Source organism: Streptomyces sp. NPDC051064, assembly GCF_044455985.1.
GTDB lineage: Bacteria > Actinomycetota > Actinomycetes > Streptomycetales > Streptomycetaceae > Streptomyces.
In genome coordinates this window covers 590,715-1,040,616 of record NZ_JBITFK010000002.1, presented here as the reverse complement: position 1 = coordinate 1,040,616, position 449,902 = coordinate 590,715, and the positions used below count along the sequence as shown (strand labels likewise).

General features: G+C 71.0%; 405 protein-coding genes, 4 tRNA genes, 11 pseudogenes and 3 riboswitches (1 of these 423 running past the window's edge). Of the genes and pseudogenes, 171 read left to right on the top strand and 249 right to left on the bottom strand.

What is annotated here, in order from left to right; genetic code table 11:
- Nucleotides 1-40 precede the first annotated feature (40 nt).
- From ACIBCU_RS11650 to ACIBCU_RS11640, 3 genes are all read right to left on the bottom strand, one after another.
- Nucleotides 41-595, bottom strand: coding sequence for a GNAT family protein (locus tag ACIBCU_RS11650; RefSeq protein WP_362939441.1), 555 nt, complete (start codon nucleotides 593-595; stop codon nucleotides 41-43).
- Between the two features lie 335 nt (nucleotides 596-930).
- Nucleotides 931-3,042: a phosphocholine-specific phospholipase C gene (locus tag ACIBCU_RS11645; RefSeq protein ID WP_399230810.1), complete on the bottom strand. Its 2,112-nt coding sequence runs from the start codon at nucleotides 3,040-3,042 to the stop codon at nucleotides 931-933.
- Between the two features lie 138 nt (nucleotides 3,043-3,180).
- Entirely contained in the window at nucleotides 3,181-3,747 is a 567-nt protein-coding gene (locus ACIBCU_RS11640; RefSeq protein ID WP_362931761.1) for a response regulator transcription factor, read from the bottom strand.
- 26 nt (nucleotides 3,748-3,773) lie between these two features.
- Between ACIBCU_RS11640 and ACIBCU_RS11635 the strand changes: the two genes are divergently transcribed.
- Nucleotides 3,774-3,926 carry a hypothetical protein gene (locus tag ACIBCU_RS11635; RefSeq protein WP_362931759.1) on the top strand — a complete coding sequence of 51 codons (153 nt, stop codon included), beginning with the start codon at nucleotides 3,774-3,776 and terminating at the stop codon, nucleotides 3,924-3,926.
- 102 nt (nucleotides 3,927-4,028) lie between these two features.
- Here the strand turns inward: ACIBCU_RS11635 and gatB are convergent, their stop codons facing one another.
- The 9 genes from gatB to ACIBCU_RS11590 all read right to left on the bottom strand — a co-directional run bounded on the left by gatB (nucleotide 4,029) and on the right by ACIBCU_RS11590 (nucleotide 14,759).
- Complete coding sequence (gene gatB, locus ACIBCU_RS11630) at nucleotides 4,029-5,537, bottom strand: Asp-tRNA(Asn)/Glu-tRNA(Gln) amidotransferase subunit GatB (protein WP_362931757.1); 1,509 nt, start codon at nucleotides 5,535-5,537, stop codon at nucleotides 4,029-4,031.
- A gap of 16 nt (nucleotides 5,538-5,553) precedes the next feature.
- A complete protein-coding gene (locus ACIBCU_RS11625; RefSeq protein ID WP_104789325.1) occupies nucleotides 5,554-5,796 on the bottom strand; it encodes a hypothetical protein in 243 nt (80 codons plus the stop codon).
- Nucleotides 5,793-7,295 (bottom strand): Asp-tRNA(Asn)/Glu-tRNA(Gln) amidotransferase subunit GatA, encoded by a 1,503-nt coding sequence (gene gatA, locus ACIBCU_RS11620; protein ID WP_362931755.1) that lies wholly within the window; start codon nucleotides 7,293-7,295, stop codon nucleotides 5,793-5,795. The genes ACIBCU_RS11625 and gatA overlap by 4 nt, the downstream gene beginning before the upstream one ends.
- A gap of 5 nt (nucleotides 7,296-7,300) precedes the next feature.
- Nucleotides 7,301-7,597, bottom strand: coding sequence for an Asp-tRNA(Asn)/Glu-tRNA(Gln) amidotransferase subunit GatC (gene gatC / locus ACIBCU_RS11615; protein ID WP_014153935.1), 297 nt, complete (start codon nucleotides 7,595-7,597; stop codon nucleotides 7,301-7,303).
- A 166-nt stretch (nucleotides 7,598-7,763) separates the two neighbouring features.
- Nucleotides 7,764-9,911 (bottom strand): putative bifunctional diguanylate cyclase/phosphodiesterase, encoded by a 2,148-nt coding sequence (locus ACIBCU_RS11610; protein ID WP_399230806.1) that lies wholly within the window; start codon nucleotides 9,909-9,911, stop codon nucleotides 7,764-7,766.
- A 301-nt stretch (nucleotides 9,912-10,212) separates the two neighbouring features.
- Nucleotides 10,213-12,411, bottom strand: a complete 2,199-nt coding sequence (gene ligA, locus ACIBCU_RS11605) for an NAD-dependent DNA ligase LigA (protein ID WP_399230804.1) — start codon at nucleotides 12,409-12,411, stop codon at nucleotides 10,213-10,215.
- A gap of 44 nt (nucleotides 12,412-12,455) precedes the next feature.
- Complete coding sequence (locus ACIBCU_RS11600) at nucleotides 12,456-13,481, bottom strand: methionine synthase (RefSeq protein WP_362931749.1); 1,026 nt, start codon at nucleotides 13,479-13,481, stop codon at nucleotides 12,456-12,458.
- A gap of 33 nt (nucleotides 13,482-13,514) precedes the next feature.
- Nucleotides 13,515-14,204 carry an SDR family oxidoreductase gene (locus ACIBCU_RS11595; protein ID WP_362931747.1) on the bottom strand — a complete coding sequence of 230 codons (690 nt, stop codon included), beginning with the start codon at nucleotides 14,202-14,204 and terminating at the stop codon, nucleotides 13,515-13,517.
- A 15-nt stretch (nucleotides 14,205-14,219) separates the two neighbouring features.
- On the bottom strand, nucleotides 14,220-14,759 hold the full coding sequence (locus tag ACIBCU_RS11590) for a TIGR00730 family Rossman fold protein (RefSeq protein ID WP_362931745.1): 540 nt from the start codon (nucleotides 14,757-14,759) through the stop codon (nucleotides 14,220-14,222).
- Between the two features lie 65 nt (nucleotides 14,760-14,824).
- On the opposite strand from ACIBCU_RS11590, the gene ACIBCU_RS11585 reads away from it, so the two are divergent.
- Both ACIBCU_RS11585 and ACIBCU_RS11580 read left to right on the top strand, forming a co-directional pair.
- Entirely contained in the window at nucleotides 14,825-15,160 is a 336-nt protein-coding gene (locus ACIBCU_RS11585; RefSeq protein ID WP_362931743.1) for a DUF427 domain-containing protein, read from the top strand.
- 62 nt (nucleotides 15,161-15,222) lie between these two features.
- A complete protein-coding gene (locus tag ACIBCU_RS11580) occupies nucleotides 15,223-16,026 on the top strand; it encodes an alpha/beta fold hydrolase (protein WP_399230800.1) in 804 nt (267 codons plus the stop codon).
- A 72-nt stretch (nucleotides 16,027-16,098) separates the two neighbouring features.
- On the opposite strand, the gene mnmA is transcribed toward ACIBCU_RS11580, so the two are convergent.
- Nucleotides 16,099-17,232 (bottom strand): tRNA 2-thiouridine(34) synthase MnmA, encoded by a 1,134-nt coding sequence (gene mnmA / locus ACIBCU_RS11575; RefSeq protein ID WP_362931739.1) that lies wholly within the window; start codon nucleotides 17,230-17,232, stop codon nucleotides 16,099-16,101.
- Between the two features lie 61 nt (nucleotides 17,233-17,293).
- Between mnmA and ACIBCU_RS11570 the strand changes: the two genes are divergently transcribed.
- The gene (locus ACIBCU_RS11570) at nucleotides 17,294-17,989 is read left to right on the top strand and encodes an N-acetylmuramoyl-L-alanine amidase (protein ID WP_399230797.1); all 696 of its coding nucleotides are present in this window, start codon (nucleotides 17,294-17,296) and stop codon (nucleotides 17,987-17,989) included.
- Here ACIBCU_RS11570 and ACIBCU_RS11565 read toward each other — a convergent pair.
- A complete protein-coding gene (locus tag ACIBCU_RS11565) occupies nucleotides 17,982-19,151 on the bottom strand; it encodes a cysteine desulfurase family protein (protein ID WP_362931735.1) in 1,170 nt (389 codons plus the stop codon). The genes ACIBCU_RS11570 and ACIBCU_RS11565 overlap by 8 nt on opposite strands.
- 149 nt (nucleotides 19,152-19,300) lie before the next feature.
- Entirely contained in the window at nucleotides 19,301-21,076 is a 1,776-nt protein-coding gene (locus ACIBCU_RS11560; RefSeq protein WP_399230794.1) for a protein kinase, read from the bottom strand.
- A 147-nt stretch (nucleotides 21,077-21,223) separates the two neighbouring features.
- On the opposite strand from ACIBCU_RS11560, the gene ACIBCU_RS11555 reads away from it, so the two are divergent.
- Nucleotides 21,224-21,817 carry a TetR/AcrR family transcriptional regulator gene (locus ACIBCU_RS11555; RefSeq protein ID WP_399230792.1) on the top strand — a complete coding sequence of 198 codons (594 nt, stop codon included), beginning with the start codon at nucleotides 21,224-21,226 and terminating at the stop codon, nucleotides 21,815-21,817.
- Nucleotides 21,818-21,842: 25 nt separating this feature from the next.
- Here ACIBCU_RS11555 and ACIBCU_RS11550 read toward each other — a convergent pair whose 3' ends face one another.
- Both ACIBCU_RS11550 and ACIBCU_RS11545 read right to left on the bottom strand, forming a co-directional pair.
- The gene (locus ACIBCU_RS11550; RefSeq protein WP_399230790.1) at nucleotides 21,843-22,157 is read right to left on the bottom strand and encodes a DUF4190 domain-containing protein; all 315 of its coding nucleotides are present in this window, start codon (nucleotides 22,155-22,157) and stop codon (nucleotides 21,843-21,845) included.
- 15 nt (nucleotides 22,158-22,172) lie between these two features.
- A complete protein-coding gene (locus ACIBCU_RS11545) occupies nucleotides 22,173-22,328 on the bottom strand; it encodes a hypothetical protein (RefSeq protein ID WP_187355833.1) in 156 nt (51 codons plus the stop codon).
- A gap of 105 nt (nucleotides 22,329-22,433) precedes the next feature.
- Between ACIBCU_RS11545 and ACIBCU_RS11540 the strand changes: the two genes are divergently transcribed.
- Nucleotides 22,434-23,057 carry a TetR family transcriptional regulator gene (locus tag ACIBCU_RS11540; RefSeq protein ID WP_399230788.1) on the top strand — a complete coding sequence of 208 codons (624 nt, stop codon included), beginning with the start codon at nucleotides 22,434-22,436 and terminating at the stop codon, nucleotides 23,055-23,057.
- 10 nt (nucleotides 23,058-23,067) lie between these two features.
- On the top strand, nucleotides 23,068-23,901 hold the full coding sequence (locus ACIBCU_RS11535; RefSeq protein WP_399230786.1) for an alpha/beta fold hydrolase: 834 nt from the start codon (nucleotides 23,068-23,070) through the stop codon (nucleotides 23,899-23,901).
- Here the strand turns inward: ACIBCU_RS11535 and ACIBCU_RS11530 are convergent.
- From ACIBCU_RS11530 to ACIBCU_RS11480, 11 genes are all read right to left on the bottom strand, one after another.
- Nucleotides 23,873-24,844, bottom strand: a complete 972-nt coding sequence (locus ACIBCU_RS11530; RefSeq protein ID WP_362931725.1) for a YafY family protein — start codon at nucleotides 24,842-24,844, stop codon at nucleotides 23,873-23,875. The genes ACIBCU_RS11535 and ACIBCU_RS11530 overlap by 29 nt on opposite strands.
- 19 nt (nucleotides 24,845-24,863) lie before the next feature.
- The gene (locus ACIBCU_RS11525; protein WP_362931723.1) at nucleotides 24,864-25,730 is read right to left on the bottom strand and encodes a thioesterase family protein; all 867 of its coding nucleotides are present in this window, start codon (nucleotides 25,728-25,730) and stop codon (nucleotides 24,864-24,866) included.
- Between the two features lie 52 nt (nucleotides 25,731-25,782).
- The gene (locus ACIBCU_RS11520) at nucleotides 25,783-26,454 is read right to left on the bottom strand and encodes a trimeric intracellular cation channel family protein (protein WP_362931721.1); all 672 of its coding nucleotides are present in this window, start codon (nucleotides 26,452-26,454) and stop codon (nucleotides 25,783-25,785) included.
- An 18-nt stretch (nucleotides 26,455-26,472) separates the two neighbouring features.
- On the bottom strand, nucleotides 26,473-27,810 hold the full coding sequence (locus tag ACIBCU_RS11515; protein WP_399230782.1) for a dipeptide ABC transporter ATP-binding protein: 1,338 nt from the start codon (nucleotides 27,808-27,810) through the stop codon (nucleotides 26,473-26,475).
- The gene (locus ACIBCU_RS11510) at nucleotides 27,807-28,895 is read right to left on the bottom strand and encodes an ABC transporter ATP-binding protein (RefSeq protein ID WP_362931717.1); all 1,089 of its coding nucleotides are present in this window, start codon (nucleotides 28,893-28,895) and stop codon (nucleotides 27,807-27,809) included. The genes ACIBCU_RS11515 and ACIBCU_RS11510 overlap by 4 nt, the downstream gene beginning before the upstream one ends.
- Complete coding sequence (locus tag ACIBCU_RS11505; RefSeq protein ID WP_362931715.1) at nucleotides 28,892-29,881, bottom strand: ABC transporter permease; 990 nt, start codon at nucleotides 29,879-29,881, stop codon at nucleotides 28,892-28,894. Before ACIBCU_RS11505 ends, ACIBCU_RS11510 begins: the two co-directional genes overlap by 4 nt.
- Before the next feature lie 90 nt (nucleotides 29,882-29,971).
- Nucleotides 29,972-31,732: an ABC transporter substrate-binding protein gene (locus ACIBCU_RS11500; RefSeq protein WP_399230778.1), complete on the bottom strand. Its 1,761-nt coding sequence runs from the start codon at nucleotides 31,730-31,732 to the stop codon at nucleotides 29,972-29,974.
- Nucleotides 31,733-31,776: 44 nt separating this feature from the next.
- Nucleotides 31,777-32,769 (bottom strand): ABC transporter permease, encoded by a 993-nt coding sequence (locus ACIBCU_RS11495; protein WP_362931711.1) that lies wholly within the window; start codon nucleotides 32,767-32,769, stop codon nucleotides 31,777-31,779.
- 357 nt (nucleotides 32,770-33,126) lie between these two features.
- Complete coding sequence (locus ACIBCU_RS11490; protein WP_362931709.1) at nucleotides 33,127-33,921, bottom strand: enhanced serine sensitivity protein SseB C-terminal domain-containing protein; 795 nt, start codon at nucleotides 33,919-33,921, stop codon at nucleotides 33,127-33,129.
- Nucleotides 33,922-34,075: 154 nt separating this feature from the next.
- Nucleotides 34,076-34,852, bottom strand: a complete 777-nt coding sequence (locus tag ACIBCU_RS11485; protein ID WP_362931707.1) for an enhanced serine sensitivity protein SseB — start codon at nucleotides 34,850-34,852, stop codon at nucleotides 34,076-34,078.
- A gap of 176 nt (nucleotides 34,853-35,028) precedes the next feature.
- Entirely contained in the window at nucleotides 35,029-35,718 is a 690-nt protein-coding gene (locus ACIBCU_RS11480) for an AAA family ATPase (RefSeq protein ID WP_399230775.1), read from the bottom strand.
- Between the two features lie 173 nt (nucleotides 35,719-35,891).
- A riboswitch (glycine riboswitch) is annotated at nucleotides 35,892-35,989 on the top strand.
- Between the two features lie 167 nt (nucleotides 35,990-36,156).
- Between ACIBCU_RS11480 and gcvT the strand changes: the two genes are divergently transcribed.
- The 5 genes from gcvT to ACIBCU_RS11455 all read left to right on the top strand — a co-directional run bounded on the left by gcvT (nucleotide 36,157) and on the right by ACIBCU_RS11455 (nucleotide 42,394).
- Nucleotides 36,157-37,293 carry a glycine cleavage system aminomethyltransferase GcvT gene (gene gcvT / locus ACIBCU_RS11475; RefSeq protein WP_362931703.1) on the top strand — a complete coding sequence of 379 codons (1,137 nt, stop codon included), beginning with the start codon at nucleotides 36,157-36,159 and terminating at the stop codon, nucleotides 37,291-37,293.
- 89 nt (nucleotides 37,294-37,382) lie between these two features.
- Nucleotides 37,383-37,760, top strand: a complete 378-nt coding sequence (gene gcvH, locus ACIBCU_RS11470; protein WP_362931701.1) for a glycine cleavage system protein GcvH — start codon at nucleotides 37,383-37,385, stop codon at nucleotides 37,758-37,760.
- An 18-nt stretch (nucleotides 37,761-37,778) separates the two neighbouring features.
- Nucleotides 37,779-39,038 carry a serine hydroxymethyltransferase gene (gene glyA / locus ACIBCU_RS11465; protein WP_399230772.1) on the top strand — a complete coding sequence of 420 codons (1,260 nt, stop codon included), beginning with the start codon at nucleotides 37,779-37,781 and terminating at the stop codon, nucleotides 39,036-39,038.
- A 156-nt stretch (nucleotides 39,039-39,194) separates the two neighbouring features.
- Nucleotides 39,195-40,580 (top strand): L-serine ammonia-lyase, encoded by a 1,386-nt coding sequence (locus ACIBCU_RS11460; protein ID WP_362931699.1) that lies wholly within the window; start codon nucleotides 39,195-39,197, stop codon nucleotides 40,578-40,580.
- A 290-nt stretch (nucleotides 40,581-40,870) separates the two neighbouring features.
- Entirely contained in the window at nucleotides 40,871-42,394 is a 1,524-nt protein-coding gene (locus tag ACIBCU_RS11455; protein ID WP_399230770.1) for a catalase, read from the top strand.
- A gap of 232 nt (nucleotides 42,395-42,626) precedes the next feature.
- Here ACIBCU_RS11455 and ACIBCU_RS11450 read toward each other — a convergent pair whose 3' ends face one another.
- From ACIBCU_RS11450 to ACIBCU_RS11425, 6 genes are all read right to left on the bottom strand, one after another.
- Entirely contained in the window at nucleotides 42,627-42,842 is a 216-nt protein-coding gene (locus ACIBCU_RS11450; protein WP_362931697.1) for an EF-hand domain-containing protein, read from the bottom strand.
- A 120-nt stretch (nucleotides 42,843-42,962) separates the two neighbouring features.
- A complete protein-coding gene (locus ACIBCU_RS11445; protein WP_399230767.1) occupies nucleotides 42,963-43,757 on the bottom strand; it encodes a polysaccharide deacetylase family protein in 795 nt (264 codons plus the stop codon).
- Between the two features lie 389 nt (nucleotides 43,758-44,146).
- On the bottom strand, nucleotides 44,147-44,662 hold the full coding sequence (locus ACIBCU_RS11440) for an ATP-binding protein (RefSeq protein ID WP_362931694.1): 516 nt from the start codon (nucleotides 44,660-44,662) through the stop codon (nucleotides 44,147-44,149).
- Nucleotides 44,663-44,913: 251 nt separating this feature from the next.
- The gene (locus ACIBCU_RS11435; protein ID WP_104789264.1) at nucleotides 44,914-45,681 is read right to left on the bottom strand and encodes an enoyl-CoA hydratase/isomerase family protein; all 768 of its coding nucleotides are present in this window, start codon (nucleotides 45,679-45,681) and stop codon (nucleotides 44,914-44,916) included.
- Nucleotides 45,682-45,761: 80 nt separating this feature from the next.
- Entirely contained in the window at nucleotides 45,762-47,012 is a 1,251-nt protein-coding gene (locus ACIBCU_RS11430; protein WP_399230764.1) for an Ig-like domain-containing protein, read from the bottom strand.
- A gap of 203 nt (nucleotides 47,013-47,215) precedes the next feature.
- Nucleotides 47,216-48,436 (bottom strand): Ig-like domain-containing protein, encoded by a 1,221-nt coding sequence (locus tag ACIBCU_RS11425; RefSeq protein ID WP_399230762.1) that lies wholly within the window; start codon nucleotides 48,434-48,436, stop codon nucleotides 47,216-47,218.
- A gap of 154 nt (nucleotides 48,437-48,590) precedes the next feature.
- Here ACIBCU_RS11425 and glgX point away from each other — a divergent pair, with 154 nt between their 5' ends.
- Nucleotides 48,591-50,825 (top strand): glycogen debranching protein GlgX, encoded by a 2,235-nt coding sequence (gene glgX, locus ACIBCU_RS11420; RefSeq protein ID WP_399230760.1) that lies wholly within the window; start codon nucleotides 48,591-48,593, stop codon nucleotides 50,823-50,825.
- A gap of 24 nt (nucleotides 50,826-50,849) precedes the next feature.
- Here the strand turns inward: glgX and ACIBCU_RS11415 are convergent, their stop codons facing one another.
- Genes ACIBCU_RS11415 through ACIBCU_RS11400 form a run of 4 tightly spaced genes read right to left on the bottom strand, consistent with a single transcriptional unit; the run spans nucleotide 50,850 to nucleotide 54,525 of the window.
- Entirely contained in the window at nucleotides 50,850-51,506 is a 657-nt protein-coding gene (locus ACIBCU_RS11415) for a response regulator (RefSeq protein ID WP_399230758.1), read from the bottom strand.
- Nucleotides 51,507-51,528: 22 nt separating this feature from the next.
- Nucleotides 51,529-52,782: a sensor histidine kinase gene (locus tag ACIBCU_RS11410; protein ID WP_399230756.1), complete on the bottom strand. Its 1,254-nt coding sequence runs from the start codon at nucleotides 52,780-52,782 to the stop codon at nucleotides 51,529-51,531.
- Nucleotides 52,783-52,840: 58 nt separating this feature from the next.
- Complete coding sequence (locus ACIBCU_RS11405) at nucleotides 52,841-53,614, bottom strand: ABC transporter permease (RefSeq protein WP_362931684.1); 774 nt, start codon at nucleotides 53,612-53,614, stop codon at nucleotides 52,841-52,843.
- A gap of 2 nt (nucleotides 53,615-53,616) precedes the next feature.
- Nucleotides 53,617-54,525 (bottom strand): ABC transporter ATP-binding protein, encoded by a 909-nt coding sequence (locus tag ACIBCU_RS11400; protein WP_362931682.1) that lies wholly within the window; start codon nucleotides 54,523-54,525, stop codon nucleotides 53,617-53,619.
- 153 nt (nucleotides 54,526-54,678) lie between these two features.
- On the opposite strand from ACIBCU_RS11400, the gene ACIBCU_RS11395 reads away from it, so the two are divergent.
- From ACIBCU_RS11395 to ACIBCU_RS11385, 3 genes are all read left to right on the top strand, one after another.
- On the top strand, nucleotides 54,679-56,481 hold the full coding sequence (locus tag ACIBCU_RS11395) for an ABC transporter ATP-binding protein (protein ID WP_362931680.1): 1,803 nt from the start codon (nucleotides 54,679-54,681) through the stop codon (nucleotides 56,479-56,481).
- Nucleotides 56,478-58,349: an ABC transporter ATP-binding protein gene (locus ACIBCU_RS11390; RefSeq protein WP_399230753.1), complete on the top strand. Its 1,872-nt coding sequence runs from the start codon at nucleotides 56,478-56,480 to the stop codon at nucleotides 58,347-58,349. Before ACIBCU_RS11395 ends, ACIBCU_RS11390 begins: the two co-directional genes overlap by 4 nt.
- A gap of 678 nt (nucleotides 58,350-59,027) precedes the next feature.
- Nucleotides 59,028-61,073, top strand: a complete 2,046-nt coding sequence (locus ACIBCU_RS11385; RefSeq protein ID WP_399230751.1) for a M4 family metallopeptidase — start codon at nucleotides 59,028-59,030, stop codon at nucleotides 61,071-61,073.
- Between the two features lie 93 nt (nucleotides 61,074-61,166).
- Here ACIBCU_RS11385 and ACIBCU_RS11380 read toward each other — a convergent pair whose 3' ends face one another.
- Together ACIBCU_RS11380 and glgP are read right to left on the bottom strand one after the other, a co-directional pair.
- Nucleotides 61,167-62,978, bottom strand: a complete 1,812-nt coding sequence (locus ACIBCU_RS11380) for a SpoIIE family protein phosphatase (RefSeq protein ID WP_399230908.1) — start codon at nucleotides 62,976-62,978, stop codon at nucleotides 61,167-61,169.
- Between the two features lie 187 nt (nucleotides 62,979-63,165).
- Entirely contained in the window at nucleotides 63,166-65,853 is a 2,688-nt protein-coding gene (gene glgP / locus ACIBCU_RS11375; RefSeq protein WP_362931672.1) for an alpha-glucan family phosphorylase, read from the bottom strand.
- A 710-nt stretch (nucleotides 65,854-66,563) separates the two neighbouring features.
- On the opposite strand from glgP, the gene ACIBCU_RS11370 reads away from it, so the two are divergent.
- From ACIBCU_RS11370 to ACIBCU_RS11350, 5 genes are all read left to right on the top strand, one after another.
- Complete coding sequence (locus ACIBCU_RS11370) at nucleotides 66,564-68,660, top strand: alpha-1,4-glucan--maltose-1-phosphate maltosyltransferase (protein ID WP_362931670.1); 2,097 nt, start codon at nucleotides 66,564-66,566, stop codon at nucleotides 68,658-68,660.
- The gene (treS, locus tag ACIBCU_RS11365) at nucleotides 68,657-70,363 is read left to right on the top strand and encodes a maltose alpha-D-glucosyltransferase (RefSeq protein ID WP_362931668.1); all 1,707 of its coding nucleotides are present in this window, start codon (nucleotides 68,657-68,659) and stop codon (nucleotides 70,361-70,363) included. The genes ACIBCU_RS11370 and treS overlap by 4 nt, the downstream gene beginning before the upstream one ends.
- A gap of 262 nt (nucleotides 70,364-70,625) precedes the next feature.
- Nucleotides 70,626-72,068 (top strand): maltokinase, encoded by a 1,443-nt coding sequence (locus ACIBCU_RS11360; RefSeq protein ID WP_399230747.1) that lies wholly within the window; start codon nucleotides 70,626-70,628, stop codon nucleotides 72,066-72,068.
- 48 nt (nucleotides 72,069-72,116) lie between these two features.
- Nucleotides 72,117-74,534 (top strand): 1,4-alpha-glucan branching enzyme, encoded by a 2,418-nt coding sequence (gene glgB, locus ACIBCU_RS11355; RefSeq protein WP_399230745.1) that lies wholly within the window; start codon nucleotides 72,117-72,119, stop codon nucleotides 74,532-74,534.
- 272 nt (nucleotides 74,535-74,806) lie between these two features.
- Complete coding sequence (locus ACIBCU_RS11350; RefSeq protein ID WP_399230743.1) at nucleotides 74,807-75,964, top strand: MFS transporter; 1,158 nt, start codon at nucleotides 74,807-74,809, stop codon at nucleotides 75,962-75,964.
- 74 nt (nucleotides 75,965-76,038) lie between these two features.
- Here the strand turns inward: ACIBCU_RS11350 and trxA are convergent, their stop codons facing one another.
- Together trxA and ACIBCU_RS11340 are read right to left on the bottom strand one after the other, a co-directional pair.
- A complete protein-coding gene (gene trxA / locus ACIBCU_RS11345; protein ID WP_362931652.1) occupies nucleotides 76,039-76,383 on the bottom strand; it encodes a thioredoxin in 345 nt (114 codons plus the stop codon).
- Nucleotides 76,380-76,796, bottom strand: coding sequence for a MerR family transcriptional regulator (locus ACIBCU_RS11340; RefSeq protein WP_362931650.1), 417 nt, complete (start codon nucleotides 76,794-76,796; stop codon nucleotides 76,380-76,382). Before ACIBCU_RS11340 ends, trxA begins: the two co-directional genes overlap by 4 nt.
- A gap of 180 nt (nucleotides 76,797-76,976) precedes the next feature.
- On the opposite strand from ACIBCU_RS11340, the gene ACIBCU_RS11335 reads away from it, so the two are divergent.
- Entirely contained in the window at nucleotides 76,977-78,446 is a 1,470-nt protein-coding gene (locus ACIBCU_RS11335) for a glycoside hydrolase family 16 protein (protein WP_399230741.1), read from the top strand.
- A gap of 3 nt (nucleotides 78,447-78,449) precedes the next feature.
- Here the strand turns inward: ACIBCU_RS11335 and ACIBCU_RS11330 are convergent, their stop codons facing one another.
- Together ACIBCU_RS11330 and ACIBCU_RS11325 are read right to left on the bottom strand one after the other, a co-directional pair.
- Nucleotides 78,450-79,703, bottom strand: a complete 1,254-nt coding sequence (locus tag ACIBCU_RS11330) for a hypothetical protein (RefSeq protein ID WP_399230739.1) — start codon at nucleotides 79,701-79,703, stop codon at nucleotides 78,450-78,452.
- 181 nt (nucleotides 79,704-79,884) lie between these two features.
- Entirely contained in the window at nucleotides 79,885-81,249 is a 1,365-nt protein-coding gene (locus tag ACIBCU_RS11325; RefSeq protein WP_362931644.1) for a cation:dicarboxylate symporter family transporter, read from the bottom strand.
- Between the two features lie 154 nt (nucleotides 81,250-81,403).
- On the opposite strand from ACIBCU_RS11325, the gene ACIBCU_RS11320 reads away from it, so the two are divergent.
- The 3 genes from ACIBCU_RS11320 to ACIBCU_RS11310 all read left to right on the top strand — a co-directional run bounded on the left by ACIBCU_RS11320 (nucleotide 81,404) and on the right by ACIBCU_RS11310 (nucleotide 84,515).
- A complete protein-coding gene (locus ACIBCU_RS11320; protein ID WP_399230736.1) occupies nucleotides 81,404-83,056 on the top strand; it encodes an ATP-binding protein in 1,653 nt (550 codons plus the stop codon).
- Entirely contained in the window at nucleotides 83,053-83,727 is a 675-nt protein-coding gene (locus ACIBCU_RS11315; RefSeq protein ID WP_362931640.1) for a response regulator, read from the top strand. The genes ACIBCU_RS11320 and ACIBCU_RS11315 overlap by 4 nt, the downstream gene beginning before the upstream one ends.
- A 164-nt stretch (nucleotides 83,728-83,891) precedes the next feature.
- The gene (locus ACIBCU_RS11310; protein ID WP_399230906.1) at nucleotides 83,892-84,515 is read left to right on the top strand and encodes a helix-turn-helix domain-containing protein; all 624 of its coding nucleotides are present in this window, start codon (nucleotides 83,892-83,894) and stop codon (nucleotides 84,513-84,515) included.
- A gap of 60 nt (nucleotides 84,516-84,575) precedes the next feature.
- On the opposite strand, the gene ACIBCU_RS11305 is transcribed toward ACIBCU_RS11310, so the two are convergent.
- Nucleotides 84,576-85,601 carry an ATP-dependent 6-phosphofructokinase gene (locus ACIBCU_RS11305; RefSeq protein WP_104789209.1) on the bottom strand — a complete coding sequence of 342 codons (1,026 nt, stop codon included), beginning with the start codon at nucleotides 85,599-85,601 and terminating at the stop codon, nucleotides 84,576-84,578.
- Between the two features lie 240 nt (nucleotides 85,602-85,841).
- On the opposite strand from ACIBCU_RS11305, the gene pta reads away from it, so the two are divergent.
- The 3 genes from pta to pyk all read left to right on the top strand — a co-directional run bounded on the left by pta (nucleotide 85,842) and on the right by pyk (nucleotide 90,662).
- Nucleotides 85,842-87,914: a phosphate acetyltransferase gene (gene pta / locus ACIBCU_RS11300; RefSeq protein ID WP_362931638.1), complete on the top strand. Its 2,073-nt coding sequence runs from the start codon at nucleotides 85,842-85,844 to the stop codon at nucleotides 87,912-87,914.
- 4 nt (nucleotides 87,915-87,918) lie between these two features.
- Nucleotides 87,919-89,160, top strand: a complete 1,242-nt coding sequence (locus ACIBCU_RS11295) for an acetate kinase (RefSeq protein ID WP_399230733.1) — start codon at nucleotides 87,919-87,921, stop codon at nucleotides 89,158-89,160.
- 74 nt (nucleotides 89,161-89,234) lie between these two features.
- Entirely contained in the window at nucleotides 89,235-90,662 is a 1,428-nt protein-coding gene (gene pyk / locus ACIBCU_RS11290) for a pyruvate kinase (protein WP_399230731.1), read from the top strand.
- A 93-nt stretch (nucleotides 90,663-90,755) separates the two neighbouring features.
- Here pyk and ACIBCU_RS11285 read toward each other — a convergent pair whose 3' ends face one another.
- From ACIBCU_RS11285 to ACIBCU_RS11270, 4 genes are all read right to left on the bottom strand, one after another.
- On the bottom strand, nucleotides 90,756-92,039 hold the full coding sequence (locus ACIBCU_RS11285) for a hypothetical protein (protein ID WP_362931767.1): 1,284 nt from the start codon (nucleotides 92,037-92,039) through the stop codon (nucleotides 90,756-90,758).
- Nucleotides 92,029-92,595 (bottom strand): DUF6114 domain-containing protein, encoded by a 567-nt coding sequence (locus ACIBCU_RS11280; RefSeq protein ID WP_399230729.1) that lies wholly within the window; start codon nucleotides 92,593-92,595, stop codon nucleotides 92,029-92,031. The genes ACIBCU_RS11285 and ACIBCU_RS11280 overlap by 11 nt, the downstream gene beginning before the upstream one ends.
- Before the next feature lie 95 nt (nucleotides 92,596-92,690).
- Complete coding sequence (locus tag ACIBCU_RS11275) at nucleotides 92,691-93,332, bottom strand: DUF6230 family protein (RefSeq protein WP_362931630.1); 642 nt, start codon at nucleotides 93,330-93,332, stop codon at nucleotides 92,691-92,693.
- Between the two features lie 600 nt (nucleotides 93,333-93,932).
- On the bottom strand, nucleotides 93,933-94,910 hold the full coding sequence (locus ACIBCU_RS11270; RefSeq protein ID WP_399230726.1) for a tetratricopeptide repeat protein: 978 nt from the start codon (nucleotides 94,908-94,910) through the stop codon (nucleotides 93,933-93,935).
- 318 nt (nucleotides 94,911-95,228) lie between these two features.
- Here ACIBCU_RS11270 and ACIBCU_RS11265 point away from each other — a divergent pair, with 318 nt between their 5' ends.
- The gene (locus ACIBCU_RS11265) at nucleotides 95,229-95,864 is read left to right on the top strand and encodes a TetR/AcrR family transcriptional regulator (RefSeq protein ID WP_362931626.1); all 636 of its coding nucleotides are present in this window, start codon (nucleotides 95,229-95,231) and stop codon (nucleotides 95,862-95,864) included.
- Between the two features lie 7 nt (nucleotides 95,865-95,871).
- Here the strand turns inward: ACIBCU_RS11265 and ACIBCU_RS11260 are convergent, their stop codons facing one another.
- The 4 genes from ACIBCU_RS11260 to ACIBCU_RS11245 all read right to left on the bottom strand — a co-directional run bounded on the left by ACIBCU_RS11260 (nucleotide 95,872) and on the right by ACIBCU_RS11245 (nucleotide 99,957).
- Nucleotides 95,872-97,572 (bottom strand): methylmalonyl-CoA mutase family protein, encoded by a 1,701-nt coding sequence (locus ACIBCU_RS11260; protein ID WP_362931624.1) that lies wholly within the window; start codon nucleotides 97,570-97,572, stop codon nucleotides 95,872-95,874.
- Between the two features lie 84 nt (nucleotides 97,573-97,656).
- Nucleotides 97,657-97,989, bottom strand: a complete 333-nt coding sequence (locus tag ACIBCU_RS11255) for a DUF3817 domain-containing protein (protein WP_362931622.1) — start codon at nucleotides 97,987-97,989, stop codon at nucleotides 97,657-97,659.
- Nucleotides 97,990-98,065: 76 nt separating this feature from the next.
- Nucleotides 98,066-98,575, bottom strand: coding sequence for a MarR family transcriptional regulator (locus ACIBCU_RS11250; RefSeq protein WP_362931620.1), 510 nt, complete (start codon nucleotides 98,573-98,575; stop codon nucleotides 98,066-98,068).
- A gap of 32 nt (nucleotides 98,576-98,607) precedes the next feature.
- Nucleotides 98,608-99,957 (bottom strand): MFS transporter, encoded by a 1,350-nt coding sequence (locus tag ACIBCU_RS11245; RefSeq protein ID WP_362931618.1) that lies wholly within the window; start codon nucleotides 99,955-99,957, stop codon nucleotides 98,608-98,610.
- Nucleotides 99,958-100,029: 72 nt separating this feature from the next.
- Between ACIBCU_RS11245 and ACIBCU_RS11240 the strand changes: the two genes are divergently transcribed.
- Nucleotides 100,030-101,016 carry a DUF5937 family protein gene (locus ACIBCU_RS11240; RefSeq protein ID WP_362931616.1) on the top strand — a complete coding sequence of 329 codons (987 nt, stop codon included), beginning with the start codon at nucleotides 100,030-100,032 and terminating at the stop codon, nucleotides 101,014-101,016.
- A gap of 39 nt (nucleotides 101,017-101,055) precedes the next feature.
- Here ACIBCU_RS11240 and ACIBCU_RS11235 read toward each other — a convergent pair whose 3' ends face one another.
- The 3 genes from ACIBCU_RS11235 to ACIBCU_RS11225 form a co-directional block, all read right to left on the bottom strand.
- On the bottom strand, nucleotides 101,056-102,444 hold the full coding sequence (locus tag ACIBCU_RS11235) for a glycosyl transferase (protein ID WP_362931614.1): 1,389 nt from the start codon (nucleotides 102,442-102,444) through the stop codon (nucleotides 101,056-101,058).
- Between the two features lie 172 nt (nucleotides 102,445-102,616).
- Complete coding sequence (locus ACIBCU_RS11230) at nucleotides 102,617-102,910, bottom strand: MTH1187 family thiamine-binding protein (RefSeq protein ID WP_362931612.1); 294 nt, start codon at nucleotides 102,908-102,910, stop codon at nucleotides 102,617-102,619.
- Nucleotides 102,907-103,257, bottom strand: coding sequence for a DUF3817 domain-containing protein (locus tag ACIBCU_RS11225; protein WP_362931610.1), 351 nt, complete (start codon nucleotides 103,255-103,257; stop codon nucleotides 102,907-102,909). Before ACIBCU_RS11225 ends, ACIBCU_RS11230 begins: the two co-directional genes overlap by 4 nt.
- A 214-nt stretch (nucleotides 103,258-103,471) precedes the next feature.
- Here ACIBCU_RS11225 and ACIBCU_RS11220 point away from each other — a divergent pair, with 214 nt between their 5' ends.
- The 4 genes from ACIBCU_RS11220 (at nucleotide 103,472) to ACIBCU_RS11205 (ending at nucleotide 106,087) form a co-directional block, all read left to right on the top strand.
- Nucleotides 103,472-104,104 carry an AIM24 family protein gene (locus ACIBCU_RS11220; RefSeq protein WP_362931765.1) on the top strand — a complete coding sequence of 211 codons (633 nt, stop codon included), beginning with the start codon at nucleotides 103,472-103,474 and terminating at the stop codon, nucleotides 104,102-104,104.
- Nucleotides 104,104-104,754, top strand: coding sequence for an AIM24 family protein (locus ACIBCU_RS11215; RefSeq protein ID WP_399230720.1), 651 nt, complete (start codon nucleotides 104,104-104,106; stop codon nucleotides 104,752-104,754). The genes ACIBCU_RS11220 and ACIBCU_RS11215 overlap by 1 nt, the downstream gene beginning before the upstream one ends.
- Nucleotides 104,751-105,515, top strand: a complete 765-nt coding sequence (locus ACIBCU_RS11210; RefSeq protein WP_362931606.1) for an AIM24 family protein — start codon at nucleotides 104,751-104,753, stop codon at nucleotides 105,513-105,515. Before ACIBCU_RS11215 ends, ACIBCU_RS11210 begins: the two co-directional genes overlap by 4 nt.
- A gap of 95 nt (nucleotides 105,516-105,610) precedes the next feature.
- A complete protein-coding gene (locus ACIBCU_RS11205; protein ID WP_362931604.1) occupies nucleotides 105,611-106,087 on the top strand; it encodes a MarR family transcriptional regulator in 477 nt (158 codons plus the stop codon).
- A 12-nt stretch (nucleotides 106,088-106,099) separates the two neighbouring features.
- On the opposite strand, the gene ACIBCU_RS11200 is transcribed toward ACIBCU_RS11205, so the two are convergent.
- Nucleotides 106,100-107,554, bottom strand: coding sequence for a HAMP domain-containing sensor histidine kinase (locus ACIBCU_RS11200; protein WP_362931602.1), 1,455 nt, complete (start codon nucleotides 107,552-107,554; stop codon nucleotides 106,100-106,102).
- Nucleotides 107,551-108,210, bottom strand: a complete 660-nt coding sequence (locus ACIBCU_RS11195; RefSeq protein WP_399230718.1) for a response regulator transcription factor — start codon at nucleotides 108,208-108,210, stop codon at nucleotides 107,551-107,553. The genes ACIBCU_RS11200 and ACIBCU_RS11195 overlap by 4 nt, the downstream gene beginning before the upstream one ends.
- 124 nt (nucleotides 108,211-108,334) lie before the next feature.
- Here ACIBCU_RS11195 and ACIBCU_RS11190 point away from each other — a divergent pair, with 124 nt between their 5' ends.
- A complete protein-coding gene (locus tag ACIBCU_RS11190) occupies nucleotides 108,335-108,967 on the top strand; it encodes a PepSY domain-containing protein (protein WP_399230716.1) in 633 nt (210 codons plus the stop codon).
- Between the two features lie 36 nt (nucleotides 108,968-109,003).
- Here the strand turns inward: ACIBCU_RS11190 and ACIBCU_RS11185 are convergent, their stop codons facing one another.
- From ACIBCU_RS11185 to ACIBCU_RS11170, 4 genes are all read right to left on the bottom strand, one after another.
- Entirely contained in the window at nucleotides 109,004-111,232 is a 2,229-nt protein-coding gene (locus tag ACIBCU_RS11185; RefSeq protein ID WP_399230714.1) for a PQQ-binding-like beta-propeller repeat protein, read from the bottom strand.
- Nucleotides 111,229-113,544, bottom strand: a complete 2,316-nt coding sequence (locus ACIBCU_RS11180) for a protein kinase (protein WP_399230712.1) — start codon at nucleotides 113,542-113,544, stop codon at nucleotides 111,229-111,231. The genes ACIBCU_RS11185 and ACIBCU_RS11180 overlap by 4 nt, the downstream gene beginning before the upstream one ends.
- Before the next feature lie 139 nt (nucleotides 113,545-113,683).
- Nucleotides 113,684-114,646: a methylmalonyl Co-A mutase-associated GTPase MeaB gene (meaB, locus tag ACIBCU_RS11175; RefSeq protein WP_362936533.1), complete on the bottom strand. Its 963-nt coding sequence runs from the start codon at nucleotides 114,644-114,646 to the stop codon at nucleotides 113,684-113,686.
- Nucleotides 114,647-114,674: 28 nt separating this feature from the next.
- Complete coding sequence (locus ACIBCU_RS11170; protein WP_362936530.1) at nucleotides 114,675-115,877, bottom strand: acetyl-CoA C-acetyltransferase; 1,203 nt, start codon at nucleotides 115,875-115,877, stop codon at nucleotides 114,675-114,677.
- Between the two features lie 135 nt (nucleotides 115,878-116,012).
- Here ACIBCU_RS11170 and mce point away from each other — a divergent pair, with 135 nt between their 5' ends.
- The 7 genes from mce (at nucleotide 116,013) to ACIBCU_RS11135 (ending at nucleotide 125,604) form a co-directional block, all read left to right on the top strand.
- Nucleotides 116,013-116,441: a methylmalonyl-CoA epimerase gene (mce, locus tag ACIBCU_RS11165; RefSeq protein WP_362936527.1), complete on the top strand. Its 429-nt coding sequence runs from the start codon at nucleotides 116,013-116,015 to the stop codon at nucleotides 116,439-116,441.
- Nucleotides 116,442-116,684: 243 nt separating this feature from the next.
- Nucleotides 116,685-120,479, top strand: coding sequence for a polarized growth protein Scy (gene scy, locus ACIBCU_RS11160; RefSeq protein WP_362936524.1), 3,795 nt, complete (start codon nucleotides 116,685-116,687; stop codon nucleotides 120,477-120,479).
- A 175-nt stretch (nucleotides 120,480-120,654) separates the two neighbouring features.
- On the top strand, nucleotides 120,655-121,593 hold the full coding sequence (locus ACIBCU_RS11155; protein WP_362936521.1) for a cellulose-binding protein: 939 nt from the start codon (nucleotides 120,655-120,657) through the stop codon (nucleotides 121,591-121,593).
- An 89-nt stretch (nucleotides 121,594-121,682) separates the two neighbouring features.
- Complete coding sequence (locus tag ACIBCU_RS11150) at nucleotides 121,683-122,690, top strand: ATP-binding cassette domain-containing protein (protein WP_399230708.1); 1,008 nt, start codon at nucleotides 121,683-121,685, stop codon at nucleotides 122,688-122,690.
- Nucleotides 122,691-122,695: 5 nt separating this feature from the next.
- Nucleotides 122,696-123,475 (top strand): ABC transporter permease subunit, encoded by a 780-nt coding sequence (locus tag ACIBCU_RS11145; RefSeq protein WP_362936515.1) that lies wholly within the window; start codon nucleotides 122,696-122,698, stop codon nucleotides 123,473-123,475.
- Between the two features lie 123 nt (nucleotides 123,476-123,598).
- A complete protein-coding gene (locus tag ACIBCU_RS11140; RefSeq protein ID WP_399230706.1) occupies nucleotides 123,599-124,747 on the top strand; it encodes an ABC transporter ATP-binding protein in 1,149 nt (382 codons plus the stop codon).
- Nucleotides 124,744-125,604, top strand: coding sequence for an ABC transporter permease (locus tag ACIBCU_RS11135; RefSeq protein WP_399230704.1), 861 nt, complete (start codon nucleotides 124,744-124,746; stop codon nucleotides 125,602-125,604). The genes ACIBCU_RS11140 and ACIBCU_RS11135 overlap by 4 nt, the downstream gene beginning before the upstream one ends.
- Before the next feature lie 9 nt (nucleotides 125,605-125,613).
- Here ACIBCU_RS11135 and ACIBCU_RS11130 read toward each other — a convergent pair whose 3' ends face one another.
- Entirely contained in the window at nucleotides 125,614-125,943 is a 330-nt protein-coding gene (locus ACIBCU_RS11130) for an ATP/GTP-binding protein (protein WP_362936506.1), read from the bottom strand.
- Between the two features lie 214 nt (nucleotides 125,944-126,157).
- Between ACIBCU_RS11130 and ACIBCU_RS11125 the strand changes: the two genes are divergently transcribed.
- Entirely contained in the window at nucleotides 126,158-127,189 is a 1,032-nt protein-coding gene (locus tag ACIBCU_RS11125) for an LLM class flavin-dependent oxidoreductase (RefSeq protein ID WP_362936504.1), read from the top strand.
- 113 nt (nucleotides 127,190-127,302) lie between these two features.
- On the opposite strand, the gene ACIBCU_RS11120 is transcribed toward ACIBCU_RS11125, so the two are convergent.
- Entirely contained in the window at nucleotides 127,303-127,695 is a 393-nt protein-coding gene (locus tag ACIBCU_RS11120; RefSeq protein WP_104789158.1) for an SCO5389 family protein, read from the bottom strand.
- Nucleotides 127,696-127,952: 257 nt separating this feature from the next.
- Here ACIBCU_RS11120 and nucS point away from each other — a divergent pair, with 257 nt between their 5' ends.
- Nucleotides 127,953-128,624: an endonuclease NucS gene (gene nucS, locus ACIBCU_RS11115; RefSeq protein WP_362936502.1), complete on the top strand. Its 672-nt coding sequence runs from the start codon at nucleotides 127,953-127,955 to the stop codon at nucleotides 128,622-128,624.
- Between the two features lie 70 nt (nucleotides 128,625-128,694).
- On the opposite strand, the gene ACIBCU_RS11110 is transcribed toward nucS, so the two are convergent.
- From ACIBCU_RS11110 to ACIBCU_RS11095, 4 genes and pseudogenes are all read right to left on the bottom strand, one after another.
- Nucleotides 128,695-131,160 (bottom strand): ATP-binding protein, encoded by a 2,466-nt coding sequence (locus ACIBCU_RS11110; RefSeq protein ID WP_362936499.1) that lies wholly within the window; start codon nucleotides 131,158-131,160, stop codon nucleotides 128,695-128,697.
- Nucleotides 131,161-131,405: 245 nt separating this feature from the next.
- Nucleotides 131,406-131,729, bottom strand: a complete 324-nt coding sequence (locus tag ACIBCU_RS11105) for an STAS domain-containing protein (RefSeq protein ID WP_014154038.1) — start codon at nucleotides 131,727-131,729, stop codon at nucleotides 131,406-131,408.
- A 243-nt stretch (nucleotides 131,730-131,972) separates the two neighbouring features.
- A complete protein-coding gene (locus tag ACIBCU_RS11100; protein ID WP_362936496.1) occupies nucleotides 131,973-132,821 on the bottom strand; it encodes a 3-hydroxyacyl-CoA dehydrogenase family protein in 849 nt (282 codons plus the stop codon).
- A 127-nt stretch (nucleotides 132,822-132,948) separates the two neighbouring features.
- A pseudogene (locus tag ACIBCU_RS11095) lies at nucleotides 132,949-133,143 on the bottom strand (TetR/AcrR family transcriptional regulator); the annotation flags it as partial.
- 74 nt (nucleotides 133,144-133,217) lie between these two features.
- Between ACIBCU_RS11095 and ACIBCU_RS11090 the strand changes: the two are divergent.
- Together ACIBCU_RS11090 and ACIBCU_RS11085 are read left to right on the top strand one after the other, a co-directional pair.
- Nucleotides 133,218-133,355: pseudogene (locus tag ACIBCU_RS11090) on the top strand (ABC transporter permease); the annotation flags it as partial.
- Between the two features lie 13 nt (nucleotides 133,356-133,368).
- The gene (locus tag ACIBCU_RS11085) at nucleotides 133,369-133,941 is read left to right on the top strand and encodes a cob(I)yrinic acid a,c-diamide adenosyltransferase (protein WP_362936493.1); all 573 of its coding nucleotides are present in this window, start codon (nucleotides 133,369-133,371) and stop codon (nucleotides 133,939-133,941) included.
- On the opposite strand, the gene ACIBCU_RS11080 is transcribed toward ACIBCU_RS11085, so the two are convergent.
- The gene (locus tag ACIBCU_RS11080) at nucleotides 133,942-134,499 is read right to left on the bottom strand and encodes a hypothetical protein (RefSeq protein ID WP_362936490.1); all 558 of its coding nucleotides are present in this window, start codon (nucleotides 134,497-134,499) and stop codon (nucleotides 133,942-133,944) included. It lies immediately after the preceding gene.
- 150 nt (nucleotides 134,500-134,649) lie between these two features.
- Here ACIBCU_RS11080 and ACIBCU_RS11075 point away from each other — a divergent pair, with 150 nt between their 5' ends.
- The 3 genes from ACIBCU_RS11075 to ACIBCU_RS11065 all read left to right on the top strand — a co-directional run bounded on the left by ACIBCU_RS11075 (nucleotide 134,650) and on the right by ACIBCU_RS11065 (nucleotide 138,534).
- A complete protein-coding gene (locus ACIBCU_RS11075; RefSeq protein ID WP_399230903.1) occupies nucleotides 134,650-135,846 on the top strand; it encodes a sensor histidine kinase in 1,197 nt (398 codons plus the stop codon).
- Nucleotides 135,843-136,493 carry a response regulator gene (locus ACIBCU_RS11070; RefSeq protein ID WP_399230700.1) on the top strand — a complete coding sequence of 217 codons (651 nt, stop codon included), beginning with the start codon at nucleotides 135,843-135,845 and terminating at the stop codon, nucleotides 136,491-136,493. The genes ACIBCU_RS11075 and ACIBCU_RS11070 overlap by 4 nt, the downstream gene beginning before the upstream one ends.
- Nucleotides 136,494-136,656: 163 nt before the next feature.
- A complete protein-coding gene (locus ACIBCU_RS11065) occupies nucleotides 136,657-138,534 on the top strand; it encodes a glycoside hydrolase family 18 chitinase (RefSeq protein WP_362936481.1) in 1,878 nt (625 codons plus the stop codon).
- Nucleotides 138,535-138,814: 280 nt separating this feature from the next.
- Here ACIBCU_RS11065 and ACIBCU_RS11060 read toward each other — a convergent pair whose 3' ends face one another.
- From ACIBCU_RS11060 to ACIBCU_RS10940, 25 genes are all read right to left on the bottom strand, one after another.
- Nucleotides 138,815-139,261, bottom strand: coding sequence for a DUF2550 domain-containing protein (locus ACIBCU_RS11060; protein ID WP_014154045.1), 447 nt, complete (start codon nucleotides 139,259-139,261; stop codon nucleotides 138,815-138,817).
- A 142-nt stretch (nucleotides 139,262-139,403) separates the two neighbouring features.
- On the bottom strand, nucleotides 139,404-139,778 hold the full coding sequence (locus tag ACIBCU_RS11055) for a F0F1 ATP synthase subunit epsilon (protein WP_359472776.1): 375 nt from the start codon (nucleotides 139,776-139,778) through the stop codon (nucleotides 139,404-139,406).
- Between the two features lie 109 nt (nucleotides 139,779-139,887).
- A complete protein-coding gene (atpD, locus tag ACIBCU_RS11050; protein ID WP_362936478.1) occupies nucleotides 139,888-141,330 on the bottom strand; it encodes a F0F1 ATP synthase subunit beta in 1,443 nt (480 codons plus the stop codon).
- Nucleotides 141,330-142,247, bottom strand: coding sequence for a F0F1 ATP synthase subunit gamma (locus ACIBCU_RS11045; protein WP_362936475.1), 918 nt, complete (start codon nucleotides 142,245-142,247; stop codon nucleotides 141,330-141,332). The genes atpD and ACIBCU_RS11045 overlap by 1 nt, the downstream gene beginning before the upstream one ends.
- A gap of 3 nt (nucleotides 142,248-142,250) precedes the next feature.
- Nucleotides 142,251-143,822, bottom strand: a complete 1,572-nt coding sequence (atpA, locus tag ACIBCU_RS11040; protein WP_356318865.1) for a F0F1 ATP synthase subunit alpha — start codon at nucleotides 143,820-143,822, stop codon at nucleotides 142,251-142,253.
- 147 nt (nucleotides 143,823-143,969) lie between these two features.
- A complete protein-coding gene (locus tag ACIBCU_RS11035) occupies nucleotides 143,970-144,785 on the bottom strand; it encodes a F0F1 ATP synthase subunit delta (protein ID WP_362936471.1) in 816 nt (271 codons plus the stop codon).
- Nucleotides 144,782-145,327, bottom strand: a complete 546-nt coding sequence (locus ACIBCU_RS11030; protein WP_356738314.1) for a F0F1 ATP synthase subunit B — start codon at nucleotides 145,325-145,327, stop codon at nucleotides 144,782-144,784. Before ACIBCU_RS11030 ends, ACIBCU_RS11035 begins: the two co-directional genes overlap by 4 nt.
- A gap of 42 nt (nucleotides 145,328-145,369) precedes the next feature.
- Nucleotides 145,370-145,615 carry an ATP synthase F0 subunit C gene (atpE, locus tag ACIBCU_RS11025; protein ID WP_014048348.1) on the bottom strand — a complete coding sequence of 82 codons (246 nt, stop codon included), beginning with the start codon at nucleotides 145,613-145,615 and terminating at the stop codon, nucleotides 145,370-145,372.
- Nucleotides 145,616-145,688: 73 nt separating this feature from the next.
- Nucleotides 145,689-146,504, bottom strand: coding sequence for a F0F1 ATP synthase subunit A (atpB, locus tag ACIBCU_RS11020; RefSeq protein ID WP_104789126.1), 816 nt, complete (start codon nucleotides 146,502-146,504; stop codon nucleotides 145,689-145,691).
- A 222-nt stretch (nucleotides 146,505-146,726) separates the two neighbouring features.
- On the bottom strand, nucleotides 146,727-147,164 hold the full coding sequence (locus tag ACIBCU_RS11015) for a hypothetical protein (RefSeq protein WP_362936467.1): 438 nt from the start codon (nucleotides 147,162-147,164) through the stop codon (nucleotides 146,727-146,729).
- 262 nt (nucleotides 147,165-147,426) lie between these two features.
- Entirely contained in the window at nucleotides 147,427-148,794 is a 1,368-nt protein-coding gene (locus ACIBCU_RS11010; protein ID WP_362936542.1) for an MraY family glycosyltransferase, read from the bottom strand.
- A gap of 94 nt (nucleotides 148,795-148,888) precedes the next feature.
- Complete coding sequence (gene glyA / locus ACIBCU_RS11005; RefSeq protein WP_399230695.1) at nucleotides 148,889-150,169, bottom strand: serine hydroxymethyltransferase; 1,281 nt, start codon at nucleotides 150,167-150,169, stop codon at nucleotides 148,889-148,891.
- 138 nt (nucleotides 150,170-150,307) lie between these two features.
- A complete protein-coding gene (locus tag ACIBCU_RS11000) occupies nucleotides 150,308-150,949 on the bottom strand; it encodes a protein-tyrosine-phosphatase (RefSeq protein ID WP_104789118.1) in 642 nt (213 codons plus the stop codon).
- On the bottom strand, nucleotides 150,946-151,593 hold the full coding sequence (locus ACIBCU_RS10995; RefSeq protein ID WP_362936461.1) for an L-threonylcarbamoyladenylate synthase: 648 nt from the start codon (nucleotides 151,591-151,593) through the stop codon (nucleotides 150,946-150,948). Before ACIBCU_RS10995 ends, ACIBCU_RS11000 begins: the two co-directional genes overlap by 4 nt.
- Before the next feature lie 67 nt (nucleotides 151,594-151,660).
- A complete protein-coding gene (gene prmC, locus ACIBCU_RS10990) occupies nucleotides 151,661-152,506 on the bottom strand; it encodes a peptide chain release factor N(5)-glutamine methyltransferase (RefSeq protein ID WP_399230693.1) in 846 nt (281 codons plus the stop codon).
- A 52-nt stretch (nucleotides 152,507-152,558) separates the two neighbouring features.
- Entirely contained in the window at nucleotides 152,559-153,635 is a 1,077-nt protein-coding gene (gene prfA, locus ACIBCU_RS10985; protein WP_104789115.1) for a peptide chain release factor 1, read from the bottom strand.
- A gap of 156 nt (nucleotides 153,636-153,791) precedes the next feature.
- Nucleotides 153,792-154,016 (bottom strand): 50S ribosomal protein L31, encoded by a 225-nt coding sequence (gene rpmE / locus ACIBCU_RS10980; RefSeq protein ID WP_099174467.1) that lies wholly within the window; start codon nucleotides 154,014-154,016, stop codon nucleotides 153,792-153,794.
- A gap of 177 nt (nucleotides 154,017-154,193) precedes the next feature.
- Nucleotides 154,194-155,297 (bottom strand): LCP family protein, encoded by a 1,104-nt coding sequence (locus tag ACIBCU_RS10975; protein WP_399230691.1) that lies wholly within the window; start codon nucleotides 155,295-155,297, stop codon nucleotides 154,194-154,196.
- A gap of 476 nt (nucleotides 155,298-155,773) precedes the next feature.
- Complete coding sequence (rho, locus tag ACIBCU_RS10970; protein WP_399230689.1) at nucleotides 155,774-157,846, bottom strand: transcription termination factor Rho; 2,073 nt, start codon at nucleotides 157,844-157,846, stop codon at nucleotides 155,774-155,776.
- Between the two features lie 387 nt (nucleotides 157,847-158,233).
- Complete coding sequence (thrB, locus tag ACIBCU_RS10965; protein WP_399230687.1) at nucleotides 158,234-159,151, bottom strand: homoserine kinase; 918 nt, start codon at nucleotides 159,149-159,151, stop codon at nucleotides 158,234-158,236.
- A gap of 266 nt (nucleotides 159,152-159,417) precedes the next feature.
- Entirely contained in the window at nucleotides 159,418-160,488 is a 1,071-nt protein-coding gene (gene thrC, locus ACIBCU_RS10960; protein WP_104789110.1) for a threonine synthase, read from the bottom strand.
- Nucleotides 160,489-160,494: 6 nt separating this feature from the next.
- On the bottom strand, nucleotides 160,495-161,850 hold the full coding sequence (locus ACIBCU_RS10955; protein WP_362936444.1) for a homoserine dehydrogenase: 1,356 nt from the start codon (nucleotides 161,848-161,850) through the stop codon (nucleotides 160,495-160,497).
- A 95-nt stretch (nucleotides 161,851-161,945) separates the two neighbouring features.
- Complete coding sequence (lysA, locus tag ACIBCU_RS10950; protein ID WP_362936441.1) at nucleotides 161,946-163,337, bottom strand: diaminopimelate decarboxylase; 1,392 nt, start codon at nucleotides 163,335-163,337, stop codon at nucleotides 161,946-161,948.
- 24 nt (nucleotides 163,338-163,361) lie between these two features.
- Entirely contained in the window at nucleotides 163,362-164,426 is a 1,065-nt protein-coding gene (gene nrtL, locus ACIBCU_RS10945; RefSeq protein ID WP_399230685.1) for an ArgS-related anticodon-binding protein NrtL, read from the bottom strand.
- A gap of 79 nt (nucleotides 164,427-164,505) precedes the next feature.
- Nucleotides 164,506-164,940, bottom strand: coding sequence for a response regulator (locus tag ACIBCU_RS10940; protein WP_399230683.1), 435 nt, complete (start codon nucleotides 164,938-164,940; stop codon nucleotides 164,506-164,508).
- Between the two features lie 173 nt (nucleotides 164,941-165,113).
- Here ACIBCU_RS10940 and ACIBCU_RS10935 point away from each other — a divergent pair.
- The 3 genes from ACIBCU_RS10935 to ACIBCU_RS10925 all read left to right on the top strand — a co-directional run bounded on the left by ACIBCU_RS10935 (nucleotide 165,114) and on the right by ACIBCU_RS10925 (nucleotide 166,483).
- Nucleotides 165,114-165,185 (top strand) — tRNA-Arg (locus tag ACIBCU_RS10935).
- Between the two features lie 624 nt (nucleotides 165,186-165,809).
- Nucleotides 165,810-166,073, top strand: a complete 264-nt coding sequence (locus tag ACIBCU_RS10930) for a CopG family transcriptional regulator (protein WP_362936432.1) — start codon at nucleotides 165,810-165,812, stop codon at nucleotides 166,071-166,073.
- Nucleotides 166,070-166,483 (top strand): PIN domain-containing protein, encoded by a 414-nt coding sequence (locus ACIBCU_RS10925; RefSeq protein ID WP_362936429.1) that lies wholly within the window; start codon nucleotides 166,070-166,072, stop codon nucleotides 166,481-166,483. Before ACIBCU_RS10930 ends, ACIBCU_RS10925 begins: the two co-directional genes overlap by 4 nt.
- Before the next feature lie 651 nt (nucleotides 166,484-167,134).
- Here ACIBCU_RS10925 and ACIBCU_RS10920 read toward each other — a convergent pair.
- The 7 genes from ACIBCU_RS10920 to ACIBCU_RS10890 all read right to left on the bottom strand — a co-directional run bounded on the left by ACIBCU_RS10920 (nucleotide 167,135) and on the right by ACIBCU_RS10890 (nucleotide 174,098).
- Nucleotides 167,135-167,866: a hypothetical protein gene (locus ACIBCU_RS10920; protein WP_399230680.1), complete on the bottom strand. Its 732-nt coding sequence runs from the start codon at nucleotides 167,864-167,866 to the stop codon at nucleotides 167,135-167,137.
- A gap of 74 nt (nucleotides 167,867-167,940) precedes the next feature.
- Nucleotides 167,941-168,483 (bottom strand): DUF488 family protein, encoded by a 543-nt coding sequence (locus ACIBCU_RS10915; RefSeq protein WP_399230678.1) that lies wholly within the window; start codon nucleotides 168,481-168,483, stop codon nucleotides 167,941-167,943.
- A gap of 16 nt (nucleotides 168,484-168,499) precedes the next feature.
- Nucleotides 168,500-169,150, bottom strand: coding sequence for an SUMF1/EgtB/PvdO family nonheme iron enzyme (locus ACIBCU_RS10910; RefSeq protein ID WP_362936539.1), 651 nt, complete (start codon nucleotides 169,148-169,150; stop codon nucleotides 168,500-168,502).
- A 93-nt stretch (nucleotides 169,151-169,243) separates the two neighbouring features.
- A complete protein-coding gene (locus tag ACIBCU_RS10905) occupies nucleotides 169,244-170,206 on the bottom strand; it encodes a D-2-hydroxyacid dehydrogenase family protein (RefSeq protein ID WP_362936420.1) in 963 nt (320 codons plus the stop codon).
- Between the two features lie 74 nt (nucleotides 170,207-170,280).
- The gene (locus ACIBCU_RS10900) at nucleotides 170,281-171,381 is read right to left on the bottom strand and encodes a nuclease-related domain-containing protein (protein ID WP_399230676.1); all 1,101 of its coding nucleotides are present in this window, start codon (nucleotides 171,379-171,381) and stop codon (nucleotides 170,281-170,283) included.
- Between the two features lie 158 nt (nucleotides 171,382-171,539).
- Nucleotides 171,540-172,835, bottom strand: coding sequence for a serine hydroxymethyltransferase (glyA, locus tag ACIBCU_RS10895; RefSeq protein ID WP_399230674.1), 1,296 nt, complete (start codon nucleotides 172,833-172,835; stop codon nucleotides 171,540-171,542).
- A 39-nt stretch (nucleotides 172,836-172,874) separates the two neighbouring features.
- Nucleotides 172,875-172,997, bottom strand: a riboswitch (ZMP/ZTP riboswitch).
- A gap of 45 nt (nucleotides 172,998-173,042) precedes the next feature.
- Nucleotides 173,043-174,098 carry a Ku protein gene (locus ACIBCU_RS10890; protein WP_399230672.1) on the bottom strand — a complete coding sequence of 352 codons (1,056 nt, stop codon included), beginning with the start codon at nucleotides 174,096-174,098 and terminating at the stop codon, nucleotides 173,043-173,045.
- A 59-nt stretch (nucleotides 174,099-174,157) separates the two neighbouring features.
- Between ACIBCU_RS10890 and ligD the strand changes: the two genes are divergently transcribed.
- The 6 genes from ligD (at nucleotide 174,158) to ACIBCU_RS10860 (ending at nucleotide 181,665) form a co-directional block, all read left to right on the top strand.
- Complete coding sequence (gene ligD, locus ACIBCU_RS10885) at nucleotides 174,158-175,051, top strand: non-homologous end-joining DNA ligase (RefSeq protein WP_362936408.1); 894 nt, start codon at nucleotides 174,158-174,160, stop codon at nucleotides 175,049-175,051.
- A gap of 190 nt (nucleotides 175,052-175,241) precedes the next feature.
- On the top strand, nucleotides 175,242-177,362 hold the full coding sequence (locus tag ACIBCU_RS10880; RefSeq protein ID WP_399230670.1) for a PBS lyase: 2,121 nt from the start codon (nucleotides 175,242-175,244) through the stop codon (nucleotides 177,360-177,362).
- Nucleotides 177,359-177,679 (top strand): zinc-ribbon domain-containing protein, encoded by a 321-nt coding sequence (locus tag ACIBCU_RS10875; RefSeq protein WP_356711659.1) that lies wholly within the window; start codon nucleotides 177,359-177,361, stop codon nucleotides 177,677-177,679. The genes ACIBCU_RS10880 and ACIBCU_RS10875 overlap by 4 nt, the downstream gene beginning before the upstream one ends.
- Before the next feature lie 79 nt (nucleotides 177,680-177,758).
- A complete protein-coding gene (locus tag ACIBCU_RS10870) occupies nucleotides 177,759-179,123 on the top strand; it encodes an FtsW/RodA/SpoVE family cell cycle protein (protein ID WP_362942973.1) in 1,365 nt (454 codons plus the stop codon).
- Nucleotides 179,120-180,583, top strand: coding sequence for a peptidoglycan D,D-transpeptidase FtsI family protein (locus ACIBCU_RS10865; RefSeq protein ID WP_399230667.1), 1,464 nt, complete (start codon nucleotides 179,120-179,122; stop codon nucleotides 180,581-180,583). The genes ACIBCU_RS10870 and ACIBCU_RS10865 overlap by 4 nt, the downstream gene beginning before the upstream one ends.
- A 5-nt stretch (nucleotides 180,584-180,588) precedes the next feature.
- Nucleotides 180,589-181,665 carry an amidase family protein gene (locus tag ACIBCU_RS10860; RefSeq protein WP_362942979.1) on the top strand — a complete coding sequence of 359 codons (1,077 nt, stop codon included), beginning with the start codon at nucleotides 180,589-180,591 and terminating at the stop codon, nucleotides 181,663-181,665.
- Between the two features lie 3 nt (nucleotides 181,666-181,668).
- On the opposite strand, the gene ACIBCU_RS10855 is transcribed toward ACIBCU_RS10860, so the two are convergent.
- Nucleotides 181,669-182,559, bottom strand: a complete 891-nt coding sequence (locus ACIBCU_RS10855; RefSeq protein WP_399230665.1) for an ADP-ribosylglycohydrolase family protein — start codon at nucleotides 182,557-182,559, stop codon at nucleotides 181,669-181,671.
- Between the two features lie 122 nt (nucleotides 182,560-182,681).
- Here ACIBCU_RS10855 and ACIBCU_RS10850 point away from each other — a divergent pair, with 122 nt between their 5' ends.
- Nucleotides 182,682-182,996 carry an SCO0607 family lipoprotein gene (locus ACIBCU_RS10850; RefSeq protein WP_362942985.1) on the top strand — a complete coding sequence of 105 codons (315 nt, stop codon included), beginning with the start codon at nucleotides 182,682-182,684 and terminating at the stop codon, nucleotides 182,994-182,996.
- Nucleotides 182,997-183,039: 43 nt separating this feature from the next.
- Here the strand turns inward: ACIBCU_RS10850 and ACIBCU_RS10845 are convergent, their stop codons facing one another.
- Nucleotides 183,040-184,149 carry a ferritin-like domain-containing protein gene (locus ACIBCU_RS10845; RefSeq protein ID WP_362942988.1) on the bottom strand — a complete coding sequence of 370 codons (1,110 nt, stop codon included), beginning with the start codon at nucleotides 184,147-184,149 and terminating at the stop codon, nucleotides 183,040-183,042.
- Between the two features lie 189 nt (nucleotides 184,150-184,338).
- Between ACIBCU_RS10845 and ACIBCU_RS10840 the strand changes: the two genes are divergently transcribed.
- The 5 genes from ACIBCU_RS10840 (at nucleotide 184,339) to ACIBCU_RS10820 (ending at nucleotide 190,365) form a co-directional block, all read left to right on the top strand.
- Complete coding sequence (locus tag ACIBCU_RS10840; RefSeq protein WP_399230662.1) at nucleotides 184,339-185,274, top strand: diiron oxygenase; 936 nt, start codon at nucleotides 184,339-184,341, stop codon at nucleotides 185,272-185,274.
- Nucleotides 185,275-185,315: 41 nt separating this feature from the next.
- Nucleotides 185,316-186,077, top strand: coding sequence for a TetR/AcrR family transcriptional regulator (locus ACIBCU_RS10835; RefSeq protein ID WP_362942998.1), 762 nt, complete (start codon nucleotides 185,316-185,318; stop codon nucleotides 186,075-186,077).
- Nucleotides 186,078-186,129: 52 nt separating this feature from the next.
- On the top strand, nucleotides 186,130-186,405 hold the full coding sequence (locus tag ACIBCU_RS10830) for a hypothetical protein (protein WP_362943001.1): 276 nt from the start codon (nucleotides 186,130-186,132) through the stop codon (nucleotides 186,403-186,405).
- A 71-nt stretch (nucleotides 186,406-186,476) separates the two neighbouring features.
- A complete protein-coding gene (locus ACIBCU_RS10825; protein WP_399230660.1) occupies nucleotides 186,477-189,044 on the top strand; it encodes a PQQ-binding-like beta-propeller repeat protein in 2,568 nt (855 codons plus the stop codon).
- Between the two features lie 151 nt (nucleotides 189,045-189,195).
- Nucleotides 189,196-190,365, top strand: coding sequence for an NlpC/P60 family protein (locus ACIBCU_RS10820; RefSeq protein ID WP_362935080.1), 1,170 nt, complete (start codon nucleotides 189,196-189,198; stop codon nucleotides 190,363-190,365).
- A 60-nt stretch (nucleotides 190,366-190,425) separates the two neighbouring features.
- Here the strand turns inward: ACIBCU_RS10820 and ACIBCU_RS10815 are convergent, their stop codons facing one another.
- From ACIBCU_RS10815 to ACIBCU_RS10795, 5 genes are read right to left on the bottom strand one after another with little or no spacing between them, the layout of a single operon-like run.
- Nucleotides 190,426-191,667: a styrene monooxygenase/indole monooxygenase family protein gene (locus ACIBCU_RS10815; RefSeq protein ID WP_399230656.1), complete on the bottom strand. Its 1,242-nt coding sequence runs from the start codon at nucleotides 191,665-191,667 to the stop codon at nucleotides 190,426-190,428.
- Between the two features lie 37 nt (nucleotides 191,668-191,704).
- Complete coding sequence (locus ACIBCU_RS10810) at nucleotides 191,705-192,355, bottom strand: ATP/GTP-binding protein (RefSeq protein WP_356711684.1); 651 nt, start codon at nucleotides 192,353-192,355, stop codon at nucleotides 191,705-191,707.
- On the bottom strand, nucleotides 192,336-192,749 hold the full coding sequence (locus ACIBCU_RS10805; RefSeq protein WP_103513691.1) for a DUF742 domain-containing protein: 414 nt from the start codon (nucleotides 192,747-192,749) through the stop codon (nucleotides 192,336-192,338). The genes ACIBCU_RS10810 and ACIBCU_RS10805 overlap by 20 nt, the downstream gene beginning before the upstream one ends.
- On the bottom strand, nucleotides 192,746-193,225 hold the full coding sequence (locus tag ACIBCU_RS10800) for a roadblock/LC7 domain-containing protein (RefSeq protein ID WP_362935087.1): 480 nt from the start codon (nucleotides 193,223-193,225) through the stop codon (nucleotides 192,746-192,748). The genes ACIBCU_RS10805 and ACIBCU_RS10800 overlap by 4 nt, the downstream gene beginning before the upstream one ends.
- Complete coding sequence (locus ACIBCU_RS10795) at nucleotides 193,222-196,119, bottom strand: nitrate- and nitrite sensing domain-containing protein (RefSeq protein ID WP_399230653.1); 2,898 nt, start codon at nucleotides 196,117-196,119, stop codon at nucleotides 193,222-193,224. The genes ACIBCU_RS10800 and ACIBCU_RS10795 overlap by 4 nt, the downstream gene beginning before the upstream one ends.
- 371 nt (nucleotides 196,120-196,490) lie before the next feature.
- On the opposite strand from ACIBCU_RS10795, the gene ACIBCU_RS10790 reads away from it, so the two are divergent.
- Nucleotides 196,491-197,276, top strand: coding sequence for a protein phosphatase 2C domain-containing protein (locus ACIBCU_RS10790; RefSeq protein ID WP_362935093.1), 786 nt, complete (start codon nucleotides 196,491-196,493; stop codon nucleotides 197,274-197,276).
- 33 nt (nucleotides 197,277-197,309) lie between these two features.
- On the opposite strand, the gene ACIBCU_RS10785 is transcribed toward ACIBCU_RS10790, so the two are convergent.
- Entirely contained in the window at nucleotides 197,310-197,756 is a 447-nt protein-coding gene (locus ACIBCU_RS10785; RefSeq protein WP_399230899.1) for a MarR family winged helix-turn-helix transcriptional regulator, read from the bottom strand.
- A gap of 287 nt (nucleotides 197,757-198,043) precedes the next feature.
- Here ACIBCU_RS10785 and ACIBCU_RS10780 point away from each other — a divergent pair, with 287 nt between their 5' ends.
- Complete coding sequence (locus tag ACIBCU_RS10780) at nucleotides 198,044-198,889, top strand: lysozyme (RefSeq protein WP_399230649.1); 846 nt, start codon at nucleotides 198,044-198,046, stop codon at nucleotides 198,887-198,889.
- A 182-nt stretch (nucleotides 198,890-199,071) separates the two neighbouring features.
- Nucleotides 199,072-199,824 carry a polysaccharide deacetylase family protein gene (locus ACIBCU_RS10775; RefSeq protein ID WP_362935255.1) on the top strand — a complete coding sequence of 251 codons (753 nt, stop codon included), beginning with the start codon at nucleotides 199,072-199,074 and terminating at the stop codon, nucleotides 199,822-199,824.
- Between the two features lie 95 nt (nucleotides 199,825-199,919).
- Here ACIBCU_RS10775 and lon read toward each other — a convergent pair whose 3' ends face one another.
- Nucleotides 199,920-202,349: an endopeptidase La gene (gene lon / locus ACIBCU_RS10770; protein ID WP_399230647.1), complete on the bottom strand. Its 2,430-nt coding sequence runs from the start codon at nucleotides 202,347-202,349 to the stop codon at nucleotides 199,920-199,922.
- A 129-nt stretch (nucleotides 202,350-202,478) separates the two neighbouring features.
- Between lon and ACIBCU_RS10765 the strand changes: the two genes are divergently transcribed.
- The 6 genes from ACIBCU_RS10765 to ACIBCU_RS10740 all read left to right on the top strand — a co-directional run bounded on the left by ACIBCU_RS10765 (nucleotide 202,479) and on the right by ACIBCU_RS10740 (nucleotide 210,479).
- Nucleotides 202,479-203,306 carry a nucleotidyltransferase domain-containing protein gene (locus ACIBCU_RS10765; protein ID WP_399230646.1) on the top strand — a complete coding sequence of 276 codons (828 nt, stop codon included), beginning with the start codon at nucleotides 202,479-202,481 and terminating at the stop codon, nucleotides 203,304-203,306.
- Between the two features lie 95 nt (nucleotides 203,307-203,401).
- The gene (locus ACIBCU_RS10760; RefSeq protein ID WP_399230644.1) at nucleotides 203,402-204,085 is read left to right on the top strand and encodes a spermidine synthase; all 684 of its coding nucleotides are present in this window, start codon (nucleotides 203,402-203,404) and stop codon (nucleotides 204,083-204,085) included.
- Nucleotides 204,086-204,317: 232 nt separating this feature from the next.
- Nucleotides 204,318-205,055 (top strand): response regulator transcription factor, encoded by a 738-nt coding sequence (locus ACIBCU_RS10755; RefSeq protein WP_014154105.1) that lies wholly within the window; start codon nucleotides 204,318-204,320, stop codon nucleotides 205,053-205,055.
- The gene (locus ACIBCU_RS10750) at nucleotides 205,052-206,128 is read left to right on the top strand and encodes an ATP-binding protein (RefSeq protein ID WP_399230641.1); all 1,077 of its coding nucleotides are present in this window, start codon (nucleotides 205,052-205,054) and stop codon (nucleotides 206,126-206,128) included. Before ACIBCU_RS10755 ends, ACIBCU_RS10750 begins: the two co-directional genes overlap by 4 nt.
- A 259-nt stretch (nucleotides 206,129-206,387) precedes the next feature.
- Nucleotides 206,388-210,206 carry a multifunctional oxoglutarate decarboxylase/oxoglutarate dehydrogenase thiamine pyrophosphate-binding subunit/dihydrolipoyllysine-residue succinyltransferase subunit gene (locus tag ACIBCU_RS10745; protein WP_362935114.1) on the top strand — a complete coding sequence of 1,273 codons (3,819 nt, stop codon included), beginning with the start codon at nucleotides 206,388-206,390 and terminating at the stop codon, nucleotides 210,204-210,206.
- Nucleotides 210,207-210,296: 90 nt separating this feature from the next.
- Complete coding sequence (locus ACIBCU_RS10740) at nucleotides 210,297-210,479, top strand: DUF6104 family protein (RefSeq protein ID WP_003961784.1); 183 nt, start codon at nucleotides 210,297-210,299, stop codon at nucleotides 210,477-210,479.
- An 8-nt stretch (nucleotides 210,480-210,487) separates the two neighbouring features.
- On the opposite strand, the gene ACIBCU_RS10735 is transcribed toward ACIBCU_RS10740, so the two are convergent.
- Nucleotides 210,488-211,369, bottom strand: coding sequence for a hypothetical protein (locus ACIBCU_RS10735; RefSeq protein WP_399230639.1), 882 nt, complete (start codon nucleotides 211,367-211,369; stop codon nucleotides 210,488-210,490).
- A gap of 169 nt (nucleotides 211,370-211,538) precedes the next feature.
- On the opposite strand from ACIBCU_RS10735, the gene ACIBCU_RS10730 reads away from it, so the two are divergent.
- Both ACIBCU_RS10730 and ACIBCU_RS10725 read left to right on the top strand, forming a co-directional pair.
- Complete coding sequence (locus ACIBCU_RS10730; RefSeq protein ID WP_399230637.1) at nucleotides 211,539-212,396, top strand: DUF4097 family beta strand repeat-containing protein; 858 nt, start codon at nucleotides 211,539-211,541, stop codon at nucleotides 212,394-212,396.
- A gap of 1 nt (nucleotide 212,397) precedes the next feature.
- Complete coding sequence (locus ACIBCU_RS10725) at nucleotides 212,398-213,375, top strand: helix-turn-helix transcriptional regulator (protein ID WP_399230635.1); 978 nt, start codon at nucleotides 212,398-212,400, stop codon at nucleotides 213,373-213,375.
- A gap of 50 nt (nucleotides 213,376-213,425) precedes the next feature.
- Here ACIBCU_RS10725 and ACIBCU_RS10720 read toward each other — a convergent pair whose 3' ends face one another.
- The 5 genes and pseudogenes from ACIBCU_RS10720 to ACIBCU_RS10700 form a co-directional block, all read right to left on the bottom strand.
- Nucleotides 213,426-213,998, bottom strand: a complete 573-nt coding sequence (locus ACIBCU_RS10720; RefSeq protein WP_399230633.1) for a Clp protease N-terminal domain-containing protein — start codon at nucleotides 213,996-213,998, stop codon at nucleotides 213,426-213,428.
- Nucleotides 213,998-214,207, bottom strand: coding sequence for a sigma factor-like helix-turn-helix DNA-binding protein (locus ACIBCU_RS10715; protein ID WP_033298277.1), 210 nt, complete (start codon nucleotides 214,205-214,207; stop codon nucleotides 213,998-214,000). The genes ACIBCU_RS10720 and ACIBCU_RS10715 overlap by 1 nt, the downstream gene beginning before the upstream one ends.
- 31 nt (nucleotides 214,208-214,238) lie before the next feature.
- Nucleotides 214,239-214,346 (bottom strand): annotated as a pseudogene (locus ACIBCU_RS10710) (GNAT family N-acetyltransferase); the annotation flags it as partial.
- Nucleotides 214,347-214,446: 100 nt separating this feature from the next.
- Complete coding sequence (locus ACIBCU_RS10705; protein WP_399230896.1) at nucleotides 214,447-215,412, bottom strand: zinc-binding dehydrogenase; 966 nt, start codon at nucleotides 215,410-215,412, stop codon at nucleotides 214,447-214,449.
- A 143-nt stretch (nucleotides 215,413-215,555) separates the two neighbouring features.
- On the bottom strand, nucleotides 215,556-216,791 hold the full coding sequence (locus ACIBCU_RS10700; RefSeq protein WP_362935133.1) for an NADP-dependent malic enzyme: 1,236 nt from the start codon (nucleotides 216,789-216,791) through the stop codon (nucleotides 215,556-215,558).
- Between the two features lie 522 nt (nucleotides 216,792-217,313).
- On the opposite strand from ACIBCU_RS10700, the gene ACIBCU_RS10695 reads away from it, so the two are divergent.
- The 3 genes from ACIBCU_RS10695 to ACIBCU_RS10685 are packed head-to-tail and all read left to right on the top strand — an operon-like array spanning nucleotide 217,314 to nucleotide 220,011.
- Entirely contained in the window at nucleotides 217,314-218,273 is a 960-nt protein-coding gene (locus tag ACIBCU_RS10695) for an ABC transporter substrate-binding protein (RefSeq protein WP_362935136.1), read from the top strand.
- A 29-nt stretch (nucleotides 218,274-218,302) separates the two neighbouring features.
- Nucleotides 218,303-219,253 carry an amino acid ABC transporter permease gene (locus ACIBCU_RS10690; protein WP_362935139.1) on the top strand — a complete coding sequence of 317 codons (951 nt, stop codon included), beginning with the start codon at nucleotides 218,303-218,305 and terminating at the stop codon, nucleotides 219,251-219,253.
- Nucleotides 219,250-220,011, top strand: a complete 762-nt coding sequence (locus tag ACIBCU_RS10685) for an amino acid ABC transporter ATP-binding protein (RefSeq protein ID WP_362935142.1) — start codon at nucleotides 219,250-219,252, stop codon at nucleotides 220,009-220,011. The genes ACIBCU_RS10690 and ACIBCU_RS10685 overlap by 4 nt, the downstream gene beginning before the upstream one ends.
- Nucleotides 220,012-220,095: 84 nt before the next feature.
- On the opposite strand, the gene ACIBCU_RS10680 is transcribed toward ACIBCU_RS10685, so the two are convergent.
- On the bottom strand, nucleotides 220,096-220,857 hold the full coding sequence (locus ACIBCU_RS10680; protein ID WP_362935145.1) for a class I SAM-dependent methyltransferase: 762 nt from the start codon (nucleotides 220,855-220,857) through the stop codon (nucleotides 220,096-220,098).
- 88 nt (nucleotides 220,858-220,945) lie between these two features.
- Here ACIBCU_RS10680 and ACIBCU_RS10675 point away from each other — a divergent pair, with 88 nt between their 5' ends.
- Complete coding sequence (locus tag ACIBCU_RS10675) at nucleotides 220,946-221,575, top strand: CGNR zinc finger domain-containing protein (protein ID WP_362935148.1); 630 nt, start codon at nucleotides 220,946-220,948, stop codon at nucleotides 221,573-221,575.
- Here ACIBCU_RS10675 and sodX read toward each other — a convergent pair.
- Nucleotides 221,479-221,916, bottom strand: coding sequence for a nickel-type superoxide dismutase maturation protease (sodX, locus tag ACIBCU_RS10670; RefSeq protein WP_362935151.1), 438 nt, complete (start codon nucleotides 221,914-221,916; stop codon nucleotides 221,479-221,481). The two genes, ACIBCU_RS10675 and sodX, sit on opposite strands and share 97 nt — an antisense overlap.
- Nucleotides 221,917-222,095: 179 nt before the next feature.
- Here sodX and sodN point away from each other — a divergent pair, with 179 nt between their 5' ends.
- The gene (gene sodN, locus ACIBCU_RS10665; RefSeq protein ID WP_033298259.1) at nucleotides 222,096-222,491 is read left to right on the top strand and encodes a superoxide dismutase, Ni; all 396 of its coding nucleotides are present in this window, start codon (nucleotides 222,096-222,098) and stop codon (nucleotides 222,489-222,491) included.
- Nucleotides 222,492-222,600: 109 nt separating this feature from the next.
- Here the strand turns inward: sodN and ACIBCU_RS10660 are convergent, their stop codons facing one another.
- The 4 genes from ACIBCU_RS10660 to ACIBCU_RS10645 form a co-directional block, all read right to left on the bottom strand.
- A complete protein-coding gene (locus ACIBCU_RS10660) occupies nucleotides 222,601-223,482 on the bottom strand; it encodes an SDR family oxidoreductase (protein WP_399230628.1) in 882 nt (293 codons plus the stop codon).
- A complete protein-coding gene (locus tag ACIBCU_RS10655) occupies nucleotides 223,479-223,832 on the bottom strand; it encodes a DUF952 domain-containing protein (RefSeq protein ID WP_399230626.1) in 354 nt (117 codons plus the stop codon). Before ACIBCU_RS10655 ends, ACIBCU_RS10660 begins: the two co-directional genes overlap by 4 nt.
- A gap of 9 nt (nucleotides 223,833-223,841) precedes the next feature.
- Nucleotides 223,842-224,834, bottom strand: coding sequence for an NAD-dependent epimerase/dehydratase family protein (locus tag ACIBCU_RS10650; RefSeq protein WP_362935257.1), 993 nt, complete (start codon nucleotides 224,832-224,834; stop codon nucleotides 223,842-223,844).
- An 84-nt stretch (nucleotides 224,835-224,918) separates the two neighbouring features.
- A complete protein-coding gene (locus tag ACIBCU_RS10645; RefSeq protein WP_362935160.1) occupies nucleotides 224,919-225,872 on the bottom strand; it encodes a LysR family transcriptional regulator in 954 nt (317 codons plus the stop codon).
- Between the two features lie 256 nt (nucleotides 225,873-226,128).
- Here ACIBCU_RS10645 and snpA point away from each other — a divergent pair, with 256 nt between their 5' ends.
- A complete protein-coding gene (gene snpA, locus ACIBCU_RS10640) occupies nucleotides 226,129-226,803 on the top strand; it encodes a snapalysin (protein WP_399230624.1) in 675 nt (224 codons plus the stop codon).
- 68 nt (nucleotides 226,804-226,871) lie between these two features.
- On the opposite strand, the gene ACIBCU_RS10635 is transcribed toward snpA, so the two are convergent.
- The 4 genes from ACIBCU_RS10635 to ACIBCU_RS10620 form a co-directional block, all read right to left on the bottom strand.
- Nucleotides 226,872-227,540, bottom strand: coding sequence for a DUF6304 family protein (locus ACIBCU_RS10635; protein ID WP_362935166.1), 669 nt, complete (start codon nucleotides 227,538-227,540; stop codon nucleotides 226,872-226,874).
- Between the two features lie 79 nt (nucleotides 227,541-227,619).
- Complete coding sequence (locus ACIBCU_RS10630; protein WP_362935169.1) at nucleotides 227,620-228,216, bottom strand: GNAT family N-acetyltransferase; 597 nt, start codon at nucleotides 228,214-228,216, stop codon at nucleotides 227,620-227,622.
- Between the two features lie 92 nt (nucleotides 228,217-228,308).
- Nucleotides 228,309-229,352, bottom strand: a complete 1,044-nt coding sequence (locus tag ACIBCU_RS10625) for a family 2 encapsulin nanocompartment cargo protein polyprenyl transferase (RefSeq protein ID WP_399230621.1) — start codon at nucleotides 229,350-229,352, stop codon at nucleotides 228,309-228,311.
- 98 nt (nucleotides 229,353-229,450) lie between these two features.
- On the bottom strand, nucleotides 229,451-230,854 hold the full coding sequence (locus tag ACIBCU_RS10620; protein ID WP_362935175.1) for a family 2B encapsulin nanocompartment shell protein: 1,404 nt from the start codon (nucleotides 230,852-230,854) through the stop codon (nucleotides 229,451-229,453).
- Between the two features lie 277 nt (nucleotides 230,855-231,131).
- On the opposite strand from ACIBCU_RS10620, the gene ACIBCU_RS10615 reads away from it, so the two are divergent.
- Nucleotides 231,132-232,142: a questin oxidase family protein gene (locus tag ACIBCU_RS10615; RefSeq protein ID WP_399230618.1), complete on the top strand. Its 1,011-nt coding sequence runs from the start codon at nucleotides 231,132-231,134 to the stop codon at nucleotides 232,140-232,142.
- Here the strand turns inward: ACIBCU_RS10615 and ACIBCU_RS10610 are convergent.
- Complete coding sequence (locus ACIBCU_RS10610; protein ID WP_399230616.1) at nucleotides 232,123-233,580, bottom strand: FAD-binding oxidoreductase; 1,458 nt, start codon at nucleotides 233,578-233,580, stop codon at nucleotides 232,123-232,125. The genes ACIBCU_RS10615 and ACIBCU_RS10610 overlap by 20 nt on opposite strands.
- Before the next feature lie 98 nt (nucleotides 233,581-233,678).
- Here ACIBCU_RS10610 and ACIBCU_RS10605 point away from each other — a divergent pair, with 98 nt between their 5' ends.
- From ACIBCU_RS10605 to ACIBCU_RS10590, 4 genes are all read left to right on the top strand, one after another.
- Nucleotides 233,679-234,131: an RrF2 family transcriptional regulator gene (locus ACIBCU_RS10605; RefSeq protein WP_399230614.1), complete on the top strand. Its 453-nt coding sequence runs from the start codon at nucleotides 233,679-233,681 to the stop codon at nucleotides 234,129-234,131.
- Nucleotides 234,132-234,261: 130 nt separating this feature from the next.
- Entirely contained in the window at nucleotides 234,262-235,458 is a 1,197-nt protein-coding gene (locus ACIBCU_RS10600; RefSeq protein ID WP_399230612.1) for a globin domain-containing protein, read from the top strand.
- 142 nt (nucleotides 235,459-235,600) lie between these two features.
- Entirely contained in the window at nucleotides 235,601-236,191 is a 591-nt protein-coding gene (locus tag ACIBCU_RS10595; protein ID WP_399230610.1) for an N-acetylmuramoyl-L-alanine amidase, read from the top strand.
- A gap of 29 nt (nucleotides 236,192-236,220) precedes the next feature.
- Complete coding sequence (locus tag ACIBCU_RS10590; RefSeq protein WP_362935193.1) at nucleotides 236,221-237,114, top strand: pyridoxal-phosphate dependent enzyme; 894 nt, start codon at nucleotides 236,221-236,223, stop codon at nucleotides 237,112-237,114.
- Between the two features lie 16 nt (nucleotides 237,115-237,130).
- On the opposite strand, the gene ACIBCU_RS10585 is transcribed toward ACIBCU_RS10590, so the two are convergent.
- A complete protein-coding gene (locus ACIBCU_RS10585; protein ID WP_399230607.1) occupies nucleotides 237,131-238,732 on the bottom strand; it encodes a Na+/H+ antiporter in 1,602 nt (533 codons plus the stop codon).
- Between the two features lie 53 nt (nucleotides 238,733-238,785).
- Here ACIBCU_RS10585 and ACIBCU_RS10580 point away from each other — a divergent pair, with 53 nt between their 5' ends.
- From ACIBCU_RS10580 to ACIBCU_RS10570, 3 genes are all read left to right on the top strand, one after another.
- Nucleotides 238,786-239,046, top strand: coding sequence for a UBP-type zinc finger domain-containing protein (locus ACIBCU_RS10580; RefSeq protein WP_399230605.1), 261 nt, complete (start codon nucleotides 238,786-238,788; stop codon nucleotides 239,044-239,046).
- Nucleotides 239,047-239,276: 230 nt separating this feature from the next.
- Nucleotides 239,277-239,690 carry an anti-sigma regulatory factor gene (locus tag ACIBCU_RS10575; RefSeq protein WP_014154139.1) on the top strand — a complete coding sequence of 138 codons (414 nt, stop codon included), beginning with the start codon at nucleotides 239,277-239,279 and terminating at the stop codon, nucleotides 239,688-239,690.
- Complete coding sequence (locus ACIBCU_RS10570; RefSeq protein ID WP_399230603.1) at nucleotides 239,687-240,640, top strand: RNA polymerase sigma factor SigF; 954 nt, start codon at nucleotides 239,687-239,689, stop codon at nucleotides 240,638-240,640. The genes ACIBCU_RS10575 and ACIBCU_RS10570 overlap by 4 nt, the downstream gene beginning before the upstream one ends.
- A gap of 61 nt (nucleotides 240,641-240,701) precedes the next feature.
- Here the strand turns inward: ACIBCU_RS10570 and ACIBCU_RS10565 are convergent, their stop codons facing one another.
- On the bottom strand, nucleotides 240,702-241,154 hold the full coding sequence (locus ACIBCU_RS10565; protein ID WP_362935205.1) for a hypothetical protein: 453 nt from the start codon (nucleotides 241,152-241,154) through the stop codon (nucleotides 240,702-240,704).
- A 148-nt stretch (nucleotides 241,155-241,302) separates the two neighbouring features.
- Between ACIBCU_RS10565 and ACIBCU_RS10560 the strand changes: the two genes are divergently transcribed.
- Both ACIBCU_RS10560 and ACIBCU_RS10555 read left to right on the top strand, forming a co-directional pair.
- The gene (locus ACIBCU_RS10560; RefSeq protein ID WP_362935208.1) at nucleotides 241,303-242,271 is read left to right on the top strand and encodes a diacylglycerol kinase family protein; all 969 of its coding nucleotides are present in this window, start codon (nucleotides 241,303-241,305) and stop codon (nucleotides 242,269-242,271) included.
- Nucleotides 242,272-242,591: 320 nt separating this feature from the next.
- Nucleotides 242,592-242,849 (top strand): WhiB family transcriptional regulator, encoded by a 258-nt coding sequence (locus tag ACIBCU_RS10555; RefSeq protein ID WP_003953983.1) that lies wholly within the window; start codon nucleotides 242,592-242,594, stop codon nucleotides 242,847-242,849.
- A 182-nt stretch (nucleotides 242,850-243,031) separates the two neighbouring features.
- Here ACIBCU_RS10555 and ACIBCU_RS10550 read toward each other — a convergent pair whose 3' ends face one another.
- Nucleotides 243,032-244,498 carry a PAS domain-containing sensor histidine kinase gene (locus tag ACIBCU_RS10550; RefSeq protein WP_358966096.1) on the bottom strand — a complete coding sequence of 489 codons (1,467 nt, stop codon included), beginning with the start codon at nucleotides 244,496-244,498 and terminating at the stop codon, nucleotides 243,032-243,034.
- A gap of 525 nt (nucleotides 244,499-245,023) precedes the next feature.
- Here ACIBCU_RS10550 and nagB point away from each other — a divergent pair.
- A complete protein-coding gene (gene nagB, locus ACIBCU_RS10545) occupies nucleotides 245,024-245,809 on the top strand; it encodes a glucosamine-6-phosphate deaminase (RefSeq protein WP_362935211.1) in 786 nt (261 codons plus the stop codon).
- Nucleotides 245,810-245,878: 69 nt separating this feature from the next.
- On the opposite strand, the gene ACIBCU_RS10540 is transcribed toward nagB, so the two are convergent.
- From ACIBCU_RS10540 to ACIBCU_RS10525, 4 genes are all read right to left on the bottom strand, one after another.
- Nucleotides 245,879-247,396: a glycoside hydrolase family 3 protein gene (locus ACIBCU_RS10540; protein WP_399230600.1), complete on the bottom strand. Its 1,518-nt coding sequence runs from the start codon at nucleotides 247,394-247,396 to the stop codon at nucleotides 245,879-245,881.
- A gap of 8 nt (nucleotides 247,397-247,404) precedes the next feature.
- Entirely contained in the window at nucleotides 247,405-248,277 is an 873-nt protein-coding gene (locus tag ACIBCU_RS10535; protein WP_362935217.1) for a carbohydrate ABC transporter permease, read from the bottom strand.
- A complete protein-coding gene (locus tag ACIBCU_RS10530; protein WP_362935220.1) occupies nucleotides 248,274-249,290 on the bottom strand; it encodes a sugar ABC transporter permease in 1,017 nt (338 codons plus the stop codon). Before ACIBCU_RS10530 ends, ACIBCU_RS10535 begins: the two co-directional genes overlap by 4 nt.
- Before the next feature lie 124 nt (nucleotides 249,291-249,414).
- The gene (locus ACIBCU_RS10525; RefSeq protein WP_399230597.1) at nucleotides 249,415-250,713 is read right to left on the bottom strand and encodes a sugar ABC transporter substrate-binding protein; all 1,299 of its coding nucleotides are present in this window, start codon (nucleotides 250,711-250,713) and stop codon (nucleotides 249,415-249,417) included.
- Between the two features lie 286 nt (nucleotides 250,714-250,999).
- On the opposite strand from ACIBCU_RS10525, the gene ACIBCU_RS10520 reads away from it, so the two are divergent.
- From ACIBCU_RS10520 to ACIBCU_RS10495, 6 genes are all read left to right on the top strand, one after another.
- Nucleotides 251,000-251,764, top strand: a complete 765-nt coding sequence (locus tag ACIBCU_RS10520; RefSeq protein ID WP_104788968.1) for a GntR family transcriptional regulator — start codon at nucleotides 251,000-251,002, stop codon at nucleotides 251,762-251,764.
- Between the two features lie 177 nt (nucleotides 251,765-251,941).
- A complete protein-coding gene (locus tag ACIBCU_RS10515) occupies nucleotides 251,942-252,196 on the top strand; it encodes a DUF3311 domain-containing protein (protein WP_362935226.1) in 255 nt (84 codons plus the stop codon).
- The gene (mctP, locus tag ACIBCU_RS10510) at nucleotides 252,193-253,857 is read left to right on the top strand and encodes a monocarboxylate uptake permease MctP (RefSeq protein ID WP_399230595.1); all 1,665 of its coding nucleotides are present in this window, start codon (nucleotides 252,193-252,195) and stop codon (nucleotides 253,855-253,857) included. Before ACIBCU_RS10515 ends, mctP begins: the two co-directional genes overlap by 4 nt.
- Nucleotides 253,858-254,001: 144 nt before the next feature.
- Nucleotides 254,002-254,502 (top strand): GNAT family N-acetyltransferase, encoded by a 501-nt coding sequence (locus ACIBCU_RS10505; RefSeq protein ID WP_362935232.1) that lies wholly within the window; start codon nucleotides 254,002-254,004, stop codon nucleotides 254,500-254,502.
- 40 nt (nucleotides 254,503-254,542) lie between these two features.
- Nucleotides 254,543-254,679, top strand: a riboswitch (cobalamin riboswitch).
- Nucleotides 254,680-254,815: 136 nt separating this feature from the next.
- Complete coding sequence (locus ACIBCU_RS10500; RefSeq protein ID WP_399230593.1) at nucleotides 254,816-257,212, top strand: ribonucleoside-diphosphate reductase subunit alpha; 2,397 nt, start codon at nucleotides 254,816-254,818, stop codon at nucleotides 257,210-257,212.
- Nucleotides 257,212-258,228, top strand: a complete 1,017-nt coding sequence (locus tag ACIBCU_RS10495; protein WP_362935238.1) for a ribonucleotide-diphosphate reductase subunit beta — start codon at nucleotides 257,212-257,214, stop codon at nucleotides 258,226-258,228. Before ACIBCU_RS10500 ends, ACIBCU_RS10495 begins: the two co-directional genes overlap by 1 nt.
- Here the strand turns inward: ACIBCU_RS10495 and ACIBCU_RS10490 are convergent.
- Nucleotides 258,225-258,437, bottom strand: a complete 213-nt coding sequence (locus ACIBCU_RS10490) for a hypothetical protein (protein WP_362935241.1) — start codon at nucleotides 258,435-258,437, stop codon at nucleotides 258,225-258,227. The two genes, ACIBCU_RS10495 and ACIBCU_RS10490, sit on opposite strands and share 4 nt — an antisense overlap.
- An 81-nt stretch (nucleotides 258,438-258,518) precedes the next feature.
- On the opposite strand from ACIBCU_RS10490, the gene ACIBCU_RS10485 reads away from it, so the two are divergent.
- The gene (locus ACIBCU_RS10485) at nucleotides 258,519-259,493 is read left to right on the top strand and encodes a GlxA family transcriptional regulator (protein WP_399230590.1); all 975 of its coding nucleotides are present in this window, start codon (nucleotides 258,519-258,521) and stop codon (nucleotides 259,491-259,493) included.
- Nucleotides 259,494-259,688: 195 nt separating this feature from the next.
- On the opposite strand, the gene ACIBCU_RS10480 is transcribed toward ACIBCU_RS10485, so the two are convergent.
- From ACIBCU_RS10480 to ACIBCU_RS10440, 9 genes are all read right to left on the bottom strand, one after another.
- Nucleotides 259,689-260,426 (bottom strand): D-Ala-D-Ala carboxypeptidase family metallohydrolase, encoded by a 738-nt coding sequence (locus ACIBCU_RS10480; protein ID WP_399230587.1) that lies wholly within the window; start codon nucleotides 260,424-260,426, stop codon nucleotides 259,689-259,691.
- Nucleotides 260,427-260,609: 183 nt separating this feature from the next.
- Nucleotides 260,610-261,248: a peptide deformylase gene (gene def / locus ACIBCU_RS10475; protein WP_356716796.1), complete on the bottom strand. Its 639-nt coding sequence runs from the start codon at nucleotides 261,246-261,248 to the stop codon at nucleotides 260,610-260,612.
- Nucleotides 261,249-261,329: 81 nt separating this feature from the next.
- Nucleotides 261,330-262,322 carry a hypothetical protein gene (locus ACIBCU_RS10470; RefSeq protein ID WP_362935253.1) on the bottom strand — a complete coding sequence of 331 codons (993 nt, stop codon included), beginning with the start codon at nucleotides 262,320-262,322 and terminating at the stop codon, nucleotides 261,330-261,332.
- A 90-nt stretch (nucleotides 262,323-262,412) separates the two neighbouring features.
- Nucleotides 262,413-263,660 carry an HD-GYP domain-containing protein gene (locus tag ACIBCU_RS10465; protein ID WP_399230585.1) on the bottom strand — a complete coding sequence of 416 codons (1,248 nt, stop codon included), beginning with the start codon at nucleotides 263,658-263,660 and terminating at the stop codon, nucleotides 262,413-262,415.
- Nucleotides 263,657-265,045, bottom strand: a complete 1,389-nt coding sequence (locus ACIBCU_RS10460) for an HD-GYP domain-containing protein (RefSeq protein WP_362933578.1) — start codon at nucleotides 265,043-265,045, stop codon at nucleotides 263,657-263,659. The genes ACIBCU_RS10465 and ACIBCU_RS10460 overlap by 4 nt, the downstream gene beginning before the upstream one ends.
- 139 nt (nucleotides 265,046-265,184) lie before the next feature.
- Entirely contained in the window at nucleotides 265,185-265,499 is a 315-nt protein-coding gene (gene rsrA / locus ACIBCU_RS10455) for a mycothiol system anti-sigma-R factor (protein ID WP_362933575.1), read from the bottom strand.
- The gene (locus ACIBCU_RS10450; protein ID WP_033298180.1) at nucleotides 265,496-266,152 is read right to left on the bottom strand and encodes a sigma-70 family RNA polymerase sigma factor; all 657 of its coding nucleotides are present in this window, start codon (nucleotides 266,150-266,152) and stop codon (nucleotides 265,496-265,498) included. The genes rsrA and ACIBCU_RS10450 overlap by 4 nt, the downstream gene beginning before the upstream one ends.
- A 305-nt stretch (nucleotides 266,153-266,457) precedes the next feature.
- Entirely contained in the window at nucleotides 266,458-267,120 is a 663-nt protein-coding gene (locus ACIBCU_RS10445) for an alpha/beta family hydrolase (RefSeq protein ID WP_399230582.1), read from the bottom strand.
- A 9-nt stretch (nucleotides 267,121-267,129) separates the two neighbouring features.
- Complete coding sequence (locus tag ACIBCU_RS10440; RefSeq protein ID WP_362933569.1) at nucleotides 267,130-267,945, bottom strand: SOS response-associated peptidase; 816 nt, start codon at nucleotides 267,943-267,945, stop codon at nucleotides 267,130-267,132.
- Between the two features lie 75 nt (nucleotides 267,946-268,020).
- Between ACIBCU_RS10440 and ACIBCU_RS10435 the strand changes: the two genes are divergently transcribed.
- The 4 genes from ACIBCU_RS10435 (at nucleotide 268,021) to ACIBCU_RS10420 (ending at nucleotide 271,678) form a co-directional block, all read left to right on the top strand.
- Entirely contained in the window at nucleotides 268,021-268,734 is a 714-nt protein-coding gene (locus tag ACIBCU_RS10435; RefSeq protein WP_362933566.1) for a M50 family metallopeptidase, read from the top strand.
- Between the two features lie 114 nt (nucleotides 268,735-268,848).
- Nucleotides 268,849-270,228, top strand: a complete 1,380-nt coding sequence (aroA, locus tag ACIBCU_RS10430; RefSeq protein ID WP_399230579.1) for a 3-phosphoshikimate 1-carboxyvinyltransferase — start codon at nucleotides 268,849-268,851, stop codon at nucleotides 270,226-270,228.
- A 4-nt stretch (nucleotides 270,229-270,232) separates the two neighbouring features.
- Nucleotides 270,233-271,249, top strand: coding sequence for a ribosome small subunit-dependent GTPase A (gene rsgA / locus ACIBCU_RS10425; protein ID WP_399230577.1), 1,017 nt, complete (start codon nucleotides 270,233-270,235; stop codon nucleotides 271,247-271,249).
- 105 nt (nucleotides 271,250-271,354) lie between these two features.
- Nucleotides 271,355-271,678: a multidrug efflux SMR transporter gene (locus ACIBCU_RS10420; RefSeq protein ID WP_329232667.1), complete on the top strand. Its 324-nt coding sequence runs from the start codon at nucleotides 271,355-271,357 to the stop codon at nucleotides 271,676-271,678.
- Here the strand turns inward: ACIBCU_RS10420 and ACIBCU_RS10415 are convergent.
- Complete coding sequence (locus ACIBCU_RS10415) at nucleotides 271,635-272,207, bottom strand: TetR/AcrR family transcriptional regulator (RefSeq protein ID WP_362933557.1); 573 nt, start codon at nucleotides 272,205-272,207, stop codon at nucleotides 271,635-271,637. The two genes, ACIBCU_RS10420 and ACIBCU_RS10415, sit on opposite strands and share 44 nt — an antisense overlap.
- 151 nt (nucleotides 272,208-272,358) lie before the next feature.
- Here ACIBCU_RS10415 and hisN point away from each other — a divergent pair, with 151 nt between their 5' ends.
- A complete protein-coding gene (hisN, locus tag ACIBCU_RS10410) occupies nucleotides 272,359-273,159 on the top strand; it encodes a histidinol-phosphatase (RefSeq protein WP_362933554.1) in 801 nt (266 codons plus the stop codon).
- Nucleotides 273,160-273,325: 166 nt separating this feature from the next.
- Nucleotides 273,326-273,727, top strand: coding sequence for a CBS domain-containing protein (locus tag ACIBCU_RS10405; protein ID WP_362933551.1), 402 nt, complete (start codon nucleotides 273,326-273,328; stop codon nucleotides 273,725-273,727).
- Between the two features lie 92 nt (nucleotides 273,728-273,819).
- Here the strand turns inward: ACIBCU_RS10405 and ACIBCU_RS10400 are convergent, their stop codons facing one another.
- Entirely contained in the window at nucleotides 273,820-275,289 is a 1,470-nt protein-coding gene (locus tag ACIBCU_RS10400) for a catalase (RefSeq protein WP_399230893.1), read from the bottom strand.
- Between the two features lie 160 nt (nucleotides 275,290-275,449).
- Between ACIBCU_RS10400 and ACIBCU_RS10395 the strand changes: the two genes are divergently transcribed.
- A complete protein-coding gene (locus ACIBCU_RS10395; protein WP_362933548.1) occupies nucleotides 275,450-275,869 on the top strand; it encodes a Fur family transcriptional regulator in 420 nt (139 codons plus the stop codon).
- Between the two features lie 96 nt (nucleotides 275,870-275,965).
- Here the strand turns inward: ACIBCU_RS10395 and ACIBCU_RS10390 are convergent.
- The 4 genes from ACIBCU_RS10390 to ACIBCU_RS10375 all read right to left on the bottom strand — a co-directional run bounded on the left by ACIBCU_RS10390 (nucleotide 275,966) and on the right by ACIBCU_RS10375 (nucleotide 281,445).
- Nucleotides 275,966-276,039 (bottom strand) — tRNA-Met (locus ACIBCU_RS10390).
- A 93-nt stretch (nucleotides 276,040-276,132) separates the two neighbouring features.
- Nucleotides 276,133-278,190 carry a sel1 repeat family protein gene (locus ACIBCU_RS10385; protein ID WP_399230573.1) on the bottom strand — a complete coding sequence of 686 codons (2,058 nt, stop codon included), beginning with the start codon at nucleotides 278,188-278,190 and terminating at the stop codon, nucleotides 276,133-276,135.
- 211 nt (nucleotides 278,191-278,401) lie between these two features.
- Nucleotides 278,402-278,475: transfer RNA gene (locus tag ACIBCU_RS10380), tRNA-Met, on the bottom strand.
- 42 nt (nucleotides 278,476-278,517) lie between these two features.
- Nucleotides 278,518-281,445 carry a UPF0182 family protein gene (locus ACIBCU_RS10375; RefSeq protein WP_399230891.1) on the bottom strand — a complete coding sequence of 976 codons (2,928 nt, stop codon included), beginning with the start codon at nucleotides 281,443-281,445 and terminating at the stop codon, nucleotides 278,518-278,520.
- 127 nt (nucleotides 281,446-281,572) lie between these two features.
- Between ACIBCU_RS10375 and ACIBCU_RS10370 the strand changes: the two genes are divergently transcribed.
- Nucleotides 281,573-282,142 (top strand): PPA1309 family protein, encoded by a 570-nt coding sequence (locus ACIBCU_RS10370; protein ID WP_362933542.1) that lies wholly within the window; start codon nucleotides 281,573-281,575, stop codon nucleotides 282,140-282,142.
- A 67-nt stretch (nucleotides 282,143-282,209) separates the two neighbouring features.
- Here the strand turns inward: ACIBCU_RS10370 and ACIBCU_RS10365 are convergent, their stop codons facing one another.
- The 4 genes from ACIBCU_RS10365 to ACIBCU_RS10350 form a co-directional block, all read right to left on the bottom strand.
- The gene (locus ACIBCU_RS10365) at nucleotides 282,210-283,316 is read right to left on the bottom strand and encodes a PDZ domain-containing protein (protein ID WP_362933539.1); all 1,107 of its coding nucleotides are present in this window, start codon (nucleotides 283,314-283,316) and stop codon (nucleotides 282,210-282,212) included.
- A gap of 176 nt (nucleotides 283,317-283,492) precedes the next feature.
- Entirely contained in the window at nucleotides 283,493-283,663 is a 171-nt protein-coding gene (locus ACIBCU_RS10360; protein WP_181011218.1) for a hypothetical protein, read from the bottom strand.
- Between the two features lie 127 nt (nucleotides 283,664-283,790).
- The gene (locus tag ACIBCU_RS10355) at nucleotides 283,791-284,252 is read right to left on the bottom strand and encodes a molybdenum cofactor biosynthesis protein MoaE (protein WP_104788926.1); all 462 of its coding nucleotides are present in this window, start codon (nucleotides 284,250-284,252) and stop codon (nucleotides 283,791-283,793) included.
- 136 nt (nucleotides 284,253-284,388) lie between these two features.
- Nucleotides 284,389-285,531: an SDR family oxidoreductase gene (locus ACIBCU_RS10350; RefSeq protein ID WP_362933535.1), complete on the bottom strand. Its 1,143-nt coding sequence runs from the start codon at nucleotides 285,529-285,531 to the stop codon at nucleotides 284,389-284,391.
- Nucleotides 285,532-285,722: 191 nt separating this feature from the next.
- Here ACIBCU_RS10350 and ACIBCU_RS10345 point away from each other — a divergent pair, with 191 nt between their 5' ends.
- Entirely contained in the window at nucleotides 285,723-287,174 is a 1,452-nt protein-coding gene (locus ACIBCU_RS10345; RefSeq protein ID WP_362933532.1) for a zinc-dependent metalloprotease, read from the top strand.
- A complete protein-coding gene (locus tag ACIBCU_RS10340) occupies nucleotides 287,171-287,716 on the top strand; it encodes an NUDIX hydrolase (protein WP_362933529.1) in 546 nt (181 codons plus the stop codon). The genes ACIBCU_RS10345 and ACIBCU_RS10340 overlap by 4 nt, the downstream gene beginning before the upstream one ends.
- Before the next feature lie 71 nt (nucleotides 287,717-287,787).
- Here ACIBCU_RS10340 and ACIBCU_RS10335 read toward each other — a convergent pair whose 3' ends face one another.
- From ACIBCU_RS10335 to ACIBCU_RS10320, 4 genes are all read right to left on the bottom strand, one after another.
- Nucleotides 287,788-288,543: an AIM24 family protein gene (locus ACIBCU_RS10335; protein ID WP_362933526.1), complete on the bottom strand. Its 756-nt coding sequence runs from the start codon at nucleotides 288,541-288,543 to the stop codon at nucleotides 287,788-287,790.
- 18 nt (nucleotides 288,544-288,561) lie between these two features.
- Complete coding sequence (locus ACIBCU_RS10330; protein ID WP_362933523.1) at nucleotides 288,562-289,242, bottom strand: AIM24 family protein; 681 nt, start codon at nucleotides 289,240-289,242, stop codon at nucleotides 288,562-288,564.
- An 11-nt stretch (nucleotides 289,243-289,253) separates the two neighbouring features.
- Nucleotides 289,254-290,879 (bottom strand): TerD family protein, encoded by a 1,626-nt coding sequence (locus ACIBCU_RS10325; protein WP_399230568.1) that lies wholly within the window; start codon nucleotides 290,877-290,879, stop codon nucleotides 289,254-289,256.
- A gap of 106 nt (nucleotides 290,880-290,985) precedes the next feature.
- Nucleotides 290,986-291,609, bottom strand: coding sequence for a M48 family metallopeptidase (locus tag ACIBCU_RS10320; protein ID WP_362933517.1), 624 nt, complete (start codon nucleotides 291,607-291,609; stop codon nucleotides 290,986-290,988).
- 180 nt (nucleotides 291,610-291,789) lie between these two features.
- On the opposite strand from ACIBCU_RS10320, the gene ACIBCU_RS10315 reads away from it, so the two are divergent.
- Both ACIBCU_RS10315 and ACIBCU_RS10310 read left to right on the top strand, forming a co-directional pair.
- Nucleotides 291,790-292,935 carry a TOMM precursor leader peptide-binding protein gene (locus ACIBCU_RS10315; RefSeq protein ID WP_399230565.1) on the top strand — a complete coding sequence of 382 codons (1,146 nt, stop codon included), beginning with the start codon at nucleotides 291,790-291,792 and terminating at the stop codon, nucleotides 292,933-292,935.
- 64 nt (nucleotides 292,936-292,999) lie between these two features.
- Nucleotides 293,000-294,409: an ABC1 kinase family protein gene (locus ACIBCU_RS10310; RefSeq protein WP_399230563.1), complete on the top strand. Its 1,410-nt coding sequence runs from the start codon at nucleotides 293,000-293,002 to the stop codon at nucleotides 294,407-294,409.
- Nucleotides 294,410-294,414: 5 nt separating this feature from the next.
- Here ACIBCU_RS10310 and ACIBCU_RS10305 read toward each other — a convergent pair whose 3' ends face one another.
- The 5 genes from ACIBCU_RS10305 to ACIBCU_RS10285 form a co-directional block, all read right to left on the bottom strand.
- Nucleotides 294,415-294,618 carry a hypothetical protein gene (locus tag ACIBCU_RS10305; protein WP_362933508.1) on the bottom strand — a complete coding sequence of 68 codons (204 nt, stop codon included), beginning with the start codon at nucleotides 294,616-294,618 and terminating at the stop codon, nucleotides 294,415-294,417.
- A gap of 152 nt (nucleotides 294,619-294,770) precedes the next feature.
- Nucleotides 294,771-295,109, bottom strand: a complete 339-nt coding sequence (locus tag ACIBCU_RS10300) for a hypothetical protein (protein ID WP_399230561.1) — start codon at nucleotides 295,107-295,109, stop codon at nucleotides 294,771-294,773.
- Nucleotides 295,110-295,126: 17 nt separating this feature from the next.
- Nucleotides 295,127-295,495 (bottom strand): WhiB family transcriptional regulator, encoded by a 369-nt coding sequence (locus ACIBCU_RS10295; RefSeq protein WP_033298139.1) that lies wholly within the window; start codon nucleotides 295,493-295,495, stop codon nucleotides 295,127-295,129.
- Nucleotides 295,496-295,665: 170 nt separating this feature from the next.
- The gene (locus ACIBCU_RS10290; RefSeq protein ID WP_362933502.1) at nucleotides 295,666-295,995 is read right to left on the bottom strand and encodes a hypothetical protein; all 330 of its coding nucleotides are present in this window, start codon (nucleotides 295,993-295,995) and stop codon (nucleotides 295,666-295,668) included.
- Nucleotides 295,996-296,162: 167 nt separating this feature from the next.
- Entirely contained in the window at nucleotides 296,163-298,385 is a 2,223-nt protein-coding gene (locus ACIBCU_RS10285) for an ATP-dependent DNA helicase UvrD2 (RefSeq protein WP_399230559.1), read from the bottom strand.
- Between the two features lie 182 nt (nucleotides 298,386-298,567).
- Here ACIBCU_RS10285 and ACIBCU_RS10280 point away from each other — a divergent pair, with 182 nt between their 5' ends.
- On the top strand, nucleotides 298,568-298,825 hold the full coding sequence (locus ACIBCU_RS10280) for a mycoredoxin (RefSeq protein ID WP_362933496.1): 258 nt from the start codon (nucleotides 298,568-298,570) through the stop codon (nucleotides 298,823-298,825).
- Nucleotides 298,826-299,121: 296 nt separating this feature from the next.
- Here ACIBCU_RS10280 and nudC read toward each other — a convergent pair whose 3' ends face one another.
- From nudC to ACIBCU_RS10255, 5 genes are all read right to left on the bottom strand, one after another.
- The gene (gene nudC / locus ACIBCU_RS10275; protein ID WP_362933493.1) at nucleotides 299,122-300,069 is read right to left on the bottom strand and encodes an NAD(+) diphosphatase; all 948 of its coding nucleotides are present in this window, start codon (nucleotides 300,067-300,069) and stop codon (nucleotides 299,122-299,124) included.
- Between the two features lie 44 nt (nucleotides 300,070-300,113).
- A complete protein-coding gene (locus ACIBCU_RS10270) occupies nucleotides 300,114-301,508 on the bottom strand; it encodes a dipeptidase (protein WP_399230556.1) in 1,395 nt (464 codons plus the stop codon).
- Nucleotides 301,509-301,518: 10 nt separating this feature from the next.
- Nucleotides 301,519-305,052 (bottom strand): UvrD-helicase domain-containing protein, encoded by a 3,534-nt coding sequence (locus tag ACIBCU_RS10265; protein ID WP_399230554.1) that lies wholly within the window; start codon nucleotides 305,050-305,052, stop codon nucleotides 301,519-301,521.
- A 60-nt stretch (nucleotides 305,053-305,112) separates the two neighbouring features.
- On the bottom strand, nucleotides 305,113-308,469 hold the full coding sequence (locus ACIBCU_RS10260) for an ATP-dependent helicase (protein WP_399230552.1): 3,357 nt from the start codon (nucleotides 308,467-308,469) through the stop codon (nucleotides 305,113-305,115).
- Between the two features lie 294 nt (nucleotides 308,470-308,763).
- Nucleotides 308,764-309,177 carry an MGMT family protein gene (locus ACIBCU_RS10255; RefSeq protein ID WP_362933481.1) on the bottom strand — a complete coding sequence of 138 codons (414 nt, stop codon included), beginning with the start codon at nucleotides 309,175-309,177 and terminating at the stop codon, nucleotides 308,764-308,766.
- 216 nt (nucleotides 309,178-309,393) lie between these two features.
- Between ACIBCU_RS10255 and ACIBCU_RS10250 the strand changes: the two genes are divergently transcribed.
- The 3 genes from ACIBCU_RS10250 (at nucleotide 309,394) to ACIBCU_RS10240 (ending at nucleotide 315,499) form a co-directional block, all read left to right on the top strand.
- Nucleotides 309,394-312,180, top strand: coding sequence for a lysylphosphatidylglycerol synthase domain-containing protein (locus ACIBCU_RS10250; RefSeq protein WP_399230550.1), 2,787 nt, complete (start codon nucleotides 309,394-309,396; stop codon nucleotides 312,178-312,180).
- A 77-nt stretch (nucleotides 312,181-312,257) separates the two neighbouring features.
- On the top strand, nucleotides 312,258-313,856 hold the full coding sequence (locus ACIBCU_RS10245) for an alpha/beta hydrolase (protein WP_399230548.1): 1,599 nt from the start codon (nucleotides 312,258-312,260) through the stop codon (nucleotides 313,854-313,856).
- Between the two features lie 92 nt (nucleotides 313,857-313,948).
- A complete protein-coding gene (locus ACIBCU_RS10240) occupies nucleotides 313,949-315,499 on the top strand; it encodes an alpha/beta hydrolase (protein WP_399230546.1) in 1,551 nt (516 codons plus the stop codon).
- A gap of 65 nt (nucleotides 315,500-315,564) precedes the next feature.
- Here the strand turns inward: ACIBCU_RS10240 and moeZ are convergent, their stop codons facing one another.
- The 12 genes from moeZ to ACIBCU_RS10180 form a co-directional block, all read right to left on the bottom strand.
- Nucleotides 315,565-316,743 carry an adenylyltransferase/sulfurtransferase MoeZ gene (moeZ, locus tag ACIBCU_RS10235; protein WP_362933472.1) on the bottom strand — a complete coding sequence of 393 codons (1,179 nt, stop codon included), beginning with the start codon at nucleotides 316,741-316,743 and terminating at the stop codon, nucleotides 315,565-315,567.
- Nucleotides 316,744-316,827: 84 nt separating this feature from the next.
- Nucleotides 316,828-317,655, bottom strand: a complete 828-nt coding sequence (locus tag ACIBCU_RS10230) for a spherulation-specific family 4 protein (protein ID WP_362933469.1) — start codon at nucleotides 317,653-317,655, stop codon at nucleotides 316,828-316,830.
- Nucleotides 317,643-318,608: an NAD(P)-dependent oxidoreductase gene (locus tag ACIBCU_RS10225; RefSeq protein ID WP_099174603.1), complete on the bottom strand. Its 966-nt coding sequence runs from the start codon at nucleotides 318,606-318,608 to the stop codon at nucleotides 317,643-317,645. Before ACIBCU_RS10225 ends, ACIBCU_RS10230 begins: the two co-directional genes overlap by 13 nt.
- 137 nt (nucleotides 318,609-318,745) lie before the next feature.
- On the bottom strand, nucleotides 318,746-319,945 hold the full coding sequence (locus ACIBCU_RS10220; RefSeq protein WP_399230543.1) for a hypothetical protein: 1,200 nt from the start codon (nucleotides 319,943-319,945) through the stop codon (nucleotides 318,746-318,748).
- A 34-nt stretch (nucleotides 319,946-319,979) separates the two neighbouring features.
- Entirely contained in the window at nucleotides 319,980-321,788 is a 1,809-nt protein-coding gene (locus tag ACIBCU_RS10215) for a DUF3492 domain-containing protein (RefSeq protein ID WP_399230541.1), read from the bottom strand.
- 189 nt (nucleotides 321,789-321,977) lie between these two features.
- The gene (locus tag ACIBCU_RS10210; protein WP_362933463.1) at nucleotides 321,978-323,618 is read right to left on the bottom strand and encodes an ABC transporter ATP-binding protein; all 1,641 of its coding nucleotides are present in this window, start codon (nucleotides 323,616-323,618) and stop codon (nucleotides 321,978-321,980) included.
- The gene (locus ACIBCU_RS10205) at nucleotides 323,615-324,604 is read right to left on the bottom strand and encodes an ABC transporter permease (RefSeq protein WP_362933461.1); all 990 of its coding nucleotides are present in this window, start codon (nucleotides 324,602-324,604) and stop codon (nucleotides 323,615-323,617) included. Before ACIBCU_RS10205 ends, ACIBCU_RS10210 begins: the two co-directional genes overlap by 4 nt.
- A complete protein-coding gene (locus ACIBCU_RS10200; protein ID WP_362933458.1) occupies nucleotides 324,601-325,608 on the bottom strand; it encodes an ABC transporter permease in 1,008 nt (335 codons plus the stop codon). The genes ACIBCU_RS10205 and ACIBCU_RS10200 overlap by 4 nt, the downstream gene beginning before the upstream one ends.
- A gap of 2 nt (nucleotides 325,609-325,610) precedes the next feature.
- Nucleotides 325,611-327,341, bottom strand: coding sequence for an ABC transporter substrate-binding protein (locus tag ACIBCU_RS10195; protein ID WP_399230537.1), 1,731 nt, complete (start codon nucleotides 327,339-327,341; stop codon nucleotides 325,611-325,613).
- Between the two features lie 201 nt (nucleotides 327,342-327,542).
- Nucleotides 327,543-327,638 (bottom strand): Ms4533A family Cys-rich leader peptide, encoded by a 96-nt coding sequence (locus tag ACIBCU_RS10190; protein ID WP_315985674.1) that lies wholly within the window; start codon nucleotides 327,636-327,638, stop codon nucleotides 327,543-327,545.
- 89 nt (nucleotides 327,639-327,727) lie between these two features.
- Nucleotides 327,728-329,053 (bottom strand): DUF3152 domain-containing protein, encoded by a 1,326-nt coding sequence (locus tag ACIBCU_RS10185; RefSeq protein ID WP_399230535.1) that lies wholly within the window; start codon nucleotides 329,051-329,053, stop codon nucleotides 327,728-327,730.
- Between the two features lie 8 nt (nucleotides 329,054-329,061).
- Nucleotides 329,062-330,027, bottom strand: coding sequence for an alpha/beta fold hydrolase (locus tag ACIBCU_RS10180; protein WP_399230533.1), 966 nt, complete (start codon nucleotides 330,025-330,027; stop codon nucleotides 329,062-329,064).
- Between the two features lie 111 nt (nucleotides 330,028-330,138).
- Between ACIBCU_RS10180 and ACIBCU_RS10175 the strand changes: the two genes are divergently transcribed.
- From ACIBCU_RS10175 to ACIBCU_RS10160, 4 genes are all read left to right on the top strand, one after another.
- Nucleotides 330,139-330,354 (top strand): hypothetical protein, encoded by a 216-nt coding sequence (locus tag ACIBCU_RS10175; RefSeq protein ID WP_399230531.1) that lies wholly within the window; start codon nucleotides 330,139-330,141, stop codon nucleotides 330,352-330,354.
- Between the two features lie 168 nt (nucleotides 330,355-330,522).
- Nucleotides 330,523-331,164 carry a TetR/AcrR family transcriptional regulator gene (locus ACIBCU_RS10170; RefSeq protein ID WP_099174612.1) on the top strand — a complete coding sequence of 214 codons (642 nt, stop codon included), beginning with the start codon at nucleotides 330,523-330,525 and terminating at the stop codon, nucleotides 331,162-331,164.
- 135 nt (nucleotides 331,165-331,299) lie between these two features.
- Entirely contained in the window at nucleotides 331,300-331,527 is a 228-nt protein-coding gene (locus tag ACIBCU_RS10165; protein WP_167526138.1) for a DUF3107 domain-containing protein, read from the top strand.
- A 195-nt stretch (nucleotides 331,528-331,722) separates the two neighbouring features.
- Nucleotides 331,723-331,995: a hypothetical protein gene (locus tag ACIBCU_RS10160; protein ID WP_362933443.1), complete on the top strand. Its 273-nt coding sequence runs from the start codon at nucleotides 331,723-331,725 to the stop codon at nucleotides 331,993-331,995.
- A gap of 15 nt (nucleotides 331,996-332,010) precedes the next feature.
- On the opposite strand, the gene ACIBCU_RS10155 is transcribed toward ACIBCU_RS10160, so the two are convergent.
- Complete coding sequence (locus ACIBCU_RS10155) at nucleotides 332,011-332,766, bottom strand: ferritin-like fold-containing protein (RefSeq protein ID WP_399230889.1); 756 nt, start codon at nucleotides 332,764-332,766, stop codon at nucleotides 332,011-332,013.
- A gap of 440 nt (nucleotides 332,767-333,206) precedes the next feature.
- On the opposite strand from ACIBCU_RS10155, the gene ACIBCU_RS10150 reads away from it, so the two are divergent.
- Nucleotides 333,207-335,189, top strand: coding sequence for a DEAD/DEAH box helicase (locus ACIBCU_RS10150; RefSeq protein WP_362933437.1), 1,983 nt, complete (start codon nucleotides 333,207-333,209; stop codon nucleotides 335,187-335,189).
- Between the two features lie 107 nt (nucleotides 335,190-335,296).
- On the top strand, nucleotides 335,297-336,151 hold the full coding sequence (locus tag ACIBCU_RS10145) for an alpha/beta fold hydrolase (RefSeq protein ID WP_399230528.1): 855 nt from the start codon (nucleotides 335,297-335,299) through the stop codon (nucleotides 336,149-336,151).
- Between the two features lie 38 nt (nucleotides 336,152-336,189).
- Here the strand turns inward: ACIBCU_RS10145 and ACIBCU_RS10140 are convergent, their stop codons facing one another.
- Nucleotides 336,190-337,101, bottom strand: a complete 912-nt coding sequence (locus tag ACIBCU_RS10140) for an NYN domain-containing protein (RefSeq protein WP_362933431.1) — start codon at nucleotides 337,099-337,101, stop codon at nucleotides 336,190-336,192.
- A 214-nt stretch (nucleotides 337,102-337,315) separates the two neighbouring features.
- On the opposite strand from ACIBCU_RS10140, the gene ACIBCU_RS10135 reads away from it, so the two are divergent.
- Complete coding sequence (locus tag ACIBCU_RS10135; protein WP_014154223.1) at nucleotides 337,316-337,468, top strand: hypothetical protein; 153 nt, start codon at nucleotides 337,316-337,318, stop codon at nucleotides 337,466-337,468.
- Nucleotides 337,469-337,582: 114 nt separating this feature from the next.
- Here ACIBCU_RS10135 and ACIBCU_RS10130 read toward each other — a convergent pair whose 3' ends face one another.
- The 3 genes from ACIBCU_RS10130 to ACIBCU_RS10120 form a co-directional block, all read right to left on the bottom strand.
- Nucleotides 337,583-338,188 carry a MarC family protein gene (locus ACIBCU_RS10130; protein ID WP_362933428.1) on the bottom strand — a complete coding sequence of 202 codons (606 nt, stop codon included), beginning with the start codon at nucleotides 338,186-338,188 and terminating at the stop codon, nucleotides 337,583-337,585.
- 116 nt (nucleotides 338,189-338,304) lie between these two features.
- Nucleotides 338,305-339,171, bottom strand: coding sequence for a PHP domain-containing protein (locus ACIBCU_RS10125; protein WP_362933425.1), 867 nt, complete (start codon nucleotides 339,169-339,171; stop codon nucleotides 338,305-338,307).
- Nucleotides 339,172-339,259: 88 nt separating this feature from the next.
- Entirely contained in the window at nucleotides 339,260-339,904 is a 645-nt protein-coding gene (locus tag ACIBCU_RS10120) for a DUF6758 family protein (RefSeq protein WP_362933422.1), read from the bottom strand.
- Between the two features lie 158 nt (nucleotides 339,905-340,062).
- On the opposite strand from ACIBCU_RS10120, the gene ACIBCU_RS10115 reads away from it, so the two are divergent.
- Complete coding sequence (locus tag ACIBCU_RS10115) at nucleotides 340,063-341,295, top strand: MFS transporter (RefSeq protein ID WP_362933419.1); 1,233 nt, start codon at nucleotides 340,063-340,065, stop codon at nucleotides 341,293-341,295.
- Nucleotides 341,296-341,371: 76 nt separating this feature from the next.
- Here the strand turns inward: ACIBCU_RS10115 and ACIBCU_RS10110 are convergent, their stop codons facing one another.
- Nucleotides 341,372-341,956, bottom strand: a complete 585-nt coding sequence (locus tag ACIBCU_RS10110; protein ID WP_362933417.1) for a suppressor of fused domain protein — start codon at nucleotides 341,954-341,956, stop codon at nucleotides 341,372-341,374.
- Between the two features lie 410 nt (nucleotides 341,957-342,366).
- Here ACIBCU_RS10110 and ACIBCU_RS10105 point away from each other — a divergent pair, with 410 nt between their 5' ends.
- Both ACIBCU_RS10105 and ACIBCU_RS10100 read left to right on the top strand, forming a co-directional pair.
- Nucleotides 342,367-343,482 (top strand): magnesium and cobalt transport protein CorA, encoded by a 1,116-nt coding sequence (locus tag ACIBCU_RS10105; RefSeq protein WP_362933414.1) that lies wholly within the window; start codon nucleotides 342,367-342,369, stop codon nucleotides 343,480-343,482.
- Between the two features lie 12 nt (nucleotides 343,483-343,494).
- Entirely contained in the window at nucleotides 343,495-344,013 is a 519-nt protein-coding gene (locus ACIBCU_RS10100; RefSeq protein ID WP_399230523.1) for a hypothetical protein, read from the top strand.
- A gap of 9 nt (nucleotides 344,014-344,022) precedes the next feature.
- Here the strand turns inward: ACIBCU_RS10100 and ACIBCU_RS10095 are convergent, their stop codons facing one another.
- Nucleotides 344,023-344,775 carry a hypothetical protein gene (locus tag ACIBCU_RS10095; RefSeq protein ID WP_399230521.1) on the bottom strand — a complete coding sequence of 251 codons (753 nt, stop codon included), beginning with the start codon at nucleotides 344,773-344,775 and terminating at the stop codon, nucleotides 344,023-344,025.
- A 173-nt stretch (nucleotides 344,776-344,948) separates the two neighbouring features.
- Between ACIBCU_RS10095 and ACIBCU_RS10090 the strand changes: the two genes are divergently transcribed.
- The 3 genes from ACIBCU_RS10090 to ACIBCU_RS10080 all read left to right on the top strand — a co-directional run bounded on the left by ACIBCU_RS10090 (nucleotide 344,949) and on the right by ACIBCU_RS10080 (nucleotide 348,001).
- The gene (locus ACIBCU_RS10090; RefSeq protein ID WP_362933405.1) at nucleotides 344,949-346,223 is read left to right on the top strand and encodes a magnesium transporter MgtE N-terminal domain-containing protein; all 1,275 of its coding nucleotides are present in this window, start codon (nucleotides 344,949-344,951) and stop codon (nucleotides 346,221-346,223) included.
- On the top strand, nucleotides 346,213-346,773 hold the full coding sequence (locus ACIBCU_RS10085; RefSeq protein WP_399230518.1) for a DUF1003 domain-containing protein: 561 nt from the start codon (nucleotides 346,213-346,215) through the stop codon (nucleotides 346,771-346,773). Before ACIBCU_RS10090 ends, ACIBCU_RS10085 begins: the two co-directional genes overlap by 11 nt.
- Before the next feature lie 94 nt (nucleotides 346,774-346,867).
- Nucleotides 346,868-348,001, top strand: coding sequence for an Mrp/NBP35 family ATP-binding protein (locus ACIBCU_RS10080; protein WP_104788851.1), 1,134 nt, complete (start codon nucleotides 346,868-346,870; stop codon nucleotides 347,999-348,001).
- A gap of 52 nt (nucleotides 348,002-348,053) precedes the next feature.
- Here the strand turns inward: ACIBCU_RS10080 and ACIBCU_RS10075 are convergent, their stop codons facing one another.
- The 5 genes from ACIBCU_RS10075 to sigE all read right to left on the bottom strand — a co-directional run bounded on the left by ACIBCU_RS10075 (nucleotide 348,054) and on the right by sigE (nucleotide 353,031).
- Nucleotides 348,054-348,716 carry a hypothetical protein gene (locus tag ACIBCU_RS10075; RefSeq protein WP_362933399.1) on the bottom strand — a complete coding sequence of 221 codons (663 nt, stop codon included), beginning with the start codon at nucleotides 348,714-348,716 and terminating at the stop codon, nucleotides 348,054-348,056.
- Between the two features lie 125 nt (nucleotides 348,717-348,841).
- Nucleotides 348,842-349,297: a sec-independent translocase gene (locus ACIBCU_RS10070; protein WP_362933396.1), complete on the bottom strand. Its 456-nt coding sequence runs from the start codon at nucleotides 349,295-349,297 to the stop codon at nucleotides 348,842-348,844.
- 118 nt (nucleotides 349,298-349,415) lie between these two features.
- Nucleotides 349,416-351,239, bottom strand: coding sequence for a trypsin-like peptidase domain-containing protein (locus ACIBCU_RS10065; protein ID WP_399230515.1), 1,824 nt, complete (start codon nucleotides 351,237-351,239; stop codon nucleotides 349,416-349,418).
- Nucleotides 351,240-351,328: 89 nt separating this feature from the next.
- Entirely contained in the window at nucleotides 351,329-352,273 is a 945-nt protein-coding gene (locus ACIBCU_RS10060) for a zf-HC2 domain-containing protein (RefSeq protein ID WP_362933390.1), read from the bottom strand.
- Nucleotides 352,270-353,031, bottom strand: a complete 762-nt coding sequence (gene sigE / locus ACIBCU_RS10055; protein WP_362933387.1) for an RNA polymerase sigma factor SigE — start codon at nucleotides 353,029-353,031, stop codon at nucleotides 352,270-352,272. Before sigE ends, ACIBCU_RS10060 begins: the two co-directional genes overlap by 4 nt.
- Before the next feature lie 178 nt (nucleotides 353,032-353,209).
- Between sigE and ACIBCU_RS10050 the strand changes: the two genes are divergently transcribed.
- On the top strand, nucleotides 353,210-353,875 hold the full coding sequence (locus tag ACIBCU_RS10050) for an O-methyltransferase (protein ID WP_356716108.1): 666 nt from the start codon (nucleotides 353,210-353,212) through the stop codon (nucleotides 353,873-353,875).
- 101 nt (nucleotides 353,876-353,976) lie between these two features.
- Here ACIBCU_RS10050 and ACIBCU_RS10045 read toward each other — a convergent pair whose 3' ends face one another.
- Nucleotides 353,977-354,144: a DUF3117 domain-containing protein gene (locus tag ACIBCU_RS10045; protein WP_003966491.1), complete on the bottom strand. Its 168-nt coding sequence runs from the start codon at nucleotides 354,142-354,144 to the stop codon at nucleotides 353,977-353,979.
- A 314-nt stretch (nucleotides 354,145-354,458) separates the two neighbouring features.
- Here ACIBCU_RS10045 and ACIBCU_RS10040 point away from each other — a divergent pair, with 314 nt between their 5' ends.
- Complete coding sequence (locus ACIBCU_RS10040; RefSeq protein ID WP_399230511.1) at nucleotides 354,459-355,259, top strand: enoyl-CoA hydratase/isomerase family protein; 801 nt, start codon at nucleotides 354,459-354,461, stop codon at nucleotides 355,257-355,259.
- 46 nt (nucleotides 355,260-355,305) lie between these two features.
- Here the strand turns inward: ACIBCU_RS10040 and ACIBCU_RS10035 are convergent, their stop codons facing one another.
- The 3 genes from ACIBCU_RS10035 to ACIBCU_RS10025 form a co-directional block, all read right to left on the bottom strand.
- Nucleotides 355,306-355,890 carry a DNA-3-methyladenine glycosylase I gene (locus tag ACIBCU_RS10035; protein WP_399230509.1) on the bottom strand — a complete coding sequence of 195 codons (585 nt, stop codon included), beginning with the start codon at nucleotides 355,888-355,890 and terminating at the stop codon, nucleotides 355,306-355,308.
- Nucleotides 355,887-356,279 carry a DivIVA domain-containing protein gene (locus tag ACIBCU_RS10030; RefSeq protein WP_362936886.1) on the bottom strand — a complete coding sequence of 131 codons (393 nt, stop codon included), beginning with the start codon at nucleotides 356,277-356,279 and terminating at the stop codon, nucleotides 355,887-355,889. Before ACIBCU_RS10030 ends, ACIBCU_RS10035 begins: the two co-directional genes overlap by 4 nt.
- A gap of 63 nt (nucleotides 356,280-356,342) precedes the next feature.
- Complete coding sequence (locus ACIBCU_RS10025; protein ID WP_399230507.1) at nucleotides 356,343-357,761, bottom strand: PLP-dependent aminotransferase family protein; 1,419 nt, start codon at nucleotides 357,759-357,761, stop codon at nucleotides 356,343-356,345.
- A 46-nt stretch (nucleotides 357,762-357,807) separates the two neighbouring features.
- Between ACIBCU_RS10025 and ACIBCU_RS10020 the strand changes: the two genes are divergently transcribed.
- Nucleotides 357,808-358,749, top strand: coding sequence for an aldo/keto reductase (locus ACIBCU_RS10020; protein WP_362936865.1), 942 nt, complete (start codon nucleotides 357,808-357,810; stop codon nucleotides 358,747-358,749).
- Nucleotides 358,750-358,815: 66 nt separating this feature from the next.
- Nucleotides 358,816-359,688, top strand: coding sequence for a dihydropteroate synthase (folP, locus tag ACIBCU_RS10015; RefSeq protein WP_399230505.1), 873 nt, complete (start codon nucleotides 358,816-358,818; stop codon nucleotides 359,686-359,688).
- A 56-nt stretch (nucleotides 359,689-359,744) separates the two neighbouring features.
- On the opposite strand, the gene ACIBCU_RS10010 is transcribed toward folP, so the two are convergent.
- Together ACIBCU_RS10010 and dapE are read right to left on the bottom strand one after the other, a co-directional pair.
- Entirely contained in the window at nucleotides 359,745-360,530 is a 786-nt protein-coding gene (locus tag ACIBCU_RS10010; RefSeq protein ID WP_362936859.1) for a TIGR00730 family Rossman fold protein, read from the bottom strand.
- A gap of 85 nt (nucleotides 360,531-360,615) precedes the next feature.
- Nucleotides 360,616-361,695 carry a succinyl-diaminopimelate desuccinylase gene (gene dapE, locus ACIBCU_RS10005; protein WP_362936856.1) on the bottom strand — a complete coding sequence of 360 codons (1,080 nt, stop codon included), beginning with the start codon at nucleotides 361,693-361,695 and terminating at the stop codon, nucleotides 360,616-360,618.
- A 61-nt stretch (nucleotides 361,696-361,756) separates the two neighbouring features.
- On the opposite strand from dapE, the gene ACIBCU_RS10000 reads away from it, so the two are divergent.
- Both ACIBCU_RS10000 and ACIBCU_RS09995 read left to right on the top strand, forming a co-directional pair.
- Complete coding sequence (locus tag ACIBCU_RS10000) at nucleotides 361,757-362,653, top strand: hypothetical protein (RefSeq protein WP_362936853.1); 897 nt, start codon at nucleotides 361,757-361,759, stop codon at nucleotides 362,651-362,653.
- A 308-nt stretch (nucleotides 362,654-362,961) separates the two neighbouring features.
- Nucleotides 362,962-363,324: an ATP-binding protein gene (locus tag ACIBCU_RS09995; protein WP_399230501.1), complete on the top strand. Its 363-nt coding sequence runs from the start codon at nucleotides 362,962-362,964 to the stop codon at nucleotides 363,322-363,324.
- Nucleotides 363,325-363,412: 88 nt separating this feature from the next.
- Here the strand turns inward: ACIBCU_RS09995 and dapC are convergent, their stop codons facing one another.
- Nucleotides 363,413-364,516, bottom strand: coding sequence for a succinyldiaminopimelate transaminase (dapC, locus tag ACIBCU_RS09990; RefSeq protein ID WP_362936847.1), 1,104 nt, complete (start codon nucleotides 364,514-364,516; stop codon nucleotides 363,413-363,415).
- A gap of 153 nt (nucleotides 364,517-364,669) precedes the next feature.
- Nucleotides 364,670-364,990 carry a ferredoxin gene (gene fdxA, locus ACIBCU_RS09985; RefSeq protein WP_014154250.1) on the bottom strand — a complete coding sequence of 107 codons (321 nt, stop codon included), beginning with the start codon at nucleotides 364,988-364,990 and terminating at the stop codon, nucleotides 364,670-364,672.
- Nucleotides 364,991-365,107: 117 nt separating this feature from the next.
- Here fdxA and ACIBCU_RS09980 point away from each other — a divergent pair, with 117 nt between their 5' ends.
- Nucleotides 365,108-366,109, top strand: a complete 1,002-nt coding sequence (locus ACIBCU_RS09980; RefSeq protein ID WP_399230498.1) for a GNAT family N-acetyltransferase — start codon at nucleotides 365,108-365,110, stop codon at nucleotides 366,107-366,109.
- Nucleotides 366,110-366,139: 30 nt separating this feature from the next.
- Nucleotides 366,140-366,991: a transglutaminase-like domain-containing protein gene (locus ACIBCU_RS09975; RefSeq protein ID WP_362936841.1), complete on the top strand. Its 852-nt coding sequence runs from the start codon at nucleotides 366,140-366,142 to the stop codon at nucleotides 366,989-366,991.
- A gap of 40 nt (nucleotides 366,992-367,031) precedes the next feature.
- Here ACIBCU_RS09975 and ACIBCU_RS09970 read toward each other — a convergent pair whose 3' ends face one another.
- From ACIBCU_RS09970 to ACIBCU_RS09950, 5 genes are all read right to left on the bottom strand, one after another.
- Nucleotides 367,032-367,469 (bottom strand): VOC family protein, encoded by a 438-nt coding sequence (locus tag ACIBCU_RS09970; protein ID WP_362936838.1) that lies wholly within the window; start codon nucleotides 367,467-367,469, stop codon nucleotides 367,032-367,034.
- A gap of 93 nt (nucleotides 367,470-367,562) precedes the next feature.
- Nucleotides 367,563-369,680, bottom strand: a complete 2,118-nt coding sequence (locus ACIBCU_RS09965; protein WP_399230495.1) for a hypothetical protein — start codon at nucleotides 369,678-369,680, stop codon at nucleotides 367,563-367,565.
- A gap of 175 nt (nucleotides 369,681-369,855) precedes the next feature.
- Nucleotides 369,856-370,317, bottom strand: a complete 462-nt coding sequence (locus ACIBCU_RS09960; RefSeq protein ID WP_362936832.1) for a DUF6113 family protein — start codon at nucleotides 370,315-370,317, stop codon at nucleotides 369,856-369,858.
- Entirely contained in the window at nucleotides 370,314-371,231 is a 918-nt protein-coding gene (gene mshB, locus ACIBCU_RS09955; protein WP_399230491.1) for an N-acetyl-1-D-myo-inositol-2-amino-2-deoxy-alpha-D-glucopyranoside deacetylase, read from the bottom strand. The genes ACIBCU_RS09960 and mshB overlap by 4 nt, the downstream gene beginning before the upstream one ends.
- A 74-nt stretch (nucleotides 371,232-371,305) precedes the next feature.
- The gene (locus ACIBCU_RS09950) at nucleotides 371,306-371,500 is read right to left on the bottom strand and encodes a hypothetical protein (protein WP_014154257.1); all 195 of its coding nucleotides are present in this window, start codon (nucleotides 371,498-371,500) and stop codon (nucleotides 371,306-371,308) included.
- Between the two features lie 166 nt (nucleotides 371,501-371,666).
- On the opposite strand from ACIBCU_RS09950, the gene ACIBCU_RS09945 reads away from it, so the two are divergent.
- Nucleotides 371,667-373,793: an alpha/beta fold hydrolase gene (locus ACIBCU_RS09945; protein ID WP_399230489.1), complete on the top strand. Its 2,127-nt coding sequence runs from the start codon at nucleotides 371,667-371,669 to the stop codon at nucleotides 373,791-373,793.
- A 30-nt stretch (nucleotides 373,794-373,823) separates the two neighbouring features.
- On the opposite strand, the gene ACIBCU_RS09940 is transcribed toward ACIBCU_RS09945, so the two are convergent.
- The 16 genes from ACIBCU_RS09940 to ACIBCU_RS09865 all read right to left on the bottom strand — a co-directional run bounded on the left by ACIBCU_RS09940 (nucleotide 373,824) and on the right by ACIBCU_RS09865 (nucleotide 394,471).
- On the bottom strand, nucleotides 373,824-374,918 hold the full coding sequence (locus ACIBCU_RS09940; protein ID WP_399230487.1) for a hypothetical protein: 1,095 nt from the start codon (nucleotides 374,916-374,918) through the stop codon (nucleotides 373,824-373,826).
- Between the two features lie 206 nt (nucleotides 374,919-375,124).
- Nucleotides 375,125-376,261, bottom strand: a complete 1,137-nt coding sequence (locus ACIBCU_RS09935) for a dipeptide ABC transporter ATP-binding protein (RefSeq protein ID WP_362936820.1) — start codon at nucleotides 376,259-376,261, stop codon at nucleotides 375,125-375,127.
- A complete protein-coding gene (locus ACIBCU_RS09930; RefSeq protein ID WP_362936817.1) occupies nucleotides 376,251-377,228 on the bottom strand; it encodes an ABC transporter ATP-binding protein in 978 nt (325 codons plus the stop codon). Before ACIBCU_RS09930 ends, ACIBCU_RS09935 begins: the two co-directional genes overlap by 11 nt.
- Before the next feature lie 13 nt (nucleotides 377,229-377,241).
- Entirely contained in the window at nucleotides 377,242-378,234 is a 993-nt protein-coding gene (locus ACIBCU_RS09925) for an ABC transporter permease (protein ID WP_362936814.1), read from the bottom strand.
- Nucleotides 378,227-379,150 carry an ABC transporter permease gene (locus ACIBCU_RS09920; protein ID WP_393764360.1) on the bottom strand — a complete coding sequence of 308 codons (924 nt, stop codon included), beginning with the start codon at nucleotides 379,148-379,150 and terminating at the stop codon, nucleotides 378,227-378,229. Before ACIBCU_RS09920 ends, ACIBCU_RS09925 begins: the two co-directional genes overlap by 8 nt.
- A gap of 96 nt (nucleotides 379,151-379,246) precedes the next feature.
- Nucleotides 379,247-380,875, bottom strand: a complete 1,629-nt coding sequence (locus ACIBCU_RS09915) for an ABC transporter substrate-binding protein (RefSeq protein ID WP_362936808.1) — start codon at nucleotides 380,873-380,875, stop codon at nucleotides 379,247-379,249.
- A 172-nt stretch (nucleotides 380,876-381,047) separates the two neighbouring features.
- The gene (locus ACIBCU_RS09910; protein ID WP_362936805.1) at nucleotides 381,048-382,190 is read right to left on the bottom strand and encodes a dipeptide ABC transporter ATP-binding protein; all 1,143 of its coding nucleotides are present in this window, start codon (nucleotides 382,188-382,190) and stop codon (nucleotides 381,048-381,050) included.
- Entirely contained in the window at nucleotides 382,183-383,241 is a 1,059-nt protein-coding gene (locus ACIBCU_RS09905; RefSeq protein ID WP_362936802.1) for an ABC transporter ATP-binding protein, read from the bottom strand. Before ACIBCU_RS09905 ends, ACIBCU_RS09910 begins: the two co-directional genes overlap by 8 nt.
- An 11-nt stretch (nucleotides 383,242-383,252) precedes the next feature.
- A complete protein-coding gene (locus tag ACIBCU_RS09900; protein ID WP_362936799.1) occupies nucleotides 383,253-384,194 on the bottom strand; it encodes an ABC transporter permease in 942 nt (313 codons plus the stop codon).
- Complete coding sequence (locus tag ACIBCU_RS09895) at nucleotides 384,187-385,116, bottom strand: ABC transporter permease (protein WP_362936796.1); 930 nt, start codon at nucleotides 385,114-385,116, stop codon at nucleotides 384,187-384,189. Before ACIBCU_RS09895 ends, ACIBCU_RS09900 begins: the two co-directional genes overlap by 8 nt.
- 122 nt (nucleotides 385,117-385,238) lie before the next feature.
- Complete coding sequence (locus ACIBCU_RS09890) at nucleotides 385,239-386,861, bottom strand: ABC transporter substrate-binding protein (RefSeq protein ID WP_362936793.1); 1,623 nt, start codon at nucleotides 386,859-386,861, stop codon at nucleotides 385,239-385,241.
- A gap of 444 nt (nucleotides 386,862-387,305) precedes the next feature.
- The gene (typA, locus tag ACIBCU_RS09885; RefSeq protein ID WP_362936790.1) at nucleotides 387,306-389,180 is read right to left on the bottom strand and encodes a translational GTPase TypA; all 1,875 of its coding nucleotides are present in this window, start codon (nucleotides 389,178-389,180) and stop codon (nucleotides 387,306-387,308) included.
- Nucleotides 389,181-389,514: 334 nt separating this feature from the next.
- A complete protein-coding gene (locus tag ACIBCU_RS09880) occupies nucleotides 389,515-391,776 on the bottom strand; it encodes an ABC transporter family substrate-binding protein (protein WP_399230480.1) in 2,262 nt (753 codons plus the stop codon).
- A 193-nt stretch (nucleotides 391,777-391,969) separates the two neighbouring features.
- Nucleotides 391,970-392,521, bottom strand: a complete 552-nt coding sequence (locus ACIBCU_RS09875) for an isochorismatase family protein (RefSeq protein WP_362936784.1) — start codon at nucleotides 392,519-392,521, stop codon at nucleotides 391,970-391,972.
- A 46-nt stretch (nucleotides 392,522-392,567) separates the two neighbouring features.
- A complete protein-coding gene (locus ACIBCU_RS09870; RefSeq protein WP_399230886.1) occupies nucleotides 392,568-393,977 on the bottom strand; it encodes an MFS transporter in 1,410 nt (469 codons plus the stop codon).
- Nucleotides 393,978-393,994: 17 nt separating this feature from the next.
- Nucleotides 393,995-394,471, bottom strand: a complete 477-nt coding sequence (locus ACIBCU_RS09865) for a MarR family winged helix-turn-helix transcriptional regulator (RefSeq protein WP_399230478.1) — start codon at nucleotides 394,469-394,471, stop codon at nucleotides 393,995-393,997.
- A gap of 272 nt (nucleotides 394,472-394,743) precedes the next feature.
- Between ACIBCU_RS09865 and ACIBCU_RS09860 the strand changes: the two are divergent.
- The 3 genes and pseudogenes from ACIBCU_RS09860 to ACIBCU_RS09850 all read left to right on the top strand — a co-directional run.
- Nucleotides 394,744-394,932, top strand: a pseudogene (locus tag ACIBCU_RS09860) (hypothetical protein); the annotation flags it as partial.
- An 81-nt stretch (nucleotides 394,933-395,013) separates the two neighbouring features.
- A complete protein-coding gene (locus ACIBCU_RS09855) occupies nucleotides 395,014-397,110 on the top strand; it encodes a TPM domain-containing protein (protein WP_399230884.1) in 2,097 nt (698 codons plus the stop codon).
- Nucleotides 397,111-397,185: 75 nt separating this feature from the next.
- Nucleotides 397,186-397,899: a PspA/IM30 family protein gene (locus ACIBCU_RS09850; RefSeq protein ID WP_362936778.1), complete on the top strand. Its 714-nt coding sequence runs from the start codon at nucleotides 397,186-397,188 to the stop codon at nucleotides 397,897-397,899.
- A gap of 25 nt (nucleotides 397,900-397,924) precedes the next feature.
- Here ACIBCU_RS09850 and ACIBCU_RS09845 read toward each other — a convergent pair whose 3' ends face one another.
- The 7 genes from ACIBCU_RS09845 to ACIBCU_RS09815 form a co-directional block, all read right to left on the bottom strand.
- Nucleotides 397,925-400,498 (bottom strand): SpoIIE family protein phosphatase, encoded by a 2,574-nt coding sequence (locus tag ACIBCU_RS09845; RefSeq protein ID WP_362936877.1) that lies wholly within the window; start codon nucleotides 400,496-400,498, stop codon nucleotides 397,925-397,927.
- A 193-nt stretch (nucleotides 400,499-400,691) separates the two neighbouring features.
- Nucleotides 400,692-401,129, bottom strand: coding sequence for an ATP-binding protein (locus ACIBCU_RS09840; RefSeq protein WP_362936775.1), 438 nt, complete (start codon nucleotides 401,127-401,129; stop codon nucleotides 400,692-400,694).
- 182 nt (nucleotides 401,130-401,311) lie between these two features.
- A complete protein-coding gene (locus ACIBCU_RS09835; RefSeq protein ID WP_362936772.1) occupies nucleotides 401,312-401,716 on the bottom strand; it encodes a (deoxy)nucleoside triphosphate pyrophosphohydrolase in 405 nt (134 codons plus the stop codon).
- A gap of 52 nt (nucleotides 401,717-401,768) precedes the next feature.
- Nucleotides 401,769-401,969, bottom strand: coding sequence for an SPOR domain-containing protein (locus tag ACIBCU_RS09830; protein ID WP_399230475.1), 201 nt, complete (start codon nucleotides 401,967-401,969; stop codon nucleotides 401,769-401,771).
- Between the two features lie 196 nt (nucleotides 401,970-402,165).
- Nucleotides 402,166-403,878, bottom strand: coding sequence for a purine-cytosine permease family protein (locus ACIBCU_RS09825; protein WP_399230472.1), 1,713 nt, complete (start codon nucleotides 403,876-403,878; stop codon nucleotides 402,166-402,168).
- Nucleotides 403,879-404,081: 203 nt separating this feature from the next.
- Complete coding sequence (locus ACIBCU_RS09820; protein WP_399230470.1) at nucleotides 404,082-404,834, bottom strand: GntR family transcriptional regulator; 753 nt, start codon at nucleotides 404,832-404,834, stop codon at nucleotides 404,082-404,084.
- Between the two features lie 307 nt (nucleotides 404,835-405,141).
- The gene (locus ACIBCU_RS09815; RefSeq protein WP_362936763.1) at nucleotides 405,142-405,624 is read right to left on the bottom strand and encodes a cupin domain-containing protein; all 483 of its coding nucleotides are present in this window, start codon (nucleotides 405,622-405,624) and stop codon (nucleotides 405,142-405,144) included.
- A gap of 90 nt (nucleotides 405,625-405,714) precedes the next feature.
- Between ACIBCU_RS09815 and ACIBCU_RS09810 the strand changes: the two genes are divergently transcribed.
- Complete coding sequence (locus tag ACIBCU_RS09810; RefSeq protein ID WP_399230467.1) at nucleotides 405,715-408,300, top strand: glycosyl hydrolase family 65 protein; 2,586 nt, start codon at nucleotides 405,715-405,717, stop codon at nucleotides 408,298-408,300.
- 47 nt (nucleotides 408,301-408,347) lie between these two features.
- Nucleotides 408,348-408,421 (top strand) — tRNA-Trp (locus ACIBCU_RS09805).
- A 62-nt stretch (nucleotides 408,422-408,483) separates the two neighbouring features.
- Here the strand turns inward: ACIBCU_RS09805 and ACIBCU_RS09800 are convergent.
- A complete protein-coding gene (locus tag ACIBCU_RS09800; protein WP_362936758.1) occupies nucleotides 408,484-408,684 on the bottom strand; it encodes a DUF397 domain-containing protein in 201 nt (66 codons plus the stop codon).
- Complete coding sequence (locus ACIBCU_RS09795; RefSeq protein WP_399230464.1) at nucleotides 408,681-409,520, bottom strand: Scr1 family TA system antitoxin-like transcriptional regulator; 840 nt, start codon at nucleotides 409,518-409,520, stop codon at nucleotides 408,681-408,683. Before ACIBCU_RS09795 ends, ACIBCU_RS09800 begins: the two co-directional genes overlap by 4 nt.
- 202 nt (nucleotides 409,521-409,722) lie before the next feature.
- Between ACIBCU_RS09795 and ACIBCU_RS09790 the strand changes: the two genes are divergently transcribed.
- The 6 genes from ACIBCU_RS09790 (at nucleotide 409,723) to ACIBCU_RS09765 (ending at nucleotide 414,791) form a co-directional block, all read left to right on the top strand.
- Complete coding sequence (locus ACIBCU_RS09790) at nucleotides 409,723-410,166, top strand: ATP-binding protein (RefSeq protein WP_399230462.1); 444 nt, start codon at nucleotides 409,723-409,725, stop codon at nucleotides 410,164-410,166.
- A 677-nt stretch (nucleotides 410,167-410,843) separates the two neighbouring features.
- A complete protein-coding gene (locus tag ACIBCU_RS09785; protein WP_362936750.1) occupies nucleotides 410,844-411,047 on the top strand; it encodes a hypothetical protein in 204 nt (67 codons plus the stop codon).
- Nucleotides 411,048-411,161: 114 nt separating this feature from the next.
- Complete coding sequence (locus tag ACIBCU_RS09780) at nucleotides 411,162-412,223, top strand: RNA polymerase sigma factor (protein ID WP_399230460.1); 1,062 nt, start codon at nucleotides 411,162-411,164, stop codon at nucleotides 412,221-412,223.
- A 68-nt stretch (nucleotides 412,224-412,291) separates the two neighbouring features.
- Nucleotides 412,292-413,275 (top strand): BtrH N-terminal domain-containing protein, encoded by a 984-nt coding sequence (locus tag ACIBCU_RS09775; protein WP_399230457.1) that lies wholly within the window; start codon nucleotides 412,292-412,294, stop codon nucleotides 413,273-413,275.
- Nucleotides 413,276-413,347: 72 nt separating this feature from the next.
- Nucleotides 413,348-414,169 (top strand): alpha/beta fold hydrolase, encoded by an 822-nt coding sequence (locus tag ACIBCU_RS09770; RefSeq protein WP_399230455.1) that lies wholly within the window; start codon nucleotides 413,348-413,350, stop codon nucleotides 414,167-414,169.
- Between the two features lie 31 nt (nucleotides 414,170-414,200).
- Entirely contained in the window at nucleotides 414,201-414,791 is a 591-nt protein-coding gene (locus ACIBCU_RS09765; RefSeq protein WP_399230453.1) for a TetR/AcrR family transcriptional regulator, read from the top strand.
- A gap of 9 nt (nucleotides 414,792-414,800) precedes the next feature.
- Here the strand turns inward: ACIBCU_RS09765 and ACIBCU_RS09760 are convergent, their stop codons facing one another.
- Nucleotides 414,801-415,808 (bottom strand): SMP-30/gluconolactonase/LRE family protein, encoded by a 1,008-nt coding sequence (locus ACIBCU_RS09760; protein ID WP_399230451.1) that lies wholly within the window; start codon nucleotides 415,806-415,808, stop codon nucleotides 414,801-414,803.
- 203 nt (nucleotides 415,809-416,011) lie between these two features.
- Between ACIBCU_RS09760 and ACIBCU_RS09755 the strand changes: the two genes are divergently transcribed.
- Nucleotides 416,012-417,862, top strand: coding sequence for a flavin-containing monooxygenase (locus ACIBCU_RS09755; protein WP_399230449.1), 1,851 nt, complete (start codon nucleotides 416,012-416,014; stop codon nucleotides 417,860-417,862).
- 55 nt (nucleotides 417,863-417,917) lie between these two features.
- Here the strand turns inward: ACIBCU_RS09755 and ACIBCU_RS09750 are convergent, their stop codons facing one another.
- The gene (locus tag ACIBCU_RS09750; RefSeq protein ID WP_399230447.1) at nucleotides 417,918-418,748 is read right to left on the bottom strand and encodes an SDR family oxidoreductase; all 831 of its coding nucleotides are present in this window, start codon (nucleotides 418,746-418,748) and stop codon (nucleotides 417,918-417,920) included.
- A 64-nt stretch (nucleotides 418,749-418,812) separates the two neighbouring features.
- Between ACIBCU_RS09750 and ACIBCU_RS09745 the strand changes: the two genes are divergently transcribed.
- From ACIBCU_RS09745 to ACIBCU_RS09700, 10 genes and pseudogenes are all read left to right on the top strand, one after another.
- On the top strand, nucleotides 418,813-419,430 hold the full coding sequence (locus ACIBCU_RS09745; RefSeq protein WP_362941547.1) for a TetR/AcrR family transcriptional regulator: 618 nt from the start codon (nucleotides 418,813-418,815) through the stop codon (nucleotides 419,428-419,430).
- 127 nt (nucleotides 419,431-419,557) lie between these two features.
- Nucleotides 419,558-419,794: pseudogene (locus ACIBCU_RS09740) on the top strand (IS1380 family transposase); the annotation flags it as partial.
- A gap of 123 nt (nucleotides 419,795-419,917) precedes the next feature.
- Nucleotides 419,918-420,481: a TetR/AcrR family transcriptional regulator gene (locus ACIBCU_RS09735; RefSeq protein WP_362941550.1), complete on the top strand. Its 564-nt coding sequence runs from the start codon at nucleotides 419,918-419,920 to the stop codon at nucleotides 420,479-420,481.
- Nucleotides 420,482-420,557: 76 nt separating this feature from the next.
- Nucleotides 420,558-421,460: an SDR family NAD(P)-dependent oxidoreductase gene (locus tag ACIBCU_RS09730; protein ID WP_399230444.1), complete on the top strand. Its 903-nt coding sequence runs from the start codon at nucleotides 420,558-420,560 to the stop codon at nucleotides 421,458-421,460.
- 275 nt (nucleotides 421,461-421,735) lie between these two features.
- A pseudogene (locus tag ACIBCU_RS09725) lies at nucleotides 421,736-422,422 on the top strand (transposase); the annotation flags it as partial.
- Nucleotides 422,423-422,646: 224 nt separating this feature from the next.
- Nucleotides 422,647-423,033 (top strand): CPCC family cysteine-rich protein, encoded by a 387-nt coding sequence (locus ACIBCU_RS09720; RefSeq protein ID WP_399230442.1) that lies wholly within the window; start codon nucleotides 422,647-422,649, stop codon nucleotides 423,031-423,033.
- Entirely contained in the window at nucleotides 423,030-423,764 is a 735-nt protein-coding gene (locus ACIBCU_RS09715; protein WP_399230440.1) for a HEAT repeat domain-containing protein, read from the top strand. The genes ACIBCU_RS09720 and ACIBCU_RS09715 overlap by 4 nt, the downstream gene beginning before the upstream one ends.
- Before the next feature lie 3 nt (nucleotides 423,765-423,767).
- Entirely contained in the window at nucleotides 423,768-424,406 is a 639-nt protein-coding gene (locus ACIBCU_RS09710; RefSeq protein ID WP_399230438.1) for a DUF6000 family protein, read from the top strand.
- Nucleotides 424,407-424,541: 135 nt separating this feature from the next.
- Entirely contained in the window at nucleotides 424,542-425,081 is a 540-nt protein-coding gene (locus ACIBCU_RS09705; RefSeq protein WP_399230436.1) for an ArsR/SmtB family transcription factor, read from the top strand.
- On the top strand, nucleotides 425,078-426,373 hold the full coding sequence (locus tag ACIBCU_RS09700) for an MFS transporter (protein WP_399230434.1): 1,296 nt from the start codon (nucleotides 425,078-425,080) through the stop codon (nucleotides 426,371-426,373). The genes ACIBCU_RS09705 and ACIBCU_RS09700 overlap by 4 nt, the downstream gene beginning before the upstream one ends.
- Nucleotides 426,374-426,534: 161 nt before the next feature.
- On the opposite strand, the pseudogene ACIBCU_RS09695 reads toward ACIBCU_RS09700, so the two are convergent.
- Nucleotides 426,535-427,475: pseudogene (locus tag ACIBCU_RS09695) on the bottom strand (ATP-binding protein); the annotation flags it as partial.
- Nucleotides 427,476-427,534: 59 nt separating this feature from the next.
- On the opposite strand from ACIBCU_RS09695, the gene ACIBCU_RS09690 reads away from it, so the two are divergent.
- Both ACIBCU_RS09690 and ACIBCU_RS09685 read left to right on the top strand, forming a co-directional pair.
- Nucleotides 427,535-427,723, top strand: a complete 189-nt coding sequence (locus tag ACIBCU_RS09690) for a CPCC family cysteine-rich protein (protein WP_362941571.1) — start codon at nucleotides 427,535-427,537, stop codon at nucleotides 427,721-427,723.
- 71 nt (nucleotides 427,724-427,794) lie between these two features.
- Nucleotides 427,795-428,376, top strand: a complete 582-nt coding sequence (locus tag ACIBCU_RS09685) for a Uma2 family endonuclease (protein ID WP_362941574.1) — start codon at nucleotides 427,795-427,797, stop codon at nucleotides 428,374-428,376.
- 359 nt (nucleotides 428,377-428,735) lie between these two features.
- Here the strand turns inward: ACIBCU_RS09685 and ACIBCU_RS09680 are convergent, their stop codons facing one another.
- A complete protein-coding gene (locus ACIBCU_RS09680) occupies nucleotides 428,736-429,347 on the bottom strand; it encodes a TetR/AcrR family transcriptional regulator (RefSeq protein ID WP_399230431.1) in 612 nt (203 codons plus the stop codon).
- A 144-nt stretch (nucleotides 429,348-429,491) separates the two neighbouring features.
- Between ACIBCU_RS09680 and ACIBCU_RS09675 the strand changes: the two genes are divergently transcribed.
- From ACIBCU_RS09675 to ACIBCU_RS09660, 4 genes are read left to right on the top strand one after another with little or no spacing between them, the layout of a single operon-like run.
- Nucleotides 429,492-430,226: an SDR family NAD(P)-dependent oxidoreductase gene (locus ACIBCU_RS09675; RefSeq protein ID WP_399230429.1), complete on the top strand. Its 735-nt coding sequence runs from the start codon at nucleotides 429,492-429,494 to the stop codon at nucleotides 430,224-430,226.
- Between the two features lie 32 nt (nucleotides 430,227-430,258).
- On the top strand, nucleotides 430,259-430,882 hold the full coding sequence (locus tag ACIBCU_RS09670; protein ID WP_399230427.1) for an NADPH-dependent F420 reductase: 624 nt from the start codon (nucleotides 430,259-430,261) through the stop codon (nucleotides 430,880-430,882).
- Between the two features lie 34 nt (nucleotides 430,883-430,916).
- Nucleotides 430,917-431,285: an LLM class flavin-dependent oxidoreductase gene (locus tag ACIBCU_RS09665; protein ID WP_399230425.1), complete on the top strand. Its 369-nt coding sequence runs from the start codon at nucleotides 430,917-430,919 to the stop codon at nucleotides 431,283-431,285.
- A complete protein-coding gene (locus ACIBCU_RS09660) occupies nucleotides 431,282-431,587 on the top strand; it encodes a hypothetical protein (protein ID WP_399230423.1) in 306 nt (101 codons plus the stop codon). The genes ACIBCU_RS09665 and ACIBCU_RS09660 overlap by 4 nt, the downstream gene beginning before the upstream one ends.
- A 332-nt stretch (nucleotides 431,588-431,919) precedes the next feature.
- On the opposite strand, the gene ACIBCU_RS09655 is transcribed toward ACIBCU_RS09660, so the two are convergent.
- Nucleotides 431,920-432,615 (bottom strand): alpha/beta hydrolase, encoded by a 696-nt coding sequence (locus ACIBCU_RS09655; RefSeq protein ID WP_362941592.1) that lies wholly within the window; start codon nucleotides 432,613-432,615, stop codon nucleotides 431,920-431,922.
- Between the two features lie 77 nt (nucleotides 432,616-432,692).
- Between ACIBCU_RS09655 and ACIBCU_RS09650 the strand changes: the two genes are divergently transcribed.
- Nucleotides 432,693-433,232 (top strand): TetR/AcrR family transcriptional regulator, encoded by a 540-nt coding sequence (locus ACIBCU_RS09650; protein WP_362941595.1) that lies wholly within the window; start codon nucleotides 432,693-432,695, stop codon nucleotides 433,230-433,232.
- 226 nt (nucleotides 433,233-433,458) lie between these two features.
- Here the strand turns inward: ACIBCU_RS09650 and ACIBCU_RS09645 are convergent.
- From ACIBCU_RS09645 to ACIBCU_RS09625, 5 genes and pseudogenes are all read right to left on the bottom strand, one after another.
- Nucleotides 433,459-433,722 (bottom strand): annotated as a pseudogene (locus ACIBCU_RS09645) (IS1380 family transposase); the annotation flags it as partial.
- A gap of 63 nt (nucleotides 433,723-433,785) precedes the next feature.
- Nucleotides 433,786-434,103: pseudogene (locus ACIBCU_RS09640) on the bottom strand (NUDIX domain-containing protein); the annotation flags it as partial.
- Between the two features lie 30 nt (nucleotides 434,104-434,133).
- Nucleotides 434,134-435,482: pseudogene (locus tag ACIBCU_RS09635) on the bottom strand (tetratricopeptide repeat protein).
- Nucleotides 435,483-435,589: 107 nt separating this feature from the next.
- Complete coding sequence (locus ACIBCU_RS09630) at nucleotides 435,590-437,152, bottom strand: amidohydrolase (RefSeq protein ID WP_399230420.1); 1,563 nt, start codon at nucleotides 437,150-437,152, stop codon at nucleotides 435,590-435,592.
- A complete protein-coding gene (locus ACIBCU_RS09625) occupies nucleotides 437,128-438,603 on the bottom strand; it encodes an APC family permease (RefSeq protein WP_399230417.1) in 1,476 nt (491 codons plus the stop codon). Before ACIBCU_RS09625 ends, ACIBCU_RS09630 begins: the two co-directional genes overlap by 25 nt.
- 146 nt (nucleotides 438,604-438,749) lie before the next feature.
- Between ACIBCU_RS09625 and ACIBCU_RS09620 the strand changes: the two genes are divergently transcribed.
- A complete protein-coding gene (locus tag ACIBCU_RS09620) occupies nucleotides 438,750-439,361 on the top strand; it encodes a TetR/AcrR family transcriptional regulator (protein ID WP_362941604.1) in 612 nt (203 codons plus the stop codon).
- A gap of 69 nt (nucleotides 439,362-439,430) precedes the next feature.
- Here the strand turns inward: ACIBCU_RS09620 and ACIBCU_RS09615 are convergent, their stop codons facing one another.
- The 4 genes and pseudogenes from ACIBCU_RS09615 to ACIBCU_RS09600 form a co-directional block, all read right to left on the bottom strand.
- Nucleotides 439,431-439,601: a hypothetical protein gene (locus ACIBCU_RS09615; RefSeq protein WP_399230415.1), complete on the bottom strand. Its 171-nt coding sequence runs from the start codon at nucleotides 439,599-439,601 to the stop codon at nucleotides 439,431-439,433.
- Nucleotides 439,602-439,691: 90 nt separating this feature from the next.
- Nucleotides 439,692-439,868: pseudogene (locus tag ACIBCU_RS09610) on the bottom strand (FAD-dependent oxidoreductase); the annotation flags it as partial.
- Between the two features lie 40 nt (nucleotides 439,869-439,908).
- Nucleotides 439,909-442,863 carry an aminotransferase gene (locus ACIBCU_RS09605; RefSeq protein ID WP_399230412.1) on the bottom strand — a complete coding sequence of 985 codons (2,955 nt, stop codon included), beginning with the start codon at nucleotides 442,861-442,863 and terminating at the stop codon, nucleotides 439,909-439,911.
- 58 nt (nucleotides 442,864-442,921) lie between these two features.
- Nucleotides 442,922-443,362, bottom strand: coding sequence for an Lrp/AsnC family transcriptional regulator (locus ACIBCU_RS09600; RefSeq protein WP_362941610.1), 441 nt, complete (start codon nucleotides 443,360-443,362; stop codon nucleotides 442,922-442,924).
- Between the two features lie 115 nt (nucleotides 443,363-443,477).
- On the opposite strand from ACIBCU_RS09600, the gene ACIBCU_RS09595 reads away from it, so the two are divergent.
- Both ACIBCU_RS09595 and ACIBCU_RS09590 read left to right on the top strand, forming a co-directional pair.
- Nucleotides 443,478-443,702 (top strand): hypothetical protein, encoded by a 225-nt coding sequence (locus ACIBCU_RS09595; protein WP_399230410.1) that lies wholly within the window; start codon nucleotides 443,478-443,480, stop codon nucleotides 443,700-443,702.
- Nucleotides 443,699-444,106, top strand: a complete 408-nt coding sequence (locus ACIBCU_RS09590; RefSeq protein WP_362941616.1) for a PIN domain-containing protein — start codon at nucleotides 443,699-443,701, stop codon at nucleotides 444,104-444,106. Before ACIBCU_RS09595 ends, ACIBCU_RS09590 begins: the two co-directional genes overlap by 4 nt.
- Before the next feature lie 238 nt (nucleotides 444,107-444,344).
- On the opposite strand, the gene ACIBCU_RS09585 is transcribed toward ACIBCU_RS09590, so the two are convergent.
- The 3 genes from ACIBCU_RS09585 to ACIBCU_RS09575 form a co-directional block, all read right to left on the bottom strand.
- Complete coding sequence (locus tag ACIBCU_RS09585) at nucleotides 444,345-445,658, bottom strand: replication-associated recombination protein A (RefSeq protein WP_399230407.1); 1,314 nt, start codon at nucleotides 445,656-445,658, stop codon at nucleotides 444,345-444,347.
- A gap of 104 nt (nucleotides 445,659-445,762) precedes the next feature.
- A complete protein-coding gene (locus ACIBCU_RS09580; protein ID WP_399230404.1) occupies nucleotides 445,763-446,134 on the bottom strand; it encodes an MmcQ/YjbR family DNA-binding protein in 372 nt (123 codons plus the stop codon).
- Complete coding sequence (locus ACIBCU_RS09575; RefSeq protein ID WP_399230402.1) at nucleotides 446,131-446,526, bottom strand: MmcQ/YjbR family DNA-binding protein; 396 nt, start codon at nucleotides 446,524-446,526, stop codon at nucleotides 446,131-446,133. Before ACIBCU_RS09575 ends, ACIBCU_RS09580 begins: the two co-directional genes overlap by 4 nt.
- A gap of 130 nt (nucleotides 446,527-446,656) precedes the next feature.
- Between ACIBCU_RS09575 and ACIBCU_RS09570 the strand changes: the two genes are divergently transcribed.
- Nucleotides 446,657-447,604, top strand: coding sequence for a helix-turn-helix domain-containing protein (locus tag ACIBCU_RS09570; RefSeq protein WP_399230399.1), 948 nt, complete (start codon nucleotides 446,657-446,659; stop codon nucleotides 447,602-447,604).
- Nucleotides 447,605-447,673: 69 nt separating this feature from the next.
- Here the strand turns inward: ACIBCU_RS09570 and ACIBCU_RS09565 are convergent, their stop codons facing one another.
- Nucleotides 447,674-448,666 carry an aldo/keto reductase gene (locus ACIBCU_RS09565; protein WP_399230397.1) on the bottom strand — a complete coding sequence of 331 codons (993 nt, stop codon included), beginning with the start codon at nucleotides 448,664-448,666 and terminating at the stop codon, nucleotides 447,674-447,676.
- A gap of 124 nt (nucleotides 448,667-448,790) precedes the next feature.
- Here ACIBCU_RS09565 and ACIBCU_RS09560 point away from each other — a divergent pair, with 124 nt between their 5' ends.
- Nucleotides 448,791-449,414, top strand: a complete 624-nt coding sequence (locus tag ACIBCU_RS09560; protein WP_399230395.1) for a TetR family transcriptional regulator — start codon at nucleotides 448,791-448,793, stop codon at nucleotides 449,412-449,414.
- Between the two features lie 411 nt (nucleotides 449,415-449,825).
- On the opposite strand, the gene ychF is transcribed toward ACIBCU_RS09560, so the two are convergent.
- Nucleotides 449,826-449,902 carry the 3' end of a redox-regulated ATPase YchF gene (gene ychF / locus ACIBCU_RS09555; protein WP_362943301.1) on the bottom strand. Its footprint extends 1,012 nt past the window's final position, so 77 of the gene's 1,089 nt are visible here — the last part of the coding sequence; the start codon falls outside the window, past its right edge; it ends in the stop codon at nucleotides 449,826-449,828.

The window sequence follows — 449,902 nt, the reverse complement described above, 5'->3', positions numbered from 1 at the left end:
CTAGGGGTCCCGTATGAGAACCTCCTTAAGACCGACCGCCTCAGCCCTTCCTCTGCCGCCATTCGGACGCCAGAAGGGCCCAGATCTCCTCGTCGTGACGCTTGCCGCGGTACGGATAGGCCTCGCGGAGTACACCCTCGCGGGTCATGCCGAGCCGTTCGGCGACGGCGACACTGCGCCTGTTGGCCGAGGACGCGACCCACTCCACGCGGTGCATGCCCCGTACGCCGAAGGCCCAGTCGATCAGCTTCCGCGACGCCCGGGTGACCAGGCCGCGGCCCTCGGCGGCCGCCTCCAGCCAGCAGCCGATCTCGCAGTTGCCGGTCTCCGCCTCGAATGTCCGGAACAGGACGCCGCCGACCAGCGTGCCGTCCAGCCAGATGCCGTAGAGCCGGCCGGTGTCGGCCGCCTGCTTGTCCGCGTACCGCTGGAGCAGGGCGCGTGCGGACGTGAGGTCCTTGGCGGCCGCGGCGAACGGGATCCAGGGGTCGACCAGGGCGCGCGCCCGGTCCATGTGGGCCAGGAACTCCTCGGCCTGCCAGGGCTCGATCGGCCGGAGCTCCGCTCCGTCGTCCCCCAGTGACACCGTGAACACAGTGAATCTCCTCGGTCCTCGTGCTGTCTCGGTGAACGCGCTGGGGGGCCGCCGGGGCCTTCTCTCCCGCGCGCTCCCCCGGGATCCTCGCACGTGGTGCCCTGCGGTCCGGCGGCTCGATGCTGACATGCGGGAGCAGCCGGTCCAGCCGGGCGGGGAGCCACCTGACCGCCGGTCGTCACCGATCCGTTTTCCAGCCGGCTCGCTCCCCCATCCCACCGGAAGACCGCGACGACGACGCCGAAGGAGGCGGCCACGGTCAGCACCGCGGTGAGGGGTGGCTTGACTTCGCCCCCCTCGTCGTACAGCCGCCCCCACCGCCCGCCCCCTGCCCGTCAGCCGGTGACGCTCGCCCGGCCGTTCTCGATGTGGCCCATCAGCCGGCGCCGGAAGGAGCCCGCCTCGTCGGCCGTCACCTCGATGTCGTACCAGCCGTGGGCGTCGGCCGCCGAATGCACGACCGTACGGCTGCGCCCGGGCTTGACCTCGACCGTCCGGGTCCAGTTCCGCAGGTCGTCCTCGTCGACGTATCCGAGGGGCCGCACGGTGTAGGTCAGCGTCCGCCTGCCGTTGTTGCGCAGCGTGAGGTGCAGGTCCCGCTCGTGGGCATCGATGCGGGAGGCGAGTTCCGCGCCACCGCCGGACGCGCCCTCGAACTCCCGCCGGAAGCCGTTCGGACCGGTGACCGTGAAGCGGTACGCCTCACCGGTCAGCGGCACCGCCCACCGTGCCGTGCCCCTGACGTCCCGGTGCTGCGGGGCGGGGAACTCCCCCGCGTACGGATAGAGCGTGAAGTGCGCGGAGGACCTGCCGGTGTTACCGAGGTCCAGCCGCAGCCCGCCGGCCACGCGCCTGGCCTGCGCGTCGGGCTGGTAGGGCAGGGGCCGGGCCGGACGGGCGCCGGCCTCCTGGACGGGCATGTGCTGGACGGCGGGCGGCTTCGGCTGCCAGCGTCCGCCGAACGGCGGGATCGCGGCAGGGGGCTCCGTCTCGGGCTGCCGCCGCGCACGGGTGAAGTCGAAGGCCGAGGTGAGGTCTCCGGTGACCCTGCGCCGCCAGTCGCCGATGTTGGGTTCCTCGACCCCCGTCCAGCGCTCCAGGAGGCGGATCACGGAGGTGTGGTCGAAGACCTCGGAGCAGACGTACCCGCCGACGGACCACGGGGAGACGACCAGCAGCGGCACCCGCACGCCGAGCCCGGTGGGCTTGCCCTCCCAGTGCTCCTCCGTCACCTCCGCGGGGGCGACCGGCGGGGGCACGTGGTCGAAGAATCCGTCGTTCTCGTCGTAGTTGATGAGGACGACGGTGCGCCGCCACACATCGGGGTGCTTGCCGAGTGCGTCCAGGATCTTGTAGACGACGGTCGCGCTGTGCACCGGCGAGGAGACGCTCGGATGCTCGGAATCGACCGCCGACGGGACCAGGTAGGAGACCTCGGGCAGAGTCCCCGCCGCCACGTCGTCGGCGAACTCCTGGGCGAGCGTGCCCGTCTCGACCCGGCGCAGCCCCCGCTCGAACAGACTGCGCTCGGCCGCCGTCAGGGCGGCGACACCTTCGTCGAGCAGGCCCAGCAGCCGCTCCCGCTCGGCGGCCCCGTCCGCGTCGCGCACGGTGGCGTAGAAGGACTCCATGTAGGTGTGGCCGTCGGTCTTCGCCAGGGCCTTGCGGGCGATGGCCTTGAAGGTGGCGAAGAACTCGATCTGGTTGTCGGTGAAGTTCTCCCACTCGGTGTACGTCTTCCAGCTCCGCCCGGCCTTCTCCAGCCGCTCGGCGTAGGTGCCCCAGTCGTATCCGGGGTGGGTGCCCTCGTCGTACGCGTCGTTGCCCACCGCGCGCCTGCCGTCCGGCTCGTCGCCCGTGCGGCCGCTCCACAGGTGGTTGCGGTTGGGGCTGGTGGAGGTGTGTATCGAGGAGTGGTAGGCGTCGCAGACCGTGAACGTGTCGGCGAGTTCGTAGTGCAGCGGTATGTCGCCGCGGTCGTAGTACGCCATGGTCGCGGCGGTCTTCGCGGTGACCCAGCCGTTCATCCAGCCGTCGGCCCACGCCTTGGAGCCACCGCTCCACGAGTGGTCGAGGGCGCCGATGTACTGCAGGTCCTTCTTCTGTGCTTCAGCGGCCTCCCGCACGGGGAACGGCAGCACGGTCGTGCCCGCCGGCCCCGGCTGTTCGAAGACGGGCCGACCGGAGGGGAGTTCGATCGCGTTACGGTCGCCGAAGCCGCGTACTCCGCGCAGCGTCCCGAAGTAGTGATCGAAGGAACGGTTCTCCTGCATCAGGATCACCACGTGCTCGATGGCGTCCAGCCCCGCACCACCGGACCGTTTGGCCGCGGGCTGCGCGGCGATCGCCGCCTGGAGCGACGGGGGCAGGAACGATCCCGCCGCGGCGGCGCCGAGCGCACCGCCCCCGAGCGCGAAGAGCCGCCGCCGTGACATGTCCGTGGTCAAGTGAGCCTCCCGATTCCGAATCTACGGCTGGAAGCTAGTCACGCCGGGTGGCTACGGGAAGACCGGCGCACGGACTGGCGGTGAACGGCCCCCGCAGAGGGACCATCACGCGTCGCCGGCGCGGCGGCACGGGGCGTGTCAGGAGTTGTTCAGGTAGGTGAGGACCGCGAGGACGCGGCGGTTGTTGCTGTCGTCGTCGGTGATCCCGAGCTTGCCGAACAGCGAGGTCGTGTACTTGCTTATGGCACTGTCGCTGAGGAAGAGCCGTCGGCCGATGGCCTGATTGGACAGTCCTTCGGCCATGAGACCGATCACGGAGTGTTCACGTTCGGTGAGCCGTTCGAGTCGCCGGTTCGAGGACCCGCTGGACAGCAATTTGGCGATGACGGCCGGGTCCATGGCTGTCCCGCCACCGGCGACGCGTTGCAGGGCGTCGATGAACTGCTCGGCGTCGAAGACGCTCTCCTTGAGGAAGTAGCCGATGCCACCGGCGCCGTCGGCCAGGAGTTCGCGGGCGTACAGCTGCTCGACGTACTGGGAAAGGATCAGCACGGGCAGTCCCGGCAGTTCGCTGCGGGCGGCAAGTGCGGCGCGCAGGCCCTCGTCCGACTGGGTCGGCGGCATGCGGACGTCGATGACGGCGACATCCGGACGATGCGTCAGCAGCGCATCGATCGTCTCGGGCCCAGTGGTCGCCGTCGCCACCACCTGGTGCCCGCACGCCTGTCATCATGCCCGTCGCGATCATCGGCGTCGACCTGATCCCCGGTGTCTGCCCGCCCTGGTACGCCGTGACGCACGTCGTCTGCATGCTGCCCGTCATCCGGGTCGCGCTCCTCACCCGGGGCTCCGCGCTCCGCGCCGCCTTCCCCAGGTCACGCTGAGGCCCACGGTCCGTCCGTCCGTCCCGCCCCGGAGTGCCCGGGCAGAGCGAAGGGGCGGTGCACCCGGTCAACGGGTGCACCGCCCCTCAGGCGCATCAGGGGTCAGCCCTCGACGCCGAGCTTCTGCAGGATCAGCTCGCGCACGCGTGCCGCGTCCGCCTGACCGCGAGTGGCCTTCATGACCGCGCCCACCAGAGCGCCGGCCGCGGCCACCTTGCCGCCGCGGATCTTGTCCGCGATGGCGGCGTTGCCCGCGATGGCCTCGTCGACGGCGGTGGACAGCGCACCCTCGTCGGAGACGACCTTCAGGCCGCGCTTCTCGACGACCGTGTCGGGGTCGCCCTCGCCCGCGAGGACACCCTCGAGGACCTGGCGCGCCAGCTTGTCGTTGAGGTCGCCGGAGGCGACGAGCTCCGCCACCCGGGCGACCTGCGCCGGGGTGACCGGCAGCTCGTCCAGGCTGCGGCCGGTCTCGTTGGCGTTACGGGCGAGCTCGCCCATCCACCACTTGCGTGCCTGGTCGGACGGGGCGCCCGCCTCCGTCGTGGCGACGATCAGGTCGACCGCGCCGGCGTTGAGGATGGACTGCATGTCGTGCTCGTTGACACCCCACTCCTCCTTCAGCCGCTTGCGGCGCAGCCGGGGCAGCTCGGGGAGTCCCTTGCGGAGCTCCTCGACCCAGTCGCGGGAAGGGGCGACCGGCACCAGGTCCGGCTCGGGGAAGTAGCGGTAGTCCTCGGCGTTGTCCTTGATGCGGCCGGCCGTGGTGGAGCCGTCCTCCTCGTGGAAGTGCCGGGTCTCCTGCACGATCGTCCCGCCGGAGTTCAGCACCGCGGCGTGACGCTGGATCTCGAAGCGGGCGGCACGCTCGACGGAGCGCAGCGAGTTGACGTTCTTCGTCTCGGAGCGCGTGCCGAACTTCTCGGTGCCGTTGGGGCGCAGCGACAGGTTGACGTCGCAGCGCATCTGGCCCATCTCCATCCGGGCCTCCGAGACGCCGAGCGCCTTGATGAGCTCGCGGAGCTCGGCGACGTACGCCTTGGCGACCTCGGGTGCGCGTGCGCCCGCTCCCTCGATCGGCTTGGTGACGATCTCGATGAGGGGGATGCCCGCACGGTTGTAGTCGAGCAGCGAGTGGGAGGCGCCGTGGATACGGCCGGTGGCACCGCCGACGTGCGTCGACTTGCCGGTGTCCTCCTCCATGTGTGCGCGCTCGATCTGCACGCGGAAGATCTCGCCGTCCTCCAGCTGGACGTCCAGATAGCCGTTGAAGGCGATCGGCTCGTCGTACTGGGAGGTCTGGAAGTTCTTCGGCATGTCCGGATAGAAGTAGTTCTTCCGGGCGAAGCGGCACCACTCGGCGATCTCGCAGTTCAGCGCGAGACCGATCTTGACGGCGGACTCGACGCCGATCTCGTTGACGACCGGCAGCGCGCCCGGCAGTCCGAGGCAGACCGGGCAGGTCTGCGAGTTCGCGTCCTGCTTGAGCTCGGTGGAGCACCCGCAGAACATCTTGGTCTTGGTGCCGAGCTCCACATGGACCTCGAGGCCCATGACGGGGTCGTACGTCGCGAGGGCATCCTCGTACGACTCCAGGTCGATGACAGTCACGATGAAACTTTCCCTCTCAGCCCAGCAGGACGTCGTCGTCACCGAGACGCTTGAGCTCGCGGTAGAGGATCGCGAGTCCGGTCACGATCGCGGCGGCGGATACGGCGGCGTCGACCAGCCGCAGCGTGTCGTTGTCCTGGCGGGCCATCCTCGCCTGCTTGACGACGCTCAGGGCGCCGAAGGCGGTGGTGCCCAGGGACACGTACACACCGGACTTGGACTTCTTGAAGTTCTTGGCCTTCTTAGCCATTGCGCTCATAGTGACGGAGCCTCCTCAAGCAGCGGGTGCCCCCACCTTTCCACGAAAGCGGCCTCGACGGCTGCTCCGACCTTGTACAGCCGGTCGTCCTTCATGGCGGGGGCGATGATCTGCAGTCCGACCGGCAGGCCGTCCTCCGGGGCCAGGCCGCAGGGCAGCGACATGGCGGAGTTGCCGGCGAGGTTGGTCGGAATGGTGCACAGGTCCGCGAGGTACATCGCCATCGGGTCGTCGGCGCGCTCGCCGATGGGGAAGGCGGTGGTGGGCGTCGTCGGCGAGACGACGACGTCCACCTGCTCGAACGCCTTCTCGAAGTCCTGGGTGATGAGGGTGCGGACCTTCTGGGCCGAGCCGTAGTACGCGTCGTAGTAGCCGGAGCTGAGTGCGTACGTGCCCAGGATGATGCGGCGCTTGACCTCGTCGCCGAAGCCGGCCTCACGGGTGAGGGCGGTGACGTCCTCGGCCGACCGCGTGCCGTCGTCACCGACCCGCAGGCCGTAGCGCATGGCGTCGAAGCGGGCCAGGTTCGAGGAGGCTTCGGACGGCGCGATCAGGTAGTACGCCGACAGGGCGAGGTCGAAGGACGGGCAGTCCAGCTCGACGATCGTGGCGCCGAGCGACTTCAGCAGCTCGACGGACTCGTTGAACCGCTGGACGACGCCGGCCTGGTAGCCCTCGCCCGCGAACTGCTTGACCACGCCGACGCGCATGCCCTGTACGGAGCCGTTGCGCGCGGCCTCGACGACCGGCGGGACCGGCGCGTCGATGGACGTCGAGTCGAGCGGGTCGTGTCCGCCGATGACCTCGTGGAGCAGCGCCGCGTCCAGGACCGTACGGGCGCAGGGGCCGCCCTGGTCGAGGGAGGACGAGAAGGCGACCATGCCGTAGCGGGAGACGCCGCCGTAGGTGGGCTTGACGCCGACGGTGCCGGTGACGGCCGCGGGCTGGCGGATGGAGCCGCCGGTGTCCGTGCCGATGGCGAGCGGCGCCTCGAAGGAGGCCAGCGCGGCGGACGAGCCACCGCCGGAACCGCCCGGGATACGAGTGAGGTCCCAGGGGTTGCCGGTCGGGCCGTAGGCGCTGTTCTCGGTGGAGGACCCCATGGCGAACTCGTCCATGTTGGTCTTGCCGAGGATGACGACGTCGGCGGCCTTCAGCTTCTTCGTGAGGGTCGCGTCGTACGGCGGGACCCAGCCCTCGAGGATCTTCGAGCCGACGGTGGTCGGCATGTCCTGGGTGGTGAAGATGTCCTTGAGCGCGAGCGGGACGCCTGCCAGCGGGCCGAGCTTCTCGCCCGCCTCACGCTTGGCGTCGACGGCGCGGGCCTGCGCGAGCGCGCCCTCGCGGTCGATGTGCAGGAAGGCGTGGACCTTCTCGTCGATGGCGTCGATCCGGGCCAGGTGGGCCTCGGTGACCTCGACGGCCGTCAGCTCGCCGGAGGCGATCTTCGCGGCGATCTGGGCCGCGGTGAGCTTGATGATGGTGCTGATGTCCGTCATGGCTGTTAGTCCTCCCCCAGGATCTGCGGCACCTTGAAACGCTGCTGCTCCTGGGCCGGGGCGCCGGAGAGCGCCTGCTCGGGGGTGAGCGACGGACGGACCTCGTCCGCCCGCATGACATTGGTCAGCGGCAGCGGGTGGGAGGTCGGCGGTACGTCTTGGTCGGCGACCTCGGAGACGCGGGCGACCGCGCCGATGATGTCGTCGAGCTGACCGGCGAAGTGTTCGAGCTCTTCGCCCTTCAGCTCCAGACGCGCCAGCCGGGCGAGGTGGGCGACCTCCTCGCGCGTGATGCCAGGCATGCAGCGATCCTCAGGGTTTGGTGTGTGGTTTTGGCCCAATCCTATGGGGTCGCCGGACACTGCCCCGACTGCATTACCGCCCGCCGCCTCACAATCCCGGTCCGGCCACATCGGGCCCGTCCGGCGATTGAGGACAAAACGCCCACCGGGTGGGGCCGTACGGTCCTCAGGCCGTCGCCGGGCCGGAGACCGCCCGCCCGGCCGGGCGCTGCTGCTCCACCTCGGGCTGCAGCGCCGCCGCCGCGGCCGCGGCTTTCTGGTCGGCGGGCCGCCGCCACCCGTGCTCGCCGCGGGCCCGCAGCCAGGCCGTCGTCTCCTGCGGCGGCATCGCGGCGGCGACGAGCCACCCCTGCACCGCGTCGCAGCGCAGGTCCCGCAGCCGCTCCCAGGTCTCGTCGTCCTCGACGCCCTCGGCGACGACGATCAGGCCGAGCGAATGGGCCAGGTCGATGGTGCAGCGGACGATCTCGGCGTCCTCGTGGTCCACGGCCAGCCGTGCGACGAACGACCGGTCGATCTTGAGTTCGCTGACCGGCAGCTTCCGCAGATGGACGAGGGAGGAGTAGCCGGTGCCGAAGTCGTCGAGGGACATCTTCACGCCGTGCCCGGTCAGCGCGGCGAGGGTGTCCGCGGCCCGCTGAGGGTCCTCCAGCAGGACGTGCTCGGTTATCTCCAACTGCAGCGCACCGGCCGGGACCCCGTGCCGGGCGAGCCGTGCGGCGACGCTTCCCGCGAAGCCGGGGGTGTGGACGTCGCGCGGCGAGACGTTGACCGCGACGGGGACGAACAGTCCCTGGGCCCGCCACCGGGCCACCTGGGCCAGCGCGGTCTCCAGGACGTACTCGGTGAGGTGGGGCATCAGCCCGGAGGATTCCGCGATCGCGATGAACTCGTCCGGGGGGACCCGCCCCCGCTCCGGATGCACCCAGCGCACGAGCGCTTCGAGGCCCGCCACCTGGCCGTCGAAGCGAACCTTGGGCTGGTAGTGGAGCTCCACCTCGCGGGCGTCCAGGGCCCGGCGCAGATCGCCCAGCAGGCCGAGCCGGTCCGGGGTGTTGCTGTCGCGCTTGGACTCGTAGACCTCCACGCCCGTGCGGTCCCGCTTGGCCTGGTACATGGCCACGTCCGCCCGCCTGAGGAGCCCTTCGGCGTCCAGCGCGTGGTCGGGGTGGACGGCGACCCCCGCGCTCGCCTCCAGCACGAGCGTGAGCCCGTCGAGGTCGAGGGGCGAGGAGAGCTCGGCGACCAGATGGCGGGCGATGCGCTGGGCACTGGTGGCCGAGTTCGCGGTCGGCAGCAGCACGGCGAACTCGTCGCCGCCGAGCCGTGCGGCCTCCGCGCCGCGCGGCAGGGCGAGCCGCAGCCGCTCCGCTATCTGGAGCAGCAGCCGGTCGCCGGCGAGATGTCCGAGGGTGTCGTTGACGGCCCGGAAGCGGTCGAGGTCGATGAGGACCAGGGCGGTTCTGGTGCCGGTGCCGCCGGCCTCCTCCAGCGCCGTCCACGTTCTCTCCAGGAGCCACTGACGGTTGGGCAGGCCGGTGAGCGGATCCCTCAGCTGCTCCTCGGCCCGTGCGCGGGCGATCCACAGCGTGGAGTCCAGGGCGATCAGCGGGACGGCGAAGAGCGGCAGCAGCACGGGCTTGGCCGAGGCCACCACGCAGATCAGCGGGGCGATGCCCAGCAGGGCGACCGCGACGAGCCCCTGGCGCAGCAGGGCGGTGCGGGCGATCGTCGGCAGCCCGCCGCCGTGGGACGCCCTGGCGTACCAGAGCAGGAAGCGGGTGACGAGGAGATACGTGCCGGCGGCGAGCAGCACTTCCGGTACGGCGTCGATACCCCAGTGGAGTGGCCGCCAGGGCGTTTCGACGCTCGGGACCTCACCGAAGGCGGACAGGACCAGCGCGGCCGCCCCTATGCCGAGTATGTCCACCGCCCCGTGCAGCAGCCCCTGCCACCACCGGTGCCGCCTGGCCGTACCGACGAGCACCACGACGACGAGGCTGACCAGGCCCGCGGCCACCCAGCCGTAGAGCAGCAGGACGGCGAGGGCGAGGGCGGCGCCGGAACCGGTGCCGCCCCACCAGCGGTCGCGCCCGAGGGCGACCAGATGGCCCACGATGATTCCGGTGAGCAGAGCGAGCGACCAGCCGGCGGTGCCGGCGGGAAAGAGCGCGTGTCCGTCGTGGACCGTGCGGTAGAACCCGGTCGCCAGCTGCACGGCGGCGACCGCCACGACGACGGCGCCCACCTTGGACGTGAGGCCCACGAAACCTTGCAGACGCGACACCGGTGCGGCGCTCTCGGTCGGTTTCATTCCGTCCCTCTCACAGCCGGCGGTGCCGATGTCCCATGGTGGCCCCCGCTCCCATGCCACCACGACCCAGATCCCACCACGCGGCCGGGCACGGCAGGTGCTCGTTCAACAGTAGGCCGACGAGGGCCCCCACGGGCAGCGCTCTGCAGCTCTTGCCCGAATGCGGTCCTCCACCGCTCACCTTCTGATAAGCGCCGAACGGGTGATGCGGGCGGGCCGACCGGCCGCCCGCGTCGCCTCGTTGCCTTACTTCCCCCGTCGCTCACGACCACGCGTCGCCGGCATCTCGATCGTGCCTCGATCAGGTCTCCTCGGCGGGAACAGCGGCCTCACGGGCGGCATCCGGCCCTTGCTCCAGGAGCACGGCGAAGCCGTCCTCGTCGAGTACGGGCACCTTCAGCTGCATCGCCTTGTCGTACTTGGACCCCGGGTTGTCGCCCACCACCACGAAGGAGGTCTTCTTCGAGACGGAGCCGGTGACCTTCGCCCCGAGGCTCTGGAGCGCCTCCTTGGCTCCGTCCCTGGTGTGCGCGGTCAGGGTGCCGGTGACCACGACGGTGAGCCCTTCCAGCGGTCGCGGCCCCTCGTCCTCGCCCGCGCCCTCGTCCTCCATCCGGACCCCGGCCTCCCGCCATTTGCGCAGGATCTCGCGGTGCCAGTCCTCGGCGAACCACTGCTTGACCGAGGCGGCGATGATCGGGCCCACCCCGTCCGCCGCGGCCAGCTCCTCCTCGGACGCCGCGTCGATCCGGTCGACGGACCGGAACTGCCGGGCCAGCTCGACGGCGGCCACCGGGCCCACATGCCGGATCGAGAGGCCGGTGAGGATCCGGGCGAGCGGGGCCTGTCTGGCCGCCGCGATGCCTTCCAGCATGCCGAGGGCGTTCTTCTTCGGCTCACCCTGCTGGTTGGCGAAGACCGTGGCGATCTTCTCCTCGCCCGTCTTCGGGTCACGCTTGGGCAGTCCGCTGTCGGCGTCCAGGACGTACGCCCGGATCGGCAGCAGCTGCTCCACCGTCAGGCCGAAGAGATCCCCCTCGTCCAGCAGGGGCGGTTCGGCGGGTTCCAGGGGCTTGGTCAGGGCCGCGGCAGCGACATAGCCGAAGTGGTCGATGTCCAGGCACTTGCGGCCTGCGAGATAGGCCAGGCGCTCCCTCAACTGAGCAGGGCAGGAGCGGGCGTTGGGACAGCGGAGGTCGATGTCGGCCTCCTTCATGGGCCGCAGCGCCGTCCCGCACTCGGGGCACTCGGACGGCATGACGAACTCCCGCTCGCCGCCGTGCCGCAGATCGACGACCGGGCCGAGGATCTCCGGGATGACGTCGCCCGCCTTGCGGAGTACCACCGTGTCGCCGATGAGGACGCCCTTGGCCTTCACCACGTTCTGGTTGTGCAGGGTGGCGAACTCGACCTCCGAACCGGCCACCTCGACCGGCTCGACCTGGGCGTACGGCGTGACGCGTCCGGTGCGTCCGACGCCGACCCGGATGTTGACCAGCTTGGTGTTGACCTCCTGGGGGGCGTACTTCCAGGCGATCGCCCAGCGGGGCGCGCGCGAGGTGGAGCCCAGCCTGCCCTGGAGCGGGATCTCGTCCAGCTTGACGACGACGCCGTCGATCTCGTGCTCGACGGACTGCCGGTTCTCGCCGAACCAGGCGATGAACTCCCGGACCTCGTCGAGGGATTCGACCACCTTGTTGTGCTTGGCGGTGGGCAGGCCCCATTCCCTCAGCAGGTCGTAGGCCTGGGAGAGCCGGTCGATGTCGAAGCCCTCACGGGCTCCGATGCCGTGCACCACCATGTGGAGCGGGCGGGTGGCGGTGACCTTCGGGTCCTTCTGCCGCAGCGAACCGGCCGCCGCGTTGCGCGGGTTGGCGAAGGGCTTGTCGCCGGCCTCGACCAGCCGGGCGTTGAGCCCCTCGAACGCCTCCATGGGGAAGAAGACCTCGCCCCGGATCTCGACGAGCTCGGGGACGCGGTCGCCCTTGAGGCGGAGCGGGATCTCGGCGATCGTACGGACGTTGGGGGTGATGTCCTCTCCCGTGCGCCCGTCGCCCCGGGTCGCCGCGCGGGTCAGCCTGCCGTGCTCGTACGTGAGGTTGACGGCGAGGCCGTCCACCTTGAGCTCGCACAGGAAGTGGTACCCGCCCCTGCCCACGTCCTTGGCCACGCGATCGGCCCAGGCCGCGAGCTCCGCGTCGTCGAACGCGTTGTCGAGGGAGAGCAGGCGCTCACGGTGCTCGACGGAGGTGAATTCCGTGGTGTAGGGGCCGGCGACCTTCTGGGTCGGCGAGTCCGGTGTGCGCAGCTCGGGGTGCTCGTCCTCGATGGCCTCCAGCGCGCGCATCTGCCGGTCGAACTCGGCGTCGTCGATGACGGGCTGGTCCTTCACGTAATACCGGAAGCGGTGCTCCTCGATCTGCTCGGCGAGGAGTGCGTGCTGTTCCTGCACCTCCGCCGGCACACCGGTCAGCTGCTGCGCCTGCTCTTCGCCGGCCATCGACTGTTCCTCCGTTGCCCCATTAAGACCTCTACGACGACCCGTTACTCAGGGTTGTCCGCGAGCGACCTCGCGGCCCGGGCGCAGTGGGCGAGCGCGGCGCGCGCGTACGCGGGCGACGCTCCCGCCAGCCCGCAGGACGGGGTGACCACGACGGACTCGCTGAGAGTCCCCGGATTCAGCCCCAGCCTGCTCCACAACGTCCTGACCTCCATGACGCTACCGCCCGGGTCCGACAATGCGGTCGAGGCGGCGTCGATACCGGGAACCACGCCGAGGAAGAGCTGGGTACCGCCTTCGACGGCTTCCCCGATCGCCTCCTCCTCACGCTCGGTGAGCAGGGAGAAGTCGAAGGAGACCCCGCCGGCGCCGGCGCGGCGCAGCAGCGCGAACGGCACCTCCGGGGCACACGAGTGGACGACCGTGGGGCCCTCGCCGTTCACCGCGAGCAGCTCGCGCAGCGTTCCCTCCACGACCTGGCGGTCCACGGCTCGGTAGGTGCGGTAGCCGCTCGCCGACCTGACCCGTCCCTGCAGTACGGCGGTCAGGGAGGGTTCGTCGAGCTGGAGCACGACCTCGGCGCGGGGGATCCTGCGCCGCACCTCCGCGAGGTGGGAGCGCAGCCCCTCGGCCAGCGAGCCCGCCAGGTCACGGCAGGCGCCCGGGTCGCCCAGCATGGCCTCGCCGCCCCGCAGTTCCAGCGACGCGGCCAGGGTCCAGGGTCCGACGGCCTGGACCTTGAGCAGCCCCTCGTAGCCCTGGGTGAACTCCTCCAGCGCGTCGAGGTCCTCGCCGAGCCAGGAGCGGGCGCGGCGGGTGTCGCGGCCTGGACGGTCGCTGATCCGCCAGCCGCTGGGCTCGACATGGCCGTACATCTCGACGAGCAGGCCGATGGTGCGCCCGGTCATGTCCGCGCCGGGGCCCCGCGCGGGCAGCTCCGCCAGATACGGCATGCCCTGGCCGTCGGCGAAGGACCCGGTGACGGTTCTGGCCGCCTCCCGGGCGTCTCCCCCCGGCATGGAACCGATCCCGGTGGCTGCACTCGCGCTGAACCCGCTCTTCTCGCTCACGCGGAAAGCCTACGGGCCCCGGGGCGCGGGTCCTCAGCGGCCGGGGCGGACCGTCAGGTCGTTGATCTCGGCGTCCCTCGGCAGATCGAGCGCGAGCAGGATCGTGGTGGCCACCGATTCAGGGTCGATCCAGCGTGAGGCGTCGTACTCCTTGCCCTCCTGCTGGTGGACCTTGGCCTGCATGGGGCTGGCGGTGCGGCCGGGGTAGACGGAGGTGACCCTGACCCCGTTGCCGTGCTCCTCGTGGCGCAGCGAGTCGGCGAGGGCCTTGAGCCCGTGCTTGCTCGCGGCGTACGCACCCCATTCGGCGTGTGCCGCGAGCCCGGCGCCGGAGTTCACGAAGACGACGTGTCCCTTGGTGACGCGCAGCTGCGGCAGCAGCAGCCGTGTCAGCTCGGCCGGGGAGACCAGGTTGGCGTTGAGCTGGAAGTGCCAGGCCTTGGGGGTGAGGTCGCCGATCGTGCCGAGCTCGACGACGCCCGCGATGTGCAGCAGCGAGTCGAGGCGTTCGGGCATCGGCTGCTGCCCGAACGCCCAGGAGAGCCGGTCGGGGTTGCCGAGGTCGCCGACGAGCGTGCGGGCCCCGGGGTGGAGCGCGACCAGTTCCCTGGCGCGTCCCGCGTCGCGGGCCAGCAGCACGAGTTCGTCGCCGCGCTCCAGGAGACGGCGGGCGACGGCCGCTCCGATGCCGGAGCCGGCGCCGGTGATGAGATGAGTAGGCATGGACTCATGCTCGCATCACTGCAGGCCGGCCGACTCCTCCAGGTGGGCCAGCGCCCCGACGCCGTCCTCGGCGAAGAAGACCAGCTCGGTCAGCGGGACCGGCAGGAAGCCCTCGTCCTCCATGCGCCGGAACTGCTGGTGCAGGCCGTCGTAGAACCCGGCGGTGTTCAGCAGGACGACGGGCTTGGTGTGCTTGCCGTGCTTCTTCAGCTCCAGGATCTCCGTCGCCTCGTCGAGCGTTCCCGTCCCGCCGACCATGATCACGATCGCGTCGGACTTCTCCAGGAGCAGCGCCTTGCGCTCGGCCAGGTCGTTGGCTATCACCATCTCGTCGGCGTTCGTCCGCGCCTTGGCCGCCAGGAAGTCCACGGACACCCCGACGAGCCGTCCGCCGGCCTCCTGGACGCCGTCGGCGACGACCTTCATCAGCCCGCTCTCCGAGCCGCCCCAGACCAGGGTGTGTCCGCCCCGGCCCAGCAGTTCGGCGAATTCACGGGCGGGGCCGGTGTAGCGGTCGTCGAGGTCGGCGGCGGAGAGGAAGACGCAGATGTTCATGCGGATACCGTACGACCGGCCCCGGGCGCGGGAAGAAACCGGGCTCCCCCTCGGCTGAACCAGGTATGACCTCCACCACAGGACACACCATCACCGTCGGACCCGAAGCCGTGCACGTGCGTGCGGTGCACGACGGGCAGGTGCTCGCCGAGAGCCGCCGTCCCCTGGTGCTGCGCGAGACGGGCTGTCCCGACCGCTACTACCTGCCGTCCGAGGATGTGCGGACCGACCTGCTGACGCCCTCGGACACCCGTACGCACTGCCCGTTCAAGGGTGACGCGTCGTACTGGTCGCTGCCGGACGCGGCGGACCTCGTCTGGGCCTACCCGGAGCCCAAGGAACAAGTCGCGGCGATCAAGGACCACTTCTGCTTCTACTCCACGGATGTGGTCACCGACTGACCGTCAGAAATATTGCTCCGCCGCACCGATGAGTTCCGCGGGGCACGGCAGTCCACCCTCGTATGGACAAGACTCTCTCCCGTGACGGGACGCCGATCGCGTATCGCCGCCACGGTGACGGGCCGCCGGTGATCCTGGTGGGCGGTGCCCTGAGCACCGCGGCCGACGAGGCACCACTGGCCGCTCTGCTGGCCCCGCGCTTCACGGTCGTCACGTACGACCGCCGGGGCCGCGGGGCGAGCGGCGACGGCGGGCCGTACGCGCTGCGCCGCGAGATCGAGGACCTGGCCGCGGTCGCGGCGACGGCGGGCGGGCGCGTCTCGGTGTTCGGCATGCTGTCGGGCGGGGCGCTGGCCCTGGAGGCGCAGGCCGCGGGGCTGCCCGTGGACCTCCTGGCGGTCTACGAGCCGCCGTACACCCCGGGCCCCGCCGGCCTCCTGTACAAGTCCCGCTGCACGGCGCTGCTGCACCGGCTGCTGGCGGCGGGTGACCGGGGCGGCGCCGTCGAGCTGTATCTGTCGCGGACGGGGGTCCCGGAGGACATGATCGCCCGCATGCGCCGGGCCCCGGTCTGGTCCGGCCTCGAAGCGGTGGCCCACACCCTCGCGTACGACGACGCCCTGCTGGGCGACGGCTCGGTCCCGGCCGGGCGGCTCTCCTCCGTCACGGCGCGCACCCTGGTGGTGACCGGCGGTTTGAGCACGGAACAGGCGCACCGGACGACGCTGGCCCTCGCGGCCGCGGTCCCCCGGGCCAGGCACCGCACCCTGACCGGCCAGACCCGCGAGCTGGCCCCGCACGCGATCGCGCCGGTGCTTGCGGACTTCTTCGCCCGGGACCCGTTCCTGCGTACGGCCGTCTCCTAGGCGGCATCCGGCGGGACGCGCCGGGCCGGCCGGGCCGTCGCAGGGGAGCGACCCGGCCGGCCCGGCCGTACGTCAGCCGGTGGCCGAGGCCTTCTCCCTGCGCACCGTCGTCGCGATCGTGGCCGAGCCGACGACCCGGGTGCCGTCGTAGAGCACCACTGCCTGCCCCGGCGCCACGCCGCGGACCGGCTCGGTGAAGGTGACGGTCAGGGTGCCGTCGGTCAGCTCCGCGGTCACCTCGGTCTCGCCGCCGTGGGCGCGGAGCTGAGCGGTGTACGTGCCGGGGCCCGTGGGAGGCGCGCCACACCAGCGAGGCTTGATGGCGGTCAGCGCGGTGACGTCGAGGGCCTCCACCGGGCCGACCGTCACCGTGTTGTTCACCGGGGAGATGTCCAGGACGTAGCGCGGCTTGCCGTCGGGGGCGGGGTGGCCGATGCGCAGCCCCTTGCGCTGGCCGATGGTGAAGCCGAAGGCACCCTCGTGGGTGCCGACCTTCGCGCCGGACTCGTCGAGGATGTCGCCCTCCGCGGGGCCGCCGAGGCGGCCTGCCAGGAAGCCCTGGGTGTCGCCGTCGGCGATGAAGCAGATGTCGTGGCTGTCGGGCTTCTTGGCGACCGCCAGGCCCCGGCGCTCGGCCTCGGCGCGGATCTCGTCCTTCGTGGTCAGGGTGTCACCCAGCGGGAACATCGCGTGGGCGAGCTGCTTCTCGTCCAGGACACCGAGGACGTAGCTCTGGTCCTTCGCCATGTCCGAGGCGCGGTGCATCTCCCGGGTGCCGTCGTCCTTCAGCACGACCGTGGCGTAGTGGCCGGTGCACACGGCGTCGAAGCCGAGGGCCAGCGCCTTGTCGAGGAGCGCGGCGAACTTGATCTTCTCGTTGCAGCGCAGGCAGGGGTTGGGCGTGCGCCCGGCCTCGTACTCCGCGACGAAGTCGTCCACGACGTCCTCACGGAAGCGTTCCGCCAGGTCCCAGACGTAGAACGGGATGCCGATGACGTCCGCCGCGCGGCGGGCGTCCCGGGAGTCCTCGATGGTGCAACAGCCGCGCGCGCCCGTACGGAAGGACTGCGGGTTCGCGGAGAGGGCGAGGTGCACACCGGTCACGTCGTGCCCGGCCTCGGCGGCTCGGGCCGCCGCCACGGCGGAGTCGACTCCGCCTGACATGGCGGCGAGCACACGGAGGGGGCGCTGGGAGGTCTGAGTCATAGCTTCTCCAGAGTACGGGGCTCCGGGAACCGAATGCTCGCGGATATGCGTTGAGGAGCACATGGGGAACAACGGGAGTGCCGGGTCGCCGGGAAAGGGTCCTGGTCACGGCATCAGCAGACGCTCGCTGCTGATCGGTGGCGGTGCCGCGGCGGCGGCCACGGCCGCCGTGGCCGTGGACGAGGTCCGGCGCGTCTGGTGGCGGGTGCCCGGCGTGGAGAAGCCCCGCGAGGCCGGCGAGCTGGACTACGCACCGGCGACCTGGGTCGCGGCCTCCCAGGGGAACTGGCGGCGGGCCGACCGCCCCGACGACTACGGCGTGGACCGGGTGATCATCCATGTCACCCAGGGCAGCTACGAGAGCGCGGTCAAGGTCTTCCAGGACCCGGCACACCAGGCGGCCACGCATTACATCGTCGGGCAGAACGGCCGCGTGACCCAGATGATCCGGGAGCTCGACGTGGCGTACCACGCGGGCAACCGCTCGTTCAACGAACGCAGTATCGGTATCGAGCACGAGGGCTTCGTCGACCGCCCCCAGGACTTCACGAAGAAGATGTACGAGTCCTCCGCGCGGCTGACGGCCGCGATATGCAAGCGGTACGCGATCCCGGTGGACCGGGAGCACATCATCGGGCACGTCGAGGTGCCGGGCGCGGACCACACCGACCCCGGACCGCACTGGGACTGGACCCGCTACATGAAGCTGGTGCGCGCGGCGTCCACGGCGGGAGACAAGGGGTCTCGCGCTAGCTGAGTCCTGCCGTCCTGGCCCGCTCGACCGCGGGACCGATCGCCCGTGCGAGTTCCTCCACGTCCTGTCCGGTCGTGGTGTGGCCGAGCGAGAAGCGCAGCGTGCCACGTGCCAGCGCGGGGTCGGTGCCGGTGGCCAGCAGCACATGGCTCGGCTGGGCGACGCCGGCGGTGCACGCCGAGCCCGTGGAGCATTCGATGCCCTGGGCGTCGAGCAGCAGCAGCAGGGAGTCGCCCTCGCAGCCGGGGAAGGTGAAGTGGGCGTTGGCGGGCAGCCGCCCGCCGGGGGCCGGGTCGCCGCCGAGGAGTGCGTCGGGGACCGCCTCCAGCACGGCGGCGGCCAGCTCGTCGCGGAGTGCGCCGACCTCACGGGCGAAGCCCTCGCGTCCGTCGGCGGCGTGCCGCCCGGCCACGGCGAACGCCGCCACGGCGGGTACGTCGAGGGTGCCGGAGCGTACATGCCGCTCCTGGCCGCCGCCGTGCAGGACGGGCACGGGGGCCTGGTCGCGGCCGAGCAGCAGCGCCCCGATGCCGAAGGGGCCGCCGATCTTGTGCGCGCTGACCGTCATGGCGGCCAGCCCGGAGGCGGCGAAGTCGACCTCCAGCTGCCCGAACGCCTGCACCGCGTCGGAGTGCATGGGGACGCCGAACTCGCGGGCCACCTCGGCGAGTTCACGTATCGGCATGATCGTGCCGATCTCGTTGTTGGCCCACATCACGGTGACCAGGGCGACGTCGTCGGGGTCGCGTACGAGCGCCTCGCGCAGCGCGTCCGGGTGCACACGTCCGTACGCGTCGACCGGGAGGTATTCGACGGTGGCGCCCTCGTGCTCGGCGAGCCAGTCCACGGCGTCGAGGACGGCGTGGTGCTCCACGGGGCTGGCGAGGACCCGGGTGCGCCGGGGGTCGGCGTCGCGGCGGGCCCAGTAGAGGCCCTTCACCGCGAGGTTGTCCGCCTCGGTGCCGCCGGAGGTCAGGACGACCTCGCTGGGGCGTGCTCCGAGGGCGTCGGCGAGGGTTTCTCTGGACTCCTCGACGGTACGGCGGGCGCGGCGCCCGGCAGCGTGCAAGGAGGACGCGTTGCCGGTGACGGCGAGCTGCGCGGACATCGCCGCGATCGCCTCCGGAAGCATCGGCGTGGTCGCGGCGTGGTCGAGGTAAGCCATGGTGCTGACGATTCTACGAGCCCGGGGCGCGGCGCGTGCCGGGCGCATCGCGCCGTGGGCCGCGCGCGCCCGGCAGGAGGCCGGTGCGGGCCCCTCGGACCGGGCCCGGCCGGGCCCGGTCCGAGGGGCCCGCCCGCGTCCGAGCCCGCTCAGAAAGCCGTCCAGCGCTGGGACGCCTTTCCCGAGCACCCGCTCGCCACGACTCCCCCGTTCCCGAGACCGAGACAGCCCCCGGTGGAGACGCTTACGAGGGTGCTTCCCGCCCCCACGCGCCAGCGACGCGTCTCGTCCTCGTTGCACGAGAGCAGCAGGACCCCTCCGGCCCCCGCGCTCAGGCAGCTTCTGCCCGACTCGTGGACCATCTCGAAGGAACCGCCGGACATGGGCCTGAGGGTCCAGGAGGAACCCGACCCGTCGCAGTTGCCTACGGTCGGGTAGCTGTTGAACGGAGCGACGAGGCACTTGCTGTTCTCGCCGTTGCGATAACGGTTGGTCCCGGACGGTGCGGTGCCCCCGGAGCCGGATCCACCGGAGGCACTGGACCCGCCGGAAGCGCTGGAGCCGCCCGATGCGCCGGACCCGCCGGAGCCGCCGGACGTATCCGACCCGCCGGAGCCGTCCTGGGAACCGCCGCCCGCGCCTCCGGCTCCCGGGGCAGGGGAGGAACCCCCGTCCGCAGTCTTGTTTCCTCCCTCGCCCTTCTCCTTCTCCTTGCCCTTCGGTGACTTTCCCGGTGACGCCGAGCCCGACGGGCTCGCACCCGAGGCCGAGGCGGCGGGCACCGCCGGGGCCGTGGCGGGCACGGACGGCCCGGCGGCCTTGCGGTCGTCCGGCCCAGAGATGAAGGGGAGGAGCTGGACCGCGAGTGTCGCCCCGCCCACCGTCAGGACGACGGGGAGGACGGCGAAGACGACACGGGTCCGACGCGGACGGTCACGGAACTTCGTACGCGGCTTCCGCCCGAGGTTCCGCGTCTCCATGGACACGGGCGGCGGCAGTTCGACCTCCTGGACGTCCGCCGCGAAGGCGGCCTTCTCGTCGAGGTTCCCGCTGATCGACTCCGGCCACAGCGGAGCCGTGAACGGCCCGCGCTCCGTGGCACGCCGCACCAGCTCGGATGCGGTGGGCCGGGCCTCGGGATCCTTGGCGAGGCAGGCCGCGACGACGTCGGCGAGCCCGGGGTCCAGCTCCCGCACCGCCTCCAGGTCGGGCTCCTCGTGCACGATGCGGTACAGCACGGCGGGGCCGGACTCCTCGCCGAAGGGCGGGCTGCCACTGGCCGCGTACGCGATGACCGAGCCCAGAGCGAACACATCGGCGGCGCCGGTCAGGTCCCGCTTCGTCGTGGCCTGTTCGGGAGCCATGTACGCCGGGGTGCCGACGACCATGCCGCTTCTGGTGAGCTGGCTCTGCTCGGTGGCGCGGGCCACGCCGAAGTCGATGACCGTGGCGCCCTCGACCGTCAGCATGACGTTGGACGGCTTGAGGTCGCGGTGCACCATGCCCAACTCGTGCACGGGGACCAGCCCGGCGGCCGCCTCGCGCAGCAGGAGCCACAGGGTTCCGGCGGGCAGCGGCCCCTTGTGCAGCCTGATGGCGTCGCTCAGGGTGAGGCCGGGGACGTACGCGGTCGCCAGCCACGGGGGCCGGGCGTCGCGGTCGCTGGCGATCAGGGGCGCGGTGGCCTCCGCGGGAAGCTCGGCGAGGTTGTCCAGCTCGTGGCCGAAGCGGCGGACGAAGTCCTGGTCCTCACCGGCGATCGAGGGCAGCACCTGCTTGACGGCGACGTACCGTCCCTCGTGGACACCGAGGTAGACGCGCCCCATTCCGCCGGAGCCGAGCCGGCCCGCGAGCGGAATCCCACCGATCTGCACCGGATCGTCCGCTTCCAGCGGCTTGGCCCCGCTGCCTGTCAGGTCTAACACGCCCACACCGTCTCCCCGTGACACACCCTTTTCGGTTCCAGGGAAGTCTGACCAGTGGATACTGGAAGAGGAAGCATCTTCTAGAAAATTGCTCTAGAAATTCACCGCGGAAGAGCCCGCCTCGAGCACCACAGGGGACGACACTCCATGAGCGCCAAACAGCAGCGCGGCGAAGTCACTTCCGATCTGCTCCTGGACGCCGCCCTGCGCGTGTTCGTCGCGTCGGGCGAGAAGGGGCTCACGGTCAACGCCGTCGTCCAGGACAGCGGCGTCAGCCTGGGCAGCCTATACCACCACTTCGGCAGCTTCGACGGCCTCATAGCCACTCTCGGGCACCGCTGGCTGGACCGGCTGCTGGGCGAACTGGCCGAGGGCTTGCGGGACTCGGAGAACGCGCGCGAGGGCATCGCAGCCGCCGTGCGGGCCTACCTGACCTTCGTCCAGGAGCACCGAGGCCCCGCACTTCTCCTGCACTCCCCTCTCGCGGACCGCAAGAGCATGACGCGGGGCACGGAATTCTGCGACGCCCAGGAGGCCAGGGTCTCGGAGGTGAGCCTCTGGATACGGCTCCGCACCGATTCGGGGGAGCTCGCCCCGCTGCCTCCGCCGCTGATCGAGTCCCTCGTCATGGGCCCCGTCGTCGCCGTCGCCCGCCGGTGGCTGTCGGGCATCGGCGATGTCGACCTCGACGAGGCGGCACGTCTCCTGCCGGAGCGGATCTGGCGGTCGGTTCGCGCGTAGCCCTTCGGAGCGGCGGCGCGGAGGGTCAGCCTGCGAGACTCCAGGAGACGGTGCCGTTGGCCGTGAGCAGGACGGCCAGGACGACCAGGTCGGCGATGCCGAGGGCCAGCCCGAGCAGCGCGCGGCCCCGGCGGGCGGTGGAGCGGGCGAGAGCGACGATCGCCATGACGATGGCGACGGGCCCGAGCAGGATGTTCATCACGAGGAGGCCGAGCAGCCCGAGCACGAACGAGGCGACGGCGAGCCCGTCCCCCTCCCGGGTGCCGGAACGCGCCTCGCCGGAACGGGCCCCGTCGGAGCGGGAGTCGCGCGGAGCGGTGCGTGCGGTGATGAGTGTCATGGTGCGGCTCCTTCGTCAGCGGGTGCGGCGGGCGAGGCGTTCGCGGACACCGAAGACCGCCAGCCAGAGACCGATCACGGCGGCGGCGGCCAGGGCCGCGGGGAGCGGGAGGTGTGCGACCGCTCCGAGGACAACCCCCAGCAGGAGCAGGGCGGCGACGAGCACGAACATGTCCGGGCCTTTCCGCGAGCTTTGAGAGTACGACTGTGCACTGACTTATGAGTCTAGACCCTGCATCACTTCCGAAACTCGGAGAACGGTTGTTTACTGAATGGCATGAGTCACACCGTCGGCATCCGCCAGGCCCAGAAGCTGAAGACCCGCCAGGCGCTGCTCGACGCGGCACTCGAACTGCTGGAGCACCAGAGCCTGAGCAGCCTGGGCCTGCGTGAGGTGACGAGGGCCGTGGGCGTGACCCCGACCGCCTTCTACCGCCACTTCGACGGCACGGCGGCGCTCGGCGTCGCCCTCGTCGAGGAGACCCTGGGCAGCCTGCACGGCATGATCGGCGCGATCCTGGCCGACACGGGGGACAGCGAGGAGCGGCTCGACCGAAGTGTCGGGCTGATAGCGCGTCATGTCGCGGCGCAGCCCGCCCACTTCCGCTTCATCGCCCGCGAGCAGCACGGCGGTGTCGGGGAGGTCCGCGGGGCCATCGCCGCCCAGCTGCGCGGCTTCGCCGAGGAGGTCGCCCAAGTCCTCGGCGAGGAGCCGGAGTCGGCGGGCTGGGACCGGGAGGACCTCCTGATGCTGGGCGGGCTGTACGTCGACCACATGGTGCTGACCGCGTCGGCGCTGCTGGACGCCGGTCCGAAGGGCGAGGAGGAGGTCGTCCGGGTGGCCCGGCGCCGGCTGCGCCTGGTCACGCTGGGCCGGGCCCACTGGCTGGACAGGCCGTAGGGTCGGTTTCATGAACGACTGGACGCTGGACCGGACCTTCATCAGTTCCGCGGGCGAGGTGCGCTGGGCCGCGCTGGGGCCCGAGCAGGCTCCGCCCGTGGTCCTGGTGCACGGCACGCCCTTCTCCTCGTACGTCTGGCGGGGCGTCGCCCGGGGGCTGGCGCAGGACCACCGTGTGTACGTGTGGGACCTGCCGGGCTACGGCGCCTCCGCGCAGTACGACGGCCAGGACGTGTCGCTCCGCTCCCAGGCCTGGGTGCTCGCCGAGCTCATCGAGCACTGGGGGCTCGACGAACCGGCCGTGGCCGCCCATGACTTCGGGGGCTGCGTCGCCCTGCGGGCCCATCTCCTGCACGGCGCCCGCTACCGGCGTCTGGCCCTCGTCGACCCGGTGGCGCTGGCCCCGTGGGGCTCGCCCGCCTACCGGCTGCTCGGAGGACGGCCCGAGGTCTTCGGCGAGCTGCCGCCCGGCCTGCACCGGGCCCTGGTGACGGAGTACGTCGGATCGGCCAGCCACCGGGGACTGCATCCGGCGGTGCGGGACAGCCTCGTCGCCCCCTGGTGCACGGAGGCCGGGCAGCCCGCGTTCTACCGGCAGATCGCCCAGAACGACCAGCGGTTCACCGACGAGATCCAGCACCGTTACGGCGAGCTGGAGCTGCCGGTGCTGGTGTGCTGGGGCACGGAGGACACCTGGATCCCGGCCGCCCGCGGCCATGAGCTGGCCGGGATGATCCCGGGTGCCGAGCTGCGGCTGATCGAGGGGGCCGGACATCTGGTCCAGGAGGACGCGCCCGCCGAGCTCACCGCGGCCCTCACCCGTTTTCTGCGTACAGCTCCGTGACCGCGGCAGCGGCCTCGGCGAGCAGGCGGCGCACCTGAGGAGGCGACAGCACCTCCAGGTTCGGGCCGAAGGAGAGCAGGGAGCGCGCCCACCCGAGTTCGGGCACCGCGAGCTCGGCCAGCAGCCACTCCCCCGCCGTCGCCTGCTCCGGCTCCGGCCGGCCGGTCAGCACCCCCGCGCACAGGCGTACGAAGAGATCCAGCCGGGAGCGGTGCACGCGCACCCGGAGCCGTACGTCCCCAGGCCGCTCCTCGACCTGCCGGCGCAGCTCCTCCCAGACGTCGGCGGGCTCGACGCCTTTCCTGCGCACCACGGGTTCCTCGGTGAGCACCGCCCGCTTCACCCGGTCCGCGCGGAAGAGCCGGGGTGCGCCGTCCAGGTCGGCGGTCAGATACCAGACGCCCGCCTTCACCACGAGGCCGTACGGGTCGACGGTGTAGACGCGGGGGGTGTCCGTGCCGCTGTGCCGATAATGGAGCAGCAGCCTCCGGTCGGCGAAGACCGCGTCGTGCAGCTCACCCACGTCGACGGCGGCCTGCGGACCGCTCATCCAGCGGACCGGGTCCACCAGGATGCGGCGGCTGGTCTGTTCGGCGGCGGGCCGGTGCGGGGCCGGGAGCGCGGCCATCACCTTGCGCAGCGCGGAGCCGAGCGCGGCGTCGAGCCCGAGCGCGGTGTGGGCGCCTTGCGCGGCGAGGACGAACAGGGCGCGCGCCTCGTCGGCGGTGAGCCCGGTGACATCGGTCCGGAAGCCGCGCAGCAGCGCGATCCCCCCATTGCGCCCCCGCTCCGCGTACACGGGCACGCCGGAGGCCGAGAGCGCCTCCACGTCCCGGTAGATGGTGCGTACGGAGACTTCGAGGCGCTCGGCCAGCTCACCGGCGGGGACCGGACCGCGGGTCTGGAGGAGCAGCAGGATGGAGAGGAGCCGGTCGGACTTCACCGCACCATTCTTGCGGGCCTCAGCCGCGGGGCGCGCGAGCGAGCTGGCGGGACTGGGCGACGAGACGGCCGGCGCTGTCCCAGACGTCCGCGTCCTCCTCCAGGAAACCGCCCGCGAGGTTGCGGGTGGTGATGGAGACGCGCAGCGGCCCGGGGGCCGGGCGGCAGCGGATGTGGGTGGTGAGCTCGATGGTGGGCGTCCAGCCCTTGAGCCCCAGCTCGAACGAGGTCGGCGGCAGCGCGTCCACGGTGAGCAGCAGCGAGAGCGGGTCCGCGTCGCGGCCGTCGGCGAGCGCGAACCAGCCCCGCATCTCGCCCTTGCCCGACGGCGCGCCGACGGCCCAGCCGACCGTCGCCGGGTCGAGCTTGATGTCCAGCCGTTCGGTGATGGCGGAGCTGCCGGGGATCGGCGCCGTCCCGTCGCTCGTGCCGAAGCACTGGTCGAGGGGCGCGATGGCCGGCGGCTCGGCCGACGTCCGGACCTCGTCGGTCAGGCCGTCCAGGTCGCCGTAGGTGGCCAGCACCCGGATGCGTTCGACCTCCGTGCCGTCCTCCGCGAACTGGAAGAGCGAGGCCTCGCCGGTGGAGAGCGTGCGGCCGGTGCGGACGACCTGGGTGCGGATCACGGCCGGTCCGGGGACGGAGGCCGTGAGGTAGTGCGCGGAGACCGAGAAGGGGTCGGAGTGCGGGAGCGCCTCGCCGAGCGCGCGGCCGAGCATGGCGAGCAGGTAGCCGCCGTTGACCGCGTGGATGATCGTCCACCCCGCGGAGAGCTCCGCGTCGTAGACGCCTTCCTCCCGGAGCGTGACGGTGGTGTCGCGGTCGAACTCGCTGTCACCGATGGTCGCCTGTACCGCGCGCGACTCCTGCGCTGCTGCCTGTGCCATGGCATGCACCGTACACCGATCACATTACTGAGCGGTAGCTTTTTGTTTACCGTCACATGACGGCCGGCTTCTCCTCCGCCATGGCCGACCGCCGGTTGTAGGCGCGCGGGGCCCGCCAGTGGAAGCGCATGGCCAGGAGCCGCAGGAGGAACGCGGTGATCGCGGCGGCGCCACTGGTGTAGTCGTTGAGGGCGTCGAAACGGATACAGAGGACCACCATGACGGCGCCCACGATCGCGGGCACGGCGTACAGGTCCCGGTCCCAGCGCAGCAGCGACGGCACCTCGTTGGCCAGGACGTCGCGCAGCACACCGCCGCCGACCGCAGTGGCCAGCCCGAGGGCGGCGGACGAGGTGAGGCCGAGACCGTACTCGTACGCCTTGACCGTGCCGGCCACGCAGAAGAGCCCCAGCCCGGCGGCGTCGAAGACGTTGACGCCGACCTGGATGCGCTCCACGTGCGGGTGCAGGAAGAAGACCAGGGCGGCCGCGAGCAGCGGGGTCACGAAGTAGCCGAGATCCGTGAAGGCCGCCGGAGGAATCGCTCCGATCATCACATCACGGAAGATCCCTCCGCCCAGCGCTGTCACCTCGGCGAGGACCGCGATGCCGAAGACGTCGAAGTTCTTGCGTACGGCGAGCAGGGCGCCCGAGATCGCGAAGACGAAGATTCCGACGATGTCGAGCGAATGCTGGACGGAGGGGGTGAAGAGTTCGTTGAGCACCGGGCAATTGTGCCGGTCCTACTCCTTCGTCTTGTCCTCCGCACCCGCGGACGGCGCGGAGGAGTCCTTGCCGTCACCGTCGGGGGCGGGCTCGGCGGACTCCTCCGGCCCTTCCGGGGCTGCGGACCCGGGAGCTTCCTCCGGCTCGTCCGACGCCTCCGGCTCGTCCGTCACCTCCGGCTCGTCCGCCACCTCGGGGACGGTCGCCGCCTCGGGGGCGGTCGCCTCTTCCGTCACGGCGGCCGGCTCCGCGGCGCCCGCCGACTTCACCGTGATGACGTCAGCGACGAGCGGCGCGTCACCCGGGACCTGGTCCTCGCCGTTCTCCGGGTGGTGGCACGCCACCTGGTGCCCGGTCTTCAGCTGGAGCAGCGGCGGCTCCGTGGTCTTGCAGACCTGCGTCGCCTTCCAGCACCGGGTGTGGAAGCGGCAGCCGGTCGGCGGCGAGATCGGCGACGGCACGTCGCCCTTGAGCAGGATGCGGTCGCTCTTGGCGCCGCGCCTGCGCGGGTCCGGCACCGGCACCGCGGACATCAGCGCCTTGGTGTAGGGGTGCATCGGCGCCTCGTACAGCGAGGTGCGGTCCGCGAGCTCGACGATCTTGCCGAGGTACATGACCGCGATCCGGTCCGAGACATGGCGGATGACCGACAGGTCGTGCGCGATGATCATGTACGTGAGCCCGAGCTCCTCCTGGAGGTCGTCCAGCAGGTTCACCACCTGCGCCTGGATCGACACGTCCAGCGCCGAGACCGGCTCGTCGGCGACGACCAGCTTCGGCTTCAGTGCGAGCGCCCGCGCGATGCCGATGCGCTGGCGCTGACCGCCGGAGAACTCGTGCGGGTAGCGGTTGTAGTGCTCGGGGTTGAGCCCCACCAGCTCCAGCAGCCGCTGGACCTCCGCCTTCACGCCGCCCTCGGGGTTGACGCCCTGCAGCCGGAAGGGGGTGCCGACGATCCCGCCGACCGTGTGGCGCGGGTTCAGCGAGCCGTACGGGTCCTGGAAGATCATCTGGATGTCGCGGCGCATCGGACGGAGCCGCCCCGCGGACATGTGGGTGATGTCGCGGCCCTGGAACTCGACCTTGCCGCCGGTCGGTTCCAGCAGCCGGGTCACCAGCCGGCCCATGGTCGACTTTCCGCAGCCCGACTCACCGACCACGCCCAGGGTCTCCCCCGGACGCACGTCGAAGGAGAGCCCGTCCACGGCCTGCACCGCGCCGACCTTGCGCTTCAGCACGCCCTTCGTGATCGGGAAGTGCTTGACCAGGCCTTCGACCTTGAGGAGCGGCTCGGACCCGGACCCGTCCGACCCGGCCGCGGGAGACGCGGGAGTCTTCTTGTTCAGATCAGTCACAGCTTCGGCGCAATCTCTTCGGTCCAGATCCGGTCGCGCTGCTCACGCGACATGTGGCACGCGGAGTAGTGCCCGTCGCTGACCAGCTGCAGCTCCGGACGCTCGGTGCGGGTGATGTTGTCCGGCGGGACGTCGGCGTACGGGCAGCGCGGGTGGAAGGCACAGCCGGACGGGACGTTGATGAGGCTGGGCGGCGAGCCCTTGACCGGGATGAGCCGCTCGGTCTGCTCCCGGTCGATACGCGGCATCGAGCCGAGCAGTCCCCAGGTGTAGGGGTGCTGGGGCTCGTAGAACACCTTCTCGGCCGTGCCGCGCTCGATGCACCGTCCCGCGTACATCACGAGCAGGTGGTCCGCGATCTCGGCGACGACACCGAGGTCGTGCGTGATCATGACGACCGCGGAGCCGAACTCCTTCTGCAGATCGCGGATGAGGTCGAGGATCTGCGCCTGGACGGTGACGTCGAGGGCGGTCGTCGGCTCGTCGGCGATGAGCAGCTGCGGGTTGTTGACCAGGGCCATCGCGATCATGGCGCGCTGGCGCATGCCGCCGGAGAACTGGTGCGGGTAGTCCTCGTACCGGCGGTGAGGCTCGGGGATCCCTACGCGGTCGAGCATCTCGATCGCGCGCTTCTTCGCGGTCTTCTTGTCGACCTTGTTGTGGACCCGGTGGGCCTCCACGATCTGCGCGCCGATGCTGTAGTACGGGTGCAGGGCGGACAGCGGGTCCTGGAAGATCATGGCCATCTTCTGGCCGCGCAGCTTCCGTACGCGCTCGGGGCCGGCGCCGATGAGCTCCTCGCCGTCGAGCCAGATCTCCCCGCCGATCCGGGCGCGCTCCGAGGTGTGCAGGCCCATGATCCCCAGCGAGGTCACGGACTTGCCCGAACCGGACTCGCCGACGATGCCGAGGGTCTGGCCGGCCTTCAGGTCGAAGCTGACGCCGTCGACGGACTTGACCAGGCCGTCGTCGGTGTCGAAGTGGACGCTGAGGTTGCGTACGGACAGGAATTCCTTGTCGTCGCCGGACCGCTGAGCCGGAACGGTGTCCGCCGCCGGGGAGTCCTTCTTGATTGCGTCGCTCATGAGAGCCTCACCCGGGGGTCGATCGCGGCGTACACGAGGTCCACCAGCAGGTTGCAGATGACGATGAAGAAGGCGGCGACCAGGGTCACGCCCATCACCTTGGGCAGGTCGGCGGTGGTCACGCCCTGGATGGCGAAGGCACCCAGCCCCTGGAAGGAGAAGACCCGTTCGGTGATGACGGCGCCGCCGAGCAGCAGCGCGAAGTCCATGCCGAAGATCGTGACGAGCGGGGTCAGCGCGGAGCGCAGCCCGTGCTTGACGACCACCTTGCGTTCCTTGAGGCCCTTGGCGCGCGCGGTTCTGATGTAGTCCTCGCCCATCGTCTCCAGCATCCCGGCCCGGGTGAGCCGGGCGTAGAGCGCGGAGTACAGGAGAGCGAGTGTGCACCAGGGCAGGACCAGACTGCCCGCCCACTCGACCGGATTCTCCGCGAACGGGACGTACTCCCCGTTGCCGAAGAGCGCCAGCACGACGAGGCCGGTGAAGAACATCGGCAGCGAGACGCCCGCGAGCGCGACGCCCATGGAGAGGCGGTCGAAGACCGAGCCCCGCTTCAGCGCGGAGAGGACACCGATCGCGACACCGGAGACGACCCAGATGACCGCGGCACCGACGGCCAGCGACAGGGTGACCGGGATGCGGTCGACGAGCTGCGGCCAGATCTCGGTGTGGGTCTTGAAGGAGTACCCGAAGCACGGGGCGTTGCAGGTGACCGGGTCGGGGCCGAACTGGTAGTCGGCACCGACGACGATGCCCTTGATGAAGTCCCAGTACTGGATGTAGAGGGGCTGGTCGAGCCCCAGGTTCTTCTTGACCGCGGCGATGACGTCCGGGTCAGGGCTCTTCCCGACGTACTGGGCGGCCATCGAGTCGAGGGTCTGCCCACCGAGGCGGGGCACCAGGAAGAAGATCGCGAACGTGACTGCGCTGACCACCAGCAGCAGCAACACCGCGGCGAATACGCGTCGGATGATGTACGCAGCCACAGCCGTGCGGCGCCGGGCGGGCGGACGGGTGACGCCCGCCGGCCCGGCGCCTTCACCTGCCTTTCAAGGGATGCTGTTGATGAACAGGTGTTACTTGGTCGAGGTCATCAGCACGTAGTCGTACATGCCGAGGTACGCGTCGGTGACCGTGACGTTCGCCGCGGAGTCCGGACGGTAGAGCAGGTTCTTGCGGTAGATGAGGGGAACGACCGAGGCGTTCTCCATGACCTTCTGGTCGACCTCGCCCCAGGCGGCGTTGCGCGCCGTGGTGTCGACGGTGCCGATGCCCTTGACGAGGGCCTCGTTGACACCCTTGTCGTCGAGCTCCATCAGGTTCGTGCCACCGGACGGCTTGATGGCCGATCCGTTCACGATCTGGTCCAGGAAACCGAAGCCGGTCGGCCAGTCGGCGCCCCACTGCATCATCATCATGCCCGCGTTGTTCTTGTGGACCCACTCGGGGACACCCGCGAAGTCGGTGAAGTACTTGTCCGACGGGAACTGCTTGATCTCGGCGGTGATGCCGATCGCCTTCAGGCTGCCCTGGAGCTGCGTGGCGGCGGTGATCTCGTCAGGACGGTCCGAACGCGCCGTCAGCGTGGTCTTGAAGCCCTTGGCCTGACCGCACTTGGCCAGGTGCTCCTTCGCCTTTGCGATGTCGCCCTTGTTGCCCTCGGTCGGGTACAGGTCGAACTTCTTGTAGCCCGCGACGGTCGGCGGAATGACCGTGGTGGCCGGGTCGCCCTTGACCGAGCCACCGATCGAGTCGATCAGGCTCTGCTTGTCGACGGCGTACTGCACGGCCTTGCGGCACTCGACGTTGTCGAACGGCTTCACGTTGACGTTCAGCGCCATGTACTGGAGCACGCCGGCGTACGGGTTGTCCGTCTTCGCCTTCTCGGCGGCCTTGACCAGGACCTTGGGCTGGGTCTTGGACTGCAGACCCGTGCCCGCGACGTCAGCCGTGGTGACGTCGTTGAGCAGGTGGTCGTCGACCGTGGTGGGGTTGACGTTGAGCTTCAGCTCGATCTTGTCCGGCAGAGCCTTGCGGATCGGGTCCGTCTTCGGGTCCCACTCCGGGTTGCGGACCAGCGTCGCGCCCTTGCTCTCGTCGTACGCCGAGAACTTGTACGGACCCGAGGAGACCATCTTCTGGACGTAGCTGGCACCCGTGTCGGACTTCTGCGGGACCGGAGCGGTCTGCGAGAAGGCGGCGAGGTAGTCCATGTCCGCGAAGGGCTTGCTCAGCTTGAAGACGATCGTGTAGTCGTCCGGGGTCTCGATGGACTTGAGGCCCTCGGCCGACTTGTCCTTGTACGGACCCTTGTACTTGTCGCCGCCCTCGAGGTACGCCTTGAAGTACGTCGGGCCGTTGGACAGGGCCTCCGGCGCGAAGTTGGAGCGCTCGACGGCGTACTTGACGTCCTTCGAGGTGATCTCGGTGCCGTCCTCGAACTTCACGCCCTTGCGGATCGTGTACGTCCAGGTCTTGGCGTCCGCGCTGGCCTTGCCGAGGCCGGTGGCCAGGTCGGGAACGACCTTCAGGCCCTCCTTGCCGGCGGCGGGCTTGAAGGTCACCAGGGAACGGGCGTACAGGCGGGAGAAGTTCTGCACCCAGCCGTAGTACGTGTTGCCCGGGTCCAGGGAGTCCGGGCCACTGGAGTGCTCGTACGTGACCGTCCCCCCCTTCTTGTCCGTCTGGTTGACGATGCTCGTCAGACCGGCGTCGGCCTTGGCGTTGCCCCCAGCGCCGTTGCTGTCACCGCCCGAATCGCTGCCACTGCAGGCCGATGCGCCGAGCGACACCGCTACGGCCATGGCTATGGCCGCTGCTGTCTTTCTGTTCTGCATGCTGAGGAAAGCCCCCTCGCTAGTCCGGTGCGGCACTGCCGCGATTACTTGCCACGAGGGTCGAGTGCGTCACGCAGCCCGTCCCCCAGCAGATTGAAGGCCAGCACGGTGATGAAGATCGCCATACCGGGGATGACCATGAACATCGGGTCCACCTCGTAGAGGTCGACCGCCTGCGTGAGCATGCCGCCCCAGGACGCCTGCGGCGGCGCGATACCCACGCCGAGGAAGGACAGGGAGGCCTCGAAGAGGATGTTCGTGGGGATCAGCAGCGTCGCGTACACGAGGATCGGCGCGATGAGGTTCGGCAGCAGCTCGCGGAAGAGGATGAACGGGCCGCGGGCGCCCAGCGACCTGGCGGCCTCGACGAACTCCCGCTCGCGTAGCGAGAGCGTCTGCGCACGGACGATGCGGCCGATGTAGGGCCAGCTGAAGAACCCGATCACGAAGATCAGGACCGCGATCCGCAGCGTGAGCCCTTCCATCCCGAAGGCGTTGCCCTGCAGGGAGGCGGAGATGGAGATCGCGAAGAGGAGCAGCGGGAAGGCGAGGAAGGTGTCCATCAGCCGGCTGATGAAGCTGTCCACCCAGCCACCGTAGAACCCGGCCACGACGCCCATGACGACGCCGATGACGACCGAGAGCAGCGTGGAGCCGACGGCGACCACGAGGGAGACCCAGGAGCCTTCGAGGATGCGCGCCAGGATGTCGCGTCCGGTCTGCGGTTCGACTCCGAGGGGGTGGTCCCAGCTGATTCCGCCCAGGGAGCCCTTGGGCGCCAGCAGGACGGGGTCGACCAGGCTCTGGTTGAAGGCGTTGGGGTCGAGACCGAGGAGCGACTGGAGCGGCTTGGACAGGACCGCGGTGAGGATCAGCAGCACGACAACGATGCCACCGGCCATGGCGCCCTTGTCCCGCTTGAAGCGCGTCCAGGCGATGCGGCCGAGCGAGCGGCCCTCGATCTCCTTGCGCCCGGCGCCTTCCAGCACCGTTTCGGGCCGCGCATCCGCCCCGGTGGTCTCGATCGGTGCCGTCATTGCGCTGGAGACCCCTCTCGGCCGACGGTGGCCGGCCTGTGACCGCCGCTGTAGCGGCTCTAACAAAACATGACAGATGCGATCACACATGCCGAACTGACCCTGTTTGAAGGAGGGGTTCGTCGGGCATGGAGCACCTGCTGTGTGGAGTCTTCAACCACTTTGCGATCACCCGCCAGACCTGACGGGGAATGTTTGCTCAAACGTGATGCTGCCAAGAGGCTTCCGTTATGCGGACAGCTGTGCTTGTTGAGCGGGCCCCCGGGGAACCAATCCACTGCTAACGGACATGTCACCCAACCGCGTTGTTCAGGTGACTATTTGACCGTGCGTCGAGGCGACGGGCCCGACGCCCTCTCAGTACGCGTGCGGTGCCGGGCCGGTGGCGGGCGGGTAGCCGTAACCCGGGACCGCGGTTGCCGGGGCGTGTGCCTCGCGGTCGTAGAACGGGCGAGAGTTGGCGTTCAGCCACATCGCGACGGGGTCGTACTCGTCGGACAGCGAGACCGTGGAGACGGGCAGCCCGTCGGGGACCACTCCGATCGACTGCTGCATCATCGCGCGGACCGCGTCGACGGACGGCCGGCCGGTGTCGTAGAGGTCGAGCCCGATCGCGAGGTACGGGGCGCCGAGCGCGGGCTGCACCCAGGCGCGGCGCAGCGCACGGACGGCGGAGGTGCGATGGGCGTTCTGCGACAGCAGGGCGTAGAACTGCGGGAGCTCGATGGTGGGTTCGGAGAGCCGCAGCGGCCCCGCGGGCATCCTGTCGAGGCCGGTGGCGATGCGGCGCAGGTCCAGCCAGGGGATGCCGACGCCGCCGCCGGGGGCGTGCGGGTTGAGCCAGATGCCCCAGCGGTCGGGGAAGAGGGAGCGGGCGATGTCGCGGCCCGTGATCACCTCGTGGGCCCGGTTCCAGCCGCTGGCCGAGAGCTCCTGGGCGGAGGTCACGCAGGGGGCGTAACCCTGCCCTTCGACCTCCATGTTGCCGTACTGGGCGTCGGGGGAGCCCGCCGTGCCGTGCCAGAGGAGCATCCAGACCTGGCCGTCCGCCAGGGACCTCAGCAGCGACTCGTACGCGTCGAGGCGCCCCGGGGTCACTTGGCGGAGCATGTGCTCCACTTGCCCGGCCGCCGCGGTGCCTGACGCACTCACCCTGGGTCCCGCCCCTCTTCGTTCCGCTGTTCCCGCGTGCCGCACGGTGCTGTGGTGCCACTCCCGGGCACACGGGGCGGCCTCGTCATCCAACCAGCTTATGCGCCGCCCCTGACACCGGCTTGACGCCACGTGGCAACGGGGGCTCCGTCTCTCAGTACGCGTCGCGCCGGTAGAACGGACGTACCTTCTCCAGCATCCAGTCGCCGACCGGGTCCTGCGCCACGTCGAGCAGCAGGAGATTGACCGGCCAGGGCACCTGGACCCGGCCGAGCGCGCGGCCCAGGGCGTCCAGCGGGGCGCTCTGACCGGCGGCGTCCCACACGGCGGACTCGACGCCGACGAAGAGGACGGGGCTGTCGCCCTCGATGCTGGCCAGCGCCCGGCGCGCGGTGTTCACCACGGCGGTCTCCTGGAATTCGGCGGACACCGCGGCGAGGAAGTCGACGGGGTCCTCCTTCCAGTCCGGCTCGTACAGCCGCACCCGGCCGCCGCTCGCGGGGCCGTCCAGCGGGGTGCGCCCGGCCCGGCAGAGCTCGGCGACGGCGGCGGGCGGCAGGGGCACCCCGACGGCGCCGCCGGGGTTGACCGCTATACCGAGCTGCGGGGGCAGTCCACGGGCGAACTCGCGTGCGGGCGCCACGGTGAAGGAGAGATGGGTGCCGACGCACTGGAGGAACTGCGCCTCGGAGCTGAACACGGGGACGTAGGCGCCGCCGTCGATGTCGACCGTCGGCAGATCGAGGCCGATGCTGTCGGGCCCCCCGCCGTTCGGCAGGGGGACCCAGACCTGGCTGCGCCCGAGCACCTCGACCAGCCGTCCGCCCGCGCCGGGCACGCCGAGGGAGGCGCTGAGCACTTCTTCTAGCTCGTTGGCCGGCCATCCCTGCGACGGATGCGACGGGGCCTGGGCCTGAGCCGGAATGTCCACGGTGTCTGTGTCCCTTTCTCGCCGTGCGGTGCGGCTGAAACTCTAGACCGGGTCGCGGCAGGAGGGCAGAGGCGCAGGCAGAGGCGGCGCCCCCGTCCACCGCGCCGTCCAGATTCCGGACAGCGTGCCGGGGGTCCGCGAACTGTGCGTATGCGAACAGTGACGCCCTGGGCGGTCTACTCCTGCGCGAGCGGTGTCTCCGGGAACGAGATCCGGTCGATGCCCGCCGCGGTCTCACGGTCGAGCAGCACCGCCGAGGCGCATCCCGGAGGCAGCACTCCGGTCTCCGTGTCCCGCAGCAGCCGGCCCACCGCGCGCCGGTGCCGGGCGAACGCGTATCCGGAGACCCCGCGCCCGCGCTCCCGCTGCCCCTGCCTGGCCACCCGGGGGGTGACGTCGAGCAGGACGAGATGGAGGCCGCTGCCGCGGCGCCGGGCCTCGCGCGCCAGCCAGCGCCGCACCCACGCCTGCGTACCGCAGTCGTGCACGACGACGGGTCCGCCCGACCGCAGGCGCCGCCACAGCCCGGCGTAGTGCGCGGCACGCACCAGGGGACGGTAGAGGGCGTACGGGAGCAATCGGGGCAGAGCCGCCGCCCAGCGGTCCCTGGTGTCCTGGGAGTCGACCGCGTGCTCCTTCGCCGCCCGCCGGATCAGCGTCGACTTCCCGCTGCCGGGCAGCCCCGAGACCACGACCACGTCACCCGCCGCGAAGTCCAGGCCGCTCGGTCCTCGGCCGCCCCCGCCCCGCAGATCACGCACCACCGGAGCGTGCCCGCCCGTCCGCTCCCGGCCGGGCGCGCCCGGCTGCTGGGGCATCGCACCGCGTGCCGCCCCCGCGGTTGTCGCGTAGCGCTGCAACGTCATCGCCTTCCCCCTGCCGAGTCACCCACTGACCTGCCCAAGAAGTGTAAAGAAAAGGTAATGCGACACAACCGCTTCCGCCCGTACGTGTCGGTGCCGGCACCCGTCCGGGCCTGGACGCCCCACTCTCCCGCAATGCGTGCGATGATGACCCCGCCAACTGCATACAGGCCGTTTGAATCCGCGCGGGAGAGTCCCGGTCACCGTGTGCGCCGGGCGCCGAAGGAGCAAGTTCCTCCCTTGAATCTCTCAGGCCCCGTACCGCGTGGATGAGGCAGATCTGAAAAGCGGGCCGCTCTGCGGCTCCACCCAAGGTGCAAGCCGACGCTGACGGGGCCGACCCCGTCGGGACCCTTTCAGGGGCTTTCGGCGAACCTCTCAGGTTCCGATGACAGATGGGGAGGGAACCACCCCCTGTCGTCATGCCCTGGAGCCATGTCCATGAGCACTGCCCCGAGCGCCGCCCCCCGTCTCACCGCCCTCGATGCCCTGCATCGGTCCCTGGGCGCGACCATGACCGACTTCGCCGGCTGGGACATGCCGCTGCGGTACGCCAGCGAGCGCGACGAGCACAACGCCGTACGCGAGCGGGCCGGCCTGTTCGATCTGTCGCACATGGGCGAGATCACCGTCACCGGTCCGCAGGCGGCGGCCTTCCTGAGCTACGCGCTGGTCGGCAACATCGCCACCGTGGGCGTGGGCCGGGCCCGCTACACGATGATCGTCGCGGAGGACGGCGGGATCCTGGACGACCTGATCGTCTACCGCCTTGGCGAGACGGAGGCCCCCGAGTACATGGTCGTCGCCAACGCGGGCAACGCCCAGCTCGTCCTGGACACCCTCACCGGGCGCGCCGGGGACTTCGACACCGAGGTGCGGGACGACCGCGACGCGTACGCGCTGATCGCCGTCCAGGGACCCGACTCCCCCGCCGTACTGAAGTCGGTCACGGACGCCGACCTGGACGGACTGAAGTACTACGCCGGACTCCCCGGAACGGTCGCCGGCGTCCCCGCGCTCATCGCCCGTACCGGCTACACCGGCGAGGACGGCTTCGAGCTCTTCGTGGCACCCGCCCACGCCGAGCAGCTCTGGAAGGCCCTGACCGAGGCCGGTGCGCCGTACGGTCTGATCCCCTGCGGGCTCTCCTGCCGCGACACGCTCCGCCTGGAGGCGGGCATGCCGCTGTACGGCCATGAGCTGACCACCGCGCTGACGCCCTTCGACGCGGGGCTGGGCAGGGTCGTGAAGTTCGAGAAGGAGGGCGACTTCGTCGGCCGCGAGGCGCTGACCGCCGCGGCGGCCCGTGCGGAGACCGCCCCGCCCCGCAGGCTCGTCGGCCTGGTCGCCGAGGGCCGCCGGGTGCCGCGCGCCGGTTACCCCGTCGTCGCCGGCGGGCAGGTCGTGGGCGAGGTCACCTCCGGTGCGCCGTCGCCCACCCTGGGCAAGCCGATCGCCATGGCCTACGTGGACGCGGCGCACGCCGCGCCCGGCACCGAGGGTGTCGGGGTCGACATCCGGGGCAAGCACGAGCCGTACGAGGTCGTGGCGCTGCCGTTCTACAAGCGCCGTAAGTGACACCGCGCCCGCGCACGTGACGCAGTCGTGTCTCACACCGTAAGACCACCGTTCATCAGCACTCCCCCGCGTACAGGAGAATTCAGGTCATGAGCAACCCCCAGCAGCTGCGGTACAGCCAGGAGCACGAGTGGCTGTCGGCCCTCGAGGACGGCGTGGCCACGGTCGGTATCACCGAGTTCGCGGCCAACGCGCTCGGTGACGTCGTCTACGCCCAGCTCCCGGAGGTCGGTGACACGGTGACCGCGGGCGAGACCTGCGGTGAGCTGGAGTCGACCAAGTCGGTCAGCGACCTGTACTCGCCGGTGACCGGCGAGGTGACCGCGGCCAACCAGGACGTCGTGGACGACCCGTCGCTGGTGAACTCCGCCCCCTTCGAGGGCGGCTGGCTGTTCAAGGTGCGCGTCGCGGAGGAGCCGAAGGACCTTCTCTCCGCCGACGAGTACACCGCGTTCTCCGGCAACTGAGACCTTAGGGACCCACTGATGTCGCTTCTCAACTCCTCCCTCCACGAGCTGGACCCGGACGTCGCCGCCGCCGTCGACGCCGAGCTCCACCGCCAGCAGTCCACCCTCGAGATGATCGCCTCGGAGAACTTCGCTCCGGTCGCGGTCATGGAGGCGCAGGGCTCCGTCCTCACCAACAAGTACGCCGAGGGCTACCCCGGCCGCCGCTACTACGGTGGCTGCGAGCACGTCGACGTGGTCGAGCAGATCGCGATCGACCGCATCAAGGCGCTGTTCGGCGCCGAGGCCGCGAACGTCCAGCCGCACTCCGGTGCGCAGGCCAACGCCGCCGCGATGTTCGCGCTGCTGAAGCCGGGCGACACGATCATGGGTCTGAACCTGGCCCACGGCGGTCACCTGACCCACGGCATGAAGATCAACTTCTCCGGCAAGCTCTACAACGTGGTCCCGTACCACGTCGACGACACCGGTGTCGTGGACATGGCCGAGGTCGAGCGCCTCGCCAAGGAGTCGAAGCCGAAGCTCATCGTGGCCGGCTGGTCCGCCTACCCGCGCCAGCTGGACTTCGCCGCCTTCCGCCGCATCGCGGACGAGGTCGGCGCGTACCTGATGGTCGACATGGCGCATTTCGCGGGCCTGGTCGCCGCGGGTCTGCACCCCAACCCGGTGCCGCACGCCCACGTCGTCACGACCACCACGCACAAGACCCTCGGCGGTCCGCGCGGTGGCGTCATCCTGTCGACGCAGGAGCTCGCCAAGAAGATCAACTCGGCGGTCTTCCCCGGTCAGCAGGGTGGCCCGCTGGAGCACGTGATCGCGGCCAAGGCGGTCTCCTTCAAGGTCGCGGCGACCGACGAGTTCAGGGAGCGCCAGCAGCGCACCCTGGACGGCGCCCGCATCCTCGCCGAGCGCCTGGTGCAGCCGGACGTCACCGAGGTCGGCGTCTCCGTCCTCTCCGGCGGTACGGACGTCCACCTGGTCCTGGTCGACCTGCGCAACTCCGAGCTGGACGGCCGGCAGGCCGAGGACCGGCTCCACGAGCTGGGCATCACGGTCAACCGGAACGCCATCCCGAACGACCCGCGGCCCCCGATGGTCACCTCGGGTCTGCGGATCGGCACGCCCGCCCTGGCCACCCGTGGCTTCCAGGCGGAGGACTTCACCGAGGTCGCCGAGATCATCGCGGCCGCGCTGAAGCCCACGTACGACGCCGACGACCTCAAGGCCCGTGTGATCGCGCTGGCCGAGAAGTTCCCGCTGTACCCCGGCATCAAGTAGTCACCCGCAATTTGCACGAAGGGTGGGGGCACCGCGCACACTGAACACAGTGAGCCCGGTGCCCCCACCCCTTTGCCCCGCGCTCCCGGGCCCACCGGCCCGTCCCCGCACCACCCGGCGGACAACGACGTCCACCAACGCCTTAGGAGTACTCCCGTGGCCCTCTCGGTCTTCGACCTCTTCTCGGTCGGCATCGGCCCGTCCAGCTCCCACACGGTCGGTCCGATGCGCGCGGCCCGCATGTTCGCCCGCCGCCTCAAGAACGAGGGCCTCCTGGCCCACACCGCCTCGATACGGGCCGAGCTGTACGGCTCGCTCGGCGCGACCGGTCACGGGCACGGCACCCCGAAGGCCGTCCTGCTGGGTCTGGAGGGCGAGTCGCCCCGCACGGTCGACGTCGAGGGCGCCGACGCCCGCGTCGAGGAGATCCGCGCCTCGGGGCGCATCAACCTGCTCGGCATGCACGACATCCCCTTCGACGCCGACGAGCAGCTGGTCCTGCACCGGCGGAAGGCCCTGCCGTACCACGCCAACGGGATGACGGTCCTCGCGTACGACCGTGACGGCGCCCCGCTCCTGGAGAAGACGTACTACTCGGTGGGCGGCGGCTTCGTCGTCGACGAGGACGCGGTAGCCGGCGAGAACCCGATCGTCCCGGACGACACCGTCCTGAAGCACCCCTTCCGCACCGGCGACGAGCTGCTGAGGCTCGCCCGGGAGACCGGCCTGTCCATCTCCTCCCTGATGCTGGAGAACGAGAAGGCCTGGCGGACCGAGGACGAGATCCGGGCCGGGCTGCTGGAGATCTGGCGCGTCATGCAGGCCTGCATCGCCCGCGGCATGTCCCGGGAGGGCATCCTGCCCGGCGGCCTGAAGGTCCGCCGCCGCGCCGCGAACTCGGCCAGGCAGCTCCGGGCCGAGGGCGACCCCCAGACGCACGCGATGGAGTGGATCACCCTCTACGCGATGGCCGTCAACGAGGAGAACGCCGCGGGGGGCCGCGTGGTGACCGCCCCGACCAACGGCGCGGCGGGCATCATCCCCGCCGTCCTGCACTACTGGATGAACTTCGCGGCGGGCGGCTGCACCGAGGCCGAGAAGGACGACAGCGTCGTCCGCTTCCTGCTGGCCGCAGGAGCGATCGGCATGCTCTTCAAGGAGAATGCCTCCATCTCCGGCGCCGAGGTCGGCTGCCAGGGCGAGGTCGGCTCCGCCTGCTCCATGGCCGCCGGAGCCCTCGCCGAGGTCCTGGGCGGCTCCCCCGAGCAGGTGGAGAACGCCGCCGAGATCGGCATGGAGCACAACCTGGGCCTGACCTGTGACCCGGTCGGCGGTCTCGTCCAGATCCCCTGCATCGAGCGCAACGGCATGGCGGCGGTCAAGGCGGTCACGGCGGCCAAGATGGCGCTGCGCGGCGACGGCAGCCACAAGGTCTCCCTGGACAAGGTCATCAAGACCATGAAGGAGACGGGCGCGGACATGAGCGTGAAGTACAAGGAGACGGCCCGGGGCGGGCTCGCGGTGAACATCATCGAGTGCTAGACCGCGTCCACGTGTGAATCCCCTCTGCGCGGACAGGCGGACGGTGCCGGGCTCCACACGGGCGCCGACTCATCCTTGACTGGCCGGTTGTCCATGTTTGCCTACATTGGTAGACGGTTACCAGTGCATGCGCAGGGGACGAGCACGCCCCCGCCCGGGCGGCACGGAGCGCTCTTCCTCACCGGCTCCGCCCACGCCTCGACGCTCCTCACCGGAGCGCTCGGTTCGGAGGCGCCCGGTGCGGAGCCGCCACCGGCATCTCCGCGGCAAAGACGAAGGGGAACGACGCAATGACCGACACCTCGCACAAGGCGACCACCTCCGACTCGGGCGCCCCGGTGGAGAGCGATGAGCATTCGCTCACCGTCGGCCCGGGTGGGCCGATCCTGCTCCAGGACTCCTACCTGATCGAGCAGATGGCTCAGTTCAACCGTGAACGAATCCCCGAACGCCAGCCGCACGCCAAGGGCAGCGGCGCCTTCGGGCGGTTCGAGGTGACCGCGGACGTCTCCGCGTACACGAAGGCCGCGCTCTTCCAGCCCGGCACCACGACCGACCTGGTCATCAGGTTCTCCACCGTCGCCGGGGAGCGGGGCAGCCCGGACACCTGGCGGGACCCCCGCGGATTCGCGGTGAAGTTCTACACCAGCGAAGGCAACTACGACATGGTGGGCAACAACACCCCCGTGTTCTTCGTGAAGGACCCGATGAAGTTCCAGCACTTCATCCGGTCCCAGAAACGCCGGGCGGACAACAACCTCCGCGACCACGACATGCAGTGGGACTTCTGGACCCTCTCGCCCGAGTCGGCGCACCAGGTCACCTGGCTGATGGGCGACCGCGGCATCCCGCGCACCTGGCGCCACATGAACGGCTACACCTCGCACACGTACATGTGGATCAACGCGCAGGGCCAGCGGTTCTGGGTGAAGTACCACTTCAAGACGGACCAGGGCATCGAGACGTTCACCCAGCACGAGGCCGACCAGATGGCCGCCGCGGACACGGACTATCACACGCGTGATCTCTTCGAGCACATCCGCGACGGGGAGTACCCGAGCTGGACGCTGAAGGTCCAGATCATGCCGTACGAGGACGCCAAGGACTACCGGTTCAACCCCTTCGACCTGACCAAGGTGTGGCCGCACGGCGACTACCCGCTGATCGAGGTGGGGCGGATGACGCTCGATCGCAATCCCACCGACAACCACGCCGAGATCGAGCAGGCGGCCTTCCAGCCGAACAACTTCGTACCGGGCATCGGCCCGAGCCCGGACCGCATGCTGCTGGCGCGGCTGTTCTCCTACGCGGACGCGCACCGCCACCGCATCGGGGGCAACTACCAGCAGTTGCCCGTCAACGCCCCCGTCGTCCCGGTGCGCACGTACTCCAAGGACGGAGCGATGGCGTACCGGAAGACCACCGACCCGGTCTACGCGCCGAACTCCAAGGGCGGCCCGGCGGCCGACGCCGAGCGTTACGGAACCCCGCCGAGCTGGTACGCCGACGGCGAGATCACCCGGTCGGCCTATGTCGACCACGCCGAAGACGACGACTGGGGGCAACCCGGCACCATGGTGCGGGAGGTCCTCGACGACGCGGCGCGGGACCGGCTGGTGGACAACGTCGTCGGCCACCTGCTCAACGGCGTGACCGAGCCCGTGCTGCAACGGGCCTTCACCTACTGGTCGAACATCGACGGCACCATCGGCAAGCGCATCGAGCAGGGTGTGCGCGCGAAGGCCGGCGAGAAGGACCCCAAGGCCAAGGAGCAGGGCAACCCCGCGCGCCGGGACATGCAGCGCAAGGCCTGAGAGCCGTACGCCCCTCGGGCGTCGGCGCCCCGGCTTCCGCGCACACGCGTGGCACAGGCCTCCACCCCCGGTTCCACGGGGGTGGAGGCCTGTCGCGTGGATGGTGCGGGTCAGAAGCCCGAGGTGAACAGGCCGTCCGGCCCGGCGCGCTGAGCGCCCAGGGGCACGGGCGCCGGCCGATCCGAGGCCCTTCGCCGACGCGAAGGGCCGGACCGCCACCTGCCGGACCGGGTCAGGCCTTGTTCTGCGAGGCCCAGAACTCGTCGAACGTGAGCTCGCCGTCGCCGTTGCCGTCGTGGGCGTTGATGACGGCCTGGGCGACCGTCTCGGTGACATAGGGGTCACCGAGCTGCGCCATGGCGCTCTTGTACTCGGCGGCCGTTATGCGGCCGTCGCTGTTCTGGTCGAAGCGCTCGAATGCCACGCGTGCCGACTCGATGTCCGCCACTGTTCCGCCCCTTCGTTGAGCATCGTTGACGGAGGTCAGATTATCCGGCGGCCCGGACGGCCGATCCGGCGGGCGACCGCGTCCGGCCCCGGCCCGGGACCCGCCGGCGGACGGGAGGACTCAGGTCAGCAGCTCCGTGGCGGTCACCGCGCGCAGCCGGCGACGGTCGATCTCGGTGAGGAGGAGGGGAAGTGCGGCGATGGTGTCCCGGCAGCCGAAGTGCAGACTCACCACGGAGCCGTTACGGAGCTCACCGGCGACCTTGCGTGTGACGGCCGCGACCCCTGGCGAGGTGAAGTCGAGGGACTCCACGTCGTAGGAGAGGACGTGCGGGTAGCCGGCCCGGCGCGCGAGGTCCTGGACGAGCGGGGTGGCGTACCGGGCGCGCGAGGGCCTGAACCAGGTGCCGATCGAACCGGTGAGCCGGCGCAGGCGCTGGGCGCAGCCGGTGATCTCCTCGTACGCCCGCGTCCCGTCCATCGCGTTGATGTCGAGGTGGCTCTGGGTGTGGTTGCCGAGGTCATGGCCCCCGTCGAGGATCCGGCGCGCCATACCGGGGTTCCGGTCGAGCCAGCTGCCGACGGCCAGGACGGTGAGCCGGGCGCCGGCCCGCTCGGCCTCGGCGAGGACGGTGCGGGCCAGGGCGGGGTCACCCTGGCCGTGGAAGGTGAGGGCGACCCGGGGGCGGCCGCGGGAGCCGTGCTCGATCTGCACCGGCTGCCCGGGGAAGCGCCGCGGGGTGGCGGCCGGACGCGGCGCGCTCCGGCCGCTCTCGCCGTTCCGTGCGGCCGCAGGGGCCGGAGACCGCGCCGCCCCGTCCTGCGCGCAGCCGGCCGCCGAGGTGCCTGCCAGGAGCGCTCCGGCCGCCGTGCGCAGGGCGCTGCGTCGGGGCACCGGTGTCCTGCGGCCGCTCATGGACGTCCACCTCGCGGGTCGGTTCGGGTGCTGTTTCCCCGAGACCCGAGACACAGTAAGGCGGAACACGTGGAGATTCCGGGGTGGCCGCGTGTGGCCGCCTCCATGAGGTGATCGATGAATCACCGAGAGAAACCGATCGATACGGAGAGAATGCCAGGCGAGTGACCCATCACACCTGCGATTCATAAACTAAATGGGCAGTTATGTTGCAACTTGTCCATTTTGACGCTTTGGCTCCGAGGTCGCCCGTCTGCCATAGTCGGGGACGCGACCTCCTCCGACCCGAGCCAGGTCCCCTGTGCGGCCGTGGACACACCCCCCATTCCACGGCCCCCTCAGAAGCCCCCGACACGCCAGCACCCAGGCGGACCGGGGGCTTCTGCGTGTCAGTGGTCGGCGGTGCGCATCTCGAACCAGGTGGTCTTCCCGCGCGGTAAGAGATCCACGCCCCACCGGTCGGAGAGCTTGTCCACCAGGAAGAGACCCCGCCCGCTGACGTCCATCTCACGAACGGGCATCAGGCACGGCAGCCCACGCGAGGGGTCGCGCACCTCGATCCGCACCCAGCCGCGGCGGCGCAGCATCCGCAGCCCGAAAACCCGCGCCCCGGTATGCCGCACCGCGTTGCCCACGAGCTCGGAGACCAGTAGCACACCGTATTCGGCGGCCTGTGGAGAAAGCTGCCACTGACGCAGCATCACACAGGAAGTGATGCGCCGGGCAGTGGCGGCGGACTCCGGACGGGAGGGCAGACGGACTTCGCCCTCCGTCGGATTTCCGAACAACTCCAGCGCCTTGAACGCCTGTTCGTCTTCGACGGCAGTCGTCCATCGCGCCGCTGTCGCGCCGCTGCGCTGTCGCGGCTGCTCCACACCCTCCAGGCCCGCCATGCCACCCATCATGGACGCACAGAACGCTCTCTGTGACCGTTCCGGCAGAATCCCTCTGCCGGAACCAGTCATTCCGCGCCGGTTCCCCGGCATATGCCAGGGGCAGAACGGAGCCCTGTTCAGCCATGCCCACCTGCGGCGGAGGCGGGAGGCCGAGTAATTGCACCAGCGGAGCGGGCGCCACGCCTTAAGGTTCTCTTAAGGTCCAGCTAATCCGCCCGCACGGATGAACGTACGCGCCCTTGTACGCAACTCACGCTGGGTCAGAGGAATTCGGCCTTGCCCGGACCCTCCTCCACGAAGCTGCGCATGCCGCGCTCGCGGTCCTCGGTGGCGAACAGCCCCGCGAACCAGGTCCGCTCGATCGTGAGCCCGGTGTCGATGTCCGTCTCCAGCCCCGCGTCCACGGACTCCTTGGCCGCCCGCAGCGCCAGCGCGGGCCCCTTGGCCAGCCGCGCCGCCCAGGCGCGCGCCTGCTCGTACACCTCGGCGGCGGGAACGACGCGGTCCACGAGACCGATGGCCAGGGCCTCCTCGGCCTTCACCTGACGGCCCGTGAAGATCAGGTCCTTGGCCTTGGACGGCCCCACCAGCCGGGCCAGGCGCTGGGTGCCCCCGGCGCCCGGGATCAGCCCCAGCAGGATCTCCGGCTGGCCGAGCTTCGCGTTCTCCGCGGCGATCCTGAAGTCGGCGCAGAGCGCGAGCTCGCAGCCCCCGCCCAGGGCGTAGCCGGTGACGGCCGCGACCACGGGCTTGGGGATGCGCGCCACGGCGGTGAAGGACTCCTGCAGGGCCCTGGAGCGTACGACCATCGCCGTATGGTCCATCGCCTGCATCTCCTTGATGTCCGCGCCCGCCGCGAACACCTTCTCGCCGCCGTAGAGGATCACCGCCCGCACGTCGTCACGCCGGCCCGCCTCCTCGGCGAGCTCGCGCAGCCGGTCCTGGACGGCGACGTCCAGGGCGTTCATCGGCGGCCGGTCCAGCCGGATCGTGCCGACGTCGTCTTGTACTTCGAGGGTTACGGTCATGGGAGGCAGGTTAACCACGACTAACGGCGACGGGCCCGGTGCCGTTGGTCACAGCACCGGGCCCGCCCCCTGGAACGGATCTACTTGATCCACTCCGACCAGTCCATGTTCCAGCCGTTGAGGCCGTTGTCCGGCTGGATCACCTTGTCGTGGGAGTTCTTCACGACGATGACGTCCCCGATCAGGGAGTTGTCGAAGAGCCACGCGGCGGGCGTCTTGCTGTCCCAGGCGCCGCGCACGTCCCGCAGACCGACACAGCCGTGGCTGGTGTTGGTCGAGCCGAAGATGCTGGACGCACCCCAGTAGTTGCCGTGGATGAAGGTGCCCGAGGTCGACAGCCGCATCGCGTGCGGCACGTCCTTGATGTCGTACTCGCCGCCGAATCCGACGGTGTCGCCGTTCATCCGGGTCACCTTGAGCTTCTCGCTGATGACCATCTGACCGTTGTACGTGGTCGTGGCAGGGGCACCCGCGGAGATCGGGATGTCCTTGATCTGCTTGCCGTCACGGACCACCTTCATCCGGTGGGAGCTCGCGTCGACCGTGGAGACCTGGCTGCGGCCGATGGTGAACTTCACGGTCTTGGCCTGCTTGCCGTAGACCCCCGGCCGCCCCTCGACGCCGTCGAGGTCGAGCCGCACGGTCACCTTCGTGCCCGCCGCCCAGTACTTCTCGGGGCGGAAGTCGAGGCGGTCGTTGCCGAACCAGTGGGGCTCGACCTGCACGGCGGGCTCCGCCGTCACGCTGATCGCCTTCTCCACGGCCTCCGGTTCGGTGATCCCCCGGGTGAAGTGGATCGACACCGGCATGCCCACGCCGACGGTCGAGCCGTCCTCGGGGGTGTACTGACCGATGAAGGTGTTCTGCGGGACCAACGTCGTGAAGCTGGTGTCCTTCGCCGACTGGCGGCCCTTGTCGTCCTTGGCGACCGCGTGCACGGTGTACTTGGTGGCGGCGGCCAGGTGGCGGTCCGGCACCCAGCTGAGGCCGTCCGCGGCGATCTTGCCCTCGACCACCTTGCCCTTGGGGTCCGCGACCTTCACCGTGCTCAGCTTGCCGTTGGCCGCCGAGACCTTCAGCGCCCCGCTGGTCGCCACGTCGTCGGCGCCGTCCTTGGGCGCGATCGTCACCACCGCCTGCGAGGCACTGGTGTCGTCGACCTTCCCGCCCGGCCCCTTGCTGTCCTTGTCGGCGGCGTTACCGCTGCCCCCGCACGCGGTCACCAGCAACAGCAGCGCGCCCAGTACCAGCGCGAGGATGCCCCGGGTTCCGCGCCCGCGCCGTTCCCCGCCCGCGTCGGCCCATGCCCCCGATATCGGCTGCCCGTTCAATGTGGTCGTCTCCCCTCGCATGGCCTGGCCCCGCCATGGCCCGCACCCCCGCGCGCTGTATGTGCACGCTCGGCGCAAGATAATCACACCGCACGTAAGGAGGAGTTCCCCGGAATGTCACTGTTCGGTCCCAAGTCGCGCCGCACTGCCGGAGGGTGGTCCCGGAGGGCTCGCCTCCGGGACCTTCCCTGGTCGGGCGGGGGTCAGCGCAGGGCGGAGCCCGCCTTCCACCGCGGCCAGTCGATGTTCCAGCCGCCGAGGCCGTTGTCCGGGGCGACGATCTTGTCGGTGGAGTTGACCACCTCGACCACATCGCCCACGAGGGTGCGCTCGAAGAACCAGCCGGCCGGGGTGTCCGAGCTGCCGCCCTTCACGTCGCGGAGCCCGATGCAGCCGTGGCTGGTGTTCTCGGAGCCGAAGATGTCCGGGGACTCCCAGTAGTTGCCGTGCAGGAAGGTCCCCGACTTCGTCAGCCGGATGGCGTGGGGCACGTCCTTGATGTCGTACTCACCGCCGAAGCCGACGGTGCTGCCGTCCATGCGGGTCACGTCGTGCAGCTCGGAGACCACCATCTTCCCGTTGTACGTGGTCGTCTTCGCGGCGCCCGCGGTGATCGGCACCGTGCTGACGACCTCACCGTCGCGGCGTACCTCCATGGTGTGCGCCCGGGCGTCCACCACGGACGTCTGGGAGCGACCCACCTGGAAGGCCACCTTCTTCTGCTGGCTGCCGTACACCCCCGGCGCGCCCTCCACATCGCGCAGGCCGACGTCCACGGTCACCTCGGTGCCCGGCTCCCAGTAGCGGGCCGGGCGGAAGTCGAGCCGGTCCTTGCCGAACCAGTGGCCGACCACCTCGACCCGGGGTTCCGTGGTGATCCTGATGGCCTTCTCCACCGCGGCCCGGTTCTTGACGGGCCGGTTGAAGTCGAAGGAGACGATCATTCCGGTGCCCACGGTGGCCCGGTTCTCCGGCTTGAAGTAGCCGATGAACCGGTCCTTGGGGACCAGCGTGGTGAACGTGGTGCTGCGGGCCGAGCGATGGCCGTCCTCGTCGACGGCGACCGCCTCCACGCTGTACTTCCCGGCCAGCCCGAGCCGGTACTCGTCGTCCCGGGGGGCCCACGAACGGCCGTCCTCCGCGATCCGGCCCGGCACCTCCTGGTGTTCCGCGTCCTCCATCCGGGTCACCTTCACCCGCTCGAGCCGTCCGTCGGGGACGGTCACTCCGAGCCGGCCGTCGGCGCCGACGTTCTCGGCGCCGTCCTCGGGGACGATCCGGATGGCGTCGCCGGGTGACCGGTTGTCCCCGAAGAGCGACGTCGTCTCGGTGCAGCCCGTCAGTACGGCCGTCACGGTGAACAGTCCTGCCCATGTCAGCAGGGCGGCCGAACCCGCCCGTGCTCTCTTCGCTACGTGGTTCACGCTCCCCCCAACGACGTGGCCGCCCCGGGGAAACGTGAGTGCGGGCCCGCCGATGGGCAGAACAGAGGGGAGGACACCGCTCGGAAGGCCGCGGCCGGGACGCCGCGCACTCCTACGGCGGGTGGCCGCTCCTACGAGCCGCAGGAGGCTAGAGGTGTCGAGCACAGCCGAGCAGGAGGAAACGCCGCGTACGACGGGGAGAGTGGTGGCGGCCCGGCCGACCGTGAAGGGCGAAGGAGACGAACCACCCGTATGGCCGGGTGCCCCGATGCCGTTGGGAGCACGCTTCCGGGTGGGGCCGGACGGTGTGGCGGGCACCAACTTCGCCCTCTGGGCGGGTGGGGCCGAAGCCGTGGAGCTCTGCCTCTTCGACGAGCGGGGCACCGAGACCCGTCTCCCGCTGACCGAGCTGACCCATGAGATCTGGCACGGCTTCGTTCCCGGCATCGGCGCGGGACAGCGCTACGGCTACCGGGTGCACGGCCGCTGGGACCCCTGGACCGGCGCCCGTTGGAACGCGGCCAAGCTGCTCCTCGACCCGTACGCCCGTGCGGTGGACGGCTCGTTCACCCTGCCGCCCGAGGTGTACGGCCATGTGAGGGACTGGCCCGAGCAGCACGTCGCCGACACCGTGCGCGACGACCGGGACTCCGCGCCGTACGTCCCCAAGGCCGTCGTCGTGCATGACGACGACGACTGGGCGGAGGACCGCAGGCCCAAGACCCCGTGGGCGGACACGGTCATCTACGAACTGCACGTACGCGGCTTCACCAAGCTCCACCCGGACATCCCGCCCGAGCTGCGCGGCACCTACGCCGGACTCGCCCACCCCGCCGCGATCGGCCATCTCCGCCGCCTCGGTGTGACCGCCGTCGAACTGCTCCCGGTCCACCAGTTCGCCCACGAGGACCATCTGCTGCGGCGCGGACTGCACAACTACTGGGGCTACAACTCGATCGGCTACTTCGCCCCGCACGCGGGCTACGCGGCGAGCGGCACGGCGGGACAGCAGGTCGGCGAGTTCAAGCAGATGGTGCGCGCCCTGCACGACGCCGGGATCGAGGTGATCCTCGACGTGGTCTACAACCACACGGCGGAGGCCGGCGAGCTCGGCCCGATGCTGTCCCTGCGCGGCATCGACAACCGCGGCTACTACCGCCTCCAGCAGGACGCCCGCCGCTACGCGGACTACACCGGCTGCGGGAACACCCTGCACGTGGTGCAGCCGCAGGTCCTCCGGCTGATCACGGACTCGCTCCGCTACTGGGTGACGGAGATGGGCGTCGACGGCTTCCGCTTCGACCTGGCGGCGGCGCTCGCCCGCTCGATGCACGACGTGGACATGCTCTCCCCGTTCCTGGCGGTGATCGCGCAGGACCCGGTGCTGCGCCGGGTCAAGCTGATCGCCGAACCGTGGGACGTCGGCAACGGCGGCTACCAGGTGGGCGCGTTCCCGCCGCTGTGGACGGAGTGGAACGACCGCTACCGCGACGCCGTACGCGACTTCTGGCGCGGCGCCCTGCCCGACGTACGCGACATCGGCTACCGGCTCACCGGGTCGAGCGACCTGTACGCCTGGGGCGGCAGGCGGCCGTACGCCTCGGTCAACTTCGTCACCGCGCACGACGGTTTCACCCTGCGCGACCTGGTCAGCTACCAGAACAAGCACAACGAGGCCAACGGCGAGGGCAACCGGGACGGCACGAACGACAACCGCGCCTGGAACGGCGGCGCCGAGGGCGAGACCGACGATCCGGACGTCAACGCCCTGCGCCTGAGGCAGCTGCGCAACCTCCTGACCACGCTCCTCCTGTCGACCGGGGTGCCGATGCTGGTGGCGGGCGACGAGATGGGACGTACGCAGGGCGGGAACAACAACGCCTACTGCCAGGACAACGAGGTCAGCTGGCTGGACTGGTCGCTCCTGGAGGAGCCCCGCTGGCGGGGGCTGACCGAGCTGACCGCCCGGGTCCTGGCCCTGCGCCACCGCCATCCGGTGCTGCGCCGCCGCGCCTTCTTCGCCGGTACGCCGCAGGCCCCGGACGGCCTGCGGGACCTGGCCTGGTTCACCGCGCAGGGCGCGGAGATGACGGAGGGCGACTGGTACGCACCGGCCGCGACGCTCGGGCTCTACCTCTCCGGGCGTGACATCCCGGGCCGGGACGCCCGGGGCGAACAGATCACCGACGACAGCTTCCTGGCGGTCCTGCACGCGGACCACCGGCCCTGCGCGTTCCGGCTTCCCGGCCCGCCCTGGGCCCAGGCCTACGAACTGGTGCTGGACACCTCGCGCGAGGAGCAGGCCACGGCCCCCGGCACGCTTCACCGGGGCGGCACGGAGCTCACGGTGGAGGGCAGGTCGGTGCTGCTGCTGCGGGTGGCGGAGTGAGGGGCGGGGCCGGGCCGGCCGGCCTCAGCCGAGGATGCCTCGCTCGTAGGCCACGGCGACGGCCGCCGCGCGGTCCCTCGCCCCCAGCTTGGCGAAGACATGGGTGAGGTGGGTCTTCACGGTCGCCTCGCTGATGAACAGCTCGGCGGCGATCTCCCGGTTCGAGGTGCCCTTGGCGACGAGCCGGAGCACCTCGCGCTCACGCGTGGACAGCGACTCCTGGCCGGGTCCGGCCGGGGTGCGCACCCGTGAGACGAGCCGGGAGGCGACGGCCGGCGAGAGCACGGTGCGGCCGTCGGCGGCGGCGCGTACGGCGGTGAACAGCTCGTCGCGGGGCGCGTCCTTGAGCAGATAGCCGGTCGCGCCCGCCTCGATGGCGGGCAGGGTGTCGGAGTCGGTGTCGTAGGTGGTGAGGACGAGCACCTTGGAGCGGGCACCGAGCCGGGCGAGCTCGGCGATGGCGGCCACACCCCCGCCGCCCGGCATCCGCAGGTCCATCAGCACGACGTCGGGGTCGAGGCGGGTGGTGAGCTCGACGGCGGCCACTCCGTCGGCGGCCTCGCCGAGCACCTCGAAGCCGGGGGCCGAGGCGAACATGCCGCGCAGGCCGTCCCGTACGACCGGGTGGTCGTCGACGACGAGGAGGGTGATGACGCGCGCGTTTCCAGGGGCATCGGTCATATCGGCTCCAGGCTACGTCCGTTCAGATGCGCCGGACCAGCGGTACCCGGGCGGACACGGCGGTGCCCATGCCGGGCTCGGACTCCACCTCGACGGTACCCGCGATCCGCCCGGCACGGGCCCGCATCCCGCCGAGGCCGAAGCCGCCCGTGCCGCTGTGCGGGTGCGGGGCGGCCGGGTCGAAGCCGCAGCCGTCGTCGCGTACGTCCAGGGTGATCTCGTCGCCCATGTAGGAGAGGGTGACGCCGGTCCGTGCCGCCCCGGCGTGCCGGGCGGCGTTGGCGAGGGCTTCCTCCGCGATACGGAGCAGGGTGGCCCCGACCTCGTCGTGGAGCGGCTCGACGGTGCCCGTGACGGTGAAGTCCGCGCGCACACCGGTCCGTTCCGCCCACGCGCCGACCGTCTTCTTCAGCGCTCCGGGCAGGGTGTCGTGCTCCAGGGCGACGGGCACGAGGTTGTGCACGGAGCGGCGGGCCTCGCCGAGGCTGTGACGGGCGAGCCCTGCCGCGCGGTCGAGGTGCTCACGGGCCACTGCGGGGTCCGCGGTCGAGGTGACGGCCTGGAGCTGGGCGATGATCCCCGTCAGGCCCTGCGCGAGGGTGTCGTGGATCTCGGCGGCGAGCCGCCTGCGCTCGTCGGCCACGCCGGCCTCCCGCGCCTGGATCAGCAGCTGGGCGTGCAGGATGGCGTTCTCGGCGAGGGCCTGTTCCAGACGGGTGTTGGCGAGTTCCAGCTCGGTGATGGTTTCGGTCTGCCGCTCGGTCCGCTCCGTCTCCCGGGCGCTGATGTTGCCGAAGAGCAGGGCGAGGGAGAAGTGCAGGACGAACAGTGCCCCGAAGGCCACCCAATGGGTAGGTGAGGCCGGGGGCATGCCGCTGCCGGACTGGGAGCCCGCCATGGTGACGGCGGTGCACAGCAGGCCGGCGCGCACGAAGCGTTTCGGCAGTAGGTCACCGACATCGAAGTAGCCGGAAATGGCGTAGATGGAGAAGAACGGGTTGTTCCAGCAGAGGGCGAAGGCGATCAGCGTCCGCAGCGCGTAGTAGCTCCGGGCGGCGGCCCCGCGCGCGGGGGCCCCGGACCTGGACCGGCCCCACCACAGCTGGAGCGCGCAGGCCGCCGCGACGAGGGCGGCCGTGGCGTACCGGTCGGCTTCGGACATTCCGACGAGGTCGGCGGAGAGCACGGCCATCAGGAGGCCGATGCCGAGCAGCGTGTTCGGGCCGTGTCGGTAGAACTGCTCCCAGCGCTGCTCGACCGTCATACCGCTGCCCATGACGCCCCCTCCCCCGGCCCCGCCCGTGCTCCAGTCTCCCTCGCGCGCGGTGCCCGGGTCACTCCCAGCGGAAGAGCCGGGTCGAGGCCGTGCCCAGCACCGCGGTCCACACCACCATGACGCCGAGGTGCGCGACGCCCGGCCAACTCCCGGAGGCCGCCTGGTCCAGGGCCTGGGACGCGGCGCCGAACGGGGTGAGCTCGACGATCCGGCGGAGCAGGTCCGGCATGGTCTGGACGGGCACCCAGACCCCGGCGGTGAACATCATCAGGAGGTAGGCCACCGAACCGACGGCGGTCGCGACCTTGGACGTCCGGGACAGTGCGCAGATGGTCGCGCCGAGGGCGAGGACGCAGGCGACGGCGAGGAGAAGGGCCAGCAGATAGCCGAACGCCTGCCCCGGCAGCCGTACGCCGAAAGCGATCCGTCCGACGGCCATGACCAGCACCGCCGAGCCGAGCGAGGCCGCGCCGTGCAGCACGATCTGTGCCGCGAGCAGGGCCGAGGGGCGCACCGGTGTGGCCGACATCCGGCGCAGGATGCCTCGTTCGCGGTAACCGGTGAGGACCGGCGGCATGGCCTGCAGACCGGCCATGATCATCGCCAGCAGGACGGCCACCGGTACGTACAGGTCGATGACGCTGCGGCCGCCGAGGGCGTCGTCGGCCTCCCGGAACGACGGGATCAGACCGAGGATCGTCATCAGGGCCGTCGGGAAGACGAGGATCCAGAACAGGCTGCCGGGTTCGCGCAGGAAGAGCCGGGTCTCCGTCCTGAGGACGGCGGCGAGCGGGGCCGGACGGGACGCGGTCGTGGCTACGGTCGTGGTCATGGTCATGATGCCTGTTCCGTGAGGTCGAGGAATACGTCGTCCAGGCCCGCCTCGGCGACGCGCAGCTGACGGGCGGTGATGCGGTGGCGGGCCAGCAGCGTGATCACGGCGTTGGCGGTGTCGTCCGTGCCGTGGATGACCACCCGCCCGCCGGGATCGGTCACGTCGACGGAGACGGCGCCCGGCAGCGCCTTGAGTTCGGGGTACGCGATCGGCTCCGAAGGGGTGAAGGAGATGGCGGTGGATCCCGCCGCTCCGCCGATCAGTCCGCCGGGGGTGTCGAGCGCCACGACGCGGCCCCTGTCGATCACCGCGACCCTGTCGCAGAGCCGCTGGGCCTCCTCCATGAAGTGGGTGACCAGGAGAACCGTCACCCCGCTGTCCCGGATCTCCTCGATGAGCCTCCAGGTGTCCCGGCGGGCCCGGGGGTCGAGGCCGGTGGTCAGTTCGTCCAGCACGACCACGCGCGGGTTCCCGATGAGGGCGAGAGCGATGAACAGGCGCTGCTTCTGGCCGCCGGACAGCTTGGCGAACCGGCGGTCGAGGTGGCTGTCGAGACCGAGCCGTTCGGCGAGCGCCTGCCGGTCGGCGGGGCGCGGGTAGAAGGCGCTGTAGAGCTCCAGCGCCTCACCCACCGTCAGCTTGGGCTGGAGCTCGCTCTCCTGGAGCTGGGCGCCCAGCATCCGGGTGACCTCGTCGCGGTCGACGGCGGGGTCGAGTCCTGCGACCCGGACCGTGCCCGAGTCGGGGACCCGCAGCCCCTCGACGCATTCGACGGTGGTGGTCTTGCCGGCTCCGTTGGGGCCGAGGATCCCGAAGATCTCCCCCTCGTCGACGGCGAAGCTCACCCCGTCGACCGCGGGGCGGCCGCCGTAGGCCTTGTGCACCCCGTGTACTTCGATGATTGCCATGCCCGTAAGGATTCCGGCGGGCGGCCGACGCCGGTATCCGCCGTCACGCCCGTACCGGCATCAGCCGATCGGTTGACCGGTCCCTCCGACCAGCGGCGTGTGACCGGAAAACCACGTGAGCGATGTCAGTGGTGAACCATAGGCTCGCTCCTGATGCCCGAGAAACCTGCAGAGCCCGCGGACCGGTCCGCCGTGCGCTCCCTCCTGCGACTGTGGCCCTATGTCAGACCGGTGCGTGTGCGCTGGATCAGCGCGGCGCTCGTGGCGGTTCTCGCGTCCTGTCTCGCGCTGGTGATCCCCCTGGTCCTGAAGTGGATGGTGGACGGTCCCGTCGCGGACCGCGATCCGGGCGGGGTATGGCTGGGGGCGCTCTGGCTGCTGCTGCTGGGGATCGTCGAGGCCGGGCTGTTCGGGCTCCGCCGGTGGCTGGTGGCCCGGCCGCTGGCCGGTGTCGAGGCGTCGATGCGCGCCGATCTCTACCGTCATCTCCAGCGGCTCCCGGTGGCGTTCCACGACCGCTGGCCCTCGGGGCAGTTGCTCTCACGCGGGACGACGGACCTGATGCTGCTGCGGATGTTCCTGGCCTTCCCGCTGACGTTCCTGCTGGTCAACGCCACGACGATTCTGGTCGGTTTCGTCATCCTGTTCGCCCAGGAGTGGTCGCTGGGGCTGGTGCTGCTCGCGCCCGCCGTCCCCCTGATGGTCCTGTGCTCGGTCTTCGAGACGAAGTACGCCCTGGTGGCGCGGAAGGCCCAGGACCAGGTCGGCGATCTGACGACGGTCGTGGAGGAGAGCGTGCTGGGCATCCGTATCGTCAAGGGCTTCGGCCGCAACCGCAGCCAGGCTCTGGCCTTCCGCGCGCTCGCGCAGCGGCTGCGCACCACGGAGCTGGGCAAGGCCCGGCTGCTCGCGGGGATCTGGGCGCTCATCACTGCCATCCCGGAGCTGGCGATCGGTGCGGCGCTGGTGCTCGGCACGATCGAGGTCGCGGACGGCGATCTGTCCGCGGGCACACTCGTCGCGTTCCTCTCGACGGCCCTGGCGCTGCGCTGGCCGGTCGAGTCGATCGGCTTCCTGCTGGCGATGAGCCAGGAGTCGGCGACGGCCGCCGACCGCTACTTCGAGGTCATGGACGTCGCGGAGGAGCCGGGGTCCGGGGCCCCGGGAGAGGCGGCCGGGACCGCCGGGCAGGGCATGGTCTTCGAGGGGGTGGAGTTCCGCTACCCCGACGCCGAGCCGGGTTCACCGCCGGTCCTGGCCCGCATCGACCTCCGGATCCGGCCCGGCGAGACCATGGCGCTGGTGGGTGCCACGGGTTCCGGGAAGACGACGCTGACGGCGCTCGTCCCCCGGCTGCACGAGGTCACCGGCGGCCGGATCCTGCTGGACGGCGAGGACATCGCCACCATGGAGCGGCCCCGGCTGCGCGAGCTGGTCTCGGTGGCCTTCGAGGAACCCACCCTCTTCTCGGCGACCGTCGGGGAGAACGTGCTGATGGGCGCGGAGGGCGCGGGCGAACAGGAGCTGCGCCGGGCCCTGTCGGTCGCGCAGGCCGACTTCGTGCGCGAGCTGCCGCAGGGCGTCGACACCCAGGTCGGCGAGCAGGGGCTGAGCCTCTCCGGGGGCCAGCGGCAGCGTCTCGCGCTGGCCCGCGCCGTGGTCGGCCGGCCGCGCTTCCTGGTGCTCGACGACCCGCTCTCCGCCCTGGACGTGCATACGGAGACGCTGGTGGAAGCGGCGCTGCGGCGGGTCCTGGAGGAGACGACGGCCGTGGTCGTCGCCCACCGGCCGTCGACGGTGATGCTCGCGGACCGGGTGGCCCTGCTGTCCGAGGGCCGGATCAGCGCCGTGGGCACCCATCAGGAACTCCTGCGCACCAACGCCGAGTACGCCTGGCTGATGTCCGGCGACCGGAGCACCGGCGTTCTCGCCCCCGAGGAGGGCAGCACCCGATGACCAGTACGACTGCCGCCGGACCCGCCCTCGACGACGAGGATCTCCCCGGGAGCGAGCCCGGTCCGGCCGGGGGTGACGGGGACGCGTTCGACGCCGACGCCCTGCCCGCTCCCCGGGGTGCCACCCGGGCGCTGCTGACGTCCCTGCTCGCACCGCTGCGGGCCAGGGTGCTCGTGGCCTCCCTCCTGCTGCTCGTCCAGCAGGCCGCCGTGCAGGCGGGGCCGCTGTTGGTCGCCTACGCCATCGACAGCGGGGTGCCCGCGTTCCGGGACCACGACTACGGCCCGCTGGCCGCCGTGGGCATCGGGTACGCGGTGTGCTCGGTCGGTGCGGGCCTGCTCCAGTACGCCTTCATCCGGGCGGCCGCCCGGATCAACCAGGACGTGCTGCTCGATCTGCGCGGGCGGATCTTCCGGCACGCGCAGGCGCTGAGTGTGGACTTCCACGAGCGCTACACCTCGGGCCGGCTGATCTCCCGCTCGACCACCGACGTGGAATCCCTGCGGGAGCTGCTGAGCGAGGGCCTGCAGGAACTCATCGGCGTGGTCCTGTCGTTCGTCTCGATCTCCCTGATGCTGCTCTGGCTCGACGTCGGCATCGGCGCCATCGCCGTGGCGTCCTTCGCCCCGCTGTATCTGCTGGTGCGGGCTTATCGGCGCCGGGCGGCCAAGGCGTACTCGGCGCGTTCGTCGGCGATCGCCGCGGTCATCGTGAAGTTCGCCGAGACGATGAACGGGATCCGCCCGGTGCAGGCGTTCCGCAGGGAGCGCGCCAACGACAAGGACTTCGCGGTGTTCAACCGCCGTCACGAGCGGAGGAACGGCGACGCGCTGCTGGAGATGGCCCGCTATGTCGTGGGCTCCCGGCTCGTCGCCAACACGGCGGTGGCGGCGATGGTGCTCTGGGGCGCCTACCGGGTGGCGTCGGACACGCTGGCGCTCGGCGTGCTGGCCGCGGCGGTGCTCTATCTGCGGCGGCTGTACGACCCGATCGACCGGCTCGCGATGTTCCTCAACTCCTACCAGTCGGCTGCCGCTTCACTGGAGAAGATCGCCGGTCTGCTGGCGCAGACCCCCTCGGTGCCCGAGCCCGTGGCCCCGAAGGTGCTGCCGGCCCTCACCGGTGAGCACCCGGGCCGGGAGGTCGTGTTCGACGGGGTGCGGTTCGCCTACCGCACGGGTGGCGAGGTCCTGCCGCGCTTCGATCTGACCCTGCCCGCGGGCCAGACCGTGGCCGTGGTCGGTTCGACGGGCGCGGGCAAGTCGACGCTGGCCAAGCTGCTGGCGCGCTTCTACGACCCGACGGAGGGCCGGGTCCTCCTGGACGGCGCCGATCTGCGCGACCTGGCGACGGCCGAACTCCGGCGGGGCGTGGTGATGGTGACCCAGGAGGCGTTCCTGTTCTCCGGGACGATCGCGGAGAACATCGCGATCGGCCGTCCGGAGGCGACGCCGGAGGAGATCGAGCACGCGGCCAAGGCCATCGGGGCGCACGACTTCATCAGCTCCCTGCCCGACGGGTACGACACGGACGTCCGCAAGCGGGGTGGCCGGATCTCCGCAGGCCAGCGCCAGCTGGTGGCCTTCGCGCGGGCGCTGCTCGCGGACCCGGCGGTGCTGATCCTCGACGAGGCCACGAGTTCGCTGGACATCCCCGGCGAGCGGGCGGTGCAGCGGGCGATGGACACGGTGCTGCACGGCCGCACGGCGGTGGTGATCGCGCACCGCCTGTCGACCGTGGAGATCGCGGACAGGGTCCTGGTGATGGAGCACGGGCGGATCGTGGAGGACGGCTCACCGGCCGAACTCATCGGCGGTACGGGTCGGTTCGCCGGCCTGCACCGCGCGTGGCGGGAGAGCCTGGCCTGAGGTCGCGTCCGCTCCCCCCGGTCCGGCTGCACCTCGCCGTTCCGGGGGCCCGAGTCCCGCACAGAGTGGTGGGCTTCGCCCCGGTGCCCGCCGGCGATCCGACCGTACCGAGTCCGGCCCGGACGGCGACCGTATGGACCGACCCGTGGCGGACGCTGGAGCTGAATCCGGACGGAACGATTGCCGCCGACGGCGTCTGCCACAGCCCCGACACGACCAGCCGTGAGAGCCTGACCGTGCCTCCTGACCGCGCCTCCGGGGTGAGACGACCGGGCGCGCCTGGCCCGTTGCGGCACATCGAGGGCTGACACCGTACGACGGGACCTCCCGCCCCCGGCCCGGAACCGGCCATACCCGCGGGCCGTCTCAGCCCGTGGTCCCGTCCGCTTCCCCGAGCGCACCCCGGCCACGGCGGGTACCGACGGAAACCCCTCTCTGCCCTGCGGTGTACGGCGGATGTCAATCTCAGCAACCTCCTGCGCCACACCGACGACACACGGCGAAACGTCCGCTTAACGAACATGACCATTCCGGCAACGGACGACTTCCGGCCAATGTGTTGACGCGGTCCTGACACACCCCTGTTCCGGCTGACACTCTTCCCCCGTTCTAGGCACCGCCTGCTCTGCCGGCCGGCTCACCCAGTCGGCCGTCGCCCCCCTCGCAGAAGGAGTCCGCGTGAGACCCACGCCCAGCCGTCGTGCCACCGCGACCGGCGCTCTGATTGCCGCAGCAGCCCTCCTCGCCGTCGGAATGCAGGGCGGTGCCGCAACGGCCGCCCCCGAAGCCGCGAGCGCCGCTCCCGTAGCCGCGGTGAAGGGCGCCGACCCCGGCGCGCTCCCCGCCAAGCTCTCCCCCGCCCAGCGCGCCGAACTGCTCCGCGAGGCCAACGCCACCAAGGCGGCCACCGCCGACGAACTCGGTCTCGGCGCCACGGAGAAGCTCGTCGTCCGCGATGTCGTCAAGGACGTCGACGGCACCACGCACACCCGCTACGAGCGCACGCTCGACGGTCTCCCCGTCCTCGGCGGCGACCTGGTCGTGGCCGAGTCGAAGTCCGGCACGACCGAGGGCGTCACCAAGGCGTCCAGGGCCACCGGCGCGCAGCTGAAGGCGGTCGGCACCACCGCGGACGTCGCACCGGCCACCGCCGAGAAGCAGGCGCTCACCGCGGCGCGGGCCGACGGCTCGAAGAGCACCGAGGCGAGCAAGGCCCCGCGCAAGGTCGTCTGGGCGGCGAGCGGGACCCCGCAGCTCGCGTACGAGACCGTGGTCGGCGGCCTCCAGCACGACGGCACCCCGAACGAGCTGCACGTCATCACGGACGCCACGTCGGGCGCCAAGCTCTTCGAGTGGCAGGCCATCGAGACCGGCACGGGCAACACGCAGTACAGCGGCCAGGTGACGCTGGGCACCTCGGGCTCCGGAAGCTCGTACAACCTGACCGACTCCGCGCGCGGCAACCACAAGACGTACAACCTGAACCGCGGGACGTCCGGCACCGGGACCCTGTTCTCCGGCCCCGACGACATCTGGGGCAACGGCAGCGCGTCGAACACGGAGACGGCCGCCGCCGACGCGCACTACGGCGCCGCGGAGACCTGGGACTTCTACAAGAACGTCATGGGCCGCACCGGCATCAAGGGCGACGGCGTCGGGGCGTACTCCCGTGTCCACTACGGCAACAGCTACGTCAACGCCTTCTGGTCCGACAGCTGCTTCTGCATGACGTACGGCGACGGCAGCGGCAACGCCGCGCCGCTGACCTCGCTCGACGTGGCGGCGCACGAGATGACGCACGGCGTCACCTCCAACACCGCCGGTCTCAACTACAGCGGTGAGTCGGGCGGTCTCAACGAGGCCACCTCGGACATCTTCGCGGCCGGCGTGGAGTTCTACTCCAACACCGCCACGGACCCGGGCGACTACCTCGTCGGCGAGAAGATCGACATCAACGGCGACGGCACACCGCTGCGTTACATGGACAAGCCCAGCAAGGACGGCGCGTCCAAGGACTCCTGGTACTCGGGCCTCGGCTCGGTCGACGTCCACTACTCCTCGGGGCCGGCGAACCACTTCTTCTACCTGCTCTCCGAGGGCAGCGGCGCCAAGACCGTCAACGGGGTCTCCTACGACTCCCCGACGTCCGACGGGCTCCCGGTGACCGGCATCGGCCGGGACAAGGCGCTGCAGATCTGGTTCAAGGCGCTCACCACGAAGTTCACCTCCACCACGAACTACGCCGCGGCCCGCACCGGCACCCTCGCCGTGGCCGGTGAGCTGTACGGCACCACGAGCGCCGAGTACACCGCGGTCGCCAACGCCTGGGCCGGCATAGCCGTCGGCTCCCGTCCCGGCGGCGGCGACCCCGACCCGGGCGGCACGGTCTTCCAGAACACGACCGTCAAGGCCATCGCCGACCGGAGCACCACCAGCTTCCCGGTCATCGTCAGCGGCATCACCGGCAATGCGCCCAGCGACCTGTCGGTGGCGGTGAACATCAGCCACACCTACCGCGGTGACCTCGTCCTCGACCTGGTCGCCCCGGACGGCACGGCGTACCGCCTGAAGAACTCCTCGTCGAGCGACTCCGCGGACAACGTGGTGGCGACCTACACGGTCAACGCCTCGTCCGAGACGGCCAACGGCACGTGGAACCTCAAGGTCCAGGACGTCTACTCGGGCGACACCGGCACCTTCAACAGCGTCAAGCTCACCTTCTGAGCACCGTACGACGCTGATCAGGGCGTCGCCACGGAACGCGCGGCAGCAGTGGAACAGCCCCGGGGAGCACCCTCCCCGGGGCTGTTCCGCGTGTCAGTGCGGGGAGTTCGCGTCCCGGCCGGGGATGTTCTGCTCGGCCCAGACGATCTTGCCGGACGCCGTCCGGCACGAACCCCAGCTGCGGCACAGCAGGTTGATGAGCTGGAGCCCCCTGCCGCCCTCGTCGCTCAGGTCGGCGTGCTGGATCTGCGGCAGGTCGGGCCCGGTGTCGGCCAGCTCCACCTGGAGCCGCTCGTCGCAGAGCAGCCTGAGCCGGCCGGGCCCGCCGCCGTAGCGCAGGGCGTTGCCGACCAGTTCGCTGACCACCAGCTCCGTCACATCGGCGAGTTCGTCCAGGCCCCACCGGGCGAGCTGCTCGGTGACCAGCTTGCGGGCGGTGGAGGCGGGGTTGCCCTCCGTGGGCAGGTCCCACTCCCGCAACCGGACGTCAGGAGTGAGCTCGTGGCCCCCCGCGACCAGCAGCACCGCCTCGTCGAACCGGCCGTCGTCCCGCCGCGGCGAGGTGAGCGGGCCACCGGCGTCGAGCTTCTCGGGCGCCATGGCCGACACGGAGGCGCGCAGCCCCTCCAGTTGTACGTCCACGTCGTCGGTGCGCGTCTTGATCAGCCCGTCCGTGTAGAACACGAGCCGGCCGCCGGCCGGTCCGCGCAGTCTCAGCGGGTCGTAAGGGATGACCCCGGCACCCAGCGGCGCTCCGACCGGCACGTCGGGATAGCGGGCGGTCCCGTCCGCTTCGACGAGCAGCGGCGGCGGATGGCCGGCGCTCGCGATCGTGTAGCTGGAGTCCGCCGGGTCGTAGACCGCGCACAGACACGTGGCGACCTGGTCGTCCTCCAGATCGCGGGTGGCCAGGTCCAGCCGGGCGAGGAGCCGGTCGGGGGCGATGTCCAGCATCATGAGCGTACGGGCGACGGTCCGCAGCCTGCCCATCGTGGCCGCGGCGGGCAGGCCGTGCCCGGTGACGTCGCCGACGACCAGCGCCGTACGCCCGCTGGGGAGCGCGACCACGTCGTACCAGTCACCGCCCACCCCGTGCGCGTCGACGGCCGGCGCGTAGTGGGCGTGCACCCGCAGTCCGGGGGTGTGCGGTGTGGCGCGCGGGAGCAGGGAGCGCTGGAGCGAGACGACATGCTCGCGCTCGCGTCCGTAGAGCCGCGCGTTGTCCATGAACACGGCCGCCATGGAGGCCAGCTGACCCGCCAGGTCCAGATCCACGCGGCTGAAGGGCGGGCTGTCACCGGCGCGTACGAAGTCGGCGGAGCCCAGCAGGACGCCACGGGCGGTCAGCGGCACGGCCATGTAGCTGTGGACACGCTGACGGCGCATCGCCTCCGCCGCGCTCGGCGTCGGCGCGACGCGCTCGTAGTCCTCCGGGGTCATCCGGCTGACCAGCACGGGCCGGCCGTTGCGCAGGCACTCGGTGGTCAGCAGTGTCTCGCGGCGTTCCCGGCGGTCGACCACCTCGCCCACCGGGGCCGGTTCGAGTCCGGCCAGCGCGTCGATGGCCCGCACCGCCATGGCACGGGTGACGGGCACCGCGGCGCCGGTGACGCGCTCGCCCTCCTCGCCGCGCAGCACGGACTCCAGCAGATCGACGGCGGCGGCGTCGGCCAGTCGCGGGACGCTGAATCCGGCCAGCTCCTGGGCCGTTCGCTCCAGGTCGAGCGTCGTGCCGATCCGGGTGCTCGCCTCGTTGAGCCAGCGCATCCGGGCCGCGTTGGTGAAGCGGTCCCCCCGAGGCGGTCCCGCGGGTTCCGGCCGGCGGATGTGCAACTGCCGTGATGAGCCGTTCTGCGCGGCCAGCCGACGGGTCAGGCGTCTCGCTCGGCCTCCGCCGCCGTTCACCGTGCTGACCTCCACTCGCGCCCGGTGGGACGCCTCGCTGTCGTGTCGGTGGCCTCAGGGCCACACCGGCAGGGCTGTCATGTTAGCGAGATCACGCCGAATGCACCCCTGCCGGTACCAGGTGGACCGCAGGACACACGGGTGGGCCCGGCGTGCTTGCGCGCCGGGCCCACCGTGAGCGGGGGAGTCAGCGCAGGAGCACCCCGCCGCCGTCGCCCGTGGACGCGTTCGGCACCGCGACCAGGCCCAGCTCCGCACCCGAGGCGAGCAGCCGGTGCGAGGGCAGGACACGCACGGTGTAGCCGTAGGGGCCCGTACGGTCGAGGGCGAGCGGACCCTCGTACAGCCAGCGTTCCTCCAGGTCGTGACCGCCCGCCGGCTTCAGCGGGTACGTCTGGGCCTCCGCGATCGCGTCCCCGGAGTCGACCCGGCCCGCGACCACCTGCACCTCCACGTCCTCCGGGTCGAGGCCGCCCAGAGCGATCCGGACCCGGAGCGCCAGGGTGGACCCCAGCTCGGCGGATCCGCCGACGACCGTGTCGGCGGCGGCCTCCACGTGGTCGACCGCCACCTGCGGCCAGGCCGCGCGGACCTTGGCCTTCCAGGCGGCGAGCTCGCGGGCGGCCGCCGGCTCCAGCGCCCGGCGCGACTGCGCCGCGGGGGCGTAGAGCCTTTCGACGTACTCACGCACCATGCGGCCCGCGAGGACCTTGGGGCCCAGGGTGACCAGGGTGCGGCGGACCATCTCGATCCACCGCTGGGGCAGGTCGTCGGCGTCGCGGTCGTAGAAGCGGGGGGCGACCCGGTCCTCGAGCAGCGCGTAGAGGGCGTTGGCCTCCAGCTCGTCGCGCCGCTCCTCGTCGGTGGCGGAGCCGTCGGCGGTGGGGATGGCCCAGCCGAAGTCGGGCTCGAACCACTCGTCCCACCAGCCGTCGCGCACGGAGAGGTTGAGGCAGCCGTTGAGCGCCGCCTTCATGCCGCTGGTGCCGCACGCCTCCAGGGGGCGCAGCGGGTTGTTGAGCCAGACGTCGCAGCCCGGGTAGAGCTTCTGGGCCATCCCCATGCCGTAGTCCGGCAGGAAGACGATGCGGTGGCGCACCCTCGGGTCGTCCGAGAACCGCACCAGCTCCTGGACGAGCCGCTTGCCACCGTCGTCGGCCGGGTGGGCCTTGCCGGCGACGACGATCTGGATCGGGTGTGTCGGGTGGAGCAGCAGCTCACGGAGGCGGTCGCGGTCGTGCAGCATCAGCGTCAGCCGCTTGTACGAGGGCACCCGGCGGGCGAAGCCGATGGTCAGCACGTCCGGGTCGAGCACTCCGTCGATCCAGCCCAGTTCGGCGGTGCCGGCGCCGCGACGGCGCCAGGAGGCGTAGAGACGCTTGCGCACCTCGGTGACGAGCTGCTCGCGCAGCCCTCTGCGGAGGTCCCAGATCTCGCGGTCGGGGACCGCGGTCACGGCGTCCCAGCGTCTGGGGGTACCCCCCGCGCCCGCCGTCCCGCCGTCGGCGCCGGCCTCGATGCCGACCTCGGCGCCGGCGAGGGCGTTCTCCGCGCGCTCGGAGCCGAACGCGCCCGCGCCGAGCCGGAGGACCTCGGGCGCGACCCAGGTCGGGGCGTGCACCCCGTTGGTCACCGAGGTGATCGGCACCTCGGAAGGGTCGAATCCCGGCCACAGCCCGGAGAACATCTCCCGGCTGACGGCTCCGTGCAGGGTGGAGACCCCGTTGGCGCGCTGGGCGAGCCGCAGCCCCATCACCGCCATGTTGAAGAGGTCGGGCTCACCTCCGGGGTAGGTCTCCATCCCGAGGCGCAGGATCCGCTCCACGCCGACCCCGGGCAGCTCCCCGTCGTCACCGAAGTGACGGGCCACGAGCTGCCGTTCGAAGCGGTCTATCCCGGCGGGTACCGGGGTGTGCGTGGTGAAGACGGTGCCGGCCCGTACGACCTCCAGGGCGGCGTCGAAGTCCAGCCCGGTCTCGGAGAGTTCCCGGATCCGCTCCAGGCCGAGGAATCCGGCGTGCCCCTCGTTGGTGTGGAACACCTCGGGGGCCGCGTGCCCGGTCAGCCGGCAGTAGGTGCGCACGGCGCGCACCCCGCCGATGCCGAGCAGCATTTCTTGCAGCAGCCGGTGGTCGCTGCCGCCGCCGTAGAGCCGGTCGGTGACGTCACGCTCGCCCGGTGCGTTCTCCTCGACGTCGGAGTCGAGGAGCAGCAGGGGGACGCGCCCGACCTGGGCCTGCCAGACCGAGGCGTACAGGGACCGGCCGCCGGGCAGGGCGAGCACCACCCTGCTGGGGGTGCCGTCGGCCTCCCGCAGGAGGGTGAGCGGCAGTTCGTTGGGGTCCAGGACGGGGTAGTGCTCCTGCTGCCAGCCGTCCCGGGACAGGCTCTGGCGGAAGTAGCCGTGCCGGTAGAGCAGGCCCACCCCGATGAGCGGTACGCCGAGGTCGCTGGCGGCCTTGAGATGGTCGCCGGCCAGGATGCCGAGCCCGCCCGAGTACTGGGGCAGCGCGGCGGTGACGCCGAATTCGGGTGAGAAGTAGGCGATGGCCGCGGGGAGCTCCGCGCCCCGGGAGAGCTGGTCCTGATACCACCTCGGGCCGCCGAGGTAGTCCCGGAGGCCCTCGGACACCTCGGTGAGCCGGCGCATGAAGTGCTGGTCCCCGGCCAGCTCGGCGAGGCGTGCGGCGGAGACGGCGCCGAGCAGACGCACGGGGTCGGCGTCCGCGGGCCGCCAGCCCTCCGGGTCGGCCGCCTTGAAGAGCTGTTGGGTCTCGGTGTGCCAGGACCAGCGCAAATTACGGGCGAGGTCGCTGAGCGGTCGCAGGGGTTCGGGGAGGACGGGACGCACGGTGAATCGACGAATGGCCTTCACGTATCCCACCTTTACAGGGGACGTACGGATCCGAGGGGACGCACGACGGTGGGCGCCCTCTCCGTCACCCTCGACGGTAGCGGTGTGCCGCCGTACGCGACCACGGCGCGCGACCGGCTCAGTGGGTACGGCGCGGGGCGGCCCACCCGCTCCCGTCCCCCGCGCTGCACCGCGCGCGCCCTCCCTCAGCCGGCTCCTGGATGCCCCCTGTCACCGGGGTCCCGCCGGCATCTCGGGCCCCTCTCGCCCCATGGGCCAGATGCGCCAGTTACGCACCCTTCTGTCACGGGCGATATGGCTGATTTCCTCACCTCACGCGGACTTGTGACACCCCGCACCTCAGGGAAGGCTGCGGGGGTGCCCGCTCGTCGGCCGGGGGACCGGCGCGCGGCCCACAGCGCGTGCTCCGGTTGCACCCAGGAGTTAACACACCGCCGGGTTGGCCACTCGAAAACGGTGGGAAGGCTCCCTCGGTAAGACCCCCGCGCTGCACATCCTCAGGTGCCCCGGTCGGAGCACGAATCCCCCGCGCGCCTGCCATTCGAGTGCCATTCGAGTGAACGCGGACAGGAGCGGCCATGCCCACAGCCCGCCAGCCCACAACCGAGCAGCTACAAAGGACGCAACCCCACCATCGCGGCGCGCGCGGTCAACCCTTCACGCCCACGTCGCGCGCCGTGCATGCCGAGCTCCGACCCCCAGGTGATTCCATGATCGGTCGCATTCCCGTCCTGGACGTCCGTCCGCTCGTCGACTGCGGCAGACGGCCCGCCAAAGCCGTCGCGGGTGAGACCTTCGAGGTCAGCGCCACCGTGTTCCGCGAGGGCCACGACGCCGTGGCCGCCAATGTCGTCCTGTGCGACCCGAGCGGACGGCCCGGCCCCTGGACGCCGATGCGCGAGCTGGCCCCGGGCACGGACCGGTGGGGCGCCGACGTCACCCCGGGGTCGGAGGGGCACTGGACGTACACCGTCGAGGCGTGGAGCGACCCGGTCACCACCTGGCGCTCGCACGCGCGGATCAAGATCCCGGCGGGCATCGACACCGCGCTGGTCCTGGAGGAGGGGGCCGAGCTGTACGCCCGCGCCGCCGAGGGCGTGCCCAAGAAGGACGGCCGCGAGGCGGTGCTGGCCGCCGTCGACGCGCTGCGCGACACGAAGCGCCCGGCGGCCTCCCGGCTCGCCGCAGCGCTGACCGCCGAGGTGGACGAGGCGCTCGGCCGGCATCCCCTGCGCGAACTGGTCACCACGTCCCGGCCACTGCCGCTGACCGTCGAGCGCCGGCGCGCCCTGTACGGCTCCTGGTACGAGATGTTCCCGCGCTCCGAGGGCGCCCGGCCGGAGCCGGCGGAGCCCCCGAAGCCCGCCCGGAAGCCACGGGCCACGAAGACCGCGAAGACGGCCGCCACCCGCAAGAAGGCCCCGGCGGCTGTCACCGAGCAGCTCCCGCCGCCGGCTCCCCGGATGCTCAGCGGCACGTTCCGGACCGCCGCCGAGCGACTTCCGGCCGTCGCCGCGATGGGGTTCGACGTCGTCTATCTCCCGCCGATCCACCCCATCGGCACCACCCACCGCAAGGGCCCCAACAACAGCCTCTCCCCCGGAGCGGACGATCCGGGAGTGCCCTGGGCGATCGGTTCGGCCGAAGGCGGGCACGACGCCGTCCATCCGGATCTCGGCACGATCGAGGACTTCGACCACTTCGTCGCGACGGCCCGCACGCTGCGGATGGAGATCGCGCTGGACTTCGCCCTCCAGTGCTCCCCGGACCACCCCTGGGTGACGGAGCATCCGGAGTGGTTCCACCACCGCGCCGACGGGACCATCGCCTACGCCGAGAACCCGCCCAAGAAGTACCAGGACATCTATCCGATCGCGTTCGACAAGGACCTGCCCGGGATCGTCGCGGAGACCGTGCGCATCCTGCGGTACTGGATGGAGCACGGCGTACGGATCTTCCGCGTCGACAATCCGCACACCAAGCCGGTGGTCTTCTGGGAGAAGGTGATCGCCGACATCAACCGCACCGACCCGGACGTGATCTTCCTGGCCGAGGCCTTCACCCGCCCCGCGATGATGCGCACGCTGGCCTCGGTCGGCTTCCAGCAGTCCTACACGTACTTCACCTGGCGTAACACGAAGCAGGAACTCACCGAGTACGTCATGGAGCTCTCGGGCGAGAGTTCCTCGTACATGCGGCCCAACTTCTTCGTGAACACGCCCGACATTCTTCCCGGTTACCTGCAGGACGGCGGCCGTCCCGCCTTCGGTGCCCGGGCCGTGCTGGCTGCGACGCTGTCCCCCTCCTGGGGCGTGTACGCGGGCTTCGAGCTGTACGAGAACACCCCGGTGCGTCCCGGGAGCGAGGAGTACCAGGACTCCGAGAAGTACCAACTCAGGCCCAGGGACTGGGAGTCGGCGGAACGTGAGGGCCGCTCGCTCGCTCCCCTGATCACCTCCCTCAACAGGATCCGGCGTCGCCATCCGGCGCTCCAGCAACTGCGCGACGTCCACTTCCACTCGGTCGACAACGAGGCGCTGATCGCGTACAGCAAGCGCTCGGGTTCGGACATCGTTCTGGTGGTCGTCAACCTCGACCCTCACCACACCCAGGAGGCCACGGTCTCGTTGGACATGCCGCGTCTCGGCCTCGACTGGCACGAGAGCGTGCCGGTGCGCGACGAGCTCACCGGCGACACCTATCACTGGGGCAGGGCCTTCTATGTGCGTCTGGAGCCGGGTGTCACACCCGCGCACATCGCGGTCCTGCGACCGTCCCCGCCGACCGGAGGGTCACCCACACCATGATCGTCAATGAGCCTGTCCACGACCTGTTCGAGGACACTCCCGCCAAGGACCGCGATCCCGACTGGTTCAAGCGCGCCGTCTTCTACGAGGTACTCGTGCGGTCCTTCCAGGACTCGAACGGGGACGGCGTCGGTGACCTCAAAGGCCTCACCGCCAAGCTGGACTATCTGCAGTGGCTGGGCGTCGACTGCCTGTGGCTGCCACCGTTCTTCAAGTCACCTCTGCGCGACGGTGGTTACGACGTATCCGACTACACGGCCGTGCTGCCCGAATTCGGCGACCTCGCCGACTTCGTGGAGTTCGTCGACGCCGCGCACCAGCGCGGCATGCGCGTGATCATCGACTTCGTCATGAACCACACGAGCGACCAGCACGACTGGTTCCAGCAGTCCCGCACCGACCCGGACGGGCCGTACGGCGACTACTACGTCTGGGCCGACGACGACAAGCAGTTCCCGGACGCGCGGATCATCTTCGTCGACACGGAGACGTCCAACTGGACCTTCGACCCGGTCCGCAAGCAGTACTACTGGCACCGGTTCTTCTCGCACCAGCCCGATCTCAACTACGAGAACCCGGCGGTGCAGGAGGAGATCATCTCGGCCCTGCGCTTCTGGCTGGACCTCGGCATCGACGGCTTCCGCGTCGACGCCGTGCCCTACCTCTACCAGCGCGAAGGGACGAACTGCGAGAACCTCCCGGAGACCCACGGCTTCCTCAAGCGGGTCCGCAAGGAGATCGACGCCAACTACCCGGACACCGTGCTGCTGGCCGAGGCCAACCAGTGGCCGGAGGACGTCGTCGACTACTTCGGCGACTACACGGCCGGCGGCGACGAGTGCCACATGGCTTTCCACTTCCCGGTGATGCCCCGCATCTTCATGGCCGTACGGCGTGAGAGCCGCTACCCGGTCTCGGAAATCCTGGCGAAGACCCCGGCGATCCCGTCGGGCTGCCAGTGGGGCATCTTCCTGCGCAACCACGACGAGCTCACGCTCGAGATGGTCACGGACGAAGAGCGCGACTACATGTACGCGGAGTACGCCAAGGATCCGCGGATGCGGGCCAACATCGGCATCCGCCGGCGTCTCGCGCCGCTCCTGGACAACGACCGCAACCAGATCGAGCTGTTCACGGCGCTGTTGCTGTCCCTGCCCGGCTCCCCGATCCTCTACTACGGGGACGAGATCGGGATGGGCGACAACATCTGGCTGGGCGACCGTGACGCCGTGCGCACCCCGATGCAGTGGACGCCCGACCGCAACGCCGGTTTCTCCTCCAGCGACCCGGGGCGGCTCTACCTCCCCACGATCATGGATCCGGTCTACGGCTACCAGGTCACCAACGTCGAGGCGTCGATGGCCTCGCCGTCGTCGCTGCTGCACTGGACGCGGCGGATGATCGAGATCCGCAAGCAGAATCCCGCCTTCGGTCTCGGTTCGTACAGCGAACTGCCGTCGTCGAACCCCGCGGTGATCGCGTTCACCCGCGAGTACAAGGACGATCTCGTGATGTGCGTCCACAACTTCTCGCGGTTCGCGCAGCCGACCGAGCTCGATCTGCGGGCCTTCGACGGGCGTCATCCGGTGGAGCTGATCGGCGGGGTGAGTTTCCCCGCTGTAGGTCAGTGGCCCTACCTGCTGACTCTCGCGGGGCACGGCTTCTACTGGTTCCGGCTGCGGAAGGACGCTCCGGTCGGCTGACCAGAGACGGCGGACGGCTGACGGCGCCTCACCTCCGGGGCGCCACCCGCGGGGCGGTTTCCGCCGCCCCGCACGGGGCACCCTCCCCCATATCGAGCACTTCCCGGCTCCTCCGGGCACTTGTGGCCCATTGATCGAGCATTTGATCGAGTCCCTACGGACTTTTCCTCACCCGACACGTCCCGCACAGCCGGACAGCCATTGCCGCAATCCGGGACACTCTTCGCATCCTGTGGTGTGCCCGGGGAAAGGACGCGATGCCATGTCGGAGGCTGCATCCACTCGAGTCGCCCTGGCGAAGAGCACGACATCAAGAAAGACGGCAAGAAGACATTCGACGAGCACCACGGGCACGACCGCCCTGCTGCCGTCGCTCGCCCCGCTGCTCCACGAGTGGGTGCCCCGGCAGCGGTGGTTCGCGGGCAAGGGGCAGGCCGTCACCGGCTTCTCCCTCGTCGCGGCCACCGAGATACTGCCTCTGGACGCCGCGGGCGCGGGCCCCGGACTGCTGCACCTGCTCGTCCGGGTGCACCAGCCGGGCGGCCGCCCCGCGCCTGCCCAGGGGGACTGCTACCAGCTGCTGCTCGGCGTGCGCACCACGCTGCCCCCGCGCCTGGCCGGAGCCCGCATCGGGCAGGTCACGGCCGGGCCGCTGGCCGGCCGCACCCTGTACGAGGGGCTGCACGACCCGCGCGTCGCCGACCTTCTGCTGGAACGATTCCGTAACCCCGGTTCCCTCGGCCCTCTCCGCTTCGACCGGGCGGAACCGATCCCGCCGGGCCTCACCCCCCGCGTCCTGGACGCCGAGCAGTCCAACTCCTCGCTCGTCTTCGGGGACGCCTTCATCCTGAAGATCTTCCGCAGGGTCTTCCCCGGCACCAACCCCGATCTCGAACTTCCGCTCGCGCTCAGCCGCGAGGGCTGCGGCCGGGTACCCGCCCCGGTGGCCTGGTTCGAGGCGACGACGAGCCCGGAGCCGCTCACGCTCGGGGTGCTGCAGCCGTTCCTGCGCGGCGCTCAGGACGGCTGGCAGCTGGCGCTCGCCGCGCTGGCCGCCGGGCGGGACTTCGTACCGGAGGCGCACGCGCTCGGCCGGGCCACCGCCGAGGTGCACATCGCCCTGGCCGCCGCGCTGCCTACGCCGCCCCTGGCCCACGACCGGACCAGGGACCTGGTGGCCGGGATGGTGGAGCGGCTGGAGGCCGCCGCCCAGGCGGTCCCGGCCCTCGTCCCGTACGTACCGGGGCTGCGCACCGCGTTCGACGCGGTCGCGGCGCTCGGGGACACGGGGTGCGGCTGGGCGGCGCAGCGGGTCCACGGGGACCTGCACCTCGGGCAGACCCTGCGGGGGGACGACGGCTTCTGGTCGCTGATCGACTTCGAGGGCGAGCCGAACAGGCCGCTGCCCGAACGGCGCGCCCCGCAGCCGACGGTGCGTGACGTCGCGGGGATGCTCAGGTCCTTCGACTACGCGGCCCGCTCGCACCACCCGTGGAACCCCGAATGGGCGGCCCGCTGCCGTGCCGCGTACTGCGAGGGCTACGCCCGCGCGGCGGGTTCCGATCCACGCGCCGAGCCGGAGCTGCTGCGCGCCCACGAGACCGACAAGGCGGTGTACGAGGTGCTGTACGAGGCCCGCCACCGTCCCGACTGGCTGCCCGTACCGATGGCCGCCATCCAGCGCCTGGCCGGCACGACCGCGTGACCTCCGCTCCCACCACTCACCCCCGAGCCTTCCGAGGAGGCAGTCTCTGTGACCGCCCGCAAGCCGTCCCGCAAGTCGTCCGATCCCATCGAGGTCCCTCCCACGGCCGAGCCGGTGACCAACGAGGTCACCGCCCCCGCGGCTCCACCCGCCGCGGCTCCCGTCCCCGCCGAAGCACCCGCGGACGCACTCCCGCCGCCCCCGGTGAAGCGCGCCGGGGCCAGGAAGACGACGGGCGCGGCCACCGGCGCCCCGCCCCGTCCCCGGCGCGGCGGGGGCAGCAAGAACGTGCTGCCCGCCACCACCCTGGACGACGCGGACCGGGGCCGGCTGCTCGCCGGTGAGCACCACGATCCGCACGGGCTCCTGGGCGCGCACCCGACCTCGGGCGGAGTGCTCTTCCGGGCGCTGCGCCCCTTCGCCCGCTCGGTGACGGTCCTGGCCGGGGACAAGCGGGCCGAGTTGCAGAGCGACGGCGACGGTTTCTTCTCGGGCGTCCTGCCGCTGTCCACCGTGCCGGACGGGTACCGCCTTCAGGTCGCGTACGACGACAACACGATCGAGGTGGACGACCCGTACCGCTTCCTGCCCGCCATCGGCGAACTCGATCTGCACCTCATCGGCGAGGGCCGGCACGAGGAGCTCTGGAAGGCGCTCGGCTCACAGCCGATGGAGCACCAGGGGGTGTCCGGCACCCGGTTCACCGTCTGGGCGCCGAACGCGCGGGGGGTCCGCGTCACGGGCGACTTCAACTACTGGGACGGCACGGCCTTCCCCATGCGCTCGCTCGGCTCCACCGGCGTCTGGGAGATCTTCCTCCCGGGTGTCGGCGAGGGTGCCGTATACAAGTACGACATCTGCCGGCCCGACGGCTCGCACACCCAGCGGGCCGACCCGATGGCCCGGCACACGGAGGTCCCGCCCGCCACCGCCTCGGTGGTCACGGCCTCGCGCCATGAGTGGCAGGACGCGGACTGGATGGCCCACCGGGGCGACCGGCCGGTCCACGAGTCCCCGTTCTCCGTCTACGAGATCCACCTCCCCTCCTGGCGGCCGGGCCTCAGCTACCGACAGCTGGCCGCCCAGCTCCCCGCCTACGTACGGGAACTCGGCTTCACGCACGTGGAGTTGATGCCGGTCTCGGAGCACCCCTTCGGCGGTTCCTGGGGCTACCAGGTCACCGGCTTCTACGCGCCGACGTCCCGCATGGGCACCCCGGACGACTTCCGCTTCCTGGTCGACGCGCTGCACGCGGCGGGCATCGGCGTCCTCATGGACTGGGTGCCGGCGCACTTCCCGCGCGACGACTGGGCGCTCGCCGAATTCGACGGCCGCCCGCTGTACGAGCACTCCGACCCGAACCGGGCCGCGCACCCGGACTGGGGGACCCTGGAGTTCGACTACGGCCGCAAGGAGGTCCGCAACTTCCTGGTATCCAACGCCACTTACTGGTGCGAGGAGTTTCACATCGACGGGCTGCGGGTGGACGCGGTCGCCTCCATGCTCTACCTGGACTACTCCCGCGAGGACGGCCAGTGGTCGCCGAACGAGTTCGGGGGCCGGGAGAACCTGGACGCGGTCGCCTTCCTCCAGGAGATGAACGCGACGGTCTACCGGCGCAACCCGGGCGTCGTCACGATGGCGGAGGAGTCCACCGCCTGGGACGGGGTCACCCGCGCCACGGACCACGGCGGCCTCGGCTTCGGCCTGAAGTGGAACATGGGCTGGATGCACGACTCCCTCGTGTACATGTCCAAGGAGCCCGTCCACCGCAAGTACCACCACAACGAGATGACCTTCTCGATGGTGTACGCGTACAGCGAGAACTACGTGCTGCCGATCTCGCACGACGAGGTGGTGCACGGCAAGCAGGCCCTGGTCACCAAGATGCCCGGCGACTGGTGGCAGCGGCGGGCCAACCACCGCGCCTATCTGGGCTTCATGTGGGCCCACCCCGGTAAGCAACTCCTCTTCATGGGGCAGGAGTTCGCGCAGGGCGCCGAATGGTCCGAGGGCCACGGCCCGGACTGGTGGCTGCTCGACGAGACGTACGAGGCCTCCGGCGACCACCGGGGCGTCCGCTCCCTGGTCACGGACCTCAACGCGGTCTACAACGCCCTGCCCGCGCTCTGGCAGCGGGACACCTCGCCGGAGGGCTTCAGCTGGATCGACGGCGGCGCCGCGGAGGACAACGCGTTCTCGTTCGTCCGCTACGACGCGGACGGATCACCGCTGATCGCCGTCTCCCACTTCTCCCCGGTGGTGCGGCAGGACTACCGGATCGGCCTGCCGGACGGCCCGGAGGCCTGGGTCGAGGTCCTGAACACGGACGCGGCCCGCTACGGCGGCAGCGACGTACGCAACGGGGAGCCGCTGAAGCCGGAGGCGGTGGCGGCGCACGGCAGGGACACCAGCATCACGCTGACGCTCCCGCCACTGGCGACGGTCTGGCTGCGGCCGGCCTGACGGGCGGAGGGCACGGGACGGGCCGGGCGTGGGCTTCTTTCCATGCGCCGGCCCTCCCGCGCTGCCCGAGGTGGACCGGAGTGCGGGGCCTGGGCGCCTACGGTTCGGCCCTTCCACGCAGCGACGAAACTGTGTACGGCGCAGGATCTCCAAGGAGGGTAAATTGCGTGTCCCATCCAGAAGAGACACATCCTTCGACCCGCAAGAGCGGTAAGTTACTCAGCCCCGTCGGAGACATAAGTCCGCGGACCGCCGCCGGAATTGTCGCCTCCATGGCGGTGGCAGCGTTCTCCTTCGTCACCACGGAGAACCTCCCCATCGGTCTTCTCTCGCTGATCGCCGACGACCTGAATGCATCCGTGTCGTCGGTCGGCCTGCTGGTCACCTTTTACGGCCTCACGGTCGCTGTGGTCTCGGTACCGGTGGCCAAGCTCACGCTCGGCATCCCCCGCCGGATCCTCCTCATTCGAATCCTCGGGCTCTTCCTGGTGGCGACGTGGATTTCCGCGGCCGCCCCGACCTACTGGGTGCTGCTCCTCGCCCGCCTGCTCACCTCTCTGAGCCAGGCGGTCTTCTGGGCCGTAGTCGCGCCCACCGTCGCCGGCCTCTTCCAGCCCGCCGTGCGCGGGCGGATCATCGCGCTGACCTTCTCAGGTGCTTCACTGGGCGGTGTCCTGGGCGTCCCGGCAGCCACCTGGATCGGACAAGGTGCCGGCTGGCGGATCGCGTTCGTGGCGCTGAGCGTGCTCACCGCCATCGTCCTCGTCGTTGTCGTCCTTCGGTTGCCGGACACCGATCCCGAGCACAATCACGCGTCCAGGGGCGCCGATCCCGACCGCCGGGTGTACGCCCTCGTGGTGTCCGCGAACGCCCTGATGGTGGCCGGCGTGTTCACCACGTACACCTATCTCGTCGCCTTCCTGGACGAGGTGAGCGGCTTCGCCGAGCAGGCGATCACGCCGATGCTGCTGCTCTACGGAGCCGCGGGGGTGGTGGGCGGCCTCGCAGCAGGCGCGACCTCGGACCGGCATCCGAGACTGGCCTTCACCGCGCCGAGTGCCGTCCTGGTGGTGGCACTGCTCGGGCTCTATGCGCTCGGCGAGGAGAGGAGCGTGGTCATCGCGTGCGTCAGCCTCGCGGGCTTCGCCTGCGCGTGCGTCCCCATCGCCACCCAGAACCGAATCATGCAAGTGGCCCCCGGCAGCACCGATGTGGCCTCGGCAGGCAACTCGGCCGCTTTCAACCTGGGCATCGCCTCCGGGGCGCTGACCGGCGGCGTACTCGTCGAGACCGTCAGTGTGCGCAGCGTCGCCCTGGGGGGCGCGGTGCTGTCGGCGATGGCGCTCGCACTGGCCCTGATCGAACCCGCGCTGCTGAGGAGCATTCCCAGGGGCGTCCCTCCGACCCGCGAGAGCCGGCCGGCGGACTGAACCCGGGGAGGACGGGCAGCCAGCCCATGGGGCGGACTCGACGGCCCCGGACGATCTGTGAGCGCGCCCGGCGGTCAGACCGCCGCCGGGAGCACGTCCTCCAGCTCCTGGAGCAGGCGGCGCTTCGGGCGGGCGCCCACCATCGACTTCACCGGTTCGCCGTCCTGGAAGACCATCAGCGTCGGCATCGACAGCACCGCGTAGCGGCTGGTGATGCCCGGGTTGTGGTCCACGTCGAGCTGGACGACCTTGACCCGGCCGGCCTCCTCCCGGGCGATCGCGCTGAGCACCGGGGCGAGCTGGCGGCAGGGCCCGCACCAGTCGGCGGTGAATTCGACCAGGACCGGCAGGCCGGCTCCCAGGACCTCCGTGTCGAACGTCGTGTCGGTCACCTCGGCGACACCTTCCGCGTGGATCATCTCTCGTCCTCCCAGTTCAGTTCACACCGTGGTTCGGGGCCGCCCGGCACCATCGCCGACGCCTCCGTCTCGGCGCGGGCCAGCTGTGCGCCCACCTCCGTACGGACCGACTGGAGCTGGCCGATGAGCGCGTCCAGCTCGCCGAGCTTGCGCCGGTAGACGGCCAGCGAGGCCGGGCAGGCGTCGCCCGCCGGGTGGCCCGCGCGCAGGCAGTCGACGAAGGGACGGGTCTCCTCCAGGTCGAACCCGAAGTCCTGAAGGGTCCGGATCTGCTGGATCAGCCGCAGGTCACTCTCGTCGTACGTGCGGTAGCCGTTCTCCGCGCGGCGTGCGTGCAGCAGGCCCCGTGACTCGTAGTACCGCAGCGTCCGTGTCGTCGTTCCGGCGCGTTCGGCCAGCTCCCCGATTCGCATACCGCGACGGTAGTCCTTGACGTGGGCGTCAAGGCAAGCGCCGAGGTGAGCACAGGGCAGGGCGCCGCCTTCAGGAAATGGAGCGGCCGGGGCCATTGACGGGCGCCCCCGGTGCGTCTAAATAACTCTGAGAGCGCTCTCATATACAACCTTCCCGGCACGTCCCCACCGGAGGTTCCCTTGCGTACGAGCCGCACCACCCCCCACAGACCCCACGGTCGAACGACCGTCCTCGCCGCCCTCACCGCTCTGGCCCTCACCCTCGCCGCAGTGATCACCGTCGCCGGCTCCGGGCCCGCCCGTGGTGACGTCCCGACGACGCCCGGCTGGGACCTGCAGTGGAGTGACGACTTCAACGGCGCGAACCGCAGCCTGCCGTCCTCCGCGAACTGGCAGATCGACACGGGTCACGGCTATCCCGGCGGTCCCGGCAACTGGGGCACCGGGGAGGTCCAGAACTACACCGCCAGCCCCGACAACGTCAGCCTCGACGGCAGCGGCAACCTCCGCATCACCCCGCTCCGCGACGGCGCGGGCAACTGGACCTCGGGCCGCATCGAGACCAAGCGGGCCGACTTCAAGGCACCGGCCGGCGGCACCCTGCGTATCGAGGGCCGCGTCCAGATGCCGAACGTCACCGGCAACGCGGCCCTGGGCTACTGGCCCGCCTTCTGGGCACTGGGCTCGCCCTACCGGGGCAACTACTGGAACTGGCCGGGCATCGGTGAGTTCGACATCATGGAGAACGTCAACGGGATCAACTCCGTCTGGGGCGTGCTGCACTGCGGGGTCAACCCGGGCGGCCCCTGCAACGAGACCACCGGCCTCGGCAACAGCCGCGTCTGCCCGGGCGCGAGCTGCCAGTCCGCCTTCCACACCTACCGCTTCGAGTGGGACCGCGCCGTCACGCCCAACGCCCTGCGCTGGTACGTCGACGACCAGCTCTTCCACAGCGTCACCCAGAGCCAGCTGGACGCCACGACGTGGGCGAACATGACCGACCACGCCGGGTACTTCCTCCTGCTGAACCTCGCGATCGGCGGCGCCTTCCCGGACGCGCTCGGCGGCTCCACCCCGACCGCCGGGACGGTCCCCGGCCGGCCCATGCTGGTCGACTACGTCGGCGTCTGGACCCGGGGAGGCGGTGGCACCACCGACCCGCCCACGGATCCGCCGACCGGCTCCTCCACCCTCGTCCTGCGCAGCGCCGGTGGCCTCGGCGCCGCCCAGTCCGCCGCCTCGTCGGTGACGGTCGCATCGGCGGGCGGCGGCAACTACGACGGCACCCCGCACAGCCCGCAGACGTTCACCGCGACCGGCATCACCCGGACGTACGACGGCGGCTCCACCCAGTTCGACGTGTTCGCCGACTCGGGCACCGCGATCGCCAACGGGCAGCAGGTGCGGGTGAGTTACGACCGTACGGGCGACGGGACCTGGGACCGCACGGAGACGTACAACTACTTCGCCACCGATCCCGTCAACGGGTACGAGCACTACACGCAGGCCAAGGGGCTCAAGGCGTCCACCGGGAGCCACGGCAACCTGGTCAACGGCAAGGTGAGAGTGGAGGTCTGGAACGCCATCGGCAACGGCACGAGCACCGTGGGCACCGGAAACCAGTCGGTCATCCGCATCCCGTTCGGCTGACGCTCATCGGGCGACGGTGAGGAAACAGGTGTAGGAGCCCGTCACCGTCGTTTCCGTCCCGCTGCCGGGTTCCCCGTCCATGGTGACCGATACGCTCACCTCGGACTTCCCCCGCATGCCGAACCCGTCCGCGTAACGGCCGCCGCGCCGCCAGTCCTTCGGCGCGGCGGCATCGGCGCGCCCGCACTCCACTCTCCCGTAGCGGTCGCCGCTCCCGACATCCCGCTTGCCGGAGAACGCCCGGTCCACCTCCACCTGGCCCAGCACCCGGATGTCGTGCCGGTCCGCGCAGTCCACGGGCCGGACGATCTCCTCGGTGGCCAGCCCCGTGCCGCCGGTGGCCGCGCACCGGCCGGCCTCCAGCGTGGCGACGGGTGCCAGCACCTCTCCGGCGTCCTCGACCGCCTCGCCGCCGCCGGAGGGACCCTCGGCCTTCCCCGGCTCGCCGAAGGCGGTGAGTTCGTACGCCGCCCGCAGCCGCTTCACCTCGACGAGCATCCCCTGGTCGTGCAGCGCGGCCAGCACGGGCGCGAGGTCGGCAGCGGCCGAGACCAGTCTGCCGTCGGCGTCCAGCTTCACCGTCAGCCCGACGGACTCCGTCCCCCAGGCGTCACCGGCGCCCCGCAGGTGACGCGGCAGGAGCTCCGCCGCGACCTCGGGCAGCAGGACCACCCGGTAGACCCGGCTGCCGTCCGCGCGGCGCTCCGGGGCCTCTCGGGGGATCGCGCGCGGAACGAGGTCCGCGAGGGTCCCGCTGTACGGCGCCGCGTCCCCGGCCGCGTGCCCGGCGACGTCGCCCGTGGCCTCGCCGAACTTGCTGACGGCCTCGGGGGTGTACTTCAGCCAGGCGGAGCCGCCGTTGCGGACGTAGACGTCGTCGTCCGCGGTGGCCAGCACCTGCTTGCCCTCCGGAGCCGCTCCCCTCAGGAGCTCCAGCGTGCCCTTCGGAAACGTGCGAGGTGCGTCGAGGCCGGTGTCCGCGCGTGACGTCCCCCGCTCGTAGTCCTGGTTCCCCCGCGCGCGCTGCACGGCATCGCCGCCCGCCGCGCCGTACGTCAGCGTCGAGACGAAAGCGGCGGTGCCCGCCCCACGGGTGGCGTCCGTCGCCGCCTGGAACTGCTCGGCGAGCGGCTGCCCGTAGACCGCCTCCCCTGCCGGGGCCTTCTCGCCCGCGCCGCATCCGGCCGTGCCGATGAGAACCGGCAGCAGCAGCGCGACCGCGGCCCTCCGGTGTCGTGCGGTCTTCAGCGTCCCCACCCCTTGCGCCTGGTCAGGACACCTTCTGCGCCTGTCCGGGAGAGTGATACTGCTCGGACCCGCCCCACGGCACCAGCACGGAATGATCACACTGTCCGCACATCACCGGCCGGGCATACGGAAGCGGCCGGTACGGAAGACCCCGTACCGGCCGCTTCAGTCGTGCGTCACGACCCGCTCGTCACACCTTCGCGAGCGAGGGCTGCTCCTCGCCGCCGTCCCGGGCGTCCGGGACGTGCGGCTCGCCGCCGTGGGCGTCGTCCGTCATCGTCTGCTCGTCGAACGGGAGGGCGCCGGAGAGGACCTCGTCCACCCGGGCCCGGTCGATCTCCTTGGTCCAGGTGCCGACCAGCACCGTGGCCACCGCGTTGCCCGCGAAGTTGGTCAGAGCGCGGGCCTCGCTCATGAAGCGGTCGATGCCGACGATCAGTCCGACACCGTCGACCAGTTCGGGGCGGTGCGACTGGAGGCCGCCCGCGAGGGTGGCCAGGCCGGCGCCGGTGACGCCCGCCGCGCCCTTCGAGGCGATCACCATGAAGACCAGCAGCGAGATCTGCTCGCCGATGGTCAGCGGGTCGCCCGTCGCGTTGGCGATGAAGAGCGAGGCCATCGTGAGGTAGATCGCGGTGCCGTCGAGGTTGAAGGAGTAGCCGGTCGGCACGGTGATGCCGACGACGGGCTTGCTGACTCCCATGTGCTCCATCTTCGCGATCAGCCGCGGCAGGGCCGACTCGGACGAGGAGGTGGAGAGGATCAGCAGGAACTCACGGCCCAGGTACTTCAGCAGGGAGAAGATGTTGACCCCGGCGACCAGGCGCAGGATCGCTCCCAGGATCACGAACACGAAGAGCGCGCAGGTGACGTAGAAGCCGACCATGATGATCGCGAGGGACTTCAGCGCGTCCACGCCGGTCTCCCCGACCACCGCCGCCATCGCACCGAACGCGCCGACCGGCGCCGCCCACATGATCATGGCGAGGATGCGGAAGACGAGACGCTGGATGTGGCCGATGCCCCGCAGGACGGGTTCGCCGGCCGAGCCCATGGCCTGCAGCGCGAAGCCCGCGAGCAGGGCGATGAGCAGGGTCTGCAGGACCTCGCCCTCGGTGAAGGCCGACACCATGGTCGTGGGGATGATGCCGAGCAGGAAGTCCACGGTGGACTCGCTCTCACCCGCCTGCGCCTCACCCGCGGCGCGGGCCGCCTCGGTGAGGTGGAGGCTGGAGCCGGGCTCCAGGAGGTTGCCGACGACCAGGCCGATGGCCAGGGCGACGGTCGACATCACCAGGAAGTAGCCGAGGGCCAGACCGCCGACGGCGCCGACCTTGGCGGCCTTCCGTACGGAGCCGACCCCCAGCACGATCGTGCAGAAGATGATCGGCGAGATCATCATCTTGATGAGGTTGACGAAGCCTGTGCCGATCGGCTTGAGCTCCACGGCGAAGTCCGGAGCCACGAGGCCCACCGTGATGCCCAGCAGCACGGCGGCGATCACGGCGATGTAGAGATAGTGGGTGCGGTCCCGTCGTGCGGCTTTCTCTGCCACGGGGGTCTCCTCGGGTATGCGTCGGCTCCCCGTCCCTGGGGGCCCCGGTGACTATTCACTTCCCTGTGACGGCCGTCACCCTTGCGTTCATATCGTTCACAGACGCTTATCAGCCACCTTGGGCCGGTGGGCCCCGCCAGGCACACTGTGAGGCATGCGCCTGCCCCGTACCCTCCCCCGCAGCCTGGCCGGCCAGCTGTTCGCGATGCAGGCCCTGCTCGTGGCCGCGGTCGTGGCCGGGTGCGCGTTCTTCGCATACGCCTCGGGCCGTTCCCAGGCGGAGGAGACCGCAGTCCGCCAGGTCCGGGCGGCCGCCCTCGCCATGGCCGAATCGCCGTCGGTGCGGGAGGCGATCCGTACCCCCGACCCGTCCGCCGTACTCCAGCCCTACGCGGAGCGGGTCCGCGAGGACACCGGGATCGCGTTCGTCACGATCATGAATCCGGAGGGGGTCCGCTGGACCCACCCCGACCCCACCCAGATCGGCAGAAGCTTCATCGGGCACACCGAGCGCGCCCTGCTCGGCGAGACGTTCGAGGAGACGTACACCGGCACGCTGGGGCCCTCGATACGGGTCGTCACGCCTGTCCGGGACGGCGACAGGATCGTCGGCCTGGTCAGCGCGGGCATCACCGTCGAGCGGGTCTCCACACAGGTGCGCGAGCAGCTCGGGGCCCTGGGGACGGCTGCGGGCGCCGCCCTGGCGCTGGGCGCGCTCGGGACGTACGTGATCAACGCCAGGCTGCGGCGGCACACGCACGGGATGAACGCCCGGGAGCTGAGCCGGATGCACACGTACCACGAGGCCACGCTGCACGCGGTGCGCGAGGGGCTGCTCATGCTGGACGGGCAGCGCCGGGTCGCCCTGATCAACGACGCGGGCCGCGAGCTGCTGGGGCTGCCGCCGGGGTCGGTCGGACGCAGGGTCGACGAGCTGGCGCTGCCGACGCCGCTGACCGGGGCGCTCCTGGCGTCCGAGCCACGGGTGGACGAGGTCCACCTGACGGCGGAGCGGGTGATCGTCGTCAACACCAGCCCGGTGGTCGGCGGCGAGCGGCGCGGGACGGTCGTGACGCTGCGGGACCACACGGAGCTGCAGGCGCTGTCGGGCGAGCTCGACTCGGAGCGCGGCTTCACCCAGGCACTGCGCTCGCAGGCGCACGAGGCGGCGAACCGGCTGCACACCGTGGTGTCGCTGATCGAGCTGGGCCGGGTCGAGGAGGCGGTGGACTTCGCGACGGCGGAGCTGGAGCTGGCGCAGGTCCTCACCGATCGGGTCGTGGGCGCGGTCGCCGAGCCCGTGCTCGCCGCCCTGCTGCTCGGCAAGGCGGCGCAGGCCAACGAGCGCGGTGTGGAGCTGGTGCTCGCCGAGGACAGCCTGATCGACGACGGGGCCCTGCCGCGCTCGCTGGCGCCGCGGGATCTGGTGACGATCCTCGGCAATCTGATCGACAACGCGGTGGACGCCGCGTCGGAGGCGGCGACGGGCGTCGGCGCCCCCGTGCCCGCGCAGCGCACCGCGACACGGGCCCTGGTCACCGTGACCGCGCGGACGGACTCCGGCGAGCTGCTGCTGCGGGTGGCGGACACCGGCGCCGGGATCGGCCCGGACGACGCGGACGAGGTGTTCCGGCGCGGCTGGACGACCCACGGCACGGGCCGGGGCCTGGGCCTGGCGCTCGTCCGGCAGGCGGTCCACCGCAACGGCGGGACGGTGGCGCTGGGCCGGGCGGAGGACGGCGGCGCGGAGTTCACGGTGCGGCTGCCGCTCGCCGGCCGTACGGCGACGACGGAGGTGGCCCCGTGATCCGGGTGCTGGTCGTGGAGGACGATCCGGTGGCCGCGGACGCCCATCAGCTGTACGTGGGCCGGGTGCCGGGTTTCGAGGTCGCCGCCGTCGCCCACACCCGGGCGGAGGCCGTACGGGCGCTGGACCGGACGGAGGTGGACCTGCTGCTGCTCGATCTCTATCTGCCCGACGGGCACGGTCTGCAGCTGCTGCGCTCACTGCGGGCGGCGGGACACGGCGCGGACGTCATCGCGGTGACGTCGGCGCGCGATCTGGCGGTCGTGCGGGAGGGCGTGTCGCTCGGTGTCGTGCAGTACGTGCTGAAGCCGTTCACGTATCCGACGCTCCGGGACCGGCTCGTCCGGTACGCCGAGTTCCGTGCGGCGGCCGGCGAGGCGAGCGGCCAGGAGGAGGTGGACCGGGCGCTGGGCGCGCTGCGGGTCTCGGACCCGGCCACGCTGCCCAAGGGGCTGAGCGGTCCGACGCTGGAGGCGGTGACCCGGGCCCTGCGGGAGGCGCCGGAGGGGGTGACCGCGGCGGCCGCCGGGGAGGATCTGGGAATCTCCCGGATCACCGCCCGCCGCTATCTGGAGCATCTGGTGACGGTGGGCCGCGCCGTGCGACGGCCCAGCTACGGTCAGGTCGGCCGGCCCGAGCTGCACTACCACTGGGTGGCTGAAAGCCGCTGATGGTCCGGCCCGCCCCCGAAGGGCGCCCTAGGAGGATCATACGAAGGGTGAACTGATAGGAACAGCCTGTAGCCAGGCTGTTCCCGGCCTTCTACGGTGGGGCGGTGCACCCCACCCCGCCCTTCAACGCCCCCGCCGCGCGCCGCCTGCGCGAGGCGCTGGGAATGGCTCCCGGACATGTTGCGTACGGGCTCGGCGCCCAGTACGGACTTCGGATCACCGCCGAGACCGTGATGGCCTGGGAACGCGGCACGGCGCTGCCGGGCGAACGCGAACTGATGGCGCTGGCCGGTGTGCTGTGGTGCGCGCCGGGCGAACTGCTGGCCGCCGCGAGCACCTTGCGCGAGCACCGGCTGGCCCGGGACGTGGCGGTGGACGACCTGGCGCGGACGCTCGGGATGACGGCCGCCGCCTATCAGCGGATCGAGGAGTCGGGCCGCTGGCGCGGCAACGAGCGTCAGGCCCTGGCGCTCTGCGACGCGCTGGATATGTCGGCGGCGCAGTTCCTGACGGCGACCGGCCGGAACGAGGAGCTGGCGGACCTGCTGACCAGGGCGGTCACGACGCGCTGGCAGGCGTACGTACGCCCGGTGGACAAGCTCGTACCGCTGGACCGGATCCTGGTCCAGGACGTACTGGAGCAGCTGCACGCCGACTACCAGTCGCTGATGGTGTCGACGCTGAGCTGGAACACCACGGGCCGGGACCGGGCCGGGACGGCGGGCGAGGAGGGACGGGAGTTCCTGGACCGGGTGGTCGAGGAGTTCTGGCGGACGGCCGGCATCTGAGCCGGCGTACGCGGGAGAGCCCCGGCCGCCCGAAGAGGTCCGGCCGGGGCGGGCGGAGGGTCAGAAGACCGACTCGGCCTCGTACATCCGGTCGCTGGGGACGGTCTTCAGCCGGGTCACGGCGTCCGCCAGCGGGGCCATCACGATCTCGGTCCCGCGCAGCGCCGTCATCCGGCCGAAGTCGCCGCGGTGCACGGCCTCCACGGCGTTCCACCCGAAGCGGGTCGCGAGCACCCGGTCGTACGCGGTCGGCGTGCCACCGCGCTGCACGTGGCCGAGAATGACCGGCCGGGCCTCCTTGCCGAGCCGCCGTTCGAGCTCGGCGGCGAGGCGGTTGCCGATGCCCTGGAAGCGCTCGTGGCCGAACTGGTCGATCTCGCCCTTGGCGTACGTCATGGAGCCCTCGGCCGGGTGCGCTCCCTCGGCGACGCAGATGACGGCGAACTTCTTGCCGCGCGCGAAGCGTTCCTCGACCATCTTGACCAGGTCGTCGACCTGGAAGGGCCGCTCCGGCAGGCAGATGCCGTGGGCACCGCCGGCCATGCCGGACTCCAGCGCGATCCAGCCCGCGTGGCGGCCCATGACCTCGACGACCATGACCCGCTGGTGCGACTCGGCGGTGGTCTTGAGCCGGTCTATGGCCTCGGTCGCGACGCCCACGGCGGTGTCGAAGCCGAAGGTCCGGTCGGTGGCGGAGATGTCGTTGTCGATGGTCTTCGGGACGCCGACGACGGGCATCCCGGCGTCGGACAGCATGCGGGCCGCGGTGAGCGTGCCCTCGCCGCCGATCGGGATGAGGGCGTCGATGCCATAACGGAGGGAGAGTTCCGCGCAGTTCTCGGCGGCCTCGCGCAGCCGGTCGCGCTCCAGCCGCGCCGAGCCGAGGATCGTGCCGCCGCGGGCCAGGATGCCGCTGACCGCGTTCAGGTCGAGGGGCCGGAAGTGGCCGTCGAGCAGCCCCTTGAAGCCGTCCTCGAAGCCGATGACCTCGTCGCCGTGGCCCACCACGGCGCGGTGCACGACCGACCGGATCACAGCGTTCAGGCCTGGGCAGTCGCCGCCTGCGGTGAGAATTCCGATGCGCATCCTGCTCTGTCTCCTGCTCGCTAGTGCCATGCATTCCGGGGACCGTCGTGAAACCCCCGTACCGTGAGCCACCACGATTGTCCCACGCCGAGCCGGGCCCCCGCGCTTCCGACCGCGTCGCACGGACGGTACGGGCCCGGTGGCGGCCCGCCCCGGGCACCCTGCCCGGCGGGCGGCCCACCTGCCCCGGTAGGTATCGTCAAAGGGACAATGCCAGCCATACAGGACGGGAGACCACGCGTGGCGCGCAGTGTGTACGTGACCGGGATCGACCGGGGAGACGGCCGTCAGGTCGTCGATCTGGGAGTCATGGAGCTACTGACGCGTCAGGTCGACCGGGTCGGTGTCTTCCGGCCACTCGTCCATGACGGACCCGACCGGCTGTTCGAGCTGCTGCGGGCCCGCTACCGGCTCTCGCAGAGCGCGGAGACGGTCTTCGGTCTTGACTACCAGGAGGCCTCGGCCGTCCAGGCCGAGAAGGGGACGGACGAACTGGTCTCGCTGCTCGTCGAGCGTTTCCACCGGGTGGCCCGCGACTACGAGGTGGTGCTGGTCCTCGGCAGCGACTTCGCCGCCACCCAGCTCCCCGACGAGCTGGCCCTGAACGCGAGGCTCGCCAACGAGTTCGGCGCCTCGGTGATCGCGGTGGTCGGCGGCAAGGACCAGGACGCCGAGTCCGTACGGGCCGAGACGCGCAACGCCTACCGGGCGTACGCCGGTCTCGGCTGCGACGTCCTGGCGATGGTCGTGAACAGGGTGGCGTCCGAGGACCGTACGGACATCGCCGAGCGGCTGAAGGCGCAGCTCCCGGTCCCCTGTTCCGTGCTGCCCGACGATCCGGCGCTCTCCGCACCCACCGTCGCCCAGATCACCACCGCCCTGGGCGGAACGGTTCTGCTCGGCGACGACTCGGGCCTGGCCCGGGACGCGCTGGACTTCGTGTTCGGCGGCGCCATGCTGCCGAACCTCCTCAAGGCCCTGACCCCCGGCTGCATGGTCGTCACCCCCGGCGACCGCGCGGACCTGGTCATCGGTTCGCTCGCCGCGCACAGCGCCGGCACGCCGCCCATCGCGGGCGTGCTGCTGACCCTGAACGAGCGCCCCGGCGAGGAGATACTCCGGCTGGCGGCCCGCCTCGCACCGGGTACCCCGGTCGTCGCGGTGACCGGCGGGTCCTTCCCCACGGCGGGTGAACTCTTCGCCCTGGAAGGAAAGTTGAACGCGGCGACGCCCCGCAAGGCGGAGACCGCCCTCGGCCTCTTCGAGCGCCACGTGGACACCGGCGCGCTGCTGGAGCGGATCTCGGTGGCCCGCAGCGGCCGGGTCACCCCGATGATGTTCGAGCACGAGCTGCTGGAGCAGGCGCGTTCGGACCGGCGCCGGGTCGTCCTGCCCGAGGGCACCGAGGAGCGCGTCCTGCGCGCCGCGGACGTGCTGCTGCGCCGCGACGTCTGCGACCTGACCCTCCTCGGGGACACCGACGTCATCCGCAAGAAGGCCGCCGACCTGGGTATCGACCTCGCCGGGACGCAGCTCGTCGATCCGCAGACCTCCGAGCTGCGCCAGAGCTTCGCCGAGCGGTACGCCGTGCTGCGCGCGCACCGCGGGGTGACGGTGGAGCTGGCGTACGACGTCGTCTCGGACGTCAACTACTTCGGCACGCTGATGGTCCAGGAGGGCCTGGCCGACGGCATGGTCTCCGGCTCGGTGCACTCCACGGCGGCGACGATCCGCCCGGCCTTCGAGATCATCAAGACCAAGCCGGACGCCTCGATCGTCTCCTCGGTCTTCTTCATGTGCCTCGCCGACAAGGTCCTGGTCTACGGGGACTGCGCGGTCAACCCGGATCCGGACGCGGAGCAGCTCGCGGACATCGCGGTGCAGTCGGCGGTCACCGCCGCCCGCTTCGGTGTGGACCCCAGGATCGCGATGCTCTCGTACTCGACGGGCACCTCGGGCACGGGCGCCGACGTCGACAAGGTGCGGGAGGCCACGGAGCGGGTACGCGCCTCACGGCCGGACCTGAGGATCGAGGGCCCGATCCAGTACGACGCGGCGGTCGAGCCGACCGTCGCCGCGACCAAGCTGCCGGCGTCGGAGGTGGCGGGCCGCGCGACCGTGCTGATCTTCCCGGACCTCAACACCGGCAACAACACCTACAAGGCGGTCCAGCGTTCGGCGGGCGCGGTCGCGGTCGGCCCGGTCCTCCAGGGGCTGCGCAAGCCGGTCAACGACCTCTCCCGCGGCGCGCTGGTCCAGGACATCGTCAACACGGTGGCCATCACCGCGATCCAGGCCCAGGGCGAGGAATGACACGATGACCACCGACCCGACCACCGAAGGTTTCCGCTCCATGAATGACGCGCACCGCGTACTCGTGCTGAATTCCGGCTCCTCGTCGGTGAAGTACCAGCTGCTGGACATGCGCGACCGCTCAAGGCTGGCCACCGGCCTCGTCGAGCGGATCGGTGAGTCCTCCTCCCGGCTGGTGCACACACCGCTGAAGGGCGGGGAGCCCCGCGAGCGCACCGGCAGGATCGCCGACCACTCCGAGGCGCTGAAGGCCGCGGCCGACGAGCTGGCTGCCGACGGGCTGGGTCTGGACTCCCCCGAACTGGCGGCGATCGGCCACCGGGTGGTGCACGGCGGGCTGAAGTTCAGCGAGCCCACCGTGATCACCGACGAGGTGCTGAAGGAGATCGAACGGCTCGTCCCCGTCGCCCCGCTGCACAACCCGGCGAACATCACCGGGATCCGTACGGCGCAGGCGCTGCGCCCGGACCTGCCGCAGGTCGCGGTCTTCGACACGGCGTTCCACACGACGATCCCGGAGTACGCGGCGCGGTACGCGATCGACGTCGAGACCGCCGACGCGCACCGGATCCGCCGCTACGGCTTCCACGGCACCTCGCACGCGTACGTCTCACGCAGGACGGCCGAGCTGCTGGGCCGGCCGGTGGCCGACGTGAACGTGATCGTGCTCCACCTGGGGAACGGCGCCTCGGCCTCCGCGGTGGCGGGCGGCCGGTGCGTGGAGACGTCGATGGGACTGACCCCCTTGGAGGGGCTGGTCATGGGTACGCGTTCCGGGGACATCGATCCGGCCGTCACCTTCCACCTGAAGCGGGTGGCGGGGATGTCGACGGACGAGATCGACGTCCTGCTGAACAAGAAGAGTGGCCTGGTCGGCCTCTGCGGCGACAACGACATGCGGGAGATCCGGCGCCGGGTGGACGAGGGCGACGAGCGTGCCGCGCTCGCGTTCGCCATCTACATCCACCGGCTGAAGAAGTACATCGGCGCCTATTCGGCGGTCCTCGGCCGGGTGGACGCCGTGGTGTTCACGGCGGGGGTCGGGGAGAACTCCGCCCCGGTGCGGGAGGCTGCGCTCGCGGGACTGGAGGGTTTCGGCCTGGCCGTGGACGCCGGCCGCAACGCCGTACGGTCCGGCGAACCGCGGCTGGTCTCGCCCGACGGCGCCCGGGTGGCGGTCGCCGTCGTGCCGACGGACGAGGAGCTGGAGATCGCCGGCCAGACCTTCGACCTGGTCCACAACTGAGCGGGGCCGCGCCCCTTTGTATCTTCCACCAGACGGAATATTCCGCAGTGAAACAAACCGATAGGATCCGCCTCATGCGCCGTTCCAAAATCGTCTGCACCCTCGGTCCCGCCGTCGACTCCCATGAGCAGCTCGTCGCTCTGATCGAGGCCGGCATGAGCGTGGCCCGTTTCAACTTCAGTCACGGATCCCACGAGGAGCACCAAGGCCGTTACGACCGCGTCCGCAAGGCCGCCGCCGAGTCCGGCCGTGCGGTCGGCGTGCTCGCCGACCTCCAGGGCCCCAAGATCCGCCTCGGGAAGTTCGCCGAGGGTCCTGTCGAGCTGGTCCGCGGGGACGAGTTCGTCATCACCTCGGAGGACGTCGCCGGCGACAAGTCCATCTGCGGCACCACCTACAAGGGGCTGCCGGGCGACGTCGCCAAGGGCGACCCGATCCTGATCAACGACGGCAACGTCGAGCTCAAGGTCGTCTCGGTCGACGGCCCCCGGGTCACCACCATCGTCATCGAGGGCGGTGTCATCTCCGACCACAAGGGGATCAACCTCCCCGGTGCGGCGGTCAACGTCCCCGCGCTGTCCGAGAAGGACGTCGAGGACCTGCGGTTCGCCCTGCGGATGGGCTGCGACATGGTCGCCCTTTCCTTCGTGCGGGACGCCGAGGACGTCAAGGACGTGCACAAGGTGATGGACGAGGAGGGCCGCCGGGTCCCCGTCATCGCCAAGGTCGAGAAGCCGCAGGCCGTCGAGCACATGGAGGGCGTCGTCGCCGCCTTCGACGCCGTGATGGTCGCCCGCGGCGACCTCGCCGTCGAGTACCCGCTCGAGAAGGTCCCGATGGTGCAGAAGCGCCTCATCGAGCTGTGCCGCCGCAACGCCAAGCCGGTGATCGTGGCGACGCAGATGATGGAGTCGATGATCACCAACTCGCGGCCGACCCGCGCCGAGGCGTCCGACGTCGCCAACGCGATCCTGGACGGCGCGGACGCGGTCATGCTGTCGGCGGAGTCCTCCGTCGGCGCGTACCCGATCGAGACGGTCAAGACGATGTCGAAGATCGTCGTCGCCGCCGAGGAGGAGCTCCTGTCCAAGGGACTCCAGCCTCTGGTGCCGGGCAAGAAGCCCCGCACGCAGGGCGGTTCGGTGGCACGCGCCGCCTGCGAGATCGCGGACTTCCTGGACGGCAAGGCGCTGGTGGCCTTCACCAAGTCCGGTGACACGGCCCGCCGTCTGTCCCGCTACCGCGTGGCGCAGCCGATCCTCGCCTTCACCACCGAGGAGTCCACCCGCAACCAGCTCGCGCTGAGCTGGGGCGTCGAGTCCTACGTCGTGCCGCACGTGGACAACACCGACGCGATGGTCGACCTGGTGGACGCCGAGCTGCTGAAGCTGAACCGCTACAACGACGGCGACACGATGGTCATCACGGCCGGCTCGCCTCCCGGTGTCCCCGGCACCACCAACATGGTCCGGGTGCACCACCTGAGCGGCGAGCGCGCCTGACGCGCCGTACGGCACCGACGGCCGTGGCCCGCCCCCCGCTCTCACGGGGGTGCGGGCCACGGCCGTCGTGCGGCTCCCGAACGGGTCCTGGGGCTAGCTGTTGCCGCCGGTGAAGTAGTTCTGCAGTCCGGGGACCTTGAGCGAGCCGCCGAACTGGCCGGCCTGCTTCACGGTGGCGTCGGTGAAGAAGGCGAAGGGCACGTTCAGCGGCGGCGGGGTCTCCGGGCTGAAGGTGACGGGGATGAGGCCGAAGAGGTTGCCCTTCAGCTCCTCCGTGTACATCGTCACCTGGCCGTTGCGGATGGTGGAGGTGGAACCCTCCTCCGCCTTGACGTGGCCGGTGGTGCCGCCCGGACCCTTCGTCAGCTGGTGCAGGTCCTTGATGTCGACGCTGTCGGCGGTGAACTTCAGCACCTTCTTGACGCTGCCGTTGTACGTCTTCACCTCGACGATGCCCGCGTAGTCGAGCCCGGTGAGCGTGAGCTTCGAGGTCTCCAGCATCCACGGGTCGTCCGGGAGCAGCGGGAGGCCCTCCTCCAGGTCGGCCGCGGCGAGCGCCTCGGGGTCGGCGGTCGGGCAGGGGAAGCGCTCCTTGGCGCCGTCCGGGATGTCCTCGTCCTTCACCGGGTCGAGGCCCTTGACGTCGTCGTCGAGCTCCTCGACGTCCTCGCCCGCCTTCTCGGCCGCGTCACGGATGGCGTCGGTGGTCTTGTCGACCGTGCCCTTCACCGCGTCCGTGGCCTTCTCGACGGGCTTCGTGGTGGCGCTCTCCGTCGGCTTCGGGGCCTCTGTGGTGGCGCCGGTGGACGGCTTCGCCGTCTCCTTGTCCGGTCCTTCGAAGAGGTCCTTGAGCGCGTCGCCGACACCCAGCGGGTCGAGGGGGTTCTTCGACTCCGTGGGCGTGGGGGTGGCCGAGGTGGCGGCCTTGTCGGCGGATGCCTCCGTGGACTTCTCGTCCTCGGACGCGCTCGCACTCGCGGAGGGGGTCGGCGTCGCGGTCGCGTCGTCCTTCCCGGCGTCGTCCTCGTCCGCGTCGTCCTTGCCGGCGTCGTCCTTGCCGGCGTCGTCGGACGGCGAGGCGCTCGGCGTCGGCTCCGTCTCCGGTTCCTCCGACTCGGACGGCTCGTCGGAGCGGGTCACGCAGGGCCCGGGCGCGAAGGGTATGTCCGAGTTGTCGTCGGCCATGGCCAGCTTGGGGGTGAGCCCCATGCCCACGAAGACGGCCGTCGGCATCGCGGCGAGCGCGAACGCCTTCTTGCCTGCGGGCATGTGCAGCTTCGTCAGGAGTGACTTCCTGGGCGCCGCGTGGCGGGGCCCGCTCCGATCCGGAAGGTCCTCCGGACCGAAGTCGTTCATCTGCCTGTCGTCACCCCGCACGATGCCCCCCACCGTCGGCCTCCGCCGCCGCCTTGAAGAGCATCGGCCTCCGCGGGGCCTCACCCGTGCCGTGGGGCGCCTGGCGGTGCTCAGGCGCCCCAGGGGCGTCGTCCATGGACAGCTGCGCCTCCGGGCCCTCGGAGGCCGGGACACTCTTCGCCTCGGCCGGGGCCCAGGCGATCGACAGCGCTCCGCCGAGAAGGGCGAACAGGAAGCCGATGATGAAGCCGCCTATGTTGGCGACGGGTATGGAGATCAGCGCGAGCAGGATCGCGGCGACGCCTGCGAACACCCGCACGATGTGGTGGAACCACATCGTGAATCCCAGCGTGATCAGCAGGATTCCGATGATCAGCGACCCCGCACCCGCGGTGGTGGACATCGCGATCGTCATGTTGCCGAGGTGCATGTTGGCGTACGGGAAGTACGCGATGGGTAGACCACCCAGGATGGTGAACAGGCCCGCCCAGAACGGCCGGTTACCCCGCCAGGTGCGGAATCCCCGCCGGTAGACGGTGAGGTAGTGCTCGTTCTGCCCTGTGGACTCGGGGCTCATGGAAAACAGCTCCCTGGAACCGGTACTGCTGTGAGAAGAGAAGGGGTGGGCGGCCGGAGGTCCTCACGGCACCCTCCGGCCGCCCCGGGCGAGTGCTAGAAGCACTCCTTGACGCCCTTGTGCAGCTTCATGCTCAGGTTGCTGAGCTTGAAGGTGCCGGCGGTGGTTGCCCACGCCGTCTGCTCCACGTTGGACAGCGTGGCCGTCTCGGCACGCTGCGCGAAGCCGTTCGGGTTGACGGCCTTCTCTGTGCCGGGCTGGATACCGGGCTTACCGACCGAACCGGCGGCGACGCCGATGTCGATGTTCTCGAAGTACGCGTCCGCGTCGAGCTGTGCGACGTCGAGGTACAGGTTCGTCGCCTCGACGGGCTTCTTCGGGTCGGTACCCGCAGTCAGCTCCAGGCTGACGCTGCCGAGACCGAACGGAAGGCCAGGCGTGACCACCGACTGGCACATGTTGGTGATCGTGGCCTTGCTGAAGCCCGACACGGCCACCGGGTGCGCCGCGTCGTTACCCTTCATGTCCTTGCCGACAGCGACGCTGCCGTACTGGACGAAGTCCTTACCGACGAGCTTGTCGGTGCTGACCTTGAAGCTCTGGCCGGAGACGCTGAAGGACGCGGCCAGCGCACCCTGCGCCAGGCCGACGCCGACCGCTGCGGTCGCGACGACGCTCGGCACCATGACCAGAGCGAAACGCTTCCATCTGGTACCACCGCGAACCTGCGAACTCATAAATTTCCTCCTTCTCGGACGTACATCTCCGGTACGGGCATGGTGCCCGCCCTGGGATGGGAGAAGTGCTACGTCCTCGGGAAGGAGAGCGCCCGGACCGGAGGCGCGTACCGCATCCGAATCACCGGCGATCACCCCCGAGCGACAACCACTGGCCGCGCGTCTGCGCAACCGGTTCGGACAGGCCCTGCCCAGGGGCAGGAACCCCCCTGTCCGCGATCGGCGCCACTGCCGCCGACCACCCGGTGGGGACCCAAAAGACCCTCCTGCGTCGACTGGCCGTCGGGCTGGGGGGTATTGGACCGAGCGTGGCCGATCGTGGTGCATTCGCGGCCCGGACACAAGGGGGGTCGTTACTGACTAGTAACGACCCGATAACCAGTACGCGACAGGGGGGTACCACCCGGCCACACAGGGTGGCACCGGAGTGACGGGCGAACAGCGGGATTACGTCCTGAAACCGGACAGACCACCGGAGGCGATTTACTGCGAGTAACAGCGCGTACCTTTATCAAGTTTTGGTAAAGCAGGTGTCTCCGTTGTCGTTCGCCCGCGAAAACGGCCGTGGCGCCCGGAGGGCTCCACGGCCGTGTTGTCACATCAGAACAAGACGCGCGCCAGCGCTGTCCGCGCGGCGGTGACCCGGGGGTCGTCGGGGCCGATCACCTCGAAGAGCTCCAGGAGCCGCACCCGTACGGCGTCGCGGTCGTCGCCGAAATTGCGGCGGACCGTCTCGACGAGCCGGCCGAACGCGTCCTCGACGTGCCCGCCCACGAGGTCCAGGTCCGCCGCGGCCATCTGCGCCGCCGGCTGGGCCGGGTTCTCCGCGGCCTCCTTGCGGACCTGCTGCGGATCCATGCCCGCGACGCGGCCCAGCAGTTCGGCCTGGGCGAGGCCCAGCTTCGCCTCGGTGTTGACCGGGTCGTCCGCCAGGACGCTCTTGTAGGCCCGGACCGCGCCGTCGAAGTCGTTGGCGTCCAGTGCCTGCGCGGCGGCTTCCAGCTGCGCGTCGTACGGCCCCGCGGGCACCTCGGCGGGGGCGCTCTCCTCGCCACCCGCTCCGGCGTCCGGGTCGACGGCGATCCCGGTCAGACCGAACCGCTCCTCGCCGACCTGGATCAGCTGGTCCAGCGTCTGACGGATCTGGCTCTCGGGGGCCGCGCCCTGGAAGAGCGGGAGGGCCTGTCCGGCCACCACGGCGAAGACCGCCGGGATGCCCTGGATCCCGAACTGCTGCATCAGCATCTGGTTGGCGTCGACATCGACCTTGGCCAGCACGAAGCGGCCGTTGTACTCGACGGCGAGGCGCTCCAGGAGCGGGCCGAGCTGCTTGCACGGCTCGCACCACTCGGCCCAGAAGTCGATGACGACGGGGACTTCGGTGGAGCGCTGGAGGACGTCGGTCTCGAAACCCGCCTCGTCGACGTCGATCACCAGGGAGGCGGGGGTCACGGCGCCGCCGCCCCCCTGCCGGGCGGACTCCGCGCGGGCCTGCTCCGCCTTCGCCTTGGCGTCGCCGGCCGCCTTCACAGCGGCGAGGTCGACGACGCCGCTCATGGACATGTTCCTAGGCTGCATACGTACATCCTCCCCCCTGCGCGCACTGTTCCGGAAAGCGATCCGCGAACCGGTTCCGTCCACAGCCGCGCCGGTGTGCGCGACGGGCGGACGTAAACGGTCCCGGGGCCCTGAAAAACCCCGTGTTCGGCGCCGGGTCCCCACCCGGTGCCTGTGGCTGTCGATCGGTCGTGGCGCCACGACGGACGGACCGTCGCTTCTTACGCTACGGGTCGTAGCGTAACTGGCAGGACCCCCTCCGGGGCAAGAGTGCCCGGTGATCTGTCTCACGGGCTCCCGGGCCGGTCAGTACTACTTACCGGCCGGTATGGTCGCCGCATGCTGAGCCGCAGCCCAACCGGACCCGCCCGTTCCGGACGACCACGCAGCCCCGAAGCCGATGCCGCGATCCTCGAGGCGACCCGTGCGTCGCTGGTCGACCTCGGCTGGTCGAAGCTGACGATGGGCGACGTGGCGACGCGGGCGGGGGTCGCCAAGACGACTCTCTACCGCCGCTGGGCCGGCAAGAACGAGCTGGTGGTGGACGCGGTCGCCGTCCTCTTCGACGAACTGGAGCTGCCCGACCTCGGCAGCCTCGCGGCCGACGTGGAGGCCGTGGTCCTCCAGTTCGCGGCCCTGCTGGAACGGCCGGAGACCAAGACGGCGCTGATGGCGGTGGTCGCCGAGGCGACGCGGGACGAGGCGCTGCGGGACCGTATACGCGATTCGATCGTGACCCGGCAGAAGCACCTCGTCCTCCAGGGACGGGAGCGTGCGCAGCGGCGCGGCGAACTGCCCGTCGAGCCGGACGCGGTGGTGGCGGCCCGCACCGCCGACCTGATCTTCGACGTGATCGCCGGCGCCGTGGTGCACCGCGCGCTGGTGAGCGCCGAGCCCGTCGACCCCGACTGGGCCCGGCGCTTCACCCTACTGCTGCTCTCGGGACTGGGAGCGGCGGCCACGCGGGAGGGCTGACCGCGCGTCAGAAGCCCGGCGGCTCCGTGTAGACGCCCCACTCGTCGCGCAGCACCCCGCAGATCTCGCCGAGGGTCGCCTCCGCCCGTACGGCCTCCAGCATCGGCGCGATCATGTTCGAGCCGTCGCGCGCGGCGGCCAGCATCGCGTCCAGCGCGCCGCGGACCTTCGCTTCCTCGCGGCCTTCCTTGCGCCCGGTGAGCTCGCGCACCTGCTCGCGTTCGACCTCGTGGCTGACGCGCAGGATCTCCAGGTCGCCGGTGACGGACCCGTGGTGGACGTTGACGCCGACGACCCGCTTCTCGCCCTTCTCCAGCGACTGCTGGTATCGGAAGGCGGATTCGGCGGTCTCGCCGGTGAACCAGCCGTCCTCGATGCCGCGCAGGATTCCGGAGGTCATCGGTCCGATGGGGTGCTTGCCGTCCGGGTGCGCCCGGGTGCCGCGCTCCTTGATCTGCTCGAAGATCTTCTCGGCGTCGGCCTCGATGCGGTCGGTGAGCTGCTCGACGTACCACGAACCGCCCAGCGGGTCGGCGACGTTGGCGACCCCGGTCTCCTCCATGAGCACCTGCTGGGTGCGCAGCGCGATCTCGGCGGCCTGCTCGGAGGGCAGGGCGAGCGTCTCGTCCAGAGCGTTGGTGTGCAGGGAGTTGGTGCCGCCCAGGACGGCGGACAGCGCCTCCACGGCGGTGCGTACGACGTTGTTGTACGGCTGCTGGGCGGTGAGCGAGACCCCGGCGGTCTGGGTGTGGAAGCGGAGCCACTGCGCCTTGTCGGTCTTCGCGCCGTACGTCTCCTTCATCCAGCGGGCCCAGATCCGGCGGGCGGCGCGGAACTTGGCGATCTCCTCGAAGAAGTCGAGGTGCGCGTCGAAGAAGAAGGAGAGCCCGGGAGCGAAGGTGTCGACGTCCAGGCCCCGGGAGAGACCGAGCTCCACGTAGCCGAAGCCGTCGGCGAGGGTGTACGCGAGCTCCTGTGCGGCCGTGGCCCCGGCCTCGCGGATGTGGTAGCCGGAGACCGACAGCGGCTTGTAGTCGGGGATGTCGCGGGCGCAGTGCTCCATCAGGTCGCCGATGAGCCGCAGATGGGGCTCGGGCTGGAAGAGCCACTCCTTCTGCGCGATGTACTCCTTGAAGATGTCGGTCTGGAGGGTGCCGTTGAGTACGCCCGGGTCGACGCCCTGGCGCTCCGCGGCGACCAGGTACATGCAGAAGACGGGGACGGCGGGCCCGCTGATCGTCATCGAGGTGGTGACGTCGCCGAGCGGGATGTCCCGGAACAGGACCTCCATGTCGGCGGCGGAGTCGATGGCGACGCCGCAGTGGCCGACCTCGCCGAGCGCGCGGGGGTCGTCGGAGTCGCGGCCCATCAGGGTCGGCATGTCGAAGGCGACACTGAGTCCGCCGCCGCCGTTGGCCAGGATGGTCTTGTACCGCTCGTTGGTCTGCTCGGCGTTGCCGAAGCCGGCGAACTGGCGGATCGTCCAGGTGCGGCCCCGGTAGCCGGTCGGGTGGAGCCCCCGGGTGAAGGGGTACTCGCCGGGCCAGCCGATCCGCTCGAAGCCTTCGTACGTGTCGCCGGGGCGCGGCCCGTACACCGGCTCCACCGGGTCACCGGAGAGCGTGGTGAAGTCCGCGTCGCGCTTGCGGGCCTTGTCGTAACGGGCCTGCCAGCGGCGGCGGCCTTCCTCGATCGCATGAGCGTCCATGGAGACAAATTTACTAGGACGTCCTAGTAAATGTCGACGGCAAACCGCCCGGCGCTTCGCGCGGGGCGGTTCGGGCGGTGCGGATCAGGCCTTGACGGCCTGCGGGGAGCTGTCGGCGATCAGCGGCTCGACCTCCCGGACCACCTTGCGCTCGACGAAGAACGCGGCGGTCGGGATCGTCCCGGAGACCAGCACCCAGAGCAGCTTGCCGACCGGCCACTTCGCCTTGGAACCGAGGTCGAAGGCGAAGATCAGATAGATGATGTAGAGGACACCGTGGACCTGCGAGACGACGAGCGTCAGCCCCTCACCGGTGTCGAAGCCGTACTTGAAGATCATGCAGACACACAGGATCAACAGCATCACGGCGGTGACGTAGGCCATCACCCGGTAGCGGGTCAGCACACTGCGTTTCATGGCATCGAGCGTAACCGGACGGCCGGGGCGATCTTGCGGCGCCCTGCCCCTCACGACGGCACCCCGGGCGATGCGGCTACGTGTCCTCGAAGTCCTGGGCGGCCACCCGCAGCGGGCGCAGCATGGCGAAGATCTCGGCGCACTCCTCGTCGTCGTACGCCCCGAGCCCGAAGTCCATCGCCATCAGGTCCTGGCTGGCCGCCTCGACCACCTCACGGCCCTTGTCCGTGATGGAGGCCAGGGTTCCGCGGCCGTCGTTGGGGTTGGGGCGCTTGTCGACCAGCCCCGAGCGCACCAGCCGGTCGACGGTGTTCGTCACGGAGGTGGGGTGCACCATCAGACGCTCGCCGATCTTGGACATCGGCAGCTCGCCCGCCTGGGAGAAGGTGAGCAGGACCAGCGCCTCGTAGCGGGCGAACGTCAGCCCGTACGGTTTCACCACCGCGTCCACCTCGGCGAGCAGGATCTGCTGCGCACGCATGATCGACGTGATCGCCCCCATGGAGGGCACCGGCCCCCAGCGCCGGTGCCAGAGTTCCTCGGCGCGGGCGATGGGATCGAAGGGGAGGCTGAGCGGCTTCGGCACGGCAACGACCTTACCCACTGGTCACATGGCGGTCAGCACCGTCTCGCACTTCGGTACCGGACGCGTGTTCTACGCACCTCCAGGACCAGCAGGAGGGTGACGACCGCGCCCACGGCACCCGAGCCGGCGACCACCTGGTGCACCGGGAAGAATTCCGCGGCCAGTCCGGCGAGCGCCATACCGAGCCCCTGGACTGTCATCAGGCCGGCGGTGAGAAGAGTCATGGCCCGGCCCCGCAGATGCTCGGGGACCGCCTCGACGAACCACTGGTCGAGCCCGATGATGTACGCCGCGCCGGCCCCGGCCAGCACGAGGGCGGCGACGGTCAGGACCATGCCCGGACGGAACGCGTACAGCACGAGGGGCAGCAGTCCGAGAGCGGCGGCCGGCAGCACGATCCGGGAGCGGGCACGGGGACCGAGGGCACTCCCCACGTAGAGCTCGGTGCCTATGTGGCCGACTGCCATCGCGCACATCAGCAGTCCGAGAGCGGCGGGACCGGCCCCGATGGCGTCCACGTAGGGCGCGGCCAGGGCCTCCGGGGCGACCACGAAGAAGGCGGGCACCCAGAAGAGGAGGAGCAGCCCCCGGATCCGGCGGTCGCCGAGCACGGCCCGGGCCCCGGCGAGCGACTCCGCGAACAGCGTCCCACCGGTGCCCTCCCGCGTGCGGGCGGGACGGTCCAGGGTGCCGAGGCGCAGCAGCGCGGCCGAGCAGAGGAACGTCACGACGGTGACCGTGATCGCCCCGCGCGGGGACAGCACGGTGAGCAGCATCCCCCCCGCGCCGAAGCCGATGAGCATGGCACTCTGCGAGACCAGACGCAGCAGCGAGCGCCCGAGGACGTACAGGTCGCCCTCGCCGAGGATGTCGGTGAGGGCCGCCGTCCGTGTCCCGGTGAAGACGGGCGCGATCGCGGCCACCAGGCAGCGCAGCGCGAGAAGCCCCGCGACGGGGGTGCCGGGAAGCACCATCACGGCGACGCAGGCCGCGCAGATCAGGTCGCAGGTGACCAGGACGCGGCGTGCGGGGTACCGGTCGGCGACCCCGGCGAAGAGCGTGCCGCCGACGATGTACGGCAGGAAGCCGAGCGCGAAGGTGAGGGCGGAGAGCAGGGGCGAGCCGGTGAGGTCGTAGACGAGCACGGTGAGCGCCAGCTCGCTGACGACCACGCCGAGGAGGGAGAGGAGATGGGCGGCGAAGACCGCCCGGAACTCCCGTACGGCGAAGACGGCGCGGTAGCCCTCGACCCGGGGTTCTGCCTCCGGGGCGGAGCCCGGGTCGGACGAGGAGTTCCGCCCCGGGGGCAGGGCCGGGGACAGCGCCTGCTCGGGGGGCTCTTCGCGGGGTGTACCCGCCGGGGTGCTGATGTCGCTCGGCATGGACGCAGCGTGGAGCAGAAGCCCGGCCCTTCCGTAGACTTTCGGCTCACACCGAATCTTGAGTGGGGCCACATGCCGTTCCACCTGCACTTCGCCGAGAGTGATCTGCTCCGCTGCCGCTTCGCGCTGTCACCGCTCTGGGAGACGCAAGAGGCGGTGCGCACACTCCACCGCCGCTCCCGGCACGGTTACCACCTGCCGTGGCTCCGGCGGATCAAGGAGGACACCGCCGGGCTGGATCTCACGCCGCTGTGGCTGCTGATGCCCGACCCCGGCCACAACCCCGACTTCGTCTGCCCCCCGCCGCTCGGGCCGCTCGCCACCTTCGCCGAGGAGCTGGCAGCCGTCCGCGCGACGGATCCGGCGGCCGCCCGCGACGACATGGCGCTCGCGCTCGCCGACACCCCGGGCGCCCTGCGCTCCCCCGCCGGGCAGCGGATGCTGGCCGACCCGGCACGGGCGGTCCAGGAGCTGGCGGACCTGCTGGAGCGGGCGTGGGAGGTGATGGTCGAGCCGCACTGGCCACGGCTGCGCGCCCTGCTGGAGGCGGACATCGCCTACCACTCGCGCCGCCTCGCCGAGGTCGGATTCGAGCGGCTGCTCGGCGAGGTCAGCCCGCGGCTGCACTGGGCGGGCTCGACCCTGACGGTGGTCGGCACCAGCGGCAACCACAGCCGGGTGCTGGGCGGGCAGGGGCTCGTCCTGATGCCCAGCGTCTTCGTGTGGCCGGATGTGGTCGGCGGCTACGAGCCCCCCTGGCAGCCCGCGGTGATCTACCCCGCGCGTGGCATCGGCGGGCTGTGGACGGAGTCCGCCGGCCGGACGCCGGACGCGCTCGCCCGGCTGCTGGGAAGGGCCCGCGCCGACGTGCTGTGCGCCCTCGGTGAACCGGCCGGGACGAGCGCGCTGGCGCACCGGCTCTCGCTCGCCCCGTCCTCCGTGTCCGCGCATCTGTCTGCGCTGCGCGCGGCGGGCCTGCTCACCTCGCGGCGCTACGGGCACCAGGTGCTGTACGAGCGCACCCCGCTGGGCATCGCGCTGGCGGCGCAGGGGTCGTAGGCCCGGTGTCCGGGCAGGCCGGTGACGCGGGCCGGCGGGTCAGCCTCCCGCGGCGGGGCTCCCTGCGGCGGTGGCGAGCGCGGGCTCCGTCTCCTGGCCCGGACCGGGCACGCGGGACCGGAGCCGTGCGCCGCCTCCGTACCCGCGCTCCCGCAGCAGCGTGAAGGACCGGGCCGCGAGCGGCGCGAGGGCGATCAGCAGGGCGAGCAGCGCCCAGCCACGGGCCGCCGTGTGGACGGTGGCCGCCAGGCAGCTCAGCACGCCGAGCAGCCCGCCGACGGTGGCCACGGGATGGTGGACGAGGAGCAGCGTGTAGCCGATGAGCCGGCCGGGCGGCACCCGGAACAGCGCCCTCCTGTACTGCCGCAGCAGCTCCACCCGGGACCGGTGCGGCCACCGGCCGTGGCGGTCCGCCGGGGAGACGTGCCCCTCGCGGGAGGCCGGCACGTCCGGGGTGTGGACGGAGCGCCAGTACTGCCCGGTCCCCGGGTTGCGGCGCCGGTGGATCTCGAAACCCGTCGCCGTGTCCTCGGTGCCGGAGCCGTGGAAGCCGCCGGCCTGGCGCAGTGCGGCGATGCGTACGACGCTTCCGGGGCCGGCGAGCACGGGCGCGCCGTAACGGTTGCCCGCGCGCTGCACCAGGGCGTGGAAGTCGTGGTCCCCGGCGAGCCACGGGCCGACGACGAACGCGGTGTCAGGGTCACGGAAGTAGCCCGTCGTCCGCTCGAGGAAGCCGGGCAGCGGGACGTGATCGGTGTCCACGGAGGCGAGGAGGTCGTACGCGTCACCGTGCTTGGCGATCCAGGCGTTGCGGTTGCCGTGCTCCGTACCGGCCTGGTGCGGGCCCTCCTCCTGGTTCCACTCGGGCACCCCGAGGCGGGTGAAGTGGTGCACGCCCAGCTCGGCGCAGAGCATCCTGGCCTCCGGGTCGTCGCCCTCGTCGAGCAGCCAGACGTCCAGCGGCCCGGGGTGCCGCATCCGTGCGGCGCCCTCCAGGTTGGCCCGCACCGCAGAGAGGGGCTCCCTGCCCGGTACGTACGTGGTGAGGAAGGCGACCCGGGTGCCGGGCTCGGGTGTCACCGGGACCGGGTCCCTGGCCACGGTCACGGCGTGCACGGCCAGGGCGAGGCCGACCGGTGCGAACACGGCGACCAGGCCGAGGGACGCGACGGTCACGGAGTCGGCGAGACCGAGCAACGCCTGGCCGTCCCCGCGCACGGCCCGGTGCGCGGGCAGCACCAGGAAGAGCAGCACGAGCCCCGCGGACACGGGGGCGAGCGTCAGCGGGAGGACCGCTCGTATTCGGTGCCACCCGGTGCGCAGGAGGCCGCGGTACCGCACCCGGTACGCGGTCGCGGGCTTCGCGAGCGGCCCGGCGGGCAGGCCGCGGCTGCCACCCCGGTCGTGGTCACGTCTTTCCGACGGCATCGCGCCTCCAACGGTCGAATATGCCGGTGTCCCCACAGAAGGGGAGAACCTGCGGGGTGTCGACCCGGCAGGTCCGAGTGAGCGGATTTCTTCGCCCGAACGGGACGAGCCCCCGGCGCCGGAAGGCGTCGGGGGCTCGTCGTGCGCGTGGGGCCGGTGCGCGGTCGGGGCGTCAGCCCGCCAGGTGCCGCTCCACCGTCTCGACCTTGGAGGTCAGACCGTCGGTGACGCCCGGCCGGATGTCGGCCTTCAGCACGAGGGAGACGCGGCCCGCGCGGGCCTCGACGGCGGCCACGGCGCGCTTCACGACGTCCATCACCTCGTCCCACTCGCCCTCGATGGAGGTGAACATCGCGTCCGTGCGGTTGGGCAGGCCGGACTCGCGGACGACACGGACGGCGTCGGCGACGTACTCGCCGACGTCCTCGCCGACGCCCAGGGGGGTGACGGAGAAGGCGACGATCATGCGCTGACCGTCCCCTCGGCGCGGGCGCGGGCGGCGATGACGCCGTCGGCCTCGTACTTCTTGAGCAGCTTCTCGCCGTAGAGGCCGCCGAAGGGCAGCACAGCGAGGACGAAGAACAGGGCGACACGCTTGAACGGCCACTTGGCCTTGGCCCACACGTCCAGCAGGAACACCAGGTAGATCGTGAAGAGGATGCCGTGCAGCATGCCGAGCGGCATCATCAGGAAGTCGATGTCCGAGACCCGGCTGAGCACCGAGCCGAAGAGGATCAGCGCCGGGAAGGACAGCGCCTCGGGAAGCGAGATGAGGCGCAGCCGGTGCAGGGCGGAAGCGGTCTTGATGTCCACGAGGGCACCTTCGGTGGGTGGGAGGGGCGTGTCGGCTTGTGAAAGCAGGCACAAGCACATCCATTGTGGCATCGCTCCCGGCCCCCCGAGGCAGGGGGTCCGTGTCCGGGCCCCGTGGCACGTATCCGCGCATATCAGGGTCATGTCGGGGTCGGGATCGGCCGCCGGGCCCTGTCCGGCCGGGCTCCCCTGCGGCTAACGTCGCACTGTGGCGATGTTCCGACTCCAAGGCAGCAAGACGCTCGCCGTCGACCTGACAGGCGATGCCGTCAAGGCGAAGAACGGCTCGATGGTCGCGTACGACGGCCAGATGGCGTTCAAGAAGATGTCGGGCGGCGGTGAGGGCCTCCGCGGCATGGTGACCCGCCGGCTGACCGGCGAGCAGATGGTCATGATGGAGGTGAAGGGGCACGGCACCTGCTATTTCGCCGACCGGGCGAGCGAGATCAACCTCGTCTCGCTGCACGGCGAGACGCTGTACGTCGAGGCGAGCAACCTGCTGGCCACCGACGCCGGGCTGCGCACCGGAACCACCTTCACGGGGCTCCGGGGCGGGGCGAGCGGCAACGGCCTGTTCACCACGACCGTCGAGGGCACCGGCCAGGCGGCGATCATGTCGGACGGTTCCGCCGTGGTGCTGCGCGTGACGCCCCAGTACCCGCTGAGCGTCGACCCCGGCGCCTACATCGCCCACCAGGGCAGGCTCCAGCAGCACTTCCAGTCCGGGGTCAACTTCCGGACACTCATGGGCGAGGGCTCCGGCGAGTCCTTCCAGATCCGCTTCGAGGGCGACGGCCTCGTCTACGTGCAGCCCAGCGAGCGGAACACCGTGGGAGGCGATGTCTGATGCCGTTCCGTGAGATCAACTCGAAGATGGTCGAGGCCGTGGTGGGCCCCGGCCGGACGCTGTACAGCCAGCGCGGCGCGATGCTCGCGTACCGGGGCGACGTCTCGTTCACCCCGAACATCCAGGGCGGGCAGGGCGGCCTGGGGTCGATGATCGGCCGGCGGGTGGCGAACGAGGCGACCCCCCTGATGACCGTCGAGGGCAACGGCACGGTGATGTTCGGCCACGGCGGCCACCACATCCAGGTGATCGACCTCGCCGGCGACTCCCTGTACGTGGAGGCCGACCGGCTGCTCGCCTTCGACGGAACGCTCCAGCAGGGCACCATGTTCATGGGCTCACAGGGCGGTGTGATGGGCATGGTGCGCGGCCAGGTGACCGGGCAGGGCCTGTTCACGACGACGCTCACCGGGCACGGCGCGGTCGCCGTGATGGCGCACGGCGGCGTGATCGAGCTGCCGATCACGCCGGGGAGGCCGGTCCATGTGGACCCGCAGGCCTATGTCGCCCACCACGGGGACGTGACCAACAAGCTGTCCACCGCGCTCGGCTGGCGCGACATGGTGGGGCGCGGTTCCGGTGAGGCGTTCCAGCTGGAGCTCAGCGGCAACGGAGCGGTGTACGTCCAGGCGTCGGAGGAGAAGCTGTGAGCACGCCGGTGAGTTTCGACCCGATGACGCTGCCGTCGGACGACAACGTCAACGCGTACACCTTCTGCGTGGAGCTCAAGGGGAGCCAGTGGTTCCTGCAGAAGGGCAAGATGATCGCCTACTACGGGCAGATCGAGTTCAACGGCATCGGGCACGGCCGCTTCGAGCGGCTGATCCGCACGAGCTTCCACTCCCCGCTGCACGCGAGCGACTGGGTGGTGGCCGAGGGCAGCGGCAAGATGCTGCTCGCCGACCGGGCCTTCGACGTGAACTCCTTCGACCTGGAGGACGGCAACCTGACGATCCGGTCCGGCAATCTGCTGGCCTACCAGCCGACGCTGGCGCTGAAGCAGTCGATCGTCCCGGGCTTCCTGACCCTGATCGGGACGGGGAAGTTCGTCGCCGCGTCCAACGGCCCGGTGGTCTTCATGGAGCCGCCGCTGCGGGTGGATCCACAGGCGCTGGTGGGGTGGGCGGACTGCCCCTCGCCCTGCCACCACTACGATCACGGCTACATGACGGGCGTGATGGGCGGGCTGCGCTCGCTGACCGGTATCGGCGGTACCTCGGGCGAGGAGCACCAGTTCGAGTTCGTCGGGGCGGGCACGGTGCTGCTCCAGTCGTCCGAGGCCCTGATGCCGGAGCAGGCGACCGGTGTCGTCCCGCACGAACCGGGTGTGCCGGCCGGCGGGGGTCAACACGGCTCCACCCCTCGCATGCCCGGTCAGCTGGGGGACCTCCAGCGTCGCTTCGGGCTGTGAACGGTAGTCTGCGGAGTGTGACGCCCGGCAGTGCGTGCGAGGAGTCACACTCCCAGACTTCGTCCGGCTTTCAACATCTTAGGTAGAATCCATACATGGAGACCGAGACGGCCACCCGCTGGCTGACCGATGCGGAGCAGTGCGCCTGGCGCACCCACCTGGACGTCAGCAGGCTGCTGACGCATCAGCTGGAGAAGGACCTCCAGCCGTTCGGCCTGACCATGAACGACTACGAGATCCTGGTCAACCTCTCGGAGTCGGAGGACCAGCGTCTGCGGATGAGCGATCTCGCCGCCGCCACCCTGCAGTCCAAGAGCAGGCTCTCGCACCAGATCACCCGCATGGAGAACGCGGGCCTGGTCCGGCGCGAACACTGCGAGTCGGACCGGCGCGGACTGTTCGCGGTCCTCACCGACCTGGGCGGCGAGACGATGCGGAAGGTCGCGCCGCACCATGTCGAGTCGGTGCGGAGGCACTTCATGGATCTGCTCTCCTCCGAGGAGCTCTCCGCACTGCACGCGGCGCTGACCCCGATCGCGGAGCACCTGCGCGACCGGCGCGGCAAGCCGTAGCGCGGCCCGCCCTCAGCCGTCGTCAGCCGCTCCCGCCCCGGGCCGCCCCGGCAGCCGCAGGGTGAACCGCGCGCCGCCGCCCGCCCCTTCGCCCACCGTGAGTGTGCCTCCGTGCCGGGAGGCCACATCACGGGCGATGGCCAGGCCGAGCCCGGCCCCGCCGTCGTCGCGGCTGCGGGCGTCGTCCAGGCGTACGAAACGCTCGAAGATCCGGTCCCGTTCGGCCTCCGGCACGCCCGCTCCGTCGTCCGTGACCTCGACGAGCACGTCGCCCCGGTCCGCCCGCACCGAGACGGCGACCGAACGCTCCGCGTGGCGCTCGGCGTTGTCCAGCAGATTGCCGACGACCCGGGCCAACTGGCCGCGTGATCCGCCGACTTCGAGCGGCTCGGCGTCCGCCACGGAGACCTCCGGAGCGATCCGGTCCGCCGCACGCTGGGAGACCTCCTCGGTGACCAGCGCGCCCAGGTCGACCGCCGTGCGCCCCGGGCGTTCCCCCGCGTCCAGCCGGGCGAGCAGCAGCAGGTCGGCGGCCAGCACCTGCAGCCGTACGGTGTCGGCGACGGCGCCGGGCACGTCCAGCAGCTCCGGGTGGGCCTCGCCCACCTCCAGCTGGGTGCGGAGCGAGGCGATCGGGCTGCGCAGCTCGTGCGAGGCGTCGGCGACGAAGCGCCGCTGCCGGTCGACCGAGGCCTCCAGCACGGTGAGGGTCTCGTTGGTCGTACGGGCCAGCCGCGCTATCTCGTCCCGGGAGTCCGGCTCGGGCACACGGCGTCCGAGATCCTCGGACGCGGTGATCGCGGCCAGCTCCCGCCTGATGCCCTCCACCGGGCGCAGTGCCCGCCGGGTGACCAGCCAGGTCACCCCGGCGACGACGAGCAGCATGACGGGAAGTCCGGTCAGCATGGAGTTGCGTACGGTGTTCACGGCCTCCTGCTCGGCCGCGAGCGGGGCGCCCGCGTGGACGGTCAGGGTGACGTCCTCCTCCGTGGTCACCTCGACGGAGGCGAAGCGGTAGTCCGCCGTCTCCCCGTCGACCGTGGCGGTGCCGTTCGTGAAGTCCGGCGAGTCGGAGGAGACCTCGCTGCGGGGCGGGCCGGTCCCGTCGTCGTCATCGTCGTCATCGTCGTCGCCCGGGCCGGGGACCGGCGCCGGGGAGACCGGTACGACCTGTGCCGTGCCCGTCCCCGAGATCGCCTCCAGGTCCTTGGAGACGGCCACCACGCGCCCCTCCTCGTCGGTCACCTGGACCGGGTGGCTGTCCTCGTCGCCCGCCTCCAGCTCCGCGTACGCCCTGCCCAGGGCCAGCTCCCCCGCCACCTCCCGCGCGGTCACCTCGGCCTCCAGGCCGGCCCGGTCCGTCAGGTTGCCGCGCAGCACCAGCAGCACGGCCAGCCCCGCGACCGTCAGCGCGACGGCGACGACGAGGGTGGCACCCAGGGCGGCCCTGGCCCGTACGGACCTCACAGCGCCTCCAGCCGGTAGCCCGCGCCCCGTACGGTGCGGATCGACGCGCCGCCGAGCTTGCGGCGGAGGGTGCTGATGTAGACCTCGACGATGTTCGGGTCGCCGTCGTAGGCGAAGTCCCAGACGTGCTCCAGGATGTCCGCCTTGCTCACCACCTCGCCCGCCCGCAGCACGAGCTGCTCCAGGACGGCGAACTCCTTGGCGGTGAGGGTGACTTCCTCCTCGCCCCGGTGGACGCGGCGGGCCGGGGTGTCCATCCGCAGCGTGCCGGCGGTCAGCACCGGCGAGACGGAGCCACCGCGGCGGCGCAGCAGCGCCCGGACCCGCGCGACGAGCACGACGTACGAGAACGGCTTGGTCAGATAGTCGTCGGCGCCGGTGTCGAGGCCCTCCGCCTCGTCGTACTCCCCGTCCTTCGCGGTCAGCATCAGGATCGGCATCTCGTGCCCCGCGGCGCGCAGGGCGGCGCAGATCCGGTAGCCGTTCATCCCGGGCAGCATGAGGTCGAGGACCACGAGGTCGTGGACACCCTGGCCCGCCAGGTGAAGGCCCTCCAGGCCGTCGTGCACGACGTCGACGGCGAAGCCCTCGGCGGTGAGTCCCCTCGCGAGGGACGTCGCGAGACGCTTCTCGTCCTCCACGATCAACAGGCGCATGGGGACAGCTTCGCAAACCGAACCTGAAGAGGCCTTCAGGTGGCTTCAGGCTGCGTTCAGCATCGCCGGGCCAGTGTGGTTCCCGTCGCTCAGCACAGCACATCCCATCGGGGAGGAACCCACCATGAAGCGCAACATCGCCATCGCCACCCTCACCGCGGCCGTACTGGTCGGCGGCGGACTCGCCACGACCGCCGCCTTCGCGGACTCCGACAGCAGTGGCAAGGACGACCGGACGGTCACGGCGGACCGGGCGGCGGACGGCACCGGGGAGCAGCGGACCGGACGCACCACCGTCGACGAGGCCGTCGGCGCCGCGCTGAAGGCCGTCCCCGGCACGGTCACCGAGGCCGAACTGGACGATGACGACGACAGCGACCGTAGGGTCTGGGAGCTCGACGTGTACGGCTCCGACAAGCTCTGGCACGACGTGACCCTGGACGCCCGGGACGGCAAGGTGCTGTCCGACCGCGAGGACGACGACAACAACGACCGCGACCGGCACGCGCCCCGTTCGGCGGCCGTGTCCCTGGACGCCGCGGTGAAGGCGGCGCTCGGCGCGCGGCCCGGCACGGTGACGTCGGTGGACCTCGACGACAACGACGACGATGACGACCACGGCAAGCGCGGAGCGCTGCGCTGGGACGTCGACGTCACGGGCAAGGACGGCAAGCAGCACGAACTGCACGTCGATGCCAAGAGCGGCAAGGTCACCGTGGACCAGGACGACGACGACAACGACGGCGACGACGACTGATCCGTCCCTCGGATCACGGTCGTGTCCGGCTCCGCCTCAGGGCGCGAAGCCGGACAGGACCCTGCCGTCGTCGGGTGAGGAGAGGAACAGCGCGTCTCCGTAGGCGATCAGGGAGGGCGGCGTCCCCTGGATGGGCATGTTGAAGAGCTTGCCCGGGCCGGGAGGGTTCTCGCCGCTGCCGTCCAGCTCGTAAGGGCTCACCGTGATGTCATCGTGGACGAATGCCTGATCGCCCACGATCGAGACGTTTCCGGACTTCTCGTCGAGCAGGGTGTCGACGTGGTGCCAGAGTTCCTCGCCGTCACGGAGCCGGAACGCCCGGACCTCACCGGGCGCCGAGACCACCACCGTGCCGTCCCCCGCCACGGCCGGCTTCATCACGCCCGCCATCCCCTCCGCCAGGATGCGGCGGCCGTCGGGGGCGGAGGTGTCCGTCACCGTGAGGCCGTCCGGGGCGACGCAGATCAGATCGCCGTCCTTGAGCAGGGGATGGGCGCACTCCGTGTCCTCCTCGCCGACTCCCTGGAGCCGCTCGCCCGACCTGGTGTCGAAGATCTGGATGCCGCTCCCCACGGCCACCACCCGGCCGTCACCGGCCAGAAGGGTGGCATCGGACTCGGCGTACTCGACGGCCCACTTCTCCGGTTTCTCCTCACCGGTGATCTGCTGGGCGGTCAGACGGGCCGCCGAGCCGGCCCCGGAGACGTAGAAGACGACTCCGTCCGAGTACACCGCGCCGGTGCCCGGCCGGCCGTCCGGCACGGCGCGCCGCCACACCTCCTTGCCGTCGGTCAGGCGCAGCCCGACGAGGGCGCCCTGGACGAAGGCGTACACCGTGCCGTCCACGGCCGTGACGACCGACCGGCCTTCCTCACCGCTCCCGGCCCCGGACCTCTCCGGGACGTTCCAGCGTCGGGTGCCCTTCGCCGCGTCCAGCGCGGTGACGCCCCGCTCGCCGGAGCAGACCAGGGTCCCGGCCGACAGCAGGCAGCCGTGCTCCCCCAGGTGTTCGCCGGTCGTCCAGGGTTTCCAGCCGGCCGGCCGGACAGCCAGGTCCGCGCCGCGTGCCCCGAAGTCGTCCGTGCGGGCGGAGTCCGCCGCGGCCACGACGGTGGGCCCGGTCCGGGCGGCCGCCGAGGGTGCGGGTCCGCCGGGCCGGGCGGCTGCCGGATCGCCGGTGCCGTCGTCACCGTCGAGCAGCCCCGGCAGGAACACCACCCCGACGAGCACCGCGCAGACCACCGCGAGCGCGGCCATGACGACGAGCGGACCGCGCCGCCGGCTACGCACGAAGGCCGGTGGCGTGGGAGGAGCCGCCGGCGGTGGCGGTGCCACCGGGACCGGCACCGACTCTGCGCACCGCAGGGCCATGTCGCGGTGCGCGGCGCACTGCTCCCGTACCGCAGGGTGCCAGGGGAAGGGTTCCGGAACGCCACCCGGAGCGAGCAGACCGGCGAGCTCGTGCGGGGTCGGCCGGTCCTCGGGGCGGGGTGCCAGGCAGCGCTCGATCACCGCTCGCAACCCCGCGGGTACGCGGTCGAGTTCGGGTTCGCCGTGTGCGATCCGGAAGATCACCGCTGCCATGTCGGGATCGTCGAACGGGCCGCGCCCGCACGCCGCGAACGCCAGCACCGCGCCCAGGCAGAACACGTCGGACGCGGGGACCAGAGCCGTCGAGCCGTCGACGTGTTCGGGCGAGATGTAACCGGGGCTGCCGACCACCACACCGGTCCGGGTGAGCTGGGTGGCCTCGAAGGCCTGGGCGATCCCGAAGTCGATGACCTTGGGGCCGTCGGGACCGAGCAGCACATTGCCGGGCTTGAGGTCGCGGTGCAGCACACGCACGGCGTGCATGTCGGCGAGCGCCAGGGCCAGCCGCGAACCGACGGCCCGGACCACGGCCTCGGGCAGCGGTCCGGTGCGGGAGACCGCCTCGGCGAGTGAGGGGCCAGGGACGTACTCCGTGGCGAGCCAGGGCGTCCCGCCCTTCTCGTCCCCGGCGACCAGGGCCGCGGAGTGAGGGCTGCGCACGGCACCGGCCGCCGCGATCTCCCGGCGGAAGCGGACGCGGAAGCCGTCGTCGAGATCGAGCCCGGCGAGCACGGTCTTGAGCGCGACGAGCCCGGCGAGCGGTCCTGCGCCGACGGCCGGGGCGGTGTCCGCCCGCGCCAGGTACACCTCGCCCATCCCACCCGCGCCGAGGCGCCCCAGCAGCCGGTAGGGGCCGATACGGGTGCGGCTGCCGGGAGCCAGGGGCTCGATCATGACGAGGCCTGTCCTCCGGGCACCGCGAGCGAGACGGCGATGCCGTGCCGGTAGACGATGTGGACGACCCCGTGGTCCGGGAAGAGCTCGGGCGGCCGGTTCTCCTTGCCCAGCGAGATGCCGAATGCGGGGTCGTACGGCTCCTCGATCGCGGGGACGGGTACGTCCTCGATCGGGGTGCGGCGCAGTGGTCCTGGGGTGTCCCCGCCCAGCGCGACGCTGTGGAGAGCGTCGGTGTCCGCCCAGACGAGGGTGGAGTCGGCGAGGACGGGAGCGGAGACGGGGTTCTTCTCACGGGCTTCGGCGTCCTTGCCCAGGCCGTAGCGTTTCAGCACCGTGCCGTCGTCGCGCCGTACGACGACGAACGCGGGTTCCTCGTCCCCGGCGGGTGAATCGTCCGTCGCCGCGTCCGCCCCCGTCCTGTACACGGTCAGGCTGCCGGTCTCCGCCACCACGGCGGCGCGCTCACCGACTCCGGGGGGCGGGGCCTCCTCTTCCGTACCGTCCTGAGCCCCCGGGCAGTGGACCGCGAAGTCGGCGGGTGTCTCCCGGGGGCAACCGGCGGACTCCTCCCGGCCGTCCTTCGCGCGGAAGGCGTGCAGCCCTTCCTCGTTGTCCGCGTAGACCACTCCGTCCCGGACGCCCATCGGCCAGAAGTCACCGTTCTGAACCTGGGCCAGGTCCTCGCCCGCGAGCGGCTTCCGCCATTTCTCCGTCCCGTCGCGGACGTCGAAGGCCACGATCCCGGACCCCTCGGGCAGGCCGCCGGTGGCCGCGAACACGAGCCCGTCCGCGACCTGGGGCGAACTCCCCAGCTTGTGAGCGGCCCCTGCCTCGGCTTCCCAGCGGGACGCTCCGGTCCTGGCGTCGACTGCGAGGAGATGGTCACCGGTGGCGAAGTACACCGAGTCCTCGTGGACGGTGGGACGGGTGGAGCCGCTGGGCATGAAGAACGTCCCGGACGGGCTGTGGTAGGCGTCCGCGTCGCCCGGTTCCTCGCCGGCTGCGAAGTCCCAGAGCTTCTTTCCGTCGGCCGCCGAGAGAGCCTCGTACGTGCCGTCCGCCGCGCGGCAGACGACCACGGCCTCGCCGGCGGCGCAGCCGAGCGGGGTGCCGGAGAAGGTCGCGTGCCAGGGCTTCCAGCCCGGGGGGCCGGCCTGGGCAGGGCTCCTGCCGCCTTTGTCGCCCTCGCTCCCGCCACCGCCCTCGCCCCGGAACGCCGGCAGGCCCGCCGTGGCCGCCCCCGCCAGAACGACCACGGCCAGGGCCGCGCCGAGGAGGCGACGGCGGCGGGCCGGGCGGACCGGTGCGACCACGGGCGGTGACAGCCCGGGCCCCTGGGTGGGCAGCTGGTCCGCGGGTGCCCGGCTGCCCGTGGCCGCCTGGGTCGGGGTGTAGTCCGGCAGCAGCGGACCGCCCAGCACCCGGACGGAGGCCAGCTCGCGCTCGTACCCGGCGATGTGGGCCGCCACCGGGCCGGGCCATCCCACCGAACCCTCCGGGGCCAGCCGGGCGGCGAGTTCCGCGGGAGCGGGGCGGGCGGAGGGGTCGGCCACCAGGCAGTCCTGGAGCACCGCGCGCAGGGCCCCGGGCACTCCGTCGAGGTCCGCCTCGACGTACTTGACCCGGTACAGCACCGCGGCCACCGGACCGTCGCCGAACGGGTCGCGGCCGGTCGCCGCGAAGCAGAGGACGGACGCGAGGCAGAAGACGTCGGAGGCGGGAACCACGCGTCCGCTGCCCGCGACGTGCTCCGGGGACATGAAGGCGGGGCTGCCGATCATGCGGCTGGTGGTCGTGAGCGGGGTGCCGCCCGCGCCGCGGGCGATCCCGAAGTCGATCAGGCGCGGCCCGTCGGCGGCGAGCAGGATGTTGCCGGGCTTCACGTCCCGGTGCACGACGCCGGCCCCGTGGACGGTGTCCAGGGCCCGGGCGAGCTCCGCCCCGAGCATCCGGACCTCTTCCTCGTCCAGTGCACCCGACCGGCGCACCGCGGCCGACAGGGTCGGGCCCGCGACGTAGCCCGTGGCCAGCCAGGGCACGTCCGCGTCGGCGTCACCGTCCAGCACGGGGGCCAGGGCGGGGCCGGTCACCGACCTGGCGACCGCGATCTCGCGGCGGAAGCGCTGCCTGAATCCGGGGTCCTGGGCCACGTCGCGCCGGACCGTCTTGACGGCGACCGGAGCGACGTCGTCGCCGGAGCCCTCGCGCAGCCCGAGGAAGACCTCTCCCATGCCGCCCGCGCCGAGCCTCGCCAGCACGGCGTACGGCCCTATGCGTCCGGGTGAGTCCTCGCGCAGCGGCCCCAGCATGCGTCCCCCCGAGGTGCATGACCGGAACGCGCACCGCACGCGCCCCGTGCGCGGCATCTTTTCACGCCCTGTCAGGTGGGCGCTGCCCTCGGATCGGCGGGCACGGCTCCCGGGCGGCCCGCACGCCGCCCGGAGGCCGTCAGTTCCCGCCGGTGAGTCCCGCGACCAGCTCGTCCGCCGCCGCGTACGGGTCGAGGCCTCCGGCCACGATCCGTTCCGCGAGGGCGTCCAGCCGGCGGTCACCGTGCAGATCGGCGATCCGCTCGCGGAGCGCGGTGACCGCGATCGTCTCGACCTCACGGGCCGCACGCGCCGTGCGGCGCTCGGCCAGGACGCCGTGCTCCTCCATCCACGCCCGGTGCTTCTCGAGCGCCTCGACCACCTCGTCGAGTCCCTCGCCCCGGGCGGCGACCGTCTTCACGATCGGCGGCCGCCAGTCGCCGGGCCCCCGGGACTCGCCCAGGCCCAGCATGTGGTTGAGCTCGCGGGCGGTGGCGTCCGCGCCGTCCCGGTCGGCCTTGTTGACCACGTACACGTCGCCGATCTCCAGGATTCCGGCCTTCGCCGCCTGGATGCCGTCGCCCATGCCCGGGGCGAGGAGGACGACGGAGGTGTCGGCCTGGGAGGCGATCTCCACCTCCGACTGGCCCACCCCCACCGTCTCCACGAGGATCACGTCGCAGCCCGCCGCGTCCAGCACCCGGATCGCCTGGGGCGCCGACCAGGCGAGGCCGCCCAGGTGCCCCCGGGTGGCCATCGAGCGGATGTAGACGCCGGGGTCGGAGGCGTGCTCCGACATCCGGACCCGGTCGCCGAGGAGCGCACCCCCGGAGAACGGCGACGACGGGTCGACGGCCAGGACGCCGACCCGTTTTCCGGCCTTCCGGTAGGCGGAGACCAGCGCCGAGGTGGAGGTGGACTTGCCGACACCCGGCGAACCGGTCAGTCCGACGACGTAGGCGTGGCCGGCCAGCGGTGCCAGGGCGGCCATCACCTCACGCAGCTGCGGCGAGGCACCCTCCACCAGGGAGATGAGCCGGGCCACCGCACGCGGCCTGCCCTCACGTGCCTGCTCGACCAGGGTGGGGACGTCCACCTTCACACTCGGCCTCCTCGCTCGCTCGTACGGACTACTTGCCCGGTACGCGGATGATCAACGCGTCGCCCTGACCGCCGCCGCCGCACAGAGCCGCCGCCCCGGTGCCGCCGCCGCGCCGCTTCAGCTCCAGCGCCAGGTGCAGCACCACGCGGGCGCCGGACATCCCGATGGGGTGGCCGAGCGCGATCGCGCCGCCGTTGACGTTCACCTTGTCGGAGGTGACGCCGAGGTCCTTCATCGACTGGACCGCGACCGCCGCGAAGGCCTCGTTGATCTCGATGAGGTCGAGGTCCTCCACTCCGATGCCCTCCTTCTTCAGGGCGTGACGGATGGCGTTGGACGGCTGCGACTGGAGCGAGTTGTCCGGGCCCGCCACATTGCCGTGGGCTCCGATCTCGGCGATCCAGTCCAGGCCCAGCGCCTCGGCCTTGGCCTTGCTCATGACGACGACGGCGGCGGCGCCGTCGGAGATCTGCGAGGAGGTGCCCGCCGTGATCGTGCCGTCCTTGGTGAAGGCCGGGCGCAGCTTCCCCAGGGACTCCGCGGTCGTCTCGGGGCGGATGCCCTCGTCCGTGGAGAAGAGGACGGGGTCGCCCTTGCGCTGCGGGATCTCGACGGGGGTGATCTCGGCCTCGAAGATGCCGTTCTTCTGGGCGGCGGCGGCGCGCTGGTGGGACAGGGCCCCGATCTCGTCCTGGTCCGCGCGGGCCAGGCCCAGGCGGGTGTTGTGCTTCTCGGTGGACTCGCCCATCGGGATGTTCTCGTAGGCGTCGGTCAGGCCGTCGTACGCCATCGAGTCGAGCACCTCGACCGCGCCGTACTTGTATCCCTCGCGGGACTTCGGCAGCAGGTGCGGGGCATTGGTCATGGACTCCTGGCCGCCGGCCACCACGACGTCGAACTCGCCGGCGCGGATCAGCTGGTCCGCGAGGGCGATCGCGTCGAGCCCCGAGAGGCACACCTTGTTGACGGTGAGCGCGGGGACGTTCAGCGGGATGCCGGCCTTGACGGCCGCCTGGCGTGCCGGGATCTGCCCTGCCCCGGCCTGGAGCACCTGGCCCATGATCACGTACTCCACCTGGTCCCCGCCGATGCCGGCCCGGTCCAGCGCCGCCTTGATGGCGAAGCCTCCGAGGTCGGCCCCGGAGAAGCTCTTCAGCGAGCCGAGGAGACGGCCCATGGGCGTCCGCGCGCCCGCGACGATCACTGAGGTGGTTCCGGTCGTTCCTGACATGAGGCGCAGCCCCTTGGGATCGGTTGTGAACGAGGGTTTACCTGAATGTACTGAGCGGTACGGCGCCCGTCATCCGGCAGTGGGTGTGATCGCGCGCACGTTGCGTAACCATCCCAGGGGCGCTGCACTGGTTCCATGCTGACGCGAATCGACCACATCGGAATCGCCTGTTTCGACCTCGACAGGACAGTCGAGTTCTACCGCGCGACCTACGGCTTCGAGGTGTACCACTCCGAGACCAACGAGGAGCAGGGTGTGCGGGAGGCCATGCTGAAGATCAACGACACCTCGGACGGTGGCGCTTCGTACCTCCAGCTCCTGGAGCCGACCCGTCAGGACTCCGCCGTCGGCAAGTGGCTGGAAAAGAACGGTGAGGGCGTGCACCACATCGCCTTCGGGACCGCCGACGTCGACGGGGACGCCGCGGACATCCGCGGGAAGGGCGTGCGGGTGCTGTACGACGAGCCCAGGACCGGGTCGATGGGCTCCCGGATCACCTTCCTGCACCCCAAGGACTGCCACGGTGTGCTGACCGAACTGGTCACCTCGGCGACCGAGCACTGACCCGACCGATACCCGGCCCGGTAGAGTGGGCGGTTCCGGGCCGGGGCCGGGTCGGGGCCGCGCCGCGTCCTCGCCGTTGATCTGTCACCATTCCCCGGGGTACCGCTCGCCGGCGAGCGGTACTCGTATGGAGAATTGCGACCAGGGTTGGGGCCTCCCCTGCTCAGTGGGGCATCCCCTGCTCGAACGAAGTTGAGAGCTTGGGGAAGAAATTGAGAGCTCGGGGAAGGATGGGACCGCGCAGTGCGGGGCTACGAAAGCCAGCAGAGCCACCGAGCTGACGACGACCATCTCTCGCGGTTCGAAGCCGAGATGGACCGGCTGAAGACCGACCGGGAGAAGGCCGTCCAGCACGCCGAGGACCTCGGTTACCAGGTCGAGGTCTTGCGCGCCAAGCTGCACGAGGCACGGCGTAATCTCGCGACCCGTCCCGCACACGACAGCGCGGACATCGGCTACCAGGCCGAGCAGATGCTGCGCAATGCCCAGATCCAGGCCGACCAGCTGCGGACCGACGCCGAGCGCGAGCTGCGCGAGGCCAGGGCACAGACGCAGCGGATCCTGCAGGAGCACGCGGAGCACCAGGCCCGGCTGCAGGCCGAGTTGCACGCCGAGGCCGTGCAGCGGCGCCAGCGGCTCGACCAGGAGCTGGCGGAGCGCCGGCAGACCGTCGAGTCCCACGTCAACGAGAACGTCGCCTGGGCCGAGCAGTTGCGGGCCAGGACCGAGTCCCAGGCCCGCCGTCTCCTGGACGAGTCGCGTACGGAGGCCGAACAGTCGCTGGCCGCTGCCCGCGCCGAGGCGGCCCGGCTCGCGGACGAGACCCGCCGGCGCGTCAACTCCGAGGCGGAGTCGGCCCGTGCCGAGGCCGAGGCCACGCTGCTGCGGGCCCGCAGGGACGCCGAGCGGCTGCTCGACGCCGCCTCCACGCAGGCCCAGGAGGCGACCACTCACGCCGAGCGACTGCGCTCGACCGCCACCTCCGAGACCGAGCAGACCCGGCAGCAGACCGCGGAGCTGAACCGCACCGCCGAGCAGCGCGTGCAGGAGGCCGAGACCCGGCTGCGCGAGGCCCGGCTGGAGGCGGAGAAGGTCCTCGCCGAGGCGAAGGATGCCGCGGCCAAGCGGCTGGCCGGCGCCGAGTCGCAGAACGAGCAGCGCACCCGTACGGCCAAGTCCGAGATCGCCCGCCTGGTCGGCGAGGCCACGAAGCAGGCCGAGACGCTCAAAGAAGAGGCCGAGCAAGCGCTCGTCGACGCCCGCGCGGAGGCCGAGCGGGTGGTCGCGGAGGCGGCCGAGAAGGCCCGCACCCTGGCCGCCGAGGACGCCGCGGCCCAGCTCGCGAAGGCCGCCCGGAGCGCCGAGGAGGTCCTGACCAAGGCGTCCGACGACGCCAGGTCGACCACCAAGGCCGCCGGTGAGGAAGCCGACCGGATCCGCCGTGAGGCCGAGGCCGAGGCGGACCGGCTGCGCGGCGAGGCCGCCGAGCAGGCCGACCAGCTCAAGGGCGCGGCCAAGGACGACACCAAGGAGTACCGGGCCAAGACCGTCGAGCTGCAGGAGGAGGCCCGCCGGCTCCGCGGCGAGGCCGAGCAGCTGCGCTCCGAGGCCGTCGCCGAGGGCGAGCGGATCCGCGGCGAGGCCCGCCGCGAGGCCGTCCAGCAGCTCGAGGAGGGTGCTCGCACCGCCGAGGAGCTGCTCACCAAGGCCAAGGCCGACGCCGAGGAGCTGCGGACCTCCGCCGGCACCGAGAGCGAGCGCGTCAGGACCGAGGCGGCCGAGCGCGCCGCCACCCTGCGCAAGCAGGCCGAGGAAGCGCTGGAACGCAGCCGCGCCGAGGCGGAGAAGGTGCGCGCCGAGGCCGAGGAGCAGGCCACCGCCCTGACCGCCGCGGCGGAAGAGGCGGCCGAGGCGCTGCGCGAGGAGACCGAGCGCGGGGTCGAGGCACGCAGGACCGAGGCGGCCGAGGAGCTGACCCGGCTGCATAGCGAGGCCGAGTCCCGTGTCACCGCCGCGGAGGAGGCGCTCGGAGAGGCGCGTACCGAGGCGGAGCGGATCCGCCGCGAGACGAGCGAGGAGTCCGAGCGGCTGCGCGCGGAGGCCGCCGAGCGGATCCGTGCGCTCCAGGAGCAGGCCACGACGGAGGCCGAGAGCCTGCGTACCGAGGCCGCCGCCGACGCCGCGCGGTCCCGCGCCGAGGGCGAGTCCGTGGCCGTACGGCTGCGCAGCGAGGCCGCGGCCGAGGCGGAGCGGCTGAAGACCGAGGCTCAGGAGAGCGCCGACCGGGTCCGCTCCGAGGCGGCGGCCGCCGCCGAGCGGGTCGGCGCGGAGGCGGCCGAGGCCCTGGCCGCCGCCCAGGAGGAGGCCAACCGCCGCCGCCGCGCCGCCGAGGAGGCACTCGATTCGGCGCGTGCCGAGGCGGAGCAGGAGCGCGAGCGCGCCCGCGAGCAGAGCGAGGAGCTCCTCGCCTCCGCCCGCAAGCGGGTCGAGGAGGCCCAGGCCGAGGCCCAGCGGCTGGTCGAGGAGGCGGAGAGCCGGGCCTCCGAGCTGGTCTCGGCCGCCGAGCAGACCGCCCAGCAGGTGCGGGACTCCGTCGCCGGGCTCCAGGAGCAGGCCGAGGAGGAGATCACCGGGCTGCGTTCCGCCGCCGAGCACTCGGCGGAGCGGACGAGGACCGAGGCACAGGAGGAGGCGGACCGGGTCAGGTCCGACGCCTACGCCGAGCGCGAGCGGGCCACCGAGGACGCCAACCGCGTCCGCCAGGCCGCGCACGAGGAGGCGGACGCCGCCAAGGCCCTGGCCGAGCGGACCGTCTCGGAGGCCATCGCCGAGTCGGAGAAGCTGCGCTCGGACACCTCGGAGTACAGCCAGCGGATGCGTACGGAGGCGTCCGACGCCCTCGCGTCGGCGGAGCAGGACGCCTCGCGTGCCCGCGGCGAGGCCCGTGAGGACGCCAACCGGATCCGGTCCGAGGCGGCGGCGCAGGCCGACCGGCTCATGGCCGAGGCGACGACCGAGAGCGAGCGGATCCGCGCCGAGGCGACCGAGCAGTCGGAGCGTTTCGTCGGAGAGGCGACCGACGAGGCGGAGCGGCTGCGCGCGGAGGCGGCGCAGACCGTCGGTTCGGCCCAGGAGCACGCGGCCCGCACCCGCGAGGAGTCGGAGCGGCTCCGCGCCGACGCCGAGTCCGCGGCGGAGCAGCTGCGCGCGGAGGCCCGCCAGGAGGCGGACCGGCTGCTCGACGAGGCGCGCGAGGCCGCGGCGAAGCGCCGGGCCGACGCCGCCGAACAGGCCGACCAGCTCGTGGCGAAGGCCCAGGAGGAGGCGCTGCGCGCCGCCACCGAGGCCGAGCAGCAGGCCGACAGCATGGTCGGCGCCGCGCGCAACGAGGCGGTTCGGATCACCTCGGAGGCGACGGTCGAGGGCAACACCCTGGTGGAGAGGGCCCGTACGGACGCGGACGAGCTGCTCGTCGGCGCCCGCCGGGACGCCACCGCCACCCGGGAGCGGGCGGAGGAGCTCAGGGCCCGGATCGAGAGCGAGATCGAGGAGCTGCACGAGCGCGCCCGGCGTGAGACCTCGGAGCAGATGAAGACCGCGGGCGAGCGCGTCGACAAGCTGATGAAGGCCGCGACGGAACAGCGCGCCGAGGCCGAGGCCCAGGCCAAGGAGCTGCTGGCGGACGCGAATTCGGAGGCGAGCAAGGTCCGTATCGCCGCCGTGAAGCGCGCCGAGTCGCTCCTCAAGGAGGCCGAGACGAAGAAGGCCGAGCTGACCCGGGTGGCCGAGAAACTGCGCGCCGACGCCGAGGCCGAGGCGGAGCAGATGGTCGACGAGGGCCGCCGGGAGCTGGACCTGCTGGTCCGCAGGCGCGAGGACATCAATACGGAGATCTCCCGTGTCCAGGACGTCCTCGAGGCGTTGGAGTCTTTCGAGGCTCCGGGCGGAGCGGGCAAGGCGTCGGGCGGCGGTGCCGGGGGCGTCAAGGCCGGTGCGGCGGCGGGCAACCGGTCGGGTGGCAAGGCGTCTGACGGGTAGCCGCACACGTACTTCGCCATGAACATTCAAAGCTTAGGGTCGCAAGCCCTCCGGGGGTCAGCCACTCAAAAGGGGTGTCATTCTCCATACCAAAGCGGCATCTTCACGTTGACACGCCGTTCTGGCCCCTAGGATTCCCTCTAACACCTCACCGGTCTCATTCGACAGGAACCCCATGAGCGACCCTTCCTCCCCCTTCGGCTTCGAGCTCGTGCGACGTGGATACGACCGCGGTCAGGTGGACGACCGCATTACCAAAATCGTCGCCGACCGTGACAGTGCTCTCGCCCGAATCACCTCTCTGGAAAAGCGCATCGAGGAGCTCCACCTCGAAACGCAGAACGCCCAGGCCCAGGTCAACGACGCCGAGCCGTCGTACGCCGGGCTCGGTGCCCGCGTGGAGAAGATCCTCCGCCTCGCCGAGGAGGAGGCGAAGGACCTGCGTGAGGAGGCCCGCCGCGCGGCCGAGCAGCACCGCGAGCTGGCCGAGTCGGCCGCCCAGCAGGTGCGCAACGACGCGGAGACGTTCGCCGCGGAGCGCAAGGCGAAGGCCGAGGACGAGGGCGTTCGTATCGTCGAGAAGGCCAAGGGCGAGGCGAGCACGCTCCGCACCGACGCCCAGAAGGACGCCCAGCAGAAGCGCGAGGAGGCGGACGCCCTCTTCGAGGAGACCCGCGCGAAGGCCGCCCAGGCCGCCGCGGACTTCGAGACGAACCTCGCCAAGCGCCGCGACCAGTCGGAGCGCGACCTCGCGTCCCGTCAGGCGAAGGCCGAGAAGCGCCTCGCCGAGATCGAGCACCGCGCGGAGCAGCTCCGCCTGGAGGCCGAGAAGCTCCGTACGGACGCCGAGCGCCGGGCCCGTCAGACGGTGGAGACGGCTCAGCGTCAGGCCGAGGACATCGTCGCCGACGCGAACGCCAAGGCCGACCGGATCCGCAGCGAGTCGGAGCGCGAGCTGGCGGCGCTCACCAACCGCCGCGACTCGATCAACGCCCAGCTGACCAACGTCCGCGAGATGCTGGCGACGCTGACGGGTGCCGCGGTCGCCGCCGCCGGCTCCCCGGCGGAGGACGAGTCCGCCACCCGTGGGGTCCCCGCCCAGCAGACCCGCTGAGCAACACCACGTACATCAGCTGTACCCCATGCGCGCCCGGTTCCGCCTTTGTGGTGGCGCCGGGCGCGCGGCCGTTCTAGCGTGAGCGCATGATCGAGCTCGACGGCCTCACCAAACGCTTCGGCAACAAGGTTGCCGTCGACCATCTGTCATGCCGGGTCAGACCGGGAATGGTGACGGGGTTCCTCGGCCCGAACGGGGCGGGCAAGTCCACGACCATGCGGATGATGCTCGACCTCGACAACCCGACCAGCGGCACGGTGCGGATCGACGGCCGTCACTACCGCGACCTCCAGGAGCCGCTCAAGCACATCGGGGCGCTGCTGGACGCCAAGTCGATGCACGGCGGGCGCAGCGCGTACAACAACCTCCTGTGTCTCGCCCAGAGCAACCGCATCCCGGCGAGCCGGGTGTCGCACGTGCTGGACACGGTCGGCCTGACCGCGGTGGCGAAGAAGAAGTCCAAGGGGTTCTCCCTCGGCATGGGCCAGCGGCTGGGAATCGCGGCTGCGCTGCTCGGCGACCCCGAGATCCTGATGTTCGACGAACCCGTCAACGGTCTGGACCCGGAGGGAATTCACTGGATCAGGAATCTGATGAAGGCCCTCGCTTCGGAAGGCCGGACGATCTTCGTCTCCTCGCACCTGATGAGTGAAATGGCGCTGACGGCCGATCATCTGATCGTCATCGGGCAGGGGAAGCTGCTCGCGGACACCTCGATGGCGGACTTCATCCACGAGAACTCCCGCAGTTTCGTGCGGATGCGCTCACCGGAACAGGAACGCCTTCGCGATGTGCTGCACGCGGAGGGCGTCGTCGCGGTCGAGTCGGGCAACGGCACGCTGGAGATCGACGGCGAGGCCCCGGAGCGGCTCGGTGACCTCGCCGGCCGGCACGGGATCGTGCTGCACGAGCTCAGCGCCCAGCGGGCCTCCCTGGAGGAGGCCTTCATGCAGATGACAGCGGGCTCCGTGGAATACCACGCCCACTCCGACCGCGACGGTGCCCAGCCACCGCCTGTGGGCCCGCACTGGGGCGAAGAGTGGAACCAGCAGCAGGCCGGCGACCTCGCCGGCGACGGCACGAAGGGGGTGTGACGGCGATGGCATCGGTACCCGCGGTCCTGAATTCCGAGTGGACCAAGATCCGTACGGTCTCCTCGACCACGTGGACGCTGATCTCCGCGTTCGTCGTCACGGTCGCCATGGGCGCGGCCCTGAGCGCCCTGCTGAACAGCCAGTTCGACGACCTCTCGGCCGCCGAGCAGGCCACCTTCGACCCGACGTTCGTGAGCTTCTCCGGAACGGTCCTGGGGCAGCTGGCGATGGTCGTCTTCGGTGTCCTGGTGGTGGGTACGGAGTACAGCTCCGGCATGATCCGCACCTCGCTCTCGGCCGTGCCGCAGCGCGGGTCGTTCCTCTTCTGCAAGATCGCGGTGGCGGGCGTCCTGGCGCTGGTGGTCGGCCTCGCCACCAGCTTCGTGACGTTCTTCCTCAGCCAGGCCATGCTGGGCGACCGCGGCACCGACATCGGCGCGGAGAACGTGTTGCGCGCGGTCTTCGGCGGCGGCGTCTACATGGGCCTGATCGCGATCTTCTCGATGGGCGTGGCCACGATGCTGCGCAGTTCCATGCTGTCGCTCGGCATCCTGATGCCGTTCTTCTTCCTCGTCTCGCAGATCCTCTCGGCGGTCCCCGGCGCCAAGAGCGTGGCCCGGTACTTCCCCGACCAGGCCGGCTCCAAGATCATGCAGGTGGTCCCGGACGCCATGAACAGCGACCCGGCGCCGTACGGGCCGTGGGCCGGGCTGGGGATCATGACGCTGTGGGTGGTGGCGGCGCTGATCGGCGGCTACCTGGTGCTGAAGAAGCGGGACGCGTAGCGGCCGCCGCTCCTTGTACGTCTTGGCCGGAACCGCCCGCGGCTGGTTATCCTCCTAACTCTTACGGGGGCGTGCGGCCGCGGGCCTGGGCCCCGACGACAGATAAGTCGATGGGGCTGGAGAATGATCGAGGCAGTCGGCCTGACGAAGCGCTTCGGCGCGAAGACGGCCGTGCACAACCTTTCCTTCCAGGTGCGGCCAGGAGCCGTCACGGGGTTCCTCGGTCCCAACGGGTCGGGCAAGTCCACCACCATGCGCATGATGCTCGGCCTGGACCGCCCGACGTCCGGGCATGTGACGATCGGCGGCCACGCCTTCCGCAGCCTTCCCAACGCCCCGCGCCAGGTGGGGGCGCTGCTCGACGCCAAGGCCGTGCACGGCGGGCGCAGCGCCCGTAACCACCTGCTGTGCCTGGCCCAGCTCGCGGGCATCCCGGCGGCCCGGGTGGACGAGGTCCTCGGCGTCGTCGGGCTCCAGGACGTCGCGAGGAAACGGTCCAAGGGCTACTCCCTGGGGATGGGCCAGCGGCTCGGCATCGCGGCGGCGCTGCTCGGCGACCCGCAGGTGCTGCTCTTCGACGAGCCGGTCAACGGTCTCGACCCCGAGGGCATCCTCTGGGTCCGCAACCTCATGAAGCAACTGGCCTCCGAGGGCCGCACGGTCTTCGTCTCCAGCCACCTGATGAGCGAGATGGCACTCACCGCCGACCACCTGATCGTGATCGGGCGCGGGCAGCTGCTCTCCGACATGAGCATCAAGGACTTCATCTCCGCCAACTCGGCGGACTTCGCGCGGGTGCGGGTCCCGGCCGACCGGCCGGAGGAGCGGGAGAAGCTGACGGCCTCGCTGACGGAGGCGGGCGCCGGGGTCATGCACGAGCCGGACGGCGCCCTGCGCGTCACCGGGCTGCCGCTCCCCCGCATCAGCGATCTGGCCCACGCGTCGGACGTCCGGCTGTGGGAGCTCTCGCCGCACCAGGCGTCGCTGGAGGAGGCGTACATGCGGATGACGCAGAGCGCCGTGGACTACCGCTCGACCGCGGACGCCAAGGAAGGACTCCAGCTGCCGCCGCCCGGCTACGGACCGCCCGGCCACCAGGGCCCCGGGCAGGCCGGTCACGCGCCCGCGCCCCCGCCGGAGGTCCCGCAGCAGGGCTGGTACGCCCCGCCGCCCCCTGGACAGAACCCGTACGCCGCCGCACCGCCGGCCGGACCCGCGCCCGCGCAGACCGCGGACCGGCCCGAGCGCAGGACCAGCGAGGACTCCCGATGACGATGCCGCCGCCCCCGCAGGCGCACCAGGCTCCCCCGCAGCCGCAGCCCCAGCCGGGTCAGGCCGGCCTCTACGCCTCACCGATTCCCGTGCGCACCCCCGGCCTCGGTGACGCGATCGCCTCCGAGTGGACGAAGATCCGCTCCGTGCGCTCCACGGTGTGGACGCTCGGCGTGATGATCGTGCTCCTGGTCGGCATCGGGCTGCTCACCGCGTTCACCGTGAGCATCTCGGACGCGCCTCTCGACGACACCCCCGTGCTCAGCCTCGGCTTCTTCGGCGTGCTGCTCGGGTCGATCTGCGTGATCACTCTCGGCGTGCTCACCATCGCGTCCGAGTACGGCACCGGAATGATCCGTACGACGCTGACCGCGTGCCCGAGCCGGGCGCGGATGCTGATCGCGAAGTCGATCGTCTTCTTCCTGCTCGCCTTCACGATCACCACGGTCACCACGGGCATCGTCGGCGTCCTGCAGACGGCCATGCTGGACGGTGCCACACCCGACGCCGGCTACTGGGTGCGTTCCACGGCGGGGGTCGGTCTCTACGTCGCGACGCTGGGGCTGCTCTCGCTCGCGCTCGGCGCGCTCATCCGGCACTCGGCGGGCGCCATCACGATCATGATCGGGGTGGTGCTGCTCCCGCTCGTGCTGGCGATCTTCATGTTCTCGCCGACGCTGGCCTCCGTGCAGCAGGCGCTCTTCGAGTACTCGATCCCCAACCAGCTCGGCGCGATGTACGACGTGTCGGTGACCGCGTCGGGCCCGACCGGCTGGGAGCCGCTGTGGATCATTCTCGGCGTCACCGCGGTGGCCATGGCCGGCGCCCTCTTCTCGCTGGACCGGCGGGACGTCTGAGACCGTCCCTCAGTAGCGCGGAGCGTTCCGGGACCGCTGCACCCGTGTGGTGCGGCGGTCCTTCGCGTTCCAGCAGGCCTTGTGCCAGTGCCTGCGGTCGTCGATCCCGCCGAACTCGGGCCAGGCGACGAGGTGCGGGACCCCCGACGGGATCTCCTGGTCGCAGCCGGGGCAGCGGTAGCGCTTGCCCGCCGCGCTCGCGCCGCTCACCGGGCGCACCGACCACTCCTCGCCCTGCCAGCTCTCCGTGGCGCCGCCCCCTCCGTACCGCTCCCCCGCCTCTCGTGGGCTGCGGGTAGGACTCTCGCCGCCTCGGGGGCGGTTGCGGCGCGGGGACACGGGACACCTCACGGGGCGGGCACGGGCGGTTTGTTCCGTCCAGCCTAGAGCCACAGGCGGCTGACCAGTGTCGGGAGTGACGGATGAGCACCCGAGGGGCGGGTGGGTTACCGGAATATCGCAACAACTTCGCGGTGGACCGTGCCTTTGGCACGTGTCAGACGTTGGTGCCGGTAGAGGGACAGCCGCGTCGGCCGTAAGGAGGCAACAGGCGATGCGCGTAGGAACGTTCGTACTGGCAGCTCAGTTTCCGGGCCAGGGGCAGGGTGAGGCTCTGCACCGGGCAGTCCGCTCGGCGGAGGTCGCGGAGGAGTCCGGGCTCGATTCCGTCTGGCTGGCAGAACACCATTTCGTGCCGTACGGGGTGTGCCCGTCCGCCACGACACTGGCCGCCCTGCTGCTCGGCCGCACCCGCAGGATCCGCGTGGGCACGGCGGTGAGCGTGCTGCCGAACCAGCACCCCGTCGCGCTCGGCGAGCAGGCCGCGCTGCTGCATCTGACCAGCGGCGGGCGCTTCTCCCTCGGGGTGGGGCGTGGCGGGCCGTGGGTCGACCTGGAGGTGTTCGGCGGCGGCCTCGATGCCTACGAGAAGGGCTTCCCGGAGGCGCTGGAGCTGCTGCTCGACTGGCTGGACAAGCCCCGGGTGGCGGGGAGCGGGGAGCGTTACGGCTTCCGCGAGGTGGCCGTGGTGCCCCGCGCCGACGAGCTCCTCGGGGACGGTCCGCCGGGCCCCGAGGTGATCGTCGCGTGCACGTCGCCAAAAAGCGTGAAACTCGCCGCTGAAAAGGGTTTGCCGATGCTCCTCGGGATGCATTCCGGCGACGAGGAGAAGGCCGACATGGTCGCTCTCTGGCGTTCGGCGGCCCGGGAGGCCGGTCAGCCGGCGGAGGTCGCGGAGCGGGTAGCACATGTGTCCGCAGGGGTGGCCCAGATCTCCGACCGCCCGGCGGACGCCGTGGAGACGCTCGTGAAGGCGATGCCGGGGTGGCTGCGGCAGGGGCTCGACGCCCATGTGACGGTCGACGGCCGGCACCGGGTGATGCGCGACCCCGTGGCCTATACCGAGTTCCTCTGCGGCCTGCATCCGGTGGGCCCGCCCCGTTTCGCCGCCGACCGGCTCGCGGCCACGGCGGAGCGCACGGGCATCACCCGCTTCGCCCTCATGGTCGAGGGGTCGGGGGATCTCGCGGCGACGGAGACCAATGTGGAGCGGCTGGGCACGGAAGTGCTGCCGTTGCTGGAGTGAGCTGTTCACGCTGGTGGTCCTGGTGGTGCGGTGGTGCGGTGGTGCGGTGGTGCGGGAGCTGCCGCCCCGGAGCCAAGTGCACCTCCCGCGGCCCGAAGCGGCAGCAGAAGCGCTCAGCAGTCCCGCAGTTCGGGCGACTGGTTGAGCAACTGGCCCCTCACCGAGGTGAATCGGGCCAGCCGCTCGTCGACCGAGTCGTCCAGCGGGAACACCGCGACGCGGTGGCAGTTCTGGAATGCCAGGCGCACTCCGAAGTGCCGCTGCAGCGCGCCGCGTATCGCATCACTCGCGAGCGCACGCAGCAGCTGACCACGTGCCTGCTCGTCCGGCGGGGGCGTCTGGTTGTCGGCGAATTCTCCGCCGTCGACCTTCAGCTGGGCCACCAGGGAGCTGATCATCTCCCATGCGTAGGGCAGGGAGGTCCGGACGCAGTCGACGAAGTCGGCTTCGTCGACCTCGCCTCGCTCGGCCTGTTCCAACAGCGCCGGTGAGACGTCGAGCGACATGGGTTCTCCTCTCGCGACCCCGGCGGACGGCCGGGGCCTTACGGGCAGGGCGGGACGGCGACGCTGCGTACACAGACGGCGACCTCCTGCTTCCACGTTAAGGGCGCAGTCCGGGCCGCACCAGGAGATTGGGAACACAACCGGCCAATAACGAACGGTCGCAAAGAGGGGCAAGACCGATCGGCCCCGGTCGGGAGATGCGCCTGAGGAGGACGGGAATCGCGTGGACCGTGGGTCGTCGAGTAGCGTTGCCGACCATGCGTCTCGTCATCGCCCGTTGCTCCGTCGACTACGCGGGCCGGCTCACCGCCCACCTGCCTTCCGCCCCCCGTCTGATCCTGGTGAAGGCGGACGGCAGCGTGTCGATCCACGCCGACGACCGGGCGTACAAACCGCTCAACTGGATGTCCCCGCCGTGCACCCTGAAGGAGGGCGCCGACGACGGCGAGGGCGTCTGGACCGTGGTGAACAAGGCGGGCGAGAAACTGATCATCACGATGGAGGAGATCCTCCACGACTCGTCCCATGAGCTCGGTGTCGACCCGGGGCTCATCAAGGACGGCGTGGAGGCGCACCTCCAGGAGCTGCTCGCCGACCGCATCGAGACGATCGGCGAGGGCTACACCCTGATCCGCCGTGAGTACCCGACCGCGATCGGCCCGGTCGACATCCTGTGCCGGGACGCGGACGGTGCGACGGTGGCCGTGGAGCTGAAGCGGCGGGGCGACATCGACGGGGTGGAGCAGCTGACCCGCTATCTGGAGCTGCTCAACCGTGATCCGCATCTGGCGCCGGTGCGGGGTGTGTTCGCGGCGCAGGAGATCAAGCCGCAGGCCCGGGTGCTGGCGACGGACCGTGGGATCGGGTGCCTGGTCCTCGACTACGACGCGATGCGGGGCATCGAGGACGACAAGCTGCGGCTGTTCTGACCTGGGGCCGCTGCCCGCTCCCTGATCGCCGTACGGCCCCGGTCTCCGGAGCCGTACGGCGATTTCGCGTTCAGGCCACCGTCGGGGAGGCCGGCCCGCTCTCCGTCGCCGAGGCCGTGACGGACTCCGCCGGTCCGCTCGCCGAGGTGGAGTTCTCCGGCTGCGTCGGGGAGTCCGTCGGGGTCGGCTCCTCGGTCGGGGTCTCGGTCGGCTCCTCGGTCGGGGTCTCGGAGTCGTCCGGCGGCGTGGTCGGCGTCTTCGTCGGCTTGTCCGTCGGCTTCTTCGTCGGCGTGGGGCTGCTCTGTGTCGGCGAGTCGCTGGGGCCCTCGCTGGACGAGGTGCTCGATCCCGGGCTCGTGGTGCCCGGGGACGGGCTGCCGCTCCCGGACGGGGTGGCGGTGCCTGAAGGGCCGGGGGACTCGGAGCCGTCGGCCGTGCCCTCGTCGGTGGCGGGGTCGCCGGTCGACTCGTCGGCGGGGAGGCCGTTCTCGCTGCCGTCCTCGTTCGCCGACTGTTCGGTCGTGACGTTCCGACCGTCCGGCTCCTCGCTTCCCGAGGTGGCTCCCAGGGTCACCACGGTGCCGAGCACGGCCGCCAGCAGCGCGCCCGCGCTCACCGCGACGAGATTGCGCCGGGCGCCCCGGAGCACTCCCGCACGCCCGCCGCCGGGCGGTCCCGCGGCCGGCGGGGGCTGCCGGGTGACCAGGGTCGCGGACGTCTCGGTCTGCCGGGGGAAGAGGGGCATGGCCGCCGGGATGCCGCCGGGGGGTGAGGCCGGCTCGTCATGACGCGGCGCCGGCACCTCCTCGCCCGCCGGGGTGCTGTGCATCGGTTCGCCCGAGCGGTCACCGACGAGGGCGAGCGCCCGGCGTCCGGCCACCGCGCCGGGCTTGTCGGCGAGCGCCCCGCGCATACCGATGGAGGCCTCCAGTTCGGCCCTGGCGCGGTCAAGGTTCCCTGTGCAGAGCGCGAGGACCCCCAACTCGTGGTGGAAGTACGCCTCTTCCGCCACCTCACCGGCGATCCTCGCGGCCTCCTGGCCGGCTCTGAGGGCCTTCTCCCAGGCGCCCCACTGCATCCCCGCCGCGAAGGCGGGAGCGGCGGTGCGGGCCAGCAGGACGGCCACGCTGGCCTGTCCCGGTGCCTCGCCGGGGACGAGGCGGGTCATCGACGCCAGGAGAGCGTCCGCCTCCGCGACCGCGCGCTCCGGGGTGACGGAGGGGTGCCCCGCCCACCAGGCGTAGTGCTGGGCGGCGCTGCGGGCGTGGGCGTCCGCGCTCTCGTCGTATCCGCTCGCCTCCAGCTGGGCCAGGACCCCGGCGGCCAGCCGGTAGCGGGGGCCGGCCGGGGAGAGCAGGCCGCTGAGGGCCAGCTCGCCCAGGGCGGCGTCGGCGTGGGTGTCCCCCACGAGGGCCGGCAGGTGCGCCTGGTGCGGCACCTCGCCGCCGAGCGCGACGGCGAAGCGCAGGGTCTCACGGGCGGCCTCGCTCAGCCGGGAGGCGAGCAGGGCGGCGGGGGCCGCGGCCTCGCCGAGGCTGGGCAGCGGGAGGCCGGCGGGCTCGGCCCGGCCGAAGGGGGCGTCGGCCGGATCGTCGTCGTAGCCGTCGAACGCGTCCGGGCCGGGGCGCTGATCGTCGCGCCGGCGCAGCAGGGCGCCTGCCTGGACGAAGCGCAGCGGCAGCCCCTCGGACTCGAACCAGAGGTCTCCCGCCCAGTTCGCCTCGTCGTCGGTGAGCGCGCGCTCCACGACGTGTTCCATCAGCTCGATCGAGGCGCTGCGGCCGAGACCGGTGAGGAAGACCTCTTCGAGGTTCGCGTCGGGGCCGGGCGCGGGCACATCGGGGGTGGCGGCGAACAGGAACGCGCACTCCGGGGTGGCGTCGAGCAGCTCCTGGAGCGCGGCGCCGCCGAGCTCCAGGTCGTCGACGACCACGACGGCGCCGATGCCGTGGACGAGCGCGAGGAGTCCCTCGCGGTCGGGCCGGTGCAGCGGGGCGCGGTAGACGGCCTCGAAGAGCCCGTACAGCAGCTCGCCGGCGGTCCGCTTGTATCCGGAGAGCCGTACGACGCCGTCCGGCGCCAGGTCCGCGCAGTCGGCCGCGACGGCGTCCAGGAGGGCGGTGCGCCCGGACCCGGCCGGGCCGGTGAGGCAGACCGAGCGTCCCCGGGCGAGCAGCCGTACGAGCCGCTCGCGCTCCTCCTGGCGTTCCAGGAGGGGCGTCTGCGGCGCGGGCGGCCCCGGGGGGACGGGCGGCGCGGCGGCGCGTTCGCGCTCCACACGCTGGACGGCGGTGTGCCGTACGGGCGCTTCGGGCCGCTCCCCCGGCCGGGAGGGCTCGATCTCGCTGCCGTCGACCGGATTGACCGTGAGCAGGAAGTCGCCCGACATCAGCTGCACCGTGCGCGACTGCTGAGGTGTCTGGTGCCCGAGGTCGGGCGTCAGCGGGTCGCGGGACTGCCGCCGCCGTCCGGCGTCGTCGCCGGAACGGTCGGCGCCGTGGCCGTACTCTTCCGGTCCCCGGTTGGTCGGGTCCATCGTCAAAGTCCCCCAGACGCGCAGCGCGCGGTTGCCCCCTCCGGCCTCGCACGCCCCGCTGTCGCTCCCGGTCCGGTGTCCGCCAGTGGGTCCTCGTCGATCGGCAGACGGCCGAACCCTAAACCTTCGCACAGTATCTACGATCCGGTGGGGGGCCGCGCGGCTCCCCACATCACATTCTCGTGAGGATTGTGCGCGTAACGCCGCTTCCGGGCGGCGCGGGCCGGGCGGGGCCAGCGGATCCCTCAGACGCGTGGCAGGGAGTCCGCGGCGAGCCCGCCCTCGATGGCCAGGATCCTGTGCAGCCTCGTCGCCACGAGCAGGCGCTGCATCTGCGGTGGCACACCGCGCAGTACGAGCCGCCGGCCGGCCCGGCCGGCTCTGCGGTGCGCACCCATGATCACGCCGAGTCCGGTGGCGTCCCACGAGTCCAGCTCGGTCAGGTTCAGCACGAGGTCGCCGGCTCCGTCGTCGACGGCCGAGTGCAGAACCGTACGGGCGTCCGCCGCGCTTCGGACGTCGAGGCGGCCCCCGACGACCAGCTCGGCGTGGTCGCCCCTGATGTGCATATGCGCTCCCCGGAACTCTCCGCAGCAAGGTCGGTCTGTCTGGTTTTCTCTTTCTGCCTCTGCCACAACTGACTGCCGCAGCGACAGGGAAGTTGCCGTCTGTAAGCGAACCGATACCGAATTCACCCCGAGGGGTGAAGCTGGTCCGGCGATACCCACTGAATCCGCGCGCCTGACGGCGCCGGACCCCGGATCTCCGGCTCTGACTGACGGCACATCAGGCAGCCGGGGACCCGGTCGTGATCAGTAGGTGTAGAAGCCCTGCCCGCTCTTGCGCCCGATGTCACCTGCGTCGACCATCCGGCGCATCAGTTCCGGAGCGGCGAACTTCTCGTCCTGGGACTCGGTGTAGATGTTGCCGGTCGCGTGGAGGAGGATGTCCACGCCGGTCATGTCGGCCGTGGCGAGCGGGCCCATGGCGTGGCCGAAGCCCAGCTTGCACGCGGTGTCGATGTCCTCGGCCGAGGCGACGCCCGACTCGTACAGCTTGGCCGCCTCGACGACCAGCGCCGAGATCAGCCGGGTGGTGACGAAGCCCGCGACGTCGCGGTTGACGACGATGCAGGTCTTGCCCACGGACTCGGCGAACTCCCGCGCGGTGGCGAGCGTTTCGTCGCTGGTCTTGTAGCCGCGCACCAGCTCGCAGAGTTGCATCATGGGGACCGGCGAGAAGAAGTGCACACCGACGACCCGCTCCGGGCGCTCCGTCACGGCCGCGATCTTGGTGATCGGGATGGCAGAGGTGTTGGAGGCGAGGACGGCGTCCTCCCGCACGACCTTGTCGAGCGTGCGGAAGATCTCGTGCTTGACCTCGAGCTTCTCGAAGACGGCCTCGACGACGACGTCGGCGTCCGCCACGGCGTCGAGGTCGGTGGTCGTCGTGATCCGGGCGAGCGCGGCCTCGGCGTCGGCCTCGTCCAGCTTGCCCTTGGCGACGAACTTGCCGTAACTGGTCTCGATGCCGCCGCGCCCGCGCGCCAGGGCCTCGTCCGTGACATCACGCAGTACGACGTCCCAGCCCGCCTGGGCGGAGACCTGCGCGATACCGGACCCCATGAGTCCGGCGCCGATGACGGCGAGCTTCCTGGCCACGTTTCGCACCCCAATGCATCTCAGTCGTTCGCATGCTCTCCGGCGGAGATTAGTACCCGCGAGGGGCCGTGAGGCCCTGAAGAGATGCGCGTCACGTCTCACATGACGGACATCACACCGTCCGGTGTCAGGCGGCGGCGCGCCGCGCGTAGTTGAGCACCTTCTCGCCGAGGAGCTCCTCCATGCCGTCGAGCAGGGCGAGAGCGTCGCGCGAGACCTCCTCCGGCTTGCGGCCCGCGACCATCTCGTGCCCGATGTACGCCATGAGCGTGCTGTGCACCCAGGAGAGCTGACCGGCCACCAGATCCGGGACCGGGTCGCCGGCTGTACCGGCTGAGCACGGCCGACGCGATCGCGCGCACGGCCGAGCCGGCGGCCCGTCTCGGCCTCGGCGACCTGGTGGACGCGGTGCGGGACGCGTACACCGGCTCGTACGCCACGGCGCACATGCTGTACGGGGCGCTGGTGGCGCTCGCGTTCGCCCTTCTGGCTGTGACGGTCGGCACGCGTGTCTTCCGCAGGGCCGGAGCCTAACTACGCTGACCCCATGGTCAATCTGACGCGCATCTACACCCGTACCGGCGACAAGGGCACCACCGCCCTCGGCGACATGAGCCGGACCGCCAAGACCGATCTGCGGATCTCGGCCTACGCCGACGCCAACGAGGCCAACGCCGTCATCGGTACGGCCATCGCGCTCGGGAACCTCACCGAGGACGTCGTGAAGGTCCTCGTCCGTGTGCAGAACGACCTGTTCGATGTGGGCGCGGACCTGTCCACGCCCGTGGTGCAGGACCCGAAGTACCCGCCGCTGCGGGTGGAGCAGTCCTACATCGACAAGCTGGAGGCGGACTGCGACACCTTCCTGGAGGAGCTGGAGAAGCTCCGCAGCTTCATCCTTCCGGGCGGGACGCCGGGGGCGGCGCTGCTGCACCAGGCCTGCACGGTCGTCCGGCGCGCCGAGCGGTCCACCTGGGCGGCCCTGGAGGTGCACGGCGAGGTGATGAACGTGCTGACGGCGACCTACCTCAACCGCCTCTCCGACCTCCTGTTCATCCTCGCCAGGACGGCGAACAAGGAGGTCGGTGACGTGCTGTGGGTGCCGGGCGGCGAGCGCTGATCAGCGGCCCGCCCCGACCCGGTCCTTCGGCTCCTGCTTCGGGGCGACGGTGTAGCCCACGGCGATGATCAGGTTGATCCCGATCACCCAGAGCATCTTCTGCTGCCACATCTGCAGCGACTCGGTGTTCCCGTCCCCGCCGACGTACCAGACCGCCGCCTGGAGCAGGGCCATGGCGGTCACCGAGGCCAGGATCCAGCGGGCGGCGGTGCGCCACTCGTGGGCGGCCCGCGCCATCCCGTACTTCGGGGGCCTCACCGGCGGCGGGCCGCCCGCGAAGCGGTGGGCGACCCTGGCGTCGGCCCACTTGACGGTGGAGTGACCGAGCCACACCGTGAAGCCGATGTAGACGGCGGCCAGGCCGTGCTTCCAGTCCGGCTCGGCGCCGTTCTTCAGGTCGACGGCCGTCACCACCAGCAGGACGACCTCCAGCAGGGGCTCGCACAGCAGGACGGCGGCGCCCAGCCGCGGCTTCCGCGCGACGTACCGCAGCGCGAGTCCGGCGGCCAGCAGCACCCAGAATCCGACCTCGCAGAGCACGATCAGTGTGACGATCACGGCACTCCCCCTTCGCTCCCCTCCAGACTCCCTGCCGTACGGCGCCGGATCGTCGTCAGCAGTGACGAAACGTGACTGCATCCTTCGATGTACCCGCGCCTCACCCCGGGTACGGACGTGGTGCGGGCCGGCGCCGTGTTGGATGAGGGAGTGTTCTCCCTTGCGCGCCCGCATCGCGACGACGTCCTGCTCGCGGTCACCGGGCTGTCCGGCGGTGTGATCCTGTGGCTGATCGGCATCCACATCCAGAACGGCCGGCTCTTCGACGCCCCCTGGGTGTCCCTGCTGCCGCTCGTGGTGATGTCGGCCCTCGAACTGCTACGACGCAGCGCCCCGCTCACCGCTCTGGCGGTCGGCACCCTCGCACTGGTGGCCGACCAGTTCACGGTGGGGAGCCTCGCGACCCTGCTGCTGTTCACGGACCTCGTGTACGCGGCGGTGCTGTACTCCACGCCCGCCGCCTCACGCCGCATTCCGGTGATCACGCTGCTCGTCACGGTCGCCACGACGGTCGGCTTCATCGCCTGGGCGCCGTCGGCGGACGCCGTGCTCATCGGGATCGTCGTCGGCATGGTCTCCTTCGGCCCCGCCCTCACCGGTGCCGGTGTGCGCAACCACCGGGACGCCGCCGAGGCGGCCCGGCTGCGTGCCGACCAGACCGCGCTGCTGGCGGAGATGGACCGGGCCCAGGCGGTGACCGCCGAGCGTTCCCGGATGGCCCGCGAGCTGCACGACATGGTCGCCAACCATCTCTCCGCGATCGCCATCCACTCCACCGCCGCGCTCTCCATCGACGATCCGGGCACCTCCCGCGAGGCCCTCGGGGTGATCCGGCAGAACAGCGTCGACGGGCTGGCCGAGATGCGGCGCCTGATCGGGCTGCTGAGGGAGAGCGGCGCGGCCGGGCCGCCGAGCGCGGCTCCGACGCTCGCCTCCCTGGACGACCTCGTGGGGCAGGCGGGCGCGAACTCCGCGTCCAGCGGGCTCACCGTCACCCTGGACGACGCCCGCGAGGAGTCCAGGCCGCTGCCCGCACCGGTGGAGCTGGCGGCGTACCGCATCGTGCAGGAGTCGCTGACGAACGCGTTGAAGCATGCGGCGCCCGGCCCGGTGGCCGTCCGGCTGGAGCGTTCGCGCGCGGTGCTGACGGTCGAGGTGAGCAGCGTGCTGGGCGATCGGCCGGGGCCGCGCGCACCCGGTTCGGGGGCCGGTCTGGTGGGGATGCGGGAACGGGTGGCGCTGTTGGGCGGGAGCATCGAGGCGGGGCCGGGTCCCCGGGGCGACGGCACGAAGATCTGGCTGGTGCGGGCCGAACTGCCCGTCGAGGAGAGGACGTACCGCACATGACGATCCGGGTGCTGGTCGCGGAGGACCAGTCGGCGGTGCGCGCGGGGCTGGTGCTCATCCTGGGCAGCGCTCCGGACATCGAGGTGGCGGGCGAGGCGGCGGACGGGGAGGAGGCCGTGCGCCTGGCCCGTGAACTCAGGCCGGACATGGTGCTGATGGATCTGCAGATGCCCCGGCTCGACGGGGTGTCCGCGACGCGGCAGGTCGTGGGTGAGCGGCTGGCGGACGTGCTGGTGCTGACCACCTTCGACCTGGACGAATACGTCTTCGGTGCGCTGCGCGCCGGCGCGTCGGGCTTCCTGCTGAAGAACACCGACGCGAAGGACCTGCTCGAGGCGGTGCGCACGGTGGCGCGCGGGGAGGGCCTGATCGCCCCGGCGGTCACCCGGCGGCTGATCGCGGAGTTCGCCGGGGCCACCGCGTCACGCAGCGCGGACGGGCCGGGCCGCGAGGCGCTCGCCCCGCTGACGCGCCGGGAGCGGGAGGTGCTGGGCTGCCTCGGGGAGGGGCTGTCGAACGCGGAGATCGCGGGGCGGCTCCGGATGGCGGAGGCGACGGTGAAGACGCACGTCAGCAGGTTGCTGGGGAAGCTGGAGCTGCGGAACAGGGTGCAGGCGGCGGTACTCGCCCAGGAGTTGGGTCTCTGACCCCTGGCGCGGAACTTTGGTCTGGACCTCTTGACGATTGGTCCAGACCTTCCTAATCTCACCGGACACACACTGCGGTGAGTACGCCATGACAAAGCGGGCTCAGGGCGACGCAGGGTTTGACGGACCACCCCGATTGCCGGACCTCACCCGAGGAGCACCGTTGAGCACTGACAACCCCGTACGCCTCCCCCGTCTCAGATGGAGACGCACAGCCACCACCACCAGGTCGAGGACGGTCGCGGCCCTCACCGCGCTCCTGCTTCCCCTCGCCGCGATGGTCGGCTTGGCCTCCCCTGCCGAGGCCGCCACCTCCGCGACCGCCACGTACGTCAAGAAGTCCGACTGGGGCACCGGCTTCGAGGGCCAGTGGACGGTCAAGAACACCGGCACCACGGCCCTCTCCTCCTGGACGATCGAGTGGGACTTCCCCTCCGGCACCGCGGTCGGCTCCGCCTGGGACGCCTCCGTCACGAGCTCCGGAACCCACTGGACCGCCAAGAACGTCGGCTGGAACGGCACGGTCGCCCCGGGCGCCAGCATCAGCTTCGGCTTCAACGGCACCGGCACCGGCTCCCCCACCGGCTGCAAGCTGAACGGCGCCTCCTGTGACGGCGGCAGCGTCCCCGGCGACAGCGCCCCGTCCAAGCCCGGCACCCCCACCGCGAGCAACATCACCGACACCTCGGCGAAGCTCAGCTGGGGCGCCGCCACCGACGACAAGGGCATCAAGAACTACGACGTCCTGCGCGACGGCGCCAAGGTCGCCACGGTGACCACGACGACGTACACCGACACCGGCCTCACCAAGGGCACCGCCTACTCGTACACGGTGCAGGCCCGTGACACCGCTGACCAGACCGGCCCGGTCAGCGCCTCGGTCGCCGTCCGCACCACCGGCACCACGGACCCCGGCCCCGGCCCGGGCGGCAAGGTCAACCTCGGCTACTTCACCGAGTGGGGCGTCTACGGGCGCAACTACCACGTCAAGAACCTCGTGACCTCCGGCTCCGCCGAGAAGATCACGCACATCAACTACGCGTTCGGCAACGTCCAGGGCGGCAAGTGCACCATCGGTGACGCCTACGCCGACTACGACAAGGCCTACACCGCCGACCAGTCGGTCGACGGCGTCGCCGACACCTGGGACCAGCCGCTGCGCGGCAACTTCAACCAGCTGCGCAAGCTCAAGGCGAAGTACCCGCACATCAAGGTCATCTGGTCCTTCGGCGGCTGGACCTGGTCCGGCGGCTTCGGTGCCGCGGCGCAGAACCCGGCCGCGTTCGCCCAGTCCTGCTACGACCTGGTCGAGGACCCCCGCTGGGCCGATGTCTTCGACGGCATCGACATCGACTGGGAGTACCCCAACGCCTGCGGTCTCACCTGTGACACCAGCGGGCCCGCCGCGCTGAAGAACCTCTCCTCGGCGCTGCGCACGAAGTTCGGCACGAACAACCTGGTCACCGCCGCGATCACCGCGGACGGCTCGGCGGGCGGCAAGATCGACGCCGCCGACTACGCGGGCGCCGCGGCGTACTTCGACTGGTACAACGTCATGACGTACGACTTCTTCGGCGCCTGGGAGGCCAAGGGCCCGACCGCCCCGCACTCCCCGCTCAACTCGTACAGCGGCATCCCGCAGGAGGGCTTCAACTCCGCCGCCGCCATCGCCAAGCTGAAGGCCAAGGGCGTCCCGGCGAAGAAGCTGCTGCTCGGCATCGGCTTCTACGGACGCGGCTGGACCGGCGTCACCCAGGCGGCACCCGGCGGAACGGCGACCGGGGCGGCCCCGGGGACGTACGAGGCCGGCATCGAGGACTACAAGGTCCTGAAGAACAGCTGCCCGGCCACCGGCACGATCGCCGGGACGGCGTACGCCCACTGCGGCACCAACTGGTGGAGCTACGACACCCCGGCGACGATCACGTCCAAGATGGCCTGGGCGAACAGCCAGGGGCTGGGCGGGGCGTTCTTCTGGGAGTTCAGCGGTGACACCGCGAACGGTGAGCTCGTGAGCGCGATGGACAGCGGCCTCAACTAACCCCTACGAGGCAGTCGCACCCCGGAAAAGCGCCGGGGAGACAGGTCCGCCCCCTGTCTCCCCGGCTTTCGCATGCTCCACGTCAGGCGACGTTCGCCCTCCCCCAGACTCCGTCCGGGGGGACCCCCAACCAGCGAGAACCCTTGATTTAAGCCACATTGACTCTCCCCCAGACTCCGTCCGGGGGGACCCCCAACCAGCGAGAATCCTTGATTTAAGCCACATTGACTCTCCCCCAGACTCCGTCCGGGGGGACCCCCAACCAGCGAGAATCCTTGATTTAAGCCACATTGACTCGCTGGCCGGGAGGCGCCGCCTCCAGCCAGGCGAGGAAGCCGGTCAGGGCGTCCTCGCTCATCGCCAGCTCCAGGCGCGTCCCCCGGTGGAGACAGCCGAGCACGACGGAATCGGACAGGAGCGCCAGCTCCTCCTCGCCCTCGGGCAGCCGGCGCGCGACCACCTCGATGGCGGAGCGCTCCAGCCCGCGGCGCGGACGGGGCGAGTAGGAGAAGACCCGGAACCAGTCGACACGGTCACCGCTGTAGCGGGCGACCCCGTACACCCAGCCCTTGCCGGACGGATCCGGCTCCTCGGACACGTCCCAGCGCAGGCTGCAGTCGAAGGTTCCGCCGGAGCGCTGGATCAGCCGCCTGCGGAGGCCGAAGACGAACAGACCCACCGCGACCAGTACGACGACCAGACCGCCAACCCACAGAGCGAGGACCATCTCCACCGACCTCCTCGCATCGTCGAGTAACGGATACCGAAACCGGCCGAACCGGACTGCACCTGCATCGCCTCAGCCGCGACACGGTCTGGATCTCTCCAGCTCGGGCCGCGGCTGAGTCAAAAACTCCTTGTGGGGACGCTCAGTGCGCCGCCACCGCACGCAGTCGTACGTCCGCGCGGCGCTCGGCACCGGCGTCCGTGTCCGACTTCGCGCGTTCCAGCGCACGCTCGGCGCGCTGGACGTCGATCTCGTCAGCAAGCTCGGCGATCTCCGCCAGCAGCGAGAGCTTGTTGTCCGCGAACGAGATGAAACCGCCGTGCACAGCGGCGACAACAGTCGCGCCGTCGCTCGTACGGATCGTCACGGGGCCCGATTCCAGCACACCCAGGAGCGGCTGGTGACCGGGCATGACGCCGATGTCGCCGGACGTGGTACGTGCGACAACGAGGGTGGCCTCGCCGGACCAGACACTGCGGTCCGCGGCGACCAGCTCGACATGCAGCTCAGCAGCCAAGGGTGGCTCCTCGGGTCACCACCCGGCGGTCGTGCCGGGTGTCGGTTCAATTCTACGGGGCGTGGTGAGGGGGGCGGGACACACCCACCCCCCTCGGTGAGCCGGAGGCTCAGGAGACGCCGAGCTCCTTGGCGTTGGCCTTGAGGTCCTCGATGCCACCGCACATGAAGAACGCCTGCTCGGGGAAGTGGTCGTACTCCCCGTCACAGATCGCGTTGAACGCGGCGATCGACTCGTCGAGCGGAACGTCCGAACCGTCCAGGCCGGTGAACTGCTTGGCGGCGTGGGTGTTCTGCGACAGGAAGCGCTCGACGCGACGGGCACGGTGGACAACGAGCTTGTCCTCCTCGCCCAGCTCGTCGATACCGAGGATCGCGATGATGTCCTGGAGGTCCTTGTACTTCTGCAGGATCCCCTTGACACGGCTGGCCGTGTCGTAGTGGTCCTGCGCGATGTAACGCGGGTCCAGGATGCGGGACGTGGAGTCCAGCGGGTCCACGGCCGGGTAGATGCCCTTCTCGGAGATCGGACGGGAGAGAACCGTCGTCGCGTCGAGGTGGGCGAACGTGGTGGCCGGGGCCGGGTCGGTCAGGTCGTCCGCGGGGACGTAGATCGCCTGCATCGAGGTGATCGAGTGACCACGCGTCGAGGTGATGCGCTCCTGGAGCACACCCATCTCGTCGGCCAGGGTCGGCTGGTAACCCACTGCGGACGGCATGCGGCCGAGCAGCGTGGAGACCTCGGAACCGGCCTGCGTGAAGCGGAAGATGTTGTCGATGAAGAGCAGCACGTCCTGCTTCTGCACATCGCGGAAGTACTCCGCCATGGTCAGGGCGGACAGCGCGACCCGCAGACGGGTGCCCGGCGGCTCGTCCATCTGGCCGAAGACGAGCGCGGTCTTCTCCAGGACGCCCGAGTCGGTCATCTCGTCGATGAGGTCGTTGCCCTCACGGGTGCGCTCGCCGACACCGGCGAACACCGACACACCGTCGTGCAGCTTCGCCACACGCATGATCATTTCCTGGATGAGGACCGTCTTGCCGACGCCCGCACCACCGAACAGACCGATCTTGCCGCCCTTGACGTACGGGGTCAGCAGGTCGACGACCTTCAGGCCGGTCTCGAACATCTCGGTCTTCGACTCGAGCTGGTCGAAGGCCGGGGCCTTGCGGTGGATCGGCCAGCGCTCGGTGATCTGCGCCTCGGCCTCCGGCTCGTTCAGGATCTGACCGAGGGTGTTGAACACCTTGCCCTTGGTGATGTCACCGACCGGGACGGTGATGCCCTCGCCCGTGTTGACCACCGGGGCCTGGCGGACCACACCGTCGGTGGGCTGCATCGAGATCGCGCGGACCATGCCGTCGCCCAGGTGCTGGGCGACTTCCAGGGTCAGCGTCTTACGAGCGCCGGCCTCGGCCGGGTCGTCGACCTCGATGTGCAGGGCGTTGTAGATCTCCGGCATCGCGTCGACGGGGAACTCCACGTCGACGACCGGGCCGATGACCCGGGCGACGCGGCCCGTGGCAGCGGCCGTCTCAACTGTCGTCGTCATTACTTGTCACTCCCCGCGGACGCGTCGGCCAGCGCACCTGCACCGCCGACGATCTCGCTGATTTCCTGGGTGATTTCGGCCTGGCGGGCCGCGTTGGCAAGCCGGGAGAGGCTCTTGATCAGATCCCCGGCGTTGTCGGTCGCCGACTTCATCGCACGGCGGCGGGCGGCGTGCTCGGAAGCGGCGGCCTGCAGCAGTGCGTTGTAGATACGGCTCTCGACGTAGCGCGGCAGAAGGGCGTCGAGGACGTCCTCCGCCGACGGCTCGAAGTCGAACAGCGGAAGGATCTCGTCCTTACCGGTGTTCTCCTCCGCGACCTGGTCGAGCGAGAGCGGCAGCATCCGGCCGTCGACCGCGTTCTGCGTCATCATCGACACGAACTCCGTGAAGACGATGTGCAGCTCGTCGACGCCGCCCTCGGCCGTGTCCTTCTGGATGGACTCGATCAGGGGCGCGGCGATCCTCTTGGCATCCGAGTACTCGGGGCTGTCGGTGAAGCCGGTCCACGACTCCGAGACCTTGCGCTCACGGAAGCCGTAGTACGCGACACCCTTGCGGCCGACGATGTACGTGTCGACCTCCTTGCCCTCGGCCGCCAGCCGCTCCCGCAGCCGCTCCGCCGCCTTGATGGCGTTGGAGGAGTAGCCGCCGGCCAGACCGCGGTCGCTCGTGAGGAGCAGGACCGCGGCCCGGGCCGGAGCCTCGGCCTCGGTGGTGAGCGGATGCTTGGTGTTGGAGCCGGTCGCCACCGCGGTCACCGCACGGGTGAGCTCGGTCGCGTACGGCATCGACGCCGCCACCTTGCGCTGCGCCTTGACGATGCGCGAGGCGGCGATCATCTCCATCGCCTTGGTGATCTTCTTGGTCGCGGTGACGGCTTGGATGCGGCGCTTGTAAACGCGAAGCTGAGCGCCCATCGATCAGCCCTCGCCCAGGAGCTTGCCGTCCGAGGTCTCGAACTGCTGCTTGAAGGCGGCGATCGCGTCGGCGATCGACTGCAGCGTGTCGTCGGACATCTTGCCGCCCTCGGCGATGCTGGTCAGGAGGTCCTTGCGCTCACGGCGCAGGTACTCCAGCAGCTCGCTCTCGAAGCGGCGGATGTCCTCGACCGGGACGTCGTCCATCTTGCCCGTGGTGCCGGCCCAGACGGAGACGACCTGCTCCTCCATCGGGAACGGGGCGTACTGCGGCTGCTTCAGCAGCTCGACCATGCGCTTACCGCGCTCCAGCGACGCCTTGGATGCCGCGTCCAGGTCCGAGCCGAAGGCGGCGAACGCCTCCAGCTCACGGAACTGGGCGAGGTCCACGCGAAGACGGCCGGAAACCTGCTTCATGGCCTTGTGCTGGGCGGAGCCACCGACTCGGGAGACCGAGATACCGACGTTGAGCGCCGGGCGCTGACCCGCGTTGAACAGGTCGGACTCCAGGAAGCACTGGCCGTCGGTGATGGAGATGACGTTGGTCGGGATGAACGCCGACACGTCGTTCGCCTTGGTCTCGACGATCGGCAGGCCCGTCATCGAACCGGCGCCCATGTCGTCGGAGAGCTTGGCGCAGCGCTCCAGCAGACGCGAGTGCAGGTAGAAGACGTCGCCCGGGTAGGCCTCGCGGCCCGGCGGACGGCGCAGCAGAAGCGACACGGCGCGGTAGGCGTCGGCCTGCTTCGAGAGGTCGTCGAAGATGATGAGGACGTGCTTGCCGTCGTACATCCAGTGCTGGCCGATGGCCGAGCCGGTGTACGGCGCCAGGTACTTGAAGCCGGCCGGGTCGGACGCCGGGGCGGCGACGATGGTCGTGTACTCCAGCGCGCCGGCCTCTTCGAGGGCACCGCGCACGGAGGCGATGGTGGAGCCCTTCTGACCGATGGCGACGTAGATGCAGCGCACCTGCTTGTTCACGTCGCCCGAGCGCCAGTTGTCGCGCTGGTTGATGATCGTGTCGACGGCCAGAGCGGTCTTACCCGTCTGACGGTCGCCGATGATCAGCTGACGCTGGCCACGGCCGATCGGCACCATGGCGTCGACGGCCTTGTAGCCGGTCTGCATCGGCTCGTGCACCGACTTACGGACCATGACGCCAGGGGCCTGCAGCTCGAGGGCGCGACGTCCTTCGGTCGCGATCTCGCCGAGACCGTCGATCGGGTTGCCGAGCGGGTCGACGACGCGGCCGAGGTAACCCTCGCCGACGCCGACGGAGAGCACCTCACCGGTGCGCTGCACCGGCTGGCCCTCCTCGATCCCGCTGAACTCGCCGAGGACGATCGCACCGATCTCGCGCTCCTCGAGGTTGAGGGCGAGACCGAGGGTGCCGTCCTCGAACTTCAGCAGCTCGTTCGCCATGGCGGAGGGCAGGCCCTCCACCTTCGCGATGCCGTCGCCGGCAACGCTGACCGTCCCGACCTCCTCGCGCGAGGCCGCGTCCGGCTGGTACGACTGGACAAAGTTATCCAGTGCGTCCCGGATCTCCTCCGGCCGGATCGTAAGCTCCGCCATCTGGGGTTCCCTGCTCTCCTTGTTGGGCCCGAAGTTTCTCAAAGGGGTCTGGGGGCGACCCCCAGGAATCTTCTGCAATTTCTGCACGGCCCAACCGGGCCGCTGTTCTTGCTCGTTCAGTTGGTGCGGTGTGGGCGCTGCGCGCTGTCAGCCGGCCATCCTGCGGGTGACCTCTTCGAGGCGCTCCGCGATCGTGCCGTTGATGACCTCGTCACCGACGCGCACCGAGATCCCGCCGAGGACCTCGGGGTCCACGTCCAGGTTCAGGTGCATCTGCCGGCCGTAGATCTTCGCCAGGGCGGCGCCGAGGCGCTGCTTCTGGCGATCGGACAGCGGCACCGCCGAGGTGACGACGGCGACCATGCGGTCCCGGCGCTCCGCGGCGAGCCTGGACAGGGACTCGAGTCCCGCCTCCAGGCTACGTCCTCGGGGCTGCGTCACGAGGCGCGTGATCACGCGCTCGGTGACGGGCCGGGCCTTGCCGCCGAGCAGGCTGCGGAGCAGCTCGCTCTTGGCGGAGGCCGTGGCCTTCCGGTCGGTCAGGGCGGAGCGCAGCGCGACGTCGGAGCCGACGATCCGGCCGAACCGGAAGAGCTCGTCCTCGACGTCGTCGAGCGCACCGGCGCGCTGGGCCGCGGTGAGGTCCGCGGTGTTCGCCAGTTCCTCGACCGAGTCCACCAGGTCACGCGACTGCGACCAGCGGGAGCGGACCATGCCGGAGACCAGGTCCACGGCTTCGCCGCCCACCTGACCGCGCAGCAGTCGTCCGGCCAGCTCGGCCTTGGCCTCGCCGCCCTGCGACGGGTCGGTGAGGACCCGGCGCAGCGATACCTCGCGGTGGAGCAGCGCGGTGACGGCTGCCAGCTCCTCGGCGAGCTTCGCCGCGTCGACCGACGTGGAGTCGGTCAGTGCGTCGAGACGCTCGCGTGCGGAGGCCAGCGCCTCGCGGCTCGCTCCGTTCATCGGACGGCCTCGGCCTTCGCCTCGAGCTCGTCGAGGAAACGGTCGACGGTGCCGCTCTGCCGGGCGTGGTCCTCGAGGGACTCGCCGACGAGCTTGCCGGCCAGGGCGGTGGCGAGAGTGCCCACGTCCTGGCGCAGCGCGGACGCCGCGGCCTTGCGGTCGGCCTCGATCTGGGCGTGGCCGGCCGCGATGATCTCCTCGCGCTGCCGCTGACCCTCCGCCCTCATCTCCTGGATGATGACGGCACCCTGCTCCTGCGCCTCCTGGCGCAGACGGGCGGCCTCGTGGCGTGCCTCGGCGAGCTGAGCCTTGTACTGCTCAAGAACGCTCTGGGCCTCGGTCTGGGCCGCGTCGGCCTTCTCGATCCCGCCTTCGATCGCCTCGCGGCGCTCTTCCAGAACCTTCTCGATGTTCGGGAGGAGCTTCTTGGCGAGGAAACCGAAGACGATGACAAAGGCGATCAGGCCGATGACGATCTCGGGGATCGCCGGGAGCAGCGGGTTCTGGATCTCTTCCTCGGCCGCCAGCTGTAGGGCGTTCACATCAATGCCTTTCGTCGCATCGGGCAGTCGGAATGCCGCGACTTAGTCGACCGGGTAGACGAAGGGCATGACGAGACCGATCAGGGCGAGCGCCTCACAGAGGACGAAGCCGAGGATCTGGTTCGAACGGATCAGGCCGGCAGCTTCGGGCTGGCGGGCCAGCGCCTGGGTGCCGTTACCGAAGATGATGCCGACGCCGACGCCGGGGCCGATCGCGGCGAGGCCGTAGCCGATGGAACCGAGGTTGCCCGTGATGTTGACGGCGGCGAGGGTCTCAAGAGCGGACATGCCGTTTCTTCCTTCTCTTTCAGAACCGGTGGGGGTTGGCCACCGGACGACTATCGGGGTGGTGCTGGACTGCTCAGTGCTCCTTGGCGAGAGCACCCTGAATGTAGTTGCAGGCCAGAAGGACGAACACATAGGCCTGCAGCGCCTGGATGAACAGCTCGAAGGCGGTCATCAGGATGGTCATCACGAACGACACACCGGCGTACGCGATGCCGATGCCGTTCAGCAGGTACCAGCTGGCGATGGTGAAGATCAGCAGCAGCACGTGGCCGGCGAACATGTTGGCGAACAGTCGCACCGCGTGCGTGAACGGCCGGATCAGCAGGTTCGACATGATCTCGATGAGCATGACGAAGGGAAGAGCCGGGCCGATCGACGGGTCGTAGCCGGAGATGTTCTTCCAGCCGCCGACGAAACCGTGCCGCTTGAAGGTCAGGCTGACCCAGAGGATGTAGACGATCGCGGCCAGCGCCACCGGGAACCCGATGACCGAGACCACCGGGAACTGGGCGAGCGGAATGATCGCCCAGAGGTTCATGATCCAGATGAAGAAGAACAGCGAGACCATGAGGGGCACGTACTTCTTGCCCTCGCGCTTGCCGAGCGTCTCGTACACCACACCGGTGCGGATGAAGTCGTAACCCGCCTCGGCGACCATCTGGAGCTTTCCGGGCACCAGCTTCGGCTTGTTGAAAGCCGCCCAGAAAAAGCCGACGACGACAACGGTGCTCAGGACCGCCAGCAGCATCGGCTTGTTGATCTCGATGCCGCCAACGGTGAACATCGGCTCGAAAACAAAGGAGTGCAGGCCAGGAGCCGGGAAGCCGCATCCGTCGAAGATGTGGCAGTCGGTCTCGAAGGCGAGCACCGTCGTCGGGTCAGCACTCACCGCGGGCTCCTTCAGCGTGGCGCATAGGTACGGCAACCTCGTTGTGTCGGCGCGGCAAGCAGCCGCTGGTCGGCACTGGACTGGTGTTACGGATGGGGGGCGGCTCAGGCATTACGCCTCGCAATGAAGCAGGCGCCGTTTTTGATGCCCGCGCCCGCAGTGCCGCAGTTGGCACCGGACGATAGCAGGGTCTCGAACGCGCGCTTATCCCGGCCCTACCCCTCACGTCGAAGACCCCATGTTCTCGGGCGTCTTGCCCGCGGACGAGTCCGGCTCGACGTAAAGGATCTTGGTCTTCATGTGCACACGGATCTGCGCCGCGACCCACACGAGCGTCGCGGCCATCAGCGAGGCCGCGAAAGCCCTCGGGTTGAACAGCGTCGTGTTCTGGAAGGCGGCGACGAAGACGAAGAGCAGCAGCAGTTCGACCGTGTAGAGCACCAGCCCCATGGCCTGGAACAGATGCGGCATGTACTTCGCCGTGCGCTGCAGGACGCCGAGTCCGATCCCCATGAAGAGGATCACCACCAGCGTCCCGACCGCAGCGCCGATCGCTCCCTTGCCGCCGGCGAGCGCAGCGCTGACGGCGACGGCGATGACACCGGCGGCAGCAGTGGGCACGGCGGTGTGGAGGAGAGTCCGGGCGTCGTTGGACGGCATGGCGGTTACTCCGCGTTGCTGGGGGTGGTCAGTGGTCGTCAGGGACGAGCGTAGGCCCGGTCCGAGTCGATGCTTCGGGCCAAAGGACCGTGCTACTCAGGTCCTTCGGCCTCCTCACCGGGCTTCGTGAACGGTATCACAAACTATTTGATGAGGTCTTTACTCAGAAAGTGTGCCAGCTGTCACACATGAGGGTTAACCCGCGCGTGTGTGCAGAACATCACGACGCATTGTCTGGTATGGGGACTTCTGCGCCGGGGAGTCAACGCGGTGAATCGGCGCGGTCCCGATCCGTGAACCGCGAACGGGGGCCGATCGCGGTCGCTCCGTTGACGCCGGAGACGCCCACGGACACCGAGGCCCGTTCCGGCTCCGGGGAGGCCATCTGCGAGCCTTCCGCCCCGTGTTGAACGCCCGGGGCGCCGTCGGCCTCCCCTTCGCCGTCATGCCGGCGGCGCCGGTAGCGCGGCGGCACGAAGGACTCGGCCCAGTGGGGGGTGCGCGGGGTGAAGCGCGGCATGAGCAGCAGGATCAGGCCGACGGCGCTGAGTCCCACGATCACCAGGACGATCCAGAGCGACGTGGAGTGCACGGAGTAGCCGACGGCGCCGAAGGCGATCAGCGCCGACCAGAAGTACATGATCAGCACGGACCGGCTGTGCGAGTGGCCGATCTCCAGCAGCCGGTGGTGCAGGTGGCCCCGGTCGGCCGCGAACGGCGACTGGCCGTTCCAGGTGCGGCGCACGATGGCGAGGATCAGGTCGGCCGCCGGGATCGCGATGATCGTGAGCGGCAGCAGCAGCGGGATGAAGACCGGCAGCATCGCGTGGGTCGCCTGCCGCTCGCTGCCCTCGAAGAGCTTCATCGCGTCGGGGTCGACCTGGCCGGTGACGGAGATCGCGCCGGAGGCCAGCACGAGACCGATCAGCATCGATCCGGAGTCACCCATGAAGATCCGGGCGGGGTGCATGTTGTGCGGCAGGAAGCCGAGGCACATGCCCATGAGGATCGCGGCGAAGAGCGTCGCGGGCGCGGCCGCCTCGATCCCGTAGCCGTACCAGAGACGGTAGGTGTAGAGGAAGAACGCCGCGGACGCGATGCAGACCATACCGGCCGCGAGGCCGTCCAGGCCGTCGACGAAGTTGACCGCGTTGATGGTGATCACGACCAGGGCGACCGTGAGCAGCGTGCCCTGCCACTGGGTGAGCGCGACGGTGCCGACGCCCGGGATGGGCAGCCACAGGATCGTCAGACCCTGGATGACCATGACCGCGGCGGCGATCATCTGTCCGCCGAGCTTGATCAGGGCGTCGAGCTCGAACTTGTCGTCCAGGACGCCGATCAGCCAGATCAGGGCGGCGCCGGAGAGCAGCGCCCTGGGTTCGTTGGAGAGTTCGAAGACACCGTTCAGGTTGAACAGGTGGTCGGCGACGATCAGCCCCGCGCACAGTCCGCCGAACATGGCGATGCCACCGAGCCGAGGTGTCGGTTCCCGGTGTACGTCACGCGCCCGGATCGCGGGCATCGCCCCGATCGCGATGGCGAACTTCCGCACCGGCCCGGTCAGCAGATAGGTCACCGCTGCCGTGACACAGAGCGTCAGCAGGTAATCACGCACGGGCTGCCCCACAGAATTCGCCGGCCATCTCAGCCCCACACCCTAGTCTCCTGAGCAAGGACGCCGAGCCACGGGTTGTCGGTTGCACATACGTAGTTCACACCGCCTACCCCGGATACGGCGGATTGCGCTCGGCAAGTCCGCGGACCTCGGCCCGCAGCAGACCCGGGTCGCCCTCCTCGCGCACGGCCGCGCCGAACAGCTCGGCGATCCGCGCCATGTCGTCCTCGTCCATGCCCTGGGTTGTGACGGCCGCGGTACCCAGCCGGATCCCCCGCGCGTCCCCGTACGGCAGCGCACAGGTGTCCAGGACCATCCCGGCGGCCATGAGCCGCTCGCGGGCGGTGCGGCCGTCGACGCCCAGCGGGCCGGGGTCCGCGACGACGATGTGGGTGTCCGTTCCGCCGGTGGTGACCTCGAAGCCCTCGGACTCCAGGGCGGCCGCCAGGACACGGGCGTGGGCGACGACCCGGTGGGCGTACACCGCGTACGCCGGGGTGGCCGCCTCCCCGAACGCGACGGCCTTCGCCGCGACCGTGTGCATCTGGGCGCCGCCCTGGGTGAACGGGAACACCGCGCGGTCGATCCGCTCCGAGAGCTCGACACCGCAGAGGATCATGCCGCCGCGCGGGCCGCGCAGCACCTTGTGCGTCGTCGCGCACACCACGTCCGCGTACGGCACCGGGCTGGGCGCCGCTCCCCCGGCGATCAGCCCCATCGGGTGGGCGGCGTCCGCGATCAGATAGGCGCCCACCTCGTCGGCGATGTCCCGGAACTGCTCGTAGTCGGGGTGCCGGGGGTAGGAGATCGACCCGCAGACGATCGCCTTGGGCCGCCGGGCGCGGGCCAGGGCGCGCACCTGTGCGTAGTCGATGAGTCCGCTGTCGGGGTCGACTCCGTAACCGGCGAACTCGAACCAGCGTCCGGAGAAGTTGCCCGGAGCGCCGTGCGTGAGATGCCCGCCGTACGGGAGCCCCATGGCCAGCACCGTGTCACCGGGACGCAGCAGCGCGGCGTAGGCGGCGAGGACGGCCGACGATCCGGAGTGCGGCTGGACGTTGGCGTGCTCGGCGCCGAACAGCTCCGTCGCCCGCCGGATCGCGAGGCGCTCCGCGGCGTCGGCCTGCTCGCAGCCGCCGTGGTGACGGGCGCCGGGGTAGCCCTCGGCGTACTTGTTGGCGAGCGGGGAGCCGAGGGCGGCGAGGACCGCGGGTGAGGTGAAGTTCTCGGCGGCGATGAGCTGGAGGGTGCTCGACTGCCGCCCCGCCTCGGCCAGCAGGATGGAGCCGATCTCCGGGTCCTGGCGGAGCAGGGCGCCGAAGTCCTGCGGCATGGCGGTGTCCGGCATGGGCGCGGCCGCGCGTGCGGCTGGAGTGGTGACCGGCATCGAGGGCTCCGGGCCTGGAGGAGGGGGGTGCGTGGCGTCAGATCCAATGTAGGCCCGCCCCGGGCCGCCTGCCCGCTGCCGGGCGCCCCTCTACGCCGGTCGGCGCACCCCGGGCGGGGCGCGTGGGCCGGAGGCGGCTCAGTGCGGGGCGCGAACCCCGGTGAGGGCCGTCATGACGGGATCGAGGGCCTGGCTGATCTCGTCACCGATGGAGCGGAAGAACGTGATGGGGGCGCCGTACGGGTCGTAGACCTCGTCGGCCTCCGCGGTGGGTGCCAGCAGCCAGCCGCGCAGGGCCGCCGCGGCGCGCACCAGCGCGCGGGCGCGCTCGACGACGCCCTCCTCACGGGCGTCCGGCAGCGTCGCGGGGTCTATGGCCCGCACCAGGCGGGTGAACTCCTTGAGCGTGAAGGTCCGCAGGCCCGCCGAGTGCCCCATGGAGATCACCTGGGCGCGGTGGTCGCGGGTGGCGGTCAGCACCAGGTCGGCGCGGATCACGTGCTCGTCGAGGAGCTCGCGGCCGACGAAGCCGGTGGCGTCGGCGCCGAAGTCGGCGAGGACGACCTCTGCGTTGGCCTCCATGGGCGCGCCCTCGTGCCCCCAGGTGCCCGCGCTCTCCACGATGAGGCCGCCGCTGAGCGGGTCGCCGAGGCGGTCCACGAGGGCATGCCGGGTCAGCCGCTCGGTGATGGGCGAGCGGCAGACGTTGCCGGTGCTGACGTGGAGGATGCGGAAGGTGTCGTGCCGCCCCGTTATGCCACGCCCCTCAGGGGCGGTCAATTGGCCACCTCGAGGTCGGGTACCACCTTGCGGAGTTCCTCGACCGAGAGCGCGCCTGCCCGCAGCAGCACCGGGATCTTGCCGGTGACGTCGACGATCGAGGACGGGACGATCCCGGGGGTGGGACCGCCGTCGAGGTACACGGAGACGCTGTCGCCGAGCATCCCCTGGGCGGCGTCGCAGTCCTCGGGCGAGGGGTGTCCGGTGAGGTTGGCGCTGGAGACGGCCATCGGGCCGACCTCCGTGAGGAGCTCGATGGCGACCGGGTGCAGGGGCATCCGGACGGCGACGGTGCCACGGGTGTCGCCGAGGTCCCACTGGAGGGACGGCTGGTGCTTGGCGACGAGTGTCAGGGCGCCGGGCCAGAACGCGTCGACGAGCTCCCAGGCCTGCTCGGAGAAGTCGGTGACCAGGCCGTGCAGGGTGTTCGGGGAGCCGATCAGGACAGGGGTCGGCATGTTGCGGCCGCGGCCCTTGGCGTCGAGCAGGTCGGCGACGGCCTCCGAGCTGAAGGCGTCCGCACCGATCCCGTACACGGTGTCGGTGGGCAGCACGACCAGTTCGCCGCGGCGGACGGCGGACGCGGCCTCACGCAGGCCGGTCGTACGGTCGGTCGCGTCGTTGCAGTCGTATCGCCGTGCCATCAGCCGGCCTCCTCGGACGTGTACGGGTCTGTCGGGTGGGGTTCGTGCGGTGCCGGTGTCCCGGTGGTCACGGCATGGCCTTGCGGGCCGTCGCGAACCGGGGCCGGTTGTTCAGGTCGGGGTGGTCGGCCGCGTCGGCCCAGCCCCGCTCCTCGGTGAAGATCCACGGCACCTGGCCGCCCTGGGTGTCGGCGTGCTCGATGACGACGAGCCCGCCGGGGCGGAGCAGGCGGTGCGCGGTGCGCTCGATGCCGCGGATGGTGTCGAGGCCGTCCTCGCCGGAGAAGAGCGCCATCTGCGGGTCGTGGTCGCGGGCCTCCGGCGCCACGTACTCCCACTCGGTGAGCGGGATGTACGGGGGGTTGGAGATGACCAGGTCGACCTGTCCGTCGAGCTCGGGAAGGGCGCTCAGGGCGTCTCCCCGGTGGATGGTGACCCTGGACCCCTCTGCGTTCTTCCGGGTCCACCTCAGGGCGTCCTCGGACAGCTCCACGCCGTGCACACGCGAGCGCGGCACCTCCTGGGCCATGGCGAGCGCGATGGCGCCCGATCCGGTGCAGAGGTCGACGATCAGCGGCTCGACGACGTCCATCGCGCGGACCGCGTCTATCGCCCAGCCGACGACCGACTCGGTCTCCGGGCGCGGGACGAAGACTCCGGGGCCGACCTGGAGTTCCAGGTAGCGGAAGAAGGCGCGGCCGGTGATGTGCTGGAGCGGCTCGCGGGCCTCGCGGCGGGCGATCGTCTCCCAGTAGCGGGCGTCGAAGTCGGTGTCCGGCACATGGTGCAGCTCGCCCCGCTTGACGCCGTGCACGAACGCGGCGAGTTCCTCGGCGTCGAATCGCGGTGAGGGGACACCGGCGTCGGCCAGCCGCTGGGTGGCCTGGGCCACCTCGGCGAGCAGCAGGTTCATCGCGGTTCTCCGTACGGGTTCACGAGCGGGGCGGGGCGGTGGGGCTCACTGCCTATGCGGCGGCGAGCTTGGCGGCGGAGTCGGCGTCGACGCAGGCCTGGATGACGGCGTCGAGGTCACCGTCGAGCACCTGGTCCAAGTTGTACGCCTTGAAGCCGACGCGGTGGTCCGAGATCCGGTTTTCCGGGAAGTTGTACGTCCGGATCTTCTCGGAGCGGTCCACGGTGCGCACCTGGCTGCGGCGCACGTCGGAGGCTTCCTGCTCGGCGGCCTCCTGGGCGGCGGCCAGCAGCCGGGACCGCAGGATGCGCATGGCCTGCTCCTTGTTCTGGAGCTGGCTCTTCTCGTTCTGGCAGGAGGCGACGACACCGGTGGGCAGGTGCGTGATGCGTACGGCGGAGTCCGTGGTGTTGACGGACTGCCCGCCGGGGCCCGAGGAGCGGTAGACGTCGATGCGGAGGTCGTTGGCGTGGATCTCGACGTCGACCTCCTCCGCCTCGGGCGTGACGAGCACGCCGGCGGCGGAGGTGTGGATGCGGCCCTGCGACTCGGTGGAGGGCACGCGCTGCACGCGGTGCACGCCGCCCTCGTACTTCATCCGGGCCCAGACGCCCTGGCCGGGCTCGGTGGCGCCGTTGCCGCCCTTGGTCTTCACGGCGACCTGGACGTCCTTGTAGCCGCCGAGCTCGGACTCGGTGGAGTCGATGATCTCGGTCTTCCAGCCGATGCGCTCGGCGTAGCGGAGGTACATGCGCAGCAGATCGCCGGCGAAGAGGGCGGACTCGTCGCCGCCCGCGCCCGCCTTGATCTCCAGGAGCACGTCCTTGTCGTCGCTGGGGTCGCGCGGGACCAGAAGAAGGCGGAGCTTCTCGGTGATCTCCTCGCGCTGCTTCTCCAGGACCTTGACCTCGGCGGCGAAGTCCGGGTCGTCGGCGGCGAATTCGCGGGCGGTCTCGATGTCGTCGCCGGTCTGCTTCCAGGACCGGTAGGTGGAGACGATCGGGGTCAGCTCCGCGTAGCGCTTGTTGAGCTTGCGCGCGTTTGCCTGGTCGGCGTGGACCGACGGGTCGGCGAGCTTCTTCTCGAGATCGGCGTGCTCGCCGATCAGTTCCTCGACCGCCTCGAACATCTTCGGGCTCCTGGTTTCTGCGTCATACGTCTGCGGGCCTGCTGGACGGAGTGCTGCCGGTGGAGCGCCCCGGAAGGCGCACCGGGCCGCACAGCCGGAAAAAACGCCGGTCCCGGCGCCCCGTTGGAGGGCGTCGGGAACCGGCGCAGTGGCTCGCTACTTGCTGGCGGAGCCGGCAGCCTTGCCGAAGCGGGCCTCGAAGCGGGCCACGCGGCCGCCGGTGTCGAGGATCTTCTGCTTGCCCGTGTAGAACGGGTGGCACTCGGAGCAGACGTCGGCACGGATCGCGCCGCCCTCAAGGGTGCTCCGGGTGGTGAACGACGCACCGCAGGTGCAGCTGACCTGCGTCTCGACGTACTCGGGGTGAATGTCGCGCTTCAAGGTGTCTCCTAGATTCGGGAGGGCTCCGGGTCGTTCGCGCGGATTGCGCGTCCGTGAACCGGGGCCGACGTACCAGTCTGCCAGGACCGGCCGTATCTCCCAAAACGAGGGTACGGCCGTGTGTATTCCCGTGCGTACGGGGAACGTTCCGCGACCGCGTGGTGACGGAAGGTGCCGTTACCGTACGACCTTCCCGGCCCCGCCCTTGTCGCCGGCCGACTTCGCCGTGGCGGACGCGGGGATCGGCTTGTCCTGCTTGAGGGCCGCCCACACCTTCCGGTCGGCGTTCTCCTGGGGCAGCACCCGGTTCGGGTCCTCGGGGTCGTACTCGACGGGCAGCGTGACCATGTCGATGTTCTTCGAGCCGAGGCCCTTGAGCCCGTTCGCGAAGGCGGTGAGCTCCTTGACGGAGGCCAGCTGGGAGTCGGTGGTGACGGCCTTGGTGGCGGTGTCGGCGAGCCCGAAGAGCGTCTTCGGGTCCGAGAACACCCCGACGCTCTTCGCCTGGTCCATCAGCGCCTTGACGAAGGCCTGCTGGAGCTGGATGCGGCCGAGGTCGCTGCCGTCGCCGACGCTGTGGCGCGTACGGACGAGGCCGAGCGACTGCTCCCCGCTCAGGGTGTGGGGGCCGGGCTTCAGAGAGAGGTGGCTGTCGGGGTCGTCGATCGCCTGCGAGGTGGTGATGTCGACGCCGCCCAGCTCGTCGACGAGCTTCTTGAACCCGGTGAAGTCGACCTCGACGTAGTGGTCCATGCGGATGCCCGACATCGACTCGACGGTCTTCACCGCGCAGGCGGGTCCGCCGACCTGGTAGGCGGAGTTGAACATCGTCTCGTGCTCCGCACCGACCTGTTCCCCGGTCGTGTCGCTCGTGCAGGTGGGACGGTCGACGAGGGTGTCCCGCGGGACCGAGACCACGCTCGCGGAGGTGTGCCCCTCGTTGACGTGGACGATCATCGCGGTGTCCGCCCGCGCGGAGCCCTGGTCGGCGCCGTACTCGGCGTTGGCGCCCGAGCGGGAGTCCGACCCCAGCACCAGGATGTCCTGCGACCCGTTGTCCACGTCGTCGGGGCGCTCGGCTCCCAGGGCGGCGTCGATGTCGACGCCCTTCAGATTCCCGTTGAGCGTGTAGTAGGCGTAACCGAGCCCGGATCCTCCGACGACCACCAGGGCGGCGACGCCCCACAGCGCGATCCTCTTCACCCGGCGGCCCGGGGACGGCTTCCTCCGGCGGCTGCCGGTACCGCGTATTCGGCCGGCGCTCCTGCTCTGCTCGCTCATGCGGTCCCTCTTTCGCTTCTCGCTCTTACCCCCTGCCGTGGTGCACGGGCGCGGTCCGGCGTCGCTCGGTGGGACGACGGAGCAGCCAGAAGCGTTGCACAGCCGGCTGAGGCCCCCGTCCGGCGACGGGGGCCTCGGAAGAAGCGGGTGCACGGACCGGGAACCCGGCGCCCACCTGGGGTTTCGGCCTGACGGGTCGCGGCTGCTCCGGCCGGTGCGGAACCCGACGTATGTGGCAAAGATCGCATCCCGGGGAGCTGCCGCCACCAGGGCCTCCCCGGGGTGTCCCGGCGGGTGACCGGGACGGTCGCCGCTCACGTCGCCGGGTGGGTGGCGAGCGTGCCGTGATGCCGTAAAGGGCCGCCTTCGCTCCCGTCCCCCACGGCGGCACCCGTCAACCGGCGGAGGCGGATACACAACAGATGCCCCGTCACCTGGTGACGGGGCATCTGTTGTGGAGCTGCGGCGCGGCGACGTCAGTCGTTGGCGTTTCCGTTGCCCGGGGTCGTCTTCTGGATCTGGAGCAGGAACTCCGCGTTGGACTGCGTCTTCTTCATGCGGTCCAGCAGAAGCTCGATCGCCTGCTGCTGGTCGAGCGCGTGAAGCACCCGGCGCAGCTTCCAGACGACGGCCAGCTCATCGGTGCCGAGCAGGATCTCTTCCTTACGGGTGCTGGACGCGTCGACGTCCACCGCCGGGAAGATGCGCTTGTCCGAGAGCTTCCGGTCGAGCTTGAGCTCCATGTTGCCGGTGCCCTTGAACTCCTCGAAGATCACCTCGTCCATGCGCGAGCCGGTCTCGACGAGCGCGGTGGCCAGGATGGTCAGCGAGCCGCCGTCCTCGATGTTGCGCGCGGCACCGAAGAAGCGCTTCGGCGGGTACAGCGCGGTCGAGTCGACACCACCGGACAGGATGCGGCCGGAGGCCGGTGCCGCCAGGTTGTACGCACGGCCCAGACGGGTGATCGAGTCCAGCAGGACCACCACGTCGTGGCCGAGCTCCACGAGGCGCTTCGCACGCTCGATGGCGAGCTCGGCGACCGTGGTGTGGTCCTCGGCGGGGCGGTCGAAGGTCGAGGAGATGACCTCGCCCTTCACCGACCGCTGCATGTCGGTGACCTCTTCCGGACGCTCGTCGACCAGGACGACCATCAGGTGGCACTCGGGGCTGTTGACCGTGATCGCGTTGGCGATGGCCTGCAGGATCATGGTCTTACCGGTCTTCGGCGGGGCCACGATCAGGCCTCGCTGGCCCTTGCCGATCGGTGCGACCATGTCGATGATCCGGGTGGTCAGGACGTTGGAGTCGGTCTCCAGACGGAGCCGGTCCTGCGGGTACAGCGGGGTGAGCTTCTGGAACTCCGGACGGCCGCGGCCGGTCTCCGGCGCCATGCCGTTGACGGAGTCGAGACGGACCAGCGCGTTGAACTTCTCGCGGCGCTCGCCGTCCTTGGGCTGGCGCACCGCACCGGTGACGTGGTCACCCTTGCGCAGGCCGTTCTTGCGGACCTGGGCCAGTGAGACGTACACGTCGTTCGGACCCGGCAGGTAGCCGGAGGTCCGGATGAACGCGTAGTTGTCCAGGATGTCGAGGATGCCCGCGACGGGGATCAGGACGTCGTCGTCGGCAACCTGCACGTCGGTCGCGAAGTCGTCGCGGCCACGACGGCCCCGGCGGTCGCGGTAGCGGCCCCGGCGTCCACGCCGGCCGCCCTCGTCGTCGTAACCGTCGTCCTGCTGGCCGCCGCCACCCTGCTGGCCCTGGCCCTGGGCCTGGCCCTGGCCTCCGCCCTGCTGGCCCTGACGGCGTCCGCCGCCCTGCTGGCCCTGGTCGTCGCCCTTGCCCCGGCGGTCGCGCTGGCGGTCGCGGCGGTCACCGCGGTCCTGGCGGTCACCGCGGTCACGGCGGCCGTCCTGGCGGTCGCCGCGACGGCCCTCGGCCGTGTCGACGGCGGACTCGGCCTTGGCCTCGCCCTTCGCCTCGGCGCGCTCGTCGCCGCGGTCCTGGCGGCTCTCCGCCTTCGGCTCGGCCTGGGCCTTGGATTCGGCCTTGGGCTCCGCCTTGGACTCGGACTTGGTGTCGGGGCTCCCCGCCTGCGCGGTCGCCCGGCGACGGCGGCGCTCGCCCGTCGGCTGTTCGTCACTGGCCGGCTGACCCGGGATGTCGATCTGCTGCTGGGCGTCGGCCTTGTCGGCGGCCGGGGCGGCAGCGCTCTCGTCACCGGTGCGCGTCTTGGACGTGGCACGCCGCTTGGGCTTGCTCCCGGTGTCCGTACCGGCGGATGCGGCGGCCTTGGGGGCGGGCGCGGAGGATCCTCCGGCCTGCGCCTCCTTGATGACCTCGATCAGCTGGCTCTTGCGCATCCGCGCAGTTCCCCTGATGCCGAGGCCGGACGCGACCTGCTGCAGCTCGGCCAGGACCATGCCCTCGAGGCCGGTGCCGGAGCGGCGGCGCCGTGCGGTGGTGCCAGTGGCAGCACCTTCGGCGGGCACGGAGCTGTCGACGCTCTTGTCGGCAGTCACGCCCATCAGATCGGTGGTGTCGCTCACGAAGGGTCCTTCCCTGGAGCGGACGTCGGCCTTCTGGCTCGGCGACCGGTTGTGCTGTCCGACTGCGGTCTGTTGATCGTGTCGATCGCGGACCTTGCCGGGGCGGTGGTCCGCCGGGTACGGCGGAGAGACGAATGTGCGGGGTTCCGGCGCGAGATCCCCTGCTCGGCCCACTCCTGGGCGAGCAAGAGGGTGTCGTGCCGGTTCCGGAGCGTGCTCGAAAGCTCAGGCGGGCTGCTCAGGCAGTCGGGGAGGCTCCCGGAAGAGTGGTGGTCCCGGAGGGGGACACGAAGCAACGCGCCACGAAGACGTCGATTGCTGACTTGAGGTTAACACTACCGGCTCCAACAAACATTCCCCCTCTCATGCACCGGCAATCACGTGCGGTTACGCGGCGAGCGGCAACACGCTCGCACCCGAGGCGTCGAGAGCGAGCCGGTTCGCGGCCCATCCCTCGCCCGCCAGCCGGGCGATCTTGTCGGCGGAACCCTCGTTCGCCAGCGCGAGCACCGTGGGCCCCGCGCCGGAGATGACGGCAGGGACGCCGTCGGCGCGCAGCCGGTTCACCAGGTCGACGGTCTGCGGCATCGCGGGACCCCGGTACTCCTGGTGGATCCGGTCCTCCGTTGCCGTGAGGAGCAGCTCGGGGCGCCTGGTCAGGGCCTCGACGAGCAGGGCGGCGCGACCGGCGTTGGCCGCGGCGTCCACATGGGGGACGGTGCGCGGCAGCAGGCCGCGGGCGGTCTCGGTCAGCACCGGGGTGGCCGGCACGAAGACCACCGGCACGACGGAAGCCGCGGGGTCCATCCGGATCGCCCTGGCGGCTCCGCCGTCCATCCAGGCGAGCGTGAATCCGCCGAGGAGACAGGCCGCGACGTTGTCGGGGTGCCCCTCGATCTCGGTGGCCAGCTCCAGCAGGGCGGCGTCGTCGAGACGGGCCTCGCCGCCCGTCGTCACGGCGCGGGCGGCGACGATCCCGGCGCAGATGGCGGCGGACGAGGAGCCGAGGCCGCGGCCGTGCGGGATGCGGTTGGCGCAGACGATCTCCAGGCCGCGGGGCTGTCCGCCGAGCAGGTCGAAGGCCGTGCGCAGCGAGCGTACGAGCAGGTGGTTCTCGTCGCGGGGCAGCGTCTCGGCGCCCTCACCCGCGATGTCGATGTGCAGCCCGGAATCGGCGACCCGGACGACGACGTCGTCGTAGAGCCCCAGCGAGAGGCCGAGGGCGTCGAAACCCGGGCCCAGATTGGCGCTGGTTGCGGGGACGCGCACCCGGACGGCGGCGGCTCGGAACGCGGGACCGGCCATCGGTTGGACGACTCTTCCTGTACGGCGGCGGGGATGTTGTGCAGGGTACTTCGACGTGCGTGGGGTGCCGTTGCGCGGGGGGACGGGGGGCCCGGCAGTCACGACGGCTGCTGCACCGCGGCGGATGCGGCGGGGCGGGTCTGGTACAGCTTATCGAAGGAAGGTTCTGCGGCGACATAGGGCGCACAGGAGGCGCACGATGCGTGTCGCACACCTCCTATGCGCTCTCCGCCCCCGGAAGGGCGGTTGAGCTGCGGCCGGGACGGCTACGCGAGGCCCAGCTTCTCGGCCGCGGCCACCGCGTCGACCGGGACGGTGACGGGCTGCGGAGCGCCCGCGACGGCCCAGTCGGGGTCCTTGAGGCCGTTGCCGGTGACGGTGCAGACGATCTTCTGACCGGGGTCGACCTTGCCCTCTTCGGCGGCCTTGAGCAGACCGGCCACGGACGCCGCCGACGCGGGCTCGACGAAGACGCCCTCCTGGGAGGCCAGCAGGCGGTACGCCGACAGGATCTGACGGTCCGTCACATCGTCGATGAAGCCGCCCGACTCGTCCCGCGCGTCCAGCGCGAACTGCCAGGACGCCGGGTTCCCGATGCGGATGGCGGTGGCGATGGTCGCCGGGTCCTTGACGATCTCGCCGCGCACGATCGGCGCGGAACCGGACGCCTGGAAGCCCCACATGCGCGGAGCGTGCGTGGACACGGCGTCCCCCGCGTACTCCTTGTAGCCCTTCCAGTAGGCCGTGATGTTGCCCGCGTTGCCCACCGGCAGGACGTGGATGTCGGGGGCGTCGCCGAGCGCGTCGACGATCTCGAACGCGGCGGTCTTCTGGCCCTCGATCCGGACCGGGTTGACCGAATTGACCAGCGCCACCGGGTAGTTGTCCGAGAGGCTGCGGGCCAGGGTCAGGCAGTCGTCGAAGTTGCCGTCGACCTGGAGGATCTTCGCGCCGTGGACGAGCGCCTGCCCCATCTTGCCGAGCGCGATCTTGCCCTGCGGCACGAGGACGGCGCAGACCATGCCCGCGCGCACCGCGTAGGCGGCGGCGGAGGCGGAGGTGTTGCCGGTGGAGGCGCAGATGACGGCCTGCGCACCCTCCTCCTTGGCCCGGGTGATCGCCATGGTCATACCGCGGTCCTTGAACGACCCGGTGGGGTTGGCGCCCTCGACCTTGAGGTGCACCTCGCAGCCCGTGCGCTCGGAGAGGACCTGCGCCGGAACGAGCGGCGTACCGCCCTCACGGAGTGTGACGACCGGCGTCGAGCTCGTGACCGGAAGCCTGTCCCGGTACTCCTCGATGATGCCGCGCCACTGGTGGGTGCCCTTGCTGGTCATGGGTCCTTACTCCCCTTCAACACGCATGATGCTGGCGACACCGCGCACGGTGTCCAGCTTGCGCAGCGCTTCGACGGTCCCGGAGAGGGCCGCGTCGGGCGCGCGGTGGGTGACGACGACGAGGGATGCCTCGCCGTCTCCGCCCACCCGTCGCCCGCCGCCACCCTGCTCGATGGCAACTCCGTCGCCGCTGCCCGATGGTCGGCTCTGCTGGCGGACCGTATCGATGGATACGCCCTGTTCGGCGAAGACCGTCGCGACCTGGGCGAGTACGCCAGGCTTGTCGGCCACGTCGAGACTGATGTGGTACCGCGTGACGACGTCACCCATGGGGCTGACGGGCAGACGCGTGTACGCGGACTCACCGGGACCGGTGCTCTCCCCGATGATGTTGCGGCACACCGCGACCAGGTCACCCAGGACCGCGGACGCGGTCGGGGCGCCGCCGGCGCCGGGACCGTAGAACATCAGCTGCCCGGCCGCCTCGGCCTCGACGAAGACCGCGTTGTAGGCCTCGCGGACGGAGGCCAGCGGGTGGCTGAGCGGGATCATCGCGGGGTGCACGCGGGCGGTGACGGAATTGCCGTCGGCGGCGCGCTCGCAGATGGCGAGGAGCTTGACGGTGCAGCCCATGCGCCGGGCGGAGGCGATGTCGGCGGCGGTGACCTCGGTGATGCCCTCGCGGTGCACCTCGCCGATCTTCACCCGCGTGTGGAAGGCGATCCCGGCGAGGATGGCGGCCTTCGCGGCGGCGTCGAAGCCCTCGACGTCGGCGGTCGGGTCGGCCTCGGCGTACCCGAGGGCGGTGGCCTCGTCGAGCGCCTCGGAGTAGCCGGCGCCGCTCGTGTCCATCCTGTCGAGGATGAAGTTGGTCGTGCCGTTGACGATGCCCAGCACCCGGTTGACCTTGTCCCCCGCGAGGGACTCGCGCAGCGGCCGTACGAGCGGGATGGCGCCGGCCACGGCCGCCTCGTAGTAGAGGTCCCGGCCGTTCTTCTCCGCGGCCGCGTGGAGCGCGGAGCCGTCCTCGGCGAGGAGCGCCTTGTTGGCCGAGACGACGCCCGCGCCGTGCTCGAAGGCGGTCGTGATGAGCGTACGGGCGGGCTCGATGCCCCCGATGACCTCGATGACGACGTCGATGTCACCCCGTTTGACCAGGGCGGTCGCATCGGTGGTGATCAGGGCGGGATCGATGCCCTCCCGCACCTTGGAGGGCCGGCGGACGGCTACGCCGGCGAGCTCGACCGGCGCGCCGATGCGCGCGGCGAGGTCGTCGGCGTGCGTCGTCATGATGCGCGCCACCTCTGAGCCGACCACTCCACAGCCCAGCAGCGCCACCTTCAGCGGACGCGTACGCATCATCCGACCTCGTTTCTCATACTTCTGATGTGTGGACCAGTCTCACTCACCGGACGGGGGTTTCTGCCACCCGTCCGGATTTTGAGATGTGAATTTCATCAGCCGACATCGAGACGCAGGAGATCTTCCTCCGTCTCGCGCCGGACGATGACCCGGGCCTGTCCATCGCGCACGGCGACGACGGGCGGGCGCAGGGCGTGGTTGTAGTTGCTCGCCATGGAGCGGCAGTACGCACCGGTGGCCGGCACCGCGATGAGGTCACCCGGGGCCAGGTCGGACGGCAGGAACGCGTCCTTGACCACGATGTCACCACTCTCGCAGTGCTTGCCGACCACACGTACGAGCATGGGTTCGGCCTCGGAGGTGCGGGAGACCAGCGCGACGCTGTACTCGGCGTCGTACAACGCGGTGCGGATGTTGTCCGACATCCCGCCGTCGACGCTCACGTACGTCCGGAGGCCCTCGAGGGGCTTGATGGTGCCGACCTCGTACAGCGTGAACGCGGTGGGGCCGACGATCGCGCGGCCCGGCTCGACGGAGATGCGCGGGGTCCGGAGGCCGGCGGACTCGCACTCCCGGGTCACGATGTCGCTGAGCGCCTTGGCGATCTCGTGCGGCTCACGGGGGTCGTCCTCGGAGGTGTACGCGATTCCGAGGCCACCGCCGAGGTCGATCTCCGGGAGCTCGACGCCGTGCTCGTCGCGGATCTCGGCGAGCAGCTGCACGACGCGCCGCGCGGAGACCTCGAAACCGGCCATGTCGAAGATCTGCGAGCCGATGTGCGAGTGGATGCCGATGAGCTCGAGGCCGTCCAGGGTGAGCGCCCTGCGGACCGCCTCCGCCGCCTGTCCGTCGGCCAGCGCGATGCCGAACTTCTGGTCCTCGTGCGCGGTGGCGATGAACTCGTGGGTGTGGGCCTCGACGCCGACAGTGACGCGGATCTGCACGCGCTGGCGGACGCCGAGCCGCTGGGCGATGTGCGAGACCCGGACGATCTCCTGGAAGGAGTCGAGCACGATCCGTCCGACGCCGGCCTCGACGGCCCGCTCGATCTCGGCGGCGGTCTTGTTGTTGCCGTGGAAGGCGATGCGCTCGGCGGGCATCCCGGCGTCCAGCGCGGTGGCCAGCTCGCCGCCGGAGCACACGTCCAGGTTCAGCCCTTCCTCCTGGAGCCAGCGCACCACGGCGCGCGACAGGAAGGCCTTGCCGGCGTAGAAGACATCGGCGTCCGCCCCGAAGGCGTCCGCCCAGGCGCGGCAGCGCGCCCGGAAGTCGGACTCGTCCAGGAAGTAGGCGGGCGTGCCGAACTCCTCGGCGAGCCGGGCGACTTCGATCCCGCCGACGGTGAGCGCACCGTCCGCGTCACGGGTGACGGTGCGGGACCAGACCTTCGGGTCCAGCTCGTTGAGGTCGGTGGCCGGGGCGGTGTAGTGGCCCTCGGGGAGGACGTCGGCGTGACGGGGCCCGGCGGGGTGTGCGGATCGGCTCATCGTTCTGCTCTGCTCTCTCAGGTCTCAGAGGTGTTCGGGCGCGCTGATGCCGAGCAGGGACAGGCCGCCTGCGAGCACCGTCCCGGCGGCTTCGGCAAGGGCCAGCCGGGAGCGGTGGGCGGCCGAGGGTTTCTCGTCGCCGACGGGAAGCGCCGGGCAGGCATCGTGGAAGTCGAAGAAGGCGTGCGCCACCGTTTCGAGGTGCCGGGCGAGCCGGTCCGGTGCCTGGTGGCGGGCGGCGGAGGCGAGGGCGCCGGGGTGATCGGCGAGGGCGGTGTGCAGCGCGGGCGCGTCGACGTCCTCGTCGTAACCGGCGGTGAAGCCGAGCTTCTCTGCCTCGCGGCTGAGCGCACGGGAGCGGGCGTGGGCGTAGCGGACCAGGAACAGCGGATTGGCCTCGCCCTGCACGAGGAGGTCGTCGCCGAGGTGCGCGCGGTCGTGCCCGGCGGGCCTCAGCAGGCCCCAGCGGGCGGCGTCGGCCCCCAGCCGCTCCAGCAGCTCCCCCGCCGTGGCCCCGGCGGGGACGGGCCGGGTCTGCGCGAGCGGGACGGGAGGCCGGCCGTTCGCGTCCACGGTGACGCCGAGACGCGCCCAGTCGGGGTCGGACGCTTCCTCACAGGTGACACGCCCCAGAGCGCCCTGGGCGCGCAGCATCCTCATCACCGCGCCCGCCACGACCGCTGCCCGGACTTCTCGACGGTGGTGGAGCTGATGGACCTGCCCGGCGCACTCGGCACCCCACCCGTACCGGAGCCCCTGCTCCAGCACCTGGCGTACGCGTACGGAACGCGCGGCGCCGTCGGAGACCGCGTCGAGCGTGAAGTTCAGAAAGCCGGGCCCGGTGATCTCGACCCGCCCGATCCCGGGCGCGCCGACGACCCGGTCCCGCAGAAGCGCGGCGACCTCCCGCGCCGGGAGTGCGGCGGGACCGGCCAGCTGGAGGGCGACGGCGCAGGCGTAGTCGCCGCTGCCGCCGGGCCGTGTCCGCTCCACCCGCACGCGCGCGGGCACCGGCGCGCGCAGGGCGTCCTCGTCGACCGCGCGGCGCACAGCGTGCAGCACGGTCCGGGAGAGATCTGCGGGGGTCACGGCACAAGCGTATGGGAGGAAGGGGGGCACTTCGCCAACCGGTTTCGCCATACGGGCAGCGAATCGGCCGGGCTCGCCGTCAGCCGGCCGTGCTCCCGGCCGCCCCGGCCCCGCGCCTGTCGTCGACCGGCACGGGATCCTCGCGGTGCGCGAGCCGCCGCACCATGCGCACCAGCTCGCTCGGCTCGAAGGGCTTCGCCAGGAACGCGTCCACCCCGGCGGCCACCCCCGAGTCCACCTCGTAGGGCGTGCACGCGCTGATGACGGCGACGGGCAGGTGCCCGGTCCTCGGATCGGCGCGCAGCCGGGCGGCGGTCTGGATGCCGTCGAGGCGGGGCATCACCACGTCGAGCGTGATCACATCCGGACAGACCTCGTGGACCAGGTCCAGGCACTCGACGCCATCGGCCGCGGTCACGACCTCGAAGCCCTCCAGCTCGAGATTGACCCTGATCAGCTGCCGGATGACCTTGTTGTCGTCGACAACAAGCACGCGGCCGTACGCCCCTGACACCCTTCGAGGGTAGGTCGGGCGGAGAAGCTGCGTCCGGGTTTTGCCCACTTCCGCCCCCGGAGTGCGGCCGGCGCCCGCCTCGCGCGGGTGCCGGCGACGCGCAAATACCTGTTCCCGGACACCCCGTCGGAGCTGGTAGGGTTTCACTCGTCGCCGCCGAGCGCAGCGACATCGCCCCCGTAGCTCAGGGGATAGAGCATCGGCCTCCGGAGCCGGGTGCGCAGGTTCGAATCCTGCCGGGGGCACTTCGCAAGAAGTGCCGAAAAGACCCTCTCGCCAGTGGAAACACTGTCAGGGGGTCTTTTTTTGTGTCTCTGGTCCGCCGAGTGTGACGCCGGCTCACGGAGTGCGCATCAGGTTGCGGAGGCTGGCGACAAGGGCCTGGACGTCGCGTTCGACCTCGGCGGGCGTTGCGCCTTCGGCTGATTCCGGGGTCTGGGACGTGGTGCGGCAGGGGCGGCAGAGGCCGTCCGGAAGCGCTTCGGCGGGGCCCTGCACTCGACCAGGACACACACACGGAGGGGCCGAACAGGCCCTGTGCCGGTGCGGGTCCCCGGGCAGTTGGGGGCGTGATCTTGTCGGTGAGGCGGCGGCGCAGCAAGCCGACCGGGCATCAGAACCGCTGGGGTAGCCCGGCGGTGAGCGCCGACGCCAGGTAGTCGGCGCGCCGGCGGCTCGGCCTTGGCACGGCGGAGGGTGCGGGTGCGCATGCGGACGCCTGCTTACCGGTGCTGGCCACCACTCTCGACGCGGCAGCGCACGCGACGCAGGTACCCGGCCACGGCGAGGGCACGCAGGGCGGTACCGATGGCCATCTGGCCGTGCGGCGCCGCGCCGCGAGGCGGAGGATAAGCGGTAGGATGGATAGCATGAGCGAGCCTACCGGTAAGTACTCCATCACCATGCCGCGTGACATCGCCGAAGCCGCCAAGGCCCGCAGTGGCCCCTCCGGCCTGTCCGCCTACGTAGCGGCTGCCGTCGCCCGCCAGATCGAGCGCGACAACCTCAGCGAGCTCATCAAGGTCGGCGAGGCCGAACACGGCCCCATCACCGAGGGCGAGATCCAGTCTCTCCGCGACCAACTCCACGAGGCTCGCCGGCGGCAGGTCCACAACGGGCCGAACGCGGCATGACGCGCCCCTCCGCCACCCCGGGCGGCACGCTCGTCCTCGACAGCGAAGGGCTGGCCAAGGCAGTGCTGCGCGATCGCAGCGTCACCGCCTGGCTCGCACTCGCCCGGGCCGATGATCTACGCGTGATCACGTCCGCGGCCACCCTCGTGGAAGTGACCCACCCTCGCATCAACCGTCCCGCCCTGGAGTGGACCCTCTCCCGTCTTGTCGTCGAGCCGGTAACCGACGAGATCGCACGCACCGCCTCGGCCCTGCTCGCCGAGGCGGGCCTGCACGGCCACAAGTACGCCATCGACGCCATACTCAGCGCGACCGCCCTCGCCTCACCCGGGCAGGTCACCGTGCTCACCTCCGACCCGGAAGACCTCACCGTGCTGTGCGGAAGCCGAATCACGGCCATCAAGGTCTGACATCGTGGACGAACTGGCGCACGTTCCATAGCCGGGTCAGGGGACTGAGTACAGAAGCCCGGAACGGGAAATCCTCAGTCAATCGTGAAGCCCCAGAAGATACCGACTTCCGTGGCGGAGACAGCGATTACACCGCATTCCATTACATGACTGGTGAATCCCCCATAAGCGGGCCGCCGCCCCCGGCACCGCGCGGGCCCGGACGTGGCGAAGCCCGGGAGTCGTATCCAGCTCCCGGGCCCCTGGGGTTGCCACCCAATTGCGCTTGCCAGCGCCGTTTAAGAGTGCGGATCAGTCGTCATACCGTCGCGTTCTGCCTTTGAACTACCGCGCCATGCAGAGGCGCAGGCCGGATTCGAACCAGCATTCAACGGTGTTCGTCCGTACTCGGTCGATCTGGCAATCGGCGGCGATACTGAAGCTGGAGCGAGAGTCTGAGATTGATCGCGGCTGCCTCTGCCATGTTGGGCCACCCCGGCAGGTGGTGCCGGGGGGAGGACTCGAACCTCCACCGTTACCGCGTCTTCAGGCTGAACGTCAGTTTCAGCTTGCGCTCATCACACGGGGCGGACCTCATTCCGCCTCGTGCATGGTGCGCACCCCCACGACTTGGCGCGGGGGCGTTCTGGGGGTGCCGCCTCACGTCCGACGTCAGCCGAACAGGTAGCCGAACACCGCGTCTCCGACCCGCCGGTCGGTGACCTCTGCCCCGTTGGCCTCCTCGCGGGCGAACTTCACCGCGTGCTGGAGCTTCTCGACCCGCTCCAGCAGCTCGTTCACCCGCCGCGCCGGAAGCGCTCCGGAGAACTTCACAGTCGTCCAGTACCCGATGGGCACGTCCTCGTCGTAGACGTCGACCTGCGCCGGGTGCTTGTCGGTCGCCTCGGCCTTGACGTGGTTGCGCGGGACCTTCCTCGTCCGGATCGTGCGGACCGGGTCCGTCTTCCACAGGTCCGTCGAGGGGTCGAGCGACCAGGACTCGGCGGCGTCCAGGACCGGGAGCTTCTTGACGAAGGTGTGGAGATCGGTGAGCTGCTTCTCCAGGAAGAGCAGGTAGCTGACCGGGACTTCGCTGACGACCGTACGCCCGTCCACGGTGACGTCCGCGCGGGCCGAACAGTTCGCCCAGTCCTTCGTCGCGGTCACGTCGAACAGCCGGGTCAGCGACGCGGACATCTCACGCAGCGCCTCCTCGGCCTTGATCTGCACCCGCGCCGACTCGGGCGGAAGCTGCTCGCCCTCTTCGTCCTTCGGCTGGTACGTACGCGAGATGCCTGCCAGCAGCGCCGGCTTCTGCACCTTGTGGTGGGCCGCGGTGATGTCCTGGAGCGACTTGCTCTTGACACCCTTCTCCACGGCGATGATCTGGTTGAGCTTCGTCACTTCGCCCCCACCGAGTGACAGGAACGTACCGCACGTGGCCTCGATCGTCCGTACGGTTTTCGGCGGGGTCCGCTCTACGGCGCCGGGTACGTCACCCGGCCGCGCCCGTCGGCCCGTGGCTCCGCGCCCCAGGCCCCCAGTTCGTGGACGCGGGTCTCGCCGGAGCCGGGGCCCATGATGTGCCGGACCGTCCAGCCGCGGGCGGTGAGCGTGTTCGCGATCAGCAGGCGGTGGCAGCGCCACGGCATCGGCTCGCCGCACATGACGGCGACACGGCCGCGCTCCGCGAGGGTGGTCAGGCGGGTGATGCCGTGTTCGTACGCCGGGAGCAGCGTGTAGTCGGCGTAGTTCCTGAAGCTGGGGTTCTGCCAGCCCGCGTTGAGGGCGGGGTCCACGTCCTGCTTACGTCGCCGTCCGCCGAGCTCGTCCAGGTAGACGTAGTGGATCCCGGCCCGCTCCAGCCACTCGGGCATCGCCTCGCGGGAGAACTGCGGGCTCCGGCGCGAACCGGGGTGCGCCCGGACGTCGGCCAGTACGCCGATGCGCTGGGCGTTCAGGAGGCCGATGAAGGTCTCTTCCGGGCACGTCCAGTGCCCGATCGTCCAGATCTCCTTCATCCTGCTCCGTTCACCCTCACGCGCTGCGGGCCAGCCGGAGGCCGAGGTCGTCGATCGCGAAGGTGGGGTGGCTGCGGCGGCGCACCGTGGCGCCGCAGCCGCGCTCCGGTTCGGCCCAGCCGCCGCCGCGGAAGGTGCGGTACTCGCCGTAGACCTCCTCGTCGTAGAGGTCCCAGCACCACTCCCAGACGTTGCCCAGCATGTCGTGCAGGCCCCACGGGTTGGGCGCCTTGGCGCCGGCCTCGTGGATCCGGCCGCCGGAGTTCCCTTCGTACCAGGCGATGGCGTCGATCTCGCCGTAGCGGTATCCCGTGGTCCCCGCCTTGCAGGCGTACTGCCACTCCGCCTCCGTGGGCAGGCGGTAGCCGTCGGAGGCCGGGTCGCGGGTCACCTCGCCGGTCCGTGTGTCATGGGAGTAGACCGGGTCGAGTCCGGCGCGGGCCGAGAACAGGTTGCACAGGTCGACAGCGTCGAGCCAGCTGATGTTCGTCACGGGCAGGGCGCCGTCCGGCACGGTGGGTTCGAGCTCCTCCCCCGTGACGGCGTGGTGCTGTCGGGCGGTGGTGACGGGGTGGCGGCCGAGGAGGAAGGGCTCGATCTCCACCTGCCACTGCGCGCCCCGGCGGTCGTCGCGCAGATCCACGGTGCCGGCCGGTATCCGGACCATGCGGGAGGCCGTCTCGTCGTCGGTGGGCGTGTGCACGCGGTGGGCCTTCCTGCACGGGGAGAGCCGAAGTGCCCCCGCGCACACGCTAATCGGTCATCGGCCGAGCCTGCGGACGGGCTCGCCGTCGAGGTAGGCGCGGATGTCCTCGACCGCGTCCCCGTAGTACGCCGCGTAGTTGGCCTGCGACACATAACCCAGGTGTGGTGTCGCCAGGAGGCGCGGCGCGCTGCGCATCGGGTGGTCCGCCGGGAGCGGCTCGACGTCGAACACATCGACGCCCGCGCCCGCGATGGCCCCTCGGTGCAGTACGTCGAGCAGCGCCTCCTGGTCGACGATCGCCGCCCGGGAGGTGTTGACCAGGAAGCTGCCGGGACGCATCAGTCCGAGCTCCCTGGCTCCCAGCAGGCCGCGCGTACGCTCGCTCAGCACCAGGTGCACGGAGACGAAGTCGCTGGTCTCCAGCAGTTCTTCCTTGGACGCGGCGAGGCCCACCCCGGCCTCCTCGGCCCGCTCCGGGGTGAGGTTGCGGCTCCATGCCACCACGTCCATGCCGAAGGCGCGGCCGACGGCGGCGACCCGGCTGCCGATCTTCCCCAGCCCGAGGACACCGAGCCTGCGCCCGTGCAGGTCGGTCCCGACGGTGGACTGCCAGGGGCCGCCCTCGCGGAGGGAGTCGGCCTCGGTCACGATGGAGCGCGCCAGGCCGAGCAGCAGCGCCCAGGTGAGCTCGACGGGCGGGGTCGCCGTGCTGGCGGTGCCGCAGACGGTGACCCCGTGGCGTTCGGCTGCGGCGTAGTCGATGGAGGTGTTGCGCATGCCGGAGGCGACGATCAGGCGGAGCCGGGGCAGCCGCTCGATCAGCGTCGCGGGGAACGGCACGCGCTCCCGGAGGGTGACGACGATGTCGAACCCGGCCAGGCGGGCGGCGAGTTCGTCCTCCGTGGCGCAGTGCTCGGCGAAGCTGACCACGTCGATGTCGTCGGCGACGGGTGACCAGTCGGCGGCGGTGGCCGCCACGGACTGGTAGTCGTCGAGCACGGCACAGCGGAGCTTCATGGTGGCTTCCCCTTCGGCGGCACGGGTGCCGGCAATGCGGCAGCACCGGGGAATCTACCGGCCGTGTCCCCGACTCACGCGTCCAGCCAGGCCTCCCTGTTCCGTGCGACGTCGTAGACCCTCTCCACCTGGGTGGGGGTGAACACGCCCGTCAGCGGGGCGAGGACGGACACCTGGCGCTCCCGGCAGACGCGGATGCCGGCCGGTGTGGAGGCCACCTCCAGCGCCGTGACGCCGGTGAACACCAGCACGGTCTGTACGGGCACGTCGAAGGCGCAGTACGCCTCCAGCGCGGCCCTGGCCCGCCGAGCGCCTGGCCCGTCGAGCTCGTACGGCTGCGGGGCGCCGTCACCGGTCCGCAGGGTGCCGTCGCCGATCCGTACCGACGCCCCGGGGCGGTGATCGGTGCTCACGGCGAACACGCCGCCGGGCCCGATGAGCAGGTGCCCGATCTCCGTGCCGTCCGCCAGCGGCACGGAGTGCAGGACTCTCCAGCCGTGCCGGGTCAGCCGCTTGAGCTCGGCCCCGACCCGCCGCTCCCCCGCGAGGGCACCACGCCGCGGGTCCGCGTCCTTGTGCCGCCGCAGCGCCCCGGTGGCGGCCCGTACGAGCGTGGCGGTCCCGGATTCGCCGAGCTGCTCGCGGAGTCCGGCGCCCGGCCGACGCGACGCGAGGTCGGTCGCGGGGGTCAGCGCGGGGAGGACGGCCGGCCTCCGGCGCCGCTCCGGCGTCGGCTCCGGGTCGGCCACCGATGCCGGACCGGCCACCGGATCCGCCACGGGCACCGCCTCCGCCTCCGGCACGGGTGCCGCCTCCGGCGCGGGCGCCGCCTCCGGCGCGGGTGCCACCTCCGGCGCGGGCGCCGGTCCCCGCACGGGCGGCGCCTCCTGCGCGGCCCCCCGCTTCCGCATCCCGCGCATGGGCGGGATCCGCGGGACCGGAGGCGGCGCGTGCGGGGTCCGCGGCCCGGCCGGGGCCTCCTCGCCGACGAGGGCCGGCAGGCCCGGGACCTGGCGCGCGAGCGCGTCGGTCACGGCATCGCGATAGCGCGGGTGCAGGACGGTGATCGTGCCGCTGCCCCGGTCCGCCCATCCGATCGCGGTGCCGTCCGGCAGGTTCACATAGAGCCGGTCGTGCCCGAAGAGCTGCCATGACGTGACCTTGAGATCCTGCATCGTGCCCCCTCTGTTCACCCCGCCGACGTCCTTGCTCCCCCAGCCTGTACGGCGGGCCGGCCCCCGCACAGGGCGCAGAGCGGGCGCGCGGAGTCGGGAGCACGGCGTTCCGGAGCAGTCCGGGCCCTGTGTTGCCCCGGACTGCTCCGGCGCCCCGGTCAGACCAGGGGGAGACCCGGCGCCGGATAGGCCTCCATCATGGTCCTCACTTCGTCCCTGACCTTGGAAACGGTCGTTTCATCACCTGTACGAGCGGCCTCGACCACAAGATCGATCCACTGCGCCACTGCTCCCATCTCGGAGGCGGGGACGCCCCGGGACGTCAGGGCGGGGGTGCCGATACGGATGCCGGACGGGTCGAAGGGCTTACGGGTGTCGTACGGAACGGTGTTGTAGTTGACGACGATCCCGGCCCGGTCGAGCGCCTTGGCCGCGATCTTCCCCGGGACACCCTTGCCCGTGAGGTCGGCCAGCAGCAGATGGTTGTCCGTACCGCCCGAGACGAGGTCGAAGCCGCGTGCCGCGAGTTCCTCGCCCAGCGCGCGGGCGTTGGCGACGACCTGATGGGCGTAGGCCGCGAAGTCCGCCCCGGCCGCCTCCTTCAGCGCGACGGCGATGGCGGCGGTCGTCTGGTTGTGCGGGCCGCCCTGGAGGCCGGGGAAGACGGCGCGGTCGACGGCCTTGGCGTGCTCGGCCCGGGTCAGCAGCATCGCCCCGCGCGGCCCGCGGAGGGTCTTGTGGGTGGTCGTCGACACCACGTCGGCGTACGGGGCGGGCGACGGGTGCGCGCCTCCGGCGATCAGTCCCGCGATATGGGCGACGTCGGCCACCAGCACCGCGCCGACCTCACGGGCGATCTCCGCGAAGCCGGCGAAGTCGATCACCCGGGGCACGGCGGTGCCGCCGCAGAAGATCAGCTTGGGCCGTTCGGCACGTGCCAGGTCGCGCACCTCGTCGAGGTCGATGCGCCCGGTGTCGCGCCGCACGCCGTAGCGCACGCCCCGGAACCACGTACCGGTGGCCGAGACGCCCCAGCCGTGGGTGAGGTGGCCGCCCATCGGCAGCGACATCCCGAGGACGGTGTCGCCGGGCTCCAGGAACGCCAGGTAGGCGGCGAGGTTGGCCGGGGAGCCGGAGTAGGGCTGGACGTTGGCGTGGTCCATCCCGAACAGCGCCTTGGCCCGCTCGACGGCGAGGGTCTCCACCTGGTCGATGACCTGCTGGCCCTCGTAGTACCGCCTGCCGGGGTAGCCCTCGGAGTACTTGTTCTGCAGGACGGTGCCGGAGGCCTCCAGCACGGCGGCCGACACGTAGTTCTCGCTGGGGATCAGGCGCAGGGTGTCCGCCTGGAGCCGCTCCTCGGCGTCCACCAGGGCGGCGAGTTCCGGATCGGCCGCTGCCAGGGCGGGGCGTGTCGGAGCGGGACGGTGTGCGTCGGACGGCTGTACGGCCACGGGTTTCCTCCCGGGTCGGTCGCACGGGGCGACGTGGACCCGGACTGCCCAGGCGGACGGCCTCCGGCGATGACTCCCCGGGACGTGCCCGGGGTGCGCCGCTCCCTCGTGGTCGATTCCACGGAGCACCCTTCCGGGTACGCGCCAGTCGCGGCTCTCCGCACTTTACTGCGGGGCGGTCCGTTCCGACACCGTGCGCGGTGCGTGTCAGGCCGAGGTGCGCTTGCGCGTTCCCCCGGCCGTCTTCTTCGCCGCAGGCTTCTTCTCGGTGCCCTTCTTCGCCGTCGCCTTCCTGGCCGCCTGTTTCTTGGCCGCGGACTTCTTCGCCGGCGGTTTCTCGGAGCTCTTCCTCGCCGCGGTCTTCTTCGCGGCGGTCTTCTTCGCCGCGGTCTTCTTCGCCGTGGTCTTCTTCGCGGCGGTCTTCTTCGCGCCGCCGCCCCGGCCGGAGCCGATGTGGTGGACGTCCGCGACCTCGCCGCCGTCCTCCCCGTGGGACTCCTTCGCCGCCCGCACGCTGCTCTCCAGCGCCGCCATCAGGTCGATCACCTTGCCCTCGGGCTCCTCCGCCTCCTCCTCCGCCACGGGCTCGCCGGCCGCCTTCGCCGCGACCAGGTCCTCGACCGCCTCGCGGTAGTCGTCGTGGAGCGTGTCCATGTCGGCGTCGCCGAGGGTGTTCATCAGCGCGTCCGCCAGGTCCAGTTCCGCGTCGCGGACCTTGACGCCGGTCTCCGGGGCGACGCCTTCCGGCGCGCGGATCTCGTCCGGCCACAGCAGGCCGTGCATCGCGATCACGTCCCCGGAGACCCGCAGCATGCCGAGCCGCTCCCGCCCGCGCAGGGCGTACTTCGCGACGGCGACCTTGCCGCTGCGCCTGAGGGCCTCGCGCAGCAGGGCGTACGGCTTGGCGGCGGGGACGCCGTTGGCCGAGAGGTAGTAGGCCGAGTCCAGCTGGAGGGGGTCGATGGCCGAGGACGGCACGAATCCCTCGATCTCGATCGTCTTGGCGGTGGGGAGCGGGAGCGAGGCCAGGTCCTCGTCGGTCACGGGGATCACCGTGCCGTTGGCGTCCTCGTACGCCTTGACCGTCTCGGAGGCCGGCACCTCCTCCTCGTCCAGCTCGCAGACCTTGCGGTAGCGGATCCGGCCGCCGTCCTCGACGTGGATCTGCCGGAAGGAGATCGCGTGGTTCTCCGTGGCGTTCATGAGCTTGACCGGGATGCTGACCAGACCGAACGAGACGGAGCCGTTCCAGATGGACCTCACCGTTCACCCCTTACGCCCGCCGCGACCACATTCATGCGATTTCATGTGATTCTTATCGTATGACGCCGATCACAGAGGTGGAGGGGCGGCGCCTGGCGCTCAGCAATCTCGACAAGGTGCTGTACCCGGCCACCGGTACGACCAAGGGCGAGGTGCTGCACTACTACGCGGCCACGGCGGCGGACGCGATGCTGCCGCACCTGCGCGACCGTCCGCTGTCCTTCCTCCGGTATCCGGACGGGCCTGAGGGGCTGCGCTTCTTCACCAAGAATCCGCCGCCGGGTACGCCCGACTGGGTGCGCACGGCCCCGGTCCCCCGCAGTGACGACCCCGGCGCCCGGCAGGTGCTCGCCCAGGACCTTCCGTCGCTGATGTGGGCGGCGAACCTGGTGGTGGAGTTCCACACCCATCAGTGGCGGCAGGACGCCCCGGCCGTGGCCGACCGGATGGTGTTCGACCTGGACCCCGGACCGCCCGCGGGGGTCGTCGAGTGCTGCACGGTCGCCCTCTGGCTGCGGGAGCGGCTGGCGGAGGACGGGCTGTCCTCGTACGGGAAGACCTCCGGTTCGAAGGGGCTGCATCTGCTCGTCCCCCTGGAACCCACCCCCTCCGAGGAGGTGACGGCGTACGCGAAGAGACTGGCGGTGGAGGCGCAGGGGGCGCTGCCCGACCTGGCCGTGCACCGGATGACGCGCGCGCTGCGCCCGGGAAAGGTGTTCGTGGATTTCAGCCAGAACGCCGCCGCGAAGACCACCGCGGCGCCCTACACCCTGCGGGCGAAGGGCAGCCCGACCGTCTCCGCACCCGTCACCTGGGAGGAGATCGAGGCCTGCGGGGCGCCGGGCGATCTCCTCTTCCTCGCCGGCGACATGACCGAGCGGCTGGGAAGGCACGGGGATCTGCTCGCTCCGCTGACCGATCCCGGGCAGGCCCGGCCCCTGCCGGAGGGCTGAGAGGAGCGGAGGGTACAGGGCACGCACAGCGCTCTCACAGCCCCGGGGCGGCCGAGGCCAGGAAAGGCCGCAAGTGGAGGGTGGATCGTCCTGGGCGTGGTGCACACTCGGCGCAGACGCCGCTTCGCGGGCACGGCTCCGCCGCGTCCGGGGCACAGAGGGTCGGTCTAAGACACGGGGAGGGTGTGGCGTGTTCACGGGGATCGACGAGGTCGACTGGGCCTCGATGGAGCATGCCTACGGCCCGGCCGACGATGTGCCGGGGCTCCTGTACGGACTCGCCTCCGCCGATCCGGCGGAGCGGGAGAACGCGCTCGACGGCATGTACGGCGCGGTGCACCACCAGGGCGATGTGTACGCCTGCACGCTCGCGTGCATCCCGTTCCTCTTCGAGCTGGCCGTGGACCCGGGGATACGGGACCGCGGCGGCATCGTCGAGCTGCTCACCAGCATCGGCGGCATCGATCTGGACGAGGACGACGAGAACGAGCTGGACGAGGACGAGATCGAGGGCGTGGCGAACTACGCGATGGCCGCGGCCGCCGTGTCCGCCGGATCCGCGGTGTTCTTCGAGCTGGTGGCCGACGAGGACCCGGGCGTGCGGCTCGCCGCGCCGCTCGCCCTGGCCACCCTGCACGGCCGGCCGGGCAGGGTGCTCGCGCTGCTACGGGAGCGGCTGCCGGTGGAGGCGGACGACGAGGTGCGGCTCGCGCTCGTCGAGGCCGCGGGCCGGATCGCCCTGCGCCACCGGCCGCTGGCGGGGCAGGCGGCCGACTGGCTGAGCCGGCTCGCCGCCGAGGCGTATCCGCCCGGGCTGCGGCTCGCGGCCCTCGCCCAGCTGGCCAGGTGTGCTCCGGACGCACTGCCGGGCGACGTCGTACGGGTGGTGTCGGGTCTGCTGCGTGAGCTGCGTTCCCGGCCACCGCGGCCGGAACCGCCGGCCGGGAAGGCGCCGGGCGGTGACGACGCCGGGGCGGACCGGGCCGCCTCACCGACGCTGGTGGGTCAGCTGCGGGAGCTTTCGGCCGAGGAGTCCGCCGGCCGCAGCACTCCGTGGGCCGCCGACCTGCTGCGGACGCTCCACGTCGGCCTGGACGACCGTGTCGAGGACCGCACGGCGCTGCTGGCCGACCAGCTGTGCAGCCCGGACCCGTGGCAGCGCCTCGACGCCGTACGGATGAGCGGTGGGCTGATCCGAGCCTGGCGCGGTTCGTACGAGGGCCTGGTGCGGCTCGTCGGCGTACAGCTCACCGATCCGGAGCCGCGGCTCGCCGAGGCCGCCTCGCACGTGCTGGAGGAGCTGTTCGGGCTGGCGGCGCCGGCGGCCGACGCGCTGGCCGCGCGGGTGGCGGCGGATCCGGGGGCGTGGGTCAAGGAGTGGGCGAGCGGGCCACCGGGCCTGGGCTCGGCGGTGAAGGCGCTTGCCCGGCTGGGCGACGCCCGGGTGCTGCCCGCGCTGGCGACGGCCCTGGAGCGGCCGGAGGTGCCGCACGACGTGGGGTTCGCGGTCCGGTGCCTCGGTGACGCGGCGGCCCCCCTCGCGGGGGCGCTGCGGCGCAGGCTCGGCGAGGTCGGCCTGGACGAGGGGGCGTACGACCGGGCGAGCCCGCTGCTCGCCGGGCTGACGGCGCTGCGCGCGGGTGAGGCCGCCCCGGAGGTGCTGCGGGTGCTGCGGGGGGCGCCCGAGTACCGGGGCGAGTGGCTGCGTACGGCGGCTCTGCGGGCGCTGAGGTCGTTCGGGCCGGCGGCCCACTGTGCCGTTCCGGAGCTGCGGCGGCTGATCCGGCGGCCCGGGACCGCGGCGGCGACGGAGGCGGCGGAGGCCCTGTGGGCGGTCACGGGCGACGCGGACACGGTCCTGCCGGTGCTGGCCGAGGGGCTGCGGGCGGAGCAGGTGCACGACTGCCGGGCGGCGGCGAGCGCGCTGGGCGGGCTGGGGAGGCGGGCCGAGGCGGTGGCGCCGAGGCTGCGGGGCCTGCTGGCGCACGAGGAGCTGTGGCTCCGGGTCGACGCCGCGATCGCCCTCTGGGAGGTCTCGGGGCGCACAGGTGAATCCGTGCCGGTGCTCCTCTCGGCGTGGGAGAAGAACCGTCACGTCAGAGTCCGGGTCGCGGAATGTCTGGCGCGGATGGGCCCGGCTGGTGCAGGGTCGGACGCGGCACAGGTGCTGCGTGCCGAGCTCCTCTCCGTACGCCGTCACAACGCGATGGACGGCGGATACGGCAGTCACGACACTTATGAGGACGAGAGGCTGCTGGCGCTCTGCCGGCGGGCACTCCTGGGAGACGCGGGGAAAGGGACCACATCATGATCATTTTCGGTACCAAGGGCTATCTCTACCAGCTGGCAGTCCTGACGATGGTGTGCGGCTGGTGCGGCAACCCCGCGGCGCACACCCTGCGCAAGCGGGTCACCAAGTTCACGCTGTTCTTCGTGCCGCTGTTCCCGTTCTCGACGAAGTACGCGACGCAGTGCACCTTCTGCGGCGGCGAGCGGCAGATACCGAAGGAACAGGCCGACCAGCTGCTGGCGCAGGCCCAGGGCGGCCAGGACGGCAACCCGTACGGCGCCGCGCAGCAGCAGCCCGGCTACGCGCCTCCCGGCGGCCAGAACCCGTACCAGCGCTGAGGTGCGCCGGGAGCGGCCGAGGAGTGCCACGAAGCTGACATAAGGGAAATAACACCCGCCTCTTGCTACGTTGCGGGGCATGACCGCAACGACGGCGGAGGCGCGCCCGCCCGAGCTACGCCTGCCCAAGCGGCGCGGGGTCGAGCTCTCGCTCCTGATCGGGGCCGTGCTCATCTCCGTCTACGGCTACGCCGCCGTCGGCCTCGCCCGGAACGACGCCGTGCCTCCCGATGTCGCCGGGTACGGCGCCGGTCTCGGCCTCCTCGCCCTGCTCGCCCATCTCGCGGTCCGCTTCCGCGCCCCGTTCGCCGATCCGCTGCTGCTGCCCATCGCCGTGCTGCTCAACGGGCTGGGCCTGGTGCTGATCTACCGGCTCGACCTGGAGACCCCGAGCGACCGGGCGGCGACGACGCAGCTGATCTGGTCCACGCTCGGGGTCGCGTTCTTCATCGCGGTGGTGGTCTTCCTCCGCGACCACCGGGTGCTCCAGCGGTACGCCTATCTGTCGGTCGCCACCGCCCTCGTCCTGATGATCGTGCCGATCTTCTTCCCGGCGGTGAACGGGGCGAAGATCTGGATCAGGATCGGCGGATTCTCCTTCCAGCCGGGCGAGTTCGCCAAGATCCTGCTCGCCGTCTTCTTCGCCGCGTACCTCGCGGCGAACCGCAACGCACTCGCCTACACCGGCCGCAGGATCTGGAAGCTCCAGTTCCCCACCGGCCGGGTGCTGGGCCCGATCGTCGCGATCTGGCTCCTCAGCGTCGGCGTCCTCGTCCTCGAACGGGACCTGGGCACCTCGCTGCTCTTCTTCGGCCTCTTCGTGATCCTGCTCTACGTGGCCACCGGCAGGACCGGGTGGATCGCAGTCGGGCTGCTCCTCGCGGCGGCCGGCGCCTTCGCCGTCGGCTCGTTCGAACCCCATGTGCACAGCAGGGTGGAGGACTGGCTGGACCCGTACGCCACGATCAACGCGGGCCAGGGACCCAGCCAGCTCGCGCAGTCCCTCTTCGCGTTCGCGGCGGGCGGCATGCTCGGCACCGGTCTCGGACTCGGCCACTCCATCCTCATCGGCTTCGCCGCCAAGTCCGACTTCATCCTGGCCACCGCGGGCGAGGAGCTCGGCCTGGCCGGGCTCACCGCGATCTTCCTGCTGTACGCCCTGCTCGTCGCCCGCGGCTTCCGCGCGGGCCTCGCCCTGCGGGACCCCTTCGGGCGGCTCCTGTCGGTCGGCCTCGCCTCGATCCTGGCGCTCCAGGTCTTCGTGATCGCGGGCGGGGTGATGGGGCTGATCCCGCTGACGGGGATGGCGATGCCGTTCCTGGCCCAGGGCGGATCCTCCGTGGTCACCAACTGGATCATCGTGGCACTGCTCATCCGGGTCAGCGACGTAGCCCGCACACCCGACCCCGATACGGAGACCGCGCCGGCCGGGGAGGGACCGTGATCCGCTACATCCGGCACGCCGCCGGATTCTGCCTGCTCCTGCTCCTCGCCCTGCTGGCCAACGCCGCCCGTGTCCAGCTCTTCGAGGCCGACGGACTCAACACCAACCCCGCCAACCGCCGCACCACCATCGACCGTTACGACCAGCCGCGCGGCAACATCCTGGTCGGCGACGAACCCGTCACCGGGTCGAAGGACACCGGCGAGCAGCTCGCGTACGAGCGCACCTACCGTCACGGCCCGCTGTACGCGCCGGTGACGGGCTACGCCTCGCAGACGTACGGCACCACGCTGCTGGAGAACGCCGAGGACGGCGTCCTCTCCGGCACCGACCCGGTCCTGGCCCCGCTCCCGCTGTGGGGGGACATCACCCGCAGCCGGCAGCCCGGCGGCAACGTCGTCACCACCATCGAGGACTCGATGCAACGCGCGGCGTACGAGGGCCTGGACGGCCGGCGCGGCGCGGTCGCCGCCCTCGACCCCGCCACCGGCCGGATCCTGGCGCTGGTCTCCTCGCCCTCGTACGACCCCGAGGTCCTCTCCGGCACCGGCTCCGCCGTCACGGACGCCTGGGCGCGGCTCAACCGGGCGCAGAGCCGGCCGATGCTCAACCGGGCCATCCGGCAGACCTATCCGCCCGGTTCGGCCTTCAAGATCGTGACGGCGGCCGCGGCGCTGGACGCGGAGGTGGTCACCGATCCGGACGCGGAGACCGACACCCCGTCCCCGTACGTCCTGCCCGGCACCTCGACCGTGCTGCCCAACGAGGCGCGCGGCTGCGAGGAGGCGTCCCTGGCGGAGGCGATCCGGGTCTCCTGCAACACGGTGATGGCGCATCTCGGCGTCGAGGTGGGGCTGGACGGGATGCTGGAGGCGGTGGGCGGATTCGGCTTCAACGACGACGACCTGAAGATCCCCTCCCGGGTGGCCCGCAGCAATTTCGACTCGGACATGAGCGACGACCAGCTGGCCCAGTCGTCGATCGGCCAGTTCGACACGACGGCGACCCCGCTCCAGATGGCCATGGTGGCCTCGGCGGTCGCGAACGGCGGCGACCTCAGGCGCCCCCACCTGGTGGACCGGGTGACCACCGACGACGGCGACACGGTCCGACAACAGGGCCCGGACTCGTACCACCGGGCGATGAGCCCGACGACGGCCCAGCAGCTCCAGCGGATGATGGTCGACGTCGTGGAGGACGGCACCGGCACGAACGCGGCGATCGACGGGGTGACGGTCGGCGGCAAGACGGGCACGGCGCAGCACGGGGTCGACAACTCCGGTACGCCGTACGCCTGGTTCATCGCCTGGGCGCAGGCACCGGACTCCGGCCGTCCGGCGGTCGCCGTGGCCGTGGTGGTGGAGGACGCGGCGGCCGACCGGGCCGACGTCAGCGGTGGCGGCAACGCGGCTCCGATCGCCCGGTCGGTGATGGAGGCGGCGCTGGAGGCCCGAGACTGACTGCTATGACATCAGCGGTGGCGGCGGCGCTGGCCCGGATCGGCGAACTGGACCCGGAACTGCACGCGTTCACGGAGGTGCGGCACGAGGACGCGCTCGCCGAGGAGCGGGCCGCCCGGGACCTCCCGCTCGCCGGGCTGCCGTTCGCGGTGAAGGGCCGCAGGGGCCTCGGCTCGTACGCGGCCCGCCGCCTGGCCGCCGCGGGCGGCGTCCCGGTCGGCACCACGTCCGTCCCGGGGCCGGGTACCCACTGGCAGACATGGGGGCAGGGCGCGCACGGCCGTACGGTCAACCCGTGGCGGTCCGACCGCACTCCGGGAGGCTCCTCGGCGGGCTCGGCGGTGGCGGTCGCGGCCGGCATGGTGGAGCTGGCGACGGGCAGCGACGGGGCCGGTTCGGTGCGGATCCCGGCGGCGTGGTGCGGGGTGTTCGGCCTGAAGACGACGAACGGCACGCTGCCCTCCCCCGACCGCACGGGCCTCGCCTCCCCCGGCGTGCTGGCCGGCTCGGCGGCACGGGCGGAGGCGTACCTGCGCCACGTGCTGGACAGGTACGCGCCCCGGCCGGCACTGCTTCCGGTCCCGGCCGCCTACAGCCCGGACCTGGGCTTCGCGGCCGTGGAGCCGGAGGTGGCGGGAGTGACGCGGGCGGCGGTGGAGCGGCTCGCCGGCGCCGGGGTGATCCGCCTGGTCCGGGACCCCGTCACGCTGCTCGACCCGGCGGAGGCGTGGGCGGCGGTACGCGGGGAGTCGACGACCCCCGCCACCCGGGCGCTGCGGGCCGCCAACGACCGCACCCTCGACGCCTTCTTCGCCCGTACGCCCCTGCTCCTCACCCCGGTGACACCCAACCCGCCGCACGGCCACGAGGGTCCGGGCGACGTCTTCTCCACCGCGCTCACCTGGGCGTTCAACCTCAGCGGCCATCCGGCGGCGAGCGTGCCGGCCGGCTTCACCCCGGACGGCTGCCCGGCGGGTCTCCAGCTGGTGACCGGCCGGGGGACGGACGCGGCACTGCTCGGCATCGCGTGCGCGGTGGAACGCGTCCTGCCGGCGCCGGGACCGCCGCGCCGGCTCGGCTGACCGTCAGCTCAGCGGTTCCCGCCGGAGGCGCCACTCGGCGGGGACGCCCTCCACCCCGGTCGCCGCCCCGACGACGCCCCCGGTGATGGCACACGTGGTGTCCACATCCCCGAAGCCCTCCGCCGTCGACCACAGGGCGGCCTCCAGGTCGCCGGGGTGCCGGGCGGCGGTCCACAGAGCGAACGGCACGGTGTCGTCGGCCCTGATCCGGCTCCCGTTGCCCAGGAGGTCGGCGGCCTTCCACGGCTCGGTGGCGAACGGCACCTCCGCCGCACGGAGCACGCCGTCGCGTACCGGCCCCTCCGGTGTGCGCCCGGCGACCGCCTCCAGCGTGAACTCCCCACGCACCGACAGCGCCGCGGCGACCGCGACCGCCACCGCGCCGGCGACGCCCTCGGGATGGGCGTGGGTGACGACCGCCGAGAGCACGGCCTGTTCGGCGGCGTGTCCGAGGTCCGCGTGGAAGCGCGCCCCGAGCGGCGCGACCCTCATCGCCGCTCCGTTGCCGAGGCTCCCGCCCTCGAAGAGCCCCGGCGCGAGCGTGCGCCAGTCGGCCGGCGAGGCCAGCAGCTCCGGCAGCAGCATGTGCATGCCGTGGCCGTAACCACGGGCCTGGTCCGCGTCGAAGGCCAGGGCGTAGTACAGGGCGAGCCGGTCCTGCTCGACCTGTCCGTACTCGTCGAGGACCCGCTGCAGGGCCAGCGCCAGCGCGGTGTCGTCGGTCCAGTGCCACACGGGCTCGTGCGGGGTGCGGCGCGCCCGGACCTCGGCGTAGGCCTGCCGGGGCGGCCGGAAGAGCGGGAACCACCGCTCCCCGAAGGCGTCGCCGAGGGCGAGCGCTTCGAGGCTGCGGCGGGCCGCTGCGGAATCACCGTGGCCGGGAGGGGAGTTCATGGCGCCATCCTCCGCCCGTGCACCCGGTACGTACACCGGATATGAGTACGGATGCTCACGCCCCTCCTCTCCGGCCACGGCAGGCTGGGCACCGTCAGTCACCCACCAGAGGGAGCCCCGCCATGCGCACGGCCAACCGACTCCACGTCCCGTCCCGCACCACGCTCGGGCTCGCCCTGGCCGGTGTCACGGTCGCCCTGTTCACCACCGCCTGCTCCACGCAGGACGCCGTGTGCGGGGGCGGCGAATATCCGGTCCTGGCCGTGGGAAGTGCCGGCAGTGCGTGCGTGCCCGACGACGAGGAGCCGCCCAAGGGCTACGCCCGCTATCCGGAGGGCAAGGTTCCCGAGCACGTGGACGACAAGTGGTACACGTACTGGGAGACCCGGACCATCGACGAGAACGGCAGGACCGTCGAGCTCCCCGAGGAGAACTGAGGAGAACCAGGGGCTTCCGTCCGGATCGGGCCGGGCCCAGGGGTCAGCCGTCCGTCCCGCCCTCCGCGATCGCCTCCGCGACCTCGGCGACCCGCTCCTGCTCCTCCGCCGCGAAGCGCTCCCGGTCCAGCTGCTCGGCCATCTCCTCGTCCTGGGCCATCAGGAGATCCAGATTCGAGTCACCCAGCTCGAAGACACCCATGTCGACGTAGGCCTTCTGGAGCCGCTCGCCCCAGAGGCCGATGTCCTTCACGCAGGGGACGATCCGGCTGAAGAGCAGCTTGCGGAAGAGCTGGAGATACTCCGAGTGCTCGGAGAGGTCCTTGGCCTCCTGCTTGCCGATGCCGAAGTTCTCCAGGACCTCGACGCCGCTGAGCCGGTCGCGCATGAGGTAGCAGCCCTCGATGACGAACTCCTCGCGCTCGCGCAGTTCGGCGTCGCTCAGCTGCTCGTAGTAGTCGCGCAGGGCCATCCGTCCGAAGGCCACGTGCCGGGCCTCGTCCTGCATGACGTAGGCGAGGATCTGTTTGGGCAGGGGCCTGGTCGTGGTGTCGCGGATCATGCCGAACGCGGCGAGCGCGAGCCCTTCGATGAGGACCTGCATGCCGAGGTAGGGCATGTCCCAGCGGGAGTCGCGCAGGGTGTCGCCGAGCAGCCCTTGGAGGTTGTCGTTGACCGGGTAGAGCATCCCGATCTTCTCGTGCAGGAAGCGGCCGTAGATCTCCGCGTGCCGCGCCTCGTCCATGGTCTGGGTCGCGGAGTAGAACTTCGCGTCCAGGTCGGGGACCGACTCCACGATCCGCGCGGCGCAGACCATGGCACCCTGCTCACCGTGGAGGAACTGGCTGAACTGCCAGGAGGTGTAGTGCTTGCGGAGTTCGCCGCGGTCCCGCTCGGTCATCTTCGCCCAGTGCGGGGTGCCGTAGAGCGTGAGGGCCTCGTCCGGGGTGCCGAGCGGGTCGGCGGGGTCGACCTCCAGGCTCCAGTCGATGCGCTTGTTGCCGTCCCACTGCTTGTCCTTGCCCTTCTGGTAGAGGGCGAGGAGGCGTTCGCGGCCGTCGTCGTAGTCCCAGCTGAACCGGGCCGCACCCGTGGCAGGCACCTGCCATGTCGGCGCGGCGGGTGGGGTGGTGTAGAGGTCGTGTGTCGACACGGACAGCTCCTTCGCCCGGCGAGGATCGTGCATTCCGTGGTGCTGACGTCAGTTGGCAGGTTCACACGTTGGTAGACGCGCGGTCAACAAGTCGCGCACGAGGGATTGACTCCCTTGCTGACAGGCAGTCTCATAATTCACGAGCGGAAACTTGACCGCCGGTAACCCCTCTGCGAGGTGCCTTCAGCCGTGACGACAGTGGCCGACGAGGACATTCAGGCGCTGCGCGATGCGCTCGGTCCCCTCAAGGACCGCGAACAGGTGGCGGCCCGCCTGCTCGAGGCCTCGGCCAAGCACTCCTTCGACCCGGATGCCGAGCTCGACTGGGATTCGGCCGTCGAGGACGGCAAGTGGTTCTGGCCGCCCGAGCTGGTCTCCCTCTACGACACCCCGCTGTGGCGGAAGATGTCCGAGGACCAGCGGATGGACCTGGCCCGCCACGAGGCGGCGTCACTGGCCTCGCTGGGGATCTGGTTCGAGATCATCCTGATGCAGCTGCTCGTCCGGCACATCTACGACAAGTCCGTGACCAGCAAGCACGTCCGCTACGCCCTCACCGAGATAGCCGACGAGTGCCGGCACTCCATGATGTTCGCCCGCATGATCGAGTGGGGCGGCGCGCCCGCCTACCCGGTCCCCCGGCGCTACCACAACCTGGCGCGGGTGCTGAAGACCGTCTCCACCACCCCCGGTTCGTTCGCCGCGACCCTGCTCGGCGAGGAGATCCTGGACTGGATGCAGCGGCTGACCTTCCCCGACGAGCGCGTCCAGTCGCTCGTACGCGGAGTGACCCGCATCCATGTGGTCGAGGAGGCGCGGCACGTGCGCTACGCACGCGAGGAGCTGCGCCGCCAGATGGTCACCGCTCCCCCCTGGCAGCGCAGGCTCACCCGGCTCAACTGCGGCGAGGCGGCACGCGTGTTCTCCGTCTGCTTCGTCAACCCGCAGGTGTACGAGAACGTCGGCCTGGACCGCCACGAGGCCGTCGCACAGGTGAAGGCGAGCGGCCACCGGGCGGAGGTCATGCAGACGGGAGCGAAGCGGCTCACGGACTTCTTCGACGACATCGGCGTCCTCAACGGGGTGGGTCGCAGGCTGTGGAAGAGCTCGGGTCTGCTGGCCTGAGGCCGGCCCCCCTGCTGGGGGGAGCGCTTACGCTTCGGAGTATGACCTCCGCACCCGCAGCACCGCCGGCCCGCGCATACCGACGGCTCGGTGTCGAGGAACGCCGCGCCCAACTGCTGGGCGCGGCGCTCACACTCTTCGCCCACCGGGCGCCGGACGACGTGTCGATCGACGAGGTCGCGGCCGCCGCCGGGGTCTCCCGCCCGCTGGTCTACCGCTACTTCCCCGGCGGCAGGCAGCAGTTGTACGAGGCGGCCCTCGGGTCTGCCGCCGAGCAGCTGACGCTCTGCTTCGCGGAACCCGCCGTCGGGCCGCCCACCGAGCGGGTCAGCCGGGTCCTCGACCGCTACCTCGGCTTCGTCGACCAGCACGACGCCGGCTTCAGCGCCTTGCTGCGCGGGGGCAGTGTGGCCGAGACCTCGCGCACGTCCACGATCGTGGACGGTGTGCGCCGGTCGGCGGCCGAGCAGATCCTGCTCCACCTGGGCCGGGGCGACGGCCCGGGACAGGAACCCGCCGGGCCACGCCTGCGGATGATGGTGCGCACCTGGATCGCGGCCGTGGAGGCTGCGTCCCTGATCTGGCTGGACGAGGAGAAGCAGCCGGCCGCCTCGGACCTGCGGGGCTGGCTGGTCGACCACCTGATGGCCCTGCTCGCGGCCACGGCGGCCTCGGACGAGGAGACGGAGGCGGTGGTCGCGGACCTGCTGAGCCAGGAGACCGCCGACGGCCCCGCCGGGCGGCTGGCGACACTGATCATCCCGGTGGCCGGCCGGGCCGCGCACCTGCTGCCGCCCGGCTGATCCGGCGGGGCCGGACAGGCGCCTCGGCGGCCGCCTGGGTCAGACTGGCCCGGTGAAAAGCGAGAACACGCCCTTCCGCGGCGGCCCCCTGGACGGCCGGGTGCTGCCCGTCCTGCTCGGGCCGACCGGCCATCCGCCCAAGTGGTACGAGGTCCCGGTGCCGGACGCCGACGGCGGGCCCGCCGCCGTGTACGCCTACCGGCGCGCTCCGGCGGGCTATTCGAAGCGTCTCGGGCTGCAGCGCGGCTGGGTGTACGAATACGCCCCGGAGGGCCGTGAGCGCTTCGCCCCCAAGTGGCCCTGGACCAGGCCCCGCAGCGGGTCCTGAGCGGTATCGCGACCCCCGCCCGTAAGATCGGCGGTCAGGTGCCGAGGGCACGGTCACAAGGGGGGTGCGCCATGGAGGCGCTGCGTCAGGACGATCCACGTCACTTCGGCCCGTACACCGCGCTGGCGCGCCTCCGCGAGAGCGCGAGTGCCGTGCACTTCCTGACCCGGGGCGAGGACCGCGACGATCTCGCCGTGGTGACGGCGGCCCGGCCCGCCCTCGCCTCCGTGCCCGCCTTCCGGCGCCGCTTCCGGTCAGAGGCCCGTACCGCCGAACGGCTGGCGGGCGGATGGGTGCAGCCGCCGCTCACCTCGCCGGACGACGACAGCCCGTGGACAGCCACGGCCTACGTGCCCGCGGTGACGCTCGCCGAGGCGATCGGCCTCGCCGGCCCGCTGCCCGAGCGTGCCGTACGGATACTGGGCGCTGGTCTGGCCGAGACCCTCTCCCGGGTCCACGCCACCGGGGCCGCGCTCCAGGGACTGGCGCCGGAGACGGTGCTGCTGGCCGAGGACGGTCCCCGGCTGACCGCGTTCGGGCCGCTGGGGGCCGCCGCCTCCGCCGAGGCCCGGGAGGGCGGGCAGCTGTCCGTACGGCTGGGCTACCTCACCCCCGAGCAGGTCGAGGGCAGGGAAGTGGGCCCGGCGTCCGACCTGTTCGTCCTGGGCCTGCTGCTGGCGTACGCGGCGACGGGGACGACCCCGCTCGCCGAGGGCCCCGTGGAGGAGGCCGCGGAGCGGATCGCGCACGGGTCCGCCGAACTCGGCGCCGTGCCCGACGATCTGCGCGCGCTGATCGCACGCTGCCTGGCGAAGGACCCGGACGACCGGCCCGCTGCCGGGTCGGCCGCCGCCGAACTGGCGCTGGAGGGCGCGGCGGGCCTCGCCAAGGGCGGCTGGCTTCCCGCGCAGCTGTCGGCGGCCGTGACGGACCAGGCGGCGCGGGTGCGGGCGCTGGAGGCGCCGGGCCGTGAAGAGGCGGCCGCGGCCCCCGTGCGGGACGGCGGCGAGCCCACCGACGCGGTGCCCACGGACAGCGGCGACATCGGCGAGGACAGCCGGACCACCCGTTTCCTGGGGACCGGGGCGCGCGCACCGCGCTCCGACCGGGCGACGACCCAGCTCGCCGTCCCTCAGGAGGCGGCCGCGCCCGTACCTCCGCACTCCCCGCCGCCGCCCGCCCCCGCCCAGCCGTACCCGTACGCCTACCCGGCAGCCGCACCGCAGGGCGCGACCGCCGTGTCCGCGCCGTTCCCCCAGGCTCTGCCCGCCGCGCTGCCCGCCGCCGCGCCTGCGGCCGCACCGCGCCCCGCGGCCGCCCCGGCCACCAGCCGGCGCGCGCTGCTCACCACCGTCGCGGCCGGTGCGGCCGGGCTGGTCCTGGGCGGGGCGGCCGTGTCCGTCCTCGGGTCCGACGAGCCCGCCTCGGCGGCCGACGACAAGCCGGCCGCCGAGCCCCGCCCCACGGTCCCGGGCCGGGCGCCGGAGCCCCGGTGGATGTACACCCACCCGGCCGCCGCGCCGGCGCCGCTCACCGCGGGCATCTGGCGGGACGAGCTGCTGGTGCTGACGGACACGGCCGGGGCGACCGCCGTGGACCTCCGGACCGGGCGGAAGATCTGGGAGCGCGCCGACGCCGCGGGTGCCCAGGCTGTCCTGGCGGCCGGGGACGGCCTCTGCTTCCTGGCGAGCCCCACCGAGTTCCTCTGGCTGTCGCCGAAGGACGGGCGGATCGTGCACCGGGTGCGCTTCGTGGACCAGTTCACCGGCGTACCGAACATGAAGGTGGCTCCGCTCACCGGACTGTCCGGCCCGGTCCTCTGGTTCACCGGCTCCCACACCGTCACCGAGAAGGCGCCGAAGCCGAAGAAGGGCAAGAAGCCGGGCAAGGACAAGCAGGTCGTCAAGGCGTACTTCTTCGCGTACGACGTCGTGCGGCGCGAGGAGCTCTGGCGCGTCGCCGTGCCCGCCGGCCGGGCGCCCGGCACCCCGGCCTACCGGCTGACCGCCGTCAGGGACGCCGACATCGTCGTACGCCAGGAGTCGGGCACGCTCACCCCCGCCGACGCGGCGGCGGCCAAGGGCAAGGCGTCGTTCCGCTGCTTCGACCGCACCACGGGGAAGCAGCTGTGGACCCGTCAGTTCGGCAAGGTCGCGCCCGGCGGCGCGGTGGCCGGCGACGGGGAGGGGCGGCTGTACGGCGCGGTCGGCGACGATCTCCAGGCCTTCGAGACGGGTACGGGGAAGCCGGTCTGGACGCTGAACGGCACCGAGTCGTCCGTCTTCGGCACGCCCGTCCCGGCCGGGACGCTGCTCCACACCACCAATCGCAACCAGGAGGTCGGCGCGGTGGAGCGGGCGACCGGAAAGCAGGTCTGGCGGCGGTCCACCGAGGTTCCGCTCGGCGGCGACGCCCCCGTGCTCACGCTGAGCGGTGGCGGGAAGACCCTGCTCGCCGCGGACGCCTCCCAGGTGACCGCGTTCGCCGCGGCGGACGGGCGCCGGCTGTGGAAGTTCCAGGACATCGGGGCCCAGGAACCGAAGGGCGCCACGGTCAGCGCGCCGTACAGGGTGCTGGCCACCGGGAAGACGGCTGTCGTGCAGCGCGAGCGGGCCTTCTACGCGTTCCCCGCGGAGTGACTTCCAGGCGTCCACCGTTCGGGGTGTCCCCCGGGCGGCACGCCGGGCGGTCCTTGCATCACCCGGGTCCGAGTGACCGGATGGACGAGATCCGAGCACTTGTGGGGTAGTCCGATTAATCGGCCTCGCCCTTGTCACCGGAGGTGATGTCGTGTCACGCAGGTTCGCGCGCACCCTCTGCACCGCGGCCCTGGCCGCGGTCTTCGCCGCCTCCCCCGCCGTCGCCGAGCCATCGGGCCCGGGACCGGAGCCCACACCCGCACCGGCCGCCGGGGCGCCGGGGAGCGTCGCCGGACTCCTGAAGCAGCTGCAGACGCTCTACCGGAAGGCCGAGGAGGCCGGTGAGCTCTACAAGGGCACCGAGGAGGAGCTGAAGAAGCGGACCGCCGAGGCCAAGAAGCTCCGCACCGAGCTGGCCACGGCCCGGAGGGCGCTGAACGCCGGGCGCCGGGACGCCGGACGCCTGGCGCGCGACCAGTACCAGGGGAGCACCGACTTCTCCGTGTACATGAGGCTGCTGCTGGCCGACGACCCGGCCCGCGCCCTGGAGCAGAGCCATGTCATCGAGCGCGCTCAGGCCGGCCGGTCCGCCGTGGTCGACCGGCTCACCGGCGCGGAGAAGCACGCCGAGGTCCTGGCGGCCAAGTCCCGGGTGGCACAGGAGCGGCAGCGGGTGCTGGCCGAGCGGCAGAAGAAGCAACGCGACACCGTGCAGTCCCGGCTGAAGGGCATCGAGGCGATGCTGGCCACGCTCCCGGCGGAGCAGCTCGCCGCTGTGGCGAAGCTGGAGGAGAAGAACATCGGAGCCGCCCAGGACGCGCTGACCGCGTCGGGAGCGCTCAGCTCCGTCCGCCCGCCGTCCGAGGAGGGCGGGGAGGCTGTCCGCTACGCCGTCGAGCAGATCGGCAAGCCCTACGTGTGGGGCGCGGAGGGGCCGGAGTCGTACGACTGCTCGGGGCTCACCTCCCAGGCCTGGTCCACGGCGGGCCGGGCCATTCCGCGCACGTCGCAGGAACAGTGGCGGCAGCTCCCGAAGGTGCCGGTCGGCTCGCTGCGCCCCGGGGACCTGGTGGTCTACTTCCCGGAGGCGACGCACGTCGCGCTCTACATCGGCGACGGCCTCGTGGTGCAGGCACCCAGGCCCGGCGCCACGGTCAAGGTCTCGCCGCTGGCGTCGAACCCACTGCTGGGGGCCGTACGCCCCGACCCGGGCGCCGAGCCGCTCAGCACGTACACGCCACCTGAACTGCCCGAGGGCGCCACCTCGGGGGCGGACACGGGGTACGACGCGCAAGGCGCCCCGGACTCCCCGGAAACCTGAGAACCGGGCCTTCCCGCCCTCGTGACGGACGTGAAGGCCCGGTTCCCCCGCGCACGGGCGTCAGCCCTGCGCGCCCGAGATCTCGGCGAGGTACGCGTTCGTCTTCTCCGGCTCGAAGAAGAAGTTGTCGAAGTCCGCCGGGTCGTTGAACCCGTTGGCGAACCGGTCGGCGGCCGGCTGGAGCTGGCCGGACGCGCCGATCAGGTTCAGCACGTGCTCCGGCGGCGGCGCGAGCATCGCGTTCGTCCACTTCACGACGTGCTGGGTGTTCTCCCAGTGCCGCTCGAACGTGGCCTCCATCCAGGCCTCGTCGAACGGCTGGTCGCCGTGCTCCAGGATCGAGTGCAGGTAGGAGTGCGCGCACTTGGACGCGGTGTTGGAGCCCTGGCCGGTGATCGGGTCGTTGGCGACGACCACGTCCCCCACACCGAGGACGAGGCCGCCTCCGGGCAGCCGGCCGACGGGCTTGCGCACGGTCGGGGCGTAACGGCCCGCCAGCGTGGCGTTGGCGTCGGTCAGCTCGACCTTGGTGGCGCGTGCGTACTCCCACGGGGTGAACCGCTCCATGAGCTCCAGCGTCTTGGCCAGGTGCTCCGAGGGGTCCTTGATGCCCTGGAAGGCGTCGAGGGGGCCGCCGGGGACGCCCTCCCAGAACAGGATGTCCGCGCGGCCCGACGTCGTCAGGGTCGGCATGATGAAGAGCTCGCCGACGCCCGGGACCAGGTTGCACCGCACCGCGTCGAACTCCGGGTGCTCCGGGCGCGGGCCCAGACCGTGCACGTAGGCGACGGCCAGTGCGCGCTGCGGGGCGTCGTACGGCGAACGGGAGGCGTCTCGGCCGAACATGGATACGAGCTCGCCCTTGCCGGCCGAGACCATCACCAGGTCGTAGGTGCGGGCGAAGTAGTCCAGGTCGGACACCGCGGCACCGTGGATGACGAGCTGGCCGCCGCGCTGGGCGAACGTCTCCATCCAGCCGGCCATCTTCACGCGCTGGTCGACGGACTGGGCGAATCCGTCCAGCTTGCCGACCCAGTCGATGACCCGCGAGGAGTCGGGCCCGGCGACCGAGACGCCGACACCCTTGATCTTCGGAGCCTGTGACTCCCAGAAGTTGAGCTGGAGATCGCGCTCGTGCTGGAGAGCCGTGTGGAACATGCACTGCGTCGACATGACCCGGCCCGACCGGATCTCGTCGGCGGTGCGGTTGGACATCAGGGTGACTTCGTACCCGTTGGACTGCAGTCCGAGGGCGAGCTGGAGACCGGACTGGCCGGCTCCGACTATGAGTATCTTCCGCATCGCGGTTCTCCGTTACGTGTACTGGGCGCGTCTGTCGTTACTCGGGGGCGACATCGAGTGCGTGGCCCACCAGGGCGAGCAGCGACTCGACGACGGTGATCCTCTTACGCGCATCCATGATCACAACAGGCACGTGCGGGGCTATGGTCAGGGCCTCCCTGACGTCCTCCTCCTCGTAACCGGTCGTTCCCTCGAAGTGGTTGACGGCCACGATGTAGGGGAGGCCGCAGCTCTCGAAGTAGTCGAGCGCGGCGAAGCAGTCGGCGAGGCGCCGTGTGTCGGCCAGGACGACGGCGCCGATCGCGCCGCGCACCAGGTCGTCCCACATGAACCAGAAGCGCTGCTGGCCGGGTGTCCCGAAGACGTACAGAACGAGGTCGTCGTCCAGGGTGAGACGGCCGAAGTCCATCGCGACGGTCGTGGTGACCTTGTCGGGCGTGGCCGAGAGGTCGTCGGTCTCCTCGCTGGCCTGCGTCATCAGCGCTTCGGTCTGCAGCGGGGTTATCTCGGAGACCGAGCCGACGAAGGTCGTCTTGCCCACGCCGAACCCGCCGGCGACCACGATCTTGGTCGCGATCGGCGCGCGGGTGTGGTCGAGCTGCCAGGTCTGCACCGGCTCGTCGGGCCGCTCCTGCGGCCCTCGCTGACGCGGAGTGAAGAGCGGCGCCTCAGAGACGGCGGAGTCCATTGAGCACCCTTTCGAGCAGCGCGCGGTCGGGCTGGCCGGTGCCGTGACCGGTTCCGTAGACGCGGATCTTTCCCTGGTCGGCCAAGTCGCTGAGCAGCACACGGACCACGCCGAGCGGCATCTTCAGCAGGGCGGAGATCTCCGCCACCGTACGCATACGGCGGCAGAGTTCGACGATGGCGTGGAGCTCGGGCATCACGCGCGAGGCGAGGTTGCCGTTGGTGAGCTCGCGGCGCTCCTCGGGGGCGTCCAGCGCCGCGACGAACGTCTCGACGAGCAGGACGTGGCCGAAGCGGGTGCGGCCTCCGGTGAGGGAGTACGGACGGACCCGTGCGGCCTTGCGGTCGGCGCCGCGGACCGGGAGTTTTCGTACGGGTTCAGCAGCTGACGTCACTGGGTGCTCTCCATCGATTTGCGCAGCTCACTGCGGAGTTCGGGGGTGAGTACGTGTCCGGCGCGGCCGACGAAGAGCGCCATGTGGTAGGCGATGACGCTCATGTCGCAGTCGGGGGTGGCGTGCACACCGAGCAGGGAACCGTCGCTGATGGACATGACGAAGACGCTGCCCTCGTCCATGGCGACCATCGTCTGCTTGACGCCACCGCCGTCCATCAGCTTGGCGGCGCCGATCGTGAGGGACCCGATGCCGGAGACGATGGTGGCGAGGTCGGCGCTGGAACCCCTGGGTCCCGTCTGCCGTGCTCCGGCCTCGGCCGTCGTGAGACCGGGGTCCGAGGAGAGCAGCATCAGTCCGTCGGACGAGACGACGGTGACCGAGTGGACCCCTGGCACCTCCTCCACGAGATTGCTCAGCAACCAGTGCAGGTTCCGGGCCTCGGCGCTCAGCCCGAATGTGCTGGGTGCAGTCAACTGCTTGCCTCCTCGACTGTGTCCCCCGTCTCATCGATTCGACCGTCGGTACGGTCGTGGTCGGTCTGTGGACCGGTGTCCGCGATCTCCGTCTCGACATCGCGGCGGCCGTCCTTCGCGCCCTGGTGGAACCCGCCGAGCCGGCGGCGCAGGGCCTCCTTGTCCAGGGTGCCCTTACGTTCGGTGGCCGGGGCCGTCGGCGGCGCCGCGATCTTCGGGGTGCGCTTGGGAAGCCCCTTGTCCGTGAGGCGTTCGGGCAGCGGCGCCGGGTCGGGCACCTCCTCGCCCAGTCCGGTCAGCGGCTGCCGGGGGCCGGGGAGGGCGTCGGCGGCGGGCTCGGCGGCCTGGGCTGCGGGCGCGGGGGCACGAGCGGGGCTCGTGTCGGCGGCGCGCTCGTGGCGGTCGGGGCCGATGGCGTACGGGCTCGGCGCGTCCTGCTGCGCGGGCAGCCGGACCTGCATCGTGGTCTCGGACTCGGACTCGGCCTCCTCGCCGGCGCCGGGTCCGGCCGCGGGACCGGCCTCCGGCACGGGCGCGAACGCGGGCTCCGCCACGGGCTCGGCCGCGGCGGGCGCGGTCGGCTCCGGTGCGGTCGGCTCCGGTGCCGTGGGCTGCGGTGCCGTGGGCTGCGGGGCCGCCATCTGCAGGGTCCGCTCGGCGGCCGCGATCAGCGGGTCGTCGGCGGGCTGGGGCGAACGGGGCGGCAGCGCGTTGGAGTTGGCCTCGGCGACCGATCCCGGGAGGTTCAGCGTGGGCGCGTCCCCGGGCAGCGGTACGGGCGGCGGGGAAGCCGCGGGCGGCGCCTTGGGCAGCAGCGCCTGCGGAAGGACGACGACCGCGGTCACCCCGCTCGCCTTCTGTTCGCGCAGCTGCACCCGCACGCCGTGGCGGGCCGCCAGCAGCGAGGTCACCTGAAGACCGAGCCCGGCCCCGTCCGCGGCCTGTTCGCCCGCTTCGAAGGACGCGGGATCGGCCAGCCTGGCATTGAGTTCGCTCATCCGGACCGCCGACATGCCGATGCCCTCGTCCTGCACGGAGAGCATCACCTCTCCGGTCTCCAGCAGCCAGCCGGAGAGCTCGACATGGGAGTCCGGCGGGGAGAACGAGGTCGCGTTCTCCAGGAGTTCGGCGACGAGGTGGCTCAGGTCGTCGGCGGCGAAGCCCGCGATCTGGGCGTGCGGCGGCAGGGACTGGATGGTGACCCGTTCGTACCGCTCGATCTCGCTGACCGCGGCGCGCAGCACGTCGACGAGCGGGATCGGGCCCGTGTGCCCCTGGTTGTGGTCGGTTCCCGCGAGGACCAGCATGTTCTCGCTGTGGCGCCGCATGACGGTGGCCATGTGGTCCAGCTTGAAGAGCGTCGCGAGGCGCTCCGGGTCCTGCTCGCGCTCCTCCATGCCCTCGATGACGCCGAGCTGGCGCTCGACGAGACCGAGCGTGCGCAGCGACAGGTTGACGAAGGTGTGGTGGACGGTGTTCCGCAGCCGTTCGAGCTGCCCGCCGAGCTCCGCGACCTTGACCTGGAGTTCGGCCCGCTGGAGCGTGAGGGCCTCGCGGCCGGCGATGAGTTCGCCCCGCTCCGTCTGCAGGCCCTCCAGCCGGCCGGTGACGTCGTGGTGCAGTCCGTACAGCTTGCCGTGGAGTGCGTTGATGGACCGTACGACCTGGGCGAACTCGTCGTTGCGCCCGGTGTAGCGGACCGGTTCGGCGGTCTCGGGCTCGGCGGCGATACGCCCGGCTCCGATCCGCAGGACGGCGAGCGGCTGTGTGAGGGTGCGGGCGACGGCGGTGGAGACTCCGATGGCGATCAGGAGGCAGCCGCCGAGCAGGGCGAGGCGGAGTTCCAGCGCCGTGACGTCGTCGTCGCGCAGCCCTTCCAGGCGCTTGACCTGCGCGGTGCCCAGGGCGGACTCGACTCCGCGCATGCGGTCGATCCGGGCGGAGAGCGCAGCCCCGACCTTCTCGGGGTCGGCTTCCCGGTCGGAGTCGGACAGCTCGGGCCGGTCGGTGAACCGGGTGAGGTACTTCTCCGCGCCGGTGACCTCGGGTCCGGTCACCGTGGAGGCGAGCCGGTCCCGGGCCGCCGGGCCGGCCGCCTGGTCGAAATCGGCGAGGGAGGCGAGCTCGCGCACCCGTGCCTGCTGGGCGGCGGCGCTCAGCTCGTCGCGGTTGCGGTCGTCCTCGCTGTCGCCCTCGGCCTGGGTCTGCACGGGCAGACCGGTGAAGGGGTCGACCTGCTGCTGCTGCGGCTTGGTGCCGGGCACGGCGAGCGCGGCCAGGAGCAGTCCCCTGGTGGCGGAGGCCTGCTCCACGGCGCCGCCGAGGGCGAGCGGGGCCCGGGTGGCGTCGGCGGCACGCGGCGGGGTCTTCTCGGCGAGCTCGTCGGCGAGGCCGTGGAGCTTGGCGATGACCTCGGAGTACGCCTGGTATGCCTCCATCGCCGAGCCCTTGCCGGTGAGGGCGGCCCTGCGGAGCGAGGGGACGGCGGCGAGGTCCCGGCGCAGCGACGCCGGGGCGGCCTCCCGGATCTCGTCCACCTGCTGGTCGACGCGGGCCCCGGTGCTCGTGGCGCCGGAGGCGCTGTCCTCGTCCTCACGGCCGCCCGCGATGTGGGCGGTGACCTCGTCGCGTTCGTCCGCCAGGGAGTGCGCGAGGGTGATCGCCTGCTGGTTCAGCTCGGCGAGTGTGACCAGCCGCTGGGACTCGTTGAGATCGGAGGATGCGCCGAGGGCCGCAGGGGCGCCCGCCGCGATGACGGTGATCCCTACGACGGCGACGCCGGCGACGAGCCGGCTGCGTACCCGCACGGTCCGCCTGGAGGCACCCGCTGCCGGAGGCATCGCCCCGGACTCCTCGCGCGCGTTGTCCTTGCTCCGAGGCCGCTTCTTCTGCACCGGTGCTCGCAATCTTGACTCGTCCGCCCTTGAAGCAGAGGTGACGCACGGTCACGTGAATGGGCGCCCCGCCCTGGTGTGCGCCGTACGGCATCCGACCATTCCAGCGCTTTTGGGAGGGGGCCGTGCATCAACCGCTCCGCCACTCGAACGAGTGAACATCACTCCGGAGTTGGCGAACAAGTCTCCCCACAGGCACCGCAGGCCATGCATGGGCCGCCGGGTGGAACTTCGGGCCAGGCTTTGGCAGTATGCCCGCCCGCATATGCGCGGAGCCGCTGGATTCCGTGAATGAGTGCCATCTGACCTGCTGGTACGGTCCAACCGCGGGGCTGCGGAGGGTCCGTGAAGACATCGTGCAGACTGACGGGATGCGCATCGAACTCGCCACCGAGCCCGGCAGCCCCGAACGCCCCAACGAGGACTGGGCATCGGCCGCCGTGCCCGCGGCAGGCCAGGGCGGCACCCTCGTTCTGCTCGACGGCGTGACGCCTCCCTCGGGCAGCGACGGCTGCGTGCACTCGGTTCCGTGGTTCACCGCGCGGCTCGGAGGGGCCCTGGCCGAACTGTCCGCTTCGCGGCGGGATCTGACGCTGTCCGAGGTCCTCTCGATGTCCATCCGGCGCACCGCCGACACGCACCGTTCCCTCTGTGACCTTTCTCACCCGCGCACACCTCAGGCAACGGTGGTCCTGGCACGTTGGGACGACGAGCGGGTCGAGCACCTGGTGCTCTCCGACTCGGCGCTGCTCGTGGAGGCGCCCGACGGCACGGTCCGGCCGCTGCTCGACGACAGGATCGACCGGCTGCCGCCTGGTTCGCTCGCCTCGGAGGAGATCGCGGACGCGCGCGTGCGGAACAAGGAGGGCGGTTTCTTCACGGCTGCCGCGGACCCCTCGGTGTCGTCACGCGCGGTGACGGGTGAGACCCCGCGGACCCAGGTCCGGGCACTGGCGGCACTGACCGACGGGGCGAGCCGCTGGACGGAGAAGTTCCGGGAGGGCGACTGGACGGCCACCCTGGGGGTGCTCCGCAAGGCGGGGCCGCAGGGGCTGATCGACCGGGTCAGGGAGCTGGAGCGGGCCGACACCGACCGGGTGCGTCTGCGCCGCGGCAAGACGCATGACGACGCGACAGCGGTTCTCGTGGAGCTGTGACGGCCGCTACCGGGCACTCCGCGGCCCGGCCGCTCAGTCCTCGGCGCGCTCGTTGAAGTGGTGCAGCAGCCGTGCCAGCTCCGCGACCTCGGCCCGGTCCCAGTCGGCGAGCTTGAGGGCGTAACGGCCCCGGCGCGCGTCACGGACGCTGCGGAAGCGCGCGAGGCCCTCCTCGGTGAGGTGGACGAGCGAGGCACGGCCGTCCGCCGGGTCGGTCTCCCGCGCGACCAGGCCGAGCCCCTCCAGGGCGCGCAGCTGACGGCTCACGGTCGCCTTGCCCAGGCCGAAGTAGGCGGCGAGATCGGTGGCACGCTGCCGCCCGGCGGACTCCAGGCGTACGAGAAGTCCGTAGGCCGCGGCTTCCAGATCCGGATGGACCTCGCGGGCCATCTCCCCCGAATTGGCCCGCGCCCGGCGCAGAAAGACAGCCAACTCCCGCTCCAGAGCGAGGAATTCATGGTCCACACCACTCCCGGCCATCGCACCGGGTTCACCGTCGCTTCCACTCCCGTGCACGTCAGCACCCCTCATACGCTTTCCCGCCGATGAAAGTTTCTTTCACCTCCGGCCATCGCCGCAGTTGGGCCAGTATTTCGCAGGCGTAGACCTCCGGCAGCGGCCAGGCCCCCTTCCGGAGGGCGGGTCTACGTGCGTAGCTTCATGGGTGCCATGCGTGGCATGTCCACACCATGGTGCACGCACCGCAGGAGCGTCCCGCACCCGCCCCTGGACCATGAGCTCCCCCACCGAGCCCTCGGAGGCACGCAATGCCCGTGCTCAGATCCGGATCCGCAGCTTCAGCCCGCCGCCCCCGCCTCTTCGCGGCGGGCACACTCCTCGCCGCCCTCGCCCTCCTGGTCACGCTGCCCGGCACGGCGTCCGCGGCCGACACCGCGACCGTCCCCGAACGGGGTACGGCCAGGATGGGCCAGGGCGTCATAGCCCACGACGGCCAGGGTGGCGGCGCCCCCACGGGGACGAACGCCGTCCAGACCGAAGGTGTGGACGTCAGCAGCCACCAGGGCAACGTCGCCTGGTCGACCCTGTGGAACAGCGGCGTGAAGTGGGCCTACGTCAAGGCCACCGAGGGGACGTACTACAAGAACACGTACTTCACGCAGCAGTACACCGGCTCCTACAACGTCGGCATGATCCGGGGCACTTACCACTTCGCCACTCCGGACACGACCAGCGGCGCGGCCCAGGCGAACTACTTCGTGGACAACGGCGGCGGCTGGTCCAAGGACGGCAGGACCCTGCCCGGCGTGCTGGACATCGAGTGGAATCCGTACGGCGCGCAGTGCTACGGCAAGACCCAGGCCGGCATGGTCGCCTGGATCCGCGACTTCGTGAACACCTACAAGGCGCGGACCGGACGGGACGCGGTGATCTACACCGCCACCAGCTGGTGGAAGGACTGCACGGGCAACAACGCGGGCTTCGGCGCCACCAACCCGCTCTGGGTGGCCCGCTACAACACCACGGTGGGCGAACTTCCGGCCGGGTGGAGCTACTACACGATGTGGCAGTACACGTCGTCGGGCCCGACGGTCGGCGACCACAACCACTTCAACGGCGCGCTCGACCGCGTGGTGGCGCTCGCGAACGGCTGACCCGGCACGGCGCAGGACCCGGGCCCCGGTGACGAAGCTCCAGGTCACCGGGGCTCAGTGCTGTCCCGCACCCCACTATCCACTATGCGTATACACACTATGTATAGTCCTGGCGTGCCGCACCACCGGCGTGCGGCCGAGCCATGGGGAAGTGACGCGCTGTGTCTGTTGTGCCCGGAAAGATGACTCCGTGGGGTACGGGGTTGGCTGCCGCTCTTGTGACGGTGCTCACGCTGACGCTCAGCGGCTGCTCGATGGAGACGACGGCTCCCGGGTCGGCGCGCGCCGACGCCGCCTCCGACGCCAAGGGCTCCTTCGGGCAGGCGGACTGCCGCAAGGCCAAGTGCATCGCCCTGACGTTCGACGCCGGGCCCGGGGAGGACACCCCGCGTCTCCTGGACATCCTCAAGGAGAAGAAGGTGCCGGCCACGTTCTTCCTGCTGGGCAAGAACCACGTGCTCGAACACCCCGACACCGTGCGGCGCATCGAGGCCGAGGGCCACGAGGTCGCCAACCACACCTGGTCGCACGAGATCCTGACCGACAAGAAGCCCGACGAGATACGCGCCGAACTGGAGAAGACCCAGGACGCGATAGCGGAGATCACGGGCAGGAAGCCGCGGCTGATGCGCCCGCCGCAGGGCCGCACCGACGACACGGTCTCCGAGATCAGCAAGGAGCTGGGGCTCTCCCAGATCCTCTGGAGCACGACGGCCAAGGACTACTCGACGACCGACTCCGCGCTGATCAGGAAGCGGACCCTCGACCAGGCGGGCAGGGACGGGATCATCCTGCTGCACGACATCTACAAGGGCACGGTGCCCGCGGTGCCGGGCATCATCGACGCACTGCACAAGGAGGGCTACACCTTTGTGACGGTCCCCCAGCTGATGGCCCCCGCGGAGCCCGTGCCCGGCACGGTCTATCGCCCCTGAACCTCCGGGCACGCGGAACGGCCCGCCTTCCGGGGGGAAGGCGGGCCGTCCGTACCGGCCGTCGGCGTGATGCCACGCCCGTCACAGCATGACGCCTACGCGGCAGCCGGGATCCTCTCCCGCACCCTGGCCGAGGCCGGGGCGAGCGCGATCTCCAGCACCTGGCGGACGTCGGTGACCGGGTGGACGTCCAGCTTCTCCAGCACCTCGGCCGGGACGTCGTCCAGGTCGGCCTCGTTGCGCTGGGGGATCACCACGGTGGTGATGCCCGCGCGGTGTGCCGCCAGCAGCTTCTGTTTGAGGCCGCCGATCGGCAGCACCCGGCCGGTCAGGGACACCTCACCGGTCATCGCCACATCCGTACGGACGAGCCGTCCGGAGAGCAGCGAGGCCAGCGCCGTCGTCAGGGTGATACCGGCGCTCGGGCCGTCCTTGGGGACCGCGCCCGCCGGGAAGTGGATGTGCACACCCCGGTCCTTGAGGTCGGCGACCGGCAGCTCCAGCTCCGCGCCGTGCGACCGCAGGAAGCTGAGGGCGATCTGCGCGGACTCCTTCATCACGTCGCCGAGCTGACCGGTCAGGGTCAGTCCGGACGCCCCGGTCTCCGGGTCGGCCAGCGACGCCTCGACGAACAGCACATCGCCGCCCGCTCCGGTCACTGCGAGCCCGGTGGCCACACCCGGCACCGCCGTGCGGCGCTCGGCGGGGTCCTGGGCGGACTCGGGTACGTGGTGCGGCCGGCCGATCAGACCTCGCAGGTCCTCCTCGGCCACCGTGAACGGGAGCTCCCGCTCGCCCAGTTCGTGCTGGGCCGCGACCTTGCGCAGCAGCCGCGCGACGGCCCGCTCCAGATTGCGCACCCCGGCCTCCCGGGTGTACTCGCCGGCCAGCTTGCGCAGCGCGGACTCGTCGAGCCCGACCTCGTCCTTCTCCAGGCCGGCCCGCTCCAGCTGGCGCGGGAGCAGGTGGTCCCGTGCGATGACGACCTTCTCGTCCTCGGTGTACCCGTCCAGCGTGACCAGCTCCATGCGGTCGAGCAGGGCCTCCGGAATGGCGTCGAGGACGTTGGCCGTGGCCAGGAACACGACGTCGCTGAGGTCGAGTTCGACCTCCAGGTAGTGGTCGCGGAAGGTGTGGTTCTGCGCCGGGTCGAGCACTTCGAGCAGGGCGGCCGCCGGGTCGCCCCGGAAGTCCGAACCGACCTTGTCGATCTCGTCGAGCAGGACGACCGGGTTCATCGAGCCGGCCTCCTTGATCGCCCGCACGATGCGGCCGGGAAGCGCGCCGACGTACGTACGCCGGTGGCCCCGGATCTCGGCCTCGTCGCGGACACCGCCGAGCGCGACCCGGACGAACTTGCGGCCCATGGCGTGCGCGACGCTCTCGCCGAGCGACGTCTTTCCGACGCCGGGCGGGCCGACCAGAGCCAGCACGGCACCGCCGCGCCGGCCGCCGACCACACCCAGTCCGCGTCCGGCACGCCGCTTGCGTACCGCGAGGTACTCGGTGATGCGTTCCTTCACGTCCTGGAGTCCTGCGTGCTCGGCGTCCAGGATCTCCTGGGCACCCTTGATGTCGTAGGCGTCCTCGGTCCGCTCGGTCCAGGGGAGTTCGAGGACGGTGTCCAGCCAGGTCCGGATCCAGGAGCCCTCGGGGCTCTGGTCGGAGGCGCGCTCCAGCTTCTCGACCTCCTTGAGCGCGGCCTCGCGGACGTGCTCGGGCAGGTCGGCGGTCTCGACACGGGCCCGGTAGTCGTCGGACTCGTCCTCCGGGTCGCCGTTGAGCTCGGAGAGCTCCTTGCGTACGGCGTCGAGCTGGCGCCGCAGCAGGAATTCGCGCTGCTGCTTGTCGACGCCCTCCTGGACGTCCTTCGCGATGGACTCCGCGACATCCTGCTCGGCGAGGTGCTCGCCGAGCCACTGGATGGCCAGCTTCAGACGGGCGACCGCGTCCACGGTCTCCAGCAGCTGGACCTTCTGAGCGGTGGTCAGGAAGGGCGAGTACCCGGAGTTGTCGGCGAGCGCGGAGATGTCCTCGATCTGCTGGACCCGGTCGACGACCTGCCAGGCGCCACGCTTCTTCAGCCAGCTGGTGGCGAGCGCCTTGTACTCCTTGGCGAGCTCGGCGGCGGAACCGGGCAAGGGGTCGGGCACGGATACCTCGATCCTGGCGCCCTCCACCCACAGCGCGCTCCCGGGGCCACTGGTCCCGGCTCCGATCCGCACACGGTCACGCGCCCTGATGAGGGCGCCCGGGTCACCGTCCGAGAGCCGGCCGACCTGCTCGACCGTGCCCAGGACGCCGGTCCCGGTGTAATTCCCGTCGATGCGCGGCACGAGCAGCACCTCGGGCTTGCCGCCTCCGGGCCGCGCGACCGCCTGCGCGGCCTCCACCGCGGCGCGCACCTCCGCGTCCGACAGGTCGAGCGGCACCACCATTCCGGGCAGCACGACCTCGTCGTCGAGAGGCAGCACGGGCAGGTCGATCGGCGTGAACGCCTTCGACGCATTCGACTCAGCAGTCATGATCTCCCCTTCGGCAGGCAAGTTGAGCTATGTGGGCTCAATGCTTGTGAGCCTGCGAATGTTCCCGGGGCACTGTTCGCTCTCAGCGATCACCGTCACCCCTCGTCCCTCACCTGCGAGGATCCGGGCATGCACGGAGAGGACAAGGGGCTCGCGACGGACGGGACGATCCGTCGCGAGGGGTCCGTCGACCTCGTGGCCGCACCGTTCGCCCCGGTGGTCGAGGCGGTCCGCGTACGCGTCCCCGACGCCTTCGGCCCCTCCCGGCTGCACAGCGCCTACCTCTACGGCAGCATCCCGAGGGGCACGGCCATTCCCGGGGTGTCCGACCTGGATCTCCAGGTGGTCCTGCACGACGAGCCCACCGACGCGGACCGGGCGGCGGCCGAGGAGACCGCCGCCGCCCTGGACGCCGACTTCGCCGTGATCGAGGGGGGCGGCCTGCTCCTCTCGCCCGTCCGCTCCGTGCTCAGCGAAGCGGAGCGCCATGACGTCGGCTTCTTCGTCGCCTGCCTCTGCACTCCGCTGCTGGGCGAGGATCTGGCCTCGTTCCTGCCGCGCTACCGGCCGACCTCGCTGCTCGCCCGTGAGACCAACGGCGACCTGGCGCTCGTGCTCCCCCGGTGGCGCGCCCGGGCCGCCGAAGCCGCCACCGACGAGGCGCGCCTCAGGCTGAGCCGGCGCGTCGCCCGGCATCTCGTCCGGTCCGCGTTCACGCTGGTCATGCCGGTCTGGGGCGGCTGGACGAGCGACCTGCGGCGGTCCGCCGGGCTGTTCGCGCGCTTCCGCCCGGACGCCCCGGAACGCGCCGCGCAGGTCCACGCGGCCGCCGTCACGGCACGCACCCCCTCGCCCGATCCGGCCGTACTGGCGATGCTCATCGAGGATCTGGGCCCCTGGCTGGCCACCGAGTACACCGCGGCCCACGGGACGAAAGCACCGGGGCCACGGGGGTGAGGCCGGGCGAATCCGCTGGTCCAGGGGGCCCGCGACGAGGAAAGATGGACGCCCGGAGAACCAACCGCCGCCGACCGGAGACCGGAGACCGCACCATGCACGCCCCAGACACCCACCGCCCCGTCGTCCTCGACCGGCGCGAAGGGCCGTTCGGCGAGGTCGTCCTGCGCGAGCACGGCGACAACTTCGAGATCATCGCCAACGGATGCTTCCTGATGGACACCTCCGACGGGCGTTCCGAGCGGCTGCTGATCGACGCGGCGCTCGCCGCACTGCCCGCCGCCCGGCCGGGCCCCTCGGTGCTGATCGGCGGACTCGGGGTCGGCTTCTCGCTGGTGCGGGCCTCCGCCGAGCCGCGCTGGGGCCGGATCGCGGTCGTCGAGCGGGAGCAGGCCATCGTGGACTGGCACCTCGACGGACCGCTCGGCCTGATCTCCGGGGCGGCGCTCTCCGATCCGCGCACCGAGATCCTCCGCACGGACCTCTTGGCCCATCTCCGTACGACCACGGAGCGTTACGACGCACTGTGCCTGGACATCGACAACGGCCCCGACTGGACCGTCACCCAGGACAACGGAAACCTCTATTCACCCGCCGGTCTCGCGGCCTGCCGCGCACGTCTGACGCCCGGTGGAGTCCTCGCCGTCTGGTCCGCGCAGCCCTCCGCCGAGTTCGGCGAAGCGCTGCGGAATGCCGGATTCCGCGCGGTAAGGACCGAAGAAGTAGCCGTTGCCCGAGGTGTGCCGGACGTGGTCCATCTCGCACTCAGGGACGGCTGAACCCCCACCCGGTATTCACAACCCCGCCGCCCCATGGATAGGGCGGCACAAGTCGGCCGGTCTGCCTCCTTCCCGTGGGTAACACCTTCACGACGGACAACACCCTGCGTAGCCGAGAGGCGCCCTGTGCCTTTACGCTGCTGACCGGCACAAGGGATCACCGACGAAATCCACAAGCGATAACCGTGCCTCCGGGGGAATGGCCTCCGCGAGAACGGGCAGGGGCGGGGCGATGGAACAGACACACACCACCCACAACGGCGTCGCGGCCACCCCCGGGGCTCAGCGCCGGGTGCTGGTGGTAGAGGACGACGCAACAATCGTCGACGCCATTTCCGCCCGGCTGCGGGCCGAGGGCTTCCTGGTGCAGACCGCACTGGACGGGCCCGCGGCCGTGGACGCGGCCGAGGCGTGGCAGCCCGACCTGATGGTGCTCGACATCATGCTTCCCGGCTTCGACGGCCTGGAGGTCTGCCGTCGTGTGCAGGCTCAGCGCCCCGTGCCGGTGCTGATGCTCACCGCACGCGACGACGAGACCGACATGCTGGTCGGGCTCGGGGTCGGCGCCGACGACTACATGACCAAGCCGTTCTCGATGCGGGAGCTGGCGGCGCGGGTCCACGTCCTGCTGCGCCGGGTCGAGCGGGCCGCGCTGGCCGCGGTGACGCCTCGCAGCGGCATCCTGCGCCTCGGCGAGCTGGAGATCGACCACGCGCAGCGCCGCGTCAGGGTGCGCGCCGACGACGTCCACCTCACCCCGACCGAGTTCGACCTGCTGGTCTGCCTGGCCAACACACCGCGCGCGGTGCTGTCCCGGGAGCAGCTGCTGGCCGAGGTCTGGGACTGGGCGGACGCCTCCGGGACCCGTACGGTCGACAGTCACATCAAGGCTCTGCGCCGGAAGATCGGCGCCGAGCGGATCCGTACCGTGCACGGCGTCGGCTACGCCCTGGAGACACCAGCGCCATGACGCCGCCCGGCTCGGGACTGCGGCCCTTCTCGATCAAGGCCAAGCTGGGCACGCTCGTCGTGGTCTCCGTGTTCATCACGACCGGACTGCTGATCGTCGCCCTGCGGACCAGAACCGAATTCCGGTTCATCACGGTCTTCTCGGTGATCGCGACCCTGCTGATCACCCAGTTCGTGGCGCACGGCCTGACCGCGCCACTGGACGAGATGCGCGCCGTCGCCCGGTCGATCTCGCACGGCGACTACACGAGACGGGTGAGCGGCGCCGGACGGCGTGACGAGCTCGGCGACCTGGCGCAGACGATCAACCGCATGACGGACGATCTGGAGGCGGAGGACCGGCACCGCAAGGAGCTGGTGGCGAACGTCTCCCATGAGCTGCGCACACCGATCGCGGCGCTCAGAGCCGTCCTGGAGAACGTGGTGGACGGGGTGTCCGCCGCCGATCCCGAGACGATGCGTACGGCGCTGAAACAGACCGAACGCCTGGGCAGACTGGTGGAGACCCTGCTGGACCTCTCCCGGCTGGACAACGGCGTGGTGGCGATCAAGGCGCGCCGCTTCGAGGTCTGGCCGTATCTGTCGGGCGTGCTGAAGGAAGCCAATCTCGCCGCCTCGCAGCGTCGGCTCTCCTCCGGCTCGGGCAACCACTCCCGTACGGACGTCCATCTGCACCTCGACGTGTCGCCGCCCGAGCTGACGGCGTACGCCGACGCGGAACGCCTGCACCAGGTGGTCGCCAACCTCATCGACAACGCCGTCAAGCACAGCCCGCCGCACGGGCGGGTCACGGTGCTGGCGCGGCGCGGGGAGTACCCCGAGTCGCTGGAGCTGGAGGTCGTCGACGAAGGCCCCGGCATCCCGGAGGCGGAGCGCCACCGGGTCTTCGAGCGCTTCAACCGCGGCCAGGCACCCTCCCCGCACGGGCCGGGCTCCGACGGCGGTACGGGGCTCGGGCTCGCGATCGCCCGCTGGGCGGTGGATCTGCACGGCGGGCGCATCGGCGTGGCCGAATCCGCCCGTGGCTGCCGAATCCAGGTCACCCTTCCGGGGAACGCTCAGACGCACGGTTGACCCCGCGTTCGAAGCGGAGGGCCCCGTTCTCCCTACCGTCCGGGAAAGAGATACGGTCCAGGGGGCCTGAGCTCAGGCCTCGCGTGCCCGAAGGGCAGCGGAACCCTGCTTGTTTCCCGCCATTTCGTGCGCCGAAACCCGCCTTCCGATGTGATGTGCACGACGAAGACCGGCCCGGCCTGCACGTAACGGCTCGGGAGGCGTAGCCTTGATTTCCGCTGTCCATCACCTTGTGAAGCGGAAGAGGGCGGTTGCCGCCGTGTCGTCTCAGTCCCCCAGTAACTCGAGCATCTCGACCGATCAAGAAGCAGGCTCCGGGTCCAACCCGGCAGCCGCTTTCGGCCCCAATGAGTGGCTCGTCGACGAGATCTACCAGCAGTACCTCCAGGACCCGAATTCGGTCGACCGCGCCTGGTGGGACTTCTTCGCCGACTACAAGCCGGGTACGACCGGCACGGCGGACAAGCCTGTCCCCGCACCTGCGGGAGCGGTGACCCCGGCCCCGGCCGCGAACACCGTGAACAACACCGCTCCGGCACAGGCCGCGACGCCAGCTCCGGCCGCGCCCCCCGCGGCGCCGGCGAAGCCCGCGGCCGCCGCTCCGTCGGCCCCGGCGAAGGCACCGGCCGCTCCCGCCGCTCCCGCGAATGCAGCGCCCGCGAAGGCGGCTCCGGCACCCGCGAAGACGGATGCCCCGGCCGAGGCCCCCGCCGGCCCGGAGTACGTGACGCTGCGCGGCCCGTCGGCCGCCGTCGCGAAGAACATGAACGCCTCCCTGGAGCTGCCGACGGCCACGTCGGTCCGCGCCGTGCCGGTGAAGCTGCTCTTCGACAACCGCATCGTCATCAACAACCACCTGAAGCGCGCCCGCGGCGGGAAGATCTCCTTCACGCACCTCATCGGGTACGCGATGGTGCAGGCCCTCAAGGCCATGCCGTCGATGAACTACTCCTTCGCGGTGAAGGACGGCAAGCCGACCCTGGTCAAGCCCGAGCACGTCAACCTCGGCCTGGCCATCGACCTGGTGAAGCCGAACGGCGACCGCCAGCTGGTCGTCGCGGCCATCAAGAAGGCCGAGACGCTCAACTTCTTCGAGTTCTGGCAGGCCTACGAGGACATCGTCCGCAGGGCCCGTGTCGGCAAGCTCGGCATGGACGACTTCTCCGGGGTCACCGCCTCGCTGACGAATCCCGGCGGCATCGGCACCGTCCACTCGGTGCCCCGCCTGATGCCCGGACAGGGCCTCATCATGGGCGTCGGCGCGATGGACTACCCGGCGGAGTTCCAGGGCACCTCGCAGGACACCCTGAACAAGCTGGGCATCTCGAAGGTCATGACCCTGACCTCGACGTACGACCACCGGGTCATCCAGGGCGCCGCGTCCGGCGAGTTCCTCCGCGTCCTGGCCCAGCTGCTGCTCGGCGAGAACGACTTCTACGACGAGATCTTCAAGGCGCTGCGCATCCCCTACGAGCCGGTCCGCTGGCTCAAGGACATCGACGCCTCGCACGACGACGACGTCACCAAGGCCGCGCGGGTCTTCGAGCTGATCCACTCCTACCGGGTCCGCGGTCACGTGATGGCCGACACCGACCCGCTGGAGTACCGCCAGCGCAAGCACCCCGACCTGGACATCACCGAGCACGGCCTCACCCTGTGGGACCTGGAGCGGGACTTCGCGGTCGGCGGTTTCGCCGGCAAGACGATGATGAAGCTCCGCGACATCCTCGGCGTCCTGCGTGAGTCGTACTGCCGCACCACCGGCATCGAGTTCATGCACATCCAGGAGCCGAAGGAGCGGAAGTGGCTCCAGGACCGGGTGGAGCGTCCGCGCCCGGCTCCGGAGCGCGAGGAGCAGCTGCGTATCCTGCGCCGCCTCAACGCCGCCGAGGCGTTCGAGACGTTCCTGCAGACCAAGTACGTCGGCCAGAAGCGGTTCTCGCTGGAGGGCGGCGAGTCCGTCATCCCGCTGCTCGACGCGGTCATCGACTCCGCCGCCGAGGCCCGCCTCGACGAGGTCGTCATCGGCATGGCCCACCGCGGCCGGCTGAACGTCCTGGCGAACATCGTCGGCAAGTCGTACGCGCAGATCTTCCGGGAGTTCGAGGGCAACCTCGACCCGCGGTCGATGCACGGCTCCGGTGACGTCAAGTACCACCTCGGCGCCGAGGGCACCTTCACCGGTCTGGACGGCGAGCAGATCAAGGTCTCGCTGGCCGCCAACCCCTCGCACCTGGAGGCCGTCGACCCGGTCCTCGAGGGCATCGCCCGCGCCAAGCAGGACATCATCAACAAGGGCGGCACGGACTTCACGGTCCTGCCCGTCGCGCTCCACGGCGACGCGGCCTTCGCGGGCCAGGGCGTCGTCGCCGAGACGCTCAACATGTCGCAGCTGCGCGGTTACCGCACCGGCGGCACCGTGCACGTGGTGATCAACAACCAGGTCGGCTTCACCGCCGCCCCGGAGTCCTCGCGCTCCTCGATGTACGCCACGGACGTGGCGCGCATGATCGAGGCACCGATCATCCACGTCAACGGCGACGACCCGGAGGCCGTGGTGCGTGTCGCGCGCCTCGCCTTCGAGTACCGGCAGACGTTCAACAAGGACGTCGTCATCGACCTCATCTGCTACCGCCGCCGCGGTCACAACGAGGGCGACAACCCGGAGTTCACCAACCCGCAGATGTACACCCTGATCGACAAGAAGCGCTCGGTGCGCAAGCTCTACACCGAGTCCCTCATCGGTCGCGGCGACATCACGCTGGAAGAGGCCGAGCAGGCTCTCCAGGACTTCCAGGGCCAGCTGGAGAAGGTGTTCGCGGAGGTCCGCGAGGCCACCTCGGCGCCGTCCCAGCCGCATGTCCCGGACGCGCAGGCGGAGTTCCCGGTCTCCGTGAACACCGCGGTGTCCTCGGAGGTCGTGAAGCTGGTCGCCGAGTCGCAGGTGAACATCCCCGACGGGATCACCGTGCACCCGCGCCTCCTGCCGCAGATGCAGCGCCGCGCCGCCTCCGTGGAGAACGGCACGATCGACTGGGGCATGGGCGAGACCCTGGCCATCGGCTCGCTGCTCATGGAGGGCACCCCGGTCCGGCTCGCCGGCCAGGACACCCGCCGTGGCACGTTCGGCCAGCGCCACGCCGTCCTCGTCGACCAGAAGACCGGCGAGGACTACACCCCGCTGCTCTACCTCTCCGACGACCAGGCCCGTTACAACGTCTACGACTCGCTGCTCAGCGAGTACGCGGCGATGGGCTTCGAGTACGGCTACTCGCTGGCCCGTCCGGAGTCCCTGGTCATCTGGGAGGCCCAGTTCGGTGACTTCGTCAACGGCGCGCAGACCGTCGTGGACGAGTTCATCTCCTCGGCCGAGCAGAAGTGGGGCCAGACGTCCGGCGTCACCCTGCTGCTCCCGCACGGCTACGAGGGCCAGGGCCCGGACCACTCGTCCGCACGCCCGGAGCGTTTCCTGCAGATGTGCGCGCAGGACAACATGACGGTCGCGATGCCGACCCTCCCCTCGAACTACTTCCACCTCCTGCGGTGGCAGGTGCACAACCCGCACCACAAGCCGCTGATCGTCTTCACCCCGAAGTCGATGCTGCGCCTCAAGGCGGCCGCCTCGAAGGTGGAGGAGTTCACCACCGGCGGCTTCCGTCCGGTCATCGGTGACGAGTCGGTCAAGGCCGAAGCGGTCCGCAAGGTCGTCTTCGTCTCCGGCAAGCTCTACTACGACCTGGACGCCGAGCGCGAGAAGCGCGGTGACACGGAGACGGCGATCATCCGTCTGGAGCGCCTGTACCCGCTGCCGGGTGCGGAGATCCAGGCCGAGATCGCCAAGTACCCGAACGCCGAGAAGTACCTCTGGGCCCAGGAGGAGCCGGCGAACCAGGGTGCGTGGCCGTTCATCGCGCTCAACCTGATCGACCACCTGGACCTGGCCGTCGGCGCCGACGTCCCGCACGGTGAGCGCCTGCGCCGCATCTCGCGTCCGCACGGCTCGTCCCCGGCGGTCGGCTCGGCCAAGCGCCACCAGGCCGAGCAGGCACAGCTGGTCGCCGAGGTCTTCGAGGCCTGATCAGCGGCTGTACGCCATCGAAGGGCCCGGCCCCGCGAGCATCTCGCGGGGCCGGGCCCTCGGGCTTTCCGGCCTCGTTATTCTGGTCGTATGTACTTCACGGACCGTGGCATCGAGGAACTGGAGAAGCGGCGCGGCGAGGAGGAGGTCACCTTCGAGTGGCTCGCCGAGCAGCTCCGCACGTTCGTCGACCTCAACCCCGACTTCGAGGTCCCCGTCGAGCGCCTCGCCACCTGGCTGGCCCGCCTGGACGACGAAGACGAGGACGAGTAGTCGAGTGGTCACCGTCCGGGGCTCACACCGCCCGCGTCCCTGAAGCGGTTGTACGCGAGCCCCAGAAGGCCCTGTACGAGAAGGACGAGGCCCGCGGCGATCCAGCCGCCTCTGCGCCGCCGGGCGCCCCAGAGGGTCAGCGGCAGGCCGGCGGCGACCTGTCCCGCCGCCACGGCGCGTGCCCTCGGGCCGAGCACCCAGGGACCGAGGCTGCCGCTCTCGACGGCGTCGAGTTCCACGCGCACGGCGTCGCGCCAGCCGGCCCATTCGATCTGTTCCGCCTCCGGGTGGATTCCGGCCACCGAACGCAGCCGGTCGGCGGGCTCGCCGGGTGTGAGACCGGGCGGCAGGCCGACTCCGGCCCGGGTGAGTACGGCGAGCAGTCCGCGCAGCCGGGCGTCGGCGTCGGTCCCCGGGTCCTCGCGGGTGAGTGCCTCCAGCGCCTGGACGTCCAGGACGGGGTCGAGGCCCAGCCGGGCGGCGGACGTCCGCATGGCTTCCTCCTCGGCGGCCGGGGTGCCGTCGGCGAGCCAGGTGTAGCCGACCGGGCGGCGGAAGCCCGAGGCGAGGGTGAAGCCGGCGCGGTCGCCGTCCCACCACAGGGCGAGTACCGGCCAGGTGGAGCCCACGGCGAGGGCGGTGGCCCAGCCGCCGACGACGCGGTCGACGGGCTCGGCGCCTCCGTCGGCCGCCGTGGGCCCGTCGGCCTGTGCTCCTCCGTGGCCTTCGTGAGCGTCCTTCCGCCAGGGCTTCCCTTCGGGGACGAGCACGCTCCAGCCGTCCCCCGCGGGCACGAGCAGCATCCGCTCCCGCAGGAGATGGGCCACGGGCCGTACGGTCTCGGGGTCGGCGCGGCACAGAAGCAGGGCGCCCACGGATGTCGCGGTCATGCCCCACACGCTAGGTCAATTTGCTCGCGTATGAACCATTTGCGACCCCCTCTCACTCTCCCACCAGCACCCATTCCGGCTGTCCCTTGACTTCTCCGATCCGCGATATATCGTGTTCTCAAGAAGACGCGATATGTTGCGTCGTGCCACCCAGTGGGAGGTCAGATCCATGCCTGAGTCGACGTGGACCGTCGCCGAACCCCAGAAGCTCACCTTCGACGACCCCGTGACAGCACTCAATGTGCGCATCGTCGACGGCATGATCAATGTCGTCGGCACCGACGAACCGACCGCTCGGCTGGAGGTCTCCGAGATCGACGGGCCCCCACTGGTCGTGACTCTGGAGGGCGGGACCCTCACCGTCACCTACGAGGACCTGCCGTGGCAGGGCCTTCTGACCTGGCTCGACCGCAGGGGCCCGCGCCGCAGCGCCGCGGTCTCGCTCGCCGTGCCGGCCGGTGCGACGGTGGAGGTCGGTGCCATCGGAGCCGAGGCGGTCGTCTCGGGCATCCAGGGCCGCACGGAGCTGCGCGGCATCTCGGGGGACAGCACCCTGGTGGGTCTCTCCGGGGTCGTCCGGGCCGAGACGGTGTCCGGCAGCCTGGAGGCCCAGACCGTCACCGGAGACCTGCGCTTCCAGTCCGTGTCGGGCGATCTGACGATCGTCGAGGGCGCCGGCACCTCGGTCCGGGCGGAGTCCGTCACCGGCCACATGGTGCTGGATCTCGACACCTCCCCGAAGCCGACGGACATCAGACTGACCTCGGTGTCCGGCGAGATCGCCATCCGCCTTCCACACCCGGCCGACGCGAAGGTCGAGGCGAACACCGCGAGCGGGACCGTCTCCAATGCCTTCGAGGACCTGCGCGTGGGCGGCCAGTGGGGTGCGAAGAAGATCACCGGCACACTGGGCGCGGGCACGGGGAGGCTGAAGGCGACCACCGTCTCGGGTTCGATCGCCCTGTTGCGCCGCCCACCCGCCCAGGACAACCCGCAGGACGCCGAGCCGACCGGAAAGGTGCTCTGACATGGCTCCCGTATTCGCCCACGGCCGTCTGCGCCTGTACCTCCTCAAGCTGCTGGACGAGGCCCCCCGCCATGGCTACGAGGTGATCCGGCTCCTGGAGGAGCGCTTCCAGGGGCTGTACGCCCCGTCGGCGGGCACCGTGTATCCGCGGCTGGCCAAGCTGGAGGCCGAAGGCCTGGTCACCCACGCCACCGAGGGCGGCCGCAAGGTCTACTCCATCACCGACGCCGGGCGGGCCGAGCTGGCCGGCCGCGGGGGCGAACTGGCCGATCTGGAGCTGGAGATCCGCGAGTCCGTCTCCGAACTGGCTGCCGAGATCCGTGACGACGTACGGGGAGCGGCAGGCCAGCTCCGCAGCGAGATGCGCGCGGCGGCTTCCGAGTCCCGCCACACCTCCGGCGGCGGCAAGGGCGGCTGGGACCCCGGTTTCGGGGACAAGGAGGCGTGGCGCACGGCGAAGGAGGAGCTGCGCAAGGCCAAGCAGGAGTGGAAGGAACAGGCCCGCAGGGCGAAGGACGAGTCCCGCAAGGCCCGTGAGGACGCGGACCGGGCCCGCCGCCAGGCCCAGGAGGCGCACGAGAAGGCGCGGGAGCAGATGCAGAATGCCGCGCGCCAGGTCCAGGAGCGCTTCGCGCGGGGCGACTGGCCCGCGGGGGTGCGGGACGGGCTGGCCGAGATCACCGGCCAGTTGGGCAACTTCGCCAGGACCGGCGCCTGGCCGGTGTACAGCCGCCCGGCACCCGAGGAGCCGGACGTGGAGTGGGCCGCCGACGCCACGACCACCGGTGACCCGGCCCGTGACCTGGACCGCCTGCTGGACCGCTTCCGCGACGACATCCGTGACGCGGCCCGGGACCACGGCGTCACCGAGGCCCAGCTGTCGGAGGCCCGAGGTCATCTGGCCTCGGCCGCGACACGCATCGGCTCTCTGCTGCGGTCCTCGGCCGACGAGGAGAAGGGCGCCTCCGGCGCGTCCTGACCCCGTACACGGCCCGGCCGGAGGTGCCCCGGCCGGGCCGTGCCGCCCGGTCAGCTCGCCTGGGCCCGGCCCTGCCCGCCGTCGCCGTACAGCGCGCGTTCCACCGTCGCGTAGGTGGCCCCGTGGTCGGCGAGCACATCGGCGACGACGCCCGGGCAGGCGGTCAGGGCCAGCAGCAGGTGCTCCTCACCGATGAAGCGGTCACGCCGGCCGAGGGCGACGCGAAGCGACTTCTCCAGGATGCTCTTGGCGCCGCCCGTGAAGGGGCGGCGTCCGGACCACCAGCGCCGATTCCCGCGATCACCCGCGAGGGCTCCTTCGCCGTGGGCGCCCTCGACCCGGGCCACGATCTCGGTGATGTCGATACCGATGCCGGCGAGTGCCTCCGCGTCGGCCCTGGTGAGCCCGCCTCGGCGGCGGGCCTCACCGAGCGCGGCCTCCAACGATGCGCGCCGGTCGATGAGCCCGAGGGCGGTGACGGCGAAGGACGCCCGGCTGCCCTTCTGGTCCAGCAGGGAGAGCAGGAGGTGCTCCTCGGTGACGGAGTCCGCTCCGGCCCGCTCGGCGTGGGTCACCGCGCCGGTCACGGTGGCCCGGGCTCCCACGGTGAATCGCTCGAACATCAATGCCTCCCGTACTTCTTGTGCACGGCCTGCCTGCTGACGCCCAGCTCGGCAGCGATCTCCTGCCACGACCAGCCCTGGACGCGGGCGCTCCTCACCTGGACGGCTTCGAGTTGTTCGAGCAGCCTTCGCAGCGCTGCCACCGCCCGCAGCCCGACGCGGGGGTCGTGGTCGCCGGCACGCGCGGCGAGATCCGTTGCTTCGGTCATGATGTCAACTTACGTTGACGCGCGACCTCTGTCAACCGCAATTGACATCGTCGGTGGCGAGGCGTGCATGGCGCTCCACGTCGTACCGGATGTCCCCGTAGCGGAGCCTCTCCCGCTCGACGCCCTCCGCGGCGACCCCTGTGCCGCGTGCCGTCTCGGTGGTCCAGTACGGGCGTCGTCGGGACGCCAGGGCCTCAGCGACAGCCCTTCCGGCGTCAGCAGTTCCGTGGCCTGCCGCCTCACGACGCGGTGAGCACGATCTTCCCGAAGAGATCTCCGGCGGCGAGCCGCTCGAAGCCTTCGCGGGCCCGGTCCAGCGGCAGGGTCTCGTCGATCACGGGCCGCACACCGGTGGCCGCGCAGAACGACAGCAGGTCCTCCAGCTCGTCCTTGGAGCCCATCGTGGAGCCGACGATCTTGAGTTCCAGGAAGAAGATCCGGGTCAGCTCCGCGTGCGAGGGCCGGTCGCCACTGGTGGCACCCGAGATGACCAGGGTGCCGCCGGGCCGCAGCGACTTGACCGAGTGGGACCAGGTCGCCGCTCCGACGGTCTCGATGACGGCGTCGACACGCTTCGGCAGCCGGGCGCCGGGCTCGTAGGCCTCGACGGCTCCCAGTTCGACGGCCCGCTTGCGCTTGGCCTCGTCGCGGCTGGTGGCGAACATCCGGAGTCCGGCGGCCTTGCCGAGCACGATCGCCGCGGTGGCCACACCACCGCCCGCCCCCTGCACGAGGACGGAGTCCCCCGGCCGTACGCCGGCGTTGGTGAAGAGCATCCGGTATGCCGTCAGCCAGGCGGTCGGCAGGCAGGCGGCCTGCTCGAAGGTGAGCCCCTTCGGCTTGGGCAGCACGTTCCAGCTGGGCACGGTGACCTGCTCGGCGAAGGTGCCCTGGTATCGCTCGGTGAGGATGGAGCGCGGTTCGTCGGGGCCGACGCCGTGGCCCGTCTGACCGATGACGGAGTGCAGGACGACCTCGTTGCCGTCCTGGTCGATGCCTGCGGCGTCGCAGCCGAGGATCATGGGCAGCTTGTCCTCGGCGAGGCCCACACCGCGCAGGGACCAGAGGTCGTGGTGGTTGAGCGATGCGGCTCTGACCTGGACGGTGGTCCAGCCGGGGCGGCTCTCGGGTGAGGGGCGTTCGCCCAGCTCAAGGCCGTCGAGGGGCTGGTCACGGTCGATGCGTGCGGCGTAGGCGGCGAACATGGCCATGACGATAGGCCGTGACACGTCGTGACGTAACCGTCCGAGCGTGTGACACGCGCCGCGCCGCACGTACACCGTCGTCAGCAGAGGGACGGGGGGAGCGGGGCCCGCACAGCGGACCCCGCTCCTCCACCCCCACGGCGTCAGCGCCGCGCGACACCCTCCGCGCGGGCGGCAGCGGCCACCGCGGCGGTGACGGCGGGAGCGACCCGCTCGTCGAACGGCGACGGGATCACGTAGTCCGCGGCCAGCTCGTCACCGACGACACCCGCCAGGGCGTTCGCCGCGGCGATCTTCATACCTTCGGTGATCCGGGAGGCCCGCACCTGCAGCGCGCCCGCGAAGATCCCGGGGAACGCCAGCACGTTGTTGATCTGGTTCGGGTAGTCCGACCGCCCGGTGGCCACCACAGCCGCGTACTTGTGCGCGACGTCGGGGTGGACCTCGGGGTTCGGGTTGGCCATGGCGAACACGAACGCGCCGGGTGCCATCGAGGCCACGGCCGGCTCGGGGACCGTACCGCCGGAGACCCCGATGAAGACGTCGGCGCCGGCCAGCGCCGTCTCCAGGGAGCCGGCGAGGCCGGCGCGGTTCGTGAGCTCCGCCAGCTCGCGCTTGACGTCCGTGAGGTCGTCGCGGTCGGCACTGACGATGCCCTTGCGGTCGGCCACGGCGACATCGCCGATGCCCGCCTCCAGCAGGAACTTCGCGATGGCGACACCCGCCGCGCCGGCGCCGGAGATGACGGCGCGCAGATCACCGAGCGTCCGGCCGGACAGCTTCGCCGCGTTGCGCAGAGCGGCGAGGGTCACCACGGCGGTGCCGTGCTGGTCGTCGTGGAAGACCGGGATGTCGAGACGCTCCTGGAGCTTGCGCTCGATCTCGAAGCACCGGGGCGCCGAGATGTCCTCCAGGTTCACCCCGCCGAAGGAGGGCGCGAGGCGCACGACGGTGTCGACGATCTCGTCCGCGTCGGTCGTGGCGAGCGCGATCGGCACCGCGTCGACCCCGCCGAACTGCTTGAACAGAATCGCCTTGCCCTCCATCACCGGGAGGGATGCCTCGGGACCGATGTCCCCCAGGCCGAGGACGGCCGTGCCGTCCGTCACGACGGCCACGACCTGCGACTTCCACGTGTAGTCGTGGACGAGCTCGGGATTGTCGGCGATGGCGCTGCACACCTTCGCGACGCCGGGCGTGTACGCGAGGGACAGGTCGTCCTTGTCGCGGATCGGGACGGTGGCCTGCACGGCCATCTTCCCGCCGCGGTGGAGGGCGAAGGCCGGATCGAAGGGCTCGTCCGCACTGCTGAGCCCTGCCGCACCGGCCGCGCCGGGTGTCTTGCTGTCGCTGCGAGGATTGACGATCTCCGCTGCCATTGTGTTGACCCCTTAAGTCTTCATCAGTTGAGGGTGGCCACTCCTGGTTGAGGAGGGGTGGGCGGGCACCGCGTACGTTCCCGGCACTGAGCGGTTGGACCGCTCCGGCAGGGGAGACACATACGCGCGGGCGCGCCGCACACGCGCCCTGAGCCCCGGATGAGGGGTGTAAAGGTCTTTCTTACCGGACGGACCGGGCCTCTTACGAGTCGGTATCGACTCGGTGACATGACTCATAGCCGAATATCTGGACAAGTCCACTAAGGCCCACAAAGGCCGTCCGTAGGTCGAGACGCACCGGAGATTCTCCGGAGGGGCACGCACTTTCCAGCAGATGGTCCGGCCTTGCCGTGTCGGCCCGTTGAGGTTCGGGGGTCGCCCGTTACCCGATTTTGACATGACCGGCCCCCTGATTGGGTGAGTCCGAATGGCAAGATGCCCTAATCACACGAGGTGGCGGCACTCGAAGGTGCGTGCGTACCCACCCCACCAGCATTCCCTCACTGCCGGAGGATTTCGATCATGACCGCAAGCACCCTCTGTCGTACGACCGCGAAGTCCCGGATTGCCGCGGTCTGCGCAGTCGCGGTCGCCGGCACCCTGCTGCTGACCGCCTGTGGCGACCAGACCGACAGCGCGACCAAGAAGGAGTCGGGCGCGACCGCCACCGAGGAGGCGCCGCTCGCCGACCTCCTCCCCCAGTCCGTCAAGGACAAGGGCGAGATCAAGGTCGGATCCGACATCGCCTACCCGCCGGTCGAGTTCAAGGACGAGTCCGGCAAGACGGTCGGCATCGACCCCGACCTCGCGGACGCCCTCGGCAAGCAGCTCGGCGTGAAGTTCGTCTTCGAGAACGGCACCTTCGACACGCTGCTCACGGGCCTGCGCTCGAAGCGCTACGACCTCGCGATGTCGGCCATGACCGACACGAAGGACCGCCAGGAAGGCGTCGACTCCGAGACGAAGAAGAAGGTCGGCGAGGGCGTCGACTTCATCGACTACTTCACCGCCGGCGTCTCCATCTACACCAAGAAGGGCGACGACAAGGGCATCAGCACCTGGTCGGACCTCTGCGGCAAGAAGCTGGTCGTGCAGCGGGGCACGGTCTCCCACGACCTCGCCAAGGCCGAGAGCGCCAAGTGCGGCAGCAAGGGCAAGATCTCCGTCCAGGCGTTCGACAACGACCTGGAGGCCCAGACCCGGCTGCGCGGCGGCGGCGCCGACGCGGGCTCCTCCGACTTCCCGGTCGCCGCGTACGCGGTGAAGACCTCGGGCGGCGGCAAGGACTTCCAGCTGGTCGGCGAGCAGGTCGAGGCGGCCCCGTACGGCATCGCCGTCGCCAAGGGCAACGACGAGCTCACCAAGGCCATCGAGGCGGCCCTGAACGCGGTCATCAAGAACGGCGAGTACGGGAAGATCATCGACAAGTGGGGCGTCCAGGCCGGCGCGGTCACCGAGGCGAAGATCAACGGCGGGTCCTGACCGGGGACCGGCGCTGAAAGGCAACATCTGTGACTGACATCAAGAAGGCGGACCCGGCGGCCACCCCGTCCACCCCGCCCACCCCGTCGGCGGGGCCGGAGGCGATCAAGGCCATCCCGGTACGTCACTACGGCCGGTACGTCTCCGCGGTCGTCGCGCTGGGCCTGCTGGCCTCGCTCGTCTACGCGTTCGCCCAGGGCGACATCAACTGGAACGCGATCCCGGACTACTTCTTCGACGACCAGATCCTCGAAGGGGTCAAGAACACCGTCATCATCACGGTCCTCTCGATGATCATCGGTGTCGTGCTGGGCATCGTGCTCGCCGTGATGCGACTCTCCAAGAACCCGGTCACGACGTCCATAGCCTGGGGCTACATCTGGTTCTTCCGCGGAACCCCGGTCTACGTACAGCTGCTGGTCTGGTTCAACCTCGGGATCGTCTTCGAGTACATCAACCTCGGGCCCATCTACAAGGACGAGTGGTCGTCCTTCATGACGCCGTTCCTCTGCGCGCTGCTCGGGCTCGGGCTCAACGAGGCCGCGTACATGGCGGAGATCTGCCGGGCCGGCCTCCAGTCGGTCGACGAGGGCCAGACGGAGGCGGCGCACGCCCTGGGCATGAGCCACGGGAAGACGCTGCGCCGGATCGTCGTACCGCAGGCGATGCGCGTCATCGTCCCGCCCACGGGCAACGAGGTCATCAACATGCTGAAGACCTCGTCCCTGGCGGTCGCCGTCCAGTACACCGAACTGCTGCGTTCGACCCAGAACGTCTCTCAGACCTCCGGTGCCACCGTGGAGATGCTGTTCCTGGCCGCGGCCTGGTACATGATCCTCACCTCGATGCTCAGCATCGGCCAGTACTACCTGGAGCGGTACTACGCGCGCGGCTCCAGCCGCAGCCTGCCGGACACCCCGTTCCAGAGGATCAGGGCCAACATGCTCTCGCTGGGCCGCCCGAAGGGAGGCGCCGCATGAGCGCCATGGTGAAGGCCGAAGGCGTGCACAAGTCCTTCGGCCCCGCGCACATCCTCAAGGGCATCGACCTGGAGGTCGCCCCGCGTGAGGTCTTCTGCCTGATCGGCCCGTCCGGCTCCGGCAAGTCGACGTTCCTGCGGTGCATCAACCACCTGGAGAAGATCAACGCCGGGCGGCTGTACGTCGACGGTGAACTGGTCGGCTACCGCCAGAAGGGCGACAGGCTCTACGAGCTCAAGGACAGCGAAGTCGCTCTGAAGCGCCGGGACATCGGCATGGTCTTCCAGCGCTTCAACCTGTTCCCGCACATGACGGCCATCGAGAACGTCATGGAGGCGCCGATCCAGGTCAAGGGCGAGGCCAAGGCCGTCGCCCGCGCCCGTGCGGAGCGGCTGCTGGACCGGGTCGGGCTGTCCGACAAGGCGAAGAACTACCCGTCCCAGCTCTCCGGCGGACAGCAGCAGCGGGTGGCCATCGCCCGCGCCCTGGCCATGGAGCCGAAGCTGATGCTCTTCGACGAGCCGACGTCGGCGCTCGACCCCGAGCTGGTCGGCGACGTCCTGGACGTCATGCGCGGCCTGGCCGAGGACGGCATGACGATGATCGTCGTCACGCACGAGATGGGATTCGCCCGCGAGGTCGGCGACGCGCTGGTCTTCATGGACGACGGCGTCGTGGTCGAGTCCGGCCACCCGCGCGACGTCCTGACGAACCCGCAGCACGACCGGACGAAGTCCTTCCTGTCGAAGGTGCTGTAGCACCGTCGCGGATGACGGAGAGGGCGGTACGGACCAGGTCCGTACCGCCCTCTCCGTCGTTCCCGGCGGCCGGCCGTGCGCGCCCTACTTCACGGCGAGGACCAGGCTGTCCGACGGGGACGCCCAGACCGCGCGTGCCTCGCCGAAACCGGCCTCCCGGAGGGTGCGGGCGTGCCAGTGGACGGAGGGCATGTCGCCGTCGGCGTGGTCGCCGTAGATCTCGAACCGCTCGGCGGTGGGCCCCGCGAGGACCGGGTCCTTCGCCATCAGGGCCCACCACTCGCGCCAGTCCACGGCCCCCTCGGCCTTGGCCCGGTCCATGGCCGCGTGCCGGTGGGCGCGTTCGGCCGCGTTGATGCGGGGGGTGTCGGTGTCGATCATGTGGTCGGCGTTCATGAAGACCCCGCCGTCCCTGACCAGTCCGCCGATCTGCCCGTACAGGGCGGCGAGGGGCTCGCTGTGCAGCCAGTGCAGGGCGGTGGCGGTGAGCACGGCGTCGTACGACGTGTGCGGAAGCCGCTCGGTCCAGGCGGCGTCCTTCAGGTCGGCGGTCACGAAGGTGACCCGGTCGTCCCCCTCGAAGGTCCCACGCGCGATGGCGAGCAGCGCGGGGTCGAGGTCGACACCGGTGCTGGTGGCCTCGGGGAACCGCTTGAGGAGCCGGTCCGTAATACTGCCCGTACCGCACGCCAGGTCGAGCACTCTCGGTTCGGGCCCCACGACGGCCTCGACCATGTCCAGCATCACCCGGAACCGCTCCTCACGGTCCGGCATGTACCACTCCTGCTGCCGGTCCCAGCTCGCCTGCCAGGACTGCCAGTCGGTGCCCGTAGCCGTCTCCGCCATCCCATCCTCCACGTAATACTCAGTGTTCGCCCCCGACCATTACACTGGTCGACACAGCGACCATAGACCGACGCCGTAAGGACTACAAGTGGAACTGGCCTATTACTCGGATTACGCCGTGCGTCTGGTCAACACCGAGGAGCCGGCCCGCAACAAGGACTCCCTCACCACCGTCGACTGCATCCGCGAGCTGTTCGGCCCCAGCGCCCAGGCCGCCCGGCGTGCCACGGACGCCGATGTGACGCGCTTCCGCTCCGTGCGGGCCCGGCTGCGCGCGGTGTTCGAGGCGGCCGACGGCGGCGACGAGACGCTCGCGGTCGATCTGCTCAACTCACTTCTGCTGGAGTTCCCGGTCAACCCGCAGATCTCCGGCCACGACACCCGTGACGAGGACGGCAAGCCGGACTGGCACATGCACCTGGCCGATCACCCGTCGAACGCGACGGCCGGCTTCGCCGCCATCGCGGCCATGGGCCTCGCCTTCCACCTCACCACGCACGGCGTGGACCGGCTCGGCCTCTGCGAGGCGGCTCCGTGCCGCAACGCCTACCTCGACACGTCGACCAACCGCTCCCGGCGCTACTGCTCCGACCGCTGCGCGACCCGCGCCAACGTGGCGGCCTACCGGGCCCGCAAGCGGCTGGAGGCGGACCGCTCGGGCGAGACGCGGCGCACCGCGGAGACCGCCCAGCCCAGCAGCCCGAACACCGACCGCTGATCTTTCCTCAGCGGCCGGTAGCGGGCCCGGACGCGGGCCAGTACGAGCTCTTCGGGCACCGCCCCGTAGTCCGTGCTGTCCCCGCCCGCGTACGAGTTGTCGCCCAGCACCCACCAGCCGCTGCCGCGTCGCTCGGTGGCCCGCTTGACGACCAGCAGGTCCTGCTGCAGCGGGTGACGCAGGATCACCACGTCCCCCGGGCGCACCGGCGCACCGCGCTGCACGAGCAGCCAGTCGCCGTGGTAGAGCGTGGGCACCATCGACGGCCCCGTCACCTCCACCACCTGGAACGGCTTACGCGCCGCCCGCCCGCTCCATGGTTCCTGTGCCGGTTCCGGCATCTGTGGCACCTCCCGGTCCATCCTCCAGTACACGGCAGCGCGCACCGCTCCGTATTTCGGCCGCCGGTCTCATCCTCACACCGGACTTTTGGCCTAAGCCCTAGGGGGCAGCCGCAAAAACAGGCTCCCTACGGAGTAATGTCCCACCTGAGAAGACGATCACGAGGAAGGACAGCTCCATGCTTTCCCGCCTGTTTGCCCCCAAGGTGAAGGTCAGCGCCCACTGCGACCTGCCCTGCGGCGTGTACGACCCGGCCCAGGCCCGCATCGAGGCGGAGTCCGTCAAGGCCGTCCAGGAGAAGTACCAGGCCAATGAGGACGCGGACTTCCGCACGCGCGCCGTTCTGATCAAGGAACAGCGTGCCGAGCTCGCGAAGCACCACGTCTCGGTGCTCTGGAGCGACTACTTCAAGCCCCCGCACTTCGAGAAGTACCCGGAGCTGCACCAGCTGGTCAACGACACCCTGAAGGCGCTCTCCGCAGCCAAGGGTTCGAACGACCCGGCCACGGGCCAGAAGGCTCTGGACCTGATCGCCCAGATCGACAAGATCTTCTGGGAGACCAAGAAGGCCTGACCTGCGGTCCTCTTCCGCGAGGCCGACAACGACCGCACCCGGTCCGCCGCTTCCCCTCCGGGGGTGGGGCGGGCCGGGTGCGGTCGTTGTCGGCGCGGGCCGGACCGCGTCAGGAGCCTGGCAGGAGGTGGCTGTAGCTGTCCGGGTTCTCCTGGAGGTAGGCCGCCAGCCCCTGGGCGGGCCTGCCCGTGAGGGTGGGGACGGCGTCCGAGACGGTCTCCAGCTCACCCGCCGCGATCGCCTCGTACGACGTGACCCAGCCGGCCACTTCCCACTCAGGGGCTCCGTAGTGGGCGCGGGAGGCGTAGGCCTCCTCCCTGGTCTCCGCCACGTACCGGATGGTGCGGCCGGTACGCCGGCTCAGCTCGCCGGCCGCCTCCGCCAGGGTGAACGCCTCGGGGCCCGTGAGGTCGTACGTCGTGCCGTCGTGGGTGGTCCCCTCGTCCAGCAGGACGGCTGAGGCCGAGTCCGCGATGTCGTCGTGCGCGACCGCCGACACCCGCCCCTCGCCGCCGGGACCTCGCAGAACCCCGTCGGCGCCCGTCATCGCGGGGATCGCCGCGAGATACCAGCTGTCCCGCAGGAACGTGTGGCGCACGCCTGTCATCCGGATGTGCGCCTCGGTGTGCCAGTGGTCGCGCGCGAACGTGAACGTGGCGTCCGGTGCCGCTCCGAGGAACGACACGTACACGATGCGTTCGACGCCAGCGGCCAGGGCCGCGTCCACCGCGGTGGTGTGCTCCGCGACCCGGCCGGAACTCTCGTGGGCCGAGACGAGGAACAGGGTGTGCGCACCGTCGAGCGCGCGGCGCATCGCCTCGCCGTCGCCGTACGCGGCGGCGGGCGCGGCGACCGTGCCGGGCAGCCGGGGCAGCCGGGAAGGGTCCCGGCCGAGGAGGCGCACGGGGACGCCGGTCCGGGCCAGCCGGGCGGCGACGCGGCCACCGACGGCCCCGGTCGCGCCGGTCACCGCTACGAGAGGGCTGATCATCCCGCCTCACCGTCCTCCGCCGTCGGGGTCCCGGTCCAGCGGCGCACCTCCACGACCGCGCTCGTCGGCAGCGGTCCGTAGATGTGCGGGAACTCCTGGCCGCCGGGCTCCATGGCCTCGTAGCGGACGGGCGCCGGGAGCCGACCGGTGTCGATGACCAGGACCACCAGACCGTCGTCCTCGGATCCGTACAACGCCCGGGCCACGGCGGGGAGCTGATGGGGCAGCGAGCAGTGGATGAATCCTTCCTCCCGCAGGGTGCGGCCCCGGGTGGACATCTCGTACGTCCCCGCTCTGCGGGCGGCCTCCCACAGAGGCTCTTCCGTGAGGTGCAGCAGCTGTTCGGTCATGGGGTCACGCTAAGGGCTGGCGGGCGCGGCCAGGAGCTTCGCCTCCGTTCGCGCGTCGAGACCGACTGCGGGCCGGTCCGGCCGGTGCGGGGCGGTTCCTCCGAGCTCGCGCAGCCAGGCCCATGTGTCGGCGACGGTCTCGCCGACGGGTCTGCAGCGCAGGCCGGCGGCGTGCGCCTTGGTCACGTCCCCCTGGTGCAGGGTGTCGTGGAGCTCGCCGGCGGGAAGCCAGACCGGCAGGTCCGTCCATGGCTCCACGCCCGCCGCGAGGAGCACCCCGGGGTCGGTCCAGCGCAGTCGGGCGCGCGAGCCTGTGACGCGGACGCAGGTGTCCAGGAGCTCGCCCATGGTCGTGTGCCCCGGGTGGCTCACGGTGTTGTACGGCCCGGACAGGCCCTCCGCGGCGGCGTCCAGCAGCCAGTCGGCCAGGTCGCGGGCGTCGATGTACTGGAGCGCGGCGTCCGGCGGCCCCGGCGCGATGACCTCTCCGCCCCGGGCCGTCCTCGTGAGCCACCACGGCAGACGGCCGATGTTCTCCCCGGGGCCGAGGATCAGCCCGGCCCTGGCGAGCAGGGCCCGGTCGCCGAATCCGTCGAGCGCCGCGAGCTCCCCGCCGCGTTTGGCCAGGGCGTACGGGACGTCAGCTCCGGCGTCCGGGGACGCCCCGTCCACCAGCGGCCCGTCCTCCGTCAGCCCGGCCGGGGCGGGGTAGGCGTACACGGACCTGCTGGAGACGTAGGTGAAGTGGCCGGCCCTGTCCGACAGCAGCCGGGCGGCGTCCCGCACGGCTGACGGGGCGCCGCTCCAGGTGTCGACCACGAGGTCCCAGGCGCCGTCGGCGAGTGCGGCGAGGCCCGCCTCGCCCGTCGTCCGGTCACCGGTCAGGGCCCGGGTCCCGGCCGGCGCCGCGTGACGTCCGCGGTGGAGGACGGTGACCTCCCAACCGCGGTCGAGGGCAGCGACGGTGACGGCGCGTCCCACGAATTCCGTGCCGCCCAGCATCAAGAGCTTCATGAGGTGATCGTGCCAGCCGGAGGGCCGGAGGAAACGGGACGTCGCTGTCGGCAGAACGGGGAACTCTCCGGTTCAGGACGTGTGCGCGAGGGGGCTGCGGTGGCGCAGCAGCCACCGGTGGTACTCCTCGGCCCTCCGTGCCGCGTCGCGGTAGGCCACCTCCAGCTCCTCGTACACGGCGTCGATGTCCGCGCCCGGCCGCGAGACGAGCAGCAGACGGACCGCCAGCGGGTCACCGCGCAGGGGGCGGATCGCCATGTCCTCGCGCGGGCCGGAGGTCGGCTGGCACGGGGCGACCGCCTCGCCGAGGACGACGAGGGAGGCCGCGGTGAGGTAGTCGCCGTGCAGGACGGGAGGGTCGAGACCCGCGGCGCCCAGGACCCGGCGCACGCCGTCCCACTCACCGTCCACCGACGGGTCGACCATCCACCGGTCGCCCGCCAGGTCGTCGAGGTCCACCACCGGCCGTCCGGCCGCCGGGTGGTCCCGGGCCAGGGAGATGAACTGCGGTTCGCGCTCCAGGAGTACGCGCTGCGCCAGTCCGTCCGGAACGGCGAGCGGGCAGCCCTCCACCTCGTGCACGAAGGCGACGTCGAGCCGGCCGGCAGCCACCGCTCCGAGCAGCGCCCGGGCCGACACATCGACGCGGAGCGAGATGTCGGTGCCGGGCAGCCGCACCCGCAGTCCGCGCAGCCAGCCGCCGATCACCCGGCTCGCCGTGGATCCGATCCGCAGACCGGGGCCACCGGCCCGCGCGGCCGCGGCCTCCGCCGTCGCGGCGCCGACCAGGGCGGACATGCCGTCCACCAGAGGGCGGGCGCGACTGAGGACCGAACGTCCCAGAAGGGTCGGCCGGCAGCCGGTCCTCCCGCGGCGGAACAGCTCCGCGCCCAAGGTCTTCTCGATCCGCTGGAGCTGGGTGGTCAACGAGGGCTGACTGACGCCCAACCGCCGTGCGGCCTGGTGCAGGCTGCCGGTGTCGGCGATGGCGCAGAGCGCCCTGAGGTGCCTCACCTCGAGCTCCATGACGGCGAGGGTATGGCTGTTCGGGCGCCGAGCACCAGATGCCCCAACCGCCACCAACCGGGCCGATTCAGGGGGTGTCGGGGCGACCGGCACGTGCTGATTCTGTGTGCTCCCTGTCCCGGGGATAGGGCGGTGCTATCGCCGGTTGACATCATCCGCTGCGGGCCCGGCTGCCCCGACACTCTTGCCGTACCCCCCACCCGTTCCCCGTCCGTCTCCGGACGGGGTTCTTCGGACAGGCAGGAGAACACCCCCCATGAGACACCCCAGGACAGCCGTCATGTCGGCCGTGGCCGGTCTCGGACTCGGCCTCGCCGCAGCGCTCGGCACCACCCCCGCGGTCGCCGCCGCTCCCTCCGCCGCGTCCGCGGCCACCGTGCCCCCGGCGCAGTCCGGCTACGCCGCGTACGCCGGTTCGAGCGAGAACGCAGCCGCGAACAAGGCGTTCTTCGACGCCGTCATGAAGTCGGTCGCCGAGAAGCGGGCCGCGAACCCGGGCGCCCAGGCGGTCACCGTGGTCTACAGCACCACCAACGCCCCCAGCTTCCGCGGCCAGATAGCCAGCAGCACCAGCATCTGGAACAGCTCGGTCGGCAACGTCAAGCTGCAGGAGGGCTCGAACGCCGACTTCGACTACCGCGAGGGCAACGACTCCCGGGGTTCGTACGCGAGCACGGACGGGCACGGGAGCGGCTACATCTTCCTCGACTACGCCCAGAACCAGCAGTACGACTCGACCCGGGTCACCGCGCATGAGACCGGGCACGTGCTGGGGCTTCCGGACCACTACACGGGGCCGTGCAGCGAGCTCATGTCGGGCGGCGGTCCCGGTACGTCCTGCACGAACGCGTACCCGGACGCCACGGAGCGCTCGCGGGTGAACTCTCTCTGGCAGAACGGTCTCGCGGCTCTCGCCCGCACCACGTCCTGACACCGGGGCTGCCCGGCACGGGGGCCGCTCCGCGTGAGCGGGGCGGCCTCCACGGCTTCGGCAGCGGGTCAGGCGAGTTCGAGCGGGAAGGCACCCCGGTGGCCCGTGCCGGCGCCGTGCGCCGGACGCGGTTCGAACTCCCGGCAGCTCCATATCTCCTGGACGAATCCCGTACGCCGGTCCCAGAGGCCCGCGACGTCTTCCCCGCCCGCCACGTCGCGGTAGGCGTCCTTCGCTCCGCGAAAGCAGGCGAGCCCGCCGGAGAGACCGCGGACCGGGGCCGGGAAGTAGTCGGAGAAGGCGCAGGCTATGCACGTCTGCAGATGCATGCCCGGCGGCAGGATCCGCTGGATCGTGGCCAGCGCGGCCGCGAAGTCGCCCTCGGCGCGGTTCGACTCGTAGACCGCCCCGTCCAGATGGAGGGCGAGATACAGATCCGGATCCGCCCTGCGCAGGGAGAGCAGACAGCTGAGCGTCGCCTGGCGGACCGTCCCGGACACGAGGACCGGGAGCGGGAGGTCCCACTCCAGGACGCAGTCGTCGAGTACGCCGTCCACCAGGTCGAACAGCCCCTCCGGAACCGGCGCACCGGCCACGGGGCCCAGACCGTCGAAGCTCTCGCCCTCGAAGTCCGTGCCCCGGATGCGAATACGGAGCTGCTGTCCGTCCGTGGTGAGAATGACGGCCTCGGAACCATGACGGTCCCGGTACCAGCCTGCCCACGACTCATCTGTCATGAGCAGGGACTGTAGCCCGTGCCCCGGCGCACGCCCTGTGGCACCCTCCCCTTCCGTGCTTCCGGTGACGGTGCCCCGGTCATCCGGCCTGCGGTTCACGCCACATGGGCCACATCGGCGGGCCCTGGGGGAGGTCGACGGTCCTCCCCATGAAGGTGAAGCCGAGCCGCTCGTAGAGACCGCGGCTGCGCTCGCTGCTCGCCTCCAGATAGGCGGGGGCACCCTCCCGGTCGCACCGCTCCAGGGCCCCCCTCATCAGCGCCTCTCCGATCCCCTGCCCCTGACGCTCCGGGGAGACACCGATCATCAGCAGATACTCGTGCGCGCGGTCGTGGGGGTGGACGGCACCGGTCAGCCTCCCCACCAGCTCGGCCCGTTCGTTGTCGGGATCAGCGGTCTCCCGCATGAGCGCGGGGGTGTCGTCGTCGTCCTCCGGCGCGCCCGCCGGCACGGAGAGCCAGAGGGCCGCCGCCGTGCCGTCCTCCAGCAGGTCGACACGGCCTCCTTCCAGCGTGATGTCGGCGAAGACGCCGAGGAACCTCCCGTGCACCGCGCGCCGGTGCTCCTCGTCGGGAAAGACCCAGCTGCTCACCGGATCGTGGTGGAACGCCTCCTCCAGGATCCGTACGACCTGATCCCTGTCCCGCTGATCCGCCCGCCGTACTCGTACGCCCATGACCGGCCCCGCTCCCCTCGTCCCGTGGTTGATCCCAACCGACGCACGGAATCCTAGAGTTGACCCTCAGGGCCGGTCACGGGCGGCCTGGTTCAGTGCGTTCTGCGGGTGACGAATTCGGCCAGGGCGAGCAGGTCTCCGGCGCCGGCCGGCGCGGGCACCGCGCGGGACAGGTGGTGGACCGCTCTGGCCATCCGGTCGGCCGCGGCGGTCTGCGCCCAGTCGCGCCCGCCGGCCCGGTCGACCGCGTCGGCGGCACTCCTCACCTCCCCCGGTGTGTCCATGGCCCCCTGGTAGAGCGCGGCGAGCTCGGCGGAGGCCGGGGTGTCCGAGGTGAGCGCCGCGACCACCGGAAGGGACTTCTTGTGTGCGGTCAGGTCCGCCCCGACCGGTTTGCCCGTGCGGTCCGTGTCCCCCCAGATCCCGATCAGGTCGTCGATGAGCTGGAAGGCGAGACCGGCTTCCCGGCCGAAGCCGTCCATGGCGCGGACCGCCCGCTCCCCCGCGCCGGCGTAGAGCGCGCCGAGGGCGCAGGCGCAGCCGAGCAGAGCGCCCGTCTTGGCCATGGCCATGGCCAGGCACTCGTCCAGCGTGACGTCGTCGGGGCCGCGGTCCTCCAGGGCGCAGTCGGCCTGCTGTCCCGCGCAGAGCTCGATGACACAGGTGGAGAGCCGCACCGCGGCGTGCGCGGACGCCGGATGCGGGTCGTCCGCCAGCAGTCTCAGGGCGAGGGAGAGCATGGCGTCACCCGTGATGACGGCGTCCGGAACACCGAACACCGCCCAGGCCGTGGGCCGGTGCCGCCGGGTGGTGTCCTCGTCGATGACGTCGTCGTGGAGCAGGGTGAAGTTGTGCGCGAGCTCGACGGCGACGGCCGCCCGCATCGCCGCCTCCGGGTCCCCTCCCAACGCACGGGCGGCGGCCAGGACGAGCGCCGGCCTGATCGCTTTGCCTGCCTGCCCGGAGGCGGGCGTCCCGTCGGCGTTCTGCCAGCCGAAGTGATACATGGCGACGCGGCGGATCGCCCCGGGCAGCGTCTCGACGGCCGCCCGGAGGTGCGGGTCGACGGCGTTGCGGGTGTGCTCCAGGAGCGCGGCGGCCTTGTGCCCCTCCATCGCGGCATCCGTACTGGTCATGGTCACGGTCACTCCTTCCGGGCGCCACGGGGCGCCTTGATCGCGGCCTCGGGCCTGCCGGGGCCCGGGCGGTCCCGCCGCCCGGGCCCGGGGGAGCGTCACCGCCAGCGGCTCACCTCCACGTTCTCCAGGACGCCGAGGGCGTCCGGCACGAGGACGGCGGCGGAGTAGTACGCGGTCACGAGGTACGAAATGATCGCCTGCTCGTCGATGCCCATGAAGCGGACCGAGAGGCTCGGTTCGATCTCGTCCGGGATGCCGCTCTGCTGGAGCCCGACGACGCCCTGGTCCGCCTCACCGGTCCTCATGCAGATGATCGATGTGGTGCGGGCGTCGGTGACCGGGATCTTGTTGCACGGGAAGATCGGCACCCCTCGCCACGCCGGCACGTGGTGTCCGCCGACCTCGACGCTCTCCGGTACCAAACCGCGCCTGTTGCACTCGCGGCCGAACGCGGCGATGGCGCGCGGATGGGCGAGGAACAGCTTCGATCCGCGCCGCCGCGACAGGAGCTCGTCCATGTCGTCGGGGCCGGGCGCTCCGTCGTGGGGCTGGAGACGCTGCCCGTAGTCGCAGTTGTTGAGCAGGCCGAACTCCCGGTTGTTGATGAGCTCGTGTTCCTGGCGCTCGCGCAGCGCCTCGACCGTGAGCCGCAGCTGCTGCTCGGTCTGGTTCATCGGCTGGTTGTAGAGGTCGGCCACCCTGCTGTGGACCTTCAGCACGGTCTGGGCGACGCTCAGTTCGTATTCACGGGGCGCCGACTCGTAGTCGACGAAGGTGTGCGGGACGACGGCCTCCCCCACGTGTCCCGCGGACAGGTCGATCTCCGCCTCGCCGTAGCGGTTGGTCCGCTGGTGCGGGATGGCGAGCAGCCCCGCGAGGTGGTCGCGGAGCGAGTCCGCCCGGGCCGCGAGGTTGAGCACGTCCGACCGGCGAAGCGTCAGCAGCGTGCAGGCGGTCACGGCACGGGCCGTGTACTCCCAGGTGGCGTCGCCGTCGAGCAGAACGTGGTCGCCGAAGTAGGCCCCGTCGGCGAGGACTCCGAGCACCGTCTCGTCGCCGTACGGCCCGGCCCCGATCTTCTCGATCTTGCCGTGGGCCAGCAGATGGACCCGGTCCGCCGCCTCGCCCGACGCGACGAGCACTTCGCCGGCCGCGACGTCGCGCTGTTCGCACCGGCGCGCCAGCTCGGCCAGCACCTCCTCGTCACCGAAATCGCGTAGGGCCGGAAGTTCGCCGAGCTCGGCGGGGATGACCGTGACCCGGTCGCCCGTCTGGACGAAGGTCACCCTGCCGTCTCCGACGGAGTAGCTCAGTCGCCGGTTCACCCGGTATGTGCCGCCCTGCACCTGCACCCACGGCAGCATGCGCAGCAGCCACCGCGAGGTGATCTCCTGCATCTGCGGGGCGGACTTGGTCGTCGTCGCGAGGTTCCGCGCAGCCGCTGTGCCGAGACTCTGCTGCGGCGGCTGCGTGTCGCGAACCTCTTCACCAACGGACATCCGACATCCTCTCGATCATGGGCTGACCTGCGAGAAGAAGACTTGCAGCCGGGGGCACAGCGCGCTATTACACAAAAGAGTGTGACTATTCGGGCCCGGGACGGGAACGTTGCCCACACGCAGGCGCAGACATTCAGCCCGGACCGGGCCGGACCGAGCAGGGCCGGGCCCGGCCGGATGCAGGGCGACCAGGGCCCTGGTCCTAGGACTTCGGCCCGCTCCGCACCCGGACCTCCGCCCGTTACGGCGCCGCGCACAGGCACCTAGCGTTCCCGCCATGGATACGACAGGCACTCTCGACGAGGCCCTCCAGCGGCTGCACATCTCAGGTCCCGAGCGGCTCGGGCGGCTCACCAACCACGCACCGATGGCCGTGGAGGCCCTCGCCGCCAACGGCCGGTCGTCCGCCGTGCACCGTTGGCTCGACCTGTACGCCTCCAGGCTGGAGGAGTTCCCGGCCGGCGTGGAGCCGGTCACGGACGCCGACTGGCGTTCCGCGCTGGGGGACCCGCGCCGCGCCGCCGACTGGATCGGCTACTTCGGCCGGGAGCTCGCCGACCACCCCTGGCGCACGGTGCTCACGCTGTGGTGGCCCCGCCTCCTGCCCGGCATGTACGGCGGATCGACGCATCCGGTGATCCGCGTGGGCCACGCCGTGCGCACGCTCCTGGCGGGCGAGGAGACCGGGCCGCGTCTGACCGAACTCGCCCACGGCCTCGGTTACTGGGCGGCCCGCCACCACCCCGTCACCGGCCTCGTCCCCGCGCCCGGCGCCGGCAGCGCCGCGGCGGCCCTCGACGCGGTGGCGCCCGTCGACCAACGGGAAGGCGGCTTCCCCGCCCGGCTCGGCCGGGTCAGGAGCCTGCCGGTGTGGGCCGCCGGGGTGACGGACCCCGCCGATGCGCGCCGCCGGCTCACCGAACTGGTCCGGGCGGCCACCCACCGGTACGCCACCCACGGCCACGGCGAGGCGACGATGCTGGTCCACGCGGCCACGGCCCCCAACGCCGTCCTGCGGACCCTCCCCGCGCTCCCGGAGGCCCTGTGGGTGCCGAGCCTCCGGGCGGCCTGGACCGCGTCCGCGGCGGTGACCGCCATGTACGCGCCCGACGCCCCGACGGCCTACGTACCGCCGGGCCGGATCGCGCCCGAAGAGGTCATGGAACGTGCCCTGGCCCACGGCGACGAGCACGTCATCAAGCTGACCGACACGGCCATGGACTTCGGCGACGAGCAGTCGCTCGCGGCCGCCCTGCGCGCCGTCGAGCTCAGCGAACCTCTGCGGTAGGGCGGGCCGTTCGGTGCGCCAGCGGTGCTCCCGACACGACGACCTTGCCCGGGTTGAGGATGCCGTGCGGGTCCAGGGCCGCCTTCACCGCTCGCTGCATGGCGAGGTTGACGGGGCCCACCTCGCGGTCCATGCCGCCCATCTTCAGCAGGCCCACGCCGTGTTCACCGGTGACCGTGCCGCCGAAGGAGATCGCCGCGTCGAGGATGTCCTCGAAGGCGAGCTGGGCGCGTCCCCTGGCGGCGTCGTCGCCTGGTTCGGTGATGATCAGGGGGTGGAGGTTCCCGTCGCCGGCGTGGGCGATGTTGGCGATGAGGACGTCGTGCGCGCCGGCGATCTCCTCGATGCGCGCGAGCATCTGCGGCACCCGGGAGCGCGGCACGACGACATCCTCGGTGAGCACCGGGCCCAGCCGCTCCAGCGCCGGGTAGGCGAGCCGGCGAGCCTGGAACAGGGCGTCCGCCTCGGCCTGGTCGGTGGAGACCTCGGCCCAGGCCGCGCCGGCCTCCGCGAAGCAGGCCCGTACGGCCTCGGCCTCGGCGTCGCCCGCGGCTCCCGGGGTGTCCACGCGGCCGAGCAGGATCGCGTTCGCGTCCGCCGACAGGCCCATGTTCTTCCACTCGTCGACGGCCTTCAGGCAGTGCCGGTCGAGGAGTTCGAGCGCCGAGGGCACGATGCCCGCCGCCGTCACCCGGCTCACCGCGTCGCCGGCCGCGACGACGGAGTCGAAGAAGCCCGCCACGGTGCGCTCCGCGGGCCGCGCGCCGCGCAGCTTCACCGTGATCTCGGTGATCACGCCGAGGGTGCCCTCGGAGCCGACGAACAGACCGCAGAGGTCGTACCCGGCGACCCCCTTCGCGGTCTGCCGGCCCACCCGCACGGTCTCGCCGAGGCCGTTGACCACCTCGAGGCCGAGTACGTAGTCGCGGGTCACGCCGTACTTGACGCAGCACATGCCGCCCGCGTTGGTGGCGGTGTTGCCGCCGATCGTCGACCAGGGCGAGCTCGCCGGGTCCGGCGGGTACCAGAGGCCCTGTTCGGCGCACGCGGCGCGCAGATCGTCGTTGACGACGCCCGGCTGGACGACGGCGATGCGCTCCACCGGGTCGATGCGCAGGATCCGGTTCATGTCCTCGAAGGAGAGGACGACGGCGCCGTCCACCGCGTTGGCCCCGCCCGACAGGCCTGTGCCCGCCCCGCGCGGGATCACCGGGATGCGGTGTTCGACGCAGTACGCGACGACGGCCCGCACCTCTTCGGTGTCCTGGGGCCGCACGACGGCCAGGGGCTGCCCGGCCGGGGCCCACTCCGCCTCGTCGTGCGCGTAACGGCCCAGACTGTCCGGGTCTGTGATGACCTTGTCCGCCGGTATCCCGTCGGCTGCGTTCGGCTTCGGCACTGCCGCTGACCGCCTTTCTCGCCCGCGCGCACCCCGCATCCGTCACGGGACCGCACCTCCCATGATGACGCGGCCCCTCCCACGACGGGCGGGCGCCCTAAGTTGCATCTCCGATGCAACTTACCTACGCTGCCGCCATGCGGCTGACGCGATTCACCGACGTGGCGCTGCGGATGCTCATGCGCCTGACCGTCACGACGGAGGGCGAGGACCCGCCGACCACCCGCGAGGTGGCGGCCACCATGCAGGTGCCGTACACCCACGCGGCGAAGGTCGTCGCCCGCCTCCAGCACCTCGGCCTGGTCGAAGCGCGCCGGGGCCGGGGCGGGGGCCTCTCCCTCACCACCGCAGGCCGGGGGGCCTCGATCGGCGCCCTGGTGAGGCAGCTGGAAGGGCCGGGCGAGGTCGTCGAATGCGAGGGCGGCACACCGTGCCCCCTGCGCTCCGCCTGCCTGCTCCGCTCCGCACTGCGCCGGGCCGAGGAGGCGTTCTACGCCTCGCTCGACCCGCTCACGGTCGGCGATCTCGTCTCCTCCCCCACCGGCCCGCTGCTGATGGGCATCAGCCGCGGCCGCCCCACGCCCGGCTGATCCGCCGCGCCACCGCCCCCGCACACCCCACTGCGCGCGACAGGCTCACGCCGGTCAAAAATACGCATCTCACATACCAGTTATCCGGCCGACCGCGATGCGGCGGGCCCTCACACCCAGGAGTCACCCGATGCTCTCCGAGACGTCGACCGCCACTGTCCGAGCGACACTTCCCGCCGTGGGGGCGGCCATCGGGGACATCGCGGACCTCTTCTACCGGAAGCTGTTCGACGCCCACCCGGAGCTTCTCCGGGACCTGTTCAACCGGGGCAACCAGGCTTCCGGCACACAGCGCCAGGCGCTCGCCGGGTCGATCGCCGCCTTCGCCACCCAGCTCGTCGAGCACCCTGACACCCGGCCCGATGTGATGCTGAGCCGTATAGCCAACAAACACGCCTCGCTCGGCATCACCGCCCCGCAGTACGAGATCGTGCACACGCACCTCTTCGCCGCGATCGCCGAGGTTCTCGGCGACGCCGTCACCCCCGAGGTCGCCGCAGCCTGGGACGAGGTCTACTGGCTGATGGCCAACGCCCTGATCGCGATCGAGGAGCGGCTCTACGCGCAGCAGTGCGTGACGGCGGGCGACGTCTGGCGCGAATGGACCGTGGTCTCCCGCGTCGAGGACACCCCTGACGTGGCCACCTTCCGGCTCACCCCCTCCGACGGCGCACCGGCCCCCGCCTTCCGGCCGGGGCAGTACATCTCCGTCCAGGTGGAACTCCCCGACGGCGCCCGCCAGATACGCCAGTACAGCCTCACCGGGGCGCCCGGCGCCGCCCTGCGCTCCTTCTCGGTCAAGCGGGTACGGGGCGCGGAGGGCCCGGAGGGCGAGGTCTCCGCGCACCTGCACGCCCGGCTCGACACGGGCGACCGGCTGCGCGTCTCGGCGCCGTACGGAGATCTCGTGCTCGACGGCTCCGACGCCCCGCTGCTCCTCGCCTCGGCCGGCATCGGCTGCACGCCGATCATGTCGATGCTGGAGCACCTCGCGGAGGAGGGTCACCGTTCGCCCGTCACCGTGGTGCACGGCGACCGGTCCCCGGCCGATCACGCGCTCCGTACGGACCACGAGGCGCTCACCGCCGAGCTCCCCGGAGCGTCCGCCCACTTCTGGTACGAGAACCCGGAGCCCGGCCGGACCGCCGGGCGCACCGGCACCGTGGACCTGAGCGGCCTCCCGGTCGCCCCGGGCACCCGTGCCTACCTCTGCGGTCCGCTGCCCTTCATGCGCGCCGTCCGCTCGCAACTCCTCGCGAAGGGAGTGGCGTCGGCAGACATCCACTACGAGGTGTTCGGCCCCGATCTCTGGCTCGCCCAGGACTGAGCACGGCTCGCCCGGGGTACTCCCGGGCTGTCCGGATCGAATCGCACGCGATGCGAACAGCGCTCGAACAGGTTTGCCGGAGCCTCGTGTTCCGGTACAAGCGCTGTACGGACACGCTCCCCCGCCAACGAAGGAGTCGGCCATGTCCTCACCGATGTCCGCCAGCAACTTCCTCAAGGCCCTCAAGAACGAAGGACTCACCGTCGTCCAGGTGGGCGACTGGCGTACGCACAACCGCAACCACAAGGGCCCCTGGGGGCCGGTGCACGGCGTGATGATCCACCACACCGTCACGAAGGGGACCGCCCGCACCGTCGAGATCTGCCGCGACGGCTACTCGGGGCTCCCGGGCCCCCTCTGCCACGGGGTGATCGCCAAGGACGGCCGGGTCCACCTGGTCGGCTACGGCCGCGCCAACCACGCCGGGCTCGGCGACGACGACGTCCTGCGCGCCGTCATCGCCGAGAAGCGCCTGCCGTCGGACAACGAGTCCAACACCGACGGGAACCGCCACTTCTACGGCTTCGAGTGCGAGAACCTCGGCGACGGGAAGGACCCGTGGCCCGCCGTCCAGCTCGAGGCCATCGAGAAGGCGGCGGCGGCGGCCTGCCGCTTCCACGGCTGGGACGCCCCCTCGGTCATCGGGCACCTCGAGTGGCAGCCCGGCAAGGTCGACCCGCGCGGCTTCTCGATGACGGGGATGCGCAACCGCATCCACGACCGGCTGACGTAGGAGATCCCCGGGCGGCGGACAATGAGGGCATGACCGGCGAAGAGCTCGACCTCCCCCGGCTGCAGCCGGTGCTCCCCTCGCCCCTGCAGCCGGCCGAGGACGAGCGCTTCGCGCGGCACGGCGTGACGTTGCTCCTCAAGCGCGACGACCTGATCCACCCGGACCTGCCGGGCAACAAGTGGCGCAAACTGGCCCTCAATCTCCGGGCCGCCGCCGGCCGTACCGTTCTCACCTTCGGCGGCGCCTACTCGAACCACCTCCGGGCGACGGCCGCCGCCGGGCGCCTGCTGGGCTTCCCCACCGTCGGCGTCGTACGGGGGGACGAACTGGCCGCCCGCCCGCTGAACCCCTCACTCGCGCGATGTGCGGCCGACGGCATGCGTCTGCACTTCGTGGACCGGGCGACCTACCGCGCGAAGGCCTCTCCCGACGTCCTGGAAGGCCTGCTGCGCCTCTTCGGGGAGTGTGTGGTCATCCCGGAGGGCGGCAGCAACGCGCTCGCCGCACAGGGCTGCACAGAGCTCGGCCGGGAACTGCTCGGCCGGACCGGCACGGTGGCCGTCGCCTGTGGCACCGGCGGCACCCTGGCGGGGCTGGCCGCCGGGCTCGGCCACGGACAGCTCGCCCTGGGTGTCCCCGTCCTGCGTGGGGGCTTCCTGGGAGCGGCGGTGCGCGATCTGCAGCGGGAGGCCTTCGGCGCCCCGACCGGACAGTGGTCCCTGGACGAACGCTTCCACTTCGGCGGGTACGCCCGCACCACTCCGGAACTGCACGCCTTCGCCGACGACTTCGAGGACCGCCACGGCCTGCCCGTCGAGCGGCTCTACGTGGCCAAACTCCTGTACGGGCTGACGGTGCTGGCCGGGGAGGGCGCCTTCGCTCCGGGCTCCACGGTCACCGCGGTCGTCACGGGCCGGCCTTGAACCTCCCGGGGCGTGATCACGCGCCGTCCGACTCCCGGTAGGCGGCGGCCTCCTCCAGGTCCAGCCGCCGCAGCAGGACACGCAGCATCTCGTCGTCGATCCGCCGCTCGTCCCTGAGCCGTACGAAGACCTCGCGCTCGGCGGCGATCATGTCCCTCGCCAGCCGCCGGTAGGTGTCGTCCGCCGATTCCCCGGTGACCGGATTGGCCGCGCCGAGCCTCTCCCAGACCGCGTTGCGGCGCCGTTCCATGACGGCGCGCAGCCGCTGGACGAGCGGGTCGGGCAGTGCGTTGCTCGGATCGGCCAGCAGCGCCTCCAGCGAGGCGTCCGCGGCCGTGGAGGCCTCGTTCTGCGCCTGCGCCTCGGCCAGCGTCGCGGCCCGCTCGCTGCGCCTCGGCAGCTTCAGTACGCGTACCAGGAGGGGCAGGCTCAGCCCTTGGACGACCAGCGTCCCGATGACGGTCGTGAAGGTCAGGAAGAGCACCAGGTTGCGCGCGGGAAAGTCCTCCCCGTCATGCGTGACCATGGGGATGGAGAAGGCGATGGCGAGCGAGACGACGCCCCGCATCCCGGCCCACCCGACGATCAGGGGCGAGCTCCAGGAGAGCTCCCCCTCGCGCTCCCTGATGCGTCCGGAGAGCCAGTGCGGCAGGTAGGTCGCCGGGTACACCCAGACGAAGCGCACCACGACCACGGCCACGAACACGAGGACCGCGTATCCGAAGGCCTCGGACACGCTGTAGGAGCCGAGCCCCCGGAGCACGAAGGGCAGCTGCAGCCCGATGAGGGCGAAGACCGCGGACTCCAGGACGAACGCGACCATCTTCCAGACCGCCGCCTCCTGGAGCCGCGTCGCGAAGTCGACCTGCCAGGAGCGGTGCCCCAGGTAGAGCGCGACGACCACGACGGCGAGCACCCCGGAGGCGTGCACCCGCTCCGCGGCCGCGTAGGCGACGAAAGGGATCAGCAGCGACAGAGTGTTCTGGAGCAGCGCCTCCTTGAGGTGCGTACGCAGCCAGTGCAGCGGCACCATCAGCAGCAGGCCGACACCGATGCCGCCGACCGACGCCAGCACGAATTCACCGATCCCGGCGCCCCAGCTCATGCCCTCGCCGACGGCCGCCGCGAGGGCCACCTTGAACGCGGTGATCGCGGTGGCGTCGTTCACCAGGGACTCACCCTGCAGGATCGTGGTGATCCGGGCGGGCAGTCCCACCCTGCGCGCGATCGCCGCGGCCGTGACGGCGTCCGGCGGGGCGACCACCGCGCCGAGCACCAGCGCGGCGGTGAGCGGCAGGTCCGGGACGAGGAGATAGGCCAGCCATCCCACCGCGACCGTCGCGAAGAGCACGTACCCCACGGAGAGCAGGGCGACCGGCCGCAGATTGGCCCGCAGGTCGAGGTAGGAGCTGTCGACCGCCGCCGTGTACAGCAACGGCGGCAGGAGGAGCGGCAGCACGATGTGCGCGTCCAGCGTGTAGCTCGGCACTCCTGGCAGGTAGGAGGCCAGCAGACCGGCGGCGACCAGCAGCAGCGGCGGGGGCACCGGTGTCCGGCGGGCGGCCCCCGCGACCGCCGCGCTTGCCGCGACCAGCGCCACCAGCGGCAATGCGTCCATCTCACTGTCCTCACATCCGACGTAACGACCTCACCCGTCGTAACGTGGCCATCATGAGTGAGTGCCTCCACGTATCCGAACTGCCGCGCCCCGAACCCGCCCCGCTCAGCGACACCTGCCTCGAGTGTCTGGCGGCCGGCACCCATTTTGTGCAACTGCGGCTCTGCCTCGTCTGCGGTCACGTCGGGTGCTGTGATTCCTCGCCGCTGAAGCACGCGACGGCACACTTCGAGACGACCGGTCATCCGGTGATGCGCAGCTTCGAATGCGCGGAGAGCTGGCGCTGGTGCTTCGTGGACGGTTCGATCGTCTGACGTCTGGGTACGTCAAACCGGCGCCGGTTCTTCGCAATTGACCGCCGCAGACCCCTAGCCACTGTGTGTACTCATATGCCTACCATGAGTAATCAGCGGCTTGCGGTCTCGGCGACACGGCATCATGGGTCGCGACAGCGTCGCCGAACCACAGAACCGACGACGGACCGCATGGCCCCGGGCACCCGTCCCGGAGCCTCGAACGAGTTTGTGCCACCTTGGAGGTGAGGGTGTCCCAGATCGCAGGCGAGCCCGGGAACCAGGACTTCGTAGAGGTCCGGCTGCCCGCTGCGGGTGCCTACCTGTCGGTGCTGCGTACGGCCACGGCCGGCCTCGCAGCGCGCTTGGACTTCACTCTCGACGAGATCGAGGATCTTCGCATCGCGGTCGACGAGGCCTGCGCGATCCTGCTCCAGCAGGCCGTGCCCGGCTCCGTCCTCAGCTGCGTCTTCCGACTCGTCGGCGATTCCCTCGAGGTGACCGTCTCGGCCCCCACGACGGACGGCCGCGCTCCTGAGCGCGACACCTTCGCCTGGACGGTGCTCTCAGCACTGGCCGGCAAGGTCGACTCCACGGTCGCCGACGACCGTACGGTCAGCATCAGCCTCTACAAACAGCGCGGCGCGGGACCCGGGCCGGCGTGAGCGACGGGAACGGGGACGGTCCTGTGCGGGACGAGACGATCCGGTCGGAGCCGGTGCGCCCGGCCGCCCTTCCGGAGCAGCAGGCCCGGCCGCATCCGGAAGGCGGGGCGGAGGGCACACAGGGCCGGCCGGCCGCGCCGGAGCAGTCGCAGACGGAGCGGGCGGGCCGGATGAGCGAGCACGGGCACCACGATCCGCACGACCGCAGTGCGGCCCGGGCGCTCTTCATCGAGCTCCGGGAGCTTCCCGACGGGTCGGCGGAGAAGGCCGAGCTGCGCAACCGGCTGGTGCGGATGCATCTGCCGCTCGTGGAGCACCTGGCCCGCAGATTCCGCAACCGCGGCGAGCCGCTGGACGACCTGACGCAGGTCGCCACGATCGGGCTGATCAAGTCGGTCGACCGGTTCGACCCGGACCGCGGCGTCGAGTTCTCGACGTACGCGACCCCCACGGTCGTCGGCGAGATCAAGCGCCACTTCCGGGACAAGGGCTGGGCGGTGCGGGTCCCGCGGCGTCTCCAGGAGCTGCGGCTGTCGCTGACCACGGCAACCGCCGAGCTCTCGCAGCAGCACGGCCGCTCCCCCACCGTGCACGAGCTGGCGGAACGTCTGGGCATCTCCGAGGAGGAGGTCCTGGAGGGGCTGGAATCGGCCAATGCCTACAGCACCCTCTCGCTCGACGTCCCGGATACGGACGACGAGTCGCCGGCGGTCGCGGACACGCTGGGCTCCGAGGACGAGGCGCTGGAGGGCGTCGAGTACCGCGAGTCGCTCAAGCCGCTGCTGGAGGATCTCCCGCCGCGCGAGAAGCGGATCCTGCTGCTGCGCTTCTTCGGCAACATGACCCAGTCGCAGATCGCACAGGAGGTCGGCATCTCCCAGATGCACGTCTCCCGCCTCCTGGCCCGCACACTGGCGCAGCTGCGCGAGCGGCTGCTCGTGGAGGAGTAGCCGCCCCTGGGCGGACAGAGCCGCGGCCCGGCCGGCAGGACGGGTCGCGCCGCGGCAGATCTCAGGCGTCGGGGGTCGTCCGCGGCCCCCGACGGATGCCCAGCGCCTCCGTCGTCGCGGGGTCGAACAGCAGCACGAGCGCCGTCACGGCGACCGCCGCGAGGGCGATACCCGCCGGGATCAGGGCCCCCTGAGCACGCAGCAGCGTCCAGGCCACCGGCAGCGCCATGAGCTGGGTGATGAGAGCGGGGCCCCGGCTCCAGCTGCGGCGCCGCAGCAGGCCACGGGCGGCGAAGAGCGGGATCAGGCCGAGCGCCACCAGCGTGAGTCCGCCCATCTCGGCCTGCTGGATACTGTCGGGCCGGCCGAAAAGACCGACGGCCAGCATGTAGATCCCGCCGACGGCGAGCGCCGCGCCCTCGAGCGCGTTGAGTCCGGCCAGTGCGGCGATCCGCCCCGGCTTCTCCTGGCCGGCCGAGGGCGACGGAGGGGGCGTGTTCTGCTGAGTGCTCACGCCTTTCAGATTCGCATCCCGGCCCCTTGAACGCGAAGCCGGGGCGCCGGCCCCCATGGCACCGTGAACGAATCACGCTGCGTGACCATCCGTGGACCCGGCGGATCGGACTTCAGGGCGGTACCGCGCGGTAGGTACCCTGGCGGGCATGCGCGCACTTCTCGTGGTCAACCCAGCTGCCACCACTACCAGCGCGCGTACGCGTGACGTGCTGATCCACGCCCTGGCGAGCGAGATGAAGATCGAGGCCGTGACCACGGAGTACCGCGGGCACGCCCGGGACCTGGGGCGACGGGCAGCCGACTCCGACGACATCGACCTGGTGGTCGCGCTCGGAGGCGACGGCACGGTCAACGAGGTGGTCAACGGACTGCTGCACGACGGTCCGGATCCGGAGGGCCTGCCGAGCCTCGCCGTGGTCCCCGGCGGTTCCACCAACGTCTTCGCCCGGGCCCTGGGCATCCCGAACGACGCCGTGGAGGCGACGGGCGCCATCCTCGACGCCCTCGAGGCCCGCAGCGAGCGCACGGTGGGGCTCGGCCTGGCGGCCGGCACCCCGGGCACGGCGGACGAGGCCGTCCCCGGCCGGTGGTTCACCTTCTGCGCGGGGCTCGGATTCGACGCGGGCGTCATCGGCCGGGTCGAACAGAAACGCGAGCGGGGCAAGCGCTCGACCCATGCGCTGTACGTGCGCCAGGTGCTCCGGCAGTTCATGGACGACCCGCACCGGCGCAACGGAATGATCACGCTGGAGGTCCCCGGCCAGGACCCGGTCACCGACCTCGCGCTGTCGATAATCTGCAACACCGCACCCTGGACCTACCTGGGGAATCGTCCGATATACGCCTCCCCGAAGGCATCCTTCGACAGCGCCCTGGACGTCCTCGGCCTGAAGCGTCTCTCCACCCCCGCCGTGACCCGGTACGCCACTCAGCTGCTCACTTCGAGCCCGGAGAAGGGCCCGCACGGCAAGCACGCCGTGTCCCTGCACGACCTCACGGACTTCACCTTGCATTCCAAGGCCCCACTGCCCTTCCAGATGGACGGTGACCACCTGGGACTGCGTACGAGCGTGACGTTCACAGGCGTACGCCGTGCACTGCGTGTGATTGTGTGAGTAGAAGGGGCGAAAGTCCTTTAACTCGAACGTTTGGGCTGGCCCCCACCCCTTAGAAGTACGGCTGTGACCTAGTCGACACCGAGGAATCAAAAAAAACTTTCCACAAGGGGTTGTATCCGCCGCCGAGGTTTGCGAATCTCTACATGGCGATCGGGACGGCCCGCAACATCGGCCTCCACTGAAAGCCAGAACCCCTCCTCACCACAACAGGACCACATCCAGTTCATCTGGGCGTCGGACCTTCGCCTGCGGGGGGATTCGTGAAAGCGTTCACATTCACAAGCACCAGCATGTAACACCAAGGAGAGGTAGCAGCCATGGACTGGCGTCACAACGCCGTTTGTCGTGAGGAAGACCCCGAGCTGTTCTTCCCCATCGGCAACACCGGTCCTGCGCTGCTGCAGATCGAGGAAGCCAAGGCCGTCTGCCGTCGCTGCCCCGTCATGGAGCAGTGCCTGCAGTGGGCGCTCGAGTCCGGCCAGGACTCCGGCGTCTGGGGTGGCCTCAGCGAGGACGAGCGCCGCGCAATGAAGCGCCGCGCCGCTCGCAACCGGGCGCGTAACGCCAGCGCCTGACCGACGCCCCCCGCAACGAGCCTCAGCCAGGCGGCGCGTACAGAGCGTACGCACAGCCCCGCCTTCGAGTCGCAGCGCGCAGTACCCCCGAAGCGCATCGCACCGTGAGCACCACGCAGTGGGCCCGGACCGTCACAACGGTCCGGGCCCACTGCTGTACGGCGGCCGTCGCCGCCGCCGCGCTACTTGTCGTTCTGTACGGGGATGTCGAGCACCACCTGCGTACCGCGCACCGGGGCCGGGACCATGCCGAAGGTGCCGCCCAGCTCACCCTCCACCAGAGTCCGCACGATCTGCAGTCCCAGATTGCCGGCCCGCTGCGGGTCGAACCCCTCGGGCAGCCCGCGCCCGTCGTCCGTCACTGTGATCAGCAGCCGGCCCTCGGCCGGTGAGCCGCCGCGCACCGCGGACACCTCAACCGTGCCCTGCTCGGCCACGGTGAACGCGTGCTCCAGGGCGTTCTGCAGCACCTCGGTCAGCACCATGGAGAGCGGGGTGGCCACCTCCGCGTCGAGAATCCCGAAGCGCCCCGTGCGCCGGCAGGTGACCTTTCCGGGCGAGATCTCCGCGACCATCGCGATCACCCGGTCGGCGATCTCGTCGAACTCGACCCGCTCGTCCAGATTCTGGGACAGCGTCTCATGGACGATGGCGATCGAACCGACGCGCCGCACCGCCTCGTTGAGCGCCTCCCGACCCCGCTCGGAGTCCATCCGGCGCGCCTGGAGCCGCAACAGGGCGGCCACGGTCTGGAGGTTGTTCTTCACCCGGTGGTGGATCTCCCGGATGGTGGCGTCCTTGGTGATCAATTCCCGTTCGCGGCGCCGCAGTTCCGTGACGTCGCGGAGCAGTACCAGCGAACCGATGCGCACCCCCTTGGGCTTGAGCGGGATCGCGCGCAGCTGGATGACCCCGCCGGCGCCCTCGACCTCGAACTCCCGGGGCGCGTATCCGCTCGCCACCTTGACCAGGGCCTCGTCCACCGGGCCGCGGGACGGAGCGAGTTCGGCGGTGGTCTCTCCGAGGTTGTGGCCGACGAGGTCCGAGGCCAGGCCGAGCCGGTGGTAGGCGGAGAGGCCGTTGGGGCTCGCGTACTGCACGACACCGTCGGCATCGAGCCTGATCAGCCCGTCGCCGACGCGCGGCGACGCGTCCATGTCGACCTGCTGGCCGGGGAACGGGAAGGAGCCCGCCGCGATCATCTGTGCCAGGTCGGAGGCGGACTGGAGATAGGTGAGCTCCAGCCTCGACGGCGTGCGCACGGTGAGCAGGTTGGTGTTGCGGGCGATGACCCCGAGGATCCGGCCCTCTCTCCGCACGGGGATCGACTCGACCCGGACGGGCACTTCCTCCCGCCACTCCGGATCCCCCTCGCGCACGATGCGGCCCTCGTCCAGGGCGGCGTCGAGCAGCGGCCGGCGGCCGCGCGGCACGAGGTGGCCGACCATGTCGTCCTGGTAGGAGGTGGGGCCGGTGTTGGGCCGCATCTGCGCGACGGACACATAGCGGGTCCCGTCGCGGGTGGGCACCCACAGGACGAGGTCGGCGAAGGACAGGTCGGAGAGCAGCTGCCACTCCGAGACCAGCAGATGGAGCCACTCGAGGTCGGTGTCACTCAGGGCTGTGTGCTGGCGGACGAGGTCGTTCATGGAGGGCACACGGCGAGCGTACCCGTACAGACGAAGAGGTTCCGAACCGTTCGGTCCCCGGATGCGTGACACTGTGAGGACGCGTGCGCGGGCGGGAGATTGTCCGCGCACATGGATGGACAGGGTCTATTGGTCTAGTCCACAATGCACCACGTAGGGGTGACACGGTCAGGACGTGTCCCCCCACGAGACAGACCTCCGCTCTCCCCGCACAGGAGAGCGGACCGAGGTATCCGGCGCTCTCTGCCCTGACTGCGCCGGTGCCTCCAGTGGCCGGAGGCACCGCACACCGCCGGCCTGCAGCTCCGGGCTGCGGTGCCGGACAGGCTGAGGGTCCTGTCCCGGCGCCGCGGCCCGCGGGTGTTTCCGGGGGCGCTCCCCCCGCGGCCGGGACGGTCCGCCGACAGGGCGACAACCGATGACCCACAGGCGGACGGTTCACCTCACGGCCGCGCCGTTCTGCTAGATTGGCTTCCAGATTGGTCTATACCACATGACGCCACTCTCCAGATCGGCAGGCACAGCGTGGAAGTTGTCATCGTCCCGGACGCCACAGCAGGCGGCGAACTGATCGCGGAGGCCATCGCGTCCCTGCTGAGCAGCAAGCCCGACGCCCTGCTCGGCGTGGCCACCGGCTCGACCCCGCTGCCCATCTACCAGGCCCTCACCGCGAAGGTCCGCTCCGGCGCCGTGGACGCCTCGCGCGCCCGCATCTGCCAGCTCGACGAGTACGTCGGGCTGCCCGCAGGCCACCCAGAGTCGTACCGCTCGGTCGTGCTGCGCGAGGTCGTCGAACCGCTCGGCCTGTCCGAGAAGTCCTTCATGGGCCCGGACGGCGCCGCCGAGGACGTCCAGGCGGCCTGCGAGGAGTACGACAAGGCGCTCGCCGAGGCCGGCGGCGTCGACCTCCAGCTGCTCGGCATCGGCACCGACGGGCACATCGGCTTCAACGAGCCGTGCTCCTCGCTCGCCTCCCGCACCCGCATCAAGACGCTGACCGAGCAGACGCGGATCGACAACGCGCGCTTCTTCGACGACGACATCGAGCAGGTGCCCCGCCACGTCATCACCCAGGGCATCGGCACCATCCTGGAATCACGCCACCCGATCCTGCTCGCCACCGGCGAGGGCAAGGCCGAAGCGGTCGCCCGGACGGTCGAGGGCCCGGTCGCCTCGGTCGTGCCGGCCTCGGCGCTCCAGCTGCATCCGCACGCCACGGTGGTGGTCGACGAGGCGGCGGCGTCCAAGCTGAAGCTGGCGGACTACTTCCGCGCCACGTATGCCGCGAAGCCGCGGTGGCAGGGCCTGTAGGGCCCCGAACGCGTGAGGGCCGGGCACCTGTGACGGTGACCCGGCCCTCACGCGTCGCTCCCCCCGGGCTCAGGAGCCCGTGAGCGCTTCCGCGGCCGCGACCCCGCAGACCCGCGCCGCGCCGTGCGTGGCGATGTGCAGGGCGCCCCGGGGCGGCGCGTAGGGCAGGCCCATCTCGACCACGATTGTGTCGGTACGGGCGGCCAGCACGGCGTCCAGCGCCTCGCGCATCCACGCGTGCCGGTGGACGTCACGGACGACGGCGACGATGCGCCGCTCCCCCGCCGCCCTCAGCACCTCGGCGGCCGGCGAGGCGCTCGCGGTGCTGTAGGTGTCCGTCTCCGTGCCGGGCAGGATCCGGGCCAGCTCGGCCGCGACGCCCCACGGTGTCTCGTCGCCGACCGCGATGTTGGCCACCGGGGTGAAGGCCGCGACGTAGGCCGGCTCGCGCAGCGGCTCGGCGGTGCCCGTGACCGTCACGGCCCGCCGGGCCGCGACCAGCCCGATGTCGGCTCCGGGGCCGGGCGCGGTCCCCTCCTGCGTGTCCGCGCCCGGCTCCGAGGCAGCCCCCCTGGCCCCCTGCGTCCAGGACGCGAGGGCCCGTACACGTGCGGCCGCGTCGGCCAGCCGCTCCTCGGGCAGTTCACCGGTCCGCACCGCCGTCACCAGCGCGTCGCGCAGCCGCAGCACGGTGTCCTCGTCGGCCAGCCCGCCGCCGACACAGATGGCGTCGGCGCCCGCGGCGATGGCGAGGACGGATCCCCGCTCGATGCCGTACGTGCCGGCGATGGCATCCATCTCCATGCCGTCGGTGACGATCAGTCCGTCGTAGCCCAGCTCCTCGCGCAGCAGACCGGTGAGGATCTGGGGGCTCAGAGTCGCGGGCCGCGTCGGGTCGAGTGCGGGAAGCAGAATATGTGCGCTCATCACTGATTTGGAACCCGCTGCGATGGCCGCCCGGAAAGGCACCAGCTCACGGGCGTGCAGGGTGTCCAGGTCCACATCGATGCGGGGCAGCGAGTGGTGCGAGTCGACCGCCGTGTCGCCGTGCCCCGGGAAGTGCTTGGTGCACGCGGCGACACCGGCGGACTGGAGGCCCTCGACGTACGCGGCGGTGTGGCGGGCGACGAGCCCGGTGCCGGCGCCGAAGGAGCGTACGCCGATGACCGGGTTGCCCGGATTGGAGTTGACGTCGGCGGACGGCGCCCAGTTGAGGTTGACCCCGCACTCGGCCAGCCGACGGCCGAGCTCCCGGGCGACGGCCCTGGTCAGATCGGTGTCGTCGACGGAGCCGAGAGCGAGGTTGCCGGGGAAGGACGAGCCGTTGCGGACCTCCAGCCGGGTGACGTCACCGCCCTCCTCGTCGATCGCGACGAGTACGTCGTCCCGCTCGGCGCGCAGCCGGGCGGTGAGCGCGGAGAGCTGCTCGGGCGAGTGGATGTTCCGGCCGAACAGCCCGACGGAGGCCAGGCCTTCCCCGACCCTGCGCAGGAGCCAGTCCGGGGCGGTCGTCCCGGTGAAGCCGGGCTGGAGCACGGCGAGCGCGTCGCGGGTGACGGTGTCCATGGTGGATACGAGGGTGGTCATGGGCTGCGTTATCCCTTCACGGCGCCTGAGGTGAGCCCCGTAGCCATCTTCCCCTGGATGATCATGAAGAAGATGACGACCGGGATGGAGATGAGCGTGGAGGCCGCCATCAGCGCGCCGTAGTCCGTTCCGCGTTCCGTCGTGAAGGTCATCAGCCACACGTTGAGCGTGTACTTGGAGTTGTCGTTGATCAGGATGTACGCGAAGAGGTACTCGTTCCAGGCGTTGACCAGCGCGAAGATGGACGCGGCCGCGAGCCCGGGCGCCAGCAGCGGGAAGACGACCCGTCGGAAGGCCTGCATGCGGGTGCAGCCGTCCACCATCGCGGACTCCTCGAGCTCCACGGGGATGTTGATCACGAATCCGCGGATCATGATGGTCGCGAAGGGCAGCGTGGAGACCAGGTAGACGACGATGAGTCCCCAGTACTCGTCGATGCCTCCCATCGCGTTGAGCTGGAGGTAGATCGGGATCAGCATCGCGGTGGGGGGCAGCATCTGGACCAGGATCATGACCATCATCAGCGCCTTCCGCCCGAAGAAGCGGAAGCGTCCGATGGCGAGCGCCGCGAGGGTCGCGATGATCATGCCGCCGACGACGGCCGTGACCGAGACGATGAGGCTCGACTGGATGGCGGTGGAGAAGTTGTCCTGCTTCACCGCGCGCGCGAAGTTGTCGAACGTGAGGGAGGACGGCCACAAGGTCTGGTCGTAGGACCGGATCTCGTGGTTGGGGCGCAGAGAACTGACGATCAGCCAGTAGACCGGGAAGGCCATGAGCCCGGCCGTGACCAGCGCCAGGATGTTGTAGCCGAGGCGGTTCCTCCTACGGTCGGGCCGCAGGACCTGGGCCGGCGTGTTCGTGGGCGTGGAGGCGCTCATTCGACCTCTCCCGTCTTGATCAGCTGGCGCAGGTAGTACACGGCGACGCCGGAGAGCATCAGGACGGTGATCAGTGCGATCGCGCTGCCCTGACTGAAGGAGGTGGACTCGAACGCCTTGGAGAAGGAGTAGAGGCCGAGGGTCTCGTACTCGGGCTCGGGCTTGTTGCCGCGCAGCAGCCAGATCTGGCCGAACACGTTGAAGTCCCAGATGACGGAGAGCGTGGCGACCATGGTGAAGACCGGCTTGATGACGGGCCAGGTCACGTAGCGGTAGACCCCGAACGCGGTGGCTCCGTCGAGAGCGGCCGCTTCCTCCAACTCCTTGGGCACCTGGGTGAGGGCCGCGTACATCGTGATGACGACGAACGGGATGGCGCCCCAGACGACCAGGAGCGTGATGATGCCGAAGCCCTGCCAGGGGTCGAGGAACCAGTTGTGGCCGAGCCACCGGTCCTCGTTGCCCGTGATGTCGGCGAGCAGCGTGTTGATCAGGCCGTAGTCGGAGTCGGAGAGCCAGCGGAAGACCGACGCGGCGACCATGAGCGGCATGGACCAGGCGGCGATCAGCGCCACCGTGAGGACGAGCCGCACCCAGGTGGAGACCTTCAGCATCATCAGGGCGATGAGCAGGCCGAGCCCCATGGTCAGCACGACGCAGACGGTCATGAAGACGACGGTTCTCCCGACGACCGACCAGAACTCCGGGTCGCCGAGGATGTTGGTGAACTGCTCGAAGCCGACCCACGGGGCCTCGCCGTTGCCCCAGAGGGCCGCCCGCCCCAGGTCCTGGAAGGACATGATCACGGTCTTGACCAGCGGGTAGACGTAGACGGCGGCGATCGCCAGGATCGCCGGCAGGATCAGGAGGTAGGGGAGGAGTTCCCCCTTCTTCCGCCGCTTCTTCGGGCGCGGTCCGGCGGTTTGCTGCTCGGAGGGCGAGGTCCCGGTCTTCTCCGGGACACTCGGTACGGGGACCGGTGGACCGGCGGCCTTGGTGTCGGCAGCAGTCACGTGACTGACCTTCCATCGGGATTCCGGGGATCTGCACCCGGGAATCACGGCGTTCTACCTGAGAAAAAGGGGACGGGGGCCCGGTGTTCGCCGGACCCCCGCCTGGAGAGCCGAAGCCCGGGGACTACTTGTTGATCAGTTCGTTGATCTTGTCGTCGGCCTTCTTGGCCGCGTCGGCCACCGAACCGCCCTTGAGGATCTCCAGAAGCATGTTCTCCAGGACCTCCTCCTTCTCGATGGAGGTCCAGCCCGGCGCGATCGGCGTGAACCAGGCGTCCGGCACCGCGTTGGCGACAGCGGCCGTCTCCGGCTTGGACTTCAGCGGCTCGAGCTGCTTCTCGTTGTTCGGGAGGATGTTCTTGGCGGCGAGCGCCTCCTGCGACTTCTCACTGGTGAAGAGCGAGATCCACTCCTCGCCCAGGTCGGTGACCTTGGACTTGGCGGTCACCGCGAGGTCCGAACCACCGATGAAGGACGGGAGGGCCTTGCCGTTCGGGCCGGGCATGCCGGCCGTGCCGATCTTGCCTTCGAGCTTCGGGTTGCCGTTGTTGGCGCCGTCGACGACGGAGCCGGCCTCCCAGCCGTTGCCGTAGATCAGGGCCGCCTTCTCGTTGGCCATGACGTTGGCGTGGTCCTGCTCGTCCTTGGTCTGGTCGGCCTTGTTGTACTTCTTGACCAGGTTGACGAAGTGCTCGATGCCCTTCTGGGACTCGGGCGAGGAGAGGTTGCCCTTCCACTCCTTCGCGCCCTCGTCGTACTCGGCGATGGAGCCGCCGTAGCCCGCGACGTAGGACATGGCGGCGTACCAGTAACGGCCCGGCAGGTAGAGGGACGAGAAGCGCTTGTCCTTCTTGCTGTACTCGGCCGAGACCTTGTCGAGTGCGGCGAGCATCTCGTCCTCGGTCTGCGGGAGGGCGTCGCTGCCGGTGCCCTTCTTGAACATGTCCTTGTTGTAGACCGCGACACGGGCACCCGCGTAGTAGGGCACACAGAACTGCTTGCCCTCGAAGGTGCAGGTGTCCTTCAGGCCCTTGATCCAGGTATCCGAGTTGTCGTACTTCTTGGGGTCGATCTCGGCCAGCGCGCCGTTGAGGATGTACTGCATCGTCTCGGTGTTGCCGAGCTCGACGACGTCCGGGAACTTGTCACCACCGAGCGCGGTGTCGAGCTTCTTGGCCTTGTCCGCCCACTGCTGGTACTGGACGTCGACCTTGACCTTCGGATACTTCTTCTTGAACTGCGCGTTGACGTCCTTGACCAGTTCCGGCCAGGTGCTCTGCGCGTCGACCATGAGCCAGACCGTCAGGCTCTCGGTACGGTCCTTCGGGTCCTTCGAAGCGTTGTCGCCACTGTCCCCACCACACGCCGCGATTCCGGTCATCATCGCTGCGACGCCTACTGCCGCTATGAGCTTGCGCTTCATGCCACACCCTCCTCAGGGATACCAGCAACCCCCCGCCCACCGCGAAGACGTACGCCTGGCGCTACCTGTGGGTCTGGGACCTGGTCTTTAATGGTTTAGACCAGTACCGGGAGCTTGGCCTAGACCTTTAGGGGTGTCAAGGGTGTATAAGAAGTGCACTCGCGTCCGTTATCGGACCGACACCTGAGGGAGGGCGACGACCCGTGACCGGACCGTGCCACCATGTGAGCCGCGACAGACGGAGGAGCCGGTGACGGCAGCAACGCAGCAGTCGGGAAGGCGGGCCATGGGTGCCGACGGGGGCAGCAGTACGAGCGAGACCGGTGCGGGAGCGCGCACGGCACGCGTCCCGAAGTACTACCGGCTCAAGCGCCATCTCCTCGAAATGACGGACACCATGCCGCCCGGCACCCCGGTGCCGCCCGAACGGACCCTGGCGGCGGAGTTCGACACCTCGCGCACCACGGTGCGTCAGGCCCTCCAGGAGCTGGTGGTCGAGGGCCGGCTGGAGCGCATCCAGGGCAAGGGCACCTTCGTCGCCAAGCCGAAGGTCTCCCAGGCCCTGCAACTCACCTCGTACACCGAGGACATGCGCGCCCAGGGCCTGGAACCCACATCCCAGCTGCTGGACATCGGCTACGTCACGGCGGACGACACGCTCGCCGGGCTGCTGGACATCACGACCGGCGGCCGGGTGCTGCGGATCGAGCGGCTCCGGCTCGCCAGCGGTGAACCGATGGCCATCGAGACCACCCACCTCTCGGCCAAGCGCTTTCCCGCGCTGCGCCGTTCACTGGTGAAGTACACCTCGCTCTACACCGCGCTGGCCGAGGTGTACGACGTCCGGCTCGCCGAGGCCGAGGAGACCATCGAGACCTCGCTCGCCACGCCGCGCGAGGCGGGGCTGCTCGGCACGGACGTCGGCCTCCCGATGCTCATGCTGTCCCGGCATTCGATCGACGGAGGGGGCGAACCGGTGGAGTGGGTGCGCTCGGTGTACCGGGGCGACCGGTACAAGTTCGTCGCCCGTCTGAAGCGCCCCACCGACTGAGCACCTTCAGGGCCCCGGTACCTCTGATCCCCCTGCACACGCGGGGGGATCAGGCATTTCGGGCGACGCCGGAACGTTGCAGGACCGCAATGCGGACAGGGGGTGACGGTGGACGGGGCATTCGCTTAGATTTCCTGCGCATTACACCAGGTGATCAGCGAGGGGACGGAGCGCCACATGCCAGAAGATACTGATGCGAAACCACCGACAGTGACACCCATGAGGGTGGTCATCGGGCTCTGCCTGATCGCTCCGTTCGTGGCGATGCTCTGGGTCGGGTCGTACGCGAAGGTCGATCCGACCTTCATAGGCATCCCGTTCTTCTACTGGTACCAGATGCTGTGGGTGCTCATCTCGACCGCTCTCACCATGATCGCGTACAAGCTGTGGCAGCGTGACCAGCGCGCCCGCAAGGGGGGTGCGTCAGCATGAAGGACGGCGTGAACGGCATCGCACTCGCCGTATTCATCTTCTTCTTCGTGGCCGTCACGGTCATCGGTTTCATGGCCGCGCGCTGGCGCAAGGCCGAGAACGAGGCCAGCCTCGACGAATGGGGCCTGGGCGGCCGGTCGTTCGGCACCTGGGTCACCTGGTTCCTGCTCGGCGGCGACCTCTACACGGCGTACACCTTCGTCGCGGTGCCCGCGGCGGTCTACGCGGCGGGCGCGGCCGGCTTCTTCGCCGTCCCCTACACGATCCTCGTCTACCCGCTGATCTTCACCTTCCTGCCGCGTCTTTGGTCGGTGTCGCACAAGCACGGCTACGTCACCACCTCGGACTTCGTCCGTGGCCGCTTCGGCTCGAAGGGGCTCTCGCTGGCGGTCGCCGTCACCGGCATCCTCGCCACGATGCCGTACATCGCGCTCCAACTGGTCGGCATCCAGGCCGTCCTGGACGTCATGGGCGTCGGCGGCGGCGAGGACACGCACTGGTTCATCAAGGACCTGCCGCTGCTCATCGCCTTCGCCGTCCTCGCCGCGTACACCTACTCCTCGGGGCTGCGCGCACCGGCGCTGATCGCGTTCGTCAAGGACGGGCTGATCTACCTGGTCATCGCGGTGGCGATCATCTACATCCCGATCAAGCTGGGCGGGTTCGACGACATCTTCGCCGCGGCCGGCGAGAAGTTCTCCGCCGCGAACGAGGCGGCCGGCAAACCGGTGGCCGGGCTCGCACCCGGGGTCTCCGGCCAGTGGGGATACGCCACCCTGGCCCTGGGCTCGGCGCTGGCGCTCTTCATGTACCCGCACTCGATCACGGCGACGCTCTCCAGCCGCAGCCGTGAGGTGATCCGGCGCAACACCACGATCCTGCCCCTGTACTCGCTGATGCTGGGTCTGCTGGCACTGCTCGGATTCATGGCGATCGCGGCCGGGGTCAAGGTCGACAACGGCCAGCTCGCCATTCCGCAGCTCTTCGAGAACATGTTCCCGGACTGGTTCGCGGGCGTGGCGTTCGCCGCGATCGGCATCGGTGCCCTGGTGCCCGCCGCGATCATGTCGATCGCCGCGGCGAACCTCTTCACCCGCAACATCTACAAGGACTTCCTGAAGCCTGACGCGACCCCGGCCCAGGAGACGAAGGTCTCCAAGCTGGTCTCGCTGCTGGTCAAGGTCGGCGCGCTCGCCTTCGTCCTCACCATGGACAAGACGGTCGCGATCAACTTCCAGCTGCTGGGCGGCATCTGGATCCTCCAGACGATGCCGGCCCTGGTGGGCGGCCTCTTCACCCGGTGGTTCCACCGCTGGGCCCTGATCGCCGGCTGGGCGGTCGGCATGGTCTACGGCACGGCGGCCGCGTACGGCGTCGCCAGTCCGACCCAGAAGCACTTCGGCGGGTCCTCGAAGGAGATCCCGGGCCTCGGCGAGATCGGCTACATCGGTCTCACCGCGTTCGTGCTGAACGTCGTCGTCGTGCTCGTGCTGACCGTCGTCCTCCACGCGGTGAAGGCGCCGGCCGGTGTGGACGAGACCTCCCCGTCGGACTACACGGCGGACGCGGGCGACCCCGGCGTCAAGGTCGAGCTCCCGGCGCCCACGGCGGGCGCCCCCGGCGACCCGGCGCCCACGGCGGGCGCCCCTGGCGGCCGCTGACCCCACAGCGGTCGCGCCGACGCACGACGTCCGTCCCGGCAGGGTCCGCCCTGCCGGGACGGAGTCGTATCAGGCCCCCCCGGGGGCCGTCGGCCTCCGAAACCGGGGCGCGCCGCACCCGGCCCCTGGGGCAGACTGCCGCCCATGGACCTATCGATCAGGCCGGCCCTGCCAGCTCAGTTCGAGGAGCTGGGCGAGATCACCGCGCAGGCGTATCTGGGCGACGGACTCCTGGACTTCGGCGCCGACGACCCCTACCTGGAACAGCTCCGCGCGGTCGGGCGGCGGGCCGCCGAGGCCGAGGTGCTGGTCGCGCTGGACGCCGACGGCCGGTTGCTGGGTGGTGTCACCTACGTCGCGCCGGGCAGCCCGTGGGCGGACATCGCCGGGGAGGACGAGGCCGAGTTCCGGATGCTGGCCGTCTCGCCGGAGGCCCGTGGGAGGGGCGCGGGCGAGGCGCTCGTACGGGCCTGCGTCGAGCGGGCACGGGCCGCCGAGGGCGTCTCGGGGATCGTCCTGTCGACGGCCCCGGCCATGCTGGGCGCCCATCGGATATACCGCCGCCTCGGCTTCGTACGGACTCCTGAGCGGGACTGGTACCCCCTGCCGGAGCTCGCGCTCCTGACATTCCGCCTGGAGCTCTGACCCTTCACGACACAAGATGTGGGGGCTTCTTCCATCGGCAGCCCCCACATGTATGCTCGACCTCGCTGTCGCCGCAGGGGAATCCGGTGAGAATCCGGAACTGTCCCGCAACGGTGTGATCGGTGTGCTCATCCGCACCCCGAAGTCCGAAGACCTGTCGACAGTGCGCCCGGCTCGACCGAACCGGGCGCCGATACGTCCGGGCCCCGCGGAGGGCCGGTGGACGCTGTGCGCCGTGCTGCCCCTCCCCGGGCACCGCCGTGCCCGGCTGCCCCGCTCCCGCAGGCCCTGAGCCGAGCGAGGGATAGCCCCAGTGACCATCGCGCCAGCCGACCCGGTTTCCGCCACGGAATCCGAAGGCCGCACGACCGACGCGCCCGGGACCGCACTGCTGCGGACCCTGACCGGCCTCACCGCCGATCTGCCCGACACCGACCCCGGACGGGTGGCCGCCGCCGCACTGCGCGGCCGCAACGCCCGGTCGGACGAGGCCGAGCTGCGTTCGCTGGCCACCGAGGCCGCCGCCGGCCTGATCTCCGAGGACCCCGCCTACTCCCGGCTCGCCGCCCGGCTCCTCACCAGGGCCATCGCGGACGAGGCCGCCGGCCAGGGCGCTGTCTCCTTCTCCGCGTCGGTCGCCGTCGGACATCGCGAGGGCCTGATCGCGGACCGTACGGCCGAGTTCGTCACGCTGCACGCCGCCGCCCTCGACACACTGGTCGACCAGGCGCTCGCCGACGGCGCCGACGACCGCTTCGGCTACTTCGGGCTGCGGACGCTGCACAGCCGGTACCTGCTGCGCCACCCGCTCACCCGCGACGTCGTCGAGACCCCGCAGCACTTCATGCTGCGCGTCGCCGCCGGGCTCGCCGAGGACACCTCCGAGCGGGCTCTGGAGGAAGTGGCCGCGCTGTACGGCCTGATGAACCGGCTCGACTACCTGCCCTCCTCCCCCACCCTCTTCAACTCGGGCACCCGCCACCCGCAGATGTCGTCCTGCTACCTGCTGGACTCGCCGCTGGACGAGCTGGACTCGATCTACGACCGCTACCACCAGGTGGCGCGCCTCTCCAAGCACGCGGGCGGCATCGGGCTCTCGTACTCCCGTGTCCGCGCCCGGGGTTCGCTCATCCGCGGCACGAACGGGCACTCCAACGGCATCGTGCCGTTCCTGAAGACGCTCGACGCCTCGGTCGCCGCGGTGAACCAGGGCGGCCGCCGCAAGGGTGCCGCAGCCGTCTACCTGGAGACGTGGCACGCGGACATCGAGGAGTTCCTGGAGCTGCGCGACAACACCGGCGAGGACCAGCGCCGTACGCACAACCTCAACCTGGCGCACTGGATCCCGGACGAGTTCATGCGCCGCGTCGACGCGGACACGGAGTGGTCGCTGTTCTCCCCGGCCGACGCCCCCGAGCTCGTGGACCTGTGGGGCGACGAGTTCGACGCCGCCTACCGCACCGCCGAGGCCAAGGGGCTGGCCCGCAAGACGCTGCCGGCCCGTGAGCTGTACGGCAGGATGATGCGGACCCTCGCCCAGACCGGGCAGGGCTGGATGACGTTCAAGGACGCCTCCAACCGCACGGCGAACCAGACCGCCGAGCCGGGCCGCGTCGTGCACTCCTCGAACCTGTGCACGGAGATCCTCGAAGTCACGGACGACGGCGAGACGGCCGTCTGCAACCTCGGTTCGGTCAACCTGGGCGCGTTCGTCGCCGACGGCACCATCGACTGGGAGCGGCTGGACGCCACCGTCCGCACGGCGGTGACCTTCCTCGACCGCGTGGTGGACATCAACTTCTACCCGACCGAGCAGGCCGGCCGCTCCAACGCCCGCTGGCGCCCGGTGGGCCTGGGCGCGATGGGCCTCCAGGACGTGTTCTTCCAGCTGCGCCTGCCGTTCGACTCCCCCGAGGCCCGCGCGCTCTCCACGAAGATCTCCGAGCGGATCATGCTGGCCGCCTACGAGGCCTCCTGCGCCCTCGCCGAACGGTCCGGCCCGCTGCCCGCCTGGTCCGAGACCCGCGCGGCGCGCGGCGTCCTGCACCCGGACCACTACGCCACCGAGCTGAACTGGCCGGAGCGCTGGGACGCGCTGCGCGCCCGGATCGCGAAGACCGGCATGCGCAACTCGCTGCTGCTCGCCATCGCGCCGACGGCGACGATCGCCTCGATCGCCGGGGTGTACGAGTGCATCGAGCCGCAGGTCTCCAACCTCTTCAAGCGCGAGACGCTCAGCGGAGAGTTCCTCCAGGTCAACGCCTATCTGGTCGACGAACTGAAGAGGCTCGGCGTCTGGGACGCGCGGACCCGTGAGGCGCTGCGCGAGGCGAGCGGCTCCGTGCAGGGCTTCGCCTGGATCCCCGAGGAGGTGCGGGCGCTGTACCGCACGGCGTGGGAGATCCCGCAGCGCGGCCTGATCGACATGGCGGCTGCCCGTACGCCGTTCCTCGACCAGAGCCAGTCGCTCAACCTGTTCCTGGAGACGCCGACGATCGGCAAGCTCTCCTCGATGTACGCGTACGCCTGGAAGCAGGGGCTGAAGACGACGTACTACCTGCGGTCGCGCCCGGCGACCCGGATCGCCCGCGCGGCCTCCGGCAAGGCCGCCGCCGCTGCCACCGTTCCCGTACAGCAGGCGACGGCTCCCGACGCGGACGCGATCGCCTGCTCCCTCGAAAACCCCGAGTCCTGCGAGGCCTGCCAGTGATGACCACGTCCGAGAACAAGAACCTGCTCGACCCGGGCTTCGAACTGACCCTGCGCCCCATGCGCTACCCGGACTTCTACGAGCGCTACCGGGACGCGATCAAGAACACCTGGACGGTGGAGGAGGTCGACCTGCACTCCGACGTCGCCGACCTCGCCAAGCTCTCACCCGGTGAGCAGCACATGATCGGCCGGCTGGTCGCGTTCTTCGCGACGGGTGACTCGATCGTCTCCAACAACCTGGTGCTGACGCTCTACAAGCACATCAATTCGCCCGAGGCGCGGCTCTACCTGTCGCGTCAGCTGTTCGAGGAGGCCGTGCACGTCCAGTTCTATCTGACGCTGCTCGACACCTATCTGCCCGACCCGGAGGACCGTGCGGCGGCCTTCGACGCGGTCGAGGAGATCCCCTCGATCCGCGAGAAGGCGCAGTTCTGCTTCAGGTGGATGGACTCGGTCGAGAAGATCGAGCGGCTGGAGACCAAGGCGGACCGCCGGCGCTTCCTGCTCAACCTGATCTGCTTCGCCGCGTGCATCGAGGGGCTGTTCTTCTACGGCGCGTTCGCGTACGTCTACTGGTTCCGCTCGCGCGGTCTGCTGCACGGTCTCGCCACGGGCACCAACTGGGTGTTCCGTGACGAGACGATGCACATGAACTTCGCCTTCGAGGTCGTGGACACCGTCCGCAAGGAGGAGCCGGACCTCTTCGACGACGAGCTCCAGCAGCAGGTCACCGACATGCTGCGGGAGGCTGTCGAGGCGGAGCTGCAGTTCGGCCGCGACCTGTGCGGCGAGGGCCTGCCGGGGATGAACACCGAGTCGATGCGCCAGTACCTGGAGTGCGTCGCCGACCAGCGGCTCACCCGGCTCGGCTTCCCCGCGCTCTACGGTTCCGAGAACCCGTTCTCGTTCATGGAGCTCCAGGGGGTGCAGGAGCTGACGAACTTCTTCGAGCGGCGCCCCTCCGCGTACCAGGTGGCGGTGGAGGGCTCGGTCGGCTTCGACGACGACTTCTAGATCCGCGCCCAGGACCTGATGTAAGGGCGCCGCGTGGCTGTGAGCGGCTGCGCGGCGCCTGCCGTTTCCGGGGGTGTGTCCCCCCGGCCCCGTTGCGCGTCCCTCAGTTCGCGGTCGATCCGGCGCTCCCGTGCGAGGCCGAGAACGGCGGGCAGCAGGACGAGGGCGAAAAGTGCGGCTACGGCCAGGTAGCTCAGGAATGTGTTCATGGCTCTACTGTCGTCCGCGCGCCAGGATTTGGTCAGTGGCAGGACTGTCACACACCATCGAATTGCTGCCACACTGCCGTCATGCTGAACAATGTCGCCGTCCTGCTGATGGATGAGGTCCACCCTTTCGAACTCGGCGTCCTGTGCGAGGTGTTCGGCCTCGACCGCTCCGAGGACGGGCTCCCTGTGCACGACTTCGCCGTCGTGTCCGCGGAAGGCCCGGTCCTGCGGACCCACGCCGGGTTCACCCTCGGCATCCCCCACGGACCGGAACGCCTGGAGGAGGCCGACCTCATCGCCGTCCCCGCCGGGAGTCACTTCCTCGACCGGGAGTACCCCGAGGAGGTCCTCGACGCCCTGCGCCGGGCGGTGGAGCGTGGCGCCCGGGTGCTGAGCGTCTGCTCCGGCGCCTTCGTCCTCGGCGCCGCCGGGCTGCTCGACGGCCGCCGCTGCACCACGCACTGGCGGCACTCCGACGAACTGGCCCGCCGCTTCCCGAAGGCCCAGGTGGAGCCGGACGTGCTCTACGTGGACGAGGGCCCGGTCATCACGTCGGCGGGTACGGCCGCCGGCATCGACGCCGCCCTGCACCTGGTGCGCCAGGCGCACGGGCCCGCCGTCGCGAACGCCCTGGCGCGCCGCATGGTGGTCCCCCCGCACCGGGACGGCGGCCAGGCGCAGTACATCGAGCGTCCGCTGCCCCGCACCCGGTGCGACACGGTCGGCGAGACGCTCGCCTGGATGGAGCGCCACCTCGATCAGGAGATGACCGTCGAACAGCTGGCCGCCCAGACCCACATGTCGCCCCGGACCTTCGCCCGCCGCTTCCAGCAGGAGACCGGCACCACCCCGTACCGCTGGCTGCTCCGGCAGCGCGTGCTGCTGGCACAGCACCTGCTGGAGACCTCGGACGAGACCATGGACACGATCGCGGGACAGACCGGTTTCGGGACCGCGGCGGCGCTGCGCCACCAGTTCGTACGTTCGCTGGGCACGACCCCCAACTCCTACCGCCGCGCCTTCCGCGGCCCGGCCTTGATGCGGGAAGTCGCCTGATCCGTACGTGATCCGGCAGAACCGACGCCCGCACGGCCGCCGACGCCCGCCGCTTCGCGGGTGAGCTGACGGAAGCTCTCGCTCCGGACCTCGCACCGCCTGACCTCCCTGCTTCCCCGTCACGACGGAGCCCCGTCCGGATGCACATCCCGGACGGGGCTCGCCGCGCGAGGCGCGGTCACCGCGTGCGTACGCTCAGATGCCGCACTGCGAGGCGGACCAGAAGTGGCTCGGCCCCTGGTTCACGTGGATGTGGTCGCTGTGGCCGGCGTAGCCCGGGCCGAGGATCCCGTTGAAGCCGTGGTTACGGGCCTGCTGGGCGATGGTGCACAGCGAGTGCGGTCCGGAACCGAGGTCGACGGCGTCACCGTACAGATGGCGGCTGTTCGTGGCTCCGCCGACCGCCGAGTTGCAGGAGGTGGACCTGAAGCCGCTGGTGACCCGGAGGGGCTGGTCGCCCAGCGCGTGCCGAAGGGCCTGCAGCTTCCACATGCTGCTCAGGGCGTTGGCCTTGGCCGTTCCCGCGGCGACCGCACCGCCCGCCCAGGTGCTGTTGCACGTGTTGAGCTCGGGGTAGGTGAAGTTGACGGGGGTGCAGTCGTCGTCCTGGAGCGCGTAGAGCTTGTTCTGCGTGGCCGGCCCGGCGACCCCGTCTGCGGCGAGGCCGTACGCGGACTGGAAGCGCTTGACCGCGGCCGTGGTGGCGGGGCCGTACGAGCCGTCGACGGCGAGCACGGAGTTGTATCCCGGATAGCCGGCCACCCGGATCTGGAGCTGGGTGACGTCGTTGCCGGTGGCGCCGGACGACAGGGTGCGGGTCCAGGTGAAACAGCCGTCGGCCTGCGCGGTGCCCGCGGTGACGACAGCGCCGCCGACGGCGAAAGCCATGGTCATGACAAGGCCGAGCAGCAGATGTGCGGTACGTCTGAGCATGGGGGTCTCCCTGCACGGTGAGGCGTAGAGGCGTGGCGTGGGGACGAGCCTGGCGGACAGGTCGACGCGCGTCAACTACGCGACGGAGAACGCTGGTTGACGAAGCCCCTTCGTCCGCCCGCTCCTCCGGACGCGGGAGAGGGCCCCGCCTGCGGCGGGGCCCTCTCCCGACAGCGAGGGGACTCAGTCGTTCGGGACGACCTCGTAGCGCGGGGTGCCCTCGGCCATCTCCTTCAGCGCCGCCTTGCGGTCCCGCTTCGAGAGCCGGTCGATGTAGAGGTAGCCGTACAGGTGGTCCGTCTCGTGCTGGAGGCAGCGCGCGAAGTAGCCGCTCCCCCGGACCTTCACCGCGTTGCCCTGGGCGTCCTGACCGCGCACGACCGCGTAGTCGGGGCGCGCGAGCGCCGCGTACGCCGTGGGCACGGAGAGGCAGCCCTCGCTGGAGTCGTCGAGGTTGCGCTGCTCCGGGGCGAGATCCTCCAGCACCGGGTTGCAGATCGCGCCGACGTGCCGGACCCCGTCGTCGTCCGGGCAGTCGTAGACGAAGACCTTGCGGTCCACGCCGATCTGGTTCGCTGCGAGGCCCACGCCCTGCGCGGTCCGCTGGCTGGCGAACATGTCGTCGATCAGCCGCGCCAGCTCGTCGTCGAACTCCGTGACGTCGGCGCACTCCTTGTGCAGAACCGGGTTACCGACCACCGTGATGGGGCGGGACGTGCCGCGCTCTCGGTGCGCCGCCTCGCGCGCCTCGCAGTCCTCGGTGTCCACGAGGAATCCCTCGTCGTCCACACCGGTCTGCTCGTCCGTCTCCTGCTGCGACATGTCCGCCGTTCGCCTTCCTGCAACCCTGAACCCGTGAGTACCCGCACCCGCATCGGTGCCCGTACAGCCTACGGGCACGAATCAGCAGACTTCTTCCAGATCCCGCCACTCACGGCTGTCCGGGCTGTCCGCCACCCAGCCGTCCAGCAGACCGCGCACCAGCCCGGCCGGGGCCGCTATGCCGCACTCACGCTCCGGCACCCACAGGTCACCGGCGGTGCGGTGGCCCAGGGGCCCGGGGTGGCCCGGCTCACTGTGGTCGTGCGGGTCCAGGTGTTCGCCGTCACCCTCGTCGCTCTCCATCCTGCTCTCCGAACACGCGCGGCAGAGCAGCCGCACGGAGGACGACCAGTCCTCGGCGGCGAATCCGGCGTCCGAGGCGAGCTTCTCCAGCGCGTCCCGGTCGGCCTCGGTGGCGGCCTCCAGGAGGACCACCCAGGTGGGGACGGGTGAGGGCGCCCACAGCTCGATCTCGTCGAAGACCGGGTACGACGGCCCGGCCGCCGTGATCCGCTCGCCGTTCGGCACACCGTCGTGCAGGACGACCTCGCCCCAGCGCCGTCCCGAGGACGGCAGCGGGATCGACAGCACCTCCAGCCGTGCCGGGTCCAGCCTGCGTCCCCAGACGACCTCGGCCTCACCCTCGGGCGAGAGCCGCACGGCAGCGCTGCCCAGCTCCATGCCCGTGGGCTCGCTGTTGGCCGCCGCGCCGTGCTGACCGCTGCCCGGCACCCGCAGCCCGTAGGCCTGCCAGGCCCGGCGCGCCAGCGGCCAGTCCTGCAGCGCGGTGGCGGCGATCCCGACGTTCCACCAGTCCGGGGCCCCGGACTCCCGGTCCAGCAGGGCGACGGCGCGCAGGCCCGCGGCCCTCGCCTGTTCCCAGTCGTGCCGGAACTTGTGCAGCAGCGCCAGATTGAACCAGGACTCGGAGAGCCAGGGCTCCAGGTCCGCCGCGCGCGTCAGCAGCGCCCCCGCGTCCTCGTACCGGCCGTCGCCGATCAGCGTGAACGCGCGGTCCGTGGCCTGCCGCCAAGAGGCGGACGGCCGATGCCGTACCTTCCCGAAGATCCTCACGATTCCCGCCTGTCCCGACTGGACACCCTCGTTTTCCGCTCTCTTCGCATCCAACCATGCCCGGCCGGACGCTCGCTCATTACCCATGGGTTACCCGGCCCCGGCCGGGGCCGGGCCGCCCCGCGCCAGGACTCTGGCCAGTGCTTCCACCACCTGTGGCTGGTAGTCGCGGCCGGTGCCGAGCCTGAGCTGCTCCAGCGCCCGCAGGGACCCCTTGACGCCTTCCCCGCACAGGTCGTCGTACGCGTTGACCGCACGGACGATCCTCGCGGAGGTCTGCTGTTCCCTGTACGGATCCGCCTGCTGTTCCACCACCACGGCGACCGCGGGGTCCACACCGGTCTGACGGACCACCGCCCCGCCGAGCAGCGCGATCCTGCGCTGCTCGGCGGCCGGGAGGACGGCCGTCGCCCCGTCCGCCACCGGGTCGACGAGCGAGAGCTGCCCGATGTCGTGCATCAGCGCCGCGTACTCCAGCACGGTCAGCTCGGGGCCGGTGAGCCCGAGCTCACGCCCGACGGCCGTCGAGAGCCCGGCCACCCTGCGGGCGTGCCCGTGCGGGGTGTAGCCCGCGATCTCCGTGGACCGGGCCAGCGACGCGATGGTCTGCCGGTACGTCGTACGGACCGCGGCGTACCTGCGGAACGAGACCTGGGTGAGCAGCAGCGGTACGCACAGGACCGGCAGGGCCCACAGCCCCGCGACGGCGACCCCCAGCGCCATCACGGCACCGGTCGCGCAGACCGCGGAGCCGATGCCGCTGAGCGCGCGGAGTTCGTCGCGGAGCTGCGGCCCGTACGGACGGGGGGCCCCGGCCGTGAGAGCCGCGAGGACGGCGTCGCACAGGGCGGTGAGCACCAGCAGCACGAGCAGGAAGAGGGCGAAGTACGGCCCCTCGCCGAACCAGCGTTCCGACAGGCCCGCGTGGTGGAGCGGCTGGAAACACACGGCGGCGAAGGCCACGGCCAGCACACGGCGGGCCGCCTGGTCGGGCCCCGGGCCGCTGCCCCGCGCCGTGTGGGGCACGGAGGCGAGCAGCTGCGCCGCCACGACGACGGTGATCACCTGGAGCACGCCGTGCGCCGTCTCCTGTCCCGCGCTGCGCCCGAGCAGCGCGTACGCCAGTGCCCCGGCCGCTCCCAGCGGCGCGGGCTCCCGCTCACCGGGCAGGGCGCCCCAGCGGGCCAGCTCACCCACGGTGACCAGGACTCCGAAAGCGAGGGCGTGGCCGGGCTCGACGACGCCGTTCCACAGGGTGTGCCCGAGCGCGACGGCCGCGAGGACCAGTGCGGCGCCACGGACCGCGAGGACGGCCGGCGACAGATGGAGCGGGTTCACCGGGTCTGCCCGGGCCGGTCCGGCGACCCCGTGGCGGGCGGCCGCGCCCCCGCCCGCTGCCGCGGCAGCCCGGCCGGCTCCTCCTCCGAGGTGACCGTGTTGGCCGCCGCGGACCAGCCGTGGCGCTCCAGGGCGCGCGCCAGCGCGCGGACCATGCGCGGGTCGAACTGGCTCCCCGCGCAGCGCCTCAGCTCCTCCACTGCCACGGGGACGGGCCGCCCGCGCCGGTAGGAGCGGGTCGAGGTCATCGCGTCGAAGGCGTCGGCTACGGCGACGACCCGGGCGAACTCGGGGATCCGGTCCCCGGCGAGGCCGTACGGATAGCCGCTGCCGTCGAGCCGCTCGTGGTGGTGCAGGATCGCGGCCCGCGCCTCGTCCAGGAAGCCGATGCCCCGGACGATCTCGTGGCCGTACTCCGGGTGCAGCTCGATGACGCGGCGCTCCTCCGGGGTGAGCGGCCCGTCCTTGCGCAGGACCCGGGTGGGGACGCCGAGCTTGCCGACGTCGTGCAGGATGCCGGCGAAGCGGAGCGCTTCCATCCGGTCCTCCTCCATGCCCAGTTCGCGCGCGATCAGCTCGGAGGCGCGGCCGACCCGCTCGCTGTGACCCCGGGTGTAGCCGTCCTTGATGTCGACGGCCTGGACGAGCGCCCTGATGGTGGCGCGGTGAGCGGCGTGCTGGCGGTGGTACTGCGCGAAGACCCAGCAGGAGATGTACATCGGCAGCAGGACCACCAGCGCGGACAGCGGGCCGTAGGAGCTGTGCCACAGGACGGCCATCATCAGCCCCGCGAGCGCGTGCACCAGATGCGGCCCCACGGATCGGGCCGGCAGCCCGCGCCAGGCGTGCCTGACGGCCACGCGCTCGGCCGTGACGAGGATCGAGCCGTCCAGCGCGGCCAGCACCAGACTGAAGACGAGAGCTGCCGCGCAGGCCGGGAGAAGGGCGTACGGAAGATCGGGCGCGGCACCTCCCGAGGCCCCGCCGAGCGTGGCGGGGCCGCCCAGACGCGCGTACGCCCATGAGGCGGCCCCCACGGTCAGCGCGAGTTGGGCGGCCCGCCAGACACGGCGGGCCGTGGCGGGCGGGCGCTCCACCCGGCCCGCGAGCGCGCCGGGTACGGCGACGAGCGCGGCGGCGGACGGAGGCAGCAGGAACGCCGCGGCGAGCAGCAGGGGAAAGAACGATCCGGCACCGATCGGCACGGAGCTGCCGAAGAAGGGGCAGCGGCCCGGAAGTTCGCAGGCCAGGTAGAGCGCGGCGAGGAGCGCCAGGGTGCCCCAGGGCGTCGCCGCCCCCGGGGACAGCGCGGGGAGGACGCAGAGTACGGCGCCGACCGCCGTGCAGAGGATGTGGACGCGTGCCGCCCCCGGTGTGCCCCTCACCCGAACCGCCCGCCCCCAGCCTGGTCAATGGAGGCGCCAGGCTAGCGAGTTGGGGCTCGAACGGGGCCCGAACGGGCCGGATTAGCACATTCGGGTGACACGACCGGGGTTCAGCGCGCGGCGCGCCGGTGGAGAGCCGTCACTCGGCGGTGGCCGGACGGTCGACGCCCACGGACACGTCCTGCTCGGGCACGGCGTGCCCGGAACGGATCAGGTCGATCCGTCCCATCACCTTCGAGCGCAGGTCGGCCGGGACGTCGTCCTGTCCGCAGCAGCGCTTGACCAGCTTCTTCACGGCCTGCTCCAGGCCGTACTTCTCCAGGCACGGGGAGCACTCCTCGAAGTGCACCTCGAATTTGGTGCAGTCGCCCTCGGGCATCTCATGGTCGAGAAACTCGTAGAGATGATCGAGAACCTCTGAGCAGTCCGTCTCGTGCGGCTCTCCGCAGCTCATGAGGCCGAGCCTTTCCTGTCGTCCGACTCACCGGCTCCGGCCGGGACGAGCCCGCGCTCACGCGCGTAGTCCTCCAGCATGCCGCGCAGCTGACGGCGTCCCCGGTGCAGCCGGGACATCACCGTACCGATGGGTGTCCCCATGATGTCCGCGATCTCCTTGTAGGCAAAGCCCTCTACATCGGCGAGATACACGGCGATGCGGAACTCTTCGGGGATCGACTGCAGCGCGGACTTCACATCGGAGTCCGGCAGGTGGTCGAGCGCCTGGGACTCCGCCGAGCGCAGACCGGTCGACATGTGCGACTCCGCACGCGCCAGCTGCCAGTCCTCGATCTCCTCAGCGGCGCTCCGCTGGGGTTCGCGCTGCTTCTTGCGGTACGAGTTGATGAAGGTGTTGGTGAGAATGCGGTACATCCACGCCTTGAGGTTCGTGCCCTCACGGAACTGATGGAAGGAGCCGTAGGCCTTCGCGTACGTCTCCTGCACCAGGTCCTCGGCATCCGCGGGGTTGCGCGTCATGCGCAGGGCGGCCGAGTACATCTGGTCCAGATATCCAAGGGCGTCCCGCTCGAAGCGCGCGTTACGCTCGGCAGTCGTCTCCTGCGCACGGCCGTCGTCGGTCCCTGTGTCGGTCCCAGTGACCGGACCCACCTCCTCCAACGATGTGGCGGAGCCGAAACCGGACCCGCTCGCATCGGAGAATAGTCGACCTTGCTTCCGCGCGGGCTGTCGATCGGCTCCGCCCGGGGCGCGCGCCGGTGTGCTCTTGGCCGCGTGAAGCACCGTCCACTCCAGTTCTGCGGCGTTCGAGCGGCTCGGGCAGATGGTCGAACCCATGCGACGGACTCCCTCTCCACGTACGACGTTGCTGTACCGACACCAGCCACAACAGCCGCCCCGCACGGCGCATTCCCGGGGTCGGGGCGCGCGCCGGGAGTGTGAGGGGAGCAACGTCGTCAGGAGAGCCCGTCGAGCCACTCGGCCACCGCGCCGGCGAGGTCGTCCATCGCCTGATCCTGGGTCAGCGGTGCCTTCTTCGGTACGGCGAAGCCATGATCCGCGTACGGCACCTCGACGAGCCCGTGCTCCCCCGGAGGGAACTCCTCCGGCCGTCCGAAGGGGTCACGGCCGCCCTGCACCACGAGGGTGGGGACGCCCGTGCCGAGCAGCTCGTCCGCGCGGGACTTCTCCGGCTTGCCCGGAGGATGCAGCGGGAAGCTCAGGGCGAGGACCGCGCGGACCCCGAGCTCCGCCGCCGTACGGCAGGCGACCCGGGCCCCCGCGCTGCGTCCCCCGGAGACGACGGGAAGCCCCGGGGCCTTCAGGGCGGGCCACAGGCCCCGCCAGCCGGTGTCCAGGGTCCGGGGGGCGGGCGCCAGCTTCTTCCCGGCCACCCGCCAGGGCTGCTCCACCAGGGCCACGGTCACCCGGCGGCCCGGCAGCACGGCGGCCAGGGCCTGGAGGTCGCGGGCCTCGATGCCGCCTCCGGCACCATGGCTGACGGCGAGCACCAGGCGTGCCCTCTTCGCGGGGAGCCAGGTGATCCTGGCCTCACCGGCGTCCGTGCCGACGCTCTCGGTCTTCCGCTCTGTCGCTGTAGTACGGCTCACAGCACCCATCCTGCCGGGTCAGAAGAGCGTGCTCTCCTCCGGCGCAGCCAGCTCCTCCAGGAGTTCCGGGCCGTTGTTGCGGACGTTGCTGACGGCGGTGGCCACCGGATAGGCCCGCATCAGCCCGCCGGGCGGCGGCTCCAGCAGCGCCTTCAGCTCCTCGATGCCGGTGTGCGAGGGGTCGAGCCAGTCGTCCCAGCGGTCCGGGGTCAGCATCAGCGGCATCCGGGGATGGATGTCGGAGAGCGACGCGGGTCCCTCGGCGGGGGCGACGGCGAGCGGGGCCGTCTCGGCCTCGGTGGTGATCACCGAGCAGGTCACCCACCAGGCACCCGGGTGGTCGTCGGGGAGCGTCCGGTCGCGCCAGAACTCGTACAGGCCCGCCATGGCGAAGACGGAGCCGTCGGCGGGCGTCACGAAGTACGGCTGCTTGCGGGGCCGCTTCTTCGTGCCCTTCTCCTCCAGCCGGCGCTCGTCCGCGCCCGTGACCCACTCGTAGTACCCGTCGGCGGGCAGGATGCAGCGCCTCGACACGAAGGGGCGGCGGAAGGACGGCTTCTCGTGGACGGTCTCCGCGCGGGCGTTGATCATGCGGGCGCCGCCTTCCGGCGACTTCGACCAGGACGGCACGAGTCCCCATTTCAGGGCGCGCAGCTGGCGAACCGGCCGCTGATCGTCCGCGTCCTTAACAGGACGGTCCAGAACCGCGTAGACCTCCTTGGTCGGCGCGACGTTCCAGTCGGGCTCCAAGGTCTCCGTGGGTTCCCATTTCTCCACGCCGAAGAGCCCGGCCAGATCTTCCGGCCGCCGGCTCGCTGCATACCGTCCGCACATAAGTGCCAGACTGCCACGACCCGCCAGTCGAGTGGATGCCGATTCCCTCGAGCACCTCAAGGAGCCGCCCGCACCATGGACAGCACCGACCTCGGCGATCTGTGGGATCGCGTCTTCGGAACCCAGCCCGCGCCCGAGCAGTGGCTGGTGGTCGTCACGGCCACGGCGGCGCTCGTCGCGGTGGTCCCGAACCTCATATGGCGGCTCTCACGCAACGCGATCACCATCGCGCACGAGGGAGGGCACGGCCTGGTCGCCCTGCTCACCGGGCGCCAGCTGTCCGGCATCCGGCTGCACTCGGACACCAGCGGCCTCACCGTCAGCCGCGGCAAACCCACCGGCATCGGCATGATCCTCACCGCGTCGGCCGGCTACACGGCGCCACCCCTGCTCGGCCTCGGCGGCGCCTGGCTGCTGACCAACGGCCGGATCACGCTGCTTCTGTGGCTGGCGACGGCGCTGCTGGCGGTGATGCTGGTGATGATCCGCAATCTGTACGGGGCGCTGACGGTCATCCTCACGGGTACGACCTTCCTGCTGGTGTCCTGGCTGACCTCGGCCGACGTCCAGTCGGCCTTCGCGTACACCGTGGTCTGGTTCCTGCTGCTCGGCGGCGTGCGCCCGGCGTTCGAGCTGCAGTCCAAGCGCAGGTACGGCGGCGCCCCCGACTCCGACGCCGACCAGCTCGCCCGGCTGACGCACGCGCCGGCCGCCATCTGGCTCTTCCTCTTCCACGCCGTGTCGCTCTGCTCGCTGATCGGCGGCGGACGCTGGCTCCTCGGACTGTGAGGACGCCTGGTCCGGCGCGGTCGGGAACCCGCCTGTATCACCCTTGTATTACGCCCCGGTTTCATCCCTTTTGTTCAGGATCTGGGATTGCGCTGAGCCACTAAAGTGAGGGGCATGACCGAAAGTTCCGTGCACCCCGCCCTCTGGCCCGCCCCCCGAGCGACCGGGGCGGTCGACGCGACCGTCACCGTGCCCGGATCGAAGTCGGTCACCAATCGCGCCCTCGTCCTCGCCTCGCTCTCCTCCGAGCCGGGCTGGCTGCGCCGCCCGCTGCGCTCCCGCGACACCCTCCTGATGGCGCAGGCTCTCCGCGCGATGGGCGTCGGCATCGAGGAGGGCGTGGGCCCGGACGGCTCGGGCGAGGCATGGCGGGTCATCCCCGCCGGTCTGCACGGCCCGGCGCGGGTGGACGTCGGCAACGCGGGAACGGTGATGCGTTTCCTGCCGCCCGTGGCCTGCCTCGCGGACGGCCCCGTCCACTTCGACGGGGACCCGCGGTCGTACGAGCGCCCCCTGCACGGCGTGATCGGCGCGCTGAAGTCCCTGGGCGCCCGGATCGACGACGACGGCCGGGGGACACTGCCGCTGACCGTGCACGGGGCGGGCGCGCTGGACGGCGGCCCGGTGTCCATCGACGCCTCCTCGTCCTCCCAGTTCGTCTCCGCGCTGCTGCTGTCCGCACCCCGGTTCAACCAGGGCGTGGAGGTGCGCCACACGGGCTCGGCGCTGCCCTCGATGCCCCACATCCGGATGACCGTCGACATGCTGCGCTCGGTCGGCGCCCAGGTCGACGAGCCGGAGTCGGGCGGCGAGCCGAATGTCTGGCGGGTCTCCCCCTCCGCCCTGCTGGGCCGCGACCTGACCGTCGAGCCCGACCTCTCCAACGCCCAGCCCTTCCTGGCCGCCGCGCTGGTGACCGGAGGCCGGGTCACCATCCCCGACTGGCCGCTGCGGACCACCCAGCCGGGTGACGCGCTGCGCGAGATCTTCACCGCAATGGGTGGCGCGTGCGAGCTGACCGAGCGCGGCCTGACCTTCACGGGCTCGGGCTCGGTCCACGGCATCGACGTGGACCTGGGCGAGGTCGGTGAGCTGACCCCGGGCATCGCGGCCCTCGCCGCCCTCGCGGACTCCCCGTCCACCCTGAGCGGCGTGGCCCACCTGCGGCTGCACGAGACGGACCGGCTGGCGGCGCTCACCAAGGAGATCAACGCACTCGGCGGCGACGTCACGGAGACCGCCGACGGCCTTCGGATCAATCCCCGCCCGCTGCACGGCGGCACCTTCCACACCTACGACGACCACCGCATGGCGACCGCCGGCGCGATCATCGGCCTCGCCGTCGCCGGGGTGGAGATCGAGAACGTCGCCACGACGGCCAAGACCCTGCCGGACTTCCCGGACATGTGGACCGGCATGCTCGGGGAACCTTCCGGCGCCGTCGGCGTCTCGTCCGGGGCGCTCGGCGCACCGGCCGGCAGGCGCGGGGTCTGAGGACATGCGCCGCTACGGGAAGAACCCCGACGAGGACGACATCCGCGTCCGCCCCAACCCCAAGGGCAACCGGCCCCGCACGCACACACGCCCCAAGCACGAGGACGCCCAGGACGGCATGGTCCTCACCGTCGACCGGGGCAGGCTCACCTGTCTGGTCGAGGACCGTACGGTGACGGCCATGAAGGCCCGCGAACTGGGCCGCAAGGCCGCCGTGGTGGGCGACCGGGTCTCCCTGGTGGGTGACCTCTCCGGCGCCAAGGACACCCTGGCGCGCATCGTGCGGATCGGTGCGCGCACGTCGGTGCTCCGCCGCACGGCGGACGACGACGACCCGTTCGAGAGAGTGGTCGTCGCCAACGCCGACCAGCTGGCGATCGTCACCGCGCTCGCCGACCCGGAGCCCCGCCCGCGCATGATCGACCGCTGCCTGGTGGCGGCGTACGACGGCGGGCTGACCCCGCTCCTGGTGCTGACCAAGTCCGACCTGGCCTCGGCGGACAAACTCCTGGAGGCGTACACCCCGCTGGGTGTCCCGTACGTCGTGACCAGCCGCGCGGAGCTGGAGGACGGGGACGCCGCCGAGCAGGTGCGGGAGCTGCTGAACGACCGGGTGACCGCCTTCGTCGGTCACTCCGGGGTCGGCAAGACCACGCTCGTCAACGCGCTGGTGCCGAAGGACCGGCGGCGGACGACCGGGGTGGTCAACGCCGTCACGGGGCGCGGCCGGCACACCACCACGTCGGCGCTCGCCCTGCCGCTGCCGGACGGCCGCGGCTGGGTGGTCGACACCCCGGGCGTACGGTCGTTCGGGTTGCACCACGTCGACCCCTCACGGGTGATCAACGCCTTCCCCGATCTGCAGCCGGGCACGGAGAACTGTCCGCGCGGCTGCACCCACGACGGCCACGAGCCGGAGTGCGCCCTGGACGCGTGGGTCGCGGAGGGTCACGCCGACCCGGCGCGGCTCGACTCGCTGCGGAGGCTGCTGGCGACCCGGGAGCGGCGCGAGGGCGACTGAGCCACGGCGCCGCCCGACTCGCGCACGTTTGCGGGCTCCCACGGTCGGTAAGGGCATAATCGCGCAAGCGAGACGAAGCATCACCTACGTGGGAGGCACCTGACGATGGCGTGGTTGCTGGTCGTGGTCGCTGGACTGCTCGAGACCGGCTTCGCCGTGTGCCTGAAGCTTTCGCACGGATTCACCCGGCTCTGGCCGACGATCGCGTTCTGCGCGTTCGCCCTCGGCAGCTTCGGCCTGCTGACGCTGGCCCTCAAGAAGCTCGACGTCGGCCCGGCGTACGCGGTGTGGACGGGTATCGGAGCGGCGGGGACGGCGATCTACGGGATGATCTTCCTCGACGACGTGGTCTCAGCCCTCAAACTGGTGTCGATCTCGCTGGTGATCATCGGTGTGATCGGTCTGCAGCTGTCCGGTTCCGCGCACTGAGCGCCGGCGCCGGCACCAGCGCGTAGGAGACGGCGAGCCGGAGCGCGATCTCGCAGCTCAGCTCCAGCTCCGCCGGGTCGCGCGGCGAAGACCCTCCCTCCAGCGCGGCCACGGCCCGGTCCCGGACGAGCGTGAGCAGCTCGGTGGCAGTGGGCGGTGCCGTGTCGGTGCGCCTGCCGACGGGCGGGTCCCCCGGTCTGGGTAGGTGCTCCCCCCAGACGCCCGTGAGGAGAGCCTTGACCAGGACGTTCGCGCGGGCCGCCCGGACCGTCCAGCGAGCGAGTTCCGCGGGCCCCTCCCCGCGGGCGCGGGCGGAGCCGAGCGCCTGTTCCACGCCGGCCAGATAGCCGTCGGCCGCCCGTCGGATCAGCGCGCGGGCCAGGCCGTCCTTGCTGCCGAACTCGTTGTAGAGGGTCTGCCGGGAGACCCCTGCCCGGGCCGCCACGTCGACCATGCGCACGGCCGTCCAGGGAAGCGTGGAGAGCGCCGAGTGTGCGGAGTCCAGGAGTGCTTCTCGCGCCGATGGCATCGTCGCCTCCCACGCCGGGGACCTGCGCTTCAGAGTCGAGGCGCCCGGTGGCACTGTCAAGGGGCCGCGCACGGCGGGCACGGCCGGCAGGGGACGGCCGCCCGCACGGGGCCGTGTAGCCCGGACGGGGGGCTGTGGATACTGTGACGGCATGCCCGACTACCACGATGATCTGCGCCTGGCCCACGTACTGGCGGACGCCGCCGACGCGGCGACGATGGACCGGTTCAAGGCTCTGGACCTCAAGGTCGAGACGAAGCCGGACATGACCCCGGTGAGCGAGGCCGACAAACACGCGGAGGAGCTGATCCGCGGGCACCTGCACCGGGCGCGCCCGCGTGACGCGATCCTCGGCGAGGAGTACGGGATCGAGGGCACCGGTCCGCGGCGCTGGGTCGTCGACCCGATCGACGGCACGAAGAACTACGTACGGGGTGTCCCCGTCTGGGCGACGCTGATCTCCCTGATGGAGGCGGGCGAGGACGGCTTCCAGCCCGTGGTCGGTGTGGTGTCGGCTCCCGCGCTGAACCGCCGCTGGTGGGCGGCGAAGGGCGCCGGCGCCTTCTCCGGCCGCAGCCTGACGTCCGCGACCCGGCTGCACGTGTCGAAGGTCGAGCGGATCGCGGACGCCTCGTTCGCCTACGCCTCCATGACCGGCTGGGAGGAGCAGGGCCGCCTGGACGGCTTCATGGATCTGACGCGGGCCGTCTGGCGCACGCGCGGGTACGGGGACTTCTGGCCGTACATGATGGTCGCCGAGGGTTCGGTGGACATCTGCGCGGAGCCGGAGCTCTCGCTGTGGGACATGGCGGCGAACGCGATCATCGTCCAGGAGGCGGGCGGACAGTTCACCAGCCTGGACGGGGTCTCCGGCCCGGGTGGAGGTAACGCGGCGGCGTCCAACGGCCTGCTCCACCACGAGCTGCTGGGCTATCTCAACCAGCGCTACTGAACGCCGCCGAGGGCTGCTGAGGCACGTCCCGCAAACCCCGGCGGGCACCCCCCTTGTTGAGTCCCCTCCTGGGTGCGACTCTGAGAGTCCCCCCACTTGTGAACTTGTGAATCGGCTCACGAAGGCGGCTTCGCAGGATCGCTCACTCAAGGAGGTGGCTCCCCGCATGCTCGTCCGCGACGCCATGAGCACCCTGGTCCTCACCATCGGCCCGGCCCACACGCTCCGGCAGGCGGCCCGGCTGATGTCGGCCCGCCGTATCGGAGCAGCTGTCGTCCACGACCCGGACACCTGCGGTCTCGGCATCATCACCGAGCGCGACATCCTCGACGCCGTCGGCGCCGGTCTGGATCCCGATGTCGAGACCGCGTCCACCCACACCACCACCGACGTGGTCTTCGCCTCTCCCGCCTGGACCCTCGAAGAGGCCGCCGAGGCCATGACGCACGGCGGTTTCCGGCATCTGATCGTGCTGGACGGCGCCGGCCCCGTCGGCATCGTCTCGGTGCGCGACATCATCAGGTGCTGGGCGCCGGCCCGGCGGCCCCGGGCCGAAATGGCACTCTGACCGGCACGCCCCGGCCCGCGGACGACAGTGGGCCGGACCCCCGGGAGCACCTCCCGGGAATCCGGCCCACCACCTACGGCAAGCGCCCCGTGTCAGCCGCGCAGGGCCTGGACCGCGGCCTCGAGCCGCTTGCCGAAGTCTCCGTCGGCCTGACGGAAGTTGCCGATCGCGCGCTCGGCGATGTCGTCGCGCGAGACCTTGGATATGAAGCCGGCGAGGTTGTCGATGAGCCGGACCTTCTCGTCCTCGGACAGCAGCCGGTAGAGGTTGCCGGCCTGCACGAAGTCGTCGTCCTCTGCGTGGAGCGGCGTCTCGTGGTTGCCGGTTGCGCCCGTGACGGGGACGGGCTGCCAGAGCGGCCGGTCCGCCTGGTCGGGGCCACCGAAGCTGTTGGGCTCGTAGTTCTTCGCGCCCTTGTGCCGGCCGTCGTACAGGTAGCCGTCACGGCTGTTGGTGCGTGCCTCGGTGGCGTGCGGGCGGTTCACCGGCAGATGGTCGGCGTTGATGCCGACGCGGTAGCGGTGCGCGTCGCCGTACGCGAAGAGACGGCCCTGGAGCATCTTGTCGGGGGACGGACCGATGCCGGGCACGAAGTGCGCCGGGCTGAAGATCGACTGCTCGACCTCGGCGAAGACGTTCTCCGGGTTGCGATTGAGCTCCAGCTTGCCGATCTCGATCGGCGGGTAGTCGGCGTGCGGCCAGACCTTGGTCAGGTCGAACGGGTTGAAGCGGTACGTGGCCGCCTCCGCCGCCGGCATGATCTGGACCTGCACCGTCCAGGACGGGAAGTCACCGCGCTCGATGGACTCGCGCAGGTCGCGCTGGTGGCTGTCCGGGTCCACGCCGGAGAGGCGGACGGCCTCCTCGGTGGTGAGGTTCTTGATCCCCTGGTCGGTCTTGAAGTGGTACTTGACCCAGAAGACCTCGCCCGCCTCGTTGTTCCACTGGAAGGTGTGCGAGCCGAAGCCGTCCATGTGACGGTACGAGGCGGGAATGCCACGGTCGCCGAAGAGCCAGGTCACCTGGTGCGTGGACTCGGGCGACAGACCCCAGAAGTCCCAGACGTTGTCCGCCTCCTGCGAGCCGGTGTACGGGTCGCGCTTCTGGGTGTGGATGAAGTCGGGGAACTTGATGGCGTCCCTGATGAAGAACACCGGGGTGTTGTTGCCGACGAGGTCGTAGTTGCCCTCTTCGGTGTAGAACTTCAGCGCCCAGCCGCGGGGGTCGCGTGCCGCGTCGGCGGAACCGAGGTTGCCCGCCACGGTGGAGAAGCGCAGGAAGGTCTCAGTCTCCTTGCCGACCTCCGAGAGGAACTTCGCCCGGGTCCACTGCGAGACGTCCCGGGTCAGCGTGAACGTGCCGTACGCGCCGGCCCCGCGGGCGTGCACCACGCGCTCCGGGATGCGCTCGCGGTTGAAGTGGGCGAGCTTCTCGAGAAGCGCCTGGTCCTGGACGAGAACCGGTCCGCCCGGGCCGGCGGTCTCACTGTTCTGGTTGTCGGCCACCGGAGCGCCGGCCTCCGTGGTGAGCGGTCCCTGAGTCACGCGCGCCTCCTGCGTCATGTCCTGCACAGCGTCGTTCCCTGCGCAGCCTGTTTCTCGGCCGCAGCCTGTCCTTGGCCAGTACGTAAACGATCCTACAATGGACTTTGTCCAAGTCAAGCAAGCATCTAAAGTCACACCCACTCGGAACTCGGGCCCTTCCACTGTTACGCTGGGCTCCATGAGTGACCTCCTGGAACGACTTCGTGGACGCGGCTGGCGCATGACGGCACAGCGGCGCGTGGTGGCCGAGGTTCTCGAAGGGGACCATGTGCATCTGACGGCGGACGAGGTCCACGCGAAGGCCGTCGACCGGCTCCCCGAGATCTCCCGGGCCACCGTGTACAACACGCTGGGCGAGATGGTGTCCCTCGGAGAGGTCATCGAGGTCACCACCGACCGCCGGGCGAAGCGGTACGACCCCAACGCCCACCGCCCCCACCATCACCTGGTGTGCGGGCGCTGCGGCGCGATCCGGGACGTACACCCGTCCGGCAACCCGCTGGCCGACCTGCCTGACGACGAGCGTTTCGGCTTCACCGTCTCGGACGTCGAGGTGACCTACCGCGGCATCTGTCCGAACTGCTCCGCCACGGCCTGAGCCCCCGGCGCCCGGCGGGGCTTCGCCGGGGCGGCCTTTGCACGGGCATACGACCGAGGCCCGGATCCTTGGAAGGATCCGGGCCCCGGTCTTCAGTAGCGGGGACAGGATTTGAACCTGCGACCTCTGGGTTATGAGCCCAGCGAGCTACCGAGCTGCTCCACCCCGCGCCGTTGTGAGTGCAACACTACGGCACCCGCACCGGCCGGAGCAAATTCATTCGCCGGACACCCGTGCGCCCCCGTGAGCCGCCCGGCCCGGCATCACGCGGTGAGCTCCTGGTGCAGCGCCTCCAGCAGGCGCGCTGCCCGCTCGGCCACCTCCGCCGGCCCCAGCTCGACCGCCCGGGCACACCAGCGCTGCCCCTCGGTCAGCTCGCCCCGGCGGGCGGCGAGCAACGCGAGACGCAGTGCGGCACGGCCGTGCCCGTCGTTGGCGGCACGGCTCCACCACAGGGCCGCCTCGCGCTCACTGCCCTCACGGGCGAGCAGCAGGCCGAGGTTGAAGGCACCGTTGCGGCTGCCCGACTCGGCGGCCTCGCGGTACCAGCGCGCGGCGCTCGCCATGTCGCCGCGCGCGGCCGCGAGCATCCCCGCCCTGACCTGCGCACGGCGGTGGCCCTGCTCGGCCGCCCTCTCGTACCACTCCTCGCACTCGGTCTTCTCCGGCATCTGCTCCCCGAGCCCGGGAGGCCCGGGTGCCGGCTGGCGCAGGTCGAGGACGCCCGCCAGCCGGAAGGCGGCCTCGGCGCTGCCGCCGCCCGCGGCGCAACGCAGATGGCGCTCCGCCTGCCGCTCGTCGCCGTCACGCAGCAGGGCCATGCCCACCTGGAGCGCGGCATCGGTGTGCCCGGCCGCCGCCGCCCGCTGGTACCAGCCGAGCGCCGTGCGGTCCTCGTCCCGTCCGGCGTGCAGGATGCCGAGGTTGAACGCGGCGTCCACGCTGCCGGCCTCCGCCGCCTTGGAGAACCAGGGCTCGGCCCCGGTCGCGTCCCCGGCCTGGAGCAGCAGCACGGCCAGCGCGTTCGCGGCCTCCCGGTGCCCGGCGTAGGCCGCCCGGCGGTACCACTGCTCGGCCTGCGGGATCCGGTCCTGGGCGGCACAGAGCAGGCCGAGGTTGTACGCGCCGTTGACGTCCCCGGCGTCCATGGCAGCGCGGTACCAGCGCTCCGCGGTCTGCTGCTCGCCCCTGGCCGCGTGCAGGGCGCCCAGGGCGTTGGCGGCGTTGCCGTCGCCGTCCTGGGCGGCACGCAGCCACCACACGGCCGCGCTCTCCTCGTCGCCCGCGTCACGCAGCAGGAAACCGAGGGCGCAGGCCGCACGGGGCTCGCCGTCCTTGGCGGCGGTGAGGTACCAGCGACCGGCCTCCTTCAGCTCGCCGCGCTGCTCGAGGATGGCGCCGAGGTGCAGGGCGGCACGGCGGTGACCACGCGCCGCGGCCTGGCGGTACCACTGCTCAGCCTCGCCGACGCGTCCCGAAGCGGGGCCCGCGACGGGGCCGTCCGGCTTCACCGGCGCGCCGGCGTCCAGCCCCCGGCGGCCGTCGCCCACGACGCGGCCCTGGCCGAAGGCGTCGCGTGCGTCGCCGACGGCGTTGCGCTCGATCGTCCGCGCCAGGCGGTACGAGGCCTCCCTGTGCCCCTGTTCCGCTGCTGCGCGCAGCCAGCGCTCGGCCCCGGCGTCACCGCGGTGCTCCAGCAGGTCGGCCAGCGCGTACGCGCCCAGCGCGTGGCCCTGCTCGGCGGACTGGCACAGCCAGTACTCGGCGGCGGGCTCGTCCCCGCGTTCCCGGAAGTGACGCCCGAGGGCGTGCGCCGCGGCGGCGGAGCCGGCGACAGCGGCGATGCGCCACCACCCGGCCGCCTCGTCGGCATATCCCCTCTGGTGCAGGAGCACGCCCAGGTTGTTGGCTGCGGCCCGGTCGCCCTCGGCGGTAGCCGCGCGCAGGTGGACCTCGGCGCCGTCCAGGTCACCACGGCGCAGCAGGAGAGCGCCCAGGACGCTCATCGACGCCGTGTCACCGGCCTCTGCGGCACGCCGGTGCCGGGCCTCGGTCTCGTCGGCGTGATCCGTGCCGTCCGCGGTGTCCGCGCTCCCTGTGGTGTCCGCGTCCCCGGTCGCCTCGGCGCTCTCGACGGCATCGGCCGCGCCGGTGATGTCCACGGTGAAGGCAGCGTCCTCGCGGACGCCGTCGGCGATGTCAGCGGTCCCCGCCAGGGCAGCGGCGAATACCGCATCTGCGGTGTTTTCCGTCGTCCGGCCGCGTCGCTGCACAAACCGCCCTGTCTCCAACAGAGTTGCCCTGTCCCCCATAAATACCATCGTCGCACCACCTGCTACCCGCGTACACCTGGTATACCGCGGCCAGTGAAGTCACTTCAGCGTTTTGTCGACATGCCCACAGAGAGACAAGTGAAACACGGTTGGCTCCAACTCATGCCCCGTGAACCGCACTTCACTCCGACAACTTGAGAAAAGGCCCATGACATGGCGAAGGCCCGGATCCCAAAGGATCCGGGCCTGCGCCTTTCAGTAGCGGGGACAGGATTTGAACCTGCGACCTCTGGGTTATGAGCCCAGCGAGCTACCGAGCTGCTCCACCCCGCGTCGTTGTGTTCAAACCGTACCACGACGCGGGGTGAACATTTCTCAACTGCCCTGGTCGTCGCCCTCCGGCTTCTTGGCGCCTTCGTTCGACGCAGCGCCGCCTGCCCCGTCGGGCTGAGCCGCCGCCGCCCGCTCGAGAGCCCTCTGGAGGTCCGCCTGGGCCTTGCCGTAGGCCTCCCAGTCCTGCTCCTTGAGAGCCGTCTCGCCGGCCGTGTACGCCTTCTGGGCGTCCGCGATGGCCTTCTTCAGAGCCGCGTCCCCGGTGGCCGGGGGCTCCGTGGTGTCACCCGGTGGCTCGTCCGGCTCGGTCGGCGGTGTCGTCGTATCGGAGCCGTCGACCCCGAACACCGCGTTCAGCGCTTCGCCGAGACTGTTCTCGAACACGATCTTCGACCCGTACGAAGCGGCGACCTTGCGCAGCAGCGGATAGTTCTGCGTACCACCGCGCGTGTACACCGGTTCGATGTAGAGGAATCCTCCGTCGAGCGGCACCGTCAGCAGGTTGCCGTACTCGATGTCCGAGTCGGTGCCCTTCAGGTTTCTCACGAACTCGGCGACGTCGTCGTTGCCGTTGAGCTCACTCTGTACCTGGCCTGGTCCCTTGACCGTACTGGTGACTCTCAGGAGTCTGATCGTGCCGTAGTCCTTGCTGGCCGCGTCCGCGTCCACCGCCATGAACGCCCCTAGGTTGGGACGCCCCTTGGGGGTGAAGGTCGTGGTCAGGGAGAACTTCTGCGCGTCCTGGTCCGGCATCTTCATGCTCAGGTAGTACGGCGGGACGGACCCGGGTTCCTTGTTGGTGGGGTCGTCCGGCACCTGCCACGCGTCACTGCCGCTGTAGAACTGCGCGGGGTTCTCGACGTGGTACCGCGTCAGCAGCTCACGCTGGACCTTGAACAGGTCCTGCGGGTAGCGCAGGTGGTCCATGAGCTCCTGCGGGATGTCCGCCCGGGGTTCCACCGTGCCGGGGAACGCCTTGCGCCACGTCTTGAGCACCGGGTCATCGGTGTCCCACTCGTAGAGCTTGACCTTGCCGTCGTACGCGTCGACGGTGGCCTTCACCGAGTTGCGGATGTAGTTGACCTGGTTCTGCTGGGCGACGACCGCGCGCTGGTTGGTGGTCAGCGAGTCGGCCGTGGTGTCACCGAGCGTCGTACGCGAGGCGTACGGATAACCGTTGGTCGTGGTGTACGCGTCGACGATCCACTGGATCCGGCCGTCGACGACCGCCGGGTAGGCGTCGCCGTCGATCGTCAGCCAGGGTGCGACCGCCTCGACGCGCTCCTTGGGTGTGCGGTTGTAGAGGATCCGGGAGCCGTCGCCGATGGCTCCCGAGTACAGGATCTGCGGCTCGCTGAACGACACGGCGTAGGCCGCCCGGTTGAAGGCGCTGGAGAGACTGATCCCGCTGTCGCCCTCGTAACTGGTGGTCTTCTCGCCGTCCTCCTCGTAGTCGAGCTCCTTCTGGGGCCCGCCGACGATGGAGTACTGCTCGGTCTTCTCGCCGTAGTAGATCCGCTGCTCGTACGTGCCCAGCTCGCCCGTGGTGGGCAGACCCGACTCCGTGAAGTCCGGAGATCCCGCCGGGTTGGTGCCCGTCGTGGTGCCCCGCGCCGCGATGGCGCCGTAGCCGTGGGTGTACGTGAAGTGGTCGTTGATCCAGTTCCTCTTGGGGAGGCCCTGGAGGTTCAGCTCGCGCAGGCCGACGACGGTGTCCTGCTCCTTGCCGTCCTCACCCTTGTAGCGGTCGACGTCCAGCGTCTTGGGGAACTGGTAGTAGTTCCTCTTCTGCTGGAGCTGCTGGAAGGCGGGCGAGACGACGTTCGGGTCCATCACGCGGTAGCTGGCGGCGGCGTCAGCGTTCGCCCTCAGCTTGGTGCTGTCGTCGGTCGTGCTGGTGCCCGTGTAGTCGTCGACCTTCGCGTTGTCGATGTCGTAGGCGTCGCGCGTCGCATCGATGTTCTTCTGGATGAACGGCGCCTCCTTGGCCTGCTCGTTGGGCTGGACCTGGAACTTCTGCACGATCGCCGGGTAGAGCCCGCCGATCAGGATCGCCGAGAGCACCATCAGGCCGAAGCCGATCACGGGCAGCTGCCAGGTGCGGCGCCAGAGCGTCGCGAAGAACAGGACGGCGCAGATGACCGCGATGCAGAAGAGGATCGTCTTCGCCGGCAGGTACGCGTTGGCGTCGACGTACCGCAGACCGGTCCAGTTGTCCGTGGCCTTGAAGTCACTGGACTTCACCGCCAGGCCGTACCGGTCGAGCCAGTACGCCACGGCCTTCAGCGCGACGAAGACGCCGAGCAGCACGGAGAGATGACCCGTCGCGGCACCCGTGGCACGCGCGCCGGGGCTGGTGATCCGCAGCCCGCCGTAGAGGTAGTGGGTCAGCGCCGCCGCGATCAGGGACAGCACCACCGCGGCGAAGCCGAAGCCGAGCAGGAAGCGGTACCACGGCAGGTCGAAGGCGTAGAAGGCGACGTCCAGCTTGAACTGGGGGTCCTTCTGTCCGAAGGGCACGCCGTTGACGTACATCAGCCAGGTACGCCACTGGCCGGACGCGGAGGCGCCGGCGATCAGACCGACGAGAGCGGTGACCGCGAGCAGCACCCACTTCTTGTACGGGGCGACGCTCATCCTGTAGCGGTCCAGGCTCTGCTGCTCCAGCGACATCGCGCTCAGCGGCGGCCGGAGCCGGTGCGCGAGCCAGATGTTCACACCGATGGCGACGGCCATCAGCAGTCCGAAGACGAGGAACAGCCCGATCTTGGTCCACAGAGTGGTGGTGAAAACAGACGAATACGCGACCGACCTGTACCAGAGCCAGTCCGTCCAGAACCCGGCGAACATGACGAAGGCCATGGCGAGAACCACCAGGACACCCAATGTCATGAGCAGGGTACGGACGCGCCGGGACGGGCGGCCGACTCTGATCCGTGGCCCGGTCGGGCCTCCGCCGCGGTCCGGCATCTGGAAAGCCAACGTGCGCACCTCGAAGTTCGCGGTCGTGTGAAGCAGGCCCAGCGATCGTAGAGCCCACCTATGCAACTTACTGAGGCTTTACCTAGTTCCCGTTCCCGGGGCAGAAGGAGGCAGGATGTTGGGTATGCCCAACGTTTCCCCCTCAGGCCCTCCGATGGCCGCGAGCCCCCTCACCGTCGCCGTCCTCGAAATCGACGCCTACGCCGCAGGTCTCGGCTGGGACCAGCCGGCCCGGCTGTTCGCCCTCGTCGACACCGCCCGGCTGCGGGCCCACGAGCCCGGCCTCGCCGCCCAGCTCGGTCTCGACGACACCGCTTCCACGACCGCCACCCTCACCCCCGTCGAGCAGGAGGAGCTGCCCGCAGGCACCGCGCTGGACGAATTCCTCGCCACGATCGCCTGGCCGGACGCCGTGGTCGGCTGCGCCATGACCGTCGAACGGCTGATGCTGCCGCCCTCGGCGGAGGCGTCCGTACCGGAGGGGCTGTCCGACGCCCAGCTGGCCAAGTGGGTCGCCGAGCACCCCGACCGGCAGGAGGTGCGGATGACCGTGGCGGTTCTGCGGGACGGCGCACGTGACTCCGCCGTGCGCCTGCGGGAGAAGGACTCCCCCACCGAGGTCCTGACCGGCGCGGGACTGGTTCCGGGGCTCGCCGAGGCACTCGCGGCCACCTTCGAGTCCTGACGCCTCCGGCGGGGGCCGGCCTCGGAGGCTGTCGGCCTCCGCCCGGTTCCGGGCCACCCGGCAGCTCTCAGCCCTTCGAGCAGCTCGGCAGGCCGGCCGCGTCCCCCGCCCGGATCTTCTCCAGGGACTTCTTCGCGTCGTCGAGGGTCTTCACCCTCACCAGGGTGAGGCCGTCCGGGGTGTCGGAGGCCGCCGCGGAGCAGTTGTCGTCCGGGGTCAGGAAGTACCGGGCGCCCGCGTCGCGCGCGCCGACCAGCTTCATGTTGATCCCGCCGATGGGGCCGACCTTGCCGTCGTCGTCGATGGTGCCTGTGCCGGCGATGAACCTGCCGCCCGTCAGCTTGTCGGGCGTCAGCTTGTCGATGATGCCGAGCGAGAACATCAGTCCGGCGCTCGGGCCGCCGACGTCGGCCAGCTTGATGTCGATCTCGAACGGGAACGTGTGGTCCGTCCCCGCCTGGATCCCCACGATCGCCCGGTCCTCCGAGGGGTTCGAGGGGTCCTCGGGCGCCTTCCGCGTGGTCAGGGTGACGTCGCGGGAGCCCTCGGGCTCCTTGCCCGCCTTCTCCGCCGCGGCGGCGGTCCTGGCCGGGATCACCGTGAAGACGACGTCCTCGCCGGGCTTGTGCTTCGTGACGAGCTTCGCGACGTCCTCCGGCTGTTCGACCGCCGTGCCGTCGACCGCCTTGATCACGTCGCCCGCGTGCAGCACGCCCTCGGCGGCGCTGTCCTTGACGACCGTGGAGACCACCACGCGGGAGGTGACGGGGATCTTCAGCTCCTCCAGGGCGGCGACCTTCGCGCTCTCCTGGGACTGGCTGAACTCCTCGGCGTTCTCCTGCGTCGACTCCTCCTCGGTCTTCCCGTCCGGGTAGAGGGTGTCGTGGGGCACGACCACGCTGTCATGGGCCAGCCAGCCGTAGACGGCCTCGACGATGTTCATGTCGTAGTCCGCACCGGTGACGCGCACCGTCGTCATGTTGAGGTTCCCGGACGTGGGATACGTCTTGCGCCCGCTGATGTGCAGCACCGGCTCGCCACGCGCGTCCCCGAGCGTGTTCACGGTCGGGCCGGGGGACATCTCCGAGTACGGCACACGAATCAGCACGCCTGCGCAGAGCAGCGCGATGAGGATGAGGGTGGAGGCGAGCATCGTCGCGGTGCGGCGTGGCATGGAACGACAGTACGGGAACGGCCTGTCAGTGCACCGTCGGGGCCGGTCCGTACGAGGCGGCCGGCGGAGGGGATCCGGAAGGACCGAGGGGCATCGCGGATTCGCTCGCTGCGCGGACTGCGCCTACGGGGAGCGGGTGCGGTGCGGAATTGGCAACTGCGTACAGCTGCGGAGTCTCAGACGGCCTCGGAACCGGAGTGCGGTTTCTCCATCGCCTCACGGAACCTGGCGTAGCCGGCGAGTTCGGTGACGTCGCCGGTCGTTCGATTGCGGGCTGCCCACCCTCCCCATATCGCCGCGCCAAGAGCAGCTATAAGCGGAATCAAGAGCCAAGCGAGTGCTGCCATCACGACCTCCCTGCCCCATGAGCGACCGCAACTGACGATCAGAAGATTAACCACCTGCACGAGCAACGCTCACGGCAGGGGTGCGGTTACGCAAATCGGGGCTGATGCCCCCTGGGGCGGTTTGCGCTCAGCAGGCGCCGACCCACTCCTCCGTGCCGTCGGAGAAACGCTGGTGCTTCCAGATCGGGACCTCGTGCTTGAGGTCGTCGATCAGCTTGCGGCAGGCCTCGAAGGCCTCACCCCGATGGGCGCAGGACACGGCGACGACCACCGCCAGATCGCCCACACCCAGTTCACCCACCCGGTGGACGGCGGCCAGAGCCCGTACCGGGAACTCCGCCACCACCTTCTCGGCCACTCTGCGGAGCTCGTCGCCGGCGGTCGGATGGCAGGAGTATCCGAGGGAGCCGACATCCTGCCCGTCGTCGTGATTGCGCACCGTGCCGACGAAGAGCGCCATGCCCCCCGCGGCGTCGTCCCCCACCGCGCGGAAGATCTCGTCGACGGACAGCGGTGTGTCACGGATGTCCAGGAGCCGGATGGGGTCCTGAGCAGCCTGCTCGCCGGGGTGGTCGTGGGTGCGTGCCATGGGGCCATCGTGCCGCACGCCGGGCCCATCCCGGAACAGCGTTTTCGACCTGTGGCCCGCCGGTCCGCCTGGAGCCTCCTACCAGGCGGGGGGATCGGGGCTTCCGCCCGGGCGGGCCGACCCGGCCGCCGGCCGCCTAGAAACGCCGGCGCGCCTTGCGGGCCCGCCGGACCAGTGCCGCCGTGCCCAGCAGCGCGACGGTCGCTCCCGCGGCGCCGGCTGCGGTGGCGTCCTTGCGGCCGAGCCGCCGTCCGGCGACGGTGTGGCGCCCCTCGACCTCTTCCAGGAGCGCTGCCAGGACCTCCTCGTTGGTCCACCTCGGGCGCCATCCCGCGTCGTGGAGCCGGCTCACACTGACCACCCAGGGGTGCATGGTGTAGGCGAGATCCCCCGCGGGTGACGGGGTGAGACCGATCCGGTGGAGGCGGGCGGCCGCGCCGAGGGCGACGGCGGACGGCAGCTCCATACGGCGCACTCCGGAGAGCTCCTCCACCTCTTCCTGTTCGAGCCAGCCGTCGCAGCCGACCGCGAACTCTCCCTCGATCTTTTCGAGGGCCGCGTACTCCAGGGCGCTGACCAGGTCGTCGACGTGGCAGAACTGCCAGGCCGGGCGTGAGCCGGCGACGACGAGGAGCCTGGGGGACTCGAAGTACCTGGTGAGCGCCGTGTCCGTGCCGCCGACCAGGACCGTGGGCCGTACGACCGTGACGTTGAGGCCGGGGTGGGCGCGGGGTGCGCGGCGGCCGAGCCGCTCGATCTCCAACAGGTCGCCGACACCGGTGGCCTCCGCCGTGGCCCGCAGTTCCGCGTCCTCGGAGAGGGGGATGTCGTTGTCGGGCAGAGCACCGTAGACCATCGCCGAGGTGCACAGCACCACCCGGTGGACGCCCACGGCCGCCGCCGCCGTCAGCACGGTCTGGGTACCGCGGACGTTGTACGCGGTGCGTGCCGCGGGATCGGTCTCCAGGTCGAGGTCGAGCGCCATGTGCACGACGACGTCCGCGCCGCGCAGCTTCTCGGCGATGGCCGGGTCCCGTACGTCCAGGATGTGCCACGTCGCCTCGGAGACGTCGCCCCGGCGCTCGTCGATGGCGATGACCTGCTTGATCTCGTCCGATGCGGCGAGATGGGCGGTGAGAAGCTCACCGACGCCGGTCGCGGCACCGGTGACCGCGACGACGGGGCCGCGGTTCCGGGAAAGATTTTTCGTGGGCTTGCTCTCGGTCGTGGGGTCGGCCAGGTTTCGCGCTGCGCGAACCTGCGGATCTGGGGAACTCACCGGGCGTCTCCAGCGGTTGTCTTCAGTACGTACCCGAATGACGCGTACGTACCAGGTGGCGTCCATCCTGCCGCAGGCCGGGAGCCGGCGGAGCACTGAGGGCCCAAGCGGCCTTCGGTGTCTACGCTGGATGGTGATGTCGGGCAGTCGCCGTCGGTTCGAGCCGGCGGCCCTACGAGCCGAGGAAACCCGTGAGTGACACCCCATTCGGATTCGGCCTTCCGCCGGAGGAGCCGGAAGACGGCGACGAAGGCAAGAAGAAGGACCCCACCGGTGCTGGGCAGGGCTCGGGCGGGCCGGCGAACCCGTTCGGCTTCCCGCCCGGCGCGGGCGGCGACAACCCGTTCGCCGCGATGTTCGGCTCGATGAACCCGAACGACCTGGGTGCGGCCTTCCAGCAGCTCGGCCAGATGCTGAGTTACGAGGGCGGCCCGGTCAACTGGGACATGGCCAAGCAGATCGCCCGCCAGACGGTGTCGCAGGGCACCACGGACGGCAGCAAGGACGCGAGTGTCGGACCCGCGGAGCGGGCCTCCGTCGACGAGGCTCTGCGTCTCGCCGACCTCTGGCTCGACGGTGTGACGTCGCTGCCCTCGGGTTCCGTCTCGACGGTGGCGTGGAGCCGCGCCGAGTGGGTCGAGGCCTCGCTCCCCGCCTGGCAGCAGCTGGTGGACCCGGTGGCCGAGCGCGTCGGCCTGGCCATGGGCGATGTCCTGCCGGAGGAGATGCAGGCCATGGCCGGCCCGCTGATCGGCATGATGCGGTCCATGGGCGGCGCCATGTTCGGCCAGCAGATCGGGCAGGCCGTCGGCGTGCTCGCCGGCGAGGTCGTCGGTTCGACCGACATCGGCCTCCCGCTGGCCCCGGCCGGCAAGGCGGCGCTGCTTCCGCTGAACGTCGAGCGGTTCGGCAAGGACCTGAGCGTGCCCCAGGACGAGGTGCGGCTGTATCTGGCGCTGCGCGAAGCGGCCCACCAGCGGCTCTTCGCCCACGTTCCGTGGCTGCGCTCGCATCTGTTCGGCGCGGTCGAGGCCTATGCGCGCGGCATCAAGGTCGACACCAGCAAGCTGGAGGACGTCGTCGGCCAGTTCGATCCGTCCCAGCCCGAGCAGCTGCAGGACGCTCTTCAGCAGGGCATGTTCCAGCCCGAGGACACCCCGGAGCAGAAGGCGTCGCTGGCCCGTCTGGAGACCGCTCTCGCCCTCGTCGAGGGCTGGGTGGACGCGGTGGTGCACGAGGCCGCGAAGTCACGGCTGACCTCGGCGGACGCACTGCGCGAGACGATGCGCAGGCGCCGGGCCTCCGGCGGTCCCGCCGAGCAGACCTTCGCCACGCTCATCGGACTCCAGCTGCGCCCGCGCCGGCTGCGGGACGCCTCGCGGCTGTGGGCCTCGCTCACGGACGCCCGGGGCGTCGACGGGCGTGACGGCCTCTGGGAGCACCCGGACATGCTGCCGACGGCCCAGGACCTGGACGACCCGGACGGTTTCGTCCACCACGAGCAACTGGACTTCTCCGAGCTCGACAAGATGCTCGGCGAAGCGGCGAAGGGCCCGCAGAAGCCCGCCGCCGAGGAGCAGGGCAAGGACGAGCCCGGCGACGACGACCCGAAGAGCGACGGCAAGGACGACTCCGGCCGGTGAGCCTGCACGACGACGCGGTTTCGGTACTCAAGGGTTACGACGACGGCGACACGGAGCAGACCGCACTGCGCCGGACGTACCTGGACCATCTGGCCGGGCATCCCGACGGCATGTGGAAGGCGTGCGGAGCGGGGCATCTGACGGCCAGCGCGCTGGTCGTCGACCCGGAGCGCGGCAGGGTCCTGCTGACGCTGCACAGGAAGCTGCGGATGTGGCTGCAGATGGGCGGGCACTGCGAGCCCCAGGACACCACTCTGGAGGCGGCGGCCCTGCGCGAGGCCACGGAGGAGTCGGGGATCCCCGGGCTCACCCTGCTGCCCGGCGGGCCCGTGCGGCTGGACCGGCATCCCATCCCGGCGCCCTGCCACTGGCACCTCGACGTGCAGTACGCGGCGACGGCGTCGGCCGGGGCGGTGGAGCGGATCAGCGAGGAGTCCCTGGATCTGCGCTGGTTCCCCTACGACGAGGTGGCGCGGGTGGCGGACGCCTCGGTCGAACGGCTGCTGGCGAGCACCCGCACACGGCTGGAGCAGGGCCGCTAGCCGACGGGTGAGGGGCGGCTTCCCGCGGGAAGCCGCCCCTCACCCGTTGCGCCCGGCCGTAGCGGCGCGGCTCAGTTCCAGGAGTTGTTCTGGTTCTGCCCGTGCGAGCCCTGCTGCCCCATACCGAACTGCGCCGCGGCCCCCTGGCCGATCTGGGCGCTCTGCGGCGGCAGCACCTCACTCGGCTGGACGAGGGCGAAACCCTGGCCCAGGAAGCTCAGCTCCCAGCCCTCCCCCGTGTTGCCACGGCGCCGGAAGACTCCCGAGGAGTGCGTCTGGGCCTGCATCTGCACCCGCAGCCCGCTCGACCAGGCGACGATCGCGTCGGCGTCGGCATTGACGTACTTGTCGGGGGTGACCTGCATCATCAGCGGCTGGCCGGATGTCATCAGGGCGACCTTGCCGCTCCCGGAGATGTTGAGCTGGTACTTGCCGGTGCCGGAGATCCCGTACTGGCTGTCCACCGCGATGACCTCGGTGTGCAGGGAGGAGTCCAGCGCCAGGACGTAGGCGCTGTCGACCGTCATGCCCTCGTGGTCGACGTCGACCACATGGATGTACTGCGCGAGGTTGGCCAGGTAGACCGTGCCCTGACCGGAGCAGCGCATGAGGTCGAGGCCCTCACCCGTGTTCCTGCGGGCGCGGCGCTGGCCGTGCGACTGGTACTCACCGTCGAACTCCATGAGCCCCTGGTAGGCGACCATGGCTCCCTTACGGGCGAGGACGTCGTCGTGGCCGGCCAGCGCGACCCGCAGGAGCTGCGGGTTCTGGACCGTGTAGCGGTCCTGCGACTGCTGTTCCGTGTAGCTGAAAAGCGGACTCTGCATGGTGTGTTCCTCCCCCGCTCAGTTCCGGATCCGCAGGCGGTCGGTACTGTCCTCGCTCGGCTGGACGACGACGATGCCCTGACCGGAGAAGGCCATCTGGTACGCCTCTCCGCTGCCCCGCCCGATGAGCGAGCTCGCCTTGAAGCTTCGCTTGCCCTTCACCTTGAGGTTCGGGGACCACGCGACGAGGGCGTCAGGGTCGACGTACGTCTCGTCCTCGCCACGCCCGCAGTCGACGACGATCGGTGTGCCGCGCGAGGTGATGGCGACCCATCCCGTGCCCTGGATCCCGACGTTCCACAGGCCCTGGCCGGCGAACTTGGCGAGTCCCTTGACCCGCTCCACGCCCCAGGTGAGGTGACCGTCGAAGGCGAGGAGGTTGGTGCCGTTGACGGACAGCGAGTCGTTGTTGAGATTGATGACGACCACGTCGGCGCCGTAGTCGGCGAGGTAGAGCAGACCGTCGCCGGCGCACTTCATCAGGGGTGCGCCCTCGCCGGTGATCCACTGGGACGCGATCTGGCGGACGGCCGGCGGGTTCGGTTCGTACTGGATGAAGCCCTCGTAGGCCACCATCGAGCCGGTGCGGGCGTAGAGGTCCTGGCCGGTGGCCATGGCGACCTTGAGCATCGTGCGGCCGTGGTTCTCCATGCGGGCCGTGACGGGGGTCGGGGCGAAGCCCGCGAGCTGCTGATTCATGACGGGCTCCCTCAGACCTCGTAGGGCTGGACGACGATGAAGTTGCCGGGCGCTCCCCGGAACTGGAGGTTCACGGTCTCCCCGCTGTGCCCCGGGTACGCGTTGCGGCGCAGCCGGACCTGGCTGGAGATGATCACCTGGGACGCCGACGACCAGGCCACCACGGCGTTGCAGTCGGCGAAGGTGGTCGGAGTGACCGGAAGGACGACCGGCACACCGTGGGTCTTGACGACGACGGTGCCGGTGCCCTGGAACTGCATGGTGAACAGGGCGCCGCCGGGAATCCCGTGCCCCTCGATCCTGCGGACCTCGTACTGCAGGGACTCGTCGAAGGCGAGCACGCTCTCGGCGGAGACGCAGATGCCGTCGCCCTGCAGCTCGATGGGATGCAGATGCGATCCGTCCTCGGCGAGGAAGACCTGGCCACGGCCGCTGCAGCGCATCAGCTGCATCTCCTGGCCCGTGGCGTTGCCGACCATGCGGCCCGCGAAGCCGGCTCCCTTGTAGCCGAAGTCGACCTTGCCCTGATACATCACCATGCTGCCCTGACGGGCCAGCACCGGTGTGCCGCCCATCGTGAGGTCGACGCGCATGAGCTGCTGGTTCTGCGAGGTCCAGCGCTGCCCGGTGGCCGTTTCCTTGTAGGGCTGCAGTGCGGCCTGGAGGCCCGCGCCACCCGCGGGAACACCCTGGGGTACGCCGTGCGGCACACCTGGCTGCATGCCCGGGGGCTGCTGGCCGAACGGCCCCGGAGCCTGCTGGCCGAACTGCGGTGCGGCCGGCGACTGCTGTCCGTACGGCGGGGCGACGGGCGGAGCACCCTGCCCGGGGACCTGTCCGAACTGCGGCTGCTGGGGCGGCTGGCCGTACGGCGCGGGCGCTTGCGGTGCGGGTGCCTGCGGTGCCGGCGCCATAGGGGCCGCGATGGTCGGCGCGGCGTGCACCGGCTGCTGCTGCGGTGCGGGAGCCGGTGCCGCCGGAGCGCCGAATGCCGGTGCCGGCTGCGGTGCCTGGGGTGCGGCCGGAGCACCGAAGACAGGGGGCGCGGAGGCTTGGGCGGGCGGTGCGAACGCGGGGGCGGCGCCCTGGGGCGACGCGACGGGGGCCTCCTCGGCGACCTCCCCGCCGAAGTTCTTGAGCAGCGCGTCGAGTCCGCCGTCGAAGCCCTGGCCGACCGCGGCGAACCGCCAGACGTCCTTGAGATAGAAGTCGCCGAGCATGACCGCGCGCTCGGTGGTGAACTCCGTGCCGGTGAAGGCGTACTTCACCACTTCCTCGCCGCCCGCGACGATCCGGATGTATCCGGGGCCGACCTGGGACATCTGCCCGGCACCGTCGAGCGTCGCGGTGAAGGACAGCTTGTGGATGTTCGCCGGAATGCGGTCGAGGGTGACGCGGAACGATTCGGTGTCACCGGCCTGGGCACCGAGAAGCTGAATGGACTCCTCCGGTGATTTCGGCTGATTGAAGAAGATGAAATACCGGTCGTCGGAGAGCTGCTCATTGGCGTCGAGACCGAAGCAGCTGATGTCGAACGTCAGGCCGGGGCCCGCGATCTGCACACCTACGTACAGATCCGTCCCTGACGTGAGATCACTGATCTTGGCCTTGTGGCCGCGCTGAAATTCCCTGGCCATGCGTAACGACCGTCCCCCATCCCGAAGGTGAATGCGTCGCGTCAGGCTAACCGCAAACCACGACATCGAGCCAAGCCGGTACAGACCCGGTACAGAATCGGCAACGTCACTCTTCGCGGGCGGCGGGCAGATGCGGGAGCCGGTCGGCCGCCACGACTCCTTCGAGATAGCCCCGCGCTCGCTCGGTCCGGGGGTACGCCTCCAGGAGCCGCCAGAAACGCGGCCCGTGACCCGGAACCAGCAGATGGGCCAGCTCATGGAGGAGGACGTAGTCGAGGACGTACTCCGGCATCCCCTGCAGGCGGTGCGAGAGGCGGATGCTGCCCTCGGCCGGGGTGCAGGAGCCCCAACGGGTGTTCTGGTTGGTCACCCATCGCACGGAGGCCGGCCGCGCCCGGCCGTCGAGGTACTGACCGGAGAGCCGCTCGGCCCGGTCGGCGAGCTCGCTGTCGCCGATGACACGTCTGCTCTCCTGCGCGGCGAGCTTGTCGAGCATCACGCCGACCCACCGCTGCTCCTCGGCCTCCGACATCCGGGCCGGGATGAGCACGATGGTGCGGTCGCCCTCGCGGTACGCGGAGACCGTTCTGCTACGACGGGCGCTTCTGCGGACCTCGACCGCGCTCGTCACCGATGCGCGGGGCTGCTGGGTGGCTGCGCTGCGCGGCTGGCGTCCGGCGCTGCGCGCAGGGGTCTCCCCGGCGAGACCGGGAGAGGGGTCGGCGGGCACGACTCGACGTTACCCGCTGGCGGTGCGGGAAGTCCCGCCTCCTCGGCGGTCCGACGTTGATCCACTTCTCGGCTTGCACCATTTGAACGACTAATGCCCCAGCCTGTGGATAACTTTCCGCCCGTTTCGCCGCCATGTTGCATTCTGGCAACGGATCCCGACACCGACCTGGGAGAAGTCATGCATCCGATGCTGAAGCCCGCACTCCGCCGCGCCTGGCGTGGACGGAACACCGTGCAATTCGGCGTGACGCCCGCACACGCGGTAACGCTGGGGCCTATGGATATCGCCACCGGAAGCTTTCTGGAACTCCTCGACGGAACACGCGGACTTCCTCTGCTCCGCGAAGAGGCCAGGGCTCTGGATCTGTCGGACCGTCACGTGGACATTCTCGTATCGCGCCTCACGGAGGCAGGTCTGCTGGACGATCCGGATGCGGGCGGCCCCGAGGCCGACGCCTTACGCCGGCGGGCCGAGACCCTCGAGCGGCAGCGCCCGGACGCCGCGTCGCTCTCCGTGGTCCATCCGACGCCCGGCGGCGGGCTGCGCACGCTCGCGGCCCGGCGCGCGATGCGGGTGCAGGTGCGCGGAGCGGGCAGGGTCGGCGCGGCGGTCGCCGCGGTGCTGTCCGGGTCAGGGGTGGGGCACGTCGAGGTGCTCGACGGGGGCCGCGCCGAACCCTGGGACGTGGCGCCGGGCGGGCTCCCGGCGTCGTCGGTCGGCGAGCGCCGTGACACGGCGGCACGGCAGCTGGTGCGCAGGTCCGCGGTCGGTGGCCCTCCGCGGCAGGGCGGGGCGTCCGAGGCTCCGGCGCGAGGCGAGCCCGCACTGTCCCTGATCGTGGTGGCGCCCAGGGACGGCCTCTCCGTGTACGCTCCCGATCCGAATACCGCCGCACCGTGGATCGCCTCGGGTACGCCGCACCTCTACGCGGGAGTGATCGAAGCCACCGGAGTGGTCGGGCCGTTGGTGCTGCCCGGAGGCACCGGCTGCGCGGGCTGTCTGGCGCTGCGCCGCGCGGAGGCGGATCCCCAGTGGCCGCGGATGCTCGCGCAGTGGAGGTCCGGGCGGCGCACATGCGTGCAGGCCTGCGATCTGGGTGTGGCGACCGCCGTGGCCGGCCTCGCCGCGGCCCACGCGCTCTCCTTTCTCGACGGAGAGCTGCCCGCCAGCACGGGGGCGCGGTGGGAGGCCGCCATGCCGATGCTGGACTGGCGGTCGGAGCGGCTGGGGCCCCACCCCGACTGCGACTGTGGTGCCGCCGGGCACACTGAGGTGGAGCTCACCCCCGCGGCAGGCGCCACGCAGGACACAATGGCCGGGTGACCGCCGCCGCCGGAGCGGAGCCGGATACGCACGCCGCACGGCAGTCTGGGAAATGGAGGGGCACATGTCTGATCTTCCCCGGAAGGCGGTCACCCGTACCGCGAAGCTGGCAGCCCTGCCGCTCGGCTTCGCCGGCCGTGCCACATGGGGTCTGGGCAAACGGATCGGCGGGAAGTCCGCCGAGATGGTGGCCCGCGAGGTCCAGCAGCGAACGGCGGACCAGCTCTTCAAAGTCCTCGGCGAGCTGAAGGGCGGTGCGATGAAGCTCGGACAGGCGCTGTCCGTCTTCGAATCCGCGCTGCCCGAAGATGTCGCGGGGCCCTACCGGGCGGCGCTGACCAAGCTACAGGAGGCGGCGCCACCCATGCCGACCCGCACGGTCCACGGGGTCCTGGCGGAGCGGCTCGGTGAGGACTGGCGGGAGCTGTTCACCGAGTTCGAGGACCTGCCCTCTGCCGCCGCCTCGATCGGGCAGGTCCACCGCGCCGTGTGGCACGACGGGCGGGACGTCGCCGTGAAGGTGCAGTACCCGGGCGCCGGCGAGGCGCTGCTGTCGGATCTCACCCAACTCAGCCGCTTCGCACGGCTGCTCGGTCCGCTCGTCCCCGGAATGGACATCAAGCCGCTCATCACGGAGCTCCGCGACCGGGTGTCCGAGGAACTGGACTACGAGCTCGAGGCACGGGCCCAGCAGGAGCACGCCGCGGAGTTCGAGGACGATCCCGATGTGGTGATCCCGGCCGTGGTCCACCAGTCCGAGCAGGTGCTGGTCACGGAGTGGATCGACGGAATTCCGCTGTCGGAGGTGATCGCTGACGGCACGACGGAACAGCGGGACCGGGCGGGCCAGCTGCTGGCGCGCTTCCTCTTCTCGGGGCCGGCACGCACCGGCCTGCTCCACGCGGATCCGCACCCGGGCAACTTCCGGCTGTTGCCGCCGGAGGCGACCACTCGGGACGCGGACGGGCTCGACGGGGACGCGGACCTGTGGCGCCTGGGGGTGCTGGACTTCGGCACGGTGGACCGGCTTCCGGGTGGTCTGCCGCAGACCATCGGCGATGCCCTGCGGATGACGCTGGACGGGGACGCCGACGCCGTCTACGCCATGCTGCGTGAGGCCGGCTTCGTGAAGGAGTCGATCGAACTCGAACCGGACGCCGTGCTCGACTACCTGATCCCCATCATCGAGCCGGCGCAGGCGGACGAGTTCACCTTCACCCGCTCCTGGCTGCGCAGCCAGGCCGCCCGGATCGCCGATCCGCGCTCCCCGGCACACCAGTTGGGGAAGCAGCTGAACCTTCCGCCCTCGTACCTGTTGATACACCGGGTGACACTGAGCACGATCGGGGTGCTCTGCCAGCTGGGGGCGACGGTCCGTCTACGCGACGAACTGGAGTCCTGGCTGCCGGGGTTCCTCCTGGAGTACGAACCGGACGAGGACAGCGCCGAGGAGGAGGCGGCGGTCGAGGTGTAGCGGGGTCACCACCAGGCTGAGTCGAGCCTGCTCTCGATCGCCCTGATGTGGGTGCGCGCGCAGCCCTCGCAGAAGTACTGGCGTCCGCCGTTCTCCACGGAGCAGAGCCATGTCGGAGGCGGTGGGTCCGAGTCGGCGACGGTGCCGCAGCGGGCACACGCCACGTGACCGTCGGCCAGGTCCGCAGAGTGATGGGTCTTCTCGTCCACCTCGCGACGATAACGCCGCGGGCCGGCCGGCGCGCGCCGCAACGCACTGCGGGGCCGGCCTGTTCGGGCCGGCCCCGCTGATGGGGAGGGTGGCTGCCTGGGGCCGAGCGGTGGCCCGGCAGCCGTGGTGCGCCGTACTGCTGGTTCGGCTGTCAGTGCATGACGGCCATGGCGAGCGCGCGGCGGGCGCGCCTCGAGGCACGCTCCGCACGGCGCTGCATCCGCCGGGCGGCCACCAGGCGCACTGCCTGACGTCCCTCCTCGGCTTCCCTCAGGCGGTCGTGCATATGCGCACGAGCCAGGGCTTCTGGGATGAGTTGCATCTCGCGGGTCCTGTTCTGACGCGAGTCGTTCGCGCCGATGATGGTGACGTCCGGGGTGGCGGAGCCGACGGGCTCCCTCGTCGTGGTGGTCATTGGTGCCTGATTCCGGGGGTCATGGGTCTGGGGACGATCGATGGTTCCGATGCGCTTCGTTCGTGTGGGGGACATGACCCCCAGGCCGGGAGTCACGCCGCGACCGGGTTCTTGCGCGGGCGGCCACGCGGCCGCTTGCGGGCGACGACGACGCCCTGGACGAAGAGCTCGCCGCCCCAGACGCCCCACGGCTCGCGCCGCTCCTTGGCGCCGGCGAGGCAGGCCTCGACCAGCGGACAGGTCCGGCAGAGGGACTTGGCGTACTCGACGTCGGCCGGGGACTCGGCGAAGAAGACCTCCGGGTCGTAGGAACGACAGGGGACGGGTACGCCGAGGTTCTCGATGGCGTCGTCGAGCGCGGTGAGCGCGGTGAGGGGGATCAAGGTGGAGTCCTCCGTGAGGCCGGGCGGGGAGATCGTGTCGGAAGGCGGTACGGACGGGGCGTGCGTCTCGAGTTGCACGGTGGCGTTGTCCTCGTCTGGTCGTGCCGGCCTGTTGGCCGGTTGGCGGCTGGTACCAGGTCCTGCTGTCCCGAGGCTCCTTCGTCTCGTCTCATCCGTTCGGACAAAACAAAAGGGCCGCGGATCCCGAGTGGGGTTCCGCGGCCCTGAAGGCGCCGGCCTGATTGCTCTCAGGCTGGATCACTCCAGGGTTCAGGCCCACGGAAGGCCCACATCGTGTGGTGCTGCGTCGTCTGCTTCTTGACTCCGGCACCGGCTGCGGCTGCCGCAAAGGCATAGGCCGAGGCCTGTCCCTTCGCTACTGCTGCTTCCGGTGCCTCGGTCGGTCGCTCATTGCGCTCTCGCACGGGCAGGCTCGCCAGGGACAGCGGGCTGACCACGGAGATGCCGGACACACCGGTGCCACGAAGCGAGAGCTCCGAAGAGCGGGTGAGGCCGAGCGAGCAGGTGGAGACGACCGACGGATCGGTCATTTTGATGGTGTTGATGATGCTGATCACGACAATCGCCTCCTCTCGGCGTCTCAAGGGACCGGCCGGGGCCGATCCTGCGGTATTCGGATAAGTACAGCACGGAGTCAGGGCTTCAGAGAAGTCGCTGTTCCCGTGGTTAAGAACCTATGGTGATGACTGCTGTGGGCGCAAACTATTTTTTCGACGAGTTTTCCTCACACGTCGCCGTCGCCCTCGTCGAGCTCCTGACCCACCGTCCGACCTGCGCAGATGTCCAGCACGTCGGCCCCGAACCTGGTCAGCTTCCGGTTTCCGACACCGGCGATGACGACGAGCTCCCCCTCGCTGACCGGCGCGGCCTCGGCGATCGCCATCAGTGTCTTGTCGGTGAAGACGCAGTACGCGGGCTGGCTGATCTCCTTCGCCCGGTCCGCGCGCCACTCGCGCAGCCGCTCGTACAGTCCCTCGTCCATGTCCGAGGGACAGTCCTCGCAGCGCATCAGTTTCATCTCGCCGGCCTCGGTGAGCGTCTTGCCGCAGACCCGGCACCGGGCCGGGCCCCTCCGGCCGGCCCGGACCGGCCTCTCCGTGCCGACGGCGCCCGTGCCCGCGCGGGAGCCGCGGTCGATGCCGCCTCCTCCCCCGGCGCCGCCCCGCGTGCCGAGCGCCGCCGAACCGGGCCGCAGCCCGTTGAGGAAGCGGGTCGCCCGGCGGTTCCCCCGGCCGCCCGGCGACCGGGACAGCGCCCAGGACAGCGAGAGGTGGAAGCGGGCCCGGGTGACCCCGACGTACAGCAGGCGGCGTTCCTCCTCGATCTGTTCGTCCGTCTTGGCGTAGGCGATGGGCATCATGCCCTCGGTCAGACCGACGAGGAACGCGGCATCCCACTCCAGTCCCTTCGCCGAGTGCAGCGACGCCAGGGTGACGCCCTGGACCGTGGGCGCGTGCTGGGCGGCGGCCCGCTCGTCGAGCTCGGCCACGAGATCGGAGAGGGTCGCCCCCGGCTTGGCCTGTTCGAAGTCCTCGGCCAGGCGCACCAGGGCGGCGAGGGACTCCCAGCGGTCCCGCACCGCTCCTGAGCCGGCCGGCGGCTTGGAGGTCCATCCCTTGGTGGAGAGCACCGCCCGCACCTCGGAGGGCAGGTCGTCGGCGCCGTCGAGCAGCGCGTCGTTGCCTCCCGCGCGGGCGGCACCGCGCAGGGCGACGCCCGCCTCCCGGACTTCGGGCCGGTCGAAGAAACGCTCGGCGCCGCGCAGCTGGTAGGGCACGCCCGCGTCCGCGAGTGCCTGCTCGTAGACCTCGGACTGGGAATTGACCCGGTACAGCACGGCGATCTCACCGGCCGGGACGCCGGCGGCGATCAGATCACGGATCCGGCGTGCTGTGCCCTCGGCCTCGGCGGGCTCGTCCGCGTACTCCGTGTAGACGGGTTCGGGGCCCTTGTCCCGCTGGGAGACCAGCTCCAGCCGGTGTTCGGCCGCCCGGCCCCGGGCCTGGCTCAGCAGGCCGTTGGCCAGGTGGACGACCTGGGGTGTGGAGCGGTAGTCGCGCACCAGCTTGACCACCGTCGCCTCCGGATGACGGGTGCGGAAATTCAGCAGGTGGTCCGGGGTGGCACCGGTGAAGGAGTAGATCGTCTGGCCGGCGTCGCCGACGACGCAGAGATCGTCCCGGTCGCCGAGCCAGAGATCGAGGAGCCGCTGCTGGAGCGGGCTCACGTCCTGGTACTCGTCGACGACGAAGTGCTGGTACTGGCGGCGCACATGCTCGGCGATGTCGTGGCGGTCCTGGAGGATGCCGACGGTGAGCAGCAGAACGTCCTCGAAGTCGATCACCGACCTGTCGCGCTTCAGCTGCTCGTACATCGCGTAGATCTGGGAGAGCTCGGCCGGGTCGCGCGGGACGTCCCGCTGGGTCTTGGCCACCGCCGCCGGGTAGTCGGCGGGGACGGTCTGGGTGACCTTGGCCCACTCGATCTCGCTGGTGGTGTCTCGCAGTTCGTTGCGGTCGAGGCGGACCCCGCAGCGGGCCGCGGCCTCGGCGACCAGTTGGACCTTGCGCTCCACCAGGCGTGGAAGATCGCCACCGACTGCTTTCGGCCAGAAGTACTGGAGCTGGCGCAGGGCCGCGGAGTGGAACGTACGGGCCTGGACACCCGTGGCTCCGAGCTGGCGGAGCCGGCCCCGCATCTCCCCGGCCGCCCGGTTGGTGAAGGTGACGGCGAGCACGGTGGTCGGCTGGAGAATCCCGGCACGCACCCCGTACGCGATGCGGTGCGTGATCGCCCGCGTCTTGCCCGTCCCGGCTCCGGCCAGCACGCACACGGGTCCGCCGAGGGCCAGCGCGACCTCGCGCTGCTCGGGGTCGAGCCCGTCCAGCACGGCGTCCGCGGAGTCGGGGACCTGTGGGAAGAGGGTGGAATGCGTTGCTGCTGTCACCCTGCCATGCTGCCAGGTCGTGAGGGGCCGCCGCGGCGGTTGTCCACAGGGGGTGCCGTTCGTCATACCGGCCGGGGACCGCGCGGGAATGGTGGTCAGGTCCCGTGCGTTCCCTCCATGCGGGAACGTGCGCGTGCGGACGGTCCCGCTTCGGACGGACAAGACGAAGGAGCGCCGACGACATGCCGGGCACTGTGACGATGTACAGCACCACGTGGTGCGGCTACTGCCGCCGGCTCAAGGGGCAGATGGACCGCGAAGGCATCGCGTACACCGAGGTCAACATCGAGCAGGACCCGGACTCCGCAGCCTTCGTCGAGAAGGCGAATGGCGGAAACCAGACGGTTCCGACGGTTCTGGTGGTTCCCGCGCAGGGAGGCTCCGAAGTCGTCATGACGAACCCGAGCCTCGCGCAGGTGAAGCAGGCGCTCGGCGTCTGACCGGCGTGACGCACGCACAACCCCTGATCGGCCTGGAGCTGATCAGGGGTTTCGTGTACCCCGGCCCGCACCCAGGAGTTTCAGCGGGCCGAGACCGGGGCGGGCGCAGGAAGACGGCGGCGACCTTCCTGCCCGAGCCCGTGCCCGAGGACATACGGCGCGAGGACGGGCACCGCACCTTCTGGCGCATGGAGCTCGCCGGGCGGGGGCCGTGGCGTGGGCAGGGCGTCGCGCGTCGTCTGCACGGGACGCCGGCGCCCCTGGCGGGCCCCGGGGCCGTCGCCGTGTCCGGACCGTCAGCCGCCGGCGCCCGGCCTGGGGAGCGGCTTGCCGTACCAGAGTTCGATCAGACGCGCCGCGATCGAGACGCCGAAGGGGGGCAGCACCTCACCCGAGTCGAAGGCCGCGGTCAGCTCCTCGCGGGAGAACCAGCGGGCTTCCTCGATCTCCTCGCCGTCCACGTCGATCTCGTAGGAGGTGGCACGCGCCATGAAGCCGAGCATCAGGCTGGAGGGGAACGGCCAGGGCTGGCTGGCGATGTACTCGACCTCGCCGATGACGACCCCGGCCTCCTCGAACACCTCGCGGGCCACGGACTGCTCGATCGACTCCCCCGGCTCGACGAAGCCGGCGAGGGTCGAGAAGCGGCCCTCGGGCCAGTGCACCTGGCGTCCCAGCAGGGCACGGTCCTGGTCGTCCGTGACCAGCATGATCACGGCGGGGTCGGTACGCGGGTAGTGCTCCGCCCCGCAGGCCTGGCAGCGGCGGATGTGCCCGGCCGCCGCGATGACGGTGCGCTCGCCGCAGCGTGAGCAGAAGCGGTGCAGCCGCTGCCAGTTCTCCAGAGCCACCGCGTGCACCATCAGTCCGGCGTCGCGCGGTCCGAGGAGCATCCCGGCCTCGCGGAGGCCGGCGGGCCGTGCGGACTGGTCCATGCGGCCCGGAAGGGAGTCCTTCTGGAGCGCGAAGTAGCGTACGCCGTCCTCGTCGGTGCCCAGGAAGTAGCGGTGGGTCTCGGTGACGGGTGCCTCGAAGGCCGGCGTCATGACGAGCTCCGTGCCTCCGTCGGGGGTGTCGTCGACGAGCGCCTGGCCGCCGGAGACGACGAAGACTCTGGTCGTCGGGTGGCTCCAGGCCGCGGCGAGCCAGGCCTCGTCGAGCCGGTGGTGCGCCGCGCGGTCGATGCCGCTGGGCGCGGTGAGACCGATCGGGCGGTCTGCGGTGGCGTTGTCGAAGGTGCTCACAGGTGCTTCCTACTCCCCCGGGGGTGGATCGGGCGTTCAGAGATTCAGCGGAGTGCGTCGGCCAGCTCGCCCCACAGGTGGGCGGTGGTCTCCACGCCTTTGAGGAGGAGATCGAGTTCGACCTTCTCGTCGGGGCCGTGCCAGCCGTCGGACGGTACGGAGATGCCCAGGAAGAGGACGGGCGCGCCGAGCACGTCCTGCAGGTCGGCGGCGGGGCCCGAGCCTCCCTCACGGGTGAAGAGGATCTTCGTCCCGAAGGCCCGGCCCATGGCGCGGGCCACCGCCTGGAGGGCGGGGTGGTCCAGAGGCGTCAGACAGGGACGGGTGGCGGGGGCGAAGGTGATCCGGTGGCGGACACCGGCCGGGATCAGGGCCTCGGCCCAGGTGCGGACCGCTTCCTGGATCCGCTCCGGGTCCTGGCCCGCGACCAGCCGGAAGCTCAGCTTCGCCAGGGCGGACGAGGGGATGACGGTCTTGCTGCCCGCCCCCTGGTAACCGCCGCCGATGCCGTTGACCTCGGCGGTGGGGCGGGCCCAGACGCGCTCCAGGGTGGAGTAGCCGGCCTCACCCGCGGCGGCGTGGGAGGCGGCCGTGCGCAGCCATACGTCCTCGTCGAAGGGCAGCTCGGCGAAGAGGGCGCGTTCGGTCTCGGTGAGCTCGGCGACCCCGTCGTAGAAGCCGGGGACCACGACCCTGCCCTCCGTGTCGTGGAGGGCTGCGACGAGGCGGGCGAGTGCGGTCGCGGGGTTGGGCACCGCACCGCCGAAGGACCCGGAGTGGATGTCCTGGTCCGGGCCGTACAGCTCGATCTCGCACTCCGCGAGGCCGCGCATGCCGGTGCAGACGGTGGGGGTGTTCTCGTCCCACATGCCGGTGTCGGAGACGATCACGGCGTCGGCCGCGAGGCGGGCGGACCGCTCCTCCGCCAGAGCGCGGAAGTGCGGCGAGCCCGACTCCTCCTCGCCCTCGACCAGGAGCTTGAGGTGCACGGCGGGGGACGTGCGGCCGGTCGCGGCGAGATGGGCGCGGACACCGAGTGTGTGGAAGAACACCTGGCCCTTGTCGTCGGCCGCACCGCGTCCGTACATCCTGCCGTCGCGGATCACCGGGTCGAACGGGTCGCTGCTCCAGCCGTCCTCGCGGGCCGCGGGCTGCACGTCGTGGTGGCCGTAGACGAGGACGACGGGTGCGTCCGGGTCCTCCGAGGGCCACTCGGCGAAGACCGCCGGAGCGCCGGGCGTCTCCCAGATCTCGGTGACCGGGAACCCGGTCTCCGCGAGCTTGGCGGACAGCCACTCGGCGCTGCGCCGTACGTCCCCGTCGTGCTCCGGCTGGGCGGAGACGGACGGGATGCGCAGCCACTCGGCGAGGTCGTCGAGGAAGGCCGCGCGGTGCTGCTCGGTGTACGTACGGACGGCGCTGTCCGGGGTGTCGCTCATACTTATGAGCCTATCGGCCCTGGGGAGGTGGCTCGTCCAGCAGGAGCTTCTCCAGCTCCTCCCGGCCAGGCAGCCCGGTGGGGCGGGACGTCTCGCCGGTGCGCACGTAGAGGAAGGTCGCGGTGACCGCCTCCAGCGGCAGCCCGTGCAGTTCGGCCCAGGCCAGGCGGTAGACGGCGAGCTGGAGCGGGTCTGCCGTGCGGTGCCGGCTGGTCTTCCAGTCGACGATCTCGTACGAGTCCCCTGTGCGGTAGACCGCGTCGATCCGGCCGCGGATCACCCGGCCTCCGAGCGTGATCTGGAACGGTGTCTCGACCCGGTACGGAGTGCGCCGGGCGTACGCGGTGCGCTCGAAGGCCTCCTTGAGCTCGGCGAGATCACGCTCGTCGGCGATGTCCGCGTCGCTCCCGTCGCCCCCGGGGAGTTCGTCCGGGCCCAGCATGGGCAGGGGCAGCTCCTCGAACCGGGACTCCACCCAGGCGTGGAAGCGGGTTCCCCGGCGGGCGGCGGGCTGCGGGGGGCGGGGCATCGGGCGGGCGAGCTCCCGCGCGAAGCCGTCGGGGTCGTCGGCGAGGTGCAGCAGCTGGGTGGCGGAGAGCGTGGCAGGTACGACGACGTCGCGCACGGCCGCGCGGGCGCGGCGCAGCTCGCCGGCGAGGGCGTCGAGATCCCGGTCCCAGGAGGCGAGGGCGCGGGACTCCTCCGGGGTGAGGGCCTCGTCCGCCGGGGCCCGGGCGGCCGGCACGTGCGGGGCGGGGGCCGTTCCGTGCGGGGCGGGGGCCGTTCCGTGCGGGCCGGGGGCCGTTCCGTGCGGAGGCGGCCCGGCGCCGTCCGGGCCCTGGCCGTCGTCCGGCGACGGGGCCCGCCCGGTGGACGCGACGGGCTCGCCGTCCGGGAACGGGTCGTCGTACGGGGCGTCCGCCTCGTCGTACGGCGGCACCTCGTCCTCGTACACAGGCTCGTCCTCATACGGGGGCTCGTCGTCGTGGGGCGGTTCCTGTGCCTCGTACACATCCGGTACGGGTGTGGCCGTCAGCGACTCCAGGTGTGCCAGCACCGTGTCCCGGGCGGCGCGGCGGCGGGCCATGGCGGTGTCGTCGAGCGGGAGCGGCCAGGCCTGGTCGGCTGTGTCCTTCTCCTGGAGCGCCGGGTTCTCCTCGTCCTCCCCGGGCTCGTCCGCCCATGCCTCGATCTCGCCGTAGCCGGCCGCGCAGTGCTCGTACAGCGCGTCCAGGAACGCGGACGGGCCGCGGGGCTTCTTCTGGGACGGGCCCCACCAGTGGCCGGAGCCGAGCAGCAGGCTGCGGGGGCGGGTGAAGGTGACGTAGCCGAGGCGGAGCTCCTCGGTGTGCTGATGGCCCTTCAGCTCCTCCTTGAACGCTTTGAGTCCCTTGGCGTCGAAGGAGTGGAGGGCGGGGAGCGTGGCCGCGTCGCCGCGCAGGGCGTGCGGGAGGACCTGGGACTGCGAGGTCCACGCGTCCCGGGACTGTGTGCTGGGGAACTGGCCGCCGACGAGGCCGGGGACGGCGACGACGTCCCATTCCAGCCCCTTGGACTTGTGGGCGGTGAGGACCTTCACGGTGTTCTCGCCGCCGGGCAGGGCGTTGTCCAGGCCCTTCTCGTACTGGGCGGCGGTGCGCAGGAAGCCGAGGAAGGCGAGCAGGGTCGCCTCCCCGTCCACCGCGGCGAAGCCGGCCGCGACGTCCAGGAAGTTGGCGAGGGTCTCGCGGCGGCGCGCGGCCAGGGCGTGCGGCGACGCGGAGAGCTCCACTTCGAGGCCGGTGGTCGCGAGGACCCGGTGCAGTACGTCCATGAGGGGGTCCGCCAGCGAGCGGCGGAGGTCACGGAGCTCGGTGGCGAGGCGGGCGAAGCGGACGCGTGCCTCGGCGGAGAAGGGCAGCTGGTCGTCCTCGGACCCGCCGGACTCCAGGAAGGTGTCGAGGGCGTCGGCGAGCGAGATCACCTCGGCGGGGTCGATGCCCTCGACGGCCTCGGCCAGGCGCTGGTCCGGGTCGGCGTCGTCACCGGCGGTGGAGCGGTGGACGAGGAGGCGGGCGCGGCGCCCCAGGAGGGCGAGGTCCCGGGGTCCGATGCGCCAGCGCGGCCCGGTGAGCAGCCGGACCAGGGAGGCGTTGGCCCCGGGGTCCTGGAGGACCTCGCAGACGGCGACGAGGTCGGCGACCTCGGGGAGGTGGAGCAGCCCGGACAGGCCGACGACCTCGACCGGGACGTCCCGGTCGACGAGGGCGGCCTGGATGCGGGGGAAGTCTCCCGCGGTCCGGCACAGGACGGCGATCTCCCCGGGTGCCGTTCCGGTCCGCACGAGGTGGGCGAGCGAGTCGCCGAGCCAGTCGATCTCCGCGGCGTGGGTGCGCAGGAGGGCGCACCGGACCGTGCCGTCCCTCTCGGCTCCGGGTGCGGGGCGCAGCGCCTCGACACCCTCGTGCATGGCGCGCAGGGGTTCGGCGAGGCCGTTGGCGAGATGGAGGAGACGGCCACCGCTGCGGCGGTTCTCGCTGAGGGAGTAGCGGGTGGCCGGGGTGCCGTCGGCGTGCGGGAAGTGGTGCGGGAAGTCGTCGAGGTTGGCCACGGAGGCGCCGCGCCAGCCGTAGATCGCCTGGCAGGGGTCGCCGACGGCGGTGACGGCGTGGCCCGCCGTGCCGCTCCCGCCGCCCCCGCCGAACAGCGCGGCCAGGAGCAGCCGCTGGGCCACGGAGGTGTCCTGGTACTCGTCGAGCAGGACCACCCGGAATTCGTCGCGGAGGATGGCGCCGACCTCGGGCCGGGTGAGTGCCAGCTCGGCGGAGAGGGCGATCTGGTCGCCGAAGTCGAGGAGGTCCCGGCTGCGCTTGGCCGCCCGGTAGCGCCGGGTCAGCTGGAGGAGCTCGCGGCGGGCCTCCGCCGTCTCGGGGAGCTTGCGCAGCTCGGCGTTGGTGAGCCTGGCAGTCTCCAGGGTGTGGAGCAGCTCGGTGTCGTGCTCGGCGAGCTGCTCGGGCCGTACGAGGTGCTCGGCGAGCTCGGCGTCCAGGGCCAGCAGGTCGCTGACGAGGGTGGGGAAGGACCGGGTGAGAGCCGGGTACGGGCCGGGGGCCTCGCGCAGCACCCGGGCGGCGAGCTGGTAGCGGGTGGCGTCGGCGAGGAGCCGGGTGGTGGGTTCGAGGCCTATCCGCAGGCCGTGGTCGGTGAGGAGCCGTCCGGCGAACGCGTGGTAGGTGGAGATGCTGGGCTCGCCCGGGGGGTTGTCCGGGTCGATGACGTCCGGGTCGGTGACCCCGGCGGCGACGAGGGCCCGGCGGACCCGCTCGGCGAGCTCCCCGGCGGCCTTGTTCGTGAAGGTCAGGCCGAGGACCTGCTCCGGAGCGACCTGCCCGGTCCCGACCAGCCAGACGACCCGGGCGGCCATCACCGTGGTCTTCCCCGAGCCGGCTCCGGCCACGATCACCTGCGGGGCGGGCGGCGCGGTGATGCAGGCCGTCTGCTCCGGGGTGAAGGGAATCCCCAGGAGCTCCTTGAGCTGCTCGGGATCGGTGATACGGGAGGACACTCCAGAGAGGCTAACCGGACGCACCGACAACGCGGTCCCGCACGGATCCGGCCGGGACGGTCATTCGATGATCTGCCGGCCTTCGGGCTGCGCGCTGCACGACGCCTTGAACGCGCAGTGGGTGCAGTGCTGGCCGGTCGTCGGGGTGAACCGTTCGTCCAGGACCCGGCCGGCGGCCGTGGCCAGCAGGTCGGAGACCCATTCCCCGGAGAGGGGCTCCTGTGCCTGCACCTTGGGAAGGGCGTCGCCGCCCTCCTTCTTGGGGGCGGGCTGGCGCAGCTGGACGAGCTCGGCGCCGCCGGCGTCGGGACGGCGGCCGTCGAAGACCTCGTCGACGGCACCTTCCCTGACCGCCAGCTGGTACACGGCGAGCTGGGGGTGGGACGCCACCTCGTCCTTGGTCGGCGCCCCCTTGCCGGTCTTGAAGTCGACGACGTACGCCCGGCCCTCGGTGTCCTGCTCGACCCGGTCCATGGAGCCCCGGATGCGTACGGCGTACTCGCCCGCTTCGAGGGTGACGTCGAAGTCGTGTTCGCTCGCCGTGGGGGTGCGGCCCCCGCGGTCCATGACGTGCCAGCGCAGGAAGCGTTCCAGGGCGTCGCGCGCCTGGTCCTTCTCCTGCTGCGACTTCCAGGGTGCGTCGAAGACCAGGCCGTCCCAAACGGAGTCCAGGCGCTCCATCAGGACGTCCAGGTCCGCGCCCGTACGTCCGGAGGCCACCTCGTCCGCGAGGACGTGGACCACGTTGCCGAAGCCCTGGGCCGCCGTCGCCGGGGCGTCGGCCTTGACCTCCCGGCCCAGGAACCACTGGAGGGCACAGGTGTTGGCCAGCTGGTCGAGCGCGCTCCCGGAGAGCGCGACGGGGCGGTCCCGGTCGCGCAGCGGGACCTCGGAGCGGGTGGGCTCGTCCAGACCCCACCAGCGGTACGGATGGGCGGCGGGCACGAGCGGCTGGCCTTCGTCGTCGGTGAGCGCCGCGAGTCGGGCGAGCCGTTGCGCGGCGGCGTCGCGCAGGGCCTCCGAGGCGGCGGGGTCGACGGTCGTCGCCCTGAGCTCGGCGACGAGCGAGGCCACCGCGAGCGGGCGGCGGGGGCGTCCGGTGACGTCCCGGGGCTCGGTGCCGAGCTCGGTGAGGAAGCGGGAGGGCTGGTCGCCGTCGTCGGCGGGTGCTTTGACGGCCGTGACGATCAGGCGTTCACGGGCCCGGGTCGCGGCCACGTAGAACAGGCGACGCTCCTCGGCCAGGAGCGCCCCCGGGGTGAGAGGTTCGGCCAGGCCGTCGCGCCCGATGCGGTCCGCCTCCAGGAGCGACCCCCGGCGGCGCAGATCGGGCCAGAGCCCCTCCTGGACACCGGCGACGACCACCAGGCGCCACTCCAGGCCCTTGGAGCGGTGCGCGGTCATCAGGCGTACGGCGTCGGGCCGCACGGACCGCCGGGACAGGGTGTCGGCGGCGATGTCCTGGGCGTCGACCTCTTCCAGGAAGTTGAGCGCGCCGCGTCCGCCGGTGCGCTCCTCGGCGCGTGCCGCTGTGTCGAAGAGGGCGCATACGGCGTCGAGGTCCCGGTCGGCGTTCCGGCCGCCCGCACCGCCGCGCAGCGCCGCCCGCTCGAGACGGCCGGGCCAGGGGGTGCCGTTCCACAGGGTCCACAGGGCCTCCTCGGCGGTGCCGCCGCTCTCCAGGAGTTGACGGGCCTTGTGCAGGAGCGCGCCGAGCCGCTGCGCTCCGCGGGCGTAGGCCGGATCATGTGTGGCCAGGCGCTCGGGCTCGGAAAGCGCCCGGGCCAGCAGCTCCCCGGACGGCGGCGGTACGCGGTTCCCGGCGGCCCGCTCCTCGTCACGCAGGGCCCGGCCGAGACGGCGCAGGTCGGCGGCGTCCATGGAGCCGAGGGGCGAGGTGAGGAGGGCGAGGGCGGTCTCGGTGTCGAGCGGCCCGCGCGCTTCCCCGCCGGTTCCGGCCCCGTCGTCCGGGTCCGCGGGCGCGGCGGGGTGCATGGCCGCCGTGGCGACGGTGCGCAGGGCGGTCAGGAGCGGGGCGACCGCCGGCTCGTGACGGAGCGCGAGATCGTCGCCGTCCACCTCCAGAGGGACCCCCGCGGAGGTGAGCGCCCGGCGCACGGCCGGGATCGACCGTCCGCCGGCGCGCACGAGGACCGCCATGTCCCTCCAGGGCACTCCCTCTTCCAGGTGCGCGCGCCGGAGCAGGTCGGCGATGTTCTCCAGCTCGGTCGAGGGCGTCGGATAGGTGTACGCCTCGACACGGCCGCCTCCGCGAACGGCGGACAGCTCGCGGTGGGCGCGGACCTTGGCCGAGGGCAGGCGGGTGAGCGGCATCCGGCGGGTGAGCAGCCGGGTGGCCTCGAGCAGCTTGGCGCCGGAACGCCGGGAGGTGGTGAGGACCCCGACGGGTGCGGGAGCACCGTCGGCACGGCGGAAGGTGTCCGGGAAATCGAGGATGCCGTTCACATCGGCGCCCCGGAAGGCGTAGATCGACTGGTCGGGGTCGCCGAAGGCGATCAGCGTCCGGCCGCCGCCGGTGCCCGGCGCGGCGCCGCCCTGGTTCCCGGCCAGCGCGCGCAGCAGCCGCACCTGGGCGGGGTCCGTGTCCTGGTACTCGTCGACGAGGACCACGTCGTAGCTCCGGGCCAGCTCCGCCGCCACCTCCGGCCGTTCGGCGAGCAGGACCGCCCGGTGGACCAGTTCCGCGTAGTCGAGGACACCCTGGGCGTCGAGGACGTCCAGGTACTCGGCGAGGAACTGGGCAGCGGCGCTCCAGTCCGGGCGGCCCGTGCGGCGGGCGAAGGCGGCCAGCGCGTCCGGGCCCAGGCCCAGCTCGCGGCTGCGGGCCAGCACCGCGCGCACCTCGTCGGCGAAGCCCCGGGTGGTCAGGCACGCCCGCAGCTCGTCCGGCCAGCGGACATGGGCGAGCCCCGCCTGCTCCAGGCCGAGCTGTCCGGCGAGGAGTTCACGGACGGTGACGTCCTGCTCGGGTCCGGAGAGCAGGCGCAGCGGATCGGCGAACAGGTCGGCGTCCTGGTGGGCGCGGACCAGGGCGTAGCAGTACGAGTGGAAGGTGGTGGCCTGCGGGCCCCGCGTGCCGCCGAGCCGGGCGGCCATCCTGTCGCGGAGTTCGACCGCCGCCTTGCGGCTGAAGGTGAGGACGAGGATGCGTGCGGGGTCCGTCCCACGGGCCACACGCCGGGCCACCGCCTCGACCAGCGTCGTGGTCTTGCCCGTGCCGGGTCCGGCGAGGACCAGCAGCGGACCGTCCCGGTGCTCAACCACGGCCCGCTGCGGTGCGTCCAGGAGAGGGGGGTCCACGGATCCCGGCGGCGTGCGCACCAGCCGGTACGCGCCCGGGGCCCGCCGCCGTGCCTGACGGTGCGGGCTGTTCCGGGTGGTGGAGGAGGAGCTCACGTGGATCGCCGGTCCTGGTGGGTGTACTGGGTCTGCGCGGTGGCCGGCCATGGGGGTGACGGCCCGGGTGTGACGGCTGCTGGTGTCCGACGGGTCCCGGGTGCGGGCGGCCCGGTCGTGACGGAGACGGACGGACGGATGAGGGAGCGGAGCGTGCCGCGTGGGGACGACGCTACGCCAGCGGCGAGGCGGACAGCGGGCGGTGGGGCGCGTCGCCCGTCACATACGGACCCACCGGTGCGCCCCGCTCACCGGCCGGCCGCCTGTCCCGGCGGGGCACGATGGCGGAAGCTGTCAGATGTGAGCTTCGTCGCCCGGACCACCGGTCGCGCCGTCCCATCTGGCGCGCTTCATGTCGAGGCGCGGAACATGCCCTTCCGCGGCGCGCGGGGACACTCTCAGCGGCGTGCCCTCCTCGCGGTAGTGGCCGAGCGCCCGCAGTTCATGGCCCGGCAGCAGCAGCCCGTCGGCGCGCACGACACGCCACCAGGGCGCCGCGGAGCCGTACAGGGCCATCACGCGGCCGACCTGCCTCGGCCCGCCGTCACCGAGCCACTCCGCGACATCGCCGTACGTCATGACCCGGCCGGGCGGGATCAGGTCCGCCACGTCCAGGACCCGCTCGGCGTAGACGGGCAGCTCGGCGATCACGGGGCGGGGCGGGACGTCCCCGGTCCGGCCGCTGCCTCTCGTCCGGTCTTCGCTCATCCGCCCCATCCTGCCGTACGCCACCGACAACCGGGATTCTGCCGGGTCGTCCCGGTCACGCACCGTGCGTGGGGCGGCGAAGCCGCGTATGTTGCGCATCGCGCCCGCGCAATGCACCCTGATGCCCCCCTCTGTCTGCAGGCCGTGCCACCATCATGCGGGCGGTGACCGGTGATACGAGAACACGAAGATTCGTCAGAGGCTAAGGAGCAGGGCGTGCAGCCACCGAAGGCGGCGGGCGCCTCTGACGCCGAGCCGCGCCCGGACGCGCCCGACGCCTCTGGTGCCGGCGACCCCGGTGCCGGGGAAACTCCCAGGGCGTCGGGAAAGACCGGCGGGACGTCCGAGGAGCCCCCCGGGACGTCCGAGGAGCGCCTCGCGGGTTCGACACTCGCGTCGGCCGCCACGGGACTGACGGACCGCGTATCCGGCGACGAGCCCCTGCTGCCCGCCCGGGTCCACCGCCCCTCCGATCTGCTGCGGCTCCTCATCGGGGTCCTCGCGATCGCTCTGCTGTTCTCCATCGCCGCGTTCGCCCAGGGGACCACCACGGGCCTCGAGGACGACATCTCCAAGGGCACCGACCAGGCCCCCGATCTCCTGATCAAGCTCGCGGGCCTGGTGTCCAGCATCGCCGTGCTCCTGGTGCCGGTCGCCTTCGCCATCGAGCGCCTCGTGAAGCGCGACGGGCTGCGCATCGCGGACGGCGTGCTCGCCGCCGTACTGGCCCACGGCGTGACCCTGGCCACCGATCTCTGGGTTGCCAGGTCGGCCCCCGGCACGATCCGGGAAGCGCTGACCCAGCCGCAGCCCGGGGACGCGCTCACCGACCCCGTGCACGGCTATCTCGCGCCCGTCATCGCCTATATGACGGCGGTCGGGATGGCCCGCAGACCGCGCTGGCGGGTCGTCCTGTGGGTGGTGCTGCTTTTGGACGCCTTCGCGATGCTGGTCGGCGGTTACACCACCCCGTTCTCGATCGTCCTCACCGTGCTGATCGGCTGGACCGTGGCGTACGGGACCTTGTACGCGGTCGGCTCCCCGAACGTCCGTCCGACCGGCCAGCACCTGATGGCCGGTCTGCGCCACGTCGGCTTCCGTCCGGTCGCCGCGATGCGCACGGAGGACGCTCCCGACAACATCGACCAGAGCGACCGGGGCCGCCGCTATCTGGTGACCCTGGAGGACGGGCCACCGCTGGACGTCACGGTCGTCGACCGTGAACAGCAGGCCCACGGGTTCTTCTACCGGGTGTGGCGCAGGCTCACCCTGCGCAGCATCACCCAGCGCCGCTCCATCCTGTCCCTGCGCCAGGCCCTGGAGCAGGAGGCGCTCCTCGCGTACGCGGCGATCGCCGCCGGAGCCAACGCGCCCAAGCTGATCGCCACCTCCGAGCTCGGCCCCGACGCCGTGATGCTCGTGTACGAGCACATCGGCGGGCGCTCGCTGGACGCGATGGAGGACGAGGAGATCACCGACGAGCTGGTGCGAGGTGCCTGGCGGCAGGTGCAGGCGCTCCAGTCCCGTCGGATCGCGCACCGCAGGCTGACCGGGGACGCCATTCTGGTGGACGGTTCCGGCACGGCGTTCGTCACCGATCTGCGGGGCGGCGAGATCGCCGCCGGCGACCTGGTCCTGCGCATGGACGTCGCCCAGCTGCTCACCACCACCGGTCTGCGGGTGGGCGCCGAGCGGGCCGTCGAGGGGGCGCTCGCCGTGCTCGGGCCCGACGCCGTCGCCGACTGCCTGCCGCTGCTCCAGCCGATCGCGCTGAGCCGCTCCACCCGGGCGACGCTGCGCAGGATCGCCCGGGAGCGTTCGCAGCGCGAGCGTGAGGCGGTGCTGGAGGCCTCGCAGGCGGCGAAGCAGAGCAAGGCGGAGGAGCAGGGCTCCAAGACCAGCGACCGCAAGGCCGTGCGCAAGTCGCTGCGCACGGAGAAGCAGGCCGAGAAGCGGGCGATAGACGACGCCCTGGAAGAGGCCCGTGAGGAGGACATGCTGGCCCAGATCCGCCGCCAGGTGCTGCTGATCAGGCCGCAGGCGCCGGTGGAGCCGGTCCGCCTGGAGCGCATCAAGCCGCGCACCCTCTTCAGCTTCATCGCGGGTTCCATCGCCGCGTACTTCCTGATCTCCCAGGTCACCGAGGCCGACTTCGGCACGGTCGTGGAGCAGGCGGAGTGGGGCTGGGTGGCGGCGGCGCTGGGCTTCTCGGCCCTGAGCTATGTCGCCGCGGCCATGAGCCTGCTCGGCTTCGTGCCCGAGCGGGTGCCCTTCGGGAAGACCGTGCTGGCACAGGTCGCCGGGTCGTTCGTGAAGATCGTGGCACCGGCGGCGGTCGGCGGTGTGGCCCTGAACACGCGCTTCCTGCAACGCGCCGGGGTGCGCCCGGGGCTCGCCGTCGCGAGCGTGGGCGCCTCCCAGCTGTTCGGTCTCGGCTGCCACATCCTGCTGCTCGCCCTGTTCGGTTATCTGACCGGCACGGAGAAGACCCCGGACTCGCTCACCCCGTCGAGGACGGTCATCGCGGGACTGCTCACGGTCGCCGTGCTCGTGCTGGTCGTGACGGCGATCCCGTTCCTGCGGAAGTTCGTCGTCACCCGGGTGCGGTCGCTGTTCGCCGGCGTCGTCCCCCGCATGCTCGACGTGGTGCAGCGCCCGCAGAAGCTGATCACCGGCATCGGCGGCATGCTGTTGCTGACCGGGCTGTTCGTGCTGTGCCTCGACGCGTCGATCCGCGCGTTCAGCGGCCCCGACGTCCCCCAGCTCAGTTACGCCAGCATCGCGGTGGTCTTCCTCGCGGGCAACGCCATCGGGTCCGCGGCGCCCACCCCGGGCGGTATGGGCGCGGTCGAGGGCGCGCTGACCCTGGGTCTGATCGCGGTGGGGCTGCCGAAGGAGGTCGCGGCGCCGGCCGTGCTGCTGTACCGCGTGATGACGCTCTGGCTGCCGGTCCTTCCCGGCTGGATCTGCTTCAACCAGCTGACCCGCAAGGAAGAGCTTTAGAACGTACGCGCGAGGGCGTGCCACTCGCATGGACGACGCCCCGCGCGGTCCACAGAGCCCCGCCGCACGATGGGGTCATGAGGACCTCCCCCGCTCTGCGCGCCGCCGCCCTCGCCGCCACCGCCACCGTGCTGCTGCCCCTGGCCGCCTGTTCGGACGACGGGGACGACGGGGGTACGGGGAGTGCGAGGCCATCGCGCGCGTCGACGGCGTCCCCCACGGCGACGGCGGAGGAGCTGTCCTCCCAGAAGCTCGACTGGAAGCCGTGCCCGCCCCCGAACCAGGCCCAGGGCAGCGGCACGTCCCCCTCACCGCTGCCGGGCGGGACGTCCTGGGAGTGCTCCTTCATGGACGTGCCCCTCGACTACGGGGACCCGGAGGGCCGGACCATCGAACTGGCGCTCATCCGCGCCGCCGCCCGGAACAAGGACCGGCGGATCGGTTCGCTGATCTTCAACTTCGGCGGCCCCGGCGGCTCCGGTGTCGCCACGCTGCCGTCGTTCGGCACCGCGTACGACGCGCTCCGCACCCGCTACGACCTGGTGAGCTTCGACCCGCGCGGGGTCGGCCGCAGCGAGGGCGTCGAATGCTCGGACGACAGCACACTGGACGAGCGTTACGAGCGGGACGGGACCCCGGACGACGCCGAGGAGGAGAAGGCGTTCGTCGAGGACCAGAAGTCCTACATCGCGGACTGCGAGGAGAACTCCGGGGACGAGCTGCCCTACGTCGGCACGACGAACGCGGCCCGGGACATGGATCTGCTGCGCCAGGTGCTCGGTGACGACAAGCTGTACTACTTCGGGATCTCGTACGGCACCGAACTGGGCGGCGTCTACGCCCACCTGTATCCCAAGAGGGTCGGCCGTGCCGTCCTCGACGCGGTGGTCGACCCGACGGAGGACTCGCTGAAGTCCTCACTCGGCCAGGCGGAGGGTTTCCAGCTCGCCCTGGACAACTTCACCGCCGACTGCGCCGAGCGCGACGACTGCAAGCTCCCCGGGGCCACCTCGAAGGAGGTCCAGGACTGGATCGTCGCGCTCCTGGCCAAGCTGGAGAAGAATCCCGTCCCGGGGCTCGGCGAACGGAAGCTGACCGAGACGCAGGCCACCACCGGCATCGCGTCGGCCCTCTACTCGAAGGAGACCTGGCCCCTGCTCGAGCAGGGCCTCGACGAGGCGGACGGCAAAAACGGTGGCCTGCTCCTCGCTCTCGCCGACTCTCTGAACGGCCGCTCCGAGGACGGGCACTACGACAACTCGAACGCCGCCAACACCGCCATCAGCTGCGCGGACTCCAAGCAGCGGTTCACCCTGGAGCAGACCAGGAAGGCGCTCCCCGAATTCCGCGAGGCCTCCCCCGTGTTCGGCGACTACCTCGGCTGGGGACTGATGGCCTGCACCGGCTGGCCCGTCGCGGGCGCCTGGGACACCCCGGACGTCAGCGCGCCCGGTTCGGCCCCGATCCTGGTGATCGGCAACACCGGGGACCCGGCGACGCCGTACGCCGGCGCGAAGGCCATGGCCGCCGGACTCGGCAAGGGAGTCGGGGTCGAGCTGACGTACAAGGGCGAGGGTCACGGGGCGTACAACGGCGGCAACACCTGCGTGCAGAAGGCCGTGGACGGCTATCTGCTCGAAGGGAAGGTCCCGAAGTCGGGAACGGTCTGCGAGTGACCGCTCGTTGAAAGGCCGGACATCGGTGACGGTCCAGCCGCAGCCGGGCTGCATTCGGCACGGGGCCTTCGGGCACGGGGGAGGAAGCGCGCATGCGCGTACGTGGACGGGCGCGTGGAGGCGCGGCGCTCGCCGGGGCGGCTCTGCTGCTGACGACGGCGGTGCTCACGGGGTGCGACGACGGCCCGGCACCACCGCAGTCGTCCAAGGGCTCCTCGCCGGGGACCTCAGGGGCTTCGTCCCGAGCGCCCGACCCGTCCCGGCCCCTGGACTGGAAGCGCTGCTACGCCCCGGAGGGCGGCACCGCGCCCGGCCCCGCCTGGCGGTGCGCCACGCTCGACGTCCCCCTGGACCACGCACGGCCGGACGGGAAGACGATCGGCATCGCGCTGATCCGCAAGGCGGCCACGAGGAAGAGCGAGCGGCTCGGTTCGATGCTGTTCAACTTCGGCGGCCCCGGCGGCTCAGGGGTCGGCATCCTGCCGCGCGCCGTCGCTTCGTACAGGGAGCTCAACACCCGCTACGACCTGGTGGGTTTCGACCCCCGCGGGGTCGCGGCCAGTGCGGGGGTCCGCTGCCGCGGCGACAAGGAGCAGGAGACGGCCTACCGGGAGATCGACATGACCCCGGACACCTCGGCGGAGGAGGCCGCGTTCATCGAGGACGGCAGGGACTTCGGCGCCGGCTGCGAGCGCCTCTCCCCCGCGGTGCTCCCCCACGTCGGCACGGTGAACGCCGCCCGGGACATGGACGCGATCCGCCGGGCACTCGGCGACGAGAAGCTGTCGTACTTCGGCATCTCGTACGGCACGGAGCTCGGCGGGACCTACGCGCACCTCTTCCCGGAGACCGTGGGAAGGGCCGTGCTGGACGCCGTCGTCGATCCGACGGCCGATTCGGTGGGCCACGCCCGCAATCAGGCGACGGGATTCCAGCGGGCCCTGGAGAACTATCTGAAGGACCGCGGCCAGGACCCGGCGGCCGGCACCCGGCGGATAGCGCGGCTGCTGGAGCGGATCGACCAGGACCCGCTGCCGACCTCCTCCGGGCGCGAGCTCAACGAATCGCTCGCCGTCACCGGCATCGTGGCCCCCCTCTACTCGAAGAGCGGCTGGCCCACCCTGACGGCCGCACTCGACGAGGCGGAGGACAGGGGCACGGGCGACGGACTCCTCCAGCTGGCCGACTCGTACAACGGCCGCGACGGGAAGGGGCACTACGACACCCGGAGCCACTCCCAGCGGGCGATCTCCTGCGCCGACGCCAAGGCGAGGCCGACGGCTGCCGAGGCCCGGGCGCTGCTCCCCGAGTTCCGGAAGCTGTCACCGGTCTTCGGCCCGTTCCTGGCCTGGGACACGGCCGGCTGGTGCGCGGGGTGGCCGGTCGAGGGGGAGCACGACACCCCGGAGGCCGGCGCCCCCGGCGCCGCCCCGATCCTGGTCATCGGCACGACCGGCGACCCGGCGACCCCGTACGAGGGCGCGCAGCGGATGGCGGACGAACTGGGCGAGGGCGTCGGCGTCATGCTGACCAACAAGGGCGAAGGACACGGCTCCTACGGCGAGAGCACCTGCGTGACCTCGCTCGTCGACGCCTACTTCCTCGACGGGAAGGTCCCGGCGGACGGGCGCACCTGCTCCTGAGATCCGGATACGCGAAGGGGCCGGCTCCCCTCGGAGCCGGCCCCTTCGGACGTCACGTCGCAGGTCTAGTAGACCGGCTTCTCGGGCTCGACCTGGTTGACCCAGCCGATGACGCCGCCGCCGACGTGCACCGCGTCGGCGAAGCCCGCCGACTTGAGGACCGCGAGGACCTCGGCGCTGCGGACGCCGGTCTTGCAGTTCAGGACGATGCGCCTGTCCTGCGGAAGGTCCTGGAGGGCGGTGCCCATCAGGAACTCGTTCTTCGGGACCAGCCGGGAGCCCGGGATCGAGACGATCTCGTACTCGTTCGGCTCGCGGACGTCGATGATCTCGATCTTCTCGTCGCCGTCGATCCACTCCTTGAGCTGCTTGGGAGTGATCGTGGAACCGGCCGCCGCCTCCTGGGCCTCCTCGGACACGACGCCGCAGAAGGCCTCGTAGTCGATGAGCTCGGTGACGGTGGGGTTCTCGCCGCAGACCGCGCAGTCGGGGTCCTTGCGGACCTTGACCTGGCGGTACTGCATCTCCAGCGCGTCGTAGATCATCAGACGGCCGACCAGCGGGTCGCCGATACCGGCGAGCAGCTTGATGGCCTCGTTGACCTGGATGGAGCCGATGGACGCGCAGAGCACACCCAGGACACCGCCCTCGGCGCAGGAGGGAACCATGCCGGGGGGCGGCGGCTCCGGGTAGAGGCAGCGGTAGCAGGGACCGTGCTCGGACCAGAAGACGGACGCCTGGCCGTCGAAGCGGTAGATCGAGCCCCAGACGTACGGCTTGTTCAGCAGGACCGCGGCGTCGTTGACGAGATAGCGGGTGGCGAAGTTGTCCGTGCCGTCCACGATCAGGTCGTACTGGGCGAAGATGTCCATCACGTTCTCGGCTTCGAGCCGCTCCTCGTGAAGGACCACGTTCACCAGGGGGTTGATCCCCTGCACGGTCTCCTTGGCCGACTGGGCCTTGGACTTGCCGATGTCGGCCTGGCTGTGGATGACCTGACGCTGCAGGTTCGACTCGTCGACCTCGTCGAACTCGACGATGCCGAGCGTGCCGACACCGGCCGCGGCCATGTACATCAGAGCGGGCGAGCCGAGGCCGCCGGCGCCGACACAGAGCACCTTCGCGTTCTTCAGCCGCTTCTGTCCGTCCATCCCGACATCCGGGATGATCAGGTGGCGGGAGTACCTGCGGACCTCATCGACGGTGAGCTCAGCAGCTGGCTCGACCAGGGGTGGCAGCGACACAGGAACCTCAACAATGCAGGTGGTCGGTTTCTACGTACTTCATCTACGTACGGTTGTTCTCCCGTAACACTGCCACGCCGCTCCTCATTCCGAGATACCAGGTCCGATCCGCGAGACGAATTCGTCCCAGTAGCTGGGCAGTGCCGCAAATGGGTCGGTATGCCCCTTCGCTCCGTCCCGGTCCGTGAAGAAGATCGTGCCCGCGCCCTGCCAGCGGGCGATGCGCATGGCCTCCTCCAGATGCGTGCGCGGGACCCCGTGGACGAAGTGTGCGAAGCGGCCCGGTTCGTACGCGGCGGTCCACTCGGCCACCTGGGACCAGCGGTAGTCGGTCCACGGCCCCCGGAAGGTGACCAGCTGGTCGGCGGCCTCGGCGTAGCCGGGGTGCGGGTGGGTGCCGTGGCCCAGGACCAGCCGCCCGCCCTCCTCGTCCGCGCTGTCGCTGTCGGCCAGCAGCGCGGAGAGGGTGCTGGTCAGCCGGCGGACCGCCTGGAGCCCGTCGCGTCCGTCCGGGCAGCGGTCCAGATAGAAGCCGCCGACGCGGTACCAGTCGAGGTAGGACCGGGCGTCGGCGATCAGCTCACCGAAGGGGCGGCCGCCGAAGGCCAGGTCGAGGTGGCCCAGAAGCCTGCCCCCCGAGGCCCGGACGGTGTCCTCGGGCGCCTCTCCGTGCAGAGCCCGCTCGCGGGCGTTGCGCAGCCGCCCGGCGGCCTCCAGACAGTGCGGGTCGGGACGGGCGCCCGGCCCGTTGTCGATGTTGAGGACCGCCCAGTGCAGCGGTGTGCCCGGCCGGTTGAGCCCGGCCCATTCGGCGGGCGCGAGCAGCGGGTGCGCGTACCCGGGCACACCGACGCCGAGCTGTTCCGCCCCGCCGGTCTGCAGGGTGGGGCCGGTGCTGGTCAGATACGGCACGCCGCCTCCATCCAGATGTCCGCGAGGGACTCCTCCAGATTGATACGAGGACGCCAGCCGAGCCGGTCCCGGGCGGTGCGCACATCGGCCTGCTGCCAGGCGCCGCAGCCGTCGGGATAGGGGGACGGAGTCGCGGCGAGGTGCTCCACGACCGATTCCGAGGAGGCGCGGGGGGCACCGATGGGGAGCCGGCCGGGGGGCGTGTCGAGCTCGTGGAGCGCGCCGGCGTAACCGGCCACCCTGGCGAGGACCGCCGCCGCGTCACGCAGCCGTACGGCCCGGCCGGTGCCGATGTTGACGACGCCCTGGGCGGCGGAGAGCGAGGCGGCGTGCACGGCGCGCGCCACATCACGTACGTCGACGAAGTCGCGCTGCACCCCGAGGCCGCTGAGCTTCAGCTCGGGGTCGCCGGTCTGCATGGCGCGGCGCATGGTCTCGGCGAGCCGGCCGAGCGGGGAGCCGGCCGGGGTGCCGGGGCCCACCGGCGAGAAGACCCGCAGGACGACCGCGTCCAGGCCGGAGCCGAGGACCAGCTCGGTGGCGGCGAGCTTGCTGACGCCGTACGGGCCCCCCGGACGGGGTACGGCGTCCTCGGCGGTGGACGAGCCGGGCTGCGAGGGCCCGTACTCGGACGCGCAGCCGACCTGGACGAGCCGTGCGCTGCAGCCGCTGCGGCGCATGGCCTCGCAGACGGTGGCCACGGCGACGGTGTTGTGGCGGGTGAGGTCCCGGGCCCCACCGCGGGTGGCGCCCGCGCAGTTGACGACGACCCCGGGGTGGACGGCGTCCAGGAAGCGGGTGAGCGCTCCCGGGCTGCCGCCCGCGAGGTCGAAGCGCACGTCGGCGTCGTCGCCGCGGCCGAGCGCCGTGAGGTGCACGGCCGGGTCGGCGAGCAGCCGATCGGCGACGAAGCGCCCGAGGAACCCGTTCGCTCCGAGCAGCAGAACCCTCATCGCGCGCCCCCTCGGTGCCGACGGCGAGCTGCCGGTGCGGGGGATTGGGGGGTCATGTCCGGTGCCTCCTTGAGGAAGGTGTGTGCGGTACGGGAGACCCGCGGCGTCGGCTCCGCGGGGTGGGGAAGGGGGCCCGGCTAGGCCGTGGCGTGGGCGGATGCCCGGGTGAGGGTGACCGACGCGTGGACCAGCAGCCCGAACGCGGCGATACCGCAGGCGAGCACGGGTACGCCGCCGGGTCCGGCCGCGACGACGACGGCGTCGACGGGCCGGGCGAGGAGGCCGAGGCCGGGCAGCCGCCCGGCCAGGACCAGGAAGGGGGCCGCCACTTCCACTGCGCACGCGGCGGCGAGTCCGGTGGCCGCGGGTTCGGGGAAGCCGTGGACGGCCAGCAGCCGGGCCAGGAAGAGCAGGGCACCGAGGGCGGCAGGGCCCACGAGAGGGCCTCCCGCGCCGGGTTGGCCGAGGTCGGCGAGGAACAGCAGCGCGGTCAGCGCGCAGAGGAAGAGCGCGAGGGTGCCGAAGAGCAGGGGGCGCACGCCGGCGCCGAAGTCCGACAGGCCGTGGGATCCGGCGAGCCGGCGGCGCGCGTGCACCGCGAACAGATGGGCGCACCAGGCCGCGGGGGCCAGGGCGAGTGCGAGCCCGAGCAGGGGGGCGGGGGCGGCGGTCCAGTGCCCGTCGGGCCCGCCGCTGATGACCTGGGCGATCAGGTCGTCGCCGTACACGACGTAGCCGAGGAGCCAGCAGACGTACAGCGTGACGCCGCCCGTGCCGTCCGGGGCGCGCAGCGGGCCGCCGCGCAGAGCGAGCCGGAGCCCGAGGAGGACGAGCACCGCCCCGGCGGCGGTCACCGCGAGCCGGGCTTCGCCTCCGAGTACCCCCTCGGTCCCCCTGAGCGCCCCGGCGGTCGCGAGGCAGGCGGCGCCGGGGAGCAGCGCCGGGAGCGCCCATCCGGCCCGTTGCTCCTTGCCGGGGTCCGGCTGCGGCCCCGGGGTACGGGGGACGGACCTGCCCGCGCCGGGGACGCGGGCGTAGAGCTCCTCCGCGAGCGAGAAGACGTCACGGTGCCGGTAGCGCGCGGCGGTCCGGTCGGTGAGCCCGTGCGCCTCCAGACCGGCGGCGATCTCCAGGGGGTCGACGGCGCGCTCGCAGAGGTCCCGGTGCCGGTGCATGAGCGCCTTCACGGGGTCCGCGGGCCCGCGCCGGACCACTGACCTGCGGGCGGGGTGGTAGGCGATCTCGGGTGCCCGGACAGCGGAACGGACCGCACCCGGGCTCTCGTCCACCGGCGCGCCCCCGGCGTCCTGGCCCGGGGTGTCGTTCGGTCTGCCCATCGGGGCTCCTCCGTGATCGCGTCCGCTCATGCCGTCACCCATCGCCGTCACCCGCCCCGCGTGCGCCCGCGCACACGCTCTCCTCGCCGAGCGCCCAGCTCGGCACCCGGGAGGCACCCGCAGCGGCCCCGGGGGGCAGCGCCACCGGCATCCGGCCGGCCGGCAGAGCACCCAGCACATGGGCCTCCGGTGGTGTGGCGAAGGGGCGCGGCGGGCCGGCCGGATCCTGCGGATCAGGCGGCGTCGCCCACCGGACCGGGGCGTGGCCCACCAGGTCGAGGTAAATGCCGCGAAATGCCGTGAGGTTCTGCTCGACGGTGAAGAGTTCGAGCGCTCTGGCGCGCGCCGCCGCGCCCAGGCGCGCGCGGCGCTCCGGGTCACGCAGGAGCGCGACGCAGGCGTCGGCGAGCGCCCGCGGATTGCGCGGGGGCACCACCAGCCCCGTACCGCCGACGACTTCGACGACGGCGCCCACGTCCGTCGAGACGGTGGCCCGGCCGCAGAACATCGCTTCGACCAGGCTGATGGGAAAGCCCTCGACGACGCTGGAGAGCACGACGACGCCACCCGCGGCGTAGGCCTCCGCGAGGTCGGGCACCTCGGGACCGCCGATCTCCTCGAAGGTGACCGGGTTGTCGCCGACCGCGTGTGCGTCCGTGGCCTCGTCGGGAAAGAGATGGGCGGCCAGCGCCCTGCAGTGGGCGAGGTAGGTGTCACCCTCGCCCCCCTGGACGGGCGCGCCGAAGATGCGCAACCGGGCGTCGGGCTCGGCCCTGCGCACCTCGGCGAAGGCGTGGAGCAGGGCGATCAGGTCCTTGGCGGGTTCGATCCGCCCGATCCACACCAGGGTGCCGGGGCCGCCGTGGTCGTCGCCCTCCCCCACGGCCCCGAACCGCTCCGCCTCCATGCCCGGGTAGACCGTGCGCAGCTTGCCGCGGTCGGCGCCGAACCGCTCCTGCCAGCGGCGGACATGGGTGTTTCCGGGGGTGATCAGCGCGGCCTGCCGGTAGACCTCGGATGCGAGCAGCCCGTGGAAGTTGGCCAGCAGGGCGCGCACCGGCGCACCGAGCGGGGCTTCGGGCGCCGCGAGGTAGTGGGCCCGCAGCGGCACTCCGTGCTCCGTCACCAGCAGCGGCACACCGAAGAAGCGTTTGGCCAGCAGCCCCGGCAGAGCGGCCGCGCCGCCGGAGGCCGCATGACAGAGGTCGACCGCGCCGAGGCTGTCCTCGTCGTACCAGTCGAGGGAGAGGGGGCGCAGGATGCGCTCCAGCCCGGCCACGAAGGCGAGGTAGTCGGGGACGGTGGCGCTGTGGACGGTCCGCCCGGTGCCCGGCGCGCGGCAGGCCGCCTCCACGATGCGTACGGCCGTCTCGGAGCGCAGGGCGTGGTGCAGTCCCCCGCGTTCCCGGGCCAGTTCGGCCAGGCCGTAGAGGCCCTCCGTGAAGAGGCCGGCGGCCGTCCCGGCGTCCGTGCCCTCGGATTCCGGTCCCGTCTCCGTGCCGGCGCAGACCGCGCCGACGAGCGCCGTCATGTGCGCCGTGAAGCGCCGCCGGTCACGTCGTCCGTACGAGCGTCCCAGGCCGGTGGCGATCCTGCCCGTCAGGCCCCTGGGGCGGTCGGTGTGCCGGGAGTCCTCCTCGTGCGTCCACATCGGCGCCGTCCGCACCCTCCCGACCCGGTCGGGGAGTCTGACCCAGCCCTGTTGTTCCTGGTCCGCGGAGCGGCTGAGGGCGAAGAGGTCGAACTCGTGCTGGGGAAGACCGCGCACCAGACGGTCGCACCAGAGTCTGGACTCACCGGTCGCATACGGATAACCACCGTCCGTGAGGAGTCCGATCCGCACGAGCACACCCCCGATCTCCCTTGTGGGCAGCCGCCGTTGATCGGCGACTCGCAGCGGGACGACCGTATGCGGATACATAGGTGGTGCGACGGACGGTTGTCCGTCGCACCACCGAAAGGGGTGAACCGGCGTAACTTTCCGGCCCCAGTCGCGTTCTGTTGCGATAAGCGGGTGCCTGATGACACAGAGTCAGGCTGCGGCCAGCTCCGAGCGGGTCGCGCGGCGGGCAGCGGCGTGTGCGGGATCGAGCGCGGGTACGGCCGCCAGGAGCTGTTTCGTGTACGGGTCCTGCGGCGACCCGTAGACCTCGTCGACGACGCCCTGCTCGACGATCCGGCCCTGGCGCATCACCGCCACCCGGTCGCTGACCTGCCGTACGACGGCCAGATCGTGGGCGATGAAGACGAGGCCGATGGAGAGCTCTCGCTGGAGCTCCGCGAGAAGTGCGATCACCTGGGCCTGGGTGGTGACGTCGAGCGCGGAGACCGGCTCGTCGCACACGATCAGCTTCGGCTCGGCCGCGAGGGCGCGTGCGACGCCGATCCGCTGACGCTGACCGCCGCTGAACTCGTGCGGATAGCGTTCGTACCGGTCGGCGTCGAGGCCGACCCGCTCCAGCAGTTCGCGCACGCGGTCCCGGATCCGGGTCTCGTCGGTCTCCCCCGCGGCCCGGAGCGGGTCGGCCACGGACTCACCGATCGAGCGGCGCGGGTTGAGCGAGGCGACGGGGTCCTGGAAGACCATCTGGAGCTCGCGGCGGAACGGACGGAGGTCCCTCTCCGGCAGCGAGCCGATGTCCCGGCCGCCGTACCGCAGCCGGCCCGCCGTCGGGTCGGTCAGCCGCACCAGCATGCGCCCGAGCGTCGTCTTGCCGCTCCCGCTCTCCCCCACGATGCCGAGGGTCTCACCGGCGTGGACGGTGAGCGAGACGCCGTCCACGGCGGTGACACGGCCGGAGCCCCGGCCGAACTCGCGCCGGAGACCGTCCGCCTCCAGGAGCGGCACGGCGTCCTGGGGCACGGTCCTCGGGCCGGGGACGCCGGCCCGCTTCTCGTCGATCCTCGGTACGGACGCCAGGAGCTCGCGGGTGTACGGCTGCCGGGGGGCGCCCAGCACCTCGGTGACCGGGCCGCGTTCCACCGCACGGCCGTGCTGCATCACCAGGACGTCGTCCACGCTCTCCGCCGCGACGCCCACGTCGTGGGTGACCAGCAGCAGCCCCATGCCCGTCTCGCGGCGCAGGTCGTGCAGCAGGTCCAGGATCTGGGCCTGCACGGTGACGTCGAGGGCGGTGGTCGGCTCGTCCGCGACGATCAGCCGGGGTTCGCAGGCCAGCGCCATGGCGATGAGCGCGCGCTGCCGCATCCCGCCGGAGAACTCGTGCGGCCGGGACCGCGCGCGCCGGGCCGCGTCCGGGATGCCGACCCGGTCCAGCACCTCGACGGCCCGGGCCCTCGCGGCGCGCCGCGAGGCGGAGTTGTGCACCCGGTACACCTCGGCGATCTGGTCGCCGACCGTGTAGTACGGGTCGAGGGAGGAGAGGGGGTCCTGGAAGACCATCGCGGCCTTCGCGCCCCGCAGCGCCCGCAGTGCGGCCTCGTCCGCCGCGCCCACGTCCGTACCGGCGACCCGGACGGTCCCGGTGACCCGGGCGCCGGTGCCCCGGTGCAGTCCGAGCAGCGCGGAGGCGGAGGCGCTCTTGCCGGAGCCGGACTCGCCGACGACGCCGAGGGCGGCGCCGGCCTCCAGGGTGAACGAGAGCCCGTCCACGGCGCGGACGGTGCCGAAGTCGATGGTGAGGTCCTCGACCTGGACCAGCGGCGTTGTCATGACAGGACCACCCGTCGGTCGGCCAGCGCGTACAGCATGTCCGCGACGGCATTGGCGAGTACCACGAAGAAACCGGTCACCAGCACCATGCCGACGACCACGGGCAGGTCGACGACCTTGACGGCGTGGACCAGTTCGCGCCCGATGCCCGGGATCCCGAAGAGGGACTCGGTGAGCACGGCGCCGCCGAACATGGAACCGAAGTCCAGGGCGCTGAGCGCGATCACGGGGGCGAGCGCACCGCGCAGCGCGTGCCGCCCGATGATGGCGCGCTCGCTGACGCCGTAGGCGCGGAAGGTGCGCACATGGTCCTCGGCGAGCGTCTCCAGCATGGAACTGCGGGTCAGACGGGCGTATTTGGCGGACTCGATGAGCGCCAGGGACACCCAGGGCAGCAGGAGCCCCCAGGCCCACTGCTCGGGGTTCTCGCCGAAGGGCACGTAGGTGGGCGACGGCAGCCACTGCAGCGTGGAGCAGAAGATGATGATGAGCAGCAGCCCGATGACGAAGACCGGGGTGGCGGTCCCGGCCAGGGTCAGCCAGGTGAGGACCCGCTCGGTGATCCGGCCCCGCCGCCAGGCGGACAGCACGCCCGTACCGACGCCGAGCAGGATCCACAGGGCGAAGGCGCCGATGACGAGCGAGCCGGTGACCGGCAGCTTGGTCAGGATCAGCCGCATGACCTGCTGGTCGCTCTGGTACGAGACCCCGAGGCAGGGTGCGGAGCAGTGCTCCACGCCCGTGCCGGTGGAGAAGTCGCGCCCGGCGACGATGCCCTGGAGGAAGTGCCAGTACTGCGTGTACACGGGGTCGTCGAGCCGGAGCTGCTCGGTGACCTGGGCGACCTGGGCGGGAGAGCAGCGCGGACCGCAGGCGATCTGGGCGACGTCGCCCGGGGCCACGTAGAAGACCGCGTACAGGATGACGGTCAGGGAGAGCAGCACGAAGACGGCGCCGCCGAGCCGCCGCAGCAGAAATCCGGTCACGACGCCTGCTCCTTCGTACGTTCCTCGCGCTCCTCGCGTCCGGTGCCGATCCGCAGCCGGGACGCGGCCCGTGGGTCGAGTGCCGTACGGACGCCCTCGCCGAGGACGGTCAGGGCGAGCACGGTGACGAAGAGCAGTCCCGCGGGCAGCAGGAGATAGGTGGGGGCCGACTGGTACCAGGTGTCGGCCTCGGTGAGCATCTGTCCCCAGGAGGGTGTGGGCGGTTTGATGCCGACGCCGAGGAAGGACAGGGCAGCCTCGACGGTGATGTTGACGGGGAAGAGCAGCGCGGCGTACGTGATGACGGGCGCGGCGAGCGACGGCAGCAGTTCGCGCCGGGCGATGCTCCACCGCCCGCGGCCGCTCAGCCGGGCGGCGGAGACGAAGTCGAGCGACTTCAGCGCGAGCGCCTGGGCGCGCACGATCTTCGACGTACCCGCCCAGTTGATGCCGCCGATGACCAGTGCGATCAGGACGGGCCGGGGGAAGGAGGACGGCACGATCGCGAGCAGGCCGAGGGCGATGACCATGAGCGGCAGGGCGACGTTGATGTCGGTGATCCGGCTGAGGACCTGGTCGACCCAGCGGTTGCCGAGGGCGGCCGCGAGCCCCACGACCACGCCGATCGCCACCTGGAGGACGGTGGCCGCGACGGCCACACCGAGCGAGACCCGGGCCCCGTACACGACGCGGGCGAAGAGGTCGCGGCCGGTCTGCGGTTCGACGCCGAACCAGTGGTCCGCGCTGATGCCGCCGAAGGAGCCGATGGGGACCCCGCCGGCCGCCGAGTCGACGAGGCCGGGGTGGTAGGTGTCGGGGTCCTGGCCCGCGAGCGCGGCGAGCAGCGGCGCCCCGATCGCGGTCAGGAAGAGCAGGAGGACCACGGCCGCCGCGACGGTGGCGGCGCGCTGGGCGCGCAGCCGCCGCCAGAACTGCCGGGCCCCCGAGGCGGGGGCGGCGACCGGCGCCGCTCCCGCCTCCTGGACCAGTAGTACTTCCGACATGGTTACTTGACCGCGGTCTGGGAGATGTCGAGGACGCCGGTCCAGTCACTGATGACCACGTTCTTGACGTCCTGGCCGAAGAGCCGCTTGTAGACCGGGTGGAAGAGCGGCACCGTCAGCGCCTTCTCGCCGATCTTCTTGTCGAGCGCGCCCCAGCGCACCGCGGCGGCGTCCAGGTCGGTGAGCTTGTTGATCTCGTCGATCTCCTTGTTGACCGACGCGTCGTCCAGGAAGCCGGTGTTGAAGTTGGCTCCGTCCTTCACGATCTGGCGGCCGTCGAAGATCGGCGCGAGGAACGGGCCGCCGGAGGGCCAGTCGGCTCCCCAGTGGGCGAGGAAGAAGCCCGGCTCCTTGGACGCGCTGTGGATGGTGTCGGAGTAGTCGTTGCTCTCCAGCCCCTTGAGCTCGACGGTGATGCCGGCCTTCTTGAGGGCGGCCTGGAGCGCCGTGGCGATCTCCGGGCTGGTCTCGAAGTCCTTGTCGTTGGAGTGCGTGAGGGTGACGGTCAGGCCCTTCGGGTAACCCGCCTCCTTCAGCAGCTCCTCGGCCTTGGCGGCGTTACCGGTCTCGCCCGCCGGGAAGTGGTCGTAGGGCGTGTAGCCGAAGGACTTCTGGTTCGGCAGATAGGTGGTGGCGGGCTCGGCGAGCGAGGAGCCGCCCGCCGCGTTGATCACGGAGGAGCGGTCGACGGCGTACGCGATGGCCTGACGCACCTTCGGGTTGTCGAACGGCTTCACCTTCGGGTTGAAGGCGATGTAGTTCGTGTAACCGAAGTGGCCGGTGCCGACGCGGGCGGCGAGCTTCTTGTCGCCCGACACCTTGGCGAGCTCGGCCGGGCCGAGGTTGGTGTCGGTGGTGACGGCCGCGGCGTCGGCGCCCTGCGAGGCGGAGAGCCGCTGGTTGATGACGGCCGAGTCCAGGCCGGAGCGTACGTCGATCTTGTCCGGGTAGGCCTTGCGCTCCTCGTCGGTGCCGGCCGACCAGTGCTCGTTGCGCTCCAGGACGAGCCGCTCGCCGTCGTTCTCGTTCGAGACGACCTTGTACGGCCCCGAGGAGACGGGGTGCTCCTCGTACGTGGTGCCCGTGTCCTTGGCCTGGGGCACCGGGGTGGTCTGGGTCTGGGTGGCGAGGTACGGGAACTCGCCCTCGGGCTTGTTCAGGTGGAAGACGATGGTCTTCTCGTCCGGCACCTCGATCGAGTCGAGGCCCTTCTTGTCCTTGTACGGGCCCTGGTAGTCGGCCCCGCCGATCAGCCAGTCGCGCAGGTAGGGCGCGCCGCCGGAGAGTTCGGCGGCGAAGGACCGCTCGATGCCGTACTTGATGTCCGCGCTGGTGATCGCGGTGCCGTCCTCGTACTTCAGCCCGTCCTTGAGGGTGTACGTCCAGACGGTGGCGTTCCTGCTGGGCGTGCCCAGGTCGGTGGCGAGGTCGGGGACCACCTCGGCGCCCGCCGCACCGTTCTCCCGGTTGCGGGTGGTGAGCGTACGGAAGACCAGGGACGGGACGTTGCCGCCGCCGGAGGTGTAGAGCCGCGCCGGGTCGAAGTCCTCCTGCGGGTTGCTGTTGAGGACCGTGAGCGTGCCGCCCTTCCGCGGCTTGCCCGAGGCGCCGGAGCCGCCGCCGCTTCCCCCGTTGTCCTGGGGCCCTGCGCAGGCCGCGAGGCCGGCGACCAGGGCAAGGCTGACAGCGGCGGTGGTCGCCACGCGGCGCGATATGACGGACGGCTGACTCATCGGAAGATGACCTCTCGGTGTGCTGCGGCAGGGAGGTGGAGACATGTCCCGCGGGCGCAGCGGGTCCCGCCCCGATGACGGGGAGGGGACCGGATACCGGAATGCCGCGCCTGCGGACGGAGTACGCCCGGGCGCGGCAGAGAAGGGGCCGACGAGCCCGGAAAGGGCTCGCCAGGGGGCCGACGCGCGCTCGAGCAGGCGTCAGCGACAGAGAATGTCGGCTACGCAGTGCCCGGCCACGCCGAGGAGCGCCAGCTCAAGGGCGGCGCGCTCGGAGGATGCGGGGCTGCGTGACATGCGGAGAAATATGGACGACCCCACTCCCGATGTCAACGCGCACTGAGACGGCCGTCCCGCCATGCGGACAGGCCGGCCTCGGAGGTGACTCAACTCCCCGGATAAACCCAGGGGTTGGGGCGGCACTTGATGCCGTCCAGGTTCAGGGTCTTGGTCTGCTGCTGCATCACGGGCGCCAGGGCGCCGGGGGTGCGGCAGCTCACATGGTTGTGGCCCAGCCGGTGGCCGACCTCGTGGTTGATCAGCATCTGACGGTAGGGCAGAAGCTTGTCCGCCCCGAAGGTCGAGGCACCCTGCGCCCAGCGGTAGGCGTTGATCATCACGCGGTCGGTGGCGGCGGAGTCGCAGGAGACGTTGTCCTCGGTGGTGTCGAGGCCGGACTTCGCACACCAGACGCCCGTGGTCCCCGGACTGGCGAGTGTGATGACGAAATCGGGTTCGCCGGAGGAGATCCGCTCGAAGGTCATGGTGCCGTTGTGCGCCCAGCTGCGGTCGTCGTTCAGTGTCTTCTGCACCGCCTCGGCGAACAGTCCCGCGTCGAGACCCATCCCCTGTTCGACATCGATCCGGTACCGGTACTTCTGCCCCTTGCCGGGAGCCTTCGCCAGCCCCGGTACCGCCTCGAACTTCCCGGACGCCTTCAGGTCCGGCGCCAGCGGAAAGGCGGTGGCCATCTTCTGCGCGTACGACAGGGGCTTGACCTCCTGCCGCTGCACCTCGGGGGTCGCCCGGTCCACCGAACGGGAGGCGTCCTCGGAGTCCTGCCGGTCCACGCCCGTGGTCTGCGGGCCGTCCCCCACGCTCCCGGAGTCCTGTGCCACCTGCCCGGCGACCACGACCGCGAGCACCGTGGTCACGGCGGCGGCCGCGATGCCCGTGAACGCGCGGCCCTTGCCCCCCTTGGCCGACGGGGTGTCCTCGCCGTCCAGGGCCTCGTCGGGTCCGCCGGGCTCCATGGAGGTCCGGGTCGTGTCCTCGGGCGGAGCCGGGGGTGCGGGACGCGAGGGAGCGGTGTCGAAGGCCTCCAGGAACTCCCTGCGCGGGCCCGGTATCAGCGCGGCACTGCCGGTCTGCGGCCCGGTCGTGCGCCGCCCGGCCGCCTGCTGCGCCGCCCGCTGCCGCGCCATGGCGTCCTGCTCGGCCCGGAAGAGCTCCTGGGCACCGGGGCCCTCCGGGTCCCTCCGGCCGTCGTACCTCGGCTGCGGGCCCGTCCCCCAGCCGCCGCCCGGCTCACGCTGTTCGGGGTGGCCGCCGCGCACCTGCGGGGCGTCGTGGAACGGGCTGCGGCCATCCCGCGGAGGCGGTGTGACGGGGTCCCGCCCGCGTCGGCCGGTGCCGCGTTCCGCACCGGTGCCCGCCGCGGTCCCGGTATCGCGCCGGGTGGCCTCGGGGCCCTTTCGGCTGTGTCGTCCCACGCCCCGGATCAGCTCCTGCCACGTTCGTCGAGCAGTTCCCGGAACGCCTGGGCGACCGCCTCCGGATACTCCATCATCGCCACGTGCCCCGCCTCGGGCAGTGTCAGCAGGCGCGACTCGCGGAAGGCCGCGGACGCCCTGCGTGCCATCCGGTACGAGACCAGCTGGTCCCGTCCGCCGTACACCAGCAGGGTCGGTGTGAGCACCCGCTCGGCCTGGCGCCACAGCCCGTGCTGCCCTCCCAGCGTGTAGGCATCGACGATGCCCCGCGCCGAGCGCGTCATGGCGTCCCAGAAGTACGGCAGTTCCAGCCGGCGCTCCATCTCGGCCACCGCGTGGCGGAAGGCTTCGTCGGAGATACGTGCCGGATCGCCGTAACAGAGTGCCATGGCACCACGGGTGCGTTGCTCCGCGGTCCAGTCCCGGGTGAGCCAGGCGAACAGGGATGCGACGCCCGGGAGTGCGAGCAGGGCGGTCGGCACGGCGGGCCGCTGGACGCGGATCTCCGGCAGGGCCGGGGAGATCAGCGTCAGTGTGCGCACGAGGTCGGGCCGGACCGCCGCGATCCGGGTGGCAACAGCGCCCCCCAAAGAGTTACCGAAAAGGTGAACGGGCCCGCGCCCTCCCGCGTCCAGCAGCCGGATCACCGCCCGGGCGTGTCCGGTGACGGAGTAGTTGCCGTCGTCCGGCGGCGGGGAGTCCCCGAAGCCGGGCAGATCGACCGCCTCGCTGTCGAGCGTGTCCGCCAGCAGCGGCATCAGGGCCGACCAGTTCTGGGAGGAGCCGCCCAGCCCGTGCACGAAGAGCGCCGGATCCGCCCCCTCCGCCTCCGGCGGGCGGGAACGGACGGTCAGGGTGAGGCCGGGCAGCGCGACGGAGCGCAGCTCCTCACCCTCCGCGACCCGGACGGCACTGACCGTGGGTGCCACCGCGGCGGCGGCGGCGTTGATACCGGGCAGCTCGGTCGAAGACATGGAGGCAATGTTACGAGACGATCACGCGGTGGTTCATGTGTTCGCGGTCACAGGCCGCATCGCGCCCTTCGGGGGTTGCTCCTAGGCTGCAAGGGAAGGAAGGGAGCCATCATGACGGTCGACCCGAGCGACCCGGAGACGTTCGAGGATCCACAGCCGGACGAACCGGACCCCGAAGCACCCGAAGCCGACACCGCTGAACAGCGGGCCGCCGTCCGGCCGGAGCGCGACGAACCGCTCACCGGAATCGACCGCTCCACCGCGAACGAGGCGGATGCGGCGGAACAGGCCCGTGTTGTCACACAAGATGAGGACGATTACCGGTAAAACGCACCGCTTTGCGGCATGGGCCGACGTTTCTGCGGCTTCCGCAGCCGTCCGGTCCGTGAAATTCTGCGTCCGCGCCGCGCGCACCCGGGTTACTCAAAAGTACGATGGCCCAACGGCGCAGCGTGCACGGTACGGCTGTGTTCGATCACGAATTTGGGAGGCGGCGTGACAGCCATCGAGCAGACAGAGGCGGCGCGCCCGCGGGGCACCCGGCTGCCCCGCCGTGCCCGACGCAATCAGCTGCTGGGCGCCGCCCAGGAGGTCTTCGTCGCCCAGGGCTACCACGCCGCGGCGATGGACGACATCGCCGAGCGGGCCGGCGTCAGCAAGCCGGTGCTCTACCAGCACTTTCCCGGAAAGCTGGAGCTCTACCTCGCCCTGCTCGACCAGCACTGCGAGTCACTGCTCCAGGCGGTCCGTACGGCGCTCGCCTCGACCACGGACAACAAGCTGCGCGTCGAGGCGACGATGGACGCCTACTTCGCGTACGTGGAGGACGAAGGCGGCGCCTTCCGTCTGGTCTTCGAGTCCGACCTGACCAACGAGCCGGCGGTCCGCGAGAGGGTCGACCGGGTCTCGCTGCAGTGCGCGGAGGCCATCTCCGACGTCATCGCCGGTGACACGGGCCTGTCCAAGGACGAATCGATGCTGCTCGCGGTCGGCCTCGGCGGCGTCTCCCAGGTCGTGGCGCGCTACTGGCTCTCCAGCCCGTCCGGCATTCCGCGCGACTCCGCCGTACAGCTGCTGACGTCGCTGGCCTGGCGGGGCATCGCCGGATTCCCGCTGCACGGTGCCGATCAGCACTGAGCACGGCGTGAGCCGCGGCCGGTGTTCGCTGCGGGCGTTGCCGGTCGACCCGTGGTCCGTCCCTTCACCGGGCTAATGTGTGCTGCGTACGGCGCGGTTCACCGCGCAGAGACGGACCGTCGGAGGGACATAGCCGTGGAGGTCAAGATCGGGGTACAGCACACGCCCCGCGAGATCGTTCTGGAGAGCGGACTTTCCGCCGAAGAGGTCGAGAGCGCGGTCGGCGAGGCGCTCAACGGCAAGGCGCAGCTGCTCAGCCTCACGGACGACAAGGGCCGCAAGGTCCTGGTGCCGGCCGACCGGATCGCCTACGTGGAGATCGGCGAGCCCAGCACCCGACGGGTGGGATTCGGCGCGCTGTAGCCCGCGCGACACGGCAGCAGAGGTGGAGGCCCGGCGGAATCATCCGCCGGGCCTCCACCTTTTCTCCTCCGGATCGGCCCGGTGTCTCCCCTCGGCGGGGTTCACAGCGGCCGGGGAGGGTTGTATTCCGCAAGCCCCGGGTAGGACGGCCTACGACCGACCGACCGTCGCGCAATCAGTAGCGAGGTGACCCCTGTGCTCTGGGAATCCATCAGCGCCGTCGTGCTCGGACTCGCCCTGTCCTGGGTCGTGCTCCGCTCCCTGCCCGGCCGGCTCCCGTCCTCCCGCGTGGTGTTCGTCACGGGCGGGCTGGGTGCCCTCTTCGGGGCTTATCTGACGCACTCGACACTGGGCTCCGGCCATGTCCTGGCCACGCTCGCCGGCGCCGTGCTGGTCGGGGCCGTGACCCTGTCCCTGCTGATCCGCCCGCGCTCCAGCCGGCCGGTGCGATCAGCGGCGGCCCAGTAGGGCCCGCCCTCCGGATCAGGCCGCGAGGCCGAGCGCGGCCATCCGCTTGGTGTGCGCCTCGGTGATCCGGGAGAACATCCTGCCGACCTCGGCCAGGTCGAAGCCGTCCGCCACACCGCCCACGAGCATCATGGACAGGGCGTCGCGGTCCGCGACCACCCGCTGCGCCTGCGAGAGAGCCTCGCCCATCAGCCTGCGCGCCCACAGGGCGAGCCTGCCGCCGACGCGGGGCTCCGCATCGATCGCGGCCCGCACCTTCTCGACCGCGAAGTTCCCGTGGCCCGTGTCGTCGAGCACGGAGAGGACGAGGGAGCGGGTGTCCGTGTCGAGGCGGGCGGCGATCTCCCGGTAGAAGTCGCTGGCGATCGAGTCGCCGACGTACGCCTTGACCAGGCCTTCCAGCCAGTCCGACGGGGCCGTCTGACGGTGGAAGTCGTCCAGTGCCTTGCCGAACGGCTCCATGGCGGCGGCCGGCGATTCGTCGATGGCCGTGAGCCGGTCGGCCAGCTGCTCGAAATGGTGGAATTCGGCGGACGCCATCTTCGCCAGTGCCGCCTTGTCGCCGAGTGTCGGCGCGAGTTTCGCGTCCTCGGCGATCCGCTCGAAGGCCGCGAGTTCCCCGTAGGCGAGGGCGCCGAGCAGATCCACGACCGCGGCGCGGTACTGCGGGTCCTCGGACGCGGTGGCCCAGTCCTGGGCGGCGATACCGGTCGGGGCGGGTGCTTCGTCGGATGCTTCAGTGGCGTTGTCAGGCGTCTCCATGGAGCGCAGAATAGCCCGCCCCGCGGGGGACCGAAGGGCCCGCGCAGCGGGAGCATCACACCGATCCGATGAATTCGCCCAACACGCATGCGCGAATCCGGGGTACAGTGGTATTGCGCTTACTGAGCATTTTGTTGTGCCAGGAGCGCGACATTGAATGAGGATGCCCGGTCGGTGGCCCGATCGGCTCCGACCTGACAGCCCTCCACGCGGGGCGTACACCACGTACGACCGCAGATGAGGGGCCCCCTCAGCGGCACGAGCGCTCGAGCGACGGCAGTGGTCCCGCGCCACCCGGCCCATCCACGGCCGGATGACCAACCCCGGCACGGTACGACCCCCCGCGTTCGCCTCGGGCCGCGTCTCACAGAAGAGGCAGCACCCTGACTACGTTCCGCGACCTCGGAATCCTTACCGAGACGGCCGAAGCCCTCGAGGCGGTCGGCATCATGTCCCCCTTCCCCATCCAGGAGATGACGCTCCCCGTAGCGCTCTCCGGGTCCGACGTCATCGGCCAGGCCAAGACCGGCACCGGCAAGACGCTCGGCTTCGGTCTTCCGCTCCTGGAGCGTGTGACCGTCCCCGCCGACGTCGAGGCCGGCCGCGCCGCGCCCGAGAAGCTGACGGACGCGCCGCAGGCTCTGATCGTCGTCCCCACCCGCGAGCTGTGCCAGCAGGTCACCAACGACCTCCTGACCGCCGGCAAGGTCCGTAACGTCCGCGTTCTCGCCATCTACGGCGGCCGGGCGTACGAGCCTCAGGTGGAGGCCCTCAAGAAGGGGGTCGACGTGGTCGTCGGCACCCCGGGCCGGCTGCTCGACCTGGCGGGTCAGCGCAAGCTCGACCTGTCGCACATCCGCGTCCTGGTCCTCGACGAGGCCGACGAGATGCTGGACTTGGGCTTCCTGCCCGACGTCGAGCGCATCATCACCATGCTGCCGCCCAAGCGCCAGACGATGCTGTTCTCGGCCACCATGCCCGGTGCCGTCATCAGCCTCGCGCGCCGCTACATGTCGCAGCCGACGCACATCAACGCCACGTCGCCCGACGACGAGGGCACGACCGTCAAGAACACCGCACAGTTCGTCTACCGCGCGCACAACATGGACAAGCCGGAGATGGTCTCGCGCATCCTGCAGGCCGAGGGCCGCGGGCTGGCGATGATCTTCTGCCGCACCAAGCGGACGGCCGCCGACATCGCGGAGCAGCTGGAGAAGCGCGGCTTCGCGTCCGGCGCGGTCCACGGTGACCTCGGCCAGGGCGCGCGCGAGCAGGCGCTGCGTGCCTTCCGCAACGGCAAGGTGGACGTCCTCGTCTGCACCGACGTCGCCGCGCGCGGCATCGACGTCGAGGGCGTGACCCATGTCATCAACTACCAGTCGCCGGAGGACGAGAAGACGTACCTCCACCGCATCGGCCGTACCGGCCGCGCGGGTGCCAAGGGCATCGCGATCACACTGGTCGACTGGGACGACATCCCGCGCTGGCAGCTGATCAACAAGGCCCTGGACCTGAAGTTCCCGGACCCGCCCGAGACGTACTCCACGTCTCCGCACCTGTACGAGGAGCTCGGTATCCCCGCGGGCACCAAGGGTGTCCTGCCGCGCACCGAGCGGACCCGTGCGGGTCTGCGCGCGGAGGAGATCGAGGACCTCGGCGAGACCGGCGGCCGCGGCCGCAAGTCCGCCGCCTCCGCCCCGGCACCCCGCGAGGAGCGTCCGCCGCGCACGCCGCGTCAGCGTCGTCGCACGAGGGGCGGCAGCGTCACCGACGAGGCCGCCGCCGTCACCGTGCCCGCCCCCGCCGCCGCCGAGGCGACCGGTGAGGACACGTCCGAGCCGCGCACCCCGCGCCGCCGCCGCCGTACCCGTGCAGCCGCACCCGAGGTCGTGACCGAGGCCGCGGTGGCCGTGGCCGAGACCCCGGTCGTCGAGCCCGCGCCCGTCGCCGAGGCCGAGCCGGCCCCGGAGGCGAAGCCGCGCCGTCGCCGTGCGCGTGCCACGGCCACGGCCGCCGCCACCGAGCCGGTCCTCGCCCCGGCCCCGGCCGCCGAGCCCGTGGTCGACTTCCAGACCGTGGCCATCGCCGAGCCCGCGGCGGAGCCCGTGGCCGCCAAGCCGCGCCGCCGCACCCGGGTCGTGAAGCCGGCCGACGAGGTCGACTTCCAGATCGCCCCGGTCTCCGAGCCGGTGACCGAGACCACGTCGCGCCGCCGTCCGCGTGCCGCCGCCAAGCCGAAGGCCGAGGTCTCCACGGCCACCGCCGAGGACACGGCGGAGACCAAGCCGCGCCGTCGTCGGCCGCGCGCCGCTGCTGCGGAGAAGGCGGAGACCGCCGCGGTCACCGAGACCGTGACGGACGGCGAGGCGCCCGCGAAGCCTCGCAGGCGCCGGTCCCGCGCGGCGGCAGCCGCCGAGTCGGCCGAGGGCTGATCTCCGGCACCGCTTCACCTCCGTACGGCCCCGGTTCCCGCACTGCGGGGGCCGGGGCCGTACGTCTGCCCGGGCGCGGCCGGGCTCCCGGCGATACCCTCGGCCCCATGAGCCGGCCGCCCACCTTCACCCCGCCCCCCTGTGCTCGTGCCCGCGTACTGCGTACCGAGCGCGGGGACTTCGCCGTGCTGGATGCCGCGCCGCCCGCAGGCGCGCACTCCACCGCCCTCCTGCTGCCCGGGTACACCGGCAGCAAGGAGGACTTCATCGCGCTGCTCGAACCCCTCGCCGACGCCGGGTTCCGCGTGCTGTCCGTCGACGGGCGAGGGCAGCACGAGACTGAGCGGACGGATCGTCAGAACCCTTACGAACAAGTCGAGTTGGCCCGTGACGTGCTCGCTCAGGCGGCCGCCGCCGACGACACCGCCCTGCCCGGGGCCATCCATCTGCTCGGGCACTCCCTCGGCGGCCAGATCGCCCGCGCGGCAGTGCTGCTCGATGCCACGCCCTTCCGTTCGCTGACCCTGATGTCGTCGGGCCCCGCCGAGATCGACCCCGCGCAGCAGCAGAAGGCACGGCTGCTCAGTGACGCGCTGAGCCGCTGGAGCATGGCCCAGGTCTGGCAGATGATGCGCGCGATGGACCCGCCCGAGGACGCGGACACGGGTGACGGCGAGGACCTGCGCCGCCGCTGGATGCTGCACGACCCGGCCCAGCTGATCGCCACCGGCGCGCAGCTGTCGTCCGAACCCGACCGGGTGGACGAACTCACCGCGCTCTCCCTCCCCGTACACGTGGTCTCGGGCGAGCGCGACGACGTCTGGCCGGTGCCGCTGCTCGACCGGATGGCGGAGCGGCTCGGCGCCCACCGCACCGTGATCGAGGGCGCCGAGCACTCCCCCAACACGGGCCGGCCCCAGGAGACCGCGGCGGCCCTCGTCTCGTTCTGGAAGAGCGTCTGAGCTTCACCCGAGGGCCCGGTCCGCCGCGGCGGCCGGGGTCAGTACTGCGCCTGGAGGTGCTGCCAGAAGCCGTCGCGCAACGCCCTGCGCAGATGGGCGTGGCCGCGCAGCGAGTGCTGGAGGAGCCGTTCGGCCTCGACGAGCAGGTCCTGGTCGACGGAGCCCGGCAGGTAGGGGTGCCCGGGCAGCAGGTCGGCGAGGGCGTCGCGGCCGCGCGAGGAGAGCCATCCGGCGGCGATCTGCGCACCGACGAAGCGGACGTCCTCGCGCGCGGGCGCCGGGCTGTCGTCGTCGTACATCGTGACGGAGCGCCGGGTGACATACGGGCGGCAGAAGTCGAGGTCGAAGGTGCGCTGGCTGTCGACCTCCCAGAGCAGCGGCTCGGCCTGGTTGCGGCCTTCGCCCGCCTCGATACCCCAGAGATGGACGCGGGCACCGTAGCCCTGTGCGGCCTCGACGGCCGAGACGAGGTCCTCGTCGCCTCCGACGAGCGCCGCGTCGCTGATGGCGCGGTGCCGGGCGAGCGACTCGAGGTCGGTGCGGATGAGTGAGTCGACGCCCTTCTGCTGGTTGTTGGCGTTGAGGTTGCCGAGCCTGACCTTGACGTCGGGGAGTTCGGCGATGGACTGCTGCTCGACGGTGTGGATCCGGCGCCTGGCCCCGTCGTACCAGTACACGCGCAGCAGCCTGCTGTCCGCGAAGATCGTGCGGGCCTTGTCGATGAAGGCCTCGATCAGCCCTTCCGCGTCCAGGTCGAAGGACCGGCGGTCCTCGGTGCCGGTGACGAGCAGCCCTGCCGCCGCGTAGACGTAACCCGCGTCGACGAAGATCGCGTGGGTGGAGGGGGTCTTCGACACCTCGGCGAGTACGCGCTGGAGCAGCTCGTTGGTGCGGTCCAGCTGTTCGAGGATGCCCGGCCCTTCGTCCGGCCGCGTGTCCGGGTGGCTCATACGGGCCTCATCGTTGTCTGCGCATGACTGATTACCGACGGGTACTTAGACATCCAAAAAATTTCCTTAGCGTAGGGAATGTTTGCAGTAGGCAAGCCGTTGTACCCCCTGTAGGAGCGCGAGACGCAGACGTCTTGCGCTCCCCATCCTTGCGGACGGCATGCCCGTCCTCCCAGTAGTTCTCCAGCAGGAGGATCAGACGAAGGGAAGCCATATGCGCTTCGAGATCATGCGACTCGACGATGTCGACGGTACCGCCGTGGACAGCACCGTCGTGGACGCCGCCTCCGTCAACCGGATCGTGCAGCAGGCCGCGGCAATGGGCCAGCGCATCTACATCCGGCCGGCCGACACGTCGGCTTCGTAACACCTTGCATTGCTCGGCGTCGCTGGTTTCGAGCGGATGACATGAGCTGAAGACGAAGCGCCCCCGCACGGAAGGCCCGTGCGGGGGCGCTGTGGTGTCCGGACCGTGCGGGCCTCAGGAGTTCTGGATGACCTGGGTGACGCCGTTGATGATCTGCTGTACGGCGATGGCCGAGAGCATCATCCCGGCGAGACGGGTCACCAGGACCACACCGCCGTCCTTGATCACACGGATGATCAGCAGCGAGTACCGCATGGTCACCCAGAGCACGACGTGCATGGCGACGATCGCCGCCCACACCGAGATCTGACCGGCCGTCCCGTCGGCGTTCTGCACCGCGAGGATCACGGAGACGATCGCACCGGGTCCGGCGAGCAGCGGCATGCCGAGCGGCACGAGGGCGACATTGACGTCCTTGGTCTGCGTCGGCTCGTCCGTCTTGCCGGTGAGCAGGTCCAGCGCGATGAGCAGCAGGAGCAGCCCGCCCGCGATCATCAGCGCGGGCACGGAGACGTGCAGATAGTCGAGGATCTGCTGGCCGAGCAGGCCGAAGACGGCGATCACGCCGAAGGCGACGGCGACGGCCTGCAGAGCCATCCGGCGCTGCACCTTGGCGGGGCGGCCGGCGGTGAGGGCCAGGAAGATCGGTGTGATTCCGGGCGGATCCATAATCACAAAAAGGGTGAGAAAGAGGGATCCGAAGACAGCGATGTCGAACACGGTGAGCCTTGCGAGAGAAGAGCGGGCCGAACAGGGGGACGCACGCGTCGGCACGCCATGAGGACGCCCGGGCGCACGGGGTGCGACGGGGGAAAGGGAAGAAGGGGGTGAACCCGTTACGCGGGGACCGGTCCACCGGCGCCCGGCACGGGGAACGCTCCCGTGGCGCGCCGGATGATCTCGCCGTAGATCTCGGGGTCGGTGGTGTACTCCCCGAGCCGGACGGTCTTACGGGTGCCGTGGTAGTCGCTGGACCCGGTGGGCAGCAGCCCCAGCTCGGAGGCGAGCCCCCGCAGCCGGGCCCTGGTGGGCTCGTCGTGGTCCATGTGGTCGACCTCGATGCCGTCGAGCCCGGCGTCGGCCAGCTGCGCGATCACGGCTTCCGGGACCACCTCGCCGCGCTTGACGGCGAGCGGGTGGGCGAAGACGGTGACGCCGCCCGCGGCCTTGACCAGCCGGATCGCGTCGAACGGGTCGAGTTCGTGCTTGCCGGCGTACGCCCGTCCGCCGTTGCCCAGCCAGGCCGAGGTGAAGGCGTCGGAGACGGTGTCGACGACGCCGAGCTCCACGAGCGCGGTCGCGACGTGCGGGCGGCCGACCGAGCCGTCCCCGGCGATCCGCGCGACCTGCTCCCAGGTGACCGGGACGCCCAGCTCCTGGAGCTTGCGCACCATGGCCTGCGCCCGCGGCACCCGGTCGTCCCGGACGAGCTCGCGCTCACGGGACAGCTCGGGCTCGGACGGGTCGAAGAGGTAGGCCAGCATGTGCAGGCCGATGCCGTCGACGCGGCAGGAGAGCTCGGCGCCCGTGACGAGCGTGAGCCCGTCAGGGAGGGCGGCCAGCGCCTGCGCGTGGCCTCCCACCGTGTCGTGGTCGGTCAGTGCGACGACGTCGAGACCGGCCGCCGCCGCGTTGGCCACCAGCTCGGCGGGGGTGTCCGTGCCGTCCGAAGCGGTGGAGTGGGTGTGCAGATCGATGCGCACGACGCGTACTCCAGAGCTGGCGGGCGGACAGGGGACGCTCAAGGATAACCGCCGGGTGTCACCCGTCCGGCCCCCTCCCACCGCCGGGTCAGGGCGGTGTGAGCAGCCGGGGCGTGAGCGCCCCGCACGGCAGGAGGTCCACTTCCCCTCCGGCGTCGCGCAGGTCGGTCAGCACCAGTTCGTCGTACATCAGCAGCCCGGACTGTTCGGGCCAGACGATCGCCCAGAGCCACAGGCCCCGCGCCTCGCCCGCGAAGACCGCACGGTCGGCGGGGGCGTTCTTGACGTGCCAGAGCGGGGTGGGACGTCCCGCCGCGAGCACCTTGGCGTCGGGGGCGGCCTCGACGGCCAGTCCGGAGCCGGGGTCGGGGCCGTCGATGCCCGCGTAACGCGCGCCGAGCCCGACGCCGAGCTCCTCGGCGACGAGCAGCAGCTCCCCCATGCCTCCGAGCGGGCCGGGGCCCGAGCACGCGACGGCGGTCGCCCGGCCGCCGCTGCGGTCGTCGCCCGCGTACGCCGCGCCCGTGAACAGCCAGCCCACCGGGAGCGGCCAGGGCATCCACACCGGCACCCGGGCCCGGTGCACCACCACGCCCAGCGCCTCGAAGCTCGGCGGGACCACCGGCTGCATCGGGTGCACCTGGCCGTGCGCGGAGCACTGCCAGGCGTCGGCGAAAAGGCCGGGCGCCCTGACCCGGCCACCGCACTTCGGGCAACTGGGTTCGCCCCTCATAACGCCCAACGGTCCTCTCCGGTCGTCGCCGCGTCAAGGACGATCACCCGTCCGCAGCGCGGCTTTGACCGGAGGAAGATAGATGTGGGTTGCACTTATTAGCTTGCCTAACTTATTCTGTGTATAACCCAACGACCTAGTGGAGAGTGAGAGAACCCATGCCGGCAGAGGATCCGTTCGACGAAGGGGCGACCAGCATCCTGCGTCAGCCGAAGGCCGTCTGGGCCACGGCGGGCGCCTCGGTCGTCGCCTTCATGGGAATCGGTCTGGTGGACCCGATCCTGCCGTCCATCGCCAAGGGACTCGAGGCGACACCCAGCCAGGTGTCCCTTCTGTTCACCTCGTACTTCCTGATCACCGCCGTCGCGATGCTCGTGACCGGCTTCGTCTCCAGCCGCATCGGCGGACGCAAGACGCTGCTGGCCGGCCTGGCGCTGGTCGTCGTCTTCGCCGCGCTCTCCGGAACGTCGTCGTCGGTCGCCGAACTGGTCGGCTTCCGGGCGGGCTGGGGCCTGGGCAACGCCCTGTTCGTCTCCACCGCCCTCGCGGTGATCGTCGGCGCCGCCGCCGGCGGCAGTGCGGCGGCCATCCTCCTGTACGAGTCGGCGCTCGGCCTCGGCATGGCGTGCGGGCCGCTGGTCGGCGCGCTGCTCGGCGACGCCAGCTGGCGCTACCCGTTCTTCGGCACCGCGGCCCTGATGGCGATCGGGTTCCTCTGCATCACCGCGTTCCTCAAGGAACAGCCCAAGCCGGCCCGGAAGACCTCGCTGCTCGACCCGGTGCGGGCGCTCGGCCACGGCGGACTGGCCTCGGTCGCCACTTCGGCGTTCTTCTACAACTACGCGTTCTTCACGATCCTGGCCTTCACGCCGTTCGTGCTGAACATGTCGCCGTACAGGTCGGGTGCGGTGTTCTTCGCCTGGGGCCTGCTGCTCGCCGTCTTCTCGGTGCTCGTCGCGCCGCGTCTGCAGCGGCGCTTCGGCTCCCTGAAGGTGGTCGGCGGCTCCCTGGTGCTGCTCGCCGCGGACCTGGTGATCCTCGGTTACGGCAACCACACGACGGCCATCGTCTGCACCATCGTCTCGGGCGCCTTCATCGGCATGAACAACACCGTCTACACCGAACTGGCCCTCGGCGTCTCCGACGCGCCGCGCCCGGTGGCGAGCGCCGGATACAACTTCGTCCGCTGGTTCGCCGCGGCCGCGGCCCCCTACCTCGCTCCGAAGATCGAGGAGTGGAGCGACATCCACACGCCGTTCGTCGTCGCCGCCGTCGCGGCACTCGTCGGCGCGGTCGTCGTCCGGGTCCGTCGCGCCGCGCTGACCCACGAGGCGGAGGAGCTGGAGCCCCGTCACGCCGCGGAGGACGGCGTCACCGTCTTCGCCGACTGACCTTGACCTCCCTTCACCGGCCCCGCCCGCGGTTCCCCCTCCTGGCCGCGCGGCGGGGCTTCTCCCGCCCGGGGCGTCAGTCCAGCGGTACGGACGCGCGCAGCGGGTCCCGCAGGTCGGTCCCCTGCGAGAGCCAGCGCTCCTGGAGTTCCTGGGCGCCCCTCACCCGCTTCCAGGCCGCCTCGTTGTGGGTCATCGGCAGCAGCGGCAGGAAGCGCACCGGGTCCATCGGGGCGTCGAGCTCGAGGTCCTCGACCAGTCCGCCCGGCTCGGCGACCAGGACGGAGCTGAAGGGCGCCCCGGTCCACAGCGGCTGCCCGAGGTCCAGTGACGCCCCGGGGGCCACGATCAGCCCCTCGACCTGCGGGGAGGCCGCCAGCACCGCGAGGGGCCGCAGCACCTGGTCGGTGTCGGCGAGCCCCACCCGTACGGACAGGACCAGTTCGGCGCGCGGGCCCTTCACTGGGTCGGCGAGGGGCGCGGTCGGGTCGGCCATCGGCTGGGCGGACATGCCGAGCGTGGCGTAGCGCACCACATCGCCGTCGATGAAGCGGAGCACCTCGATGCGGTCCGTGCCGAGGAACGTCACATCGGCGCGTGCGTCCGGCTCCCCCAGCGCCGTACGGAGCCGGGCCTCGACCAGATCAAGAATTTCTCCCATGCCGCGAGCATAGATCGCGTAAGGAATGGGAACAGAAAGGGATTGGCTCCTCGACCGGCTGATAGCCTGAGGCGTCGGTCGGGACAGCACGCGGAGCGCGCTCTCAGTCCTGACAACACGTGATCCCCCACGGGGGACCGGCCGGAGGAGGTGGGGCTGCGGTGGATCCAAGTCGACCGTGCAGTACCGACCGCCCTTCCGCACGACGCCTTCCTTCTGTGATCTGACGCCCTTCCCGGACGTCACCACGGCAGTTCGCGCACCGGAAGAGCCCCGCGTTTTTGCCTGTCTGTAGCGAACGCCGTCATCGTGCCCACGCGGTGCCGCCCGCTTTGCGGACGTGAGCGCACGTCCCCATTCCGGGCAGTTCCACGTGCCCACCGACGGCCCTCCGTGAAGAGGAGCCAGCCATGTCGATGATCCGTGACCTGCGCGCCGCCGTGCGCCCGTCCCTGCGCAAGAGCAACACCCCGTACAACAGCTACGACGCCACCCGCGACCCGTCAGCCTCCAGCGCCGTCGTCGACTGCGCGGTCTACCGGGACGGGCGCCGGATCACCCAGGTCTCCGGCCTGACACCGCGCGAGGCGATTCTGCGCGTGCGGGAGGAGGGCGGCTTCGCCTGGATCGGTCTGCACGAGCCGACCGAGGAGGAATTCGCCGGTATCGCACGGGAGTTCGGCCTCCACCCGCTCGCCGTCGAGGACGCCGTCCACGCCCACCAGCGGCCGAAACTGGAGCGTTACGACGACACGCTGTTCACCGTCTTCAAGACGATCCACTACGTCGAGCACGCCGAACTCACCGCGACCAGCGAGGTCGTCGAGACCGGTGAGGTGATGTGCTTCACCGGGCGGGACTTCGTGATCACCGTCCGGCACGGCGGGCAGGGGTCGCTGCGCGCCCTGCGCCACCGGCTCCAGGAGGACACCGAGCTCCTCTCCAAGGGCCCGTCCGCCGTGCTGCACTCCATCGCCGACCACGTCGTCGACGGCTACATCGCGGTGGCGGCCTCGGTGCAGGACGACATCGACGAGGTGGAGATCGATGTGTTCTCCACCCCCGCCAAAGGGACCCCGCGCGGGTCGGACGCGGGCCGGATCTACCAGCTGAAGCGCGAGGTGCTGGAGTTCAAGCGCGCCGTGTCGCCCCTGCTGCGGCCGATGCAGCTGCTGAGCGAGCGCCCGATGCGGCTGATCGACCCCGACATCCAGAAGTACTTCCGCGATGTCGCCGACCACCTGGCGCGCGTGCACGAAGAGGTCATCGGCTTCGACGAACTGCTCAACTCGATCCTCCAGGCCAATCTGGCGCAGGCGACCGTCACGCAGAACGAGGACATGCGCAAGATCACGTCCTGGGCGGCGATCATCGCCGTACCGACGATGATCTGCGGGGTGTACGGCATGAACTTCAAGCACATGCCCGAACTCCGCTGGACGTACGGCTATCCGATGGTGCTGGCGCTCATCGGCGTCGTCTGCTTCTCCATCCACCGCACCCTCAAGCGCAACGGCTGGCTCTAATAGAGTTCGGGCATGACTGCTGCTGACGTGTTGCTTGCCCGGGCTCTCGTCGAGGAGGCCACCAAGAAGTCCGGTCTGATCTGGGTGCGGGGCACCGGCCCCTCCCGGGCGCTGTGGCACGTGTGGCACGAGGGTGCGGCCGTGCTCGTCGGGGACGGCCCCGGGGAGCAGCCGCTCCCCGCCGGGCTGGACGCCGGCGCCGCCGCCGAGGTGACCGTGCGCAGCAAGGACAAGGGCGGCATGCTCGTGGCCTGGACCGCCGCCGTCACGGTGCTGGAGCCGCACTCCGAGGAGTGGGAGGCGGCGGTCGGCGAGCTCAAGGGCAAGCGGCTGAACGCGCCGGACGCCGAACAGATGACGGAGCGCTGGGCGCGCGAGTGCCGCGTCGTAAGGCTGGCGCCCGGCGAGTCCCGCACGGACCTGCCGGACACCTCGCTGGCCGCACCACCGCTGCCCACGGGGGCGACGACGCGGCGCACGGCGCCGGCAGCGCTTCCCCGGCTGCTGCTGAAGCGCCGCGGGAAGCGCTGACCGGCTCAGTCAGGCGGAGGACCTGGGCAGCTCGCCGCCGTAGTCGACGGTGTCGTCCTCGGCCGGTGCCTCCAGCGGGAAGGCCTTGCCCCAGTCGGCGAGGGTGACGGTCCCGCCGCCGCCGCCACGGGCCACCCGCAGCGGATACGGAGTGCCCTTGAGGGAGACGTCCAGTGCGCCCCCCTCGCCCTTTCCGCCCATGATCTGCACAGTGCGCACGCCGCCGACCGTGTCCCGGCCGCCCTTGTTGATCTCCCCGTGCAGGGACAGCATCCCGTCGAGGAGCGTCTTCTTCTCCGTGAAGCCGCGCAGCTGCTGGTAGGTGGGATCGTCCTCCGGCACCTTCACGTACATGCCGCCGAGCTTGTCGGCGGCCTGATCGCTCTCGTCGTCGGCCTTCTCGTCCTTCCAGAAGCCGGCGTCCGCCTTGAGGAAGAGCTCGTCACCGATGCGCAGCAGCGCGAACGTGTTCTGCTTCGAGGTGACCGACCCCGTGCCGCCCTTGCCGCTGAGCTGCATGTTCAGGGTGTACGTCCCGCCCTTGCTGACCAGCTTGCCCGTCAGCCGCACGGCGTCCGCGGCCCCGGCGGCGGCCAGCGCCCTCTTCTCGATCTGCGAGGCCGTCAGTTTGCCGACGCCGTTGGTCCCCTTGTCCGGGTCCTCTCCCGCGCAGGCCGTGAGCGCGACGGTCAGTCCCGCGCAGAGCACCACGGCGAGAGCGGTCCGGCGGTGGGCCCGGACGGCCGGGGCGGAAGAGGTCACAGGCGCACTGCCTCTCATCTGTGTTTCCGGGGGTGGCAGACGGCAGCGTACCCGTGCCGCGTACGCCATTCGGCAGAGCGCCGTACGGACGGCCCGCCAGGGCGTGACGGACCGGTACGGGCTAGCCTGATCACGGCGAAGGAGGACGTGAGGGACAGAGGGAGGCGCACAGGATGGCGGCAGTCACTCCCAGGGTTTTCGTCTCACACCTCGCCGGCGTACCGGTGTTCGACCCGAATGGTGATCAGGTCGGCCGGGTCCGGGATCTGGTGGCGATGCTCCGGGTCGGCGGCAAGCCCCCACGGCTGCTCGGCATGGTGGTCGAGGTCGTGAGCCGGCGGCGCATCTTCCTGCCTATGACCCGGGTGACGGGGGTCGAGTCGGGCCAGGTCATCACCACCGGTGTGGTCAACATGAGGCGCTTCGAGCAGCGCCCGACCGAGCGACTCGTCCTCGGCGAGTTCCTTGACCGGCGGGTGCGCCTCAAGGAGACGGACGAGGAGGTGACCGTCCTCGACGTCGCCATCCAGCAGCTCCCCGCCCGCCGCGACTGGGAGATCGACAAGTTCTTCGTACGCAAGGGACGCGGCGGTGCCCTCCGCCGCAAGGGCGAGACGCTGACTGTGGAGTGGTCGGCGATCAGCGGCTTCTCGCTGGAGGAGCACGGGCAGGGCGCCGAGAACCTGGTGGCGACCTTCGAACGGCTGCGCCCCACCGATGTCGCCAACGCCCTGCACCACCTGACGCCCAAGCGCCGTGCCGAGGTCGCCGCCGCCCTGGACGACGACCGGCTCGCGGACGTCCTGGAGGAGCTCCCCGGTGACGACCAGGTGGAGATCCTGGGCAAGCTGGCGGAGGACCGCGCCGCGGACGTCCTCGAGGCGATGGACCCGGACGACGCGGCCGACCTGCTCTCGGAGCTGCCGGAGGCGGACAAGGAGCGGCTCCTCGCCCTGATGCGCCCGGACGACGCGGCCGACGTACGGCGCCTGCTGGCGTACGAGGAGCGGACGGCGGGCGGGCTGATGACGACCGAGCCGATCATCCTGCGGCCCGACGCGACGGTCGCGGACGCGCTGGCCAGGGTCCGCCAGCAGGACCTCTCCCCCGCGCTCGCCGCCCAGGTGTACGTCTGCCGGTCGCCGGACGAGACCCCGACCGGCAGATACCTGGGCACCGTGCATTTCCAGCGACTGCTGAGGGATCCGCCGTTCACCCTGGTGAGCTCGATCGTCGACAGCGACCTGGTCCCCCTGGCTCCGGACACCCCGCTGCCCGCCGTGACCAGCCATCTGGCCGCGTACAACATGGTCTCGGTGCCCGTGGTGGACGAGAGCGGCTCGCTGCTGGGCGCGGTGACCGTCGACGACGTGCTGGACCACCTGCTGCCCGACGACTGGCGCGAGACGGATTTCCTGGGCGAGGAGGAGATCACCGGTGGCCGCTGAGGACCGCGCGAGGGCCGTGCCGACGGGCGCCTCGGGCATCATGCGTCCGCCGCGTCCCCGGCTCGACCAGCCGAAGGCACCGCGGCGCCGGCTGCTGCCCGAGTACGACCCCGAGGCGTTCGGCCGGTTCTCCGAGCGCATCGCCCGCTTCCTGGGCACCGGACGGTTCATCGTCTGGATGACCCTGATCATCATCCTGTGGGTGGTGTGGAACATCTTCGCGCCGCACGAACTGCGGTTCGACGAGTACCCGTTCATCTTCCTGACCCTGATGCTGTCCCTCCAGGCCTCCTACGCGGCCCCGCTGATCCTCCTCGCGCAGAACCGCCAGGACGACCGCGACCGGGTCACCCACGAGCAGGACCGCAAGCAGAACGAGCGCTCGATCGCGGACACGGAATTCCTCAGCCGGGAGATCGCCGCGCTCCGGATGGGCCTCGGCGAGGTCGCCACGCGGGACTGGATCCGCTCGGAGCTGGAGGCCATGGTGAAGGACATGGAGGAACGCCGGATCCTCTCGCAGGCCGAGAGTGACGAAGGCGACCGCTGACGCGTTACCCACGCGTAGCCCCCGGCGCCGTACCTCCCTCCCGTCGCCCGCCACCCTTCCAAGGACCGCTGCGCGCGCACCGTACTATCGAGGTATGGCTACGGAAGACGCGGTGCGTGAAGCGCTGGCGACAGTGAACGACCCGGAGATCCACCGACCGATCACCGAGCTGGGCATGGTGAAGTCGGTCGAGATCGATCCTGACGGTGTAGTCGCTGTCACCGTGTATCTCACGGTCTCCGGCTGCCCGATGCGCGAGACGATCACCAAGAACGTGACCGACGCGGTGGCCCGCGTCGAGGGCGTGTCGCGGGTGGAGGTCACCCTCGACGTGATGAGCGACGAGCAGCGCAAGGAGCTCGCCTCGTCGCTGCGCGGCGGCACGGCGGAGCGGGAGGTGCCCTTCGCCAAGCCCGGCTCGCTGACCCGCGTCTACGCGGTCGCGTCGGGCAAGGGCGGCGTCGGCAAGTCGTCGGTGACGGTGAACCTCGCGGCGGCGATGGCGGCCGACGGCCTCAAGGTCGGTGTGGTCGACGCGGACATCTACGGGCACAGCGTTCCCCGGATGCTCGGCGCGGACGGCAAGCCCACCCAGGTCGAGAACATGATCATGCCGCCGTCCGCGCACGGCGTGAAGGTGATCTCCATCGGGATGTTCACCCCGGGCAACGCCCCGGTGGTGTGGCGCGGACCCATGCTGCACCGCGCGCTGCAGCAGTTCCTCGCCGATGTGTACTGGGGCGACCTCGACGTCCTGCTGCTCGACCTGCCGCCGGGCACCGGTGACATCGCGATCTCCGTGGCGCAGCTCGTCCCGAACGCCGAGATCCTGGTCGTCACGACCCCGCAGCAGGCCGCCGCCGAGGTGGCCGAGCGGGCCGGCTCCATCGCCGTACAGACCCACCAGAAGATCGTCGGAGTCGTCGAGAACATGTCGGGCATGCCGTGCCCGCACTGCGACGAGATCGTCGACGTGTTCGGTTCGGGCGGCGGGCAGCGGGTCGCCGACGGGCTGACGAAGACGGTCGGCGCCGAGGTCCCGGTGCTCGGGTCCATCCCGATCGACGTACGGCTGCGTGAGGGCGGCGACGAGGGCAAGCCCGTCGTCCTGTCCGACCCGGACTCCGCCGCGGGCTCCGCGCTGCGCTCCATCGCGGACAAGCTGAGCGGCCGTCAGCGCGGCCTGTCGGGCATGTCCCTGGGGCTCACCCCGCGCAACAAGTTCTGAGCGACGTACGGGTGGGGGCGGTCTCCTGAGGAGGCCGCCCCCACCCGTTCGCTCAGTTCTCGTACGAGGCGATGTCGCCGATCACCGCGAATCCCAGGCCGTAGGCGCTCATGCCGCGCCCGTAGGCGCCGATGTGCACCCCGCCGGGGGCCGAGCCCGCGAGCACCCAGCCGAACTCCGACTCGCGGTAGTGGAAGTCCACCGGCACGCCGTCCACCGGAAGGGACAGCGTCGACCAGGGCTCCCGGCCCAGGTCGTCCGCGAGCTCGAACGCGGTCTCGGTCTGCTGGTTCAGCCATTCGCCACGCAGGGTGTGGTCCATCTGCGGGGGCCAGGTGCAGTCCAGCAGGCCGGAGCCCGCCAGCCAGGCCGCCGACGACACCGTGGTGGCGTCCAGGACGCCCGTACCGTCGTCGCTGTCCCGTACGGGGCTGCTGCCCACGGTCACGACCACCGCGAAGCGCGCCTTCTCCGCCCCCGCGTCGGCCCGTACGACGGGCTCCTCGCCGTGCCCGGTGGAACCGTGCTGCACCGTGTCGTCCGCCGCGGCGGTGACGGTCATCAGCCAGCGCGGGCCGGTGAAGGCCTCGTCCAGCCCGTACCAGGGGAACGGCGCCTTGAGATAGCCGTCGACAGTACGCCGGGTCGCCGGCACCCCCTCTGCGGTGACTGTGCTGGGCGCACCATCCGCCCCTACCCGACTCGTCGTCTCCATCTGCCCGGCCGCCTCCTCGATCTGTCACTGATCCGGAGCGGCCCTCCCCCCGTGGGCATGGGCAACCTCGCAACCGGACAGATGGAGAATAGCCATACCGTCCGGACGAGTCGGGATTGACGGTCTCAGGTGGCGTCTGCGTCGAAGGGCGGGCGCTCGTCCTTGGCCGGCTGCGCGGGCTTCTTGAGGAGGTCCGGCGTGGCGGCGGCACCGGACGCGGCTGCCGCGGCGGTGCCGGTGGACGGGGCGCTCTCGCGACCGTTCACCGCGTCGGTGACCTCGGCCATCTCCTTGCGCAGGTCGAAGCTCTCGCGGATCTCCTTGAGCCCCAGGTCGTCGTTCCCGTCCATGAGCTGCTTGCGGACGAACGTCTTGGGGTTGAGGTCCTCGAACTCGAAGTCCTTGAACTGAGGTCCGAGCTCCGACCGGATGTCTTCCTTGGCGCTGTCCGAGAACTCACGGATCTTGCGGATGGTGCGCGTGACGTCCTGGATGACCTTCGGCAGCTTCTCCGGACCGAATACGAGCACGGCGAGAACCACGAGCGTCAGCAGCTCGAGTGCGCCTATGTCATTGAACACCTTGCTGCTCCTCGTGTTCTCTGCGTGGTCTCCGCGTGTTCTCCGCCGCCAGGTCAGGGGGCCCGGACCGCTCCACGGTACCCGGCGAAGCTGTCCGTGCGGTACCTGCCGGTGGCCGTCAGGTGCCGCTCGCCGAACCCAGCGCCAAAGTCATGGACAGGTCTTTGCCACCGCGGGTCAGGACGAGCCGGAGCCGGTCACCCGGCCGGTGGGCGCGGATCTTGACGATCAGTTCCTCGCCGCTGTGCACGCGCTGGCCCTCCACCTCGGTGATGATGTCGCCCGAGCGGATGCCCGCCTTGTCGGCCGGGCCGCCCTCGGTCACCGCCGCTCCGCCGTCGGCCACCTTGCCGCCGACCTTGGCTCCGTCGCCGGTGAACTCCATGTCCAGCGTGACGCCGATCACGGGATGGGTGGCCTTGCCGGTGTTGATCAGCTCCTCGGCGACGCGCTTGCCCTGGTTGATCGGTATCGCGAAGCCGAGGCCGATGGAGCCGGACTGGCCGCCGTCGAGACCGGATCCGCTGTCGGCGGCGCGGATGGCGCTGTTGATGCCGATGACCCGGGCCTCGGCGTCGACCAGGGGGCCGCCGGAGTTGCCCGGGTTGATCGGGGCGTCGGTCTGCAGCGCGTCGACATAGCTGACGTCGGTGCCGTCGCCCTTCTCGCCGCCCGCGGTGATGGGTCGCTGCTTGGCGCTGATGATGCCGGAGGTGACCGTGTTGGACAGGTCGAAGGGTGCGCCGATGGCCACCACGGGGTCGCCCACCTGCACGTTGTCGGAGTTCCCGAGGGGCAGCGGCTTGAGGCCCGAGACACCGGTCACCTTGACGACGGCCAGGTCGTAGCCGCTGTCCTTGCCGACGAGCTCGGCCGGCGCGCTCTCCCCGCCGCTGAACGTGACGGTGATGTCGCCGGTGGAGCCCGCGGGGGCGACCACATGGTTGTTGGTCAGGATGTGGCCCTTGTCGTCGAGGACGAAGCCGGTGCCGGTGCCGGACTCGGCGGAGCCGTTGACGTGCAGGGTGACCACGCTGGGCAGCGCGCTGGAGGCGATCCCGGCGACGCTGTCGGGTGCCCGGCCGCCGTTGTCCCGGCCGGCCTGGGGCAGTTCGACCGTGGTCAGGCCGCCGTTGCGCTCGACGTAGGCACCGATTCCGCCGCCGATCCCACCGGCCACGAGGGCGAGCAGTGCCGCCCCGACGAGGACGGACCCCCGGCGGCTGCCGCGCGGCCGGGGGTCCGGACCCTGGGCGGGGCCGGGGTGACTCAACGGCTGCTGAGAGGGCGTGCCCCAGGGGTCGTACCGCAGCCACTGCGAGGGCTGCTGCGAGGTCTGCGGGGTCTGCACGGGAGGCTGCTGCTGCGGCACGGTGTGCGGCGGGGGCGCCCAGCCCTCGGCGTGCCCCTGGGCGCCTGCCGCCGGAGCGGGGGCGGGTACGGGGACGGCTGCGGGCACGGGCGCGGCCACGCCGTGCCCGTTCGTGCCCGCGTACGGCGGCGGTACGGGAGTCCCGTGGGCCGGAGTCGGCACCGGGCGCTGCACGGGTGGCGCGGGCGCCCACGGCCCCGGACCGCCGTAGGGCGGGGTGCTGTACTCGTCGGGCGCGTGCAGCGGCTGCGTACGGTGCGCCGCGGGGGGTGCGGGCGTGAGATCGCGAGGCTCGCCGTCCGACGGCGCAGGCGGCTCGGCTGCCGACGGCGAGGTCGGCCGGGCGGCCGGTGGCGCGGGCATGAAGTCGCCGTCCGTCTCGGGCGCGGGCGGCTCTCCGGCCGTGGGTGCGGCGGCCTCGTCAGCCGGCTGCTCCCTGCGCGGGGGCGGTGTCGTCCCCTCCATGTCGGAGACGGCCACCGCGTCCTCCCGACCGGCCGGGCGGTCCCGTTCCGTAGAGGGGCGGCTCCACCACTTCGTCTTCGGCCCGCTGGGCTTCCCGTCGTCCATGCTCTCCCCGCAACTGGCCCTTGCACGCCTCACAGAGGCGTCCCTCCCGGAATTCAACCAGGTTTGCGAATCCGCGCGCAGGGCCCCGGTCAGCGCAGCGGTGTGAGCGGCATCGCGCGGTCCTGCGGCGGCGGGGCGGAAGCCGTCGGGGACGGCTTCGGCTCCGCTCCCGCGCGGAGCGCGGACAAGTGCAGCGGGTCGGCGTCGGTCGGGCGTATGAGCGGCGGCACGGTCACGTTCAGCGCCGGGAAGGCGAACGTGCCCCCGGTGAGCGCCGAGGTGCTCAGCAGCGAGGGTGCGGAGGCCGGCTGGGAGGACGAGGACGGGACGGCGCCCGGCCGGAGGTCCTGGCCCTGTCCGGCGGCGAGTGCGCCGCCGCCGCTGCGGCTGGCCGCCGCGCTGGCGCTGCCGGTCCGCTCCTCGGCGTCGAGCGGGGTCGCGTTGCTGCCCGCGCCTTCGGCGCTGAGCGGAGCCTCGGGGTTGTGGTCGAGCGGGAGCGAGCCTCCCAGCGCGATGGCCGCGAGCGAGACCGCGCTGGCCGCGACGAACGCGAAGCGCCGGGCGCGCCAGGGTGAGCGGTCGGAGTCACGGGCTACGTCATGGATGCGGAAGCCGGAACCGGACGCGCCGCCCGGCAGCACGGCCGTCGAGCCGTGTGGGGCGGGGAGGTAACCGAAGCCGTCCAGCGGAGAACGGCCTGACTCCGGGGAGCCGGGCTGCGGCACGGGGAGGATTCCGTCCGCGAAGCGCCGTCGGCCGTTCGACCTGTCGTCCGGACCACCGCCGCTGCCGCTGGGGCCCCCGGGGAGGCCCTGCAGACGGGCGAGGAAGCCCTCGGAGGGCGAAGGGGCGGCGGAGGTCGCGAAGGCGCTCTTCAGCCGTCGCTGGGCGTCGGCCTCGGCCTTGCACCGGGCGCAGGTCGCCAGATGGGCCAGGACCCGCTCCCGGGCATCGTGTTTGAGCTCGCCGTCGACAAGCGCGGCGAGCCGGTCCCCCAGATGCTGCTCCGCGGGGGTCGGACCTGTGCCACTCACGCCGTTCCGCCCTCCCCTGCCAAGACCGCGTCCGCGAGGGAACGCTGCTCGGCGCGGGCCTCGGGCGAACGGTGCTTGAGCGCCTTGCGCAGGTGCGAGCGGCCACGGTGGATGCGGCTGCGCACCGTGCCGAGCTTGACGCCGAGTGTGGCGGCGATCTCCTCGTACGAGAGGCCCTCGATGTCGCAGAGCACGACCGCGGCACGGAACTCGGGCGCGAGGGTGTCCAGGGCCTGCTGCACGTCCGCGTCGAAGTGCGTGTCGTTGAAGACCTGCTGCGGGGACGGCTCACGGCTCGGCAGCCGCTCGGCCGCGTCGTCGCCGAGGGAGTCGAAACGGATCCGCTGCTTGCGGCGGACCATGTCCAGGAAGAGATTCGTCGTGATCCTGTGCAGCCAGCCCTCGAAAGTGCCCGGCGTGTAGGTCGACAGCGACCGGAAGACGCGGACGAAGACTTCCTGGGTGAGGTCCTCGGCGTCGTGCTGGTTACCCGTCAGCCGGTAGGCGAGGCGGTACACCCGGGCGCTGTGGGTGCTGACGATCTCTTCCCATGAGGGCGGGGTCCACGCCTGGGAATCCGCATCTGAGGCGAAGGTCGCGGTCGGTGCGGAATCGTTGGAAGAACGGTCAGCAATGTCGGTCACGGATTTCGGCTCACCCGCCGACCCGAGAAAGCGCCGCAGCGCACCTCTCCGATCCACAGGCGCAGCCGCACCTCCCCTATCGGCTCTGGTGGTGTCCAGTGGAGCCCCTACCATAGCCACCTCGCCCGTTAGCTCCGGATAAGCCTTTTTACCTGCTGGTGTCCCGGTGTCCCCGGGAGCAAGAGGCACATTCCGGACCCGGCCGCGGGGCCCGGTCCACGTGTTCTCCTCCGTCCCCTCATAACGCCCGGTCCCATCTGCGGGTTCCCGGGTCCAGCGGATACAGTCACCGTTGCGCCAACTACGGGGACAGGAGAGGGTCATTACCGCCAACCGGCAGACGAGCTGGGCATTCGCCGACGCCTTTGTCGCCGAGGAAGAAGCTCTGCTCTGGGCCCGGGACCGGGCCCACGAGGCAGGGCTCCGCCCGGTGTCGTCAGGCACCGGCGCGGCGCTGCGCCTGCTCGCTGCCACCGCGGACGCCAAGGCGGTGGCCGAGATCGGCACCGGAACCGGCGTGTCCGGCATCTATCTGCTGCAGGGCATGCGCCCGGACGGCGTTCTGACCACCGTGGACCCGGAGCCCGAGCGCCAGCAGTTCGCCCGCGAGGCCTTCCGGGCCGCGGGCTTCGCCACGAACCGGGCCCGGTTCATCCCGGGCCGCGCCCTCGACGTGCTGCCGCGGCTCGCGGACGGCGGCTACGACCTCGTCTTCTGCGACGGCGACCGGCTCGAGAGCCTGGACTGCCTCGCTGAATCGTTGCGCCTGCTGCGACCTGGCGGACTGGTCTGTTTCGAGGGCGTCTTCGCCGACGGCCGCACGATCGACTCGGCGGCGCAGCCGGCCGAGGTGCTGCGCCTGCGCGAGCTCCTGCGGGCCGTGCGCGAGAGCCAGGAGCTCATGGCGACGCTGCTGCCGGTGGGCGACGGCCTGCTGTGCGCGGTACGGCGCGGCTGAACCGGCCGTCCCGGGCACGGCCGCCGGGCCTCCCCCCGACGCACTGCTGCCCCGGCACGGATTCCGTGCCGGGGCAGCAGTGAAGTGTGGGCGCCTCCGCCTCAGCCGACGACCTTCTTCAGCGCGTCACCGAGTGCATCGGCCTCGTCCGGAGTCAGCTCGACGACAAGCCGACCGCCGCCTTCGAGCGGAACGCGCATGACGATGCCCCGCCCCTCCTTTGTCACCTCGAGCGGGCCGTCGCCCGTCCGCGGCTTCATGGCCGCCATGCTCGTTCCCCTTCCTGAAACCAGCTCATCGCAGCCGGCGGCCCCATGACAGGCGCTGCCTCACCGGCGTCGAACACAATGCTTCCTCCGCATTATCCCGCATCAGAGACCCCGATGACCAACATCGGTCGGCATCGCTTGCGCAACGCGCTCTCTCAAAACCACCCAATTCGGCGATCCGGCTGCGATACTGCGCCGCCGCCGGCCCCCAGCCGAAGTCCAATCGTTAGACGCAGGTCACACGTCCGGCCCGCCGGAAGTCCGCCATGCTTGCCTGGACAGGCACGACGCCGGACCCGCAAGGAGACCCCGCAATGGCTGACACGGTGCTCACAGACGTGAGCGACGGGCTCGCGACGATCACGATCAATCGCCCCGACGCGATGAACGCCATGAACACCGCCGCCAAGGTCGCACTCCGCGACGCCCTTCTGGCGGTCGCGGACGACCCCGCCGTGCGCGCGGTTCTGCTCACGGCCACCGGGCGCGCCTTCTGCGTCGGCCAGGACCTCAAGGAGCACGTCGCCAAGCTCTCCGAGGCCCGCGAGTCGGACGGCGGCAACGCGCTGAGCACGGTGCAGGAGCACTACAACCCCATCGTCCGCGCCATCACGGAGATGGAGAAGCCCGTGGTCGCGGGCGTCAACGGGGTCGCCGCGGGGGCGGGTTTCGGATTCGCGCTCGCCGCCGACTACCGCGTGGTCGCCGACACCGCGGCCTTCAACACGTCCTTCGCGGGTGTCGCGCTGACCGCCGACTCGGGCGTCTCCTGGACCCTGCCCCGGCTGATCGGCGCGAGCCGCGCCGCCGACCTCCTGTTCTTCCCGCGTTCGGTCTCCGCCCAGGAGGCGTACGAGCTGGGCATCGTGAACAAGGTGGTGCCCGCGGCCGACCTGGCGAAGGAGGCGCACGCGGTGGCCCGCGCCCTGGCCGACGGGCCGACGGTGGCGTACGCGGCCCTGAAGGCGTCCGTTGCGTACGGCGCCGGACACACCCTCGCCGAGACCCTGGAGAAGGAGGACGAACTCCAGACGAAGGCGGGCGCGTCGCAGGACCACACGATCGCGGTCGAGGCGTTCCTCGCGAAGCAGCCGCCGAAATATCTCGGCAGGTAGGACCCGGGGGCCCGCCGTCCGGGTCCCCTGATCCGGACGGCGGGCCCTACCGGCCGCCGCCCCGGGCCACGCAGTCGGCGAGATGGTCGTCGACGAGGCCGCAGGCCTGCATCAGGGCGTACGCCGTCGTGGGCCCGACGAAGCGGATGGAGCGCTTCTTGAGGTCCTTGGCCAGCGCGGTGGACTCCGGGGTGACCGCCGGGACGTCGGCGAGGGCGCGCGGGGCCGGCCGCGAGGCCGGGTCCGGTGCGTACGACCAGATGAGCGCGTCCAGCTCGCCCTCGTCCCAGCCGGCCAGCACCTTGGCGTTGGCGAGCGTGGCGTCGATCTTCGCGCGGTTGCGGATGATTCCGGCGTCGGCCAGGAGGCGTTCCTTGTCCGCGTCGGTGAACTCCGCCACGGCGGAGATCTTGAATCCGGCGAACGCGCTGCGGAAACCCTCGCGGCGGCGCAGGATCGTCAGCCACGAAAGCCCCGACTGGAACGCCTCCAGGCAGAGCCGCTCGAAGAGCGCGTCGTCGCCGTGGACCGGGCGGCCCCACTCGGTGTCGTGGTAGGCGAGGTAGTCCGCCGTGGACAGGCCCCACGGGCAGCGCAGCCGCCCGTCCGCCGCCGGCTCCGCGCCGCTCATCGCCCGCCGTCCTCGTCCTGCGGGCCGTCACCGGCGGCGGGCGGCTCACCCGGCCGCTTGAAGAGGTCGGGGCCGTTCACCGCGGTCGCCTGGGCCCCGGCGAGCGCCGACTCCAGCTCGGCGATGTGGGCGTCGCGCTCGGCGAGCTCCGCCCCCAGCCGGCCGAGGGCCTCGTCGACGTCCGTCATGCGGTAGCCGCGCACGGCCATGGGCAGCCGCATGGCTTCGACATCGGCGCGGCCGACCGGACGGTCGGCGGGCAGCGGGTCGGTGAGCCGCTCGGGCTCGACGTCCTGCAGCACCGCGCTTCCGCCTCCGCCGACCACCGCCAGGGTGACCGCGGCCACGACCACGGCCATCGTGAGCAGCAAGAACCAGAACACGTGCATCTCCCCGGGAGCGGAATACCTGTCCAGGTCAGATCGTGCCATGCGCCGCTGACAGTCAGGGCCTTACCTCGGAACAGCCGGACCCAGCGCTTCGCGCAGGAGCGTGACGGCCGCAGGGATCTCCGTCTCGCTGATGTTGCCGTAGCCGAGGACGAGCGCGCGCCGCTCCGGTCGCTCCGCGCAGTAGTCGTCGAGGTCCACCAGGCGCAGCCCGCCGGCGGCCGCGGACCGGACCGCCTCGCCGAGGACGGCCCTGTCCGGCAGGTGGAGCAGGATGTGCAGCCCGGCGGCGGTGCCGGAGACCCGGCCCTCCGGCACCTGTTCGCCGAGCGTCCGGACCAGCAGGTCGCGGCGGGAGCGGAACCGCCGCCGCGACGCGCGCAGATGGGCGTCGTACCACCCGCGGTCGAGGAAGGTGGCGAGCGCGAGCTGGTCGAGTACCGGTGGTGCCGCGGCGACGGGGTTCGCTGCCCGGAGCGCCGGGGTCATCCCGGCGGGCGCGACCAGCCAGCCCAGGCCGAGGGCGGGCGACAAGGTCTTGCTGACGGAGCCGAGGAGGACGACCCGGCTCGGATCCATCCCCTGCATCACGGCGACCGGGTGGTGGTCGTAGCGGAACTCGGCGTCGTAGTCGTCCTCGATGACGAAGCCGTCCACCTCGCGGGCCCAGCGCACCAGACCGGCCCGGCGCTCCGGGGACAGCACCGTGCCGGTGGGGAACTGGTGTGCCGCGCCGACGACGACGGCCCTGGCGGGCGTACGCGCGAGGTCCCCGACGCGGAGGCCGTCGTGATCGACGGGCACCGGGTGCACACGCAGGCCTGCGCTCGTCGCGGCGTCCCGCAGCCGTCCCCAGCCCGGGTCCTCCACGGCCAGGTCGGCGATCCCCTCGGCCCGCAGCGCCCGGCACGTGCGGAACAGGCCGTCGGTGACCCCCGCGCACACGGACACGGACCCGGCGTGCGCGTCCGCGCCGCGTGAGCGCCGCAGGTACTCCGCGACGGTGGTCCGCAGCACCACGTGTCCGGTGGGGTCGGGCCGGCCGAGGTCGTAGTGGACGGCCGAGCCCGTGACCGCCCGGACGGCCTCCGCCCACCGGCGGCGCGGAAACGCCCGCAGGTCGGGGAGGCCGGGCGCGAGGTCGTACCGGATGGGAGGCCGCTCGGGTGCGCGCCGCTCACGGGGGCCCGGCGGCGCGGTCTCCGGTGACCACGAGACACGCGTGGCGGAGCCGACCCGGGCGGAGAGGTACCCCTCCGCGACGAGCTGCCCGTACGCCTCCGTCACGACCCAGCGCGAGCAGCCGAGTTCCTCGGCGAGCGCGCGGCTCGGGGGCACGGCGGCGCCCTCCACGAGCCGGCCGTCCCGTATCGCGGTGCGCAGGGCGTGAGCCAGCCGGTCGTGCAGGCGGCGCCGGCCGCGTTCCGGGGGGCCGACGTCCAGCAGCGTCGCCCAGGCGTGATTGGTCCGGGAAAGGTCCACGGTATTGGAGCGTAGCGCCGAGCCGAATCCGCCTACCGTGAGGGACATGATCAAGAACCTGATTCTCGGGGCCATGCTTTTCGGTACGGCCCAGGACGAACGCCGGTCGTTCGAGCTCCTGGACCACTTCGTGGATGCCGGAGGCGTCTGGATCGACACCGCCGACTGCTACGCGTTCTGGGCCGACCCGGCAGGCTTCGGCGGACAGAGCGAGACGTTGCTCGGACGCTGGATGGCACGCCGCCCGGGCGTCCGTGACCGCGTCAGGATCAGCACGAAGGTGGGCTGCGAGCCGACCGTGGCCGGGAGGTTCCCGGAGACGGCCGAAGGCCTGTCGGCCAGGGCCGTGAAGAGCGGGTTCGAGGCCGGCCTGCGACGGCTCGGTACGGACCGCGTCGACCTGTACTGGGCCCACATGCCCGATCCGTCCACACCGCTGGAGGAGACGGTCGCCGCCTTCGACGAGCTGGTCTCCGCCGGTTCGGTCGATCGCCTCGGCTGCTCCAACTACCCCGTCTGGCAGGTCGCGCGGGCACGGCAGATCGCGCGCGCCCAGGGTGGCGCCGGCTTCACCGCCGTGCAGCAGCAGTACTCCTACCTGCAACCGCGCCCCGGGACCCGGCCCACCGTGTCGCACCGGTTCGGCATGGTCACCGACGAGGTGCTCCATTACGTGGAGCACCAGCCGGATCTGGAACTGTGGGCGTACACGCCGCTGCTGAGCGGCGGCTACACCCGCGAGGACAAGCCGCTGCCGGCGGAGTACGACCATCCCGGCACCGCCCGCCGCCTCGCCGCGCTCGACGGGATAGCCGCCGAGACCGGCACGAACCGCAACCGCGTGGTGCTGGCGTGGCTGGCCGGAGGGAGTCCGGCCGCCATGCCGATCGTCGGCGTCAGCACGGTCGAACAGCTGGACGAGGCGATCGCGGGGGTGTCGCTCGAGCTGACCGCCGAGCAGCGCGAACGCCTGGACTCCGCCGTGTGACCTGGTGCCGCCTCCCACTCCCCGGCCGGTCTAAAGTCGCAGGCGGGCTACAGGGAGGAACCAGGAATGCGAAGCGGGACGCTCAGGCTGGGACGGCGGGAGTTCGGGCCGCACGAGCCGGTGATCATGGCGATCGTGAACCGGACTCCCGACTCCTTCTACGACCAGGGGGCGACCTTCCGCGACGAACCCGCGCTCGCCCGGGTCGAGCAGGCCGTCACCGACGGCGCCGCGATCGTCGACATCGGCGGGGTGAAGGCCGGCCCCGGCGAGGAGGTCACGGCGCAGGAGGAGGCGCGCCGTACGGTCGGCTTCGTCGCCGAGGTGCGCCGCCGCCACCCGGACGTCGTGATCAGCGTGGACACCTGGCGGCACGACGTGGGCGAGGCCGTCTGCGAGGCCGGGGCGGACCTGCTGAACGACGCGTGGGGCGGCGTCGACCCGAAACTGGCGGAGGTGGCCGCACGGTTCGGAGCGGGGCTGGTCTGCACGCACGCGGGCGGCGCCGAACCCCGTACACGGCCGCACCGGACCGCCTACGAGGATGTGATGGCGGACATCCTGCGCGTGACCCTGGATCTCGCCGAGCGTGCCGTGGAGCTCGGGGTGAGGCCGGACGGGATCATGATCGACCCGGGGCACGACTTCGGGAAGAACACCCGGCACTCGCTGGAGGCGACGCGCCGGCTGGAGGAGATGACGTCCACGGGCTGGCCGGTGCTGGTCTCCCTCTCCAACAAGGACTTCGTCGGGGAGACGCTCGACAAGCCGGTCAAGGAGCGCGTCATCGGCACGCTCGCGACGACGGCCGTGTCGGCGTGGCTGGGGGCTCAGGTGTACCGGGTGCACGAGGTGGCCGAGACCCGGCAGGTCCTCGACATGGTGGCGTCCATCGCGGGCCACCGGCCGCCTGCGGTCGCTCGGCGGGGCCTCGCGTAGGCCCGTGCCCCTCTCCCGCGGACGGGCCGGGGAGAGGGGTGGACGCGGCGGCTCCGCTAGCGGCCGACTTCCTTCGTGACCAGCCGGACCGCCTCGTCCACGTCGTCCGTGACGTGGAAGAGCATCAGGTCCCGCTCGGACGCCTTGCCGCCCGCGACCACGGTGTCCCGCAGCCAGTCGACCAGGCCGCCCCAGTACGCCGTACCGAACAGCACGATCGGGAAGCGCGTCACCTTGCCCGTCTGCACCAGGGTCAGCGCCTCGAAGAGCTCGTCCAGCGTGCCCAGGCCGCCGGGCAGGACGACGAAGCCCTGCGCGTACTTCACGAACATCGTCTTGCGGACGAAGAAGTAGCGGAAGTTGACGCCGATGTCGACATGTGGATTCAGCCCGGACTCGAAGGGCAGCTCGATGCCGAGTCCGACGGAGATGCCCTTGGCGTCCCTGGCCCCCTTGTTCGCCGCCTCCATGGCGCCGGGGCCGCCGCCCGTGATGACGGCGAATCCCGCCTCGACGAGCGCCTTGCCGATCTGCACGCCCGCCTCGTAGTCCGGTCCGCCCGCCGGGGTGCGGGCCGAACCGAAGACGCTGATGGCGCTGGGAAGTTCCGCCAGCGCGCCGAATCCCTCCACGAACTCGGACTGGATCCGCATGACCCGCCAGGGGTCGGTGTGGACCCACTCCGAGTCGCCCTCGGAATCCAGCAGCCGCTGATCGGTCGTGCCCGGCTGGACCTGGTCCCTGCGGCGCAGTACCGGACCCATGCGCTGTTCCTCGGGCTTCACCGCACCCTCGGGAATCTGCGCGCCCTCGGGGATCCGTGCGTCCTCCGGGTTGCCCATGACCTGCTCCCTCCGCCGACCTGCGATGTGCGTGTGTCGCTTCAGCGTAGATCGGCGGAGGTTACGCGCAGGGGAATGCCGTGAGTCAGCTGGTGAGCCAGGAGCGGAGGCGGTCCTCGCAGTGCGTGATCCTCTCGACACGCACGTGCTCGTCCCGCTTGTGCGCGAAGAGCGGATCGCCCGGACCGTAGTTCACCGCGGGGACGCCCAGGGAGCCGAACCGGGACACGTCCGTCCAGCCGAACTTGGGCCGCGCGACGCCGCCGACCGCCTCCATGAACGCCTTGGCGGCGGGGTGCGAGAGGCCGGGCATCGCGGCTCCGGTGTGGTCGTCCACGACGAACTCGTCGACACCGCAGTCCGCGAAGACCTCCTGGACGTGCGCCTCGGCCTCCTCGGCCGTGATGTCGGGGGCGTAGCGGTAGTTGACGACCAGCGTGCAGGCGTCCGGGATGACGTTGGTGGCGACGCCGCCCTCGATGCCGACGGCGTTGAGCCCTTCGCGGTACTCCAGCCCGTCGATGACCGGTCGGCGCGGCTCGTACGCGGCCAGCCGGGCCAGCGCCGGGGCGGCCGCGTGGATCGCGTTGGACCCCATCCAGCCGCGCGCGGAGTGGGACCGCTCTCCCTTGAACCGCAGATGGACGCGGAGCGTGCCCTGGCAGCCGCCCTCGACCTCGCCGTTGGAGCCCTCGAGGAGGACGGCGAAGTCCGCGTCGAGCCATTCGGGGTGCGCCTCGGCCACGTGGCCGAGGCCGTTGAGGTGGGCGGCGACCTCTTCGTTGTCGTAGAAGATGAACGTGAGGTCGCGGTTGGGCTCCGGCACCGTGGCAGCGATGCGCAGCTGGACGGCGACGCCCGACTTCATGTCGGAGGTCCCGCAGCCCCACAGCACACCGTCGTCGTCGAGCCTGGACGGCACGTTGTCCGCGATCGGGACGGTGTCGATGTGCCCCGCCAGCACGACCCGCTCGGCCCGGCCCAGCTGCGTCCTGGCCACGATGTTGTTGCCGTGGCGGTCGACGGTCAGGTGCGGCAGGGGGCGCAGGGCCGCCTCGATGGCGTCGGCGAGGTCCTTCTCCTGCCCGCTGACCGACGGGAAATCGACCAGCCGTGCGGTGAGCGCCGGGCCGTCCAGGGCGAGGTCGAGCGTGTGTCCATCCATGGCCACGACCCTAAGGGACTCGTGTCCCGGCCCCGGTCCTACCCTCCAGTACGGTGGCCCCGTGCCCCGGACCAGTGACTCCACCCGCCGCGGCCGCGCCCTCCGTGTCGCGGCCTCCTTCGCCGTGCTCATGGCGCTGGCCGGCTATCTGGCCGTGCAGTACGTCTCGGGTGACAAGAGCGTGCCCCGCTGCACCGTCGGCCCCGCGGACGGGGGTGAGGGACGCACGTACGAGCTGAGCCCGGACCAGGCCGCCAACGCCGCCACGATCTCCGCCGTGGGCACCACGCGGGGGCTGCCGGAGCGCGCGGTGACCATCGCGCTGGCGACCGCGCTGCAGGAGTCCACGCTGCGCAACCTCGACCACGGCGACCGGGACTCGCTCGGACTCTTCCAGCAGCGCCCCTCGCAGGGGTGGGGCACGCCCGAGCAGATCATGGACCCGGTCTATTCGGCCGGGAAGTTCTACGAGCACCTCGTCGAGGTCCCACGCTATCTGGACCTGAAGCTGACCGTCGCCGCCCAGTGGGTGCAGAAGAGCGCGTTCCCGGACGCGTACGCCAAGCACGAGCCGGACGCACGGCTGCTGGCCGACGCGCTGACCGGACGCGCCCCCGCCTCGCTGACCTGCACGGTCCCGGCGCCGGCCGCCGGGGAGTCCGGAGACGCGGCGGAGGTCCGGTCCGATCTGGTGCGCGCCTTCGGGAAGGACGTCCTGCCGTCCGCCGGGTCGGCGGGCGCCTCCGCGGCGGGCACGGTGTCGGTGCCCGTGCGGGCGGCGGACGGCGCCGCGCCCCGGCGCGGCTGGGAGCTCGCCCACTGGGCGGTCGCGCGGGCCGGGACCCTGCGGATCGCGGAGGTCTCGTACGCGGGCCGCACGTGGACCGCCGAGTCCGGCTGGCGGACGGAACGCGAGGAATCGGGCGCCACGGCGGTCCGAATGCGCCTCGCTCAGTAGTACGGCCCGTCATCCGTACGGGCCGTTCGGTGACCGCCGGGCCCCCGCTGCCACGACCGTTTCCCCGACCCCGCACTCCGGGCTGATCCCCTTGCCCGCGCAGGGAAGTGACGGTTCATCAGGCGCTCGCCGAATGCGCCGTTCGCCCGGGTTCCTCCGTTGCGGATTATCTGACGCATTACTCAGTCTTTACCTCGGTGCCCCGCAACCTTCCCCGCCCCCGGACCGGTTGTTCAGTGCGTCCGATCACCGGACAGGCGGATTCCACATCCGCCGCGTAACCGTTGACGTCCCGTCGAAGGAGCATCATGTCCCTCCCCCTGACCCGCCGGATCGCCCGTGCCGCACTGCTGATCGCCGCGGGTGCGGCCCCCGTGGTCGGCGCGGCCGGTGCCGCGGGTGCCGCGGGGCTCCCGCAGACCCCCGCGCTCGGCGGCCTCACCTCGCTGGACGGCGCCGGACTCAGCAGCACGCTGGACTCCGCCTCGAAGCAGGGCTCCGAGGTGGCGAACAAGACCGGCGGCAAGGTGGTCGGCACGACCCTTCCCGCCGCGGGCGAGACCCTCCAGAAGGCCGGGACCGTGACGGAGGGCGAGCTGACGGAGGACACCCTCCCGACCAAGGGCCTCCCGACCAAGGGCCTGCCGACCGAGGGCCTGCCGATCGGCTGATCCGCCGGACCACGCGCTGCTACGAGCGCACGGAGGGGCCCCGGGAGTCCGCACTCCCGGGGCCCCTCGGCGTACTGGGGGACAGCCCTCAGGCCAGCCGCTTGACCGCCGCGTCCACGCGCTCGTCCGAGGCCGTCAGGGCCACCCGTACGAAGCGGTCGCCGGCCGGCCCGTAGAAGTCGCCCGGCGCCACGAGGATGCCGAGCTCCGCCAGACGCGCCACGGTCTCCCAGCAGGGCTCGTCGCGCGTGGCCCAGAGGTAGAGGCTCGCCTCGCTGTGCTCGATCCGGAAGCCGTGGGCCTCCAGCGCGGCCCGCAGCACCGTGCGCCGCCGCGCGTAGCGCTCCCGCTGCTCCGCCACGTGCGTGTCGTCGCCCAGCGCCGCGACGGTCGCCGCCTGGACGGGGGCCGGGGTCATCATCCCGCCGTGCTTGCGGATCTGGAGCAGCTCGCCGAGGACGGCCGCGTCACCCGCGACGAAGGCCGCGCGGTAACCGGCGAGGTTGGAGCGCTTGGAGAGCGAGTGGACGGCGACGACGCCCTCGTACGTGCCCCCGCAGACGTCCGGGTGGAGCACGGAGACGGGCTCGGCCTCCCAGCCGAGCTCCAGGTAGCACTCGTCGCTGAAGACCAGCACCCCGTGCTCGCGCGCCCAGGCGACGATCCGGGTCAGCTCGTCCTTCGGCAGGACGCGGCCCGTCGGGTTGGACGGGGAGTTGAGCCAGAGCAGCTTCAGGCCCTCCGGGTCCAGCTCCGTCGGGTCGTCGTAGACGACGGGCTCGGCGCCGCAGAGCCGCGCGCCGACCTCGTACGTCGGGTAGGCGAGCCGCGGGTAGGCGACCCTGTCGCCCGCGCCGAGACCGAGCTGGGTCGGCAGCCAGGCGACGAGTTCCTTGGAGCCGACGACCGGCAGCACGTTCTCGTGCCTCACACCCGCCGCACCGAGCCGGCGCTCCACCCAGCCGGTCAGCGCGTCACGCAGCGCCTCGGTCCCCCACACCGTCGGATAGCCGGGGCTGTCCGACGCGTCGACCAGAGCCCGCTGGATCAGCGCGGGCACCGGGTCGACCGGCGTACCGACCGACAGGTCCACGAGGCCGTCCGGATGGGCCACGGCCGTCGCCTTGTAGGGCGCCAGCTTGTCCCAGGGGAAGACCGGGAGACGGGAGGAGACGGGAGCTGCTGCGGACACGGGACTCTGCTTTCTCGTACGGTGGCGTGGCGGCCGGGAAACGCCTCGGCCCCGCACGGTGACAAGCCGTACGGGACCGGGCGGCGCTCGTGCCGCCGCCGGCTGCTCGCCCCGCGGCAGGGAGCCGGCTCACTCCCTGCCGCGGTGAGGCCGTTACTGGTTCTGCGGCGGCAGCGCGGCGATGAACGCGTGGTCGCGCTCGATGAGCCCCAGCTTGGAGGCGCCACCCGGCGAGCCGAGGTCGTCGAAGAACTCGACGTTCGCCTTGTAGTAGTCCTTCCACTCCTCCGGGGTGTCGTCCTCGTAGAAGATGGCCTCGACCGGGCAGACCGGCTCACAGGCTCCACAGTCGACACACTCGTCCGGATGGATGTACAAGGACCTGGAGCCCTCGTAGATGCAGTCGACGGGGCACTCTTCGATGCAGGCCTTGTCCTTCACGTCGACACAAGGCTGCGCGATGACGTAGGTCACGCTGTCGTTCCTCCTCGGTAGGGCGTTGGCTCTCGCGCGGGAGCGCGGCGTCGTCGATGCCCGCCCCTAGTATCTCCGTTCCGGGGCACGATCCGAACAGGAGGGGCAGACAGAGCTGTGGAATTCACCATGGGCGGACGACTCGAGGTTCGCATAACCCCTGCTGACGTGGGCAAACGCGTGTCCGTGCGGCGCGCCGCCGACGTGCGGGGCGAGGCCGCGAAGTTCACCGACACGGTCGGGGTTCTCACATCGTGGGACGGCGGAGTGCTGTCGGTCACGACGAAGAACGGCGAGAGCATCCGCATCGCGGAATCGGCGCTGGTGGCGGGCAAGGTGGTGCCCCCGGCCCCGGCTCGCCGCCGCGGTCCCGCCGCGTCGTTCGGCGAACTCGCCCGGGCGACCGCGCGCGCCTGGGAGCCGGTCGAGAGCGAACTCCTGGGCGACTGGCGGCTGCGCGCCGCCGGTGGATTCACCCGCCGCGCCAACTCCGTGCTGCCGCTCGGCGATGCGGGTCTCCCGATCGGCGAGGCGCTCGGGCGTGTCCGCCGCTGGTACGGGGAACGGGGCCTGCCCGCCTACGTCCAGACCGCCACGGGCGCCGAGGGCACGCAGGAGGCGCTCTGCGCGGACCTGGAGGGGCACGGGTGGCGGCGCGAGGTGACCGCCGAGGTGCGGATCGCGGCGCTCGCACCCGTCGGGGACCTGGACGCGGACATCTCCGCCGTACGGATGGCCCGTGAGCCGGACGAGGCGTGGCTCTCCCGGTACCAGCGCTTCGAGACCCCGGGGCCCCATGTGCTGAAGGTGCTGGGCAGCGGGCCTTCGGTGTGGTTCGCCTCCGTCCCGGGCGACGGTCCGGCGGGGGTGCCCGCCGCGATCGGACGCTGCGTGGTGGACGGCCGCTGGGCGGGGTTCATGGCCGTCGAGGTGGGCCCGGAGCATCGGCGCCGCGGTCTCGCGACGGCCGTCATGACGGCGCTGGCCCGCACGGCGCTGGACGAGGGCGCCTCGGCCGCGTGGCTCCAGGTGGAGGCGGACAATGAAGGTGCCCGTGCGCTGTACGACGGCATGGGCTTCGCCACCCACCACAGCTATCACCACTTCCGGCCCGCGTAGCGGGGAGAGCAGCAAGGGGGACGTACACACATGAGCGCCGAGGATTCCGGCACGGCCGAACGGCGACGGCGGTTCGCCGAGGAGGCGCGCGCCGAACGGCCCGACCTCGCGCTGCTCTGCCTGCTGCTCGGCGCGGAGGCCGCGCCGCCGTCGCCCGGGGACGCCGATCCCCACGGCATCGACGCGGCGCAGATCGAGCTGGACCGGCTGGCCGGCCTCCTGCCGTACGGAGCCCGCGACGCCCGCGCGTGGGCGTCCGCACTGGCCGAACTGCTCGGCGAGCGCTGCGGTTTCTCGGGCTCGTCCCCGGACTACCAGCGGCTGGACTCGTCGGTGCTCCAGCAGGTGCTGCGGCGTCGCAGGGGGCTGCCCATCCTGCTGTCCGTGGTCTGGATCGAGGTCGCGCGGAGGGCCGGGGCGCCCGTCTACGGGCTGGCCCTCCCCGGCCATTACGTGGTCGGTTTCGGTGACCCGGCCGAGCGGGTGCTGGCCGACCCCTTCGCCGGCGGTGCGCCCCTGAGCGGCGAGGACGCGGACCTGATGGTGACCGGGGTGACCGGAGGGCCCCCGGCGGCGGCGACGCCGGTGCCCGCCAGGCACCTGGAGACGGTGCTGCGGATCCTGAACAACGTCCGGGCCTGGGCGGCGGCACGTCCCGAACGTACGGACGTGGCGCTGTGGGCCCTCGAACTCTCCCTGCTGCTGCCCTCGCACCCGGCCAGGCTCCGCTACGAGCGGGCCCAGCTCCTGGTGCAGCGCGGGGAGTTCCTGCGGGGGGCGGCGGAGATGGACGAGTACGCCGAGATCGTCGACGGCATCGAGCCGACGGCGGCCGAGGCCATCCGCCACCGCGCCCAGGCCGCCAGAGCGCTGCTGAACTAGGGGGTGTCCTTCCCCTGTCCCGTCCGGTCACACGTGCCGTTCAGACCACGCAGAACTCATGACCCTCCGGGTCGGCCATCTCCACATGGTCCGGCCGCCCCTGGAACTCGTGCACCCGGATGACCGTGCCGCCGGCGGCCGTCAGCCGCTCCACCGCCTCGGCCACCCGCGGCCACCTGGTCTCCCACGGGGTCTCGCGGCCGCCGCCCGCCTGCACATCGAGGTGCAGGCGGTTCTTCGCCGTCTTGGGCTCCGGGACCTTCAGGAAGGACAGGCTCGGGCCCGTGCCGTCCGGGTCCGACAGATAGGCGCCGTCGTCCCACTCCTCCTCCGGGACGTCGTGGTGGGCGAACCACTCCTCCCAGCTGCCGAATCCGGCGGGCGGCGGCTTCTCCACGTAGCCGAGCGCCTGCGCCCAGAATCCCGCCAGGGCCTTCGGGTGCGCGCAGTCGATCGTCAGACTCCACGGGGTGGCCATGATCCGTCTCCTCTGCGTGCCGGGGCCTTACGACGGCCCGCCCCCGCCCGGAGGCCCGGGCGAGGGCGGGTCGTGCGGGTGCGTCGCGTCCGGTCAGCCCGCGCCGGTCAGGTCGATCGCGACGGTGCGCTCCGCGGGGGTCTTGCCGAGCAGCGCGCCCTGCATGGCCTGGGCCACGTCGGTCGAGCTGACCTGGTGCTTCTTCCCGTCACCCTTGGTGATCATGATGCCGTCGAAGACGCCGTCCAGCAGGGTGTCGATCGCTTCCCTGTTGTAGACGGGGACCAGCTTGCCGTCGACCGGCTTCATGGACAGGATCTGCGGCAGGGACTTCGCGGGGCCGAAGTCGATCTGCTTGGGCCCTGCCTTGATGGTGACCAGGCCGGACATCGCCGGCTCGGCGAACTCCTTCATCGCCCGGTCCAGTTCGGCCTTGGTGATGGTGGGTTCGGTGGCGGCCACCGGCAGTTCGACGACAGCCGGCTCACCGGTCTGGACCTGCGCGCGATAGGCGTCGCGTACGGAGATCATCGACCGGTTGACGTCCAGCGACTTCCCCGACTTGCCCGGGACGGCCACGGCCTTGTTCGGCTCGAACTTGATCGTGCCGTCGTTGGCGGAGCCGGAGACGCCGGCCAGGTCGGTCAGCGCGACCCCGAGCTTCTCCTCGTCGACCGGGATCACCGGGTCGGCGGGACGTGCCCCCCCGAACAGGGAGCCGATCACCGAGACCGGGTTGTAGTCACTGCCCGCGGCGCCACGGACGGTCTCCTGGCTGTCCAGGGTGAGGCCGGCCTTGTCGGGGGCGAGCTTCTCCTCCTTGCCGTCCACGGACAGCCGCAGAGGTGCCTGGGCGCGCTTGCCGAGGGCGGCCTCGAGCTTGGTGACCGCCTCCTCCTTCGTGCCGCCGCCGATGTCGACGCCGAGCACGGTGGTGCCCTTGGGGACCTCGGAGTGGTTCATCAGCAGGCCGGCGCCGTAAGCCACACCGAGCAGCACGACGACTGCCACGCCCAGCAGGACCACCTTGGAGCGGCCCTTCCTGGCGGGCGCCGCGGCCTTCGGAGCGGGCCGGGGTGCCGGAGCGGGCGCCGGGGCGCCCTCGTTCACCGGTCCGCCGCCCATGAGGCCCTCGGGCGGCCGGATCCCGCCGGGTCCGCCCGGGAACGCCGAACGGGGCTCCGCGGGGATGACGGGGATACCGCTGGTGAGCGTGTCGCCGGAGACATGGCCGCCGGAGCCGGAGCCGGGCCCCGGGGCGGGAGCCTGCGGCGTCAGGATCGCGGTGTCGTCCGACATCCGCGGGGGTACGCCGCCGGGGCCGCCGTGCCGGGGGCCGGACGGGCCGCCGGGCGCCTGGCCGGGCCCGCCGGGAAGACGGTCGAGGTTCGGCGTCAGCGACGAACTTCCGGTGGCCGGGCCGGTGGTGGGCCCGGAGGGTCCCGGGCCGGCCGGCGGCCGCATTCCGGGGTTCGGCGTGGACCGAGGGCCGGAGTCGAGGTCGTCGAGGGCGCTGCGGCCCGGACGGGGCGCGCCGCCCCGGTCGCCGGGCTGCTGCGGACCGTCGGGGAAGTACGGCGCGTCCGTGCGGGGCGGTGTCGGTCCACGGCCGGTGCCGGAAGGACCGCCGGCGGATCCACCACCGGGGCCCTGGACCGGGCCTTGCCCGGCGGGACCCCGACCGGGGCCGGGACCCTGGCCGGGTGCGCCCGGAGCCGAGGCCGCGGGTGCGGCGCCCGCACCCGGGACAGGGGCCGGGGCCTTGCGCGGGGCGAACCAGTCGCTGCCGCTCTTCTCCCTGGCCGGCTTCTCGGCCGGGGCGTCGGCAGCCGGGCCGCCGTCGCGCGCGTCCGGGCCGGGAGCGGGCGCTCCACCGGACGACGGCGCGGGTGCGCCGGGCCGCGGGGTGGAGCCGGTGCGCTCGGGGTCCGGGCGGTCGGCGGACGCGTCACTCATCGGCGTACGCATGACGACAGGCGGGATCGGACGCGAGCCCGGGATGTTGATCCGGATACGCGTCGTCAGCGTCGTCTCGGTTCTGGGCTCCTCGGGCTGAGGCGGACCCGCAGGCTCCGGAGACTCCTCCGCCCCGTCCTGGGACGGGTGCGGCGACGGATACTGGCGTGATCCGTACGGCGGCGTACCCGACGGGTACGCCGCTCCTCCGCGCCCCTGGGGCCCGGAGGGCGAACTGTCAGTTTCACGACTCAAAGCAGGTTCTCCCGATTGGCTCCGCCGCCCGTACTTCCCCCATGCCGCAGGCCAGGGGACGGCTCGGCGCGCGCACCACCATACTGGCCGCCACCGTAAGACTCGCCGCGCCCGGGGGGAACAAGGATGCACCCATCACCGCGCGGAGGGGCAATCCGGGAGCGGACATACCACATCACGTGCCGGTTCGGCCGGTGTCGCCGGCCGGATACGGCAGCCGCGACATCGTGGCACACATCACAGCGACGGCCGTCCCTCCGAGCATGAAGAGCGCCAGGCCGAGCTCCTGGCCGAAGACGTAGTCGCCCTCGGGACGCCCGCCGAGAAGGACCACGACGGCGATGAACCAGCCCACCGCCGGTGCCAGTGCGCCGAGCTGTGTCCCTGTCAGCACCCGGCCGCCGTAGAACAGACCCGCCGACGCCGCGAGGGCGAGCAGCAACCCGCCCGGGAACAGGGCCGCCTGGACGAGGGTGCCCGCGATCCCGACGACCGCGCCGAGCACCGCGAGTCCCACGTACAGGGGGATCCGCGCGGGGTTCAAGGGCGCGGCGAGACCGGTGGGCTCGGGGCTCCTCGGCGGGGCGTTGGTGCGCGGCGCCTCCGACGAGGCGCGTGGCCTCTGCCTGCTGCTCATGCCTGTGCTCCCGGTCCGAGGGCCGCGTCCGGCACGCCCGCGAAGAGGTCGTGCTCGCGGGAACCGTCGTCCCCGCCCGGGGCGCCCCGCACCAACTCGTAGTACTCGGTGGTGAAAAGGGGCTGACCCAAGTCGTTCGAAAGAGCGAAGAACTGCCCGTTTACGGCGATCTGAGTGGCGTGCGCCCGCATGGCCTCGGTCTTCGCCGCGGCGTACGCCGTACCGTCGATCTCCGTCGTGATCCCCGCGTCGTCCACGACACCGGGCACGTCGTCGACCGCGGCGATCCCCGGGAAGGCGTCGGGGGCGGTCTCCCGCAGCCGTGTGAAGGCCGCCTCGGCCACGGAGCGGGGCACCCGGTTCCAGTAGATCTTGGCGACGGTGTGCGGGGCTCCGGCGTCGGCGTCGTACGCGGGATCCGCGGCCAGGTCCGCCGCGCGCATCGCGACGCGGTGCGCCTGGATGTGGTCCGGGTGGCCGTAGCCGCCGTCGGGGTCGTACGTGACGAGGACCTGGGGGCGCAGCGAGCGGATCACTCCGACGAGGTGGCCGGCCGCCTCGTCGAGGTCGGCGGCCCAGAAGGCGCCGGGCCGGTGATTCTGCTCGGTGCCCGTCATCCCGGAGTCACGGAACCGGCCGGGGCCGCCCAGGAACCGGTGGTCGGTGACCCCGAGCGCCCGCATCGCGGCGGCGAGTTCGCCGATGCGGTGCTCGCCCAGTCCGCCGTCCCGGTCGGCGGCGAGATGCGCGAGGTCCGGCGGGATGACCTCGCCCTCCTCGCCGAGGGTGCACGTCACGAGGGCGACGTGGGCGCCCTCGGCCGCGTACCTGGCCATGGTGGCGCCGTTGTTGATCGACTCGTCGTCGGGATGCGCGTGCACCAGGAGCAGACGGCGGGTGGGGAGGTCCTTCATGGGACCACCCTACGAGCAGGCCGGCCCACCGGCCGAACGCCCCACGGTGACGGGGGCGCCCGGCGGGGTACACGTCAGAACTTGATGCCCCCGATCATGCCTGCCACGTTCGACGTCACCTCCGAGATGGTCGGGGCGATCGACGAGCTCGCGAGGTAGAAGCCGAGCAACATGCAGACCACCGCGTGTCCGCCCTTCAGTCCGGATTTCCGGATCAGCAGGAAGACGACGATCGCCAGCAGCACCACCGCCGAAATCGAGAGTGCCACGGCGGTTCACCTCCATCAGTACGGTCGGGACAGGCAGCACACATGGAGCCAGCAGGTTCTTACCCACCGAGCGCTACGGATCATAACTATCCGTGCCGACGCATTGATCGGGGCACAGCAGCACGAGGGGCGCACGGACGGGTCGCCGCCAGCTAGGTTCGGGGCCATGACCTCGCAGAAGTTGACCTTTCCACGCCAGCACGCCCGGACCCAGCGGTTCGCCCTCGGCGCACCCCGCGCCTTCACCGTCTCACCGGATGGGACGCGGGTGCTGTTCCTCCGGTCGGCCTCCGGCACCGACCGGACGAACCGGCTCATGGTGCTGGACACCGGGACGGGCGAGGAGCGGGTCGCGGCCGATCCCGGCACCCTGCTGGGCGGTTCGGCGGAGAAGCTGTCGCCCCAGGAGAGGGCGCGGCGCGAGCGGACCCGGGAGGGCTCGGCGGGCGTCGTGGGCTACGCGGTGGACGACGCGGCCGAGTTGGCGGCCTTCGCGCTCTCCGGGAAGGCGTACGTCGCCGAGTTGAGGGCGGGCACGGCACGTGCCCTGCCCGTACCGGGTCCGGTGATCGACCCGCGCCCCTCCCCCGACGGCCGGCACATCGCCTACGTGGCGCGGGGCGCGCTGCGCGTCGTGGGGGCGGAGGGCGACGGTGACCGGCCGGTCGCCGAACCGGAGGACGCGCACACCACGTACGGCCTGGCGGAGTTCGTCGCGGCCGAGGAGATGAGCCGCTACCGCGGCTTCTGGTGGTCGCCGGGCTCGGACCGCCTGCTGGTCGCCCGGGCCGACGACAGCGCCGTACAGCGGTGGTGGATCGCCGATCCGGCACACCCCGGGAGCAAGCCGGCCGAGGTGGCCTATCCGGCGGCGGGGACGGCCAACGCCGAGGTGCGGCTCTTCGTGATGAGCCTGGACGGGGCCCGCACGGAGGTTGTCTGGGACCGGTCCCGCTTCCCCTATCTGGCGCGGGTCCACTGGTCCTCGCACGGCGCCCCGCTGCTTCTGGTGCAGGCCCGTGACCAGCGCAGTCAGCTGTATCTGGCCGTCGACACGGAGAGCGGCGCGACCCGCACGGTGCACGTCGACGAGGACGACGTGTGGCTTGATCTTTTCGCCGGGGTGCCCGCCTGGGCGCCCGACGGGCGGCTCGTGCGGGTCGCCGACGAGGGGGGCGCGCGGGTGCTCTCGGTCGGCGACCGGCTGCTGACCGGCGACCAGCTGCACATCCAGGCGGTGCTGGACATCGGGGAGTCCGACATCCTGGTGCAGGCGACCGCGGGTGAGGGCGCGGCGGACCCGGAGACGGGGCAGAGCCATGTGTACCGGGTCAACGAGCTGGGCGTGGAGCGCGTCAGCGAGGACTCCGGGGTGCACTCCGCGGTGCGCGCGGGCGGCGTGACGGTGCTGGTGTCGGCGTCCCTCGAGCACCCCGGAACGACCGTGCGGGTGCTGCGGGACGGCAAGCGGATCGCCGATGTGGCGAATCTCGCCCAGGAGCCGGTCCTGACCGCGAACGTCCGGCTGACGGAGGGGGGCGCACGGCGGATCCCGTGCGCCGTGCTGCTCCCCACCGGCTACAAGGAATCGGACGGGCCGCTCCCGGTCCTGATGGATCCCTACGGCGGCCCGCACGGCCGGCGGGTGGTCGCGGCCCACAATCCGCACCTCACGTCCCAGTGGTTCGCGGACCACGGCTTCGCCGTGATCGTCGCGGACGGCCGGGGCGCGCCCGGCCGTTCGCCCGGCTGGGAGAAGGCGGTGCGGGACGATCTCACGCTCACCCTGGACGACCAGGTCGAGGCGCTGCACGCACTGGCCGGGCGCTTCCCGCTGGATCTCTCCAAGGTGGCCATGCGCGGCTGGTCGTACGGCGGCTACCTCTCGGCACTCGCGGTGCTGCGACGCCCCGATGTCTTCCACGCGGCCGTCGTCGGCGCTCCGGTGACGGACTGGCGGCTGTACGACACCCACTACACCGAGCGCTATCTCGGCGACCCCGCGACCCGGCCCGAGGTGTACGCCCGCAACTCCCTGGTCACGGACGAGGGGCTTTCCGATCCGGCCGGCACGGTGCGGCCGATGATGATCGTCCACGGTCTGGCCGACGACAACGTGGTGGTCGCGCACGCGCTGCGGCTCTCGTCCGCGCTGCTGTCCGCCGGACGCCCGCACGAGGTGCTGCCGCTGAGCGGGGTGACGCACATGACCCCGCAGGAGCAGGTGGCCGAGAATCTGCTGCTGCTCCAGGTGGACTTCCTCCGGCGGTCCCTGGGGCTGCCCAGGGCGTAGGCCCCGGGCGGAGCCCCTTGGTCCCGGCTGTCACCAGCCGGGCGGCGGGGACGCGGGCGGCGGCGGGTTGCCCGGCCCGCCGCCGCTCTGCGGATAGCCGTAACGGGGCGTGTCGGCCTGCGGGTAGCCGTAGCCGGGTGCCCCGGTCTGCGGATAGCCGTAGCCCGGCGCCCCGGTCTGCGGATAGCCGTAGCCGCCGTACCCCTCGTTCTGTCCGTCGGCGCTCTCGAAGCCCCTGCGGGCCAGGACGAGGAGTGCCGCGGCCCCCGCGAAGACGAGGAGGAACGACGTGCCCATGCTGAGCTGCTGCTCGACCGGCTCCCCGCCGAAGTGCTCCAGCCACCCGTTGTCGAGGACGCGGGCGATTCCGCAGCCGCCGGAGACCAGCAGGAATCCGGCGACGATCATGCCGAGCGGACGGGCGTGGACGGCGCGGAAGAGCGCGGTCCACGCCACCACGAGGCAGGCCGTCCCCAGCGCGATGCTGCTCCAGCCGGGCGGTGTGGCCGTGAGCCCGAGCGTGAGGGCCTCTCCGCCGATGAACCAGGCGGGATAGATCGCGTCGGGCAGGGTGAAGAGCTGGCGGATCTCCCAGGCGATCAGGACCGCCCCCGAGGTGCCGAGCACCAGGAAGGCCGTGACTCCGGCGCCGCGTCCGGGCCGGGTGGGCCGCGGCTCGTAGGTGTCGTCGGGCTGTCTGCGGCCCGCGGCTCCGGTGACGACGAGCGCGAGGCCGGCGGCCAGGGCGACGAAGGTGCCGATGAGGGCGCGGGTGCGCAGTTCGTCGCCGAACCGCCCGTCCATCCAGGACGATCCGATGGTCCAGACGCCCGGCAGCCGCAGGGCGAGCGTGATCAGTCCGGTGGCGACCAGTGTGGACGCGGCGACCGAGGAGCGCAGCGCGGCGATCAGGGCGAGGACGTAGACGACGAGCAGCACCGGGTCGGCCTGGAGGGTGGCGGGCAGTGCCTTCGGCCGGCCGTCCGTGTAACCGGCCCAGTAACGCAGCAGGACCGCTACGTCGCCGACGGCCCGGAGATCCCGCACGATCCATCCCGCGACGACGGCCGCGAGCACGGCGCACAGCACCGCTCCGGTGATTCTGGCTCCCCGTGTGAGTATCACACCGGCGATACTCCACCGCGGTCCGCCGATGGACAAGGGGACCTGTGGGGAAGGGCGGGAACGGGTAACCGGCCGGGGCGACGTGATGAACGCCCCGGCCGGTTCACGGCACCCGCACGGCCGTACGCTCTCTATGGTGGGAGATCCGTATATCGGTGTGACGACGGTCAAGTTGCCTCTGTGTTAACGAACATGAGGCTCCTTTATCACCCTTTGTCATCCTCGGGAGTCTCCCGCAGGTCCTCGGGCGGCACCACGTGCTTCTCCTCGGCGAAGTGGCACGCCGAGTCGTGCCGGGCCGGTGTCCCCGTGTCCCGGAAGACCGCCGGGACCGCCAGCAGCGGCACCTCCAGCTCGCACCGCTCCTGCGCCTTCCAGCACCGGGTGCGGAAGCGGCAGCCGGACGGGATGTTCGCCGGGGAGGGCACGTCACCGTGCAGGATGATCCGCTCGCGGTGCTCGCGGGCCGTCGGGTCGGGCACCGGGACGGCCGACAGCAGCGCCTGGGTGTAGGGGTGCGTCGGATGGTCGTAGATCTCCTCGTCCGTGCCGATCTCGACGATCCTGCCCAGGTACATGACGCCGACCCGGTCGGAGATGTGCCGGACGATCGACAGGTCGTGCGCGATGAAGAGGAAGCTCAGGTCGAATTCGGTCTGCAACCGGTCCAGCAGGTTGACGACCTGGGCCTGGACGGACACGTCGAGCGCGGAGACCGGCTCGTCGGCGACGATGATCTCGGGGTTGAGCGCGAGGCCCCGGGCGATCCCGATGCGCTGGCGCTGACCGCCGGAGAACTGGTGCGGATACCGGTTGATGTACTCCGGGTTCAGACCGACGACGTCGAGCAGGTCCTGCACCTTCTGCCGGCGGCTCCCCTTGGGCGCGACCTCGGGGTGGATCTCGTACGGCTCCCCGATGATGTCGCCGACCGTCATGCGCGGGTTCAGTGAGGTGTACGGGTCCTGGAAGACCATCTGGATGTTGCGGCGTACGGCCTTCAGCGCGCGCCCGGACAGCTTGGTGACGTCCTCGCCCTTGTAGCGGATCGAGCCCTCGGTCGGCGGCTCCAGGTGGACGAGCATCCTGGCGACGGTCGACTTGCCGCAGCCGGACTCCCCCACGATGCCGAGCGTCTCGCCCGCCGCGAGGTCGAAGTCCACGCCGTCGACGGCCTTGACCGCGCCGACCTGCTTCTTGAACAGGATGCCCCGGGTCAGCGGGTAGTGCTTGACCAGCCCGCGCACCTCCAGGATCGGGTCGCCCTCGGCGTACGGGCGCACGGTCGCCTCGGCCTGGAGCGTGGAACCGCCGCCCCCGCTGCCCGTCTCGTCAGCGTGCATCGAGCGTCTCCTTCCAGAAGTGGCAGGCGCTCCGGCGTTCCTCGTCCACGGTGTAGAGCGGCGGCACGTCCGTGCGGCAGACGGCCTGCGCCATGGGGCAGCGCGGATGGAAGGCGCAGCCCGGCGGGATGTGCAGCAGGTTGGGTGGCAGCCCCTTGATCGCGTACAGCTCCTGGCCCTTCTGGTCCAGGCGCGGGATCGACCTCAGCAGGCCCTTGGTGTACGGGTGGGCCGGCGCCTCGTAGATCTCGTGGACGGGCGAGGTCTCGACGATCCGGCCCGCGTACATCACGGCGATCTTGTCGGCGACGTCGGCGACCACGCCGAGGTCGTGGGTGATGAGGATGAGGCCCATGTTGAGCTCGCGCTGCAGCTCCGCCAGCAGCTCCATCACCTGGGCCTGGACGGTCACGTCGAGGGCGGTGGTCGGTTCGTCGGCGATGATCAGGTCGGGCTCCAGGGCCAGCGCCATCGCGATCATGATGCGCTGGCGCATACCGCCGGAGAACTGGTGGGGGAAGTCGCCCACCCGCTGCCGGGCCGCCGGGATGCGCACCCGGTCCATCAGCTCGATCGCCTTGGCCTTGGCGTCGCCCCGTGACATCCCCCGGTGCACGACGAACATCTCGCCGAGCTGCGCGCCCACGCTGAGGACCGGATTCAGCGAGGACAGCGCGTCCTGGAAGATCATGGCCATCTCCTGGCCGCGGATCCGCCGGCGCTCCTCGTTCTTGAGCTTCAGCAGGTCGCGGTCCTTGAAGAGGATCTCGCCCCCGCTGATCTTCCCGGGCGGCATGTCGAGGATGCCCATGATCGCCTGGGCGGTGACGGACTTGCCCGAGCCCGACTCGCCGAGGACGGCGAGCGTCTCCCCCTCGGACACCGAGTAGTTGACCCCGTTGACGGCCTTGGCGACGCCGTCCCGGGTGTGGAACTCCACGTGCAGATCGCGCACTTCGAGCAACATGGCAGCGGGCTCCTCAGCGCAGCTTGGGGTCGAGGGCGTCGCGCACCGCGTCGCCGAGCATGATGAAGGCGAGCACGGTGATCGCCAGCGCCCCGGCCGGCCAGAGCAGCATGTGCGGGGCGTTGCGGATGTACTGGGAGGCGGCGGAGATGTCGATCCCCCAGGAGACCGCCGGCGGCTTCAGACCCACCCCGAGGAACGACAGGGTCGCCTCCAGCGAGATGTACGTACCGAGGGCGATGGTCGCGACGACGATCACCGGGGCGACGGCGTTGGGGGCGATGTGCCGGAGCATCATCCGCGAGTTCGAGGCACCCAGCGCGCGGGCGGCCTGGACGTAGTCGTTCTGTTTGGCGGTGATGACGGAGCCCCGGGCGATGCGTGCGATCTGGGGCCAGCCCAGCAGCACGATGAAGCCGATCACGGGCCAGACGGTGGAGCTGGTGACGACGGACAGGAAGACCAGCCCGCCGAGGACCACGGGGATGCCGAAGAAGACGTCCGTGATGCGGGAGAGCACGGCGTCCCACGTCCCGCCGAAGAAACCGGCGAGTCCGCCCAGCACGCCCCCGAGCAGCGAGACTCCGAGGGTGGAGAGGACGCCGACGGCCACGGAGGTCCGCGCGCCGTAGACGGTGCGGGTGTAGACGTCGCAGCCCTGTCCGTCGAAGCCGAAGGGGTGTCCGGGCTGGGAGCCCTCCTGAGCCTTGGCCAGGTCGCAGTTGAGGGGGTCCTGGTCGGCGATCAGCGACGGCCAGATCGAGATGATCACCAGGAAGAGGATGACCAGCCCGGAGATGATGAAGACCGGGTTGCGGCGCAGGTCGCGCCAGGCGTCGGACCACAGGCTGCGCGGTTTGCCGGTGGGCCCGGTGCCTTCGGGGCCGCCGGGCGTCTTCTCCAGCGTGGTGCCCTCGTCCATGGCGAGGTCCATCGCGCCGCCCGCGCCGGCGCCCGAGATCGCTCCGCCTCCCGTCGTCTCGTCCCACGGCTTCTGCTCAGGCATAGCGGATCCTCGGGTCGAGTACGGCGTACAGGAGGTCGACGATCAGGTTGGCCGCCAGGAAGACGAGGACCAGGACGGTGACGAACCCGACGACGGTCTGGGAGTTCTGCCGCAGGATCCCCTGGTAGAGCTGGTAGCCGACTCCGTGGATGTTGAAGATGCGCTCGGTGACGATCGCCCCGCCCATCAGGGCGCCCACGTCCGTGCCGATGAAGGTGACGACGGGGATCAGGGAGTTGCGCAGCAGGTGCCGCACGACCACGCGGCGTCTGGGGAGGCCCTTGGCGACGGCGGTACGGACGTAGTCGGCGCGGGCGTTCTCGGCGATCGACGTACGGGTGAGCCGGGTGACGTAGGCCAGCGAGACGGAGGCCAGGACCAGCCCGGGCACGATGAGTTCGTCGACCGGGGCCTCCGAGGAGACGGACGGCTTGATGATGCCCCACTCCACGCCGAGGAGGAGCTGGAGCAGCAGGCCGGTGACGAACGTCGGTACGGAGATGACGACCAGGGTCAGGATCAGCACCGTGGTGTCGACGGGCCGGCCGCGGCGAAGGCCGGTGACGACGCCGAGGCTGATGCCGATGACGATCTCGAACACGATCGCGACGATGGTGAGCCGGATGGTGATCGGGAAGGCGGTGGCCATGAGCTCCGTGACCTTCTGGCCGTTGAACGCGGTGCCGAAGTCGCCGGTGAAGACGTTGCCCATGTAGGTCAGGTATTGCTGCCAGACCGGCTTGTCGAGGCCGAACTCGCTGCGCAGCTGGGCGGCGGTCGCGGGGTCGCACTGGCGGTCGCCGCAGAGGCCCGCGATGGGGTCGCCCATCACGTTCACCATGAGGAAGATCAGCAGCGTGGTGCCGAAGAAGACCGGGATCATCTGCAGCAGCCGCCGGATCACATAACGTCCCATGAGGGGCTCCGGGGGGGGTCGGGACGAACGGGCGGAGGGACCGGAAAGCCGGGTGGCCGGTGCGGGCTGCCGCACCGGCCACCCGGCTTCAGCGGGTCACTTGACCTTGATCTGGTCGTACACCGGGACGCTGAAGGGGTTCAGCGAGACGTTCTCGACCCTGTCCGAGTAGCCCGCGCTGCCGTTCTGGTACCAGAGCGGGATGACGGGCATCTGCTCGACGAGGACCCTCTCCGCGTCCTGGAAGGTGGTGACGGCCTTGGCCTTGTCGCTCTCCGCGTTGGCCTTGTCGACCAGGTCGTCGAACTTCTGGTTGCTCCACTTACCGTCGTTGGACGGGGCGTTGGTGTAGTAGAGCGGCTGGAGGAAGTTCTGGATCAGCGGATAGTCCATCTGCCAGCCCGCGCGCCAGGCCCCGGTGAGCTTCTGCGTGGAGACCTGGCTGCGGAAGTCGGCGAAGGTGCCGACGGGGCCGCCGACACACGCCTTGTTGTTGCCCATGACGTTGTTGATGCTGTTGCAGACCGCGTCGACCCACTCCTTGTGGGAGCCGGTGTCGGCGTTGTACGAGATCTTGAGCTGGCCGCCGGGGATGCCGCCGCCCTCCTCGATCAGCTTCTTGGCCTCCGTCTTGTCGTACTCGCAGGCGGGGCCACAGAGGCCCTTCTTGAAGCCGCCCTCCTCGCCGAGGACCGGCGAGGTCCAGTCGGAGGCGGGGGTGCGGGTCTTCTGGAAGATCTGGTCGGTGATCTGGTCCCGGTTGATCGCCATCGACAGGCCCTGGCGGACCTTGATCGCGCCCGGGGTGTCCCAGGCCTTCTCGTAGAACGGGAAGGCGAGCGTCTGGATGATGCCGGCGGGTGTGTTGATGTACCGGTCCCCCAGGTCCGCCTCGACGTTCTTGAGCTGCGAGGCGGGCACGTCGTCGACCAGGTCGAGGTTGCCCGCGGTCAGGTCGGTGTAGGCGGTGTTGTTGTCGGTGTAGACCTTGAGGTCGATGCCGCCGTTCTGCGCCTTGTCCGCGCCGGGGTACTCGTCCCACCGGCGCAGGTTCATCGACGAGCCCTTGGCGTACTGGTCGATGGTGTAGGGACCGTTGCCGACGGGCTTGGAGAGCCAGGCGTCGTGGTCGGTGTAGAAGACCTTGGGCAGCGGCACGAAAGCGGCGTAGCCGAGGGTGTCGGGCCAGAGCGAGAACTTCTGCGACAGCTTGGCCGTGAAGGTCGTGCCGTTGACCACCTTGAGGCCGGAGAGCGTGGCGGCGGACGCGGAGCCCGACTCCGGGTGCACCTTGTCGTAACCGTCGATGTACTGGAAGAAATAGGCGTTCTTCTGGTTGTTCTTCAGAGCGGCGCCGTAGTTCCAGGCGTCGACGAACGACTTCGCGGTGATCTTCTCGCCGTTGCTGAAGGTCCAGTTGTCCTTGATCGTGATCGTGAAGTTCTGCGAGTCCGTCGACTCGATCTTCTCGGCGATCTCGTTCTTGGCCTCGCCGGTCTTGGGGTCGTAGCGCACGAGCCCGCGGAAGACCATGTCGAGGACCTTGCCGCCCTGCACCTCGTTCGTGTTCGCCGGCTCCAGCGGATTCTGCGGGTCTCCCCAGGACGAGCTCACGATCCCGTCGGCGCCACCGCCGCCACCGCTGTCCCCGCCGCCGCAGGCCGTGGCCGCCAGGGCGACAGCGACGGCGCATGCGGCCCACCTGGCCTGTGTGGCTCCGCGCATGGAGTGCCTCCTAGGGTTCCCTTGAGTGGCTCAATGCCTCATATCACCCCATATGACACTCCGTCGCATGTCGGCATACGCCGTACGCCGTACGCCGTACGAGGACCGCCGGAACGCCAGGACGCCCGGCCCCTCGCGGGGGCCGGGCGTCCTGGCTTGGACCGATCGGGTGCTACGCCGCGTGGACGACGTCCTTCTCCTCGGCGAAGTGGCACGCCGACTCGTGCGCGGCGGGCGTGTCCGAGGCCTTGAAGCGCTCGGGGACGGCCAGCAGCGGCACCTCGGTGGCGCACTTGTCCTGGGCCTTCCAGCACCGCGTACGGAAGCGGCAGCCGGACGGCGGGTTCGCCGGCGACGGGACGTCACCGGAGAGGATGATGCGCTCGCGTCCGTCACGGGCGTCGGGGTCCGGAACGGGGACCGCCGACAGCAGCGCCTGGGTGTAGGGGTGCGTCGGGTGGTCGTAGATCTGCGTGTCCGTACCGATCTCGGCCATCTTGCCGAGGTACATGACACCGACCCGGTCCGAGATGTGCCGGACGATCGACAGGTCGTGCGCGATGAAGAGGTAGGAGAGGTTGAACTCGTCCTGGAGCTTCTCCATCAGGTTGATGACCTGCGCCTGCACCGACACGTCGAGCGCGGAGACCGGCTCGTCGCAGATGATGATCTCCGGGTTGAGCGCGAGGCCCCGGGCGATCCCGATGCGCTGGCGCTGACCGCCGGAGAACTGGTGCGGATACCGGTTGATGTACTCCGGGTTCAGACCGACGACGTCCAGGAGGTCCTGCACCTTGCGGCGCCGCTCACCCTTCGGGGCCGCCTCGGGGTGGATCTCGAAGGTCTCCCCGATGATGTCACCGACCGTCATACGCGGGTTCAGCGAGGTGTACGGGTCCTGGAACACCATCTGGATGTTGCGGCGCACGGCCTTCAGCGCACGGCCGGACAGCTTGGTGATGTCCTGGCCCTTGTAGAAGACCTCACCGGCGGTGGCCCGCTCCAGCGTCATCAGGAGCTTGGCGACCGTGGACTTGCCACAGCCGGACTCGCCCACGATGCCGAGCGTCTCGCCCTGGTAGAGATCGAACGAGATCCCGTCCACGGCCTTGACCGCGCCGACCTGCTTCTTGAACAGGATGCCCTGGGTCAGCGGGAAGTGCTTGACCAGGTTGCGCACCTGGAGGATCGGCTCCCCCTGCGAGACCGGCGCGTCGATGGCCGCGACGGCCTCGGACTCGGTGCTCGCGTTGACCGTCGCCACTTCGGTGACGTTCGGGGTGGCGTCCACGGACCCCTTGTCGAGGTCAGCCATGGATCGTCTCCTTCCAGAAGTGGCAGGCGCTGCCGCGGCCGACCAGCTCGGTGCCGTCCTGCTCGGTCACCGGGCGCAGCGCCGGGATGTCCGTACGGCAGATGTCCTGCGCCATCGTGCAGCGCGGGTTGAAGGCGCAGCCGGACGGCACGTGCAGCAGGTTGGGCGGCAGGCCCTTGATCGCGTAGAGCTCCTGGCCCTTCTGGTCCAGGCGCGGGATCGACTCCAGCAGGCCCTTGGTGTACGGGTGCGCGGGGCGCTTGTAGATCTCGTGGACCGGAGCGGTCTCGACGATCCGGCCCGCGTACATCACGGCGATCTTGTCGGCGACGTCGGCGACCACGCCGAGGTCGTGCGTGATCAGGATCAGGCCCATGTTGAAGTCGCGCTGGAGCTCCGCGAGCAGGTCCATGACCTGCGCCTGGACGGTCACGTCGAGCGCCGTGGTGGGCTCGTCCGCGATGATCAGATCGGGCTCCAGGGCCAGCGCCATCGCGATCATGATGCGCTGGCGCATACCGCCGGAGAACATGTGCGGGTAGTCGTTGACCCGCTCCCTGGCCGCCGGGATGCGCACGCGGTCCATCAGCGCGATGGCCTTGGCCTTGGCCTCCTTCTTGGAGAGGCCCTGGTGCACGCGGAACATCTCGCCGAGCTGGTAGCCCACGGAGAGGACCGGGTTCAGCGAGGAGAGCGCGTCCTGGAAGATCATGGCGATCTTCTGGCCGCGGATCTGCCGGCGCTCCTCGTTGGACATCTTGAGCATGTCCTGGCCGCGGAAGAAGATCTCGCCCTTGGGGATGCGGCCCGGAGGCATGTCCAGGATGCCCATGATCGCCTGAGCGGTCACGGACTTGCCGGAGCCGGACTCGCCGAGCACGGCGAGGGTCTCGCCGGCGCTGACGCTGTAGTTAACTCCGTTGACGGCCTTGGCGACGCCGTCGCGGGTGTGGAACTCCACGTGCAGATCGCGGACTTCGAGCAGCGGGCCGCTCTCGTCGTTCGAACCACGCGGAGCAGGAACATCCGCCGTCTTGTCGATGATGGTCATGTACGCCTCCCTCAGCGCAGCTTGGGATCGAGGGCGTTGCGCACCGCATCGCCGAGCATGATGAACGCCAGAACGGTGATCGACACCATGACCGACGGGATGATCAGGACGAACGCGGCGTTACGCAGCTGCTCCTGGCCGGAGGAGATGTCGACACCCCACGACACGGTCGGTTCGGCGAGCCCGATGCCCAGGAAGGACAGGGTCGCCTCGGCCGAGATGTAGCCGCCGAGCGCGATGGTCGCGACGACGATCACCGGGGCGATCGCGTTGGGCAGGATGTGCCGGAGCAGGATGCGGGTGGTCGAGGCGCCGAGCGCCTTGGCCGCCATCACGTAGTCGGCCTGCTTGATCGTCAGCACCGAGCCGCGCGCGACACGGGCGATCTGGGTCCAGCCGAGGAAGGCCAGGGCCAGGATGACGACCCAGATCTTGCGCTCCTCGAACGAGGTCAGGACGACCATCGCGCCGAGGATGAAGGGCACGCCGAAGAAGATGTCGGTGACCCGGGACAGGATCGTGTCGATCCAGCCGCCGAAGTAACCGGCGAGCATGCCGACCAGGGTGCCCAGGATCGTGACCAGGGCGGTCACGACGATGGCGACGGTGATCGAGGCACGGGCGCCGTAGACGACACGCGCGTAGATCGAGCGCCCCTGGATGTCGTACCCGAACCAGTCCTCCTGGAAGAAGTTCCCCCACTTGGGCTTCTGCAGGTAGTGGTGGGCCAGGTCCGCGTAGCGCGGGTCGGCGCCGGTGAACAGGCCGGGGAATATCGCCATCACCAGCAGGAAGAGGATCAGGACGGCCGAGACGACGAACAGCGGGCTGCGCCGCAGGTCGTGCCAGGCGTCCGACCACAGGCTGCGGGGCTTGCCCACGGGGGCGGCGGCAGCGGGTGCGGCCACGGCCTCGGGCTTGTCCGCGGTGGTTTCCTTGAGCGTCTCAGGCATAACGGATCCTCGGGTCCAGGACCGCGTAGAGCAGGTCGACGACCAGGCTGGCAACGAGATAGACGATGACGATCAGCGTCACGATGCCGACGACGGTGGCGCCTTCGCGGTGCCGGAGCGCGTCGAAGACGTTGTAACCGACACCCTTGATGTTGAAGATGCCCTCGGTGACGACGGCGCCGCCCAGCAGGGCACCGAGGTCGGTGCCGAGGAAGGTGACCACGGGGATCAGCGAGTTGCGCATCAGGTGGACACCGATGATGCGACGGCGCGGCAGCCCCTTGGCCACGGCGGTGCGCATGTAGTCGGAGCGCAGGTTCTCCGCGACCGAGGTGCGGGTCAGTCGCGCCACGTAGGCGAGCGACAGGGACCCGAGGACGACCGCGGGCAGGATCAGCTCACTCGCACTCGCTTCGAGGCTCACGTTGGGTTCGACCCAGCCGAGCTGGAAGGCGAAGAAGTACTGGCCGAGGAAGCCCAGCACGAACGAGGGGACCGAGATGAGCAGGAGCGTCAGGACGAGCAGACCGCGGTCGCGAAGGGTGTCGGCCTTCAGCCCCGCGAAGATGCCCATGGAGATACCGACGACGACCGTGAAGATGAAGGCAAACAGGGCCAGCCGGACGGTGATCGGGAACGCTTCCGAAATGATGTCGGCGACGGGCCGCCCACTGGCGATCTGTGTGCCGAAATCACCCTGGAACAGGTTCACGAGGTAGTTCCAGTACTGGTGCCAGAGCGGCAGGTCGAGCCCGAGCTCCTTCTTCATTTCCGCGATCTGCGTGGGGTCGACGGCCTGTTCGCCTGCGAGCGCGCGCACGGGGTCGCCGGGCAGCGCGTACATCATGGCGAAGACCAGCAAGGTGGACCCGAGGAAGACCGGGATCATCTGGAGCAGTCGCCGCGCGACGTAACGCCCCATGTTTGCCTCCGATTAGGGATAAAGCAGCCCAGGGGCCGCCCTCCGGATACGGAGAGCGGCCCCCCGGGACCTACTGCCTGGTGTGGGCGGCTGATGGCCGAGTGGGGGCCCTCAGGCGGGTGCTACTTGACGGTGACGTCAGTCATGACGTAGTCGCCGCGGAAGTCGATGGCGACGTTGTCGACAGACTTCGAGTAGCCGCCGTTGATCTTGTAGTTCCAGAGCGGGATCGCCGGCATCTTCTGGAGGACGAGCTTCTCGGCCTCCTGGTATGCCTTGATCGACGCGTCCAGGGTCGCCGCGTTGTCGCCCTTCTTGAAGGCCGCGTCGACCTCCTTGTCGGAGAACCGGCCGTTGTTGGCCTCGGCGGTCGTGCCGTACAGCTCCCGCATGAAGTTGACGTTCAGCGGGTAGTCGGCGACCCAGCCACCGCGGTACATCGACTTGACCTGGTCGTTGTCACGCGCTTCCAGGTCGGTCTGGAAGTCCGGCTTGGCGTCCGGGACACAGTCGACCCCGGTCGAGTTGCGGATGGACTCGCAGACAGCGGTCACCCACTCCTTGTGGCCACCGTCGGCGTTGTACTGGATCCAGAGCTTGTTGTCCGGAACGCCGCCGCCTTCCTTGATGAGCTGCTTGGCCTTGGCCGGGTCGAACTTGAACACGTCGGTGTCCAGGTGCTGGTTGCCCGCGACGCCCGGGGGCGTGAAGCTGGTGGCGGGCTCACGGGTGCCGTTGAGCACGGTCTTGGTGATCGTGTCGCGGTCGATGCCCATCGACAGGCCCTGGAGGACCTTCGGGTCGATGCCCTTGAAGGTCTTCGAGTAGAACGTCGGGACGATCGACTGCACGGCCGCGTACGGCTGGTCGACCACGCGGTCCCCGAGGTCCTTCTTGTAACTCGGCAGGTCCTTCGGGCCGATCTGGCGGATCATGTCCAGGTTGCCGGACAGGAGGTCCTGGTACGCGGCCTCGACGGTCGCGTAGTTCTTGAACAGGATGCCCTTGTTCTTGGCCTTGTTCGGGCCCTGGTAGTCAGGGTTGGCCTTGACCTGGATGAGCTTCTTGTGGTCCCACTTCTCGAAGGTGTAGGGACCGTTGCCGACCGGCGCCTGGCCGAACGCCTTGGTGTCCTTGTAGAACACCTCCGGCAGCGGGGCGAAGGTGTAGTAGCCGAGCTTGTACTCGAAGTACGGCACCGGCTTGTCGAGCTCGATCGTGAAGGTGGTGTCGTCGACCGCCTTCAGACCTGACATCTCCGTGGCCTTCGGGTCACCCTTCTCGGGGTGGACGTCCGCGTAGCCCTTGATGTCCTCGAACCAGAACGCGTTCTGCTGGGCGTTCTTGACGTTGGCGTACCAGTTCCACGCCTTGATGTAGGACTCGGACGTGACCGGGGTGCCGTCGTGGAACTTCCAGCCGGACTTGAGCTTGACCGTCCACGTCTTGTTGTCCGTCGACTTCACGGACTCGGCGTTCGTGTAGACGATCTTGCCCTCGCCGTCGAACTCCAGGAGCTGGGTGAACAGCGACTGGATCACGTAGCTGCCGAGCGACTCGTTCGTGTCGGCCGGGATCAGCGGCTTCTGCGGCTCACCGACGTCGACGGAGACGTAGCCCGCGGGCTTGCCCTTCTCCTTCGAGGCATTGCTGCTGTCGTCACTGTCGCCCCCGCCACAGGCAGTCGCGGCCAGGGCGATGATTGCCGCTCCCGCGACCCACTTGGCGCTCTTGGCACCGCGCATGGGTTTCCTCCTCATGAGTCCACTTTTGACTACAAGAGGGGCACTGGACAGATCCACCGACACCCCTGACGGCGATCGTTTGCAGTGCCCCGAGTGTGCTCGTGAGTCCGCACTCCCCACAGTGCGCCGACCCATTGACCCGAGCTCAATGGAGCCAACTATTAAGGAACACCGGGCTGTAAACCACACTTAAAGGGTCTCGGTTTGACAACATCGAGAAGGCATGGTTGCCCGAAATCCGGACAAAGTGATCCCAGACAGACACCCCCGAAACGGACCGTTAACACATGTTCCGGAGAGCGACGCACGATATCCGGACACCTCGGTCAGGAAAACGAGTTGACGAAAGGCCCGGACCCCCGCAGTGTCTGCGGGGGTCCAGGCCTCATGTCAATGGCTCGTTCCGACGGTTCGTACGCCGGCACGGGCGATCAGGACCAGGGGTCAGCCGTTCTTCGCGCGCGAGGCCGTGCGGCCGCGCTGCTTCTGGTCCAGGACGACCTTGCGGATGCGCACGGTCTCCGGGGTCACCTCGATGCACTCGTCCTCGCGGCAGAACTCCAGGGACTGCTCCAGCGAGAGCTTGCGGGCGGGGACCACGTTCTCCGTGGTGTCCGCGGAAGCCGCACGCATGTTGGTGAGCTTCTTCTCCTTGGTGATGTTCACGTCCATGTCGTCGGCGCGGGAGTTCTCGCCGACGATCATGCCCTCGTAGACCTCGGTGCCGGCCTCGGTGAAGATGACACCGCGCTCCTGGAGGTTGACCATCGCGAACGGCGTCACCGTGCCCGAGCGGTCGGCGACCAGCGAGCCGTTGTGACGGGTGCGCAGGTCCCCGAACCAGGGCTCGTGGCCCTCGAAGATGGAGTGCGCGATGCCCGTGCCGCGGGTCTGGGTCAGGAACTCCGTACGGAAGCCGATGAGGCCGCGGGAGGGCACGATCCACTCCATGCGGACCCAGCCGGACCCGTGGTTCGTCATCGTCTCCATACGGCCCTTACGGGTCGCCATCAGCTGCGTGATGGCGCCGAGGTGCTCCTCGGGGGAGTCGATGGTCATGCGCTCGATCGGCTCGTGCGTCTTGCCGTCGACCTGCTTGGTGACGACCTCCGGCTTTCCGACCGTCAGCTCGAAGCCCTCACGGCGCATCTGCTCGACCAGGATGGCCAGCGCGAGCTCACCACGGCCCTGGACCTCCCAGGCGTCCGGGCGCTCGGTGTCCAGGACGCGGAGCGAGACGTTACCGATGAGCTCGCGGTCCAGGCGGTCCTTCACCTGACGGGCGGTGACCTTGTGGCCCTTGCCGCCCTTGCCGACGAGCGGCGAGGTGTTCGTGCCGATGGTCATCGAGATGGCCGGCTCGTCGACCGTGATCAGCGGGAGCGCGACCGGGTTCTCGGGGTCGGCCAGGGTCTCGCCGATCATGATGTCCGGGAAACCGGCGACGGCGCAGATGTCGCCCGGGCCCGCCTTCTCGGCCGGCTTGCGGGTGAGCGCCTCGGTCATCAGGAGCTCGGTGATGCGCACGTTGGAGATCGTGCCGTCGCGCTTGATCCACGCGACCGTCTGGCCCTTGCGCAGCTCGCCCTGCTCGACGCGGCACAGCGCGATACGGCCGAGGAAGTTGTCGGCGTCCAGGTTGGTGACGTGGGCCTGGAGCGGGGCGGCCTCGTCGTACTCCGGCGCCGGGACCGTGGAGAGGATGGTCGTGAAGAAGGGCTCCAGGCTGTCGCTGTCCGGGGGGACGGTGCCGTCCTCCGGCTTGGTCAGCGAGGCGACGCCGTCACGGGCGCAGGCGTAGACGATCGGGAACTCGATCTGGTCCTCGTCGGCGTCCAGGTCCAGGAAGAGGTCGTAGGTCTCGTCGATGACCTCGGCGATCCGGGAGTCCGGCCGGTCCGTCTTGTTGATGCAGAGGATGACCGGCAGCTTCGCGGTCAGGGCCTTGCGCAGGACGAAGCGGGTCTGGGGCAGCGGCCCCTCGGAGGCGTCCACGAGCAGGACGACCGCGTCCACCATCGACAGACCGCGCTCGACCTCGCCGCCGAAGTCGGCGTGGCCGGGGGTGTCGATGATGTTGATGGTGATGACGTCGCCGCCATCCTTCGGGTGGTACTTCACGGCCGTGTTCTTGGCCAGGATCGTGATGCCCTTCTCACGCTCCAGGTCGTTCGAGTCCATCATGCGTTCGTCGAGGTTCTCGGCGGCGTGCGCGGCGAAGGCGCCCGCCTGCTTGAGCATGGCGTCGACCAGCGTGGTCTTGCCGTGGTCGACGTGGGCGACAATGGCTACGTTACGGATGTCGTGGCGCGTGGGCATGGGTGGCTTGCGCTTCTCTCGGATCGTGGGATCAGGCGTCTCAGTCGGTCTCGAGTCCTCGTACGCCCGCCGGGCGGCACGCCACGGCTAGTCCAATGGTACGGGCCCGATCGGTCCGGGGCTTCCCGGCCCGATGCACAGGGCAGGGCTACAGCCACTATTCAGCCGATATTCAGCCGGTATTACGTCATCGTCCAGCCGGTGCGTGGCCGGACGGCAAGGGGTGTGAGAAGACGAGCAGCCCGGGTCTGGGCGGACACCACCTTGCCCGCCGGGGGCTCCGGCGGGCAAGGGAATTGAGCTGCATCTGAGCTTCGAATGTGGCCTTGACCTGCTACTTCTTCCGATTCGCGGGGGAACCTGCCGCTTCTCGCCCGGTGAATCCGATGTCCTCGTAACGAGGGGCGGCGAAGCCGAAGGCGCCGATGTTCGCCAGTTTCTTGTCGACGGCGACCAGCTGTGGCCTCTGATACAGCGGAATCGATCCCGCGGCGGCCCAGATCCGTGCGTCGGCCTGCTTCAGGAGCTCCCTCGACGCGTCGGTGTCGAGCTCGGAGACCGCACGGTCGAAGAGCTGGTCGATGTGGTCCGAGCCGACCCGCGTGTAGTTCTGCTCGACGAGGAGCGAGCCGTCGGTGGCGGGCTCCGGCTTGGCGAAGATCGGGCGCCCGTCGGTCGCCGGGTAGGCGGTGGCGGGCCAGGAGTACAGCGCCATGTCGTAGTCGCCGGAGGCGATGTGGTCCTTGAAGTAACTGTCGTCGTCGACCTTGGTGATCTGCGTGCTGATGCCGATCGAGTCCAGCATCTCGACGATCTTCTCCCCGACGGTCCGCAGCGGCTGCGATCCGGGGCCGGAGGGCAGGACGAAGCGGAGGGTCAGCGGCTTGCCGCCCTTGCCGAGGCGGTCCTTCACGCCGGCGGGGGCGGGTGCGGCCGTGCCCGCGGGGGCGTAGGCGCCGGGGGCGCCGCCGGGCTGCTTGTCCTGCACGGTGACCTCGGCGTCGCCGGCGGGGCGGTCGCCCGGCTTCTCGTCGCCGACGATGTACGTCCCCTCCTCGCGCGAGGCCTTGTCGTCCTTCTCCGCCTTCTCCGCCTTCTCCGCCTTGTCGGCGCCCTTCTCCTCGGCCTTCTTCTTCTCCTCGGCCTTCTTCTTCTCGTCGGCCTTCTTCTTCTCGTCGGCCTTCTTCTCGGCCTCGCTGCCCGCCTTGGTGTCCTCGGTTTTGCGGACGGCCCCGCCCACGGTCCATCCCGCGTCGGCCAGCAGGGCCTTCGCCTCCTTGGTGTCCCGGTCGCCGAGCGCACCGCTGCCGTCCTTGTAGCCGGGCTGCCCGGCCAGGGCCAGGTGGCTCCCGGGCGGCTTCGCCGGCAGGCCGAGCGGCTTCAGGACGGTGTCGGCAAGCTCCTGGCGGTCCAGGGTGCGGGCGATGGCGCGGCGCACCCGGTCATCGGAGAGCGGCCCGGACTCGCCGTTCAGCGCGAGCTGCGTGTAGGCGGGCTCCAGTGACTTGCGTACGGCGAAGCCCTTCAGCGCCTTCTGCTCGGCGGCGTACACCGCGACGGCTTCCCGGTTCTTCTCGCGGGCGGCCTGCGCGGTCTCGGCGGCCTCCTCGTCCGAACCGTGGGCCAGGGCCCAGGACCGCAGGGCGGCGGCCGGGGTGATGTCGGCTCCCGGGCCGTGGGCGGGCGGCTGGCCGTTCCCGCCCCGGTAGCGGGCCGCGAGGGCGATGCTGTTCGCCGTGGCTGAGCCGATGTCGGCGACGTCCACCGTGCCCTCGGTCAGCGCGTCGGTGCGGTCCTCGGGCTCGACGGCGCGGAAGACCAGGGATTCGAGCTTGGCCTCGTCGCCCCACCAGCGGGGGTTCCGGTCGAGGACGACCGTGCCCTTGTCCTTGTTCACGCTGCGCAGCCGGAACGGTCCGGCGGTGTTCTTCAGGGTGGCCCTGGCGCTGTCGTTGAAGGTGCCGGGCGACCCGGTCACCTCCTTCGGGTACAGCGGCGAGAAGAGAGAGCGCCAGTCCGCGTACGGCTTCGAGAACGTGACCCGGACCTGCAGATCGTCCTTGCCGCGTTCGATCTTCTCGATCCGCTCGTACCCCGCGTTGCGCGCGGTCCAGAAGGCCGAGTCCTTGCCGCTCAGCGCGCGCCACTGGGCGACGAAGTCGGGGGCGCCGATCTCCCGGCCGTCGCTCCACACGGCCTGCTGGTTGAGCTTGTAGAGGACGACCTGCTTGGGCTCCCGCTCGATGACCTTCGCCGACTCCAGATAGTCGGGGTTCAGCTTGGGCTCCCCCCGCGCGTCCAGTGGGAAGAGCGAGGGCAGCAGGGCGCCGGTGATCCGCGTGGTCGCGCTGTCGGCGTCGGCCTGGAAGGTGTTGAGGGTGGCGGGGACCTCGTCGATCGCCCACGTGAGGGTGGAGCCCTCGGTCACCCGGTCCCGGGAGGCCGGGGCGATGTCCTGCGGGACGGCCACCGAGGTGGGGCCCTCACTGTCCGAGGTGCAGCCCGCCAGTACCGGGATCGTGAGCACACCTGTCGCCAGGAGCGCGACCGAGCGGCGCTTTCGGGCCGTCCCGCGTGGGACGCCGACGTGGGCCATGGCTGATACCTCCGGGGCCGGCCCGGCCCACCCCGTACCGGAATGGACCGGATGATGCGTTCTGGTGGCATTTGCAGTTGATCAGACTGGTTCGCTGATCCACTGAAAGCACCTTCACGCGCGGGAGGCGGCAGGCGCGACCGGTGGAGCCGCGGACGTCACCCGTGCGGCCCCGGTACCGGCCCGGCGGCGGTCAGCCCAGGAGCTTGACGATCGCGGCGGTGGTGTCGGTCTCGCCGAGCCTCGGGAAGATCTTCTCGACGCTGTTGCGGTGGGCGTCGGCGTCCATGTCGGTGACGGCGTCCGTCGCGACGGTGACGTGGTAGCCGTGTTCGTGCGCGGCGCGGGCGGTGGACTCGACGCCGATGCTGGTGGCGATGCCGGTGATCACGACCTGGGTGATGCCGCGGCGGCGCAGTTCGAGGTCGAGCGCCGTCCCGTGGAAGGCGCCCCACTGCTGCTTGGTGACGACGGTGTCGCCGTCGCGCGGGCCGAGCTCGGGCAGGATGTCGGCCCAGTCCGCGGCGGGCTTGCCGGCCGGGGCCCGGCCCTCGTTGCGGCCGGGGGCGCCGCCTGTCACGCGGACCAGGAAGACCGGGAGGTCCTTGGCCCGGAAGGCTTCGGCGAGGGTCACCGAGTTGGCTACGACGCCCTCGGCCGGGTGGGCCGTCGGGAGGGCGACGATGCCCTTCTGCAGGTCGACGACGACGAGTGCGGTCCGGGGGTCCAGGACGGTGGCGGTCATGTGCGTACTCCTCGATGTGCTGATGTGCGGATGTGCTGGAGGGAGGTCAGGTGCGGGCGCGCAGGGCGCGGTCGGTGAGGGTCAGGACGACCAGCAGCACGGCCAGGACGACGGAGACCGCGGCCATGAGGTGCAGTCCCGCGTCGCTCGCCGCGTCGGCGTAGGCGAGGGCGATCAGGCTGGAGGCGGTGATGGCTCCGATGTACTGGGCGGTCCGCTGGAGCCCGGCGGCGGCGCCGATGCTCTCGGGGGGCGCGTAGGCCTGGACGGCCGCCTGGTTGCTCGTGCCGATGAGCCCCTGCGGGGCGCCGAAGCACGCTCCGGCGAGCAGGAGGAGGGCGAGCGGGGTGTCGCCGGAGAGGAACACGAGGATGCCCGCGCCGGCGGTGAGCAGCAGGCAGGCCACGGCCAGCGGGGCGCGCAGCCCCTTCGTACGGGCGCCGAGCAGCGAGCAGACGAGCGCGGTGACGGACATCGGCAGCATGAGAAGCCCGGTGTGCCCGGAGGAGAAGCCGCGGGCTTCCTCCAGCCACTGCGTGTAGCCGTACATGACACAGTAGATCAGCAGGTAGCTGAGGCCGTGGCGCAGGTAGGTGCGCAGCAGGGGGCCGTTGCCCGCGAGCATCCGGATGTCTATGAACGGCTGCGGGGTGCGCAGCTGCCACCGGACCAGGACTGACGTCAGGACGGCGAAGGGGACGAGCAGCCACCACTGCGGGTGGGCGAGGTCGAGCAGGAAGAAGACCAGCACCGTCAGCGCGGTGGTGAACAGCCCGATGCCCAGGGGGTCCAGGGAGAGCTTCGGCGCGCCCCCGTCGGCGGCCCGCTCGCGCGGCGGGTCGGCCGGGACCCAGAGCAGCGCGGCGCCGAAGGCGAGCAGGGCGATCGGCACGTTGACCGCGAAGATACCGCGCCAGCCGACGACCGACACGAGCAGCCCGCCGAGCGCGGGGCCGACGGCGGCGCTGCCGAGAGCCGCGAAGGAGAGCCTGGCGAGCACGGGGCGGGGGGTGGGCCGGCCGAGCCGGCGCGACTCGTCACGCAGGACGGCCATGGCGGCCGGGTAGGCGGCCGACGTACCGATGCCGAGCAGCAGCCGGGAGACGATCAGGGTGCCGAAACCGGGGGCCAGCGCGCCGATCAGCCCGGACACGACCACGACGACGAGGCCGGCCAGGAAGACCCGGCGCGGGCCGAGAGTGTCGGCGAGCTTGCCGAGGACGGGCTGGGCGACGGCGCTGGCGAGGTAGAGGACGGAGATGAGCCAGGCGGTGTCGGCGGCCCCGATGTCGAAGGAGTGCCCGATGGCCACCAGGGCGGTGGAGATCATCGTGGTGTTCAGCGGGTTGAGCAGGGAGCCCATCAGCAGCGGTGCGGTGAGCCGGGCGCTGAACCCGGGGCCGTCTTCCACGGGCGGGGCGGGCCGGGGCTCCGCCACCGGCGCGCCGGGGGGCAGGTCCGTCCCGTACCGGGTCACTTGTCGACCAGACGGCCGATGAGTTCGACGGCCTCGGCGAGTGCCCGGCGCTCCGCCCCGTCCAGTTCGCCGGCGATCGCGTCGGCCAGCCAGCTCCGCTTGGCGGCCCGCACCCCGGCCAGGACGGTGCTCCCCTCCTCGGTCACCGACACGAGCGACTTCCGGCCGTCCGCCGGATCGGGGGCGCGGGTGACGAACCCCTGGCTCTCCAGCGCGCCGAGGGTCAGCCGCATGGACTGGGGCCGCACGAGCTCCGCCCTGGCCAGCGCCGCCGTGGTGGCCGGTCCGCCGTCCTCCAGTCTGGCGAGGGCCGAGCGCTGGGAGGGCGTGAGCAGACTGTCGGCCGAGGAGCTCCGCAACCGCCTGAGCAGCCGCCCGACCACGGCCGAGAGATCCGTCGCGACATCCTCGGCCGTGGGGTCGGCGGGGGTACGCGGCGCTGCGGTACCGGGGTTCTCGGACGTTCCGGACATGTTCTCCACCGTAAAGATGGACAGGGCATCTTGCAAGACAGCCTGTCTATTCTTGGGTAAAGACCGGCATGCGCCACGGACGGCGCGCGAACAGGCCCGCCGTTGCCCGCCGCCGGGCCCGCGATCTGCTGCGCACGATGCTGCCCGAGCACGAGCAGGAGCACACCCGGGCGGCGCGTACGCCGTGATGGACGGTGTGCGTGTCCGGCAGGGGCACTGTCCGGCAGGGGCACTACACCCACCGCGGACGGAAGCTGGTCCCCACCTGGGGCGGCTTCCGGGGCTCGGTCGATGGGGGCACCGGCCGGGTCAGCGACTTCACGCCGGCACTGGACCAGGGCATGATCATCGCGGCACCGGCCCAGGCCATGAAGCCCGGACTGCTCCAGCGGCCGTTCCGGTCGGGCGGCTTCCGGACGCGGGTGCGCCCGCTGCTCGCCGCGGAGCGCTTCAGCATCTGACCGGACCCCGGCGCCGGGTCGCGGGCGGCAGTAAGCGGACATAGCCTCCCACATGTGACGCCGCCTGCGAGCCGTACCGGGATGTCCCGGCTTTCGATACCCGGCAGGGTCCTCGTCGCCGCCCTGGCGGCGGTGCTCTGGACCGCCTTGCCGGGCGCTCCGGGAGCCCGGGCCGAGGACCCCGTGACCCTGTCCCGCGAGGGGCAGATCACCGACAAGGTGGACGCGCTCGGTGACCGGGAGCGGCAGGTCGAGGCCTCACTCGACCGTTTGTTCGAAGAGCAGCGGGTGCAGCTGTTCGTGGCGTACGTCCGTGACTTCTCCGGCCGGGACGCCCAGACCTGGACCGACGAGACCGCGAACCGCAACGGCCTGGGCCAGGAGGACGTGCTGCTGGCCGTGGCCACGCACGACCGGCAGTACGCGTACTCCGTCGACCAGGGATCACGCCTCACCGACGCGCAGCTCCAGGACGTGGCGAACACGGCGATCGAGCCGGCACTCCGGCAGAACGACTGGGCCGGAGCCGCGATCGGCGCCGCCGACGGCTACGCCGCGGTGCTCGGGGGCGGCCCCGTACCGACCCCGGCCATCACGCCGGGCGCCGCCGATCCCGGGGGTGACTCCGACAGCGGTGCCTCGGCGAACCTGATCGTGCCCGTCGCCGTACTCGTCGTCGTGTGCGCCGTCGCGGCCTTCGCCCTCACCCGACGCAGACGGCGTACGAAGACCCGGACGACGCCGGCGGCGGGCGGCTGGGGCGGCGAGGCCGGGGCGGCGGCCGAGCCGCCGGTCCCCCTGCCCGACCTGGACGCGCGGGCGAAGGAGGACCTGGTCGACACGGACGACGCCGTGCGCACCAGCGAGGAGGAACTCGGCTTCGCCACGGCCCAGTTCGGCGAGGATGCCGCGGCTCCTTTCGCCGAGGCGGTCCGGTACGCCAAGAACGAGCTGACTGCGGCCTTCCGGCTGCGGCAGCAGCTGGACGACGCCTTCCCCGAGGACGACCCGACACGGCGCCGCATGCTCGAAGAGATCATCAGCCGCTGCACGGACGCCAACGGACGCCTTGACGCCATGTCCGAGGACTTCGACCGGCTGCGCTCCCTCGAACAGACCGCCCCGCAGGCCGTGGCCACCGCCGAGACCGCCTACCGCGACCTGGTCGCTCGCGTCTCCGCCGCTGAGACGGCCCTCGGCACGCTGCGGGAGCGGTACGCCGAGTCCGCGACCGCTCCTGCCGCCGGGGACGTCGAACAGGCCCAGGACCGGCTGGTCTTCGTCACCTCCACCCTCAACCAGGCACGCCAGGCTGTGGACAGCGAGGACAACTCCCGCGCCGCGGTGTACGTCCGCGCGGCGGAGGGCGCGATCAAGCAGGTGGCCACGCTCGTGGACGCGGTCGACCGGCGGGCCGGGGAGCTGGCCGAGGCCGCGGACAAGCTGCCGGGCGCGCTCACCGAGACGGAGACGGACCTGGCGGACGCCAGGGGGCTGCTGGACGGCACGCCGGAGGGTGTGCCGACCGCGGATCTGCGGGGCCGGGTGGCCCGCGCCGAGGCGGTGGCCGGCGATGTGAGGGCGGAGATCGGCTCCGGCCCCTACGACCCGGTCGACGCACTGCGCAGGGTGGAGGAGGCGGACGCCGCGCTGGACGAGGCGCTGGCCGGAGCCCGGGAGCAGGAGCACGGCACCCGGCGCGCCCGTTCGCTGCTCGACCAGGCGATGCTCACCGCGCGGGCGGCGATCGGTGCCGCCGCGGACTACATCACCACCAACCGGGGCGCGGTCGGCAGCCAGGCACGCACCCGGCTGGCGGAGGCCCAGCGGCGGTGGGAGAGGGCCCGGGTGCTGTCGGAGGGGAACGACCCGCAGGCCGCCCTTGCCGAGGCGCAGCAGGCGGACGCGCTGGCCGCGCAGGCGCGGAGCCTGGCCGAGCAGGACGTACGCGGCTACGGCGACGGGGGCGGCTTCGGCGGTCCGCGTGGCGGAGGCGGGACGGGCGGTGCCGTGCTGGGCGGCATCCTGCTCGGCGGGCTGCTCGGAGGGCGGGGCGGAGGGTTCGGCGGCGGATTCGGGGGCGGGTTCGGTGGTTCCGGGGGCGGGTTCGGCGGCGGGCCGGGCAGCTTCGGCGGCGGGGGGACCCGCGGCCGGCGGGGCGGCGGAGGCCGCTTCTGACGGCGGCCGGGGCGCGCGGAGCCGGACACCGGACGCCGTCACACGTACGACGGATTTCGCACAAGGAGAGGTGCCATGACCAAGCAGACCGTCCTCGGCCGCGTCACTCAGCTGGCGCGGGCCAACATCAACGCCCTGATCGATCAGGCGGAGGATCCGCAGAAGATGCTGGACCAGCTGATCCGCGACTACACGAACAACATCGCGGAGGCCGAGCAGGCGGTGGCCGCCACCATCGGCAACCTCAGGCTGCTGGAGGAGGACCACCGGGAGGATGTCGACGCGGCGAGGGAGTGGGGCCAGAAGGCGTTCGCCGCCAGCAGGAAGGCCGACGAGCTGCGGGCCGCGGGAGCGGGGGTGGACGCCGACAAGTTCGACAACCTCGCCAAGGTGGCGCTGGGCAGGCAGCTCCAGGCTGAGCAGGAGGCGAAGACGGCCGAGCCGACGATCGCCTCGCAGACGGTGGTGGTGGACAAGCTGAAGTCGGGTCTCGACCAGATGAAGAACAAGCTGACCCAGCTGAAGTCCAAGCGCGACGAGCTGGTCGCACGCGCCGCGTCCGCTCAGGCGCAGAACCGGATGATGGACGCCGTCAAGAGCATCGACGTCATGGACCCCACGAGTGAGCTCGGCCGCTTCGAGGACAAGGTGCGGCGCGAGGAGGCGAGGGCGGTGGGCAAGCAGGAACTCGCCGCGTCGTCCCTGGACGCCCAGTTCGAGCAGCTGGACAGCCTCGGGGACAGCGCGGAGATCGAGGCCCGGCTCGCCGCCCTGAAGTCCGCTTCCTGACCTGGACCGCGCCGGCCGGACCCCGTCAGTACATGCTCAGCAACTGCTCCACGGAGAGTTCGGCGGCGGGTTCTCCGTCGGGCAGCGCCAGCTCGAACCACACCGTCTTGCCGCGCGGGGTGCGCCGCGATCCCCAGGCCGCGCTGAGCAGCCCGACGAGCTGCAGCCCGCGCCCGCCCTCGTCGGTGTCGCGTGCCCGCCGGCGCCGCGGCTGGACGAGACCGGCGTCCCACACCTCGCAGACGAGCGTGCGGTCGCGGAGCAGCCTGAGCCGGATCTCTCCCTCGCCGTAGCGCAGGGCGTTGGTGACGAGTTCGCTGACGAGCAGCTCGGTGGTGTCCACCAGGTCGTCCAGGCCCCAGCTGATGAGCTGCGTGCGGGCCAGCTCACGGGCGCGGGCGACCGAGCGGAGCTCCCGCGGAAGCCGCCAGTCGCCCACCGCGTCCGGGGCGAGCCCCTGGATACGGGCCATCAGCAGGGCGATGTCGTCCTCACCGTGCCGGGTGTCGAGGGTCGTCAGCACGTGGTCGCAGACGTCCTCGAGGGGCTGTGACGGTTCGATGAGGGCGTGCCGGAAGGCGTCGAGGCCCTCATCGAGCGGGTGGTCGCGCGACTCGACGAGCCCGTCGGTGTACAGGGCGAGGAGGGCGCCCTCCTTGAGCTCCACCTCGACCTCCTCGAAGGGTTCGCCGCCGACGCCGAGCGGCATGCCCGGGGGTACGTCGAGCAGGAGGGCGGGCTCGCCCGGCTCGGCCACCACCGGGGGGAGGTGACCGGCGTTGGCGAAGGTGCACCGCCGGGTGACCGGGTCGTAGACCGCGTACACACACGTCGCCAGATACACCTCGGAGAGGTCTGCCTCGCGTGACTTGTGGGCGGCCCGCGAGGGCCACTGGGCGCCGCCGCCCGCGCCGAACCCTTCGCTCCGCTCGCCGCCTCCCGGGGTGCCAAGACCCCGGGCGACCTCGTCCAGGGCGGAGAGGACCTCGGCGGGCTCCAGGTCCAGGAGTGCCAGCGTGCGTACGGCCGTGCGGAGTTCACCCATGGCGACGGCTGCCCGCAGTCCACGGCCCATCACGTCGCCGACGACCAGGGCCGTGCGGTGACCGGGGAGCTCGATCACGTCGAACCAGTCGCCGCCGACCTCCGTGGCCGTGTTGCCCGGAAGGTAGCGGCAGGCGATGTCCAGGCCCGCCGCCTCGGGGTCGCCCGGCGGGAGCAGGCTGCGCTGGAGGATGAGCGCCCGCTCGTGCTCCCGGCGGTAGAGGCGGGCGTTGTCGATGCAGACGGCCGCGCGGGCGGCGAGCTCGGTGGCCAGCGCCCGGTCCCGCTCGCCGAAGGGCTCGCTGCCCTTGGTACGGGAGAACTGGACGAGGCCCACGACGACGTCGTGCGCGACCATGGGCACGGCGAGGGTGGAGTGGACGAAGCCGCGTTCGTCGCCGGGCACGGCCTCGACGCGGCCGGTGCGCAGGGCGGCGGCGCAGGGCGAGCGGAACGGGTAGCGGTGGACCGACCCGAGAGCGGGCGGCGCCGTGTCCCCGGCGGCCTCCACCCCACCGCCCATGCCGGACAAGGTTCCGGGGAGGGCGTCGGAGACGGCGCTGGCCTGGGCGACCCGGCGCAGCTCCGCGGAGCCGGTGCCGGACTCCTGGTGTCTGCCCCAGCTGGCGGGCGAGGCCTCCTCGCCGGTGAGCAGCCCCTGGTAGAGATCGACGGAGGCGAGGTCGCAGAAGACGGGCACCGCGACGTCCAGCAGTTCCCGGGCGGTGGTCTCCAGGTCGAGGGAGTTGCCGATGCGGGCGCTGGCCTCGTTGAGCAGGGCGAGATTGCGGCGGGCGCTGGCGGCCTCGCGGGCGGCGATGTGCCGTTGCGTGACGTCGGTGGCGAGTCCGGCGATGCCCACGGGGCGCCCGGCGCCGCTGTGCACCCGGTACAGGTTCATGGACCAGTGGCGCCGGCCCGTGGTGCCGGGCGGGGTGCCGACGAGCTGGAGGTCGGTGACGGCGTCACCGGTCTCCAGGACCCGCTTGAGCGTGCTGGAGAGGCGTTCGGCCTCCGGGCGGGTCAGGTAGTCGTCCACCGTGCGGCCGCGGTGGTCGTCGGCCTCGCCGCCGAAGACGGTGGCGAACCGCTGGTTGGCGCGCACGACGGTGAAGTCCGTACCGAAGAGGACGAAACCGAAGGGAGATTGGCCGAATATCGCCTGCGAGGCAGCGAGGTCCGTCTCGATGCGCCGCAGGGCTCTGACGTCGACCACGATGCAGAGCGCGGCGCGCTCACCGGCCCCCGTCTCGCTCGGCATGACATAGATCTCGGCAAGCCCGTCGGCCCCGTTCTCGCCCGGGATCCGGAACGGGACGACGCCCGTCCACTCCTTGCCGTCCAGGATCTCCGCGACCCGCCTGTGGGCATCCGGGCGCAGCTCGGCGGGCATGAAGGCCTCGACCGGGTCCTTGCCCACCACCTCGTCGGAGGCCATGCCGAAGAGACCGGCGGCCCGCCGGCTCCACTGCTCGATCAGCCCGTCGGGGCCGATCGAGAACGATGCGACCCTGATGTAGTCATAGATCGAGCCGGGCGGGCTGCTCTGCCACATGACGTCGCCCGCCGTTCCAGGTATCTCGCTCACGCGACCGTCCCCTCCAGCTCACACACCGGACCGGTCCTGCCCGCAGTATTCAGCACTACGGCCCTCACCGGCACGGCGTTCACGATCACAGCACGGTCTCAGTCCCTTTCAGCCAGGTTCTGCCCGACCTCCGGTGATCGCTGTGCGTCCCTCCCCACTCCTAACCAGGCAGAGCGAGCTCGAACCACACGGTCTTGCCGCTTTTCCCGCGCCGGGTCCCCCAGCGGCGCGCGGAACAAGCCACGAGCTGCAGTCCGCGACCGCCCTCGTCCTCGGGTCCGGCCGTGCGTTCGGTGGGCGGATCCGGAACCGGATCGGAGACTTCCACCAGCAGACCCCGCCCCTCGGCACCTGCGTCGGGCGCCTCACCGTCGGGATGCGGCCACCTCAGCCGGACGCCGATGGGACCGGAGGCATAGCGCAGGGAATTGGTCACGAGTTCGCTGACGAGGAGCACGGCGACGTCCCCGACCGCCGTGTCGAACCCCCATTGGTGCAGTGCGTCACGGACCGCATGCCTGGCGCTGCGCACGGAGCCCGGCACCGCCGGAAAGCTCCACTCGGCAGAATCGCCTTCGGTATCGGTCACGCCGATCACTTCCCAGAGCCGGCAGCGGGGGCGCACCCTGTTCAGAGGGCATAATCGGCACATACCCGATATTCGGCGCAACCTATCGCAACTGCCGCGCTATGGGGCGTACGGGTGTACATCGCACCGTCGACCGGCAGGCGGAAACGGTACGCCGGCTTCATGGCCCCAGGGGCTCGCGGCCACGCCGCTCAGGCCCGCGCGGCCTTCCGCAGCCGGCGTACGGCTTCGGCCACGGCGGGGCGGTCCTGGTCCAGCCAGTCGACGGTGTCCGTCTCCTCCGGCGCGAGCCAGCGCAGCTCGTCGTGGTCCTCCAGCGGGGTGGGCTCGCCCGAGAGCAGCCGCACCGTCCACACCCGGAGCACAAGGCCGGGCTTCAGCGGCCACTCCCCCGGGATGCGCTCAAGGGGCTCCGCCTCCACGCCGAGTTCCTCGCGGAGTTCCCGTACGAGCGCCTGCTCGCCGCTCTCTCCGGGCTCCAGCTTGCCGCCCGGCAGCTCCCAGCGTCCGGCCAGCTCCGGCGGGGCGCTGCGGCGGGCGGCAAGGAGCCGCCCGCCGTCACAGACGGCCCCGGCCACCACCACGGAATCACTCATGGGCGGGAGCGTAACCGGTGGCTCTCTCCCGCCGGTGGCGCCGGTCCACGGCCTAAGGGCGTGCGCTCCGGCTCGTTCGCTCCACCCAGTAGAGCTGCTTGTGTCCATGACGGTCCAGGCCGTCGGCGATCTTCTGAGCCTCGGCCTGCGTCGCATAACGCCCGACGCGGTACCTGTTGCCGTTGTCGTCCTGTCTGATCACCAGCCAGGGGAGCACGGCGCCGCTGTCAGTCATGACTTCCCTCTCCTGCATCCCGCCCCTCTCCCCACCGGCGTGCACGTCTCAAAGGATCCCCAGGAAACCGCAGTACGCATATGCCCGAGCGTACGCCTGACCTTCACTCAGCGGATGCGCGTTTACACAAAGAGACACGCATCCGGCCATACCAAAGGGGGCGCACTCCCCCGAATGCGCCCCCTACCGGCCACGAGCCGGCGCCTCTACGGCATCAGCCGGCGGGTGTCCGTACGACCGGCATCGGCATCAGCACCGGGCCGGCCGCGGGTTCCTTGCGGCAGACGTCTCCGCACTCCTCGTCCAACGAGCAGCACAGGGAGCAGATCGGCCCCGACCGGACCGGACAGTCGGCGATGTCCGGGAGCTCGTAGGCGGTTTCGCACACCGCGCAGGTGTGCGTGGCGGTGATGTCGGCGATGTCGACGTCCGGGCCGTTCACCGGGTTCGGCCGGGCCAGGTAGTACTTCCCCTTCGTCAGCCAGGCGATCAACGGACAGAGGACCAGCGACAGTCCGGCCGCGATGAAGGTCGAGAATGCCTCGGCGTACCTGCCGAACAGGCCGAAGAAGGCGAGGATCGAGACGGTCGACGCGATCACCATCGCCCCGAAGCCGGCCGGATTGACCGCGTGGAGGTAGGCCCGCTTGAACTCGATGTAACGGGGACTCAGCCCGATCCGCTTGTTGATGACCAGATCGGCGGCGACGGCCGCGATCCAGGCGATGCCCACGTTGGAGTAGAAGCCCAGCAGCTTGTTGAGGGCCGCGAACATGTTCATCTCCATCAGCGTCAGCGCGATGGCGAGGTTGAGGAAGATGTACCAGACCCGGCCCGGGTGCTTGTGCGTGATCCGGGAGAAGAAGTTCGACCAGGACAGCGAGCCGCTGTAGGCGTTGGTCACGTTGATCTTGATCTGGGAGACGATCACGAAGAGGGCGGCCGCCGGGAGCGCGAACGAGCCGAGCCACGGCTTCAGCGCCTCGATCTGCGGGGCGATCGGCTCCAGCGCGTGCGTCTTGCCGACCGCCTCCAGCGCGACGAAGGCGAGGAAGGCGCCCCCGAGCTGCTTCGCGGCCCCGATGACGACCCAGCCGGGGCCCGCTGCGAGGACGGCGAGATTCCACCGGCGCTTGTTGGCCTCGGTCTTGGCGGGCATGAAGCGCAGGTAGTCGGCCTGTTCGCCGATCTGGGCGATGAGCGAGAGCGCCACGCCCGTACCGAGTCCGAAGGCGATCCAGGAGAAGCCCGGCTCCGCCCCCTCCGTGCCCGTGAAGGAGCTGAACGCGCCCCAGGAGCCGGGGGCTTCGACGGCGAGCACCACGAAGGGGAGCACCATGCCGATGATCCAGACCGGCTGGGTCCATGCCTGCACCTTGGCCAGCGCGCCCATGCCCCGGAACACGATGGGGATGACGATCAGCGTGGTGATCAGATAGCCCGCCTCGACGGGGAGCCCTACCGCCTGGTGCATGGCCTGCGCCATGATCGAGCCTTCGAGCGCGAAGAAGATGAAGGTGAAGGACGCGTAGATCAGCGAGGTCAGCGTCGAGCCGAAGTAGCCGAAGCCCGCCCCGCGGGTCACCAGGTCCATGTCCAGGCCGTACTTCGCGCACGCCCGGGCGATCGGGATGCCGGTGAGGAAGATGATCGCCGCCGCGGCCAGGATCGAGGCGAGCCCGCTGGTGAAGCCGTACGTGAAGACGATCGACGCGCCGATCGCGAAGTCGGCCAGATACGCGATGCCGCCGAGCGCCGTCCCCGCGACCGTCGAGGGCGACCAGCGCCGGAAGGAGTGCGGCGCGTAGCGGAGGGAGTAGTCCTCGCGGCTCTCGTCGGCCGCGAGCTTGGCGTAGCTGCGCCGGGGGGCCTCCTGCGGCTCCTGTCGCGGCGCCTCGCCCGCCGTGGGCGTTGCGGTGTCCGTCATCGGTGACTTCCCGTTCGTCGGTCCGGTGTGCGGGTGACGAACGGGAAGTTAGGACTTGGGCATGACAAGTGGGCGCGGCGGACGGTTGCCTGCCGGTTACATGCGGCGCGGTTTCGTTAACTCCGCATCAACCGATGCGGACAGGCTGTCGCTCCCAGCGGTCACCACAGCCGTCCCACCTGTCACCCCACGTGCCCCGGCGGCTACTTGACCGGCAGATGGTAGGCAATCCTGTAGCGGTCGGCCGGGACGACCACATCGGCCGTCTCCACCGCCAGCCCCGAGGCGTAGTACGTCCGCCCGATCACCATCACCACATGGCCCGGCACCCCGCCGAGCGCCAGGAGCTCCTCCGCCAGCCCGGGGCGCGCGCCGACCTCCTCCGCCACGTTGTCCACGACGACGTCGATCGCCGCCATGCGGTCGACGACACCGCAGCCGCCCAGCGGGCCCTCCTCCGGCAGCATCACCGGCGTACGCCCCGTCACGGCCAGGGGCTCCCAGGAGGTGGACAGCATCATCGGCTCGCCCGCCTCCCGGAAGACGTACCTCGTGCGCATCACGCGGTCGCCCGGCTCGATCCCGAGCCGCTCGGCGATCTCGGCGCTGGCCCCCTCCTGCTCGCTGCGGGACTCCCAGGTCCCCCGCGCCCCTTCCGCCGTCTGTTCCTGACGGAACGGACTGGCTCCCGCCCCCGACCGGTAGCCGGAGCGGGCGATCCGGCGCGGGACCGGACGCGCGCGCACATACGTGCCCGAGCCCGACCGGCCCTCGACGAGCCCCTCGGCCATCAGCACCTTGCGGGCCTCCAGCGCCACGGTGTCCGAGACGCCGTACTCCTCACGGATACGGGCCTGCGACGGCAGGCGGGTATGGGGCGGCAGCGCGCCGTTGACGATCTTCTCCCTGAGATCGCTCGCCACGCGCAGATAGGCGGGCTGCTCACCGAAAGGCACAGGCCACTCCCAACAGGTTGACAGACAGCAACAGCGTTGCAACCGTGGGTTGAGTACCGCAAGCACAGGCCAGGGTTTCACTCGAAGTGATGATTCCCCGCCCACCTGCGCATACGAACAGAGCCGCCCCATGGCGGACACCCGAGTGCACCGGGCGACCTGTCTCTGCCCGCCCGGATCTCGGCCGACTCGATTACCTGATGCCCACGCCCTCCTTCAAGGACCGCGGCGCCGTCATGCCGGGCGGCACCTTCCCGACCGTGACGGGCGATCAGATTCACCTGGCGCAGAAGGACCTGGCCGGCCCTCAGCCCGTCCAGTACGTGTCGTGCTTGAAGAAGAACTCCGCCCGCTGCTTCTCCGGCCAGTCGGAGACCTGCCCGACCTTCTCGAAGTACTCCTCACGGGGCGCTCCCGGCGTGAAGAGCAGCAGCATGGAAGCGGGTTCCTCGGAGTCGTTACGGAAGGCGTGCAGGCCGCCCTGGGGCACGTAAAGGAAGTCGCCCTGGGTGGCGTCGACCCATCGCTCGCCGTCGTAGATCCGCACCGTCCCGTCGAGGATGAAGAACGACTCGGAGATCGACCGGTGGAAGTGCTCGGCCGGGCCGCCCGCCTTGGGGCCCATGGTGATCCGGTACAGCCCGAACTCGCCGTGCGTCGACTCCGTCGTGGCCAGGTAGTGGGTGGATCCGCCGCTGCGCGTCAGCAGATTCGGGGCGGTGTCGGCCGGACGGTACGTCGCGCTGATCTCGCCCGCGCCGTCCGTGTAGACGGGTTCCGGATAGGACATGCCGCTCTCCCTGCCTCCGGTCGTGGACCGGTCCGCTCCTCCCGCGCGCCGGTACCGCACCGGCGGCGTCGTCTTCCCTACCTTCGTGGGGTGAGCCTCAAGCGCATCTCCCTTCTCGCGCCGGTCGTCGCGGGCGCATTGGTCCTCCCCCTGCCGCCGCTCTCGCATGCCGCCGGGTCCGCCCCGGATCCGGTGTGCGGCCGGACGGGCACGCACCCCGACGCCTCGTGGGCACCGGCGTCCACCGCCTTCGGCGAGGCCGCGGGGTACGACCCCTATGTCGGCAACGGCTACCTGGGCCACCGCGTGCCCGCCACCGGCGCCGGATACGCCGCCACGGGCGAGAAGACGGGCTGGCCCCTCTACACCCCACGGTACGACGGAGCCTTCGTCTCCGGGCTCTACGCCCGCGACAAGGACCTCGCCGAGGGCCGCGAGGTGATCGCCGCGCTGCCGTCCTGGACCACGCTCGACGTGCGCGTCGGCTCCGAGACGTACGGCTCCGCCACGCCCGCCGGCCGAGTCTCCCGCTACCGCCAGACCCTCCACCTGCGCTGCGGCGTCGTGGTCACCTCCCTGCGGTGGACCACGGCCGACGGCCGCGCCACCGACCTGACCTACGAGGTGCTGGCCGACCGCTCCGACGTGCACACGGGCGCCGTACGCCTGCGGATGACTCCGCACTGGAGCGGCACCGCCACGGTGACGGGCCGGCTGGACAAGCGAGGGGCGCGCCGGGTCACCGTCGCGGACGACGGCACGTTCCGGACGCTGGGCACGGGCACGTCGGGGGCGATCGCCCAGCGGGGCACCGACGGCGCCCGCACGGCCCGGGTGAGGGCCGGACAGTCGTACACCTTCGAGAAGTACGTCGGCGTCGACACCTCCCTCACCTCCCGCACCCCGCTCGCCTCCGCCGGGGCGGCGGCGGACCGCGCGGCCCGGCGCGGCTGGTCGGGGGTCCTCGCCTCCAACGCGGCGGCCTGGCGCCGGGCCTGGGCCTCGGACGTCAGGACGCCGGGCAGCCCGGACCTGCAGGCCTGGCTGCGGGCCGCACAGTACGGGCTCCTCGCCAGCTCCCGGCCCGGTTCCTCGGACAGCATCGCCCCGGCCGGGCTGAACAGCGACAACTACGCGGGCATGGTGTTCTGGGACGCGGAGACCTGGATGTATCCGGGGCTGCTCGCCACCCGCCCCGACCTGGCCCGCTCGGTCGTCGAGTACCGCTACCGCACCCGCGACACCGCCCGCGCCAACGCCGAGAGGCTGGGCCACGAAGGGCTGTTCTACCCCTGGACGAGCGCGAGCAAGGGACGCCTGGACTCCGAGTGCCAGAGCTGGGACCCGCCGCACTGCCTCACCCAGAACCACCTCCAGGGCGACATCGCGCTCGCCGTCTGGCAGTACTACCTGGCCACCGGTGACCGCGCCTGGCTCGCCGACCGGGGCTGGCCGCTGCTGAAGGGCATCGCCGACTTCTGGCAGTCGCGCGCCACGGCCAACGCCGACGGCAGCTACTCGGTGAAGAACGTCGCCGGCCCCGACGAGTACAGCAACGGCGTCACGGACGGCGTCTTCACCAACGCGGTCGCCGCCACCGCCCTGCGCAACGCCACCCGCGCCGCCGGACTCCTCGGCCACCCGGCGCCCGCCGGCTGGACCAGGGTCGCCGACGGACTGCGCATCCCGTACGACGCCGAGCGGAAGATCTTCCTCCAGTACGCCGGCTACAACGGCTCGACCATCAAGCAGGCCGACACGGTGCTGCTGATCTACCCGCTGGAGTGGCCGATGGCGGAGGGCGCGGCAGCCGCGACGCTCGACTACTACGCCGCCCGCACCGACCCGGACGGCCCCGCGATGACCGACTCGGTGCACGCGATCGACGCCGCCACGATCGGGGAGCCGGGCTGCGCCACATACACGTACCTCCGGCGCGCCGTACGCCCGTTCGTCCGTGGGCCCTACAACCTCTTCTCCGAGGCGCGGGGCGAGAAGTCCGGGGCCCAGGACCCGCTCTCGGGCTTCCCCGCCGAGGACTTCCTCACCGGTAAGGGCGGCTTCCTCCAGGTCTTCACGCACGGCCTGACCGGCCTCAGGCTCCGCGAGGACGGCGTACGCCTCGACCCGCTCCTGCCCCCGCAGCTCCGCGAGGGCGTGGAGCTGACCGGGCTGCGCTACCGGGGCCGTACGTACGACATCGCCGTCGGCCCCCGGACGACCACGGTCCGGCTGACGGACGGTGCGCCCTTCACGATCCACACCCCGGCCGGCCCGCGCCGCCTCTCGGGCGCCCTCACGCTCCCCACCCGCCGCCCCGACCTCGCCCCGACGTCCGACGCGGCCCGCTGCCGCCCGGCGGCGGCCACCTCGGAGGCCCCCGGCCTGTACGCCGAGGCGGCGGTGGACGGCAGCCCGTCGACCTCCTGGGCACCGGACGGCGCGACGGGCACGCTGACGGTGCCACTGCGCCACGCGACCCGTCTCGCCTCGCTCACCCCCCGCTGGACGGACGTCGCACCGGCCTCCCACGCCCTGGAGACTTCCCTGGACGGCCGCACCTGGCGCCCGTACGAACCGGGCGTCACGGCCCGCCAGGTCAGGCTCACCGTCCGCTCGGCCGACGCGGAGAAGCCGACGGGGGTCGCCGAACTGACCGCCGTGGCAAGCGAATAGACGGTCGCGGAGACCGGCCGAAGGCGCGGGCTAGGATTCCGGGCGGCGGAGCCGTAGCGCAGAGGTCGTCGCGCCGGTCTCCAGAACCGCGAGGACGCCGGTTCGAATCCGGCCGGATCCGCAGCCGAGGGTGCGGGTGGAGCCGTTCACGCATCCACCCGCACTCCTGCGTGCCGCTGCCCGTCAGCCGCGCACGGCCATCTGCACGAACGTCGCCCACGGGCCGGCCTCGACGTGCAGGACCGGCCCTTCGGCTTGCTTGGAGTCGCGCACGTACACGGAGGTGTGCGCGGTCGCCACCTCCACACACTGCCCGCCGTCCCCGGCACTGTGACTGCTCTTCGTCCAGGTCAGCTCTGCTGTCCCGTCGGCGTTCTTGTTCACAGCTCTCCCAAGAGTTTCTCGATCTGCGCCAACGACTCCTTCGGAGTCAGAGCCTGGGCCCGCAGGACGCCGTACGTGGATTCCAGAGCCTGGACCTTCGCAGGCTCCGAGCGCACAACACCTTGGCTCTGCGCTTCCACGTAGCTCATCCTCCGCCGGTTCCTGGTGAGGATCAACGTGAACGGCCCGGACAGGCCCGCGTGTTCGTCTCTGCCCGTAGGCATGATCTGGATCTCCACATTGCGCTGATGACCGACAACCAGTAGCTGTTCGAGTTGAGTGCGCATGACGGCGGCACCTCCGAGCGGCCGTCGTACGACCGACTCCTCGATGACGAAACTCAGCAGTGGAGCCGGACGTGCGGAAAGGATCTTCTGGCGATCCAGCCGGGCGGCCAGCCGCTCCTCGATGATTTCCTCGTCAAGCAGCGGACGCCACATGGCGAACACGGCTCGGGCGTACTCCTCGCTCTGGAGAAGCCCGTTCACCACCTGAGCGTCGTACGCGTGAAGTTCGACCGCCTCGGCTTCCAGCCTCACGAACTCTTGGAAGAACGACGGATACCGCGCCCGCTCCACCTCCCCCTTCATGGCCACCAGGACCCCGTGCCCGCCCAGGACCCGGTCCACCGCGTCCACCATCTCCGGCTTGGGGATGCGGCGCCCCTGTTCCACCGATGCGATGTGGGCCTCTCCGTACCCGATGCTCGCACCGAGCTCGGCCTGTGTGAGTCCCGCGGCCTCACGCAGGAGCTTCACCTGGCGGCCGAAGCAGCGCAGGAACCCGGTTCCCGGGTCCGCGGGGCCCTCGACTGCACCGGCCACCGCAACGTCCATGGTTCCTCGCTCCCTGGGTCAGCACACAGTGGCACCAGGTTATGACTGTCCGTAGCGACCGGAGGCGGTTCGCCCGAATATCAGTCACGCGGGCGACGCCACGCCCGTACAGCCCCGTCAGAATCCGGCGGAGCCCTGACAGACCCTGCCCGTACGGCCGTTGATGCTGGTGAGAGCGGTGCGCGGGCGGGATCGTCGGTCCATGACGATCCCCGGCCGCACCGCGCCGCACCCCACGGACACCTTCGAGTTCCGCTTCTCCTCCACCCCGCGCGGCGCCCGCCTCGCCCGGCGGCTGGCCTCCCACCGCGTCCACGAGTGGGGTCACCGCTACGGCTCCGAGGTGAACGACACCGTGAGTCTGGTCGTCGGTGAGCTGGCCGCCAACGCGGTCACGCACGGCCTGGTGCCCGGCCGCGACGCGCTGCTCCGGCTGAGCCGGGTGCGAGGGGGACGGCTGCGGGTGGAGGTCGGCGACACCCGGGGCGAGCTGCTGCCCCACCCCTCCATCGGCCTGCCCGCCGATGCGGAGACGGGGCGAGGGCTGATCCTGGTGGCCGCCCTCGCCGAGGAGTGGGGCGCAATCCCACGGGAGGGCGCGCCGGGCAAAACTGTCTGGGCCACCCTGGGCGTCGGTTCCGCGTGATTTCACCGATAAGGCGCGCATGAAACCCGGCAGTTCACCCGGAAGCACGTCCTCCACTCCGCCACCACAAGCTATTGCCGGCTGGAGCGCGGGATAGGCGACCCGGCAGCCACCGCCCTGCAGAAGAACCTCCTTTCCTGCTACGGATACAAGCCGGCAGCGGACGGGGTCTATGGGGAACTCACCGAATCGGCACTCATCTCGGTACGGAAGAAGGCGGACGTAGCGGCGGAGTGCGATTACGGGACGGCTCAGCGGGCCGCGACCCCTTCGCCACCTGCGGCTGCCAGACCCGGTTCCCCCCGCCATCTGCAGCGGATCTTCACAACTCGCACGCAGGTGGCCCGCCGCCCCCGGTGACTCTTCACGCACGGAGCGAACCCCCGCCCCCCTCGCGGAGAATGTCCCGTTCGCGGGGTATTAAAGATTCGACCGATCAAAAGTCCGTCGATCGGTCGAGTGAAGAAACCGTACCGGTCCATGAACCGATGTGACGGCCCTGGCCTTTCGATGTGGAAAGCCGGCGCAAGGGGCCGCAGGACGGGTGGCCCCGCAACGCGCTCACGTGCTTTCATCCTCCACACCACGGAAGCCCCCGCAACCGTGAAGTCGGCAAGGCCCGCATTCCTGACGGAGTTGGCCCGGCCATTCGGAATAACGTGAAAGGAATTCACCTCATGAGCTCCGCCCCCCAGGTACAGACCCAGGAAATCTCCGACGCGGACCTGGACGGCGTGTCCGGTGGCGTCGCCGCCGGTCTGGCCGGCGACGTCTCCCTCGAGACGCCGCTCTCCTCCCTCTCCGGCGGCTTCTCGGGTGCCCTCGCCGCCGACGGGCTCGGTGTCGCCGGGCTCGGCGCCTCCTCCACGCTGTCGGCCTGAGCCGACGCCGAGCCCGTATGCCCCGATGCCCACCAGGCAGCGGGGCGTAGGGGCCGTGGGGCCACGGTCGACACGTATCGGGCTCCGAACCCACGGACCGGAGCGCTTTCGAACGTGAGGGACCATTCACGCACGGCTCATCGTCCGCCCGGCCCGGGCGATCGGTGGGAGCTCGTCTGGAGTCACCGGGACGAGCTGCTGGAGATCGCGCGCCGCCGTTCGTCGAGCGCCGAGGAGGCCGAGGACGCCGTCCACGAAGCGATGCTCCGCGCGGTGGAGGACCGAAGCGTCCAGTACGGCCGGGTGCGCTCGTGGCTCAGGCACGCGACCGTGCGCGTGTGCGCCGAACGGCACCGCCAGGTCACCCGCGACTCGGAGGTGAGCAAGAACCTCTCCGCCGCTCCGCCCGAGCCCCAGCCGGTCGAGGAAGCGGCATGTGACCGGGCGGAGGCCAGGTGGCTGGCCGCCCGCAGCGCGGAGCTGCTGCCCGCCCGTCAGGCAGAGGCGCTGCGACTCCGGTCCCAGGATCTCGACGTCGGGCAGGTGGCCCTGGCCATGGGGCTGAGCTACCGAGGGGCCGAGTCGCTGCTCGCCAGGGCCAGACGGCAGCTGCGTGGCGCCCTCGCCGGGAGTGTCACCCTGGCCCTGACCGTCTGGGTGTTCGTACGCAGATTCCCGCGCACGGGCGTCACGCAGTCGGCGGTGGCGGCATCGGCTGCGGTGGCAGTCGCCACGGTGGGTCTGTACGTGCCTGCCGCTCCCCCCGAGAGGCCGGACGCCCCGCCTCCGAGGGCCGGCGCCGGCACCCTGCGGCCCGTCCCGGACACGGAATCGCCCGCCGCTCGCCCCGCTCCGGAACCTCCGCACACCCCGCCGCTCACTCCCCCTGCCCCGCAACGCGCCGAAGGAGCGGACCAGGACACGCAACGGCCCGATTCGGTTCACTCGCCGGCGACTTACGAACCGCAGGTCCCGGCCGCGGTGAGGACACGGATCGGCCGCCTCGACCTGCCGACGGAACTGCCGTCTGCGACCACGCCCGCGTCCGTACCGTCCCTTCCTGCGGACGCGTCGGACATCTCTTCCACGAAGCCGCCTCCGGTGACGCCCGGCATCGCCACCGACGGCTCGGCCGAGCTCCCGCCTCTGCCCTCTGCTGCTGTCAGTGCCCGATGACACCATCCGGTCATGAGCAGTGGGTCTTTCGACTGGCACATGGCCGTGGGCGACGGGTGGCAAGCGGCATGACCATGGTGGAAGGCATCGACGCCCGCGGCATGCAGCACTGCGAGACGACGGCGCTGGGCGTGCTGCTGCGGCACGAGGGTATCGACCTCTCCGAGCCCATGCTGTTCGGGCTCGGCTCGGGGCTGTCCTTCATCTACTGGGACAGCAAGAGCATGGGCTTCCCCTTCCTGGGAGGCCGGGTCAAGCCGTTCGAGCTCACCAGGAACCTGGCCGCCGGGCTGGGTCTCGAGCTGCTGGTCGGGGAGACCACCTCCGCCCGCAAGGCGTGGCAGAACGTGGCGGGGCCCATCGACGCCGGCCGGCCGGTCGGCCTTCAGCTCGACAGCTACCACCTGGACCACTTCCGCACCAAGGTGCACTTCGGCGGGCACGTCGTGGCCATGTACGGCTACGACGAACAGGACGCCTACCTGGTGGACACCGAACCGCAGGGCGGAGTCGTCTCGACCGGCCTCGCCGCCCTGGCAAGGGCCAGGGCCGAGCGCGGCCCCATGACCGCCAGGCACCGCTCCTTCACCCTCACGGCGCCCAGCGGGCCGACGTCACCGCAGGACCGGATCGTTCCCGCGATCAGGGCCTGCGCCGACGCCTTCCTGAACCCGCCCATCGCGAACCTGGGCCACCGGGGCATCGAGAAGGCCGCCGAACAGGTGCCCACGTGGCTGCGGCGCACCGAAAGTCCGGAGCAGGACCTGCCACAGGCGGCCGCCCTCATGGAGAGGGCCGGCACCGGCGGCGCCCTGTTCCGCAATCTGTACCGGGACTTCCTCGCCGAGAGTGCCCAGCTGATCGACAGCGGCCGTCTGCGCACCGGCCAGGGCCTGTACACCGAGGCCGCCACGCTCTGGACAGAGGTGGCCGCGCTCGTCGCGACGGCAGGCGAGTCCGGCGACTCGGCCCCCCTCACGCAGGCCGGCTCGATCCTCCAGGAGCTCTCGCGCATCGAACACGACGCGATGAAGGCACTCAGCATGCTCTAGGCGGGCTGTCCCGGAGAACGGCCGTCCCGAAAACGGCGGCTCCGGAAAACGGCGGCGATTACAGTGCCCTGCATGATCAGGACTGTGGTCAACGGCGTGTCCATCCACTACGCCGACCAGGGGCCGCCGGACGGCATACCCGTGGTGCTCGTGCACGGCCATCCGTTCGACCGCACCCTGTGGGCGCCCCAGGTCACGGCACTCACGGCAGCCGGACACCGCGTCGTGACACCGGACCTCCGCGGCTACGGCAGCAGCGAGGTCGTGCCGGGCACGTGCCTGCTCTCCGACTTCGCCGACGACATCGCCGGGCTCCTGGACACGATCGGCCTGGAGTCCGTCGTCATCGGCGGGGTCTCCATGGGTGGTCAGATCACCATGGAGTTCCAGCGGACCCGTCCGGAACGGGTGCGCGGGATCGTCCTCTCCGACACCTCCCCGGTGGCCGAGACCGAGGAGGGCAAGGCATTCCGCATCGCCCTGGCCGACCGGCTCCTCGCGGAAGGCATGGGGCCTTACGCGGACGAGGTGATCGGCAGGATGATCGCCCCGTACAACGTCACGGGCCTCCCGGACGTCGCCGCGCATGTCCTGGCCATGATGCGCGCCACCGCCCCGGAAGGGGCCGCTGCCGCACTGCGCGGACGGGCCGAACGGCCCGACTACCGCGACACCCTCGCCGGGACCTCCGTACCCGTCCTCATCCTGGTGGGTGCCGACGACGCCTACACCCCGGTGAGCGAGGCCCAGGCCATGCACAGCCTGATCCCGTCCGCCGATCTCGTCGTCATCGAACAGGCCGGACACCTCCCGGGCGCCGAGCAGCCCGACGCCTTCAACGACGCCCTCCTGACCTTCCTGGACACGCGCGTGGCCGCCCGACGGAACCGGTAGGCCTGTACCGGCCGGCCGGTACCCTTTCGGGATGAGCCAGCCCCTTCTGCCGGACGTGAGACGGCCCGCGAACGGCGGCCCGAAGGCCGCCGCCCGCAACCGTGCCGCTCTGATCGCGGCCGCCCGGGAGATCTACGCGGCACAGGGACTGGACGCCCCGCTCTCCGCGATCGCACGGCGGGCAGGGGTCGGGCAGGGCGTTCTGTACCGGCACTTCCCCGACCGGGACGCGGTGGCGACCGCGGTCCTGGAGGAGAACGTACGGCAGATCGAACAGGCCGCCGCGGCCGAGGACATGCTGTTCGCCGACGTCCTCGGCGTCCTGACCTGGCACCTGACGGAGTCGGCGGCCTTCCTCGGCCTGTTGCACGTGCGCGGGTCCGTCGCCCGCTCCGAAGCGCTCGCACACGCCCTGACCCTCTCGGACCGGGTCGAGGGTGCCCTGCGGGAGCGCCTGCCGGACGGGCACCGGCTGAGCGCGCGGAACGACCTCATGCTCGCCGTGGCCATGGTCTCCGGCGCCGCCAGCGGTCCCACACGTGAGGTGCGGGAGCGCCGGGCGACGGCGGCCTGGGGGCTGCTCGGCGTCGAGGTGGGTCCGGTACGGCCCTTCGACGCCTGAGGGCGGGCGTCAGCCGCCGTTGGACTGCCGCACACCCTCCGCCAGGGCGTCGAAGGTGTACAGGTAGCCGCCGGCGGGTCCGCTGACGGTCATGTACGCCTTCGTCCCGCCGGGGGTGATCGCCACGTTCGTCGCCGACTCGAGCCCCCGGGCGCCGGCCGGGATCTCGATCGTCGCGAGGCGCTCGCCGTGCTTGTCGTACACGGCCATGGCGGCGCGGCCGTGCAGCGCCTGGTAGAGGTTGCCGTCCTCGTCCACGGCGATCGAGTCGGTCTGGGCGATCCCGGCGTCCACGCGGATGGCGGTGTGCCGGGAGGCCAGCCCGCCCTTTCTGTCGAGGCGGAGGTAGGAGATCCGGTTCTCCGTGAGCTCGCTGATCCACAGCCCCTGGTAGTCCGTGTCGAACGAGATCCCGTTCGTCGAGGCCAGTCCCCCGGCCAGGACGGTGGCCTTCGCGTCGTCACGCCCGATGCGCACCACGCGGGCGTGCGCGTCTCCCGGCGAGAGGCTGCGTGAGTCGCTCACATACCCGTCGAACGCGATGTCATCGGGGTTCATCCGCGCGCCGTCCACCTCGCCGGAGAAGAAGGTCCGCGGGTCGCCGCCGCCCGGGGCCAGGCTGACGATCTCGCCGTGTGCGTAGTCGGTGAGGTAGAGCCGTCCGTCGTACGGGCTGAACTGGGCCGAGGTGTAAGCCCCCCGGCCGTCCGTGTGGAACGCGTGCGACTTCTTCTTCCGCACGTCGACACGCATCACCTTGGGCTTCCCCTCGGGTGCGGTGACGTCGACGACCAACAGGTCGCCGTTCTCGTCGAAGACCGGGCCCTCCAGCAAGGTCATGCCGGTCTCTTCGTGCACCTTCGTCAACTGCATGACCTGGTGGGCGCGGATGGTCCTGTCCGAGCGGACGGGGGCTTCGCCGCCGGCGGAGGCGCTCGTCTCCGTACCGCATCCGGTGAGGGCGAGGGCGCCGACGGTGGCGAGTACGGCAAGGGACCGGACCGGAGATCGTCGCATGGGGGGATCACTCTTCCTGTCTACGGGGGCGCGGGGGCCGCCGGCCGAGAGGCCGGCGGGCCCGAGCAGGGTGCACGGAGACGTCCCGTACGGGTGTTTCCGGCCACCCGCACAGGCAACCGGACATCGTTGTCCGGTCATTGCTACGGTAGCTGATGGCCGTTCAGCCCAGGGCGGCTGACCGATTGGAGTGAGACCCCCACATGACCACCACTCAAGCGCCGGCCCCCGACGAACTCGCGGCACTGAGGCAGCGCTACGACCTGGAACGCGAGCGGCGCGTACGGCCCGACGGAGCACGCCAGTACCTCGACGCGGACGCCGAGTTCGGCTACTACGCCGCCGATCCGTACGCGGGGGAACCGGCAGGGCGCGAGGCGCTGCACGACACCGTCGACGTCGCCGTGATCGGCGGCGGGTTCGGCGGGATCCTCGCCGGGGCGCGGATGCGGCAGCAGGGCGTGGGGCGGGTCCGGATCGTCGAGGCGGGCGGCGACTTCGGGGGCACCTGGTACTGGAACCGCTACCCGGGCATCCACTGCGACATCGAGTCGCACGTCTATCTGCCGATGCTCGACGAGACCGGGTACGTGCCGGAATGGAAGTACTCCCCCGGCGAGGAGATCCGCCGCCACGCCATGCGCATCGCGCGGAAGTACGACCTCTATCCGGACGCCCTCTTCTCCACCGCGGTCACCTCGCTCACCTGGGACGCCGCGTCCGAGACGTGGATCGTGGCCACCGACCGCGGCGACGCGTTCCACGCCACGTACGTCGTCACCGCCACCGGCACGCTGACCGAGCCGAAGCTGCCCGGGATACCCGGGATCGAGACCTTCCGGGGCCACACGTTCCACACGTCGCGCTGGGACTACGCCTACACCGGCGGCACCCCGGACGGCGGCCTGACCGGCCTCGCCGGCAAGCGCGTGGGCATCGTCGGCACCGGCGCCACCGGCGTCCAGGTCATTCCGATGCTGGCCGAGGACGCCCAGCACGTCTACGTCTTCCAGCGCACCCCCTCCAGCGTGGATGTGCGCGCCAACCGCCGTACCACCGCGGAGGACGTGGGCGCCGACCGCGACGGCTGGGCCCGGGAGCGCCGCGAGAACTTCCTGCGCATCGTCTCCGGCGAGACGGCCGACCGCGACCTCGTCGCCGACGGCTGGACCTCCTCGGCCGGCCTCCTGGAGAAGCTCGTGCCGAGCTACCGCCGCAGGGGCGACGTGGCGGCCTTCGAAGCGGCGTACGAGGTGGCCGACGCCGCGAAGATGAACGAGCTGCGCACCCGTGTCGAGCGGACCGTCACCGATCCCGGTACGGCGGAGAAGCTCAAGCCCTGGTACCGGTACGCCTGCAAGCGCCCCACCTTCTCCGACAAGTACTACTCGGCGTTCAACCGCGACAACGTCTCCCTGGTCGACACCGCGGACACCCACGGCATCGAACGCGTCACCGAACACGGTGTGGTCGTCGGCAGCGGCACGTACGAACTCGACTGCCTGATCTTCGCCACGGGATTCTCCGTCGGGGTCTCCGGCATCCACTCCGGCAAGCTCCCCGTCCACGGCCGGGACGGCACCCAGCTCCTGCACGCGATGGCACAGGAGGGACCGCGCACCCTGCACGGCTTCACCAGCAACAACTTCCCGAACCTGATCCGGATGGGGTCGCTGCACAACGCCAGCAGCGTCAACTTCACGCACGTCCTCGACGAGCAGGCCGTCCACGCCGCCGCCCTCGTCGCGGCAGCCGAGGCCGGGAACGCCCTCCTGGAACCCTCACGCGAGTCCGAGGACGCCTGGATCTCCGTGATGGCCGAGGGCGCGCCAGACCACGAGTGGTTCCACGCCGGGTGCACCCCCGGCTACTACAACCGCGAGGGCCTCGGCCGTCCGAACTCCCCGAGCGCCTACCCCCACGGCGCCGTCGCCTTCCACGAACTGCTGAAGCAGTGGCGCGAGGAGTCCGTCGACGAGGTTCTGCGGCCCAGGACCGCCCCGCGGCCGGCGCCCCGCACCGAGAGCCTCGTCGCCGAGGGGAGCAGCAGCTGACGGAATGAAGCCGGACTGCCGGGGCGGGACCGGTCCCGCCCCGGCAGTCCGGGGGTCAGGCTGCCGCCTCGGGGCGGCCCGCGCGGATGGCCGCGACGACGCCGCCGTCGACGAGCAGGTCGTTGCCGGTGATGAAGGTCGCTCCGGGGCCGAGCAGGAAGGCCGCGGCCTCGGCTATGTCGTCGGGAGTACCCAGGCGCCCCGTTCCCGACGCGGAGATCATGGCGCGCATGTGCCGGCCGCTCTCCCCGTCGAGTTCCTGCCGCCCCATCGGGGTGGCGATCACTCCGGGGCTGATGGAGTTGATCCGGGCACCCCGCTCGCCCCACGAGACGCTGGCGGCCTGGACCCTCAGCCGGTTGGCGTACTTCGCCACTCCGTAGGCGCCCTGCCCCAGGACATCCGGGTCCGTGAAGGGCAGTTCCAGCAGCTCGCGGGCGGGCGCGTGGGCAAGTGCGGCCTCCTGCTCCGCGCTCAGGGGCGCCGGCAGCATGTGACCGGCCATGCTGGAGATCACCAGACCGGCGCCGCCCGGCGCGACGACCCGCCCGAACTCCTCGATGACCAGCGCCGCGCCGAGCAGATCCACCTTCAGGACAGCGGCGGCGGGGGCCTGCACGGGAGAGAGCCCCGCGGTGTGGACGACCTGGGTGACGGGTCCGAGCCGAGCCGCCGAGTCGGCGAGAGCGGCGACCGAGGAGGGCGAGCCGACGTCGACCGTCCGCGTGACGACGTCATGCCCCTGACCGCGCAACAGGTCCGCGACGGCGGCCAGCGTCGCCTCGTTCGAATCGGAGAGCACCACCTTGTTGCCCGCACCCTGACGCCGGGCGATGGCCTGCCCCATTCCGCCCACACCGACGACGACGACCACGTTGGTGCCCATGAGTGCCTCCCATAAACGTTACGATACGTTTCGTAATTAAAACCTACTCGTAGGATGGGGCGCCATGGACGAGGTACGGCGACCCGGCAGGCCCCGGGACGCAGCCAGGGACGAGACCATCCTCGAGGCGGCGCGAGACGTACTGCTGCGCGACGGCTACGCCGGCCTGTCCATGGAGAAGGTCGCCGCCGCGGCCAGGGTCGGCAAGCCGACGGTCTACCGCCGCTGGTCGTCCAAGGCCGCCCTCGTCGCCGATGCCGTACTGCGCAGCTTCCTCGCCGCGGTGCCAGGCACCGAGCCGCCGGGCCGTCCCGCCACCGGCGACACCACCCAGCAGCTCACCGCCTGGTTCCGGGCCTACGCCGCCTCGGTCTGCGACCCGCACCACGCGGCCATGATCCGCGCCCTGATCGCCGCCGCGGCCGAGAGCCCGCACGACGCCGACAACCTCTACAGGCACCACACCCGCGCGCAGTACGAAACCCTCGTGACGTGCCTGCGCGCGGGAGTGGCCGACGGCGAATTCCGCGCCGACGCGGATCTCGAAGCCGTGGCCGACGCCCTCATCGGCTCCGTCCTCTACCAACTGCTCACCCGCACGGACCACGCCTCACCCGGCCGGGCCGAGAACCTGCTCCACATCCTGCTGGCCGGACTCCGTCATGCCGGCCCCCGGCCTTGAGGGCAGGCACCGTGCTCTCGACCCGGCGGCCGCGCTGCTGCTCCGGCAGGGCGTCGAGATCGCGGAGCCGGTCCGGCCCCGTCACGAGAAAGCCGCGCGCCGGCAGAACGCTCACGGAGGGGGGTGAGCCGGCTCGGTGCTGGTGGTCCAGATGGTCCGCGAGTCCGGCCTGGATGCCGCGATCCGCGGCACTGGCGCCGTAGCGCGAACCGCGGGCCGTGCACGATCCGGGCAAGATCCTGCTGGACGCGGCCCTGGCCGTCGCACTCGGCGAGACCGCCTGGCCGACGTCGGCGTGCTGCGAACCGGGCTGGGCCGGCTCGGGCCGGTGGCCTCCGGCCCGTCCGTCTTCCGTCTCATCGACCAACCGCCCCTGAGCCGACCGAAGATCAAGCGGGTGGCTGCGTGGATACCTGCCGCGGTGTACGCCGCGGAAAGAGTGCCCCCCATATTTGACTGACCGATCGCTCTCCTACATGCTGTACTCATGCCCAGGCCGAGGAGTGACGACAAGCACGCGGCGATCATGGCCGCCGCCACGCGGATCATCGCTGCCCAGGGACTGGGGGCGGCGACGGCGGCGATCGCGAAGGAGGCCGGTGTCTCGAACGGGTCACTGTTCACCTACTTCGACACCAAGGCGGATCTACTGAACCAGCTTTACCTGGAGCTGAAGGGCGAGATGGGGGCAGTCGCACTCGGCGGCCCGCCCGCAGCCGATGCGCGCACCCAGATGCTGCACGTGTGGTCACGATGGATGGACTGGGCAGCGGCCAATCCCCTGAAGCGCCGCACTCTGGCCCAGCTCCAGGTCTCCGACGAGATCACGGCGTCCACCCATGAGTCCGCACACCGGACCATGACAGGCATCGGGGAGATCCTGGAGCGCAGCCGGGCGAACGGCCCGATGCGCGACGCCCCGGCGGCTTTGGTGTTCGCGCTGTCCAATGCCCTGGCCGAGGCCACCATCGACTACATCATCGGCGACCCGGACCGTGCCGACGCGCACAAGCAGTCCGGTTTCGACGCACTCTGGCGCATGATCGGCTGACCCGCCCCGGACCCATTCCCTCGCGCTCGCCCACACCCATCAATGACTGTCTAGTCAGACATCCACAAGGAGCGTCATGCCCGACAAGGTGTACGTCATCACCGGCCCGACCTCCGGCTTCGGCCGCCGCACCGCCCTCGAACTGGCCAAGCACGGCACCGTCGTGCTGGTCGGCCGCAACGCCGCCAAGCTCGACGACGTGCGCAGCAGCATCGAAGGCAGAGACGGAAAGGCCGTGTCCGTCCTCTGCGACCTCTCGGACCTGACGAGCGTGCGACGTGCCGTCGCTCAGATCACCGAACTCGGCCTTCCGATCACTGGCGTGCTCAACAACGCCGGGATCTTCCCCAACCGTCCCGGCACGAACGCCCTCGGCTGGAACATCACCTACGCGACCAACCACATCGGGCCTTTCGTGTTCACCGAGACGCTCGTGCCCCACCTCGAAGACGGCACACAGGTGGTGTTCATCGTCTCGGCTGTGGAGGATCCGGAGCGCAAGGCCGCCACCATTTCCGGCTTCCGCGGCGCCCGGTACATCTCCGCCGAGGCAAGCGCCCGTGGCGAGTGGAAGCCCGGCGGCTCGAAACTGCCCGGCGGAGACGCCTACGCCACCTCCAAGCAGTGCAACCTGGCAACGGTGCTCGCCTTCGCCCGCGAAACACCCCGACTGCGGTTCAACGCCATCGAGCCCGGCTTCGCGCCCGGCACGAATCTCGGCCGTGACGCCGGCCTGCTCCTGCGTCTGCTGTCGAAGTACGTGCTCTCTCCACTGGCCCCGCTCATCAAGTACTGGACCAACCCGGGCACCGCTGCTCGCATGATCACCCGGGTACTCACCGACGAATCGGACACCACCGGCGTCTACTACGACGAGAAAGGGCGACCAATGCGGGGTTCCGCACAGGTGCACGACCCGGCGTTCAACGCGCGGGTAGTCGCCGAGACCCGTGCACTACTGGGGACAGTGCACGTCTGAGGAAAGACTTCGGGTGGCCCCCCGGGCAACCGGACTCGGCCCACCGTACGGATGGCTTCGCCCCCGCTCGGCCTGCACCTGCGAGGCATCGAGCGTGTCGCGAGAGAAGTCCAGCCTGTAAGCCTCCCGCAACCCGTCCAGCAACACCTGTTAGCCACGCGCCTATACGCGGCAGGGCGTCGGGTGGGTGATCAAAAACGCGAGGAGTGGTCGTGGACTGCAACGGTGAGACGTGTCCAGGGTCCAGGTCGTCGCAGGAAAGAAGCACTCTCCGGGTGAAGAAGCGTATCGGGTCGTACCCGCGTGTCCGCACCGAGGGCGGCGGCCGGACGGTGGTCTCGCAGGCCGGGACCGTCTGCAAGACCGGTCTGGATTCCGCGATATCAGCGGCGCTGACGCCGTGGCGGAAGTCTCGGGCGGTGCACGACCCGGGCAAGATCCTGCTGGACGTGGCCCTGGCGGTCGCGCTGGGCGGCGACTGCCTCGCGGATGTCGCCATGCTGCGGGCCGAGCCGGCCGTGTTCGGGCCGGTGGTCTCCGACCCCACGGTCCCGCCTCATCGACACCCTTGCCGCTTCCGGCGAGAAGGCCCTGCAAGTCATCCGTGCCGCGCGGGCTGAAATCCGGCGACACGTCTGGCGGTTGGCCGACGGGGAAGCGCCTGATGCGGGCGGGGCGGTGACCGTCGACCTCGACGGGGTGCGGTGATCGCGCACTCGGACAAGGAGGACGCCGCACCGACGTGGAAGAGAACCTGCGGTCACCACCCGCTGATGGGGTTCGTCGACCACGGACCGGGCGGCACGGGTGAACCGGTCGCGGCCCTGCTCAGACCAGGCAACGCGGGATCGAACACGGCTGCCGACCACATCACCGCCACCCAACTGGCCGTGGCCCAGCTACCGAAGAAGTACCGGCGCGGGCGCCGGACGTTGATACGCACCGACTCCGCGGGCGGCACCTGTTGAGGTCTTGTCGAAGGGACGGGAATCCGCTGGTCAGCCAGGGGCGGGCAGTTGGGTGACGAGACGACACTCGGGTCATCGGCCTGCACAACCTCAGCCCACGGCACGAAAACGGTCCACCAACTCCGTCGGCGGACCGTCACGAAACTTTGAGGCGAGCCGGGGTGCCGAGGCGGCGAAATCCCTGGCGCACCGGCGGGACCTGGAAGGAGACTGCGCAAGTGAACGACTCCTACCCCTGTCCTTGCTGCGGGCACCGCGTGCTGGGCGCGATCCCTGGCTCGTACGAGATCTGCCCCATCTGCTTCTGGGAGGACGACGAGGTCCAGTTCCGCTGGCCGACCATGCCCGGCGGAGCGAATCAGGTCTCCCTGATCGAGGCCCAGCGCAACTACCAGGACTTCGGCGCCTGCGATGAGCACGGCCGCCAGTACGTCCGCCCTCCGGCCGAGGACGAGCCCCTCGACCCCGCCTGGCGCCCCATCGACCCCACTCGCGACTCCTTCGAGGACTGGGAAGCCAAGGACCTCGCCCCGTGGCCCGACGTCCGCTCGGTGCTCTGTTGGTGGCTCCCCGCTTTCTGGCGCCGCGACCACCCGGCGTCATGACCTCCCACATCGAGCGACTCGTACAGCAGCTCGATGGCGAAGCCGGCGCGTCCTACGACGCCCGCGCCGAACTGATCTGGATCGGCTCCGAAGCCATTCCCGCCATCATCGACGGACTCCCCTCCCTCGGTGGCTTCGGCCAGCTGACCGCCATCGAGGTCTTCGAAGAGCTGCGCGATCCCCGCTGCGGCCCGGCCCTCATCAGACTGCTGGACAGCGACAACCCGACCGTCCGCGAATGGGCGGCCATCGCCCTGGCGAGCCTGGAGATCGACGGCGCGGTCGAGCCCCTGCACCGCGCCTACCGCGCATGCCTGGAACGTGCGACCCCGCCCGACTGGACCGAGCCAGGCGGCATCCGCTGGGCCTTGACGGAACTCGGCGCCCGCACCCCCGTAGTCCCACCGATCACAGCGGGCCTACACGCCGCCGCGGCGGCGGACGACGCCCCTGGCTGGCCCTCGGCCCACTTCACCAAGATCATCAATGACGTGGCCGACCACGCCCAGGTGATCCTCTACTCCCAGTTCTGGCGGGTGGACGCCGGCCGCACGTACGGCGTCCCCAACACCAGCCCGGACTGGGAACCCGACTGGACCGCGCCCTGGGAGCACCTGGTCGAAGAGGCCCGCGCCTGGTCCCTGCTGGAAGCCACCGAAGCACCGGTCGGCGAGAACATCTTCGTCACGCCCACCTGGATCGACCGTACCGACCTGCACCCGGAGAGGTGACCCATGCCGTTCCAGCACCCCGAGGAGATCGGCTACGGCTACGTGATCGAGCGCTACGTGACGCGGAAGGACTCGGACCGCCCGCGCTACCGCGACCTGAAGACCGGTCGCGTCCTGCGGCCCGGGTGGCCACACGCCGAACGCTTCACGCGTCAACTCATCGACGACGCAGCCACGATCACCGACGCCGAACTGGAGGCCCTCCTCGGCTACGAGTGGCGCTCACGCCTCACCGCCGCCTGGCTGATCGGCGTAGGCCGGCGCGCCACGTTCCGCGAACGCATCGGCGACCTCCTCCTGGCCAGCGAGTTCTGCTTCTCCGGCGGCGCCTACTGTTTCGCCCTGGCCCGCTTCGGCACCCACGCGGACGCCGAGATCCTCGCCTCCTACCTGGACCGCTACCTCCCCCGCACGGACCTCCGCTACGACCAGCCCGCGGCCCTGGGTGCCCTCCTCCGCCTCGACGCCCACCTCGGCACCCACCACGCCGACCGGTTCACGGAGCCCGACGGCCTCTGGGACCGCTGGGTCCAGGCCCTCGCGCACCTCCAGGGCTCCCCCGCATACACCCCCGCCGCGCAGCGCCGCCGGACAGATGTCCAGTGCGACTTCGCCGACGGCTGGGCCTCTTCCGGTCCGTGACCTGATCCTCGAAGCCGAGCCCGTGGCCTGCTTCCGCATGCTCATGAGGCGGGTACGGCGCTGACCGACCGTTCGGCCCCAGGACGTACGAAAACCCCCTTGCCCAATGGTCAAGAATCGTTGACCATTGCGTACATGCCTGCTGAAGACCTTCCCGAGACGTTTCACGTCACCACCGACGAGCAGCTGCGCGCCGTCTCCAACCTCACGCGTCACCGGATCATGGCCGTGCTCCGCTTCGAGCCGGCGACAATCACGCAGATCGCCGAGCAGCTGGGGCTCGCGAAGGGAAGTTCCAGCTACCACGTGCGGCTGCTGGAGCGGGCCGGCCTGGTGAAGGTGGTGCGGACGCGGAAGGTGCGGGGGGTCACCGAGCGGTATTACGCGATGGCCGCGCGGGCGATCGTGCTGCCGGATCCGGGCGAGGGAGGCCCGGATGTGTTGATGCGGCAGGCGGTGGCGGGCCTGGAGGCCGCGCCGGTGGACGGCGAACGGCACGTACGGATGGCGCATCTGCGGCTCACCGGGGAGCAGTTCGCGGAGCTGGGGGCGCGGCTGGAGGCGCTGGCGGACGAGTACCAGGAGCTGTCCGATCCGTCGCTTCCGGACGTGTCGCTCGCCTTCGCGCTGTTCCGGCCGGCGCCGCGCGAGCAGGCGGGAGGGAAATCCAAGTGACCTCGGGTGTAGCGAAGTTGCCGACCGGGTTCGGTCGACTGTGGACCGCGCAGACGGTGTCCTCGTTCGGCGACGGCGTGACGCATGCCGCGCTGCCGCTGCTCGCGTTGGCGTTGACGCGGGATCCGATGGCGCTCGCCGTCGTCACGGCCGCCGGGACGCTGCCATGGCTGCTCTTAGGAGTGCTCGGCGGTGCGCTGGTGGACAGGTGGGACCGCCGGCGCACGATGTGGGTCGCGGACGCGGCGCGTGCGGTGCTGCTCGCGATACCGGCGGCGGCCGCCGCGCTCGACGTGCTGAGCATTCCGCTGCTCGCGGCCGTCGCCTTCCTGCTCGGCCTCGGCGGACTCTTCTTCGACACGGCCGCCACGGCCTATCTGCCGGACCTGCTCGGCCGCGACCCCGCACTCCTGGCCCGAGCCAACTCCCGCCTGCGCGGCGCCCAGACGGCCATGTACGGCTTCGCGGGGCCGCCCGCGGGCAGTGCGCTGCTCGCGCTGGGGCGGGCGGTTCCGCTGCTCGCCGACGCGGTGTCGTTCGCGCTCTCCGCACTGCTCGTACGGTCGCTGCCCGCCGCACCCCGGCCCGTACCGCAGGCCCGCGAGTCGCTGCTCCGGCAGGCGCGGGCCGGGGCCTCGTACGTCTTCCGGGACCGGCTGCTGCTCGGGCTCGCGCTCCGTCCCGCGGTCGGGAGCGTCGCCTTCCTCGCGGTGGAGACCGTACTCGCCCTCTTCGCGCACGACCGCCTCGGCATCGACACCTTCGGCTACGGCCTGCTCCTCACGGCGGAGGCCACCGGCGGCCTGGTCGGCGCGGGCACGGCTTCCTTCCTCGGCCGACGGCTCGGCACCGGCGCCGCGCTGACCTGCACGGCCGCGGTCGAGGGACTGGCCGTCCTGGGGCTTGCCGCCGCTCCGAATGCGTATGTGGCCGGGCTCGCGCTCGCCGTCTGCGGGGCGGGCATGGGCGCCACGATGGTGCTCGCGCCCTCGCTCCGGCAGGCGATCGTCCCGGCCCACCTGATGGGCCGGGTCGCCTCCACCTCCCGCATGCTCGCCATGTGCGCCGCCCCGTTCGGCGCCTTCCTCGGCGGCTGGCTGGCCGGCACGTACGACGTACGCACCCCGCTCTACACAGCCGGCGGCCTCCTCCTGGCCATGACGGCCGTCACGGCGACCATGACCAGCAACCGCCGGGTCGAGGCGGCACTGCGTGGCGCCGCCTCGACCGACCGTCCAGGTCACCCGGAATCCGAGGACCCCGTTCAGGAGGGTGCACCCGCGTCGTCGTGACACCCTCCCAGCACGGGATCCACGACAAAGCACGAGAGCGCTCAGCATCGCCAACGCTGCACAACAGCGCCGGCAAGGGGCCGACGCCGGAGGGACTTCTCCGCAACCTCTGCGGCCCCATCGCGCTCACGAACTCCCGCGCCTCGCCTGCGATCCGCCACTCACAGCGGCCAAGCGGTCAGCAGATCACCGGGGCCGTAGGTTGCATCGAGGCCCGGAGATTCGACGCCGCCGCGCGAGACCGCAACGACTGGAACGGGTTCGTCGGTGAGGGCGGCCCGGTATCGATGGAGAGCTGCCAGGTCGTGCCGGTCGAAGGGTGACTCCTCCAGCCACTTGATGGAGCCGAGGAAGAGCAGCTCCTTGGCAATGGGGGCGCGGTCCGCACCAATGATGTCGATCTCGACGTCGTTGGTGCGGGTCCAGTAGCCGCCCACTGCGGGGGCTGCGGGGAGCGGGGAGCTGATCGTCGGGCAGCCGGCTGCACGAGCAATGTTGGTGAAGGTCCGCTCACCACTGCCGATAGCCGCCAGCACCGTACGCGCCTGAGCCCGTGGGGGAAATTCGGCAGCCAGCGAACGTTCGGCCGACACCAGCAGAGCCGAGACCGGGTCGCTCAGCGCCTCATTGAGGAAGTCCCACAACCCTGCGCCCCGCGGCCACTCCGCGCAGATCAGCGGCAGCCCGCCGGTGACCAGCGCGGCGTCGAAGGCTTCCGCCGGATCCAGCCCGAGCATCCGCCCCACCTCGGCGGGGTTCAGCGGTCCCAGCACCATCTCCCGGGCGCGCTGATGGAAGGGGCGTCCATAGCTGTTCAGAGCCTCCATCATCGACAGATCGGAACCGATGAGGACCAGCAGCACTGGCCTGGTCTCCAGACCCGGTCCCAGGCCCGTTGCAGCATCCCCTCAAAGGCGCCATCGGCGTCCATCAGGTACGGCACCTCGTCGATGACCAGCACGCTCGCCCGGTCGGCGGGCAGCGCCGCAGCCAGCACATCGAACGCGGCGTCCCAGCTCTCCGGCCGTGCGGCGGCCACCAGCACCGCCAACGGCAGCGTCGACGCCTGGGCGTCCCGGGCCAGCCGTGCCAGATCGTCCCTGGCGATCGGTGCGTCCCCCCTACCCCTGCCCGTGCTGCGGGCACCGCGTACCGGGTGCGATGCCCGGCTCGCACGAGATCTGCCCCGTCCGCTTCCAGGAGGACGACGGGGTCCAGTTCCGCTGGCCGACCATGGGCGGCGGAGCGAACAAGGTCTCCCTGATCGAGGCCCAGCGCAACTTCCAGGACTTCGGCGCCTGCGACCAGCAGGGCCGCCGGTACGTCCGCAGACGGCCCGCCTGTGGGTGACGAGGGCAGTTCTCGTTTCGGCCGTCGTCGACCTCGTGGCCCGGACCTCGCTGAGTCGCTACGGTTGAGCCATGACCGCACTACCCGACTGGATGCGCCCGCCCCGCGCGGAAGGCTGGTTCGCGGAGGACCTGGACCGCCTCCCGGAAGCTCCGCGCCACACCGAGCTGATCGACGGAGCCCTCGTATTCATGATGTCCCCGCAGCGGTGGTGGCACGGCCATCTCGTCACGATGCTCACCGTGGCTCTCATGGAGCAGGCGCCGGCCGACGTAAGGGTCGGACGGGAGATGACCATCAAACTCGATCAACGCAATCGGCCCGAGCCGGATCTGCTGGTGACGACGGCCGACTTCGACGGTGACCGCACATGGTTCGCACCGGATGAAGTACGACTCGCCGTCGAGGTGGTCTCCCCCGAGTCCGCACACCGGGACCGCACGGTAAAGCTTCACAAATACGCAGAGGCCGGCATCCCGCACTACTGGCGCATCGAGGACGAGGACGGAGCACCCATCGTCCACGTCTACGAACTTGACGAGCCAACCGCTACCTATGTACCCGTTGGCATCTTCAGAGGCTCGCTCAACCGTCCGGTGCCCTTCGAGATCAACCTCGACCTGGAGAAGCTCGCTCCACCCCGCCGCGCCTGAGTCAGCACCAAGTCAGTACGGAAATGCGGTAGGGGCCGGACTCATCCAAGTCCGACCCCTCTGACCAGCATTCTGACGAAATAGCTAGCTTGCAGTAATTAATCCGCTACACGTTGAAGCGGAATATTGGGTGCAGTGCTCCCACCTGCGAAAACGCGGTTTCGGGTGCCCCTTATCCCAGCACGGGAGTTCCATCCCAGCACCGTGCAGCTCGTAGTTGCGACAAGTCGTGTCGCCGATAGCTCGTCGCTCGCCCCAGTCCTGTGCCCAGACCTGCAAGCACACGGCTCCCCCAGCGGGGTCCAAGCCGGCGCCCGACCTCTTGTCACGCGCATCCAGCCCGGCCGCGGAGTGCCACGTCAACTCGACGCTTCCTCCCGTCGCCGGTCATCACCGGCTGTGGCGGGGATGGCGTTGTCGATGAGGACGGCGGCGATGGCGGCGGCGGTGGGGAAGGAGTCGGCGTCGAGGACCCGGGTGCGGGCCGCGGCTCCGTCGATGAGCAGGGCGAGCTGCTCGCCGAGCCGTTCGGGGTCGGCGGCGCCGGCTTCGCGGGCGGTGTCGGCGAGCCGCGCGGCGACGGCCTTCTTGTAGTCGCGTGCGTACTGGGACGCGGGGTGCTGGGGGTCGTGGAGTTCGACGGCGGCGGCGATGTAGGGGCACAGGGGGGTGGTGGGGGGGATGTCGAAGGCGGCGAGGAGCCGTTCGCGGGGCGTGAGGTCGGTGCGGTCGAACACGCCGGGCAGAACGGCGGGGTCGAACCGTCGCAGGTACTCGGCGACGAGTTCGTCCTTGCCGGTGAAGTGCTGGTAGGCCGTGCGCTTGGACACCTCGGCCGCCGCGCAGAGCTCGTTCATGCCGGTGCGGTTGATGCCCTGCTCGCGGAACAACTGCTGGGACGCGCTGATGATGCGCTCGCGGGCGCCCCGGCCGCGGCGGCTGCCCGTGGGGCCCTTCTCCAACTCCGTCATGGGTCCACCGTACCGCAGCTAGGTAACGACCGGTGTACATAGCTTGCGCCCCGGCCGCCCGCCCCGTACGTTAAGCACACAGGGCGGTGTACTTAACATCGTCGCCCCAGGCACGTACGGCACCACCGACCCAAGGGAATGACTATGGGAAAGCTCGACGGCAAGGTCGCGGTCATCACCGGCGGCAGCACCGGCATGGCGCTGGCCGGCGCGAAGCTGTTCGTCGACGAGGGAGCGCACGTCTTCATCACCGGCCGCCGCCAGGACGCCCTGGACGAGGCCGTGAAGCAGATCGGCCGCAACGTCACCGGCGTCCAGGGCGACGCCGCCAACCTCGACGACCTGGACCGCCTGTACGACACCGTCAAGCGGGAGAAGGGGAGCCTCGACGTGCTGTGGGCCAGCGCCGGCGGCGGCGCGCCCGCCCCGCTCGGCGAGATCACCGAGGCCCAGTTCGACACCTGGTTCGGGCTCAACGCCCGCGGCACCCTGTTCACCGTCCAAAAGGCCCTCCCGCTCCTCAACGACGGCGGCTCCATCCTCATGACCGGCTCCAACGCCTCCCTCGGCGCCTTCCCCGGCTGGAGCGTCTACGCCGGCAGCAAGGCAGTCCAGCAGGCATGGGCCCGAATCTGGCTCAACGAGCTCAAGGACCGCCGCATCCGCGTCAACGTCCTGACCCCCGGCCAGGTCGCCACCGCCAAGCAGGCAGAGCTCTTCGACGAGGCCACCAAGCGCCAGTTCGAGTCCCTCATCCCCCGCGGCCAGATGGGCCGCCCCGACGAAATCGCCACCGCCGCCCTCTTCCTCGCCTCCGACGACTCCAGCTACGTCAACGGCATGGAACTCGTCGCCGACGGCGGCACCACCGCCATCTGAACCCAACAACACGCACCAGGACAGGACACCTCATGAGCAGCATCAGCATCATCGGCACCGGGAACATGGCCCGCACCATCGGCGCGCGGGCGGTAGCGGGCGGCAACACCGTCGAGGTCATGGGCCGCGATCAGTCCAAGGCCGCCGACCTGGCCAAGGCTCTCGGCGGCGGCACCACGACGGGAGAATGGGGCACCGCCCCGGCCGGGGACATTGTCATCGTGGCCCTGTTGTACGCCGGTGTCGTGCCGGTCGTCGCCCAGTACGGAGACGCTCTCGCGGGCAAGGTCATCGTCGACATCAGCAATCCCTTCAATTCCACGTTCGACGGGCTGGCCCACCGCGAGGAGACCTCGATCGCGCAGGAAGTCGCCAAGGCGGCCCCGGTAGGCGCCAGCGTGGTGAAGGCGTTCAACACCGTCTTCCGTCATGTCCTGGAAAACGGCCGGCCCGACGTCTTCCTCGCCGGCGACAACGCGCAGGCAAAGGCAAGCGTGGAAGCGTTCGTCGAAAGCCTCGGGATGCGCCCGCTGGACGTCGGCGGCCTGAAAATGGCGCACTGGCTGGAAGGAGCGGGCGTGGTCACGGTGGGCCTCGCCAACCACGGGGTAGGGAACTTGAACTTCGCCCTCAGCATCACCGAGCTTCCCGTCTGACCAAACGGTTGACGGAACACCGAAAGGGCTCGCCATGAAGCTTGGTTTCACACTTCCCGTAATCGGGCCCGCTATCAGCAGCGCATCTGGCCTGAGCGCGTTCTGCCGCGGGATCGAGGACCTTGGCTACGACACGTTGTGGGTCGGCGATCGCCTGGTCCAGCCGGTCGATATGCACAGCACCTATCCGGGCAAAGAGCAGCCGTACCCACCACAGATGAAGCGTTACCTCGACCCGGTGCTGCTGTGGTCCGTCGCCGCGACGGCGACCAGCCGGGTGCGGCTGAATGCCAGCACGCTCAGCACCTTCTACTACGAGCCGCCGCACCTGGCCCGGATGCTGACCACGCTCGACGTGCTCAGCGACGGCCGTCTCAAGGTCGGCGTGGGACTGGGTGGATGAAGGACGAGCACGACATCTCCCGCAGCGCGGACTGGCGCCGGCGCGGGCGGATGCTCGATGACCTGCTGGCGTTCCTGCACGAGTGGTGGACGGCCAACCCGGTGTCCTGGGACAGCGAGTTCTTCTCGCTGCCGCCGGTCCACGCCGACCTGCGCCCGGCGCAAGCGCTGTCCGACAAGCCCAAGCGCTTCGCAGAGTCCGGTGCGGACGAGGCGTTCGTGGACGCCTTCGCACTGTTCCCCGGACTTGACCAGATGCTTGACTTCGCCGGCCAGGTGATCGCGCGCACCGGTCGGTTGTGACCACCCAAGAGCCGGACGACCAAGGACGTCCTCGCCTGCTTGTTCGCCGAGAACGCGGAGTTGAACAGCCCGCTCGGCGATGAGCCGCTCATTGGTCGCGGGTCTGCCGTGGAAGCCAAACAGACTGTCGCTCAAGGCCTCGGCGACTCCGAGCGGCACTGGAGGCGCTGTCTGCGTGCCCGGCAAGCAGCTTGATCATCCGACCGAGCCGCTCCGGTTGGACTCACGTCCGTCAACTTGCGCTTGATGGAGCCGTAGGAAGTCCCACAGCGCCGCGTAGGCCTGCAGCAGGAGTTCCCGGCGCGCCTCAACGGTGTTGTCGCCGGTCGCCGTCACAAACTCAGCACGAGGTCGCGGACGGCGGCCGGCTGGGACAGGAACGGGTGGTGGCCGGCGTCCAGTTCCACGACGCTGCCTGCCCGGCCGGCGAACTCGCGTTGCAACTCGGCGGGGGTGCCCTGGTCCTGCGCGCAGACGAGGTACGTCGCGGCCACGTGCCGCCAGGCCGCGGACCGCACCGGTTGATCGAGGACCACCAGGCTCTGCCGGGCCCTCTTGGCCATGGCCTGTCGCTGGATCTCCGGACCGCAGTCTTGGAGGAAGGTCTCGGCCAGGGCGTCCGGCCGGACGGTGAACGTGCCACCCTCGGGATCGATGTCGAGGAACGGGGCGGGCTCCTGGCCGCCGAACGAGGAGAGGCTCTGCCCGACCTCGGGCAGGTAGCTGGACACGAGCAACAGGTGGCGCACGGCTTCGACGCCCGCCGCTGCCTCCGCGGTGACGATGCCGCCGTAGCTGTGGGCGACCACGACGGTCGGCTCGTCGCTCGCCGTCAGCACTCGGCGGACCGCGGCGACGTCCTCCGGCAGTCCGAGGCCCCGCGCGCCTGTCGGCTCACCCGTCTCGCCGCAACTCGGCAGGGCGGGCGCCTCGCTGGCGACGTCCCGCTCGGCCAGCAACTCAGCGGTGCGGTGCCACCACCACGATCCGTCCCTGACGCATGCTCCGTGCACGAAAACGACTCTCACTACGGCCTCCTGGTCTTGATCCGATCAGCTACCGAGAACGCTAGACGTAGCAGTTGTTACGTGAAAATGTTCCGGCCATGGGTAGGAAGCCCGAGCCACAGATCAGGCAGCGGCTGCTCGACGCGTGCACCGACTACGCGCTTGAGCAGGGGCTCCCCGACCGGCTCGGGCCGCTCGCCACCGTGGCGGGCACCTCCAAACGCATGCTGATCTACCACTTCGGTACCCGTGACGGCCTGCTCCGCGAAGTACTCGGACAGGCCCGGCGGCGCCAGGTCGAGGCCTTCAACGACCTCCTGCGCGTCCGGCCCGAAGAGCCGTACCAGGCGACCCTGAGCCACGCATGGTCCACGATGACCGGACCGCACGGCCAGCCCTACCTGCGCATGTTCAGCCGGCTGCACGACACCGCGGGCGAACCACTGTGGCCGGGGTTCCGGCGCACCGCGACCACCGACTGGCTCGCGCCCCTTGAGGAGGGCATGCGCAGCCTCGGCCGGCCCGAGCGGGCCACCGTCGTGCTCGCCGTCATCCGTGGCCTGCTCATGGACCTCGACGCGACCAGCGATGCCGAACGCACGCACCAGGCTTTCAACGACTTCCTCGATACGATCTGAGGCGCCGTTGTCGTGAAGACCGTTCGAAGCTCACCGACACTCGTCTGAGCTCATGGTTGCTCGCACCTGTCAGGTGCCCTCTCTGCTTGGTCTGGTCAGTCCGTCGCAAAACCGATCGCCCCTGTTCAGAGGACATCTGCACGTCTACGGCACACCGCTAACGATCACCCATCGCGGTGGATCCGGGCTCAGTAACGCCTCGTGACGGTTCGTGATCATGGTCAGGCAGCCGTAGTCCGCCAGCGTCGGTGATGCGCAACTGGGCGCCGGAGTGAGGCCGTTCCTTGCGGACGATCAGCCGCATTCCCTTCGGCCAGCCCTTGAGGCAGTCGCCGGTGATCTCGGCGGCCCAGGCCCCGTCCCGGATGTCGCCGCAGGGCTCGACCGATGCCGTCCAGGCCGGAGCGGGGACCTTGAGTACAGCACGGTGAATCTGCTCGGTGACGGTCATGCCGACCGAGTACGACAGCCACCGTCCGCGCTTCCGCAACCGCCATTGCTCCCGCCGCTGCCTGCACGACACACCGTCCCGAAGCATCTCGTCGACGGGCGCTGTGAGGAAGCCGTTGGGGGCTTCGACGCCCCAGGCGCCGTGGATGATGTGGGCGACCTTGAGGGACTCGGGCTTCACCGTAAGGCCCGTCTCCTCGTAGAGCTCGCGGACCGCGGTCTCCGTGATGGGCTCCCCCGGCTCGCTCTTGCCGACCGGCAAGTCCCACATGCCCTGTGCGAACTTGGCGTTCTCGCTGCGCTGCAGGAGCACGACGCGGTTGGTGGCCTTGTCGTGGACGATGACGGCCGCGACCAGCAGCGTCATCGAGTCGAGCGCCGGCTTGAGGGCCGGGGGGCGGTTCTCGGTCTGCTGAGTCACGGGGTTCCCATTCGGGGGGCGTTGGGCATGTTAGGCGAGGGCCTCGCGGGCGCGGCGGGCGAGATCTGCGGCTCCGGGGACGCGGCGGCGCTGGTAGACCGCGAGAGTGGAGCGGATCGAGGTGATCGCCTTACGGGTGCGGTCTGAGGCCATGCGCTCCATGAGGACCAGGGCCAGGGGCCAGGGGCCTGAGGCCAGGCGGCGACCGCCTCGTCGGCTCGGGCCTGGGCGGCGAGGCTGTCGCCGAGGTCGGCGTGGGTGAGGGCGTGGACGCGCTTGTACTTCTCCGGGTCCCAGCGGGTGAGCGCGTCTCGGTGCTGCTGTTCCGTACCGATGTGGTCGGCGAGGTCGGTCAAGGTGCGGGCGGTGTGGCTGGCCACGGTGCCGGCGGCTGGGCCGCTGACGCGGGAGAAACTGGGCTGGGGACCGTCCTCGCGCAGGAGGGCGTCTTCGGCGGCGAGTAGAGCGCGGGCGGCCAATGGGTTCTCGCCGACCGCTGCCTAAGCGCGGGCGTGCGTGATGTGGAGGAGCGCTTCGGTCCGGCCGTCTACGTGGCCGAGGCCGCGGGCGAGCGCCTTTGACGAGGTCCACGCAATGGTGGGGTTGCTTGAGGCTGAGGGACTGGTGGGCGAGGGCACGCATCATCCAGGCGGCATGACCGTGGGGGTCGGCTTCGCAGGCGAGCTGGTAGCCGACCTGGTAGTAGCGCTGGGCAGCGCCTTCGTGTCCAAGGTCGTGGTGCTTCCACCCGGCGAGGTAGGCGAGTTCGGCGACGGCGGCGAAGGCGGCCTGGCGTAAGGCTTCTGTGGGAATGCGGCCGCGCAGCATGGGGGCTGCCGTGTCGGCGAGGTAGGCGGTGACTGTGGTCAGGCCGTGCCCGCCGCCGAGGCGTTCGTCGGCGGCGCTGAAGGCTGCCGTGATCTGTCGTACGACGTCGATGTCGTCGCTGCCGACGAGGGAGCGGGCGGTGCGGGCGCGGAGCATCCGCGAGGTGGCTTCGTGGTCGTGCAGGAGCGGCATGGCCACGCCGGCCGTGGTGAAGGCGGCGATGGCGAGGAAGCGGCGGCGTTCGACGTCCGCGCGGCCGAGGTCGGTGACCTGGTGACGGGGTCTGTGTCCGGTGGCGACTCCGTATCGGGTGAGTGGAGGCCGAGCTCGGTTCGGGTGACGACGCGGCCCAGCCGCCGGGAGAGGGCTTCGGCGAGGTACTGGCCTGCCCGGCCGGACGGCGTCCGGGCACCGCCCACCCAGTGGGAGATGGCCGACTTGTCGGTCTGGAGCAGTTCGCCGTTCTCGGCGGCGATGCGGCGTACGTCCTTGGCGAGTGCGTCATAGGCGCACCCGGCGGTGTTACTGACGTGCCGCGAGGCCGGAATCAGCGAACAAGGGGCTGCGGGGCTGACGCACGGCCGCCTGCAGCAGGTCGGACGCCGTCCGCGGCCCCGGATACACACGGGCCCCGCGGACGGTTCCACATCCGGCCGGCCTAACGCCCGCGGTGCACCACCTGCCCACCGGTAACCGTCAACACCACCGGCGCTTCGGCCAGTTCATCGGCCGGCGCAACCACCGGATCGACGCCGAACACGGTCAGATCCGCCCGGTACCCGACCGCCACCCTCCCCGCGTACGCGGCCTCACCCGCCGCGAGAGCCGCATGCGTGGTCGCGCCTTCGAGCGCCATCAGCCCGGTCAGCCTCTGCTCGGGCGCGACCGACCGGGACCGCGCCATCGCGAGCGACCCGCGCGCGTCGAAGTGTGCGATGGGCCAGTCGGACCCGACCGCCACCACCGCTCCCGCCTCCCGCAGATCACGACACCGCCAGGCCCGAGCCGCCCGCTCGTCCCCGAGCCGCTTCGACCACTCGTCCGTGTGATCGGCCCGCGAGTACTGCGAATGGATCGGCTGCATCGAGGCGGCGACACCCAGCTCGGCGAACCGCCCGATCTCCGTATCCGGCACGGTCTCGATGTGCTCGATCCGGTGCCGCCCCCGCGCTTCCGGCCCCAACCCGGCGACCGTGTCCAGTACATGCCGAACCGCCGCATCCCCGATCGCATGGGTCGCCGTCCGCACGCCCGCGGCATCCAGGAACCGCACCGCCTCCCCGTATGCGGCCGGGTCGGGCCACAGCGCCTCCGTCCCCTGCCCATGACAGTCCGAGTGCTCCAGCCACGCCGTACCGCCCTCCACGGTCCCGTCCATGAAGAACTTCACGCCGCCGACCTGCCAGCGCCGCCCGACCCGCTTCTGCAGCGCGACCAGTTCCTCAAGACCGGCCCGGTCGATCCCCGGCATGCACCAGGGATGGATCCGCAACCGCAGCGGCAGCTCCTCGCCGTCCGCCTCGATCGCCGAGAGCAACTCCAGATCGGCCTCGTCCATCACATGGGCGCCGGTCAGACCTGTCGCGGCCATCTCGGAGAACAGCCCGAGCAGCAGCTTCTTCCGCTGCCCGGCCGGCAGGGTCGGCAGGAGTGACTCCACCAGCGTCATCGCGGCGTGCTCGATCAGGTGCCCGGTCGGCCGCCCGCCGGCGTCGCAGACGATCTCCGACCGCTGGGCGAAGGTACGCGGCCCGGTGATCCCGGCACGGGAGAGCGCCGGTCCGGAGACGAGCGCGGAGTGGGCGTCGTACAGCCGGAGGTAGACGGGGACGCCGGGCAGCAGGTCCTCGATCAGGGAACGGTCGAGGGGCTGCCCGCCGAAGACGTTGTGGTCCAGGCCCCAGCCGATCAGCCAGCCCATCCGCCGCGAGGCGCCCGTGAGCGCGGACCGCAGTTGGTCCAGGTCCTTCACCGCCGACAGGTCGGTCCCGGCGGACATCTCGAGCCCCCACACCGGGTGGCTGTGCGCGTCCACCAGACCGGGCACCAGGTGCGCGCCGCCCAGGTCGACGGTCTCGGTACCGGGCCCGGTCCAACCGCGCGGGTCGACGTCCACGGCGGCGATCAGGCCGTCCTTCACCACGACGGTGGAGGCTTCCGGGCGGTCCGGATCGAGCGTACGGACACGGGAGTTGATCAGGACGAGATCGGCTGCGGGCACGAGTCGTTCTCCGTTTCCTCAGGGGTGGTGACAGGTTCGGCGGCGAAGGCCGCGTACACCTCGGGGCGGTGGCGGCGGAGCCGCAGTGCGTGCACGACGCCGATCACGAAGACGACGGCGACCATCCCCTGGAGGATGACGTTCACGCTGGTCGGGGCGCCGGTGAACAGGCCGGTGTGGGAGATGGTCAGGTAGAGCGCGCCGACGAGCAGCACCGCCGCGGCGGACGGGGCGACGACCGTGCGCCAGACCCCCTCGTTGTGCTGGACCCGCCGGAAGTAGCAGGGCACGGCGATCGCGGCGAGCAGCTGGAGCGCGAGCAGGCCGGTGGCGCCGGGGGTGTTCACCCAGAGCAGCAGCTGGGTGTACGGGTCGGCGTCCGCGAGTGCGAAGCCGACGACCACGACCAGGCCGAGAGCGGTCTGCCAGAGCCCGGCCACGTACGGCGAACCGTGTTTCGGGTGGACCCGGCCGAGCGCGGCGGGCAGGATGCCCTCCTCGGCGAGCGAGAGACCGTACCGGTTGATGGCGTTGTGGAAGGCGAGCAGTGAGGCCAGGATGCTCGTGACGATCAGTACGTGCATGAGGTCGGCGGCCCACGGGGCGACGTAGGTGGAGATCGCCGTGAAGAAGAGACCGCCGGGGTCCTTCGCCGCCGCCTCCTGGACCTGGTCGGTACCGACGGCCTGCACGACGATCCAGACGATGAAACCGTAGAAGAGGCCGAGGAAGCCGACGGCGATATAGGTGGCGCGCGGGATCGTACGGGCCGGGTCGCGGGCCTCCCGGCGGTAGATCGCCGTCGACTCGAAACCGGTGAACGCGGCGAACGCGCAGGCCAGGACGCCGGCCGTGCCGGAAATCAGGAAGTTGGACGGGGCGAAGGATTCGACCGACAGACCGTGCGCGCCGCCCTCCAGGAGGACACCGCCCGCGAGCAGCACAAGGATCCCCGTCTCCGCGACGAGCAGCACGCCGAGCAGTTTCGCGCCGAAGTCGATCGAGCGGTAGCCGCCCCACCAGATGAGGAGGAGTCCCGCGATCGAGACCGGCAGCCAGGGGATGTCGTAGCCGGTCAGCGCGTGCACGGTGCCCTGGGTGGAGGAGCCGAGCAGCCCGTAGACGCCGATCTCCATGCCGTTGTAGCCGATCAGCGCGAGCAGCGCGGCGCCCATGCCGACCGGACGGCCGAGGCCCCGGGTGATGTACGCGTAGAAGGCGCCGTTGTTGCGGATGTGCCGGGTCATCGCGGTGAAGCCGACCGCGAAGAGCGTGAGGACGAGGCCGGCCGCGAGATAGCCGACGGGCGCGCCCGGGCCGCCGACGAAGAGCGCGACCGGCGAGGTGCCGGCCATCACGGTCAGCGGAGCGGCCGCCGAGACCACGAAGAAGACGATGCCGACGGTGGAGAGGGTGCCACGGCGGAGGCCGGACGGCGGGGATTCGGGCATGGCGGAGGGACCCTTCTGCAGGGGTCGGCAACGGCAGGACGAAGGACGTGACGAGCGGCAGGACGACCGGAAACCTACAGCCTTTCGGTTTCGGCAATGTAGCCTTCGTGAGGCCATCCAGGAAGAGGGGTACGGGGACAGGGACCATGGGACGACCACGCACACCACTGCTCGACCGCGAACGGATCACCACCGCGGCGCTGGAACTCATCGCGGAGAAGGGCGAGTTCAGCGTCCCGGGCATCGCCCGCCGGCTCGGCGTCCAGACCGGATCGGTGTACCACCATGTGGACGGCCGGGACGGAATCGTCGAGCTCGTCCGTGAACGCATCTCCGCCGCCATCGACGTCACCCCGATCACCGCCGGGCTGCCCTGGGACGAGTCCCTGCTCGCCTGGGCCCGCTCCTACCGGGCCGCCTTCGCCGCCCACCCGCGCGCCATCCCGCTCCTGATGACCTCCCCGGTGCGCGCCCCGATGGTCCTCCTCCACTACGAGGCCACGGTCGGCCTCCTCACCGACGCCGGCTTCCCCCCGGACCGGGTGATGACAGTGATCACCGCCCTGGAGAACCTCGTCCTCGGCTCCGCCCTCGACCTCGCCGCCCCCGACACCATGTGGGAACTCGACGACCCCTCGGCCACCCCGCACCTGACACGCGCCCTGGCCGCGCTCCCGCCGGGCCGCCGCGCGGACGACGCGTTCGAGCTGGCACTCGCCGGGTTCGTGGCCCACTGCCAGGTACTACTGGCCGGTTAGGTCCGGGCGCGGGCTACGACCTCGCCGATCGCGGCGGGCACAGCGTCGAGGCGGGCAGCGCCCGCATCCTCACGCGGTGGCCCGGGAGGCACAGGTGTACAGCTCAGGGACGGCGTCCTCCCACACGGTGCGCACGGTCCGGCCGACCAGGGTGCGCAGGACCGGCCACAGCTCCAGCAGCAGATCGCGGTTGAGATGGACGGGGAGGTCGCATCCGCCGTGTCGACGTCGTCGGTCCATTGCCGTGTCGCGTCGTCGTCCAGCAGGCGCTGCGACGCGTCGTAGTCGGCGATCGGCCGTCCGCCGGCCTGGAAGCTGCCCACCCTGAAGCTCGCGCGTCTCCATCCCGAACGCAGGGACGAGTTCGGTGAGCGGATTGCCGATGAGGCCGTGGATCCAGGAGGCGCCACGGTTGACACAGAACCCTGCCGTGCGGTCCGTCCACATCCGGCTGCCGCGTGGTCCCTGCGCCTTGAGCACGATCACCCGTTGCCCTGCGGTGTGCAGCAGTCGGAGGCGGGCGTCTGCTCGCGGACGTACTCGGGGGTCATTCGGCGTGACCGAGTTGGGTCAGTGCCAGATCGAGCGTGTCGGCGAAGAAGTCGACCGCGTCCGCGTCGATGCACAACGGCGGCTTGATCTTGAGGATGTTGAGGTGGTCGCCGGTGGGCTGGACAATCACGCCGAGGTCGAGCATGCGATCGCACAGCTCGGCGGTCTCTTCGGTTGCAGGCTCCAACGTGTCCTGATCGCGGACGAGTTCAAGGCCGAGGTAGAGGCCGGAGCCGTGAACCGCGCCGATGAGAGGGTGGCGGTCCGCCAGGGCCTGAAGCCGGCTCTTGAGGCGACCGCCGACGCGGACCGCGTTGCCCTGGAGGTCCTCGTCACGCAGGGCGTCCAGGACGGTGAGGCCGACCACGCTGGAGAGTGGGCTGCCTCCGGTGGACGAGAAGAAGTAGCCCTGGTCGCGGTACCGCTCGGCGACCGCCTTCGAGGTGATGACGGCGCCGAGCGGATGCCCGTTGCCCATCGCCTTGGCGACGCAGACGATGTCGGGGACGGCCTGCTGCTGTTCGAAGCCCCAGAACCAGTGCCCAAGGCGGCCGTAGCCGACCTGGACCTCGTCGGCGACGGCCAGACCGCCGTGCCGCCGGACCGCCGCGTACACCTCGGAGAGGTAGCCGTCGGGCAGGGCGACCCCGCCGGCGTTGCCGTAGAAGGTCTCCCCGATGAAGGCGCCTGTGGGGCGCCCAGCGGCAGCCAGCGCGTCGATGGCCGCGACCGCCTCGGGCGCATAGTGCCGTGAGTCGGGGCCGCGGTGGCGTCCACGGTAGGAGTTGGGCGAGTCGACGGTGTGGACCCAACTCGGCCGAGTGGCAAGGGCGTTAGGGTTGTCCTGGAGGGAGGTGGAGACGGCGTCGGAGGCGTACGTCCATCCGTGGTAGGCCTCGCGCAGCGCGACGACATCGGGCTGTCCCGAGGCGCCGGTGGCCAGGCGGATGCCCAGATCGACCGCCTCGGACCCGGAGTTGACCAGGAACACGGTGTCGAGCGGATCGGGCAGCAGGGCAGCCAGGCGTTCGGTGAACTCCACCAGCGAGGCGTAATGGAAGCGCGAGTTGGTGTTCAGGCGTCGCAGCTGCCGAGCGACCGCGCGCTCGACGTGCGGGTGGGCATGGCCGAGCGGGGTGACGTTGTTGACGATGTCGAGATAGGCGCGGGCGTCGGTGGACAGCAGATGGTGACGCCAACCCCGCTCGATCCGGGGCGGCTCGGCGTAGTAGTGCTCCTGCGCCGTTGCGAACACGGCGCCGCGCCGCTCCAGCAGGTCGCCCCGCTCCGTGCGCTCGGTGGGGGCCAGACCCAGGAGCGGGGCCGGGTCGGCGGTGAGCGACAGCCAGCCGGCGGCGTACTCCGGGCGCACCAGGGGCGGGACGGCGGGGCCGCCGGATGTGCGCAGCGCGAAGTGGACCCGGCTCCCGGCGGGTAGGTGGACGAGGTCGTCGCCGGCCCGGACTTTCACACCAGGGACGACCAGGGGCACGATTTCGGTGCAGGACACGCTCAGCACGAAGGGGCCATGGGTGATCTCCACAAGCCCCGCCGTCGCGGCGAGCACCTCTCCCCCGCCAGGGACCTGGAGTACTGCCTCCCGGCCGAGTCGCACATCGATGCCGGTGGGAACGGTCGCGCCGGAGCGCGTCGACAGCGCCGGGGCCAGGTCCAGCCGGGCCTGTGCGTACCGGGTGGCGGTCGCGTCCGCGCCGTTCGCGAGAGCGGTGGCCGACAACGCCTCCTCGGTATCAGTGTCCAGCCAAACTCCCGCGTCCATGGAGTCGGAGTCGGTGGCCAGATCGAGTACGGCGATGCGGTCGGCGGAAATGTCGCGCAGCAGGGGCAGTTCCGGCGCATCGGCCACGGCAGGGCTGTCGGCGAGACCGATCGCACCCCGTACGAGCTGGGTCATCACCTGCTGCGGCAGGCTGACGGCCTGCTCGAAGATGCGCCACTCGCGGTCGAGGGCGGCGGTGGCGTAGGTGTTGTCCGCGTCGACGGCGGCCTGCTGTCGTCCGCTCACGACGAGGCCGGCGGCGCGCAGCACCACGAGCGGCCAGAGCGCCTCGGCCTCCGCGGCGGACAACGGTCGCAGCGCGTGGAAGGCGCGTGCGGCGGGAAGTACGTGATGCGGTTCGACGCCGTCGTGATGGAGCATAGAGGAGAGCGACACGGCCAGTTCGCCGATCGCCCAACTCTTCGTCAGATCACCGAAGTCGATGATCCCGTCGGGTATCGGCAGGCGGCTGCCGGTACGGCGGATCAGATTGTCGTCGGTGAGGTCCAGGTGTACGGCCTGCTGCGGGAGTACGTCGGCGACGTCCTGGATACGGCCCCAGGCTTCGGCGGTGGCGACCTGGACCGCTGCCCGTCGCTCGGGTTCGTCGATGTGCCCGGCGAGTGCGGTGACCACGCGGTCGGCGTGCCGCAGGTCCCACTGCAGTACGCGATCGAGGCCCGGATGACGGAACTCGCGCAGGGCGGTGCTGACCTCGGCGGCGATCGTGCCCATCGCCGCCACCGTGCCGGGGGACAGGTGCCGCGGCCCCGACAGCGCCCCGCCGGGCAGGTGCCGCAGCAGCCGGGCGACGGCCGGCCCGCTGTCGGTGTCGACCGTGGTGCGCCGAGGCCTGCCGTCGGGGTGGCGCAGGACAGTGGCGACACGCAGGTCGGGGTAGGCCGCGGCGATCAGGTCGGCGGCGGTGTCCTGCGCCTCGATCTCCACGAGGCCGAAGGCCGGGTTGGCGATCTTCAGAACCGCCGCAACGGCCCCGTTCCCGTTCCGCAGCAGGAAGTTGGCGTCCTGCTGGCTCCCCAGCGGTTCCGCGTGCGCGTCGATGTCGAAGACCTCGGCGGCCATGAGCTCGGCCTCGGCCGATGTGGTCCGCGGCGCGAGGAGTGCGTTCTGGGTAAAGAAGTCGATCGTACGGTGCTCGGTGTGTGGCATTGCGGCGTCCTCGGCGGGGTTCGTGGTGGAGCGGGCGGATCGGGGCGGCGCGGGTGCCTCAGTCGACGTGCCAGAGGAAGCGGTGGGTGTGGATCGAGAAGTAGGGGAACTTCTCCACGGCCGTGACGCCCTCGACGGCCCGTACGGCATCGTTGACGAAATCCAGCAGGTCGTGGGGCCGTGGGCAGACGACCTCGACGAACAGGTCGAAGGTGCCGGCAGTCAGTACCGCGTACACGACCTCGTCGTGCCGGGAGAGCTCATCCGCCACCGCCCGCGGGTCGCCGTCGACGTGCAGACCGAGCAGGGCCATCGTCTGGTGGCCCATTGTCATCGGGTCGGTCACCCCCACCACCTGCACCGCCTTGGCGTCGATCAGGCGCTGCAGCCGCAGCCTCGCTGCCGACGGCGACAGGCCCACCTTCGGCCCCAACTCGGCGTAGGGGACGCGGCCGTCCACCTGCAGCTCGCGCAGGATGGCCCGGTCGATCTCGTCCATGAGACTCCTCTTCGTTGCCGCAACGGTGATCCAGAGTGCGGATGTGAGCACCATGCCGACTATTCGCGCTCGAATCAAGTGCCGTCGCGCTCGAATCACGTATCAGGAGTCATGAATGTTCGCCTCTGACCAGGGCCCGGGCCGCGACCCGCCAGGTCGCCGGAAGGCCGAGATGCCTCACCGGAAGACCGAGGTGAATCCGCCCATGATGGCCCCTTCAGCCCGGCACACCGTCTTGGTTGTCGAGGACGATCCGAGCATCGCCGAGATCCAGGCCGCGCAGCGCGATTTGTTCGGTGACGCACCGGCGCCGTATGCGTCGAACGACAGCGCCGCATGAAGGAGCCCGCGGCCAGGTCCCTGGTTCTGGACTCCCAGGCGCTGTCGCTGCTCCTGCGCAACGACCGCCAGATGGTCACCCGGATCGAGGCCGCTCGGCGCATAGGCGTGCCCGTCCTCGTTTCGGCCCTGACGGTGGTGGAGGCCGTCTACGGCAAGACGGACACCGCCCGGCTGCACTGGATGCTCTCCCGCCTTCAGGTCCAGGACGTCACCCAGGCGGACAGCCTCACCGCGGTGCAACTACTGAGCGATGCCGGTGGCCTGCACGGCCACAAGTACGCCATCGACGCCCTTGTCGCCGCGATGGCGCTCCGCTCCCCGGCGCCCGCGCTTGTGCTGACCTCGGGCCGCGACGACTGGGCGAAATTGTGCGGCGACCGCGTACAGATCAAGGACGTCTGACCTTGGGATTTACTTCTTCCAACGAAGACGGCTCGCGACCCGAGAACGGCTGACGCCGATGTCAGTAACATCGGCGTCAGTCCCATGCGTGGGGAATTCACTTCGCCGGCTGCCCCTCACGGTCGCGAGTCGTGGATCCGCACCCCTCCGGACCGCGCGGCATCAAATGCGCGGATCGCACGACGACTCATCACCCTTCTGTCGTGTGCAGGCTCTGTCCACTGCCCATACGTCCACGTCAGCCGCTGCGCCTACGAGCGCGCAAGCCGGTCCAGTGGCGCAGACGCTCGGATATCTGGGCTTCGTAGCCGTTGTGGGTGGGCTGGTAGTAGGTCTCGTGGTCCATGGCGTCGGGGAAGTAGTCGGCGCCGGAGAAGCCGTCGGTGGTGTCGGGGTCGTACTGGTAGTCCTTGCCGTAGCCGAGGTCCTTCATCAGCCGGGTCGGGGCGTTGAGGATGTGGGCGGGTGGCATGAGTGAGCCGGTGCGGCGGGCGGCGGCGTGTGCGGCGTTGAAGCCGCGGTAGACGGCGATGGACTTGGGGGCGGTGGCGAGGTAGACGACGGCCTGGGCGATCGCCAACTCGCCCTCGGGGGAGCCGAGTCGCTCGTACACGTCCCAGGCGGCGAGTGCCTGCTGGATGGCGTGGGGGTCGGCGATGCCGATGTCCTCGACTCCGAAGCGGACCAGGCGGCGGGCCACGAACAGGGGGTCCTCGCCGCCGTCGAGCATGCGGGCGAGCCAGTACAGGGCCGCGTCCGGGTCGGAGCCGCGCATCGACTTGTGGAGCGCGGAGATCAGGTTGTAGTGGCCCTCCTGCGCCTTGTCGTACAGCGGGGCGCGCTGCTGGATGTGGTGGGCGAGCGCGGTGGTGTCCAGGGGGGTGCCGGGGTGCGGGAGGGCCTGGAGCTGTTCGGTGATGTTGAGGAGGTAGCGGCCGTCGCCGTCGGCCATGGCGATCAGGGCGCGGCGGGCGTCGTCGTTAAGGGGCAGCCGGTGGCCGGTGAGGTCCTCGGCGCGGTCGAGGAGGGTGGCCAGGGCGGCTTCGTCGAGGCGTTTGAGGACGAGGACCTGGGTGCGGGAGAGGAGGGCTCCGTTGAGTTCGAAGCTCGGGTTCTCCGTGGTGGCGCCGATCAGGGTGATCGTGCCGTCCTCGACGTAGGGCAGGAAGCTGTCCTGCTGGGCGCGGTTGAAGCGGTGGATCTCGTCGACGAACAGCAGGGTGCCCTGGCCGATGGTGCGTCGGCTGCGGGCGGCGGCGAAGACCTTGCGCAGCTCCGCCACGCCGGAGAAGGTGGCCGACACCGGTTCGAAGGCCAGGTTGCTGCCGTCCGCGAGGAGGCGGGCGATGGTCGTTTTCCCGACGCCGGGCGGGCCCCACAGGATGGCGGAGCCGAGGCGCTGCGACGCGACCATGCGGCCCAGCGGGGCGTCCGGGGCCAGGAGGTGGTCCTGTCCGACGACGTCTTGCAGTCGGGTGGGGCGCAGGCGGTCGGCGAGTGGCCGGGCGGGCTCCTCGTCGAAGAGCGGCAGGGTCGCTTCGGTCGGTTCCATCGGTCTCTCGGATTGCGGGCGGAGGTGTGCGGGCGGAGGTGTGCCTTGCACGGGGCACTGACAGGCGCGGGCTCAGCGGCTCGTGGGCGCGCTTGCGGCGCTCATCAGGTACGGGGACGGGGGCGGTCGCGTTGCGGCAGCCGCGCGACGGCCAGGTCGTAGGAATCCTCGACTGCGTCGGTGACCAGCTGCTTGGTGATGCCGGGGCCCGGTCCGAGCGAGATCCAGTGCCGTTTGTCGAGGTAGCGGCCCGGGGTGATCGAGGCATAGCCGTGCACGTGCGCGCGGGCGTGTTCGGGTTCGCACTTGACCGTGATGATCTGCTCGTCCGGGTCGTCGGTGACGATCAGGAACACCCTGCCTGCGACCTTGTACACGTCCAGGTGCTCGGTGAACGGGTAACCGTGGTCCGTCCCGGGCAGCGCGAGCGCCGTGTGGCGGGCGGTGTCCTGGAGCCGGTCGCCGGCCGCGCTCACCGGCCCGCCCGCATGCGGATGCCGTAGGTGTGCGGGTCGACGGGCCGCTCGGCCCTGGGCAGGCGAGCGACCACAAGTCGGTAGGAGTCGGTGACGAGCTCATCGACGAGTTCCCTGTCGACGCCGTCCCCGCCCTCCAGCGTGATCCAGTGTTTCTTGTTCATGTGGTAACCGGGGGTGATGTGGCTGTACTGCTCCCGCAGGGCGTGTGCCTCGCCGGGGTCCGCCTTGAGGATCACGACCGGGCGCCCCGGGACCTCGGTCATCAGCATGAACACCTTGCCGCGCACCTTGAAGACCTCCCAGTCGTCGCCGAAGGGATGCTCCAGCCGGGCTCCGGGAAGCTCCTCGGCACGGTCGGCGGCAGTCTTGTGCAGGGTCATTCCGTTCATGAACGTTTCCTTCCTCAGGTGAGCGCGGGCTGGGCACCCCATGACGCGAGTGGCGCGCCGAGCGGTTGTGGCGGCACCACCTCCCACTCTCTCCCCGAAACCGACATAAGGTGCAGTAGGCTGCGGACACGTGATGGTCGACAAGCGACACCCCAGCCCGAGCGGACAGGCGGGGCCGGCCGCGGTCCCGCTGTACGGTTTCCAGCCCCCGGTCGGCACCCCGTACGGCCTTGAAGTGAGTACCGTCGAGGATTTCTTCGTCCAGCACGACGACTGGCCGTGGAACCCGCCCCGTCCGGGCCGTGCCACCTTCCACTACCTCATCGCCGTCACCGAGGGAGAGTTGCGGCACGACGTCGACCACGTCACGCGGACCGTCGCCTCCGGCCAGTGGCTGTGGGTGCGTCCCGGACACACGCAGTGCTGGCACCCGCCAGGCGCAGCCCGCGGCCCGTTCATCCTGTTCGAACCGGATGTACTGCGGCCCGACATCGCCCGCCTGCTGACCCCGCTCACCGCACACGAGGCTCCTGCCGTGCTGAGCCCGCACCCCGACGACGCCGCCTGGCTCCAGCAGACGGCACTCCAGCTTCTGGACGAACACCGCGCACTCGGGCGCCGGCCCCTCGACGTCCACCACGCCCTGCGGCGCAGCCTGCTCGAATCGCTGCTGCTGCGCCTGGCCAACGCCCCTGGGGTCACCCCCGCCGACACGAGTGCCGGCACGAGCCGTGGTGACACCTACAGAGGGTTCACGGACGCCCTGGAGCTGCACTTCCGCGAACTGCACCGGGCCGCGGACTACGCCGAGTTGCTCGGCTGCTCGGTCCGCACCCTCAGCCGCGCCGCCCGGGAAACCACCGGCAAGGGAGTGCGTGAGCTCATCGACGAGCGGCGCCTGCTCGAAGCCCGGCGCCTGCTGGGAAGCGCCCAATGGGATGCCCGGTCCGTGGCCGACCACCTCGGCTTCACCGACCCCGCGAACTTCGGCCGCTTCTTCCGCGACCGCACCGGTCTCACCCCGGCCACCTTCGCGGCCGACGAGACCACGACTCTCCCCCCTTCTCCCCCTGGTTGACGATCCCGAGCCCCCGCGTGCCGCCTTTGGCCGACAGGCCCAGCCTCGCACGCGCGGGTGCCGTCACGGTCAGTCTGTGGTGAAGCTGGACAGCACCGCGGCCGGGAGGCGGCTGCCCGCCGATCCGTGGGGAAGGATCTCCGTGATGCGGGCCAGATCGGTGGCGGAGAGCTGGACGTCGGTGGCGCCGGCGTTCTCCTCGACGCGCTTGGTGCTGCGGGTGCCGGGAATGGGCGCGATGTCCTCGCCCTGGGCGAGCAGCCAGGCCAGCGCGAGCTGGGCGGTGGTGATGCCTTTGGTGTCGGCCAGATTCTTGAGCTGTTCGGTGGCGTGCAGGTTGTAGGTGTAGTTCTCGCCCTGCCAACGTTCGTCCCAGCTGCGCATGTCGTCCGCGGCGTACTCGCTGGCGGGCTTGACCTGGCCGGTGAGGAAGCCGCGGCCGAGCGGGGAGTAGGGCACCAGGCCGATGCCGAGTTCCCGCAGGACGGGAAGGATCTCCTCCTCGACCTCCCGCTCGAAGAGCGAGTACTCGTACTGAAGCACGGAGACCGGGGTGACGGCGTGGGCGCGGCGGATGTACTGGGGGCCGACGTTGCTCAGGCCGAAGTACTTCACCTTGCCTTGGGTGATCAGTTCGCCGACCACGCCGGCGACCTCCTCGATCGGAATGTCGGGGTCGGAGATGTGCTGGTAGAAGAGGTCGATGTGGTCGCTCTGCAGGTAGCGCAGGCTGTTCTCGGCGACCTTGCGGATGTTTTCCGGGCGGCTGTCGAAGGCGGGGCTGGTCGCCGGGGCGGTCATGTCGAAGCCGAACTTGGTGGCAAGGACCACCTCGTCGCGGAAGTCTTTGACTGCCTTGCCCAGGAGGGTCTCGTTGCTGCCGGTACCGGCGCCGTACAGCTCGGCGGTGTCGAAGAAGTCGATCCCGAGTTCGTGGGCGCGGCGGATGGTCGCGATGCCCTCGTCGTCGTTCGAGGCGCCGTAGGCCATGGACATGCCCATGGTCCCCAGGCCGAGCGCCGAGACGCGCAGACCCTGAGAGCCCAGATTGCGGTGCTGCATGAGTTCACTCCCTGAGTAGTTCGCCGGCTTCACCCGCAGAGGTCAAACCGAACCGTTCCGTTTGACTCTACGCGCCGATCACCCGGATGCCAAACCAAACGGTTTGGTGCTCTATCCTGGGACCATGTCCCAGTCCCGCGACTCCGGCCAGACCGCAGCGCCCGCAGCCGCCGCCGGCGACACCACGCGCGAGCGCATTCTCACCGCTGCCATGGAGGAGTTCGCCCGCCACGGCATCGCCGGCGCCCGTGTGGACCGCATCGCCAAACTCGCCAAGACCAGCAAAGAACGCGTCTACGCCTACTTCCGCAGCAAGGACGCGCTCTATGCCGACGTCGCCGCACGGGAGTACGTCGTCATCGCCGAGGCCACCCAGATAGACCCGTCCGACCTCCCCGGCTACGCGGGCCGCCTGTTCGACTACTTTGTCGCCCGTCCGGACCACCACCGCCTGATCACCTGGGGTCGCCTCGAACTGCCGGGCACCACAGCCGTTGCCGACGATCCCGACCAGGCAATGATCGCCCGCAAAATCGACCAGCTCCGACAGGTGCAGCGGGCAGGACAGCTCGACCCCGCCTGGGACCCGGCCGACGTCCTCGCCCTGGTCAATCAGATCGCCATGACCTGGGCGGCGCAACCCGAACTCAGCAAGGCCGCCGCCGCACACGCCGTGGACCCCACCACCACCGCCCGCCGCGCCGCAGTGGTGACCGCTGTCGAGCGGCTTTTCCCTCGATCGCGCTGAGGTCCACCCGACCTGCGGCAGCCCTGCCCGACTCACCGAGACCGCCTCAGCGCCAAAGCTCCCCACGCCACCCAAACCCGGCGCCGCCGACCTTGGGCCCTTCCTCCACGGCTGGAGTCCGTACCCTCCCCGCTCGTACTGAGCCGCACTGCCGCCCACGAAGAGGGTAAAACCGAATCTTCCCGCCCCCGCCCTTACCCCAGTGCCGGTTCGCAGCTCAGCACGGGCGCCTCCCACTCCCAGCACCGATCCAGCACGGTGCAGGTGGCAAGGGGTGACGGCAGGTGACGAGGGATCAGATTATCCAGCACCTATCCAGCGCGGGAAAAGACCAAGGGCCCGACCTCGGAAGGTCGGACCCCCGCTGACCTGCATGTTTGCCAGATCGCCGACGTGGTCGTATATCAGCCGCTACACGTTGAAGCGGAACTCCACCACGTCGCCGTCCTGCATCACGTAGTCCTTGCCCTCCATGCGCGCCTTGCCCT

What these genes read in the sequence shown, in the direction of transcription:
- ACIBCU_RS11595 (WP_362931747.1), bottom strand. Translation starts at nt 14,204, where the DNA reads ATGCCTACTCATCTCATCACCGGCGCCGGCTCCGGCATCGGAGCGGCC.
- ACIBCU_RS09755 (WP_399230449.1), top strand. Translation starts at nt 416,012, where the DNA reads ATGACCACCACTCAAGCGCCGGCCCCCGACGAACTCGCGGCACTGAGG.
- ACIBCU_RS11060 (WP_014154045.1), bottom strand. Translation starts at nt 139,261, where the DNA reads ATGGTCCTCGCTCTGTGGGTTGGCGGTCTGGTCGTCGTACTGGTCGCG.
- ACIBCU_RS10480 (WP_399230587.1), bottom strand. Translation starts at nt 260,426, where the DNA reads ATGCTCAGACGTACCGCACATCTGCTGCTCGGCCTTGTCATGACCATG.
- ACIBCU_RS11230 (WP_362931612.1), bottom strand. Translation starts at nt 102,910, where the DNA reads ATGATCGTCGCCTTCTCCGTCACCCCCCTGGGCGTCGGCGAGGACGTC.
- ACIBCU_RS10630 (WP_362935169.1), bottom strand. Translation starts at nt 228,216, where the DNA reads ATGGGCGTACGAGTACGGCGGGCGGATCAGCGGGACAGGGATCAGGTC.
- ACIBCU_RS11125 (WP_362936504.1), top strand. Translation starts at nt 126,158, where the DNA reads ATGCGCGTAGGAACGTTCGTACTGGCAGCTCAGTTTCCGGGCCAGGGG.
- def (WP_356716796.1), bottom strand. Translation starts at nt 261,248, where the DNA reads ATGTCGCAGCAGGAGACGGACGAGCAGACCGGTGTGGACGACGAGGGA.
- ACIBCU_RS10955 (WP_362936444.1), bottom strand. Translation starts at nt 161,850, where the DNA reads ATGATGCGTACGCGTCCGCTGAAGGTGGCGCTGCTGGGCTGTGGAGTG.
- ACIBCU_RS10540 (WP_399230600.1), bottom strand. Translation starts at nt 247,396, where the DNA reads ATGACCACCCTCGTATCCACCATGGACACCGTCACCCGCGACGCGCTC.
- ACIBCU_RS09730 (WP_399230444.1), top strand. Translation starts at nt 420,558, where the DNA reads ATGCCCGACAAGGTGTACGTCATCACCGGCCCGACCTCCGGCTTCGGC.
- ACIBCU_RS11295 (WP_399230733.1), top strand. Translation starts at nt 87,919, where the DNA reads ATGACCACCGACCCGACCACCGAAGGTTTCCGCTCCATGAATGACGCG.
- ACIBCU_RS11350 (WP_399230743.1), top strand. Translation starts at nt 74,807, where the DNA reads ATGGCGGTGGCAGCGTTCTCCTTCGTCACCACGGAGAACCTCCCCATC.
- ACIBCU_RS10195 (WP_399230537.1), bottom strand. Translation starts at nt 327,341, where the DNA reads ATGAGTCAGCCGTCCGTCATATCGCGCCGCGTGGCGACCACCGCCGCT.
- ACIBCU_RS10140 (WP_362933431.1), bottom strand. Translation starts at nt 337,101, where the DNA reads ATGAGCCACCCGGACACGCGGCCGGACGAAGGGCCGGGCATCCTCGAA.
- ACIBCU_RS10735 (WP_399230639.1), bottom strand. Translation starts at nt 211,369, where the DNA reads ATGACCGCGACATCCGTGGGCGCCCTGCTTCTGTGCCGCGCCGACCCC.
- ACIBCU_RS09970 (WP_362936838.1), bottom strand. Translation starts at nt 367,469, where the DNA reads ATGGCCACCCCGTGGAGTCTGACGATCGACTGCGCGCACCCGAAGGCC.
- ACIBCU_RS10520 (WP_104788968.1), top strand. Translation starts at nt 251,000, where the DNA reads ATGGGTGCCGACGGGGGCAGCAGTACGAGCGAGACCGGTGCGGGAGCG.
- ACIBCU_RS09835 (WP_362936772.1), bottom strand. Translation starts at nt 401,716, where the DNA reads ATGAGTGATTCCGTGGTGGTGGCCGGGGCCGTCTGTGACGGCGGGCGG.
- ACIBCU_RS11195 (WP_399230718.1), bottom strand. Translation starts at nt 108,210, where the DNA reads ATGCGCCTGTTGATCGTGGAGGACGAGAAGCGTCTCGCGACGTCCCTC.
- ACIBCU_RS11340 (WP_362931650.1), bottom strand. Translation starts at nt 76,796, where the DNA reads ATGCGAATCGGGGAGCTGGCCGAACGCGCCGGAACGACGACACGGACG.
- ACIBCU_RS10750 (WP_399230641.1), top strand. Translation starts at nt 205,052, where the DNA reads ATGACGCCGCCCGGCTCGGGACTGCGGCCCTTCTCGATCAAGGCCAAG.
- ACIBCU_RS09715 (WP_399230440.1), top strand. Translation starts at nt 423,030, where the DNA reads ATGACCTCCCACATCGAGCGACTCGTACAGCAGCTCGATGGCGAAGCC.
- ACIBCU_RS10385 (WP_399230573.1), bottom strand. Translation starts at nt 278,190, where the DNA reads ATGGTATTTATGGGGGACAGGGCAACTCTGTTGGAGACAGGGCGGTTT.
- ACIBCU_RS10930 (WP_362936432.1), top strand. Translation starts at nt 165,810, where the DNA reads ATGAGCGAGCCTACCGGTAAGTACTCCATCACCATGCCGCGTGACATC.
- ACIBCU_RS10810 (WP_356711684.1), bottom strand. Translation starts at nt 192,355, where the DNA reads ATGGACTCCGCCGTCTCTGAGGCGCCGCTCTTCACTCCGCGTCAGCGA.
- ACIBCU_RS10900 (WP_399230676.1), bottom strand. Translation starts at nt 171,381, where the DNA reads ATGCAGGATCTCAAGGTCACGTCATGGCAGCTCTTCGGGCACGACCGG.
- ACIBCU_RS09665 (WP_399230425.1), top strand. Translation starts at nt 430,917, where the DNA reads ATGAAGCTTGGTTTCACACTTCCCGTAATCGGGCCCGCTATCAGCAGC.
- ACIBCU_RS10040 (WP_399230511.1), top strand. Translation starts at nt 354,459, where the DNA reads ATGGCTGACACGGTGCTCACAGACGTGAGCGACGGGCTCGCGACGATC.
- ACIBCU_RS10915 (WP_399230678.1), bottom strand. Translation starts at nt 168,483, where the DNA reads ATGAAGGAGATCTGGACGATCGGGCACTGGACGTGCCCGGAAGAGACC.
- ACIBCU_RS11190 (WP_399230716.1), top strand. Translation starts at nt 108,335, where the DNA reads ATGAAGCGCAACATCGCCATCGCCACCCTCACCGCGGCCGTACTGGTC.
- ACIBCU_RS10375 (WP_399230891.1), bottom strand. Translation starts at nt 281,445, where the DNA reads ATGCCGGACCGCGGCGGAGGCCCGACCGGGCCACGGATCAGAGTCGGC.
- ACIBCU_RS10790 (WP_362935093.1), top strand. Translation starts at nt 196,491, where the DNA reads ATGCGCATCGAACTCGCCACCGAGCCCGGCAGCCCCGAACGCCCCAAC.
- ACIBCU_RS10680 (WP_362935145.1), bottom strand. Translation starts at nt 220,857, where the DNA reads ATGGCGGAGACGGCTACGGGCACCGACTGGCAGTCCTGGCAGGCGAGC.
- ACIBCU_RS10245 (WP_399230548.1), top strand. Translation starts at nt 312,258, where the DNA reads ATGAGGACCTCCCCCGCTCTGCGCGCCGCCGCCCTCGCCGCCACCGCC.
- ACIBCU_RS10660 (WP_399230628.1), bottom strand. Translation starts at nt 223,482, where the DNA reads ATGATCAGCCCTCTCGTAGCGGTGACCGGCGCGACCGGGGCCGTCGGT.
- mce (WP_362936527.1), top strand. Translation starts at nt 116,013, where the DNA reads ATGCTGACGCGAATCGACCACATCGGAATCGCCTGTTTCGACCTCGAC.
- ACIBCU_RS11495 (WP_362931711.1), bottom strand. Translation starts at nt 32,769, where the DNA reads ATGACGGCACCGATCGAGACCACCGGGGCGGATGCGCGGCCCGAAACG.
- snpA (WP_399230624.1), top strand. Translation starts at nt 226,129, where the DNA reads ATGAGACACCCCAGGACAGCCGTCATGTCGGCCGTGGCCGGTCTCGGA.
- ACIBCU_RS10905 (WP_362936420.1), bottom strand. Translation starts at nt 170,206, where the DNA reads ATGAAGCTCCGCTGTGCCGTGCTCGACGACTACCAGTCCGTGGCGGCC.
- ACIBCU_RS11370 (WP_362931670.1), top strand. Translation starts at nt 66,564, where the DNA reads ATGATCGGTCGCATTCCCGTCCTGGACGTCCGTCCGCTCGTCGACTGC.
- ACIBCU_RS09790 (WP_399230462.1), top strand. Translation starts at nt 409,723, where the DNA reads ATGACGATCCCCGGCCGCACCGCGCCGCACCCCACGGACACCTTCGAG.
- ACIBCU_RS09615 (WP_399230415.1), bottom strand. Translation starts at nt 439,601, where the DNA reads ATGGACCGACGACGTCGACACGGCGGATGCGACCTCCCCGTCCATCTC.
- ACIBCU_RS09910 (WP_362936805.1), bottom strand. Translation starts at nt 382,190, where the DNA reads ATGGCTGACCTCGACAAGGGGTCCGTGGACGCCACCCCGAACGTCACC.
- ACIBCU_RS11480 (WP_399230775.1), bottom strand. Translation starts at nt 35,718, where the DNA reads ATGACGTTGCAGCGCTACGCGACAACCGCGGGGGCGGCACGCGGTGCG.
- ACIBCU_RS09680 (WP_399230431.1), bottom strand. Translation starts at nt 429,347, where the DNA reads ATGACGGAGTTGGAGAAGGGCCCCACGGGCAGCCGCCGCGGCCGGGGC.
- ACIBCU_RS10495 (WP_362935238.1), top strand. Translation starts at nt 257,212, where the DNA reads ATGACCACGTCCGAGAACAAGAACCTGCTCGACCCGGGCTTCGAACTG.
- ACIBCU_RS10765 (WP_399230646.1), top strand. Translation starts at nt 202,479, where the DNA reads ATGCACGGAGAGGACAAGGGGCTCGCGACGGACGGGACGATCCGTCGC.
- ACIBCU_RS10435 (WP_362933566.1), top strand. Translation starts at nt 268,021, where the DNA reads ATGGACAGCACCGACCTCGGCGATCTGTGGGATCGCGTCTTCGGAACC.
- ACIBCU_RS10825 (WP_399230660.1), top strand. Translation starts at nt 186,477, where the DNA reads ATGGAGGCGCTGCGTCAGGACGATCCACGTCACTTCGGCCCGTACACC.
- ACIBCU_RS11280 (WP_399230729.1), bottom strand. Translation starts at nt 92,595, where the DNA reads ATGAGCCCCGAGTCCACAGGGCAGAACGAGCACTACCTCACCGTCTAC.
- ACIBCU_RS09660 (WP_399230423.1), top strand. Translation starts at nt 431,282, where the DNA reads ATGAAGGACGAGCACGACATCTCCCGCAGCGCGGACTGGCGCCGGCGC.
- ACIBCU_RS11275 (WP_362931630.1), bottom strand. Translation starts at nt 93,332, where the DNA reads ATGAGTTCGCAGGTTCGCGGTGGTACCAGATGGAAGCGTTTCGCTCTG.
- ACIBCU_RS10610 (WP_399230616.1), bottom strand. Translation starts at nt 233,580, where the DNA reads ATGCGGGGTGCGCGCGGGCGAGAAAGGCGGTCAGCGGCAGTGCCGAAG.
- ACIBCU_RS11180 (WP_399230712.1), bottom strand. Translation starts at nt 113,544, where the DNA reads ATGCTGGGGCCGCTGCGCGAGGACTCACCCGGACGCATAGGGCCGTAC.
- atpD (WP_362936478.1), bottom strand. Translation starts at nt 141,330, where the DNA reads ATGACGACGACAGTTGAGACGGCCGCTGCCACGGGCCGCGTCGCCCGG.
- gatA (WP_362931755.1), bottom strand. Translation starts at nt 7,295, where the DNA reads ATGACGGACATCAGCACCATCATCAAGCTCACCGCGGCCCAGATCGCC.
- ACIBCU_RS10200 (WP_362933458.1), bottom strand. Translation starts at nt 325,608, where the DNA reads ATGTCGGAAGTACTACTGGTCCAGGAGGCGGGAGCGGCGCCGGTCGCC.
- ACIBCU_RS09865 (WP_399230478.1), bottom strand. Translation starts at nt 394,471, where the DNA reads ATGTCCGGAACGTCCGAGAACCCCGGTACCGCAGCGCCGCGTACCCCC.
- ACIBCU_RS09675 (WP_399230429.1), top strand. Translation starts at nt 429,492, where the DNA reads ATGGGAAAGCTCGACGGCAAGGTCGCGGTCATCACCGGCGGCAGCACC.
- ACIBCU_RS10785 (WP_399230899.1), bottom strand. Translation starts at nt 197,756, where the DNA reads ATGGCCGGGAGTGGTGTGGACCATGAATTCCTCGCTCTGGAGCGGGAG.
- ACIBCU_RS10605 (WP_399230614.1), top strand. Translation starts at nt 233,679, where the DNA reads ATGCGGCTGACGCGATTCACCGACGTGGCGCTGCGGATGCTCATGCGC.
- atpE (WP_014048348.1), bottom strand. Translation starts at nt 145,615, where the DNA reads ATGTCCGCTCTTGAGACCCTCGCCGCCGTCAACATCACGGGCAACCTC.
- ACIBCU_RS11565 (WP_362931735.1), bottom strand. Translation starts at nt 19,151, where the DNA reads ATGGCTTACCTCGACCACGCCGCGACCACGCCGATGCTTCCGGAGGCG.
- ACIBCU_RS10370 (WP_362933542.1), top strand. Translation starts at nt 281,573, where the DNA reads ATGTTGGGTATGCCCAACGTTTCCCCCTCAGGCCCTCCGATGGCCGCG.
- ACIBCU_RS11070 (WP_399230700.1), top strand. Translation starts at nt 135,843, where the DNA reads ATGACGATCCGGGTGCTGGTCGCGGAGGACCAGTCGGCGGTGCGCGCG.
- ACIBCU_RS09670 (WP_399230427.1), top strand. Translation starts at nt 430,259, where the DNA reads ATGAGCAGCATCAGCATCATCGGCACCGGGAACATGGCCCGCACCATC.
- ACIBCU_RS11445 (WP_399230767.1), bottom strand. Translation starts at nt 43,757, where the DNA reads ATGAGCGGCCGCAGGACACCGGTGCCCCGACGCAGCGCCCTGCGCACG.
- ACIBCU_RS10490 (WP_362935241.1), bottom strand. Translation starts at nt 258,437, where the DNA reads ATGAACACATTCCTGAGCTACCTGGCCGTAGCCGCACTTTTCGCCCTC.
- ACIBCU_RS11545 (WP_187355833.1), bottom strand. Translation starts at nt 22,328, where the DNA reads ATGTTCGTGCTCGTCGCCGCCCTGCTCCTGCTGGGGGTTGTCCTCGGA.
- ACIBCU_RS10595 (WP_399230610.1), top strand. Translation starts at nt 235,601, where the DNA reads ATGTCCTCACCGATGTCCGCCAGCAACTTCCTCAAGGCCCTCAAGAAC.
- ACIBCU_RS09565 (WP_399230397.1), bottom strand. Translation starts at nt 448,666, where the DNA reads ATGCAGCACCGCAATCTGGGCTCTCAGGGTCTGCGCGTCTCGGCGCTC.
- ACIBCU_RS09875 (WP_362936784.1), bottom strand. Translation starts at nt 392,521, where the DNA reads ATGACCGCCACCGTCCTGGACCCCCGGACCGCACTCGTCGTCGTCGAC.
- ACIBCU_RS09745 (WP_362941547.1), top strand. Translation starts at nt 418,813, where the DNA reads ATGGACGAGGTACGGCGACCCGGCAGGCCCCGGGACGCAGCCAGGGAC.
- ACIBCU_RS09830 (WP_399230475.1), bottom strand. Translation starts at nt 401,969, where the DNA reads ATGCAGGAGAGGGAAGTCATGACTGACAGCGGCGCCGTGCTCCCCTGG.
- ACIBCU_RS09825 (WP_399230472.1), bottom strand. Translation starts at nt 403,878, where the DNA reads ATGACGGACACCGCAACGCCCACGGCGGGCGAGGCGCCGCGACAGGAG.
- ACIBCU_RS10730 (WP_399230637.1), top strand. Translation starts at nt 211,539, where the DNA reads ATGCCTGAGTCGACGTGGACCGTCGCCGAACCCCAGAAGCTCACCTTC.
- mnmA (WP_362931739.1), bottom strand. Translation starts at nt 17,232, where the DNA reads ATGACTCAGACCTCCCAGCGCCCCCTCCGTGTGCTCGCCGCCATGTCA.
- ACIBCU_RS09855 (WP_399230884.1), top strand. Translation starts at nt 395,014, where the DNA reads ATGTCCCGGCTTTCGATACCCGGCAGGGTCCTCGTCGCCGCCCTGGCG.
- ACIBCU_RS10145 (WP_399230528.1), top strand. Translation starts at nt 335,297, where the DNA reads ATGAGCCGGCCGCCCACCTTCACCCCGCCCCCCTGTGCTCGTGCCCGC.
- ACIBCU_RS10590 (WP_362935193.1), top strand. Translation starts at nt 236,221, where the DNA reads ATGACCGGCGAAGAGCTCGACCTCCCCCGGCTGCAGCCGGTGCTCCCC.
- ACIBCU_RS11240 (WP_362931616.1), top strand. Translation starts at nt 100,030, where the DNA reads ATGCCGTTCCACCTGCACTTCGCCGAGAGTGATCTGCTCCGCTGCCGC.
- ACIBCU_RS11185 (WP_399230714.1), bottom strand. Translation starts at nt 111,232, where the DNA reads ATGATCGAGCCCCTGGCTCCCGGCAGCCGCACCCGTATCGGCCCCTAC.
- ACIBCU_RS09895 (WP_362936796.1), bottom strand. Translation starts at nt 385,116, where the DNA reads ATGGGGCGTTACGTCGCGCGGCGACTGCTCCAGATGATCCCGGTCTTC.
- ACIBCU_RS11580 (WP_399230800.1), top strand. Translation starts at nt 15,223, where the DNA reads ATGGACAAGACTCTCTCCCGTGACGGGACGCCGATCGCGTATCGCCGC.
- ACIBCU_RS09920 (WP_393764360.1), bottom strand. Translation starts at nt 379,150, where the DNA reads ATGGGACGTTATGTGATCCGGCGGCTGCTGCAGATGATCCCGGTCTTC.
- ACIBCU_RS09905 (WP_362936802.1), bottom strand. Translation starts at nt 383,241, where the DNA reads ATGACCATCATCGACAAGACGGCGGATGTTCCTGCTCCGCGTGGTTCG.
- ACIBCU_RS10850 (WP_362942985.1), top strand. Translation starts at nt 182,682, where the DNA reads ATGCGCACGGCCAACCGACTCCACGTCCCGTCCCGCACCACGCTCGGG.
- ACIBCU_RS09765 (WP_399230453.1), top strand. Translation starts at nt 414,201, where the DNA reads ATGAGCCAGCCCCTTCTGCCGGACGTGAGACGGCCCGCGAACGGCGGC.
- ACIBCU_RS10485 (WP_399230590.1), top strand. Translation starts at nt 258,519, where the DNA reads ATGCTGAACAATGTCGCCGTCCTGCTGATGGATGAGGTCCACCCTTTC.
- mctP (WP_399230595.1), top strand. Translation starts at nt 252,193, where the DNA reads ATGAAGGACGGCGTGAACGGCATCGCACTCGCCGTATTCATCTTCTTC.
- ACIBCU_RS10645 (WP_362935160.1), bottom strand. Translation starts at nt 225,872, where the DNA reads ATGGAGCTCGAGGTGAGGCACCTCAGGGCGCTCTGCGCCATCGCCGAC.
- ACIBCU_RS10555 (WP_003953983.1), top strand. Translation starts at nt 242,592, where the DNA reads ATGGACTGGCGTCACAACGCCGTTTGTCGTGAGGAAGACCCCGAGCTG.
- ACIBCU_RS11045 (WP_362936475.1), bottom strand. Translation starts at nt 142,247, where the DNA reads ATGGGCGCTCAGCTTCGCGTTTACAAGCGCCGCATCCAAGCCGTCACC.
- ACIBCU_RS10255 (WP_362933481.1), bottom strand. Translation starts at nt 309,177, where the DNA reads ATGAGCGAAGACCGGACGAGAGGCAGCGGCCGGACCGGGGACGTCCCG.
- ACIBCU_RS09620 (WP_362941604.1), top strand. Translation starts at nt 438,750, where the DNA reads ATGGGACGACCACGCACACCACTGCTCGACCGCGAACGGATCACCACC.
- ACIBCU_RS11455 (WP_399230770.1), top strand. Translation starts at nt 40,871, where the DNA reads ATGACCGACACCTCGCACAAGGCGACCACCTCCGACTCGGGCGCCCCG.
- ACIBCU_RS11555 (WP_399230792.1), top strand. Translation starts at nt 21,224, where the DNA reads ATGAGCGCCAAACAGCAGCGCGGCGAAGTCACTTCCGATCTGCTCCTG.
- ACIBCU_RS10280 (WP_362933496.1), top strand. Translation starts at nt 298,568, where the DNA reads ATGCCGGGCACTGTGACGATGTACAGCACCACGTGGTGCGGCTACTGC.
- ACIBCU_RS11260 (WP_362931624.1), bottom strand. Translation starts at nt 97,572, where the DNA reads ATGGACGCTCATGCGATCGAGGAAGGCCGCCGCCGCTGGCAGGCCCGT.
- ACIBCU_RS10395 (WP_362933548.1), top strand. Translation starts at nt 275,450, where the DNA reads ATGAGTGACCTCCTGGAACGACTTCGTGGACGCGGCTGGCGCATGACG.
- ACIBCU_RS11140 (WP_399230706.1), top strand. Translation starts at nt 123,599, where the DNA reads ATGATCGAGGCAGTCGGCCTGACGAAGCGCTTCGGCGCGAAGACGGCC.
- ACIBCU_RS09930 (WP_362936817.1), bottom strand. Translation starts at nt 377,228, where the DNA reads ATGTTGCTCGAAGTGCGCGATCTGCACGTGGAGTTCCACACCCGGGAC.
- ACIBCU_RS10355 (WP_104788926.1), bottom strand. Translation starts at nt 284,252, where the DNA reads ATGGCACGCACCCACGACCACCCCGGCGAGCAGGCTGCTCAGGACCCC.
- ACIBCU_RS10975 (WP_399230691.1), bottom strand. Translation starts at nt 155,297, where the DNA reads ATGAGCGAGCAGAGCAGGAGCGCCGGCCGAATACGCGGTACCGGCAGC.
- ACIBCU_RS11305 (WP_104789209.1), bottom strand. Translation starts at nt 85,601, where the DNA reads ATGCGCATCGGAATTCTCACCGCAGGCGGCGACTGCCCAGGCCTGAAC.
- ACIBCU_RS10365 (WP_362933539.1), bottom strand. Translation starts at nt 283,316, where the DNA reads ATGCCACGCCGCACCGCGACGATGCTCGCCTCCACCCTCATCCTCATC.
- trxA (WP_362931652.1), bottom strand. Translation starts at nt 76,383, where the DNA reads ATGATCCACGCGGAAGGTGTCGCCGAGGTGACCGACACGACGTTCGAC.
- ACIBCU_RS11085 (WP_362936493.1), top strand. Translation starts at nt 133,369, where the DNA reads ATGGTCAATCTGACGCGCATCTACACCCGTACCGGCGACAAGGGCACC.
- ACIBCU_RS11390 (WP_399230753.1), top strand. Translation starts at nt 56,478, where the DNA reads ATGACCAGTACGACTGCCGCCGGACCCGCCCTCGACGACGAGGATCTC.
- ACIBCU_RS10505 (WP_362935232.1), top strand. Translation starts at nt 254,002, where the DNA reads ATGGACCTATCGATCAGGCCGGCCCTGCCAGCTCAGTTCGAGGAGCTG.
- ACIBCU_RS09785 (WP_362936750.1), top strand. Translation starts at nt 410,844, where the DNA reads ATGAGCTCCGCCCCCCAGGTACAGACCCAGGAAATCTCCGACGCGGAC.
- rsgA (WP_399230577.1), top strand. Translation starts at nt 270,233, where the DNA reads ATGCGCCGCTACGGGAAGAACCCCGACGAGGACGACATCCGCGTCCGC.
- ACIBCU_RS11360 (WP_399230747.1), top strand. Translation starts at nt 70,626, where the DNA reads ATGTCGGAGGCTGCATCCACTCGAGTCGCCCTGGCGAAGAGCACGACA.
- folP (WP_399230505.1), top strand. Translation starts at nt 358,816, where the DNA reads ATGCGAAGCGGGACGCTCAGGCTGGGACGGCGGGAGTTCGGGCCGCAC.
- ACIBCU_RS11570 (WP_399230797.1), top strand. Translation starts at nt 17,294, where the DNA reads ATGGGGAACAACGGGAGTGCCGGGTCGCCGGGAAAGGGTCCTGGTCAC.
- ACIBCU_RS10615 (WP_399230618.1), top strand. Translation starts at nt 231,132, where the DNA reads ATGGATACGACAGGCACTCTCGACGAGGCCCTCCAGCGGCTGCACATC.
- ACIBCU_RS10175 (WP_399230531.1), top strand. Translation starts at nt 330,139, where the DNA reads ATGACGGTCGACCCGAGCGACCCGGAGACGTTCGAGGATCCACAGCCG.
- ACIBCU_RS10780 (WP_399230649.1), top strand. Translation starts at nt 198,044, where the DNA reads ATGCCCGTGCTCAGATCCGGATCCGCAGCTTCAGCCCGCCGCCCCCGC.
- prfA (WP_104789115.1), bottom strand. Translation starts at nt 153,635, where the DNA reads ATGTTCGAGGCGGTCGAGGAACTGATCGGCGAGCACGCCGATCTCGAG.
- ACIBCU_RS11550 (WP_399230790.1), bottom strand. Translation starts at nt 22,157, where the DNA reads ATGACACTCATCACCGCACGCACCGCTCCGCGCGACTCCCGCTCCGAC.
- ACIBCU_RS10180 (WP_399230533.1), bottom strand. Translation starts at nt 330,027, where the DNA reads ATGTCTTCGACCGAGCTGCCCGGTATCAACGCCGCCGCCGCCGCGGTG.
- ACIBCU_RS09850 (WP_362936778.1), top strand. Translation starts at nt 397,186, where the DNA reads ATGACCAAGCAGACCGTCCTCGGCCGCGTCACTCAGCTGGCGCGGGCC.
- ACIBCU_RS10835 (WP_362942998.1), top strand. Translation starts at nt 185,316, where the DNA reads ATGACCTCCGCACCCGCAGCACCGCCGGCCCGCGCATACCGACGGCTC.
- ACIBCU_RS09595 (WP_399230410.1), top strand. Translation starts at nt 443,478, where the DNA reads ATGTTCGCCTCTGACCAGGGCCCGGGCCGCGACCCGCCAGGTCGCCGG.
- ACIBCU_RS11585 (WP_362931743.1), top strand. Translation starts at nt 14,825, where the DNA reads ATGACCTCCACCACAGGACACACCATCACCGTCGGACCCGAAGCCGTG.
- ACIBCU_RS09625 (WP_399230417.1), bottom strand. Translation starts at nt 438,603, where the DNA reads ATGCCCGAATCCCCGCCGTCCGGCCTCCGCCGTGGCACCCTCTCCACC.
- ACIBCU_RS09710 (WP_399230438.1), top strand. Translation starts at nt 423,768, where the DNA reads ATGCCGTTCCAGCACCCCGAGGAGATCGGCTACGGCTACGTGATCGAG.
- ACIBCU_RS11135 (WP_399230704.1), top strand. Translation starts at nt 124,744, where the DNA reads ATGACGATGCCGCCGCCCCCGCAGGCGCACCAGGCTCCCCCGCAGCCG.
- ACIBCU_RS10090 (WP_362933405.1), top strand. Translation starts at nt 344,949, where the DNA reads ATGGCGGCAGTCACTCCCAGGGTTTTCGTCTCACACCTCGCCGGCGTA.
- ACIBCU_RS10080 (WP_104788851.1), top strand. Translation starts at nt 346,868, where the DNA reads ATGGCTACGGAAGACGCGGTGCGTGAAGCGCTGGCGACAGTGAACGAC.
- ACIBCU_RS11170 (WP_362936530.1), bottom strand. Translation starts at nt 115,877, where the DNA reads ATGTCAGGAACGACCGGAACCACCTCAGTGATCGTCGCGGGCGCGCGG.
- ACIBCU_RS10270 (WP_399230556.1), bottom strand. Translation starts at nt 301,508, where the DNA reads ATGAGCGACACCCCGGACAGCGCCGTCCGTACGTACACCGAGCAGCAC.
- thrC (WP_104789110.1), bottom strand. Translation starts at nt 160,488, where the DNA reads ATGACCAGCAAGGGCACCCACCAGTGGCGCGGCATCATCGAGGAGTAC.
- ACIBCU_RS11105 (WP_014154038.1), bottom strand. Translation starts at nt 131,729, where the DNA reads ATGCACATCAGGGGCGACCACGCCGAGCTGGTCGTCGGGGGCCGCCTC.
- ACIBCU_RS10030 (WP_362936886.1), bottom strand. Translation starts at nt 356,279, where the DNA reads ATGCACGTGTTCTGGTTCTTGCTGCTCACGATGGCCGTGGTCGTGGCC.
- ACIBCU_RS11435 (WP_104789264.1), bottom strand. Translation starts at nt 45,681, where the DNA reads ATGACCGTAACCCTCGAAGTACAAGACGACGTCGGCACGATCCGGCTG.
- ACIBCU_RS10405 (WP_362933551.1), top strand. Translation starts at nt 273,326, where the DNA reads ATGCTCGTCCGCGACGCCATGAGCACCCTGGTCCTCACCATCGGCCCG.
- glyA (WP_399230772.1), top strand. Translation starts at nt 37,779, where the DNA reads ATGTCGCTTCTCAACTCCTCCCTCCACGAGCTGGACCCGGACGTCGCC.
- ACIBCU_RS11535 (WP_399230786.1), top strand. Translation starts at nt 23,068, where the DNA reads ATGAACGACTGGACGCTGGACCGGACCTTCATCAGTTCCGCGGGCGAG.
- ACIBCU_RS10650 (WP_362935257.1), bottom strand. Translation starts at nt 224,834, where the DNA reads ATGCTGGGCGGCACGGAATTCGTGGGACGCGCCGTCACCGTCGCTGCC.
- ACIBCU_RS11015 (WP_362936467.1), bottom strand. Translation starts at nt 147,164, where the DNA reads ATGCCGTCCAACGACGCCCGGACTCTCCTCCACACCGCCGTGCCCACT.
- ACIBCU_RS10120 (WP_362933422.1), bottom strand. Translation starts at nt 339,904, where the DNA reads ATGAGGGGCGAACCCAGTTGCCCGAAGTGCGGTGGCCGGGTCAGGGCG.
- ACIBCU_RS09935 (WP_362936820.1), bottom strand. Translation starts at nt 376,261, where the DNA reads ATGCACGCTGACGAGACGGGCAGCGGGGGCGGCGGTTCCACGCTCCAG.
- thrB (WP_399230687.1), bottom strand. Translation starts at nt 159,151, where the DNA reads ATGGCCGGTCCCGCGTTCCGAGCCGCCGCCGTCCGGGTGCGCGTCCCC.
- gatC (WP_014153935.1), bottom strand. Translation starts at nt 7,597, where the DNA reads ATGCCTGGCATCACGCGCGAGGAGGTCGCCCACCTCGCCCGGCTGGCG.
- ACIBCU_RS09775 (WP_399230457.1), top strand. Translation starts at nt 412,292, where the DNA reads ATGACCATGGTGGAAGGCATCGACGCCCGCGGCATGCAGCACTGCGAG.
- ACIBCU_RS09995 (WP_399230501.1), top strand. Translation starts at nt 362,962, where the DNA reads ATGTCCCTCCCCCTGACCCGCCGGATCGCCCGTGCCGCACTGCTGATC.
- ACIBCU_RS10325 (WP_399230568.1), bottom strand. Translation starts at nt 290,879, where the DNA reads ATGGCCAGGGAATTTCAGCGCGGCCACAAGGCCAAGATCAGTGATCTC.
- hisN (WP_362933554.1), top strand. Translation starts at nt 272,359, where the DNA reads ATGCCCGACTACCACGATGATCTGCGCCTGGCCCACGTACTGGCGGAC.
- ACIBCU_RS11525 (WP_362931723.1), bottom strand. Translation starts at nt 25,730, where the DNA reads ATGGCACAGGCAGCAGCGCAGGAGTCGCGCGCGGTACAGGCGACCATC.
- dapE (WP_362936856.1), bottom strand. Translation starts at nt 361,695, where the DNA reads ATGGATGGACACACGCTCGACCTCGCCCTGGACGGCCCGGCGCTCACC.
- ACIBCU_RS10190 (WP_315985674.1), bottom strand. Translation starts at nt 327,638, where the DNA reads ATGTCACGCAGCCCCGCATCCTCCGAGCGCGCCGCCCTTGAGCTGGCG.
- ACIBCU_RS09815 (WP_362936763.1), bottom strand. Translation starts at nt 405,624, where the DNA reads ATGTCCTATCCGGAACCCGTCTACACGGACGGCGCGGGCGAGATCAGC.
- ACIBCU_RS10105 (WP_362933414.1), top strand. Translation starts at nt 342,367, where the DNA reads ATGTCGATGATCCGTGACCTGCGCGCCGCCGTGCGCCCGTCCCTGCGC.
- ACIBCU_RS10360 (WP_181011218.1), bottom strand. Translation starts at nt 283,663, where the DNA reads ATGGCAGCACTCGCTTGGCTCTTGATTCCGCTTATAGCTGCTCTTGGC.
- ACIBCU_RS10210 (WP_362933463.1), bottom strand. Translation starts at nt 323,618, where the DNA reads ATGACAACGCCGCTGGTCCAGGTCGAGGACCTCACCATCGACTTCGGC.
- ACIBCU_RS10925 (WP_362936429.1), top strand. Translation starts at nt 166,070, where the DNA reads ATGACGCGCCCCTCCGCCACCCCGGGCGGCACGCTCGTCCTCGACAGC.
- ACIBCU_RS11400 (WP_362931682.1), bottom strand. Translation starts at nt 54,525, where the DNA reads ATGGCAATCATCGAAGTACACGGGGTGCACAAGGCCTACGGCGGCCGC.
- ACIBCU_RS10725 (WP_399230635.1), top strand. Translation starts at nt 212,398, where the DNA reads ATGGCTCCCGTATTCGCCCACGGCCGTCTGCGCCTGTACCTCCTCAAG.
- ACIBCU_RS10775 (WP_362935255.1), top strand. Translation starts at nt 199,072, where the DNA reads ATGACTCCGTGGGGTACGGGGTTGGCTGCCGCTCTTGTGACGGTGCTC.
- lon (WP_399230647.1), bottom strand. Translation starts at nt 202,349, where the DNA reads ATGACTGCTGAGTCGAATGCGTCGAAGGCGTTCACGCCGATCGACCTG.
- ACIBCU_RS11410 (WP_399230756.1), bottom strand. Translation starts at nt 52,782, where the DNA reads ATGGGCAGCGGTATGACGGTCGAGCAGCGCTGGGAGCAGTTCTACCGA.
- glyA (WP_399230695.1), bottom strand. Translation starts at nt 150,169, where the DNA reads ATGCCGGTCACCACTCCAGCCGCACGCGCGGCCGCGCCCATGCCGGAC.
- ACIBCU_RS09560 (WP_399230395.1), top strand. Translation starts at nt 448,791, where the DNA reads ATGTCCCAGTCCCGCGACTCCGGCCAGACCGCAGCGCCCGCAGCCGCC.
- ACIBCU_RS10035 (WP_399230509.1), bottom strand. Translation starts at nt 355,890, where the DNA reads ATGAGCGGCGCGGAGCCGGCGGCGGACGGGCGGCTGCGCTGCCCGTGG.
- sodN (WP_033298259.1), top strand. Translation starts at nt 222,096, where the DNA reads ATGCTTTCCCGCCTGTTTGCCCCCAAGGTGAAGGTCAGCGCCCACTGC.
- ACIBCU_RS10715 (WP_033298277.1), bottom strand. Translation starts at nt 214,207, where the DNA reads ATGACCGAAGCAACGGATCTCGCCGCGCGTGCCGGCGACCACGACCCC.
- ACIBCU_RS10855 (WP_399230665.1), bottom strand. Translation starts at nt 182,559, where the DNA reads ATGAACTCCCCTCCCGGCCACGGTGATTCCGCAGCGGCCCGCCGCAGC.
- ACIBCU_RS10065 (WP_399230515.1), bottom strand. Translation starts at nt 351,239, where the DNA reads ATGGACGACGGGAAGCCCAGCGGGCCGAAGACGAAGTGGTGGAGCCGC.
- ACIBCU_RS10760 (WP_399230644.1), top strand. Translation starts at nt 203,402, where the DNA reads ATGCACGCCCCAGACACCCACCGCCCCGTCGTCCTCGACCGGCGCGAA.
- sodX (WP_362935151.1), bottom strand. Translation starts at nt 221,916, where the DNA reads ATGCCGGAACCGGCACAGGAACCATGGAGCGGGCGGGCGGCGCGTAAG.
- ACIBCU_RS09705 (WP_399230436.1), top strand. Translation starts at nt 424,542, where the DNA reads ATGCCTGCTGAAGACCTTCCCGAGACGTTTCACGTCACCACCGACGAG.
- ACIBCU_RS10860 (WP_362942979.1), top strand. Translation starts at nt 180,589, where the DNA reads ATGACATCAGCGGTGGCGGCGGCGCTGGCCCGGATCGGCGAACTGGAC.
- ACIBCU_RS10445 (WP_399230582.1), bottom strand. Translation starts at nt 267,120, where the DNA reads ATGGGTGCTGTGAGCCGTACTACAGCGACAGAGCGGAAGACCGAGAGC.
- ACIBCU_RS10115 (WP_362933419.1), top strand. Translation starts at nt 340,063, where the DNA reads ATGCCGGCAGAGGATCCGTTCGACGAAGGGGCGACCAGCATCCTGCGT.
- ACIBCU_RS09685 (WP_362941574.1), top strand. Translation starts at nt 427,795, where the DNA reads ATGACCGCACTACCCGACTGGATGCGCCCGCCCCGCGCGGAAGGCTGG.
- ACIBCU_RS11265 (WP_362931626.1), top strand. Translation starts at nt 95,229, where the DNA reads ATGCTGAGCCGCAGCCCAACCGGACCCGCCCGTTCCGGACGACCACGC.
- ACIBCU_RS10620 (WP_362935175.1), bottom strand. Translation starts at nt 230,854, where the DNA reads ATGTCCGTTGGTGAAGAGGTTCGCGACACGCAGCCGCCGCAGCAGAGT.
- ACIBCU_RS11270 (WP_399230726.1), bottom strand. Translation starts at nt 94,910, where the DNA reads ATGCAGCCTAGGAACATGTCCATGAGCGGCGTCGTCGACCTCGCCGCT.
- ACIBCU_RS11625 (WP_104789325.1), bottom strand. Translation starts at nt 5,796, where the DNA reads ATGAGCGCAATGGCTAAGAAGGCCAAGAACTTCAAGAAGTCCAAGTCC.
- ACIBCU_RS10910 (WP_362936539.1), bottom strand. Translation starts at nt 169,150, where the DNA reads ATGGTCCGGATACCGGCCGGCACCGTGGATCTGCGCGACGACCGCCGG.
- ACIBCU_RS09900 (WP_362936799.1), bottom strand. Translation starts at nt 384,194, where the DNA reads ATGCCTGAGACGCTCAAGGAAACCACCGCGGACAAGCCCGAGGCCGTG.
- ACIBCU_RS11500 (WP_399230778.1), bottom strand. Translation starts at nt 31,732, where the DNA reads ATGCAGAACAGAAAGACAGCAGCGGCCATAGCCATGGCCGTAGCGGTG.
- ACIBCU_RS10110 (WP_362933417.1), bottom strand. Translation starts at nt 341,956, where the DNA reads ATGGGAGAAATTCTTGATCTGGTCGAGGCCCGGCTCCGTACGGCGCTG.
- ACIBCU_RS09975 (WP_362936841.1), top strand. Translation starts at nt 366,140, where the DNA reads ATGAGCGCCGAGGATTCCGGCACGGCCGAACGGCGACGGCGGTTCGCC.
- ACIBCU_RS10075 (WP_362933399.1), bottom strand. Translation starts at nt 348,716, where the DNA reads ATGGAGACGACGAGTCGGGTAGGGGCGGATGGTGCGCCCAGCACAGTC.
- ACIBCU_RS09760 (WP_399230451.1), bottom strand. Translation starts at nt 415,808, where the DNA reads ATGCGACGATCTCCGGTCCGGTCCCTTGCCGTACTCGCCACCGTCGGC.
- ACIBCU_RS10420 (WP_329232667.1), top strand. Translation starts at nt 271,355, where the DNA reads ATGGCGTGGTTGCTGGTCGTGGTCGCTGGACTGCTCGAGACCGGCTTC.
- atpA (WP_356318865.1), bottom strand. Translation starts at nt 143,822, where the DNA reads ATGGCGGAGCTTACGATCCGGCCGGAGGAGATCCGGGACGCACTGGAT.
- ACIBCU_RS09880 (WP_399230480.1), bottom strand. Translation starts at nt 391,776, where the DNA reads ATGGCCCACGTCGGCGTCCCACGCGGGACGGCCCGAAAGCGCCGCTCG.
- lysA (WP_362936441.1), bottom strand. Translation starts at nt 163,337, where the DNA reads ATGAGCCGATCCGCACACCCCGCCGGGCCCCGTCACGCCGACGTCCTC.
- ACIBCU_RS11035 (WP_362936471.1), bottom strand. Translation starts at nt 144,785, where the DNA reads ATGAACGGAGCGAGCCGCGAGGCGCTGGCCTCCGCACGCGAGCGTCTC.
- ACIBCU_RS10625 (WP_399230621.1), bottom strand. Translation starts at nt 229,352, where the DNA reads ATGACCAGTACGGATGCCGCGATGGAGGGGCACAAGGCCGCCGCGCTC.
- ACIBCU_RS11255 (WP_362931622.1), bottom strand. Translation starts at nt 97,989, where the DNA reads ATGAAACGCAGTGTGCTGACCCGCTACCGGGTGATGGCCTACGTCACC.
- ACIBCU_RS09925 (WP_362936814.1), bottom strand. Translation starts at nt 378,234, where the DNA reads ATGCCTGAGCAGAAGCCGTGGGACGAGACGACGGGAGGCGGAGCGATC.
- pyk (WP_399230731.1), top strand. Translation starts at nt 89,235, where the DNA reads ATGCGCCGTTCCAAAATCGTCTGCACCCTCGGTCCCGCCGTCGACTCC.
- aroA (WP_399230579.1), top strand. Translation starts at nt 268,849, where the DNA reads ATGACCGAAAGTTCCGTGCACCCCGCCCTCTGGCCCGCCCCCCGAGCG.
- ACIBCU_RS10310 (WP_399230563.1), top strand. Translation starts at nt 293,000, where the DNA reads ATGTCTGATCTTCCCCGGAAGGCGGTCACCCGTACCGCGAAGCTGGCA.
- ACIBCU_RS10720 (WP_399230633.1), bottom strand. Translation starts at nt 213,998, where the DNA reads ATGTTCGAGCGATTCACCGTGGGAGCCCGGGCCACCGTGACCGGCGCG.
- prmC (WP_399230693.1), bottom strand. Translation starts at nt 152,506, where the DNA reads ATGAACCTGCTGCTCGCCGAGGTGGCCCAGGCCACCCAGCGGCTGGCC.
- ACIBCU_RS10695 (WP_362935136.1), top strand. Translation starts at nt 217,314, where the DNA reads ATGACCGCAAGCACCCTCTGTCGTACGACCGCGAAGTCCCGGATTGCC.
- ACIBCU_RS09605 (WP_399230412.1), bottom strand. Translation starts at nt 442,863, where the DNA reads ATGCCACACACCGAGCACCGTACGATCGACTTCTTTACCCAGAACGCA.
- ACIBCU_RS10700 (WP_362935133.1), bottom strand. Translation starts at nt 216,791, where the DNA reads ATGGCAGCGGAGATCGTCAATCCTCGCAGCGACAGCAAGACACCCGGC.
- ACIBCU_RS10740 (WP_003961784.1), top strand. Translation starts at nt 210,297, where the DNA reads ATGTACTTCACGGACCGTGGCATCGAGGAACTGGAGAAGCGGCGCGGC.
- ACIBCU_RS10580 (WP_399230605.1), top strand. Translation starts at nt 238,786, where the DNA reads ATGAGTGAGTGCCTCCACGTATCCGAACTGCCGCGCCCCGAACCCGCC.
- ACIBCU_RS11510 (WP_362931717.1), bottom strand. Translation starts at nt 28,895, where the DNA reads ATGAGCGACGCAATCAAGAAGGACTCCCCGGCGGCGGACACCGTTCCG.
- ACIBCU_RS10300 (WP_399230561.1), bottom strand. Translation starts at nt 295,109, where the DNA reads ATGTCCCCCACACGAACGAAGCGCATCGGAACCATCGATCGTCCCCAG.
- ACIBCU_RS09600 (WP_362941610.1), bottom strand. Translation starts at nt 443,362, where the DNA reads ATGGACGAGATCGACCGGGCCATCCTGCGCGAGCTGCAGGTGGACGGC.
- ACIBCU_RS11235 (WP_362931614.1), bottom strand. Translation starts at nt 102,444, where the DNA reads ATGCCGTCGGAAAGACGTGACCACGACCGGGGTGGCAGCCGCGGCCTG.
- ACIBCU_RS10225 (WP_099174603.1), bottom strand. Translation starts at nt 318,608, where the DNA reads ATGAGGGTTCTGCTGCTCGGAGCGAACGGGTTCCTCGGGCGCTTCGTC.
- ACIBCU_RS10525 (WP_399230597.1), bottom strand. Translation starts at nt 250,713, where the DNA reads ATGAAGCGCAAGCTCATAGCGGCAGTAGGCGTCGCAGCGATGATGACC.
- gcvH (WP_362931701.1), top strand. Translation starts at nt 37,383, where the DNA reads ATGAGCAACCCCCAGCAGCTGCGGTACAGCCAGGAGCACGAGTGGCTG.
- ACIBCU_RS11440 (WP_362931694.1), bottom strand. Translation starts at nt 44,662, where the DNA reads ATGATGGGTGGCATGGCGGGCCTGGAGGGTGTGGAGCAGCCGCGACAG.
- ACIBCU_RS09890 (WP_362936793.1), bottom strand. Translation starts at nt 386,861, where the DNA reads ATGCGCGGTGCCAAGAGCGCCAAGTGGGTCGCGGGAGCGGCAATCATC.
- ACIBCU_RS09945 (WP_399230489.1), top strand. Translation starts at nt 371,667, where the DNA reads ATGACCTCGCAGAAGTTGACCTTTCCACGCCAGCACGCCCGGACCCAG.
- ACIBCU_RS10220 (WP_399230543.1), bottom strand. Translation starts at nt 319,945, where the DNA reads ATGGGCAGACCGAACGACACCCCGGGCCAGGACGCCGGGGGCGCGCCG.
- ACIBCU_RS10315 (WP_399230565.1), top strand. Translation starts at nt 291,790, where the DNA reads ATGCATCCGATGCTGAAGCCCGCACTCCGCCGCGCCTGGCGTGGACGG.
- nucS (WP_362936502.1), top strand. Translation starts at nt 127,953, where the DNA reads ATGCGTCTCGTCATCGCCCGTTGCTCCGTCGACTACGCGGGCCGGCTC.
- ACIBCU_RS09590 (WP_362941616.1), top strand. Translation starts at nt 443,699, where the DNA reads ATGAAGGAGCCCGCGGCCAGGTCCCTGGTTCTGGACTCCCAGGCGCTG.
- ACIBCU_RS11415 (WP_399230758.1), bottom strand. Translation starts at nt 51,506, where the DNA reads ATGACCGATGCCCCTGGAAACGCGCGCGTCATCACCCTCCTCGTCGTC.
- ACIBCU_RS10045 (WP_003966491.1), bottom strand. Translation starts at nt 354,144, where the DNA reads ATGGCGGCCATGAAGCCGCGGACGGGCGACGGCCCGCTCGAGGTGACA.
- ACIBCU_RS10995 (WP_362936461.1), bottom strand. Translation starts at nt 151,593, where the DNA reads ATGGCACGGCGATACGACTGCAACGACGCGACCGACCGTACGACCGGC.
- ACIBCU_RS09750 (WP_399230447.1), bottom strand. Translation starts at nt 418,748, where the DNA reads ATGGGCACCAACGTGGTCGTCGTCGTCGGTGTGGGCGGAATGGGGCAG.
- ACIBCU_RS10515 (WP_362935226.1), top strand. Translation starts at nt 251,942, where the DNA reads ATGCCAGAAGATACTGATGCGAAACCACCGACAGTGACACCCATGAGG.
- ACIBCU_RS09575 (WP_399230402.1), bottom strand. Translation starts at nt 446,526, where the DNA reads ATGAACGGAATGACCCTGCACAAGACTGCCGCCGACCGTGCCGAGGAG.
- ACIBCU_RS10560 (WP_362935208.1), top strand. Translation starts at nt 241,303, where the DNA reads ATGCGCGCACTTCTCGTGGTCAACCCAGCTGCCACCACTACCAGCGCG.
- gcvT (WP_362931703.1), top strand. Translation starts at nt 36,157, where the DNA reads ATGAGCACTGCCCCGAGCGCCGCCCCCCGTCTCACCGCCCTCGATGCC.
- ACIBCU_RS11395 (WP_362931680.1), top strand. Translation starts at nt 54,679, where the DNA reads ATGCCCGAGAAACCTGCAGAGCCCGCGGACCGGTCCGCCGTGCGCTCC.
- ACIBCU_RS11220 (WP_362931765.1), top strand. Translation starts at nt 103,472, where the DNA reads ATGTTCCGACTCCAAGGCAGCAAGACGCTCGCCGTCGACCTGACAGGC.
- ACIBCU_RS10815 (WP_399230656.1), bottom strand. Translation starts at nt 191,667, where the DNA reads ATGCGGAAGATACTCATAGTCGGAGCCGGCCAGTCCGGTCTCCAGCTC.
- ACIBCU_RS10685 (WP_362935142.1), top strand. Translation starts at nt 219,250, where the DNA reads ATGAGCGCCATGGTGAAGGCCGAAGGCGTGCACAAGTCCTTCGGCCCC.
- ACIBCU_RS10655 (WP_399230626.1), bottom strand. Translation starts at nt 223,832, where the DNA reads ATGACCGAACAGCTGCTGCACCTCACGGAAGAGCCTCTGTGGGAGGCC.
- ACIBCU_RS09795 (WP_399230464.1), bottom strand. Translation starts at nt 409,520, where the DNA reads ATGGACGTTGCGGTGGCCGGTGCAGTCGAGGGCCCCGCGGACCCGGGA.
- ACIBCU_RS10150 (WP_362933437.1), top strand. Translation starts at nt 333,207, where the DNA reads ATGTCCCCCTTCCCCATCCAGGAGATGACGCTCCCCGTAGCGCTCTCC.
- sigE (WP_362933387.1), bottom strand. Translation starts at nt 353,031, where the DNA reads ATGGTAGGGGCTCCACTGGACACCACCAGAGCCGATAGGGGAGGTGCG.
- ACIBCU_RS11205 (WP_362931604.1), top strand. Translation starts at nt 105,611, where the DNA reads ATGGAGACCGAGACGGCCACCCGCTGGCTGACCGATGCGGAGCAGTGC.
- ACIBCU_RS10705 (WP_399230896.1), bottom strand. Translation starts at nt 215,412, where the DNA reads ATGTTCGCCGCCTACGCCGCACGCATCGACCGTGACCAGCCCCTCGAC.
- ACIBCU_RS11145 (WP_362936515.1), top strand. Translation starts at nt 122,696, where the DNA reads ATGGCATCGGTACCCGCGGTCCTGAATTCCGAGTGGACCAAGATCCGT.
- ACIBCU_RS10135 (WP_014154223.1), top strand. Translation starts at nt 337,316, where the DNA reads ATGCGCTTCGAGATCATGCGACTCGACGATGTCGACGGTACCGCCGTG.
- ACIBCU_RS09915 (WP_362936808.1), bottom strand. Translation starts at nt 380,875, where the DNA reads ATGCGCGGAGCCACACAGGCCAGGTGGGCCGCATGCGCCGTCGCTGTC.
- mshB (WP_399230491.1), bottom strand. Translation starts at nt 371,231, where the DNA reads ATGAAGGACCTCCCCACCCGCCGTCTGCTCCTGGTGCACGCGCATCCC.
- ACIBCU_RS09960 (WP_362936832.1), bottom strand. Translation starts at nt 370,317, where the DNA reads ATGAGCAGCAGGCAGAGGCCACGCGCCTCGTCGGAGGCGCCGCGCACC.
- ACIBCU_RS11635 (WP_362931759.1), top strand. Translation starts at nt 3,774, where the DNA reads ATGCCCGTCGCGATCATCGGCGTCGACCTGATCCCCGGTGTCTGCCCG.
- ACIBCU_RS10585 (WP_399230607.1), bottom strand. Translation starts at nt 238,732, where the DNA reads ATGGACGCATTGCCGCTGGTGGCGCTGGTCGCGGCAAGCGCGGCGGTC.
- ligD (WP_362936408.1), top strand. Translation starts at nt 174,158, where the DNA reads ATGACGCCGATCACAGAGGTGGAGGGGCGGCGCCTGGCGCTCAGCAAT.
- ACIBCU_RS09735 (WP_362941550.1), top strand. Translation starts at nt 419,918, where the DNA reads ATGCCCAGGCCGAGGAGTGACGACAAGCACGCGGCGATCATGGCCGCC.
- ligA (WP_399230804.1), bottom strand. Translation starts at nt 12,411, where the DNA reads ATGGCCGGCGAAGAGCAGGCGCAGCAGCTGACCGGTGTGCCGGCGGAG.
- ACIBCU_RS11540 (WP_399230788.1), top strand. Translation starts at nt 22,434, where the DNA reads ATGAGTCACACCGTCGGCATCCGCCAGGCCCAGAAGCTGAAGACCCGC.
- typA (WP_362936790.1), bottom strand. Translation starts at nt 389,180, where the DNA reads ATGCCCACGCGCCACGACATCCGTAACGTAGCCATTGTCGCCCACGTC.
- ACIBCU_RS10020 (WP_362936865.1), top strand. Translation starts at nt 357,808, where the DNA reads ATGATCAAGAACCTGATTCTCGGGGCCATGCTTTTCGGTACGGCCCAG.
- ACIBCU_RS10415 (WP_362933557.1), bottom strand. Translation starts at nt 272,207, where the DNA reads ATGCCATCGGCGCGAGAAGCACTCCTGGACTCCGCACACTCGGCGCTC.
- ACIBCU_RS09845 (WP_362936877.1), bottom strand. Translation starts at nt 400,498, where the DNA reads ATGTGGCAGAGCAGCCCGCCCGGCTCGATCTATGACTACATCAGGGTC.
- ACIBCU_RS11245 (WP_362931618.1), bottom strand. Translation starts at nt 99,957, where the DNA reads ATGCCGAGCGACATCAGCACCCCGGCGGGTACACCCCGCGAAGAGCCC.
- ACIBCU_RS10440 (WP_362933569.1), bottom strand. Translation starts at nt 267,945, where the DNA reads ATGTGCGGACGGTATGCAGCGAGCCGGCGGCCGGAAGATCTGGCCGGG.
- ACIBCU_RS10550 (WP_358966096.1), bottom strand. Translation starts at nt 244,498, where the DNA reads ATGAACGACCTCGTCCGCCAGCACACAGCCCTGAGTGACACCGACCTC.
- ACIBCU_RS10400 (WP_399230893.1), bottom strand. Translation starts at nt 275,289, where the DNA reads ATGACGCAGGAGGCGCGCGTGACTCAGGGACCGCTCACCACGGAGGCC.
- ACIBCU_RS11405 (WP_362931684.1), bottom strand. Translation starts at nt 53,614, where the DNA reads ATGACCACGACCGTAGCCACGACCGCGTCCCGTCCGGCCCCGCTCGCC.
- rsrA (WP_362933575.1), bottom strand. Translation starts at nt 265,499, where the DNA reads ATGAGCTGCGGAGAGCCGCACGAGACGGACTGCTCAGAGGTTCTCGAT.
- ACIBCU_RS10240 (WP_399230546.1), top strand. Translation starts at nt 313,949, where the DNA reads ATGCGCGTACGTGGACGGGCGCGTGGAGGCGCGGCGCTCGCCGGGGCG.
- ACIBCU_RS09585 (WP_399230407.1), bottom strand. Translation starts at nt 445,658, where the DNA reads ATGGAACCGACCGAAGCGACCCTGCCGCTCTTCGACGAGGAGCCCGCC.
- ACIBCU_RS10535 (WP_362935217.1), bottom strand. Translation starts at nt 248,277, where the DNA reads ATGAGCGCCTCCACGCCCACGAACACGCCGGCCCAGGTCCTGCGGCCC.
- ACIBCU_RS09770 (WP_399230455.1), top strand. Translation starts at nt 413,348, where the DNA reads ATGATCAGGACTGTGGTCAACGGCGTGTCCATCCACTACGCCGACCAG.
- ACIBCU_RS11590 (WP_362931745.1), bottom strand. Translation starts at nt 14,759, where the DNA reads ATGAACATCTGCGTCTTCCTCTCCGCCGCCGACCTCGACGACCGCTAC.
- ACIBCU_RS11215 (WP_399230720.1), top strand. Translation starts at nt 104,104, where the DNA reads ATGCCGTTCCGTGAGATCAACTCGAAGATGGTCGAGGCCGTGGTGGGC.
- ACIBCU_RS11150 (WP_399230708.1), top strand. Translation starts at nt 121,683, where the DNA reads ATGATCGAGCTCGACGGCCTCACCAAACGCTTCGGCAACAAGGTTGCC.
- ACIBCU_RS10330 (WP_362933523.1), bottom strand. Translation starts at nt 289,242, where the DNA reads ATGAATCAGCAGCTCGCGGGCTTCGCCCCGACCCCCGTCACGGCCCGC.
- ACIBCU_RS11155 (WP_362936521.1), top strand. Translation starts at nt 120,655, where the DNA reads ATGAGCGACCCTTCCTCCCCCTTCGGCTTCGAGCTCGTGCGACGTGGA.
- ACIBCU_RS10335 (WP_362933526.1), bottom strand. Translation starts at nt 288,543, where the DNA reads ATGCAGAGTCCGCTTTTCAGCTACACGGAACAGCAGTCGCAGGACCGC.
- ACIBCU_RS11310 (WP_399230906.1), top strand. Translation starts at nt 83,892, where the DNA reads ATGGCTCCCGGACATGTTGCGTACGGGCTCGGCGCCCAGTACGGACTT.
- ACIBCU_RS10755 (WP_014154105.1), top strand. Translation starts at nt 204,318, where the DNA reads ATGGAACAGACACACACCACCCACAACGGCGTCGCGGCCACCCCCGGG.
- ACIBCU_RS11120 (WP_104789158.1), bottom strand. Translation starts at nt 127,695, where the DNA reads ATGTCGCTCGACGTCTCACCGGCGCTGTTGGAACAGGCCGAGCGAGGC.
- treS (WP_362931668.1), top strand. Translation starts at nt 68,657, where the DNA reads ATGATCGTCAATGAGCCTGTCCACGACCTGTTCGAGGACACTCCCGCC.
- ACIBCU_RS10875 (WP_356711659.1), top strand. Translation starts at nt 177,359, where the DNA reads ATGATCATTTTCGGTACCAAGGGCTATCTCTACCAGCTGGCAGTCCTG.
- ACIBCU_RS10010 (WP_362936859.1), bottom strand. Translation starts at nt 360,530, where the DNA reads ATGGGCAACCCGGAGGACGCACGGATCCCCGAGGGCGCGCAGATTCCC.
- ACIBCU_RS10100 (WP_399230523.1), top strand. Translation starts at nt 343,495, where the DNA reads ATGACTGCTGCTGACGTGTTGCTTGCCCGGGCTCTCGTCGAGGAGGCC.
- ACIBCU_RS09650 (WP_362941595.1), top strand. Translation starts at nt 432,693, where the DNA reads ATGGGTAGGAAGCCCGAGCCACAGATCAGGCAGCGGCTGCTCGACGCG.
- ACIBCU_RS11320 (WP_399230736.1), top strand. Translation starts at nt 81,404, where the DNA reads ATGCGCCTGCCCCGTACCCTCCCCCGCAGCCTGGCCGGCCAGCTGTTC.
- ACIBCU_RS10870 (WP_362942973.1), top strand. Translation starts at nt 177,759, where the DNA reads ATGACCGCAACGACGGCGGAGGCGCGCCCGCCCGAGCTACGCCTGCCC.
- ACIBCU_RS09690 (WP_362941571.1), top strand. Translation starts at nt 427,535, where the DNA reads ATGCCCGGCTCGCACGAGATCTGCCCCGTCCGCTTCCAGGAGGACGAC.
- ACIBCU_RS11110 (WP_362936499.1), bottom strand. Translation starts at nt 131,160, where the DNA reads ATGGACCCGACCAACCGGGGACCGGAAGAGTACGGCCACGGCGCCGAC.
- ACIBCU_RS10635 (WP_362935166.1), bottom strand. Translation starts at nt 227,540, where the DNA reads ATGACAGATGAGTCGTGGGCAGGCTGGTACCGGGACCGTCATGGTTCC.
- ACIBCU_RS10600 (WP_399230612.1), top strand. Translation starts at nt 234,262, where the DNA reads ATGCTCTCCGAGACGTCGACCGCCACTGTCCGAGCGACACTTCCCGCC.
- ACIBCU_RS11610 (WP_399230806.1), bottom strand. Translation starts at nt 9,911, where the DNA reads ATGAAACCGACCGAGAGCGCCGCACCGGTGTCGCGTCTGCAAGGTTTC.